At 61.5% G+C, this 461373-nt stretch carries 332 protein-coding genes, 6 tRNA genes, 3 rRNA genes, 10 pseudogenes and 2 riboswitches (1 of these 353 cut by a window edge); of the genes and pseudogenes, 98 read left to right on the top strand and 253 right to left on the bottom strand.

Annotated elements, in window-relative coordinates:
- Positions 1-174: 174 nt before the first annotated feature.
- Positions 175-1335, top strand: coding sequence for a UDP-galactopyranose mutase (gene glf, locus BISU_RS06770; RefSeq protein ID WP_024463270.1), 1161 nt, complete (start codon positions 175-177; stop codon positions 1333-1335).
- A 324-nt stretch (positions 1336-1659) separates the two neighbouring features.
- Here the strand turns inward: glf and BISU_RS06765 are convergent, their stop codons facing one another.
- On the bottom strand, positions 1660-2802 hold the full coding sequence (locus BISU_RS06765; protein ID WP_024463269.1) for an inositol-3-phosphate synthase: 1143 nt from the start codon (positions 2800-2802) through the stop codon (positions 1660-1662).
- A gap of 209 nt (positions 2803-3011) precedes the next feature.
- Here BISU_RS06765 and BISU_RS06760 point away from each other — a divergent pair, with 209 nt between their 5' ends.
- The gene (locus BISU_RS06760; RefSeq protein WP_024463268.1) at positions 3012-5324 is read left to right on the top strand and encodes a transglycosylase domain-containing protein; all 2313 of its coding nucleotides are present in this window, start codon (positions 3012-3014) and stop codon (positions 5322-5324) included.
- Positions 5325-5680: 356 nt separating this feature from the next.
- Here BISU_RS06760 and BISU_RS06755 read toward each other — a convergent pair whose 3' ends face one another.
- The 5 genes from BISU_RS06755 to BISU_RS06735 all read right to left on the bottom strand — a co-directional run bounded on the left by BISU_RS06755 (position 5681) and on the right by BISU_RS06735 (position 10958).
- On the bottom strand, positions 5681-6895 hold the full coding sequence (locus BISU_RS06755) for a pyridoxal phosphate-dependent aminotransferase (protein ID WP_024463267.1): 1215 nt from the start codon (positions 6893-6895) through the stop codon (positions 5681-5683).
- A gap of 29 nt (positions 6896-6924) precedes the next feature.
- Entirely contained in the window at positions 6925-7584 is a 660-nt protein-coding gene (locus BISU_RS06750) for a methionine ABC transporter permease (RefSeq protein WP_024463266.1), read from the bottom strand.
- A complete protein-coding gene (locus BISU_RS06745; protein ID WP_024463265.1) occupies positions 7581-8714 on the bottom strand; it encodes a methionine ABC transporter ATP-binding protein in 1134 nt (377 codons plus the stop codon). The genes BISU_RS06750 and BISU_RS06745 overlap by 4 nt, the downstream gene beginning before the upstream one ends.
- 165 nt (positions 8715-8879) lie before the next feature.
- Complete coding sequence (locus BISU_RS06740; protein WP_226839189.1) at positions 8880-9686, bottom strand: MetQ/NlpA family ABC transporter substrate-binding protein; 807 nt, start codon at positions 9684-9686, stop codon at positions 8880-8882.
- 294 nt (positions 9687-9980) lie between these two features.
- On the bottom strand, positions 9981-10958 hold the full coding sequence (locus tag BISU_RS06735) for a ketopantoate reductase family protein (RefSeq protein WP_024463263.1): 978 nt from the start codon (positions 10956-10958) through the stop codon (positions 9981-9983).
- Between the two features lie 501 nt (positions 10959-11459).
- Between BISU_RS06735 and BISU_RS06730 the strand changes: the two genes are divergently transcribed.
- Together BISU_RS06730 and BISU_RS06725 are read left to right on the top strand one after the other, a co-directional pair.
- On the top strand, positions 11460-11735 hold the full coding sequence (locus BISU_RS06730) for a helix-turn-helix domain-containing protein (protein WP_024463262.1): 276 nt from the start codon (positions 11460-11462) through the stop codon (positions 11733-11735).
- Position 11736: 1 nt separating this feature from the next.
- Entirely contained in the window at positions 11737-12897 is a 1161-nt protein-coding gene (locus tag BISU_RS06725; protein ID WP_051246005.1) for a type II toxin-antitoxin system HipA family toxin, read from the top strand.
- A gap of 137 nt (positions 12898-13034) precedes the next feature.
- On the opposite strand, the gene leuA is transcribed toward BISU_RS06725, so the two are convergent.
- From leuA to BISU_RS06635, 18 genes are all read right to left on the bottom strand, one after another.
- Positions 13035-14942 carry a 2-isopropylmalate synthase gene (gene leuA / locus BISU_RS06720; RefSeq protein WP_024463260.1) on the bottom strand — a complete coding sequence of 636 codons (1908 nt, stop codon included), beginning with the start codon at positions 14940-14942 and terminating at the stop codon, positions 13035-13037.
- A 345-nt stretch (positions 14943-15287) separates the two neighbouring features.
- Positions 15288-15908: a DUF5701 family protein gene (locus BISU_RS06715; RefSeq protein ID WP_024463259.1), complete on the bottom strand. Its 621-nt coding sequence runs from the start codon at positions 15906-15908 to the stop codon at positions 15288-15290.
- A gap of 64 nt (positions 15909-15972) precedes the next feature.
- On the bottom strand, positions 15973-17043 hold the full coding sequence (locus BISU_RS06710) for an aspartate-semialdehyde dehydrogenase (protein WP_024463258.1): 1071 nt from the start codon (positions 17041-17043) through the stop codon (positions 15973-15975).
- Between the two features lie 307 nt (positions 17044-17350).
- Positions 17351-17917: an ACT domain-containing protein gene (locus BISU_RS06705; protein ID WP_024463257.1), complete on the bottom strand. Its 567-nt coding sequence runs from the start codon at positions 17915-17917 to the stop codon at positions 17351-17353.
- A 129-nt stretch (positions 17918-18046) separates the two neighbouring features.
- Positions 18047-18811 (bottom strand): aspartate kinase, encoded by a 765-nt coding sequence (locus BISU_RS06700; protein ID WP_024463256.1) that lies wholly within the window; start codon positions 18809-18811, stop codon positions 18047-18049.
- A 120-nt stretch (positions 18812-18931) separates the two neighbouring features.
- A complete protein-coding gene (recR, locus tag BISU_RS06695) occupies positions 18932-19534 on the bottom strand; it encodes a recombination mediator RecR (protein ID WP_024463255.1) in 603 nt (200 codons plus the stop codon).
- 9 nt (positions 19535-19543) lie between these two features.
- A complete protein-coding gene (locus tag BISU_RS06690; protein ID WP_024463254.1) occupies positions 19544-22885 on the bottom strand; it encodes a DNA polymerase III subunit gamma and tau in 3342 nt (1113 codons plus the stop codon).
- Between the two features lie 217 nt (positions 22886-23102).
- Entirely contained in the window at positions 23103-24239 is a 1137-nt protein-coding gene (locus BISU_RS06685; protein WP_161787730.1) for a diacylglycerol/lipid kinase family protein, read from the bottom strand.
- Positions 24240-24398: 159 nt separating this feature from the next.
- Positions 24399-24779: an Rv3654c family TadE-like protein gene (locus tag BISU_RS06680; protein WP_081672647.1), complete on the bottom strand. Its 381-nt coding sequence runs from the start codon at positions 24777-24779 to the stop codon at positions 24399-24401.
- A complete protein-coding gene (locus tag BISU_RS06675) occupies positions 24776-25183 on the bottom strand; it encodes a TadE family protein (RefSeq protein ID WP_024463251.1) in 408 nt (135 codons plus the stop codon). Before BISU_RS06675 ends, BISU_RS06680 begins: the two co-directional genes overlap by 4 nt.
- Positions 25183-25467, bottom strand: coding sequence for a DUF4244 domain-containing protein (locus BISU_RS06670; protein ID WP_024463250.1), 285 nt, complete (start codon positions 25465-25467; stop codon positions 25183-25185). The genes BISU_RS06675 and BISU_RS06670 overlap by 1 nt, the downstream gene beginning before the upstream one ends.
- Positions 25468-25688: 221 nt before the next feature.
- Positions 25689-26246, bottom strand: a complete 558-nt coding sequence (locus BISU_RS06665) for a type II secretion system F family protein (RefSeq protein ID WP_226839097.1) — start codon at positions 26244-26246, stop codon at positions 25689-25691.
- Positions 26247-26430: 184 nt separating this feature from the next.
- Positions 26431-27249: a type II secretion system F family protein gene (locus BISU_RS06660; protein ID WP_024463248.1), complete on the bottom strand. Its 819-nt coding sequence runs from the start codon at positions 27247-27249 to the stop codon at positions 26431-26433.
- A gap of 76 nt (positions 27250-27325) precedes the next feature.
- Positions 27326-28363 carry a CpaF family protein gene (locus tag BISU_RS06655; RefSeq protein ID WP_033502609.1) on the bottom strand — a complete coding sequence of 346 codons (1038 nt, stop codon included), beginning with the start codon at positions 28361-28363 and terminating at the stop codon, positions 27326-27328.
- A complete protein-coding gene (locus BISU_RS06650) occupies positions 28363-29103 on the bottom strand; it encodes a CpaE-like family protein (RefSeq protein ID WP_226839098.1) in 741 nt (246 codons plus the stop codon). Before BISU_RS06650 ends, BISU_RS06655 begins: the two co-directional genes overlap by 1 nt.
- Before the next feature lie 760 nt (positions 29104-29863).
- Complete coding sequence (locus BISU_RS06645) at positions 29864-30664, bottom strand: hypothetical protein (RefSeq protein WP_024463245.1); 801 nt, start codon at positions 30662-30664, stop codon at positions 29864-29866.
- A complete protein-coding gene (locus BISU_RS06640) occupies positions 30654-31769 on the bottom strand; it encodes an NUDIX hydrolase (RefSeq protein ID WP_024463244.1) in 1116 nt (371 codons plus the stop codon). Before BISU_RS06640 ends, BISU_RS06645 begins: the two co-directional genes overlap by 11 nt.
- A gap of 307 nt (positions 31770-32076) precedes the next feature.
- The gene (locus BISU_RS06635) at positions 32077-34314 is read right to left on the bottom strand and encodes an RNA degradosome polyphosphate kinase (protein WP_024463243.1); all 2238 of its coding nucleotides are present in this window, start codon (positions 34312-34314) and stop codon (positions 32077-32079) included.
- A gap of 742 nt (positions 34315-35056) precedes the next feature.
- On the opposite strand from BISU_RS06635, the gene upp reads away from it, so the two are divergent.
- Positions 35057-35695, top strand: coding sequence for a uracil phosphoribosyltransferase (gene upp / locus BISU_RS06630; RefSeq protein WP_024463242.1), 639 nt, complete (start codon positions 35057-35059; stop codon positions 35693-35695).
- A gap of 259 nt (positions 35696-35954) precedes the next feature.
- Here upp and BISU_RS06625 read toward each other — a convergent pair whose 3' ends face one another.
- The 4 genes from BISU_RS06625 to BISU_RS06610 form a co-directional block, all read right to left on the bottom strand.
- Positions 35955-36749 carry a nitroreductase family protein gene (locus BISU_RS06625; protein WP_024463241.1) on the bottom strand — a complete coding sequence of 265 codons (795 nt, stop codon included), beginning with the start codon at positions 36747-36749 and terminating at the stop codon, positions 35955-35957.
- A gap of 108 nt (positions 36750-36857) precedes the next feature.
- A complete protein-coding gene (locus BISU_RS06620; RefSeq protein WP_024463240.1) occupies positions 36858-37928 on the bottom strand; it encodes a glycerophosphodiester phosphodiesterase family protein in 1071 nt (356 codons plus the stop codon).
- Between the two features lie 108 nt (positions 37929-38036).
- Complete coding sequence (locus BISU_RS06615) at positions 38037-39731, bottom strand: ABC1 kinase family protein (RefSeq protein ID WP_051246018.1); 1695 nt, start codon at positions 39729-39731, stop codon at positions 38037-38039.
- A gap of 163 nt (positions 39732-39894) precedes the next feature.
- On the bottom strand, positions 39895-40122 hold the full coding sequence (locus BISU_RS06610; protein ID WP_024463238.1) for a phasin family protein: 228 nt from the start codon (positions 40120-40122) through the stop codon (positions 39895-39897).
- Positions 40123-40314: 192 nt separating this feature from the next.
- Here BISU_RS06610 and BISU_RS06605 point away from each other — a divergent pair, with 192 nt between their 5' ends.
- On the top strand, positions 40315-41031 hold the full coding sequence (locus BISU_RS06605; RefSeq protein WP_033502610.1) for an MIP/aquaporin family protein: 717 nt from the start codon (positions 40315-40317) through the stop codon (positions 41029-41031).
- A gap of 142 nt (positions 41032-41173) precedes the next feature.
- Here BISU_RS06605 and BISU_RS06600 read toward each other — a convergent pair whose 3' ends face one another.
- The 3 genes from BISU_RS06600 to dnaB are packed head-to-tail and all read right to left on the bottom strand — an operon-like array spanning position 41174 to position 45330.
- Entirely contained in the window at positions 41174-41923 is a 750-nt protein-coding gene (locus tag BISU_RS06600; RefSeq protein ID WP_024463236.1) for a type 1 glutamine amidotransferase, read from the bottom strand.
- Between the two features lie 45 nt (positions 41924-41968).
- On the bottom strand, positions 41969-43852 hold the full coding sequence (locus BISU_RS06595; RefSeq protein WP_404801771.1) for a MurT ligase domain-containing protein: 1884 nt from the start codon (positions 43850-43852) through the stop codon (positions 41969-41971).
- A gap of 32 nt (positions 43853-43884) precedes the next feature.
- Positions 43885-45330, bottom strand: coding sequence for a replicative DNA helicase (gene dnaB / locus BISU_RS06590; RefSeq protein ID WP_024463234.1), 1446 nt, complete (start codon positions 45328-45330; stop codon positions 43885-43887).
- 1125 nt (positions 45331-46455) lie between these two features.
- Between dnaB and BISU_RS06585 the strand changes: the two genes are divergently transcribed.
- Positions 46456-47886: an MATE family efflux transporter gene (locus tag BISU_RS06585; RefSeq protein ID WP_081672665.1), complete on the top strand. Its 1431-nt coding sequence runs from the start codon at positions 46456-46458 to the stop codon at positions 47884-47886.
- Between the two features lie 166 nt (positions 47887-48052).
- On the opposite strand, the gene BISU_RS06580 is transcribed toward BISU_RS06585, so the two are convergent.
- The 4 genes and pseudogenes from BISU_RS06580 to ftsY all read right to left on the bottom strand — a co-directional run.
- Entirely contained in the window at positions 48053-49888 is a 1836-nt protein-coding gene (locus BISU_RS06580; protein WP_024463232.1) for a [protein-PII] uridylyltransferase family protein, read from the bottom strand.
- Positions 49889-50034: 146 nt separating this feature from the next.
- The gene (locus BISU_RS06575) at positions 50035-50373 is read right to left on the bottom strand and encodes a P-II family nitrogen regulator (protein WP_024463231.1); all 339 of its coding nucleotides are present in this window, start codon (positions 50371-50373) and stop codon (positions 50035-50037) included.
- A 1-nt stretch (position 50374) separates the two neighbouring features.
- Positions 50375-51658 carry an ammonium transporter gene (locus BISU_RS06570; RefSeq protein ID WP_024463230.1) on the bottom strand — a complete coding sequence of 428 codons (1284 nt, stop codon included), beginning with the start codon at positions 51656-51658 and terminating at the stop codon, positions 50375-50377.
- 481 nt (positions 51659-52139) lie between these two features.
- Positions 52140-53093, bottom strand: a pseudogene (gene ftsY / locus BISU_RS06565) (signal recognition particle-docking protein FtsY); the annotation flags it as partial.
- 391 nt (positions 53094-53484) lie between these two features.
- Between ftsY and BISU_RS06560 the strand changes: the two are divergent.
- Together BISU_RS06560 and BISU_RS12860 are read left to right on the top strand one after the other, a co-directional pair.
- Entirely contained in the window at positions 53485-54306 is an 822-nt protein-coding gene (locus tag BISU_RS06560; protein WP_024463228.1) for a TetR/AcrR family transcriptional regulator, read from the top strand.
- 46 nt (positions 54307-54352) lie between these two features.
- The gene (locus BISU_RS12860) at positions 54353-54778 is read left to right on the top strand and encodes a metallophosphoesterase family protein (RefSeq protein ID WP_024463227.1); all 426 of its coding nucleotides are present in this window, start codon (positions 54353-54355) and stop codon (positions 54776-54778) included.
- 65 nt (positions 54779-54843) lie between these two features.
- Here BISU_RS12860 and BISU_RS06550 read toward each other — a convergent pair whose 3' ends face one another.
- Positions 54844-56364 carry a C69 family dipeptidase gene (locus BISU_RS06550; protein ID WP_024463226.1) on the bottom strand — a complete coding sequence of 507 codons (1521 nt, stop codon included), beginning with the start codon at positions 56362-56364 and terminating at the stop codon, positions 54844-54846.
- 428 nt (positions 56365-56792) lie between these two features.
- Between BISU_RS06550 and BISU_RS06545 the strand changes: the two genes are divergently transcribed.
- Positions 56793-57062, top strand: coding sequence for a mycoredoxin (locus BISU_RS06545; RefSeq protein ID WP_033502613.1), 270 nt, complete (start codon positions 56793-56795; stop codon positions 57060-57062).
- Between the two features lie 156 nt (positions 57063-57218).
- Here BISU_RS06545 and BISU_RS06540 read toward each other — a convergent pair whose 3' ends face one another.
- The 5 genes from BISU_RS06540 to BISU_RS06520 all read right to left on the bottom strand — a co-directional run bounded on the left by BISU_RS06540 (position 57219) and on the right by BISU_RS06520 (position 64602).
- Positions 57219-58676, bottom strand: a complete 1458-nt coding sequence (locus BISU_RS06540; RefSeq protein WP_024463224.1) for a DUF2252 domain-containing protein — start codon at positions 58674-58676, stop codon at positions 57219-57221.
- A 213-nt stretch (positions 58677-58889) separates the two neighbouring features.
- Positions 58890-58963, bottom strand: a tRNA-Gly gene (locus BISU_RS06535).
- A 109-nt stretch (positions 58964-59072) separates the two neighbouring features.
- Positions 59073-59570, bottom strand: coding sequence for a holo-ACP synthase (locus BISU_RS06530; protein ID WP_024463223.1), 498 nt, complete (start codon positions 59568-59570; stop codon positions 59073-59075).
- Between the two features lie 233 nt (positions 59571-59803).
- Positions 59804-61618 (bottom strand): alpha-amylase family protein, encoded by a 1815-nt coding sequence (locus tag BISU_RS06525; RefSeq protein ID WP_024463222.1) that lies wholly within the window; start codon positions 61616-61618, stop codon positions 59804-59806.
- 719 nt (positions 61619-62337) lie between these two features.
- The gene (locus tag BISU_RS06520; protein ID WP_024463221.1) at positions 62338-64602 is read right to left on the bottom strand and encodes a flavodoxin domain-containing protein; all 2265 of its coding nucleotides are present in this window, start codon (positions 64600-64602) and stop codon (positions 62338-62340) included.
- A gap of 565 nt (positions 64603-65167) precedes the next feature.
- Between BISU_RS06520 and BISU_RS06515 the strand changes: the two genes are divergently transcribed.
- The 5 genes from BISU_RS06515 (at position 65168) to BISU_RS06495 (ending at position 70540) form a co-directional block, all read left to right on the top strand.
- Positions 65168-66400 (top strand): ATP-binding protein, encoded by a 1233-nt coding sequence (locus tag BISU_RS06515; RefSeq protein WP_024463220.1) that lies wholly within the window; start codon positions 65168-65170, stop codon positions 66398-66400.
- Between the two features lie 378 nt (positions 66401-66778).
- On the top strand, positions 66779-67759 hold the full coding sequence (locus tag BISU_RS06510) for a metal ABC transporter substrate-binding protein (RefSeq protein WP_024463219.1): 981 nt from the start codon (positions 66779-66781) through the stop codon (positions 67757-67759).
- A gap of 11 nt (positions 67760-67770) precedes the next feature.
- Complete coding sequence (locus BISU_RS06505) at positions 67771-68697, top strand: metal ABC transporter ATP-binding protein (RefSeq protein WP_226839100.1); 927 nt, start codon at positions 67771-67773, stop codon at positions 68695-68697.
- The gene (locus tag BISU_RS06500) at positions 68694-69560 is read left to right on the top strand and encodes a metal ABC transporter permease (RefSeq protein ID WP_024463217.1); all 867 of its coding nucleotides are present in this window, start codon (positions 68694-68696) and stop codon (positions 69558-69560) included. The genes BISU_RS06505 and BISU_RS06500 overlap by 4 nt, the downstream gene beginning before the upstream one ends.
- A gap of 182 nt (positions 69561-69742) precedes the next feature.
- Positions 69743-70540: a siderophore-interacting protein gene (locus BISU_RS06495; RefSeq protein WP_024463216.1), complete on the top strand. Its 798-nt coding sequence runs from the start codon at positions 69743-69745 to the stop codon at positions 70538-70540.
- Between the two features lie 173 nt (positions 70541-70713).
- On the opposite strand, the gene BISU_RS06490 is transcribed toward BISU_RS06495, so the two are convergent.
- Positions 70714-71109: a VOC family protein gene (locus BISU_RS06490; RefSeq protein WP_024463215.1), complete on the bottom strand. Its 396-nt coding sequence runs from the start codon at positions 71107-71109 to the stop codon at positions 70714-70716.
- Between the two features lie 155 nt (positions 71110-71264).
- Here BISU_RS06490 and BISU_RS06485 point away from each other — a divergent pair, with 155 nt between their 5' ends.
- Positions 71265-71717, top strand: a complete 453-nt coding sequence (locus BISU_RS06485; RefSeq protein WP_024463214.1) for a MarR family winged helix-turn-helix transcriptional regulator — start codon at positions 71265-71267, stop codon at positions 71715-71717.
- Between the two features lie 303 nt (positions 71718-72020).
- Here BISU_RS06485 and BISU_RS06480 read toward each other — a convergent pair whose 3' ends face one another.
- From BISU_RS06480 to BISU_RS06465, 4 genes are all read right to left on the bottom strand, one after another.
- Positions 72021-73406 (bottom strand): LLM class flavin-dependent oxidoreductase, encoded by a 1386-nt coding sequence (locus BISU_RS06480; RefSeq protein ID WP_024463213.1) that lies wholly within the window; start codon positions 73404-73406, stop codon positions 72021-72023.
- A 144-nt stretch (positions 73407-73550) separates the two neighbouring features.
- A riboswitch (TPP riboswitch) is annotated at positions 73551-73647 on the bottom strand.
- Between the two features lie 737 nt (positions 73648-74384).
- Positions 74385-83891, bottom strand: coding sequence for a type I polyketide synthase (locus tag BISU_RS06475; RefSeq protein WP_024463212.1), 9507 nt, complete (start codon positions 83889-83891; stop codon positions 74385-74387).
- 95 nt (positions 83892-83986) lie between these two features.
- Positions 83987-85594, bottom strand: a complete 1608-nt coding sequence (locus tag BISU_RS06470; protein ID WP_024463211.1) for an acyl-CoA carboxylase subunit beta — start codon at positions 85592-85594, stop codon at positions 83987-83989.
- Positions 85591-87477: an ATP-binding protein gene (locus BISU_RS06465; RefSeq protein WP_024463210.1), complete on the bottom strand. Its 1887-nt coding sequence runs from the start codon at positions 87475-87477 to the stop codon at positions 85591-85593. The genes BISU_RS06470 and BISU_RS06465 overlap by 4 nt, the downstream gene beginning before the upstream one ends.
- 465 nt (positions 87478-87942) lie before the next feature.
- On the opposite strand from BISU_RS06465, the gene BISU_RS06460 reads away from it, so the two are divergent.
- Positions 87943-88524, top strand: coding sequence for a biotin transporter BioY (locus BISU_RS06460; protein WP_024463209.1), 582 nt, complete (start codon positions 87943-87945; stop codon positions 88522-88524).
- 186 nt (positions 88525-88710) lie between these two features.
- Here BISU_RS06460 and BISU_RS06455 read toward each other — a convergent pair whose 3' ends face one another.
- A complete protein-coding gene (locus BISU_RS06455; protein WP_024463208.1) occupies positions 88711-89691 on the bottom strand; it encodes a biotin--[acetyl-CoA-carboxylase] ligase in 981 nt (326 codons plus the stop codon).
- A 154-nt stretch (positions 89692-89845) separates the two neighbouring features.
- Between BISU_RS06455 and BISU_RS13185 the strand changes: the two genes are divergently transcribed.
- Together BISU_RS13185 and BISU_RS06445 are read left to right on the top strand one after the other, a co-directional pair.
- Entirely contained in the window at positions 89846-92173 is a 2328-nt protein-coding gene (locus BISU_RS13185) for a DUF6020 family protein (RefSeq protein WP_226839101.1), read from the top strand.
- A gap of 248 nt (positions 92174-92421) precedes the next feature.
- A complete protein-coding gene (locus BISU_RS06445) occupies positions 92422-93234 on the top strand; it encodes a PucR family transcriptional regulator (protein ID WP_033502669.1) in 813 nt (270 codons plus the stop codon).
- Between the two features lie 216 nt (positions 93235-93450).
- On the opposite strand, the gene rplA is transcribed toward BISU_RS06445, so the two are convergent.
- From rplA to BISU_RS06425, 4 genes are all read right to left on the bottom strand, one after another.
- On the bottom strand, positions 93451-94143 hold the full coding sequence (gene rplA / locus BISU_RS06440; protein ID WP_024463205.1) for a 50S ribosomal protein L1: 693 nt from the start codon (positions 94141-94143) through the stop codon (positions 93451-93453).
- A 13-nt stretch (positions 94144-94156) separates the two neighbouring features.
- Positions 94157-94588, bottom strand: coding sequence for a 50S ribosomal protein L11 (gene rplK / locus BISU_RS06435; RefSeq protein ID WP_024463204.1), 432 nt, complete (start codon positions 94586-94588; stop codon positions 94157-94159).
- A gap of 403 nt (positions 94589-94991) precedes the next feature.
- Positions 94992-95351 carry a hypothetical protein gene (locus tag BISU_RS06430; RefSeq protein ID WP_024463203.1) on the bottom strand — a complete coding sequence of 120 codons (360 nt, stop codon included), beginning with the start codon at positions 95349-95351 and terminating at the stop codon, positions 94992-94994.
- Between the two features lie 49 nt (positions 95352-95400).
- On the bottom strand, positions 95401-97143 hold the full coding sequence (locus BISU_RS06425) for a sodium:solute symporter family protein (protein ID WP_024463202.1): 1743 nt from the start codon (positions 97141-97143) through the stop codon (positions 95401-95403).
- Between the two features lie 277 nt (positions 97144-97420).
- Here BISU_RS06425 and BISU_RS12515 point away from each other — a divergent pair, with 277 nt between their 5' ends.
- Entirely contained in the window at positions 97421-97573 is a 153-nt protein-coding gene (locus BISU_RS12515; RefSeq protein WP_155803802.1) for a hypothetical protein, read from the top strand.
- A gap of 99 nt (positions 97574-97672) precedes the next feature.
- Here BISU_RS12515 and nusG read toward each other — a convergent pair whose 3' ends face one another.
- The 10 genes from nusG to dapE form a co-directional block, all read right to left on the bottom strand.
- Positions 97673-98599, bottom strand: coding sequence for a transcription termination/antitermination protein NusG (gene nusG, locus BISU_RS06420; protein WP_024463201.1), 927 nt, complete (start codon positions 98597-98599; stop codon positions 97673-97675).
- A 28-nt stretch (positions 98600-98627) separates the two neighbouring features.
- Complete coding sequence (gene secE, locus BISU_RS06415; protein ID WP_024463200.1) at positions 98628-98855, bottom strand: preprotein translocase subunit SecE; 228 nt, start codon at positions 98853-98855, stop codon at positions 98628-98630.
- Between the two features lie 36 nt (positions 98856-98891).
- Positions 98892-98967, bottom strand: a tRNA-Trp gene (locus BISU_RS06410).
- A gap of 155 nt (positions 98968-99122) precedes the next feature.
- The gene (locus BISU_RS06405) at positions 99123-100328 is read right to left on the bottom strand and encodes a pyridoxal phosphate-dependent aminotransferase (RefSeq protein WP_024463199.1); all 1206 of its coding nucleotides are present in this window, start codon (positions 100326-100328) and stop codon (positions 99123-99125) included.
- Between the two features lie 236 nt (positions 100329-100564).
- The gene (gene proB, locus BISU_RS06400) at positions 100565-101698 is read right to left on the bottom strand and encodes a glutamate 5-kinase (RefSeq protein WP_024463198.1); all 1134 of its coding nucleotides are present in this window, start codon (positions 101696-101698) and stop codon (positions 100565-100567) included.
- Positions 101699-101833: 135 nt separating this feature from the next.
- Positions 101834-103510, bottom strand: a complete 1677-nt coding sequence (obgE, locus tag BISU_RS06395; RefSeq protein ID WP_024463197.1) for a GTPase ObgE — start codon at positions 103508-103510, stop codon at positions 101834-101836.
- 304 nt (positions 103511-103814) lie between these two features.
- On the bottom strand, positions 103815-104066 hold the full coding sequence (gene rpmA, locus BISU_RS06390; RefSeq protein WP_024463196.1) for a 50S ribosomal protein L27: 252 nt from the start codon (positions 104064-104066) through the stop codon (positions 103815-103817).
- A gap of 45 nt (positions 104067-104111) precedes the next feature.
- On the bottom strand, positions 104112-104420 hold the full coding sequence (rplU, locus tag BISU_RS06385) for a 50S ribosomal protein L21 (protein ID WP_024463195.1): 309 nt from the start codon (positions 104418-104420) through the stop codon (positions 104112-104114).
- Positions 104421-104612: 192 nt separating this feature from the next.
- Complete coding sequence (locus tag BISU_RS06380; protein ID WP_024463194.1) at positions 104613-107594, bottom strand: Rne/Rng family ribonuclease; 2982 nt, start codon at positions 107592-107594, stop codon at positions 104613-104615.
- Between the two features lie 727 nt (positions 107595-108321).
- On the bottom strand, positions 108322-109512 hold the full coding sequence (gene dapE, locus BISU_RS06370) for a succinyl-diaminopimelate desuccinylase (RefSeq protein ID WP_033502671.1): 1191 nt from the start codon (positions 109510-109512) through the stop codon (positions 108322-108324).
- Between the two features lie 148 nt (positions 109513-109660).
- On the opposite strand from dapE, the gene BISU_RS06365 reads away from it, so the two are divergent.
- Positions 109661-110602, top strand: coding sequence for an AEC family transporter (locus tag BISU_RS06365; RefSeq protein WP_024463191.1), 942 nt, complete (start codon positions 109661-109663; stop codon positions 110600-110602).
- A gap of 241 nt (positions 110603-110843) precedes the next feature.
- Here BISU_RS06365 and BISU_RS06360 read toward each other — a convergent pair whose 3' ends face one another.
- Both BISU_RS06360 and BISU_RS06355 read right to left on the bottom strand, forming a co-directional pair.
- Positions 110844-112283, bottom strand: a complete 1440-nt coding sequence (locus tag BISU_RS06360) for an ABC transporter permease family protein (RefSeq protein WP_024463190.1) — start codon at positions 112281-112283, stop codon at positions 110844-110846.
- A 337-nt stretch (positions 112284-112620) separates the two neighbouring features.
- Positions 112621-113515: pseudogene (locus BISU_RS06355) on the bottom strand (ABC transporter ATP-binding protein); the annotation flags it as partial.
- Positions 113516-113809: 294 nt separating this feature from the next.
- Between BISU_RS06355 and BISU_RS06350 the strand changes: the two are divergent.
- Positions 113810-114310, top strand: coding sequence for a hypothetical protein (locus BISU_RS06350; RefSeq protein ID WP_024463188.1), 501 nt, complete (start codon positions 113810-113812; stop codon positions 114308-114310).
- A gap of 283 nt (positions 114311-114593) precedes the next feature.
- Here BISU_RS06350 and BISU_RS06345 read toward each other — a convergent pair whose 3' ends face one another.
- From BISU_RS06345 to BISU_RS11630, 10 genes are all read right to left on the bottom strand, one after another.
- The gene (locus BISU_RS06345) at positions 114594-116081 is read right to left on the bottom strand and encodes a Maf family protein (protein WP_024463187.1); all 1488 of its coding nucleotides are present in this window, start codon (positions 116079-116081) and stop codon (positions 114594-114596) included.
- A 21-nt stretch (positions 116082-116102) separates the two neighbouring features.
- Positions 116103-117143, bottom strand: a complete 1041-nt coding sequence (gene thrB / locus BISU_RS06340) for a homoserine kinase (RefSeq protein WP_024463186.1) — start codon at positions 117141-117143, stop codon at positions 116103-116105.
- Positions 117144-117190: 47 nt separating this feature from the next.
- A complete protein-coding gene (locus BISU_RS06335; protein WP_024463185.1) occupies positions 117191-118504 on the bottom strand; it encodes a homoserine dehydrogenase in 1314 nt (437 codons plus the stop codon).
- 250 nt (positions 118505-118754) lie between these two features.
- Positions 118755-120452 (bottom strand): diaminopimelate decarboxylase family protein, encoded by a 1698-nt coding sequence (locus tag BISU_RS06330; protein WP_024463184.1) that lies wholly within the window; start codon positions 120450-120452, stop codon positions 118755-118757.
- Between the two features lie 217 nt (positions 120453-120669).
- A complete protein-coding gene (argS, locus tag BISU_RS06325) occupies positions 120670-122466 on the bottom strand; it encodes an arginine--tRNA ligase (protein ID WP_024463183.1) in 1797 nt (598 codons plus the stop codon).
- 254 nt (positions 122467-122720) lie between these two features.
- On the bottom strand, positions 122721-124163 hold the full coding sequence (locus tag BISU_RS06320) for a glycoside hydrolase family 30 protein (RefSeq protein WP_024463182.1): 1443 nt from the start codon (positions 124161-124163) through the stop codon (positions 122721-122723).
- 1049 nt (positions 124164-125212) lie between these two features.
- On the bottom strand, positions 125213-125602 hold the full coding sequence (locus tag BISU_RS06315; protein ID WP_024463181.1) for a Rid family detoxifying hydrolase: 390 nt from the start codon (positions 125600-125602) through the stop codon (positions 125213-125215).
- A 593-nt stretch (positions 125603-126195) separates the two neighbouring features.
- Positions 126196-126447 carry a GlsB/YeaQ/YmgE family stress response membrane protein gene (locus BISU_RS06310; RefSeq protein WP_152599068.1) on the bottom strand — a complete coding sequence of 84 codons (252 nt, stop codon included), beginning with the start codon at positions 126445-126447 and terminating at the stop codon, positions 126196-126198.
- Positions 126448-126612: 165 nt separating this feature from the next.
- A complete protein-coding gene (locus BISU_RS06305) occupies positions 126613-127212 on the bottom strand; it encodes a GNAT family N-acetyltransferase (protein ID WP_024463179.1) in 600 nt (199 codons plus the stop codon).
- 22 nt (positions 127213-127234) lie between these two features.
- Positions 127235-128035 carry a class I SAM-dependent methyltransferase gene (locus tag BISU_RS11630; protein ID WP_081672643.1) on the bottom strand — a complete coding sequence of 267 codons (801 nt, stop codon included), beginning with the start codon at positions 128033-128035 and terminating at the stop codon, positions 127235-127237.
- A gap of 378 nt (positions 128036-128413) precedes the next feature.
- Here BISU_RS11630 and BISU_RS12055 point away from each other — a divergent pair, with 378 nt between their 5' ends.
- Complete coding sequence (locus tag BISU_RS12055) at positions 128414-129016, top strand: HutD/Ves family protein (protein ID WP_024463177.1); 603 nt, start codon at positions 128414-128416, stop codon at positions 129014-129016.
- 225 nt (positions 129017-129241) lie between these two features.
- Here the strand turns inward: BISU_RS12055 and BISU_RS06290 are convergent.
- Positions 129242-129315 (bottom strand) — tRNA-Arg (locus BISU_RS06290).
- A 161-nt stretch (positions 129316-129476) separates the two neighbouring features.
- On the opposite strand from BISU_RS06290, the gene BISU_RS06285 reads away from it, so the two are divergent.
- On the top strand, positions 129477-130103 hold the full coding sequence (locus BISU_RS06285) for a CYTH domain-containing protein (RefSeq protein ID WP_024463176.1): 627 nt from the start codon (positions 129477-129479) through the stop codon (positions 130101-130103).
- Positions 130104-130483: 380 nt separating this feature from the next.
- Here BISU_RS06285 and BISU_RS06280 read toward each other — a convergent pair whose 3' ends face one another.
- The 3 genes and pseudogenes from BISU_RS06280 to BISU_RS06270 form a co-directional block, all read right to left on the bottom strand.
- Positions 130484-131452, bottom strand: a complete 969-nt coding sequence (locus BISU_RS06280; protein WP_024463175.1) for a tetratricopeptide repeat protein — start codon at positions 131450-131452, stop codon at positions 130484-130486.
- Positions 131453-131604: 152 nt separating this feature from the next.
- On the bottom strand, positions 131605-132606 hold the full coding sequence (locus tag BISU_RS06275; protein WP_024463174.1) for a hypothetical protein: 1002 nt from the start codon (positions 132604-132606) through the stop codon (positions 131605-131607).
- Between the two features lie 341 nt (positions 132607-132947).
- Positions 132948-134063, bottom strand: a pseudogene (locus BISU_RS06270) (hypothetical protein); the annotation flags it as partial.
- An 82-nt stretch (positions 134064-134145) separates the two neighbouring features.
- Here BISU_RS06270 and BISU_RS06265 point away from each other — a divergent pair.
- On the top strand, positions 134146-135123 hold the full coding sequence (locus tag BISU_RS06265; protein ID WP_024463172.1) for an FKBP-type peptidyl-prolyl cis-trans isomerase: 978 nt from the start codon (positions 134146-134148) through the stop codon (positions 135121-135123).
- 268 nt (positions 135124-135391) lie between these two features.
- Here BISU_RS06265 and nucS read toward each other — a convergent pair whose 3' ends face one another.
- Positions 135392-136096, bottom strand: a complete 705-nt coding sequence (gene nucS / locus BISU_RS06260) for an endonuclease NucS (RefSeq protein ID WP_024463171.1) — start codon at positions 136094-136096, stop codon at positions 135392-135394.
- Positions 136097-136504: 408 nt separating this feature from the next.
- Between nucS and BISU_RS06255 the strand changes: the two genes are divergently transcribed.
- Together BISU_RS06255 and BISU_RS06250 are read left to right on the top strand one after the other, a co-directional pair.
- A complete protein-coding gene (locus tag BISU_RS06255; RefSeq protein WP_226839191.1) occupies positions 136505-137458 on the top strand; it encodes an ABC transporter ATP-binding protein in 954 nt (317 codons plus the stop codon).
- Positions 137455-140265 (top strand): ABC transporter permease, encoded by a 2811-nt coding sequence (locus BISU_RS06250; protein WP_024463169.1) that lies wholly within the window; start codon positions 137455-137457, stop codon positions 140263-140265. Before BISU_RS06255 ends, BISU_RS06250 begins: the two co-directional genes overlap by 4 nt.
- A 247-nt stretch (positions 140266-140512) precedes the next feature.
- On the opposite strand, the gene BISU_RS06245 is transcribed toward BISU_RS06250, so the two are convergent.
- From BISU_RS06245 to BISU_RS06205, 9 genes are all read right to left on the bottom strand, one after another.
- On the bottom strand, positions 140513-140803 hold the full coding sequence (locus BISU_RS06245) for a F0F1 ATP synthase subunit epsilon (protein ID WP_033502617.1): 291 nt from the start codon (positions 140801-140803) through the stop codon (positions 140513-140515).
- A complete protein-coding gene (atpD, locus tag BISU_RS06240) occupies positions 140803-142287 on the bottom strand; it encodes a F0F1 ATP synthase subunit beta (RefSeq protein ID WP_024463167.1) in 1485 nt (494 codons plus the stop codon). The genes BISU_RS06245 and atpD overlap by 1 nt, the downstream gene beginning before the upstream one ends.
- 8 nt (positions 142288-142295) lie before the next feature.
- Positions 142296-143249: a F0F1 ATP synthase subunit gamma gene (locus BISU_RS06235; RefSeq protein WP_024463166.1), complete on the bottom strand. Its 954-nt coding sequence runs from the start codon at positions 143247-143249 to the stop codon at positions 142296-142298.
- A 3-nt stretch (positions 143250-143252) separates the two neighbouring features.
- Entirely contained in the window at positions 143253-144884 is a 1632-nt protein-coding gene (gene atpA / locus BISU_RS06230) for a F0F1 ATP synthase subunit alpha (RefSeq protein ID WP_024463165.1), read from the bottom strand.
- Between the two features lie 44 nt (positions 144885-144928).
- Entirely contained in the window at positions 144929-145756 is an 828-nt protein-coding gene (locus tag BISU_RS06225; RefSeq protein ID WP_024463164.1) for a F0F1 ATP synthase subunit delta, read from the bottom strand.
- Positions 145757-145774: 18 nt separating this feature from the next.
- On the bottom strand, positions 145775-146299 hold the full coding sequence (locus BISU_RS06220; protein ID WP_024463163.1) for a F0F1 ATP synthase subunit B: 525 nt from the start codon (positions 146297-146299) through the stop codon (positions 145775-145777).
- Positions 146300-146361: 62 nt separating this feature from the next.
- Positions 146362-146592: an ATP synthase F0 subunit C gene (gene atpE, locus BISU_RS06215; RefSeq protein ID WP_024463162.1), complete on the bottom strand. Its 231-nt coding sequence runs from the start codon at positions 146590-146592 to the stop codon at positions 146362-146364.
- A gap of 79 nt (positions 146593-146671) precedes the next feature.
- Positions 146672-147475 carry a F0F1 ATP synthase subunit A gene (gene atpB, locus BISU_RS06210; protein WP_024463161.1) on the bottom strand — a complete coding sequence of 268 codons (804 nt, stop codon included), beginning with the start codon at positions 147473-147475 and terminating at the stop codon, positions 146672-146674.
- A 697-nt stretch (positions 147476-148172) separates the two neighbouring features.
- On the bottom strand, positions 148173-149222 hold the full coding sequence (locus tag BISU_RS06205; protein ID WP_024463160.1) for a homoserine O-succinyltransferase: 1050 nt from the start codon (positions 149220-149222) through the stop codon (positions 148173-148175).
- A 227-nt stretch (positions 149223-149449) separates the two neighbouring features.
- Between BISU_RS06205 and BISU_RS06200 the strand changes: the two genes are divergently transcribed.
- Positions 149450-149526: transfer RNA gene (locus BISU_RS06200), tRNA-Met, on the top strand.
- 200 nt (positions 149527-149726) lie between these two features.
- Positions 149727-149927 carry a hypothetical protein gene (locus tag BISU_RS06195; protein WP_024463159.1) on the top strand — a complete coding sequence of 67 codons (201 nt, stop codon included), beginning with the start codon at positions 149727-149729 and terminating at the stop codon, positions 149925-149927.
- A gap of 731 nt (positions 149928-150658) precedes the next feature.
- Here BISU_RS06195 and BISU_RS06190 read toward each other — a convergent pair.
- A complete protein-coding gene (locus tag BISU_RS06190; RefSeq protein ID WP_024463158.1) occupies positions 150659-150970 on the bottom strand; it encodes a transcriptional regulator in 312 nt (103 codons plus the stop codon).
- Positions 150971-150974: 4 nt separating this feature from the next.
- Positions 150975-151451, bottom strand: coding sequence for a hypothetical protein (locus BISU_RS06185; RefSeq protein ID WP_024463157.1), 477 nt, complete (start codon positions 151449-151451; stop codon positions 150975-150977).
- 198 nt (positions 151452-151649) lie between these two features.
- On the opposite strand from BISU_RS06185, the gene BISU_RS06180 reads away from it, so the two are divergent.
- Entirely contained in the window at positions 151650-152282 is a 633-nt protein-coding gene (locus BISU_RS06180) for a DNA alkylation repair protein (RefSeq protein WP_024463156.1), read from the top strand.
- Positions 152283-153228: 946 nt separating this feature from the next.
- Here the strand turns inward: BISU_RS06180 and BISU_RS06175 are convergent.
- The gene (locus tag BISU_RS06175) at positions 153229-154251 is read right to left on the bottom strand and encodes a zinc-binding alcohol dehydrogenase family protein (RefSeq protein WP_024463155.1); all 1023 of its coding nucleotides are present in this window, start codon (positions 154249-154251) and stop codon (positions 153229-153231) included.
- A gap of 78 nt (positions 154252-154329) precedes the next feature.
- Between BISU_RS06175 and BISU_RS06170 the strand changes: the two genes are divergently transcribed.
- Both BISU_RS06170 and BISU_RS06165 read left to right on the top strand, forming a co-directional pair.
- A complete protein-coding gene (locus BISU_RS06170; RefSeq protein ID WP_024463154.1) occupies positions 154330-154722 on the top strand; it encodes a winged helix-turn-helix transcriptional regulator in 393 nt (130 codons plus the stop codon).
- Positions 154723-155198: 476 nt separating this feature from the next.
- Positions 155199-156530 carry an MFS transporter gene (locus tag BISU_RS06165; RefSeq protein ID WP_081672641.1) on the top strand — a complete coding sequence of 444 codons (1332 nt, stop codon included), beginning with the start codon at positions 155199-155201 and terminating at the stop codon, positions 156528-156530.
- Positions 156531-156610: 80 nt separating this feature from the next.
- Here the strand turns inward: BISU_RS06165 and BISU_RS06160 are convergent, their stop codons facing one another.
- Positions 156611-158887 carry a hypothetical protein gene (locus BISU_RS06160; RefSeq protein ID WP_024463152.1) on the bottom strand — a complete coding sequence of 759 codons (2277 nt, stop codon included), beginning with the start codon at positions 158885-158887 and terminating at the stop codon, positions 156611-156613.
- Between the two features lie 381 nt (positions 158888-159268).
- On the opposite strand from BISU_RS06160, the gene BISU_RS06155 reads away from it, so the two are divergent.
- The 3 genes from BISU_RS06155 to BISU_RS06145 all read left to right on the top strand — a co-directional run bounded on the left by BISU_RS06155 (position 159269) and on the right by BISU_RS06145 (position 163648).
- A complete protein-coding gene (locus tag BISU_RS06155; RefSeq protein WP_226839102.1) occupies positions 159269-161581 on the top strand; it encodes an alpha-1,4-glucan--maltose-1-phosphate maltosyltransferase in 2313 nt (770 codons plus the stop codon).
- A 287-nt stretch (positions 161582-161868) separates the two neighbouring features.
- Positions 161869-162360 carry an inorganic diphosphatase gene (locus BISU_RS06150; RefSeq protein WP_024463150.1) on the top strand — a complete coding sequence of 164 codons (492 nt, stop codon included), beginning with the start codon at positions 161869-161871 and terminating at the stop codon, positions 162358-162360.
- 721 nt (positions 162361-163081) lie between these two features.
- Complete coding sequence (locus BISU_RS06145; protein WP_024463149.1) at positions 163082-163648, top strand: manganese efflux pump MntP; 567 nt, start codon at positions 163082-163084, stop codon at positions 163646-163648.
- A gap of 354 nt (positions 163649-164002) precedes the next feature.
- Here the strand turns inward: BISU_RS06145 and BISU_RS06140 are convergent, their stop codons facing one another.
- Complete coding sequence (locus BISU_RS06140; RefSeq protein ID WP_024463148.1) at positions 164003-164836, bottom strand: hypothetical protein; 834 nt, start codon at positions 164834-164836, stop codon at positions 164003-164005.
- Between the two features lie 228 nt (positions 164837-165064).
- Here BISU_RS06140 and BISU_RS06135 point away from each other — a divergent pair, with 228 nt between their 5' ends.
- The 4 genes from BISU_RS06135 to valS all read left to right on the top strand — a co-directional run bounded on the left by BISU_RS06135 (position 165065) and on the right by valS (position 171248).
- The gene (locus BISU_RS06135; RefSeq protein ID WP_024463147.1) at positions 165065-165910 is read left to right on the top strand and encodes a winged helix-turn-helix transcriptional regulator; all 846 of its coding nucleotides are present in this window, start codon (positions 165065-165067) and stop codon (positions 165908-165910) included.
- Positions 165911-165922: 12 nt separating this feature from the next.
- Complete coding sequence (nth, locus tag BISU_RS06130; RefSeq protein WP_024463146.1) at positions 165923-166585, top strand: endonuclease III; 663 nt, start codon at positions 165923-165925, stop codon at positions 166583-166585.
- Between the two features lie 213 nt (positions 166586-166798).
- Positions 166799-168334, top strand: coding sequence for an ABC transporter substrate-binding protein (locus BISU_RS06125; RefSeq protein WP_024463145.1), 1536 nt, complete (start codon positions 166799-166801; stop codon positions 168332-168334).
- Positions 168335-168452: 118 nt separating this feature from the next.
- Entirely contained in the window at positions 168453-171248 is a 2796-nt protein-coding gene (valS, locus tag BISU_RS06120; protein ID WP_024463144.1) for a valine--tRNA ligase, read from the top strand.
- A gap of 411 nt (positions 171249-171659) precedes the next feature.
- On the opposite strand, the gene BISU_RS06115 is transcribed toward valS, so the two are convergent.
- The 10 genes and pseudogenes from BISU_RS06115 to BISU_RS13180 all read right to left on the bottom strand — a co-directional run.
- Complete coding sequence (locus BISU_RS06115; RefSeq protein ID WP_024463143.1) at positions 171660-172055, bottom strand: chorismate mutase; 396 nt, start codon at positions 172053-172055, stop codon at positions 171660-171662.
- A 438-nt stretch (positions 172056-172493) separates the two neighbouring features.
- Positions 172494-174557 (bottom strand): transcription termination factor Rho, encoded by a 2064-nt coding sequence (gene rho / locus BISU_RS06110; protein WP_033502623.1) that lies wholly within the window; start codon positions 174555-174557, stop codon positions 172494-172496.
- 579 nt (positions 174558-175136) lie between these two features.
- Positions 175137-176777 carry an NAD(P)/FAD-dependent oxidoreductase gene (locus BISU_RS06105; protein ID WP_024463142.1) on the bottom strand — a complete coding sequence of 547 codons (1641 nt, stop codon included), beginning with the start codon at positions 176775-176777 and terminating at the stop codon, positions 175137-175139.
- Positions 176778-177026: 249 nt separating this feature from the next.
- Positions 177027-177341, bottom strand: a complete 315-nt coding sequence (locus BISU_RS06100; protein WP_024463141.1) for a DUF2469 domain-containing protein — start codon at positions 177339-177341, stop codon at positions 177027-177029.
- Positions 177338-178543, bottom strand: coding sequence for a GNAT family N-acetyltransferase (locus BISU_RS06095; RefSeq protein WP_024463140.1), 1206 nt, complete (start codon positions 178541-178543; stop codon positions 177338-177340). Before BISU_RS06095 ends, BISU_RS06100 begins: the two co-directional genes overlap by 4 nt.
- A 406-nt stretch (positions 178544-178949) precedes the next feature.
- A complete protein-coding gene (gene gatB / locus BISU_RS06090) occupies positions 178950-180449 on the bottom strand; it encodes an Asp-tRNA(Asn)/Glu-tRNA(Gln) amidotransferase subunit GatB (protein ID WP_024463139.1) in 1500 nt (499 codons plus the stop codon).
- A 21-nt stretch (positions 180450-180470) separates the two neighbouring features.
- Positions 180471-182012 carry an Asp-tRNA(Asn)/Glu-tRNA(Gln) amidotransferase subunit GatA gene (gene gatA, locus BISU_RS06085; RefSeq protein ID WP_024463138.1) on the bottom strand — a complete coding sequence of 514 codons (1542 nt, stop codon included), beginning with the start codon at positions 182010-182012 and terminating at the stop codon, positions 180471-180473.
- A gap of 1 nt (position 182013) precedes the next feature.
- Positions 182014-182310 (bottom strand): Asp-tRNA(Asn)/Glu-tRNA(Gln) amidotransferase subunit GatC, encoded by a 297-nt coding sequence (gene gatC, locus BISU_RS06080; protein WP_024463137.1) that lies wholly within the window; start codon positions 182308-182310, stop codon positions 182014-182016.
- 315 nt (positions 182311-182625) lie between these two features.
- Positions 182626-183537, bottom strand: a complete 912-nt coding sequence (locus BISU_RS06075) for a hypothetical protein (RefSeq protein WP_024463136.1) — start codon at positions 183535-183537, stop codon at positions 182626-182628.
- A gap of 778 nt (positions 183538-184315) precedes the next feature.
- Positions 184316-185015 (bottom strand): annotated as a pseudogene (locus tag BISU_RS13180) (ATP-binding cassette domain-containing protein); the annotation flags it as partial.
- Positions 185016-185249: 234 nt separating this feature from the next.
- On the opposite strand from BISU_RS13180, the gene BISU_RS06065 reads away from it, so the two are divergent.
- On the top strand, positions 185250-186227 hold the full coding sequence (locus BISU_RS06065) for a hypothetical protein (protein WP_024463134.1): 978 nt from the start codon (positions 185250-185252) through the stop codon (positions 186225-186227).
- 183 nt (positions 186228-186410) lie between these two features.
- Here the strand turns inward: BISU_RS06065 and BISU_RS13540 are convergent, their stop codons facing one another.
- The 5 genes and pseudogenes from BISU_RS13540 to BISU_RS06045 form a co-directional block, all read right to left on the bottom strand.
- The gene (locus tag BISU_RS13540; protein ID WP_404801793.1) at positions 186411-186818 is read right to left on the bottom strand and encodes a TrmH family RNA methyltransferase; all 408 of its coding nucleotides are present in this window, start codon (positions 186816-186818) and stop codon (positions 186411-186413) included.
- An 8-nt stretch (positions 186819-186826) separates the two neighbouring features.
- Positions 186827-187277 (bottom strand): annotated as a pseudogene (locus BISU_RS13535) (RNA methyltransferase); the annotation flags it as partial.
- Between the two features lie 40 nt (positions 187278-187317).
- Positions 187318-188046 carry a hypothetical protein gene (locus BISU_RS06055; protein ID WP_024463132.1) on the bottom strand — a complete coding sequence of 243 codons (729 nt, stop codon included), beginning with the start codon at positions 188044-188046 and terminating at the stop codon, positions 187318-187320.
- A gap of 565 nt (positions 188047-188611) precedes the next feature.
- Positions 188612-189955 carry a DNA recombination protein RmuC gene (locus tag BISU_RS06050; RefSeq protein ID WP_024463131.1) on the bottom strand — a complete coding sequence of 448 codons (1344 nt, stop codon included), beginning with the start codon at positions 189953-189955 and terminating at the stop codon, positions 188612-188614.
- 164 nt (positions 189956-190119) lie between these two features.
- A complete protein-coding gene (locus BISU_RS06045; RefSeq protein ID WP_024463130.1) occupies positions 190120-190401 on the bottom strand; it encodes a metal-sensitive transcriptional regulator in 282 nt (93 codons plus the stop codon).
- Between the two features lie 306 nt (positions 190402-190707).
- Here BISU_RS06045 and BISU_RS06040 point away from each other — a divergent pair, with 306 nt between their 5' ends.
- Positions 190708-191598, top strand: a complete 891-nt coding sequence (locus tag BISU_RS06040; protein WP_024463129.1) for a hypothetical protein — start codon at positions 190708-190710, stop codon at positions 191596-191598.
- A gap of 494 nt (positions 191599-192092) precedes the next feature.
- Here BISU_RS06040 and clpB read toward each other — a convergent pair whose 3' ends face one another.
- The 5 genes from clpB to BISU_RS06015 all read right to left on the bottom strand — a co-directional run bounded on the left by clpB (position 192093) and on the right by BISU_RS06015 (position 198624).
- Entirely contained in the window at positions 192093-194765 is a 2673-nt protein-coding gene (gene clpB, locus BISU_RS06035) for an ATP-dependent chaperone ClpB (RefSeq protein WP_024463128.1), read from the bottom strand.
- A gap of 318 nt (positions 194766-195083) precedes the next feature.
- The gene (locus BISU_RS06030; protein WP_202805565.1) at positions 195084-195944 is read right to left on the bottom strand and encodes an ABC transporter substrate-binding protein; all 861 of its coding nucleotides are present in this window, start codon (positions 195942-195944) and stop codon (positions 195084-195086) included.
- Between the two features lie 245 nt (positions 195945-196189).
- Positions 196190-196882, bottom strand: coding sequence for an ABC transporter permease (locus BISU_RS06025; protein WP_202805564.1), 693 nt, complete (start codon positions 196880-196882; stop codon positions 196190-196192).
- Positions 196879-197526, bottom strand: a complete 648-nt coding sequence (locus BISU_RS06020) for an ABC transporter permease (protein WP_024463125.1) — start codon at positions 197524-197526, stop codon at positions 196879-196881. The genes BISU_RS06025 and BISU_RS06020 overlap by 4 nt, the downstream gene beginning before the upstream one ends.
- A gap of 6 nt (positions 197527-197532) precedes the next feature.
- Positions 197533-198624 carry an ABC transporter ATP-binding protein gene (locus tag BISU_RS06015; protein ID WP_024463124.1) on the bottom strand — a complete coding sequence of 364 codons (1092 nt, stop codon included), beginning with the start codon at positions 198622-198624 and terminating at the stop codon, positions 197533-197535.
- Between the two features lie 220 nt (positions 198625-198844).
- On the opposite strand from BISU_RS06015, the gene BISU_RS06010 reads away from it, so the two are divergent.
- Positions 198845-200302 (top strand): aromatic amino acid ammonia-lyase, encoded by a 1458-nt coding sequence (locus tag BISU_RS06010; RefSeq protein ID WP_024463123.1) that lies wholly within the window; start codon positions 198845-198847, stop codon positions 200300-200302.
- A gap of 137 nt (positions 200303-200439) precedes the next feature.
- Entirely contained in the window at positions 200440-201183 is a 744-nt protein-coding gene (locus BISU_RS06005; protein ID WP_024463122.1) for an IclR family transcriptional regulator, read from the top strand.
- Positions 201184-202009: 826 nt separating this feature from the next.
- On the opposite strand, the gene BISU_RS06000 is transcribed toward BISU_RS06005, so the two are convergent.
- From BISU_RS06000 to BISU_RS11620, 4 genes are all read right to left on the bottom strand, one after another.
- Positions 202010-204067: a urocanate hydratase gene (locus BISU_RS06000; RefSeq protein WP_024463121.1), complete on the bottom strand. Its 2058-nt coding sequence runs from the start codon at positions 204065-204067 to the stop codon at positions 202010-202012.
- Positions 204068-204160: 93 nt separating this feature from the next.
- The gene (locus tag BISU_RS05995) at positions 204161-205789 is read right to left on the bottom strand and encodes an amidohydrolase family protein (RefSeq protein WP_024463120.1); all 1629 of its coding nucleotides are present in this window, start codon (positions 205787-205789) and stop codon (positions 204161-204163) included.
- A gap of 109 nt (positions 205790-205898) precedes the next feature.
- Positions 205899-207431 (bottom strand): formimidoylglutamate deiminase, encoded by a 1533-nt coding sequence (locus tag BISU_RS05990; RefSeq protein ID WP_024463119.1) that lies wholly within the window; start codon positions 207429-207431, stop codon positions 205899-205901.
- Positions 207432-207567: 136 nt separating this feature from the next.
- A complete protein-coding gene (locus BISU_RS11620; RefSeq protein ID WP_024463118.1) occupies positions 207568-209295 on the bottom strand; it encodes a Zn-dependent hydrolase in 1728 nt (575 codons plus the stop codon).
- Between the two features lie 873 nt (positions 209296-210168).
- Between BISU_RS11620 and BISU_RS05980 the strand changes: the two genes are divergently transcribed.
- Both BISU_RS05980 and BISU_RS05975 read left to right on the top strand, forming a co-directional pair.
- On the top strand, positions 210169-211203 hold the full coding sequence (locus tag BISU_RS05980; RefSeq protein WP_024463117.1) for an FAD:protein FMN transferase: 1035 nt from the start codon (positions 210169-210171) through the stop codon (positions 211201-211203).
- A 264-nt stretch (positions 211204-211467) separates the two neighbouring features.
- The gene (locus tag BISU_RS05975) at positions 211468-212748 is read left to right on the top strand and encodes an ATP-binding protein (RefSeq protein WP_202805563.1); all 1281 of its coding nucleotides are present in this window, start codon (positions 211468-211470) and stop codon (positions 212746-212748) included.
- Between the two features lie 109 nt (positions 212749-212857).
- On the opposite strand, the gene BISU_RS05970 is transcribed toward BISU_RS05975, so the two are convergent.
- The 9 genes from BISU_RS05970 to BISU_RS05925 form a co-directional block, all read right to left on the bottom strand.
- Entirely contained in the window at positions 212858-213664 is an 807-nt protein-coding gene (locus BISU_RS05970; protein WP_024463115.1) for an alpha/beta fold hydrolase, read from the bottom strand.
- Between the two features lie 757 nt (positions 213665-214421).
- Positions 214422-216269, bottom strand: a complete 1848-nt coding sequence (locus BISU_RS05965; RefSeq protein WP_024463114.1) for an ABC transporter ATP-binding protein — start codon at positions 216267-216269, stop codon at positions 214422-214424.
- Positions 216270-216380: 111 nt separating this feature from the next.
- The gene (locus BISU_RS05960; protein WP_024463113.1) at positions 216381-218264 is read right to left on the bottom strand and encodes an ABC transporter ATP-binding protein; all 1884 of its coding nucleotides are present in this window, start codon (positions 218262-218264) and stop codon (positions 216381-216383) included.
- A 299-nt stretch (positions 218265-218563) separates the two neighbouring features.
- Positions 218564-219052 carry a MarR family winged helix-turn-helix transcriptional regulator gene (locus BISU_RS05955; RefSeq protein WP_033502624.1) on the bottom strand — a complete coding sequence of 163 codons (489 nt, stop codon included), beginning with the start codon at positions 219050-219052 and terminating at the stop codon, positions 218564-218566.
- A gap of 623 nt (positions 219053-219675) precedes the next feature.
- Positions 219676-221403, bottom strand: coding sequence for an ABC transporter ATP-binding protein (locus tag BISU_RS05950; RefSeq protein WP_024463112.1), 1728 nt, complete (start codon positions 221401-221403; stop codon positions 219676-219678).
- Positions 221400-223787, bottom strand: coding sequence for an ABC transporter ATP-binding protein (locus tag BISU_RS11615; protein WP_081672634.1), 2388 nt, complete (start codon positions 223785-223787; stop codon positions 221400-221402). The genes BISU_RS05950 and BISU_RS11615 overlap by 4 nt, the downstream gene beginning before the upstream one ends.
- 134 nt (positions 223788-223921) lie before the next feature.
- Positions 223922-224200: a hypothetical protein gene (locus BISU_RS05935; protein ID WP_024463110.1), complete on the bottom strand. Its 279-nt coding sequence runs from the start codon at positions 224198-224200 to the stop codon at positions 223922-223924.
- Positions 224201-224776: 576 nt separating this feature from the next.
- Positions 224777-225799, bottom strand: coding sequence for an aldo/keto reductase (locus tag BISU_RS05930; RefSeq protein ID WP_081672656.1), 1023 nt, complete (start codon positions 225797-225799; stop codon positions 224777-224779).
- Between the two features lie 235 nt (positions 225800-226034).
- Entirely contained in the window at positions 226035-226502 is a 468-nt protein-coding gene (locus BISU_RS05925; RefSeq protein ID WP_024463108.1) for a PhzA/PhzB family protein, read from the bottom strand.
- 1050 nt (positions 226503-227552) lie between these two features.
- Here BISU_RS05925 and thiS point away from each other — a divergent pair.
- The 3 genes from thiS (at position 227553) to BISU_RS05910 (ending at position 229662) form a co-directional block, all read left to right on the top strand.
- Positions 227553-227747 (top strand): sulfur carrier protein ThiS, encoded by a 195-nt coding sequence (thiS, locus tag BISU_RS05920; protein WP_024463107.1) that lies wholly within the window; start codon positions 227553-227555, stop codon positions 227745-227747.
- 1 nt (position 227748) lies between these two features.
- Positions 227749-228474, top strand: coding sequence for a sulfur carrier protein ThiS adenylyltransferase ThiF (gene thiF / locus BISU_RS05915; RefSeq protein WP_033502626.1), 726 nt, complete (start codon positions 227749-227751; stop codon positions 228472-228474).
- Positions 228475-228612: 138 nt separating this feature from the next.
- Positions 228613-229662, top strand: a complete 1050-nt coding sequence (locus BISU_RS05910) for a thiazole synthase (RefSeq protein WP_226839103.1) — start codon at positions 228613-228615, stop codon at positions 229660-229662.
- Positions 229663-229846: 184 nt separating this feature from the next.
- On the opposite strand, the gene BISU_RS05905 is transcribed toward BISU_RS05910, so the two are convergent.
- The 16 genes and pseudogenes from BISU_RS05905 to BISU_RS05835 form a co-directional block, all read right to left on the bottom strand.
- On the bottom strand, positions 229847-230479 hold the full coding sequence (locus tag BISU_RS05905) for an ECF transporter S component (RefSeq protein ID WP_033502700.1): 633 nt from the start codon (positions 230477-230479) through the stop codon (positions 229847-229849).
- Positions 230480-231202: 723 nt separating this feature from the next.
- Positions 231203-232258: a ketol-acid reductoisomerase gene (ilvC, locus tag BISU_RS05900; protein ID WP_024463103.1), complete on the bottom strand. Its 1056-nt coding sequence runs from the start codon at positions 232256-232258 to the stop codon at positions 231203-231205.
- A 433-nt stretch (positions 232259-232691) separates the two neighbouring features.
- Positions 232692-233996: an MFS transporter gene (locus tag BISU_RS05895; RefSeq protein ID WP_024463102.1), complete on the bottom strand. Its 1305-nt coding sequence runs from the start codon at positions 233994-233996 to the stop codon at positions 232692-232694.
- Between the two features lie 788 nt (positions 233997-234784).
- Positions 234785-236056, bottom strand: a complete 1272-nt coding sequence (locus BISU_RS05890) for an ABC transporter substrate-binding protein (RefSeq protein WP_024463101.1) — start codon at positions 236054-236056, stop codon at positions 234785-234787.
- A gap of 330 nt (positions 236057-236386) precedes the next feature.
- On the bottom strand, positions 236387-237181 hold the full coding sequence (locus tag BISU_RS05885) for an ABC transporter ATP-binding protein (protein WP_024463100.1): 795 nt from the start codon (positions 237179-237181) through the stop codon (positions 236387-236389).
- On the bottom strand, positions 237178-238161 hold the full coding sequence (locus BISU_RS05880; RefSeq protein WP_024463099.1) for an ABC transporter ATP-binding protein: 984 nt from the start codon (positions 238159-238161) through the stop codon (positions 237178-237180). Before BISU_RS05880 ends, BISU_RS05885 begins: the two co-directional genes overlap by 4 nt.
- Positions 238154-239137, bottom strand: a complete 984-nt coding sequence (locus BISU_RS05875; RefSeq protein WP_024463098.1) for a branched-chain amino acid ABC transporter permease — start codon at positions 239135-239137, stop codon at positions 238154-238156. Before BISU_RS05875 ends, BISU_RS05880 begins: the two co-directional genes overlap by 8 nt.
- A gap of 2 nt (positions 239138-239139) precedes the next feature.
- Positions 239140-240549, bottom strand: a complete 1410-nt coding sequence (locus BISU_RS05870; protein WP_024463097.1) for an ABC transporter permease subunit — start codon at positions 240547-240549, stop codon at positions 239140-239142.
- A gap of 160 nt (positions 240550-240709) precedes the next feature.
- Positions 240710-241087, bottom strand: a complete 378-nt coding sequence (locus BISU_RS05865; RefSeq protein WP_024463096.1) for a fluoride efflux transporter FluC — start codon at positions 241085-241087, stop codon at positions 240710-240712.
- Positions 241088-241089: 2 nt separating this feature from the next.
- Positions 241090-242496 carry a FluC/FEX family fluoride channel gene (locus tag BISU_RS05860; RefSeq protein ID WP_024463095.1) on the bottom strand — a complete coding sequence of 469 codons (1407 nt, stop codon included), beginning with the start codon at positions 242494-242496 and terminating at the stop codon, positions 241090-241092.
- 317 nt (positions 242497-242813) lie between these two features.
- Positions 242814-244877, bottom strand: coding sequence for a ClC family H(+)/Cl(-) exchange transporter (locus BISU_RS12800; protein WP_404801794.1), 2064 nt, complete (start codon positions 244875-244877; stop codon positions 242814-242816).
- Between the two features lie 104 nt (positions 244878-244981).
- A complete protein-coding gene (locus BISU_RS05850; protein WP_034532973.1) occupies positions 244982-245530 on the bottom strand; it encodes a hypothetical protein in 549 nt (182 codons plus the stop codon).
- Positions 245531-245545: 15 nt separating this feature from the next.
- On the bottom strand, positions 245546-246847 hold the full coding sequence (locus BISU_RS05845) for an adenylosuccinate synthase (protein WP_024463092.1): 1302 nt from the start codon (positions 246845-246847) through the stop codon (positions 245546-245548).
- A 697-nt stretch (positions 246848-247544) separates the two neighbouring features.
- A pseudogene (locus BISU_RS13440) lies at positions 247545-247934 on the bottom strand (class II fructose-bisphosphate aldolase); the annotation flags it as partial.
- 138 nt (positions 247935-248072) lie between these two features.
- Positions 248073-248807, bottom strand: a pseudogene (fbaA, locus tag BISU_RS13435) (class II fructose-bisphosphate aldolase); the annotation flags it as partial.
- A gap of 224 nt (positions 248808-249031) precedes the next feature.
- Positions 249032-250210, bottom strand: a complete 1179-nt coding sequence (locus BISU_RS05835) for an ATP-binding protein (RefSeq protein ID WP_081672632.1) — start codon at positions 250208-250210, stop codon at positions 249032-249034.
- Positions 250211-250498: 288 nt separating this feature from the next.
- Between BISU_RS05835 and BISU_RS05830 the strand changes: the two genes are divergently transcribed.
- Positions 250499-251947: a Zn-dependent hydrolase gene (locus tag BISU_RS05830; protein WP_081672631.1), complete on the top strand. Its 1449-nt coding sequence runs from the start codon at positions 250499-250501 to the stop codon at positions 251945-251947.
- A complete protein-coding gene (locus BISU_RS05825; RefSeq protein WP_024463088.1) occupies positions 251940-253424 on the top strand; it encodes a formimidoylglutamate deiminase in 1485 nt (494 codons plus the stop codon). Before BISU_RS05830 ends, BISU_RS05825 begins: the two co-directional genes overlap by 8 nt.
- Before the next feature lie 30 nt (positions 253425-253454).
- Here BISU_RS05825 and BISU_RS05820 read toward each other — a convergent pair whose 3' ends face one another.
- The 4 genes from BISU_RS05820 to BISU_RS05805 form a co-directional block, all read right to left on the bottom strand.
- A complete protein-coding gene (locus BISU_RS05820; protein WP_024463087.1) occupies positions 253455-254366 on the bottom strand; it encodes a MurR/RpiR family transcriptional regulator in 912 nt (303 codons plus the stop codon).
- A 51-nt stretch (positions 254367-254417) separates the two neighbouring features.
- Positions 254418-255185 (bottom strand): amino acid ABC transporter ATP-binding protein, encoded by a 768-nt coding sequence (locus BISU_RS05815; protein WP_024463086.1) that lies wholly within the window; start codon positions 255183-255185, stop codon positions 254418-254420.
- Positions 255182-255853: an amino acid ABC transporter permease gene (locus BISU_RS05810; protein WP_024463085.1), complete on the bottom strand. Its 672-nt coding sequence runs from the start codon at positions 255851-255853 to the stop codon at positions 255182-255184. The genes BISU_RS05815 and BISU_RS05810 overlap by 4 nt, the downstream gene beginning before the upstream one ends.
- Before the next feature lie 63 nt (positions 255854-255916).
- Positions 255917-256675, bottom strand: a complete 759-nt coding sequence (locus tag BISU_RS05805) for a transporter substrate-binding domain-containing protein (protein WP_024463084.1) — start codon at positions 256673-256675, stop codon at positions 255917-255919.
- Positions 256676-257839: 1164 nt separating this feature from the next.
- Here BISU_RS05805 and gtfA point away from each other — a divergent pair.
- A complete protein-coding gene (gene gtfA, locus BISU_RS05800; protein WP_024463083.1) occupies positions 257840-259357 on the top strand; it encodes a sucrose phosphorylase in 1518 nt (505 codons plus the stop codon).
- Positions 259358-259411: 54 nt separating this feature from the next.
- On the opposite strand, the gene map is transcribed toward gtfA, so the two are convergent.
- Positions 259412-260218, bottom strand: coding sequence for a type I methionyl aminopeptidase (gene map, locus BISU_RS05795; protein ID WP_024463082.1), 807 nt, complete (start codon positions 260216-260218; stop codon positions 259412-259414).
- A 417-nt stretch (positions 260219-260635) separates the two neighbouring features.
- Between map and BISU_RS05790 the strand changes: the two genes are divergently transcribed.
- The 7 genes from BISU_RS05790 to pknB are packed head-to-tail and all read left to right on the top strand — an operon-like array spanning position 260636 to position 269623.
- The gene (locus tag BISU_RS05790; RefSeq protein WP_024463081.1) at positions 260636-261337 is read left to right on the top strand and encodes an FhaA domain-containing protein; all 702 of its coding nucleotides are present in this window, start codon (positions 260636-260638) and stop codon (positions 261335-261337) included.
- Between the two features lie 24 nt (positions 261338-261361).
- A complete protein-coding gene (locus tag BISU_RS05785) occupies positions 261362-261916 on the top strand; it encodes an FHA domain-containing protein FhaB/FipA (RefSeq protein ID WP_024463080.1) in 555 nt (184 codons plus the stop codon).
- 8 nt (positions 261917-261924) lie between these two features.
- Positions 261925-263553, top strand: coding sequence for a protein phosphatase 2C domain-containing protein (locus tag BISU_RS05780; protein WP_024463079.1), 1629 nt, complete (start codon positions 261925-261927; stop codon positions 263551-263553).
- Positions 263553-265031, top strand: coding sequence for an FtsW/RodA/SpoVE family cell cycle protein (locus BISU_RS05775; RefSeq protein WP_024463078.1), 1479 nt, complete (start codon positions 263553-263555; stop codon positions 265029-265031). The genes BISU_RS05780 and BISU_RS05775 overlap by 1 nt, the downstream gene beginning before the upstream one ends.
- Complete coding sequence (locus BISU_RS05770) at positions 265028-266494, top strand: peptidoglycan D,D-transpeptidase FtsI family protein (protein WP_024463077.1); 1467 nt, start codon at positions 265028-265030, stop codon at positions 266492-266494. Before BISU_RS05775 ends, BISU_RS05770 begins: the two co-directional genes overlap by 4 nt.
- Positions 266491-267567 (top strand): serine/threonine-protein kinase, encoded by a 1077-nt coding sequence (locus tag BISU_RS05765; protein WP_024463076.1) that lies wholly within the window; start codon positions 266491-266493, stop codon positions 267565-267567. Before BISU_RS05770 ends, BISU_RS05765 begins: the two co-directional genes overlap by 4 nt.
- Positions 267560-269623 (top strand): Stk1 family PASTA domain-containing Ser/Thr kinase, encoded by a 2064-nt coding sequence (gene pknB, locus BISU_RS05760; RefSeq protein WP_033502628.1) that lies wholly within the window; start codon positions 267560-267562, stop codon positions 269621-269623. Before BISU_RS05765 ends, pknB begins: the two co-directional genes overlap by 8 nt.
- A gap of 291 nt (positions 269624-269914) precedes the next feature.
- On the opposite strand, the gene BISU_RS05755 is transcribed toward pknB, so the two are convergent.
- The 3 genes from BISU_RS05755 to BISU_RS05745 form a co-directional block, all read right to left on the bottom strand.
- Positions 269915-270562, bottom strand: coding sequence for an anthranilate synthase component II (locus BISU_RS05755; protein WP_024463075.1), 648 nt, complete (start codon positions 270560-270562; stop codon positions 269915-269917).
- A gap of 111 nt (positions 270563-270673) precedes the next feature.
- Positions 270674-271939, bottom strand: a complete 1266-nt coding sequence (locus BISU_RS05750) for a class E sortase (RefSeq protein ID WP_024463074.1) — start codon at positions 271937-271939, stop codon at positions 270674-270676.
- A gap of 108 nt (positions 271940-272047) precedes the next feature.
- The gene (locus BISU_RS05745; protein ID WP_024463073.1) at positions 272048-272806 is read right to left on the bottom strand and encodes a DUF881 domain-containing protein; all 759 of its coding nucleotides are present in this window, start codon (positions 272804-272806) and stop codon (positions 272048-272050) included.
- Positions 272807-272893: 87 nt separating this feature from the next.
- Here BISU_RS05745 and crgA point away from each other — a divergent pair, with 87 nt between their 5' ends.
- Positions 272894-273385 carry a cell division protein CrgA gene (gene crgA / locus BISU_RS05740; RefSeq protein WP_024463072.1) on the top strand — a complete coding sequence of 164 codons (492 nt, stop codon included), beginning with the start codon at positions 272894-272896 and terminating at the stop codon, positions 273383-273385.
- 87 nt (positions 273386-273472) lie between these two features.
- On the opposite strand, the gene BISU_RS05735 is transcribed toward crgA, so the two are convergent.
- Complete coding sequence (locus BISU_RS05735) at positions 273473-274933, bottom strand: GuaB1 family IMP dehydrogenase-related protein (RefSeq protein ID WP_024463071.1); 1461 nt, start codon at positions 274931-274933, stop codon at positions 273473-273475.
- An 81-nt stretch (positions 274934-275014) separates the two neighbouring features.
- On the opposite strand from BISU_RS05735, the gene BISU_RS05730 reads away from it, so the two are divergent.
- The gene (locus tag BISU_RS05730) at positions 275015-276094 is read left to right on the top strand and encodes a glycosyltransferase (protein WP_024463070.1); all 1080 of its coding nucleotides are present in this window, start codon (positions 275015-275017) and stop codon (positions 276092-276094) included.
- Between the two features lie 194 nt (positions 276095-276288).
- Here BISU_RS05730 and BISU_RS05725 read toward each other — a convergent pair whose 3' ends face one another.
- Together BISU_RS05725 and BISU_RS05720 are read right to left on the bottom strand one after the other, a co-directional pair.
- Positions 276289-278652 (bottom strand): DUF6541 family protein, encoded by a 2364-nt coding sequence (locus BISU_RS05725; protein WP_024463069.1) that lies wholly within the window; start codon positions 278650-278652, stop codon positions 276289-276291.
- A gap of 5 nt (positions 278653-278657) precedes the next feature.
- Entirely contained in the window at positions 278658-279584 is a 927-nt protein-coding gene (locus BISU_RS05720) for a glycosyltransferase (protein ID WP_081672654.1), read from the bottom strand.
- A gap of 253 nt (positions 279585-279837) precedes the next feature.
- On the opposite strand from BISU_RS05720, the gene BISU_RS05715 reads away from it, so the two are divergent.
- A complete protein-coding gene (locus BISU_RS05715) occupies positions 279838-282030 on the top strand; it encodes a glycosyltransferase (RefSeq protein WP_034532457.1) in 2193 nt (730 codons plus the stop codon).
- 165 nt (positions 282031-282195) lie between these two features.
- Here BISU_RS05715 and BISU_RS05710 read toward each other — a convergent pair whose 3' ends face one another.
- The 3 genes from BISU_RS05710 to BISU_RS05700 form a co-directional block, all read right to left on the bottom strand.
- The gene (locus tag BISU_RS05710; RefSeq protein ID WP_024463066.1) at positions 282196-283650 is read right to left on the bottom strand and encodes an ABC transporter ATP-binding protein; all 1455 of its coding nucleotides are present in this window, start codon (positions 283648-283650) and stop codon (positions 282196-282198) included.
- 17 nt (positions 283651-283667) lie between these two features.
- Positions 283668-284456, bottom strand: a complete 789-nt coding sequence (locus BISU_RS05705; protein ID WP_193039364.1) for an ABC transporter permease — start codon at positions 284454-284456, stop codon at positions 283668-283670.
- Between the two features lie 231 nt (positions 284457-284687).
- Positions 284688-285875 carry a nucleotide sugar dehydrogenase gene (locus BISU_RS05700; RefSeq protein ID WP_024463064.1) on the bottom strand — a complete coding sequence of 396 codons (1188 nt, stop codon included), beginning with the start codon at positions 285873-285875 and terminating at the stop codon, positions 284688-284690.
- A 156-nt stretch (positions 285876-286031) separates the two neighbouring features.
- Between BISU_RS05700 and BISU_RS05695 the strand changes: the two genes are divergently transcribed.
- Genes BISU_RS05695 through BISU_RS05685 form a run of 4 tightly spaced genes read left to right on the top strand, consistent with a single transcriptional unit; the run spans position 286032 to position 289421 of the window.
- Complete coding sequence (locus BISU_RS05695) at positions 286032-286859, top strand: glycosyltransferase family 2 protein (RefSeq protein WP_202805562.1); 828 nt, start codon at positions 286032-286034, stop codon at positions 286857-286859.
- Positions 286826-287116, top strand: a complete 291-nt coding sequence (locus tag BISU_RS12940; protein WP_202805561.1) for a hypothetical protein — start codon at positions 286826-286828, stop codon at positions 287114-287116. Before BISU_RS05695 ends, BISU_RS12940 begins: the two co-directional genes overlap by 34 nt.
- Positions 287117-287136: 20 nt before the next feature.
- A complete protein-coding gene (locus BISU_RS05690) occupies positions 287137-288477 on the top strand; it encodes a glycosyltransferase (RefSeq protein WP_161787731.1) in 1341 nt (446 codons plus the stop codon).
- Positions 288474-289421, top strand: a complete 948-nt coding sequence (locus BISU_RS05685; RefSeq protein WP_024463062.1) for a lysylphosphatidylglycerol synthase domain-containing protein — start codon at positions 288474-288476, stop codon at positions 289419-289421. Before BISU_RS05690 ends, BISU_RS05685 begins: the two co-directional genes overlap by 4 nt.
- A gap of 91 nt (positions 289422-289512) precedes the next feature.
- On the opposite strand, the gene BISU_RS05680 is transcribed toward BISU_RS05685, so the two are convergent.
- The 3 genes from BISU_RS05680 to rfbB form a co-directional block, all read right to left on the bottom strand.
- Positions 289513-291066, bottom strand: coding sequence for a hypothetical protein (locus BISU_RS05680; protein ID WP_024463061.1), 1554 nt, complete (start codon positions 291064-291066; stop codon positions 289513-289515).
- Between the two features lie 70 nt (positions 291067-291136).
- Positions 291137-292588, bottom strand: a complete 1452-nt coding sequence (locus BISU_RS05675; protein ID WP_024463060.1) for a sugar nucleotide-binding protein — start codon at positions 292586-292588, stop codon at positions 291137-291139.
- Between the two features lie 97 nt (positions 292589-292685).
- Complete coding sequence (gene rfbB / locus BISU_RS05670; RefSeq protein ID WP_024463059.1) at positions 292686-293705, bottom strand: dTDP-glucose 4,6-dehydratase; 1020 nt, start codon at positions 293703-293705, stop codon at positions 292686-292688.
- A 304-nt stretch (positions 293706-294009) separates the two neighbouring features.
- Between rfbB and BISU_RS05665 the strand changes: the two genes are divergently transcribed.
- Positions 294010-294633, top strand: coding sequence for a hypothetical protein (locus BISU_RS05665; protein ID WP_034532970.1), 624 nt, complete (start codon positions 294010-294012; stop codon positions 294631-294633).
- Positions 294558-296063 (top strand): hypothetical protein, encoded by a 1506-nt coding sequence (locus tag BISU_RS05660; RefSeq protein ID WP_034532969.1) that lies wholly within the window; start codon positions 294558-294560, stop codon positions 296061-296063. The genes BISU_RS05665 and BISU_RS05660 overlap by 76 nt, the downstream gene beginning before the upstream one ends.
- 151 nt (positions 296064-296214) lie before the next feature.
- On the opposite strand, the gene BISU_RS05655 is transcribed toward BISU_RS05660, so the two are convergent.
- Together BISU_RS05655 and rfbA are read right to left on the bottom strand one after the other, a co-directional pair.
- Positions 296215-298530, bottom strand: coding sequence for a glycosyltransferase family 2 protein (locus tag BISU_RS05655; protein ID WP_024463057.1), 2316 nt, complete (start codon positions 298528-298530; stop codon positions 296215-296217).
- Positions 298531-298777: 247 nt separating this feature from the next.
- The gene (rfbA, locus tag BISU_RS05650; RefSeq protein ID WP_024463056.1) at positions 298778-299662 is read right to left on the bottom strand and encodes a glucose-1-phosphate thymidylyltransferase RfbA; all 885 of its coding nucleotides are present in this window, start codon (positions 299660-299662) and stop codon (positions 298778-298780) included.
- A gap of 149 nt (positions 299663-299811) precedes the next feature.
- Here rfbA and BISU_RS05645 point away from each other — a divergent pair, with 149 nt between their 5' ends.
- Positions 299812-301050 carry a glycosyltransferase family 2 protein gene (locus tag BISU_RS05645; RefSeq protein ID WP_024463055.1) on the top strand — a complete coding sequence of 413 codons (1239 nt, stop codon included), beginning with the start codon at positions 299812-299814 and terminating at the stop codon, positions 301048-301050.
- 181 nt (positions 301051-301231) lie between these two features.
- The gene (locus BISU_RS12035) at positions 301232-304261 is read left to right on the top strand and encodes a DUF4422 domain-containing protein (RefSeq protein ID WP_024463054.1); all 3030 of its coding nucleotides are present in this window, start codon (positions 301232-301234) and stop codon (positions 304259-304261) included.
- Positions 304262-304275: 14 nt separating this feature from the next.
- Here BISU_RS12035 and BISU_RS05635 read toward each other — a convergent pair whose 3' ends face one another.
- From BISU_RS05635 to BISU_RS05625, 3 genes are all read right to left on the bottom strand, one after another.
- Positions 304276-305508, bottom strand: a complete 1233-nt coding sequence (locus BISU_RS05635) for an acyltransferase (protein ID WP_226839105.1) — start codon at positions 305506-305508, stop codon at positions 304276-304278.
- On the bottom strand, positions 305495-307330 hold the full coding sequence (locus tag BISU_RS05630) for a DUF6020 family protein (RefSeq protein ID WP_024463052.1): 1836 nt from the start codon (positions 307328-307330) through the stop codon (positions 305495-305497). The genes BISU_RS05635 and BISU_RS05630 overlap by 14 nt, the downstream gene beginning before the upstream one ends.
- Before the next feature lie 135 nt (positions 307331-307465).
- Positions 307466-307648, bottom strand: coding sequence for a hypothetical protein (locus tag BISU_RS05625; RefSeq protein WP_024463051.1), 183 nt, complete (start codon positions 307646-307648; stop codon positions 307466-307468).
- A 253-nt stretch (positions 307649-307901) separates the two neighbouring features.
- Here BISU_RS05625 and BISU_RS05620 point away from each other — a divergent pair, with 253 nt between their 5' ends.
- Positions 307902-308858: a glycosyltransferase family 2 protein gene (locus BISU_RS05620; protein WP_024463050.1), complete on the top strand. Its 957-nt coding sequence runs from the start codon at positions 307902-307904 to the stop codon at positions 308856-308858.
- 1 nt (position 308859) lies between these two features.
- Here the strand turns inward: BISU_RS05620 and BISU_RS05615 are convergent, their stop codons facing one another.
- From BISU_RS05615 to rpsF, 8 genes are all read right to left on the bottom strand, one after another.
- Positions 308860-309726, bottom strand: coding sequence for a YaaA family protein (locus tag BISU_RS05615; RefSeq protein WP_024463049.1), 867 nt, complete (start codon positions 309724-309726; stop codon positions 308860-308862).
- 212 nt (positions 309727-309938) lie between these two features.
- Positions 309939-310283: a hypothetical protein gene (locus BISU_RS05610; RefSeq protein ID WP_024463048.1), complete on the bottom strand. Its 345-nt coding sequence runs from the start codon at positions 310281-310283 to the stop codon at positions 309939-309941.
- A 111-nt stretch (positions 310284-310394) separates the two neighbouring features.
- Positions 310395-310877, bottom strand: a complete 483-nt coding sequence (locus tag BISU_RS05605; protein WP_024463047.1) for a Fur family transcriptional regulator — start codon at positions 310875-310877, stop codon at positions 310395-310397.
- Positions 310878-311040: 163 nt separating this feature from the next.
- Positions 311041-311784 (bottom strand): siderophore-interacting protein, encoded by a 744-nt coding sequence (locus tag BISU_RS05600; protein ID WP_024463046.1) that lies wholly within the window; start codon positions 311782-311784, stop codon positions 311041-311043.
- 478 nt (positions 311785-312262) lie between these two features.
- On the bottom strand, positions 312263-312709 hold the full coding sequence (gene rplI, locus BISU_RS05595) for a 50S ribosomal protein L9 (protein WP_024463045.1): 447 nt from the start codon (positions 312707-312709) through the stop codon (positions 312263-312265).
- A gap of 14 nt (positions 312710-312723) precedes the next feature.
- Complete coding sequence (gene rpsR, locus BISU_RS05590; RefSeq protein WP_024463044.1) at positions 312724-312972, bottom strand: 30S ribosomal protein S18; 249 nt, start codon at positions 312970-312972, stop codon at positions 312724-312726.
- Between the two features lie 127 nt (positions 312973-313099).
- Complete coding sequence (locus tag BISU_RS05585) at positions 313100-313744, bottom strand: single-stranded DNA-binding protein (RefSeq protein ID WP_024463043.1); 645 nt, start codon at positions 313742-313744, stop codon at positions 313100-313102.
- A gap of 255 nt (positions 313745-313999) precedes the next feature.
- Positions 314000-314296 carry a 30S ribosomal protein S6 gene (gene rpsF, locus BISU_RS05580; protein ID WP_024463042.1) on the bottom strand — a complete coding sequence of 99 codons (297 nt, stop codon included), beginning with the start codon at positions 314294-314296 and terminating at the stop codon, positions 314000-314002.
- A 270-nt stretch (positions 314297-314566) separates the two neighbouring features.
- Here rpsF and BISU_RS05575 point away from each other — a divergent pair, with 270 nt between their 5' ends.
- Complete coding sequence (locus tag BISU_RS05575; protein WP_024463041.1) at positions 314567-315580, top strand: ribose-phosphate diphosphokinase; 1014 nt, start codon at positions 314567-314569, stop codon at positions 315578-315580.
- 604 nt (positions 315581-316184) lie between these two features.
- On the opposite strand, the gene BISU_RS05570 is transcribed toward BISU_RS05575, so the two are convergent.
- The 3 genes from BISU_RS05570 to BISU_RS05560 form a co-directional block, all read right to left on the bottom strand.
- Positions 316185-316961: an ion channel gene (locus BISU_RS05570; protein ID WP_024463040.1), complete on the bottom strand. Its 777-nt coding sequence runs from the start codon at positions 316959-316961 to the stop codon at positions 316185-316187.
- Between the two features lie 78 nt (positions 316962-317039).
- Positions 317040-318170 carry a YeiH family protein gene (locus BISU_RS05565; RefSeq protein ID WP_024463039.1) on the bottom strand — a complete coding sequence of 377 codons (1131 nt, stop codon included), beginning with the start codon at positions 318168-318170 and terminating at the stop codon, positions 317040-317042.
- Positions 318171-318666: 496 nt separating this feature from the next.
- Positions 318667-319482, bottom strand: a complete 816-nt coding sequence (locus BISU_RS05560; RefSeq protein WP_024463038.1) for a LysR family transcriptional regulator — start codon at positions 319480-319482, stop codon at positions 318667-318669.
- Between the two features lie 253 nt (positions 319483-319735).
- Between BISU_RS05560 and BISU_RS05555 the strand changes: the two genes are divergently transcribed.
- A complete protein-coding gene (locus tag BISU_RS05555) occupies positions 319736-320026 on the top strand; it encodes a chorismate mutase (protein ID WP_024463037.1) in 291 nt (96 codons plus the stop codon).
- A 168-nt stretch (positions 320027-320194) separates the two neighbouring features.
- Here the strand turns inward: BISU_RS05555 and BISU_RS05550 are convergent, their stop codons facing one another.
- Positions 320195-320818, bottom strand: coding sequence for a Type 1 glutamine amidotransferase-like domain-containing protein (locus BISU_RS05550; protein ID WP_024463036.1), 624 nt, complete (start codon positions 320816-320818; stop codon positions 320195-320197).
- A 286-nt stretch (positions 320819-321104) separates the two neighbouring features.
- A complete protein-coding gene (locus tag BISU_RS05545; RefSeq protein ID WP_051245986.1) occupies positions 321105-321785 on the bottom strand; it encodes a DsbA family protein in 681 nt (226 codons plus the stop codon).
- Positions 321786-322661: 876 nt separating this feature from the next.
- Here BISU_RS05545 and BISU_RS05540 point away from each other — a divergent pair.
- Positions 322662-322747 (top strand) — tRNA-Leu (locus tag BISU_RS05540).
- A gap of 67 nt (positions 322748-322814) precedes the next feature.
- Here the strand turns inward: BISU_RS05540 and BISU_RS05535 are convergent.
- The 10 genes and pseudogenes from BISU_RS05535 to mvk form a co-directional block, all read right to left on the bottom strand.
- Positions 322815-323918, bottom strand: a complete 1104-nt coding sequence (locus BISU_RS05535) for a ribokinase (RefSeq protein WP_024463035.1) — start codon at positions 323916-323918, stop codon at positions 322815-322817.
- A gap of 31 nt (positions 323919-323949) precedes the next feature.
- Complete coding sequence (gene rbsD, locus BISU_RS05530) at positions 323950-324345, bottom strand: D-ribose pyranase (RefSeq protein ID WP_024463034.1); 396 nt, start codon at positions 324343-324345, stop codon at positions 323950-323952.
- 325 nt (positions 324346-324670) lie between these two features.
- Positions 324671-324946 (bottom strand): annotated as a pseudogene (locus BISU_RS05525) (substrate-binding domain-containing protein); the annotation flags it as partial.
- Complete coding sequence (locus tag BISU_RS05520) at positions 324947-325945, bottom strand: ABC transporter permease (protein WP_024463032.1); 999 nt, start codon at positions 325943-325945, stop codon at positions 324947-324949.
- Between the two features lies 1 nt (position 325946).
- The gene (locus tag BISU_RS05515; protein WP_024463031.1) at positions 325947-327470 is read right to left on the bottom strand and encodes a sugar ABC transporter ATP-binding protein; all 1524 of its coding nucleotides are present in this window, start codon (positions 327468-327470) and stop codon (positions 325947-325949) included.
- A gap of 278 nt (positions 327471-327748) precedes the next feature.
- Positions 327749-328747 (bottom strand): LacI family DNA-binding transcriptional regulator, encoded by a 999-nt coding sequence (locus BISU_RS05510; protein ID WP_024463030.1) that lies wholly within the window; start codon positions 328745-328747, stop codon positions 327749-327751.
- A 512-nt stretch (positions 328748-329259) separates the two neighbouring features.
- On the bottom strand, positions 329260-329883 hold the full coding sequence (locus tag BISU_RS05505; protein WP_024463029.1) for a DNA-3-methyladenine glycosylase: 624 nt from the start codon (positions 329881-329883) through the stop codon (positions 329260-329262).
- A 740-nt stretch (positions 329884-330623) separates the two neighbouring features.
- A complete protein-coding gene (gene fni / locus BISU_RS12030; protein ID WP_024463028.1) occupies positions 330624-333326 on the bottom strand; it encodes a type 2 isopentenyl-diphosphate Delta-isomerase in 2703 nt (900 codons plus the stop codon).
- A gap of 225 nt (positions 333327-333551) precedes the next feature.
- Entirely contained in the window at positions 333552-334736 is a 1185-nt protein-coding gene (gene mvaD, locus BISU_RS05495; RefSeq protein WP_034532444.1) for a diphosphomevalonate decarboxylase, read from the bottom strand.
- A 191-nt stretch (positions 334737-334927) separates the two neighbouring features.
- Positions 334928-336163: a mevalonate kinase gene (gene mvk, locus BISU_RS05490; protein WP_024463027.1), complete on the bottom strand. Its 1236-nt coding sequence runs from the start codon at positions 336161-336163 to the stop codon at positions 334928-334930.
- Positions 336164-336487: 324 nt separating this feature from the next.
- Between mvk and BISU_RS05485 the strand changes: the two genes are divergently transcribed.
- Positions 336488-339181 (top strand): LTA synthase family protein, encoded by a 2694-nt coding sequence (locus BISU_RS05485; protein ID WP_024463026.1) that lies wholly within the window; start codon positions 336488-336490, stop codon positions 339179-339181.
- 33 nt (positions 339182-339214) lie between these two features.
- On the opposite strand, the gene BISU_RS05480 is transcribed toward BISU_RS05485, so the two are convergent.
- The 3 genes from BISU_RS05480 to BISU_RS05470 form a co-directional block, all read right to left on the bottom strand.
- Entirely contained in the window at positions 339215-339904 is a 690-nt protein-coding gene (locus BISU_RS05480; protein ID WP_024463025.1) for a YoaK family protein, read from the bottom strand.
- A 218-nt stretch (positions 339905-340122) separates the two neighbouring features.
- Positions 340123-340809 carry a DUF3800 domain-containing protein gene (locus tag BISU_RS05475; RefSeq protein ID WP_024463024.1) on the bottom strand — a complete coding sequence of 229 codons (687 nt, stop codon included), beginning with the start codon at positions 340807-340809 and terminating at the stop codon, positions 340123-340125.
- A gap of 284 nt (positions 340810-341093) precedes the next feature.
- A tRNA-Gly gene (locus BISU_RS05470) sits at positions 341094-341167 on the bottom strand.
- A gap of 357 nt (positions 341168-341524) precedes the next feature.
- Between BISU_RS05470 and BISU_RS11605 the strand changes: the two genes are divergently transcribed.
- The 4 genes from BISU_RS11605 to BISU_RS11600 are packed head-to-tail and all read left to right on the top strand — an operon-like array spanning position 341525 to position 345195.
- Positions 341525-342796: an ABC transporter ATP-binding protein gene (locus BISU_RS11605; protein WP_162142796.1), complete on the top strand. Its 1272-nt coding sequence runs from the start codon at positions 341525-341527 to the stop codon at positions 342794-342796.
- On the top strand, positions 342793-343794 hold the full coding sequence (locus tag BISU_RS05460) for an ABC transporter permease (protein ID WP_024463022.1): 1002 nt from the start codon (positions 342793-342795) through the stop codon (positions 343792-343794). The genes BISU_RS11605 and BISU_RS05460 overlap by 4 nt, the downstream gene beginning before the upstream one ends.
- Positions 343757-344212 carry a LytTR family DNA-binding domain-containing protein gene (locus tag BISU_RS05455; RefSeq protein ID WP_024463021.1) on the top strand — a complete coding sequence of 152 codons (456 nt, stop codon included), beginning with the start codon at positions 343757-343759 and terminating at the stop codon, positions 344210-344212. The genes BISU_RS05460 and BISU_RS05455 overlap by 38 nt, the downstream gene beginning before the upstream one ends.
- 2 nt (positions 344213-344214) lie before the next feature.
- Complete coding sequence (locus BISU_RS11600) at positions 344215-345195, top strand: DUF3021 domain-containing protein (protein WP_051245982.1); 981 nt, start codon at positions 344215-344217, stop codon at positions 345193-345195.
- A 186-nt stretch (positions 345196-345381) separates the two neighbouring features.
- On the opposite strand, the gene htpX is transcribed toward BISU_RS11600, so the two are convergent.
- The 6 genes from htpX to BISU_RS05420 all read right to left on the bottom strand — a co-directional run bounded on the left by htpX (position 345382) and on the right by BISU_RS05420 (position 354257).
- Entirely contained in the window at positions 345382-346332 is a 951-nt protein-coding gene (gene htpX / locus BISU_RS05445; RefSeq protein ID WP_024463019.1) for a zinc metalloprotease HtpX, read from the bottom strand.
- A gap of 369 nt (positions 346333-346701) precedes the next feature.
- Positions 346702-347988 carry a phosphopyruvate hydratase gene (gene eno / locus BISU_RS05440; RefSeq protein ID WP_024463018.1) on the bottom strand — a complete coding sequence of 429 codons (1287 nt, stop codon included), beginning with the start codon at positions 347986-347988 and terminating at the stop codon, positions 346702-346704.
- A gap of 289 nt (positions 347989-348277) precedes the next feature.
- Positions 348278-348787, bottom strand: coding sequence for an inorganic diphosphatase (locus tag BISU_RS05435; RefSeq protein ID WP_024463017.1), 510 nt, complete (start codon positions 348785-348787; stop codon positions 348278-348280).
- Between the two features lie 57 nt (positions 348788-348844).
- Positions 348845-348918: riboswitch (Fluoride riboswitch) on the bottom strand.
- Positions 348919-349238: 320 nt separating this feature from the next.
- Positions 349239-350705: an FAD-dependent oxidoreductase gene (locus tag BISU_RS05430; RefSeq protein ID WP_024463016.1), complete on the bottom strand. Its 1467-nt coding sequence runs from the start codon at positions 350703-350705 to the stop codon at positions 349239-349241.
- Between the two features lie 643 nt (positions 350706-351348).
- Entirely contained in the window at positions 351349-351870 is a 522-nt protein-coding gene (locus BISU_RS05425) for a DUF2269 family protein (RefSeq protein ID WP_024463015.1), read from the bottom strand.
- Positions 351871-351953: 83 nt separating this feature from the next.
- Positions 351954-354257 (bottom strand): HAD-IC family P-type ATPase, encoded by a 2304-nt coding sequence (locus BISU_RS05420; RefSeq protein ID WP_024463014.1) that lies wholly within the window; start codon positions 354255-354257, stop codon positions 351954-351956.
- A 722-nt stretch (positions 354258-354979) separates the two neighbouring features.
- On the opposite strand from BISU_RS05420, the gene pdxS reads away from it, so the two are divergent.
- From pdxS to BISU_RS05405, 3 genes are all read left to right on the top strand, one after another.
- On the top strand, positions 354980-355855 hold the full coding sequence (gene pdxS / locus BISU_RS05415) for a pyridoxal 5'-phosphate synthase lyase subunit PdxS (RefSeq protein WP_024463013.1): 876 nt from the start codon (positions 354980-354982) through the stop codon (positions 355853-355855).
- Positions 355855-356625 (top strand): type 1 glutamine amidotransferase family protein, encoded by a 771-nt coding sequence (locus BISU_RS05410; protein WP_024463012.1) that lies wholly within the window; start codon positions 355855-355857, stop codon positions 356623-356625. Before pdxS ends, BISU_RS05410 begins: the two co-directional genes overlap by 1 nt.
- 491 nt (positions 356626-357116) lie before the next feature.
- Positions 357117-358751, top strand: coding sequence for an aminotransferase-like domain-containing protein (locus tag BISU_RS05405; RefSeq protein ID WP_024463011.1), 1635 nt, complete (start codon positions 357117-357119; stop codon positions 358749-358751).
- A gap of 302 nt (positions 358752-359053) precedes the next feature.
- Here the strand turns inward: BISU_RS05405 and BISU_RS05400 are convergent, their stop codons facing one another.
- On the bottom strand, positions 359054-361123 hold the full coding sequence (locus BISU_RS05400; protein WP_051922005.1) for a trypsin-like peptidase domain-containing protein: 2070 nt from the start codon (positions 361121-361123) through the stop codon (positions 359054-359056).
- Between the two features lie 251 nt (positions 361124-361374).
- Between BISU_RS05400 and tgt the strand changes: the two genes are divergently transcribed.
- Positions 361375-362685, top strand: coding sequence for a tRNA guanosine(34) transglycosylase Tgt (tgt, locus tag BISU_RS05395; protein WP_024463009.1), 1311 nt, complete (start codon positions 361375-361377; stop codon positions 362683-362685).
- A 437-nt stretch (positions 362686-363122) separates the two neighbouring features.
- A complete protein-coding gene (locus BISU_RS05390) occupies positions 363123-363938 on the top strand; it encodes a nitroreductase family protein (protein ID WP_024463008.1) in 816 nt (271 codons plus the stop codon).
- An 86-nt stretch (positions 363939-364024) separates the two neighbouring features.
- Here BISU_RS05390 and pntB read toward each other — a convergent pair whose 3' ends face one another.
- The 8 genes from pntB to BISU_RS05350 form a co-directional block, all read right to left on the bottom strand.
- Complete coding sequence (gene pntB / locus BISU_RS05385; protein ID WP_024463007.1) at positions 364025-365401, bottom strand: Re/Si-specific NAD(P)(+) transhydrogenase subunit beta; 1377 nt, start codon at positions 365399-365401, stop codon at positions 364025-364027.
- 5 nt (positions 365402-365406) lie between these two features.
- Positions 365407-367005 carry a Re/Si-specific NAD(P)(+) transhydrogenase subunit alpha gene (locus BISU_RS05380; RefSeq protein WP_024463006.1) on the bottom strand — a complete coding sequence of 533 codons (1599 nt, stop codon included), beginning with the start codon at positions 367003-367005 and terminating at the stop codon, positions 365407-365409.
- 441 nt (positions 367006-367446) lie between these two features.
- The gene (locus BISU_RS05375; protein WP_024463005.1) at positions 367447-368139 is read right to left on the bottom strand and encodes an HAD family hydrolase; all 693 of its coding nucleotides are present in this window, start codon (positions 368137-368139) and stop codon (positions 367447-367449) included.
- A gap of 474 nt (positions 368140-368613) precedes the next feature.
- Positions 368614-369186, bottom strand: a complete 573-nt coding sequence (locus BISU_RS05370; protein ID WP_024463004.1) for a heat shock protein transcriptional repressor HspR — start codon at positions 369184-369186, stop codon at positions 368614-368616.
- A gap of 5 nt (positions 369187-369191) precedes the next feature.
- Complete coding sequence (locus BISU_RS05365; RefSeq protein WP_024463003.1) at positions 369192-370184, bottom strand: DnaJ C-terminal domain-containing protein; 993 nt, start codon at positions 370182-370184, stop codon at positions 369192-369194.
- A gap of 399 nt (positions 370185-370583) precedes the next feature.
- Positions 370584-371288: a nucleotide exchange factor GrpE gene (gene grpE / locus BISU_RS05360; protein ID WP_024463002.1), complete on the bottom strand. Its 705-nt coding sequence runs from the start codon at positions 371286-371288 to the stop codon at positions 370584-370586.
- A gap of 2 nt (positions 371289-371290) precedes the next feature.
- Positions 371291-373168: a molecular chaperone DnaK gene (gene dnaK / locus BISU_RS05355; RefSeq protein ID WP_024463001.1), complete on the bottom strand. Its 1878-nt coding sequence runs from the start codon at positions 373166-373168 to the stop codon at positions 371291-371293.
- 330 nt (positions 373169-373498) lie between these two features.
- Positions 373499-374758 carry an ATP-binding protein gene (locus BISU_RS05350; protein ID WP_226839106.1) on the bottom strand — a complete coding sequence of 420 codons (1260 nt, stop codon included), beginning with the start codon at positions 374756-374758 and terminating at the stop codon, positions 373499-373501.
- Between the two features lie 308 nt (positions 374759-375066).
- Here BISU_RS05350 and BISU_RS05345 point away from each other — a divergent pair, with 308 nt between their 5' ends.
- Together BISU_RS05345 and BISU_RS05340 are read left to right on the top strand one after the other, a co-directional pair.
- Complete coding sequence (locus BISU_RS05345) at positions 375067-376188, top strand: LacI family DNA-binding transcriptional regulator (RefSeq protein WP_024462999.1); 1122 nt, start codon at positions 375067-375069, stop codon at positions 376186-376188.
- A 187-nt stretch (positions 376189-376375) separates the two neighbouring features.
- Positions 376376-377386 (top strand): LacI family DNA-binding transcriptional regulator, encoded by a 1011-nt coding sequence (locus BISU_RS05340; protein WP_024462998.1) that lies wholly within the window; start codon positions 376376-376378, stop codon positions 377384-377386.
- A 138-nt stretch (positions 377387-377524) separates the two neighbouring features.
- Here BISU_RS05340 and BISU_RS05335 read toward each other — a convergent pair whose 3' ends face one another.
- Positions 377525-379282 carry a glycoside hydrolase family 13 protein gene (locus BISU_RS05335; protein WP_024462997.1) on the bottom strand — a complete coding sequence of 586 codons (1758 nt, stop codon included), beginning with the start codon at positions 379280-379282 and terminating at the stop codon, positions 377525-377527.
- An 82-nt stretch (positions 379283-379364) separates the two neighbouring features.
- Positions 379365-380729, bottom strand: coding sequence for an ABC transporter substrate-binding protein (locus tag BISU_RS05330; protein WP_024462996.1), 1365 nt, complete (start codon positions 380727-380729; stop codon positions 379365-379367).
- 275 nt (positions 380730-381004) lie between these two features.
- On the opposite strand from BISU_RS05330, the gene BISU_RS05325 reads away from it, so the two are divergent.
- Complete coding sequence (locus tag BISU_RS05325) at positions 381005-381625, top strand: DUF624 domain-containing protein (protein ID WP_024462995.1); 621 nt, start codon at positions 381005-381007, stop codon at positions 381623-381625.
- Positions 381626-381755: 130 nt separating this feature from the next.
- Here the strand turns inward: BISU_RS05325 and BISU_RS05320 are convergent, their stop codons facing one another.
- The 11 genes and pseudogenes from BISU_RS05320 to BISU_RS05275 all read right to left on the bottom strand — a co-directional run bounded on the left by BISU_RS05320 (position 381756) and on the right by BISU_RS05275 (position 395796).
- Positions 381756-382670 carry a metal ABC transporter solute-binding protein, Zn/Mn family gene (locus BISU_RS05320; protein WP_024462994.1) on the bottom strand — a complete coding sequence of 305 codons (915 nt, stop codon included), beginning with the start codon at positions 382668-382670 and terminating at the stop codon, positions 381756-381758.
- A 174-nt stretch (positions 382671-382844) separates the two neighbouring features.
- The gene (locus BISU_RS13170) at positions 382845-383933 is read right to left on the bottom strand and encodes a TIM-barrel domain-containing protein (protein ID WP_324606617.1); all 1089 of its coding nucleotides are present in this window, start codon (positions 383931-383933) and stop codon (positions 382845-382847) included.
- 83 nt (positions 383934-384016) lie between these two features.
- Positions 384017-384460: pseudogene (locus BISU_RS13430) on the bottom strand (TIM-barrel domain-containing protein); the annotation flags it as partial.
- Between the two features lie 447 nt (positions 384461-384907).
- The gene (locus tag BISU_RS05310) at positions 384908-385933 is read right to left on the bottom strand and encodes an MFS transporter (RefSeq protein ID WP_024462993.1); all 1026 of its coding nucleotides are present in this window, start codon (positions 385931-385933) and stop codon (positions 384908-384910) included.
- Between the two features lie 15 nt (positions 385934-385948).
- A complete protein-coding gene (locus BISU_RS12500; protein ID WP_155803796.1) occupies positions 385949-386116 on the bottom strand; it encodes a hypothetical protein in 168 nt (55 codons plus the stop codon).
- A 604-nt stretch (positions 386117-386720) separates the two neighbouring features.
- Positions 386721-389216, bottom strand: a complete 2496-nt coding sequence (locus BISU_RS05300; RefSeq protein ID WP_024462991.1) for a glycoside hydrolase family 31 protein — start codon at positions 389214-389216, stop codon at positions 386721-386723.
- A 390-nt stretch (positions 389217-389606) separates the two neighbouring features.
- Positions 389607-390944, bottom strand: a pseudogene (locus BISU_RS05295) (ABC transporter substrate-binding protein).
- Between the two features lie 263 nt (positions 390945-391207).
- A complete protein-coding gene (locus tag BISU_RS05290; protein ID WP_024462990.1) occupies positions 391208-392044 on the bottom strand; it encodes a carbohydrate ABC transporter permease in 837 nt (278 codons plus the stop codon).
- On the bottom strand, positions 392041-392895 hold the full coding sequence (locus tag BISU_RS05285) for a carbohydrate ABC transporter permease (RefSeq protein ID WP_024462989.1): 855 nt from the start codon (positions 392893-392895) through the stop codon (positions 392041-392043). Before BISU_RS05285 ends, BISU_RS05290 begins: the two co-directional genes overlap by 4 nt.
- 562 nt (positions 392896-393457) lie before the next feature.
- The gene (locus BISU_RS05280) at positions 393458-394789 is read right to left on the bottom strand and encodes an ABC transporter substrate-binding protein (protein ID WP_024462988.1); all 1332 of its coding nucleotides are present in this window, start codon (positions 394787-394789) and stop codon (positions 393458-393460) included.
- Between the two features lie 311 nt (positions 394790-395100).
- Positions 395101-395796 (bottom strand): histidine phosphatase family protein, encoded by a 696-nt coding sequence (locus BISU_RS05275; RefSeq protein WP_024462987.1) that lies wholly within the window; start codon positions 395794-395796, stop codon positions 395101-395103.
- Between the two features lie 162 nt (positions 395797-395958).
- On the opposite strand from BISU_RS05275, the gene BISU_RS05270 reads away from it, so the two are divergent.
- Positions 395959-396357 (top strand): DUF4235 domain-containing protein, encoded by a 399-nt coding sequence (locus BISU_RS05270; RefSeq protein ID WP_024462986.1) that lies wholly within the window; start codon positions 395959-395961, stop codon positions 396355-396357.
- A 304-nt stretch (positions 396358-396661) separates the two neighbouring features.
- Positions 396662-397459, top strand: a complete 798-nt coding sequence (locus tag BISU_RS05265; protein WP_024462985.1) for a nitroreductase family protein — start codon at positions 396662-396664, stop codon at positions 397457-397459.
- Between the two features lie 323 nt (positions 397460-397782).
- On the opposite strand, the gene BISU_RS05260 is transcribed toward BISU_RS05265, so the two are convergent.
- The 5 genes from BISU_RS05260 to BISU_RS05235 all read right to left on the bottom strand — a co-directional run bounded on the left by BISU_RS05260 (position 397783) and on the right by BISU_RS05235 (position 404908).
- Positions 397783-398052, bottom strand: a complete 270-nt coding sequence (locus BISU_RS05260) for a hypothetical protein (protein ID WP_024462984.1) — start codon at positions 398050-398052, stop codon at positions 397783-397785.
- A gap of 17 nt (positions 398053-398069) precedes the next feature.
- Positions 398070-399008, bottom strand: a complete 939-nt coding sequence (locus BISU_RS05255) for an aldo/keto reductase (protein WP_024462983.1) — start codon at positions 399006-399008, stop codon at positions 398070-398072.
- A 548-nt stretch (positions 399009-399556) separates the two neighbouring features.
- A 5S ribosomal RNA gene (rrf, locus tag BISU_RS05245) occupies positions 399557-399673 on the bottom strand.
- A gap of 196 nt (positions 399674-399869) precedes the next feature.
- Positions 399870-402939 (bottom strand): 23S ribosomal RNA (locus BISU_RS05240).
- A gap of 446 nt (positions 402940-403385) precedes the next feature.
- Positions 403386-404908 (bottom strand): 16S ribosomal RNA (locus BISU_RS05235).
- The 16S, 23S and 5S rRNA genes sit together here, the layout of an rRNA operon.
- 700 nt (positions 404909-405608) lie before the next feature.
- Between BISU_RS05235 and BISU_RS05230 the strand changes: the two genes are divergently transcribed.
- The gene (locus BISU_RS05230) at positions 405609-406409 is read left to right on the top strand and encodes an SIR2 family NAD-dependent protein deacylase (RefSeq protein WP_024464396.1); all 801 of its coding nucleotides are present in this window, start codon (positions 405609-405611) and stop codon (positions 406407-406409) included.
- A 274-nt stretch (positions 406410-406683) separates the two neighbouring features.
- Here the strand turns inward: BISU_RS05230 and ilvA are convergent, their stop codons facing one another.
- Together ilvA and BISU_RS05220 are read right to left on the bottom strand one after the other, a co-directional pair.
- A complete protein-coding gene (gene ilvA, locus BISU_RS05225) occupies positions 406684-407949 on the bottom strand; it encodes a threonine ammonia-lyase (RefSeq protein ID WP_024464397.1) in 1266 nt (421 codons plus the stop codon).
- A 60-nt stretch (positions 407950-408009) separates the two neighbouring features.
- Positions 408010-410403 (bottom strand): bifunctional alpha,alpha-trehalose-phosphate synthase (UDP-forming)/trehalose-phosphatase, encoded by a 2394-nt coding sequence (locus BISU_RS05220; RefSeq protein WP_024464398.1) that lies wholly within the window; start codon positions 410401-410403, stop codon positions 408010-408012.
- Between the two features lie 488 nt (positions 410404-410891).
- On the opposite strand from BISU_RS05220, the gene BISU_RS05215 reads away from it, so the two are divergent.
- The gene (locus tag BISU_RS05215) at positions 410892-412178 is read left to right on the top strand and encodes a LacI family DNA-binding transcriptional regulator (RefSeq protein ID WP_024464399.1); all 1287 of its coding nucleotides are present in this window, start codon (positions 410892-410894) and stop codon (positions 412176-412178) included.
- A 146-nt stretch (positions 412179-412324) separates the two neighbouring features.
- On the opposite strand, the gene BISU_RS11590 is transcribed toward BISU_RS05215, so the two are convergent.
- The 5 genes from BISU_RS11590 to BISU_RS05190 all read right to left on the bottom strand — a co-directional run bounded on the left by BISU_RS11590 (position 412325) and on the right by BISU_RS05190 (position 420077).
- The gene (locus BISU_RS11590; protein WP_152599264.1) at positions 412325-414769 is read right to left on the bottom strand and encodes a Sip1-related alpha-galactosidase; all 2445 of its coding nucleotides are present in this window, start codon (positions 414767-414769) and stop codon (positions 412325-412327) included.
- 241 nt (positions 414770-415010) lie between these two features.
- On the bottom strand, positions 415011-416750 hold the full coding sequence (locus BISU_RS05205; protein ID WP_024464401.1) for a glycoside hydrolase family 13 protein: 1740 nt from the start codon (positions 416748-416750) through the stop codon (positions 415011-415013).
- 8 nt (positions 416751-416758) lie between these two features.
- Positions 416759-417583: a carbohydrate ABC transporter permease gene (locus BISU_RS05200; RefSeq protein ID WP_024464402.1), complete on the bottom strand. Its 825-nt coding sequence runs from the start codon at positions 417581-417583 to the stop codon at positions 416759-416761.
- A gap of 4 nt (positions 417584-417587) precedes the next feature.
- Positions 417588-418454 (bottom strand): carbohydrate ABC transporter permease, encoded by an 867-nt coding sequence (locus BISU_RS05195; RefSeq protein WP_033503258.1) that lies wholly within the window; start codon positions 418452-418454, stop codon positions 417588-417590.
- Between the two features lie 297 nt (positions 418455-418751).
- Entirely contained in the window at positions 418752-420077 is a 1326-nt protein-coding gene (locus BISU_RS05190) for an ABC transporter substrate-binding protein (protein WP_024464404.1), read from the bottom strand.
- 451 nt (positions 420078-420528) lie between these two features.
- Between BISU_RS05190 and BISU_RS05185 the strand changes: the two genes are divergently transcribed.
- From BISU_RS05185 to BISU_RS05175, 3 genes are all read left to right on the top strand, one after another.
- Positions 420529-421551, top strand: a complete 1023-nt coding sequence (locus tag BISU_RS05185; RefSeq protein ID WP_024464405.1) for a LacI family DNA-binding transcriptional regulator — start codon at positions 420529-420531, stop codon at positions 421549-421551.
- 268 nt (positions 421552-421819) lie between these two features.
- A complete protein-coding gene (locus BISU_RS05180; protein WP_024464406.1) occupies positions 421820-422158 on the top strand; it encodes a hypothetical protein in 339 nt (112 codons plus the stop codon).
- Positions 422159-422163: 5 nt separating this feature from the next.
- On the top strand, positions 422164-423375 hold the full coding sequence (locus BISU_RS05175) for a HipA domain-containing protein (protein WP_024464407.1): 1212 nt from the start codon (positions 422164-422166) through the stop codon (positions 423373-423375).
- Here BISU_RS05175 and BISU_RS12925 read toward each other — a convergent pair.
- The 6 genes from BISU_RS12925 to BISU_RS05145 all read right to left on the bottom strand — a co-directional run bounded on the left by BISU_RS12925 (position 423372) and on the right by BISU_RS05145 (position 432966).
- A complete protein-coding gene (locus BISU_RS12925) occupies positions 423372-426032 on the bottom strand; it encodes an AtzH-like domain-containing protein (protein WP_024464408.1) in 2661 nt (886 codons plus the stop codon). The two genes, BISU_RS05175 and BISU_RS12925, sit on opposite strands and share 4 nt — an antisense overlap.
- Before the next feature lie 80 nt (positions 426033-426112).
- Positions 426113-427552, bottom strand: a complete 1440-nt coding sequence (gene allB / locus BISU_RS05165) for an allantoinase AllB (RefSeq protein ID WP_024464409.1) — start codon at positions 427550-427552, stop codon at positions 426113-426115.
- Between the two features lie 155 nt (positions 427553-427707).
- Positions 427708-429015, bottom strand: coding sequence for a Zn-dependent hydrolase (locus BISU_RS05160; RefSeq protein WP_161787758.1), 1308 nt, complete (start codon positions 429013-429015; stop codon positions 427708-427710).
- Between the two features lie 108 nt (positions 429016-429123).
- Entirely contained in the window at positions 429124-430347 is a 1224-nt protein-coding gene (locus tag BISU_RS05155) for a pyridoxal-phosphate-dependent aminotransferase family protein (RefSeq protein WP_024464411.1), read from the bottom strand.
- Between the two features lie 117 nt (positions 430348-430464).
- Positions 430465-431202 (bottom strand): aspartate/glutamate racemase family protein, encoded by a 738-nt coding sequence (locus BISU_RS05150; RefSeq protein WP_024464412.1) that lies wholly within the window; start codon positions 431200-431202, stop codon positions 430465-430467.
- A gap of 171 nt (positions 431203-431373) precedes the next feature.
- Positions 431374-432966 (bottom strand): NCS1 family nucleobase:cation symporter-1, encoded by a 1593-nt coding sequence (locus BISU_RS05145; RefSeq protein ID WP_024464413.1) that lies wholly within the window; start codon positions 432964-432966, stop codon positions 431374-431376.
- 201 nt (positions 432967-433167) lie between these two features.
- On the opposite strand from BISU_RS05145, the gene BISU_RS05140 reads away from it, so the two are divergent.
- Together BISU_RS05140 and BISU_RS05135 are read left to right on the top strand one after the other, a co-directional pair.
- The gene (locus BISU_RS05140) at positions 433168-434265 is read left to right on the top strand and encodes a MurR/RpiR family transcriptional regulator (protein WP_024464414.1); all 1098 of its coding nucleotides are present in this window, start codon (positions 433168-433170) and stop codon (positions 434263-434265) included.
- Positions 434266-434335: 70 nt separating this feature from the next.
- Complete coding sequence (locus BISU_RS05135; protein ID WP_024464415.1) at positions 434336-434689, top strand: hypothetical protein; 354 nt, start codon at positions 434336-434338, stop codon at positions 434687-434689.
- Positions 434690-435195: 506 nt separating this feature from the next.
- On the opposite strand, the gene BISU_RS05130 is transcribed toward BISU_RS05135, so the two are convergent.
- The 3 genes from BISU_RS05130 to BISU_RS05120 form a co-directional block, all read right to left on the bottom strand.
- On the bottom strand, positions 435196-436095 hold the full coding sequence (locus BISU_RS05130) for a carbohydrate ABC transporter permease (RefSeq protein ID WP_024464416.1): 900 nt from the start codon (positions 436093-436095) through the stop codon (positions 435196-435198).
- A gap of 64 nt (positions 436096-436159) precedes the next feature.
- The gene (locus tag BISU_RS05125; RefSeq protein ID WP_024464417.1) at positions 436160-437110 is read right to left on the bottom strand and encodes a carbohydrate ABC transporter permease; all 951 of its coding nucleotides are present in this window, start codon (positions 437108-437110) and stop codon (positions 436160-436162) included.
- Positions 437111-437132: 22 nt separating this feature from the next.
- Positions 437133-438425 carry an ABC transporter substrate-binding protein gene (locus tag BISU_RS05120; protein WP_024464418.1) on the bottom strand — a complete coding sequence of 431 codons (1293 nt, stop codon included), beginning with the start codon at positions 438423-438425 and terminating at the stop codon, positions 437133-437135.
- Positions 438426-438670: 245 nt separating this feature from the next.
- Between BISU_RS05120 and BISU_RS05115 the strand changes: the two genes are divergently transcribed.
- The gene (locus tag BISU_RS05115; RefSeq protein WP_024464419.1) at positions 438671-439945 is read left to right on the top strand and encodes an ROK family transcriptional regulator; all 1275 of its coding nucleotides are present in this window, start codon (positions 438671-438673) and stop codon (positions 439943-439945) included.
- An 82-nt stretch (positions 439946-440027) separates the two neighbouring features.
- Here BISU_RS05115 and BISU_RS05110 read toward each other — a convergent pair whose 3' ends face one another.
- Together BISU_RS05110 and BISU_RS13335 are read right to left on the bottom strand one after the other, a co-directional pair.
- Positions 440028-442277 (bottom strand): alpha-galactosidase, encoded by a 2250-nt coding sequence (locus BISU_RS05110; RefSeq protein WP_404801772.1) that lies wholly within the window; start codon positions 442275-442277, stop codon positions 440028-440030.
- A 121-nt stretch (positions 442278-442398) separates the two neighbouring features.
- A complete protein-coding gene (locus BISU_RS13335; protein WP_024464421.1) occupies positions 442399-442989 on the bottom strand; it encodes a nucleoside deaminase in 591 nt (196 codons plus the stop codon).
- 327 nt (positions 442990-443316) lie between these two features.
- On the opposite strand from BISU_RS13335, the gene BISU_RS05100 reads away from it, so the two are divergent.
- Positions 443317-445395 carry a cation:proton antiporter gene (locus BISU_RS05100; RefSeq protein WP_024464422.1) on the top strand — a complete coding sequence of 693 codons (2079 nt, stop codon included), beginning with the start codon at positions 443317-443319 and terminating at the stop codon, positions 445393-445395.
- A gap of 171 nt (positions 445396-445566) precedes the next feature.
- Here BISU_RS05100 and BISU_RS05095 read toward each other — a convergent pair whose 3' ends face one another.
- The 10 genes from BISU_RS05095 to BISU_RS05055 all read right to left on the bottom strand — a co-directional run bounded on the left by BISU_RS05095 (position 445567) and on the right by BISU_RS05055 (position 456183).
- The gene (locus BISU_RS05095; protein ID WP_152599266.1) at positions 445567-446481 is read right to left on the bottom strand and encodes a class C sortase; all 915 of its coding nucleotides are present in this window, start codon (positions 446479-446481) and stop codon (positions 445567-445569) included.
- On the bottom strand, positions 446451-446591 hold the full coding sequence (locus tag BISU_RS12490; protein ID WP_156100192.1) for a hypothetical protein: 141 nt from the start codon (positions 446589-446591) through the stop codon (positions 446451-446453). Before BISU_RS12490 ends, BISU_RS05095 begins: the two co-directional genes overlap by 31 nt.
- A gap of 247 nt (positions 446592-446838) precedes the next feature.
- Positions 446839-447084 carry a hypothetical protein gene (locus BISU_RS12485; RefSeq protein ID WP_152599268.1) on the bottom strand — a complete coding sequence of 82 codons (246 nt, stop codon included), beginning with the start codon at positions 447082-447084 and terminating at the stop codon, positions 446839-446841.
- 567 nt (positions 447085-447651) lie between these two features.
- Complete coding sequence (mscL, locus tag BISU_RS05085; protein WP_024464424.1) at positions 447652-448077, bottom strand: large conductance mechanosensitive channel protein MscL; 426 nt, start codon at positions 448075-448077, stop codon at positions 447652-447654.
- 107 nt (positions 448078-448184) lie between these two features.
- Entirely contained in the window at positions 448185-449594 is a 1410-nt protein-coding gene (locus BISU_RS05080; RefSeq protein ID WP_024464425.1) for a GH1 family beta-glucosidase, read from the bottom strand.
- 29 nt (positions 449595-449623) lie between these two features.
- Positions 449624-450634, bottom strand: coding sequence for a carbohydrate ABC transporter permease (locus tag BISU_RS05075; protein ID WP_024464426.1), 1011 nt, complete (start codon positions 450632-450634; stop codon positions 449624-449626).
- Positions 450631-451854 carry a carbohydrate ABC transporter permease gene (locus BISU_RS05070; RefSeq protein ID WP_024464427.1) on the bottom strand — a complete coding sequence of 408 codons (1224 nt, stop codon included), beginning with the start codon at positions 451852-451854 and terminating at the stop codon, positions 450631-450633. Before BISU_RS05070 ends, BISU_RS05075 begins: the two co-directional genes overlap by 4 nt.
- Before the next feature lie 299 nt (positions 451855-452153).
- Positions 452154-453461 carry an ABC transporter substrate-binding protein gene (locus tag BISU_RS05065; protein WP_024464428.1) on the bottom strand — a complete coding sequence of 436 codons (1308 nt, stop codon included), beginning with the start codon at positions 453459-453461 and terminating at the stop codon, positions 452154-452156.
- 368 nt (positions 453462-453829) lie between these two features.
- Positions 453830-454840 carry a LacI family DNA-binding transcriptional regulator gene (locus tag BISU_RS05060; RefSeq protein ID WP_024464429.1) on the bottom strand — a complete coding sequence of 337 codons (1011 nt, stop codon included), beginning with the start codon at positions 454838-454840 and terminating at the stop codon, positions 453830-453832.
- A gap of 341 nt (positions 454841-455181) precedes the next feature.
- On the bottom strand, positions 455182-456183 hold the full coding sequence (locus tag BISU_RS05055; protein ID WP_024464430.1) for an L-lactate dehydrogenase: 1002 nt from the start codon (positions 456181-456183) through the stop codon (positions 455182-455184).
- Between the two features lie 486 nt (positions 456184-456669).
- Here BISU_RS05055 and gdhA point away from each other — a divergent pair, with 486 nt between their 5' ends.
- The gene (gene gdhA / locus BISU_RS05050; protein ID WP_024464431.1) at positions 456670-458016 is read left to right on the top strand and encodes an NADP-specific glutamate dehydrogenase; all 1347 of its coding nucleotides are present in this window, start codon (positions 456670-456672) and stop codon (positions 458014-458016) included.
- Here gdhA and BISU_RS05045 read toward each other — a convergent pair.
- From BISU_RS05045 to gyrA, 3 genes are all read right to left on the bottom strand, one after another.
- Positions 458011-459120: a VanZ family protein gene (locus BISU_RS05045; RefSeq protein ID WP_024464432.1), complete on the bottom strand. Its 1110-nt coding sequence runs from the start codon at positions 459118-459120 to the stop codon at positions 458011-458013. The genes gdhA and BISU_RS05045 overlap by 6 nt on opposite strands.
- 112 nt (positions 459121-459232) lie before the next feature.
- Entirely contained in the window at positions 459233-459961 is a 729-nt protein-coding gene (locus BISU_RS12795; protein WP_024464433.1) for a DUF3566 domain-containing protein, read from the bottom strand.
- 129 nt (positions 459962-460090) lie between these two features.
- Positions 460091-461373: the final stretch of a DNA gyrase subunit A gene (gene gyrA, locus BISU_RS05035; RefSeq protein WP_226839195.1), read on the bottom strand. It continues 1384 nt past the right edge of the window; the window shows 1283 of its 2667 coding nt (coding positions 1385-2667); its start codon lies beyond the right edge, outside the window; its stop codon occupies positions 460091-460093.

Raw genomic sequence — 461373 nt, 5'->3', positions numbered from 1 at the left:
CCGCTCTTTCATCACGATAGGCTGCCAGCCCACGGGAACGCTTGCGGGTAGCATGGAGGGGGTTATGCGATGCGACAAGCGATCATTGCCTTAGCGGTCCACCGCATATGCCTCATGGCGCTTAAGGCTTATGGCGCTTAAGATGTGGGAAACACTTGGAGTGGAAGGATATCCATGAACGCGGATCTAGTGGTGGTTGGCGCTGGCCTGTTTGGGCTGACGGTGGCGCAGCAGGCGGCTGAACGTGCGGGGGCGCGAGTCGAAATCATCGACATTCGCCCGCATATCGGAGGCAATGCGTATTCGCGCATGGATGAGGAGACGGGCGCGGAGATCCACCAGTACGGAGCCCATCTGTTCCATACGTCCAACGAGAGAGTGTGGGAGTATGTGAATCGCTTCACCTCGTTCACCGATTACGTGCATCGCGTCTATTCGACGCATGCGGGCGAGGTGTTCCCGCTGCCGGTGAATCTGGGAACGATCAACCAGTTCTTCCGCGCGCACTACACGCCGAAAGAGGCGCAGGCGCTCATTGCGGAGCAGGCGGGCGAGCTGGCGGGCGTGGAGGCAAAGAACCTCAACGACAAAGGCATCCAGCTGGTGGGCCGGCCGCTCTACGAGGCGTTCTTCAAGTACTACACGGGCAAGCAGTGGCAGACGGATCCGGCCGATCTGCCGGCCAGCATCATCAATCGCCTGCCGGTGCGCTTCAACTACGACAACCGCTACTTCAAGGACAAGTACGAGGGGCTGCCGACCGACGGCTACACGGCGTGGATGGAGCGGATGATCGACGATCCGAAGATTCATGTGACGCTCGGCGTCGACTTCTTCGACGAGAGCCAGCCGCTGAACAAGGCCGCGATCGTTGGCAAGGTGCCGGTCATCTACACGGGCCCGGTGGACCGCTACTTCGACTACGCGCTGGGCGAGCTGAAATGGCGCACGGTGGACTTCGAGGAGGTCCGCTACGAGGAAGGCGACCATTACGGCTGCCCGGTGATGAACTACCCGGATGCGGACGTGCCCTACACGAGGGCGATCGAGTTCAAGAACTTCAACCCCGAGCGTCGCGAGCAGCAGAACCCCGATAAGACCGTGGTATGGCGCGAATACAGCCGCTCCGCCGGTCGGGACGACGAGCCGTACTACCCGGTCAACACGCAAGGCGACCGCGACCTGTACCAGCAGTACAAGCAGCTGGAGGCCGAGGAGCCCGGCGTGATCTTCGGCGGCAGGCTGGGCACGTATGCGTACTACGACATGCATCAGGTCATCAACAGCGCCCTGACCGCGTACGACAAGCGCATTCATCCGCTGCTTGCGAAGTAGCCCCAGCTTTGGCTCGCACTTTTTGCGAACGTTAAAAAAAAGTGCGAGCCAAAGCAAACAATGTGTGTTCGTTCCCTACGAGAAGGAAACGATGGTATTCCGCCATTCACATGGTTAAAAGCTAACATTCCGGTTGTTCGTTTGGCTCACACTTTTTTACGGCTGACAAAAAAGTGTGAGCCAAACGGTAGCCATATACATAAATGGGGGCTGCGCACGATTCTGTACGAATCGCGCGCAGCCCCCATTGTCATATATTGGCGACGCAGCGACGCAGGCCAGCTAGCACCATCAGCCTAACCTACAGAGCATAAGCCCGCTCGCTCAGGCGTGCCAGACGTCCTTGCCTTTGGCCTTCGCCTCGGCCACGTCGGCATTGAGCTGGGCCTCGGTCGACTCGACCTCGCCGGCGATGAACTTTTCGACGAGCTGACGCGCCTCGTTGTCCTCGTGCTGCACGGCCGGGGACTTCATGAAGTAAGAGCTCGGCGCGAGCACCGGACCGGCGAGATGGCGGTCGAGCGCGATCTTCGCGGCACGCACCGCATCGATGACGATGCCGGCCGAATTCGGCGAATCCCACACCTCGAGACGGTACTCGAGATTCAGCGGCACATCGCCGAAGGTCGTGCCCTCCAGGCGCACGAACGCCAGCTTGCGGTCATCGAGCCACGCCACGTAGTCGGACGGCCCGATGTGCACATTGTGGCCTTCCATCTCATGCGGGACGATGGAGGTGACGGCGCGGGTCTTCGAAATCTTCTTGGATTCCAGGCGCGTGCGCTGCAGCATGTTCATGAAGTCCATGTTGCCGCCCACGTTGAGCTGGTACGTGCGGTCGAGCCGCACGCCGCGGTCCTCGAACAGGCGGGCCATGACGCGGTGCGTGATGGTGGCGCCGACCTGGCTCTTGATGTCGTCACCGACAATCGGCAGCCCGGCGTCGCGGAACTTCTGCGCCCACTCGGGATCCGAGGCGATGAACACCGGCAGGCAGTTGACGAAGGCGCAGCCCGCGTCAAGAGCCGCCTGCGCATAGGCCTTGTCGGCCTCCTCGGAGCCGACGGGCAGGTAGCTGACCAGCACGTCGACCTTCTTGTCCTTGAGCTCCTTGACCACGTCGACGGGCTCGGCCGAGGACTCCTCGATCATCTCGCGGTAGTACTCGCCCAGGCCATCGTGGGTCGGCCCGCGCAGCACTTCGATGCCAAGATTCGGCACGTCGGCGAACGTGATCGTGTTGTTCTGCGAGGCCTTGATCGCCTCGGACAGATCCTTGCCGACCTTGAGCGCATCCACGTCGAAGGCGGTCACGAACTCGATGTCCCGCACGCGGTAGCCACCGAAGTTGTTGTGCATCAGTCCGGGGATCTTGTCATCATCGGCAGTATCCTTGTAATATTCGACGCCCTGCACCAGCGACGAGGCGCAGTTGCCCACACCGGCGATTGCTACGCGAATGCTCATATTGACTCCTCTTTATATATGTAGCGCGTTGCGCATTCCAACATGTAAGCATAGCGCCCAACTTGGAGAAGCGCCCACGAAAACCGCCGACCGGCTCCCCATGCGACGGGATTGCCTGCATGTCCCGGCTTTGGCGATGTTTGCGAAGATTTGCAAGAATTCCGCTCACAGGCAGCGATTTTTCAGGGGCAGCCGTTACGGTGGTGGGCATGGCTTCTCAGACTCGCAGCGTTTCATCGCGGACCGGCGGCACCCGAGCACGGGGATCGGCAGGGTCCCACGGCGGCGCATCGCCGGACCCGAGATCGCACCGCAGCTCCAAGCAATCGCACCGCCCCAAAGGTCGCAAGCCGCGCAAAAACAAGCCGCGGCACCGCGTCCATCGCGTGCTGTTGTGGCTGCTGGGCATAGCGGCAGCGCTGCTGCTGGTCGGCGCCGGCGTCTTTGCCTACCTCTATGTGACCACTGAAATACCGCCGGCCGAGAAGGTCGCGCTGTCATCCAAAACCACGGTCTACTACGCCGACGGCAGCACTGAAATCGGCTCCTTCGCCGAGCAGAACCGCGAGATCATCAGCTGCAACGCCCTTCCCAAATACGTAGGCCAGGCCATCGTCTCATCGGAGAACCGCTCGTTCTATACCGACAAGGGCATCGATCTCAAAGGCATCGGGCGCGCGTTTCTGAGCAACATCACCACCAACTCCCGCCAAGGCGGGTCTACGATCACCCAGCAGTACGTCAAGCAGTATTATATGGGCGAAACCGTGACCTCAAGCTATTCGGCCAAGCTGCGGCAGGCCATACTGGCCGTCAAGATCACGCAGACGCAGAGCAAGGACCAGGTGCTGTGCAACTACATGAACACGATCTATCTCGGCCGCGGCGCCTACGGCATCGAGGCCGCGGCCAAGGCCTACTTCAATAAGGATGCCAAGGATCTGACCGTCTCCGAGGCGGCCATGCTCGCCGGCATCATCCCCTCCCCCAGCAATTGGGACCCGGCCGAGAATCCGAAGCAGGCGCAGATCCGCTTCGAGCGCGTGCTCAAGATCATGCGCGAAGACGGCTACATCAACGGCCAAGATGCATCGTCCGCCAAATTCCCGCAGACCGCCCAAAACGCCCAGCAGAACACCTACGCCGGGCAGCAGGGCTACCTGCTGGAAATGGTGCGCGAGGAGCTCACCAAAGACAAGACCTTTACCAAGGAGGAACTCGACACCGGAGGCTACAAGATCGTCACCACGATCGACAAAGCCAAGCAGGACCTCATGTTCCAGGTGGCAAGCCCGTCGCAGGACGGCAACGGCGTCGTGCCGCAGGGCCTGCAGACCGGCGCCATGTCGGTCAACCCCAAGGACGGGTCCATCATCTCGCTCTATGCCGGCGATGACTACCTGACCAAGCAGCTGAACAACGCCACCCAAGCAACGTACGAGCCCGGTTCCACGATGAAGCCCTTTGCGCTGCTGGCGGCTGTGCAGGACGGCATGAACTTGAACACGACCTTCAACGGCAACTCGCCTCGCTCCTTCGACGGCATCGCCAGCCCGGTGCAGAACTTCGGCAACCAGAGCTTCGGATACATCAATATGTACAATGCCACGGCGAATTCGGTGAACACCGTATATATGGAGCTGCAGCAGGACCTCGGCGCCAAGAAGGTGGCGCAGACGGCGAACAAGGCAGGCGTCAGCGCCAATCGCGTCAAGGGAGACAACCCCTTCACCGTGCTGGGCAATGATGGCGTGCATGTGCAGGACATCACGCAGGCTTTCGCCACCATCGCCAACCAAGGCAGCAAGCCCACCTTGCATATCGTGTCCAAAGTGACCGATACGAAGGGCAAAAGCATGTACGAGGCCCCCACTAAGACCCAGCGGGTCTTCGCGGCGAACGACACTGCGCTGGTCACCAAGGCCATGACCGGCACCGTGCAGTACGGCACTGCCACCGAGGCCCTGTCCGTAGGCCGCACGATGGCCGGCAAGTCCGGCACCGCGAACGATGCGACCGCCGGCAGCTTCGTCGGCTTCACTCCTGACACGGTCAGTGTGTTCGCCATGTGGTACCCTGACCAGAACGGCAACCCGCAGGAGATCCCGCCCTTCGGCATCTACAGCGGCGGCAGCGACTACCCCGTGCACATGTTCACGCAGTACATGAAGCAGGCGCTGGCAGGCACTGCCGACCAAGCCTTCCCCACTGCTAACGACACCGGCAAGGTCGGCGGCCCGGACGGCACCTGGGGCACCGGTTCCAGAACCTGGCAGCAGCAACAGGATCAGGCCGAAGCCAAGCGCAAGGCCGACGAGCAGGCTCAGCAGGATGCGCAGAACGATCGAGGCACGCCGACCCAGACTCCCAGCAGCCCCCAGCCGACTCAGACCCCTGAGGACACGCAGAGTGCTTCCCCGATCCCGAACGTACCGGCACCTAGCAATAGCCAAGATGACACCTCGAAAAACTCGCAGCAGCAAGGTACCGGTAAGTCAGAGCAAGGCAAGAACAACGGGTAGCACAGTATGGCTGTCGCATAGAGCTTCCGGCATATAGCTACAGACTAAATGCTACAGTCCAGATATCCTGCGGAAAATCCACGCTGCGACGAAAAATCGAGCTGTTCGAGGGTCTGAATCGAAGAGACGGGCTGGGCCGCTATCGGCCTTACAGTAGTGCAGAGTCCAATGGCGGGGGTCTATCTGCCTTACTCGCAGCGCCCATGCTGCGTTGACGTCACTATTGTGGCCAAGAAACGACGGTTTCCCGGTCACGTATACCCGCTGCATCGTGAAACAGCACTGCAGATAAGAGATAGGGCAATTAGACTTTCTACTCGGATATATCTGAACCCCCCACGTTCACGTGACCAGCGCTACCCCAGCACCGCAGCAATACGTTCGACGGCTTGCTGAAGCTGCTCCTGGGGCTTAAGGAGGCTGAGGCGGACGTAGTCGAGGCCGACGGCGCCGAAGCAGGAGCCGGGAAGGACTGCAACCTGCGCCTTGTCCAGCAGGTAATCGGCCAAACGGTCGCCGTCCCAATCAGCCGGAACTTTCGCCCACACATAGATGCCGCCGGGCGAATCGAAGACGCGCAATCCCGCTCGTTCGAGCCCTTGAGCCACGATGCTGCGCCTGCGAACGTAGAGATCGGCCAGCTCGGCCACGCAGCTCTGGTCGCTGTCCAGCGCGACCGTGCCGGCGTCCTGCACGCTGCCGGTTATCATGGAGCCCATCTGATAGTGGTAATGCTTCAGGCGGTCGACGATGGCCGTGTTGCCTGCGACGAATCCGGCGCGCCAGCCGGCCATGGCGTACATCTTCGACAGCGAGCACACCTCAACCGCCACATCGCACGCCCCCGGAACCTCGAGAATGCTGTGCTGCTGGGCGTCAGGGCCGCCCACACCAAGCCCGCAGTAGGCGTAGTCATGCACGATGACGAAACGGTGCCGCTTTGCCAGCTCGACCGCATGCTGCAGGAACTCAAGCGGAGCCTGCGCGCCGGTGGGATTGTTCGGGTAGTTCAGCACCAGCAGCTTGACGCGGTCCCAAGTCGCGTCGGGAACGGCATCGAGATCGGGCAGGAAGCCGCGTTCCGCGAGCGCTGGAAGCAGCACTTCCTCGGCGCGGCACATGTGCGCCATGCAGTGATACGAAGGATAATATGGGTCGGCGAAAGCCACCGCATCGCCCGGTTCGATGAGAATCGCATACAATCCAGCAAGCGCGTCGACGGCTCCTTCGACAGCGAATAATTGCGTCGGCCAGTCGAGCGACACGCCGTGCTCGCGCTGGTACCACGTGGCCGCAGCTTCGAGGAACGCCGGCTTGCCGTCGAAGGAGGTATATCGGGCGTTGAGCGGATCGTCCACGGCCCGCTTGGCCTCGTCGCGGATGAACTGCGCCGGGTAGGCGTCCGGATTGCCCTTCGCCAGATCGATCACGTCCGCCCCCTGCGCGACCGCCTTGGCGACCTTGCCATCCATAACCGCGAACACGTTGGGCGGTATGGATTCGGCTATCGGAGCAAAGGGAACCGGGCAGGCCTGCGATGCTGCTGCGGATGAAACCACAGATGAAACCATATGAGCAATCCTTTCTATGCCAGCTGCAATCAGTGCGTGACGCGCCGGGCGAAGGCGTCTCCCGCCCACTGGATGAGCTGCACCAGCACGATCAGGATGACGACGATCGCCACCAGAACGCCGGTCTCATAGCGATTGTAGCCGTATTGTATGGCCATGTCGCCTATGCCGCCCGCGCCGATCGTGCCGACCATGGCCGAATAGCCGATCAGCGAGATAATGGTCAGCACCACGCCGCGGATGAAGGACGGCAGCGCCTGCGGGAACACCGCGCCGACGATGATCTGCCGCATGGTCGCGCCGGTGGAGACGGCGGCTTCCAGCAATCCAGAGTCAACCTCGCTGAACGCGCTTTCCGCGACGCGGGCGAAGAAGGGCACGGCGGCGATGGAGAGCGATATGGCACCGCCGGTGGGCGTGTAGGGATCGCCGATGAGCAGTTGGACCACCGGGATGAGCACGACCATGAGAATCAGGAACGGCAGCGAACGGATGGCGTTGACGATGACGCCGACGACAGCGTTCACCGCGCGATTCGGCAGGAACAGCCGGTTTCTGGTCACGTACAGCAGCAGCGCCACCAGCGTGCCCAGAACCACGCCGATAACCGTGGAGACCGCGACCATGTAGGCGGTGTCGGTCAGCGCCTTGCCGAGATTGGTGCGCAGGATGTCAATGGTATCGTTCATGCTCGGGACTCCCCTTCTTCATCGTTTTCGCTGGCGCTCAGCGATGCGGAATCGCCCTGTGGAGCACTACCCAGTGACGCACTACCCAGTGACGCATCGACTTGTCCGATGGATTCCCGGTCGAGCTCGCGGAAGCCGAACACCCGCGAGCGCAGCGTCTCAAGCGCGGAGCGCAGCGCGTCGTCCGGTCCGGAAACCAATACCAGCAGCACGCCGATGGCTTGTGCGCCGAAGTATTCCACATTCGCATGCAGCACGTTGATCGCCACATCATAGCGCCGGGCCACCGCGCTGATCAGCGGCTCAAGCGCGTCCTCGCCCTTGTAGCGCAGTTCGACGATCGTGCCGTCGGGCAGCGAAGGCACAAGCTGCGGCGGCACCGCGACGCCCAAGTACCGCTCGACCAGCGCACGAGTGGTGGGATGCTGCGGCGAGCCGAATATCTCGAAGGTCTCGCCCTGCTCGACGATGCGACCCTCCTCCATCACCGCGACATGGTCGAATATCTGCTTGGCCACGTCGAGCTGATGGGTGATGAACACGATGGTGATGCCCAGCTCGCGGTTGATGCGCCGCAGCAGGCCGAGGATTTCGCCGGTCGTCTCCAAGTCCAGGGCGCTGGTGGCCTCGTCGCACAGCAGTATCTCCGGATTGTTGGCCAAGGCGCGTGCGATCGAGACGCGCTGTTGCTGGCCGCCGGACAGACTGGACGGGTAGCTGTCGGCCTTGCTTTCCAACCCGACGAGAGCGAGCAGCTGCGTGACGCGGGCGTTCCATTCGCGTTTCGGGCAGCCGCCCGCCTTGAGCGCGAATTCGATGTTCCTGCCCACGCTCACATTGCCGATCAGATTGAACGACTGGAAGATGAAGCCGATGCGCTTGCGCACGTCGCGCAGCGCACTGCCCTTCGCCTGCGTGATGTCGTGCCCGTCAAGCAGCACCTGCCCCGAGGTGGGCCGCTCCAACAGGTTGATGGTCCGCACCAGCGTGCTTTTGCCCGCGCCGGAGAATCCCACGATCCCGAATATCTCGCCTTTGTCGACGCTGAGATTGACCTGCTTGACCGCTTCGATGGTGCGCCCGCCCTCGTGGAAGGTGACGGACACATCCTTCAGTTCGATGATTGCCATGCCTTATGCCCTGCCTCGCGTTGTTCGCAGCTATTACGCCGCCCATCGTGCCGCTATGTATTGTCCCGCACCACTGTAAAACGAACCGCCGAAACCGAAATCGTCGCCCCGACGCAATGCTGCATCCGGGGCGGCGGCCAAGGCTATGCGGTCGTCAAGGTGCAATCACCAAGTGGTCGGCTTGCCGAAGTCGGCGAACTCGCTGTCGGCGATCGCCTTCTTGAACTTGTCGCTCACCAGCAGCGCCTTGGTCTTCTTGGCGAAGTCGCCGTTGGCGTCCTTGGTGTTGACCACGAATATGTTGATCACGCCCTCGGACTGCTTCTCCATCGCCAGCGCCTCCTTGGGCTTGAGTCCTGCGGCCCAGGCGAAGTTGCCCGGGACCAGGCTCACGTCGACGGTGCTCAGCGAGCGCGCGAGCTGAGCGGCGTCCAGCGGCTTGATGACCAGATTCTTCGGGTTCGTGGCGATGTCGTTGACGGTGGCCTTGGTCGGGTCCACGCTGCCCTTGAGCGTCACGAGCTTCTGCTGCTCAAGCACGCCGAGCGAGCGTGCGAGATTGCTGCCATCGCTGGCGATTGAGACGGTGGAGCCGTCCTTGATCTCGCTGACCGACTTGTATTTGTGCGAATAGATGCCCAGCCCCAGTGTCGGCACCTGGCCGAGCGAAGTCAGGTCGAGCTTGTTGTCGGCCGCGAACTTCTTGAGGTAGTTGCTGTGCTGGAACAGGTTGGCCTGCAGGCTGCCCGATGCCAGCGCCTTGTTGGGCTGGACATAGTCGTTGAACAGCTTCGTGCTCAGCTCGTAGCCGTCGTCCTTGAGCAGCGGCGCGATGACTTTGTTCACCATATCGCCGTAAGGCCCGGGGCATACGCCGACGACGATCTTGGTGGTCTGGTTTTTCTTCGGGGCGCTGTTGAGGTTGTCGCCGGAAGCGCTGCCGCAGGCTGCTGCCGACGCCAGGGTGACCATGGCGAGCGCCGCGGCGGCAATGCGCTTGGCGTTGACGACGACTCGGGAGGAGTGGCGGCGTGCGTCACGCTGCTGGTTATTCGTGGTGAAAATGGACATGATGTGATCCTTCTATTGATTTCTATTGATGGTTGGCGTCGTGATGGCTGCTGGCCGGCTGGCGCGGGTTGATGGCTGGAATTGATGATTGGATTGCTGAATACTTCTGAACTGCTGGCGGAACGCTGTTTAGCCGGCGCTCCCGCTGTCTTACGCCGGCCGATTCACAACCGACCCGTTGGATTCCGTTCGCGATCAGGCGGCCTCGCCGACCAGTTCGGGATGGTGAATCGCGTAGGCGTGCTCGGCCAGATGCAGCTCCTGGGTCAGGAACTCGTGCAGCGTGCAGACGTAGCCGTGCTCGCGGCCGATTTTGGCGATGTAGCCGTTGATGTAATCGACCTCGGTAGGGCGGCACCGCGTCAGATCCTGATACATCGACGGATAGTGCAGCGGGTGCGCCACGCCGGCCGTGTGCAGTATGGTCTCGACCTCCGATTCGCGTGTGCCCAGCAATGTGAGTCCCGCATGCTCGGCGGCGGTGTAGGCCTCGTTCACCAGCTGCTCGGTCATCCAACGCGCGGCGGGATGCGATTCGAACTGGCCGAAGCGAATCTGGTACATCGTGCACAGGGTGTTGAGCACCGAATTGAACACGATCTTGGCCATGCACATGCCCATGAAGTCGTCGGCGATGGTCGGGTTCAGCGTGGCCGCCGCGAAATCGTCATGCAGCTCATGCTCCACGTCGCTCACATGTCCGTCGTAGGCGCACATGCTCATCGCCTTGGAATGCGCTCCGCCGGTGAAATTCACATCGCCGGGGCCGTACACGAACGCGCCGATCAGCGCCGTGCCGCCGTAGATATGGTCAGCCGGGAAATACTGCGCGATCTTCTCGAAATGCCCGTACCCATTCATCGCCGAGAACACGATCTGGCCGGAGCGGAACAGATGTGCGCAGCGCTTGAGCATGCCTTCGAGCTGATGCTGCTTGAGGAAGATGATCCAGACATCCGGCTCGCCGTCGTACTCCTCCGGATAGAAGACCTTGATTGGCACCAGATGGCGGTTTTCATCATCCTGAGAGACGTAGACGCCGCCCTGCTCGCGGATCGCGGCCACATTGGGCTCCCAAGCGTCGATGAAGTCCACCTGCTTGCCGGCGAATTCCTGCAGCAGCACGCCATACTGCACGCCCATGCCGCCCGCGCCGATCACCGCATATTTCATTGCCTTGCCTCGATTCGGTTGAATTTCAACGACGAATTCGCAAAAGACGCAACGTCTGCGCAAAGGGCTTCATATACGCCTGATCGCACTCATGCCTGTGCTTGATGCTGGTGCTGAACCCTTGCGGATTGTCTCTTTTCGCGATTTGAATATCGTCGAACACCCAATATATGCATCGCGCGAATTCGCCGCAGCGGCGCGGCTATAGCATTTAGTTATCAGCGGTTATAAGAAGAGGGGGTGCACATGGTGGCGCACGCAGTTGCTGATTGCATAGCGCATATACCTGATTCCGTGAGAATCACAGTAATGGGGCCACACGGCCTCTTCCTCTCATCGCCCTCCGCTCATTTCCTTCCATTTGTCGTCTTCTGCCCATTGCCCTCATCTCGCTGCATCGGTCTGATGGTCTTATCATTCTGTATTAATATATGATTAATTATTGTTTTATTTGTATATAAATACTAATATATGAGTATGTTTTCATTATTGGATGAGACTATGCCGGGTGACGTTGCTACTACGATCGCCGATCGCATGGTAGCTCGGCGCAAGGAGCACAAACTCTCACAGGCCGAGCTTGCGCAGAAATCCGGAGTAAGCCTCGGATCGCTCAGGCGCTTCGAGCAGCGCCATGAAATCTCGTTGACCGGACTGATCGGCATAGCCTTCGCCTTAGGATGCGAGAACGACTTCGACGCCCTTTTCTCCCAACCGTATTACGCGAACATCGACGATGTCATAGCCGCGCGAAAACGCGCTCGGAAGGAGATCTGACATGCCCGTACAACATCGATCCCCGTCAGAGCCACCCGTAGACCGCGTCCGTGTGCTGTTCGACTCGGAACCTGTCGGAACCCTCACCATGTCGGCATCGAACGCCTTGGCGTTTGCCTATGACCAATCGTGGCTGACTGAAGGGTTGAGCATCAGCCCGCTCAGCCTGCCGCTAAGAGAAGGTGTATTCGTCGCCCGGCGCGATCCTTTGAACGGCATGTTCGGCGTCTTCGATGACAGCATGCCCGATGGCTGGGGACGGTTGCTGACCGACCGGATGCTGCGGCAACGTGGGATCGAGCCGTCCAGCGTGAGTGTGCTGAGCCGATTGTCCATCGTAGGTTCCAGTGGAATGGGAGCGTTGGAATACGAGCCTGCTGCGGATTTTGCCGAGCGCAGCCCCCATGCCGACCTTGATGATATCGCTTTGGAATGTGCTCAATTGTTGAAAACCGATTTCTCGCCCGACCTTGATCGCCTCTTCGCACTTGGCGGTTCTTCGGGCGGTGCCCGTCCGAAGATTCTTACCGAACTTGATGGCCGTGATTGGATTATCAAATTCCCTTCATCCGTTGATTCCGCCAACATTGGCGAACAGGAATACGCCATTTCGCAGATCGCCCGTGAATGCGGCATCAGCATGCCGCAGACTCGCCTGTTCCCCTCGCAACGATGTTCCGGATACTTCGGCGCGCAACGTTTCGATCGCGAGCTGCTACCTGATGGCTCAAGCATGAAAGTGCATATGGTATCTGCCGGCGGTCTGTTGGAGACGTCCCATCGCCTAGCCAATCTCGATTACAGTCTGCTGATGCGTCTCACCATGCGCATCTGCGGCAGCATTCATGAATGTGAACGGCTATACCGTCTCATGTGCTTCAACGTGTTCATCGGCAATCGCGACGATCACGCCAAGAACTTCTCCTATCTCTATGATCGAGACAACAACATCTGGAAGCTGTCGCCAGCATATGATCTGACCGAAAACCCCGGCATCAACGGCGAACACGCCACCACTGTCGACGGAAAAGGGCGCGACATCGGCACTGATAATCTCGTTGCCGTAGGCGTAAGAGCAGGCATTTCGCGCACCCGCTGCATGTCGTATGCCAAAGAAATCCGCGAATGCATAGCTGACGCCGGCTTTTCAGTGCAGAGTTGAGATAAGTAAGGGCAGGAAGGCACTGTGGCTTTCCTGCCCTACTGGCGTAATCGTTATATCGACCAGTCCTTTGGCTGATCAGTCTCTCGGCTGCCCAGCCACTTTGGCTACTCAGTTGGCTAGTCAGCCGCCTTGGCTCACCGCTGCGAGCGGTTGATGGCGGAGATGATCGCCTTCAGGGAGCTGGTGGTGATGGAGGAATCCACGCCGACGCCCCAGATGATCCTGGTGTCGCCCTCCTCGCCGATCTGGCACTCCACATAGGAAGCGGCCAGCGCCTCGGATCCGGCGGTCATGGCGTGCTCGGCGTAATCCATGATCGAAACGGTAATGCCCAGCGTGCGGATCGCGTTGAGGAAAGCCGCGAGCGGGCCGTTGCCCAAGCCGGAGATCTCGCGCTCGACCGGCGTCGCGTCAGGCGTGGCGCCGCGATCGAGGATGCGCACCTTGATGACGGTGTCCGAACCGTCCTCGCCCGAAGACGACGAAACCTTGAGCAGCTTGAGACGGCCCCACTGCTTGAGCGTCGCATCGCCATCGTCGCCCATGACCGCGGCCGCGGAGGTCACGCCGCCGTCCTCGACGGGCAGGTACTCATCCTTGAAGAGATGCCAGATGTCCTCGTCCTTGACTTCCTTCTTGGTGCGGTCCGCATAGGTCTGCACGACCTTGTCGAACTCCACCTGCAGGCGCTTGGGCAGATCGAAGTTGTGGTTGGTCTTGAGCAGGTAGGCCATGCCGCCCTTGCCGGACTGCGAGTTGACGCGGATGATGGCCTCGTAGGTGCCGCCGATGTCCTTGGGATCGATCGGCAGGTAGGGCACGAGCCACACGAAGCTGTCAAGCTCCGCACCGGCACGCTGCGCAGCCATTTCGCGGGCTTCAAGCCCCTTCTTGATCGCATCCTGATGCGACCCGGAAAATGCCGTGAACACGAAGTTGCCGGCGTAGGGATGCCGTTCCGAGATCTTGATCTGATTGCAGTATTCGACCGTCTTGCGGATCTCGGGCACATTCGAATAGTCGATCTGCGGGTCGATGCCCTGCGTGAGCAGGTTGAGGCCCAAGGTCACCAGGTCGACGTTGCCGGTGCGTTCGCCATTGCCCAGCAGGCAGCCCTCGACGCGGTCGACGCCGGCGAGCAGCGCCAGCTCGGTGGCGGCTACGGCCATGCCCTCGTCGTTGTGCGGATGCACGGAAAGCACCACGCAGTCGCGATCCTGCAGGTGGTTGGACATGTACTCCATCTCATCGGCGAAGACATTCGGCGTGGTCATCTCCACCGTGGCCGGCAGATTGAAGATGATCTTGCGCTCGGGCGTGGGCTTGATGACATCGGTCACCGCGTTGCACACCTCGGCCGCGTATTCGGGCTCGGTTCCAGTGAAGGATTCCGGGGAATACTCGTAATACAGCTCGGTGTCGCCCACCTCGGCCTCAAGCTCCTTGCACAGGGTGGCCGCATCGGTGGCAAGCTTCTTAATGCCCGCCCTGTCCTTGCGGAACACGACCTCGCGCTGCAGCACGGAAACCGAATTGTAGAAGTGCACGACGGCGCGGCGAGCGCCCCGCAGGCACTCGTAGGTCTTGCGAATCAGGTGCTCGCGCGCCTGGGTGAGCACGATGATGGTCACATCCTCAGGGATGAGCTCGCGTTCGATAAGCATGCGGATGAAATCGTAATCCGTCTCCGAGGCGCTCGGGAAACCGACCTCGATCTCTTTGAAGCCCATCGAGACGAGCATGTTCCAGAAGCGCAGTTTGCGTTCCGGGTCCATCGGGTTGACCAGCGCCTGATTGCCGTCGCGCAGGTCGACCGAAGCCCAGCGCGGCGCGCGCTGCAGGGTCTTGCCCGGCCAGGTGCGCTCAGGGTAGTCGAAGGGAATCTGCTTGTTGTAGGCCACGTACTTGGTGTAGGGCATGGCGCTCGGCTTCTGCGGCGCTCCGATGAATCGGCGAGGAGGCAGCAGCAGGTCGTTGTTCCCCCCATTGGACTTTGCGGCTTGCGCCGCGAGATCAAATACTGATGATTGATCCTGACCCATCACTCCTCCTTCTTTCTTCCGTATCAACGCTTCCTCTGGAAGCACGTACTGCTTATGGAATCCGCGTCTAGGTCCGACACGAATTGTTAACGCACATGTAACACGCATGCACGTGCCTCAGTGTACCCACGGCCTACCCCAGCAGCCTTGGCGAGCCACAGGGTGGACAACGGCGGTCGGCGTGGGTCGATGTTTGACGAACGTATGCACAGCACGGCGGCGAGTGGGTTTCGCGTGCGAATCACAAGCGCACGCGCCTTGCACGCGTCTGCAATGCGGCGGCACACGCCGTCTCGCCGTCGCCAGTCAATGGGGCGAATTGGCGGATTTGATGGCCCAGACGATTCAGCGGAAGAGCGAGACGCCGCGCCGCGCCGCACAGTAGGCGTTGCCGAGCCAGGTGTGGCGCGAATTGGGCCAGACGGCGCCGAGCCGGGGCGCGTTCTGGCTCATCCATATGCTGGGCACGCGGCCATCGGTGCTGCGCGAGCCGAGCAGGTTGAAGCCGTTCTTCTTCACCAGCCAGTCGGGGTGCTGGGTGGCTATCGCCAGCCCTTCGCCGATGGTCAGCGGCAAGCGTTCGTCAGTGTCAATGAGCTTGCGCGCCACGTCGGGTTCCCGGTTGACGTAGGCCGTGCCGGTGTGCGGATCCACGACGAGATAGAAGGGCCCTTCGGGCGGTTCGAAGCCATCCTGCGGCAGGAAGCTGGCGATGTCGCGCGGCGGCATGGTCGTGAATCCGGCCATGCGGTTGATGCTGGTGCGGGCGATCAGCGATTCGGGGGAAACCAGCTCATGCGTAGGCACCAGCAGGATGTTCGTGCCCAAGTCGCTGCGCTCGAGCGCGGTGATCAGCGGGCGGGCGAGGGCCCGGAACGCCGCCGAGCTCATATCGGCCACGTCCGGGTAGCCCAGAGCCACGATGCGATCCAGCTGCTTTTGCGCTTCTTCAGATGCCTTCGACATAGCTCTAGTATGGCACGCCAGCCGCCGGGAGTCATGCGCCGCCAGCGCGCTTGCGCTGCCAGCCTTACAGCTGCTCGGCGAAATGCTTGCGTGCGATGATCTCGGCCAGCTCGACGGCGTTCAGGGCCGCGCCCTTGCGCAGATTGTCGTTGGCGATGAAGAACGCGAGGCCCTTCTTGCCGTCCACCGCCTGATCCTGGCGGATGCGGCCGACATAGCTCGGGTCCTTGCCAGCGGCCAACTGCGGCGTAGGGATGTCGTCCAGCTCGACGGCCGGAGCGGTGGCGAGCACCTTACGAGCCATATCGGGAGTTACGTCGCGCTCGAATTCGGCGTTGACACTCATGCCATGCGCGGTGAAGACGCCGACGCGCACGCAGGTGCAGGATGCGGCGAGATTCGGCAGGTGCAGGATCTTGCGGCTTTCGTTGCGCAGCTTCTGCTCCTCGTCGGTCTCCTCGGAGCCGTCGTCGACGATGGCTCCGATGAAGGGCACTGCGTTGAACGCGATGGTGCGCACGACCTTGGTCGGCTCGGGGAAGTCGATGGCCGATCCGTCGAACGCGAGCTTGTCGGCACCTTGCTCGATTGCGGCGGCGGCCTCGTTCATTAGCTGCTCGACTCCCGCGCGGCCCGCACCGGAAACCGCCTGATACGAGCTTACGATAAGCCGCTTCAGGCCGAACTGCGTGTCGAGCGCCTTCAGGACCGGGATGCAGGCCATCGTCGTGCAGTTGGGGTTGGCCACGATGCGGGTCGGGATATCGTCCAAGTCGTCGGGATTGGCCTCGGCCACGACCAGCGGCACGTCGTCATGCATGCGCCATTGCGAGGAGTTGTCGACCACATACGCGCCAGCCGCAGCAAAGCGCGGCGCCCAGACCTTCGACGTGCCGCCGCCTGCGGAGAATATGGCGATATCGATGCCCGAAAGATCGGCCTTCTCGACGTCCTCAACCGGAATGTCGACGCCGCGCCACGTGAGCGTCGTGCCGGCAGAGTGTGCTGACGCCAGGAAACGTAAGTTCCGCACCGGGAAGTCACGCTCGTCGAGCACGCGGCGCATGACCATGCCCACCTGACCGGTCGCCCCCAGCACCGCCACGTTCACGCCACGTTCGTGTATCTGCACCATTTGAGATCGACTCCTTTTTCGCTATTCACCCTGTTGCGTAAGTATTCGGACCCGCAAGCATTCGCCCGTCTCGTCCGCATCGCCGTCCGTCTGTTGCGAATTCGCCGGCAGAGCGTATTGCGTACGTCTCTATATTGCCCACATCGCGCCGACAAAACACCCGACGACTACAGACTATCGCCCGGAATGCGCATTGACCGGCATATGCCGAAGCGGTACGTACACGGCAGCATTCACACGGCGACATCCATGCAGTGCCATCCATGCAGTGCCATCCGCTCAGCGACATCAGATCAGCGGCGCCAGTTCAGCGACCGGTGCCGCCGTATACCACGGCTTCCACGTGGTCGGCATCCAATCCATAAGCCGTGTGCAGCGCCTTGACCGCCTCGTCCAGATCATCGAGCGGCACCAGCGCGGCGATGCGGATCTCGGAGGTCGAGATCATCATCACGTTGATATCGTGCTCGCTGAGCGCGTTGAAGAACTTCGCGGCGAGGCCGGAATGCGTTTTCATGCCCACGCCTACGACTGCCACTTTGCCGACGGAGGAGTTCACGTCGAAAGACTGGTAGGCAAGCTCATCGTGCTTGTCTTCCAGCACCTCCTGCACATGCTTGGCGGCAGCGCCGGGCACGGTGAACGAGATGTCCGCCGTCCCAGTCGAGGCGCTGGCCTGCACGATCATGTCGATGTTCACGCCGGCTTCGGCAAGCGTGCTGAAGACGCGTGCCGCCATGCCCGGCTCATCAGGCATGGCGCGCACGGTCACCAAGGACTCGCTGCGGTCATGCGCCACGCCGGAGATCACCGGTGCCTCGGGGTCGAGGTCGGGGAAGAGTTCTCCCATCGAGACGTTCATGTTATTGGTCATAATCCTGCCTTCTCGGTTCGAAGCATGCCATGTTTAGTTAGCTGAGTTTGGTTAGCTGATGGATTGTCATGAAAATTCATTGCCGCGCGATCATCTGGAAAATCGCACGGGCCGCAGCCCTGCCCGCATTCACGCCAGATTCGGCAGGCTGCGCGGGTCGACGCCGTCCGGCACGATCACGGTGCCGCTGCGGTGCGAGAAGGAGCTGCGCACGTGCAGAGGCATGCCGAAGCGCTGCGCGTATTCGACGCAACGCAGCGCCAGCACCTTCGCCCCGCAGGAGGTCATTTCCAGAATCGATTCGTAGTCGATCGCAGGTATGCGCCGCGCCGTGGGCACGATGCGCGGATCCGCGGTGAACACGCCATCGACGTCGGTGTATATCTCGCACACATCGGCGCCAAGCGCCACCGCCAACGCCACAGCCGAAGTATCGGAGCCGCCCCGACCCAGCGTCGTCGCATCGCCGATCTCGCTGACGCCTTGGAAACCTGCCGCGATAGCCACGCAGCCCTCTTCCATCGCCTTGCGCACGCGGGCCGGACGCACGGACTTGATATGCGCCGTGCCGAACTGCGCATCGGTCATGAAGCCCGCTTGGGAGCCCGTGAAGGAACGCGCCTGCGAGCCTTCGGCGTGAATGGCCATCGCCAGCAGACTCATCGAAATACGCTCGCCAGCCGTCATGAGCATGTCCATCTCACGCGCCGGAGGATTCGAATCAATGCTCAACGCCTGGTCGATGAGGTCGTCGGTGGTATCCCCCATTGCGGAGACCACAACCGCCACGTCATTGCCCGCCCGCTTCGTTTCGACGATGCGCTTGGCGACGCGCTTGATCGAATCGGTGTCGGCGACCGATGAGCCGCCGTATTTCTGCACGATAAGAGCCACGACTGTCCAATCCTTGTTTCGTCGATTCGCTGCGTTTATTCTACGCAAACGGGGCGATTATACCCGCGAACACGCCGTTCATGCCCCGCATCGACCAATATGCGTCCTGCACATGCTGCTTTACGCCTCGCGCCGGCCGGCGAGCGCACGGCCGAGCGTGATCTCGTCGGCATATTCGAGGTCGCTGCCGACAGGCAGACCGCTGGCGAGCCGGGTCACCAGGATGCCCAGCGGAGATAGCAGCCGGCTGAGGTAGGTTGTGGTGGCCTCGCCTTCGATGTTGGGGTCGAGCGCCAAAATGATCTCCTTGACTTCGTCGGTTTTGAGCCGGTCGAGCAGCTTGGGGATATTCAGGTCGTTCGTCCCCACGTTGGCCATGGGGTTGATGGCCCCGCCCAGCACATGGTAGGTCCCGCGATACTCCCGCGTGCGCTCGATGCTCATGACGTCCTTGGGCTCCTCTACCACGCAGATGAGGCTGTGGTCGCGTCGCGGGTCAGCGCATATCGGGCATGGGCTCGTCTCGCACACATTGCCGCAGATGTCGCAGAACCGTATCTTCTCTTTGACTTCGCTGATCGCCTCGGCGAGGTCGCGGCTCTCTTCCTCGCTCGCGGAGAGCAGATAAAAGGCGATGCGTTGCGCACCCTTGGGCCCGATGCCGGGCAGATGCGAGAACGCGTCGATCAAGCGCTGTATCGCGCCATCGTAAGCCAATGCCATGGGTTTTCGTCAGCCTTCCTGATGCTTGCCGGACTTGTTGGGCGGTTGGATGTTCTTCGGGTTGCGCGGGTCGTCGGCGGCAAAGTCCTCGACGCTTTTCACCTCGAAAAGTCGTGCGAGCTCGTCCAAATCCAGCGCCGTCGCCGAGCCGAGCGACTCGTCGTTCAGCGAATACTCGTCCTCTTCCGGAGCGACCTGCTCACGCCCGGGCGCCTCTTGCGCGTCGGAGCGCGTCGGAGCGCCTGCGGGCATGGGATTGCGCGACGTGAGGTTGGGCCGTGTGAGGTTGGGCCGTATGGGGTTGCGCTGTATGGAGTTCTGCGACGCCGCCCATGGATCGGAGTCGTCGTAGGAATCGCCAGCGGCACTGGCGGTGGTATTGCCAGCGAAACGATCGGAGTCCTCCCCGGCATAATCGGCGCCGTCATACAGGTTTCCGGCCGCCTCCCCAGGTGGGTTCCTGCTCTGATTCCCCGCCGAATCCCCGCTCGCATCGCGGGACATGACGCTGGTCGAGCCGTTGGCCGCCGGGGCGGATGGCATCGCCCAAGGGTCGACGCCATCGCTTGTATCGGGAACGGAAACCTGCTTGTGATGCCGGGCTTCCTTGGGTTTCGCGGTATCTGCACCTGTCTGAGATGCGCTGCCCTGTTCTGCGCTACTCTGCTCCGTGCCGCCCACGGCAGCGGGGTCATGCCTCGCGTTCTGCTCGGACGACTGCGTTTGCAGCTTCCGATCACCTTGAATTTTCTGGGGCCCTCGCCTCTCAGGCGAAACCGCCCAAGGGTCTTCGTCGTACTCGGTCGGCGGCTGCGGAGCGGTTTGCTCATGCGCAGCGGCCGCCGGGTCGGCTATGGCTGCGTCTGCGGTATCGGCAAATGCCGCAACGGATGCGGCGTCTGGCTCCTGCGCTGGCTGCGCCCATGGGTCTGCGCTGGCGCCGGCATGGGCAGGCTCGTGAATGATGCCGTCGTCTGGCGTGCCGTATGCCGCGTTGCGAGATTCTTGAGCGGAATCGCTTCGATTGCTGGGCCGCTCCTGAGCTCCGGGTTGCTGCTGCTTGTCGGGCCTTTCCCAGTTATTTGGCTCGTTCTGGCTGCCATGGTCGCCGCGGGTGCCGGACTCGCCCTGATTGCCGAGATTTCCCCTGTCGTCTATTTCGCCCGGGACTTCCCTCCCGCCCCGATGAACCGGGTCATCGGCGTTCTGCTGCCCATCCGTGGCGCCCGTCCGGTGCTCCTTGGGCTGCGTCGGCATATGAGCGCCGACATGGACGGCGAGTCCGGCGGCAGCCAGACCGGCCTTGGACAGAGCGATCTGCTGCTTGACCTGGGCGAGCCGTTCGCCGCTCATGCGCGCGGTCGGCTCGACCTGCTCGCCGTTGGCAGCGACCGGCGTCGGCGCGATCATCGTGTTCGCGCCGAAAACCTCACGCACAGCCGCGAGCACGACCTTCGACGCTTTATGCCCGCGATGCGCTTCGTCGGAGGAAACGGCCAGCGCGAAGGCGTGCTGGCTCAGCGGGCAGTCGAAGGTCATCGATATGCGTTGCTTGCCCGCACGATTCGAGGCCAGCGCGACGCGTACGACCTTGTCCCGCGTGACGTATTCGCGAACATCGGACGGCAACGCGGCAATGGCGGCGTCCCAACGCTCATCGACGCTGCGGCGGTCCTCCTGCACCGCCGTCGCGGTCTGGTCGGCAACGGCGGCATGCTGTGGCGCATTCCGCGTTGCTTCATTCGCCGAAGCAGCAGTCGGGCCGGCGGACGGCGTTGCCAGCGCCGGGGAAGGAGAAGGATTGGCCGTCGAAGGACCAGTCGTGGAGAGACCGGTGTTCGGCGTCTGAGCAAACGACGCGGCTTCAGCCTCAGCCTCATCGCCAGCCGCAACAGGGTTGCGCCCATTCGGCGCGTTACGGCCGGTATGCGAAGTGGGTTGCGCCTCGGCAACCGGCATCGAGCCGGACCGCTCTCCAGGATTCGATGCCATTGCATTCGCGCTGTCGGCAGATTGCGCTTCAGCAGCCGTTCCCGCAGCGGCAGGAGCGTTATTCACTTGGTCAGCCAGAGCGGGAGCGGTCGCGGGAGCCGCGCCACTAGACGAACGTTGCGCCGAGCGCCGGTTCGAACCTGCAAAACCGCCTCGGCTCGCCGATTGCGCTGCGCCGCCTGCAGACTGACCGCTCGCAATGCCTGCCATATTCGCAGTAGAGTCCTGCTGCGCCGCCATGACCGCGGTTTCGGGGTCGCGGCCTGCCAGCAGCCGCGCCGCCAGCAATTCCAGCCGCATGCGCGGCGACACGGCGCCGGCCATGGCACTCAAGGCGGCGTTAATGGTTTCGGCCATGGCGCTGAGTGAGCCGAGACCAAGCGCCGCGGCCTGGCGGTGCAGATGGTCCATATCCTCGGCTGCGGAGTCGTCGCCAAGCACGCTTTCCGCGCGTTCGCCACCCAAAGTCAGCACGAGCAGATCGCGCACGCGGGACAGCAGATCCTCCACGAAACGACGCGGATCGAATCCGCCGACCACGACCTTCTGTACTACCCCGTATAGTTTCTCGCCATCACGCTCGATGACGGCGTCGATTGCCTCGCCGATCAGCGCATCCGGCGTAAAGCCCAGCAGCGCGACGGCCGAATCGTGGGTTATGACGCCATCCACCGAGCCGACCATCAGCTGATCCAGCACGGAAAGGGTGTCGCGCATCGAGCCGCCCCCGGACCGCATCGCGAGCTTCAGCACTCCTGGTTCGGTCCCGATGTGCTCTTTCTCGCAGATATCCTGCAGGTACGGCCCCATGATTTCAGTCGGAACGAGGCGGAAGGGATAGTGATGGGTGCGAGAGCGAATCGTGCCGATCACTTTCTCCGGCTCGGTGGTCGCGAAGATGAACATCACATGCTCCGGCGGCTCCTCCACGATTTTGAGCAGGGCGTTGAATCCCTGCTGCGTCACCATATGGGCCTCGTCGAGGATGAAGATCTTATAGCGATCGCGGGCAGGGGCGAAGGTAGCGCGTTCACGCAGCTCGCGCGCGTCATCGACGCCGTTATGGCTGGCCGCGTCGATCTCCACGACGTCGATCGACCCCGGCCCTCCGGTCGCCAAGTCCTTGCAGCTCTCGCATTCGCCGCATGGATGCGAGGTCGGACCTTTCTCGCAGTTGATGCAGCGCGCAAGAATACGGGCCGAACTCGTCTTGCCGCATCCGCGCGGCCCCGAGAACAGATAGGCATGGGTCAGCTTGCCTTCGTCAAGCGCACGTGACAATGGCACTGTGACCTGCGTCTGGCCGATCACCCCGTCAAAAGTGTCCGGCCTGTACCTGCGGTATAACGCCAACGCCATATCTGCTCCCTCACGCACGCTCGCACTTGCTTTTCATTCGCCCTAACAGATTACGATCCGCCGCCACGCTCGTTCTCCGCTCGCGCCTGGCTGTTGCCTTATCGTCGCATTGTCTGCATTTCTCCGCGATCACCGCGGGGGCAGTCCATGCCTCCTAACCTACCTGCACCCGACTATCTATGCGCGGCAAGCCTAGTATGAATGCGGCAGACCTGATCTATGCCAGGCCGCGCGGGCACGCATCTTGTCTGAGCACGGCGGGCGGCACCAGCAGCCGCATCGACCGACTGCTGACCGCGACGGACACCGGCAGCCTTCCGACATATTCGCCATCGGCCATCAGCGCCGGCGGCGTTTCGCCCTCAGGCGATTGCTCGATCTCTATGCTGCGCACTCGCTGCCAATCAAACAATCCAGTGCCGAGCAGCCCCCCGTTATACGCATTCGCTATCGCACGCACAATTTGCAGGAAGGTGGGAACCCGGTTCAGCCAGATCAGGTCGAGCAGGCCATCGTCGAGCAGCGAATTCGGCGACAGCTCGATGCCGCCGCCAACATAACGCGAGTTGGCTACGGTCAGCAGGGGGCTGGCAATAGTGCGCTCATCCACGCTTCCATCTTCCAGAATCGCCCGCACATGGTATCCATATGGTCGTATATGCATGACCTCCCTGAGCACCGCGACGAAGTAGCGCAGCGTTCCATACGGCAGCGTTGAACGATTCGCACGATCGTTGATGCTTGCATCCAGCCCGCAGGACAGCATTCCTGCGAACAGCCGCTCGGTCATGCCGGGCATGCCACCGCACGTAGCCCGCTGGGCCGTCCCATCATCGAAATCATCCCGGTGCTGCCGTCGGACGCCGCCTTCCGCCGCAGCGAAAGGCTTGGACTCTGTTGCAGGGGACGCTGCTGCAGCAGGAGACGTTGCGGCAGGCGCCGAGATCACGCCCGCATCCACATCCCGATGCGTGCCGTTGACGATCGCGCCAGCAATCCCGTGAACCGCATCCCGCGCACGATTCACCGGCAGTCCCAGCCCGCGTGCGAAATCGTTGCCCGAACCCATAGCGACGATTCCCAAAGGCGTTGCGGCTCCGGCGAGCGCATTCACCGCGAGGGCGACCATGCCGTCACCGCCGACTACGACAAGGTCATCGATGTCGCTAAGCCGCTCCCGTATCCTCGCCAGCGAATCATCATAATCGCGACCGGTCAGGTCGACGACGTCGAAGCCGTGCCGCTCTCCCTCCTGCTTCAGGAGATCGAACACCAGTCTGTTGGCCTTAGCGCCGTTCCCGTTGTTCGCGGCAGGATTTCCCGCCATCGCCACAACCGCTCTCGCAATACTCACAGAGGCAACGATAACGAAAAACCGTTGCCTGCAGCAACGTTTTCCAAGGCTTTGCGGCATATTTCACAGTCCGGGCCATACGCCATCCCGCAGTCCGGCCGCTTGCCAACATGGGCCGTTCGATCATCCGATGACTGCGGCACGCCGCACGAAAATCGCCTAAGAGCATTCGATCGGCCCGGCGCGCGCCGAACTGGTCACCTGAGGAATCAACGGCACCGAGGTGCGAACCGAGACGCCGGCTGTCACGATGTCTCCATCGATCCTGCATGATTCCAGCTTCCCCTTGTGGGAGCGAGCGACCGTTTGCGCGGCGGCGCAAGGGTCTGCGGCTCCCTCCCATAGCACCGTTGCAGCGGAGACCGCGGCGAGATCCGCAGCGGATATGGCTTTCGAGCGACAGATGAACACATTGCCTGCCATCGCCAAAACAGACAGCAGCACGGCCGCAGCTGCGACCAAGGCCACTCCCGCCATCGTCCCGGAGCCTTGGTCGCTCCTGCACAGCCGACGGCAGACAAGTCTTCTCGCATAAGTCATTGTGCTACACCCGTCGATGTCGCGTGGACGCGAGTCGGCATGACTCCGAGCGGATCAGGCAGCACCGGGCATTGCACCCTCACTGCATAGGTTCCTCCGCCGCGCGTCACCGACACCGAAGCGTCAGATCCCATTGCCCGCGCAAGAGCTGCGGCATCGGCCTCGCCACCGGTGACGACAAGTTCCCTGGCAATCGAAGCTGCCGTATCCTGGCAATCCATCGACACAATCACGGCCCGGGCAAGCGACATGAGCACAACCGCCATGACGATGACTGCCGGAAGCACCACCGCGAACTCTGCGGTGACGGCGCCCTGGTCGCATGGTTTCCCGACATGCTTGCCGACATACGACCAGATACGCGCTCCTTGCTTGCGTGACGATGTCCGGATCATCGCATTCATCACACGCTCAATGACTTTTTCACGATGTTGCTCAGCAAGGTCCTCGTGACATCCGACTTGAGCAATGCCACCAGCAATGTAGCGAATCCAGTCGCGGCCACCAGCACCACCGCATACTCGGCTGTGGCCGCTCCCTCGTCCGCTGCGCCGTCCATCGTCCGCACTTTGGCGTCAAGCAGGCATATTTCTCGTTTCATATTGTTCATCAGTCCACTCACCCGGCCTCTGGCATATCGGAAAATGCCAGCCTGGCCATCGACGCTAATGGGGGTTTGCGTATTCATGATCGTTCCTTACCTCTTCATTGTTGTCTGAATCTCTTCATTGTTGTCCGACTGGTTGCGCCGGTAATTCCAGTGTGCCCGCCGATGTACGGAGAGTCCCGCGGTTCCGGGTCATGTGGTCGAACGCTCGGGCTTGTCCACATTGCCGGCGTGTCGCATTCGAGTTATCCACATCGTGTCCCCAACGACAAGCAGAGCGAGGGGAAGCGGCAACTGAATGGTCACGAGGCGAAAGACGCTATCGCCGGGATAACGCCGATGAACAGGAACGCAGGCAGAAAACACAATCCTGTTGGCACGAGCAGTCGGATCGAAAGGCGCGAAGCGCCCTGCTCGATCTGCGAGCGTTCGTTTTCGTCCACCTGTGCGATGGTGGCCTCAAGCCGTTCCATGGGGGCCGACCCATAGGCCCACGAATCCGCGAGCGCATCGTGCACCAACGCCATCGTCGCGCCATGCGCCTCATCAGACAGTGCGAGGCTCCACGCGTCATGCCAGGGATATCCTTCGTTGAGCAGGCGGGCGACGCCCAGCAGCAAAACGCCGCAACCGCGACCGATGTTCTCGCCCACTGCGTCGAGCGCACGCGGCAACGACGTCCCCCGCCGCATCGCCACGGCGATCATCGACAGAATCAACGTATCTGACGGCAACGGCATGTCCTCTTCGTCGCCTTGATGGGCATTCGGCAGAGCGCGGCCGGGCTGCGCACGGCTGAGAGCTACGCACAGGCCTGTGCATATCGCGGCGCAGAGCGCGGACAGCATTGCTGGAATCATGGTCAATTCTCCTTCTATTTCAGCTGCGCCCCGAAGCTGCACTCGTGCACTCGTGCTCGTGCTTCGTCCGTGTAAATGGGCACGCTCATGTCGTCAATGAATAGGCAGCATGCACAGCACCCCGTAAAGAGGCATCGCCGTGTCCGCTTCCGCGCCGCGCAATCCCGAGCGATACGCGATATGGTCACGACTGCATGGAATGACGACGCAAGCCATCAGTTCGTTCCGACAGCTTGCTTGCATACGGCCCTTCCGAAGTTTGTTCATAGGCGGGCCGTTCATGGGCAGTCCGGGTACGCGGCGGCCGAACGAATGAGCGCAGCATGGCACGTATCCACGCCACGCCCGCCGCATACGACACCACGCCGATCAGCAGACATGCCATGCCTCCTGTCGAACCGAATAGGAAGCCAATGGGATTGGCCCCGATTATCTCGCCCAGAAGCAAGGTGACGAAGGGGAGAGCCGAAAGCAGCTTTACTGTGGCCTGGGGCATCGCAAAGGCATTGTCACGCAACTCCTGCACCATTCGTGAGCGCCGGTGCGACTGCGCAACCGCTTGTATGGAGCGAGCGGCCTCGCACCCCAGCTGCTCGCTGAGGCGATATGCCAGATGCAATTCGGCAGCAGTCCGGGCCACTTGCGCATCCGACTCTGTTTCAAAAGCTCGCATGCGCAGCATCCGGTGCAGTTCCTCGTAATCCAAAGGAGAAGCAGCTGTCTCACTCAGCCCGTCCAACGGCGCTCCAGCCGGCTCCGCCCCAGCCGGAATCCCGGGCAGCTGCAGGGACTGGCGCAGCGATCCTCCCGATCGCACGCGCGCATGCATCGCAGCGAGAGCCGCGGCAAGACCAATGCGGGTCGCGGTTCTCTGCTGTCCACTGCGCTGACCCAGCCGGCGATCCAAGCCAGGCAACCGCGCACACGCACTGTGGAAGCGGTATATCAGCAACCATATCGCCATCGTGACGCACCATGCCGCAGCCCATGCACTCCATGCCATGTCTGCTCCTTTCGACTGCCTGGTCCTTTCGCATGCCCGGCCCCTTCCGCATACCTAAACGTTTACGAAACTGCCGCTATGCGGGCGAGCCGAACGCTTCCGAGGAACCCACGGCCCATTGCGCCGAGAATCGTTCCCACTGGGGCGTACTCGATGGAGCCTCGCGACCGTTCCAGCGCGTGAGCGTTCGCCCGGCGAAAGCGCCCTGCGCAGCATGGAAATCACCGATCTGCGCGATATAACGACCTTGCTTCGAACGTTCCAGATGCAGCACCGCATCAAAAGCATCCTGCGCAAGCATCGCCAGCACCGCAGGTTCAAGGCCCGCGAGCAGTCCCAAAGCGATCAGCCGCGGCGGCACCCGTTCCACGCCATCGGCATGCAGCGTCACCATGCCGCCCCTATGCCCGGAATTCAGAGCGCGCAGCAGGTCAGCGATCTCGGCCCCTCTGCATTCCCCGAGAATGATGCGATCGGGCCGCATGCGCAACGTGGCTTTGACCAATTCCGTCAGCCCTACTGCCCCAGCGCCTTCGACGTTCGCTTCGCGCGCCATAAGCGACACGTGGTCGCCGCGCCCCAGCTCTCCCAGCTCGCGTACCTCCTCCACGCTGATGATGCGCTCCGCAGGCCCGCATTCGCCAAGCAAGGCTTTCAGCAGCGTTGTCTTGCCTACGCCGGTGCCGCCAGCAATGAGTATGTTGGCGCGGCGGCGCACCAGACCGCGCAGCGTTCCCATCCATGAGACCGGGAACAGGCCACGTTCGCACAGCCGGCGCAGGTCGTAGCGATCATGCCCCGGAAAACGTATGGAGATGGCCGCCCCTTGCGGCACCACTGGGGCAATCACCGCATGAACGCGCACTCCTTCGACGCTGGAAGCGTCCGCTATCGGGCAGGCGTCATCAAGACGACGTCCCAGCTGCGCGCACAGCTGCACCGCGTACTCCCGTATCACCGCCGACGATCGAAACGGTATGCTCGGCTGCTCCTGCACCATGCCATCGCCGTAATCGGCCCACACTCGCCCGTCGCAAGTCACCGCCACATCGGTCAACGAGGCGTCATGGGTCAGATACTCCAGAGGCCCTAACGCCAAGCTCTTCGCTGTCATCACCTCTCCCCCATCCATGCCTCGACCCGATCAGCCGTTAGCCGCACGCATGCTGCGCTTCCCGTGCCAATGCGCTGAATGCCAAGTCCTTCCAGCAGATCCCGCTGCAGCTTTCGATCCGGGCGAATCGGGCCGATGACCTCGCATGACAGATAATCCGAGGCTTCCAACACGCTCAGACACCCGGCATTGCCGCGCGCGCCGCGCGGCTGAACTCCGACCACGGCAAGAATCCTGTCCGTTCTAGATGGTTCGACCGATCCGCCGCCCTCACACGATTCCAGCTGCGCGATATGCGCTTTGGCACGGGCCACGCCCAGCACGGAAAGCTCTGCCACGACGATCCGCTTCGAATCGGTCAACCCGGGAACCATATCGAGCACGCCGCCATCGGCGCCATCCACCACGACCACGTCATTCGCCTCGCCGAGCGCACATATGGCAGCCTGAATCTCCCACCAGTCAGGAACGTCGCCATTCCAAGGGTCGAAGGCGAGTACGCCGATGCCCTCCCACTTGGGCAGCCGACGATTCAAAGACTCAGCCTCGATTCGTCCAAGCGGGGCATCCAGGCCGCCGAAGCGCAATCCTTCCTCGCTCTCAATGCCCAGCAGGACATCGAGCCCGCCGGCGCGGAAGTCCGCATCGACCACTGCCGCAGTCAGCTTTCGCATGCGCAATTCCCAAGCCAGCATCGCCGCCAGCGCACTCAGCCCGATGCCGCCGCTAGACGATGTCAATACAACGGTATTGTCGCCAGTACCCGCATCAGCGCCTATGTCGAAATCACCGGATGAGCCGGACACGCGTCGAGACTCATGTGGCGACGCACGAGCATTCGACGTTGAAGCGCCGTGGCGAGGCCGCGATTCCCGCCCGCGGCCGTTGGCTGCACGGCGTTCCGTAGTAGGGGTGTAAAAACGCTGGGGCGGCGATGCCGCGCTGCTAATACTGTCCATAGCCCGATTGAAGCGTGTCGGGACACCCATCTGCAACTCTGGCGGACCACTGTGGTCGAACGCTTGGAGTTATCCACAATCGGGAGTGTCGAGCAGTAAAATCGCCGACTCGTAACGCCATCGCACCCGCCGAAGAATCCGCCGGCACCCGAAGGAAAGACGGCCGAAACATTTCGGCCGCAGTCACGGTCACGAAGGTCCTGACCCGCATCCGTGGGCGATGTCGCCGCTCTGTTTCGTATCCAACCCGCGCGACGGTCTTGGTGCTCCGTCAAGTAAAACGCTGAACCGTGAAAGCGCCTGTCGGCGCAAACGCCGCTCTCGGCGGCAACAAATGGAGCCCGGGGCTTAAGCACGGTTCAGCGCGAGTTACCAGTATAACCGCTCATTGCGTCCGGCGCGACTTTACGCGCTAAAGGAATCGATATGCGTAGAGAAAATTCAAGTGGCGCAGCTCCGGCCCTTTTATCCGGCATCGCCCGACTTCATGCCATTCCAATCGCGTCGCACCTGAGACGCGCTGTTGCGCCGTCGGCCGCGCCTACTCCAATTTGCCTTGACGCCACAGCTTGGCTCCGTGGAGAAAATCACCCGATGTGGTCATGAGATTGCCCGCCATATGCATGAGTCGGGCCGAGGCCGTCTGCGGATCGTGAGCGGCCCTGCGACCCGAAACTCCCGCCCGCACCGAGCCCGAATCGGAATTTGGGCCTGCTCCAGTCTCCTGTGCGGCAGCCGACGAGTCGCCCTGATGGGCGATGCGCCGCGCCTCAAGCCGCAGGCCTGCCGCAGTGACGTCGGTGAAGGCGGCCGCGCGTTCGAGCGCCACCGCGAAATCGCCAGTGAACGCGCCCGAAAGAATCGAGTCGGCCGTGCGGGCGATGTCTTCGGCGCTGGGCGCCTGATCGACGCCGGCCACGGCCGAAGCCGACGTGGCCACAGGCTCGCCCATGCGCCACAGCTGCGAGACCGACTCCTGATTGCGATTCATCCAGGTGCGCAGCATGTACAGCCGCCAGAGCATGCCCGGCAAGGAATCGGGCTGCGCACGGCTCCACAGTTCGGCGATGATATCCACGCCCTCGGCGTCGACGATGGTGAGCACGCGTCGCACGATTTCAGGATCTTCGCTGTGGTGCACGCGATCAAGCAGCGCGGCCGCCGAAACGTGGCTCATCTCGTCGATCTCCTGCGGGTCCGCGCCTCCCGAAAGGCTTTCGACGATGGCCGGATCGACCTGCGCGGGCCGTGCCGGACGGGATGATCCGGTGCCTGAGGCGATGAATCCCTCGCGGCTGGAACGAACCGAACCGGAGCCATAACGTGAAGTGCTAGTAGACAAGTGGTGCCATCCTCTGAATATCGATGATGCGCGGCCCTTGATCGCTCGGCACGATGGACAGGGCCACGGCGTTGCCAGTCGGCATGTACGGCGACGAGGCGATCAGCTGCTTGGACAATGATTTCGACACGCACATGGTACGCAGATGTTCGAAGATTCCGCCGATAACGGGACGATGCATGCACACGGCAGTTGTGATATGGGCGTTCAGCGCGTGCTCGATCTCCTCCTCGAATCGCTCCCAGGCGGCCTGCGGATTCTCGGCGAAGGCATCCTCCGTCAACTCGTCCGCCGGCACCATCGACAGGCCGGTCTGCCACGAGAACACTTCGATGGTCTCCAGGCAGCGCACCCATGGCGACGTGATCAGGCGAGAGGGGGCGAAGCAGGCGAGCTCGCGGTTGAGCGCGTACGCCGCCGCCGCGCCGCGCGGAGTGATGGGCCGGTCGGCGTCGGTGCCCTTCCACTGCTTGCGCGATTCGGCCTTGCCGTGGCGCACGATGAGCAGCGTCCGGCTGTTCTCGGCGCCTTCCTCCACCCGGTCAACGAACAGATCGAGGATGTCGCGATCCTGCGCATGCGAGAGCAGACGGCGGGCGTGGCGCACGCTTACCCAAACGATCTTGTCGATCTCACCGATATCGGCAGGCATCACCGGGCCGAGCGCCGCCGTGCGCATCGCGGATTCGTGATTGCCGATCGGACGCGCCATCCAGAACACGACATGCTTGGTGACGCCGCCCTTGGCCTTTGGCCGCTTGCCCTTCTTGCCTTCCGAGTCCAGCGGATACTCGATTTCGCCCAGTCGAGGTCCGAGCGCCACATGCACGCCTGTTTCCTCGCCGATCTCACGCACTGCCGCATGACGATGCGACTCATTGAGCTCCAGCTTGCCCTTGGGCCAGCTCCAATCGTCGTATTTGGGGCGGTGCACCACGCACACCTCAAGTCCGTCCAGCGCCGAGGGATGCCGCTCATCGAGAGCAGGCATGCTTTCGTCTGCGTTCTGCGAGTCGCGTGAAGCGTCCGAATCCTGCGCGATATCATCCTCGGACCGTCGGCGATACACAATGCCGCCTGCCGCCTCGACCGTCATGTTGCTCATTGCGCTGCCCTTTCCTTGAAGTTCCCTGCCCTGCGACCGGAATCCAGCGCATGCCCCGGTATTCGTTTTGCGCTGCGCAGCACGTGCGTCCAGCGACAGCCGTGCGACTGCCGCTGGAGCATGGCCGCTGTGTCGACGCATTCATGATTCCCATAGTATGCGTCTGCCATGGCACGACGGCAAAGCGCCGGCGCGAGGCGGCTGATCCTTCGATCATCGCGCCTCGCGCCGGCGCCCATATATCGCGATAACGCGCATCCGTTGCATATCGCACGAACTGGATTGGCCGGCTTGACCGATTCAACCCTTAGTTCGCCCCGTGATGATGATGCTGGTGCGTGCGGATCATGTATTCCTGGCAGTCGACCAACGGCCTGTTCTCCTCATCGCGCGAGTGCCGCACATAGGCTCCGTCCGGCTGCATATGCCACGAAATCGTAGAATCGGCCATCTGCAGGTCGACGTAATGAATCAGCTCCTCCACCTGATTGGCGTCGCTGATGCGCACCAGCGCCTCGACGCGGCGATCGAGGTTGCGATGCATCAAGTCGGCCGAGCCGATCCACACTTCCGGACCAGCAGCCGGGCCTTCGCCGATCTGCGGGCCTTCGGCATTCGCGAAGGCGTAGATGCGGCTGTGCTCAAGGAAGCGCCCGAGGATCGAACGCACTCGAATATTCTCGCTCAAGCCGGGAACTCCGGGCTTAAGAGCGCACATGCCGCGTTCGACGATGTCGATTTTCACGCCCGCCTGGCTCGCACGGTAGAGCGCGTCGATGGTCTTCTCGTCCACGACGGAATTGACTTTGATCCTTATCCAAGCCTCCTTGCCGGCGCGTGCGGCATCCTCCTCGCGGTGGATGCGCTGAATCAGCCCGGTGCGCACGGTGCGCGGCGCGACAAGCAGCCGGTGGAAGCTCGACTTCGGAGCGTATCCCGAAAGCTGGTTGAACAGGCGCGTAAGATCCTGCCCCACCACGGGGTCGCAGGTCAGCAGGCCCAGATCAGTGTAGATACGCGCGGTCTTGGGATTGTAATTGCCGGTTCCCACATGGCAGTAACGCCGCAGGCCATCGTTCTCTTGGCGCACCACGAGCGAGAGCTTGCAGTGGGTCTTGAGTCCCACGATGCCATAGACCACGTGCACGCCGGCGCGTTCGAGCTTGCGCGCCCAGGCGATGTTGGCGTCTTCGTCGAAGCGGGCCTTGATCTCCACCAAGGCCAGCACCTGCTTGCCGGCGTGGGCCGCGTCGACCAGCGCGTCGATGATCGGCGAATTGCTCGACGTGCGGTACAGCGTCTGCTTGATGGCCAGCACTTTGGGATCGGCAGCCGCCTGGGCAAGGAAGGCCTGCACCGAAGTCGAGAAGGAATCATAGGGGTGGTGCAGCAGAATGTCATGGCTGCGGATGGCCGCGAAGATGTCCTGCGCCCGGCTCGACTCGACTTCGGCGATTTGCCGATTGGTAATCGGGATGAACGTGCGGAATTTGAGATCCGGCCGGTCAAGGCGCTGCAGCTCGAAGAGCACGCTCATGTCGAGCGGTGAAGGCAGGCGATACACCTCTTCGTCGCTGACGCGCAGCTGGCTGACAAGCAGCTGGGAGAGGAACGGACTGGTCGCATCCGAGATCTCCAGCCGGATCGGCGGCCCGAAGCGACGGCGCAGCAGCTCCTTTTCCATGGCGTTGAGCAGATTCTCGGCGTCGTCTTCCTCGACGTCGATATCCTCGTTGCGTGTGAGGCGGAACGAACGCGCCTCCTTGATGATCATGCCGGGGAAGAGCGATTCGAGATGCGCGATGATGAGATTCTCCATCGTGATGAAGCCGAAGCGCTCCTCGCGACTCTCCTCGTCGGTCAGATCATCGACCTGCACCAGGCGGTTGAGGTTGTCCGGGATCTTGACGCGGGCGAAATGCGACTTGCCCGACGAGGGATTCTCTACGAGGACCGCAAGGTTGAGCGAGCCGCCGGAGATATAGGGGAAGGGATGGGCGGGGTCGACCGCCAGCGGCGTGAGCACGGGGAAGACCTGCTGGCGGTAGTAGCGCGAAAGCCGTTCCTGCTCGGAGGCCTTGAGCCTGTCCCAGCTCAGCAGCACAATGTGCTCGCGTTCCAACGCGGGCAGGATGCTGTCGATCACCGTGCGCGCGTGCTCGTTCTGGAGCCGATGCGCCTCCTCGCTGATCGCACGCAGCTGCTGGCGCGGGCTGAACCCGGAGGCTGCGGTCACCGCGATGCCCGAATCGATGCGGCGCTTGAGGCCTGCGACGCGGACCATGAAGAACTCGTCAAGGTTCGAGGCGAAGATGGCGGCGAAATTGGCCCGCTCGAGCACGGGCAGATCTTCATCCTGCGCCAGCTCGAGTACGCGCTGGTTGAACTTGAGCCAGCTCAGCTCCCTGTCGAAGAAGCGGTCTGCGGGCAGCGGCTCCTCGCCGGCCTGCTGCTCGCGCTTGTCGGTTTTGTCCGTTTCGGCGATATGCTCAGCGATTTGGCTGCGCAGTATCGCCTTGGAGGGTGCGTCAAAAATCTGTGCCATGCTCCTACTCTAGGCTACTGCAGGCGACGACACAGGTCTTGGAAAACAAAGTTTCGTAAATTCGCGTGGTGTTTACAAAAAATTATATTATGCGGCTGGTCGACCGGGCTTGAATGGGCTTGGGAATGCCTTGGGGATCGCCTAATGCATGCAGTGCGAGGCGGCGATGCGTCGACACGCCGATTATGACGCAAGCACACACAATCGAACATCCGAAGGCCCCTTTGACACAGTTTGTCCCAAACGAGGTGCGTTCTTCTGGCAGAATGAACACTTTAGCAAATAAACGCACAAAGGCCTGCGCCGGCTTGCGTTCGAGCGCAGATAGGGCATAATAACAACTACAAGGAAAACTTCAAAGAGCAGAAGCCCACAAAAGTGTATGGCCACGATGGTCGTTACGTTGGACGGGCAATGGAAAGACTTACCGTTACGACGATGATGTTGTGTTGCGATTCTGCTTGAGGGTTCTACTTGGGGAGGAGACCCGCTTCGGCGGGTCTCCTCTTTTCATGAACCTGCTCCTCCCAAAAACGTATCGTCGCCGTGGAGATGATCCGAACGGGCTCTTTCCGCTTTCCGGCATCTGGCGCATCCTGCTCCCAATCTTTCGTGCCCGTCCTCTGCCCCCAGTGACCAAAGCGGCCAGGCCCCGTGGTTCGTCGCTGCCCTCCTTGCCACCTGCGACACGGCGTCCGGGACCCTGCGCTGGCGCATGCGGCAAAGGGCTACTCTTAGAGGTATGCAACTCCACGTTTTGAATCACCCCCTCGTCGATCACAAGATGACCGTGCTGCGGGACAAGAACACCCCCTCCAACATCTTCCGCGAGCTCGTCTCCGAACTCGTCATCCTCGAAGCCTACGAGGCCACCCGCAACCTCGATGTCGTCGACCGCGAGATCGAAACGCCGATCGCCCCGATGGTCGGCAAGCACCTCGCCTCCCCGCGCCCGATGGTGGTGCCGGTGCTGCGCGCCGGGCTGGGCATGCTCGACGGCATGACCAAGCTCCTGCCGACCGCCGAAGTAGGCTTCCTCGGCATGAAGCGCGACGAGAGCACGCTTGACATCATCACCTACGCGAATCGCCTGCCTGAGGATCTCACCGGCCGCCAGTGCTTCCTGCTCGACCCGATGCTCGCGACCGGCGGCACGCTCGTCGCCGCCACGCATTATCTGGCCGAACGCGGCGCGAAGGACATCACCGCGATCAACATCATCGCCGCGCCCGAAGGGCTCAAGAAACTCGAAGAGGCCATCGACCCGAGCATCGACTTCAAAGTCGTCGTCTGCGCGGTCGACGAGAAGCTCAACGATCAGGCCTACATCGTGCCCGGCCTGGGCGACGCGGGAGATCGCCTGTACGGTCTGATCGACTGAACCAGCGAACCGCCGACTCACCGACCCGCTGAATAACCAGTGCCCGACCGAATGCGCACGAGTCGAAAGCACGCTGCCCTAACAACCCCATCAGGGTCCAAGAGCAGCGTGCTTTCGACGCATAACCGCCAAGGATGGGATTGCCGGCCCTGTCTTGTTTGCGACATTTACTGTCGTCAACTGTCGCAAACAAGACAGAGTATCCCTGGCGGCTGCGATTCCAGCTCGCGGCGCAGCCAGCCGAACAGCCGACGGACAGTCAGTCGACTCTGAAGCCCTGATCCTCGATCATCTGGAAGATGTTGCCTTTGTCCACGAATGCGGACTGCGCCACAGCGGCGACGTAGCTGGTGAAGCCGGGCAAAGGATTGCTGGGGTTACGCCGCTCGTAGTAGTCGTGGACTTCCCTGTCATACTGAGAAAGCGCCTCGACCAAGCTCGGAGTCCGGGCATCGTCGGGATACACGTCGTCAAAGTACTGATGCTCTTTCGGCGGTCGCGGCTTGAGTTCTGGCGTTTTCTCCGGGTACCCAATGCCTAGGCCCAGCACGGGGAACACATTCTTCGGCAGGTGCAGCAGCTCGATGATGCGCGGGATGTCGTTATGCACCGAGCCGAGAATCACCGCGCCCAGACCGAACGCCTCAGCAGCCGTTTCCGTGGCGTGCACCGCCAGCACGGTGTCGGCATAGCCTTGGAAGAAGAGGTTCGCCGACCGCAAGCTCGCGCTTTCGGCATCCACGCCCAGCTCCTGCGCGATGCGCAGATTGCGATGCTGATCGACGAGGAACACGTACAGCAGCGGCGCATGGGCGATGCGTTCGAAGCCGCAGATGTGCGCGATCTCGGAGCGAATCTCCGGGTCCTTGATGCGCAGCGCCGACCATGCGCTCAATGATTCGCTGGTCGCCGTCTGCCTGGCTGCCTGCTCGATGGCATCGATGACATCGGGTTCGATCGGCCTGTCGGCGAACTTGCGAATGGTTCTTCGATTCTGCAGAATCTCAACGGTTTCGGGCATCTCGCGCCCCGTATCTGCTGAAGTATCGGACATACTGCTCCTTGCATCGGTTGTCGATAGTCGATATATGCACATTATTCCGGCCTTGGTTCCGGGCCGTCAGGCTCAGCGCTGCTCAACGCCAAGCCTGCAAGCATCGCCTCACTGTCGCGGCACGAAGGCCTCGAAGATGTGCCTGTCGAACCATTCGTCGCTGCGTTCCAGCTCCTCCTGGCTGCGTATCGTCCACGAAACGGTCGTCGCGCCCAGCGCACGGGCGGTCTGGACGTGAAGTCCTTCGCCGCCGTTCCAGTCGTAGGCGATGAAATCAGGCCGCGAGACCCAATCTCCGAGCAGCTTGCCGGCAGCCCATTGCCTCGGCGCAGACCCGTCGAATTCGGCTTCCACGGCCAACTGGCCTCGACATACTTCGGGATGATTCCTTTTGTACCAGCCCATGGCGCGAGGCATGAAGGATTCGACCGCATACGGCCCTGCATAGGCCCGCAGCAGCGCGTCGCCCTGCTCCATAAGCTCGGTGCAGCGCTCGTCCCAGCGCATCGTGTCGAATTTGTATTCCACGATCAGCGGCACCCGGCCGTCAACCAGATTGAGCACATCGGCGAACAGCGGGACATGCTGGTAATAGCCTTGCGAGGCCGCCGTCTCCTCGCCGATGGCGTCAGCGATGACATCATCGGGATCAAGGAAAGCGCTGGCATCAGCCGCAGCATTGCGAACCTTCGAGTCTCCCGGTTTCGCAGGCGCGGGGAACAGCGCGATGCGCGAGAGCTCCTCATAGCTCAGATTCTCGACGCGGCGCGGGTCTCCGGCGACACGCAGCAAATCGGCATCATGCACGACCGCAACCTGCCCGTCCGCCGTGAGCTGAATATCCAGCTCGATGCCATACCCCGCCTCGCAGGCTGCCGCGAAAGCCGCCATGGAATTCTCCGGGGCAAGCGGCCCAAGAAAATCCGCCGTGCCGTACCCCGCCTGCAAAGCCATGCGCCGCGCCAGCGCGACGTACTCGCCGCTATGAGCCGCATAGGCCTCGGTCAGGCCCGACCCAGCATCGTGCAGCCCCCGGTGGGCATACAGCACATCGGGAACTTCGCGGATTCCCAGGCCTTTGCGCTCGTGCGCCAAGCGTGGCGCCAGCGCCCAGAGTGCGCCTCCGGCGGCAAGCGCGCCGCCCATCATCACGCGTGAAAGCAATCCCTTGGATGCCATAACCGCTCCTTGTCGTTGTTTGAATCGGTTGGTGTTGAATCAATTATCGCCGATCGGGCAACGTGCGGTCTGCGCGTCGCCCTGTGCCCTGAAAAAACAATCGCAGCCTTACCGTTTCTTCTTGCGCCGGCCCTTGAAGTAGATGTCGAAGACGATCCACGCGGAGAGAATGAAGGCGACCACGTAGCCCATGAAGCCGACTACGGGAATGCCGAAGACAATAGGCTTCATGCCGGCGAAGTACACGATGGACGAGCCGACGAACAGGCCGACCACGATCAGCGCCATCGTCAGGCGGTTGACCATGTCCGAAAGCATGGCGAACGGCTCCTGCGAGCCGACGAGCTGCATGTTGACGCGCAGCTGGCCGCGCGTGAGCATATGCATGGCGACCTTGCTCTCCGCCAAGGTGCCGAGCACGCCATGCAGGGCCTGATGGCCTTCCAGTCCCAGCGTTTTGAGCTCGTCCTTGCCTGCGTTGGCCAAGGTCTTATTAGCGGCGATGTGGTTCGAGATGATCTGGATCATGTTGACGTCCGGGATGAACTCGTCGAGCATGCCTTCGAGCGTGACCAAGGCGCGGCCCACCGTGGTGATCGAACTGGGCAGCTCGATGCCGTGGCGTTGGGCCATCTGGGTGAGCGCGGTGAGGAACTCGGCGATATTGAGTTCGGAAAGATCCACCGTGCCGAATTCCTTGACGATGACATCGAGATCGGACAGCAGCGCCGCATAGTCTTCCGGATCAGCCTGCGTCCCTGCGAAGCGCAGCAGGCCGTCCGCCAGCGCCGGCGAATCCTGGGCGGCGACGGCGAAGATCATATCGCGTAGCACCCCGCGGGTCTTCTGATTGAGACGGCCGATCATGCCCAAGTCGATGAGCACGATGTTGCCGCCGGAGACGAGGATGTTGCCCGGGTGCGGATCCGCGTGGAAGAAGCCCTCATCAAGCATCTGCGCTGCGAAATTGTCGACCAGTTTGGTGCCGATCTCCTTGAGATCGTAGCCGGCGTCGGTCAATTGGGCCGGGTGGGAAAGCGCGATGCCCTGCACATAGTCCATGACGACCACATGCTCGCTGCACAGGTCCATATACGGCCTCGGGCAGTCCATATATCGGTAGCCCGCGCAGAATCGGTTGAATTCGCTGAGGTTCTTGGCTTCAAGCAGAAAATCGGTTTCGGATTCGAAGGTGTCCCACAACTCCTCGACGACCCCGCGCAAGTCGACGACCTGCGCACTGGCTACGACCCTTGTCGCCATCTTCGCGATGGAACGCATGATGGAAACGTCCTGCGCCATCGTTTCGCGCACGCCGGGGCGCTGCACCTTCACGGCCACATCCTTGCCGCCGACCAGCGTGGCGCGATGGACCTGGGCCAACGAAGCCGAGCCGAGCGGCGTGGTGTCGATATGGTCGAATATCTCCTCGACCGGTCGCCCGTATTCCCGCGTCAGCGTTTCCAGCACCGTGAGATACGGCATCGGATCGGCATCGGCGCGCAGCTTCGCCAGCTCGTCGCAGAAAGGCTGCGGCAGAATTTCGGAACGCATCGAAAGCATCTGGCCGACCTTGACGAAGGTGGGGCCGAGCGCCTCCATCATGAGCCGTAGCCTGACCGGGGTCAGCCCATGCATCACGTCGAATTGGCGCGCAATGGCGGCAATCTGCCCAAGCCGCTTCACTTTGCCGCGGCGGGTGAGGTGATAGCGCTGGGCGAAGGAATCCTTGCGTCGCCCGAACAGGCCGATGGTGTCGTCCTCGTCATTGCCGGGCGCACCATACGGACTGCGCGACGGCACAGCCGTGGCCTGTCGTGCGCCCTCGCCATCGTTTCCGGAGCGGTCGACGGCGGGTCCCTCGCCTTGCTGCCTCAATGATTCACCCGTCCTTCGTGCCGCCCGTCATATCCAGATGCGCACATCCTATGAAAGCGCCACGCTACTGGCACCGCCTAGCTAAGCGTTACTCGGCCGTATCCGAAGAAGCGCCTTTGGACTCGGCCTCTTCCTTGACCTCGCTGGCCTTGCGCTTGAGCTCGGTATTGAGCGCCTTGCCTTGCTCGACGGTGATCTCGCCCTTCTTGACCAGATCATCGATGATCTCCTGGCTCTTCTCGACCGTAGTCGCCAGAGCGCCTACGCCGGCGAGAAACACCTTGCGCAAGCCGTCACCAAAATCAAAGTTAGCCATGATGTACCTCCTTCAAGGTTATCGGTGCTTTCACTGTACATCACGAACCTTATGTGACTTGTCTCTCAATTCGCCGTTTTTGAGCCTACGAAGCGCTCCACCCTATGGATTCGCGGCAATGGTGAAGTAAGCTTGAAGCGGATTGTGCGCAAAGGAGTGCGCACAATATCAACAAAAAGAAGGATTACTCACATGAATCTGCGTAAATATGCGGCCGAATTCATCGGCACGGCGATCCTGGTGCTCGTCGGCACCGGCGCGGTCGCCGGCTCCACCGCTCTCACCGGCGCGACCGGGCTCAAGGGCTCGCCGTTGGCGCTGAGCACTCTGGTGATCGCCCTGGCCTTCGGCATCTCGATCGTCATCGCCGCCTATTCCGTCGGCAACGTCTCCGGCGCCGTGCTCAACCCTGCGCTCACTCTCGGCATGCTCATTGACGGCCGCCTGAGCGTCGCCGATTTCGTCGGCTACATCGTGGCCCAGGTGCTCGGCGCGCTGGCCGGCTCCGGCCTGCTCGTCGCCTTCACCGGCTCCAACAAGTCGCTCGGCGCCAACGGCTACGGCGACCTTTCGGCGCTGCACACCGGCATGGGCGCGGCGTTCCTCATTGAAACCGTCCTGACGTTCTTCTTCATGCTCGTTGTGCTCGGCGTCACCGCAAAGCCCGAGTTCTCCTCGGTCGCCGGCGTGGTTATCGGTCTGACGCTCTCCGGGCTTATCCTCATCGGCCTGCCTTTCACCGGCGTCGGCGTGAACCCGGCCCGCTCCCTCGCCCCGGCGCTGTTCACAGGCGGCGAAGCGCTCTCGCAGGTCTGGCTCTTCATCGTGGCTCCGCTCGTCGGCGCTGCCTTGGGCGCGCTCGTGCACCGCTACGTGCTCGCGCCGGTCTACGTGGACAAGAAGGACTGATATCGCGGCCGGGAAGGGCTTTCGGCTTCTGTCGACCGCACCTGACCGGACCTGATCGCTGGCGAGGGGCTTGCTCGCAACGGATTCAACCGAATTCACGTTGCCGGCAAGCCCCTCGTCGTATTTGGGCGTGCCAGTCCCGCTAGCGCGGACGCGCCGCGGCGACCTCACGCGCCTGCTCGGCCACGGCATTGATGCGGGCCAGATCGGCACGCTGCTGCTCGCCTTGCTGGGGCTGAAACTCACCATAGCGGCGTTCGACGGCGGTGCGAATGAGGAAATCGGCGATGGCGGGATTCTTAGGCAGCAGCGAGCCGTGCATGTAGGTGCCGATCACGTTGCCGACCATGGCGCCTTCGGTGTGGTCCTCGCCGTTGTTGCCGGTGCCCTCGGCGTCCACCATGCCCAGCGGTTGCACGCCCTCGCGCAGGAAGGTCTGCCCGGAATGGTTCTCGTAGCCGATGACATCGCCGAATTGCTTGGAATGCTCGACCAGATTGCCGATCATGCGCACGTCGCGGCCCTTGGTGTACACGCCGAAGATGCCGATGCCGTCAAGCCGAGTGCCGTCAATCGTCTCGAAGTATTCTCCGAATAACTGGTACAGTCCGCAGATGGTCAGCATCGGCGTGCCGCCCGCAGCCAGCGAGCGCAGTTCGTCGGCCCGCAGGAACAGATCCTCGGTGATTTTCTTCTGCCCGTTGTCCTGGCCGCCGCCGCCCAGAATCATGTCCACATGCCCGGGCCATGCGTCGCCCTGATTGTAGACATACAGACGCGGCTCGTAGCCGTACAGCGCGAGCCGGCGGGTTATCGTGAGCACGTTGCCCCAGTCGCCGTAGATGTTCATGTCCTTGGGGTACAAGGACATGACGTCGATTGCCTTGGCCATCGCGGTTCTCCCCTCGTTCGGCGTGTTCTGCTTGGTTCAGCTCGTTCAGTGTCCGACGCCCGCGTCGGCGACCGGCGCGATGCGTGAAAGCGCCGCACGTGCACGCAGCATGGCTGTGTATGTGCAGTACATGTGCTTCGGTTTGCCTGGATTCGCGGCGACAAAGCGCTCGACGGACTGTTCCAGATCGGTGTCGGTCTGCCCGACCGCGACCTGGTCGTATTCCAGCCGCAAGGCCATATCCCACGCCCGGGTGCCCGAAACCATCGCCACGCCTTCGCTGCGCAGGGAGCCGAAATCCACGTCCCACAGCCAGCTCATATCGCGCCCATCGGCGTATTCGTCGCAGATCGCAATCATCGTGTCATGATTTTCCGGCGGGAATGACGACAGCGAAAGCCTGAATCCCATAGGGTTCTTGACCAGCAGCAGCTCGACCGGCGTGCCGTGCACATCGATGACCTCGCCGCGTCCGAAGGCCGGCGTGACCTGTGCAAGCGCGGCCATAAGCCGTTCGTCGCTGGCATCGATGGCGCTGTCTGCATTACAGGCGCCGTCGGCCGCAACGGCACGCACCACGGCGAGCGCTGCGGCGGCGTTGAACAGATTGTAGACGCCTTCGAGCTTCACCGAGGTGTTCACAGCGCGGCCATCGATCAAGAATTCAGCCTCATGATCGCCAACGTGCTTGAGCACCACATCGGCCGGCTGCGCGGTGGATTCGAAGGCCTTGCGACCCAGATTGAGGCGCGGCGAGCCAGTGTCAAGCACGCCGGGCGCAGGCATTCCGGACAGGGTGTTGGCGAAGGCGCTAGAACCCGTGCGGATATTGGCGCTCCGGGTCGCTGCGGCATGCGCTCCCTGACCCATATCCGAAGCATGCATATCGTCGTCGGAGGGGAAGAACACGCGCAGGCTGTTCACCAGCCCGAAGTAGGTGGTTTTGGCATCGTGCGGCACGTCGGCGGCCAGGTGCGCGATGCGCGCGTCCTCGCGGTTGAGCACCACTGTGCCACTCGTAGCCTGCGCCACACGGCCAAGCAGTCGCGCGGTGTTGTCGATTTCGCCGAAACGATCGAGCTGATCGCGCATCACGTTGAGCAGCAGGGAGTAACGAGGCCTGATCTGCTTCACGAAATGCACCGCGTAGGCCTCGTCCAGCTCAAGGACGGCGATGTCCGCATCGAGCTTGCCCGTGAGACTCGCTTTGTTCAACAGCGCGGCAACCACGCCCCGAGTGAAATTGGAGCCGGTCGGATTCGTGAAGACGCGCAGCCCGAGGCTTTCAAGCATCGAGGCGACCATGCGCGTTGTCGTCGTCTTGCCGTTCGTGCCTGAAACCAGCACCACGCCATAGGGCAGTTCGGACAGGGTGCGGGCCAGGAATCCGCGGTCGAAGCGCTCGACGACTTGCCCCGGCAGTGCGCTGCCGCCATGACGCAGCAGCCGCGATGCCCACCGCACCATTTTGCCCAGCGCCGGAGTCGCGAAGGAATACCATGGCGCACGACTATTGGCAACATGCTGCGCTGAAGACTGCCGCGTTGAAGTTCTCTGCAAGGCTGAGCTCCGGGCTTTTCCGGATTCCGCCACGACTTCGGTCCGCGTTGCCTGGGCGGAGATCGTACGGGCAGGGCGGCTCGGCGTGATCACCGGATCAAGCGGGACGCTCGACACGTTTTCCGGCATGCCCAGCGATATGGCCGATTCGGCCAGCACATTCGAATCAATCGGTTCGTTCGGCGCATTCGATGCGACTGCCGGCCCCGCAGACTCGTCCGATTCGATTGGCCTGCTCGGATTATCCGGCCCGTTTGCCGGTTCGACAGACTCAGCCGGCGCATCCATCGGCGCATTCATCGGCGCATGCGCAGGTTCGATTGTCCCTTCGCTACGCTGCGTATCGGATCGCTCGTGCCTCGTTGGCATCGCCGGCGTCTCCTCGTGATTCTCCATCGAATTCACACCCCCTGCTGGTAGTCCTGCGGCATGTCTTTGAATTTCGACGTCGCACCAAGGAACGCCAAGTGGAAGGTGTCGGTCGGACCGTTGCGGTGCTTCGCCATGATGATGTCGGCTTCGCCGGGCCGGTCCTCCTTGTCGTAGGCGTCGGGCCGGTGCACGAGCAGCACCACGTCGGCGTCCTGCTCGATCGAGCCGGATTCACGCAGATCGGAAAGCTGCGGCTTGCGGTCGTTGCGCATTTCGGGGCCGCGGTTGAGCTGGGACAGCGCGATGACCGGCACCTCAAGCTCCTTGGCGAGGAGCTTCAAGGCACGCGAGAACTCGGAGACCTCCTGCTGGCGGCTTTCGACGCGCTTGCCTGAGCTCATGAGCTGCAGGTAGTCGATCACGACGAGCTTCAAGTCGTTGGTCTGCTTGAGCCGACGACATTTCGCGCGGATCTCCATCAGGCTCATGTTCGGGCTGTCGTCGATGAACAGCGGCGCCTCCTGCAGCGTGCCCCAGAAGGTATTGAGCGTGTTCCAGCGCTCGGGCGTGATCTCGTCCGCGCGGCGCAGAGCGTTGAGCGGGATGTTCGTCTCGGCCGAGATGATGCGCTGCGCCAGCTCCACCTTGCTCATCTCCAAGGAGAACACGACCGAAGCCATGTTGTGATGCAGCGCAGCCGAGCGTGCGAAGTCGATGCCCAGCGTGGACTTGCCCATCGCCGGGCGGCCTGCAACGACGACCATCTGGCCGGGCTGCAGGCCCTGGGTCACGTCGTCGATGTCGCGGAAGCCGGTCGGCACGCCACGTTCCAGCTCGTGGTTCTGCAGCTTGTCGAGCTGGTCGAGCGCGTCATGCACCACCGATTCAATCGGCGAATAATCCTGCCGCACCTTGCCCACGCTCATCTCGTAGACCTCGGACTGCGCGAGGTTCACGACGTCCTCGGCCTGCGAGCCTTCGGCGGAGTAGCCGAGCTGCGCGATCTTCGTGCCGGCGGCGATCACATTGCGCAGGATGGCGCGCTGGTGCACGATTTCGGCGTAGAACGTGGCATTCGCGGCGGTAGGCACCGAAGCGACCAGGCTGTGCAGGTAATCGGCCCCGCCGACTTTGTCAAGGTCGCCGGCTTTGAGCAGCTCGTTGGCGACCAGCACCACATCCACCGGCTGGGATGTGGAGAAGAGCGTGATGATGGATTCGTAGACGGTCTGGTGCTTGGGCTGGTAGAAATCGGTGACGTCGATCATCTGCGAGACCTCGCCGATGGCGTCCTTGCTCATCAGCATGCCGCCGAGCACCGCCATTTCGGCGTCGTCGTCATGCGGCGGCACGCGGTCGAACAGCGCATCGCGCACGGCGGTCCCGGTCGCGCCCGAAACGTACGACGAGCCTCCGGAGTACGCGCTTCCCCCGCCGTCGGAACGGGCTTCGTCCCACGAATTTCCATCTGCCATACGCACGAGTATAGGGAGACCGGCGGAGCGCATCTGTTGTTTCCTGGCATCACCCACACGACACGCACGGGATCCTCACGGTGGATAACAATATTGAGTTATCCACATTGCAGGCGTGTCACAGGGGATAATGCACCGACTTATCCACATGATGGGGATAAGTCGGTGCATAACGTGGGGATAGCCGAATGGCGGGCCAATCTCGATTTGCATATGATCGGCGTCGATGATATGCGAGTCGAAAAGGGCCTTCGACGTCGCTTCGCACTATGCAGTGCATCACGGTACGGTTTCGCGCCTTGGTCCATGACTCACAGAGGACCGGCTGCCCGCACGTAGTGTCCACGCGCAGCTGCTTCACAATCTATTAAGCAGATCTGAACGAATCAAGCCGCCACATGTGCCGCAACGCCTTTGTATCGATCCCAAAAACGGTGCTATTCCACCAAAAATTGCAAAACAAATTCGCTGTCTACTGTGCAAGGTGCTTAATAGACGAAAAAAGTGCTGAATACACGGCGTTCTCACACAACGCTGTCTTCGCGCGCGGCCGCAGCAGCATGACTATTCAGATGCCTGCATTCATGCGTCGAGATACTCTGCCCGTCACAGCGGCGGCATCGTGTCGACGTCGTGTATTCAGCACTTTTTTCGGCTATTAAGCAGTTACGAAAGTATAAGTCCATCGGGTTCTGTACAAGATCCTTGAAAATTCGCCAGTTTGCTCCGTGCAGCTCTGCTCTGCGATGCCTCGGACAGGCGGGCTCATCCATCAATCTGCTTAATAGATGGCAGTCGACCTAGGCGAAGCCCTGCGACTCCGCAACTCACGCACCGACGTTTTCCAAAGACGGTTTTCAGAGGCGGTCTTCTGAAGGTTCCGGATACCGGTATTCATCCTGCTCGCCTTGGCCTTGCCTGACGTACAATAGGCAGGTTTCCCCTCCCTGATGCGTGTGATAGCTTGATACGCTTATGAAAACCAAGTCAGGGAATGCATGATGAATGGCGATGAATGAATTGACTCACGATACGGCGCAGCAGCGGGACGACGCTGCCCAATCGCCCAGCGCACATGCATCCGCGCATGTTGTCGAAGGCGGCAAAGAACGTGCTGCCGACATTATGTCAGGTGCCGACGCTCCCAGCTGCCCCATCCGGCCGAATGGATCCAGCCATCACCCTGATCAGACTGGCTTGCCCCGGAGCGGTCAGTTCGAACAGACAGACCGCGTCGACCGCAGGCAGGCGACGCGGCAGTTGTTCACACTGGCGCTGCCGACCTTCGGCCAGCTGATCGCCGAACCGGCCTTCGTGCTCATCGACACGGCGATTGTGGGCCATATCAACGACGCGGCGTTGGCTGGGCTGTCGATCGGCTCCACCATCATCCTCACCACGGTAGGGTTGTGCGTGTTCCTGGCCTACGGCACCACGTCGAGCGTGGCTCAGCTCATCGGAGCCGGGAAACGACGCGAAGGGCTTGAAGCCGGCATCGACGGACTGTGGCTGGCATTGGCCATCGGCATGCTCGTATCCACTGCGCTGTTTGCCGCCGCACGCCCGCTGTGCTGGGCGATGGGGGCGCGCGATGCCGTGCTCGACAATGCGACCGCGTATCTGCAGGCCATCGTCTTCGGCCTGCCGGGCATGCTGCTCGTATACGCCGCCAACGGCATCTTCCGCGGACTGTCGAAGGTCAACATCACTTTCGTCGCGGCCGTGGCGGGCGCCGTGGTCAACACCGCGCTCGATGTGCTGTTCGTCTTCGGCCTGCACTGGGGCGTGGCTGGCTCGGGTGCCGCAACGCTGATAGCGCAATGGTTCATGGGGCTGTTTCTGGTCGTGCCGGCGCTGCTGTGGGCGCGCGCGGATGGCGCGAGCTGGAGGCCGCGCCTCGCCGGCATCCTGGGCACGGCTTCGGACGGCATGCCGCTGTTCATCCGCACCTTGGCGCTGCGGGCCTCGCTGGTCGCCACGGTTATGCTGGCGGCCCGCATGGGCACCCAGGTACTGGCAGCGTATCAGGCCGTCAATTCGAGCTGGAACTTCGTGCTCAACATGCTCGACGCCATCGGCATCGCCGGGCAGACCCTGGTCGCCACACAGATCGGTGCTGGGCGGCGTGACAGGGCGCATGCCATGACCTCGATCGCCGGCAGGTCGGGCCTGCTCGCAGGTGCGGTCATCGGCATGGGGCTGGCGGCCGCGGGACTGGCGGCGACCGGCCTGTTCAGCCCCTCCCCCGAGGTGCAGCATCTCATCATGGTCGGCATGCTCGTGCAGGGCGTGTTTCTCCCGCTCGCCGGTTGGATGTGGGCGCTTGACGGCATCCTCATCGGCGCCGAGGACTACCGCTATCTTGCTTTGACTTGTACGATTACTGCGCTGGCGTATCTGGCGGCCCTCGGCGGCGTCAATGCGCTCGACGGCGCGATCGACCTCGGCGATGTCTGGCGCATGGCTGTCCTCTGGGGCGTGCTCAACCTCGTCTTCATAGGCTTGCGCGCCCTGTTCAACGGTCTGCGCGTCCGCAGCAACGTCTGGATGAAATAACAGGAAATGCGTTGTCTTTTGTACGGTAACACGGGGCTGCCGTACAAAAGACAACGTTATGCGCGTCGATTCCGTTGCATTTCGTACGGCAGCGTCCCGTTAGCGGTCAAAAGGCGACGCGAAACGACAGCATATGGGACATGGCTACGCACTGCTTCGCACCCCGTCAGCTGCGCGGCATGCGGGAGCGGGCGGCATCGGCCATGGTGCGCACCAGGCTTTCGCGCCAGCGCGACCAGCCGTACTTCTTGGTGATGGCCTCGTTGGCCGTAGCCCCCAGCGACGAGCCGTCGGCGCGAGTCAGATCGAAAAGCATGTCGAGTGTGAGGGGATCATGATCGACTCTCGCGGCCAGCTCTTCGGCCACGGCCGGATCCTCCGGGTCTCTGCCCGTTGCGAACTCCGAAAGCGTCAAATGCTCACGGACCAGCAGCGTCGCTATGCGCACGATATCCTCGCTGAACCCCAGACGCCGCAGAATGACCGGCACATGGCGTGCGCCTTCGATGGCATGGTCCGGCACGCCCGGCCGCTTGCCGATGTCGTGGAGCAGCCCGGCCAGCAGCAGCGCAGCGTACCGGGCGTCGTCGTATCGCCTGCCGTCAGGCGCGACGCGCCCCAGCCGCGAAACCACTTCGATCATATGCTGGTCGATCGTGTAGCGGTGCGCTGCGGAAGCCGAAGGCCGGTTGCGCACGCCGAGCCATTCCGGTATCCAGTACCCCGGAATGTTGATGAAATCAAGTTCCTCCCACACCCGAGGCAGCACATCCCCCGCACCGAGCAGGCGTATCAGCAGCGTGCGCTCTTCAATGCTCCAGTCGCGGTCGCGCACCGGACAATGTTCGAGGTTGCGCAGCGTCAGCGGGTTGATCGGCAGCTTGGCCTGCGCCGCAGCCACGGCGACGCGCAAAGGGAGATCGGCGTGCTTGGCCGGTTTCGCGCCGACGGCAAGCGCCACCTCGTTCTCATGCTCCACAACGCCGGGCGCAAGCGTGCGAAATACCGGTGCCTCCCGCTTGCCTCCCGAGCGGGGATTGAGGAGCTGGAAGAAGGCGAAACGCGGCCGTTCATGCGTCAGCGCATGCTTGGCACGAGACGAGGTGAGCTCCCAGGAGAATGCTATCTGCCGCCCGATGCGGGCCAGCAGCATCTGCAGATCATCAATGGACCGCGTGGCGCGCTCGTCCTCGGGCAGCGTCGGATCAGCCAATCCCAGCGTCTGCGCGATAGCCGGCTGATACTGGGTGAGCATAAGATCCGTGTCTTTGGCGGCTGCGAGATGGATGCAGTCGCGGATGTCCAATAGTCGCTCGACCGCATCATCGTAATTTCCATGCGGCCGGTCCGCCAGCCAGGAGGCCGCCAGCGCGGAAATGAGCACGGTATCGCGCAGGCCGCCGCGAGCCTCCTTGATGTCCGGCTGATTGAGGTAGGCCATGCGGCCGAAGCTGTCGAGTCTCGATTGCGCGGATTCCAACAGTTCCGGCAGTCGTTTGCGGGCAGCCTTGCGCCAGCGTTCGAGAATCGAACCGGCAGTGGCCGTGATCAGCTCCGCGTCCCCGGCTATCGGCCTGACATCAAGCCAGCCCATGGCGGCAGGCAGATCATGGTCGGTCACGCCCTCGCATTGCTGGCGCGTGCGCACCGAGTGATCCAAGTCAAGACCGCTGTCCCACAGCGGGTACCACAGCGCGTCGGCAAGCGCGTTGAGTTGGGAGTCGTTCAGCGCATGCGGCTCGTAGATCAGCACCAGGTCCAGATCGGAACTCGGGCCTATCTGGCCGCGGCCAAGCGATCCGACGGCAGCCAGCCCCACGCCTTGCTCGGGAATCGCGAATGGCAGCGCACCTGTCGCTTCGCTCCACAGCTGGGCAATGGCCGAAACGGCCAGCGCGGTGCGCGCCTTCCGCTTGCTCGCCCCGTTGCGATACACGCCGTCATCATCGGGCTTGCTCAGCTCCATGAACCGCGCACCCAGACCATCAACCGCCGATGTCAAGAAACTTCCCCCTCCGCTGTGCGGCTATGCCAACTACCAGCTATTCGCTGTCTGATACGAGACAACCACAAGTGATGTATTACAAGTTCGGGGACGACCCATGGCAATGGATCGTCCCCGAATCATCTGATTAATCAGCCAGATCGTCAGATCGCGGCCGAGCCGGTCTCTCCGGTGCGCACGCGCGACACCGAATCGAGCGGAGCCACCCAGACCTTGCCATCGCCGATGGTGCCGGTTCCGGCAGCCTTAACGATGACGGAAACCAGGGTGTCCGCATCGGCGTCGTCGGACAGAACCTCGACGCGAATCTTCGGAATCAGATCGACGGTGTATTCAGCGCCGCGATAGACCTCGGTGTGTCCACGCTGACGGCCGTAGCCATTAGCCTCCGAAACCGTGATGCCATGCACGCCGGCAGCCGCAAGGGCCTCCTTGACGTCATCGAGCTTATGAGGCTGGATAATAGCGGTGATCAGCTTCATGTCACTTCACCTCCTTGAGAATCGAGCTGGCGGTGCCAGCGAAATCGTAGGCGCTTTCACCCTGATCGGACAGGTCGACGCCTGCGACTTCCTGCGACTCAGTGACGCGCCAGCCAATCGTCTTCTCAAGCGCGAAGGCGATGATGGCGGTGATAACGCCCGAGTACAGTATAGCAATCAGCGCGATGCAGATCTGAACCGCGAGCTGCTTCCAGTCGCCGCCTGCGAACAGGCCGGTGCCCTCGCCGAAGAAGCCGATGAGGACCGTGCCGGTGAAACCACCGACGCCGTGCACGCCGACGACATCGAGCGAATCATCATAGCCGAGCTTGAACTTCAGGCCGCAGGCCAGGCAGGTGAGCACGCCGGCGATTCCGCCGAGGACCATGGCCCACAGCGGCGAAACCACATCGGCGGCTGGGGTGATGGCGACGAGGCCTGCAACCATGCCGGAAGCCGCGCCCAGCGCGGTGTAGTGGCCGGTGCGGATCCTTTCGGTGAAGCCCCAAGTCAGCATTGCGGCGCTTGTGGCGGCGGTCGTGCTCACCCAAGCGTAGCCAGCGGTGCCGTTCGCGCCGAAGGCGGAGCCAGCGTTGAAGCCGAACCAGCCGAACCACAGCAGGAAGGCGCCGAGCATCACGAAGGGAACGTTATGCGGGCGAATCGGCTGCTTGCCGAAGCCCTTGCGCTTGCCGATGATCAGCACGATCACCAGGGCCGCGACTGCGGCGTTGATATGCACGACGGTGCCGCCTGCGAAATCGTGGGCGGTGGCGCCGATGGCCTGGGAAATCGCGCCGTCGCCGGACAGCAGACCGCCGTTCCACACCATATGCGCCATCGGCGCGTAGTCGAAGGTGATCCACAGCGCGACGAAGATCATCCACGTGCTGTACTTGATGCGCTCGGCCAAAGCGCCGCTGATAAGCGCCACGGTGATCATCGCGAAGGTCGTCTGGAACGCGACGTCGATGCTGCCGGGGTATGCCCCGGAGGTCGTCGCCGCAGTGAAGACGCCATGGTCGGCGACCATCGAATCCTTAAGCAGTAATCCGGTGGCGGGATCGCCGAAGATGCCGCCGATATCACTGCCTGCGTATGCGATGGACCAACCCCAGAACGTCCATACGATTCCAGTGACCGCCAGCGAAGCAGCGGATAGCATCAGCATGTTCAGAATAGCCTTGGCCCGAACCATGCCTCCATAGAAAAACGCCACGCCGGGCGTCATGAGGAAAACCAAGGACGCGGATGTCAACATCCATGCAGCATTTCCTGTGTCCATTGCCTACCTCCCTCTCTTCAATCTTAGGTTTGCAGCGTTTCGGCCGATCAAGGCCCCGCGCTGCTGTATTCGTTATGCAGTTCCTCGTGTCGAGGAACCTACAACCGTTATCGAACGCCATTCCGGTTTTCGTTAGGTTACAAAAGATTACGAGCATGTTACATCGCTCTTCATTCGCAACCCGCCTCCAAGCCTAGCTGCATGGACGTAAGGCGTTTGTTAAGACATGCGGCCGAGCTTGTGTTGAAAGCTCAACAAACGTGGCGATACGGCGATTTCCAACGCGCGTCGCCCCTGCTTCTGACTGGCGTTCGACCTGCGTCCCGGCAGGCCGCCGCCGTGCGCCCGACGTAACATGGCGTTTACAAACGAGTCGTGCGGCCTGCCGTCGCATTCGCTCGCCCGGACGCATGAAAACGATTCGCACCAGCCGCTGGTCCGACTGGCCGAGCCAGAGCGGCAGAAACGAATAATCGAATAGTCAGGCCAGAATGCCGTCGACGAAGGCCGGCGCGTCGAAGGGCGCGAGGTCGTCCGGCCCTTCGCCCAGGCCTACCAGTTTGACCGGCACGCCGAGCTCCTTCTGCACTGCGATGACGATGCCGCCCTTGGCCGAGCCGTCGAGCTTGGAGAGCACCACGCCGGTGATACCGATCGCCTCGGCGAAGACCTTGGCCTGCGCCATGCCGTTCTGCCCGGTGGTGGCGTCGAGCACGAGCAGCACTTCGTCGACGGGCAGGACCTTTTCGGCGACGCGGCGGATCTTGCCCAGCTCGTTCATGAGATTCGCCTTGTTCTGCAAACGCCCGGCCGTATCGATGATGAGCACGTCGGCGTTCGCGTCCTTGGCCTGCTGGGCCGCATCGAAGGCGACCGAGGCCGGATCGGCCCCGTCCTTGTCGGAGCGCACGACGTTCACGCCAACCTTCGCGCCCCAGGTCTCAAGCTGATCTGCAGCAGCCGCGCGGAAGGTGTCAGCCGCCCCCATGACCACTTTCTTGCCTTCGGCGACGAAGAGCCGCGCGAGCTTGCCTGCGGTAGTGGTCTTGCCGGTGCCGTTCACACCCACCATGATGATGACGCTGGGCTGCAGGGACGCGGATTCAGCGGCGCCGGGCTTGTCGGCGTTCAGCCGCCGGTCCGTGTCGACTCCGACGAGATCGAGCAGTTTGGCGCGCAGCGCATCGCGCACCTGAACAGGATCGCTGGTGCCGGTGACGCGAGCATCATTGCGCAGCTCGTCGACCAGTTTCGCGCTGGCATCGGCGCCCACGTCGGCGAGCAGCAACGTATCCTCGACGTCCTCCCAATCCGTCTCGGAAAGGTGATCCTTGGCAAGGATGTTGAACAGCACGCGGCCGAAGGGATTTGAACTCTTCGAAAGCTTCGCTTTGAGCCGCGTGATGCGCGAGCCGGCGGATTCCGGGGTTTCCATGACACGCTCAGCGGGCGCGGACATTGCCGCGGGTCCTGAGGCCGCGGATGCGAGATCGCTCCGGTCGGCCTGCGACGGCCGGGCTTCGTCTGATTGGGACTGCCCGATAGCTGCGGAGGAAGCTCCTGGCGCGGCCGTCGCAGCGGCTTCGGGCTGCTGGCCCGCAGGCTTGGCCGGACCGATACGGGAGGAGGAGTCGTTGCGCTCGCCCGTCGTGCGGCGCTTGTGCGAACGGTCGACGAGCACAGCGGCGACCACTGCCGCAATCACCAAGGCCACGAGTAGGACGATGCCGATTATCATAGTGGTATCCATACCAATAGCCTATGGTTTTCAACGGACAGCGCCGCTGCCGCACACTAATCTTCGCCGGTCGTGGGAGACTGGAGGCATGGCCAATGCTTCCAGAATGACGTCGTACCAGCGCCGCGAACAGCTTCTGACGATCGGGCGATCCCTGTTCGCCGCGAAAGGCTTCGAGGCGGTGAGCGTCGAGGAGATCGCGGCGAGCGCCAAGGTGAGCAAACCCATCGTCTATGAGCACTTCGGCGGCAAGGAGGGGCTGTACGCGGTGGTGGTGGATCGCGAGATGCGCGCGCTGAACGACGCTCTCACCAATGCGCTGGCCGACCCGCAGTCGCATCCGCGCCAGCTCGTGGAGCGCACGGCGCTGGCGCTGCTGACGTATATCGAGGAGAATACCGAAGGATTCCAAGTGCTGGTGCGCGACTCGCCCAGCACCGATCCGGTCGGGTCATTCAACTCGCTGCTGGGCGATGTGAGCATGCGCGTCGAGGAGATTCTCGACGAATCGTTCAAGAACCAGCATCTGCCCGCCAAAGGCGTGCCCTACTATGCGCAGATGCTCGTGGGCATGACGGTGTTCACCGGGCAGTACTGGGCCGACCAACGCAAAGTCGGCAAGGAGCAGCTCGCCGCGCATATCGTGAATCTGGCGTGGTACGGCCTCTCCCGGCTCGAAGCCAAGCCCGAACTGCGCTTCGAAAGCGGCAAAGCCAAAAAGGCGCTGCAACGGCGCAAAGATAAGCAAGCCAAGGAAGCATCCCGCCATGACAACGAGCCGCGAAGCAACGCCGCGGCTAATGCCGCGCCCGATCACGACGACGATGCCGATCCGAATGCCGACTCCACGCTCGACGCTGCGACTGCCGAAGCCGCCCGCAGCACCGCGGCAAACCAAGATATGGAATAAGACGTCGTCTGCTTCGCTAAGCGCAGGCTGAACGAAAAAATGCCTGATGCATGGCGGCATCGAGCGCGATATGCACGACGGACACCCCACTCAGTACGATACCGGCGAGGATCAGGCGTATCGCATCCTCGATTCCATTCATGGCATTGATGGCATGATCTGCGGGCATCAGCACCGTACGGCGTATGGCGAAAGCCATGGCGCATTGTACGTGCAGCCTGGATACCAAGGTGAATTCGTGGGCGCGATGCGCTTCGAGCTCGACGCCGATCATTCAATCCGATCCCAGTCCGCTTCACTGTTCGACACGACGGCGCTCAATCCCGAGCACGCGCTGGATGTTCAATCAGGCTTGGCGCTGCGCGAAGCGTTCAATCTTCTCCGATATCGCAGATGGCTCGAAGAACCCGTCGACATCAGCTATTTCGCGCAATGCATAATGTGCACGGCCTGCGCAGCGCAAGCAGCGTAACAGATCTCGAAATCCACGTTTTCAGCAGGATCTATCTGCCGAACCCGGCCGCAGCCGGCCTCCCCTCACTTGTCAGACAGCGAGAAGGCGTTGTTCATCAGATTGCTTGAGGTGAACAGCACCTGGGCCAGCAGCGCGTTCGTCCGCTCGCGAAGGTGGCTGGCCATGGTCTCGTTGGCCTGTTCGAGCATGTCGGGGGTGCTGTCATTGTCCTCGGCTTTGACCGCTGCATCGGCGCCGGCCACGAGCTTGTGCCCGTACGAGAGAATATCCTCGCGGAAATGCTCGAGATCCGCGCTGTTGCTGAGGAAATGCGGGTCGGCGATCGCCGCGATGATGCGATTCGTCCAGTACAGGGCGTCGGTGGTCACTTCGCCGGTCGTGCCGGCCAGATATTCCGGAGTCGTGCGCACATTGGTATAGAACGGCGCGACCGAGGTGAAGGGGTTCGATCCGAAGGCCAGCCACATCACCGCGCGATTGGCCTCGGGCACGTAAGGCCGCAGCTGCAGAATCGCTAGGTGGCCGTTGCGGTTGATGCCGATCGGACGGTAGCGATGGCGCGACTCCTCGGTGCCCTGCGTGCCGTAAATGTCGTAGGGCGTGTCCTCGTAATGCGAGCTCATGATGAAGTCGATGTCCTCGATCGTCACCTTGTTCTCTGGCACACGGCACCACGGGATGTCTTCCGAAATCGGCGTGAGCGGCGCGGCGGGCGAATCCCAGTCCTCGCTGGGGTTGAGGGTGCGCTGCATGTACCAGGCGCGCGGCGTGTTGTAGATATGGTCCTTCGGCGTGGCGGTGCCGAACAGCTTGCGTGGATTCAGATGCCTGAAATGCTCGGGGCTTTCGTCCATGCTGCGGTCGAGGTGGTTGGCTTCGATGAACTCGCGCATATCCGCGCTGCACATGTGGTTCTTCTGCCCGCCCAGCGCGTCGTCCAGATCGAAGTCGTCGATGCCGAGCTGGTTGGGAATCGTGGCATAGCAGTCGTCGGGCACGCGTTTGGCGATCCAATGGTGGCCGCCGATCGTTTCGACGTACCACACCTCATCCACATCGCTGATGCCAATGCCGTTGACCTCATAGGTGCCATACTGGGCCAGCAGTGCGCCGAGCCGCTGCACCGCTTCGCGTGCCGAATGCGCATACGGCAGCACCAGCGTGATGAAATCCTCCTCGCCGATGCCGCCCGGCTGCTCGGGCTCGTAATCGGTCGACTGCGTGTCATCGCCGCCCTGCGCCGGCTTGAGCACCACCATCGGGTCCGCGCCGAGCACGCGCTCGTTGACGGCCAGTGTTTCCGTTGCGGTCATGGCCACATTGCGCTCGCTGATGCCCGCCTCGGCGAGGATGCCGCGATTGGGCAGCGCGTTCGGCGCAATCGAGTAGTGGCAGGGGTCACCGGGCAGCTCGATGCTCACATGGCTCAGCGTGCTGCGGTAATGGCGCGGCTGATCTTCAGGATTCACCGCCACGAAACGCTTCGGGTCGAACTTGCCGTGGCCGGTGTCGTCGTCGCGAGCGATGATCGTCGACCCGTCGTAGGTTGCTGATTTTCCGATGAGAATGGTTGTGCAAGGCATGGCCACTACTCTATGGGAGGCTCGGACGAAACGCCACAGCTGGCTATATGGTGTTGCTCACGTCATGATGCCGTTGGCGGCTCACACTTGGTTCGCACTTTTTTATCCAGCTTAAAAAGCGTGAACCGAACGAACACAGGTCGTGGTAGCTTTCAGTCCTCTAATTGGCGAATTTTCAATGTGTAATGTCTGCAATAAGCAAACACGAAATATTCGTTTATCTCGCATTTTTTATACACCGCCAAAAAGTGCGAGCCGGTCGCTTTCAGCTCAATCCTCACACGAAGCGGCCAAGTGCGGTAGATTGCAAAATGACGCAAACAGATCGGGCAGCTTCCCGACACGGGATACGGCTGAGCAGCATGCAACCGCGGCATTGTATCCGTACGAACGAGCAGTCCGGGGCAGCAGAAGCAAGGAGATAGGCAATGACGAACGAGACACCGACCATCGAGATGTACGGCGCCGACTGGTGCGGGGACTGCCGTCGCGCGAAGGACGCGCTGAACCGCTTCGGCGTGGGCTTCACTTGGCACGACATCGAGCATGAGGACGGCGCAGCGGACAGGGCTGTGGAAGTCAGCGGGCAGAAGCACATCCCGGTCGTGCTGTTTACGGACGGCTCATTCCAAGTCGAGCCGTCCGCCAATGATCTCAAGGCGAAGCTCGAGGCACTGGGCCAGTTCCCGCAGGAATAGTCAGAGCCTCCCAAATCGGGCAACTGCAAACCGGCATGGCATCACGGATGAATCCTGCCAGAGCAAAGCCGCAGTTTCGGGCAAATTGAGGAGGCCGGTAACGCTAGGTCAAGGAGGGCCTGCCAGGAACGATCTTCCTCACTCCGCTCCATAGCCCTACTCCTGTGCCACTTCCGACGCCTCGACGCGACCGTCCGCGATGGCCTGCTTGTATGCCTCGTAGTCTTTGCTCATCTGGTCGGCGTAATCCAAGGACCATGCGCCCACCGCACGGTCGAAGACATCCGACTTTCCCAGATACCCGGCGATCCAGTAGCATGCGGGGCTCTGCGCGTGCGCCCGAGCCAGCAGTATGGCGCAGGTGCGGGCGTAGCGGGCAAGCATCGACCCGCCGATGGTGTCCACGTCGACGCTGCCTTTCATGTCGCGGAACTGGCGCACGTAATAGTCGCGATCCTCGAAGCTGAGCCAGCCCAGGAAATTGTCGGATACGCTCTGCAGCACCTGCTGGCAGGCGACAACGCGGCGGCCTTGGGAATATGCATCGCTCAGCACGCTTTTCGCGGACATCGTCGCAGAGAGCGCGGCCAGATCCCCGCTTTCGCCAGCGGCATCCAGCGGCTGGGCCTTCGATGCACGCAAAGTCTGGGCGCGGGTGATGACCGATTCCTGCGCCTCTTTGATCTGCAGCACGAGCGGAAGCCCATCAGGCCCTTCCAGCGCGACCACATAGCAGCGCGTCCCCACGCTGCCCACGCCAACGACGCGCAGCGCGATGTCGACCGGCCTGGTGTTAGCTACCAACAGGGCGATATCTGGCCTGACGCTGGACAGGTACTGCGTGGTCAGCTCGTTCACGGCATACTGATCCGCGGATCGCAAGTGCTGCAGCACCGGAGGCTCCTCGCGGAACCGACGCCAGCCATCAGGGCCTGTGACCATGAGCTTTTGAACAGCCTGCTCCGAAGTGCGCCGACGGGCCTTCTCCGTGACGCGCGTGAGCTCCTGGCGGCTGCGCCCATTCAGACTGTCGATGAGCATGTCATCGCGCACGGAAAGATAGTATCGATCAATCATCGGCATCTCTGCGAAACGCTTCATCGCCCGCCGATACGCGCCCACGGCCTTGGCTGCCACCCGTTCGGCGTCCTTGCGGTCGTTATTATGCGCCAACGATGCCATAGCGACACTCGCGGCCATGCGCTTGACATCCCACTCCCACGGTCCCGGCGCCGACTCATCGAAATCGTTGAGATCGAACATGAGATTGCGTTCTGGCGACGCATAGAAGCCGAAATTGCCGATATGCGCATCGCCGCAGATGATGACATTCACCCCGGTATCAGCCTGCCCGGCCAAATCGTACGCCATAAGGCCCGCCGTGCCCCGATAGAAGCGGAAGGGGCTGACGCCCATCCGGGCGTGGCGCAGCGGCACCAGCGAGGCGAGCCGTGACTCGTCCTGCGCGGTAATCAGATCCACCGGGTCGCGACCGTCAACCGAGCAATCCCGCGCCGCGCTCCTAGGCAGGCTCTTGCGGGCCTGGCGCCCTAGTTCTTCCTGCTCTTCGACGGAATGAAGCCCCACCGGAGGCACTGCGATCTGTCTGTACATGCGCTTTAGGGTAGCACTGGCGACTGTGCGGCTGTGTGACGATGATCGGGGAATACTATGGGAAGCGTCATTTCAAAAGGCACCCTAATGACGCTCATCCTGTTCGTACAGTGGTGGATTATGGAGAGAAACTTGGCCTCGTCCGATTCGTGTCCGCGCCGCCACAAACGGCTGGACAACTCGTAGGAACGTTGGTATCCAGCCGTTTTCGAGTGGAGCGGATGACGGGAATCGAACCCGCGTAATCAGTTTGGAAGACTGAGGCTCTACCATTGAGCTACATCCGCGTGGGACTGCTCGTGTGCACCGTCCGAAAACCGCAGCGCCGGCTTTCCAGACCGACTGCACAACAAACAACCTGAGTCATTATACATGGATTGCGTCATTGAGCAACCTTTATGCAAGTCCCAGCGTAACTACGGCGGAGGCTATCGGGCCGTCATGGCTCAGGGAGATATGCCACTGCAAGCCTTTACTCTGCGCCGCTGCACCCTGTGCGGGCATACCCTGCACTGCCACAGGCAGAGATTCCGCATCCGTCGCAAAACCGAGCGACTCGCGCAGCGTCGCCTCGACATCCGCTCTGAGCACAACGCGCGGTCGCGAGCGCGAATCGTCAAGGATCTCAACGCCGGCCCACGGGAAATCATCGAGCGTATACGGATTGGGGGCATCGCCAAGCGCTTCGCACCACGCCTTGAGTACCGCTTCCTTGCCGGCCCAGCGCACGGCGAGATGTGCCGACTCGCTGTCGTGCTTGGTCTGCGCACGTATCGCGCACTGCCGCAACTCGCGTGCGGAGAACAGCTCGCGCATGTGCGAGCCCGGCTCGACGAGCTGGCTGGCGAAAGCGGCGACATCGACCACGTCATGGCCTATGGCAATGAGTTCCATGCGTGTGTCTCCTTTCCGCGTCTTTCGCAGTTCCCTAATTTCATTCAACTTATCAGCGTCTCAGAGCGGGTCTCAGAACGCATCTCAGTTCCCAGCCGTCCGACAACTCCAGCATCTCGACATATCAGTATCTCAGTGCATCACCCATCCGACACAGTTAGACGATCAGTGCATCAGCCGCTCGACGCATCACTCACCCGGCACATCACCCGCTCAACACATCAAACAACCTTTCACCGCCGCACCAGCTGCGCCTCGTAGGCCCCGAGATCGGCGTCCATCGGCCCCATGATACTGTCGCTGCCGCCGAGCCGCGCATGCTGAGCCTGCCCGGTGAAGTTGAACAGGCCGACCAGCGTCTCGCCCTGCGACTTGCGTACGAGCGCGAACACCCCGTCGTTGTGCGCATCCCAGGTCGAGACCCATGCGTCCGGTGCGAAGCAGGGGTCGTCGCGCATCGAGCGTAATTCCGCCATGCCATCCCACAACCGGTTTTGCAACGTGCCAGATTCGCGGCGCAGCGCGGCCTTATCCCAGTCGAAACGGCTGCGATGCAGATTACGGCTGTCCTCGACGCGGTCGGGATCCTCCTTATAATTCCAGCCGTTGAGCTGCGCGATCTCGTCGCCGCAGCTGAGCATGGGAAATCCGCGCAGGAAGGCCATCGCCATGTGCAGGAGCAAGTCGCGGCTCACCGCGGTTTCGAGCGCCGGCTTGTCGTGCGTGATCACCGCGCGTTCGACGCCGCACAGGCTCGCCGTGGTGCCGCAACTGCGCGCGTCGCTGCTCGCGGCATCGTAGTTGTACAGCTCCCCCATCGCCCAGCTGCCGGGCACCGCGCCTTCGTAGAAATGGTACAGAAACTCCTTGTGTTCAAGCGGGTCGATGCCCAGCTCGCGCTCCTTGTCCTCGTCCAGCCCCCAGCCGATGTCGTCGTGGCAGCGCAGATAGTTGACGAACCAGCAGTTGGGCGGCAGGGCGTTGAGCGCATCGGTCTGCGCCTTGAGCAGCCGTGTGTCGCCGTTGGCGAGCGCGCTCCACAGGTTGACCATCATCGAAACGTTGTAGAGCATGTGGCATTCGGGCTTTTCGGGCGTGCCGAAGTACGCGGCGAGCTCCTTGGGCGCCATCACGACCTCGCCTTTGAGCACGACGGCCGGGCAGACGCATTCGAGCGCGATGCGCAGCATGCGCACGATGGCGTGCACCTGCGGCAGGTTGCGGCAGTTGGTGCCGAGCTGTTTCCAGATGTACGGCACCGCGTCGAGGCGCAGCACTTCGACGCCGAGGTTCGCCAGGTGCATGGCGCTGCCGAGCATGGCGACGAGCACCTTGGGGTTGCGGTAGTTGAGGTCCCACTGGAAGGGATAGAACTGGGTCATCACCCACTTGCCCATCTGCTCGTTCCAGCTGAAATTGCCCGGCGCGGCGCTGGGGAAGACCTGCGGCACCGTGCCATCGAATTGGTCGGGCACCGTGCGATCGTCGTAGCAGAAATAGTACGACTGGTACTCGGGGTCGCCTTCCTGCGCACGCCTGGCCCAGCGGTGCGTGGAGGCGGTGTGGTTCATCACGAAGTCGAGGCACAGGCTGATGCCGGCCTTGCGCAGCTTGGCGGTCAGCGCCGCCAAATCCTCGTTCGTGCCGAATGCCGGATCGACGTTGTCGAAGTCCTCGACCGCGTAGCCGCCGTCGTTGTGCGGATGCGGCATCTGCAGGATCGGCATCAGATGCAGGTAGGTGAGCTGCTGCTCCTGTAAATAAGGTATGCGATCCGCGAGCGAGTTGAGGCTGCCGGCGAACAGATCGGAGTACATCGTCATGCCGAACATGTCGCCGCGCTTGTACCATTCCGGGTCGGCCTCGCGGGCCTTGTCCAACTCGCGCAAGTCGCCCGGCCGTGCGGCATAAGCCTCGGCCATCGCCTCTTTCAGCGCATCGAGCGCCGCGCAGTCGTCATACAGCTCCATGAATAACTGGTCGAGCTCATCGCTGCGTTCAGCGAGTCGGGTGCGGAAAACGTCGTCGGCTTGCGCTGCATATCCCATGGGAAACTCCTTCGTTTCAGGCCTATGACCACCAGTGTATCGCACGACGGGCGCGCGATAAAACCGGTTTGACGTACGGGGGCGTTAAGCGCAGAACCCAGTGCTGAGCCGTAAAGCGAACAGCGCTGTGCCGAGGCATTAAGCGGACAGCACGGGCGTGCTGTCTGCTTTACGGCTCAGCACAGCGCTGTCTGCTAACGCCTCCGCCCGAACAAACGTCACAAGTGAAGCACTCCGACTTATGCGCACTACGGCACCACCGATATGCTGCCCCTTTTGTGACGCTACCTAGTGCATCAGCGTCACAAAAGGGGCAGCGCTTCTCGTGCAGTGCCCCTTTTGGGCCTCTTAGCCGCGGTAACCGTCACGAAAGGGACACTACCATCCACCCCCCGTCCCGGTATTCGTCGATATGATGCCGCCTTAACAACGCTTCCACATATAAGCTCCTACAGGCACTTATAAGTTTCGACATCGTTCGAGCCAATCGACAAATCACCCAAAAAGACTGCAATGACAGGGGTTTTGCAATAATCCGCATTTTCGTGAAATAAGATAAAGAACTTATGAGGCCATATAAATTCGCACGAACGTCCCCTCATCCAGCTACTCGTGAGCGCAAACCAAATAGGCGAATACAGGCCCGCCGCAGATGATGCCGCGAACAGCCAGTACAGTATTCGCTAGGTTGTATAGCTTGCATATATATAAGGTATGGCTCACACGTGCAGACGGCCGTCCGCACGCAGCTGGCTCACATAACCCTCGGCCCATTGCAGGTCGAGGTCGCGCATGGCCTGGCCGAAGAATCCACTGGCATTCACCACGCCGGGAACCGCGTGCCTGCGTCCGTGCGCGGCGGCGAGGGAGCGTGTCAGCGCATCTTCGATGGATTGCAGCACCGCATGACCGTGCCCGCACAGATACATGTGCGCCCCGGAATCCAGCCATTGCAGCAGGTCATCGCCATAGCGAGGCAGCGCATCCTGAATATGCTCGCCATGTCCAAGTTCGCCTTCGTGTCTCGACCAGACGGCGTCCAAGCGGGAGAGCACACCGCAATCGTGCCACTGTTCGAGTTCGTCACGATACAGGAAATCCTCATCGGGAGACCGGTCGGCGAAAATCAGCCAATCGCCGCCACGGCTCTCCTGCGGCGACGCATGCTCCGGCCCTGATGTTGCATGTCCCCGCACAGTCTTGCGCTCCTGCAGAAAGGCGCGGAACGGGGCGATGGCGCTGCCCAGCGCGATCATGACCATCGGCGCGGCATCGTCCTGTGGCATGCGGAAACGGGGATTCGGTACGAGGGAGAGCGACAGCCGCGTACCGATTGGCGCGTCGGCCAGATACGACGTGCATGCTCCGCGGTACTCGCGTCCGTGAGCGCGATACCGCACCGCCGTAACGGTCAGCTCAATGACGCGGCCGCCCGCGCTCGGCGCGTTCGCTATCGAATACAGCCGCGTGTTCCGCGCAGCGAACACATCCAGCAGCTGCTCGGGCGCGAACGTGGCAAGATAATCCTCGAAAAGCGCAGCCACAGGATGGGTACGTCCGTAATTGCGAGACTGCTGCTCGTCAGCCAGCAGCTCCTTCAGCCGCTTGTTGCCGCCGATCTGCGCGTAGCGAGTCATCAGTGCGAGATTGTTCTTCGTCACGTCGCGCGAGGTGCGCAGCGTTTCGTACACGTCCGCCACGCCTGTCGTATGCATGTCCTGCCCGGGGAGAGCCCGAGAGAACAGCCGCTCCATAATCTCGTCGCTATTGACATAGCGCACTGCGACCATGTCTCCCGGCCGGTAGTCGATGCCCGCGTCCGCCAGTTCCAGCCGGATTGTGAACACCTGCTTGTCCGCGCCCCGCGCCGTCAGCAATGTTCGGCCAGTCAGCACCGTCTCGCATTCCCTGGCCTCGGCGTGCGAGGCTGCAGCAGGGGCTTTCGACGGCCGCGCGAATCCAGAGTCGGGCATGCTGCCCGAAGTTGCGCATGCGCTCGATTCATCACGCGCTGTAGTCACCGGCGCGTGATGAATCGGGTGCCTGAGTGACGATGGCGCATCCAGCGCAGACGCGGTCTGCGGCGCTTCCGCAGGTGCCATCGAGGACGGCAACGCGGGTGTCGACGCGGGCATCGTCGCAGGCGTGGTCACGGCTGCGGCATCCGCTGCCGGGCGTTCAGGTCGCTGCGGCTGCGTCCGGCCTTCACCGCCGGAAGCGGAAGACCGCTCACCACGATGCCCTTCGCCGCCGCGCCCTTCGACACTGTGCCCTTCGACACCATGCCTTTCGACGCTGTGTCCTTCGCCGCCGCGCACGTCGACACCGAGCTCATCCCACAGCACCGGAAGCATCGCCTCGATCCACGCGGCCGCCGTTGCATCGTAGTCGTAGTCGCATTCGCCATGTTCGATCAGCCGCCGCCCTCCCAGCTGCTCGTATCGCCTGTCGAATTGGCGGGCCATGCGGTTGAAATCATCGCCATAGTCGCTGTCGCCCAGTCCCAGCACCGCGAAAACGGCGCCATCAAGCGGCGTATCGCGGCACGTCATCACGTAGTCATGCAGCCGCTCGGCCCCATACGGCGGCTCCCCCATGCCCTGAGTCGAAGTGACCATAAGCAGGACATCCTCCGAAGACAGCCGGGCGGTGTCATAATCCGCCGCCTCCACCAGTTCGACGTCGCTCCAAAATTGTGCCACAGCATTGAGCAGCTGCTCGGCCACCTCCAGCGAGTTGCCGGTTTCCGAGGCGGCCAGTATCGTGACGTGACGCCGCCCTGATCCACGTGTCTCGCTGCGCGTTTCGGTTTCGCTGTGTATTTCCGCCTCACCACGCATCCCAGCTTCGCCATGCATTCCATCTTCGCTGCGCATCCCCGCTGCGCCATGCATTCCATCTTCGCTGCGCATCCCCGCTGCGCCATGCATTCCATCTTCGCTGCGCATCCCCGCTGCGCCATGCGCATCCGCCATATCGCTCATTCCGCTCGCCTTTCAGTCGCATGGCCTACCACGTCAAACACGGCCATAGCATCAACGCATCCATTCCGCCCCCGCCCAGCATGCCCAGCCCGCGAACAATGCGAATCCTCGCCGCTGCGCCGTGCCGAGCGGTCGAGCTTGAGCCCTGCCGTGTTGACGACTCCATTATGAAGAAGGCTGGCACACACATCAAGACTTGATTTTCCACGATCCTGTGGTAATGCAAATCAGCTGAACCCGTGGGACAAGGGACCAAACAAAGCATGAAACAGAAGCACACAGCAGCGCAGATCAACTGCAGATTCGCTGAGTCCAGCACCAGTCCAGCCACAAGCAAGCGTCGTATCGCGCTTCTATCGAGAACTCACACCCCGGCAGGCACCGCCCGGCCCGTTCTTCCCCGATTCGCAAACTCAGACTCTTCGCAAGCTCATCGAACACCTCAGGAAATCTCATACACAGCTCTGAGTGTGAATTTGGTCCCTTCCGGGGGGCATTATTGATGAAAAGGGCAACTTTGCCCCCCGGAAGGGTCGCATTATCGTGCAAAGAAGGGAGAAACCACATGATGCTGTATCCGCGGCAACGGTATTTGAAGAGGCTCCGTCCCTTCTATGACGACGCCGGTCTGATCAAGGTGATCACCGGTATTCGCAGGTGCGGCAAATCCTCCCTGATGATGAGCGTCGCTGACGAGCTGCTGCAACGCGGCGTCGACGAGCGCAGTATCGTGTTCTTGAATCTCGACAGTCGGGAATTGCGCAAAGTAACCACTCCCGACGCTTTGGACCGCGCCATCGAAGAACGGATCCCAGATAGCGGCCTTGTCTACCTGTTCATCGATAAAGTGCAGAACGTCAAAGGCTTCGAGACCGTGATCAACGCCTACCGCGAGGATGGACGGTTTTCCATCTTCATCACCGGATCGAATTCCTACCTGCTCTCCGGCGAACTGGCGACCAAGCTGACTGGACGGTACATAGAGCTGGAGATGTATACGCTTTCCTACGGCGAGTATCTTGATATGCGCAAGTTCATCGGCATGCCGGTCGAAAGCGGCCTGCCGTCGTTCAACGACTATCTGACCTACGGCGGGTTCCCCAAATCGTTGGAGTACTCTGACCCGGATGCCAAAGCCCTGTATATTCAGGATGTCGCCCGCCAGATATTCGAGAAGGACATCACCGATCACAGCCGAGTGACGAATCGCGACACATTCGAGCGGGTGCAATCATATTTGATCAACAACTATGCATCCCCTACCAACCTGACACGCATCGCGCAATACCTGCAGCATAGCGAGCACATCGCCGTCAAACGCGAAACGCTCGCCAGATACGTCCGCATGCTCGAGAACGCCAAGATTCTGTACACATGTCCAAGGTTCGATCTCAGATCGCGCAAATCGCTGCGGGGCGGAGAAAAATACTATATTGCCGATCCAGGCATCTACTTCGCGCGCAACACCGACACGAGGCTGAGCTACGGGCCGGCGCTCGAGAACGCGCTGTATCTGCATCTGCGGGCGAAAGGCTATCAGGTCAGCATGGGGCGAATCGGCGGGCTCGAATGCGATTTCATCGTCCGCAGACGAAACCAATACGCATATATCCAGGTTTCCATGAGCATCCTCGATCCACAGGTGGAGGAACGCGAATACCGGCCGTTTGCAATGATCCGCGACGCCTACCCGCGATACCTGTTCACGCTCGATCAGCTTCCCCTGCAACGCGATGGCGTGAGGCATATCAACCTCATGCAATTCCTTGCCGACGACGGGGACATCCAATTCGACTGATACCGAATAATACGTCCTTCCGGGGAGCATTGTTGATGAAAAGAGCAACTTTGCCCCCGGAAAGTCGCGGTATTCGGCATCATATTGGTTGCGCGACGAACCCTTTACCGCTCATCACAACGTCTGCGCGGACGACGACGCGCGGCCTGCACGATGCGTGCAGTCAAAAGTTTGACCCATAGAACTTTCTATAGTATATATGGGGATGACGGTAGAAGGGTATGGCACGAGAGCCTATCGCGCATAGTTGCGGCGATAGGGCATCGAAAGGCGAGCTTCGTCACCTCGCCGCCCGCATAACCGAATGCGAACAATGCGAACAATGCGAATAGTAGCGCTCCGTTACCTCCACAGTAGAAACGATAGAGGAATACCATCATGGACCAATCCACAATCTCAAGGCGCCAGCATTGGCTGGGCGCGCTCATCGCCGTGGCCGTCGCGGCGGCCGTGCTGCTGATGTCGGCATGCGGTGCCGGCAACGGGAACGCCGGCGGATCAGCCGATGGCGGCGATTCCAACGGCAAGCCCACAGTGCTCACCACATTCACGATTCCCGCCGACATGGCGAAGAACGTGGCGGGCGGCCATCTCAACATCGTCTCCATCACCAAGCCCGGCGCGGAAATCCATGACTACGAACCGACCGCCAGCGACATCGTCAAAGCGTCGCACGCCGATCTCATCCTGCGCAACGGGCTCGGGCTGGAACGCTGGTTCGACCGCTTCGTGGCCGGTTCGAAGGCCAAGAAGGTCGACTTGAGCGCCGGAGTCACGCCGATGAACATCACCGAGGGCGAATACGAGGGCAAGGCGAATCCGCATGCATGGATGTCGCCGAAGAACGGGCAGATTTACGTGAGCAACATCGTCAAGGCGTTCAGCGATCTGGATCCGCAGCATGCCGCCGATTATCGCAAGAACGGCGAGGCATACAGCAAGAAGATCCAAGCCGTCTCCGACCAGCTCACCGGCGAGCTCTCCTCGCTGCCAGGCAGCGAGCGCACGCTGGTCAGCTGCGAGGGAGCATTCTCGTATCTGACGCGCGACGAGGGCCTGAACGAGGTATACATGTGGCCGGTCAACGCTGAGAACGAGGGCACGCCCCAGCAGATCGCCAAGGTGGTCGATGCCGTCAAGAAAGACAGGATTCCTACCGTTTTCTGCGAATCGACCGTGAATGGCAAGGCCATGCAGCAAGTCGCCAAGGAGACCGGCGCGACCTTCAACCAGGACGATGACCACCTGCTGTATGTCGATTCCCTGTCGGCCGGCAATGGCCCGGTGCCTACGTATCTCGATCTGCTGCGACATGACGCCGAGGCGATCATCAGCGGGCTGACCGCGAAGCAGCGATGAGGAGAGCGGCCTTGAGCACCGCGACGCTGAATGCCGAAGCGTTTGCTGCCTCGCACGCCCCCGCCGCGGCGCGGCATGGCTCTCCCGCTGTGGACAGCCATGCCGCGCCGCGCGACCTGACCGCCCACGGCTATGCGATCCGCAGCGCATCCGCCGGCTCGCGTGCCGCGTCGGCGGCTGCGGCCATTCCCGGCGGCATCCACGTGCGCGGTCTGAGCGTCTCCTATGACGGGGTTCCGGCGTTGCGCGACGTCTCCTTCGACATCGAGCCGGGGCATTTGTGCGGCCTCGTCGGCATGAACGGGGCTGGCAAATCCACCTTGTTCAAAACGCTGATGGGCGTCGTGCGCCCTGATGCCGGATCGGTCCAGCTGGCCGGCATAGATGGCCGGCAGGCGCGCAAACGCGGGATGGTCAGCTATGTGCCGCAGCAGGAGGATATCGACTGGTCGTTTCCCCTGCGCGTCGAAGACGCAGTGATGATGGGGCGGTACGGCCTGCTCAACTGGCTGCGCTCCCCTCGCCGCGAGGACCGCGAGGCAGTGCGGGCGGCCATCGGGCGCGTGGAGCTGGGCGAATTCTCGCGCCGGCAGATCGGCAATCTCTCGGGCGGCCAGCGCAAGCGCGTCTTCGTAGCCAGAGGGCTGGCTCAGCGGGCGCGCATCATGCTGCTCGACGAACCCTTCGCCGGCGTGGATCGGCGCTCCGAGCTGATGATTGCCAAAGTGCTCAAAGACCTGGCCCGAGACGGCATGACCATTCTGGTGGCGAGCCATGATCTGCACGCGCTGCCGGAACTGTGCGACGAGGCGATGCTCATCAACCGCGCCATCGTCGCCCACGGGCCGATCGCTGAAGTGCTGCAGCCCGAGCAGCTTGCCAAGGCATTCGGACTCGAACCCGAGGACCAAGCACTATCCGAGGATCTGATGCGATGACCGGCAACGACCTGCTCACCCTGCTCTCCGCCGCCATGCAATACGATTTCATGCGGCGCGCGCTGCTCACCGGCCTGATCACCGCGGTCATCTGCGGACTGCTCAGCTGCTGGCTCGTGCTGATCGGCTGGTCGCTCATCGGCGATGCCATCTCGCACGCCGTGCTGCCCGGCGTCGTGTTCTCCTATATCTTCGGTCTGCCATTCGCCGTGGGCGCACTGGTGTTCGCGCTGCTCACCGTCTGGATCATCAGCGTGCTGCGCAAACGCTCGGGCCTGCTCAAGGAGGACGCCATCATCGGCACGGTGTTCACGCCGATGCTCGCGCTTGGCGTGGTGCTGATCTCGATCACGCCAAGCCAGACCGACCTCAACCACATCCTCTTCGGCAATCTGCTGGGCGTCACGGACGGCGACCTGCTGCAGGTCGCGCTGCTCGGTGGGCTGACTGCGTTCGTGGTATTGCTCAAACGCCGCGACATCACACTGTTCGCCTTCGACCCGATGCACGCGCGAGGTATAGGCATCTCCCCGGGAATGATCAGCGGCCTGCTGCTCACCGCACTGGCGCTGACCGTCGTGGCCGCGCTGCAGGCGGTCGGCATCATCCTTGTGGTCGCGATGCTCATCATTCCCGGCGTCACCGCGCGTCTGCTCACCGACAGCATCTGGCGCATGCTGTGGATATCGCCGCTGGTCGCTGCCATCGCCACGGCCATCGGCGTGTTCCTCAGCTACGTGCTCGACGCCTCGACCGGCGGCATGATCGTGCTGGCCCAAGCGCTGTTCTTCGCCGTCGTCTACTGCTTCGGTCCCAAAGGCGTCGTCGCGCTCGCGCTGCGGAGACGACGCGCACGAAGCTGAATATGTCGGGCAGACCAATAGCGCATTCGTCTGCCCGACACACTCTTGACTTGATGCGGCAATTCATTACGCTTGGCAACCAATCGCAGAGAGCCAGCAGCTCGACGCCGGCCATGCGAGCCTCGAAAAACAACGTGAAGGCAGTTTGAGGGCATCATGAAGGCAATCGAAAGGCGGTACTGATGAGCAGTATCAAAGTGACGCACGCCGACTCCGGCCTCGTGCTCACGACGGTGACGGCCAGCCGGCATGTCAGCCCGCATATCGTGCGGGTGACGCTCGGCGGCGGCGATCTCGACCGCTTCGCATTCACCGGCTTCGACCAGTGGTTCCGGCTGGCCATACCCGTGCACGCCAGCGACCGCTTCGACAATCTGCCCGCGCGCTTCGGCGTCGGCGGGCTGGTCAAATATCTCACCTTGTCGAAAGGAACCCGCCCGGTCATCCGCAACTACACCGTCCGGCAGTACCGCAGCGACCCGGCCGAAATCGACATCGACTTCGTCATGCACGGCGATAAGGGCATCGCCAGCCCTTGGGCGGCATCGGTCAAGCCCGGTGCCAAGGTCGCGTTCATTGATCAGGGCCACGGCTGGGCACCCGTGGACGCCGACCAGGTCCTGATCGTGGCGGATGAGAGCGGCATGGCTGCCGCCCTAGGCATCCTGCGCGACCTGCCCCGCGACACGGTCGGCAACGCGATCATCGAGATCTTCGACGAATGCGACGAGCAGGAGCACGAAGCCCCGGAAGGCGTCAACGTCCAATGGCTGGTGCGCGACCCATCCGAGGCTCCCGGCACGCTCGCCCTCCCCGCCCTGCGTGCGCTGCCGCTATGCACGAGCCTCTACGCCTTCGCGGTCGGGGAATCCGCGCTCGCCACCGGAACACGCCGCTACCTGGTCAACGAACTGGGCCTGCCCAGAGCCAACGTCACCTTCTGCGGCTACTGGCGCATCGGGAGATCGTCGCCGAGCTAGACGCGGCGACAGTTAGCAGGGTGCCCGCGGCACTGTTTCGAAGGCACTGCTGCAGAAGCACTGTTGTGAAGCCAGCTGCCCTGTCCTCATCGCAACGAGGATGGGGCAGCTGGCTTTATGCTTGGCTTTGCGGAGATTGAATCGGGCTGCGGCGGTGAGGACGGCGGGGCGGGTCAGGCTTTGTCGTGCATGGTCACGGTGTAGCCGTCAGGGTCGAGGAATGAGAAGGTGACGCCGAAGGGACCGTCGAAGGGCTCTTGGACGATCGTCACACCCGCGTCCGCCAGCTTGCGGTGCAGGGCGTGGGCGTCCTGGCAGTGGAACCAGACGCCGATGCCGGCACCGAGCTGGCCCAGAGCGTCGAGATCCACGCCCGGGAACGGGTTGCGCACGGCGAAGGCGACCGGCCCGTCGGCGAAAACGACGGCCTGGGGGTTGGACGCGGGCAGGCGCGTCAGGCCGACGGTGTGCTCGTAGAAGTCGGCGGAGGCGTGCAGGTCGCGCACTTGGAACGAGACGAAGTCGGGGCCTTGCGTGTCGGTGGTGGCGGTAGTGGTGGTTGTGCTCATGGTTCATGCCTTTCATGGGAGTGGAGCGACGGACGGCGGGTCGGCAGCCGCCTACGGGGGTTAGCTGCGTCTGTCCACCGAGTTACGTCAATATATTGACATAACTCGCCGCGTTTGTCAAGATATTGACATGAGGGTGCTGTATGAATGATCGTATGAGAACATCGCATGATCCCAGCCCGGGCGAGCTCGGCGTGCTCGTCAAGGCGACCCAGTCGCTGCTCAACCAGCGCATGGACGAGGCGCTGCGGCCGCTGGGCCTGACCGTCCCGCAGTACGCATGCCTGAGCAATCTGATCGACGAGCCGGGCATCACTAGCTCGGAGCTGGCCAGGCGCAGCTTCGTGTCGCGCCAGTCCATGAACGTCCTGCTCCAGGGCCTCGAACGCTCCGGGCTCGTGCGGCGCTCCGAGCAGCCGGGGCAGCGCCGGGAGAAGGCCACCCGGCTGACCGGCCGCGCCGAAACCCTGTTCGCGCAGGCGGATAAAGCAGTGCAAGCCGTGGCTAGGCGCATGACCGCTGGACTGAGCAAGACGCAGCGCGCCGAGCTGTACGCGCTGCTTACCGTTTGCGGCGACGCGCTCGTCGAGGAGCAGGCCCACGCCTAGCGCCTCATCACTTCGAGTTCCGAGGCAGTGACGTTGACGACCGAGTGAATCGTGAACGAGTTCTTCGTGGCTGCATGCCGTTACACGAGCAGCGCTGCTGCTGCGTCGCCATGGCCGACCGATAGCTGCCATGGCTGCGTTGTCGTCAGCAACGTCGACTCGGCCCATCGAGCCGACCATGCGGTGAAGGGCAAGTGCGCGCAAGTACCTTCTGGGAACGAAACTAGATTCCCAGCACCACTGTCGCAACGCTGAAACGCAGTCCCGGTCAGAGTTCAAAGAACAAACTCCGTTCAGCTCTCATCACAAGTGGCGATAGCCCGAACCCCGGTGCGAAGCCGGCAGCCGGTCGCCCTGACCGAACATGCGGGCACGCAGCGTGCCGTGCTCGGCTTTTTGCGGGTAAACGCCGCGGCGCTGCAGCACGGGAACCAGGTACTCGATAACATCTTCCCAAGTCCCTGGGTTAAGCGCATAAGCAAGATTGAAGCCATCCACATCAGTCTGCTCCATGAACTGCTCCACCACATCCGCAACGGTCTCACCCGAGCCAACCACCACTGGACCACCCGTCGCGTTGATACGGGCACTGTCGCGAAGCGTCCAGCGGCCGTCGCCATCGGCAGCTCCAGACAGGCTCGATACAGTGGTTTGAATCGAATCGGTGTAGACAGGATCCAGCGGCATATCAAGATCCTCCTGCGAGAGGTCCAGCCCCGACCATCCCGAGTTCAGCACCAGGTTTCCCGTCTCTGAGGCGTACGAGAAGATGTCACGACTCTTCGCGGCAGCCGCTTCATCTGTCTCATCTACGACGATCGTCAACAGAGAATAGATCCGGGCCGCATCGCGCCCGCGGTCGGCAGCCTCCAACGCCGCACGAATCTTGCGGACCTGCTCGCGGGTCTGAGCGAGAGTCGGAGCCGCAATGAAAATCGCTTCGGCGTTCTCGGCCGCAAAACGAATCCCTCGCTCGGAGGCTCCGGCCTGGTAGATCACCGGCGTACGCTGCGGGGACGGTTCCGAGAGGTGGATTCCGGGAACAGTAAAGTACTTCCCCTCGTGGTTGATGGGGTGAACCTTGGAGGGATCAGCGAAAGTGTCATGCTCGGCGTCAAGGATGACAGCGTCGTCATCCCAGGAGCCCTCCCACAGCTTGTAGAGCACCTCCATGTACTCATCTGCGCGATCGTAGCGCTCGTCGTGGGGAATCTGATCGTGTTCGCCCAGATTTTGGGCGGCGCTCTTCAGGTAGCCCGTCACCACATTCCACCCGATACGCCCGCGCGTGAGGTGGTCGAGCGTGGACATGCGGCGCGCAAACGTATAGGGATGCTCCGCCGATGTACTCGCGGTAATTCCAAATCCCAAGTCTTCGGTCACGGCTGCCATGGCGCTCACTAACATCATGGGATCGTTCATGGGGATCTTTGCTGCAGTCCGCAAGGCGGCGTCAGCATTGCCGCCGTACACGTCATACGAGCCCAGAGCATCAGCAAGGAAGATCCCGTCGAACAGCCCGCGCTCCAACAACCGGGCGAGATCCATCCAATGCGCAAGGCTCGTGTAATCGCGAGAATGATCGGCCGGATGGCGCCAAATGCCAGGAAGCTGGTGCCCTACTCCGTTGATGGCGAAGGCGTTGAATCGAATCTTTCGATTGCTTTCAAGGTTATGTTTTGCTGGCATAGTGGCTATTTCTCCTCACTGCACACTGAGTACTGGGCATCAGTGCTATTCTTCTGCTGTGCTATTGCTCTTTTCGACGGCGAAGGAAAGCCAAGCGGCCCAATGACATGCAAAAGAGTGCTCTGAGGAGCCACATCGAATGCAGGTAAGACATTCGGACATTCCCTTCGCCAGTACGAACTGGATCAGGTTCGACGGGTCTCATCTCAGCCGCCTATGCGCGGCACCCCGTGTCACTTGCACCCATAATAATGCAATCATTCGGCTCATGCAACGGACGTTTCGCCGACAGATGGGCCTGCTGCACGGATAGGTGACAATTGGGATTAGGCCGCGAGGACCAGAGTTTGGTTCATGATGGTCTGATTCGTCCGACCATCCGGCTCCGGCCACCGTTCATTAGGTACTTTCCCCGTCTAACCGCCCGAACAGAGGTTTCATGAGCAACGTCATGCGCTTAGAATCGGCGGAATTCCAACAATCACGTGAAGTGCATGCGGGGCCTGTACTTGGGGCATGTGCCTAATGAACGAAAAACTACCTAATGAACACTCCACGACAGCTCTTCGACGGTGCTTGCACCTGGTACAGGCACGATATTCGTTCATTAGGTAGTTTTTTCGTTCATTAGGCACTTCGCAAAATAGACGCCGAATCCGGTGTGGAATATTTTGGCGGAATAACACCGTTTTCAAGAATCGACCCAAGGTCGTCTTAGCCCGTTTAGACGTACAATCTGCGCAAATGTGCCTAATGAATTTCCACAGCAGTATAAATAGCGGAGGCGTCAAGCGGACAGCGCTGCGCGCTGTCCGTAGCCGACGCCGAGGGCCCACCAAGGGCCCGAGGAAACAACGGAGTCCACCCTGAATCAGTTTCGTGAACACAAACACAATAAGCGATTACACGCCCACTGCAAAGGAAAGGGGCGGAGAGAATCAACGTTCTCTCCGCCCCTAACCTACTCAGTTACACCGTTCACGCTTCGAAATAGCCCGAAGCACCCAGTCTTGCGTTCGGATCGAGCAGCATGGCCTTCTCAACCTCATGGGCATCGTAGCTGCGCGAATCCTCGTGGAAGCGGCGGTTATCGATCGGCTCGTAGAGCGCGGCGCGGCCCATCATGCCTTCTTCGAGGTGGCGCTGGCCGGCGGCGAGGCGTTCGTTGGCGCGGTTGCGCCATACTTCGAGCGCTTCAGTGCCGGCGGTGTTCGCCACGGCGGCTTCGAAGGCGCCCGGGTTCACGATGGCCGTGAATCCGCTGACGTGGCCGAAGCCGAGCGAGGTCGCCAAGCCGGCCTTGACCTTGCCGACTTCAAGCGGCTGCTTGAGCCAGACCAGATGGTCGTCGCGCTTGAGCTTGGGGTCGACGCAGTCCAGCGAGGCGTTCGCGGGAATACGGCCGGAGGTGAACAGCTGCGTCAGGCCGTTGACCTGGAAGATGCATGCACCGCCCTTGGCGTGACCGGTGAGCGACTTCTGCGAGATCACGAACAGCGGGTTGCCTTCGCTACGCCCGATGGCGTGCGCAATGGTGTTGTGCAGCTCGGACTCGTTGGGGTCGTTGGCGTTCGTGGAGGTGTCGTGCTTGGAGACCACGGCGATATCGTCCGGGGTCACACCCAGCTTCGCCAGATCGTGCACGAGCTTGGAATCCGTGCCACCCTGCGCCGCCGCGAGCGCGCCGAGGCCGGGGGCCGGAATCGAGGTGTGCGCGCCATCCGCATAGCTGTGGATGAAGCCGACCACGCCGGCGACCGGCAGCCCGAGCTTCAGCGCGATATCGCCTCGCGTGAGCAGAATCGTGCCGCCGCCCTGGGATTCCAGGAAGCCGCCGCGACGACGATCGTTGGCCCGCGAGAAGAAGCGCGGCTCGATGCCCTTGTCGTACATCTCCTGCGAGTTGGCGGTCGCGTTCATGTTGCCGAAGCCAATCACCGACTCCACGCCAATATCATCGATAGCGCCGGTGACCACGAAATCGGCCTTGCCGAGCGCGATCTTGTCGGCGCCTTCCTCAAGCGACACCGCAGCGGTGGCGCAGGCGGAAACCGGCTGGATCATATTGCCGTAGCCGCCGATGTAGGACTGCATGACGTGGGCCGCGACCACGTTCGGCAGCGCCTCCTGCAGGATGTCGGTCGGAATCTCGTGGTTGAGGAAGCGGTCGAGGTACAGCTTGCGCATCGAGTTCATGCCGCCGAAACCGGTGCCCTGCGTCGAAGCGACCATCGAGGGATGAATCGACTGCAGTATCTCAACCGGGCTGAATCCTGCGGACAGGTAGGCGTCGACCGTGGTGACGATGTTCCACAGCGCGATCTGGTCCACATCGCCCACCATGGAAGCGGGGATGCCCCACTTGAGCGGGTCGAAGCCCTTGGGGAACTGGCCGCCGACCGTGCGGCTCATCGTGGCGCGGCGCGGCACGCGGATCATCGACCCGGCGTGGCGCGTCACTACCCATTCGCCGGATTCCTCATCCTGCGCGATGGTGGTATGCGCCTCGTCAAGCTTGACGTACTCATCAGCGACATCCTTGGTCGGCACGGAGAATTCGACATCGTGGTCGAGGAAGACCTCGGCTTCCTCCTCGTCGGCGCCGTCCTTGTAGTCGCTGCCCATGCCCTCATCGAAGGGGCGAATGCCGGAGCGGGCCACGACCTCGTCGTGATAGCGCTCGGCGATATCCTCCTCGGGCACGAGGTTGCCGTCGGCGTCGTACCAGCCCGGAGCCGGGCTGTCCTGCCAGGTGACCAGGCCCATATTCCACGCCAGTTCGAGCACTGCGCCGGCCGACAGCTCGACCGAGCCATCGGGGCGAATGCCCATCTCGGCCTCGAAGCGTGTGCGCCCGGAGCCCCAGGGGCCAAGCTCGCCGATCGAAACGATGACGATCTCATCCTCGGGCTTTGCGCTGACGCCCTGCCAGTCGGCCAGATCGACGGGTGCCTGATGGCGGATGTGCGGGGTGGGGAGGGCCTTGAGGGTGGTGGACGCAGAGCCAGCAATAGCGGATGTTTCAGGGTGATCTCCGTTGTTACCTCGGCCCCTTAGCGGGGCCTCGGCGTCGCCTACGGAGAGCCCACTGGGCTCTCCGCTTAACGGTTCCGCATCTTTTTCCGCTTCGTTACGTAGCGCCTTAATATCAATCGGCGTCGAGCCCAGCCCGCCGGTCAGGTCGGCGTCAAGCGGCGCGATGACCGCCTGCTCGCGGGCCTGCCGCGTAGCCATATCGAGCAGCTGCACCGCGATCTCCTCGGTCGAATAGGTGCGCAGACCATGCTTTTCGACGACGGCGACCAGCGGATCGTTGCCGCCCATAAGCCCGGTGCCTCGCACCCAGCCGATCTTCGGGTGGGCGAAGGTGACGCGGTCGGACCAGTCCTGCTCGGCATGCGCGCGGGTGACGATGGCATCGAAGGCGCTCTTGACCTCGCCGTAGGCTCCGTCGCCGCCGAACACGCCACGGTTCGGCGAGCCGGGCAGCACCACATGCAGCTTGTGCTGCACATCGGTGTCCGCGCCAATCGCGCTGAAACCGGCGATGGCACGCTCCACGCCCCACAGCATCAGGCGGGACTGCGATTCGAACAGCTCGCCCGAATCGGCCATAGTGCCGTGTACCGGAGGCGCCGCGAAGGGGAAGAACAGCGTCGGCTCGTACGCGGGTTTGAGAATCGTGGTGGTGGCACCGGTCGTTTTTTTACTGACCGAACCGACCCACTGCACGAGCGCATCGACATCGCGGTAGCTCGACAGATTCGCGGGAACCAGCCAGAGCTTGGCGTTGCCGACCGCATGGTTGCGGTACGTGCGCTTGGCCCATTCCTTTGTCGCCGTGGTGAAGCTGTGCGAGGTCGCAATAACCGTCGCGCCGCCAGCCAGCAGGCCGTTGACGATCTGTGCGCCGATCGAATTCGCGGCGACGCCAGTGACGATAGCCACATCGTTGGCGAAGCGAGAAGACTGCGGATCTTCGGCGAGTGGCTCAAGCGCCTGCTCGGCGATGTGCGCGAAGGTGGCGCTGAGTTCCTCATTGCCATCGGCCCGGGCCTTGCCGGCGAACCAGCGGGCCTGAGTGCTTACGTCCTGGCCGGCGCCGATGAAGTTCAGCGAAGCGATGGTTTCGGCAGTCGTGCCGCCGTTCTTGCTGCCATAGTACAGCCGCGCAAGATCCTCGCGGGCCGAAGCCCAGCGGTCATCCAGCAGCAGCGCACGACGCTCGTCGAAGCGCGGCTCGACCTGCTTGGGCCAGTCGGCCCCCAGCTCGGCCTCGACGGCGGCGACCACGGCGGCGTTCGCATCTTCGGAAGGCGCTACGGCCGGAGCGGCGACGCCAAGCTCGTTCAGCACGAACCTCGCCGTGGCGGCGAGCACGCCGTCAGAGCCGGTGACCTGCTGCGCGAAGGCGTCCAGCGCTGCGGAATCCACAACCGCGCCGCCTGCGGCACCGCCCGCATTGGGCAGGCCGACCGTGATGCCCTGGGCCTGCGCCACATGCTGCACGGCGGCATCGATCAGCGCGTTCGCCGCGTTGGCGTTCGCCGCCGGATCGGTGCCCAAGGACGCAAGCTCGCCGCCACGGGCGGAAGCGCCTTCGCGGGTCTCCAACACCAGCGCGGAGACGACATGCGAAGCCCAGCCAGCGCCGAGCTGCCACGTATCGGTCACGCGCTTCTCGATCTGCGTGAGCTTCACGCCCGAAGCGCCGAAGAGCCCACGCACGCGGTCGCGCACAATGTCGGAGAGCACCGGGCCGAAGGCCTTGTAGTTCGGCGCGACCTTGTTGACCAGGGCGCTCAGAGCCGGAATCGCAGCCTCGGCGGCACCGTCCACGCTCGCCACGCCAAGCTCGGAGCTGATGTCCATGAGTAGCTGGTTGCGGCGGGACGAGACGCCATTGGTCAGCGTGTCGGTCGTGTCCACATCGCCGATCTGATCGGGGCGGACCTTGGCCGCGTACGCCAGCAGCGTGGCAATGGCGTCCGAGGCCTTGTACGCGATGTCCGCCGGGCGTTCGCCGGAGGTGGCGACCGGAACGGATGGTGCGGCAGCGGCGGGTTGAGCGGATGAAGCAGCTTCTGCGGAAACCGGAGCGGCAGCCGGCGCACTTGCCGTAGCTTGAACCGTCTGCGAACCGGAAGCCGAAGCCGAGGCAGCAGAATCGTTGCCATTAGTAAGCTGAACAGCTGGGTCCGTATCCGTCATATACACGCGGCTCTCGTCGCGACCGAGGTTGTACACCGTGACCTTGCGGCCGGAGAAGTCGGGCAGCCTGAGGGTCTTCGCGCCCAGGTTCGCCAGCGTCGGAGCATTGCCCAGGCCCACTTCGACGTACTCTTCGACGCCAAGCCCGCCCTGCGACGGCTCGCCGAACATAAGCGCCTGCGTCTCGATCCAGCGCACCGGAGAGGCGAACTGCCACGAGAGCAATTCGGTGAGCAGCAGCCGGCCGAGCTTCTGCTCGTCGGCGGCGTAGGAATCCCAGACCGCCGGGTCGTCCAGCGCCTCCTTGATGCGAGCGGAAGGCACCACTTCGAGGATCTTCGCGGCGAATTCGCGGGTCATCGCGAAGGGCGCGGCCACGAGGTTCGGGATATAGCGACCGACCAGGCGATCATAGTCGATGGTCTGCGGCAGCAGCTCGTCAAGCTTGTCGCGGAACTCCGGCACGCCCTTGCGCAGCAGCGTGGAGTGGAACGGCACGTCGATGCCCGGCACGAGCATGAACGCCGGCTTGCCACCAGCCTCCTTCGCGCGGCGGTTGCTGTCGGCCTTGAGATACTTGAGGCCCTTGATGGTGCCCGCGATGGCGTACTGCTGCCCGGCGAGGTTGTAGTTGACGATTTCGAGGAATTCGCTGCATTCGGCGGACACCTGCTCGACATAGGCCTTGATCTGATCATCGCCCACGCCGAACTGGTTCGGCCGCAGCGCGCCCATGCGGTAGTTCGAGCGGCCCTGTGCGTCGCGCTCGATGAGATGGTGCATCGTGGAGCCGCGGTGGAACACGAGTTCCAGCACGGTTTCCAGCGGGATGATGCCCGCGAAGGAGCTCAGCGCATTGTATTCGCCCAGCGAATGGCCGGCGAAGTACGCAGGCCAGATATCCGAGCCGGACTCGCGCAAGCGGGACGTCTGTGCGAAGGCCACGGTGGCGAGCGCCACCTGAGTGAACTGGGTGAGGTTGAGCAGGCCGTCGGGGTGGCGGTAGGTCACGCCGTTGGCGGTCAGTTCGGTCGGGTTGTCGCGCACAACGGCGAGGATCGAGAACCCAAGGCGTTCGCGGGTGAGCTTGTCGGCCCGTTCCCAGGTCTCACGCGCAGCGGCGGACTGGGCGCGCTCGCCCAATACCATGCCCTGCTGCTGGATGCCCTGGCCGGGGTAGACGAAGGCGGATTTCGGCGCATGCGCGACGGCGGTGCCGCGCGAGACGATCTGGCCGTCGATGCGGCAGGTCACCTCAAGCACCAGTCCGCCGTGGCGCAGCTTGCCCACGCGCTCGACGCTGATCTCCACGGCGTCGTCCAGCTGGACCATGCCGTACATGTTGTAGGTCCACCCGGCGATCTCGTAATGCACGCCCTTGTCGTCAGCGGCCTGCGCCACATGCTGGGCGGTGCCCGAAAGCCACATGCCGTGTACCAGCGGCGCGGTGAGCCCGGAGACCGCAGCCCCGCGATGCGAGGTGTGGATCGGGTTGAAGTCGCCCGAAGTGCGGGCGAAGGCCGTCATCTCGTGCGGCGCGGTCACCGTGACGCGGCGCAGCATACGACGTGGGGTGTTCATCACCAGGTCTTCGCTGTCATCGTCATCGAAAGGCGTGCCCTTGCCGTTGGAGCTGCCCCGGAACGAGAGGTAGTCGCCGTATTCGGGAGCCTCGGGCGGCAGCGCCTGCGAGTAGGAGCGGCCGCGGATGGCGAAGCGCTCGACCTCGTGGGCCAGCACGGTGCCGTCAGGCGCGGTGTGGGTCACATGGATAATCACCACGCGCCCGGAGGCGGATTCGAGGTAGTCCTCGGCCCAGCTGGTCAGCGCGATGCGCTCGCCGGTGTGGGTCAGCAGCTCGGCTTCGGTCACGTCCAGCTCGATCAGGTGGTCCAGATGGACTGCGTTTAACAGTCCTTCGATTACCGGGAAGCCGTGGACGTATACCGAGCCCAAAGCAGTATAGATGGCCGGCCAGGCCGGGCCGACCAGCGCGTCGGGCACGATGCGCGAGGCCAGCAGCGAGCCGGGCAGGGTTCCTGCGGTCGCCGCCTCATGGTCGAAGCCGAGGTTGGGAGACAAGGTGTAGCCGGTATGCGCCAGCCCGAATGGGTAGCTTTCCTTGTCGTCCACGATTTCAACGGTCGGCATGGCGGCGAGCTTGTCGCCGGTGATGGCGGTGTTGCCGATGCCGGCGGTGTCGGCGAGCATCGCATAGACGTGCTGCGGCAAGCGCTCGCGGTCCACGACCGGGAATCGGCCGGGCTTGGCGGCGTCGACGGTCAGAGGGATCACGATGTCGCGCACGGCGTGCTTGGATGTGCCGCCGTCAGGATCGTTGTCCCAGAAGGTGTCGAGGTGGATGTCCAGATCGAAGAGCGCATTGCCGTCGCGGCTTCCCGTCGCGGTGATCTCGTAGTGCGGGTCGCCCAGCGCGGTGCCGAAGGCCGGGTTGGCCATGAGGTGGCCGACCCAGGAGATGTTCGGGCTGCGGCGGATGAACTCCTCAGCGCTCGCGGCGGCGCTCAGCTGCGCGAAGGCCTGCTCCAGCTCGGCAGCAGCCTCAGCTTCGCCGGCCTCAAGGGCGCGCGTGCGCTCGATGGCCGCCTGCTCGAAGCGGGAGAGGATATCGCCCACCGTCTCGTCCACGCTCGTGATGCCAGCGACCGAGATCGGCCCCGGGATGGCGCGCACGGAATCGGCGGAATAGCGCGGATCCTCGGACTGCCATAGCTGATCCTGGCCCCACCAGCGCAGCAGATCGTTGTCGATGGCCGGCACGAAAGGCATGGGCTTGGGGTACTCGCGCACCAGCGAGATGAACCAGGCCACATCGTTGGGGATCACCTTGATCTCCTTGGCCTGCGGGTAGGCTTCGACCAGCGTCGCGATGGCCGCGTACGGGTCGGACTCTACTGCTGCGCGGGAGGCGAAGAGCGAGTCGAATTCGCCGGACTCCTGATCGCGCACGCGGGCCTCGACGCGCTGCAGCAGGTGCAGGAAGCGGTCGGCGTACGTATCGTCGGCCCACGGGAAGGAGAGCCGTGCGAAGCGCTCGGCCCACTGGGCATAGGTCATCGCGTCCACATCGCCGAAGTACGGGCGGGAGGTGGTGTTGAGCGTTTCGATGATCTCGTCGCGGCGGGTAAGCAGCTCCTCCGGGTGCTTCATCACGCGCACGAGCAGCCGCCCGCAGCGCGACGAGGAATTCTCAAGCTCGTAGATATCGGCATGCAAGTGGCTCAGGCCGGAAGAGACCCCGCCCACTGCCTGGCCGCTCGGCACCCACTTCTCGCCGATCGGCGCGAAGGGGTCCTCGTCGTCCTGCGCCTGCACGATGCCGGGGGTTTCGACCAGCAGCCGCTTGACCTCAGGGCTGGTGTAGGCCTCCTTGGCGGTCATCGCGGCGGTGCCGATCATCACGGCGTCCACCGGCATATCCGGCAGGTCGTAGACGCGCGCCCACTGGCCGGAGATGTAGTCCGCGGCGCGATCGGGCGTGCCAATGCCGCCGCCGGCGACGAGTACAAGATTGTCGCAGGCGCGCACGTCGGCGTAAGTATTAATAAGCAGATCGTCCAGCGATTCCCACGAATGGTGCCCGCCCGCAGCGCCGCCTTCGACCTGCGCAATGATCTTCGTCGGCGCGACGGCCTTGGCGATGCGCACCACCTGACGAATCTGGTCAACGGTGCCCGGCTTGAACGCCACGTAGGGGAAGCCGTCGGCGTTCAGCGTGGCGACAAGCTCCTTGGCCTCGTCAAGCTCGGGGATGCCCGCCGAGACGACCACGCCGTCGATCGGAGTTCCTGAGGCGCGCTTCTTGGGCACGATGCGCTGGGTGCCGAACTGCAGATTCCACAGGTAGCGGTCCATGAACATCGCGTTGAATTCGATGGTGGCGCCCTCGTCAAGCTCCTGCTCAAGCTTGGTCACATGGCGGTCGAAGACCTCGGCGGTCACCTGGCCGCCGCCAGCCAGCTCGGCCCAGTAGCCGGCGTTGGCCGCAGCCGCGACGATTTCAGGCTCGACGGTGGTGGGGGTCATGCCGGCGAGCAGCACCGGCGGCTTGCCGGTCAGCTCGCTGAACTTGGTGCGGATGCGGTCGCCGGAGGGCGTGCGAATCGCCTTGGGAGCGAAGGCCGTCCAGTCCTGCGTGCGGCCCGGCTCGCCTTCCATAGTCGAAAGCGCGGCCCGGTCGGCTCCGCTGGCGGCTTCGACCACGCCGGCGCCGGTGCCTTGCACCAGCGCGCCGACGAGCTTGCCGACGGTCGTGCCGGGGCCGAGGTCGACAATCCACAGCTTGGCCGGGTCGGTCGAGGCAAGCAGCTCGTGCACGCGCGCGGCCCAGTCCACATGGTTGACCAGCACTTCTTCGGCGAGCGCACGGGAGCGCGACTCGTCCAGCCCACTGGCCGCAGCCCACACCACGGTCTGCTCGACGGCCTGCGCCATAAGCGACGAATGGAACGGCACCGTGACATCAAGATATTCAAGCACCGGCGCGAACACCGAACCGCCGCGAACCTTCTCCTCGCGCAGCTTGGCCTGGTGCTTGTGCTCCTTCTCGGTTTCCACGGCGAAGGCGGCCAAGTCCTCCGGGTAGCCGGAGAGCACATGCTGGTTCGCCGAATTGGTGACGGCAATCGAAATCGGGCCACGCGGCTTGTTCACGCGGGCAATCAACGTTTCGACCTGCAGCTGTGTCGCGCCGCGCACCGACAGCATCGGCGTCGCCTCGCCGCTCTTGGGACGCAGGGCGAGCATACGCGCCTGGCGCGTGCCGGCCACGCCGATCAGCTGCGCGATGGCGAGAATCTGGTCGATATCGCTTTGCGCAGCCTCGATGGAGCCGGCGTCGACGATGGCCTGCACCATATGCTCAGCGATGACACCCTGCGAATGGCCCAGCACGGCGATCGGCTTGGCCGCAATCACGTCATAGCCCAGGCTTGCGGCGTCAATCAATGCGCCCAATTGCGTCAAGGCGATGCCCGGCACGCTGGCAGCAGCATCGGCTCCCGCTCCGAGCGAGGCCGTGTTCGCTTCGAAACCGAAGAGATCGACCGGCCCGCCGGTTGTGGCAAGCAGCTCGGGGTTGACGCTCACCAGCAGCCGGTTGGCCGCATCGGCGTGCGCGTGGAGCGTGGCGGCAAGGGTGGGGTCGTTGCTCTGGTCGGCGAGCGCCGCCGTCCAAGGGGTCGATTGGCCGCCGAAGGCGAGCGCATGCGGCTCGCTGGACAGGCGGTTGAGGAAGAACGTGGTGTCGGTCATGACATTCCTTAATGGTTGATTCTGATGAGTTGCGTTTCGTGGTTGCGTGGTTGCGATGGCTGTGTTATCAGCAGTTGCGCTATCGTGCGAGTCCGTCATAGCGGCTGGTTGCCGTGGTGCTTGCCGGTGCGGCTCGTGCGCTTCTTGTTGGCCAGCAGCCGCAGCGATTCGGCGATGGCCTCGCGCGTTTGCTCCGGGTCGATCATCGCGTCGATCTGACCGGTTTCCAGCGACAGATTCGCGTTGACCGTGGTGCTTTCATATTCCTCGATGAGCTGCGAGCGCAGCGCGTCCACGTCCTGCCCGCGCTCCTTGGCCTTCTGCAAGTCCTTGCGGTGGATGATGTTGACGGCACCCTGCGCGCCGAGCACGGCGATCTGGCTGGTGGGCCAGGCGTAGTTCACGTCCGCGCCGATGGCCTTGGAACCCATGACGATGTACGCGCCGCCGAATGCCTTGCGCAATATCACGGTTATGAGCGGCACCTGGGCGTTGGCGTACGCATAGATGACTTTGGCGCCGCGCCGGATGATGCCCGCATGCTCCTGATCGGAGCCGGGCTTGTAGCCGGGCGTGTCCACCAGCGTGATTACCGGCAAGTTGAAGGCGTCGCACAGGCGCACGAAGCGCGCAATCTTCTCGGAGGATTCGACGTCGAGGATGCCAGCCAGCACGTTGGGCTGGTTCGCCACGACGCCGACCGGGCGGCCTTCGATGCAGGCGAAGCCGACCACGGCGCAGGGCGAGTAGAGCTCCTGCACCTGCACGAATTCGCCGTAGTCGACGATGCAGCGGATCACTTCGAGCACATCGTAGGGCTGGCGGTCGTTATCCGGAATGATGGTGCCCAGGCGCTGCGCGATGTCGCGGTCCGACCTCGTGGCGGAGTAGGCGAAGCGCGGCGCGGGACTTTGCGAGCTGGACGGCAGGTAGGCCAGCACGGTTCTCGTGTAGTCGATGGCATCGGCCTCATCCTCGCCGAGGTAATGCGCCACGCCGGAGGTGGCGTTGTGCACGTAGCCGCCGCCAAGCGCCTCCATGCTGATCGCCTCGCCGGTCGCCGCCTTGACGACGTCGGGGCCGGTGACGAACATATTCGAGTTCTCGCGCGTCATGATGATGAAGTCGGTCAGCGCTGGGCAATATACCGCGCCGCCCGCGCACGGCCCCAGAATCACCGAAATCTGCGGAATGAAGCCGCTGGCCTCGCAGGTCTTCTGGAAGATCCTGCCGTACTGGGTCAGCGCGGCGACGCCCTCCTGAATGCGCGCGCCGCCGGAGTCGATAAGCGCCACAACCGGCACTTTGATGGACATAGCCATATCCATGAGGTGGCAGATCTTCTCGCCCTCAGCTTGACCAAGTGTGCCGCCCTTGACCGAGAAATCCTGCGCGTAGACGGCCACCTTGCGGCCGTAGACCTCGCCGAAGCCCGTGATGACGGCGCATCCGGCGCGGTCGCCGTTGATGTCGCCGCCCGAGAAGCGGCCGATCTCCTGGAAGGAGCCGGTGTCGAAGAGCAGATCGAGGCGTTCGCGGGCCGTGCGCTTGCCCTTGCCGTGCTGGCGGGTGCGGGCGGCGTTCTCGGCGTCACGCGCGAGCTGCGCGGCGTGGGCGATGGCCGGGCGGATGGGCTGCGACTCGATGGGCGCACTGCTCTCCAGAGCCTTCTTGACGTCCGGGGCGTTCATGATATCGGTCATTGCTTGCCTCCCTCGCTTGCGGTGCTGCTGCCGTCAGCGCTGTTTGCGTTGCCGCTGCCATCCCCGTCCACATCAAGCGTGATGAGGGTATCCCCCGCCTCCACGCCTGATGACGGCCCGACGAATATCTTGGTGACGGTGCCGGCGTCGGGCGCGTAGACGTAATTCTCCATCTTCATGGATTCGAGCACGATGAGCAGGTCGCCCTTGGCCACGCTCTGGCCTTCGGCGACGTTCACGCGGGTGATGACCGCCTGCATCGGGGAGATGATGACGCCGGGCTTCTGATCGGCGGCCTTGCCGTTTTCCACGACGTGCAATCCCTGACCGCGCAACGGCTGGGAGGCGCGCTTGGCACCGCGGGCGCGGGCTGCGCCGGTGAATGCGTTGACGATATCCACGGGGACTTTCAGCGTCACCCGCTTGTCGTTCATCTCGATGGTGAAGGATTCGGTCGCCACGCTCTGCGGCTGCTCGTCTTCGCCGCTCCCGCTCAGGGATGCCGGCTGGCCGCTGGCAAGCGTCGACGGCTCGCGGTTGAGATACTCGCGTTCCAACCATTTGGTCGACACGTCGAAATCGTGCCCTTCGGCGGTGAACACCGGATCGTTGAAAATCTGCTCGTATAGGCTCGCCGGAGTCGGCACGCCTTCGATGTTCAGCTCGGCCAGGGCGCGACGGGCGCGCACGACGGCGGAAAGGCGGTCCTGCGCAGTGACGATGAGCTTGCCCATCATCGAATCGAACTTCGGCGAAACCGTGTCGCCCTCCTCGACGCCCGAATCGACGCGGATGCCCGGTCCGGAAGGCCAGCGGATTGCGCTGAGCGTACCCGAGCTCGGGGTGAGATTCGTCGCAGGGTCCTCGCAGGTGATGCGCAGCTCGAAGCTGTGGCCGCGCGTTTCCTTGACTTCATGGAGCTCGCCGCCGTTGGCGATGGTGATCTGCTCGCGCACCAAATCCAGCCCGCACACCTCTTCGCTGACCGTATGCTCGACCTGCAGGCGCGGGTTGACTTCCAGGAAGTAGACCTTGTGCTGGCCCGTGACCATGAACTCGCAGGTGCCCAGACCTTGATAATCAACGGATTCGAAGAGATTGCGCGAGTAGCGGTGCAGCTGCTCGTTCGCGTCTTCGGACAGGAATGGTGCCGGAGCCTCTTCGATGAGCTTCTGATTGCGCCGCTGCACAGAGCAGTCGCGGGTGGAATACACGGTGAAGTTGCCATGGCTGTCGCGCCCACACTGGGTTTCGACGTGGCGCGCCTTGTCGATGAAGCGCTCGACGAAGTACTCGTTCAGATCCCCGCCCTGCAGCGAATCGTGGCTCATATAGAAGCTGCGCAGCTCGTCGTCGTCATGCACCAGCACGATGCCGCGCCCGCCACCGCCATCCGTGCGCTTCATCATCAGCGGATAGCCATGCGTATGCGCGAACTCAAGCAGCGTTCGGATATCGCTCACCGGGTCGGAGATGCCGGGGACTGGCGGCACCTTGGCGCGCTTGGCAACGCGCCGGGCGGTGATCTTGTCGCCCAAATCGGTCAGTGCCTCAGGCGACGGCCCGATCCAGATGGCGCCGGCGTCAATCACTTTCTGGGCGAAGGAAGCCACTTCAGAGAGGAAGCCGTAGCCAGGGTGGACGGCATCCGCGCCGCTGCGCCGCAGCACGTCAATCATCAGCTCTTCGTTGAGATAAGTGTCGCGATACGTGTCGCCGGGAAGCAGATACGCCTCGTCGGCCATCTCGACGTACTGCGCGTTGCGGTCCTGCTCGGCATAGACGGCCACGGTGGAAATGCCCATTTCGCGCGCGGTGCGCACGACTCTCAGAGCGATTTCACCACGATTGGCCACCAGTATTGTGTTGACGTTTTTGACCATATTTTCTAACATAACTCGCGTATGCGGCCCGCCATCAGCCGTGAGGCTACAAAACGGGGCGAGCGTCTTTGTGGAATCGTACAAACGGCTGGCGCTGCCGGCTGCCTTGTCGCGTTGTCTTGCCGAGTTGCGCCGCCACCCTGCGCATCACGTTGCGCATGGGGTCATGCCTTGCGGCATCTCCAATCGTCGCAGGCGCGTAACAACAATTTCATAACCTTGAACCGCAATGGCGCTAGGGCGTTGGCTTCATACATTGTTGCCATGCCTAGCGTCATCGCAGCCCCGATATCGGAACATTTCCACAAAAGGAGCAGACGACTTTTGTAGCTTACGCCCAAGGACACCCGCCGAGGGACTGGCTACGCTGGGCGACTGATGCCGGGAGACAGTTGACGCTTCCGGTGCCGATTAGTGCAACCCATTGGCCTGCCTCACGAGCAGGTAAGAGATCCAGGAGGACCCATGCAAGCACGAAACACCATCGCATTATCATCATCCCGTCGGTTCGGGTATTCCCTGTTGAAAGCCGGCATGTTCGCCCTGCTGCTGTGGGCCGCATCCGCCGCTGGCGCAATTCCGATCCCGGGCACGCCCGTGCCGATCACGTTGCAGACCTTCGTCGTGATGCTGGCCGCGCTGACGCTGAACTGGAAAGAAGCGGCAGGGGCGGTCGGCGCGTATCTTGCCGCCGGAGCCTTGGGAGCACCGGTCTTCGCCGGCGGCACCTCGACTATGGCGCTGGTCGGCCCCAGCGCAGGCTTCCTCATTGGCTTCCTGCCCGGCGTCGTCATCGCGGCGCTGCTCAAAGGCAAGGCCGACACCAACGGACTCGCGGGCTACACGCGCACTGCGGCGCGCTACATGCTGGCGCTGATCGTCGGCTGCATCGTCGTGGTGTACGCCTTCGGCTTCCTCATCCAGTCGGCGGTGACCGGCGTGCCGCTGGCCGTCGTGGCCATGGCCTCAATGGGCTTCGTGCTCGGCGATCTCATCAAGGCGCTCGTCGCCTCGCTGGCCGTTTCAGGGCTGGCCAAGCTGTTCTGAGCGTTCTGAGTTTCTGAATGAGTCGCCACAATCCCTGCACCACGTTGATCTAGGTGCGGGGGTTGTGGCGACTTATGTCTTCAACAGCTGGACGACGGGTGAACTCCGTTGCTACCTCGGGCCCTTGGTGGGGCCTCGGCGTCGGCTACGCAGAACCCACAGGGTTCTGCGCTTAACGCCTCCGCTTTAGTTACTCGTTGACTCGTTACTGAGGACTCCCACATCGCCGGTGCGGACGATGTGCACCTCACCGGCGTCATCGCGGACGCTGAGCGAGGCGTCTGGATTCAGCGCGATGGCCGTGCCGGAAATGACGCCGCCGGCGGCGAGTCGCGCCCTGACCCGCCTGCTCAACGTCCAGCATTCGCCGCGCATTTCTTCGAGCAGCGCATCGCACTGCGTCGGCGTGTCGTCAACCAGCAACTGCAGCCGCCTGCGCAGCGAACGCACGATTCCGGCAGCGATCAGGTCGCGCATCTCCGGCGCTTCGGGCAGACCCTTGCGATGCATCTGCAAGGAAGTCGAATCAGGCGTGGGCAGGCGCTCGGCCCGTACGGCGAGATTGAGGCCGATGCCGAATACCACGCCGATATAATCATCGAGGTCGGCATCCGAAACCGGCACAGGACCGGCAGCATCTGCCCCCTGCTCCGCTCCATTGCAGTTGCGCGATACAGCATCGCCGCCATGGGGCAGCGGCACAAGCTCGCACAGAATCCCACCGAGCTTGAGGCCGTGGCAGAACACGTCGTTGGGCCATTTGAGCGATAACGGGCAATCAGGCTTGATGCTCTGGGAACCGACCGCCTCCAACGCGCCGCGTATCGCATCCAGACTGGCCAGCCCGGCGGTCATCTGAATCCAGCCGTTCACGCTTCCGTCGGTTGCGAGCGCGCGCGGCACAACAGTAGCGAACGATACGGTGAAGGACTCCCCGGGAACATTCACCCATTCGCGGCCCAGCCGCCCGTGACCGTTGGTCTGCATATCAGCGGCGACCACCATAATCGTAAGCCGTCCGTCCCGTCGGGGCATGAGCTGCCCCTTGTCAATCAAATGCCGGGCTGTAAAATTCGTGGAATCCACCGTCGCGCGCGTAATGAGCTGGTCAGCCTCTTCGGCTGTATGCGGCATCCGCGGCGTTGCGGCTTGTAATAAGGTCATCATAGTTCCACCATAATAGAGAATCCGCAAATGAGCAGGGACTTGTCCGAATCCTCTAGGATTATCACTGCCGGCGTAGCCTGCTTGGCATCAGCCGATGTCGTCCGGCGTCGTTTGGACGGCCCGCCGTTCGCAAGCCCACGATAGAATCCATCACATGACCGACGCTTCATCAATCCGCCTCCCGGCCGACGCGTTCCGGGACGGCACCCCTCTCGCGTCGTCTCCCCTCGTGCGCAACGGACGAGAGTCCAAGGCCGCGCAAAGTAGCCGCGGCTGGGACATGGCCGGTTTACGCCGCATCGGACGACGCGCTGCCGATTATTTACAGAGCGCCAGCCCACGCAATACTAAGTCGCGCATTGCTTCCGCGGCACGATGGGCCCTTGCCGTTGCCGCCTGCCTGTGGCTGAGCCTATGCACGGCGATCGGACCCTTGTACTGGAACAATCAGGGCCTTGCCCAATTCTCATGGGTCAATGCCGCGTTCGGCGTGCTCGCCTTCGCGATATATATGACGCTGATCACCGCGCTCGTGCGTTTCGGCAGGGGCGAGCGGCTCTCCGCTGTGCTGTCCGACGCGCTGCCCGGCATGTTGGCGGGCCGATTCACGCCGCCCGGCTGGCTCATTCGCGTCGCTCGCACGAAGCCCAGCCAGGCCGCCGCAAAGGCGATGCGCGCAGCAGGCCGGATGCTGATCAACGGCACGGACCGGTGGTGGAAGATCGCTGTCATTCTGCTCGTTGTCTGGCTGTGGGTGCCGGTGACCTTGCTTTCCGCGTTCGGCGCGGATATCCGCTCGCAGATCCGCGAGTTCAGCTGGGCCTACAACCAGTGGACCGGGCTGAATCAGCCCTATATCGGCTTCTTCTCCTTCGTGCCGATGGACATCTACCCGACTGCGCATTATCTGTGGCCCATGCACGCCACCTACCTGACCGACCAGCACAACATCGTGCTCACGGTGCTCTATGGCACGGCGGCCGCCATATCGCGCGCGCTCACGGGTTCCAACGACTGGGGGCTGGTGGCGTTGTCGGCCGGGCAATTCCTCTTCGCCGTATTCTGCTGCGCATCCGCCATGAACCGCTTCCTCAACCTGCCATGGCTGCAGCTTCGAGAAGGCAGGCAATCGCCCGCTGCATCCCTGCCGGAGCGCTTCCGCCCGCGTGACCTCACCCATCCTGAGTATGGGATGGAGGCTGTCGCTGTCCGCGCAGGCTCACAGTCCAGTATGGACTCACAATTCAGATTCAGTACGGATTCACGGCGCAATACGAAATCGCAGCACAGCGCAGATGCAGGAGCGGATGCAAGGGCGCTCACGAGCGCAGGCGCTGGCGTGCGGGCGGCGATGCTGCTGTTCTTCCTGTGCTGCCCGCTGGTGTTGTTTGCAACGATATCCCTGACCAAGTCGCCGGTGTTCGCCTTCGCCTTTGCGTGGTGGTTCGGCGCAGGATACGAGCTGCATATGACCTCGGGCCATCACGAGGCGAAACGTCGCGGCCAGAGTCCGGCGCGTCCGCGCAAACGTACGCTGGCCGCGCTGGCCATCTCGACAATCATCATGCTCGTTTCGGCCAAATACGCCTGGTACATACTCGCGCTTGAAATCGTCCTGCTGCTCATCGCCGATCGCAGACGGTGGCGGACCTATACGGTGGCGCTTATTCTGCCGGTGCTGGCGGTCCACGGAGCCCTGACCTTCCTGACAGCCAGCGGCTCGGTCATATCCGGCGACCCAATCGAGTCGCGCGGCATTCAGCTGCAGCAGATCGCGCGGGTCGCCAACCTCGACCCCGCTTCCATTCCCAAGCAGGCGCGCGACGAGCTGGCCCCGGTTTTCAATCTCGATCAGATGGCCGACGCCTACTTCCAGCAGGATGCCGACCCGGTCAAATCCTCCGGCATCCAATCGAAGAAGGTCAGCTACCGCTGGCGCACCGTCACCAAGGCCGATATGGCTGCTTTCGATCGCGCATGGCTGACAATCGTCAAGGCGAATCCGCGCGTTGCGCTCGATGCCTTCTTCGCGAAGTGCTTCGGCTATTTCGATGTGGCCGACCAGCCATATGTCGCGATGGACTATTACCTCACCAGCGATTACGTGACGCAATGGTCGACCTGGATTCGCTTCTGGCAGCCCGGATGGCGGCAGTCCGTGGCGCAAAACGCCCGGGCCTGGGGTTCCATCCCCGTGCTGGGATGGGTCACGCATGGCAATCTCTATGTGATACTGACCCTGCTGATCGGCGCGGCGGAAGTGGTGCTGCGCCGGTGGCGCACGCTCGTGTGGCATATGCCGCTATTGCTGCTGATGGGCGTCATGATCACCGCCCCGGCCAACAACTTCGAACGTCATATGCTTCCCGTTTCCTTCGTATTCGGCTTCCTCGCGCTGACCTTCTGGCGCGAATCGCGTCAGGGAACGAGGCAGCCATCCCCTCTTCCCCTGCGGGCGCGGTCGGCTAAGCTGGAAGCATGAGCGACACCGAATCAGGAGACGGAACGGACAAGCGAGGCGACGCCGATGCAGGCATTCCCATCGATGCCGATTTCCTCGACGCTTTGGGGATTGCCAGAATTCCTGCGCGGGATCCCACTGCGGGTGATGCTGCACCCACTGCTGCGAGCGACACCGCACGGCCTGCGAACTCCGCCGCTTCTCTAAGCGACGCTCCGACTTGCGACGCCGCTGCAGGCAACGTCGCCGCAAGCAATGATTTCGGCAATATGCCGACCGAATTCGGTGCCGTCGACTCCGATACGCAGGCCGGCACTCTGTGGTCGCTGACCGACGCGGCGCAGCTGCGACTCGAATCCATAGCCTTCGAATCGCTTCGCCATGACTTGGCCGATGCGCGCGTCGAATCGCTGCTGCGCATACTCGGCTGGCCGTGCTCCTTCACATGCTTCGCCATCGCAGGCACGCCCGACTCCGCCTATTCGGATACCCGCAACGCAATATCCAAGGCCGTGCGCGACCTCGGCGGAGGCGCATGCCTGATTGGGCGGCGCGAATCGTGGTGCGTGGCCTTGGTGGAGGTTCGCGGAGCCGCGACCCCCGAGGTGACCTGCACGGCGGCGCTCAGCGCATTCGGCGACGAACAGCCTGTCTGTCTGGGGCCGATCAGAAGGAATGCCTCAGGCGCCACCAAAGCCATAAGCAGCGTGCTGAGCGCACTGCGCTCCGCCCCTGCCGTACATCCGCTCCCCCGCCCCATGCGAGCCGACGACGTGCTGCCCGAGCGCGCGCTGATCGGGGACGAGGATGCCAGAGACGAGCTGTATACGGCCGTGTATCGAAGCCTGCTCAGCGACAATGCCGACGACCCGACGCTGAGCACTGTATCCGCATTCATCCAGTCGGGCGGCTCGCTCGACGCCACGGCCCGCGAACTCAACGTGCATCCCAACACCGTGCGCTACCGGCTCAAGCGGGCGGCCGAAACCACCGGCTGGGACGCCACCAACCCGCGCGAATCCTATGTGCTGCAGACCGCCATCACGCTGGGCCGCATCCGCGATGCGCGGTACAGCGGCTAATGGCGATTTGCTGTACAGCAAGCCCGCAACGGTCCGCAGCAAAGTTCGCGGAAGGGCATTTTCACCAATTCCACGGGAAAATGCGCAAGAAGACTGCATACCAGTTGCATAGCCAGCCACAGTCGTCCGCGCAGTCGTCTGCGCAGGTGACTGAATACGACGAAGGCCCACGCCATTATGACGTGGGCCTTCGTAGATGCAGTCTCAGACGTGCAATCAGGCCAGCGTGGCGACATCCAGCGGGATGCCGGGACCCATGGTGGTGCTGATCGTCGCCTTGGTGAGGTAGCGACCCTTCAGGGTGGAGGGCTTGAGACGCTTGATCTCGTCAGCCACAGCCTTGAAGTTCTCTTCCAGAGCGCCCTCTTCGAACGACGTCTTGCCGACGATGAACGAGAGATTGCCGTTCTTGTCCACGCGGAACTCGATCTTGCCGCCCTTGATGTCGGACACGGCCTTGGTCACGTCCATCGTCACGGTGCCGGTCTTCGGGTTCGGCATGAGGCCACGAGGGCCGAGCACGCGGCCGAGTCGGCCGACCTTGCCCATCATGTCCGGAGTGGCCACGACAGCGTCGAAGTCGAGGAAGCCATCCTGGACCTTCGCGATGAGATCGTCGTCGCCGACGATGTCAGCGCCGGCTTCGGTGGCCTCGGTGGCCTTCGGGCCGCGGGCGAAGACAAGAACCTTGGCGGTCTTGCCAGTGCCGTTGGGCAGATTGGCCACGCCACGCACCAGCTGGTCGGCCTTGCGCGGGTCGACGTTCAGGCAGTACACGGCCTCGACGGTCTCGTCGAAGCCGCGCTTCGGCATGCTCTTGATGAGCGCGATAGCCTCGGTGGCGGTGTACAGATTGTTGCGATCGACCTTCTCGGACGCCTCGCGGTACTTCTTGGAATGCTTGGTCATCAGTCCTCTCCTCTCAGTCAGAAACCGTGATGCCCATCGAACGGGCGGTGCCCGCGATGATCTTCATGCCGGCTTCAACGTCACGAGCGGAAAGATCAGCCATCTTGGTCTCAGCGATCTCGCGAACCTGATCCTTAGTGACCGAACCGACCTTGTGCGTCAGCGGATTCTCGGTGCCCTTCGGGATGCCTGCGGCCTTGAGCAGCAGAGCTGCGGCCGGCGGGGTCTTGAGCACGAAGGTGAAGGAGCGATCCTCGAATACGGTGATCTCGACCGGGACGACCTGGCCCATCTTGTCCTGCGTGGCGGCGTTGTACGCCTTGCAGAAGTCCATGATGTTCACGCCGTGCGAGCCCAGAGCCGGGCCGAGCGGCGGGGCCGGATTGGCCTTGCCTGCCTCGATCTGCAGCTTGATCAGCGCCGAGACTTTCTTTTTAGGAGCCATGGTATGTGGTTCTTCTTTCTATGAAGCGGTACATGCGGTCGCCGCTCGCACGCCGTCAGGCTGTTGTCGTGCCGCCATTCGCGCACCGAAGCGCGCCCAGCGTCAGCACAGGCCATCCGACTCGCGCGGTTCCCTCCCGCAACTTGTCATATGCTTGTTTGCGCCAGCAGGTTCCCCCGCCGGACACAAGCCTTCCTATTATGCTGCATCGGCGAGACAAGGGAGGGACGTCCTGAGGCGTCGTACACCCTCATGCGACACGCCCGGATTCGGATACACAAGTCATGGGTTAGCTTTTTTGGCTGTTGGAATTCCGCCAGTTAAAAAAGCTAACCCATGACTTGTGTATCCGAATCCGGGCGTGTCTGCGCGTCAGACCGCCTCGTCGAATCAAACATCCCGACTACTGCGGCGTGCCTTCATGCTCGACGGCCGCCTTGCGGGCGGAGGCTTCGGCGGAGGCGATGATGTCCTCGGCCGGCAGCGGGCGCAGACGGTTCCATAGCAGGAAGCCGATACCCACGATCAGCATGCCGATGCCGGTCCACAAGTTGATCGGAATGCCGCCGGTTTTCGCCACGTCGGCGCCGGGCTGGATAATGCCGACCGTCGTGACGATCACGCCGTAAACCGTGAACAATATGCCGATCAGCCGTCGCAGGTCGTTGCTGCGGGCGGATTTGACGGCTTGGTCCTGCTGGGCCTTGGTCAGCAGCTCCTCGCCTTTTTGGGATTGGGATTGGGATTGGACTTCATCAGTCATTGCATACGCTCCTTAACTATTGCTTCGCGTGCCTGTACGGACTCATGTTCTAGAAGAACGGGATGTAGAACGCGAGGCCGAGGGCGAATATCACGCCGCCGAGCACCGCCGGCTTCTTGTACCACGGGACCTTCACGGTGGATACGTCTTTTCCGGCCGCCTTCGCCGCGCGCTTGGCGTCTTCGAGCTCCTCGGCCTTGGCCGCCCGGAAGTACTTCAAGCCGCCGCTGGCGAAGGTGAGGCCTTCGAGCTCCTTATCCGATTTGGCTTTGGTGAACGGCGTGATGGCCGCAGCCACGATCCATGTAGCCAGGCAGGAGAAGATCGCGCCATACCAGGTCTCGGCGGTGGGAGAGCCGAAGATCGGATTGCCTGCGGCCACAGAGCGCAGATAGAGAATATACGTGATCAGCGGGGCGATGATGCCGCAGACGTAGCCGATGGTGCCGGCCTTGTTGGAGACGCGCTTCCACACCAGGCCGAGGATGAACACGGCGAACAGCGGGGCGTTGAAGAAGCTGAACAGGGTCTGCAGGTACGTCATGATGTTGCCGAACTGGCTGGCTATCCACGCGGTGAACACGGAGACGAACACGCCGATGACGGTGATGATGCGGCCCGTGTTGGGGTAGTACTTGTCCTTCTGGCCCGGCTTGACGTAATTCAGCCACAGATCGTAGGTGAACACGGTGTTGAAGGACGAGATATTCGCGGCCATGCCAGCCATGAACGACGCCATCATGCCGGTGACGGCGATGCCGAGCACGCCGCTGGGCAGGTACTGCTTGAACAGGTACGGTATGGCCTCATTGTATTGCAGCACGGGATGGAGGCCGGCGAACAGGTTGCCGACGGTGGCTGCGGCGATGAGCCCGGGGATGACGATGATCATCCAGATGAACATCTTCGGGATGGCGCCCACGATCGGCGTCATGCGCGAGGCGGTCATGCTCTTCGCGGCGAAGGCGCGCTGCACTTCGGTGAAGTTCGTGGTCCAGTAGCCGAAGCCGAGCACGAAGCCCAGGCCCATGATGATGGAGAACCAGTCGCCGCCCACGGGGTTGGTGACATTGCCGATGCCGGTGCCGACCCATGCATGCATCAGGCCGCCGGAGCCGCCGAGCTTGGTCTGCAGGCCCGACCAGCCGCCGACGCGGTGCAGGCCGATGACGGTGACGGGAATCAGCGCCGCGACGATGACGAAGAACTGCATGACCTCGTTGTAGATCGCTGAGGTCAGCCCGCCCAGCGTGATGTAGCTGAGCACGAACACGGCGGACACGATGATGGCGGTCCACTGGCTCCAGCCCAGCATGGCCTGCAGGATCAGGGCCATGGCGTACAGGTTGATGCCGGACTGCAGAATCGTGGAGACGGCGAAGCACAGCGAGACGATGAGATGCGAGCCTTTGCCGAAGCGCTGGTTCATGAACTCGGGTACGGAGCGCACGCCGGAGCCGTAGTAGAACGGCATCATGAAAATGCCGAGGAACACCATGCCGGGCACTGCGCCGATCAGGTAGTAATGAATGGTCGGCATGCCGATCTGCGCGCCGTTCGCGGCCATGCCCAGAATCTCAGTGGCGCCGAGATTGGCCGCGCAGAACGCCAGGCCGGCGATCCAGGCAGGCATCGAACGGCCGGCGAGCAGGAAATCCTCACTGGATTTCTGCTGCCGGTGGATCGAGTACCCAATCCATACAATCATGGCGAAATAAATGACGAGAATCAGCCAGTCGACCCAACTCAGCGACAACCGTATCGCCGAATCTCCAGCAGCAAGTTCTACCATGCCACTGCCTCTTTTCTTCCTTGAGCAATAATCCGGCAGATCACAATCAGACATTCGTTGTCACTGGTTGCGCTGCCGAAACATCATCGTATGCTCCCATACGGCGCTTTTCGAGCGCCTTGGCATCGCTTCGACGCCTACTGCGTGGCGGCAAACGCTCAGTCGAACACTGTTCGATGTGCGATTTTGTGTGCGATGTACGTTGCTCTCGCATGCGATTGCCCCGGTCTACGCCGACTGTCATTTTCGACGTGCGGATACGAGGCGATCATGGCGAATGAACATCAGCAAGCAAACGCATGCGCATTGCGACAAGATGCACATCGGCGTCGTGCTGCATGAGCATCTGGCGTGTTCGGCGTACGCCGTCGAAAAATCTTCATTGACCTATGCGACACGCCCGGATAAATCCGCACAGGGTATGGGATAGCCTTTTAGACTGACGGAATTCCAACCGTCAAAAAGCCATTACCTTACTTGTGCGGATTCATCCGGGCGTGTTGACGAAGCTAAAGGGCAGAAAGTGAACTCAGTCGAGCTTCTCGACCTGTTCGAAGCCGAGCTCCACCGGCGTGTCGCGGCCGAAGATGGAGACGAGCACCGTAAGCTTCTGCGTGGTGGGCTCGACGTCGGAGACGACGGCCGCCATGGTGGCGAAAGGCCCGTCGATGACGGTGACCTGGTCGCCGATGACGTAGGAGACCTCGACCGTGCGCTTCTTGGCCGCAGCAGGCTTGTCGCCGGCCTCCTTGAGCGCCTCGGAGGCGATCATCGGAGCCATCATGCGCACGACTTCCTTGCGGCTGAGCGGCGCGGGCTCCTTGGTCGGGCCGACGAAGCCGGTGACGCCTTCGGTCTCGCGCACGATGCGGCGCGCGTTCTCATCGGGCCACATGCGGATGAGCACATAGCCGGGCACACGCACGCGCGTGATGACCTTCTTGCCCTTGTCGGTGTGCTTCTCGACCTCTTCCATAGGGACTTCGATCTGGAAGATCTTGTCTTCCAATCCGAAGCTCTGCACGCGGGATTCGACGTTGGTTTTCACGCGCTTTTCATAGCCGGAGTAGGTATGCAGCACGTACCACTTGCCATCGAGGGTGCGCAGGCTCTTCGAGAATTCCTTGACGGCCTTGCTGCCGGCATCGTCGGGCTGCTCATCGCCAGCGCCGGATTGCTCAGTGCCATTTGCTGCATCAGCGGACCCAACAGTCTCCGGCTGGGCGGCATCATCCGCAGAGCCGGCAGCATCCTGCACAGCGGTTGCATCGGCAGTGTCGTCGACGCCGTCCGCGGCAGCCTCGGCATCGTCTTGGACGATCGCAGCGTTTTCCGGATTCTCCGCAGCCTGAGGCTCCGCGTGCTGCGCGGCCTCTGCGGCAGGAGCCGACTGCGCGTCGTCTCCGGGAATGTCGGGCAGCGCGTCAAGGCTGTCGAAGTTCAATTCATCATTCATGCGTGATTCACCTTAGATTCGCTCGAGATCAGCCAAAGATCCACAGGGTGAGCTTGCCCAGACCCAGATCCATGCCGGTAACGATAAGCATCAGGAACAGAACGAAGACGAACACGGCGAATGACCAGGCGAACAGCTCCTTGCTCGTAGGACTCACGACCTTGCGAAGCTCATCGATGATCTGCTTGATGAACAAGCCGATGCGCATGAAAACATTCGGCTTTACAGCCTGTTCCGTTTCGCGTGCCTTCGCCATTTCCATCCTTCGCTTGGCTGATATTGCTTCGAGTAGTGGCAGGGAAGGCGGGACTCGAACCCACAACCTACGGTTTTGGAGACCGTTGCGCTACCAATTGCGCCACTTCCCTATGGTGACATGCCTCTGCGGTACGCAATGCGTAGCGCATGGCAAAACCGCCAAGTAGCCATAGTAGCGAACACCCTCGATTTAGTCCAATGGAGTACTGAGCCGTGTTGCAGACAATCCGATCAAACCGTTACGCAGCCGGTCCGCAGTGCCGTTTCACCCCACCCAAGCGGCGAGCCGCCTCATCCCCTCCGCGAGCTGGTCGTCGGCCAGCGCATACGAGAAGCGCAGATATCCCGGAGCGCCGAAGGCTTCGCCGGGTACGGCGGCGACGTGCGCCTGATCGAGCAACGCGGCGGCAAACTCGGATGAAGACTTGCACACAGTGCCTTCGGGGCCGACAGGCCGACCGAGCAGCGCCTGCACGTTGGCGAAGGCGTAGAAGGCGCCGGTAGGCACCGGGCAGACGATGCCGTCAACGGCGTTCAACGCCGTGACGATGGCTTTGCGGCGCACATCGAAGGCGGCGCGCATCATCGCCACTGCATCCAGCGGCCCGCCCACGGCGGCCAGCGCCGCACGTTGCGAGACGTTCGAGACGTTCGAGCTCAGATGGCCCTGCAGGGTCGAAACCGCCTTGGCTACGGGGGCAGGCGCGACCATCCAGCCGACGCGCCAGCCGGTCATGGCGTAGGTCTTCGCCACGCCGTTGAGCACCAGCAGCTGGTCGCGCAGCTCGGGAACGCACGCGCCGATGTACGACACGCTGGCGTCGTCATAATGCAGATGCTCGTAGATCTCGTCCGAAATGACCCAGATATGGTGCTTGAGCGCCCACTTGCCGATTGCGGTGATGGTGTCTTTGCTCCACACCGCCCCGGTGGGGTTCGACGGCGTGTTGACTACGATGGCCTTGGTCTTGGAGGTGCGGGCCTGCTCGATGGCGTCAAGATCCGGTTCGAAGCCGCGTTCCGCCCCGGCGAAAACCTCGACCGGCACGCCGCCGGCGAGTTTGACCGCCTCGGGGTAGCTCGTCCAGTACGGCGCGGGGATGATGACCTCATCGCCGTCATCGAGCAGCACCTGGAGCGTCTCGTACACGGCCTGCTTGCCGCCGTTGGCGACCACGACCTGCGCAGGGTCGACGGCGTAGCCGGAATCGCGCAGGGTCTTGTCGGCTATGGCCTGGCGCAGCTCGGGCAGGCCGGCCGTCGGCGTGTAGCGATGATTGCGCGGGTCGCGGCAGGCGCCGGCTGCGGCGTCGACGATGTAGTCGGGGGTCGGGAAGTTCGGCTCGCCGGCGCCGAAGCCGATGACATCCAACCCGGCGGCCTTCATCGCCTTGGCCTTGGAATCCACCGCCAGGGTGGCGCTCGGTGCCACATTGCCGATACGTGTGCTTAGTTGTTGCCAGTCTGCCATGCTCATGGCTTCTAATGTAGCGAAGTCGCGGAACAACACACCTGCCGCGAGCGCATCGCAATCCTAACGTGCATTGCTTTCGAGAACTCAGTGTCACGTTTTCGGGTGGCTGTGTGTCGCATTTTTACCGCTAGCACGAGGCTGGCGTACAAAATGTAACGCAAATCCGCCCGGAAACGTGACAAAACGTACGCCAGCATTGAGTTAGCGGTCACAAGGCGACGCCAACGGCATTGCTACACCAGCACGAGGTTGTCGCGGTGAACGAGGGGATGCGCGTATTCCTGGCCGAACAGGCGCCGCAGCTGCGCGGTATTGCGCCCGAGCATGTTCGGGATCTCCTCGGAATCGAAGCCGCACAGCCCTTTGGCCAGATGCGTACCGGATTCGCTATCAATCCAAACCGGGTCGCTTGCCGAGAATTCGCCGCGCACTTCAACTACGCCGGCCGAAAGCAGGCTGGCCCGCCCGGCGCGTACCGCCTTGGCGGCACCTTCATCGACGACCAGCGTGCCGCGCGGCTCGGCGGCAAAGCCGATCCACAGCCGACGCGACGACCCGCGGTGCTTCACCGGCGCGAAGGCCGTCCCGACGCCGTCGCCCATCAGCGCTGGCCCGGCGTTGCTCGCGCAGGTGAGCACGGTGGGGATGCCGGAAACCGCAGCGACACGAGCCGCCTCAAGCTTGGTGATCATGCCGCCGGTGCCGACTCCCGACTCGCTGCTGGTGACCTGCACATCTTCCAGCGCGTTCACGACGTTGGGCACATAGGCGATGCGATGAGCACCGGGGCGCGAAGGCGGCGCGGAATACAGCGCGTCCACATCGGTAAGCAGCACCAGCGCATCCGCCCGCACGATGTTGGCGACCAGCGCGGAAAGCCGGTCGTTGTCGCCGAAGCGGATTTCGTTGCTGGCCAGAGCGTCGTTCTCGTTGACAATCGGCACGACGCCGAGTTCGAGCAGCCGATTCAATGTGCGTTGCGCATTGCGGTACTGCACGGCGCGTATCGTGTCCTCGGCGGTGATGAGGATCTGGCCTACGCGGATGCCGAAACGGCCGAATGCCGCCTCGTAATGGGCCATGAGCAATCCCTGCCCCACCGAAGCGGTGGCTTGCTGGGTGGCGACGTCGGTAGGACGCTTGGAGAATCCCAGCAGGCCGAAGCCCGCGGCGATGGCGCCGGAGGACACCAGCACCAGCCGTGCGCCCATGGCCGCAGTGCAGGCGAGGGCTTGCACAAGCCCCTGCAGCCTGCTCACGTCGAGCTGGCCTGCGGCGTCGGTCAGCGAACTCGACCCGACCTTGACCACGATGGTACGCGCCTGTGCGATGGCCTGACGCACCTGCGTCTGCGACGACGTGTTCATCGTCTCACTCTCCCTTTCATCGCTTCCCAGCTATAAGCCCAGCCATAACCAGCCGCCGGCTGCAAGTCCGGTTGCAGCCGGCGGCTGCGGATACAACGCACGACGTCCTGCGCAAGCTATATGCGCGCAGCCGTCCTATTCGCCGTCTTCATCACGGCCCAGCAGACCGTGCTCGTCGTGGCGATCGTCGTCGACAGCAGGATCGGCCCAATGGCCAGCCCGCCGTTCCTCCCTCATGACCTCGCGCACAGCCGTCTTGGCGTCCATCATCTCATGGTATTCGCGCCGGCGCTCCTCGTTGGTGCGCCTGCGGGCGCGGGTCTCGCCCTCCTCAAGACGCAGATCCTTGCCCCGTGCGCCGAGCTGGGCGCCATCGAGCATCTCCGCTCCAGCGGCGATCGTCGGGTCCCAATCGAATTCGACGGCGTAATTGCCTCGCCCGATGCGAATCGTGTCGCCGGGATGCGCGCCCTTCTTGCGCAGGGCATCCTCGACGCCGAGCTTGGCCAGGCGGTCGGCGAGATAGCCCACGGCCTCATCGTTATCGAAGTTCGTCTGCCTGACCCAGCGTTCGGGCTTGGCGCCGGTGACGGTAAACCAGAATTCGCCGCCGCGTCCCTCTTCACGCTCGATCTCGTAATCGTATGCGCTGCCGCGTTCCTCGTCACGACGACGCCGACGGCGGGCCGGCTCCTCCAGCGGCTTGATGACCACGCGGGCCTGCTCCTCCTGCCGCTCCTGCTCGGCGATTTTCGCGCGCAGCTCGACTACCATCTCGCCAAGCGCAAAACCCAGCTCCTTCAACCCTTCATGCGAAGCAGTCGAGACCGCGAACACGCGCAGCCCCAGCCGCTCGAACTCCGGACGAACAAAATCCGCCAGTTCCTTGGCTTCGGGCACATCGACCTTGTTGAGGATGATCACGCGCGGGCGATCCGGAATGGCGATGGCCCCCAACGGCAGCTCAAGCTGGTCGGCATATTGCGCCAGCTCATGCTCAAGCGCACGGTAGTCGGAGATGGGATCGCGGTCGGGTTCGAGCGTCGCGCAGTCGATCACATGCGCGATGATCTCCGTGCGCTCGATATGGCGCAGGAACTCCAATCCAAGCCCTTTGCCCTGCGAGGCGCCGGGGATGAGGCCCGGCACGTCGGCGATGGTGTAGCGGTATTCGCTGGCCATGACCACGCCGAGATTCGGCACCAAAGTGGTAAACGGATAATCGGCGATTTTCGGCTTGGCCGAGCTCATCGCGCCCACCAGGCTCGATTTGCCGGAGGAGGGGAAGCCCACCAGCGCCACGTCGGCGATGGATTTGAGCTCAAGCACCACATCGCGTTCCTCGCCCGGTTCGCCCAGCAGCGCGAATCCCGGCGCACGGCGGGTCCGGTTGGCCAGCGCGGCGTTGCCCAGCCCGCCCATGCCGCCAGCGGCCGCCACGAAGCGGTCGCCTTCATGGCGCAGATCGGCCAGCTGCTCGCCGGGTCGCTTAGGGCCGCCCTGCGAGCCCTTGGCGGTGAAAATCACCGTGCCCAGCGGCACCGGAAGGATCAGGTCATCGCCCTTGGAGCCGTCCTTGGTGTCGCCCAGGCCCATGGTGCCGCTGCCCGCAGCGCGATGCGGCATGAACCGGTAATCCAGCAGGCTGTTTGCATTCGATGCCGCCACGAAGACGACGGAGCCGCCGTCGCCGCCATTGCCGCCGTTCGGGCCGGCCAAGGGCTTGTACTTCTCGCGTTTGATACCGGCGGAGCCATTGCCGCCGTCGCCGCCCTTGACATGGACGGTGACGCGATCCACAAAATCACTCATGGTTTTACCTTACTTGGTGCGTTGTATTCGGGTTGGATTGGGCTAGCTTTGGTCGCGTGCAGCTTGAACGTGGGAGGGCTACAGTCCGTGTGGGGCTTGGGATGACACTTCTCTGACACACTCCAGGCCGTTTGGCCAAGCTTACAGTCAGAGAAGTGTCATCCCAAGCCCCACACTCGTAGGCATGGTCGTTTTGGTAGACCATTCGTTGAGCGGATAATGGAAAAGCCGTGCCATCGAGGCACGGCTTTTCCTTGTGACGCCTTACGGCGTCATATGTGCTAAACAGTCAGACTGCTGGCAATTACTCGGATACTACGTCTACGACTTTGCGGTCGCGGCGGATGCCGAACTTTACGTTGCCGTCGGACAGGGCGAACAGCGTGTGGTCCTTGCCGGTGCCGACGTTTTCGCCGGCATGGAACTTGGAGCCGCGCTGGCGCACGATGATGTTGCCCGCGATGACGGACTCGCCGCCGAACTTCTTCACACCAAGGTATTGAGGCCCTGAATCGCGGCCGTTGCGTGAGGCGGATGCGCCCTTCTTATGTGCCATAATCTATTCCCTTTCGCTTCTTGTAAGTCGCCGGATTGCCGAAAATCAGGCAATCGCCGTGATCTTGACGGCGGAAAGCGGCTGACGGTGACCCTTGCGACGGGCGACACCGGTCTTGTTCTTGAACTTCTGAATGTTGATCTTCGGCCCCTTGGCCTCATCGTCAACGACCTCGGCCTTGACGCTGAGCTTGGCCAGATCCTTGGCACCGAGGGTCACCTGGGAACCGTCGACGACGAGCGCGACCGGGAATTCCACGGCATCGCCCTTCTTCGCATCGAGACGGTTGACCAGGATGACGTCACCGACCTCGACCTTTTCCTGATGGCCACCGGCCTTCACAATCGCGTACATAATCCGTTCCTTGCTATTTTGGAAAGCTGTCTATCTGGCACGTTTGAGCCTTACGGCCAGACACCAGCTCTCTAACATACACCGACCCGTCTACCGACGTCAAATCATCAGTGTCCTACGTTGCAGGCGGCAGCGTGACGGCCCGCGGCGATTCCCACGAACGCCGTTCGCCATCACTTCCCGACGCGCCTCTCACTCATCGTCGCCTTCGCTGTCCTTATCATCCATCGGCACGTTCGCGGCGACCGCCGCTGCGGCGATCTGCGCGAGTTTCGCCTTGACGTCAGGACTTGAACCCTTCGGCGCCTGCACCTCGGGCGCACCGTGGCCGTGCTTGTTCGTCTTGACGAAGGGATCGCCGCCCTTCATCGCGTACGGGTCGGCGTAATCGGAGGAGATCGTCGGCTCGTCGTGCAGGATGAAGCCGCGGCCCTTGCAGGTCGGGCATTCCTCGGAGAAGGCCTCGACCAGACCCTGGCCGACGCGCTTGCGCGTCATCTGCACTAGCCCCAGCGAGGTGACCTCGGCCACCTGATGCTTCGTGCGATCGCGGGCCAGGCACTCCACCAGCCGGCGCAGCACCAAGTCGCGGTTCGCGGGCATCACCATATCGACGTAATCGATCATGATCATGCCGCCGATATCGCGCAACCGCAATTGACGCGCGATCTCTTCGGAGGCTTCGAGATTGCAGCGGGTCACCGTCTCCTCAAGCGACTTGCCCTTGCCGATGAACCGGCCCGTGTTCACGTCGACGGTGGTCATGGCCTCGGTGCGATCGATGACGATCGAGCCGCCGGAAGGCAGGTAGACCTGGCGTTCCATGCCCTTGCGCAGCTGGCTGTCGATCTGCCACTTGTCGAACACGTCCCTGCCCTCATGCTCGCCCGGATCCCAACGTTCGAGCTTGTCCTTGAGATCGGGCGCCATCGTGTCAAGATATTCGGCGATGCGCTCGTAGACGCGATCGCCCTCGACGATGAGCTTGGAGAAATCGTCGTTGAAGATGTCGCGCACGACGCGGATGGCCACATCCGGCTCGCCCTGCAGCAGCTTGGGCCGCTTGCCGTGGAGGAACTCGCTGCGCTTGGCGCTCACGCGCTCCCACTGGCGGGTCAGATTCTGCAGATCCTTGGTGAGGGCCTCCTCGGAGGCGCCTTCGGCGGCCGTGCGGATGATCACGCCCATGTCCTTGGGCGCGATGCGCGAGACGATGGACTTGAGACGGTTGCGCTCACGCTCGGAAAGCTTGCGGCTCACGCCGGTCATGCCGCCGGAAGGCACCAGCACGAGGAAGCGCCCGGCGAGCGTGACCTGCGAAGTCAGTCGTGCGCCCTTATGCCCGATAGGATCCTTCGTGACTTGCACGAGCACCGGGTCGCCCGAGCGATACGCCAGCTCGATGCGCCTGGGCTGGCCTTCGAGCCGCGTCGAATCCCAGTTCACCTCGCCGGCGTAGAGCACGCCGTTGCGCGCCTGACCGATATCCACGAATGCGGCCTCCATGCTCGGCAGCACATTCTGCACGCGACCGAGATAGATGTTGCCGACAGTGGCGACCTCCTGGATGTCGGAGACGTAATGCTCCACGAGCACATTGTCTTCGATCACGGAAATCTGCGTATGCCGCTCGCGCTCGCGCACGACCATAAGGCGTTCGACGTTCTCGCGGCGGGCCAGGAAGTCCTGCTCCATGAGCTGGCCCTGGCGGCTGCGCTCGCGGCGATTGTCGCGCCGGCGCTGCTTCTTGGCCTCCAACCGCGTGGAACCTTCGACATCGGTGATCTCGTCGATGTACTGCTGCTTGCGCGAGCGGCGTGCGGTCTGCCGCTCGTCGCCGTCTTCGGCGTCCCGCTGCCCGCGGCGGCGACGGCGACGACGGGTTAGAGTCGTGCTCTCGGATTCGTCCTCGCTGCGGCGTCGGCGGCGCACCTGCATGTGCTCGCCGCGATTTTCCTCGTCGTCGCGCTCGTCATTGTCACGCCCGTTGCCGCGCTCGCGCTGCGCTGCGTCTTCGCGCCTTGCGTCGTCTCGATCGGCGCGGCTGCGTCGACGGCGGCGCGAACGGGTCGAAAGCCCTTCGTCATCGTCGTCAATCGGACGGTAGGAGATGCTGTCGTATTCGAGGTCCTCCTCGATCTGCTCGACTTCGCCGGCAGCACGCCGTTCTTGGGCATTCAAGCGACGCGAGCGGCCGGAGCGGCCGGTAGCGGCCTCGGATTCATCCGTGCGGGCCTCGCGCTCATCACGGGCTTCGCCGCCATTTTCGTCATGTCCTTCATTGCGGTCCTCGTCGCGGGTCTCATTATGACTATTACGCCTACGGCGAACACGTGCGGAACCGTCGCGCTCGTCGCCTTCAGCGTCCTCGTCATGCGTATGCCCGCGGCGCGAGCGCGTACGGCGCGTCACATGCGAGCCCGCCTCCGTTTGTTCCGAATCCTCGTCATCGTCGCTATTGCGGGAACGCTCATCGGCGTCAGCGCCAGCAACCGGCAGCACCGGCTCCTGAAACAGCAGCGAAGTCATGGGGCGGGGGTTATGCCGCGCCTCATGGCCGGCGGGCAGCGCCTCCACGACGTCCGCAGCACGATCGGCGTCATGCTCGATCGGAGCGGACTCTTGACGCGAGACCCTGCGCGATCTGGTGCGGCGGACCGTCTTGGGCGCCTCGTCAAACACTTCTGAAGATTGCGAGGTTTCCGCGGCCTGATCATCGCCTTCGGACGGCTCCTCCGACGATTCGCCCTGGCGACGACGGACGCGCGTACGGCTCGCGGCCGTTCGAGTGCGACGAGAAGCACCTTCCTTGTCGATCCTCGTCTTCGGTGTGGTTTGGGCGGCTTCGTCACGATCGGACCGATCGTCGGAATCGGCCTTCGACGCAGTCGTCGTCTCGCCGGCTGCCGTTTCGGCGTCCGACACGATATGCGGCTCCTCGAAAATCGGAGTCGCGACTTCCTCCACCTTCAGCGCGAGCGCGGCGCCTGCCGCGCCGGCACCGCGCACAACGCGGCGTCCGACACGGCGACGACGGACGGGCGCAGGGTCCTTAACCGGCTCTGCGTCTGCGGATTCATCGCGTGTCGTATTGGCAGTCGCCGCGTTGACAGCGGCTATGGTTTCATCGGGCTGGTCGACTGAATCGACGCCCGTGCTGTTTGCTCTGGGCACAATGCTCCTCGGCGCCACGCTGCAATCATGGCGTCTCTTCTGGCTTCAGCCGGTTCTCACGCCACGCTCTCACCGCGGCCATACCCGTAGAAGCACCTCATAAAAGTCATAGCTCATCGACAGTGGACACCGGCGCTCGCATATCATCACACGAGGGGATCAACACCATCGGAGGCTTCGGCGGTTTGCAGAACCACCGATGTCCAGTATGGCACAAAAATTCGAACGCCTCGGCACTTTCGCAGTTCGCCGCCAACGATCCCCCCGTCCCGCAGCCACGTCGTGCGCCTGCTCAGCGTGCGGTTTACGGCATGCCAATGGGGTTCGGGGTCGTCTCTTTAACGGACTCGTTACCTTCGCGACCTTAGCGGCCGCTCGGCTTCGCCTACGCCTTTGGCACCGTACTTCGACCCCTTAGTGAGGCCTCGTTTCGCCTATGGAGAGCCTACTGAGCTCTCGCTTAACGGTTTACAGCATGCTAGCGGGGTTCGGGGTCGTCTTTTACCGACTCGTTACCTTCGCGACCTTGGCGGTCGCTCGGCTTCGCCTACGGAGAGCCCGCAGGGCTTTCCGCTTAACGGTTTGTAACATGCCAGCGGGGTTCGGGGTCGTCTTTTACCGACTCGTTACCTTCGCGACCTTGGCGGTCGCTCGGCTTCGCCTACGGAGAGCCCACCGGGCTCTCCGCTTAACGGCTCAGCAGCTCAGCAGCTCACAGCTTAGCGACTCAGGAACTTAGCCATTCTTGGAGAATGTCGGCCAGCAAGGTCAGGTCGCTGACGGCCACCTGCTCGTCGCGCTTGTGGGCCAGCAGGGCGCTTCCCGCGCCGAGGTTCACGGCCGGGATGCCCAGCTGAGCGAACCGGGCCACATCCGTCCAGCCGAACTTGGCCTGCGGATCGCGGCCGGTGCGCTCCTTGACCAGAGCCGCCAGCGACGTGGTCAGCGGCGAGTCCATGCCGGGCCGGGCGCTGGGCGACTCGTCGCGCATCTCGATGCCGAAACCTGCGAACATGCCGCCGGTGGCCTCGTGCTCGCCATTGCCCAGCTGCGCGGCGCACTCCTCGCCCATCATGAGCGCCTTGGCCCGCTCAAGCGTTTTGTCCGGCGCGAAACGGTAATTCACGTGCACACGGCATTCGTCGGGGATGACATTCGTGCCGGTGCCTCCCGAGATCAGGGTCGCGTTCACGCCCTCCCGGTAGGTCAGCCCGTCTACGGCTACATCCTGCGCCTCGTAAGCCTGAAGCCGGTCCAGTATCTCGGCAGCCTTATGGATCGCATTGTCACCCATCCACGCACGGGCCGAATGCGCGGCGACGCCATGCGCGATGACGTCGAAGCGAATCGTGCCGTTGCACCCGCCCTCGATGCCGCAGCTGGTCGGCTCCGCGATGATGGCGAAATCGCCGCCCACCCAATCGGGATGCGCCTCGATAAGACGTCGCAAGCCGTTTTTATCCGCCGAGACTTCTTCATGATCGTAGAGAATGTAGGTCAGATCGTAATTCGGGTTGCGCAACGTGGCCGCCAAGTACAGCAGCACCGCGTCCGAGGCCTTCATATCCGTGGCCCCGCGCCCCCACATCACCCGTTCGTCGGGATGCTCTGCGGCCACATCCTCGCGGATGAGCGGGTCGCCCGGCTCAAGCCAACGCGGCGGGAAATTGTCCGCCACCGGCACGGTGTCGAGATGACCGGCAAGCACCACATGCTGGCCGCGTCCGGCGATGTCGTCGGCGATAATCGTGTCGCCATGGCGACGGACCTTCACATGCCCCAGCGAGCTCAGGAACGCCTCGACCGCGTCGGCCAGCGGCCCTTCGTCATCGCTGACCGAATACATGCCCATCATCTGCTCGAAGATGCGGCTCAGCGATGCCTCCGCAGTCTCGTCAGGGTCTACAGGGTCTATCATCTGCTGCACGTTCGCCATGTCTGCCATGGTATCAGGCCGCCGTACCCAGGAGTCTGCGTCCAAATACGTGCCCACGACCTGGACTATGACGTGTCGATGACGGCGCGGCATGGCACACTGGAAGCCATAGGTAGGGAAGGGAAGCGCCATGGGTTTGCTCAGCGCCATGCAGGGGTTCTGCGTCATCGGCATCGTGATTTTCGTCGGGTACGTTGCCGCACGAATGCAGATTGGCGGCCCGAGCGCGCAGATGGTGCTCAACCGCTTCAGCTTCTTCATTTCAAGCCCGTGCCTGATGTTCGCGATTCTCTCGAAGGAGCCGCTGCCGGAGATTTTTCACCCTTCGATCATCGTCGCGTTCTGCAGCGCGATGGCGGTCGGCGTCGCGTTCCTTGTTCTCAATAGGATATTCTTCCATTTGAATGCCGCGGAGTCGACCATCGGCGCGCTCAACTCGCTCTATCTCAATTCCAACAATATCGGTCTGCCGATCGCCACGTATATTCTCGGCAATCCGGCGCTGGTGGCCCCGATTCTGGTCATGCAGCAGGCGGTGTTCACGCCGATCGGGCTTACGGTGCTCGATGTCACGACCAAGGGCAAGGTGTCGGCCAAGGAGATTGCGAGCCAACCGCTGCACCAGCCGCTGCTGCTCGGCTCGTTGGGCGGCATCGTGGTCTCGGCCATCAGCGACCGCGCCGGATGGTTCGTGATACCGAAGTTCCTCTTCGACCCCATCGACATGATCGGCGCATCGGCGGTCCCGATGATTCTCATGGCCTTCGGCATGTCGCTGTACGGCAGCCAGCCGATGCAGAACAAGCGCAACCGCGACGCGACCGTCGCCGTCGTCGTGCTGAAGAACCTCGTCATGCCGGTCGTCGCCTTCCTGCTCGCCTATTTCGTCATGGGCTTCCGCGATGCGACGCTCTACGCCTGCGTAGTGCTCGCCGCGCTGCCGACCGGGCAGAACGTGTACAACTACGCGGCACGCTACAACGTGGGCCTGAGCTTCGCCCGCGACGGGATTCTCATCTCCACCCTCACCAGCCCCGTCATCATCACCGTAGTTGCGGCGATATTGAGCTGAGCCGTTAAGCGAACAGCACTGTGTGCTGTTCGTAGGCGAAGCCGAGCGGCCGCCAAGGCCGCGAAGGTAACGAGTCGGTAAAGGACGACCCCAAACCCCGCTAGCATGTTGCAAACCATAAAGCGAACAGCACTGTGTGCTCTCCGTAGGCGAAGCCGAGCGCCCGCTAAGTGGCCGAAGTAAACGATTGCAAACCTAATGGCGAGTCTTCGCTAGACCTCGTGTCCATCGCCAACTTCGCTCAGTCATCCGCGCGATAATCGAGCAGATCGAGCTTCGCGGCCACGCGATTCGAGGCGAATGCCCCAATGGACACGAGCGCGTAGCACAGCGCGATGCCGCCGAAGAAAGCCAGCAGCGTCGCCGCGTTCGTCATGGCTCCGGCCATCAGCGGCAGCATCAGCGCCATCGAACAGCCGCCGGCGATAACCACCACGACATTGAGCGGGGTAAGCACCTCGGCGAAGCGCGCCAGGCTGAGCGTGCGCGTATCCGTGCCTTCGAGCGCGAGCATGCGGTATTCCTCCGCCTGCTCGTAGACGTTGCCGGCCTGCATCACCCCGCAGCTCACTGCGGCCAGAATCGCTGCAAAGACAAGCGTCAGCAGCCCTCCGGTGCCGATATCGCGTATCAGGATCATGCTGGAATCATCGTGCCCGGCACTTGTATCGGCGGCCTGCGAGAACATCGCGCACACCGAGGTGATGCCGGCGATGAACACGGCCAGCGCGATGCCCGACACGTTGCGCCACGCGCGTTTAGGATTGTCGAGAATGCGGCGCATCGCGATCATCGTCGCGGCGTTGCGCGGCCTGCGCAGCCGGCTCTTGACGCGAACGGCGATAGCCCACGTGCCCACGAGATTGACCAGGAAGAAGCACAGCATGATGAATCCGATGACGATGGCAATCATCGCGCTCTGACCCATATGCGCGGCCAGTTGCGGCGTGCGGAATGCGCCGATCGCCAGCGCTATCGCACCGGCGAACACCGCGACGCGCCATGCGGCCGGCAGGGGCTGCGACGCACGGCTGGTCACCCCAAGCGGCGTGATCGCCACCCGGCGCAGCGCCGCCAGCGCCGAAACCAAAGCCATAATCGTCACGCCGAGGCATACCGCCAGCAGCGCCCACGGACCGACCCAGAGCTGTGCGAAGGTGAAACGCTGATTCTGGAAGGGTACCAGCATCACCAGCGGCATCAGCGCCAAGTACCCGCCGATGCCGAGCAGCGCGCCAGACAGAGCTTGGCCGGCGGCGTCCAGAGCCGTCAGCCCTGAGACCTGCGGCACCGTAGCACCGACCAGCCGCAAGGCGGCAAGCCGCGCGTCGCGGCGGGACGCGGCCAGTCGCGCGGCCGAAGCAGCGAGCGCGGTGAAGGGGACCACGAGGAGCAGGCAGGCGAAGACCGCGAGCACCACATAGGCTCCGGCCAAGGGGTCCTGCTGGGTCGCGGCCGATGCGCCTCCCGGCGCGCTGATTGCCACGCAGGCGTGTTCATTGATCAGGCAAGCAAGCGTGTGGTCGGATGAAGCCCGCCAGATGAAAGCGTGCACGCCGCCAAGCACGGTGAGAAAAATCGCGCTCGCCGAGGCGAATGCGATAATGGCCAGCATCGAGGTATGCCGCTGCGAGCGCAGGTTTGGCCGGTGAAACAGCCGCCATAATCCGAAGATATTCATCGCCATATCTCTCTTCCGGTTGCTGCTGCGATTGGCGATGACGACAGCGCCGACGCTGTGAATGCCGGCGTCGATGCCGCCGCGCCCAATGGCGAGAAAGCCGCTTGCTGCATCGTCATGAACCCGGCTGCTAGCGTCTGTGACATCATCTGCCGACCAGCAGGGAGTTGACCGTTTGCAGTAGCAGATGCAGCTTGACGCGCAGGCATGGGCCGCTGCTGCGCCACGGCGGGCGCAGCATTGTTCGACGGTACGGGAGATGGCTGACTCGCTGCGGATGCTGGCTGTTGCATAGCTTGCGTAGCAGTTCGCTGGCCGCGCTTCTCACGGTGCGGTTCCGCCTGCGAAAGCCGGCCGTCGCTCATCGTGACCATGCGCGAGCAGAATCCGGCGACGTTGACATCATGCGTGACGACGATGACTGCGGCACCGCAATCATGCGCGGCCTGCATGAGGATGCCCATCACCTCGCGTCCCGTGGTCTGGTCAAGCGCTCCGGTCGGCTCGTCGGCGAAGACTACGGCCGGCTCGATGCACAGCGCACGAGCGATGGCGATGCGCTGCATCTGCCCGCCGCTCATCTCGCCCGGGCGCTGCGCGGCGAGATGGCGCAGACCGAGGCGTTCGAGCCACAGCATCGCGCGATCTGTGGCCTGCTCGTACGCCATGCCGCCCAGCATCAGCGGCAAGGCGATATTCTCCACAGCCGGTAGCTCGGGAAGCAGCTGACCCGACTGGAACACGAAGCCGAACGCGCCGCGCCGCAGCTTGGTGCGCTCGGCGTCCTTCATCGCGGTCAAGTCGTTGCCCTGGAAGCGCACCGTGCCGCCGGTCGGCCGGACGATGCCGGCGAGCGCATGCAGCAGCGTCGTCTTACCCGAGCCGGAAGGCCCCATCACCGCGACGCTCTCCCCCGCGGCGAGCGCGAAACTCACATGATTGAGCGCCAAGGCGTGCGGCACGGCGGGCAGCGCGTTGGGAGCGCTGTTGTATGTGACGCTGTTGCCGGGGACGCTGCTGTACGGGGTACCTGTTTGCGGAGCGCCCGCATAAGGAGATCCGGGAACCGCCGCCACGCCGGTTGCGCCATGCTCCGACCGCGCCCGGGCGATGTCGGCGGAATAATCCATCACGAGGTCATTCGCCTCAAGGACGATGCGGCCCGGCTGCGTCGTGCCATAGTGTGCCATTGTCAATGCGCCCGAGGCCGAAGTCTGCCGGGCTGGCAGCATCGCATTGCCGCGCCGCGTCGTATTGCGCGCCGCCAAGTTCCGCGCCGTCACAATCCGCGTCCCTGAAATCAGCAGCGCTGCGTTTCGTGTCATTGTGTTCAGTATTGTGTTCATGCCTTTGAGCCTACGTACGCAACGCCTCCGTCGTCATCGGGCAACGGGATGATTCCGGTGCAGCTCACCGCTCACGCCTCATTCTCAAGGACTATGCGGCAGCGTTTTGCCACCATTCGCGCACGCTCAATCGCAGCCATGCCACAACGACGATATGGCAAGCCGTTACTATGATTCGCTATGCCTACACTTGCCCAGAATCTTGTCATCGGACTTGCCGTATTCGCGTATATTCTCTACCGGCAGCTGCATACCCGGCCAGTGAGGGGCCGTTCGATGTTGCCGTGGATCCTGCTTGCGCTCGGCGTGGTGCAAATCGCGGGGGCGACAGGTCGTCATGGGTCAGGCAGCCATGTTGGGGCGTTCAACACCGACCTGCTCGTGATAGCGGCCGCCATGCTGATCGGCGCGGGATTCGCATGCGCCAGAGCGTACACCTTGCGCATCTGGGTCGACAAGGGCATCGCGTACCGCAAAGGCAGCGTATGGACGGCGCTGCTCTGGATGATGTCCATCGCCGTGCATTTCTCGCTGGACGCCTTCGTGCATACGCCCGGGCTGGCGGGCACATCGCTTGAGGCTTATTTCGGGCTCATGCTGCTCATCCAGCGTGAAATCGCGTACGGCGCGTGGGAAGACTGCAGCCCGGGTTGTGAGCTACTAGCCGGCGTGGATGCGTAGCTTTGTATACGCTAATTCGAGTCTGCCGTATGGAATGCAACGTTGTGAGGCTCGATTTCGTTGCATTATGTACGGCAGCGTCGAGTTAGCGGATGAAATGATACGCAACGGGGCGTCGCAAACCGATCAAAGCCGGCTGTGCAGCTGGAAGCAACAAGTAACTGCCACAACGGTGCCACGGTTGCAGCGACTCGGTGCCATGCCCCGTGTATCCCGTGCAGGTGCAGGAAGGCAGTGCGCCGCTAGCCGCCAACGCGACAACGGCGCACCGCAAACGTTTCAGCTATGCAGACTGTTCGGCAGCGGCGTTGCCCGGTGCAGCATGCGACTCGCCATACGACGCAGCGAGCTGCTGCAACCGCGCCGCGAAGTTGGGCCAGTCGGTGCGCAGAGCGGTCAGGAGGCGACGCTCGGGGACCCGGTCGAAGGGCACCCATTCGATTTCGAGGCTTTCATCGTCGTTGGCGCAGGGCATGACACGGCGACCGGGCTTTTCGAAGGCGAACACGGTGGTGTAGGCCCACGGGCCGTGCTCCTCGCGGTAGGAGCCAACCACTTCGATGTCCTGCGACGTGATGTTGGCCTCCTCGAAGCTTTCGCGCAGCGCCCCCTCGATCGGGCTTTCGCCGTCGGCTATGGCACCGCCCGGAATGCCCCAGGTGCCGCCCTCGGCACTCCACACGGCGCGGTGCTGCATCACGATGTCGCTCACGGCACCAGTCTGCGGGTCGCGACGCGCCAGCAGCACGCCGGCGGCCCCGTTCGTGCCCCAGTGACGACGCCCGCAGGCGCAGCTCACCCAGCCGTCGCCCGGCTGATGCACGGTCTCCTTGGGCGGGACGGGCTGCGTCGCCTCTTTTTTGCTCGTGCCCGCAGGCACACCGCGGCTGACGTTCCACAAGTCAGTCCACTCGATGCCGAGCTGCGCAGTCAGGCGGCGCAGCAACGGCAGGCTCACGCCCATCACACCGTGCGGGTCGCCGTCGATACCCTCGATGAATGCGGAGCCGAAGCCCTCCAAGGTGAACGAGCCGGCGACTTCCAGCGGCTCGCCGGTGGCGATGTACCGCTCGATCTCCTGGTCGGAATAGTCGCCGAATCGCACTGTGGCGTGGCTTGCGCCGCGCGCTACACGCCCAGTGGCGAAATCGATGACGCAGTGCCCGGTCCACAATTCGCCGTTGCAGCCACGCATCGCGCGAAGCCGCTGCTGCGCCACATCCGCGTCATGCGGTTTGCCGTAGCATTCGCCGTCGAACAGGAACATCGAATCGCAGCCGATGATAAGCGGCCCGACCGCACTATGGGCGATGCCGTCACGGTTCGCCGGCACCTGCGCAATCGGCTGTGACGCAATCGGCACCTCGATGCCGGAGAAATCGCGGGTGAAGGTCGAACGCTCCGCAGGCGCGGTGTCATTGCCGTTGTTGGCATCGCCAGTGTTGCCGCCGTCGTCGGCTGCACTGGTTCCGTTCGAGGACGCTACAGCCTGCAGCGGATAAGCGGTCACCTGATCGCCGTGCGCCTCGTCGGCAGCGCCCGCCACGTCCCTATAGGCCCGGAACACAGCCTGCGCCTTGGCCTGCGCCAGTATCATCACGCGCTGCTCGATGCTCAAGTCCTGCACCGTCATCCCGGAATCTGCAGCAGCGCGTTCCAAAGCGGCCGGCTCGTCCACATGCGAGACGCGGATGATCGGGCACACGCCTGCGGTGTACAGCACGTCGCGGCGCGACGGCGACTGCGATGCGAGCACGACTGGTATGGACAACTTCAGGCCTCCTCGATGGCGTTACTTGGCTTCGACCTCGACGCCGGTGGTGTTGACGCTCAGGTGCAGCACGCGCCAGATTCCCGACGCCAACTGCTGCTGCGCAATGCGCTCGATAGCCTCTGAAGCCGGGCCTCGATGCAGCACGAGCACGCAGGGGCCGGCACCCGAGATCGCAGCAGCGAAGCCCTGCGCACGCAAGGCTTCGATCAGCTCCCATGACGGCGCCATGAGACCCTTGCGATAAGGCTGGTGCAAGCGGTCCTGCGTGGCGGCGAACAGCAGCGTGTTAGCATCCTCGCCCGGCGCCGCGTCATGCGAGCTAGCGCCGCGCGGACCCATAGCCGCAGGCAGCAGCGCGATGCGCGACAAGTTGAACGCCGCGTCCGCGTAAGGGACCTTCGCGGGCAGAGCCTGCCGCGCCTGCTCGGTGGACTGTTCGAAATCGGGAATGAATACGCATGCGCGAATCGCATCGTCAACCGGATACATCGTGGTATGGAACCCGACAGACAACGGCTCCCCGTCACGAATCGGCACCGAGCCAACGCCTTCCCCAGCATCGAAGCGCCATGAGACCGTCAGCCCGCCGAACACCGCCGGCGCGACATTGTCAGGGTGGCCTTCGATGGACGCGGCCATGTCGAACACTGACTGCCGGTCGAAATGCTCGCCATGCGCGAACGCCGCCGCCGCGCTGATGCCGGCGACGATCGCCTCGGCGGAGGAGCCCATGCCGCGCGCCTGCGGAATGCGGTTGTGCGCCTCAAGCGTGAAGCCGAGTCGCCCCAGCCCGAAGACCTGGCAGGCTTTGCGGAAGGTGGAAACCACCAGATGGGTTTCGTCGCGCGGCAGCGTGTCCTCCCCCTCGCCGTGGATGATCACGCGCACGGAGTCATCAGTGGTGTTATCAGCCGCAGCGCCATCAGCCGGGCTGTCGTTCAGCGTGAACTTGAGCTCATCGTAATGGTCGAGGGCCAGCCCGACGGTGTCGAAGCCGGACCCCAGATTGGCGCTGGTCGCTGGAACGCGCACATGCACCTGATGGAATAGGAGATTCATAGATAAGGTCTTCCTCTCAAGCTTTGCCGCATATCAGTGCCGCATCATCAATCAAGCACCCGCAGAATCGACGGCGTGCCGGTCACGAAATCGAGGCTGCACACCGCTTTGACCGTTTCGCGCAGGGTCAGCTCGTCGCACTGGTGCGTCACGATGCGCAGCTGCTGCAATTCGCCCGAATAGCCCGGATCGTGGCGCGTGGGCTGCAGGTCCTGGTTCACGCCGTTGATCGACACGCCGCGATCGGCGAACTCCGTGGCGATGGCGGCGAGCACGCCGGGCTTGTCGCGAATCAGGAAACGGACGGCAAATGCCGCCTTCGAAGCGTCGATCGGCGCCTTGGGCAGGTCCTTGTAGAGCGGGATGGACGGCCCCGTGCAGCCCTGCGCGATATGCCGCGCCTCGGTGACGATATCGCCCACAACAGCCGAAGCAGTAGGCGCGCCACCGGCCCCACGGCCGTAGAACATCAGGTCGTCGGCTGCCTCGGCGTGCACGAAGACCGCGTTGAAGCTGCCATGCACCGAGGCGAGCGGGTGGTTCTCGTCGATCAGCGCAGGGTAGACGCGGGCCGAAACCCCGGCCTCGCCGTTCTCCACGACGGCCAGCAGTTTGACGACCTTGTGCTCGGCGGTCGCGGCGGCGATGTCGTCGGCAGTGATCGAGGTGATGCCTTCGACGGTCACATCGTCAATGCTCGTGGCGGTGTGGAACGCGAGCGTGGCCATGATCGCGGCCTTGTTCGCCGCATCCTCGCCCTCGATGTCTCCGGTCGGGTCGGCCTCGGCGTACCCCTTGGCCTGCGCGTCATTAAGCGCTACCTCGAAGTCCAGCCCCTTGGTGGTCATCTCGTCCAGGATGTAGTTCGTGGTGCCGTTGACGATGCCGAGCATGCTGCTCACCCGGTCGCCGACCAGCGATTCACGCAGAGGCCGCACGAGCGGAATCGCGCCGCCTACCGCCGCCTCGAAGTAGATGTCGACGCCGCGCTCGTCCGCAGCCTGATAGAGTTCCGGGCCGAATTTCGCCAACAGCGCCTTGTTCGCCGTCACGACGCTTGCCCCGGCTTCGATGGCCGTGAGCACGAAGGTACGTGCAGGCTCCAGCCCGCCGATGAGCTCCACGACGATGTCAGCGCGTTGGCACAGTCCGGCCGTGTCGGTCGTGAGCAGCGCCTTGTCGATCCACGGAGCATCGACTTTGCTTGGGTCAAGGCAGGCCACGCCAACCAGTTCGATAGGCCTGCCGGTGCGGGCCGAAAGCTCGTCGCGCTGCTCGACCAGCAGCCGTGCGGTCTGCGAGCCGACCGTTCCAGCGCCAAGTAGTCCTACGCGGATCGGGGCCTCGTTGTGCTGTGTCATAGTGTCCTTCCCGGATTGTTACCCTTGGTGTCCCTTAGATCGCCGCCGTCACTGCTCAGTAGAGCGGACGCGACGCCTTACGCCGATGCATACCACGACTATTCTAAAGGTTCCCATCGGCCTTCGTGCCATATGTGCCCAGTCAATGCCGGCAAACGCTCATCAATGCCCGTAATTGCGGCATGCTGAGCGACGGTTTGGTTCGCTCGACTCACACTTTTTCAGAGCGAGTCAAAAAATGCGAGCCAACTCAACTTACATCCCACGACAGCAAGTCGTCGATGGTCTGGCGTCGTATCATCACATGCGCACCGGATTCGCCCACTGCCACGACTGCGGGAATCAGCGCCTGGTTGTAGTTGCTGGCCATGGTGCGGCCGTACGCGCCGGTCACCGGGATGGCGAGGATGTCGCCGCGCGTGATATCGGCCGGCAGCTGGCATTCGTGCACGAGAATGTCGCCCGATTCGCAATGCGTGCCGACGACGCGAGCGAGCATGGTTTCTGCCGCGCCAGCGCGATTCGCCAGCCGCGCCGTGTAATCCGCGTCGTACAGCGCCGGACGGATGTTGTCGCTCATGCCGCCATCGACCGAAACGTATGTCCGGCCGCTGATCGCCTTGCCGTCCTGCGCCGTCGTGCCCTGCGGCAGGTCGATGTGCTTGATCGCGCCGACGCGATAGAGCGTCACCCCGGACGGGGCCGCGATGTAGCGCCCCGGTTCGAAGGAGATGACCGGCGCGGGCATGCCCAGTGCATCGTTGGTTGCGGTCACAGCGTCGGCCAACCGGCCGAGTTCGACGTCGATGTCCATCGCGTCCTCGGCGTCGGTGTAGGCCACGGAGTAGCCGCCGCCCAGATCCACTTCGGGCAGGGTGTAGGCGTTGGTGGCGTAGAAGGTCTTGCGCAGCAGCATCATGCGCTTGGCCGCCTCGATGAAGGCGCTGGCGTCATGAATCTGCGAGCCGATATGCGAATGGATGCCGACGAGTTCGAGGTCCTCGCTCAGCCCGGCGATCGTCGCGAGCACGGCATGGGCGGGGCCGTCCGCCACCGCCTGCATCGCATCGGCGAGCGCATGGTCCGTGGCCGAAACCTCATTGCCGTGCAGGTCGTAGGGGTAGCGCACATCGTACTGCAGTCGGCGTTCTTGTTGATGCTGACGTTCCTGACCTTCAACCGGCTGCGGTGCCGCCGTCCCGGCCGCGCCGTTCTGATTCGCCGCGGCGATTGCCGAAGCTCCGGCCACTGCCGCCTCAGTTACCCCGATTCCATCCGCCGCTGCATCCTGCCGTTTCGGCATGATGCGGGCATTGGTCACAGCTGGCATGGCGGCGATCATATCGTCCAGAATGCCCAGCACTGCGGTCGGAGTGCCGGCCGGCAGCAGCGCCACGCCGAACTTCTGGTCCTCGTGCGCGGTGGAAATATACTCGTGCCCGCCTGCATGGATGCCCGCCGTGACGCGCAGCATGACCTTGGCGCGTTTGCCGAGCTTATGCGCGATGGCAGCGATGCGGGCAGGCTCCTCCGGCTCATCGACGACTATTTTAGCGAAACCCTGCTCGACGGCGAGCGCGATTTCCTCATCGGATTTGCTGTTGCCGTGCAGCACCAGCCGCCGGCCCGGAACCCCTGCGGCCAAAGCGATGCGCATCTCGCCCAGCGAGCATGTGTCAACGAACATGCCCGCCTGCGCCACGATGCGCACGACTTCCTTGGACAGGAAGGCCTTGCCGGCGTAGCTCGCATGGGTCGTCGTGTTGCGGAAGGCTTTCGCTGCCGCAGCGACGAAGCGCCGCGCACGAGCGGCAACCTCATCCGTATCCATGATGTAGAGCGGCGAACCGAATTCGTCCAGCAGGGACGAGACGGTGCGGCCGTGGAAGGTCATCTCGCCGGAATCATTGAGTTCCGTGGCCTCGGGCCAAATCGGCGTCACGCCCATATGCTGCTCCTTGCTTGCTGTGTGTTGTATGTTGGCCGGTTATGACTTGGTTGTGCGGCTATCGTGTTTTGCTTGGCGCACATAGATCGGATTCATGCCGGACCATGCCGATCCGTGCCGGGTTCCCGCATGCGATGACGGCTGCCCGCCATGTACACGCCGTATTCATTATCGCCTGTTTCCAAGCTCGTGGGTCGCTGCGCCGTCCGCGCACAGGCTACATCTGCTGCGGGGCGCTGACCCCGAGCAGATCCAGTCCTGCCGCGATGACGGTGCGCACGGCGTCGTTGAGCTTGAGCCGCGCCGCGGCACGCGCCGGTTCGGGGTTCTTGGCGATGCGCAATGTCTCGCGCGTCTCTTCGGATCCGCGCTCTTCGGGGTCGGTCAGCGCCATCGGCACAACGCGTTCGAGGTTGTACCACTTATGGTAGGCGGATGCGAGATCTTCGAGGTAATGCGCCACGCGATGCGGCGCACGCGAATCGCCCGCCTGTGCGAGCACGGAGGGCCACTGCGCCAGCGCCGCCAGCACCACGCCGTCCGCTTCGGTGTCCAACAGGCTGAGATCCGCATTGTCTGCGCTGATTCCGGCGGCCTCGGCGTTGCGCTCGACGTTGCAGGAGCGCGCGTGGGCGTATTGCACGTAGTAGACCGGATTCTCGTTGGTGTGCGAGGCGAGCAGGTCCAGATCGATGTCCACGCTCGTGTTGTAGTCGGTGCGCGCGAGCGAATACCGCGCCGCGTCCACGCCGACCGCCTCGACCAGGTCATCGATGGTGACGACGTTGCCGGCGCGCTTCGACATGCGCACGGCCTTGCCGTCCTTCATCACGTTGACCAGCTGGCCGATGAGAATCTGCATATTCTCGCCGGGCGTGTCGCCGAACGCCGCGCACATCGCCATCATGCGGCCGATATAGCCGTGATGGTCGGCGCCGAGCATGTAGATCGCCACGTCGGCCGGATCCATGGCGCGGTGCCGCTTGTTCCAGTAGTAGGCGATATCGGCGGCGAAGTAGGCGTAATTGCCGTCCGATTTGATGATCACGCGGTCCTTGTCGTCGCCATGCCTGGTGGATGCGAACCAGGTCGCCCCGTCCTTCTCGAAGAGGTCACCGTTTTCGCGCAAGACCGCGAATGCCTTGTCCACCTCGCCGTCCTCGTACACGCTGTTCTCGTGGAACCACACGTCGAAATTGACGCGGAAATCAATCATCGACTGCTGGATTTCGGCGAACATCATCGGCACGGCGCGCTTGCGGAACTCTTCGCGCTGCTCGGAATCGCCCTCGCCAAGCGCGTTGCCGTCCTTGTCCACGCCGCCGTCGACGCGCGGCAGCTTCAGGATATCGACGCCGTCAGTCTTGGCTTCGGCGATCACCCTGTCGGCGATTTCGTTGATATACGCGCCTTTGTAGCCGTCAGCGGGGGTCTCTTCGCCATGCGCGGCGGCCAGCAGGGACTTGGCGAAGCGGTTGATCTGCTCGCCATGATCGTTGAAATAGTATTCGCGCACGACCTTCGCGCCGTTCGCTTCCAGGACTCGGGCCATAGAGTCACCGGTGGCGGCCCAGCGCACGCCGCCGATATGAATCGGCCCAGTCGGATTGGCCGAAACGAATTCGAGGTTCAGCGTCTTGCCGCCCAGATGATCGTTGCGCCCGTATTGCGCACCCTGTTCGAGAACCGTGTCGACCACGGCCGCCGCAGAAGCGGAGTCGAGAGTGATATTGATGAAGCCGGGGCCTGCCACTTCGACCGAGGCGATGCCCTCGGCGTCGGACAGCTTGGCTGCGAACAACTGCGCGAGATCGCGCGGCTTCATGCCGGCCTTCTTGGCCAGCTGCATGGCGATATTCGACGACCAATCGCCGTGGGCGCGGTCCTTCGGCCGCATCACGGCCAGCTTCTCGACCGGCGGGATCATCGCGTCATCCAACGCGCCAGTATCAGGGCCTCCGGCCAGTTCATGGGCAATATCGCAGATCAATGCACTCAATGCTTCGGGATTCATTCTTATCAGTGTAGCTAATACGGCGACAGCGGCGCCCTCCCCAGGTTCTCGGCTCACACTTTTTCGCACCCGAAGAAAAAGTGTGAGCCAATCGCGCACAATACCTGCTAACTTTTACCTGCACAAATGCTGGAATAGCAACGTTTACTAATGAGTAACAGCGGACAGCGAATGTTCGTTTGACTCACACTTTTTTAAGCATGCCCAAAAAGTGTGAGCCGCACTATGAGACACACCAAATCACACACCAAATCTCAACGCTCCCACACCAGCGTGCTCAGCGAGCGCGGGGGCAGTTCGACCGGCCGCAGTGTATCGCCGTCCTGCACGGCGATGCGGCGCGGAGCTGCGTCGCTGTTATTTGCCACAAGCACCAGGCGATTGTCCGGCGTGAGAAAGGCCACATGCTGCACATGCGGCATATCGCGCGAAGCAGCACTGCCTACGCACTGCGAGCCGATCGGCACGAAGCGGCTGAAATGGCCGATCACATAGTAATCCGCGTTCTTGGTGACCGAGCCATTCATGCGATCGACGGTCAGCAGCCCGCGGTTGTGCGAGTGCTGGCGGTCATGGCGCAGATAGTAGTAATCCGGGCCGCCGCTCGTATCCAGCGCGACATTCCACAGCACCACGCACTGCGCCCAGTTGCGCAGCATCGCGATGACCCTGCTGCTCATGCGCAGCAAAGCCGCCTCCCAATTGCGCGGCCCCCAGTCGCCGCCCGAAGCCTCCGTCACCCAGATGCCTTTGCTCGGCCAACGCTCGTGAATCCGGCTCATCGTGGATGACGCCCCGCCGTAATAATGCCACGCCGACCCGGCCACGGCCCGCAATGCATCGTCGTGTGCGTAGAGCTTTTTGACGAACGCGCCGTCAGGATAGCGCTCGGTCGAATAGTTGTGATCCCAGCCCATGATATTGACTTCGTCCAAGCCCTCGGCGTGCAGCCGAGGCGCCAGATGGTCAGCGATGAACGCAGCCTGCTCCTCAGGGCTCATCGCCATCGAAGGCCATATCGCCTGCGCATTATCCGGCTCATTGACCGGCGTGAGACCGAATACGTCGAGGCCATAATCGCGGTACAGCCGCACGAATGCCGTCAGATAGCGGGCGTAGGCGTCGTAATACGACCGGCGCAAGCGTCCGACGCGGTGCGGCCACTTGCGATTCTGCCCCAAAACGCTGAGATTCGTTTTCATCCACCACGGGGCGCTCCACGGCGAGGCGATGGTGCGCAGGCCTTGCCGCTGCTGCGGCGCTGCGTCTCGCTGTGCGTTTCGTGTTATATCTTGCGCTGCTGCCCGCATCACTGTCCGACTGGTATCGAGCCGCGCATCCAGCGGTCGCCCATCGCCTTGTTCCGCGCCTTGCAACGATGCGGCCTGCGCTGCAAGCAGCATCGGCAGAATCCGCTGCTCTTCCGGTCCGAATTGCAGCGAGCGCAAGCGCCTGTCAGGCCATCGGCGCACGAATGAATATGGCCGAGTCACATGGTCGGAGGGCCCAATCGGCTGGCGCAGCATCGACAGCCCGATGCCCTCAACCGGGTCGAACAGATCGCGAATCATCTGGTCCGGTTCTGCGACCACATGCGCCCACAAATCAGCCGTCGCCTCGGTTATCGACGCGCCGAAGCCATCAATCCGCTGCCGGAGATTCGCCGCATCCACCACGATTCGAGGCAACGAATTCATCGGTACCCCGTGAGACGTATATATAGTCGATGAATCCGGCGCAACCTTGGGCATTGTTACTTGCTCGGCTGACGGCATTGCAGACCTTGCCGAGTCAACGGTCCCCATCTCAGGAGCCTTCTGACCGCACGCGCCTGGTTCGGCCAATCTCAACTCGGGCTCTGGCTCAATCTTCTTTCCCAGCGTCCCGGCCCTGCACGCCTCCGAGTGCGTCAGCTTCGTCCCAGAAGGCTGTGCGGCCTCCCCCAGTACTTCGATCTCCTCCATGCAGCGCAGCAGGCCCGAGTCATCATCTCTAGCCTGAGTAACAACCATCCGCATGCCATTCATAGCCCAAGCATACGAACGCATATCTACAGTGCGCGTGTGTTCACACTGCGTGAATGCTGTGCCCGCCACTCGGTTTTCATCTATTAAGCAGATTGCAGCGCAAAGCTGCCTTCGCTCGGTTTCACCAAACATTTCCGCATTCCGAAAACTGGCGGAATTCCAAGGATCCCGTGAGGAGCGAAGCAGGCCTACAGTCGGTGGCTACTTTCGCATGTGCTTAATAGCCGAAAAAAGTGCTGAATAGACGCAGCAATACGGTCTTTTGCGTCCCGATAGCCGTACCCAAACAGGAAATCCAAATGGATACTTGCATCCCTTATGAAAACCATCAGGAAATACCGCAGCGAACGCGGCCACCCACAACCAACTGCCGTGCAGCTGCGTTATTAAGCACTTTTTTCGGCTATTAAGCACTTCGCAAAGTAGCTGATGAAATCGACTAACATCATTTCGGCGGAATACCGCCATTCTTGAGTCCTGGCTGATGTGCACCACTGCACGCAGGACAGCATAATCCACCCAAATGTGCTTAATAAATTCTCGAAGAAACCGCAAAGCCTAAACAATCGATTGCACACACCAACACAGGCTTTCGCGTTGCGGCGGCGCGAAGGCCGCACTCCTAACAAACCGTACGGCTCTCATACACCCCGCAACGCAGAGCAACCTAGGCATCAGACGACGCCAAGCGAGACCGCCTAAGCAGCCTCCCTCAAAAATCACGCAATCGCGATGGCGTCAATCTCGACCAGCGCGCCCTTGGGAATCGAGTTGCCGCCGAAGGCGACGCGGGCGGGTTTGACCGCGCCGGTGAAGCACTGCGCGTATTGCTTATCGACATCTGAGAAGTCCTCGACGTTGGCGAGATATATCGTGGCGCGCACGACGCGGCTGACATCCGAGCCGGCTTCCTTCAATATGGCTGCGATGTTCTTCAACGACTGCGTGGCCTGCTCGGCGGCGCTCGCGCCCGCCAGTTCGCCCGTGGCAGGGTCGATGCCGAGCTGGCCCGAGACGAATATGAACCCATTGGCCTTCACCGCTTGGCTGTATGCCCCCAAGGCGGCTGGTGCGGATGCGGTCGCTACTGCTTCGATGGCGTCACTCATGTGCTGTTCCCTCGTTTCCTTCGATGAATCCTCAACGTATGACGTGCCACACGCCCGGATGAGCTGGTGGGCACCGTGTTCTGCGCACAATGACCAATATAGACGCCCGATGTCACCGAAGGCATACTGGGCGGATTCGTGCGTTTCGGAGGAAGAAACGCAGCAATGTGTCCAATGCAGAATGAGATGAATGATTCACGCTACTGGCTGGATTCGTGCGTTTCAGCAGGGCATAACGCACGAACTTGTCCCAGTATCCTGTCATCACAGGTCTTGCTTACTTACTGGACGAATCCCTGCGCTTGCCGCGGAGGAAACGCAAGGATTCATCCAGTAGCTCCGGGCGCGGAGGCGAGAGATGCAGATGTGAAATCCTCTCGCCGATGCAGGGGGAGCTACTGCGGAAATACGATTGCGCGAATGCGCTGCATGCGGCGAAGGACTTTGAAAACCATGCAGCAGGCGGGTGATACCAATCACAACCCATTGAAAAACAGCGTAGGCCCCCATCCATGAGGACGGGGGCCTACGCTGTACAAGGCGAACGGACGACCATGTTCGTTCAACGAGCGGCATTCATCTGTCAAAACCGCCTAATTATTGACTTTGCCCACGATGAACGAGACGATCAGCACGATGATCACCGCGCCTACGATGGCTGGGATAATCGCTATTCCAGCCGGCTGCGGACCCCAAGAGCCCAGAAGCGCTTGGCCGAGGGACGAACCCACGAGACCGGCGACGATATTTGCAATCCATCCCATCGACTTGCCTTTGCCGGTAATGGCTCCAGCGATGGCACCGATGATGGCTCCCACAATGAGCACCCATATCCAATGCAACATGATCAGACCTGCTTTCTCTCGATGGTGTAACTGCTTGTAACCCTTGCAATTTTACCCGAGCGCAGAGTCTCGCGCGGGTTCGTTCTTAGCGAAAAAGCCCGGTTGCGAGTTGCGCATCCCTGCACAGCACATCACCTGCACAGCGCATAGCACACTATCCGCACATCACTTCGCGGCACACCACTGCGTCGCGGTTATCAGCCGCACCACGCCGTCATGGTATTCGTCAATCAGCGGGAAGTAATCGCGCTTCGTCGTGCACACGGCCGTCATTCCGCACTTCTCCATGACACGCCCGGACTGCGGATTCGCCACGTAATGGCCGCCCCATACGGCATCGGCATGCAGCGTGCCGAAGGCGAATGCAAGCACCGCGTTAAGCGCCTCGGGCATGTAGCCCTTGCCCCAGAACGGCCGGCCGATCCAATAGCCCAGTTCCTTCGCATTGTGCAACGCCCCGCCATGCTTCGCCGCGAGCCCCGCATCGGCAGCAATCGGATCGGCGGTGTAATGGCTGACCGGCTTCAGCGCGATGCTGCCGACCGGCTCGCCGCAATCCTTGATGGTAATGACCCAATTCCCATCGACAGCAAGAACATTGTTGATGACGGACATACTGTCTTCGACGCTCGTATGCGGCGGCCACCCGCAGCGCGGCCCGATTTCGGGGTCACTGGCGTAACGGAACACCGACTCGGCCTCGGCCCGGTCGTCGGTTTTCCAAGCGCGCAGCACCAGTCGCTCGGTTTCGATTATGGAACTCATGCCCGTATCCTACCGCAGCGTCTCAAGCGACTGGAACGTGCATGCGGTATTCGAAGGTCCATGCGGCGCGGGCATGCTCGGATGCCAAAGCGAACTCCGGCGATGCGGAATCCATGAAATCGCACAGTTTCGCCCAATCGTCGTCGCCCAATGTGGCCCGGGCGAATGCGCCGTGGAAGCACGCGAAATCCCGCAGCACATATTCCTGCACCGCTTCGGGCAGTGGCGCATGGAACTCGACGGAGTCGGCCCAACTGTCAGCCAACGTCAGCCCAGGAAGAGTGCCGCTTGGCCATGTGTCGCCGCCATCGGCCCCCTGCGCCGACCAACGGGCCATGCCAGTCTCAACCGCCGCCGTCACTCGCTCGGCGAATACGGGGTCGGCAGCCGGAATCCAGTCGAGCGCAGTCGTCCACCGCAGCACGAACCGGCCTCCTGGGCGCAGCACGCGCCGCACTTCCGGCAGCATGGCCGGCTGCCAGAAATCGCCGATCCAGACCATGTCAAATGAGCAGTCCGGATAGGGAAGCTGCTGCGTGGCATCAATGCAATCAAGCCGCAGGCCAGCTACCGGGCCAAGAGACTCGGCGGCCTCGATCATCGCAGGATTGGCATCGACAGTTGTAACGCTTGCAGCGCCTGCCGCCAGCACGATACGGCTGATCATCGCAGGACCGCAGGCGAGGTCAAGCACCTTCGCATGCGCGGCACCTGCTCTCTTTGCCGAGTCAAGCGTGGCATCGGCGCACGCCATTGCCGCAAGGGTAAGCCTCGCCGGGTAGGTCGCGGCACGCTGCATCGGATTTCCTGCGTTGTCGGGCATTGAGGCCACTTCGGCTAGTCGCTAGTGATCGATGAGCTGAAGCTTTTCGCGGACAGCCGCCAATGTGGGGAGCTGCGGCTCATCGGCCATGCTGCCGTCCTTTTTTGCTGGGTCTCGTGGCTTTCGTGCGCTTCATTGCGCTGTTCCGTGATATTGTACTATGCCGTCTCGGGCCTGTCTGCTGCCATGATTGGCTTTGCAGCGCGGAGACGGCTTGCTCGATTCGTCATAGTCGCACTGTCCATGTCCGGACAGACCATGTACCCGTATTTCCGGCCAAAGGCATGCTGGTGGCAATGCCGGCGACGCAGGCAACGCCACCGCAGCCAAACCCATAGCCAGATCCGCTATCAAACCGCAATGCATAGGAGCCTAACCATGACGACGACAGTACTGCATCACGACGACTACGCGCAGTCGCGCTGGAAAAACGGGCTTGGCGTCACACACACTGTCGACATCGCGCCGGAAGGTGCCGACTTCGACACTTTCGCATGGCGGGTGAGCATGGCTGATGTCGGCGAACCAACGCCGTTTTCGCCGCTTCCCGGCGTCGACCGCTGGCTCATGCCCGTCGCCGGATCGGGATTCGAACTCACCATCAACGGCGCGTCATATCGCCCTGCGCGCGGCGAAGTCGTGCGTTTCTCCGGCGATAACGATGCTGCAGGCGGCGCATCCGGCTCTGGGTCGCGCGATCTCAATCTCATGGTGCGGCGACCGCACGCCGCCGCCGACCTGCGCACACTTGCGATTGCAGCAAACGCATCGCTCGACGCCCGCACGCTTGCGGCGCATGGCGGGACCATGCTGGCTATCCTGCTCGATGGCGACGCCCAAGTCGACGGCATCAGCCTGTCCAGGTTCGATGCCGTACGCCTCACCGAGAACGCATGCGAGACGTTCGAGACCGCCGCAGGCTGTCTGCTCGCCATCGCTTCGCTGGCAGGCGCCGCCGTATCCGCCGAGCTCGCTGGCTGAATTCCGCTACGCTGGCGAGGGCCGGCGCTGCCGTCCGTGCGCATTGAAAGCAGTCTGCGACACGATGCCTGCACGAAAATCCCTGAATGCGTATATCGGCATTCCTAACAGGCATGAAAACGCAACAGCTATGGAATTGTGTGAAGTCTGCGGCCGTTGCGTCGAAAATGGCTAGGCCGCCAATCGCTTGGCGGCCTAGACTGGCGGAATTCCGCCTGTTCTGGGTGGGCTTGGATGGGATTCGGACCCACGGCCTTTCGCTCCGGAGGCGAACGCTCTATCCACTGAGCTACAAGCCCTCAGCACCCCACTACTCTACACGCCCTCCCGACTTTACGCGCCGGAAGGCAGGACGCGCGCAACTCAGCGGACGCATTGGGGTCACCGTACAGCGGTCACTGCACTGCAAGCACAGACATACCATGCTTATGGCTACACTATGGCTATGGGCACAGTGGTTATGGACAACGCATTGAACGACTTCGAATATGAACGGCGATTCTTCTGCCGCGAGATGCCCGCCGAACTGGACGACGGCGACGCGCCGGGTCTGATCGTGCAGAGCTACTATGTGCACGCCGACAACTATGCGCTGCGCGTGCGGCTGGTCAGCCATACGGTTCGCATCGATATGGACGCAAGCACCGACCCCATCGGCGTGCTGGACGCCTACCGCGACAAGTTCTCCGAGGCCTACGTCACGGTGAAGGGGCCGTCAGTGGGCGGCACGCGCTACGAAGCAGAGCGCGAGATCGACGCGCATATCGCCGCGGAACTAGTCAAACGCGGCGGCGAGCCGATCATCAAGAACCGTTTCTCCGCTTGGATCGGCGAGGACGGGTGGAGCATCGACGTGTTCGGGGGCGCCAACGCGCCGCTTATCGTGGCGGAGGCCGAACGCAGCGGGCCCGTCACCAACCTCGTCATCCCGAATTTCTGCGTTACGGAAATCACCGATCAGCCGCGATTCTCCAATGATGGACTCGCCGCGCGGCCCTTCGGCTCATGGCACGACGAATTCGAGCAGGAACTGGTTGAGCAAGGACCGCACTTCGAGCAGTTCTTCGGCAGGAACCGCATGCAGTGACATCGCATACACTCATACATCGCATAGTGCCTGCGACCGCCGCTACCAATCAGGGCAAACGAGCTCCAAGCAACCGTCGCAACTCCCGCACAAGGGTCGGGTTAGTGCGAGAAACGTGACGGTTGAAAACGGGCGATGGGCGCAGCGCACTCAGGAAGATGACATGCAGCACAACCTGGCCCGTAACGCCCATAAGCGTCACCTTATGACCGCTAACTCTTGTCTAGCGTACAAAAGGCAACGCAAAAGGCCCGATTAACGTTGAATTTTGTACGCTAGGGTCGCGATAGCGGTCATACGGATACGCGCAACCCGTCATACGGATACGCACCGTCATAAGGCCACGTCGTGCGCCCCAACACCTACCAGCATCAATAACATCAGTACATCAGTGTCGCAAGCCGGCGACGCGCACGCGAAAGCCGCGGATCGCCGGATTCGGGTATCGCAAAGTACTCAAGCAGACGCTGACGCACTGGCTCAATCTGGTCGCGATGCCCGGATGCAAGGTAATCCAGCAGCCGCCCGAAGGCATCGTCGATCTGCCCGCCGATCATATCGATATCAGCCACGGCAAGCTGCGCTTCGACGTCATCAGGGGCCGCAGCAGCCTGCGCTCGCGCCTGCCGCACATTGCTGCTCGCCGAACGAGCCAGCAGCAATGCCTTCGCGTGTTCCCGCGCAGCCACCTCGTCCTGCGGATTCGCCTCCAGAACCTTCGCATATGCAGCCGCGGCGCCCTCGTAGTCGCCATTTTGCGCAAGCAGGTGCGCCTGGGCGTGCTCGGGCGGAATCTGCGGCACCTCGGTGTCCGCGTCGCCCGCTTCCTCGCCTTCGTCACCGGGAGCATCGGCATACGGCGCCGTGCCGGTCACGCCGGACTGCTGGGCCAGCTGCACCAGTTGCGGGATGATCTCATCGCAGACTTGCTGGAGCTCGCCGCCTTGCGGCAAGCCTTGCAGAATCGGCATGGGGCGACCCGAAATCAGTCCGAACAGCGCAGGAGCTCCCTGCACCTGCAACGCCTGCGCGATCGAGGGATTCGACGCGATGTCGATGCGGGAGAGCTGAATCTGCCCGTTCATCGCGTTCACGGTCTCGCCCAGAGTCCGCGCCAGCTCGAACATCCGACTGTCGGTGGGCGTCCACAGCAGCAGCACGATGGGGAATGTCGATGAGGTCTGCACCATCGCCTGGAAAGTGTTTTCACTCGTATCGACGACGTAGCCGCCCGCCTTGGGCGCACCTCCCGCCTGCCCTGGCTCGGCCTCGACCCGGTGCTTCAACGATTCGAGATCGACCGCCCCTGCGAGCGACATCCCCGGGTTGTACTGCTGTTGATCCGCCATCATGCCTCCTTCAGCGTAGCGAATAGGAGCAAACTCAACTGCACACCAATCTAGCGTGCGCCTGCGCCAGACGCCTCCGCTTGCCTCTGACAGCGCAACCATGCGAGCCGGCGCAAACCAGCACGAGCGCGCATAATGCCTGCGAAAGGAGCCTACAGCGCCTCGACCTTGATCGGCTGACGTTCGGCGCCCACCGCGGTGATCTTCTGATGCGCCTTGGCCGGAGGAACATAAAGAGCAACGACATTCACATAGGTCACCTTGAGCGTGCTGGTGGCCTTGGCATCGCCGAACAACGCCTTTTCATCGTCATTCGCCGGCAGGGATTCGCGTCCCTGGCCGGTCTGACGGGTCCATTCGGAGTCGATGCGCGCGACCACGAGGTCGCCGCCGTCGCTGGAACGCATGACGCTGATCTGATCGGGAGTCGCGCTGAAGGTCTGCTGCTGCGTGCCGTTGTTGCGCTGCATGCCCTCTTGCACCGTCTGCGTCAGCTGGGTCAACGACTGCCGGAAGTAATCGTCGGCGAAGTCGCCGGCGTGGCTGCTTCCCGAACCGTTTTGCAGCAGGTCGGCATAGCGGCTGACCGCATCCTGCGGAGTCGCAAGAAGGCCCTTGTCATCGCTCTTGCCGACCTGGGCGCCGATGTCGGGCACCGCGAACTTCGGCAGCTTGGCCCCTTGGAACAGCCTGGCCACGCCCCACAGCCGGTAGTTGCTTCTGGCGCTGTCCTGCTTGAGCACCAGCAGCCGCTTGGATTGCTGATCCTCCGTCGTGGTCGTGATCGTATAAACCAGACGCGGCCAACCGGAATCGGTCGGAATGACCGTCTGCGTCATGTCTTTGGGGATCGTGGCGAACTTATCGAGCCCGCCGGTGGCCTTGGCGACCGTGATCTGGCTGGCGCGCACGTCGAGCTCAGGACCAGAAAGACGCTGATCCAGCCCGTCGGTGCTCTTCGCCGCATCCGCATCGTCAATCGCCTGGAGAATCGCGAGACGTATCTTCTTCTCCTGCGCCGTGCTCATATCCGGCGTTGCGCTCGAGCTTGCAGACGCCTGCACGATTGGCACTTGGCCCTCGCATCCGGCGAGGCCCACGAACATCGCGAAGGAAAGCGCCACGGCCATCAGTTTCATGGAACGCGCCTTCATGACCGCTCTCCTTTCTCGTCGGTTTCCTCGTTGTCCTCGTCTGATTCGTCGTCCTCGCCCGGTTCATGCGATTCATTGGCGCTGCCGCTGCCGGCTTCTTCAGTGCCTTCGGCGCCATCAGCGGACGGCTCTTCCGAGTCGTCGCCTTCCTGCGCAAAGTCGCCGGCATCCCCATCGTCAGCGTTGGCAATGCCGCCGTTGTCGTCAGTGCCGCCGTTCTGCGCATTGGCGATATCGACAGCCGACCGATCGTCATGCTCGCCGCGCTCATGCGCCGAAGCAGCCTCTTCGACAGCATCCAGATCGATAGCCGTGGCATCATCTGCACCGGCGATGCCTTGAGACTGATCAGGCAAGGAGATCTCCTGCGAAAGCCGCGCGAAATACGCCTGCAGCTCGTCGGGGGTGATAACCGAGGTCTCTTCGCCGGAATCCGCGAACGCCTCGCCGCCGACCGCGACCGACGCCGAAGAGGCGGACGAAGCGGAACCCTGCTCGTCGGCGACCATGTTGCGCGACGTGGGGTCGATAATCGTGGGTCCTTGCGCATCAGTCCGGGTCGTTGCCTGAGTGTTTTGAGCCGGCTTGCTGCCCGCTTCCTGCGTTCCGGCTCCAGCCCGGTGGGCTGCGTGCCTGCGCCGTTTCCCGCCGCTGGGCTTGATGCGCACTGCGGTCGTCAGGCCGCGCAGGCTGCCGGTCAGCGCCTCGCTGATGGCTACTTCCTCATGAGCGCGAATCGGCTCGCTGACGACCATGCGCTTGCGCCGTTTGCGCGGCGGCATCGCGAAGATCGAAGCCGTCAGCACCATCATCACCAGCAGCAGACCGCCCACAAAGTACAACGGCATCGCAAAATCGGGAAGCGTATGCCTGATCCAATGCAGCGAAAGCGTGGCTTCCGGGGAGCTCTCGCCCAAGTCGATCAGCGCAATCGAATTGGCGTCCTTCTTGCCGATGTCCAGCGTGACGTTCGAGTTGCCGCATCGCGCGGCGCTCCACATGTCGGAATCCTGGAAGGCGACCTCATCGCCATTGCCGCCAGCGCTCTGCGTGCCTTGCACTTTGGCCTGCTGCGTGGCCAGCGTCGTCCAATTATCCAATCCGCTGACCCGGGTATAGGCGTTGCCGGCGACCCATCCAGCCACGTCCTTGGCGCTGCCGAGCGCCACGCATACGGTCGTGTTCGGCCCCTTGGCATCGACTTTGAGATGCGACTGCGTGTCGATCAGCTGCAGCACGCCGGGATCGGTCACAAGGTATCGCGCATGGGAAATCGTCGTCTTGGCCGTAATTTCGGAGCTGGGCTTCCAGACCGTCGCGTTCATATACCCCAGCACGATGCTCGCAATGGCAAGCAGACCGAGGATGGGCGCGACGACTCCGCGCATGATTATGGCGTGTTTGGAGGGCCGCTTCACGCTTGACGGCTCTTCGCGCTTTTTCTGTGCAGATGTCATAACAAGGCCATTCTACAGGCTCCCACCATAATATTGCGTGAGAGCGGGAATAAATCAAGGTTGAACGGTAGTGTGGTGTGCCATGCGTACTACTTTCAATCGCTCCCTCGTCTCCCGGGCCGCTGTGGCCATGTGCTCGCTGGGGCTGTGCATTTCGCTCGCCGCATGCGGCGGGTCCAGCGCCTCGCAGCAGTCCTCGTCCAGCGCCGCATCCTCGTCGGCGTCTGCTTCGTCTTCGGCGCTGGCCGGCATGAATCAGCTTGCCGGCGTCACCGCGAGCGGCGAGCCCGGCAAGGAGCCCAAGGTCTCCTTCCACACCCCGATGACCGTGGAGAACAAGGCCTACGCCGTACTGCAGAAAGGCAATGGAGCCACCATCGAAGAGGGCGATCACGTCTGCGCACAGGGCATCGCGCTCAGCGCCAAGGACGGCTCGCAGATGGCGAACTCCTGGACCAAGAACACCCCTGACTGCTCGATGAATGTGACCAAAAGCGGCATGGATCCCGCGTATTACCAGCTCATCAAAGGTCAGAAGATCAACGCCACCATCGCCTTCGGCGTCAATGACCAAGGCAGTTCGTACATCATGGCGCTGACGTTCATTTCCAAGTCGAAGGCCCTGACGCGCGCAGAGGGATCCAAAGTCACGGACATTCCCGCCGGACTGCCGAAGGTCACCTTGGATGCCAAAGGCAAGCCTTCGCTGGATCTGGGAGGCTATAAGCCGGGCGACACGCTGGTCACGCAGCCGCTCATCGTGGGCAAGGGCCGCACCGTCACGGAGAATGACACCGTCACCGCGAACTACACCGGCTGGACGCTGGATTCCTCCGGCAAGCTTATCCAGTTCGATTCCTCGTGGGACCGCGGCGCACCCTCCGACTTCTCGCTGAGCCAAGTCGTCTCCGGTTGGAAGAAGGGGCTGACCGGGCAGAAGGTCGGCTCGCAGGTGCTGCTGGTCGTGCCGCCGAGCGAAGGCTATGGCGACAAGGCCACCGGCAAGATCCCGGCGAATGCGACGCTGTACTTCGTCGTCGACATCCTCTACGCCGGCTGATCGAGGCTGACGGGTGAAAACGAGTTGGGCCTGATCATTATGATCAGGCCCAACTCGTTTTCACGCGTTCCATACCCACTACATGCCGCCTCTGCGACCCAGATTTGTCATGTATGTCAGCATTTTTTTCGTCAATTAGGCACTTCGCAAAGTATCCGCCAAAACCATCGTGTGGCGTTTTGGCGGAATTCCGCCATTTCTGTGAATCACTGCTTAGGACACGAAGAGCTTGAATCGGCGCTCCGACTCCAAATGTGCCTAATACAATTCAGAACAGGCGCAGGCTGCCGTCCTCCGAGCCTTTCATCTCGTCATAATCCAGGATCATGCAGGCGAATCCGCGGTCCTCGGCCAGCGTCCGCGCCTGCGGGGTTATAGTCTGCGCGGCGAAGATGCCGTGCACCGGAGTCAGCAGCGGGTCGCGGTTGAGCAGCTTGCAGTAGCGCGTCAGCTGCTCGACGCCGTCGATGCCGCCATGCCGCTTGATCTCGATGGCGACATGCTCTCCGTTCGCGTCCACCGCCATGATGTCCACCGGGCCGATCGCCGTCGGGTATTCGCGCCGGACCAGCTTCGCGCCTTCGCCGATGCGCTCGATCTGCTCGGCCAGGTAGCGCTGCAGGTGATCCTCGACGCCGTCCTTGACCAGCCCCGGATCCGCGCCCAGCTCATAGGCCTCGTCGGAGTAGATATGCTGCAGATTGATTTCCAGGATATCGCTTGACTTGTCGGCGCACACCCGCAGAATCTTCTCCGGAATGTCAGTGTCCACATCGTCGTCGGCGTCAGTAGGCTCGATCTCCTTGATGCTGCACGGGGCCGCCATCCAGTTGAGCGGCTTGTAGGAGCCGATCTCCGAGAATATCAGCACGCTGTTGTCCGCCTTGATGAGCAGGACTCGCCTGGCCAGCGGCAGCGAGGCGTTCAAACGGCCGGAGTATTTGGCCTGGCAGTCAGCAACTATGATTCGCACGACATCCCACTCTAGCAAGCCGGCTGGGCGTCGACGCGCAATCGGCCTCGCATGCAGGCGCGCCGGTTTCGGCTATTCGCGAGCGCGGATATGTCCTCAGACACCGCGTTTCATGACCGCCGTATTTCACAGACACTTTGCAGCACCCCTCCGCTAGACTGGGACCTGAGTCATCACGACCCAATGCCGTCAACACGGCATCAGCACAAAATATCGCGCGATAATGGCATTTAATGTAAGGCAATACAGCATTCCAACAACACAGCACGGTATTCCACGGTTAACGCGGCAACCAGCACAGTCACACGGCACTTCTCACGAATGGACATCATGGCACGGCACTCGGCGAAAATATCAACCAGCACGAATACGTCACCCGCTACGGGCACTGCACGCGATGCAAGCAGCATCGCTACGACCGATGCGCACACCGATGACGGCGTTGTGGCCTACGCCGCCGATCTGAGCAAAACCTACGGGACCAAGGATGCCATCGTCACCGCGCTCGACCATGTGAATGTGGAATTCGGACGCGGCCAGATGACTGCGATCATGGGCCCTTCGGGATCGGGCAAGTCGACGCTGATGCATTGCATGGCAGGCTTGGACACGCCCACATCCGGGCAGGTCTTCGTGGAGGGACTGGAAGTCTCGGCCATGAATCAGCGCCAGCTCACCGATCTGCGCCGCAAGGAGATCGGCTTCATCTTTCAGTCGTTCAATCTGGTGCCGACCCTGACCGCGGAGGAGAATATCCTGCTCCCGCTGCAGATTTCGCGCAAGCCGATCGACCGCGCATGGTTCGACCAGATCGTCAAGGTCGTCGGATTGGAGCAGCGCCTGGGGCACCGGCCCAGCCAGCTCTCCGGCGGGCAGCAGCAGCGCGTGGCCTGCGCCCGCGCCATGATGGCCCGGCCCTCCGTCATCTTCGCCGACGAGCCCACCGGCAACCTCGATTCGCGCTCGAGCCGCGAAGTGCTGAGCTTTCTGCGCGATTCCGTGCGCGACTACGGCCAGAGCATCGTGATGGTGACCCATGATCCACGTGCCGCCTCCTACGCGAACCGCGTGCTCGTGCTCGCCGACGGCCAGATCACCCAGGATATGCACGAGCCCACCTACGAGCAGATTCTTCAGGTGTTCGCCGCCGAGGGCGGCGACGAACAGCACAGGGCCGCCGAGGGCGGAGACAATCAACGCAGCGCTGCCGAAGGAAACGACGAACAACACGGTGCCGCCGAAGGAAACGACAATAATCAGCCAGACGCAGTCAAGCAGGCTGGACAAGACGCCACTGAACAAACGGAAACCGCGACCACCCCATCCACCCAGCCCACCGACTCCAGCGAGGCCTCCCTATGATTCGAATCGGACTGCGCGACGCCAGGAGCCATTTCGGCCGCTTCATCATGTCGATCATCGCCATCGCCCTCGGCGTGGCCTTCGTAGTCGGCTCATTCTGCTTCCGCGAGATGCTCAACACCCAGGTCTCCACCATGATGGCGACCAACTCCGACCATGACGTGTATGTGCGTGGCATCGACAAGGCCAAAAGCGACAGCCCCATGTCGATGGACGGCTCGTCCTCCGGCGAAAACTACAACCAGATCGACAACAGCCTGACCAACACCATCGCAAAGGTCTCCGGCGTCTCCTCTGCGAGCGCCACCGCCACGATTTCGGGCACTGTGCTGGTGGATCACGCCGGCAACGCCGTCTCGACCATGGGAGCGCCCACGATCGCCATCGGCATGAGCAGCAGCGAGCCTTGGCGTTCGGCGCATTTCACTTCCGGCGGCTACCCGAAAGGCGAGGACGAAATCGCGCTGCATCAGTTCGCCGCCGACAAGGCGAAGCTGAAGGTGGGAGACTCCACCACCATCGTGTATGAAGACGGTCCGAGGAAAGTCACGATCTCCGGCATCTTCGCCACGCAGACGAGCCAGGCGGGCGCGATCATCATCGGGGTCGACCCGTCAGTGGCCAGTCACTATTACGCCGCGACAGCGCCCGATCCCAATACGTCGGCGCTTATCGGCGTGTACGGCGACGCCTCAAATCCGCTGAGCCATCAGGACCAGCAGCAACTGGCCGACCGCATCAACAAGGCGCTTCCCGTTAGCTCGCGTGCGCACGCCGTCACCGGCGACGAGGTGCGTGAGGATGCGACGAAATCCATTCAGGACGCCATGGGCTTCATCCAGCCGCTTATCCTGATCTTCGCCATCATCGCGCTGTTCGTGGGCTCCTTCATCATCGCGAACACCTTCGCCATGATCGTGCGCGAATCGATGCGCGGCTATGCCTTGCTGCGCTCTGTCGGAGCATCGCCACGGCAAGTGTTCTCCACCGTGATCATTCAGGCGGTGATCTTGGGAATCGTGGGCTCCGGCATCGGCATCGGCTTGGGCTGGGGCATCATCAAGCTCATCGTCGTCGGACTTGAGCAGATCGGCACGCCGCTGAGCGGGCAGAGCAACCCCACTGCGACCGCCATCGCGGTAGGCATCGCGGTCGGGCTGATCGTCTCGCTGCTCGGCGCGGCCATCCCGGCACGCGACGCGGCCCTCGCGCCGCCCATTCAGGCGATGAACGAAACGGTCAATCCTGAAAAGTCAGTGACGCCGCGCGGCATTATCGGCACCGTGATGTGCGCGCTCGGCATCGCCTGCTGGGCATTCACGCAGGCGCTCGCCATGGCGGACGGCAACGGCCCTACGCCATGGAAGACGGTCAACGATATCAATACGGGATATCCGTTGGGAGCCGGCGCGGCGCTGCTGATCATCGGCGCCATCGTGCTGGGCCCCGCGCTGGTCAGCCCGGCCGGCTTGGCGCTGGGATGGCTGCCTTCGCGCATCTTCCCCGTGACCGGCAAACTCGCCACGCGCAATCTTTCGCGTTCCAGGCGCCGCACCGCCAACACGGCCGCCGCGCTGTTCGTCGGCGTCGCGATCGTCAGCTGTCTCGGCGTCGTGGCGGCCTCCGCCAAAGCTTCCGTAGCCGACATCATCGACACGGGGCTGAAGGCGGATTATGCCGTCAGCTCGGCCTCATACGGCAGGCTGCCGCAAGGTGCCATCGACGCGATCGACGCAACCAGCGGCGTGAAGTCGACTATCGCGACGCGCTTGGTGATGGGAGTCAAATACAACGGCAAATCCATCGACTCGGCCATGAGCACCGCCTCACCCGCCTCGATGTTCTCCGAAGTGTTCGCCGCCACCACAACGGGCGGCAACGCCGAGCAGGCGATCGCCTCGGGCAAGCTCGTCGTGGCCAAGAACATCGCCAACGACAATAACTGGAAGGTCGGCGACACCATAACCGTCTCGGCCACCAGCACGGTCATCGACGAGGAGGCCACCAAGCAGGCTCAGGCCGATTACCAGGCTCAGACGCAGGCACAGGTCCAGCAGCGCATGGCGGCCGGGGACGCGGCGGGCGCACAGCAGATCATGGATGATGCGAAGAACGTCGACCCGACTACACTGGTGAAAACCAAAAGCGTCACCAAGGAGCAGCGGGTCAAGGTCGGTGCCCTCGTCACCAACTCGGCCTATGCCGGAGGCATCTACATGAGCGACAAGCTTGCGGACGAGCTCTCCGACAGCCAGATGCAGATCGTGCGCCAGCTCTTTGTGATCGCCAAACCCGGCCAAGATCTTGCCGCGCTTCACGAGCGCCTGCTCAAGGCCGTCAAGCCCTATTACGTGGTCACCGTCATGGACCATGACGAATACAAATCCTCGACGAGCTCGATGGTCGACCAGATTCTGGTGATTCTCTACGCGCTGCTCGCGCTGTCGATTATCATCGCGATCTTCGGCATTGTGAACACGTTGGCCCTCAGCGTCTCCGAACGGACCAAGGAGATCGGGCTGCTGCGTGCGATCGGCACTTCGCGCGGGCAGGTCCGCGGCATGCTGGCCATCGAAGCCGTGATCATCTCCGTGTTCGGCACGCTGCTGGGACTGGTGATTGGCGTAGGCGCCGGAGCCATGATTCGCTCCGTCTATGCGAGCAGCGGCTTGGAGAAACTGAGCATACCGTGGAGCCAGCTCGTCATCTTCCTCGTGCTCGCCGTGGTGGTCGGCCTCATCGCCAGCGTCTCGCCCGCGAGCCGTGCGTTGAAGAAGCCCGTGCTCGACGCTGTGTCTAGCGAATAAGCACAGTCGAGCGAATAGGGCGCGAAACCCGCCATCCCTCATACACAAGTCGCGGGTTAGCGTTTTCGAGCGTTGCAATTCCGCCATGCAAAACGGCAAATACCCGACTTGTGTATGAGACCTCGGGTGTGTCGCACGTGTGGCAGTCGGCCGACCGGCCAGACTACCCCGGTACAACCAGAATGTGGCCCGCGGCACGAATTCACGTGCTGCGGGCCACATTCTATGGGACGAAACGAAATAGCGCTCAGTCGACTCCGGAGGTTCTGACTACGTCCCGGCCGCGTTCGACCGCAATCGTCAGCTTGTTCGAGTCGAAGGAGATGAATCCGTCGGCGACCACAAACGAGTGCCGTTCGCCGCTGGGGTCCACGACGCTCACGGTGCCGCCCTTGATGATCGAGAGCAGCGGCTCATGATCGGGCAGGATGCCCATCTGGCCTTCGGAGCCAGGGATGGTCACCGAGGTCGCCGTGCCCGACCACACGGGGTGGTCGGCCGCAACCATATTGACCTGCAGGAGTTTCTTATCGGCCATCACGCACCGAATTCCTGCTTCATGTCGTGCCACTTCTTCTCAAGGTCATCGATGCCGCCGATGCCGGAGAACGCCTGCTCGGAGACGTCGTCGTACACGCCGTCGCAGATGCGGGTGAAGGCTTCGATGGTCTCGTCGGCCGGCACGTAGGAGCCCTCGCGGCCGGTGAACTTCTCGGCCACGTAGAAGTTCTGGCCAAGGAACTGCTCGATCTTGCGCGCGCGGTTCACAATGGTCTTGTCTTCCTCGCCCAGCTCGTCGATGCCGATCAGGGCGATGATGTCCTGCAGCTCCTTGTTGCGCTGCAGAATCGCCTTGACGCGGTTCGCGCAGTCGTAGTGCGCCTGGCCCACGTAGCGCGGATCGAGAATGCGCGAGGTGGAGCCCAGCGGGTCGACGGCCGGGTAGATGCCCTTCGAGGCGATGTCGCGAGACAGCTCGGTGGTGGCGTCCAAGTGGGCGAAGGTCGTAGCCGGGGCCGGGTCGGTGTAATCGTCGGCGGGCACGTAGATGGCCTGCAGCGAGGTGATCGAGTGGCCACGGGTCGAGGTGATGCGCTCCTGCAGGGAGCCCATCTCGTCGGCCAGGTTCGGCTGGTAGCCCACGGCGGAAGGCATACGGCCCAGCAGCGTGGAGACCTCGGAGCCGGCCTGCGTGAAGCGGAAGATGTTGTCGATGAAGAGCAGCACATCCTGATTCTGCACGTCGCGGAAGTACTCGGCCATCGTCAACGCGGTCAGCGGCACGCGCAGACGCGTTCCCGGCGGCTCGTCCATCTGGCCGAAGACCAGCGCGGTCTTCTCCAGGACGCCGGCCTCCTGCATTTCGCCGATCAGATCGTTGCCCTCACGGGTACGCTCGCCGACGCCGGCGAACACGGAGACGCCGCCGTGGTTCTGCGCCACGCGCTGGATCATCTCCTGGATGAGCACGGTCTTGCCCACGCCAGCACCGCCGAACAGGCCGATCTTGCCGCCCTGCACGTACGGGGTGAGCAGGTCAATGACCTTGATGCCCGTCTCGAACATCTGGGTGCGCGATTCGAGCTGATCAAAGGCCGGCGGATTGCGGTGGATAGGCCAGCGTTCCGTGATCTCGGCGACTTCGTCATCCTTCTTGTTCAGGATGTTGCCCGAGACATCGAACACGTGGCCCTTGGTCACGTCGCCGACCGGCACCTTGATGGGGCCGCCGGTGTCGATGACCTTCGAGCCGCGCACCAAGCCGTCAGTAGGCTTGAGCGCCACCGTGCGGACTGTCGAGTCGCCGATTTGTTGCTCCACCTCCAACGTGATGTGCGTGGCGGTGTTGCCCTCGGTGTGGCCGACACCGCTGATCTCGGCCTTCAGGGCATTGTAGATATCGGGCAGGTGGCCGACCGGGAACTCGACGTCGATGACCGAACCCGTGACGCGCGTGATGCGCCCCGCGCTCGGCTCTTGCGCCGTCTCCTCGGGAGCCGCTGTGGTCTGGTTATCAGCCATATGCGTTCCTACTCTTCCTCTTTGTTCAGCGCGTCGGCGCTGCCGATGATTTCGGTAAGTTCTTGGGTGATGGCCGCTTGGCGGGAAGCGTTGAGCTCGCGGGTCAGGCTGTCGATCAGATTGTTGGCGTTATCCGTGGCCGTATGCATGGCGTTCTGCCGGCTTGCGGTTTCGGAGGCCGCCGCGGTGAGCAGGCATTCATGGATGCGCGACTGGATGTACTTGGGCAGAATCGCGTCCAGCACCTCGTCGACGCTCGGCTCGAAGGAGTAGAGCGGGGAGACCGCGCCCTCCGAATCGTCCACATCGTCGGATTCGGACAAGTCGGACATCGTGATGCCGTCGGAAGCGTCCACCGCCGGGCGTACCAGCTCCACGGGAAGCATGCGCAGCACGCGAACCCGTTGGACCACCATGTTGATGAACTCCGTGAAGACGATGTAGAGTTCACTCACTCCGTTCTCGCCTTCGGGCTTCATATAGGCATCCAGCAGAGCCTTCGAAATCGACTCGGCCACTTCCACGCCCGGGTGATCGCTGTCGCCTTCCCAAGTGCCGGCCACATCGCGGTTGCGGTACTTGTAGTAGGAGACGCCGCGCCGTCCGTAGACGTAGAGCTGCGGTTCCTTGCCGTCCTGGTCAAGACGCGCGAGCAGTCCTTCGGTCTCGCGAATGATCGAAGAGGTGTAAGCGCCGGCCATGCCACGATCGGCGGTCAATGCGAGGACGGCGACGCGAGCATTGCCGCCCTCATGCGTTGTCATGATCGGATGGTCGATATGGGTATGCGCAGCCAGCGCCTGCACCGCATCGAAAATCGCGTCCGTGTACGGCTTGGCATTCAGGGCCACATTGCGCGCCTTCGCGATATGCGAGGACGCGATCATCTCCTGGGCGTTGAAGATCTTGCCAAGCGACGTGGTGGAGTTGATTCTTGATTTCAATGCAAGTTGGGAGGCCATTGCTTACTTCTTCTCCCCCGCGACGAACCGCTCCTGCTCCACCTCGGTCGGCTTGACGACGTCAGGCTTCTTCTCGACGAGCGGCTTGCCGGCCTTCGTCACGTAGGTCGTGCGGAATTCGTCGATGGCCTTGTCCAGCGCCTTCTCCGTATCAGCGGTGAAGTCCTCGGTCTCGCGGATGACCTTCAGGATATCCGTGTTGTGATCGAGATAGTCGAGCAAAGCCTTCTCGAAGGGCAGCACGTCTTCGATGTCGAGATCGTCGAGCTTGCCGTGCGTGCCGGTCCAGACCGAGACGACCTCGCGCTCCATGGAGAAGGGCGAGAACTGCGGCTGCTTGAGCAGCTCGGTCAGGCGTGCGCCACGGGTCAGCTGAGCCTTCGAAGCCGCGTCCAGATCGGAGGCGAACATGGCGAAGGACTCGAGCGAGCGGTACTGCGCCAGCGAGATCTTAAGTGTGCCGGAAACCTTCTTCAAGGCCTTGGTCTGCGCGGCGCCGCCGACTCGGGACACCGAGATGCCCACGTCGACAGCCGGGCGCTGGTTGGCGTTGAACAGATCGGACTGCAGGAAGATCTGGCCGTCGGTGATCGAGATCACGTTGGTCGGAATGTAGGCGGACACGTCGTTCGCCTTCGTCTCGATGATCGGCAGGCCGGTCATCGAACCCCCGCCCAGATCGTCGGAAAGCTTGGCGCAGCGTTCGAGCAGACGGGAATGCAGGTAGAACACGTCGCCGGGATAGGCCTCGCGCCCCGGCGGGCGACGCAGCAGCAGCGAGATCGAGCGATACGCTTCCGCCTCTTTGGACAAGTCGTCGAAGACGATGAGCACATGCTTGCCGTGGTACATCCAGTGCTGGCCGATGGCCGAGCCGGTGTATGGGGCGATGTACTTGAAGCCTGCGGAATCGGAAGCCGGGCTGGCCACGATCGTCGTGTACTCCATCGCGCCGGATTCTTCGAGGCTCTGACGCACCGAGGCGATGGTCGAGCCCTTCTGACCGATGGCGACGTAGATGCAGCGCACCTGCTTCTTGGGGTCGCCGGTCTTCCAGTTGTCCTTCTGGTTGATGATCGTATCGATCGCGATGGCCGTCTTGCCGGTCTGGCGATCGCCGATGATGAGCTGGCGCTGTCCGCGGCCGACCGGGGTCATGGCGTCGATGGCCTTCAGGCCCGTCGACAGCGGCTCCTCGACCGGATGGCGGTGCATCACATCCGGGGCCTGCGCCTCGAGGATGCGTCGCCCTTCGCTTTTGATTTCGCCCAGGCCGTCGATGGGGTTGCCCAGCGGGTCGACCGTGCGGCCCAGGTAGCCGTCGCCGACCGGCACGGAAAGCACTTCGCCGGTGCGGCGCACTTCCTGGCCTTCTTCGATGCCTGCGAAGTCGCCGAGAATCACCACGCCGATTTCCCTGGCGTCGAGGTTCATCGCCAGACCGAGCGTGCCGTCCTCGAAGGTCAGCAGCTCGTTCGCCATGCAACCAGGCAGTCCTGCCACGTGCGCAATGCCGTCGCCAGCCGTGGCCACATAGCCCACCTCTTGGGTAGGTGTGTCCGACGGCGTGTACGACTCGACGAAATCGTCGAGCGCCTTGCGTACCGCGGCGGGATCGATGGTAAGTTCTGCCATGATCACTCCTTATTGATGTTGTGTTGACTGGTAAGTCTCATTTGTCAGACCCCGACTTTCACAGTGTCCTGCAGGTGCCGCAACTGGGCGATCACCGTATTGTCGGTGACTTCCTCGCCCACCTGAATGCGCATGCCGCCGATCACGGAGGCATCGACCACGGCGTTGACATGCACCGGGCGCCCCAGCTTGGCCGAATAGACATCGACCAGCTTCGCGATCTGCTCGTCGCTCAAATGCGTCGCCGTCGTGACCGTGATCAGCGATTGCCCCATATGCCGGGAGAATTTGCCGATCAGCCATTGGATGGTAGACAGATAACGACGTTTGCGCAGGTTGCAGGCCGCATGCTCCGCGAGGCGCAGCGTGACCTTGTTGAAGCCGCTGCCGTCCAGGATGTCGTGCAGCAGCTTGACTCGGGCGTCGGAATTCGCACGCGTGTCCTGCAGGCGCGCACGCACCACCGGCAGGTCGATCAGGGCCGAGTGCAGCTCGGCGAGTTCGATCGAAACCTGCGCGGTGCTGTTGGTGTGATCCGCGTAGTACATCATGCCGTCCACGCCGAAATCCTCGACCGCATCCGCGATGTCCGCCGACCGGCTCCATGGCCGCTTGACAAGATCCTCGAGGATCGTCATCGTGAACGGATGGACCCGCTCGCCCAGAATCCCGCTCAGCAGCGCCATCTTGTCTTCGGTGGAACGCGAAGGTTCGGTGAGCGCGTGCTCGAGCGCCGCGTTGCCATCGAGCAAAGCGGTGATCGTAAACAGCTCATTGCCGATGCGCCAAGTATCCTCGCCGACTTTGCTCAGCTGCAGCGCAAACGAGTCGCGAGACTCGCGATCGGCCAGGCGTGAAGCTTCACCACGCATGACTCACCTCACTTCCGCTCACCGATCGTCACCCGACAAATCGTCGATCATCTGGTCAAGCATGGTCGATTGCACTGAATTATCGGCGAGCTTAGAGCCGAGGATCTTGCCCGCAAGCGCGGTCGCCAATGTGCCGACCTCGCCCCTGAGCTTGACCATCGCCTGCTGCTGCTGCGTCTGCAGTGAGCGCTGGGCGTTGGCCGTGATCTGCGCAGCCTCGCCTTCAGCCTTCGTGCGGGCGTCGTCGATGATGTGCGAAGCCTCGGCCCGGGCGTCGTCGCGGATTTTCGCCGCTTCGACGCGTGCGGTGTTCAGCTGGGCCTCATACTTGTCCTTGGCCTCGTCGGCCTCTTTTTGGGCTTTTTCGGCATTGGCGATGCCGCCTTCGATTTTCTTGGCGCGTTCGTCAAAGACCGATTGGAATTTCGGCAGGAAGAACTTGTAAAAGAACACCGCGATGATGACCAGCACGATAGCCGACCACACCAGATCATATGTCTCAGGCAGAAAAAGCCCAATGCCTCCGGCAGCTTCAGTACGCATACCTGCCTCCTTTCGTGTCACTCATGTCGGCACACAGCCGATCCATTACCGATCAGCTGCGATTACTTCATGATGAAGAAGGAGATGAAGCCCAGGAGCGCAAGAATCTCGATAAGACCGAAGCCGATGAACATCAGGGTCTGGATACGACCGCCGAGCTCAGGCTGGCGAGCTGTGGACTCGATGGCCTTGCCGAAGACGATGCCAATGCCGATGCCGGGGCCGATGGCCGCGAGGCCGTAGCCGATGGTGCTGAGATTGCCGGAAACCTCGGCGAGTGTGATGAGATCCATGGTTGTGTTTCCTTTCTTATGGTCCTCGACTAAGTCACATTGTGGAAAATCGATACAGCTGGTTATTGCCGGACGAAACTCATTCCGGATAGCTCATGTTGATGTACACCGCGCTCAGCGTGGCGAAGATGAACGCCTGGATGGCGGCCACGAAGGCCTCGAACAGCGTCATGATGAAGCCGCCGACGAAGGTGACCGCACCAAGCCCGATGAACGCCTTGTTCGCGGCGTCGATGAGGAAGAACTGCGTGGCGGCGAAGCACAGCGCCACGAGGATATGCCCGGAGATCATGTTTGCGAAAAGTCGGATGGTGAGCGAGAAGGGCCTGATCAGCACGAGGTCGAGCAGCTGCATCGGCACCAGGATGATGTAGATGGGCCACGGGACGCCGGACGGGAGCAGCTCGTCCTTGAGGAACTTGCCCAAGCCTTTGCCTTTCGCCGCCGCGATCCAATATTGGGCGAACGCCCATATCGCGAACAGCAGCGGCATGGTGATGCTCGCCGTCGCCGCGATGTTCAGACCGGGAATGATGCCACACAGATTGAACACGAAGATGGTCATGAACAGCGTCGTAATCATCGGCACATACTGCCTGCCGCGCAGCTCGCCCATGATCTGGTAGACGATATTGTCACGCACGAACTCGATCAGCCATTCGACGGCGCCTTGCCAGCGCCCCGGAATGAGCTTGGCCCGTGACGCCGTGATGCCCAGCACCAGCAGCAGCACGGCCGTCGCGATGAGACGGACGATGATAATGCGGTTCAATGCGAAAGGAGTCCCCTGAAACAGGATTTCGGGGGGCATGAACTCGTCGACGCTCGGCACCTGGAAGGAGCCGGCCGCGAGTGATATCCCCACCCCGCTCACACCAATCATCCATTCCTCCTAACCTGCTGCTTGCAACAGCTTTCAGTCTAAACCCGGCAGCCGAAACGATGTAACGTCCCGGTTACCTGCATCATGGTCACATCCTAGCCGCGACGCAAGCCGCAGTCGGCGGAAAATCCGCATATGTGACCATGGTGTGGTCGATAACAGGCAATCATACGACGCGAATGCGTAAATTGCTCGCAACCCTTGCAAGGCAAGTGGCGCACGGCGTTTCTGCATGGGTGGCTCGTGGATGTCGTTCGAGGCTCGCAGGCTGCAGGATTGCGGGACGGGATTGCAGAATGTTAGCGCCCACAGAAATTCGCAAAGCCATGCTCGCATCGGCTATGTCGCTCATATTCCACACTTCCTACTCGCCCTTACTGTCGTTACATTTCCTGTTATTCCATTTCCTATCACTGCATTTCAGAGTGGGGAGATGTGCGCATACACGACTCCTGCAACCCTGCAGAAGTCGTCAGCGCTTATGTAGTTACGAACACGGCGCGATTCAGGCATAACACCTAGGGTAACTTCATACCCTCACAACAGCTGCCACAGTACACGTATGCCATGGCCGGCGCAAGTCGGTGAAATGACGTGCGATCAAGCGGATCCGCAACGATATCCGAGCTGTTTTCGAATGGCGTTCACTATGTGGTCATACCATGCGATATGAGGTTCACATAGTGGTCAATAGTGGTCATGCCAGCCCGGGAGCCACGCCGCCCATGCCATATCGCCGACCCTCGAACGGTGCGAAGCCGTCCGCGCGCGGACTGCCCGGGGCATGGCGAATCGAGCGCTCGGTGCCCAATCGCTTCTCCGCCCGCAGCTGCGGGACCTCGCGCAGATCGTACGGCGTGGTCTGGTAGACCCAGTTGAGCCAGTTGCGCCACAGCAGATTCGCGTGCGCGCGCCACGAGAACAGCGGCTCCACGTTCGGGTTGTCGTCGGGGAAGTAGTTGCGCGGGAAGGGCACATTTGTCATGCCCTTGTCCATATCGCGCTTGTATTCCTCGGCAAGGGTGTACTTGCCATACTCCCAGTGACCCAGCGCGAAAACCTCGGAGAAGTCGCGCGTCGCGATCAGCCCCGGCCCGGATTGCGGCCCCCATGTCAAAACCTGCAGGTCGGGATTGGCCGCCACGTCGGCCTCGTTGACCCCGGCGAGACGCGAATGCGGCTGCAAAGCGATCTCGTCGAAGCCGTTGGTCAGGAAGCAGTACTCGTCCTGCAGGTACTGCGGGAAGACGCCGAAGATCTTCTCGTCCAACAGCTGCTTGCGCACCCCGTAGCGGTAGTTGAGTGCGCCCATCGCGCCCCAGCACAGATACATCGTCGAGAACACATGGCGCGAGGCCCAGTCGACGATCTCCTTGAACTCCTGCCAGTAGTCGACCTGCTCGAAGTCGAGATGCTCGACCGGCGCACCGGTGATGACCAGACCGTCATAATAGTTGTCGGCGAACTCGTCCGGGTTCTCGTAGAACTTCACCAGGTGGTCAGAGCTGACATGCGTGCCTTCATGCGTCGAGGTCTTCATGAAATCGATTTCCACCTGCAGCGGGGATTTGGAGATCAGCCGTAGCAGCTGGGTTTCCGTCTCGATCTTCTTGGGCATGAGGTTGAGGATCACAAGCCGCAGCGGACGCACGCGTTGTTGTTCGGCCTCGGGCTTCTCGAGCGCGAAGATGCGCTCGGAGTCGAGGATGTCACGAGCGGGCAGGCCGCTTGGGATCTTGATAGGCATATCCCTATTATCGCGGGACCACGGATAAGCAGCAGTCGATGTGCTGAATACTGTTCGTGTCGCCGCGTCGATTCGGCGTTTGCAGTGTCCGCAACCCTTGTGCGCAAAGGGATTTGGACGCTTACCGGGTGCTCTTGCCCGTCGTTCGCTGGGCGCTGAAACTCGCCGACGGTTTGACTTTTAGGATTCCGCACCTATTGTATATAGAGCTGCTTGAAAGCAGCCGACGCGGGATGGAGCAGCTCGGTAGCTCGCTGGGCTCATAACCCAGAGGTCTCAGGTTCAAATCCTGATCCCGCTACCATCAGAGGCTAGGAGCCACAAGGCTCCTAGCCTTTTTGCGTTTTCGACCGACGCGGCGCAGGCATCGAATCAGGACAAAATCAGGACAAACCCGCTGTCTTTCTCAGCAACCAGCCCTTCTCATGAAAAGTTCAGCGGTTTCCCATTGCTTTTTGTCACGCATGGAAACTTTCATTCGTTGTTGAGACGGATAACGGAATCGTGGCAAGAAACGATGCCGCGAGGGCTAGTGCCGGTGCGGAAGCCAAAACCGGGGTAAGCGATCAGATTGCGACGAAAAAACACAATTGGCTCAATATCATTCTTATCGCCGTGATCGCTGTGCCGGTCACGATGGCTTCGAAGGGCAAGATCAGCGACCTCAAGTCCGGGCGACACCGTAACCGCCATCGGGCAGAATGACAACGGCATCATCAGCTCACCCCAGTCCATCATGGAAGGTCAGACCGGTCTCGGCGGCATGCGCGGCGGCTTCGGCGGCGGCAGCGGTACCGGCAACGGCAGCAGCTCGAACTCCGGTTCCAGCAACTGACACAGGCGAACAGACATGAATGAGAGGCGCGTGGAAATCTATTAAGCAGATTTCCATGCGCAAGTGCCCGAACAAGGCTTCATGGAGCTTCGACGCACAGTTCGGATTGGCGGAATTCCAATGATTGCATGATTACGCACACGTCGCATACTTTACGTATGTGCTTAATAGACGAAAAAAGTGCTTAATAAGCGTCTAAACGCGGCTTGCCCGATCTGTCCACGCGGGCAAGCGTCCACATAAGACACCGGCAAACCAACGTCATCGGTTACCCGTTAATTAAGCACTTTTTTCGTCTATTAAGCACTTTGCAAAGTAGCCTCCAAATTTGGCCGCTGCATTTTGGCGGAATTTCAACGTTTCTGAGAACTAACATATGAGCGTTTTCTCGTGCCAAACCATCTCGTTCACCCAAATCTGCTTAATAGATGTTCAAGCAGCAGCCAAACGCGACCCGGGCGAACAGTCGGACGAAATGCACCATGAACCACACTTGTCAGAACACAATAAGGTACATAAAGCTAGAACACCTGCGGCGATTCAGCGCCGAGTCGCCGCACGCGAACGAGATACGCTCCCGCAAATGCCCCTTTCCCCGTAATCACTTGCCCTCGGCTATGTTGCGGAGCATGTTCATGTGCCCATCGAAAGCTCGGCGGCCTTGCTCGGTGAGTGATATCCATGAAACCTGATGGTTGCTGTTCTCGCTTTTGACTTTGCTTGCGCTGACGTACTGCCGCTCGGCGAGCGCCTTGACGTGTTTGGAGCAGACGGCATCGCTGACGCCGAGCGTGTCCCTGAGCGTGCTGAATTTCAGCGCAGTTGTCTGTGCCAGCAGACCGCAGATGCGCATTCTGGTGGGTTCATGGATGAGTTCGTCGAATTGGGCTGGAACTTTCGTCGCATCGGTCATCGGCTCACTCGCCTGCTTCGATGGCACGGCGCTGCTCGCGGCCATACAGCACAAGCAACGCCGCAGCTAGCATTTCGAACAGCAGAGCGATGCCGCAGAAGACCGCCCAATGCAGCGACGTGAGCAGCGCGACAGCTACGCCTCCCAAGAGTCCCACAAGTAAACTTACGCTGTTGAGCACGTAGAGGATGCCGGCCTTCCTGGTTCTGGGATGGACGATGCCTACGCCCGAACGAAGCGAATACCAGACGGATATACCGATAAAAATGATGCTTACCGTCATAATCGGTATAAGCAAGGCAAGATTGTTCTCTCGAATCATGAAACTCGACATCACTGCGAAGATAAACATCACGAACCCGCTCAGCAGGGCGTACCAAGTAGACACGGTTGCTTTGCCGCTGAGGGCACGCCGGTCGGCAGCGAGAGAGTCGAGGAGCTCTTTGGCCTGCGTTGCAGACGGCTCTTTACCGTTATCCATGATGGATTCCTTTACTGCCGTGCCTCGCAGGGGAGTTCGAGGCTTTTACTTTCCGATAAGGAAAGCATAATACTTTCCGTTGGGGAAAGTCAAGTAGGAACGATCACATTGCCCTGCGGCACATCTACAATGAAGACAGTAAGCGGTTCGAGATCCATCAATAAGGCATAGCGCACAGTCGGACTCGGAGACACCACAATGAACGATTACACGGATTTCCCCGCTCTCCTCGAAGAGCGATATTCCGAAAAAATAAGCTTCACACTGATACGGGACGATGCCGAGGAGTTTTCCCGGTCTCATTCGTTGGAAGAATGCTGTGACATGGGATTGGCGCTGTACGAATCCGGCAATTATCAGGTCCAAGAGGCGGGCGTGTTTATGCTGGGAGATTGCGCAGCCGAGAATGACGATGCGCTGCTCTTCCTCAGAGATACAGTGAGCCGGCACGATAATTGGCGAATCCAAGAGGTGCTGGCGAAGGCGTTTGACAGCTATTGCCGGCTGACCGGCTACGAACATGCGCTGCCAGTCATTGAAAACTGGCTCGAGAGCGATTGCCCGAACACGCGCAGGGCCGTTTCGGAAGGGTTGAGAATATGGACAAGCCGCCCGTATTTCAAGGAAAATCCGCAAGCAGCCATACAACTGCTGTCTGCCCACAAGGAAGACGACAGTTCATACATGCGCAAATCCGTCGGGAACGCGCTACGGGACATCAGCAAAAAGCATCCAGAGCTCATCGCAGAGGAACTCAGGCAATGGGATATATCCTCAAGCGAGATCAGGCAGGTATACGCATTGGCTGGCAAATTCATCAACAAACGATAACGCGCTTCAGGCAGTCGTTGCGAACATTCTCGGGTGATGCAGGCGCGGTGGCAATCAGCAGAACCCACACATCCCCAGCATCACGAATTCCTAGCTTTCGACGGAATTAGCAAGGTCAACGGAGCCAATACTGGTGCGCATGGCGGCAAGCATGAGGCCAATGGCGATGCATAGCACGGAGACGATGACTGCAAACGTCACGAAGGCGGCTGCACTGACAGCGGCAGCGGCAGTAGTTCGAACAATGGCAGCAGCTCGAATTCCAGCTTTAGCAACAACTGACACGGGCGAACAAGCATGCGCTAGGAACGCGCAGAGAATTCATTAGGCAGATTTCCATGCACAGCTGTCTGAGTGGGCGGCCACGAAGATTCACCGTATATTTAGAATCGGTGAAATACCAACGATTACGAGACAGCATGCACGTCACACATACGTCGCATACTTTCGCATCTGCCTAATGAACGAAAAAAGCACCTAATGAATGGCTGTAATGCTACGGTCGGATGGCAAAAGCTCCATACGCTCCCCGGCACATCAGCATCGCCGTTTACTCATTCATTAGGTGCTTTTTTCGTTCATTAGGCACTTCGTCAAGTAGCCGATGAATTCAGCACACGGCATCTTGGCGGAATTCCAACGCCTCTGCAAGCTACCATGTGAGTGTTTTCTCGCATAGGACCGTCCCATTCACTCAAATCAACCTAATGAATTTCAAGCAGCAGCCAAGAGCGACCCGGGCGAACAGTCAGATAGACTGCACCATGAACCACACACGCCAGAGCATAATAAGGTATACATAACCAAAACGCCTACGCTTACTGGCGTTCGATGCCAAACCGCCGCACATCAGCAAGATGCACCCCTGCAGGCACAGTGCGCTGCACATGACATTGCCTGTAACCCGAGCCGCAACCCGAAGTCCGGCACCCAGCCGCACGCAGTCCTACTGTTCCCAGTCCGCCACCACGACCTTGCCGACAGTGCGCTCGGACTCCACCAATTCGTGAGCCTGCCGCAGCGTGGCCGCGTTAATCGGCGTGAGCGTGCGCGTGACGGTCGTGTGCAATCGACCCTCGTCGACCAAATCGGCGACACGGTCGAGCAGATCGTGTTGAGCGATCATATCCGGCGTCTGCTGAACCGGCCGCGTGAACATAAGTTCCCAATGCCACGTAATGCTCTTGGCCTTCAGCGGCTCGACATTGCGCGGGCCGTCATCAATGGCGGTAATCTGGCCGAATGGGCGGACAATCTTCGCATACAGCGGCAGCTGATGCTCGGAATGCGCAGTAAACAGCCAGTCCACTCCTTGCGGGGCGATATCCAAAACCTGTGCGGCAAGGTTACCGCGATGGTTCACTGTGTATTCCGCTCCCAAGCCTCGGATGTATTCGGCGCGTTCGGGCGTGGACGCGGTGGCAATCACCGATACTTTCGGCAGCAAGGCCTCGGCCAGTTGCACCATCACTGACCCCACGCCACCCGTAGCCCCAACCACGAGTAAGGTGCCGCTGCTGGCAGACGTAAGCCCGAACCGATCGAACAGCACCTCCCACGCGGTGATCGAAGTCAGCGGAAGTGCTGCGGCGTATGCGAACGAGAGAGTAGCCGGCTTGCGGCCGACGATGCGCTCGTCAACCAAGTGAAGCCGCTGATTCGTGCCCGGCCGGTCAATCGTTCCCGCATAGAAGACTTCGTCGCCCGGCTCGAACAGGGTGACCGCGCTCCCGACCGACTTCACGACGCCCGCCGCGTCGAAGCCGAGCACGCGGAATCCTTCGGGAAAGTTTTTCGCAGACGCCTGCGCACGCAGTTTCACGTCCGCCGGGTTCACGGAAACCGCCTTGACTTCGACCAGCAGGTCATGTGCGCGAGGGGAAGGTACTGCGATCTCGCGCTCGACGAGACTCGACGGATCGGTGATGGGCAGGTTTGCTTCATAGCCTATGGCTGTTGTTGTATTCATGCGAGCACCGTATCAAACAGCAGCCAGTTACCGTCAAGGGCATATAGTTTCTTTAAGAAACTTGATATACTTTGGGTTATGTCTCAACGTTCTGTAGTTGCTGCCGCTTCTTCTGCTGTTTCTGCTGCCGCACCAGCCGATGCGTGCGCCCGCAACGACGTCTACGCCGCGATGTGCCCGTGCCGCGACATGCTCGATCTTCTCGCCAACAAATGGAGTGCGCTGGCCATCGGCGCACTTGAAGATGGCCCGTTGCGATTCGGCCAGCTCCGTCGGCTTCTCGAGGGCATCAGCCCGAAAGTGCTTTCTCATACCCTCAAACGCTTGGAAGCCGAAGACCTTATCACGCGCACCGTGTACGCCGAAGTGCCAACGCGAGTCGAATACGCGCTCACCGATTTCGGCAGAAGCGCCTCGGTACCGCTCAAGCAACTGCGCGACTGGGTCGAAGCCAGCGTTGGCGTGGCGTGACGTATGCTTTGACGCCCGGCATATCTAAACTTGGTCGTATTCGTGATTTCTTTGCTATGCCGGTCAAGACACTTTGCGGCCTCGGCGCCCAACGGTTCTGCCTCCTTGGACTTGCGGCAACCGTATTTCACACCTGTTTCATGTATCGCATCAGATCATCGCATGACATATAGGTACGGGCTATACTGCTAGGGTCGGTGAGGATTTTGCGCAGGCAGTCAATGTATTGCGGCCAATGAGTTACGGCCTTGGGCAATTGGACGCGACTACGGGAGCTGCGGCTCGGATTCCTTGTGTGGTCTTTCCCGCATGAGAAAAAGCTCCTGCGGGAAAGACCACACAAAGCAGTCCACAGGAAGGCTTACCCACCGGGGCGGTTCGCAACGGAACAGTCGGCCGAACGGTTTTCTCTGAACGGCCGCGCAACAAGACGGCTCACGCAAGTGATATAGAGCAAAGAGGAGGCACGGCCCGGAATGGCGCACGGTATGGAGCAGAACGCGAAGGCCGATCAGACGGATTTTCTGCGGCACTTGTTCGTGCCGGTATATATGCCTGCGATTCTCTTCGCGACCGGCGAGGGCGCGCTGATTCCGGTGGTGCCCCTTACCGCTACGGCGCTGGAGGCGAACGTCGCTACGTCGGGCATCATATCGGGCTTGCTCATGATCGGCGTGGTGATCGGCGACATTCCGGCTGGCGTCATCGTCGCACGTTGGGGCGAGACCTTCGCCATGCGCGTGGCGGCTATCGCGGCGATTGTTTCAGCGGTCATCTGCCGGAAGGCCCCGAATCTTGCCGTGTTGGCCGCTGGGGTCTTGATGATCGGCATCGCTTCAGCCGCCTTCAATCTCGCTCGGCACACCTTTCTCACCGTATGGACTCCCCTGTGGTACCGTGCCCGCGCACTGTCGCTGCTTGGCGGCACAACCAGGGTCGGATATTTCGTTGGGCCATTTCTCGCCTCTCCCGTCATCGCGCTCGCCGGGTCGCGCAGCGTGTACTGGCTGCATGTGGTCGCCTGTTTGACGGTGCTGATCGTGTTGTGGGCGATACCCGATCCTGAGCAAATACTGTCCAAGAACAAGGCCTTGGCGGAAGCCCATAACAAAGGCGGCCTCCCCTCGGCAAGCAACAAACCTGTGCCGCAGACGCAGCAGGCTGCTGTTGCCAACGCCGACTCCGGCAACGGCGCAAATAGCGCAGCCCGCAAACCAACCCGCCATCGCCTGCCGATTGTCACCTATTTCTCGGTGCTGATTCGCATGGGCACCGCAGCCGGAATACTGCAGGCCATGCGTGCCTCCCGCCAGGTCATACTGCCGCTGTGGGGCGTGCAGCTCAACGTCTCGGAGTCGCATATCGCGCTGATCATGGGCATCGCCGGAGCCGTCGATCTTTCGCTCTTCTATACTTCGGGGCAGGTCATGGACCGCTTCGGCCGCCGTTGGGCCGCCGTGCCAGTACTGATCGGCCTGAGCATAAGCCATCTGTTGATTCCCTTCGCCACAGTCGAATGGGGGTACATTGCCGTTGCGATACTCTGCTCGATAGCCAATGGCTTGGGCAGCGGCATCGTCATGACACTGGGCTCCGATCTCGCAACCCGATACGCGCCTGACGATATGCCCGGTTTCCTAAGCGGCTGGCGCGTGTTCACAGACTCCGGTTCGGCATTCGGCCCGCTTGCCATCTCGGCGATGACGGCAGCATCAAGCCTGGCTGGCGCCGCTGTGCTGATGGGATGCTGCGGACTGGTCGGCGCGTTCATGATGCAACGCTATATTCCACGCCTAGTCGGCAAGTAGGCTGCTGTCCAGATCAGATCGGCGCGGCAACGAGCATTGCGACCATCACCACGCCAGCCTGATCAGCTGAACCGCACCCTTCAAGTCCGTCGGCGGATCGCTGCGACCATAAGCAGGGCGACGAGCGCCGCGGCGACGCCGACTCCAGCGAGCGCCACCACCGAAGAGCCGGTATCAGCCAAGCGAGCGGGCTGATTAGGAGTCGACTTGTCGGAAGCCGGCTGGCCAGGAACCGACGGCGTCTGGCTGCCGTCTTCCATAACCTCCACGACTTCTCCTTCAGCGCCGAGTTCATGCGTGGCGAGCACGTCGCCCTTCGGCGAGAACACCGTGGCCTTCCAATACACGAATCCCGGCTTTCCTGAGCGCACTTGGCTGCTGGACACCTTCTGATCGCTCACGCCATGGTCCAGTCTCACATGTTCGCCATCAAGCAGCTTGGCATTCGCACCGGGCTTGACGCCTTTGGCTATGGCCTCGTACGCGCTGAATTCCACGTAGGAGCCTTTCTTCACGTCACCGATGACCCGAGCGGTATCTCTGAACGGCTCATTGAGCTTGACCGTGTCGCGGTCGACTCTTGTGGTGACAATAGGCGCTTTGGGCCGTGCGACTTCCACGACGCGAGTGCGCTCCCATGCGTCATCGTACGCGCTTGCGGCCGGCATGACGCGGTCGTCGCCAGCAAACTGCCAGACGAATACATACCATCCATGGCTTTCGCCTCGGATATTCACCGGCTTGCCGTGGGCATCGGGCGCTCCGGCACCGACACGGAACGTGCCATTGGCGGCTGGATAGTTCCAGACTCCCACACGTCGGTGATGCTCGTCTTCCTCGGGCACGCCGCTTCCGCTGGGACGATATCGTTCGTCGTTGCCTGCGTCATGCGCATCGCCAGACCACCACACGCTCACCTGCGCGTGCGCCCGATCCGGTTCGAAACCGAATTCCTTGCTGCCCGCAAACGATCCATGGTCATCCGGGAAACCGGAGACGGTTATGGTATCGCTGAGTTCGGATCCCACGCTTGCGCTGTGTTCGGTCACGCTGGACCGCACATTGATTCTGGCACGGTGCGCATTGGTTTCCGGTATCTCCAGAAACGGCGTGACCGCGTCAGCCAGAACGTATTCGCGGGCCTGCGCACTAAGCGATTCGCGCTCGAAGGCCCACACCCAAGTGCCGAATCCTGCGGCGACCGGGGTTTTGTATGGTTCGGAGCCGCCAGACTTCGTCGTGCCCTGCACCTTCACCGTCTGATTTGGCCCGGTAAAACTTGCGGCCCCATACGCCGAAGGCTTGTGTCCGGCGCTCTGCAAACGCTTGAGAAAAGCCGCCGCGCTCTCCCCGGCATGCACTGCCGTGCCTTCTTTCAGCGCAGCAGGAGACAGCTTATCGAAGTACCAGCCGGTCGCCGTCAGTTTCAACCCTTGAGGCCAATGGCTGTCCGCGCCACGCACTCCGGAGGTCACCTCATCAACCACGGGCTGACCGGCATCGACGATTTTCGCGGACACCCGCGTGCCCAGCGAGGGCGTGAAATCCTTGCGGGCCGTGAACTTCACAGCACCGCCATTGGTCTGCTTCATACCGCCGAAACGTACGAAGTCCTGCGCACTGATGATCTGCTCAAGCACGTGACGCCCGTAGGATATGGACGCCGTGATCTCGCCAGCACCGGTGGCCTGCCAGCGATGCGCGATCGATTGGGTGCCTGAGACGCCTGCAACGGAGTCCTGCCCGTTCTCGAACCGCGCCGGGCCATTAAGCGTGACTTTGTAAGGCACACCGGCTATGGGCGACCCCGATGCATTCACGACGAGAGCCTCCACAATCCCCTGTCGCAATCCTCGCACGTAATGCTGCGTGATTTTCGCGCCAGCGGGCGCGTAGTCCCCGGCTTCGCGCCACAATGCGCCGGCGCGATCCGCGATGCCCGCATGCGTGCGGATGACGCTGTCGCGATGGGATGCCCATGTCGCTTGGTCCAGATCGTAGCGGTCGTGCACCAGCAGGCCGATCGCCGCATAGGCGAGCGGGTCTTCGCTGCCTCGATAATGGTCGATCAGCCAAGCCAGCCGTCGCGCGTCATCGGTGGACTCGATTTCGCGCACCCCGTCGATTCGATAAGAGGCCTGCACATTCCCTTCGATGCAGTAGTAGTCGGAGTCGTCATCCTGAGCAATCACGCCGATGCGCATGGCGTTGCCGCCGATCTTGTAAGTAAGATACCGGCTGCTGTCCGGCCGGCGCAAGTCGGCGGCCCTCGCGACTGTGGGCAGGCAGATCGTCATCAGGACCGCCGCCAGCACAGCGACGATGGCCGTCAGACGGTTTCGTAGCTTTGCGTTCATGAGTGTTTCCTTTCCGTCGGTACGCAACGTCGTAGTATGCGTGACAACGAGCCTGTCACAGCTGCGCATCCCCTCGCATCCTGAAACGGGTCCTGTGGTCGAAGGCTTGGGTCCTCGGCGTGTTGTGGATAACCTGCCTGTGGATAAATACGATGTGGACAACGCAAACTGTGGATAAAAACAGCGGTGCCCGACATAGCTGTGGATAACTTCGCCGCGGACAGCATACCTATATATACGAGCAGCCAAGCTGCGCACGACCCGCGAAAATCGCTGCCGACGGATTCGCAGTCATCGCGCCGGAACACGCAAGAGCGGCAAAGCCGCCGACATGCGGTCACGAAGATGCATCCTGAGCCGCAGACACCCTACAATGCCATTATGGCTACACACCACACAAGCAAAGAAGCAACATTTAAACGTCACGATTCCGCCGGCACCGTCGCCGCACAGGCTTCGGCAGACGAATCCGCCATGCAGGACGCCGCAGCGGAAAACGCGACCCCAGCAAAATCTTCCGCGCCGCACCGCACCCGGCGATCGAAGGCCGCGGAGAAGAATACGGCTTCGCGCCACGTCTCCGCGGCTCGGCCGCGAATCCATCTGAATCCAGGAGAGGAAGCTCCGGCACCCACTTTGCCGGTCGACGCGCCCAATCAGCTCGGGCGCGTCGTCGTGCTCGACATCACGCCGAGCCGTGAAAACGACGTGTTCCCGGTGCGCGTCGAACTTGGCGAAACCTTCTCCGTCACCGCACAGGTCTTCATCGAAGGCCGCAGCAAAATCGGCGCAACTGCCGTGCTGCGCAATCCGCGCGGCCGCGAGATGCTGCGCATGCCGATGACCTGCGTCAACCCCGGACTGGACCGCTGGGCCGTGACGCTCAAGGCCGGCGAGCACAGCACCGTCAAGCCCTGGGACGAGCAATGGCCTACGCTGCGTCGCCAGCTCGGCGATTGGGGTATGGTCGTCGAAGGCTGGGAGGATACCTATGCTTCGTGGCTGCATGACGCGCGCATCAAAGTCGACGTCCATGACGATGTGGAGAATGCGCTCGACTCGGGCGCAGACCTGCTGAACCGCTGGGCGGGACGACACGATGCAGGGTTGTCGGCAAGCGAGCGCCGGACGCTGCGCGAGGCGGCCAAACGCATCGCGGATCGCAACCTGAACGAACACGAGCGGCTCGCCGCCGCCGACAATGAGGCCATCGAACGCCTGCACATCGAGCATCCGCTGCGCGATGGCATCTCGCCCAGCCACCCCAAAACGGTGCGCGTCGAGCGACCGAAATCGAGCTTCACCGCTTGGTATCAGTTCTTCCCTCGCTCCGAAGGCGCGACCCACGATCCGCAGACCGGCAAGATCATCCCCGGCAATCTGCGCACCTCGGTATCCGGCCTCGAGCGTGCTGCCGCACAAGGCTTCGACGTGGTCTATCTGCCGCCGATCTTCCCCATAGGCGTCACCAACCGCAAGGGACGCAACAACAGCCTGGTCGCCGGCCCCGAAGATCCCGGCTCCCCCTTCGGCATCGGCTCCGAGCTGGGCGGCCATGACACCGTCGACCCGCAGCTGGGTACTATGGACGACTTCAAGGCGCTGTGCGCCCGCGCCCATGAGCTGAATCTGGAGATCGCGCTCGACTTCGCGCTGCAGTGCTCGCCGGACCACCCGTGGGTCAAGGAGCATCCCGACTGGTTCCGCCACAAGCCCGACGGCACCATCGCCTTCGCCGAGAATCCGCCGAAGAAGTATCAGGACATCTACCCGATCGATTTCAACGCGGATATGCTCGGGATCGAGCGCGAGGTCGAACGGCTTATGAACCTGTGGATCGAAGCCGGCGTCACCATCTTCCGCATCGACAATCCGCACACCAAGCCGGTGCGCTTCTGGCAGGACGTGATCGCCGCCGTCACCCGCAAGCATCCCGAGGTGCTCTTCCTCGCCGAAGCCTTCACCCGCCCGGGCATGATGCGCGCGCTGAGCTACGTCGGGTTCACGCAGTCGCACTGCTACTTCCCCTGGCGCAACGAGAAGTGGAATCTGGACGACTACCTGCTCGAAACCAACAGCGACGAGGCCTTCTACCAGCACAACACCTTCTGGCCCACCACGCCCGACATCCTCACCGACTACATCCGCGACAACGGCATCGCCGGGCATGCGATCCGCGCGGTGCTGGCGGCTATGGGCTCGCCGTCCTGGGGCATCTACAACGGCTACGAGCTTATCGAGAACCGGCAGCGCCCCGGCTACGAAGAGCAGCAGAACAACGAGAAGTACGAGGTCAAGGTGCGCGATTGGAGCCAGGCCGAGCAGTACGGCATCGGCGAGCTGCTCGCATCGCTCAACCGCATCCGGCGAGCGCACCCCGCCTGCCGCAGCTACCACGACCTGAACCTGCTGCCCTGCGAGGATGAGAGCATCATCGCCTTCATCCGCCATGTGCCGGCCGAGCTCACCGGCACCGGCAAGCCGGACACGGTGATCGTGGTCGTCAATCTCGACGCGCATAACAGCCATCAGGCCGTGGTGCATCTCGAACTGGGCGAGTACGGACTGCCCACCGACCGCGCGGTCAAGGTGCGCGACGAGCTCACCGGGCGCGAATTCGACTGGGGCTGGGACAATTTCGTGTCCCTCGCGCCGTGGGCGGATGTCGCGCATATCCTCAGTGTTGAATACTGAGCGCTGAATACCAGGCGCGGAGTGCTGAGTACGACATACTGCGTGCGGCATACTGGGCGATGTTCAAGGCTGCTGCCCGCAACTACCCGCGCCGCATGCAAGACTGCACTCGCCTTCGCGTGGTGCGGGTACGCTAGGCCCGGTAAGGCATTGAAGGCCTGACGCACAGCACAGTGACACCAGTGCAGTGTTGCAATGCGCATGCGCCGGACCGCCCAAAGCCACAACGACAACCGACATGCGGCCTGCAGCGAAAGCAGGCCGAAGATCATAAGGAGAAACGAATAATGGCAGAGACATTCAACGTAGTCGTCGAGATCCCGCGCGGCTCCAAGAACAAATACGAAGTCGACCATGAGACCGGCCGCGTGTTCCTCGACCGCACGCTGTTCACCGCGATGGGCTACCCGGACGACTACGGCTACATCGACGAGACGCTGGGCGAGGATGGCGATCCGCTCGACGCGCTCGTGATGATCCCGAACTCAGTGTTCCCCGGCTGCGTGGTCGAGTGCCGCGCCGTGGGCCTGTATCACATGGTCGACGAGGCCGGCGGCGACGACAAGGTGCTGTGCGTGCCCGCCGACGTGCGCTTCGACGATATCAAGGATATCGATGACGTCAACGACTTCCACAAGGCCGAGATCAAGCACTTCTTCGAGCAGTACAAGGCGCTGGAGCCAGGCAAGGAAGTGCAGCCCGGCGACTACTGGGCCGGCGTTGACGAGGCCGACAAGCAGATCAAGGCCGCGCGCGAGCGTCTGGCCGAACAGGCCTGATTCCGTGAGCGCCTGCCAAGGGCGCTGGCAAAGGCGCAGGGCATGATGATCGGGCGCGCGTGATGCGTACGATGCTCACACCCTGATATGCAAAGAAAGCCACCCACTCGGGTGGCTTTCTCCGTATCTGTGGCTACGCTCGGCAGGCGAGCACGGCACATCCGTATGCTTTCCTCGCCTCGAACATTCCCCAGCCGCCGAATCGCCATCCTAACGCCACGAATCCCGCACAATAACGGACCCTATGCGGGCGGAGGCGTTAAACTCACAGCGCAGTGCGCTGTGAGTAGCCGACGCCAAGGGACCGCCAAGGGACCGAGGAAACAACGGGGTTTACCCTTGGACAGTCATTGAGCCACGAACCGTCACAATCCCCGCACTAACTCGACCGTTGTGCGGGAGTTGCGATGAATAACCGCGGGGAAACGTCACAAGTTTCGCATATCCCCTGTCATAGTGCGGGATTCGTGACATCACCCCATCTCTTGTCTAGCGGATCACGCAATGCGTCTTCCAGCTTTCGGCAAAGCAGCGACACGCTCCCCGTATTCCGGTGCTATAATCGAACCTGTCAACTAAACGACATGCGAACGGCATTCGCTGGGAATTCAAAGCCGGCTTCAGACCGGCAGTTCTGTGTCGGTATCCGAGGCGTAGGCGGTGAAAGCCGTCGAGGTTCATCGGCGGCCGAGACCGACGATGAACCCTTTGAATACCACATATGATCATTCAACCATTGCTTATCGCTATATCCGTATCTATGGATGCATTCGCTGTCGCCATCGGCAAAGGCCTTGCGGCAACCCGCATCCGCCCGCTTGACGCGCTGAAAACCGCATTGTGGTTCGGCGGATTCCAAGCGCTGTTCCCCCTGTTGGGCTACATCGGCGCCTCTGCGCTGAACAATTATGTCTCAGCTTTCGATCACTGGATCATTTTCAGCCTGCTCGCCCTGATCGGCGGCAACATGATTCGCGAAGCCCTGCGTGAGGGCGAAGCCAACAAGCACGAAACCCCGCAGTTCAGCTGGCGTCATATGATGCCGCTGGCCATCGCGTGCAGCATCGATGCCTTAGCCGTCGGAGTGAGCTTCGCGTTTCTGCAGTTCAGCGTGCCTTTCGCCATCGGAGTCATCGGCATCGTGACGGCCGCATTCGCCGCTGCAGGCCTGTATCTCGGACGCGTCGTCGGCCTGCGATGGCAGAAGCCGGCGCAGATCGCGGGCGGCATCGTGCTGATTCTGATCGGCACCAACATACTGCTGGAGCATCTGGGCATCATCGGTTGAGTGCCTGCCTCCGGCAGGATTACTGGCTTCGATTGGTCCCGACAGGCCACGGCTGAGTGACTGGCCTCGAATGGCCTCGGCTCGCCTCTATTCGGCCCCGGCCAGCCCCGAATCGAGTCATCGGCATCGAAACATATCTCGATTGCGTTGCGTTTTGTACGGCAACACGCGGCTGCCGTACAAAACGCAACGTTATCCAGTCGATTTCCGTCACCTTTTGTACGGCAGCCTCACGGTAGCGGTCGAAATGGAACGTTTTGCAACTTCGCAGACGTCCGCTCAGCAAGACGCCCGCTCAGCAGACGTCCGTTCAGCAGTTCAGCAGTTCAGCCGCCGCAAATGCGGCACAAAAAATCACACCATCGTCACAAGCGCGAACGCGTATGCAAACGCCGCCAAGCCGAATATCAGCACCGGCAGCAGACCGAATCCGAGCCAGGGGGCAGGATTCGGCGAATCAATCGCGACATCCCGCCACCACTGGCGAGACACGAACGCCATAGCGACAAGCGCTGCGACCGCGGCGATTGCAACCGCGCAAAGAATCCAGACTGAGCCCGTCGATATGGCCCACATAGTACCTGACGGCTGCGCTGCGACAAGATCATGCCATTGGCGCAGCACACGCGCCACAATGACCCATCCGCCCAATCCGACAGCGGCGACGCCGCCGAGCACGAAAGACGAGAGCGAGCGCACCAGCTCGGTGCGCTGCTCGCGCAGCATCTGCCGCAGGAATCCGCCGATGATGAGCAGTGCCAGCAGCACCAGCGCCGTCGAGGCCCAGTGCGAGATTGCGGTCCCCAGCAAGGCCAGGACGCCATCTGCGGCGCATGCGTCTGCGGGCGATGCCTGCAACGATGCCTGCGGGATAATAATGCATTCTCCTCGCGATCCCAGAATATCGGCAGGAAGCGCAGCCGCCGCAATCGACACCGCTCCTGCTATTGCGGCGACGATGCGCGCCACGCCGTCAGCACGCAACGGCCATGCGATGACGAAGGCCAGCAGCGCAGCCGCCGCAACCACGACGATGACGGCCTCGCCTATTCCCCACAACCAGCCGGCGACGCAGACCAGCGCGAAAATCGCATAGGCAGCCAGCTGCGCGACCAGCATGGCTGTACACGAGGGCCTGTCGCTGCTCGATTCGAAACCGACGGCAGCATCAGCGGAATCAACGGTCATAATCGTTCCTCTCTGCACGGCCAAGCCGTGCGTTCATGCGTCCATGCGCCGCAACTGCGAGGCCATGCGATATCATGCGAATACCACGCTAAAGAATATGGTTCTCAATGTAGCCGCATGTGTCCACAACCTGCGCCTACAATACACAGCAGGCATGATGCGAGCTGTGGTCGTAACGACCGTTGCATTACACTGTATTGCAGAGAACCCGTGGGAAGAGGAGGTTGCGTGACCGATCTTACGCTGATGACGTCCGCCGGTGACCCAGCTTCAGTGCTGCCTTCTCTTGCCCTGCTTTCCCATCGCGTGCGCGTGCTGCCGATGGATGCGGCGAGCTTGGTGAAGATGCCTGAGAATACGATTCTGTTTTTGGATGCCCGCGATGATCTCGCCACTGCGAAGACCCTGTGCCGCCTTGTGCAGGCCACGGGACTGAGTACACCTATCATGCTGATACTGACCGAGGGCGGTTTTACGGTCGTCAACTCGCAGTGGGGCGTGGCGGATGTGGTTGTGTCCAGCGCCTCGCCCGCCGAGGTCGAAGGCCGGCTGCGTCTGGTCTCCGAACGCGGCAATCAAGTCATGGTGCATGCCACCGGCAACGAGGAAGTGCCTGAACAGGGCGAGGACGGGCAGATTCGCAGCGGCGATCTGATGGTGGATACCAACGGCTACACTGCCAGCCTGCACGGCCATCCGATCGACTTGGCCTACAAGGAATTCGAGCTGCTCAAGTATCTCGTGCAGCATCCCAATCGGGTCTTCACCCGCGCCCAGCTGCTGCAGGAAGTATGGGGCTACGACTATTACGGCGGCACGCGAACCGTCGACGTGCATATCCGACGCCTGCGCGCCAAGCTGGGCGGCGAATACGAGCATCTGATCGGCACCGTGCGCAACGTCGGCTACCGCTTCGATCCGCCGGAGGGCGAAAAGCCCGCAGCTGCCGAGGCCGCGCAGGAAGCGCAGGATGCTCAATCCGCGCACGAGGACCGGGAATCCGGCAATGCCGATGATGAGGCGGCGGATCAGTCGGCCGCCAGCCAGAAGTCGTCCTACGACGCAAAGCACTGAGGACGCGGCGTCATGCCACGGGAATCAAAGCGTGCGCTGCATGCAAGAATGCATGAGGAGTACGCGCTGCTGTGCGAGGAGATACCTGAACCCAAGTGCGCGCTGGATTTCTCCACGCCGCTGCAGCTGCTTATCGCGACGGTGCTGAGCGCACAGACCACCGACAAGCGGGTCAATACGGTTACTCCGACGCTGTTCAGCGAGTATCCAAGCGCTGCCGATCTCGCTGCGGCAAGCCCCGAGCGCGTCGAGGACATCATTCATCCGCTGGGATTCTATCGTTCGAAATCCGCGCATATCATCGCGCTGGCCGATCAGCTTCAGGAGCGCTTCGACGGCGTGGTGCCGCGAACGATGGAGGAGCTGGTGACTCTGCCCGGCGTGGGCAGGAAAACGGCAAATGTGGTGCTGGGCAATGCCTTCGGAGTTCCTGGATTCCCCGTCGACACGCATGTGATGCGCGTGACCGGCCGGCTGCGCTGGCGTTCGGATTGGCGATCCACGCATCCTGACCCGGTGCGCATCGAACAGGAGATCACCAGATGCTTCCCGCCCGAAGAATGGACCGATTTGTCTCACCGGCTGATACTGCATGGACGCGCCATATGCCATGCCCGCAAGCCCGACTGCGCAAACTGCCCGCTGAACGGGACCTGCCCGAGTTCTGAAGTATGACGGCGCTGAATATGACGGCGCTGAAAGCACGCACACTGCAGTGGGCACCACGATGACGCGATGAGGCCTGCGGGCTTGCTCCGGGCCAGACGCAGGAGTAGACAGGGAGGCGGACAGCAGAACGACACAGAGCCGACCGGGGAGAGATTGGACGCGGACGACGGCTGCGGCCGCGGGCGCACGGTTACGAAACAACGAGGACGGATTCGCCATATGACACGACACAGCAGGCACGACGCCGCCAAACGGTGGGGCATCTTCGTGGCCATAGCCGCAGCGCTGTTCGCTTCCCTATGGATTGCATGGTCGGCGTTGGACAGCCCGAGCTTCCTTCCCGGCATCAATCCTCTGCAACGCAACACCACGGTGACGGTCGGGCTGCGTCAGGCGCCCGCCTCGCTCGACATCCGCAAGCAGAGCGGCCACGCCGTCGAGCAGGCGCTGCTCGGCAACGTCTACGAGACGCTGGTGCAGCGCAATCAGGACAATCAGCTCGAACCAGGGCTTGCCAGCCAGTGGAAGGTCTCCAAGGACGCGCTGACCTATACGCTTACGCTGCGCCCGAATCTACGCTTCTCGAACGGGGATCGGCTCGATGCCACCGACGTCGTATGGTCCCTGCAGCAGTCGATCAAAGGACGCTTCGTCGGATCGGATATGCTGAACGGTCTTAAATCGGTCGAAAATCGGGGTTCTTCGACCATTGTCATCTCTTTATCGGGCCCCAACCCCACGCTGCTGCGCGCGCTGTCCGGCAGGGCCGGCATCGTCTATGACGCGCAGGCCGATGTCGATTACGCTCGGCAGGCCGTCGGATCGGGTCCCCTCGTCGTTGCCGACTACGAGCCCGGCCAATCCATCACCTTCAAGCGCAATGGCGCCTACCGTGCGCAGCAGGCGGCCTCCTCGCAGGTGACATTGCGCTACTACCCCGACGACGCGTCTGCGCTTTCGGCGCTGCGGGACGCCGATGTGAATATGGTGATACCCGACGATCCGAGCCTGGACGCAAGCATTACGGGAGACCCGAGCCTGAAAATCATCGACGGCATGAGCACATCGAAAGTGCTGCTCGCTTTCAATAACAGCGCCAACTCGATCTTCTCCGACCAGCAGGTGCGTCAGGCAACGCGCTATCTTGTCGACTCCGCTTCGCTCGCGCACTCGCAGCCCGATGCTGCGGCGGGTCTGGGAGGCCCGATCAGCGAGCTTGAGCCCGGCTATGAGGATCTGACGGGATTGTTCCCGCACGACCCGGTCAAGGCGACTTCGATGCTGTCGTATTTCAGCGCGTCGTATCTGGGCACGGTGACCTTCCTCGTTCCGCAGCGCTACGAGGCGCTTGGCGAAACCATCGCGCAGCAACTCAAGGGCAGCGGGTATTTCGATGTGCAGCTGCAGGCGGTCGACGATGCGACGCTGGGCGAGCGCATGGCCAAAGGCGACTACACGATGGCGCTGATGACGATGGACGAGACCGGCGACGCGGGCGCCTTCGCCAACGCCGACTCGGTATTCCACTATGAAAACGGCGACGCGCAGCGCCAGTATGCGGATGCCCTGCGTGCCACCAATGGCGACGACTACCGCAAGGCCATGCAGGCCTTCGCGCGGACGGTGAGCCAGGACGCCGCCAGCGACTGGCTGTACACGCGCAAGGATCGCATCGTCGCCAAGGCCAAGCTCGAAGGGTACCCGAAGAATATGGTCGATCAGCTGCTGCCGCTGCAGGATCTGGCGATGAGGTAGAAGCCGGAAGCTCAAATCGGCAGGCCGGGAAGGTGGGCTGGCATAGCCGGGCGCCGCTGTATGCGAACAGTTACAGTACTGCGCTTAATGTCACCAATGCTTTCTAGACTTGGGCTTCATGACTGATCAGGAGAAGAACAATGGCAGCGCTTCCCGCGATGCCGCCGATACGAGCATCGATGCGAAGCTGACCCCGCTTCCCGACAAGGTGGGCGTCGAAGGCTTGGAAGACAAGTGGCGTTCGGTGTGGGACGAGACGGGCGTGTACCGTTTCCGCAATTCGCGCGACCGCAAGGCCGTCTACTCCATCGACACCCCGCCGCCGACCGTTTCCGGCTCGCTGCATGTGGGGCATGTGTTCTCCTACACGCATACCGACGTGATCGCGCGCTACAAGCGCATGCGCGGCTACGACGTGTTCTACCCGATGGGCTGGGACGACAACGGCCTGCCGACCGAGCGGCGCGTGCAGAACTACTACGGCGTGCGCGTGGATACGTCGCTCAAGTACGATCCTGATTTCAAGCCGCCCTTCGAGGGCACGGACGGCAAGAAGATCAATGCCAAGGATCAGATACCGGTCAGCCGCCAGAACTTCATCGAATTGTGCGAGCAGCTCACCGGGCAGGACGAGAAGCTCTTCGAGGCGCTGTGGCGCTCGCTGGGCATGTCAGTGGATTGGAGCCAGACCTACCATACGATCGGCGAGCATCCGCGGCGCGTGGCGCAGAAGGCGTTCCTGCGCAATCTGGCGCGCGGCGAGGTCTACCAGAAGGACGCGCCGGGCCTGTGGGATGTGACTTTCCAGACCGCCGTGGCGCAAGCCGAGCTGGAAAGCCGCGAATACCCCGGCTTCTACCACCGCATCGCCTTCCGTTTCGCCGACGGCACGCCGATCTATATCGAGACGACCCGCCCCGAACTGCTCGCCGCCTGCACTTCGCTGATTGCCAACCCCGAGGACGAGCGCTACAAGAAATATTTCGGCCAGGAAGTCTACTCGCCGCTCTTCAAGGTCAAGGTGCCGGTGCTGGCGCATCCCGCCGCCGAAATGGACAAGGGCGCGGGCATCGCCATGTGCTGCACCTTCGGCGATATGACCGACGTCGAGTGGTGGCGCGAGCTCAAGCTGCCCACCCGGCCGATCATCCAGCGCAACGGGCGCATCGCGATGGGCACGCCGGAATGGATTACCGACGAAAGCGGGCGCGATATCTTCGCGCAGACCGCTGGCAAGACCACGTTCTCGGCCCGCAAGATCATCGTGGACGCGCTGCGCGAATCAGGCGACTTGGACGGCGAGCCGACGCCGACCGACCGCATGACGAACTTCTACGAGAAGGGCGACAAGCCGCTCGAAATCGTCACCTCGCGCCAATGGTACCTGCGCAATGGCGGCACCGACGAGGCGCTTAATGCAGAGCTTATCGAGCGCGGCAAGGAGCTGCAGTTCCATCCTGATTTCATGCGCGTACGCTACGAGAACTGGGTGCATGGACTCAACGGCGACTGGCTTATCTCCCGCCAGCGCTTCTTCGGCGTGCCCTTCCCGCTGTGGTACCCGGTCGACGTGAACGGCGAGGCCGACTACGCCCACCCGCTCACCCCTGCCGAAGACCAGTTGCCTATCGACCCGACCAGCGACGTGCCGGCAGGTTACACCGAGTCGCAGCGCGACCAGCCGAATGGCTTCACGGCCGAGCAGGACATCATGGACACTTGGGCCACCTCCTCGCTCACCCCGCAGATCGTGACGCACTGGGCCGAGCCGGACGAGGCAAGCCAGGCGCTGTTCAAGGCGACCTTCCCGATGGATCTGCGCCCGCAGGGCCAGGACATCATCCGCACATGGCTGTTCAGCTCCGTGGACCGCGCGCATTTGGAGAACAAGTGCCTGCCGTGGGCGCATACCGCGCTCTCCGGCTGGATTCTGGACCCCGACCACAAGAAGATGTCGAAATCCAAGGGCAACGTCGTCGTGCCGAACGAGCCGATCGAGAAATTCGGCGCGGACGCCGTGCGCTACTGGGCCGCCTCCGCACGCCTCGGCCTAGACGCCACCTACGACGAAGGCCAGATGAAGATCGGGCGGCGCTTGGCAATCAAGCTGCTCAACGCGACCAAGTTCGCGCTGGCCATCGGCCGCGAAGACGAGCATCATCATGTCGGCGAAGGCGGTTCGCAAGTCTGGAGGCCTTCGGACGTGACCGAGGCGCTGGATCGCTCGGTCATGGCCTCGCTCGCGCAGATCGTGCGCGAAGCCGGACAGGCGCTTGATTCCTACGAGCATTCCAAGGCTCTGGAAGCCATCGAGACCTTCTTCTGGCAGTTCTGCGACGACTATATCGAACTGGCGAAAAACCGCGCGTATGGCACCGCCGACGCGACCGGAAAGGTGCCAACGGAGACCGCCGTGTTGTCTGCACGCACGACGCTCGGTCTTGGTTTGGACGCCTTCGCACGGCTGTTCGCGCCGTACCTGCCCTACGCCACGGAAGAGGTGTGGTCATGGATGCACGACGGCGCTGGCTCCGTGCATCGCGCCGCATGGCCGGACGCCGGGCTGTATGAGCAGGCGGCTGCCGGGGCTGGTACGGCCGATGCCGACACACCTGCCGCTGACGCCGGCATCCTGCTGTGGGCGGGCAAAGCGCTGGCCGAGCTGCGCGGCCTGAAATCGCAGGCCAAGGTCTCCATGAAGACCCCGATCCTCTCCGCCACACTGCTGGTGCCCGCTGCTGGCGTGCAGGCAGTGCAGGCGGTAATCGACGACATCGCCGAGGCCGGCCGCGTCACCGGGCCGCTGGACGTTCAGGCGGCCGAAGCTTCCGGCGAAAACGAGTCGAACGAACCGACGGTAGCCGTCGCTGCCAGCGAACTCGGCGAGCCTCCGGCCAAGAAGCCGAAGCGCTGAAACCAGTTCCAGCCTTGCACCAGACTGGAAGGCGCTAGAATCGGGCTCGGGTAGGATGAGGCGGTTTTGCTTGTCCGTGCGGCGTTTCCAAACGTGGGCAACCACGTACTGCACGGACTAGGCCTCAGGCGATATGGCGGTCCCCTGCCACTCGTTTATTATCTATTACCGCGAAGGCGGGCTGGTCTTGATTGATCAGCCCGCCTTTGTGGCTTCCGGACTACCTCATATAGAGGGTATCCGCAGAACGTCGTCTTTTGTACGCTAGCTCGACGCTGACGTGCAAAAGGCGACGCGATCAGCCCTCATAACGTTACGTTTCATACGGCAGCATCGAGTTAGCATGCAAAAGGTGATGGGTATGGGTTTATATGCCTACGCACCGCGAATCTCGCATGAATCAACGCAGAGTCACGCGAAGACGTCGAGCACCTGGGGGTCTCCCCCGGCTGCGGCGATGCGGGCGTGGCGCTTCTTGGTTTCGGTGACGACGAATTCGCGATACATTTCAGCGATATCCGGATCCAAGCCGGCATCTTCGGCAATGCGATGCAGGCGCTGAATCTGATAGTCCTCGCGCTGATAATCCGCTGGCGCGAACCCCGCCTCGGCCTTGAGCTGGCCCACCTGGGCCGTGGCCTTGAAACGCTCCGCCAGCAGCGCGATGGCCGCGCCGTCGATGTTGTCGATGGATTGGCGCAGCTGCGTGATGCGCTCGACTGCCGCCGCTACTTTCGGATTATGTTCGGCCTGCGCCGCATCGATGGTCGTGCTACGCCAGTCGCCGTTCTCGCTATCATCGCTCATACCCCACACATTAGCGCACGGTTCAGTCGAGCAGTTTTCATCCATATTGCGTAGTCTGCTTAGCTTCCATGTTTCCGACTCACACTTTTTGGACCACCGGGAAAAGTGCGAGCCGGAAACGCGCATCATTAGCGTGAAGTTTCCGTGGTCTTAACGGCCAGCAGATCAGTGTTCTCCGTCTGCACAATACGAACATGCGAAGTTCATTCGCCTCACACTTTTTTGCAAGCGCTCCAAAAAAGTGCGAGCCGCATCCAGCCGCATCACGCTATGCCAGAGGCCGGATGGCGTGAAACATGTCATCCGGCCCCTGAGCGCTAGCGCCTCACCAATTCATGCAACGCTGTGCCCATGCAGCACTGTCTCCATGCGCTGCTGATCTTATGCAACGCTGTGTTCATGCACTGCCCTGCCCATGCAACGACAGGCTCAGCCTGCTTAGTTCAATCCGCTCTGGTGAATGATCGCAGTGAGGAAATCGCGGTTCGTGGCGGTTTTCTTCAGGCGCGGCACCAGCGTCTGGTAGGCCTGCTCGGGTTCGAGCCCGCCGAGCAGCCTGCGCAGGCGGTAGATGACCGGCAGCTCGTCACTGGCGGTGATGAGCTCCTCGCGGCGCGTGCCCGAGGCGTTGACGTCGATGGCCGGGAAGAGGCGCTTGTCGGACAGCTCACGGCTCAGGCGCAGCTCCATATTGCCGGTGCCCTTGAACTCCTCGAAGATGACCTCATCCATCTTGGAGCCGGTCTCCACCAGCGCCGAGGAGATGATGGTGAGCGAGCCGCCGTTCTCGATGTTGCGGGCCGCGCCGAAGAACTTCTTGGGCGGGTACAGGGCCTGCGCGTCGACGCCGCCGGACAGGATGCGCCCGGAGGCCGGAGCCGCGATGTTGTAGGCGCGAGCCAAGCGGGTCATGGAATCGAGCAGCACGACCACATCCTGGCCCAGCTCGACCAGCCGCTTGGCGCGCTCGATGGCCAGCTCGGCGACCGTGGTATGGTCCGAGGCCGGGCGGTCGAAGGTCGAGGAGATGACCTCTCCCTGCACCGTGCGCTCCATGTCGGTGACCTCTTCGGGGCGCTCGTCCACGAGCACGACCATAAGATGCACCTCAGGGTTGTTCGTCGCAATCGAATTGGCGATGTTCTGCAAGGTGATGGTCTTGCCGGCCTTCGGCGGGGATACGATCAGACCGCGCTGGCCCTTGCCGATCGGCGCGACGATGTCGATCAGACGGCCGGTGAGCCTATTCGGCGTGGTCTCCTGCTTGAGCCGCTCCTGTGGATAGAGCGGCGTGAGCTTGGAGAAGTGCGGACGGCTTACGGAATCCTCGATGCTCATGCCGTTGATGGAATCGATCGACTGCAGCGGCACGAACTTCTGCCGCTGGTTGCGTCGCTCGCCCTCGCGAGGCGTGCGAATCGAGCCTTGCACGGCATCGCCCTTGCGCAGGCCGTACTTCTTCACCTGTCCCATCGAGACATAGACGTCGTTGGGGCCGGGAAGATATCCGGAGGTGCGCACGAATGCGTAGGAATCGAGCACGTCGACGATGCCGGCCACGGGCACGAGATCGTCCGAAGCCTCTTCGCGGCGGTTGTCGCGGCGATCATCGCGGTCATCGCGATTGTTGACATTGTTGTTGCCATAGTCGCGTTCGCGGCCGCGCATATGGCGCTGGCGGCGATCCGAGCCGTTGCGATCGCTATGATCGTTGCGATCATTATGCTCATTGCGATCGCCGCGCCCTTCGCGCTCATTGCGATCGCGGTTGCGCCTGACGAACTCGTGCTCATGCGCGTCTTCCTTCGCGCCTTCCGCAGCATTCTCGTGATCCTGCGCAGGCAGCGAGGCGAGAATGTCGTTCAGATCGCGCACGGCATGCTGATCGTGCTCCTCTTCTCGCTTTGCCGTGCGGTGACGGCGACGAGGCTGATCGAGTTCGAACTGGGCGCTGTCATGCTGCTGACGCTTGCCCGCATCCTCGGTGCGCTTGGGTTCGGGAAGCGCAAGATCCAGCTCGTCAAGCAGGCTCGCGTTGTCATTGCTCTCGCGAACACGACGACGCGTGCTACGGACGCGATCCTGCGGGCGCTTTTCGTTGTTGACCGCATCTTTCGATGCATTTTCATCAGATGCTGGCGACGTGGACGCTGCTGCTGGCGTCGTCGGCGTCGAAACCACTGCTGCGGGCGCAAACGGCGTCATCGAGGCGCCGGATTGTACCGTCTCGGTCTTCTGAGACCCGGCCTGCGCCTGCTCGGCGGCGGACTTGGCGTTATCTTGTGCACTCTGCCTGCCCGATGCCTTTGCGGCGGCGCCCCCCTTCGTCTTCCTGCTGCGCACGGTGACGCCTGCTGGCGCCTGACCGCCCGAACGGGCCGCCTGCAATGTGGCGAGCAGTTCGGGCTTACGCATCGTCGACGTGCCCCGAAGTCCCATTTGCTTAGCGAGCTCCTTGAGCTCAGGCAGCTTCATATCCTCAATATTCTGGCTTGTTGCCACTAGTGTTGCCTTTCCTTGGCTCCCGCCGACACACTGCCGGAGAGCTTTACGAAAAAGATGCGGTAAAAACCGCTATGAACGCTCAACGCCATCGCAACCGGCTGTTGAACTGGAATTTACTGTACAACGTGGCGGCGACCAGCGCAAACAGGGTCGCATCGTCCCGGGCCGTTCCACTCTGCAAACGTCACGATTCCCGCATGAGAACGATGGCTGTGCGGGGGTTGTGCTGTTTCAACGCCGCCAGACGTCACAACGCCCGCATGAGGTTCAGAAAACTGCGGGGCTTGTGACGGTTGAAGGTGATGTAGGCAATACGGCAGGCCTCACGAGAAATCGCGGAAGCATCGCAGAGACACACCGCAGCGATTGCGGGTTATAGGGCCAACAAGGTTTGGGACTATTTTCTGGACTATACCCCCGCATCGCCGACTCGTTGCCTTATAACCTCTTATAGCTCCTATACAAGTGGGGCGGGTTGCGCGTCGATGCTCATCGACGCGCAACCCGCCCCACTATTGGCCTGCATAACCGGCCGACGTACCTTATGCAGCCGGCCTATACAGTCCGGCTACTGTTTCACTTCTTCTCGTGGTAGGACTTCTCGGTGTTCACCGACCACACGTTGCGCTTCGAGGTCTTGCCGGTCTGGATGTTGCCGACAGCCTCGATGGCGCTGGCCATTGAATGATCCTGGTTGTTGTAGCGGTGCTGGCCGTTGCGGCCCACGCAGTACAGGTTGCCGAAGGAATCGAGGTATTCGACCAGTTCAGGCATATGCTCGTAGGTGTCGAAGTACGCCGGGTAGGCCTTCTGGACGCGTTCGCGATGCGAGTCGAGCACATCCGTCGGGCCGTTGATGAGCCGCATGCGGGTGAGCTCCTTGATGGCGAATTTAGTGGCTTCCTCGTCGCTCATATTCCAGAAGTTGTCGCCTTCTTGGCAGAAGTATTCGAGGCCGACCCACACCGTGTCGTCGACGTCCTTGACCAGGTACGGGCTCCAGTTGTTGAAGATCTGCACGCGGCCGACCTTGTAGCCCGGGTCCTGCACGTAGATCCAGCAATCCGGCACGATCTGCGGATCGCCGAGCGTGGGGATGTCGGTCGTGTTCTGGATGCGCAGGTGCTTGACGAGCAGCCCGATGGTCACGAAGTCGCGGTACGGCAAGCCGTTGGCGACATGGATCATGTCTGCAGGAACGGCCTTGGCGTCAGCCTCAGCAGCTTCAGCGGCCTTCTTCGCAACGGCGCCATCAGCCGGCGCTTCTGCCAGCGCGTTGACCAAATCCTTGACCGGCATCGAGGAAATGAACTGATCAGCCTTGAGCTCGGTGCTCTTGCCCTTCGAGTCGACGTAGACCACCGAAGCGATCTTGCCGTTCTGTTGGCGGATCTCGCTCACACGCGCGTCGGTGATGACCTTGGCGCCGTTCTCGACGCACTGCGATTCCACGGTTTCCCATAGCTGGCCCGGGCCGAGCTTGGGGTACCAGAACTCTTCGATCAGTGAGGTCTCGACCTGGCTGCTGTCACGCTTCTTCGGCAGCATCTTGAGCACCGCGTTCTTGAGCACCGCGACCACGTCGAGGCCCTTGACGCGCTGCGCGCCCCAATCCGAGGAAATCTCCTTGGGCGGGCGGCCCCACACCTTCGCGGTGTAGCCCTCGAAGAACATCGAATAGAGCTTGCGGCCGAAGCGGTTGATGTAGAAGTTCTCGAGATTGTCTTCCGGCAGCTTGCGGAACATCGAATGCAGATAGCTGAACCCGACCTCCATCGTGAGCTTGAAGCCGAGCGCCTTGAGCAGCCCCGGGGTCAGCGAGATCGGATAGTCGAGGAAATGGTGATTCCAGAAAATGCGCGAGACGCGGTGGCGCTTGAGCATGACCTTGTCGGTGAGTTCCGGATCCGGGCCGCCCGGCTCCAGATCATGATGCCGACCGAGCTTCTTGTCGTCGTAGGACGGCGCACCCTGCAGCGGCAGGATGTTCTTCCACCAGTCCATGATCCGGTCGTCCTTGGAGAAGAAGCGATGGCCGCCGATATCCATGCGGTTGCCGTTGTGCTTGACCGTGCGCGAGATGCCGCCGAATTCCTTCGTGGCTTCCAGCACCGTCACGTCGTAGTGCTCGGCGCCGCCATCCTTGACGAATTCCCACGCGGCAGTAAGGCCGGCGGGTCCACCGCCGATGATCACGATGGATTCCTTCTGCGTCACATTGACCTCCTATAAGCAAATAAATCGTTCATACTCTACCCGATGCAGCCCACTTCGCCGCCGAAACCGGCAAATATGCACGAATGCACCGCATCATGCGCATTCTGCTCATATCGCAGCGGCTCCTTGACTCTCTCCAGGTACGAACTGTACGAGCTGCATGCCGGGTACTCAGTCGAGCGCGATGCCTAATCATGCCTAATCAAGAGCAGCACCCGGTCAAACCCAATGCTCAATCGAGAGCAGCGTTCAATCGAGAGAATCAGGGATGTCGATATCCGATTTCTGAACTTCCTCCACATTCACGTCCTTGAAGGTGACGATGCGCACGTTCTTGACGAAGCGCGAGGGACGATAGACGTCCCATACCCAAGCGTCGGTGAGCTGGACGTCGAAATAGACGTCCTGCCCAGCCGAGCGCACGTTGAAATCGACTTTATTCGCCAGGTAGAAGCGTCGCTCGGTCTCCACCACATAAGTGAACAGCTTGATGACGTCGCGGTATTCCCGGTAGAGCGAAAGCTCGGCGTCGGTTTCGTAATTGTCGAGATCCTCGGCGCTCATTGACTGCCTTCCTTGTCATTTTTGCGGCTGCGTCCCAAGCTGCGCCACCAGGCCTGCTTGGACGTTTTGCGCTCGTCTGAGGCAAAAGGCCAGCTGCCTTCCTGGGATGAGCCGTCATCCGTGCCCGGAATGATATCGTGCGCATCGTCGCCGCGTCCGTCGATGCCATGCCCGTCAACGCCATGCCCGTCAACGCCATGCGCATCGGCGCTGCGCTGCAAATTGCGCGCCAGCGATTCCAGCTCGTCATCGCCGTCATCGCCCGCGTCTGCCAGCTCGGGCTCGCGGATCTGCGATTGCGGCTGAGACTGCTCCTGCGTCTGCAGGTTGCCGCCGGCCGCTGCGTCCTGTTTGGCCGATTCGCCGCCGTGATTCGATTGCGCGTTCTTGCCCGCTGCGGCATCGGAGACATGCTGCTCGATGGCAAGCGAGTGCTCGCGTGCACTCAGGGCCTCGCGCACGCCGGGATTGTCTTCGATCACATGCATGCCGAACGCATCAAGCGATCTGATCGGATCATATTCGTCCACGAGGGTTTCCAGCACATGCTGATCCTGGTATTTGCCGTTTTCGACATCCCACAGCGCATCGCGCGAAGTGCCGGCGAGCACGAATCCCAAGGACTTGTAAACGGAAAGCGAACGGGAATTCTTCTCCGGCACCGACACCCAGATCCGATGCATGCCCAAACCTGCCGGCTGTGGCGCGAAGCCGTAGGTCATCACGCGCGGCATCGCGTCGCGCGAGTAACCGCGGCCGCGGTAGTCCTTGCCCAGAATCACCTGGATGCGCGCCGAGCGAGCCCAGCCATCGATGTCGATCAGGAAAATCATGCCGATAACGATATCCTCCGGCTGGGCGAGCTGCTGCTCATCATCGCGCGGAGCATCCGAAAGGACCGCCCATGCGAGCGTACGGCGAGACTCAGGATCCCCCACCCCGGACTCGTCCGATGCGAGGCCTTGCGACCATGCGACCGAACGCCGCACCCACGCATGCACTGCAGCCCGCTCTGACTGGGAGTCCTTGCCGGTGATCTTGGAGGCGCTGTGGAAAGCGTCCAGGGGATCGAGACGATCCAGATCATCGAGGGTAGCCGGGCGCAGCCGCACCATTTCGCCGCGAATGGGCGGGATGGTGATGCGCTCGGGCAGGCTTCGCGGCATCACTTCGTCCAACGGAGGTTCAGCATTGTCTGACATTCGTTCTCATTCCTCATATCATCGCTTAATCGCTATAGCTGCTATCGTACTCGTCGGGCCGATGGAATCCAGAGAGCGGCCTGAATTACGCCGGGCGCAATCCGCTCTTCCCGCGCAGTGCGCACAGCTTGAAATCGTACCGTTCGTCATGCAAACCATATCATTGGCGCGACAAGCGTGATATTCGTACCAGGTTCGCCCCCTGCCCGCGTATTCATCACGCCAACAGCTTGGTCTGCGTGGCCTTTCTACTGGCAGCAACGTCTGCTTTCGCGATGGCTAGCACGCAAACCGCAACGAACGGGTCCGTCTCGTTCGCTCCGATTCGCGCAGGAACCGAAGCAAACGGGCCGGACCCGTTGTGCGAGATGTTATATCGAATTGCGGTTGCGTGGATGCGCCTAGCTCAGCCCTTGATCTTGCCCATGACGGCCTTGGTGACAGCCTTGGCATCGGCCTGGCCGCGCGTGGCCTTCATCACAGCGCCGATGATGACGCCCATAGGCTTCATGTTGCCGCTCTTGAGCTTCTCGACCACGTCCGGATTGGCTGCGAATGCCGCTTCCACGGCCGATTCGATCGCGCCGGTGTCCTCGACGATCTTGTAGCCGTGCTGCTTGACGACCTCGGCCGGAGTGCCTTCGCCCTTGAGCACGCCCTCGACGGTCTGCTTGGCGAGCTTGTCGTTGAGCTTGCCGGATGCGACGAGCTTCTCGACCTCGGCCACATCGGCCGGAGTGATAGGCAGCTCCTCAAGCGACACGCTGCGCGCATTGGCTTCGCGGCTCAGCTCGCCGAGCCACCATTTGCGTGCGCCAGCGGCCTTGGCACCGGCCTTGACGGTCGACTCGATGAGATCGAGCGCATCGGCGTTGAGCACGTCGCGCATCTGCAGGTCGCTCAGGCCCCATTCCTGCTGCAAACGGTTGCGGCGAGCGCGCGGCATTTCGGGCATCTGGGTTTCGAGCTCGGCGATATGCTCCTTGGTGACGTGCACCATGACCAGATCGGGGTCCGGGAAGTAGCGGTAGTCGTCGGCATCCGACTTGACGCGGCCGCCTGCGGTGGATTGCGAGGCCTCGTCCCAGTGGCGGGTCTCCTGCAGGATCTCCCCGCCGTCGCTCAGAATGGCGGCCTGGCGGCGAATCTCGTACTGGATGGTCTTCTCGATGCCGCGGAAGGAGTTGACGTTCTTGGTCTCCGAGCGGGTTCCGAGCGGATCGTCAGGCGCGTTGCGCAGCGAGATGTTGACGTCGGCGCGCATATTGCCCTGCTCCATGCGGGCGTGCGAGATGTTCAGCGCGCGCACGATATCGCGGATAGCGCGGACGTAGGCCCCGGCGATTTCCGGCGCACGCTCGCCAGCGCCCTCGATGGGCTTGGTGACGATTTCGATCAGCGGCACGCCGGCGCGGTTGTAGTCGACCAATGAATGGTCGGCGCCTTCGATGCGGCCGTCGGCACCGCCCACATGGGTGTTCTTGCCGGCGTCGTCCTCGACGTGCGCACGTTCGATCGGCACGCGGAAAATCGTGCCGTCTTCCAGCTCGACGTCGAGATAGCCTTCGCCGTTCAGCGGCTTGTCGTACTGCGAGATCTGATAGTCGCGCGGCATATCAGGGTAGAAGTAGTTCTTGCGGGCGAACTGGCTCCACTCGGCGATATCGCAGTGCAGCGCCAGCCCGAGCTTGATCGCGTAATCGATGGCGGTCTTGTTGACCACCGGCAGCGAGCCGGGCAGTCCCAGGCTCACCGGGGTGAGCTGCGTGTTCGGCTCCCCGCCGAACTCGATGTGCGCCGGGCAGAACAGCTTGGTGTTGGTGCTCAGCTCGACGTGCGTTTCCAAGCCGATGACCGGGTCGAACTTGGCGACGGCATCGGCGTATTTCATCAGTTTTTCAGCCATGATTTCATTCCTTCCGATGCGTTACTTCGCGAGATTCTTCAGCCAGGAGGCGTTCATTGAGCGCCAGATCGGGCCGTTCCAACGCTCTTCGAGCGCCGCTTCGAGCGCCGCCGCCGGCTTGTAGAGCAGGTCGTCGCGTTTCTGGGGCGCGATGAGCTGGAAGCCGACCGGCAGGCCGTCGTCGCTCAGGCCCGCCGGGATGCTCATGGCGGGGGTGCCGGCGAGGTTCGCGGGAATCGTCGCGATATCATTCATGTACATAGCCAGCGGATCGTCCATCTTCTCGCCGAGCTTGAACGCCGTGCTGGGCGAAGTCGGGGAGACAAGCACATCGACCTGCTCGAAGGCCTTGTTGAAGTCCTCGATGACCAGGGTGCGCACCTTCTGCGCCGAGCCGTACCATGCGTCGTAATACCCTGCGGACAGCGCGTAGGTGCCCAGGATGATGCGCCGCTTGACTTCGTCGCCGAAGCCGGCTTCTCGCGTGGCAGCCATCATATTGGCTGCGGTCTGGGGCACGCCGTCGGCCGGCATGATGCGCAGGCCGTAGCGCATGCCGTCATAGCGGGCCAGATTCGAGCTGACCTCGGAAGGCATGATGATGTAGTACGCGCCGAGCGCATACTCCAAGCGCGGGCAGGAGACTTCGACGACCTCAGCGCCCATGTCTTGCAGCAGCTGCACCGCCTCTTCGAAGCGGGCCTGCACGCCGGGCTGGTAGCCATCGCCACCCAGCTCCTTGATCAGGCCGACTTTCACGCCGTGCAGATCACGCTTCGCGCCTTCGCGCGCGGCAGCCGCCATCGGGGGCACGGGCATCGGAATCGAGGTGGAATCACGCTCGTCGTAGCCGCCGATAACCTCCTGCAGCAGCGCGGAATCAAGCACGGTGCGCGCGACGGGGCCGATCTGGTCGAGCGAGCTGGCCATAGCGATGGCGCCGAAGCGCGACACGCCGCCGTACGTAGGCTTCACGCCTACGGTTCCGGTCAATGAACCCGGCTGGCGAATCGAGCCGCCAGTGTCGGTGCCCAAGGCGAGCGGCGCTTCGAAGGAAGCCACCGCCGAGGCCGAGCCACCGCCCGAGCCGCCGGGGACGCGCGTGGTGTCCCACGGGTTGTGCGTGGGGCCGTACGCCGAATGCTCGGTCGAGGAGCCCTGCGCGAATTCATCCAGATTGGTCTTGCCCAACAGCGGCATGCCAGCCGCCTTGAGCTTTTCGATGACGGTCGCGTCGTAGGGCGGCACCCAGCCTTCGAGAATCTTTGAAGCGGCCGTGGTGACGATGCCTTTGGTCACGATCATGTCCTTGATCGCAATCGGCACGCCGGCAAGCTCCGGCAGGCCCTCGGTCTCGCCCTTGGCCTGTTTGGCATCGAAGGCGTCAGCCTGCGCCAGCGCCTCATCGCCAGAAACCTGCAGGAAGGCATTGATCTGCGGCTCGGCGGCCTCGATGACGGCCAGATGGGCTTCGACCAGTTCGCGGCTGGACGTATCGCCGGATTTGATTGCGGCTGCCTGCTCGGCGGCGGACAGCTGTACGAGTTGCGTGGTATCGCTCATCTCACTCCTCCCCTAGGATTCTCGGGGCCACGAACATGCCGGCCTCGGAGCGCGGCGCACCCGCAAGCGCCTCTTCCTGCGTCAGCGGCGTAACCGCCTCATCGGGGCGCAGGTAGGCTTCCAACGGCACCGGGTTCGCGGTGGGCGGCACATCGTCGCCGGCGACTTCCTGTACCTTGTTGATGGATTCGGCGATGACGTTCAGCTCGCCCTGCAGGCGGGCGGTCTCCTCATCGGTGAGCGCTATGCGGGCGAGATCGCCCAAATGCTCGATTTCTTCGCGTGTAAATGTAGGCATGGCCTCAACTATATGGACCATATGTGACGTTACTGGGTCGGAGCGGGGTTGGGGTGGAGTTGCGGCGGGGTCGGGGTGGAGCCGGGGCGGAGTCTCGCCAAGTTCGGGGTGAAGCTGTGACGAAGTCGGGGTGGGGTCGCGCGGTAGAGTCGCGGCGGAGCCGCGCGACAGGGTTGCGTCGCCTTGTGACCGCTAACACGTGGCTGCCGTACAAAACGCAACGCAATCAGGCCTCAAAACGTTACATCCTGTACGGCAAGCTCGCGTTAGCGGTCATTGAGCAACGCCAAACACACGCGCCAGCACGCGCCAGCCTTAGCCCTTGACGTCGCTGCGCCTGACGACGATGACGCCGATGATATAGAACACTGCCGTCCAGGCTAGGAAGATCAGTCCGCTTTGCCACCAGACAGGCGTGAAAGGCGGATTGGAAAACGTCGGGGTCGGGCCGGAAGCCGGGCCACGCATGAAAGTGCCTATCGACGCACCCGGCAAGCACATGGAGATTGACTCAAGCCAGCCGAGCTGGGAGTTGAGCGACGAGGTGATGCTGACGATTGACGAGAGGATCATCAGCAGTCCGACCAATGAGAACACTCCGCCGACCGTGGACCGGCACATCGCGCCCAGGCCTTGCGCGAGCACGGCCATCAGCATCAGCATAACCGGCGCCCCCAGAATCACCACGAGGGGCAGCGCACTCTGCTTGGCGGGAATCGGCGTCAGCGAGGAGCGCCCGGTCATCGCGAGCATGATCGCCCATGACAGCAGCATCCCAAGCAGCGAAAACGCACCGGCGAATGCTGCCGCTGCGACCGCCTTGGCGTTCATGAACATGACGCGCCTGGGATTGACGCTCAGCGACGCCTGCACGCAGGAAGTCGTGTACTCGCTGGTGATGGCCATAACGCCGAAAATGCCGATGACGAGCGCCACGGTGGAGACGTTCGAGCCGATGGTGGACCACAGCTCGGCGCTGGACACCGGTTTGGGCGTACCCAGCTTTTTCCCGGTATTCAAGTCGATGGTGCTGGCGTAGGTGACGCTCCATATGCTTAGCGCCGCCATCGCGGGCAGCAGCACCGCGGTGATGCCCATAAGCCACCAGGTCGAGGCCAGACTCGCGAGCTTCACCAGCTCGGCGTGCACGCTGCCCCAGAAGCTCAGGCGCAATCTGCTCGACGCCATGCGCCGCCCGGTCGTGTAGCCGCCGTTCGCGTTGCTCATCGTGCGCCTCCTTGCGTCGTCGTCTGCTCGGGTGGTTGCCGGTTGGCGTCGCCGGCCTGCGGCTCTGTCCGTGGTTGCGGCTGCGATTGCTCGGGAGGCTGCTCCTGAGGCTGCGATTGTTCAACATCCGCAGAAGTATCGACAGGAGCACCGGCCGCGGGCACATTATTCGGCTGTGCAGGCGGCTGCTGATATGCCGACGTATCAATCGGCTGCACCGGGAAGACCTGCGGCTGTTCGGGCGAGCCAACCGGCTGACCACCACCAAACTGCGGAACATCCGGTCGCGTGTTATCTGACTGAGTTGTGGCGAGCGATTGCGCTGGAACAGCTGGCTGAGCCGCGTCAGTCGGCTGCGCTGCGCCGTCAGGTGGCTGCACTGTGTTGTCAGTCGGCTGCGTCGGGACGAGCGATTGCGAAACAATCGTCGGCGACGGCACGCCCGTATGAGCCAAACCATCCGGCTGCGAGCCAACCGACTGAGCCCGAGCGGCCGCAGCCGTCCCTTGCTGCGGCGTTCCATACTGCACCGGCGCTTGGCCGGGAACCTCGCGCGTCACGTACTGCACCTGGCTGTGGGTGAGCATCATGTAGGCGTCCTCCAAGGAGGCCCGTTCCTCGATGAGCTCGTAGGTCACCAGCTGGGCCTGCGCGAACACCTGCGCGGTCCGCTCCAATTGCGCTCCGCTGATGCGCAGCACCACGCCGCGCTCCGGGTCGGACAACAGCCGTGCGGTCTCGCTGACCTGCACCTGATTCGCGCCTTCGAATATCCTCCTGAGCTTGTCCGGCTCGGGCGTGACGACGCGGATCGCATGCACCGAATGCTCCGCGACGAAGCGGTCGACCGAAGTCGTTTCGAGGATGCGCCCTTGGCCGATGATCACCAGATTGTCGGCAGTGAGCGCGACCTCGCTCATCAAGTGGGAGCTGAGCAGCACCGCCCGGCCTTGGCTAGCGTAGAAGCGGCACAGTTCGCGCACCCATTTGACGCCTTCAGGGTCGAGGCCGTTCACCGGCTCGTCCAGCACGAGATTATGCGGATCGCCCAACAGCGCCGCCGCAATCGAGAGCCGCTGGCTCATGCCCAGCGAGAATGATCCGGCTTTGCGTTTCCTCACGCTTTCCAAGCCAGTCAGCGCGATGACTTCGTTAACGCGCTTCTTGGGGATGCCGTTGGTCAGCGCGAGCGCAAGCAGGTGATTGTACGCAGACCGCCCCTTATGCGCCGATTTGGCATCCAGCACCGCGCCCACCAGCGCCATGGGGGACGCGCTCTCGCGGAAGGGCTTGCCGTCGATCAGCGCACGCCCGGCGTCAGGCTTGATCAGCCCGAGCGCCGCACGCATCGTAGTCGACTTTCCTGCGCCATTCGGCCCGAGGAAGCCCGTGACCTTGCCATCCTCCGCTGTGAAGCTGACCTGATCGAGCGCAATCTTGCCCTTGAACTGCTTGCTGACGCCTTCGATGGTTATCATGCTTAACCACTGTAGCCCACGCACGTTGCATTTCGTCCGCTAACGCGACCTTACCGTATAAAATGCAACGCAAACAGCCCTTAAAACATTACATTTTGTACGTCAGCCTCAAGTTAGCGTACAAAAGGCGACGCTGGGAACCGGACTTATCCACAACACGCCAAAACTTGACCCTTCGACCACATTGCCCGTTCAGGCTTCCCTTCGCGCATCCGCTTTGCCTACGGTGATGCTATGAACAACAATATCGAAATCAAGCAGCTCATTAACACATCGAAAGCCCAAAGCCGATGCCTGTACGGGGGCAACGCGAGGCAACGCGCTGCGGTAAGGAGACGGGCTCAAACTGGCGCATTCGTCAATCCACATTACGGGCTGTATGCCGAACAGTCGTACTGGACTGGTCTGAGTCCAGCTCAACGATACCTACATGTGCTGCGAGCCTTGGCCCGCAAGCATCCGAACTGGGTATTCACCTCAGTGAGCGCCGCAGCGATATACCAACTTGAATGCCCGTGGTCGCTGCACGACGGAATGGTGTACATCGCCTCTGATTCAGCAATCAACGGATATGCTTCGCGTGACGTACGTAAGATCTTCGTTGCGCCAATCCACGCGCATATAGTAAACGGTCTGCCGGTGGTGACGCTCGAACGCGCGCTCGTCGATTTCGCATTGCGTCACAAGTTCCCGCAGGCGTTGCCGATATTCGATTCGGCGATGCGCATTTACCAATATTCGCAAGAAAAAGTCATCGAAATATGCGATAGTTTACGGCGCGATTGTGGCCCGGTCTTCCGTCTTTTGTATTACGTCGACGGGCGAAGCGAAAACGGTGGGGAGTCGTTCTGCCGAGCGGTGATAATTGAACTGGGGTTCATTGCCCCTCTTCTGCAGCAGGAGTTCATCGACCCGAAGAATCCGCGTAAAAGCTATCGAGTTGATTTTCTGTGGGTGTTGCCCGATGGCAGAATCATCGTCGCCGAATTTGACGGCATGCGCAAATATACCGATCCGTCAATGACCGATTGGAAGACGACTCGGCAAGTCGTACGCGAAGAACGAGAACGTGAAGACGCCCTGCGCCGAGCCGGAGTCACCACCATCGTTCGCATCGACTATCAGGAAGCCTCGTTAGGGTATCCGCTGGCACGAAAACTGCGTGACGCCGGAGTGCCGATGCAGCAGATGGCGTATACAATGCAACGTTGAACCGCCCATTTGCGTCGCCTTTCGTACGCTAACCTGAGGCTGACGTGCAAAATGTAACGTTTTCTGGGCTTATTGCGTTGCGTTTTGTACGGCAGAGCCAGGTTAGCGTATAAAAGGCGACGCTATCGGCATTACAGAGCCATTGCACGCGAGAATCAGGACTCTGGGCTCAGGACTTAGGACTTAGGATTGCTGGACGCCGCGGCCGTGCTGGACGATCCAGCAGTGCATCGCGACGGCTGCGGCGGCGCCGGCATTGATGGAGCGCACCGAGCCGAACTGCGAGATGTAGACCACGTCGTCGGCCAGTTCGAGCGCTTTGCTTGACAGGCCGGGTCCTTCGGCACCGAACAGCATCAGGCAGCGTTCGGGGAACTGGTAGGTCTCAATCGGCACTGCGCCGGGAATGATATCCAAGGCGATGACGCGGCCTTCGCACGGCTGCGCCGTAACGTTGGCATGGTCAACGTTATCGTTGGCAGTCTTGTCGTGATCGGTGTTGTCGTGATCGGTGTTGTCGTGATCGGTGTTGTCGTGATCAGCATCGGCAGTATCGGCACTGCGCCGGGCTGCATCGAATTCGCGCTGCACTTGGGCACGCCATGACGATACGAGTTCCTCGATGCTCGGATGATGCTCGACGTGCTGGTAGAGCTCGGTCATGAGCGAACCCTTGCGATTCCATTTGTGCGGGCCGACGATGTGCACCGTTCGTGCGGCGAAGGCGTTGGCGGTGCGCACCATGGAGCCGATGTTGAAATCGTGCGTCCAATTCTCCACGGCGACCTCGAAGCCGTGCCGTCCACGCGCATCGAGATCGCCACGAATCGCCTCGACCGTCCAGTATCGATACCGGTCCAGAACATTGCGCCGGTCGCCGTCATCCAGCAGCGCGGCATCGTAGCGCCCGCTGACAAAATCCGGACTTGCCGGATCGTCAGGGCGCGGCGCGTCGGGGTGCTCCTGCGACCACGGGCCGACGCCGATCTGCCTGAAAACAGGCTCACCCGAGGCCTTCGCCGCCGCGGTGATAGGGTTCGGCTCCCTCATGCCATGCTCCTCATATACTCGTGCCCGTATATGCGTGCCGCTACCGCAGCTCGCGCTCCTCGAATACCGGGATGAACGGGACCGCATGACGCGAATCGTTTACCGTATCGATGACTTCGACGAATGATGCGTCATCGGTTGTGTGTGCGGAGTCGGCCTTGCCGGTCTTTGCGGTTTCATCGCCTGCAGTCTCGACAACGCCGCCATTCGTACTGCCGTTTGCACCAAGACCGCCGATCAGCGTCACTATCGCGAGCACCTGCGCCTGCTCATGCTCCACAATGCTGAAATCGAGGTTCAGCTCATTGCCATTGCGCAGTGTCACCAGTGACGACGTCTGCACATAGGACTTTTCGGACAGCCAGGAATCAAGCAGTATCACCTGCTTGCCTCGGATTGAAGGGCCTTTGATCGAGGGATAGACGAAGTCCATAACGAAGCCATCAAGCGGTTTCCCTTGGCTGGCGGCCGCATGCATGGCGGCGATGACCAGCGGAACGGCGGCAGCGGTCAGCGCACCTACAGCATCAAAATCGCCAAGGTCAAAGCCGCTCTGGTGCAAAGCGTCAAGCACGGCCTCGCCAGCCAGCGCAACGCCGCGCTGATCAAAGGTCACCGCAGACAGTTCGCTGAATGGCTTGTCTGAGATGGCTTCGCGCAGCATCTGCCTAAGTCCGTCTTTGCCGTTTTTAATTGCGCCGATTCCAGCTTCGGCACCTTGCCCGCCGCTCCCGGATTCCGGCAGTGCAATTCGTTCGTCCGCGCTCATAGCAGCCCCTTTCGCCATTTCGACATTATTGCCTCATTCATACATCCAGCGTAACCCGTCTCGCCGTCATAATCTCGCCCAGCCCAGTGCATACGGAATCTCTGCCCTGCATGACAACAACGGCTCCATAGCGCATCATCTGCTGCCGTATGTTGCCTGCGATCCGCAGTGCATACGCACAGCCATGGTCTAGCGGATAACGCTCATGCCGCCACACCACATCGTGTAGGCAGCAGCACCACATGGTTGATCGCCACCATACCGTCAATGTCTGCGCTGATATCTGCAGCCAATGCCATTGAACAACGCCACCTCCTCACACTCACACCATTGCATGATGCCTTTGCACAGCGTCATTGTCATTATTCAGTGCCCTTACTCAGCCATGCCGCTGTTATTCCACTCATTCATTCCACTCATTCCATACTGCGCACCGCATCGTCCAGCGAACTCACAGCGCATACGCTTACTTTCCAATGCGACACCTCAACCGGAAACCAAGCGAACTCATCGGCTGCTGTGGCAAGCGGCACAAATCGCTGCCGCAGATCGATGGCCCTCCCGATCAGTCATCGGATTCGGGCTGGATCTCGGGCGCGGTGAGCTCGCGCAAATTGGCCTTGTCGGGGTCAATCAGCTCAACCGGCTCGATGACCTTGGTGTGGTCAATTTTCTGCAGCTTGCGCGCAGTCACCAGAACGCGTGATTCCAAGGACGAGGCGAACTGGTTGTATGCCCCGACCGTGCGCGTTATGGCCGTACCGAGCTTGTTGGCCTTGTCTCCGAGCACGGAGAAACGTTCGTACAGCTCGCGCGAGAGGTCAAACAGTTTCTTCGCGTCGTCCGTCAGGCTTTGCTGCTGCCAGGCGAAAGCAACCGATTTGAGCACGGCCCACAGGGTGACCGGCGAAGTGAGCGCGACTTTACGCGCGAAGGCATCGTCCATTAGCGTCGGGTCGGCTTCGAGTGCTGCCTGCAGCAGTGACTCGTTGGGAATGAAAGCTATCACGAAATCAGGCGCAGTTTCGAAAGCATTCCAATACGCCTTGTCTCCCAAGGTTTTGACATGCTCCCGCATCGCCTTGGCATGCGCCTGCAGCAAGGCGCTTCGGCGTTGGAGCTCCTCGGGACTCGCTGTCTCGGATATCTCGCAGGCCCGCTGATAGTCCGAATACGGCACTTTCGCGTCAATCGGAATCGATTTGCCGCCAGGCAGCCGGACGACCATATCCGGGCGCTGAATATGCCCCTCAGGATCCGTGACGACGACCTGCGTATCGAAGTCCACATGTTCCAGCAAGCCGGCTGATTCCACGATGTTCTTGAGCTGGGCCTCGCCCCAAGCTCCGCGCACCTTGTTGTTGCGCAGCGCTGCGGACAGCGAGCTGGTCTCCTTGTCGAGCCTGGTCTGCTGCTCGCCAAGCCCTTTGAGCTGCTCGCCAAGCGCGCCCATTTCATGCTTGCGGCCTTCTTCGATCTGCGCGACCTTGAGCTGCAAGGAATCGAGATTCTTCTGCACCGGGGCGAGCGCGGAAAGCACCTTGCTCTGCTCGGCCAAGGTTTTGGCCTGCGCCTCCTGTTTTCGCCTCACCTCAGCTTCGGCACGCTCGCGCTCATGCTCCAGGCGGGTCTGCTCGGCACGCTGCGCCTGCGCAAGCTGCGAAGTGACGAAGGACAGCTGCTGGTTCAGCCCCTCGCACTGGGCACGATATTGGGCGCACTGCGCAGTAAGCTCGCCGACCTGACGGACGGACTGCTCATTCAGCGACTTCTGCTCGACAAGCTGCGCATCGCCTACCCCACGCGCCTCATCGCGACCTTTCGCCTTGCCCAGCACGAAACCCGCGAACAGCCCTAACGCCGCCACGAGCACCATCAGCATCATCAACACCACAGGATTATCGAACATATGTTCTATTACAATGCATGCCATGGACGCTGGAAACACGCCACGAAATCAGCCGAAACGGGCGGTTCGCATAGCGCAGCCGACAACCGCCAACAACCTGCAGACGGCCTGAGCAACGGATGCGGTTATACCAATCCGCCATAATTCCAATGCTGTGGCCCTATCTACGACTTGACCAGCCTGCCGATGGCCGCGGAGGCTTCTGCCAGCTTCTCGTCAGCCACTTCGCCGCCCTGCGCCGAAGCCTGTCGGACGCAATGGTTCAAATGGTCGTCAAGCAGCAGCAGCGCAACCGACTTAAGCCCGGAGTTCGCTGCGGCGATCTGCGTAAGAACATCGATGCAATACTTGTCATCCTCAACCATCTGCGCGATGGCATGGACCTGCCCTTCGACGCGGTGCAGCCTGGCCAGCACCTTGGTCTTGTCCTCTCCATATCCCTGCATGCCGTCTCACGCTCCTTCACCGGCGTCCCGCGATGCGATAACGCCTTCATTTGCTATGGTTGCAGACCCTCGGATTGCAGTGTCAATCCGATTCGCTCATACCCACCTAGGGTATATTCTAGGCACATTCCGGCCACCCGACATCGTTGCCGAGCCATCAGCGCAATGACCGCAATGGCGCGGCACCGCGCGACACCCCGACCGCGGACGGCGCATGCGTTTATTTTGCAACAAGCGGCCGCATCCGCTTGGCCGCGACCGTCCGAGCTGCGATGATAAGGAGCTGGGAAGCATAAGGAGGAACCGGTGGGATTCGATCTGTTCATGGCCGTCGTGGCCATCGTGCTGGCCATTTTCCTCACATGGCTGACGCTATGGCTGTTTTTCGGGCAAGGTCGCGACGATGCCATCAACGCCAGCGGCAGCGACGGAAGCGGCGCTGCGAGCGCACGCTCCGCCGCCCACGATTTTCTTGTCTCATATTTCGGCGGTGACGCCCGGGCCACAGGAAACGGCAGCAATCAGCGCGTCGGCATGCCCGCCGTCAGCCCGGAATATATTCGCCAGTTGCGAAAGCTGATGATTCTCAGCGCAGTGCTCACCCTTGCAATCATCGCCACGACGCTGCTCGACACCATGAATACGCACGCCGTGCCGTCATGGATCGCCAGCGCCTGGCTGCGCGCCATATTCGCCACGCCGATTCTGTTCTACTGCGGCAGACCGATTCACCGCGTCGGATGGGCAGCTCTGTCGAATCGCGTCGCCAACACCGATTCGCTGGTGGCGCTCGGCTCGACGGTCTCCTATATCTACAGTCTGGCGCTTTGCATCGCGCCGAATCTGCTGCCTGCGGCTTTGTATGAATGGGGCTTCGCCCTGATGGGAGTAGCCATCACACTGGCTCTGCTGTGCCATCAGTTCGTCGCAGACACGATGACGCCAGCCGAGGAACGCGTGCTGGCGCGTAGGGTCCGCATCTCGCGAATCGTCGTCCCCGTCATATTGGTCACGGCTATTTGGGCCTTCGCCATCGAAATCGTATTCGGTCCGCAGCCACGCCTTGCGCTAGCCGTCATGTTCGCTTCGATCGTGCTGATGCTCGCCGGACTCATCATGTCGGCGGCATGGCTCGCTCTGGGACGATCCGCAGCACGTCCGGAACTCCCGGAGACCAACCATCAGGCCAGCGCATAGCTTCATCGCCTCCGCTCTGCTGGGTTGAATCCCAGTGGGCGTATTCGTGCGGTTTACGCGGGGAAACGCACGAATACGTCCAGTACCGGACGCGGAAATGAACTGCACGCCCCGAAGCGGATAATCAACCCTCGGCCTAATCATTTGCTTCGGCCCCTTAGCGGGGCCTCTCTTCGCCTACGGAGTGACGATGCCGCGGGGACGTCGTCCTCCGCAGCTTTAGCGGGGCCATCACGACCTTGGGGGTCGTTCACCTCACCTACGGAAAACCCGCAGGGCTTTCCGCTTAACGGTTTGCAACATGCTAGCGAGGTTCGGGTTCGTCTTTTACCGACTCGTTACCTTCGCAGCCTTGGCGGAGCCTCGGCCCCGCCTTCACGACCTTAGCGGTCGTTCACTTAACGGTTCAGCTGCTCACCTCGCCTACGGAGAGCCCACAGGGCTCTCCGTTTAACGGCTCGGCTGGGCTCTCCGCCTAACGGCTAGCTCAGCAATCAGCTTTCTTTCAGCGGATCCTCGGGCATGGTGCTCAGCTCGAGGTGCTCGCCACCGGTCTGATCCACCAACACGGTGTCGCCATCGTGCACCTGGCCCGCCAGCAGCATGCGCGCCATCTGGTCGCCGACTTCGGTCTGCACCAAGCGGCGCAAAGGTCGCGCGCCGTACGCCGGATCGTAGCCCATATTCGCCAGCCACTCTCGGGCCGCGTCGGTTACGTCGAGCGTGATGCGACGGTCGGTGAGCCGCGCGGCGACTTCCTTGACCTGGATGCTGACGATGCCGCCGAGTTCCTGGCGCGTCAGCGGGTGGAAGATGATGAGATCGTCCAGGCGGTTGACGAATTCGGGCTTGAACTGCGCATGCACCGCGTCCATCACCGCGATCCGCTTCGCATCGTCATCAAGGCCGGGCTGCACGAGGAACTGCGAACCGAGGTTCGATGTCATGATGAGAATCGTGTTCTTGAAGTCGACCGTCCGGCCTTGGCCATCGGTCAGGCGACCGTCGTCCAAAACCTGCAGCAGCACGTCGAAGACTTCCGGATTGGCCTTCTCGACCTCGTCGAACAGCACGACCGAGTAGGGCCTGCGCCGCACGGCCTCGGTGAGCTGGCCGCCTTCCTCGTAGCCGATGTAGCCCGGCGCCGCGCCGATCAGGCGGGACACGGAGGCCTTCTCCATGTATTCGGACATGTCGATGCGCACCATGGCCTTCTCGTCGTCAAACAGGAAATCGGCGAGCGCCTTCGCCAGTTCGGTCTTGCCCACGCCGGTCGGCCCCAGGAACAGGAAGGAGCCGGTCGGGCGGTTCGGATCCGAGATGCCCGCACGCGAGCGGCGTACGGCGTCGGAAACCGCGCGGATGGCTTCGCTCTGGCCGATGACCCGCTTGGAAAGCGCGTCCTCCATATGCAGCAGCTTCTCGTTCTCGCCCTGCATGAGGCGGCCCACTGGGATGCCGGTCCATTCGGAGACGATGCCCGCCACGGAATCGGCGTCCACATGGTCCGGGACCATCGGCTCGCTGCCAGGCATACTGTCAGCCACGCTTCCATCACCAGAACCATCGGCGCCGCTCACACCACCGTCAGCACCCGCAGCGTCGTCAGCGTTCTCAGCCGCCGCAAGCTCCTTCTGAATCGCCGGAATCTCGCCGTACAGAATGCGGCTGGCCGCTTCGAGATTGCCCTCGCGGGTGAACTTGTCGGTCTCGACGCGCTTGGCATCGAGTTGGGCGCGCAGCTCGCCGACCTTGTTATGGCCGGCCTTCTCCGCATCCCACCGCGCCTGCAATCCGCTGAGCTTCTCGCGGGCATCGGCCATATCGGACTCGATCTTCTCAAGCCGTGCCTTCGAGGCTGGATCCTGCGCCTTCTTGAGCTGCATCTGCTCCATTTCCAAGCGCGTGACCTTGCGCTGCAGCTCATCGATCTCCTCGGGCTGAGAGTCAAGCTCCATGCGCAGATGCGCCGCCGCCTCATCGACCAGGTCAATGGCCTTGTCGGGCAGCTGACGTCCGGAGATATAGCGGTTCGACAGCGTGGCCGCAGCCACGAGCGCATCGTCGCCGATCGTCACCTTGTGATGGGCTTCGTAGCGCTGCTTGAGCCCGCGCAGGATCGCGACCGTGTCCTCCACGCTCGGCTCGCCGACGAACACCTGCTGGAAGCGGCGTTCGAGCGCCGGATCCTTTTCGATGTTCTCGCGGTATTCGTCCAAGGTCGTCGCGCCGATCAGCCGCAGCTCGCCCCTGGCCAACATGGGCTTGAGCATATTGCCCGCATCCATCGACCCCTCGGCAGCGCCCGCGCCGACGATGGTGTGAATCTCGTCGATGAAGGTGATGATCTGCCCATCGGCGTTCTTGATCTCCTCAAGCACCGACTTGAGCCGCTCCTCGAATTCGCCGCGATACTTCGAACCGGCCACCATCGAGCCGAGATCCAGGCTGATAAGCCGCTTGTTCTGCAGCGTGCTCGGCACATCGCCGGCCACGATGCGCTGCGCCAGCCCTTCCACCACGGCCGTCTTGCCCACGCCCGGCTCGCCGATCAGCACCGGATTGTTCTTGGTGCGACGCGAGAGAATCTGCATGACGCGACGAACTTCCTGATCGCGCCCGATCACCGGGTCGAGCTTGCCGTCCTTCGCCGCCGCCGTCAGATCGGTCGAATACTTCTCCAAGGCCTTGTAATTGCCTTCGGCGTCCGCGCTCGTGACCTTCTTGCCGCCGCGAATCTGCGGCACGGCCTTGCGCAGCGCCTCAACGGTCACGCCGTTGGATTTGAGGATATCCGCAGCCCGATTCGGCGCGGCCTGCGCAATGCCGATGAGCAAGTGCTCGGTGGAGACGTAGTCGTCGCCCATCTGCTGCATTTCCTTTTCGGCCTGCGTCAGCGCCAACGACAACTGCCGGCTGGCATCCGGCTGGGATGTCGTCGAGCCGCTGGCGCTCGGCAGGGCCACCAACGCATTGCGCACCTCGGCCCCGATATGCTGCATGTCGCCTCCGGCAGCCTGAATAAGCGCCGGAACCACGCCGTTCTCCTGACGCAGCAAGGCGTCCGCGAGATGCAGCGTATCGACCTGCGCGTTGCCGGCCGCCGACGCGCTCTGAATGGCGTCGCCTATCGCCTGCTGAGCCATCGTGGTAAACTTCTGTTCCATATCAACCTCCGTCGTCAAGCGCCGCAGCCGGCCTCGGTCGCAATCGCAATCGCATCCCGAGGCTCGTCCGCAGCGCATCACATCAATGTCTGATATGTTCAACCAAGACAGTCACCATTCTATTCCCAAAACTTGAGCGCAAGTGACTCAAGTTTTGGGAATGTGAAAATAGGCGCGTTAAAGAAGAAAAGGCGCACCACCACTTCATCGCGTTGTCGCTTCTCTCCATCACCCCATACAACAAAAAAGCGCCGGACTCCGCCAACATCACCACGATGACGGAACCCAGCGCATTCGCCGGCCAATACGATCGAATTCTCACAGCCCTTGCTGCGACAGCCACCCATCCGCGACCTTGCCGATATCGTCGCCGGCATTGACCTTGCGATTCATGGAGATCAGGCCATCCGTGGTCAGCTTCGCCGATACTTTGTTCAGCGCCTCTTTGCCCTTGTCCGTCAGCTTGCTCTCACGAACGATAGGCAGCACCGCTGCAGGCGCGAACAGCTGCTTGTCGTCCTTCAACGCAACCAATCCGCTGTCCTCGATCGACGGATCGGAGGAGAACATGTCACCGGCCTGCACCTGGCCGCCTTTCAGCGCCGACAGCGTCAGCGGACCGCCCGCGTCGAGCACTTGGAAGTCCTTGAACTTCAGCCCGTATACCTTTTCAAGACCAGGAACGCCCACATACCGCTCCTTCCATTCGGAAGGACCGCCAAGCACGACCTGCGATTCGATCTTCTTGAGATCGGAAATCTTCGTCACGCCGTTGCTCTCACTGAATTTCTTGGTCACGGCGATAACATCGGTATCCTGAGCCTCAGACGCGTCCAGCGCCACAATGCCGTCAGGCAACTTGTCATTGAGGTCATCGACGATCTTATCGGGATCGGTTTCCGAACTCGACTTGTCGAGATAGCTCAACAACGTACCTGAATATTCCGGAATCAAATCAATGGAACCATCTTTGAGAGCGTCCATATACACCTCGCGGCTGCCGATATTGAGTTTCTCCTTGACGTCCACACCGGCCTTCTTCAGCGCATGGGAGTAGATCGTAGCCACGAGCTGGCTTTCCGCGAAATCGGCGGAGCCTATGACCATGGCGCCGCCCGAGCTGCCAGACGATGAGGTATCGGATCCGAGCGGGTCACCTGATCCCCCGCACGCAGCCATTGAGGCTAAGGTCGCAACACACAGTGCTCCGGCAAATATTTTTCTTACAGCGTTCATAAGCGTTCTCCTAGTCATTACGTCATTACAAGGTTTTTAAGATTTCACGGCGGCTTTGATTACCTATGCACATACGCGCAATACGTCTATGAGCAGGGCGTCTGCAAGCACAAACCGTCAGTTTCAACGGCCAAGGTTATTGATGGATATGCGGCATACAGCGGGCGGCAAGCATGGGCCGATACGCATCACCCCCTCTCCCGTATCCTGCGCGTCAGTCCGGGCGATGTCATGGCATTGCCTGCCCACGAGATCAGCAGATCGACGATGACGGCGAGCAGCGCCATCAGAATCGCGCCGCCGGCCATCTGCGAATAGTCATTGGCGGCTCTGCCGTCGATGATGTATCGTCCAAGTCCGTTCAATGACACATAGGCGGCGACAGAAGCCGTCGACACTACTTGGAGCGTGGCGCTCCTCATGCCGGACACAATCAGCGGCGCGGCGCACGGAATCTCCAATCGCATAACCATCTGGCGGCCATCCAGCCCCATGCCCTTCGCCGCGTCAATCACCGACTGGTCAATGGAGCGAATGCCTTGGCAGGTGCCGTTCAGAATAGGCGGAATCGCAAGAACAACAAGCACGATCATCGCCGGAATCACAAACGCCAGTCTGCTCGAGAACCGAGGCGCCAATATCAGCACCATGAAAATCAGCAGACCCAGCGTCGGCAATGCGCGGAATGCGTTCGCCAATCCGACAATCACCGATTCCCCTTTGCCAGTATGTCCGATATAAACGCCAAGCGGAAAGGCAATCAGGAACGCTATCAGCATTGCGATCAACGAGTACAGCACATGCCATCCGATTTGAACAGGAATGGAATCCGCACCAGCCCACTGGGCTGGATTCATAAACCATGCAACGATGTCCGTCATGCCATATTCCTTTCACGCCACGGGGTTACGGCCTTGCCTAAAGCGGCGATGAGCCTGTCGAGAACGAGCGCGAGCACAAGGCACATCACCAAGCCAGCGACGATGGGCACGAATGTCCGCCGGGAGAAGCCGATGGTGAACAGCGAACCCAACTGCGAAATCCCCACCAACGCCGCAACGGTGACTATGGAGATGTTGGAAACCACCACCACGCGCAGCGCACCGAACAGCACAGGCAAAGCCACCGGCAATTCCACGCGGAAGAACCGTTGCATGCTGGTCAGCCCCATGCCCTCTGCCGCATCCAGCACTTCATGAGGCACGGAGGCGAGTCCGTCGGCGACTTCACGCACCATCAGCGCCACGCTGTAGACCGTCAGCGCGATGACTACGTTCAACGGGTCAAGAATCCTGGTGCCCAGTATTTTCGGCAACAGCACGAACAACGCCAAGGACGGAACGGTGTACAGCACGCTGGAGATGTTGACGATGACTCCATACAGCCTCCTATATCGGTAGGCGACTCCTCCCAGCGGAATGGAAACTACCAGACCAATAACGGTGGGCAGCAGCGTATAGAACAAGTGCGAAATGGTCAGCTCGCCTATCATCGGCAAGTTGTCGAGTATCCATGTGAATTTCATCCCGTTTCACCTCTTTTCCGTAGATTCCTCGGCACGGCCTACGAGCTGGCCCATAACGTCCGAGCAATGAATCGCTCCCCAGCCAGCTCCGTCCTTCCTTTCGACGATCGCCATGCCGCACGGCGAGGCGAGCACGGCATCCAGGTATTCCTTCAACGGCGCAGCTCCTTCACGTACCGTCGCGGTATAGGCAATGGCGTCGGCGTCGCAAGCGCTTCGCCCATCGGGACGAACCCAGCCGACTGCCTCGCCTTCCTTATTGCAAGCCACAAGCCACTCGCCACCTGTGGACGGACCAAAGTCATCTCCGATACGAATCGTACCGACCGAGGAAATCGGCATCTCGGAGCACACAAACGACAGCTCTTCATAGCCGCGTCCAGCGCCAAGGAAATCGGAGACGAAATGGTTCGCCGGGTGCCGAAGCAATTCGGCAGGTTCGGAGAATTGCACCAGATGCCCGCCCTCCTGAAACACCGCGATATAGTCGCCGAGCTTCAAAGCCTCCGCGATATCGTGCGTGACCAGAACGATCGTCTTGGCAAACGTCTTCTGAATGCGCAGGAACTCGTCCTGCAGCTGCTTGCGCACGATGGGGTCTACTGCACTGAACGGTTCGTCCATAAGCATGTAGCTCGGATCGGCGGCGAGCGCGCGGGCCACGCCGACCCTTTGCTGTTGGCCGCCAGACAGCTGCCAAGGGTATCGTTCGGCGTATTCCTCTCCCAATCCAACGATATCCAGCAACTCCCGAGCATGCTCGTACGACGCCTTCTTGTCTTTGCCGCTGAGCATCGGAACAGTGACGATGTTGTCGATCACTTTTCGATGGGGGAAAAGACCGGCGTTCTGAATGACGTAGCCGATGGCTCGGCGCATCTGGATGACGTCCGTTTCGGAGCTGTCAATGCCGCCAAGCAGAATCCTGCCCTGCGTCGGCTCGATCAGCCGGTTGATCATGCGCAGCGAAGTGGTCTTCCCGCAGCCCGAGGGACCGACAAGAACGGTGATCTTGCCTGTGGGCGCCGTGAAGCTCACATCGTTTACTGCGACCGTTCCATTGTCATATTGCTTGGTTACCGATACGAATTCGATCATTGCCCGCTCCTTTAAAGTGCATGTCCGTTGCAGGTATTGAGACCAGACTAAAAATGGAGCGTTTCGAAAAGCAACCATAACTGTTACCACCTAGTAACATCTTAATTTCATGTAATGAAATATTTGTTTTTTATACTCGGATTCCATGCTCGACCCATCGGCCGCTGACGTGCATCACCATTCGATGTCACCTATTCGGACACCAAGCAGGAGAAATGCAATGCCGACCATAACCATTGAGGGGAACCTCACGCTCGACGCTTTCACAGACATCGTCGAAGGCAACGCGCATGTCGCCGTCGACCCTTCTGCCATGGAACAGGTTCGCCAATGCCATGTTGACGCGCGTGAAATCGCCAGAATGCACCCCACCTATGGCCGTGGCACTGGCGTAGGCGCCAACAAAACGACCACAGTCACGCTTGATGAGGAATCTCAAGGCATCAGTCTGCTGCGCAGCCATTCCGTGGATGCCGGAAAGCCCTATGGGCGCCGGGAGGTGCGGGCGATGCTGGCCATTCGCCTTAATCAGCTCTGCAATCCGGGTTCGGGAATCGACCCGGCCATACTGCCATCGCTGGCCGATATGCTCAATGCCGACAAACTGCCGCAGCCGCGTCGCTACGGTTCGGTCGGCACGGCAGATCTGACGGCGCTGGCCGGAACCGCCTTGGCCATGATCGGCGAGCGGCCGCTTCTAGACGCCCAAGGCAAGGCGGACGGCAACGCACGGCAGCTGGCGCACTTCACCTCGCAGAGCGCATTGCCGTTCATCAGCTCCAGCGCCATGACCTTGGGCGAGACCTTGCTGACCTGCGTCGAGCTGCAACGCATCCTCGATGCCGAAGCCGTTGCGTACACCCTCGCCATGCTCGTCGAATCGGGCAATCCGTCACCACTGCAGGAGGCCGGGGCGCGGGCTGTCGCAGTGGATGAAGCGCAGCCCGCTGCGGAGAATATACGACGTCTGCTGGATGGCTGCGCGTGGGAGCCGCACAATATCCAGGATGCCTACGCGCTGAGAGCATGGCTGCCGCTGAGAGCCAGCACCCTGCGCAGCTTGCATCGTCTGGAACAGCAAATACTGGACATTGCCAACATTGCGCAGGAAAATCCTTTGTTCCTATCCGAAAGACTTGATGTGGTCCATCACGCCGCCTTCCTTCAAGCGGCGCTGGCCCACGAAATCGCCGGAATATCACTCGCCATCGCGCAGGAAGCGCCATTGCTGCTGGCGAGAATCACCAGCTTCAACGACTCGAAGAACACCGGCCTCCCACGTTTTCTGGCACCGGAACAAGCAGGAACGTCCGGCACCATGATTGTGGAATACGTGGCTGCCAGTGCCGAGGGCGAGATCTTCGCATCCGCCACGCCTGTTTGCGCCCATGGCGCAGTGCTGTCCAATGGGCTCGAAGAGGACGCCTCTTTCGCAACCACCGAGGCAGAGCAACTGCAACGATCCACAAAAGCGCTGACCACCATGGTGTCATGCGAGCTGCTGGTAGCGATACGGGCTGCACGAATGAAGCATCTCGACGAGCAATTGCCGCAATCCAGCCCATTGCGGGGATTGTTCGAGCTGACCTCCGTCATCAGCAGCGACACAGCCGACCGGGATCTGCGCGATGACCTGCAATCCATAAACGACCTCATCGCCGACATCGCCACATGCTGAAACGCCTTGCCGCCTTCGTAAGAGGCGACGGCCATCCGCTTATGCCCAAGCCCAAGCCCAAGCCCAAGCCCAAAGAAACGCGTAGCAATACCACCGGATTTCGCCAAGTAAACACGGCGTGCGATGATAATGAAGTTATGAACGAACTTGGCACCGATGGACACAACCACGCATCAGCAGGCAGCAATGCCAGCAATGGCGCGTCGCATGGCGGTTCAGCCGGCGCAGGCAATTCCATCCGCTCCGTGGACCGCGCTCTGGACTTGCTGACCATCGTCTGCTCGGCGCGGTACACGGAAGCCGGCTGCACGCTCGCCGAATGCGCCAAGGACGCCGACCTCTCCCCCAGCACCGCGCTGAGATTCCTGCGATCTTTGACGCAGCGCGGCTTCGTCAGCCGGGACGAGGATGGCATGTTCCACGCTGGCACGGAGCTACTGCGACTTGGTGCGAGCGTGCTCAGCCGCAGCAACCTCATGCGCATCGCAATGCCGGCGATGCGCTCGGTGGTGGGCGACATCAACGAATCGGTGTATCTGGCGGTGCGCAATGCGGAAGGCGACTGCTTGTACATTGCCATCGAGGAGTGCTCGCAGGCGATTCGCCACGTCAGCTGGGTCGGCAAGTCCATTCCCGCCCGGAGTTCGGCAGCAGGCCAAGTATTGTCCGGAACGGTTGCGTTCGGTGAATCCGTCATCGAACGCAACGGCGTGGAGCCGGACGTCACCGCGATTTCCAGCCCGATCTTCGTCGCCGGGCGTCCCGTCGCCGCCATGAGCATCCTCGTGCCGTCATACCGTATGGACTCCGGCAAGACGCAACGCTGCGAAGCTTCCCTGGTCAAAGCGTGCCAAGAGGTCTCCCAGCAGCTTGGGACGTGAAGCGCGGCCGCAGCGGTAATGGCTGCGTTGCTCACATTTCTATAACTGTTCTTCGTGCAGTCGCCCTGCGAATCTCGCCAAACGAATTTAATTAAGCACATTCAGCGGAAATATGTTGCATAGTCGTTGCGACTTCGACACACAGCAACTCAGAAACGGCGGAATTCCGACAAAATGCCACGCACCGAACAAGACGGAATCAGTCGTCTACTTTGCGAAGTGCCTAATAGACGAAAAAAGTGCTGAATAAACGACGAAAGCGGTTGCCGAGCGAAGATTCCGGATGAAACCATCGCTTGCAGCCATTCATGACAACGTTGCGATCATTTACTCAGCACTTTTTTCATCCATTAGGCACTTTTTTCGTCTATTAGGCACATGCGAAAGTATGCAGCCTCTCAAGCATTCATATAATCCTTGGAATTCCGCCATTTCATGATGTCTGACAATGATGCACACGACCATGCGCAGGCAGTTTCACCCAACAATGTGCCTAATAAATGGAGAGCAGCGAAAATCTGGACGCTATGCGAGGGCGGAAAGACGAGCGGACCGCGATTCTCTCAACATTTAGCTCACGTTTTTAGGTTTTTACTTAACCCTGAGCAAGCGCCCTCATAATTTGCAATTTAGGCGAAAATGCTTAGGGGCTGCCGAAGCAGCCCCTAGCCTACCAACGATCACAAACCTGCTGGCCCATGCTCGTCGTATATGCAAGCATATACATAACCGCAATTTTGCCGGATGGCAATGATGCACTTTAGTTCATCGCGCCATGCCATCCGATAGGTTCATGCCGATATCTCCAACAGCAACAGCCGCACCCTTACGCCAGCGCCGCGTCGATGAGCGCGTCGTCGTCCGGCGCGACTTGGGGGACGGTGATGTGCGCGGCGCCGGTGGCGTCGTGTGCGGCGTTGAAATCGTCGACGACCTCCATCGCGTGCGGGTTGCGCGCCCACGAGCGTCGGGCCACACCGCTCATTACATCCCACAGCATCGCGGACTGGATGATCCGATCCACACGCTCGGAGCCGTCGAGCACCAGGCCGAAGCCGCCGTTGATGGCGCGTCCGATGCCTACGCCACCACCGTTGTGCAGCGTGACGAGGCTCATGCCGCGCGCGCAGTTGCCCGCGAAGCACTGCACGGCCATGTCAGCCATGACGTTCGAGCCGTCCTTGATATTCGAGGTCTCGCGGAAGGGCGAATCGGTGCCGGAGACGTCGTGATGGTCGCGCCCGAGCATGATAGGCCCGACCAGCCCTTCGCGCACCATCTCGTTGAACCGCAGGGCGATGCGCATGCGCCCTTCGCAGTCCTGATACAGGATGCGCGCCTGCGTGCCGACCACGAGCTTCGCCTCTTCGGCGGCCGAGATCCAGTTGTAGTTGTCGCGATCCTGGCTACGGCGCTCCGGGTCGATGCACGCCATCGCGGCCGCATCGGTGTCCATCAGGTCGGATTCCTTGCCGCTCAGGCACACCCAGCGGAAGGGGCCGTAACCGTAGTCGAACAGGTGCGGGCCCATGATGTCTTCCACGTAGCTGGGCAGCGTGAAGCCGTCCTTGTCATCCACGCCGTTGCCCGAAAGCTCCTTCGCGCCGGCGTCGAAGCAGGACTTGAGGAAGGAGTTGCCATAATCGAAGAAGTACGTGCCGCGCTGGTGCAGCTCCTCGACCAGATGAATATGCCTGACGAGCGATTCGTCGACGAGCTGCCGAAAGCGCTCCGGGTCCTCGGCGAGCAGCCGTGTACGTTCGGCGAAGGTGATGCCAGCCGGGCAGTAGCCGCCCTCGTACACCGCGTGGCAGGAGGTCTGGTCGCTCAGCAGATCGATCCGCACGTCATGGTCGACCGCGTATTGCAGCAGATCCACCACATTGCCCGTGTACGCGATGGACACGGCCTCGCCGTTCCTGCGCGCCTCGTCGGCGATGTCGAAAGCCTTGGGCAGGTCGTCCACGACCTCGTCCACCCAGCCCTGGCTCAGGCGGGTCTGGATGCGCGAGGCGTCCACTTCGGCGATGACGCCCACGCCGCCGGCCAGCTTAATCGCCTTGGGCTGCGCGCCGGACATGCCGCCCATGCCGGAGGAGACGAACAGCTTGCCGGAGAGGTCATCGTTTTCTGGCACGCCAAGGAACTGACGGCCGGCGTTGAGCAGCGTGTTGAAGGTGCCGTGCACGATGCCCTGCGGCCCGATGTACATCCAGCCGCCGGCGGTCATCTGCCCGTAGTTCGCCACGCCCATCTCCTCGGCGATTTCCCAGTCGTCGAGATTGTCGTACATGCCCACCATCAAGCCGTTGGTAATAATGACGCGCGGCTGGTTCGGCTCGGAGGGGAACAGTCCTAGCGGATGCCCGGATTCCATCGCCAGCGTCTGATGGTCGGTGAGGATCTGCAGGTAGCGCTTGATCATCACGTACTGCATCCAGTCGTGGCACACGGAGCCGGTTTCGCCGTAAGTGACCAGCTCGTAGGGATACAGCGCCACCTCGAAATCGAGATTGTTGTCGATCATGACCTGGAACGCCTTGCCTTCCAAGCAGTTGCCTTGGTACTGGTCGACGGGCTTGCCCCAGATGCGCCCGACAGGGCGGAAACGGTAGCCGTAGATGCGCCCGTAGGTTCTGAGCTCCTCAAGGAATTCCGGGATGAGCTGCTCGTGCAGTTCCGGCGCGATGTAGCGCAGTGCGTTCTTCAGCGCGACCTTGGTTTGGGCCTTGCTCAGGCGGTATCCGCGCGAGGGGGCGCGGCGAATCGTCGGGTCGAATTTCGGCATCGGCGGCAGCTCGCTGATGGGGTTGAGCACGATGGCTTGTGCGGTGGCAGTGGGTTGGGTGGCGGCGGTGGGTTGGGTGGAGGTGAGTTGTGTCATGGTGGCTTCTTTCTGTGGTAGTTACGAGATGGTGGTTATGAAATGGTGTCTGGTGTTGTGTTGCCCTAATTGTGCGGCTCTAATCGCGTTGTCCTAACCTCGGTGCGGCGGCTGGTCATGCCCGCCCAGGTCGAGCGCGTGCGTAATCGGCACGCCGGGTCGGTAGGCGATATGTGCGTAGGAGGGCGCGTCCACGAGCGCGAAATAGGCTTTCGCGCCTGCGCGAATCACGCCGATATCGCTGCGGCGCAGAGCGAGCGCGCCGCCAGCCGTCGCCGCCCAGACGGCTTGCGCGATGGTCAATCCCATCTCGCGCACGGCGATAGCAATGGCAAAGGGAATCGAGTCAGAGAAGCAGGTGCCCGGGTTGCAGTCGGAGGCGATGGCGATGGGCACGCCTGCGGCGATGGCGCGGCGCATATCCGGATAAGGCTGCTTGGTCGAGAATTCAACCGCAGGCAGATAGGTTGCGACCGTGCCGTATTGACGCTCCAATGCGGATGCGGCGGACTGCGTTTCGGGCGATGTTGCAGCTGATGCCTCGGGCGACGCTTCAGCTGACGTTTCACACCATGCTCCGGGCTGCTTGCCGAGCCATGTGGCGGCCAGCGCGTCGAGGTCATCGTCGGTCAGAAATGTGCAATGATCCACGCTTGCCGCGCCCAGTTCGCATGCGATGCGTGCCCCAGGGCCAGGTCCGAGCTGCGCGCCGTGCACGCGGATGCCGAGGCCGCGCTGCCTGGCGGCAGTCAGCATCGTGCGGGTTTCGTCGCCGTCGAAAGCGTAGGGGGAATGCGGCTCGCAGAAAACATCCGACCAGCGGGCGTTGCCTTCACGCACTACCGCGTCCAGCATAGGCCCGCATACCAAGCGCACGTAGTCGTCGCGGTCGCCGAGGTGCGGCGCGGAGCTGCCGGAGCGGGCATCATGTCCAGCTTGCGCCGGCCGGTATTCCTCGGGAACCGCATGCCCGCCGAGGAAAGTAATCTCGGGCGTGAATCGGGCGGCCACGCGCAGCAATTTGGCTTCGTTCGGCACGTCGAGACCGTAGCCGCTTTTGATCTCCATCGTGGTGGTGCCCTGCGCCCGGGCTTCGCGCAGCAGTGCAAGCGCACGGTCTGCCAGCATGTCTTCGCTGGCCGCGCGGGTGGCGTGCACCGTGCGCAGGATGCCGCCGCCGTCATACTGCTGGCCGCCCATGCGCGCCTCGAACTCATCGCCACGGTCGCCGCCGAAGACCAGATGCGAATGCGAGTCCACGAAACCGGGCAGCAGCGCCCGACCGGCGAGGTCGATGCGGCGAGGCTCGGCTGTGGTTCGTTTGCTGGCTTCGTTGATTGTGTCGGCCTCGGTGGCTTCGGTTCGTTCGCGGGTTCCGTTGCCGAATTCCGTCACTGCGTGATGTCGGCACGAATACCGATATTCCGTGGGCAAATCACGCTCACGCCCAACCCACTCGATAATTTCGCCGCGAACCACGACCGCAGCCTGCTCGATCACGCCAAGCTGCCCGACCGGAGTCATCGGAGCATTGGCGTTCAACGGCTCGACGCAGTTCGTCACTAGCTGGCCGATGCCGGTGATTATGGTGATATTGGAGGAGGCTGCGGAGCTGACAGCATCCCAATTCACACCATCCGTACCGCCCGCAGTGTTACTTGCGCTTGCGTTCTGGGCCGCAGACTCGTGCCCGTGTTCATGCCCGTACTCGCGTTCGTTCATTATCGCCTCACCTTCTTCGCAGTCGTTGCCGTCGCCCTACTCGGCTTTCGTCTCATTGTTATCTGATTCATGGTGACTATGTCTGGCTCGCAACTCGCTCGCACCCAGCTCATGTCCGCAGCCGTTCAGTCAGCTCGTGAATTCCGTCACTGACATCGTCAGCAGTCATCGCGTTCGACTGATGATTGCGAACTACAAACCGCCCGCCGACCGCCACATCGCGCACATCGGCCGCAGTAGCGACCAGCAGGATGCTTTCCGCACGCACGCCGGCCAGATGCGGCGCGGCGGTATCAATTACCACGAAATCGGCGAGCGCACCGACGCTGATGCGCCCCGATTCGCTCCATCCCGATGCGGCCTGTCCTTGCTCGGTCATCATCGCCACCAGCTCGGCCGGCGCAAAAGTATCACGCTGGCCGCTGACGAGCCGCTGATTGCCGTCAAGCCTGCGGATTTCTTCAAATGGGTCAATCGACACGTTCTCGTCGGAGCCGATGCACAAGTCAATGCCGGCGTCGCGCATCGCTGCGGCGGCGGGAATGCCGTCGGCGAGGTCGGCTTCCGTGGTCGGGCAGATTGCCGCCCGCGCGTGCGCCGCGCCCAACGTGGCGATATCGCTGCTGCTCAGATGCGTCGCATGCACGGCGACGGCGTTCGGCCCCCACACTCCGGCCTTGTCCAGCAGCTCGACAGGGCTCATGCCCGTCGCCTCACGACACGCCTCATTTTCCGCCGTTTGCTCGGATAAATGCACATGCAGCGGACGCACGGAAGCACCGTGAGCACTATATATGTTATGAACATTGCGGCCGTCGCCTATTTCACCACGGCTCCATTGCGCCACCACCTGCGCCTCGCGCTGCGAACAGGCGCGTACCGAATGCACAGCCGCGCCGACCCGCACGCTCTCGCGCAACGTCTCGTCGGACTGAATGGCCCGGTCGAGCGCGTCGACGCGGCTCACCCAAGATTCGACATCGCCATCGCCGAAGCGGCGCTGGCGCTCGCCCAGATCGTTGCCCTGCACATCGGCATGCAGATAGCAGGTGTCGAGCAGGGTCAGGCGAATGCCCGCATCATGCGCGGCGCGAGCGAGCGCAAGCCCCATCGCGTTCGGCTCGTCGTATGGCGTGCCATCCGGGCGGTGGTGCACGTAATGGAATTCGGCCACAGTGGTGTAGCCAGACATGAGCATCTCCGCGTACACGCGCCTCGCATACTCGTAATACAGCTCCGGCGTAAGGTTCGCGGCCACGCGGTACATGGTGTCGCGCCAGCTCCAAAACGTAGCGCCCTCGCGTCCAAGTCCGCGCAGCGCACGATGGAAGGTATGTGAATGGCAGTCGGCCGCGCCAGGCATCACCAAGCCGTCGAGCATGATATCGCCATCATGCGGCTGCTCGTCGGTGGTTATCTGCGCGTATGCGCCATCGGCAACCGTGAAGCGCACATTGCTGCGCACCGCGCCCTCTACCCAGGCCTGTGCCGCCCAATAGGAGCGCGAGGAGAGTTCCTGTGAATCGCGGGAGTCGGTGTCGGCGTTAGTGTTAGCGTGCAGGTTGGAATTTTCACCGCTGCCGTTGATTGCGGCACTATTGCTGGCATCACTGGCATTGCATTGCATAATGTTCATCGCCATCGTTCCTCCATTGACCATCTGCCATTGACCATCTGCCACTTAGCGTCTTTGCGCCCGAGAATTTCCCACTCAGCATCTGTCTACTTATTATTTGCATACTCATTGCCTCTTCACCCATTGCCCTTTCACCCATTGCTCAGCGCTCGCCCTGCACTGACCGGGGCCGCCAACCGGCGGCGACGCGGTCTGCGCAATCGTGAATCGCCGCTGCATAGGCGTATACGCCTTGCGTGGCATCAGCCAGTGTGGCGTATTCGCGCGGAGTGTGGGAGGCACCGGTCTCATTGCGCACGAAGAGCATCCCGGCCGCGCAGCCGGATTCGGCGAGAATGCCTGCGTCATGGCCAGCAGCGGTGCCAATCACCGGTGCGAGTTCCGTTGTTCTATGAGCGGCGGCAAGATTCCCGGGTTCGGAGTCTTTTGCACTGTGCACAGCTTGTGAGTTTGCGGATTCCTTCTCGCGGAACTGCTCGACTGCGGATTGCGCGTCACCATTGTGCGCGGTGTCGGATTGCGCATCATCGAACTGCTCACCGCGAAGTTCCACGCCATCGGATTGCCCGGCAGCCAACTGCGCGCCGCCAGATTCCGCGCCATGCGACTTCGCGTTGTCTGCCGTCGCATCATCGCCCCACGCGCTCACCGCTTGCACCAGCGCATCACGCAATTCGGGGCTGAATACGGTCGCCTCGGTCCAAGATTCGCGAGTCAGCGTGGCTGTCACGCCGTCCAAACCGTTGCCGCCCAAACCAGCACCCTTCAAACCGCTGTTTTCTAAACCGTTGCCATCACTGCCGGCAAGCCACGCGCCAAGTCGATGCACAATATCAACGACCGTCTGCGCCTTGGCTGCGCGGCAATCGAGCCAGCAGGTCACATGCGCGGCAATCACGTTCACGCCGTTGGGCTCGACCTCGACACGGCCTACTGTGGCGCGGGCGTCGGGCGCGGCCGCAGCCTCCTCGCGCACGCGCTGCACGAAGCGGGCGAAGGCCAGCATCGCATCATGACGACGGTCGAGCGGCGTGGAGCCGGCGTGATTCGGCTCGCCCTCGAAATCAACGCGCCACCGGCCGTGCGGCCAGATTGCGTCGGCCACCGCGACGGGCGCTCCGAGATCGCTCTGCATGCAGCCCTGTTCGATATGCAATTCGATATGCGCCGCAGAACGCTTGAGATATTCGAGATCCGCAGCCTGCCCTTCGGGCGCGTGCGAATCAGCAAAAGCCGCACCGATTTCCGCCTCGCTGAAATCGCTCAGGCAATCCAAACCCGATTGTTGCATTTCACGAACATGTTCCAGCTTGGCGGCGAATCCATCCAGCGCCTCGCGCACGCTGATGCCGTCCGCGTCCGTGCGGGCCAGCGCCCGGTCTGCGGGCAGGATGCCGGTCAGCACCCGCGAGCCGAAGCAGGCTACCGCAAAGCGCGCACCCTCCTCGTCATGGAAACTCGCGATGCCGATCGGGCAGCGCGGCGTCCAGCCGTTTTCGCGCAGCACGTCGAAGGCCGCTATCGCGCTGAGCACGCCCAGCGGGCCGTCGAATGCGCCGCCGCCCGGCACGGAGTCCATATGCGAGCCGACGGTCACCCCGGGATGCTCGGCGCTCGGTTCACCGAACCACGCCCACTGATTGCCGGCCGCGTCCACCTCCACACGGAACCCGCGACGCTGCATCTGCGCGGCGAACCACACACGCAGCGCCGCTTCCTCATCACTCCATGCGAATCGCGAGTAGCCCTCAGCACCGTGATTGCCGATGCTGTCGAGCTGGCGAAACAGCTGTGCCAAGCGCCCTGCCGCCTCGTCGCGCGCAGCAAGCGACGCATCCGCTTCCTGATCCCAAAAATCGGGCATCTCCATCGTGGCGCTCCTCTCGAATCGGCTATGCATTGCGTTCGGCACTCGCACTTGAGTTCTATGTACAAGCGCAGCGCCCGTCGCATTGGTATCCTTCGAGTATACGGATATCATTTCACCAAATGAAAATGAATTGTTACGGAATGAAAAACAACTGACTTCACGGCTGCCGCTCTAGCCGCTCATTCACAACGTATTCATAAATTTACTCAGCCTTCGGTCTCTTTCGAATTTCATTAGGCCTTTTGAAGAGGATTCCGCCAGCGCCCGCCTCATAACCCCAATGAACACGGTGCCAAGAATGGCGGAATAAAGCCAAAATACCGAACGCCAATTTGCGCGTCTACTATATAAAGGACCTAATGAACGAAAAATCCACCTAATGAACGGTTATATGGCAGGAACATAATGAAAAAATGACTTTATGTCCATAAATTCCGGACGATGCGCCTCAGTCCGGCCCCTTCAGAATTTTACTAAGCACATGTAAGAAAATTCCGTCAACACATGTCGCAGCCCAAATAAACACGAGACCAAGAATGGCGGAATCTCGCCAAAATGCCGAATGTCACACTGAGCGTCTATTTTGCGATGTGCTTAATAGGCGAAAAAAGTGCTTAATTATATGTTTGCCCTGCGTTTTGCAGCGCGCGGGCCGACTTTGCAAGTACGATATGACATGCCGGGGCTCACCCCACGTCGTGCAGCGTGCGATCTCCACTGCACTGATGCATAAGGGGCATGACCGGTCTCAAGTGGCACGAAATCCTTGCTGTCGAAGGCCGGCCTGCACATCCCCCACCACCCACACACAGTGGCACCCCACACCAGCACATCGAAAGCAGCAATATGCGACGCGATGCCTATGATGCAATCATGGTCGAGCTGAGCAGGCGCATGCCGTACATCACCGCGTTTCCCCGTGCCTTGGGCACCGGGCTACTGATTCATACCGCTCGGCCTTTGGACGACGAGCTGCATGTGCGCATCGGCGATTTCATTGACGAATACGAATCGGTGATATCGCGCTTCCGCAACGATTCCCTCGTAGCAGCGATGGCGAAGGCTGAACATGGCGGTGCCTTCGCCTTCCCCGATTGGACACTGCCGCTGTTTATGTTGTGCGACGTTTTGGCAGCGGCGAGCGCAGGCGCAATCGACCCCTGCATCGGCGAGGATATGATTCGGCTGGGCTACGGCGCGGATCTGACCTTTACCATGCAGCCCGATGCCGCCAACCACCTCGGCGCGATTCATGGCCGCCCAACGTGGGAGCACGACGTGGCTCGCGATGGCACGACGCTGCGCACGACACAATCAGTGCAACTGGATTTCGGCGCATGCGGCAAGGGCTATCTGGTGGATCTGCTGGGCATGATGCTGTGCGAGCAATCTGGATCTGCTGCGGAATTTCTCATCGACGCGGGCGGAGATATGCTTATCAACTCGCGCGATTCCATCGATATCGCGCTCGAAGATCCTACCGACACCAATAACGCAGTCGGCATCGCGCATATCAGCTCGGGCGCGTTCTGCGCCAGCGCGCCAAGTCGAAGGCACTGGGGCGAGGCGCATGGGCTACGGCTTCACCACCTGCTCAACGCGATCGACGGACAGCCAGTGAACAACGTCGCCGCGACTTGGGTCTATGTCAATGCCAACTTACTCAGCGCTAATTCATCCAATGCCGACTCACCGAGTGGTACCCGCGTCAGCACTCTCCCCCCTAACGTCGCCTTCCCCAGTATCTCGTACCCCACTGCCCTCGCCGACGGTCTGGCGACCGCGCTCTTCGCGACCGAGCCGCAACGCTTGGCCTCTCTTGCCGATTTCTCATGCGCCCAGCTCCTCGCCGACCGCCGCATGGTCGCCAGCCGCAACTTCCCAGGAACGTTCTTCACTGCCAAGTAACCATTTGCCCGCTCACTCAGCTTTGGCGTACACAAGGCTACGCACAACAACGAAGTTCCGTAACGTTGCATACGGCAGTACCGCAGCACCCATACGATGCACAGAAATCGACTATATCTGATTTCCGTTGATTTTCTTAGCTGAAATCAGATATACTCGATTTTTAACAAATATTTCATAGAGAATCAGGTATAATTGATTTTAGAACATTATGGGACATTGTCACCCCACTCGGAGGCCTCAATGATCGACAGACCACTGTACATGAATCGCATACGCCCATTCATCGGGAAAAACATCATCAAAGTGCTCATCGGCGCGCGACGCTCTGGCAAATCCACGCTGCTGGAACTCATCAGACGTCAGCTACTCAACGACGGCGTGCCCGAAAACGCTATGCTGCATCTCAATTTCGAATCGAGCGCCACTGCCGATATCACGAATGCGACCGAGCTCACGGCATATGTGCGGTCATACTTCAGCGAAAACACAAACGAGGGCGAGAGCAATGAGAATAGCAATAGGAACGCCAAAAATAATGCCCCAGCCGATGTCGATCACAACACCACTTCCATCAGCACAAACGCCCACAAAATCGCGCTGTTCCTTGACGAAATACAGGAAGTCGACCACTGGGAGAAGGCCGTTCGCTCGTTCATGGTCGATTACGACGCCGACATCTACCTGACCGGATCGAATGCGCACATGCTGTCCAGCGACCTAGCCACCTACATCACCGGCAGGTATGTATCCATCGACGTGTATCCGTTTTCCTTCGCCGAATTTCTCGAAGCGTACCGGCAATCGGCCGGGCCTATCAGCGAGCGCGAGGCGTTCCAACGCTACGTCAGGCAAGGCGGCTTCCCGTTCCAGACCGATCTCGCCTTCGATGAGGCAGCATCGATGCAATATCTCAATGACCTCTTCGCCACCATCTTGTTCAAAGACGTGGTGCGGCACGCAGGCGTGCGCGACCCCGACGCCTTGGAGCGCATCATCCGCTACGCTATCGGCGAGGAAGGCCATCTCATCACCGTGGCCAATATCGCCCAATATATGAAAAACGAACATCGCAAAGTAGCCGCCGACACCATCGCCAATTATCTCGACGCCGCAGCCCGGGCGTTTCTGCTCTACCGCGCGCCGAGACAGGACGCTGTCGGGATGCGCGAGCTGAAAATCAACGAGAAATACTATGTCGTCGATCAGGGTCTGCGTCAAGCCATCGGGCTGAACAATGCGAACGCAATCGACCAGGTGCTCGAAGGCATCGTGTTCATGGAGCTCAAACGCCGCGGATACGAGGTACGCGTCGGCAAGGTCGGCGACCAGGAGATCGACTTCATCGCTCAGCGCGACGGTGCGACCGAGTACTATCAGGTCACCTATCTGATGGCTTCGCCTCAAACCGCCGAGAGCGAGTTCGGGGCTTTCGCAGCGCTGCGCGACAACTATCCCAAGACCGTGCTGAGTCTGGACGAGTTTCCACAATCGCGCGATGGCATTCAAGGCGTGAATATCGTCGAGTGGCTGCTGAGAAAATGAGTCGATGAGCGGAATCTTCCTATTATTCAGGCTTGTCAACACTGAATAATATGCCGAACGCGCCGCTGCGGGCCAGACAGCCGATATCGCAATCCCAGCCGTGCGCGATCTAACGCAGTTGTTGGCCGAGATCCGACAGCCAGCGCCGGAAGATGCATTGCACTGCTTCCGCCTGATCGAGGTGCAGCGTGTGCCCGGCCTTCGGCAGGCACACGTATGTGGATTCCTGCAGCGTCCGGTAGAGCGCAAAGGCGTCTTCGTAGCCGATCATGGTGTCGTTTTCGCCGACCACGATGGTGACCGGGTGGCGATACTGGCTCATATACTCGGCGGGCGTTGTCGCGAGCGCCGGGTTGTCGGCCAGATACCGCACAGCCTCATTTTCGCTGTTGCCCATGAGACCGGGCAGTATGTAGCGTTTGAACAGTTCGAAATTCTCGGCGCTTTCCACCACTGCAGTGGCCTTGTACGCGGTAATTTCCTGCTCGGCAGCATCGCGCGGAAGATCCGAAACGTGGTACACCGTCTTCTTCGGCAAGGTTCGCGCCTTGTCATCGGGCACGAATTCAGGCGCCAGAAGAAATATCGAGCGAATGCGGTCGCCGTATTGCGCGGCCAGCGCAGACGCCAGCAGGCCGCCGAAGGAATACCCCACGATTGCGAAATCGATTTCGGCGAATTCTTCGGTCAGATAATCGCCCAGCGCCTTGAGCACATCACTGGCCGACCGTATGTCGAAACCGTCGCAGCTCTGGCCCAGGCCGGGCAGGTCGATGTAGTACCGCTGCCAGTGGTCATGCTGCGAGAAACATTGTTCCAACGGCAGCAGGGAGCGGTGGTCCAGCGGGAACCCATGCAGCATCACAATGGGGAATCCCTCGCCTATTTTCCTGACGAATACATGCTCATTGCCCATTGCCGCACATATCTCCCATCTCATTAGCGAGAAACGACCGGTTCGCTGCCCTCTGCGGTACATGCTAGACGGTTTTTCGTGTTTCAGCGCGAAGTTTTCCGTTTTGCGGGTGTATCTCCGTTATGTGTGGCGTTAATCTACCCTTGCGGAGGTCTATCTGCGTTGTGTGAGGCGTTATTTCCTGACGAGCCAAGTATCGGGCGGCATAAACTGCCGTTTTGGAGCGATGTTACTTGGGGTCTCATGAATTTAGCACCTCACACAACGCAGATAGACCTCCGCAGCTCCCTAATAACGCCTCACATAAGGCAGATACCCGAATTTTTTAGGGCATGGCAACAAGTTTTCAGGTTTCCTCTGATCTGCAAGAGCTAGCATCCCAATTTTCCATGCCTCAACACGAAGAACCGCGTATACCCATAAGTCGGCCGATATCGTTGTGAACTGGCGAAATTCCGCCTTTCGCAAACGATATCGGCCGACTTATGGGTGGGCAAGCCTATGGCTCCGCCTTCGCGACCTTAGCGGCCCGCTCACCTCACCTATGAGCAACGCACTGCGTTGCTCATGTAACGGCTCAACAGTGACGATGACGGAGTCATCGTCCTTCGGCCCCTTGGCGGGGCCTCACTTCGCCTACGGAGAGCCCACTGGGCTCTCCGCTTAACGATAACGATGCCGTAGACATCGTTCTTCGCGGCCTTAGCGGCCGCTCACTTCGCCTACGGAGAGCCCACTGGGCTCTCCGCTTAACGGCTCAGTCCGTCAGGGCGAACTGACTGTTGTAGAGGCCGGCGTAGAAGCCGTCGGCCTTGAGCAGCTCGTCGTGGGTGCCGCGTTCGACGATGTCGCCGTGATCCATCACGAGGATCATGTCGGCATTCTTGATGGTCGAGAGCCGGTGCGCGATCACGAAGCTCGTGCGGCCGACGGTCAGGGCGTCCATGGCCTTCTGAATCAGCTCCTCGGTGCGAGTGTCGACCGAGGAGGTCGCCTCGTCCAGAATCAGGATCGGCGCGTTCTGCACCATAGCCCGAGCGATGGTGAGCAGCTGCTTCTGGCCTTGCGAAAGCGAGGCCTTGTCGTCGAGCACCGTGTCGTAGCCCTTGGGCAGCGAACGGATGTAATGGTCCAGTCCGACGGACTTGCAGGCGTCGACGATCTGCTCGTCGCTGACGTCCGTGCGCGCGTAGGCGATGTTCTCGCGCACAGTGCCCTGGAACACCCAGGTGTCTTGCAGCACCATCGAGAACTGGTCGTGCACGTTGGCGCGCGGCACGGATTTCGTGTCGATGCCGTCGATGGAGATTGAGCCGCCGGTGATCTCGTAGAAGCGCATGAGCAGATTGACCATAGTGGTCTTGCCCGCGCCGGTCGGCCCGACGATAGCGACTTTCTGACCGGCCCGAACGGCGGCGGAGAAGTCGTGGATGATGGTCTTCTCCGGCGAATAGCCGAAGCTCACATGCGCGAAGTCCACATCGCCGCGCACGCGCACGGGGTTGCCTGCGGCATCGCGGCCGAGCAGCGGCTGCTTGGCGCTTTCGTCGGCCATCTCGGGCTCTTCGAGGAATCCGAAGACGCGCTCGGAGGCGGCGGCGCAGCGCTGCAGGTTCTGGAAGGCGGTGGCGAACTGGGCGAGCGGCTGGGTGAACAGGCGGATGTACATCATGAAGGCCACGATGACGCCGAATTCGATCTTGCCGTTCAGCGCGAGCGCGCCGCCGACCGCGCACACCACGACGAAGCCGAGGTTGCCCACGAACATCATCAGCGGCATCATGAGTCCCGAGAAGAACTGGCTCTTCCAGCCGGAAGCGTAGAGGTCGCCGTTGTAGCGTTCGAAGGTGCGGATAGAATTCGGCTCGCCGCCGTAGGCCTTGACCACGGTGTGGCCGGCGTACATCTCCTCGACGTGACCGTTGACATCGCCCAGCGCCTTCTGCTGCTGCACGAAGTACTTCTGCGAGAACTTCATGATAAGCGACATCAGCGCGAAGCCCACCAAACTCGCGACGATGGCGCACAGCGTCAGAATCACGTTGTTGGCGAACATCATGACGAGCGAGCCGAAGAACAGCGTCACCGATGTGATCAGCGCGCCGACGGACTGTCCGAGCGTCTGGCCGATGGCGTCCACATCGTTCGTGATGCGCGAGAGGATGTCGCCGTAGCTGGTCTTGTCGAAGTATTTGAGCGGCAGCTTGTTGATCTTCACGCTGATCGCGCCGCGCAGCTCCTGAGCAGTGCGCTGCGTGACGGTCGCCATCATCCACGACTGCACGTAGTTGAGCAGCGCGCTGCCGACGTAGAGCGCCACAAGAATCCAGGCGATGCGGTTGACCGCGCTGAAATCGATCGAGTGCATGATCGGCTTGCCGTTCACGATGGCCGGCATGCCTTTGACGATCTCGTTGGTCATGTCTCGCAGGCGGTTCGGCCCGACGATCTGGAAGATCGTGCCGATTGCGCCGAGCACGAGCGCGACGATCATGGCGGGTATGTATTTGCGGCAGAATCGGATGAGCTTGCCCATCGTCTGCCCGAAGTCTTCGGGGCGCTCGGCTACGGCGCCGCGCCCTCCTCTTGACCCTGGTCCTGGCATTATGTTTCTCCTTAAAGCCTTACAACCTTGTGTTTGCCCATATGCGCGTATGTGTCGGCTGGCATCTGCGCACCTGCGCAGCATCTAGCGGCCAACATCACACGCCTAGCCTCACGCGGCCAGCTCGTCCGGGCTAAGCTGGGACTCGGCGATTTCGCGGTACACGCTGCAATTTTCCAGCAGCTCGCGGTGGGTGCCCTGCCCGACCACCTTGCCGTCGTCGAGCACGACGATGCGGTCGGCGTCCATGATGGTGCCGATGCGCTGGGCGACAATCAGCTTCGTGGAATCCTTGGCTTCTTTGGCCAGCTCGTCGCGCACGGCGCGATCGGTCTTGAAGTCCAAGGCGCTGAAGGAATCATCGAAGATCAGGATTTCAGGGTGACGATACACCGCGCGGGCGATGGAAAGCCGCTGCTTCTGGCCGCCCGAGACGTTCGAGCCGCCCTGCGCGATCGCGGCGTCATAGGCGCCGTCCATGGTCTCGATGAACTCATCGGCCTGCGCGACCTCAGCGGCCTTGCGAACCTGCTGCTCGTCGCCGAGATCCTGCACGTCATCCGCATGCTTCATCAGCTCGGCTTCGCGCCTGCGCCCCTGAATGCTGGACGTGTCGACCAGTTCGACGTCGGCGGAATCCTGCGGTCGGTCGCCGTAGCGGATATTCGAGGCGACCGTGCCCTTGAAGAGTACCGACTGCTGCGGCACGTAGCCGATTTTGTCGCGAAGAGCCTTGAGCGTGTAGTTGCGCACGTCCACGCCGTCGACCAGCACCTGGCCTTCGGTCGCGTCGTAGAAGCGCGGCACGAGGTTGACCAGCGAGGACTTGCCCGAGCCGGTCGAGCCAATGAAAGCGACCGTCTGGCCGGGCTGGGCGCTGAACGTGATGCCTTCGAGCATCGCTTCGCGCGAGTCCGGGTAGGCGAAGCTCACATTCTTGAACTCGACCGTGCCCTTGGAAGCGGCGGCGACGGTTGCGGCAGTGTTTACACCGGCGTCACCGGCAGCGTCCTCAGCGCTATCGGTCACCATCGGATCGGTATCAAGCACTTCCATCACGCGGTTTGCGGACACGTCGGCGCGCGGCAGCAGCACGAACACCATGCTCATCAGCAGGAAGCTCATGATGACCTGCACCGAGTAGCTGGAGAAGACGACCATATTCGAGAACAGCGTGAGCTTGTCCTGAATGCCGGCCGCGTCGATGAGATACGCGCCGATCCAGTAGATCGCCAGCATCAGGCCGTTCATGACGGCGTTGATCAGCGGCATCATGACCGACATGGCGCGGTTGGTGAATAGGTAGGTGTTGCTCAGCTCCGCATTGGCCTTGTCGTATTTCGTCTCCTGATAGTCTTCCGCGTTGTAGGCGCGCACGACGCGCAGGCCGGTGAGGTTCTCGCGGGCGACGAGGTTGATGTTGTCGGTCAGGCGCTGCATGCTGCGGAACTTGGGCACGACCATGGCCATGAGCACGCCGATGACCACGAGCAGTACGGCGACGGCGACGGCGGTTGCCACCGTCCAGTCCACGCCCTTGCCCGCGATCTTGCATACGGCCCATACGGCCATGATCGGCGACTTGACGAGCAGCAGCAGGCCCATCGTGACGAACATCTGAATCTGCGTGATGTCGTTGGTCGAGCGGGTGATGAGGCTCGCTGTGGAGAAGCGGTTCATCTCTGCCGGGCCAAAGGACTCGACCTTGCGGAATTCGAGCGAGCGCAGGCGCTGGCTGAACGAGGCGCCAACCCGCGCCGCGACGTAGCCGGTCGCGATCGCGCATAGCACGGAGCCCAGCGAGATGAGCAGCATCTTGCCGCCGGCGATCCAGATGTCGTGCATGTTGCTGCCCGGGGTTTCCACGAGCCGCGTGATATCGGACATGTAGTCCGGAAGCTTGAGATCAAACCAGATCTGGCTCACGATGAATATGAGCCCGATCAGCAGCTGCCCGATCTCCGATTTGGAGAGATATTTGCAGATGCTCAGCATGTATTATCCTTCCTTAAGGATGGTGATGATTCTTTGGGATTCCTATTGATTCTTATTAGTTCTTGAAAAGTCTGTTCGCGATTTGCTTCGTTTATTAATTTCTTACGGTGTTAGATAATACGCATGGAAATCGAGAAGAAACACCGTTTTTGGTAAAACATTATGAAATTCTCCCAGCACGTATTTTTGCGACGCTATGTCCGGCTGGCACAGTCTAGTTGGCGCAGTCCGGTTGGATGCGTCATTGCGAGGATACGTCGTTGCGATACGCCGATTCGGCCTGTCGGCCAGCCAGCGGTTTACTCGTCGTGCGGCAGGCTCGCGAAGGCCTTCTCGATCTCCTCGCGCGTCGGGCGCGGCTCGCCCGGCTTGCAGATCGACATATAGACATGAAACTCGGTGACCAGATCGACGAAATCCCGAGTCCGTCGTTCGCCCATCTGCGTGAAGATCCAGCAGATCGCCGACCGGGCCTCGTCGCGGTCCTTGAGCGCCTGCTCAAGCCCGGTATCGGTTATGGAAACAAGGATATTGCGCCGATCCTTGACATCGACCTCGCGCGTCACGAAGCCCTTTTTCTCCAAGGACGAGAGCACTGCGGAGATGCGGCCCGAGCTGGACCGCAGCGCCGAGGCGAGCTGTGACGGCGTCGACGTGCCCTGCTTGCGCAGATGACGCAACACAAACGGCTCGCCGCTGCCATACCGCGAGTAATGCTTGGCCGCAAGCGAGCGCTTGCTCATGACATTGGCGAGCAGCGTCTCGAACGCCTCCTGCTCGAACCCCATACGAATTCCCTCTTCCCAGTTGCGTGGCTTGCAGCTTCGGCACGTGCGCGCGTGGCGCATAACCGTTTGGCATGCATTGCGCATTGCTTGCCACCACGATGCCTATCGCCATGATGGTTATGCCATCTGTACGCACCAACCCGCATATACGGCATGCAAAGCTCCATATACTTGATATATTACCTCACACTATAAACTTTTTACAGTATGTGCTATTTGAGGAATCAAGTTATCAGGTCAAACCACAACACGCCCGGGGTGATATACACAAGTCGGGTGGTAGCGATTTCGACTGGCGGAATACCGCCAACTGAAATCGCTACCACCCGACTTGTGTAGATGTGGACTGCGGACCTTAGCTCACTGACGGTGCCGAATAGGGCACCGTCCTTCGCAGCCTTAGCGGAGCCTACTGCACCGCCTTCGCGACCTTAAGGGTCGCTCACCTCACCTATGAACAGCACACCGTGCTGTTCACTTAACGGTTCGGCTGCTCACTTCGCCTACAGACTGACGGCGCAAAACACGCCGTCCTTCGGCCCCTTAGCGGGGCCTCACTTCACCTACAGACAGCACACTGTGCTGTCTGTTTTACGGTTCAGCCGTGCTGTCTGCTTCACGGCTCAGCCAAGCTGCCACTGCTGGGCTTGGGCACGGCCGGACCAGAAAGCGGCGTAGCGCGGGTTGCTGGCGAACAGCTCCTGGTGGGTGCCGAGCGCACAGATGCGGCCGTGCTCCAGGAACGCGACGCGGTCGGCGTTGGCGATGGTTTCGGCCTGATGCGCGATGATGAGCACCGTGACCTGGCCTCGCAGCGACTCGATGGTGGTGCGTATGGCCTTGGCGGTCACGCCGTCCAGCGCGGCGGTCGCCTCGTCAAGCAAGAGAATCGGCGCTTTCTTGAGCAATGCGCGGGCGATGGAGACGCGCTGGCGTTCGCCGCCCGAAAGCAGCTTCCCGCTTTCGCCGACCGAACCATTCCAGCCGCCGGGAATCCGCTCGGCAATCGGCGTGACCCGTGCGAGTTCGGCCGCGCGCAGCACCTCCGACTCGCTGGCACCCGGGTCGCCCAGCGCAATGTTCTCACGAAGCGACTCGTTGAACAGGTACACATCCTGGAACACGAGCGAGAGCTGAGCAGCGCGATCCTCATCGCTCAAGTCCTTGACGTCGACGCCGCCGATACGCACCGCGCCCTGATTCGCGTCCCAGAAGCGCGCGATAAGCCGCGTGACCGTCGTCTTGCCGGAGCCGGACGGCCCGACGAGCGCGGTGACCGTGCCGGGTTCGAGTTCCAAATCCACGCCGTCGAGCACTGGCGCGCGGTCGCCGTAGCCGAAGACCACATGGTCCAGCTGCACGGCGTTGTCTGCAGGCTGCGCGCGGGAGACCTCGGGAACGGCCATCTCCGGCTCGTTCAACACGTCGGCGACTTCGTCGAGTTGCAGCTCGGCACGGCGCAGCGTCGTCAGCAGTTCGGCGAGCACGCGCAGCGGGTTGATGACCTGCGAGGTGAGCGCTATCACGGCGATGATCGCCACCGAGTCCACATCGCCCGACACGGCCTGCAGCACGCCGAGGCCCGCCGCAATGCCGAAGACGAAATCGATCACGATGCGCTGAGGAATCATGCTGACTATCGACGACCACAGCGACTTCCTGTCGGCCCTGCGCCGCGCCGCGATGGCGTCGGCAAGCGGCTGGTACTGCGTGCCGTGAATGCCTGCCGAGCGCAGCACCACCTGCTGGTCGGCGAATTCGAGCAGCCGCCGGTCGGTTTCGAATTCGGCCTCATGCACGCCCGTCTCGGCCTTGGCGTTGCGCCGCTCGCCCCACCGCGTCACCAGAGCGACAACCGGAATGGCGACGACGAGCGCGAGCCCGATCTGCCAATTGAACGCCAGAGCGACAATCGCCACGGCAATCGGCACCGTCACCGCCGTGACGACCGGGATAAGCGCATCCGATATGGTCAGCGCCACCGACATCGTGCCGCTCACCGCGATGCCCGACGCCGTTGCCTGTGCGTTGCCGCCGAACCAGCCCAGCGGCAGCCGCACCATATGGTCGGCGAGCCGGCCCTGCATATCGCGGATGACATCAACCGTGACGGCGAACGAATGGTTCGAGGAGAGCACGACGAAAATCGCGTTGACGAGCGCGGCCACGGCGAGCACCACGAGCCACAGCCACATGCCGTGCGTGTCGCGCCGGAACATCGAGACGAGCAGCGGCACGAGCGCCGCCAGCGCCGCGCCCTGCGTCAGGCCGTTGATCGCGGCGAGAATGAGAAATACCTTGAGAGCGCGTCTGGACAACTGGTCGCCAATTGCCATCAATGCCTTGATCATGAGCGATCCTCCTTGCTGATAGCGGTGGTTGCGTTGGCCGCGTCGGTTGCGCTGGCCGCGCTGGCTGCAATGCTGGTTTCGGCACTGCTTGCGGCACTGGCTTGCGCACCCTTATCGCTTTGCTGCGCCTGCCACATGTCGGCGTACGCTCCCGGTACGTTGGCGAGCTGCGCGTGCGTGCCGGACTGAATGATGCGGCCGTGATCAATAACCAGAATATTGTCCGCATGCTGAACGGTTTGCAAACGATGCGCGATGATGACAACCGTGCGGCCGACCACCAGATCGGACAGCGCGCTTTGAATCTCCGTCTCGATTTCCGGGTCGGCGGCCGAAGTCGCCTCGTCCATGATGAGGATCGGCGTGTTTTGCAGAATCACGCGCGCGATCGACACACGCTGTGCCTCGCCGCCCGAAAGCAGTGCGTCATCGCCGATAACCGAATCGTAGCCTCGTGGCAGCGCCATGATGCGCTCATGGATATGCGCGGCTTTGGCGGCAGCGATGATATCGTCCATCGAGGCGTCGGAACGCCCCAGCGCGATATTCTCTTTCAACGACAGCGCTGGAAGCTGCACCTGCTGCAGCACGAGGCCGACGTTCGCCCGCAGCACCGGCTCCGTTATCTGGCGCACATCGACGCCGCCGATGCGTATCGAACCGGCGTCCACATCGTGGAATCTCGCCAGCAGCAGGGCCAGCGTGGATTTGCCGGCTCCCGAAGGGCCGACCAGCGCCACGGTGCCGCCTTCGGGCACGGTGAAGCTGACGCCTGCAATGGCTTCATTCGAGTCAGAGACATTTGCCATTTCATTCGCCACATCAGCCGTATTCGTCGGTTCGCGTGACGTTTCACGTGGAACACTACCAAACGCGCTGCTTGATGCAACATCTGACAAACCTCTCACCGACACAGCAACCGAGACATCCTTCGGCTCGTTGCCCGATGCGCCGTCGAGAATGCCGGAATCGTTCTGATTGTTCGCATAACCGTCTCCTGTGAGAGAGGAATTGTCAGCACCTTCAGCACCATCAGCACTATCAGCAACGTCACCAGCACCATCTACCTGCGGATAGCTGAAATGCACGTCGTCGAATTCAACTGTCCGATTCGCCGGGCGCAATGGCTTACTGGGCTGTGGCAGCGGCGGCTCGTTCAGCAGTCCGGTGATGCGCTCCACCGCTTCGCGTCCCTCGCTGTAGGCCTGATTGCCGGAAGCCAAGGTGATCAGCGCGCCGGGCAGCGAGAGCGCCACCAGCGCCACGACCAGCGCCTTGGCCGGTTCGATGCTTCCCGAATCCACGAATATCACGCCGCCCAGAGCGACCATCAAAGCCACAACCGGCGCGGAAAGCCAGATAAGCGCCACGGCTTGCGCACGCATCTGCGGGCCGACGAGCCGCGCGAAGTCACTGATGAAGGCGTTACTCGTCTTGCGAAATCGCCGCGAGCCCTCCTTGGCGCACCCGAAGATTTTGAGCACGGCCACACCGCCGACATAATCGACAATCGCCTCGCTCACTGCGGCGAGGCTGGCTGCGATCTGGTCCATCACCCCGCGATTATCGCGCGGCGACATCAGCGAGAAGGTGGCCATGTAGAGCACCGCCGGAATCAGCGCGATCAGCCCAATGCGCCAATCCATCACGAAGCAGAACACGACGCCCACCAGCGGTGTGACCACGGCCGAAGCGATATCCAAAATACTGTGTGCAATCAGATGGTGCAGCGATTCGACATCGTCGTTAAGCGCCTTGCGCACGCGGCCCGCACCGTTCGCATCGAACCATCCCAGCGGCACGCGACCCAGCGTATCGGCCAGATCGATTCGCGTCCGCGCCTGCAGATCAACGTCGGCGATATGGGTGAGCAGCATGCCCAGCGCGGCGATAAGCGATTCCACGCTCACCGCGATCAGGTAGATCATCACCGCGTTCCACGCCGTATGCCCGTCGGGCCTGGCCGGCACCGCCATAGCGTCGGCGAGCCAGAGCAGCGCGATATACGGCATGACGCTGAACAGCGACGCGACGATTTGCAGCGCGATGGCCGCAATCAACTTGCCGCGCACCGGACGGAAGAACTGCATCAGCGAAGCCGAAGACTGGTTGTGGCTGGATTTCGCGTTCTTGCCGCTTTGCGCGTTCTTGGCTTGCGCGTTCTTGTTTCCCCTCGCGTTCCCGCCATCTTGCGTATTGCGAGTTTGCGCACTGCCGCCTTGCTCATCGCGTCTCTCCGCACCGCTGATTGTTGCGCTGTTGCCAAGCCGAAAATCACCGTCTTTCGATACTCGACGCACACCAGTTTCCCGCCCGCGTCGCGTGGGCGCAACTCCTTGCGCAGTAACGGAATCGCCCGTCACCACAGCTGTTTGCCTTTGCATTCCTGCTCTTTTCTCTTCAATCGTTTCTCCTGTTGTTACGTTGTTCGGCAGCCGCTTTCTAAGGATTTCTGCACGCACTGCATTTCTACGGTTCTGCGCTTCTACGCGCACAAGCCGCAGGCATACGCCCGGCGCTACGAGCTGCGAATCATGCCCGAACCCTCAAATCCGGCGAGCGCGATATCGACTTTGCGCAGCATCACCGCACGCTGATCGGCTGCAATCGCGGACGGCTCCGCCTCGCCTCTTCGTCGTGCCGCCCCGAGAGTGCTTCCATCACGCGATTCACGCGCAGGAGCAGTCAAACCGTCGCATTGCTGCGCCTGCGGACGGCCCGATGCCATGATTCGCCTCGCCTCACGACTGCCGCGACGGCTGCCTGCCACTTCGTATGGCTGCTCTATGAATGTCATATTTTCGGAGCGTACACTCAAAATCAATAAAGTACAAACGATTATCATTAATAATAGAAAATAGCGCGGCTTGCTGTTCCGCTCACCCGTCATTCATTAGGCCCATTTCCTCGCGAATTCATCCGCACAAGGCTTTTCAAGAGATTATCCATGCTCAGTATTGGCGGAATTGCAGGAATCGTGCGGCGACCTGAGCAAGCGTATACTTTCGCATCGGCCTAATGAACGAAAAAAAGACCTAATGAACGGTCTGAGGAAGATACTGCGGCAATCACACCCAATCAGGTAATGCTCAAGCAGGGTTCAATCACTCATTAGGCACATTTTTCATTCATTAGGCCTTTCGCAAAGTAGCCGCCGAATTCAGTGCACAACACTTCGGCGGAATACCCCCGTTTTCGAGTAACGCCGCACGACTACTCCGATGCGCGAGACTCCGTAGCTTCCCCAAATCAACCTAATGAATTCACAGACCACTCACGACCGCTGCAAAACAACGGTCCAATTCTCCCAAAAACACCGTGGCCATTGCCAAGCTGTCCCCGAAATGGATCAGTGGACCTGTCTGCCTACGCATCATTCGTCGGACAGTATCCGAAGCTCCTGCTCGCTGAGCCTGAGATCTTCGGCCGCAAAGGAATCGCAGATCTCGTGCGGGTTGCGTGCGCTGGGGATGACGAAAAGGCGCTGATATCGTGTCAGCTCCCAGGCGAGCACGACTTGCTGGTAGGACACTCCACGCTCGGCCGCGACCGCGCGGAAGGGGTCGTAGACTGCGTGGTCGAAGGCGTCGAGGAAACCACCCAACGGCGAAAAGCAGATGTAGGCCAAGCCCAGTTCGGCGCAATGCCGCATGGTTTCCCCCCCATCATGGCAGGAGGGCGAGAACTGGTTCTGCACCGCGACGAGACGACTCCCGAGCACCGATGCGGCAATATCGATCTGATGGTTGTCGACCCGCGAGATTCCAGCGTTGCGCACGACTCCTTCATCAATCAGCTGCCGCAGCGCGCCCATTTGGTCCTCGTAGGGCACCGCCGGGTCAGGGCCATGCGAAAACAGCAGGTCGAGCGTTTCGACACCAAGCCGCTGGGCGGATTCCTTGGCATCGCTGATCATCGTCTCCGGCCGTGAATCGGCCATCCAGCCGTAGCGGCTGCCTGCCGTCCGCAGCTGCTGGCGCGAGGCAGCAGCATCGCCGCCGAAAGCAGACGTCGCAGCCGCATCATCGGCATCGCGCACGAACACCTCGTTTGCATCGCAGATGCGGCGGAACCCGGTTTTGGTGGCGACCAGCACCTTGTCGCGTGGACCGCCCCAGGAGCGTAGGGCATCACGAACCAGGAACTCTCCGTAGCCCATATCCTCCGGTGCGCCAATGCCCGGCCTGCTCGGCAAGTAGTACGACCACGCGGTGTCGAGGTAGCGCACACCGGCATCCAGCGCGGCGTGAATCGTGTCAATGGCTTGCTCGCGCGAACTCGGGCGCCCCTCAATCGACAACGCCATCAGCCCCATCCCGATGCGTGGTACCTGGAAGCCCGCAAGTTCTGCCGTGCCATCGAAATCTGTTGCGTATTGCTGCTGTTTCTGCTGCATGAAGCGTCCTTCCGAAATTTCGTTTGCTATTACGTCGATCGCGTCAGCTGTCCCATTGCCCACACCGATATCGACGCCGCTATTGTCTCTGATGCCACTACCCATATCGACGCTACTGGCTGTGTTGGCCATGCCGCCCAATCCGCCAGCACCGATGCCATTCCTTGCATCGCCATTCACTGTGGCAGCATCATCAAACACTACCAATAGCTCATCCAGCACCCGAATCAATACGTCAGTCAGGAAAATCGCCAAGATCAATCGTCGGCGTCGCCAGCCCCAGCGCCTTCATCTCGACGATGGGATTCATGAACTCGCGTTCGCGGGCGATCAGGCCGTCGCGCATATCAAAGCAATACAGGAAATGATTCGTATACTGCACCGAATCATGCCCGGGCAGGTTCAGCGTGCCCGAACCGTCGCATTCCGCCCAGACCACGTCAGCGTCATCGGTTGTCCAGATAGTGATATCGCGCCATTGCCAATCGGGGAAGTGCTTGGCTGACCACAGGTCGTAGCGCGCAATCGACTCACGTCCCTGCACGAACACCGGTTCGCCGGTGTCGGAGGTCCACAGCCCCGAAATCCCATCCTCGCAGAAGAGCTCATGCCGGTGCAGCAGCGCGTCGCCGTGGCCGGAATGCAGGAAGGTTTCAACCGCCGCGCGGTTGCGTGCGCGGCGCGCGCCATCGTCAGTTGCCATGCCTCCATCATGACACAGGGCTGGACGGGCACCAATTAAGACGGGTTTTCGAGTTGCGGCAAGGACGATTTTTCTGTTGTGCGCGTGTATCAGCGTTGTGTGTAGCGTTAATTTAGCCTCGCGGAGGTCTATCTGCGTTGCGTGAGGCGTTAATTCCTTGGCACCCTAGGTATCGCTGGCTGAAAATGGCGGTTTTGGAACGCCCAATACTCGAGCCTCATCGAAATAACGCCACACATAAGCGAGATAGACCTCTGCGGCATCCCAATAGCGCCACACACAACGCAGATAGCCATTCTTCGGCTATGCGACGCGAGCTTCCCAGCATTCCGGTGAACCGTAGGGCCCCCGAGCGCCCTTCCGCCCGCGCATGCCCGACCATGAAGGAAAACACACGGCTGGCGAATAGCCATGTACGCAACCACCAGCAGCCATTATGGAACATGCTGCCGTGTCCACTGCCATTCGTACCGCCCAAGGCCCCGCATCCGCAGGATAGAACGCGGTCCTCCCCCAACCGGCTGTCGACAGCGCGGCAGTCCTCGACTTGCCGCACCGCAACAGCCCGTTCACCCGAAACCCAACAACCACAGGCATCGACACGCTTGTCCGCGGGCGCGGCCATGATGAAGGCACAACCGAACGGGAGCTCGAAAGGGCTGAGAGGAAGTCGCGGACTTCGACCGAGAACTTGACGCGGGTAATGCCGCCGTAAGGAAACGAGTTGTTGATGTCGCCATAGCTGGCGGCTTTCCGCATCCTCACATCTTGGGCCGTGCCATGCCATACGTGGCCTGCCGTCGCGCCGCCGTTCGCGATAACTGAATATCGAATATCGCATGATTAGGGTCATGGAGGGGCGCACCACCTCACAGGGTACGGCCTTTCCAGCGACCCTTTTTTCGTATCATGACGGCCTGCACTGCGCTGCTCCGCACTGCGCCGAGTGCGACCCCGCGCCCGCGAGGAACGCACGGCAGCTGCGCAGCAACGCCGCGGCCAGCACAACACGCAAACCGCCACGATACGCACAACGGAAGGGAAGATCGCATGATCGTCAACGGAATACAGGAAGAAGTCGCGACGCCGATAAGCGTCGCCGACCTCATCGCAAGCAAGGGGCTCGACGCCAACCGGGTCGCCGTCGAACTCAACGGTGCCATCGTGCCCAGGACCCAGCGCGCGCAGACCACGCTCAAGGGCACCGATACGCTCGAAATCGTCACTTTCGTGCAGGGAGGCTGACATGCCGATACCACAAGGATTCACCCCATCAGCATCGCAAGCGCAGCTCGAAGCGCGGCGCACCGCATTCGCCACCCCGCCCAATCCGCTGGCTATGGTCAGCGAAAGCGAGGTGCGCGACGCGCTGAGCGAACGCCATTCGGCAGCCACGCAGGCCAAGCTCGACGCGGCGCACGTCGCCATCGCCGGACTGGGCGGCCTCGGCTCGACCATCGCGGTGGCGCTCACGCGCATCGGCGTGGGGCACCTGCACCTGGTCGATTTCGACCGCGTCGACATGACCAACCTCAATCGCCAGCAGTACTTCCTCAAAGACGTCGGCGAATACAAGACCGAGGCGCTGCAGGCCAATCTCGCCCAGATCAACCCCTTCGTCGAGGTCACTATCGACACCACGAAAGTCACCGACGACAACGTGAGCGAGCTGTTCGCCAATGATGACATCATCTGCGAGGCCTTCGATGTGCCGGAGAACAAGACGCTGCTGGTCAACGCCGTGCTTGAGCAGCTGCCCAGCAAAAAGCTGGTCTCCGCCTCGGGCATGGCGGGCTTCCGCAGTTCGAACCTCGTCGAGACACGCCGAGTGTCGAGCAACTTCTACTTCTGTGGCGACGGCGTCACGGCTCCAAAGCCAGGTGCCGGGCTTATGGCACCGCGAGTGGGAATCGTGGCCTGCCATGAGGCGAATATGATCACCCGCCTGATTCTGGGCGAGCAGGAAGCGTAGGGCCGCTATGAGCAGCACGAATACGAATATGGGTCTGGAACCCGCGCAACGACTCGCCACAGCTTGCCTGCATCCGCAGACTCGTTCATTCGACGTTCAGTCAGCGCAGTGCAAGGGCCAAACTATCAGGAGGTCAGCATGAGCGCAACCATAATAAACGACGATACTATGCGTGACACCGATACGAGCGACATCGCTGTGAGCGACGGCTCGATAAGCAACGTCACCGCGCAAGCCACCACCAAAGAATCCGCCACCGAGAGCGCCGGCACAGGCATTGGCATAGCTAATGATTCAGCCGTCGCCAACGATCGCAGCACTGAAGCCGACATCGACCTCGACGCGCTGGTCGGCACCACCACCAACACGGCGATCCTGCCGGAGCCTGACGCCCACGCCTATGACGCGATCGAAACCGGCGACGGCGATCCGCTGATACTCGGCGGGCACCGCTTCACCAGTCGTTTCATCCTGGGCTCCGGCCGCTACGATCTCAACCTCATCAAGGCGACGATTGAAAACGCCGGCACACAGATTGTGACGATGGCGCTGCGCCGATGCCGCACGACCGAGAACAATCTACTCGATTACATTCCCAAAGGCATCACCATGCTGCCGAACACCTCCGGCGCGCGCAACGCCGAGGAAGCGGTGCGCATCGCGCGGCTGGCACGCGAGGTGTGCCATACCGATTTCGTGAAAATCGAAATCGAGCACGAGCAGCGCTATCTGCTGCCCGACAATGCGGAAACCATCAAAGCCACGGCGATACTGGCCAACGAAGGCTTCGTCGCCATGCCCTACATGTTCCCCGACCCTATCGTCGCCCGCCAATTGGAGGACGCGGGCGCGGCCTGCGTGATGCCGCTCGGCTCACTGATCGGCTCGAATAAAGGCATCCGCATGCGCGATTTCATCGAGGTCATCATCGCCAACGCGGGGGTGCCGGTCATCATCGACGCGGGCATCGGCCGACCGAGCCAAGCCTGCGAGGCGATGGAGATGGGGGCCGACGCAGTGATGGCCTACACCGCGATCGCCAGCGCGGGCAACATCCCGCTCATGGCCCGCGCCTTCAAGCACGCCATCGAAGCCGGCCGGGCCTCATACCGCTCCGGACTCGGCACGGTGACCGAAGGCCACGCGGTCCCATCCAGCCCCACCAACGCCTCGGACTACCTCGGCTGAGCACGAGCGGCGCTGCGCTGATGCTCGTCCGGGCATCAGCGCAGCGTCCGTTGTGTAGCGTCGACCTTGGGCAATTGGCAGTGATACGCCGCTGACGACAATTCAGCGGCCGATTCGCTCCAGTTGTCCACGTAACTGGCAGGAATACGCCGCGTCCCACCACTCACCGGCCTTTTCGCGCCAGTTATGCCCTAGCAGTGGCGATGCGGCCCGACTCGAAGCGCGACAGCGCTCCGGTGCGGGCGATGCCAAGATACAGGAACCACATCAGCGCGCCGGACACGATTGCGCCGGAAACACAGCTGGCCACAATATACATGACGCCGAAGTACCCCATGCTGGACATGCCGGCGTAGGCCGTCACAAGCGACCAGGCCGCGCCGCCGATGGCGGTCGTGACGCCCGAAAGCGTTGCGGTCCAGACGTTCCAGAGCTTATACGCCACGATAAGGAATCCGATTTCGGCGAAGACGCCTTGGACGATTCCGGCGACCAGCGAACCGGCCGCGCCCCACTGGTTGCCGAGCGCCAGCTCAAGCAATGCGCCCACCGTTTCAGCGTACAGCCCGGCTCCGGGCTTGCGCACGATGATCAGCGCCAGCACGCCGCCGAAATACCAGAAGCCGTTCAGCGCACCTTCCAAACCGGGGACGAAGCCCTTCAGCACGGCGGTCGGAGCGGTGACGATCAGGTCGAAGGCCCAGAACACCAGGCCGGACGCCACGCCGATAACCGAGGCGACGGTGATGTCGACCGGACGCCAGCGGTACCAGTGACGGCTGCGCGTAACGACGCTGCCGCCGCGACCTTGCGCCACGCTGCCCGTCGCGCTACCCTCCGCGCCGTTCACCGACGACGATACTGACGAAACGGACGACGGCACTGACGATTGGCCGTCAGATCGATGGTTATTGTTGCTTGCAGACATTATTCTCCTCCGATGCTGCTGCCCGCCCGACCTCAAAAAGAAGCCGACAGACATAGGTATCACGAGAAGGAATACCAAGATAGGCATTGACTTCGTTCGACGGTATTAGCCGTGTCACGTTCAACGGTCGGAGAATCAATCTCCCTCTCAGCTTTCCAGCTCCCGTGTCTTGCAAGGCCACACATTAGCAAGCAACGCAGACCTCCACAAGGTACAGTCAGGCATAACCGCGCATAACCGGGCACCATCAAATTCGACACGCCCGGGTTGGGGTGCCATAAGTCGGGTGCTAGCGATTTTCGGTGGCAAAATTCCGCGAATCGAATTCGCTATCACCCGACTGCACTCCGTAACCCAGTCGTGTCGCGCGGAGTTAATGGGGAAACCGCAGAGGAACGCGAAAACCGCCGTTCGTTGATCTTGATAGTCAACGAACGGCGGTTTTTTAGTAGGCAGTCGTGGCGTAGGCATTACTGCTAGACCCTTGCGGAGACTCTTTACCTCGCGCCCTTAGCAGGCGCTCGGTCTCGCCTATGAACAGCACACAGTGCTGTTCACTTAACGGCTCAGTTGCTCGGCCTCGGCTACAGACAACGCACTGCGTTGTCTGCCTCACGCCTCGGACTGTGCGCGAACGATCTTGCCAGTGAAGGATTGGTTCTCGTCGGCGTCAGCGGCTTCGCCCTTGTTCCAGGAGAACATGCCACGCAGCTTCGGGCCGACCTCTTCAATCTTCTCGTGGGAGAACTTCTCCTGCAGCTCCTTGAACTTCGGCGCGCCGGCATCCTGATCGTCGATGAACTCCTTGGCGAAGGAGCCGTCCTGGATGCGACCCAGCTGGTACTCCATGCGCTTCTTGGTGGAGTCGTCGACGACCTGCGAGATGAAGTCGCCGTACTGCGCGGTGTCAGAGCAGCTCCAACGAGCCTTGTTCAGGCCGCCTTCGTTCATGAGGTCGACAAGCATCTTGAGCTCGTGGCACACTTCGAAGTAGGCGATCTCCGGCTGGTAGCCAGCCTCGGTGAGCACCTCGAAGCCGCACTCGACCAGGTGGTTGACGCCACCCATGAGCACATCCTGCTCGCCGAAGAGATCGGTTTCGGTCTCTTCCTTGAAGGTGGTCTTGATGGCGCCTGCGCGCAGCGCGCCCAGCGCCTTGGCGTAGGCCAGGGTGATGGCCCAGCCGTCACCGCGCGGATCCTGCTCGACAGCCACCACGACCGGCACGCCGCGGCCTGCGGCGTACTCGCGGCGCACGATGTGGCCCGGGCCCTTGGGGGCGACCATGAAGACCGGGTGATCGGCGGACGGCTTGATGTAACCGTAATGAATGTTGAAGCCGTGGGCGAAGGCGATTGCGGCGCCCGGCTTGATGTTGGGTTCGATGTCGTTGGCCCAGATGGTGCGCTGGAACTGATCGGGCGCCAGGATCATGATGACGTCCGCCTCGGCGGAAGCTTCCGGCACGCTCTTGACCTCGAGTCCCTGCTCCTTGGCGAATTCCACGGACTTGGAGGTGGGACGCAGGCCGACGACGACGTCGACGCCGGAATCGCGCAGGTTCAGCGCATGCGCGTGGCCCTGCGAGCCGTAGCCGATGATCGCAACCTTCTTGCCCGCGAGGACAGAGAGATCGCCATCGTCTTCGTACCAGATTTGTGCTGCCATAATATATGCACTCCTTATTTGTGCTGTTGAAAATTCAGGTCATGATGGCCCTCACACGGGGCCAGCCGCCATTCAAGCGGCGTATGCAATCGGATTTTGTCCTACTAACCGTTGCCCATCATACTCGAAACCCCGACGGCGCTGTGCCGCCATGTCGTTTCGAGCGCGATGCCGTCGCAGGACGCACTATCCGCGCATTGCCGCATGAAACGGAATCGGATGAAATCGGATGAAATTGATGAACGCTGATATTGGCTGCACCATCGTGGGTTGGCTTATGTTGCGTGCTGATTATGCCATGCAACCGATGGTGCTTGGATTCCTCCTTCCTTATTCTTGCCGACCCTGCCAAATCGGCACAGGTCCGAATAACACCGTGCCGAATTGACACCGTGCCTAATGACACAGTGCATCCAGCCGCCGCGCACGACGTCTACTTGGTGAAGTCGGCGTCCTTGGTCTCGCGGCAGGTCGCCACGGCCACCAGGCAGCACAGCGCCATGACGGCGAGGTACAGCCCGACGGAGCGCACGCCCCAGTTGTGCGAGAGCCAGGTGGCGATGGTCGGCACGAAGGCCGCGCCGACGATGGCCGCGAGATTGTAGCCCAGCCCGGAGCCGGAATAGCGCACATTCGCGTCGAACAATTCCGGCAAGAACGCGCCTATCGGTCCGAAGGCGATGCCCATCAGGGCGAAGCCGACGCACAGAAACACCATCACCTGCACGAAATCGCGCCGCCCCTCGCCCATCAGCAGATACGGGAACACCAGCGAGAACACCACGAGGGCGCATGAGGAGAACATCAGCACGCGTCGGCGGCCGATCCTGTCGGCGTACAGGCAGGAGAGCACGATGAACGCCGCGAATACGCAGATCGCGGCCATGAGCATGAGCAGATACTCTTGGTTGGTGAAGCCGAGTCCGCCGCCGCCTTGCGCCACGCTTTTCGTGCCCCAGGCAAGTGACCAGGTGGCCAAGGTGTAGAACAGCGTGTACGTGACGGCCACGAGGAAGGTGGCCTGCAGCACCTGACGCCAGTTCCGGGTCAGCACCGTGGTCAGCGGCGCCTTGACCACGCGGTGCTCCTGCTGGGCGATGCGGAAGACCGGCGTCTCCTCCATGCGCACGCGGATGACGAGGCCGACGATCACCAGCACCGACGACAGCAGGAAGGGCACGCGCCAGCCCCAGGCGAGCATCGCATCGGAATTGGTGGTCGCCTCCAGCACGAAGTACGTGCCGTTCGATAGGAAGAACCCGATCGGGGCACCCAGCTCGGGGAAGGAGCCGTAAAGGGCGCGCTTGCTCTCAGGCGCGTTCTCCGTGGCGACCAGCGCCGCGCCGGACCATTCGCCGCCCAGTCCGATGCCTTGGACGAACCTGCACAGGCACAGCACCGCGACCGCAAGCACGCCCCACTGCGAGTATGTCGGCAGGCAGCCGATCAGAAACGTGGCGACGCCCATGGTGAGCAGGGAGACCACCAGCGTGGTCTTGCGGCCGAGACTGTCGCCGAAATGCCCGAACACCAATGATCCCAATGGTCTGGCGATGAAGGCGATGGCGAAGGTGAGCAGGCTCATGAGCAGGGCTACGGTGGGATTGGTGGCCTGCGAGAAGAACAGCTTGGGGAAGTAGTTCGCCGCCGCCGTTCCGTAGGCATAGAAATCATAAAATTCGATGGCAGTGCCGACCATGGAAGCCGCGATCACGGTTTTCACCGAATCCCGGGCCATAGTGCCGAGTTTTGCGGCTGTTGCCGACGCGGGCCGTTCTGCCAGTTTTCCACTTGCCGTGGCATTGACTGAAGTCATTGACGTATCTCTCCTGAAGCGCCGCGCGGCACGCCGGGAGTCTCCCGGCGCATACGCGCAGCAACACGTACTGCGTACTTCCTGGCTTTCATGAGGCGTTGACCTTGTGGGGCGCAACAAAAAAGCCCCGCAACTCGTGCAGGGCTTGTCGCATGATGTGCGATACCGTGGCCCTGCCTTCATTGACGGGGCCGAAACGAATATCGAATCAATCCGCCAACGAAGACGGAATAATAATTCGCGCAAAGGCAACGCAGCATGCTCTCATATTCATAGTCATCGTGACGGACCTCCTCTCATCGTCATACGGTTCTTGGCGGGCTGTTTGCCCGACTGGTTGTTAAGGTAGGCTCGGCAGACTGAAGTCACATCCGAGCGTCCACATAATGGACACCTCCGGCGTGTCGGCGTGCTTTCGCTGTGGCGTTTCAGAAGACGATGATCCGGCTGCCCTAGATGATCCGGCTGCCCTGAGAGACAGCCGGCCGGATCGACCGGCGCGACTGACGGCTCATCAGCTACGTACGGCTTCATATCGGCGGCCGACGAAACGCAGAATCATGCATGCAGCCGGCCGCTGGCCAAAACACAGCCAGCTACGCGTTGCGCCCGCAGGCCTCATGGCACTGCGGGCGCAACCCGATTTGCTGGCGGCTGCCTGCGCCGGTCGTCGCAACTGCGTTGCAGCGACCGCCGTCAGTTCAGCTGGTTCAGCTCTTCGGCACTTCGCCGGCCTGGGAGTGGTCGTACACCGGCTTGTTGCTCGCATCGAACTTGTAGACGCCAATGCTGGCGCTGCTCGGATCGCCATTCTCGTTGAACGGGCCGATGCCGGCCTGGCCTACGTAGTGGATGTCCTTCTTGTCCTTGAGCAGGGCGAGGCAGGCCTTGTAGGTCTTGCACTCGGTGCCGCCCTTCGCGCCGGAGACCGCCGCGAGGTTCTTCTGCACGGTCACGCCGTCGACGGCGCCGCCCTTCTCGGCAGCGAGCGCTGCGAGAATCGAGCCGTCATAGGTTTCCGCGGAGTAGGTGAAGTCGGACAGCCCCGGCTGGACGGCCTTGAGCTTGGCCTGGAACGCGTCGCTCGGGTGAGCGCCTGGAATCGTGCCGGTGGCGCCCTCGATCAGGCCCGGATCGAAGTCCTTGGAGTAGTCGGCCGTGTTGCCATCAGTCATGTACATCTTGGTCTTCGTGTCCACGCCCTGGCTGGACATCTCCTTGACCAGCTGCTTGGTCTGGTCGAAGGCGATCACCAGCACGGCGTCAGGATTCGTGGCCTTGATGGTGGTGACCAGCGAGGAGAAGTTGGATTCGGTCGGGTCGAAGGTGTCCTTCTCGCCGTAGACGACCTGCACGCCTGCAGCCTCGGCCGTCTTGACCACGACGTCACGCAGATTGGTGCCGTACTCGTCGTTGAACACCGCGATGGCCAGCTTGCGCACGCCATCCTGCGCGATCACGTTGCCGAGCACCGCGCCCTGCACGGAGTCCGGCGGCACGGTACGGAAGAAGTACGGGCTTACGCCGGAGAGGCTGGGCGAAGTAGCGCCCATCGAGATCTGCGGGACCTTGGCCTCGCTGATCGACTTGTAGACGTTCTTCACCACGGAGCTGGAAGCCGGTCCCAGGATCACCGAAGGATTCTTGGAGAGCACGGACTGGGTGCCCGAGGTGTTCTGGTCGGCGTGGTCGGCGTCGGAGACATCGGCGGTCGCCGTCGTGATCTTCTTGCCGAGCACGCCGCCGGCGGCGTTGATGTCGTTGGTGGCCAGCTTGAACGCCGAGGTCTCGGCGGGCCCCAGAAAGGCGAGCGAGCCGGTCTCGGGGAACAGCGCGCCAAGCACGAAGGCGTCGTTGGACGATCCTGACGAGCTGGAGTCAGAGCCGGACGACGACGAGCCGCATCCAGCCAAAGCCATAACCGCAGCGGCCACCACAGCCGTGGCGATAACCGGCAGCTTCTTGTAACGGGCATTATTCATCTGCAATCACCCTTGTCTTTCCTCTTCAGGCCCGCGATAGCGGGCGATGGTTCGAGCGGCAGCATACGGCCGCCGGTCTTGGTGATGAATGTAAGCCGGCGATGCAACGAGGGCGTGTGCCGAATGTTTCCACATGGTGAAGTTGGTAAACTACCGGAAACATTGACGACACATGGAGTGGGCATAGGACGCGCAGGAAGGCGGCGCAACGGCAGCCGAAACAGTCGCTGCAATGGCGAGGCGGCCCGGCGGTCAATTCCGCCGGGCCGCCTCGCAGTAGCTGTCAGACCATAGGCACTGCCGGCAGCGCCGCTGCCGCGATGCCGCCGGTCAGCGCCCCTCCTCCTCGACTTCCTCTTCGAGATTGCCCAGGTAGAGCGAGATCACCTTGGGGTCGTTGAGCAGGTCGCGGCCCCGGCCCGAGTAGGCGTTGCGGCCCTGATCGAGCACATAGCCGCGGTCGCAGATCTGCAGGCAGCGCGAGGCGTTCTGCTCGACGATGATGACGGAGACGCCGGCCTTGTTGACCTCGCGCACGCGGATGAAAGTCTCGTCCTGCAGCATCGGCGACAGGCCTGCCGAAGGCTCGTCGAGCAGCAGCACGGACGGCTTCATCATCAGCGCCCGGCCCATGGCCACCATCTGGCGTTCGCCGCCGGAAAGCGAGCCGGCGAGCTGATCCTTGCGCTCGGCGAGCTTGGGAAAAATCGAGCAGACGTAGTCGAAGCGCTCGGCGAACAGCTTCGGGGCCTGGAAGGCGCCCATATGCATGTTCTCGGCGATGGTGAGCGAAGGGAAGACGTTCTCAGTCTGCGGCACGAAGCCCACGCCGCGGGCCACGAGCTTGTCGGCGCGCATATTGGTGATCTTCTCGCCGCGCAGCATCAGCTCGCCCGACGATACATGCACCAGGCCGAAGAGCGACTTGAGCAGCGTGGACTTGCCGGCGCCGTTGGGGCCGATGATGCCGACGATCTCGCCGTCGTGCAGGGTCAGCGACGCGCCGTCGAGGATGTTGACCCCGGGCAGATAGCCAGCTACAAGGTCGACCGCGTCCATCAGCGGCTCGCCCTCAGGTTCGCCGATATGGATTTCGGCGCGGGATACTACTGCTGCCTCGCTCATAGTTCGGCTCCTTCCGCCTGAGTGCCTGCCGAAGGCGCTATCTCCTCAAGATTGTCGATATCACCTAGGTCGATGTTGGCCCGTGCGCCCAAGTAGGCGTCGACCACGGCCTGATCGTTCATCACGCTCTTCGGCTGGCCTTCCGCCACGATTTTGCCCTCGGCCATGACCGTGACCCAATCGGCGATGTGGCGCACCATGTTCATGTCGTGCTCGACGAACAGCACCGTGGTGCCGTCCTCGCGCAGCGACATGATGCAGTCGAGCAGCGACTGCTTGAGCGCCGGGTTCACGCCGGCCATCGGCTCGTCGAGCATGACCAGCTGCGGGTCGCGCATCAGCGCCCGGGCCATTTCCAGGAGCTTGCGCTGGCCGCCGGAAAGCGAGCCGGCGAAATCGTCCTTCTTCTTGATGAGCAGGAAGCGTTCGAGCAGCGATTCGGCCTTCTCGATGTTCTGCTTCTCATACTTGCGCCACCGCACGGGGAACAGCGAAGTAAGCATGCCCTCGCCCGGCTGCACCGGTGCGCCGAGCAGCATGTTGTCGAGCACGGTGAGCCGGCTCATGACCTTGGTCAGCTGGAAGGTGCGGACCATGCCCATGCGGGCGACCTTCTCCGGCGAGACCGAGGAGAGCGGGTGCCCGTCGAACTGCCAGGTGCCCGAATTCGGCGTGTCGAATCCGGTCATGAGGTTGAAGAAGGTGGTCTTGCCCGCGCCGTTCGGCCCGATCAGCGCCGTGATGCCGTGGCGCTCGATCTCGAAATGCTGAACATCAACGGCGGTGACCCCCCCGAACTTGCGGGTGACGGTGTCGGCCACCAGAATCGGATCGGGCTTAGGCACGCCCGGCGTGTTGTCGACGAATTCAAGATCCTTCTGCACCTTGTCGCCGAAGGCCGTGGAGATCAGCCCCTCGCCTTCCGGCGCTTTCGTCGCCCATTTGGCCAGATCGTGGAATGGAATATTTTGCTCAGCCATGGAACGCCAACTCCCTTCGGTCGCCCATCAATCCTTGCGGTCTGAATATCACCAGGCACATAAGCGCGACTCCCATGATCACCCAGCCCAGCGCCTCGATCTGATTGGAGGAGATGAGGGTGTCGGGGATCGTATCGCGCATCAGCTCCTTGATGAAGGTCAGGCTCACCCACAGCAGGCAGGAACCCAGGATGGGCCCGAGCACTGTGGCCGCGCCGCCCATGAGCAGAATCGTCCAGGTATAGAACGTGACCTGGCGGCCCAGCGAATCCGGCTGCACCGACCTCGGCAGCACGAAGAGGATGCCTGCGAGCGCACCGAACGCGCCGCCGAGGAACAGCGATTGGAGCTTGAAGCGCGTGACCGGCTTGCCCAGCGAGCGCACCGCGTTCTCATCCTCGCGGATGCCCTTGAGCACGCGGCCCCACGGCGACTTGAACCAACGCCAAGTCAGCAGCGCGGCGATGATGACCAGGATCCACGCCGCAATGCGAATCCACCACGAGTCGGCGATGTTGTTCGAGTACGTCCACAGCAGGAAGGTCGAACGGCCGTCAGGCAGCGGCGAAAGTGCCTCGAACTGCGTGGTGAAGTCCTGCGGCGAGATGCCGCCAGAGCCGCCGGTGATTTTGGTCATCGAGGTCGATCTGCCCACGATGCGCACTATTTCGGCGGCGGCCAGCGTCACCATCGACAGGTAATCGGGTCCGAGCCGCAGCGTCGGTATGCCCAGCAGCAGCGCGTAGATGCCTGCCAGCAGCAGCGCCATGCACACCGAGGCGAACAGGTTCCAGCCCATCGACTGGCTGATGGCGAAGCCATAGGCGCCCAGCAGCATGAAGCCTGCCTGGCCCATGTTGAACATGCCGGTCATGCCGAAGTGGATATTGAGTCCGATGGCGGCCAAGGCGTATGCCGCCGTGGTCGGGGCGATCAGTTCGCCCAGTGAATTGGATATCAGGTTCATGAAATCCATGATCAGCCCACCCTTTGCAACTTGCCGAACAGACCCTGCGGCCGCAGCAGCAGGACGATGATGAGAATAGCGAGCGCGCTCGCGTAGCGCATGTCGTTGGGGATGATCAGCGAGCTCATATCCGCGACGATGCCGATGACCAGCGAGCCGACCAGCGCGCCGTTCGCCGTGCCTAGGCCGCCCAATGTCACCGCGGAGAACATGAGCAGCAGCAGCACCGCGCCCGTGTTCCATGCGATGCCGTTGAGGTAGATGCCCATCAGCACGCCGGACAGGGCGGCGAGCGCGCAGGACAGAATCCATACGACGCGAACCACCTGCTCGACGTTGATGCCCGAGGCGGATGCCAATGCGGCATTGTCGGAGACGGCCCTAGTGGCGCGTCCTAGCCGAGTGCGGTACAGGAAGAAGGTGACGCCGGCGATGACGATTATGGCTATCGCCGCGGAAAGCAGCGTCGGCATATTCGTGGTGATCGGGCCGATCTTGAACCCTTGATCGACCGAGGTCGTAATGCCCTTGACGTTGCCGCCGAGGAAGAACTGGAAGAGGTACTGCAGCACCATCGACAGGCCGATGGTGACGATCATCTGCTGCATGGTGCCGACGTGCCGACGGCGCAGCGGACCCCATACCAGTTCGTTCTGCAGCAGCCCGGAAGCGGCGCCGATGACGATGGCGAAGATCGCCGCGGCCCACAGCGGCATGTGGATCAGCTGCACGCCGACGTATGCCATAAGGCCGCCGAGCGTCACCTGCTCGCCGTGCGAGAAGGAGCTCAGGCCCGTGGTGCCGTAGACGAGGTTCATACCCACGCTCATCAGCGCGAGCATCAGGCCGAAGATGATGCCCGAATACAGCTGCTGCCAGACTCGTGCGCCGAAATTGGAGCCGGAGGAGCCGCTGGAGCCGCTCTGCGCGGATGAGCTGGATGAAGCGCCAGGCGACGCCGAAGCGCTGCCGCTTGCGCTGGAGGACGGATTCGACGTCTCGCCAGGCTTGTCGAATCGCACGACGCCGCGCTGCTTGGAGAAGTCGCTTTTCTTGATCTCCACGGTTTCGGCGTTTGCCTTAAGACCGTGTTCCTTCGCCACTCCGGCGTCGATGGTCGCCGTGTATTTTCCGTCAGCCGTCACGCTGAACGCCCACTTGCCGGTGTCGTCAGTCGTCGTAGTAGCGCTTTCCGTACCGGATAGCGTCACCGTAGCGCCGGCGATCGGCTGCTTGTTGGCGTCCTGCAGGATGCCGTTGACGCATCCGTTGGTCCCGGTTGGATTGCATACCTGAACGGACTGCGCAGCTTGCGCAGTCGTGGACCATACGCCACTTATGGCAATCAGCAACATTAAGAACATCGCACTCAGCAGCATTCGTGCCGGGTGCCCGCGCAGTTTGCGCCGTACAGCTGTCATATCGCGTCCTCCCCTCGATTTCCCTCCTTAACCTAGGGAGAGGAACGGCGCACTTGGTTGCGGCAAGATTTCCGTCAGGTAACCAGATGCGCCCCGATGTTACCGGCACGTTGCGGCGATAGGGTATGAAGAGCGCGGCCCGGCAGCGGCATCGCATCCGTCAGTGCGCCAGCGAGCCGAGCCACCACCCGAGCGCAATGCACGCCAGCGAAGCCAGAATCGTGACGGCCAGATACGCCATAGCACTCCATTGGCGGCGGCCCCGCACCAACGAGGTTATCTGATTGACGGCGGTCGAGAAGGTCGAGAATCCGCCGAAAAAGCCGATCACGAACAGCAGATACGTGCGCATGTCGACCGCCTGATTCATGAAGGCTGCTGCGGCCAGGCCCACGCAGAACGCGCCGACGGCGGTGATGATCAGCGTGGAGAGGGGGAATGCGCGTCTCCACCAGCGCTGGATCGACGTGTCTAGGATGAAACGAGCCACGGCGCCCAGACCGCCGCACAGGCACACGAGTATGAAAGACGTCGGCATCGTCAGTGCACCTCCCCGGTGATTGGATCGGGTATCAGCGGTATTTCGGCTGTGATGGGTCTGGGCTCGTAGGAGCGCGGCATGGGCGGATTGCCTGCGGCTGCCTCCTCGCCGGCAGCAGCGGGGTTGTTGCCGGCAGCACCGCCGCTCCCTGTGGAGAATGTCGCCGAATGGCGCGACGCTCCGTCCGAATCGTGGACAGGAAAATAGGAATAAGGGGCAGCGGGGCAGACGGGGGCATTCGCGTGGCCGGGCGCAGTGGAGAGCGTGGACGCAGCTGCGACGGAAGACGTGGCTGCGTCGCCGGCATGGCTAGCGGCTCCGACGGCACCGCCCATGACGTCCGTTTCAGCGACGGCGCCTGGCTCGGCTGCCGGCGGCGAGCCGGCCCATGACGCAGTCGGCATGGCTCCTCGCATCGTAAGCAACGTAACGTCGCCCATATTCGTTGGCGAAACGCTCTGCGTCGCCGCCCTGCCCGAATTGCGCACCATGAATGCCGCATGCGCCGGGCCGCTCGCCTTGGCGTGTCGGCGATGCCCGCGCTGGTGGCTATTGAAATCCGATACGACCTGCAGCAGCGTCGCGGCCCGCTTCTTCGTCATGATGCGCGAGGATATCAGCGAACCCGCCAATGCGGCGAGGATGCCCGCGGAAAACGAAACCAGCAAGTACCCGATAAGCTCCCAGCCCGCACCACGTTGCAGCAGCAGAAAGCTTTGGAGCATCAGCATCGACATGCTCGACATCGCGCCCCACATCCCGATGCCCGCGCCGCCGCCGACAAGCTGGCGCGTGCGCTTGCTCAGCCACGAGGCCTGGGACATATAGGTAGTCAGCGCCGCATACCCGAAGCATGCCACCGTGTTGGCGAAGAAGGTCGCGAGATACAGCCGGCTGGCATCGCTTCCCGCGTCAGGCCCAGCGAAGGCGAGGGCCAGGCCGAAGACCACAGCGGTGCCGAAGCAGCCGCCCGCGAAGATCACCAGATACATCATCCAATCGGCAAGCGGATTGAACCGGGCCTGCAGCTGCTTGAGCGGAGCCAAGGGGATCTGAGGAGGCAGCGTCGGATCGTTGGCGTCGGCCCGGGTGCGAGTGCGGGTCTTGGCGCGGCGGTCTCTGCGGCGTTTCGCAGGGATGTTGCGCTTCGCCGCGACCATTTCCATCGTGGCGGGGTCGAACTCGAATCCAGCTGCGGTGCCGGATTCAGCGCCGGCTTGCGAAGAACGCACGGAGCCGGATTCGTTCGTCGGGCGCGAGGAGTCCAGTTGCGGCATGGAATCGAGAATCGAGGCGGTGAACAGATCGGCCAGCGCACCCGCGCGGGCGTCGGCATGCTCAGACTCGGCCTCGGGTTTCGGAGCGCTCGGCTGATCCTGCGGCGTATGATCGTCAGGCTGTTCCATATCGTCTCGTCCTCATTCCACGCGTTGATGCACTGGCGGTCGCGCGACAGCGCTCACGCAACGCATGCCTTCCATAATATTATCGTCGCCTGCATTATTGTTATCGCCTTCATTTATCTTCCGCCCGGTATCTTCTGCTCAGCGCCCTCCACTCAGCGTTTCCTACTCAGTGTTTCCATTCGGTGTCTTTCGCCCAGTATCTTCATCTTTTCGTCGCCTGCGCGGCCCTGACAACACCGTCATGGTCATATGCGGCCATTGCCATCTCCGAGCCGTGCCGACAATCGGGACGCGGTGGCAGATGCGACCTGTCTATATTACATGCGCGAGCTGCACAACGCCACCATAGCAGCTCTGACCTGCGCCAAATCGTCCGTCGGAAACATCACGAACACATAATCGCCCGGCATGATGGTCTCCTCGCGGCGCGGCACCACCTCGCGCTCGCCCCGGCGAATGTCGACGGGCGCTGCGCTATCCGGCCACTCGATGTCACCTACGCGCAGGCCGGCGACGGCGCTGCCGAATTCGACCGGGAATTCGAGAACCGCGTTGCCCGATGCCGCACGGCTGGGACTATGCGCTACCGCTGCTACCGCTGCCATCGCTGCTATATCTTGCGGCGAGCGCAGGATACGCTGCCACTGCGCTAGGAATTGTCTGCGGCTTCGTGCGGCTATTGCGGCGACGCCCGTGGCCTTGACAGGTTTGTCATCTGCAGACGCCGCAGCGCCATCGGTTCCTGTGATCGCTGTGGCTTTACGATGGGCACGGCCTATGTTTCCGGAATCAGGCGCAATTCGGGTTTCAGCGTTGCCGTTCATCTCGGCTTCGCGTGCGATGCCGGCGCTGGATTCGGCCATGGCGCTGACATCAGATTCGGCGGCTCTGCCGCCATTGTCATCACCGTCCGACTCGCCGCCGCTGGCATCTGTGCCGGCGCGCCCGTCTGCTGCCCCATCACCGATGCCCTCTTCTTTACCGGAACTGGGGCATTCCATGCCGGCATCTGCGTCGCCCGCGACGGATCTGTCGATTCTGCCGCCGTCGTGCGCTGCAAGATACCGTTCCAGCAAGGCTCCGTAAATCGGCTTGGTGCCCAGCAGATCAGCGACGAACAGCGCGATGAAGGCGCATGCGGCGACGGGAAGCATATGCACGAGCGAGCCGGACATCTCGACGGCAAGCAGGATAGAGGTCATCGGCGCCTTGACCGAGGCCGAGAGCGTGCCCGCCATCGCGCATACCGCGAACACCGCGACCGCGCTCTGCGGCACACTACCGGGAAGCAGCCGCGCGGCCAGCAGCCCGAAGATGCTTCCCGAAAGCGTGCCAATGGCCAGAATCGGCATGAAGATACCGCCAGGCACGCCCGAGCCGAAGCTCGTGCCGGTGAACAGCATCTTGACGGCCAGCAAGCCCAGCAGCACCAGCACGCCTGAGGAGGCATGCTCGGCGAAATCGATGAGCTCCTCGCCGCCGCCAAGGACTTTCGGCGCGAACAGACCGCACGGCAAGGCGATGAGCAATGCAATAACCGGGCCAGCGAGAGCCGGGAGCTTGCCGTACAGGGTCTGGAAGTCCAGCAGCATCCGGTTCGTAAGCGACCCCACGAGTCCAGCCACGATTCCCAGCGGAATCATCCACCAATACAGCGGCAACGCGAGCTGCCCAATGCTGGTGAAATTGAGCACAGGGCGCAGACCGAACCAGGTCTTCGACACGAAATCGGCGCTGAGCGAGGCGCTTGCCGCAGACAACAATATGACCGGCGAGAAATTGCGATGCACCTCTTCCAGCGCGAACATCATGCCGGAGAGCGGCGCGTTGAACGCGGCGGAAAGCCCGGCCGCCGCGCCGGCGGTGATCAGCGTGTTCTCCTCGAAGCCGTTGCGTTTCATCGCGTCGGACACGCCTTGGCTCGCGGCTGCACCGATCTGTATCGACGGCCCTTCGCGGCCCAGCGACAATCCGAACATGCCGCACAGCAGCCCGCCCGCGAAGCGCACCACGAGCATCAGCAGCCAGCGCATCCGCAGGCCCAGCAAGAGCACGCCCTCGACCTGGGGGATGCCGCTGCCGCTCGCCATCGGTTCGAGCCGCACCAGCCATGCGACAATCAGACCAATGATCGCAGCAGCGCAAACGAACGGCGCTATCAGCCACGGCTGGGACAGAATCTGCGGGTACATCCACTGGGCGAAGCGCGTACCGTAGCCGATGCCATAGCGATACAGCGCCACGAGCAGACCGGCGATGAGGCCGCACACGATCGCGCGGATGGCGATCGTCCACTGCTTGCGCCCGAGCTGGCCAAGAAACTTCGCGACGCCGCCTTCGGGTGCGTTGGTATTCTGGAGCGATTCGGCGTTTGACGGCATCCCAACGTTCTCGCCCACGTCGGCATGCTCAGCCGCGCCGGCACGCAATGCCGAGCCAACCACGGAATCATGCGGACGACGCCGCTGCGCCGATGGCCTGCGCATCATTGCGCAGCCTTGTCGGCAAGCATGCGACACATTTTCGACTTTTCACGTTGTAACGTAAACAATTTTCCGCTGCATGCATGCAACTGCGTTATGTGAGGCGTTAACTCGGCCTTGAAGAGGTCTATCTGCGTTATGTGAGGCGCTAATTCCTTGGTATCCCGAGTATCGCTGGCCAAAAATGGCGGTTCTGTACCGTCGGATACTCGGCTCAGCGAGAAATAGCGCCTCACATAACGCAGATGGACCTCTGCAGCACCCCAATAACGCCTCACATAAGTGAGATACCCGATTCCCCAAGTAGAGTCACGGGATTTTTTCGCCTTTATGCCGGGTACAAGCTGCTGCACGAACTGCAGCAATCCAATTCGACCATGTCCAACCGCAAAAAACTGCATTCCTCTAGCGTCGAGCGTACCTTCGCACGATCTACGCCCGAAATCCAGTCCAATCAACTCGCCGATGTGCAGCGACACAGCTGCAGCATTCGCAACCGGCGTCTCTCCTGAGCTTGCGAACGCCGTCATCACAGTGTCCAGCGGTCCCATGCGCGGCGGATGGGCTCAGTCGATCAGCGAATGCACGGAGATGATGTGGTCGCGCTGCGGGCCGGTTCCAATCGCCGAGATGCGGCAGCCGGAGAGCTCTTCGAGACGCTGCACATACGCCTGCGTGGCGGCAGGCAGGTCTTCGAAGGCGTGCACCTTGGATATGTCCTCGTCCCAGCCGGGCATGGTTTCATAAATCGGCTTGGCGGCAGTGAAAGCGGCCTGATCGACCGGCATATCGTCGTAGCGGGTGTGCGTGCCGTCGGCCTCTTCCACGTCGTAGCCCACGCAGATGGGGATTTCCTTCAAGCCCGTGAGCACGTCGAGCTTGGTGAGCACGATGTCGGTCAGGCCGTTGACCTGCACGGCGTAGCGGTTCACGACCGCGTCGAACCAGCCGCAGCGACGCGGCCGCCCTGTGGTGACGCCGAATTCATGGCCCTGGGCGCGCAGCCATTCGCCGGATTCGTCGTTCAGCTCCGTGGGGAACGGGCCTTCGCCCACGCGGGTGACATATGCCTTCGAGACGCCGATCACGCGGGTGATCTTGGTCGGGCCGACGCCGGTTCCGGTGCATGCGCCGCCTGCGGTCGGGTTCGATGACGTGACGAACGGATAGGTGCCGTGGTCCACGTCGAGCATCGTGGCCTGGCCGCCTTCGAAGAGCACGGTCTTGCCCTCTTCGAGCGCCTTGTTGAGAATCAGCGAGGTGTTGGCGACATAGGGCTTGAGCTTTTCGCCGAGCGCCAGCAGATGGTCCGTGGTCTCGTCCACGTCGACCGGGCGGCGGTTGTAGAGCTTGACGAGCATCTCGTTCTTCTGGTGCAGGCTCGCCTCGACTTTGTCGTGCAAGTGCTGCGCGTTGAACAGGTCGTGCACGCGGATGCCGACGCGGTTGATCTTGTCTGCGTATGCGGGGCCGATGCCGCGGCCGGTCGTGCCGATCTTGTGCTTGCCGAGGAAGCGCTCGGTGACCTTGTCGAGCACGCGATGATACGGCGCGATGACCTGTGCGCCCTCGCTCACCAGCAGCTGCGAGCAGTCCACGCCGCGCGCCTCCAAGCCCTCGATCTCCTCGAACAGCACTTCGGGGTCGACCACGACGCCGTTGCCGATCACCGGGGTGACGTTGGGGCTGATGATGCCGCTGGGCAGCAGATGCAGCGCGTACGATTCGTCGCCGACCACCACCGTGTGGCCCGCGTTGTTGCCGCCGTTGAAGCGCGCGACATAATCGACCCGCGTGCCGATCAAATCGGTCGCCTTGCCCTTGCCTTCGTCGCCCCACTGAGCACCAATAAGAATGATTCCGGCCATACCGCACCTCCGCGTCCGCCTGATTACGCCAAAAACACCCTACCGTGACGCCTCTACGAGCGGGGTTGCAAGCGGTTGCGGGACGGCTGCGTGCGATTGCGGGGCGATTGCCGACGATTGGGCCGGTTCAGCGTCACCTTTTGCACGCTAACTCGACCCTGCCGTACAAAAGCAACGTTGTGAGGTCCGATTCCGTAACATTTCATACGTCAGCACCAAGTTAGCGTATAAAAGGCGACGCTCGCACACACAACCGTCACAACTCCCGCACCAACTCGCACCCCATGCGGGCGGAGGCGTTAAGCGCAGAACCCAGTGCTGAGCCGTAAAGCGAACAGCACTGTGCCGAGGCGTTAAGCGGACAGCACTGCGGGCTGTCCGTAGCTGAGGTGAGCGGCCACCAAGGCCGCGAAGGACGATGCCAAAGGCATCGTCAGTGAGTAGCCTACGCCGAGGACCCCAAGGACCCGAGGAAACAACGGAGTCCACCCTTGGACAGTCATTGAGCCACGAACCGTCACAACTCCCGCACTAACTCGACCCTTATGCGGGAATTGCAACGGATGACCGCGCTCAAACGACACAACGCCCGCACAAGCCCCGCAATGGTGCGGGAATCGTGACAGTCGGCCAGCGATATGTACGGCCTCAGGCAGTTGCACGGGCACTCGAAACACGGCAACCGCCCAAAACTGCCCTACTTCAGTGCCTTGCCAGCGGAACCGAGGCGCTGGCAGGCCTCGACAATGCGGGCAGCCATGGAGGACTCGGCTTCGCGACCCCAGGAGCGCGGGTCGTAGAAGCGCTTCTCGCCTACTTCGCCGTCGATTTTGAGCACGCCCGCGTAATGCTCGAACATGTGGCCGGCGACTGCGCGGGTGAAGGCATACTGGGTGTCGGTGTCGACGTTCATCTTGACGACGCCGTGGCTCACCGCTTCTGCGATCTCCTCAGGGCGCGAACCCGAGCCGCCGTGGAACACGAGCGCGAACGGCTTCTCGGCAGCTGCTTCGGCGGCCTCCCCCCTGCCGAAACTCGGCAAAACAGCACTGGAATCCGCCACAGCGCCAACAGATCCCGCAGCACTGTCAATGCCGACTGTACCGCCGCCCGAACCTATACCGCTACCGATGCCAACGCCCGCAACAGCACCAACGCCCACAGCACCGCCGCAGACTGCGCTGCCCGCGCCCTGCCACGAATCCGCGAAGGCTCGTGGCATAGAAGGCACGCGTCCGTCGCGCACCGCCGCAGCCACTTCGTGTTGGATGTCGCCCAGCAGCCCGGGCCGCAGCTGCACGATGCCGGGCTTGTACGCGCCATGCACATTGCCGAAGGTGAACGCCGCCATGTACAGGCCACGTTCGCCGAGTCCTAGGCGTTGCGCGACTTTCACACCGTCAGCAGGCGTCGAGTAGAGCTTCTCGTCGATCTCGGCGGAATGCCCGTCCTCCTCGCCGCCGACGGCGCCGATTTCGATTTCAAGAATCGTATGCGCCTTCACCGACTGCTCGAGCAATTCCTCCGCGATGTCGAGATTCTCGTCCAGCGGCACCGTCGAACCGTCCCACATATGCGATTGGAAAGTCGGCTCCTGGCCGTGCGCCACCTCATCGATCTCATGGCGCAGCAGCGGCCGCACCCATTCGTCCAAGTATTGCTTGGCGCAATGGTCGGTGTGCAGCGCCACGGTGATGTTCGGATAGTGTGCCGCGACCTCGTGCGCGAACGAGGCCAGCGCCAGCGAGCCGACAACCCGGTCCTTCACCGATTGCCCGGAAAGATAGGCCGCTCCCCCAACCGAAACCTGAATGATGCCATCCGATTCGGCCTCGGCGAATCCCTGCAACGCGGCGTTGAGCGTCTGCGTGCTGGTGACATTGATCGCGGGGTAGGCATAGCCGCCGCGGCGGGCGGCATCCAGCATCTGCGCATAACGTTCATGGGTTGCAATAGTCATAATCCCATTATCGCCTCAACCACCCGGAAACGCACACAGCAGGTCAGATTTTCGCGTGAAATTACGCACATCGGCGCGGTTCAATGGCTTGCCGCCATAGCGCAGTGTCATAGTCTGGCTTCGTGGCTGCGCACATGCGAGCGCCCGCAGCGTCACCAGCAACGGCCCAGACCAGCATCACTGCCCAGCCCTAAGCATTGCGGCTGCCGCACACCTCGAAACAGCTACACGGCTGCCGGTTCATCTTTGAGCAGCCAGTCACGTAGGCCACGCACATTGACGCTGTGATCAGCATAGTTGTCATCGATGCGAAGCACGACGTTTCGATTCGCATCAGGAATGTTGAGCAAGGCGCCAATCGATCGCACATGCTTGCTGAAATGGTCGTGATACAGCCTGCCCGATTTGATTTCGATAAGCTCAGGGGCCGTCTGGGAATGCGTACAATCGACGAGATCAATCTCGACTCCGTTATCGTCGCGATAGAAATACAGTTCCGGGGTCTTCAATGCGTTGTAGTACCGTTTGATTGTTTCGCTGATCACCAGATTTTCGACAATCATGCCGAACAATGGATGATTGAGCAAACCTTCTACTGTGTTGATACGCAGCAAATAGCACAGCAGCCCCGTGTCGTGAAAATATAATTTCGGCGTCTTCGTCAACCGTTTGTTCAGATTCGCAAAAAAAGGCGGAAGCTGGAAGATGATATAGCTGGACTCAAGTATCGACAGCCATGATTTTATCGTGCGATACGAGGACCCAATCGCATTCGCCATTGTCGTCTCCTTGACCAAGCCTCCCACATTCTGGGCGCACATCCGCAGAAAAGTACGGAACGAGGAAAGATTGCGGACATCCAGATAATCGGCCACATCGCGTTCGAGATAACTGTCGAGGTAGCTCTCGAAGAACAGACCCTTAGGCACGTCGGAATCATACAGCCGTGGATAACCGCCAGTCAGTATGAAATCCTCTATTGTTAATTCCGGTTTGGCGGATAATGCCTCACGATAGGAGAATGGCAGAAGTCGCAAAATCCCCACTCTTCCCGCAAGCGACTGCTTAATCTGCCTGAGCAGCAGGAAATTCTGCGAGCCGGATAATATGTATTGCCCCGGTTCCTTGTTCTCATCGGAGGCCACCTGAATCATGGGAAAAAGGTCGGGCGCGTATTGTGCCTCATCCACAATCAAGCGATAAGGCCGATTGCGAATGAAACTGATCGGATCGGCCATGGCTCCCGCGCGCGTTTCAAGATCTTCAAGATTCACATACGCATAATCGGGAAACACATGGCGCACCAATGTGGACTTGCCGCTTTGCCTCGGCCCTGTGACGGACACAGCCGGAAACCACGCGGCGGACCGCTGAACCTGTTCAGACAGCTGCCTTGGAATCATCTGCAATCCTCCATACGTCATATTTTCCCATAAGTGTGACTTAGGAAATACCATAACATTGACTTAGGAAAACCCATAAGTGTGACTTAGGCAAGACCATATCATTGACGTTGCGCTTCATTGCAACGAAATTTCATGTATCACACGCTTCCATATTTTCAGCATAACTCGCCCGTGATTAATGAATTAATTCAAATTTAATATTTATGAATAAAATAATTCTATACACATATGGCACCGGGCCTCGAATGCCTTGGACCTGCATCTCGCACCTGACGAAAGGCCGACATGACACCACTACCTACATTTTGGCAGCATGTGCCGCTTGACACCATTTCAGACCACTTATTAACCGCGTTCGAAAATCTCGCGACGCTCTTTTGGCAAATCGATGACATCGGGAGATCGGCACAAGGCTACAACCGGCTCGCATGGACTCATGAGGAGGCGCAGCTCAGGCTTTGGTTCGCGGCGACGATGCAGCGGCGGGGATTCCAGGTCGAAGTCGATTCAGCCGGCAACCAATGGGCGTGGCTGGGAACCCCGTCACAGAGCAATCCCGGCATGAGCGTAGGCTCACATCTTGATTCGGTCCCCAACGGCGGGCCATTCGATGGGCCGCTGGGAGTCCTCAGCGCCATCGCCGCCTACGACATGCTCCATGCGCAAGGCTGGCAGCCAGAGACTCCGCTGGGAATAGCCGACTTCCATGATGAAGAAGGCGCACGCTTCGCCATCGCCTGCTTCGGCTCACGTTCACTTACCGGCGTTCTTAGCCCACAGGATGCACTGAACCGTCGCGACAGCAGCGGAATCAGCTATGCCCAAGCGCTCGAAGCTTTTCACACAATACTGACACAGACTAAAGGCGATGCCCCCGCGCTAAGAGCCTTACGTGGGTTTGATGAGCATGAACTTGCCCTAGCATATGCCAGCAGCAATCCTCCAACCACGGAGTCACTTGCCTCGAACCATGCATATATGCTGCGCAGCGCGGCGCACATCGAACTCCACATTGAGCAGGGCTGCGCGCAGAACGAGCAAGATGCCCCCGTGGCGGTGGCGGACGGCATATGGCCGCATGGCCGTTGGAGGGTGGACATCGAAGGCATTGCCAACCATGCCGGATGCTCCCCCATCGCTATGCGGCACGACCCCACATTAGGACTGGCGCATTTCATTCTCGCGGCACGCGAGGAGGCCGAGCACCACCATTCGCGCACTACCGTCGGACGCATCCAGATTACGCCGAATGGCCCGAATGTCATTCCTTCTCACGCCACCTGCTGGCTGGACTGCCGTGCATGCGAGGAGCAGCAGGTTCTCAGCACCATCAAAGCTCTGCAACGCCGAGCCGAATACGGCGAATTCGAATCACAGACATCGCACAGCCAATACGATTTCTCCATGCTTCGAGAATCATGGACACCAGGCACCATATTCTCAGGCGAATTGCAACGACTGCTGGTTTCTACGGTCGGCAACGCATTTAAAGAGCTTCCCGCCCATATTCCTATTCCTGTCAATGGCACAGCAGCCGGGCACGATGCAGGCATCCTGTCCGAAACCGGCTCGAGTGCAGGCATGCTCTTCGTACGCAATCTAACCGGAGCTTCCCACACGCCAGCCGAATACGCGACGCCATATGACTGCACGCTCGGCGTAGCCGCGTATGCAGCTGCGATGCAGGCCATAACCCACGACATTGCACAAGGATGGAAAGCACAGCATGAATAATTACTCTGACAATCGCGAACACGCCGTTCAGCCCATAGCTGGCACAGCGAATTCCTCCGATGTCATCGTTACCGCCAACAACACTAACATTCCTAGCGTTGCCAACGGCACGTCACGCGCTGGAACAACGTATTGGACGCCTTTGTGCTGGACATCAAACGGCATCGAGCATGACGTACGCATCGTCACGGAAGCAAATGGCCTCATAGGTGCGGTGCGATCCGGTGCCGCATATGACCCCAGCGACATCAGACTCGAGGGACTGACCATCCCGGGAGCTGCAAACTGTCATTCCCACACCTTCCACCGGGCGCTGCGGGGCATTGACTTCGCTGGCGGCAATTTCTGGTCTTGGCGCGACACCATGTATGCGATAGCCTCTCGGCTGACCCCGGACTTGTATTTCCGCTACGCCAAGGCCGTATATACGGAGATGCTTCTGGCAGGCTACACGACCGTCGCTGAATTCCATTACATCCATCATCAACTATCCGGACAGTCCTATAATGACCCCAATGCTATGGGCAAGGCCCTGATAGCCGCAGCACAGGAGGTAGGAATCAGGCTCACGCTGCTCGACACATGCTATCTGCATGCGGATGTTGCAGGTTCCCCACTGAATGCCAAGCAACAGCGCTTCTCCGATCAATCTCCGGAAGCATGGCTCGAACGAGTCGCGGCGCTGGAACGAAATCTGGATGATGCTCAGCGACAAACAATCCGCATTGGCGCGGCGGCACATTCCGTAAGGGCTTGCTCGCCGCAAGACGCTCGCATCATCGCCGACTGGTCCCGAGAGTCTTTGGCGCTTGGTGCCGAGCCCAGGCCAGTCCATATTCATCTCTCCGAACAGGTTGCAGAAAACAAGGATTGCCTGCGACATAGCGGCATGACCCCTGCGGCATTGATGCAGACCATCGGGTTCTGGGGCGGCAATGCATGCGCCGTCCACGCTACTCATCTGACCGCTGACGATATCACGCTGCTGGCTGCATCTGGTGCGTCGGTGGCATTCTGCCCGACCACGGAGGCGAATCTGGCGGATGGCATCGGTCCGGCCGCAGCTATGCGAGATGCAGGCATCAAGCTATGCATAGGCTCAGACGAAAATGTGCGCATCGATCCATTCGAGGAGATTCGTCAGCTTGATGCCCATGAACGGCTGCTATCTGGAAGGCGAGACGCATTCTCCTGCGCCGAACTGGTAAATATCATGACCGCTAACGGACAGCGTTCATGCGGATGGAAGAACGCCGGAAGCGTCCAGGAAAACGCTCTCGCCGATTTCGTGACCCTTGACATCGCCAATTCTCCGCGTATCGCAGGCGCAGACCTGCAAAACATTCCCTTTGTTGCCTCGGCAAGTGATGTACGTTATGTAGTCGTCGGTGGAAAACTCGTCGTTAATCAGGGCATGCACGCCGCAGAAGCATCTGCGCGGGAAATCGCATTACTGACCAAGCAACTGCGGGACTAGCTAGCGCCGGCCACACCTATCCGCTACTCACTACTCATATACGCCTGATGATTTCTCCAAGCGGTCGATGCCTTCGATTCTGTCAGACAACTCGGGAATGAGCGGAACGACATCGTCGAGCACGATGTTGAAGAAACTCGCCAGTGCCGCATAATTATCAAACGTCGCCGATACGACGACAGGAAGACACAGCATCAGCTTCGCATATCGGCGAACTGGCGAAAGATGGGAATCAGTCAACGCAAGAATGGTGAACCCAGTGCTATGCAATTGCGCAATCTTTTCAACAAGCTGCGTCGAATACCTGGGAAATACCGTCGTCAGCACCACAGTTCTGTGAGGATCTCGCAGTGAAAGATACTCCCATGCCTGGCTTCCCTGCTGGATCAAGTCAACGCCGGGCCGGAGTTTGCTGAGTGTGTATTCGAGATATGGCAGCATTGTCGCCGAGATGCGAGAGGAAAGCAAAACAAGATTGTCGGCGTGGGCCACATACTCCACAAGACTGCGATATTCCTGACTTTCCAGCACATTATGCAAGCCAAGAATACTTTCGACATCCAAATTAAGCGCACGCTCATGGGACTCCTGACTAGCGCTTTGCGGTTCATGGGCGTGGCGTGAGATGCGCTGCGAAACAGTGCCGCTCGAACCAAACGCCTTGCGTAGCATCGCTTGAAAATTGGCATATCCGCCATACCCCAGCTCGGAGCAAAAGCGGGAAACGCTCCCTTGAGACACGCCCGCAGCCTGCGCCACCTGCGATGCCGTCATGAACAGCATATCGGCGTAATGCTTTTCGACATATGCAGCCACGCTCCGCGCCGACGCCGTGCCGTCGGCCCTTTTCAGCAATTCGAACAGATCGTCCAGCCCGGAAATCTCACCAATATGCCGTTGCACCGGCTTGCACGATTCCCGGACCTTTCGCTCTTTCGACATCGTTTCCCCCTGCCATCAAACGCCGAGGCGGAAACACATCGCCCGTGGCATCTATACACGAATATTGTTGTATATCTTATTCACAAAAGCGCCAACCCTCGTTTCCGGCCCCTGTGCGAAGATTTCCTCGGACGTTCCTTGACTCGCTAGACACCCATCTTCCATGAACACGATTCTGTCAGCAATCTGACGCGCAAAGCCCATCTCATGCGTAACAATGACCATTGTCATGCCCGTTGCCGCCAAATCAGCCATCACCTTGAGCACCTCGCTCACCATCTCGGGATCCAAGGCTGAAGTCGGCTCGTCAAACAGCATCACATCCGGCTCCATCGCCAATGCCCGCGCAATGGCAATTCGCTGCTTCTGACCGCCGGACAAGCTGGACGGCATGACATCGGCCTTCTCCTCAAGACCAACCTGTTTCAGCAATGCTTCGGCCTTGGCATGCGCCTGGTCCTTCGACAGCTTCTTGAGATCCATTGGCGCCATCATGATGTTCTCAATCACCGACTTGTGCGGAAACAGGTTGAAGCTCTGGAACACCATGCCAAGGCGTTGACGAAGCTTGTTGAGCCTGCGCTCTTCGAGCCTCGTCATTTTGCCAGTGAGCGCGTTGCCGCCCACTTGCTCGCCATCAATGACAATGGATCCCTTCTGGAACACTTCCAAATAGTTGATGCAACGCAACAACGTGGACTTGCCTGAGCCGGATGGCCCAATCACCACAACGACCTCGCCCTTGTGTATTTCCAGATTCACGTCCTTAAGCACATGGTGATCGCCAAAGTACTTGTTGAGCCCCGTGATGGTAATCATGCCAGCTCCTCTCCCGTCTTGGTAGCCTTCTCCATCATGTTGCCCAGTACGCCGATGGCGTTGTTGAGCACGAAGTACAGGAGAGCCGCCATCAGATAGACCTCCAAGGTTCGGTAATTCGTGGAGATAATGACATCCGCCTGCCTGAACAATTCCACAACAGTGATGACGGACAGCAACGAGGAATTCTTCGTCAATGAAATGAATTCGTTGGTCAGTGGCGCCAATGCGCGGCGCACGGCCTGAGGGAGAATGATTTTAATCATGACCTGCAGCCGTGTGTAGCCTAAGGAACGTCCGGCTTCCATCTGGCCCTTGTCGATGGAGACAATCGCTCCGCGAATGACTTGCGATACGTAGGAGCCTGAATACAGGCCCATGGAAATCACGCCGACAACCCATGCCTTGGTCTCTATGCCAAACAAAATCGGTAGCCCATAGAACATCAGCACTAGTTGAATCAGCAAGGGGGTGCTGCGGAACCATAGCAGGTAGAGCCATGCCAGTTTGTTGAGCACGGCATTCGCTGAAATCTGGCATTGCGCAATGACGAATCCTACGCCCAAAGCGATTATGAACCCGGAAACCGTGTACAGCACGGTGAATTTCAGGCCGTCCAGCAGCATCATCCATATGGATCCGCTGACAAACGTTCCAAAGTTAAGCATGCGTTCTCCTTCGCACAGTATGAAGCGAATCAGTTGAAAGACAAATCAACCGTTGTCGGGCCCTTAGAAATACTTCGCCATGATCTTGTCGTACTCGCCGTCCGCCTTCACGTCCTTAAGAGCTTTGTTGAGCTTCTCTTTCAGCTGGGAATCCTCCTTGCGCACACCGAATCCATACTCCTCAGTCGTCAACGTCTTATCGATGACCTTGACTTTGGGATTCGTCTTTGCGTAGGCCTTTGCCGCAGGCTTGCCCGTCACTGCCACATCGGATTTGCCGCTTGCCACTTGCAAGAACATTTCACTGTTGCTCTCGACCTCGACGATTTTGGCCTGAGGCTCATTCTGCTTGAGCCACTCCACAGATTTGGTGCCGGTTTGGACGGCGACGGTTTTGCCTGCAAGATCCGAACGATCCTTGACGGTCGTATTACCGGCAGGGACCATAATCGCGAGTCCGCCCGGATAATACGTATTAGTGAAATCGATTTGCTGCTGGCGTTCCGGTGTGATGTAGATGGCAGAAGCCGCTACATCGAACTTCTTGGACAACAGCCCCGGAATAAGTCCCTTGAATGCGGTATTAACCCATTCGACCTTCTCATAACCGGCCTTCTTGGCCATTGCCTGCATCAGATCGATATCGAAGCCTTTGTATTTGCCGTTTTCTTGATACTCGAATGGTTGGAATGTCGCATCAGTACCGACAGTGAGCGTTCCTCCCGATTGGGCTCCCGACTGACCGGACGACCCACAGCCGCTCAGCATCGATACAACGGTCAGCGCGGCCACGGCAATTGCTGCAATTTTCTTGCGCATCATATGTCTCTCCTTTTCGAGCATCGGCCATAGCAACCGGGCTCCTCCGAACGAAAGCCGATGAATGTATTAATTCATTTTCACCTGCAATGAATGAGTTAAATAAAAAATGATTTCTCAATGGCACCAGTTCGGTAAACACCGTGTTACTTCCACAGACATCGCCGCACAACGATCAACGATCAACGCACATTGGCGCGGTGTCATAGCTTGGCTGCACGGCTTGACTTCATGGCTGCGCACACGCGAGCGCCCGCAGCGGCATCAACAACGGCCCAGACCAGCATCACTGCCCAGCCCCAAGCATTGCGGCTGCCGCAATCACCGCACATTTTCCCATAACATTGACTTAGGAAAACCCATAAGTGTGACTTAGGCGAGACCATATCATTGACGTTGCCTATGCCCCGCTGATTTCACCTCACCAGCCCCGATCCCTATTTTACTAAGCACATTGCTGTGTGCGAAAAGTCAATCGAGGTTTTCCGGAGCATGTCATATTCGTAGAATTGACGGAATTCCAACGATCTTGCAAAGAGCAAACCGAGCGCATACTTTCGCAAGTACCTAACGAACGAAAAAAGTGCCTAATGAACGACCAGAGAACACCCCAAGCCACTTTTGGCCTCTAACCCCGCCAACCCACGGCCACAGCGGTACAAGCGCTCAGCAGTTCGAAACCATCATTCATTAGGTGCTTTTTTCGTTCGTTAGGCACTTCTCCAAGTAGACCACGAATCGCGTACACAGCATTTTGGCGGAATACCACCATTTCTGAGAGCTGATATGCAGTCGCCTCAGCGCGTGCAGACGCATGAGTCACGACAATGTACCTAATGAATTTCTCACAACGACTGCACGCCCATCGCATGCGCCGCAAATGACCGAGCAATCCCATCAATGCGGCAATCATGCAAACGAAAACGCATAAGCTTGCACGTGCCGCAATGCGAAAGCCTATGCGAATGCGAGAGCCTATGCGACCGACATGGCCAGGCGCTCATGCTCAAGAGCAACGCGAGCACAACCGATGTCTCCCTAGCTTCTTATATTGACTTTGATAAAACCGGTTCGATGTCAATGCAACACCGATGCGGGTGTCAACGCCGATAACGCAGCAACAGCACCGCACTGCAACGGAACAACTCGCAACAGATTGGAGATTCAATGAAGAATGCAGTTCAGCTCATCACCTACGCCAACAGATTCGGCGACGGGACGATCGCCTCGATGACGGACATGCTGCGCACGCGCTTCGAAGGCGTGTACGAGGGCGTGCATATCCTGCCGTTCTTCACGCCTTTCGACGGGGCGGACGCGGGCTTCGACCCGATCGATCACACGCAGGTCGACTCGCGTCTCGGTTCGTGGGATGATGTGACCGAACTGAGCCATACCCACGAGATCATGGTGGACACCATCGTCAACCATATGTCCTGGCAGTCGCATCAGTTCCAGGACGTCATTGTCAAAGGCGAGGAGAGCCCCTACGCCAGGATGTTCCTGACCATGTCCAGCGTCTTTCCTGACGGCGCTACCGAGGAGGAGCTCGCCGGCATCTATCGCCCACGGCCGGGGCTGCCGTTCACGCATTACACCTGGGGCGGCGCCACGCGCCTGGTGTGGACGACGTTCACGCCGCAGCAGGTCGACATCGACACTGATTCGCAAGAGGGCTGGGATTATCTGCTCTCGATTCTCGACCGCTTGGCGGCGAGCCACGTGCAGGACATCCGTCTGGACGCCGTGGGATACGGCGCCAAAGAGGCCGGCACGAGCTGCTTCATGACGCCGAAGACCTTCGACCTGATCGGCCGGATCAAGACCGAGGCAGCCCAACGCGGCCTGGAGACCCTCATCGAAGTCCATTCGTATTACAAGAAGCAAATCGGCATCGCCTCGAAGGTCGATCGGGTCTACGATTTCGCGCTGCCGCCGCTCCTGCTGCACACGCTGTTCACCGGAGACACGAGCGCTTTGGCGCACTGGATCGAGGTCCGCCCGAACAACGCAGTCAACGTGCTCGACACGCATGACGGCATCGGCGTGATCGACATCGGCTCCGATCAGCTCGACCGCAGCCTCAAGGGGCTGATCCCGGACGAGGCCGTGGATAGCCTGGTCACCACGATCCACGCGAATACGCATGGCGAGTCGGCGGCCGCCACAGGTGCCGCTGCGAGCAATCTCGATCTCTACCAGGTCAACTCCACGTACTATTCGGCGCTCGGCTGCAACGATCAGCACTATATCGCCGCCCGGGCCGTGCAGTTCTTCCTGCCGGGCATCCCGCAGGTCTACTACGTGGGAGCCTTGGCCGGCGCGAACGACATGGAGCTGCTCGCCACGACCAACAACGGCCGCGACATCAATCGGCATTATTATTCGGTCGCCGAAATCGACAGGAACCTCGAACGCCCTGTAGTACGCGCATTGAACGCCCTGTGCCGCCTGAGCAATACGCTCGACGCCTTCAACGGCGAATTCAGCTGCACCGCCGACGGCGAACGCTCGATCACCCTCAACTGGACTGCGGCGGACGGGGCAAGCACGGCCTCGCTCAACTTCGAGCCGAGTCGCGGTCTGGGAGTCGACAGCGCGGCTTCGGTTGTCTCGCTGACCTGGACCGATGCCGCAGGCGAGCATCGCAGCGACGATCTCATCGCCGATCCGCCGACCGTCTGATGCAAGTCGTTCTTCGCCGATTTGCGTCTGAGCGGCCGTTGCCTGCTCGGACACCTAGAACCCCAGCGCCTCCACCGTTTCGTCGTGCTCGCGAGCGGTGAGGATGATGGGGTCGCCGTCGGTGATGGCGAGGGTGTGCTCGGTGTGGGCGCCGCGCGAGCCGTCGGCGGAGCGAATGGTCCACCCGTCGTTCTCGTCCTGCACGATCTCATCAGTCGTGCGCAGCAGCCAAGGCTCGATGGCGATGACCAGGCCCGGGCGCAGGCGGAAGCCATGGTGAGCTCTGCCGTCGTTGGGAATAAAGGGGTCGCCGTGCATGATGCGGCCGAGGCCGTGCCCGCCGAATTCGAGGTTGACCATATAGCCCTGCTCGCGGGCCACGTCGCCTATGGCGGCCGAGATATCGCCCAGCCGGTTGCCCGAACGCGCCATGCGGATGCCGGCGACGAGCGCGTCGCGCGTGGTCTGGATGAGCCGCAGGTCTTCGGGATCGGCCTTCTTGCCAACGACGAAACTGATCGCAGAGTCGCCGACCCACCCGTCGACCGTGATCGCGAGATCAATCGACAGCAGATCGCCGTCGCGCAGCGCGTAATCGTACGGCATGCCGTGCAGCACCGCGTCGTTGACCGACGTGCAGATGTAATGCTTGAAGGGACCGGTGCCGAAGTCCGGCGCGTAATCGACGTAGCAGGAGACCGCGCCCGGGCGCGCCTCGATCCGCTGGCGCACGTAGTCGTCGATTTCGAGCAGATTCGTCCCAGGATGCGTCATCTCGCGCAGCTTCGAGAGGATGTCCCCCACGAATTTGCCCGCAGGCCGCATCTCATTGACTTCCTTAGGCGTTTTCAGCTCGATCATGCCGCCATGTCCTTCCTAGACACATACCATCAATTGATAACCATTCTCGCCATATCCCAATTTCGGAATCTAACACCCCCGATGGGACAAGTCCCTGTCGTGCCGCCAGGCACGTAGCCGCGGGAGTCGTGCAGCTTCAAGCCGTTCATTCATCACGGCTCCCGCACAGGCTCCGTCATCGCGCGGGAGCCGCGGCGTATGGGCACTGGCTGGAACCAGCGGCTCGACTCGTACTTCAGCCTTCCAACTTCAACGCAGGCGAGCCATGCAGCGTGTGCGATCCGCGTAAACATATAATAGGTAGGCCTATGACGTATGATGGCATCCCCGGCGATGAAGAATTTGCACGTATCCGCAACGATTTTTTGCCCATTTCGTCGTGCCGCGTAGGATGGGTGAGGATAGAAAGGGATCACTATGAGCGTTCTCGACCGTTTTGAAAAGAGCGTCGAAGGTACCGTCAACGGTGTGTTTGCGAAATTCGGGTCCAAGGACCTGCAGCCCGTCGACCTCTCAAGCGCCCTCGAGCGCGAGATCGACGCTGAGGCCATGCCGGTCGGCCGCGACCGTACGGTGGCCCCGAACGAGTACCGTTTCAAGCTCAGCACCCCCGACTTCGACCACATCGAGCAGTGGGGCAGCGAGACTCTCGCCAATGAGCTGGCAGACAATCTCACGCAGTACGCGAAAAGCCAGCATTACGCCTTCGTCGGACCGGTGGTCGTAATTTTCGAAGAGGATCTGGACTTGGGCAAGGGCAGCTTCAACCTGTCCTCCGAGTCGGTCAAGGGCAACGCCGTTCCCGTTACCACGGACGATCAGGCGCAGGACAGCCCGATGCTTGAGATCAACGGCAGCCAGTACCTGCTCACCAAGGAGAAGACGGTTATCGGGCGCGGCTCCGGCTGCGACATCGTCATCGACGACCCGGGCATCTCACGCAATCACTTGGAAATCGACATCACCGACAACGGCGTCATCGCACGCGATCTGGGGTCTACCAACGGCACGTACGTGGAGGGCCATCAGGTGCCCGCCGCCACGCTGCTCGATGGCAACACCATCACGATCGGACGCACCCGCATCCTGTACTGGGCCTCTTCGCAGGATCAGGACTGACGCGATAAGCCGCCGCTCGAAGCTATGTTAACCGAACTGACATTCGCGATTCTCAAATACGGATTCCTCATTCTGCTATGGGTGTTCGTCTGGCTTGCCGTGCGCTCGCTGCACCGCGACATCGAAGCGCTCAGCCCGCGCAAATCCCGCGCTCATCGGCGCGCCGAGCGCCGGGCCCGCAAGGCCGCATCTGCCCCGGCCACCGCTCCTGCAACGCACCCCGGCACCACGCAGATGCCCATATCCGCGCCGGCATCGGCACCAGCGTCCGCCTCCGAATCAACAGGGCCGGCACTGCTTGTCGTCATCGACGGTCCGTTGGCCGGCTCCTCGGTGCCGCTGAGCGATGAGCCGATCACACTGGGCCGCTCCGCCTCCAACACGGTGGTCATGAACGACGAATTCGTCTCCTCGCACCATGCGCGGGTCTATCGCGACCCGTCTTCGGGCGAATGGGCCATAGAGGACTTGGGCAGCACCAACGGCACCGCGGTCAATCAGCGCCGCATCAGTGAGCCGACCGTGCTTCCGGCCCGCGTGCCGGTGCGCATCGGCGCCACGACCTTCGAGCTGAGGTGACACGCCGTATGCCGCAATCCGCCACCTCGCCAACCCTCTTCCTGTATTCCACGACCATATCGGATGTGGGCACGGTCCGCAGCAACAATCAGGACTCGTCATTCGCCGGCGAGCATCTGATCGCCATCTGCGACGGCATGGGCGGGCACGCCGGCGGCGACACGGCATCGACCATCGCGATCCGCTCGCTGGCCCATATCGAACGCGATGACGTGCGCAGCAACGTGCGCGCGGTCTCCAGTATGATGGAAACCTCTGTGATGGCCGCGCATGACGCCATCGTGGGCAAGGCCAAGCGCGAGCGCAAGCTGGCCGGCATGGGCACCACCGTCACTGCGGTCGCGCTGGTGTCCGGATACTGGATTCTGGCGCATATCGGCGATTCGCGTGCCTATCTGCTGCGCGATGGCAAGCTGACCCGCATGACGAACGACCACAGCTACGTCCAGCATCTCATCGACACCGGCCGCATCACGCCCGCCGAGGCGCGCAATCATCCCCAGCGCAACGTCGTGATGCGCGTGCTGGGCGATTTCGACATCGATCCGCGCCCTGACATCGCTATCTGCGCGGCGCATCCCGCCGACCGGTGGATGCTGTGTTCGGACGGGCTGGACGGCGTGCTCGAGGACTCCACGATCGAAGAGACGCTCGTGCACATCTCCGATCAGGGCGAATGCGCGCAGCAGCTCGTTTCCATGGCGCTCAAGGCCGGCAGCACCGACAACGTCACCGCGGTGATTGGCGACGCGACGCTTGCCTTGGATGCCGATGCCTTCGACCTGCCGCATCAGACGCCGTTGATCGGCGGCGCGGCGGCGGCAAGCTTGGAAGCCATCGCCGACATCGTCAACGAACCCGTGGCTTCTGCGCCCAACCTGCGCCATGACAACGATTCCCCGGCGCAGCGCGCGGCGGCGCTCACGCAGGATCAGGATACGCAGGTCCAGACGGCCGAGCCGCGCGTGGCGCAGCCGTCGTCGATGCGGGAAAAGGCCGGCGACGACGGTGAAATCGACACCGGCGAGATTCCGATCGTCCAGAAAAGAGACGGCCGCATATCCGCCGATCCGAACGACCCGGAAGTCGCCAAGGCGATTCGCCGCGAACAAGTCCAGGAGCGCCAGTACTCCCGGTCGCGTCGCGTGCGCCGACGCATACGGGTACTGATCGCCGTGCTGGTGCTGCTGGCGGCCATGGTCGGCAGCGCCTTCGCCGCGTGGCGCTGGAGCCAAAGCAAGTACTACTTGGGCGAGGCCGACGGCGTGGTGTCGATCTATCAGGGCGTCAACACGAATCTGTTTGGCTATCCGCTGTCGCATAGGGTCGAGGACACCGGCATCAAGGTCAGCCAGCTGCCGCAGTCCTGGCGCGACCAGCTGGATCAGGGCATTACCGTCGACAGCCTGTCGGAAGCCCGCAGCCACGCACGGCTTATCGAACGCGAGGTCAAAAGCCTGCCGGAGTCCGCCGGCAGCAACGGCAAATCCGCCAAACAAGGCAGCGCCAAGAGCGGCTCTGGCGCATCGGCGACCGCTGGCGCTACGCCATCGGCTTCATCATCGGCCTCATCGTCAGGCGCTGCCGCATCGAAATCGGCAGCTGCGAACCCGTCGAAGTCGAAGGGGGCCGAGTGATGGTCGCCACCCGTCTTCGTCAGGTGTCATTGCTGGTCTTCGCGATGCTGCTGAGCTTCATCGCCTTCTTCCAGATGTTCGAACGCACCTCCGGCACATTCCCCGCGAAATTCGCCGGGACGCTGGGGGTGGTCGGCGTGCTGTTTCTTACCCTGTGGGGGCTGCTGCTCAAATTCCAGCCCTATGCCAGCCAGTCGATCCTGCCTTGCGTGCTGCTGCTGACCTCGATCGGCACGATGATGATCGCGCGCATCGACGATGCGAACGGCACCGATGTGGCCTTTCGCCAACTGATCTGGCTGTGCGTGGCGCTGGTGCTGACGATGCTGCTTGTCGTCTTCCTGCAGGATTACCGGGTGCTGCGGCGCTTTTCGTATGTCAGCATGGTCGTAGGTCTGGCGCTGCTGCTTTCGCCGATGATCCCGGGCATCGGCCGCGAGATCGGCGGCGCACGCATCTGGGTCGGCTTCGGCAGCCATACCTTCCAGCCGGGAGAGTTCTCGAAGCTCTTCCTAGCCTTCTTCTTCGCCGCCTATCTCTTCGACCACCGCGACCAGCTTGCCGTGGGCGGCAGGAAGGCGCTGGGCATACGGCTGCCCCGCATCAAGGACATGGGCCCGATCATCGTGGTCTGGCTGGCGTCGATGGGCGTGCTGGTCATCCAGCATGATCTGGGCACTTCGCTCATGTTCTTCGCGATGTTCGTCTCCATGCTCTACGTGGCGACCGGCCGCAAAAGCTGGGTGGCCATCGGTTTCCTGGCCTTCGCCGCCGGGTCCTTCGTCGCCTCGCGGCTCTTCGCGCATGTCGGGTACCGCGTGCAGGCCTGGCTGCATCCGCTCGATCCTGCGGTGTACAACCAGTACCCCGGCGGGTCTTCGCAGCTGGTCAAAGGCCTTTTCGGCATGGCTTCCGGCGGTCTGCTGGGCACCGGCATCGGGCAGGGGCACCCTTCGCTCACGCCGCTGGCGAATTCCGACTTCATCTACTCTTCTCTCGGCGAAGAGCTGGGACTTACCGGACTGCTGGCGATTCTGGTCCTCTACGTGCTCATCATCGCCTCGGGCCTGAGCACCGCAATGCGCATCAAGGACGGCTTCGGCAAGCTGCTGGCCTCCGGACTCGTCTTCACCATGGCCTTCCAGGTCTTCACCGTGGTGGGCGGCATTACGCTGGTCATCCCGCTCACCGGCCTGACCCTGCCGTATATGGCCGCCGGCGGCTCCTCGCTGATCGCGAACTTCGTGCTCGCCGGGCTGCTCATCGTCATCTCGAATGCCGCGAACAAGCCCGAGCCGGACACCGTCTCCGACACCTTCCGCTACGAGGCGCTGGCCGCGCTGCGCGAGCATGAGCTCGTCGACGACGGGCAGGGGCAGGAACGTGGGCAAAGGCGCGGGCAGGGACGTGCGCAGCGCCGCCGCCCCAACGGCAGGGGAGGCTTGGGCCGCCGAAAAGGCAAGGGGGCGACGGCATGAACAAGAGTCTGCGGCAGCTGTTCACCGCCGTCGTGATCCTGTTCACGATCCTCGGCCTGTCCAGCACCATCATCACCGCGATCCGCGCAAACCAGCTCAACACCGATCCGCGCAACAGTCGTGCGCTGTATCACGAGATCGGCGCTCCGCGCGGACCGATTCTGGCCTCCGACGGCACGGTGATCGCCAAGTCGGAGCCGGTCAACGACGCCTTCGAATACCAGCGTTCCTATGCGAACGGGGCGCTGTACGCGCCTGTCACCGGGTACTTCTCCATCACGCATCCAGTCGATCGCGGCTTGGAGATGTCGCGCAACGAACTGCTCGCCGGCGAGTCGAACGCCCTGTTCTGGCAGAAGATCAAATCGCTGTTCACCGGCGACGAGAACAAGGGCGCGTCCATCGAAACCTCAATCAACCCGAAGCTGCAGATGGCCGCCTACCAAGGACTCGCCGGCAAGGATGGCGCGGCCGTCGCGATCGAGCCGAAAACCGGCCGCATTCTGGCCATGGCGAGCACGCCGAGCTACGATCCGAACCAGTTGGCGCAGCACGATACCAAGCAAGTCAACAACATCTACGCGCAGCTGACCTCCGGCGACAACAGCCCGATGCTCAACCGGGCCACCTCGCAGTACTACCCGCCGGGCTCCACGTTCAAGACCGTCGTGGCCGCGGCGGCTCTGGAAACAGGCAAATACAACCCGGACACCTCGATTCCGGCAGGCGCAAGCTACACGCTGCCCGGCACGGCGACGAACCTGACGAATGCGGAAGGCTCCGCCAACGGCTCGAACGGCCAGATCTCCTTCGAGGATGCCCTGGCCTATTCGTCCAACACGGCCTTCGCGCAGCTCGGCGTCTCGCTGGGCGATCAGGCGGTCGAAAACCAAGCCAAGAAGCTCGGCTTCGGCAGCTCGATCACCATCGACGGCTCGGATTCCACCGGAAAGCCGATGAAGGCGATATCCTCGCGCTTCCCCACGAACCTCAGCGACGACAGGCTTGGTTTGGCCTCAATCGGGCAGGGCGACGTGAACACGACGCCGCTGCAGAACGCACTCATCGCCTCAGCCGTGGCCAATGGCGGCACGCTGATGCGCCCCACGCTCGTCGACCGCGTGCGTTCCAGCGATCTGTCGGTGATCTCGCAGACCGACCCCGCAGTCATGTCCCAGGCTTTCGGCAAGGACACGGCCGACAAGCTCGACCAGATGATGCAGGCGGTCGTGACCAAGGAGAATCCGAATCTGGCCATCGACGGCACGAAGGTCGCCGCGAAGACCGGGACCGCGCAGATCGGCGAGAACAACAGCAGCATCGACGGCTGGGTAATCGGCTTCGCCCCCGCCGACAATCCGAAGATCGCCGTCGCCGTGGTCGTCCATAATACCGATGTGCTTGGCTCCTACGCAGCCGGTCCCATTATGAAGCAGATCATGCAGGAGGCGTTGCAGCAATGAAACTCATCGAAGGCCAGCTCATCCACCGACGATACCGGCTCGACTGCCGGCTCGCGCAGGGCGGCATGGGCGAGGTGTGGAAGGGCTACGATATTCAGCTCGGCCGTCCGGTGGCCATCAAGGCGCTGCGCGGGGACGCGACCAACGCCGAGGCCAAGCTGCGTCGCCTGCGCGCCGAAGCGCATAATTCCGCGAATCTCGCGCATCCCAATATCGCCGCGCTCTTCGAATACTACGAGCATGACGGCATCGGCTTCCTGATCATGGAATATGTGCCAAGCAAATCTTTGGCCGATCTCTTCCATGCAAGGGGCGCGATGGATCCGGTCGAACTGCTGCCGATTCTCGAGCAGACCGCGCGTGGCCTGTTCATCGCCCACTCGCACGGGATCATCCATCGCGACGTAAAGCCGGCGAATATCATGGTTTCTGACGACGGCGATGTGAAGATCACCGATTTCGGCGTCTCCTACTCCACCAATCAGGAGCAGATCACGCAGGACGGCATGGTGGTGGGCACCGCGCAGTACATCTCCCCCGAGCAGGCGCAGGGCAGGCACGCCACCGCGCAGTCCGACATCTACTCGCTCGGCGTCGTGGCCTACGAAGGCCTGTGCGGCCATCGGCCCTTCACGGGGGCCACGCCGGTCGACATCGCCGCCGCGCATGTCAACGACCCAGTGCCCCCGTTGCCCGATTCGGTGGATGTGCAGCTGACCCAATTCGTGATGTCGATGCTCTCGAAGGACCCGCTGGACCGGCCGGGCGATGCGCTTGTCGTCTCGCGCACGCTCTCGAAGATCGAGCGACGGCTGCTCGACCAGCAGACCGTGCTGAGCGATTCGACCAAGATCATGCCCTCCGGTAACCGCATGCCCCGGCGCATCGTAAGCGCGCCGCACAGCATGCTGGAGGCGCGCCTGCGAGGGTCATCCGGGCAGGCGCCAATTCAGGACGTGGGGCAGTCCCAGATTTTCATCAGCGGCACGCCTGCGCCGCGAACCACAAGCTCAAGCGTAGGCGCAACTGCACATTCACCAGCGAGGCACCTCGGGAGGAACAACAATGAGTAGCAATCTGCCCTCTTCGTTGGCCAGCGGCCGCTACCAGCTTGGCCAGCTCATCGGCCGCGGCGGCATGGCCGAGGTGCGCGTCACGCTCGACACGCGTCTCGGACGCACCGTCGCCGTCAAGATCATGCGCTCCGACCTGGCGAACGACGAGATCTTCCTGACTCGCTTCAGGCGCGAGGCGCATTCGGTCGCGCAGATGAACAACCCCAACATCGTCAACATCTACGATTCGGGCGAGGAGACGAACATCGACGAGACCGGGCACACCGAACGGCTGCCCTACATCGTCATGGAGTACGTCAAAGGCCAGACGCTGCGCGACATCATCAAGGCGAACGGCCCTCTGAGCCAGCGCGACGCCGAACAGGTGATGCTGGGCGTCCTGAACGCTTTGGAATACTCGCACCGCATGGGCATCATCCACCGGGACATCAAGCCCGGCAACATCATGATCTCCGAGCAGGGCATGGTCAAGGTCATGGACTTCGGCATCGCCCGCGCACTCGACGATTCCGTGGCCACGATGACGCAGTCTCAAGGCGTCGTAGGCACCGCGCAATACCTCTCCCCCGAGCAGGCGCGCGGCGAGACCGTCGACATGCGCTCCGATCTGTATTCGGCCGGCTGCGTACTCTACGAGATGCTTACCGGGCGCCCGCCCTTCACCGGCGACTCCGCAGTCGCCATCGCCTACCAGCACGTCTCCGAAGTGGCGACGCCGCCGAGCGCAATCGTGCCCGGGCTGCCCAAGATGTGGGACCAGATCTGCGCGAAGGCGATGGCCAAGGACCGGCAGAACCGCTATGCGACGGCCGCCGAATTCAAGAACGACGTCCTCACCTTCATGAACGGCGGCGTGCCGGTGGCGGCGGCCTTCAACCCGCTGACCGACCTGGCGAACGTCAAGGCCCGCAAGCAGGCCGAGCAGACCGCGGCGACTCAGGCGATGAACCCGGTAGCCGCCACTGAGGCGACGCAGGCCTTCAATCCGGTGACCGGGCAATTCGAAGCAGTGCCGACCGCGTCGAACGGATCCGCAAACGGCACCGCGTTGAAGTCCCGCGCCGAGCAACGGGCCGCCGCAGCCAAGCGCAAACGCAAACGAACGGCCATCATCGCGTCTATCATCGGCGCAATCGTGATCATCGCCGCGATCGTCGGCGGACTGGCATACGCGAACCGGCACAAGGAGCCCGAGACTGTCACCGTGCCGACGTTCACCGCGCAGACCACCAAGGACCGCGCCCAGGAGAAGCTCACCCAGCTGGGCCTGCGCTTCCGGGCCGAAACCGACGCCAATTCGACGGAGCCGGAGGGTACGCTGACCAAGCAGGATCCCAAGGGCGGCGTCAGCGTCACGAAGGGCTCCACGGTCAGGGTGTGGTTCTCCGCAGGGCCGCAGTCCGCCATCGTGCCCGATGTCAAGAACATGACGCAGGACGAGGCCCGTGCCGCCTTGGAGAGCGCCGGATTCAAAGTGAGCTCCACGACGCGCAGCGAAATGAGCGCCGATGTGGACAAGGATCGCGTCACACGCACCGACCCTGCCGCCGGTACGCAGCTGGCCAAAGGCGAGACGATAACCCTGTGCATCGCCTCCGGCATGACCCAAGTACCCGACAATCTCGTGGGCCAGCCTCAGGATCAGGTGATCGCCGCGCTGCAAAAGCTTGGCTTCAGCACCACCGTTCGAGACGGTGACTACAACGACAACGTTCCTGCGGGGTCGGTGCTGAGTATCGATCCGCCCTCTGGCACAGCAGTGGAAAGGGGCAGCAATATCACCGTATATATTTCAAAGGGTGCGCAGGCGATTGTTCCCGACATCGCCTTCGGAACCACTTATAAAGATGCCTCCGATAAACTCAAGGCAGCTGGCTTCAACAATATCAACGCCGTCTTCGCCGACGGCAGCACCCGCTCACCTGCTGAAAATGACATCGTCATCACCGCAAACCCGCAAGGAAAAGTAAGCGACAAGAATGTCACGGTCACACTAACCCTCAAGGCCGCTTCACCGTCCCCATCCTCCAGCCCAAGCAGCTCAAAGTCATAGTGAAACACGTGCGCTGCCGGCACACAACCCCCGCGCCGCTAATGTCATAACCCCCGCGTTTTCTCGACCATTATGCGGGGGTTGTGACATATGAACGACTTCAACGACTGGCCAAGGGTGAACTCCGTTGCTACCTCGGGCCCTCGGTGGGCCCTCGGCGTCGGCTACACACTGACGATGCCTTTGGCATCGTCCTTCGCGGCCGTGGTGGCCGCTCACCTCAGCTACGGACAGCCCGCAGGGCTGTCCGCTTAACGCTTCGGCACAGGGCTCTGCGCTTAACGCCTCCGCTTATCGAGCCGCGACCTTGGGCTGCAGGCCTTGGGAGCGCTCGACGGCGTCGCTCTGGCCGCAGATGGCAAGCCAGTTCGCCAGCAGGCGATAGCCGTCCTGCGTCATCACCGATTCGGGGTGGAACTGCACGGCGAACAGCGGCAGCTCCCTATGCTTGAGGCCTTGGATGATGTGGTCGTCCTTGGTCCATGCAGTGACCACGAGATCGTCGGGCACGGAATCCGGCTCGACGGCGAGCGAATGGTAGCGGGTCGCGGTCATCGGCTCGGCCACGCCGGCGAATACCGCATCATCAATGTGCTCCACGACGCTCGTCTTGCCATGCATGATCGTGGGCGCGTGATCCACCGTCGCCCCGTACACTTCGGCGAGCGCCTGCAGGCCGAGGCAGACGCCGAACATCGGCGTACGGGTTGCGGCGCACAGCCGGATGAGACTCTCGCTGGACCCGGAATCCGCCGGAGCGCCCGGCCCCGGCGAGATCAGCACGCCGTCATATCCGGCAAGCACATTGGGCGCGGAGGCGTCGATCGCATCGTTGCGCACCACGTCGACGGTGGCTCCCAGCGTCTTGAGATAGCCGACGATCGTGTACACGAAGGAATCGTAGTTGTCGACCACGAGGATATGCGCGGAATCGGTCATAATCGCCCTCTGCCTGTGTTGGAGTTGCCGGTCGGCGTTCGCCGCCGACGCTTTCGACGCCATTGTAGTCCACAGGCAGCGCACTGCGCCATCTGCTCAGCGGCTCGGCAATCAGACAGTCACGTAATTCGACATCGCGCGCAGGTACGGGATCGTGCTTGCGGCCCACGGATAGGCCCACTGCATCAACGCAGCGGCGGCCGCGGTCAGCAGCAGAAGCAGGAGCAGCACGCGCACCGGCGCTACGCCCGGCTGCAAGCGCAGCAGCGTGCCGTAGATGCTGATGTCCGGCTTGCGTCGGCGGCGCTGGCGGATGGCACGCAGCACAGGCCAACGCCATGCGACCGCAGCTGCGATGAACAAGACGAGATAGACGATAAGCGTCACCATGACGACCGGCTCCAGCGAGGGCAGTCTGGCGGCGAGCGACGGCTTTTCGTTGCTGATGAAATTCACCGCGCCCGAAGCGTCGGTCGATGCCAGTTCCTGCGGCACGCCATCGGAGACCTTCGCCCAGTAGGCGAACTCGCCGTAGCTGATCCAACGATGCGTCGGCGTGCTGTATTTGGGCTCGCAGGTGGTCAGCGTGACCATGCGCTTGGTTGCGGCCTCGCCAGGATTCTCGGGATTCGGCGCAACCACATCGCCCTGCGTCGGCAGCACGATGCGATAGCTTGTGTAGCGGTAGACATACCAGTAATCCTTAGTGCGCAACACAATCGGGTCACCGGTTTTGAGCTTGTCGACGTCCCCCAGCGGCTGTCCGTAGCCGTTGCGATGGCCGGCGATGGCCATGTTACCTATTTGCCCCGGCATCTGCGTCTGCTCGTAATGCCCCATGCCGTGCTTGTTGAGCTGCACCGCGTCCGTGCCCTGCACGACGTTGCGGTTCCATTGGGCGCCGAAGCGCGGAATATAGATCTGCGCGACCAGATCGCCGACGTTCGCGCTGGTCGGCTGCACAGGCGGATCGCCTGCCTGGGCCTTGGCCACCTGCAGATTCTTGCCATCGCCAGGATCCGACCATGCCGCCGATTGCCTGGTCTGATCCTGCTCCCGCTCCGATTCAACGCCGGTCCACCACATCTGCCACACGATATACAGGCCGCACAGCACCGCCAGCGTCAGCAACAGCTCGGCGAAGATTCCAAGCACCTGCCACCCTGCCCCAGAACGACGACGTTGCATCGAGCGGTCGTGGGAATTTTGCACCGTGCCGGCAGCATTGCGGCCAGGATCGGCAGCCTCGCCTGGCTGAGGCGCATCAGCAGGCATATCAGCAACACCGCCTACATCGCCTGTATCAGCCACGCCAGCCAGCTCGTCTTCAAGGGCGACGCGGGCGGGAGCGCCAACTGCGTGGGAACCATGCCTCATTGATCTTTCCTCGGTATCTTCTGCTCAATATCCTCACACAGTGTTTTCTCACACAGTGTCATCTACTCAGTGTCTTTTACGCGGTGTCTTCCACTCATTGCCATTCCCTCATTGCTTCAATTCCTCCTGCGGCACGCTGGCGTAACGCAACGGCTGCAGCAACGCTGATTCGGGGAATCGCTGCGTGTCCTTGGCCTCGACCTTCCAGCCCAAGCCATAGGCACGCACATACTCCTTGTAGGTCGCTATGGCGCGCGAATCGTTGAGCGCCTGCGTGAGCGCATCCGGATCGCCAATCGCGGAGACCGTGTAGGGCGGCGAATACTGTTTGCCTTGCAGCGTGAGAATGTTGCCGGTGCAGCGCACTGCGGAATTGAACAGCACACGCTGGTCCTGGATCATCATCGCCTCGGCCCCGCCCTTCCAGAGCGCGTTGACTACGGCCTCGATATCCTGCTGGTGAATCACGTAATAATCGATGTCGGCAGTGGAGCCGGAGTCACCCACGGCATTCTCCCACAGCGACGAATCATTCAACGTCACTGTGATGCCGGGCCCCTGCACCGCAGGAAGCAGCGTCCCCGAACCCGCATCGTCATTGGAGCTGCCCTGGGTGCCTGCATTGCCTGATGTCATCTTGTTCAGAACATCGACCTGCGAGCTGAGGCCATTGACTTCCTGCTGCAGTTTGTTCACCCGTTCAACGCGCTGCTCCACCAGTTGCGAGGTGTCGGAGGTGACCGTGGCGCTGCGGTTCACACGCAGATTCGTCATCAGCAGATAACCGGAGAATGCGACGACCACGAAAACGACGAGACCGCCCATTGTCGAGCGCCTCGCCCCGTGTTTTCCGGCCCGCTTCGCCATATTCGCCACATTTCCCTCGCCGATAGTCGCCACTTTCGAGTCTAACCACTATTATGATTTCTAGCCTATTGAATGGAGACTACGCTTATGGCTGACGAAGAGCTGCACAAAACCGGCGCGAGCGACCCTGAGGGCCAGGTGGACTGGCAGTCGGACGCCGAGAATGCGCACATCGCGCAGCCGGGCGACGATGCAGATACAGCGGCGAACACGGACGCGAAGACTACTACGAAGACCGCTGCTCAGGATGACGAGGACGACTACGGCATTCCGATGGACAAGGTCGAGGCCGTGCTCAACGCCAGCATCGACCAGTCGGCGATGACCCCGCAGATGCAACGCATGGTTCGCCGTCAGGAAGAGAACACCCGCCGCGTCGAGGAGACCATCAAGGGCACCAAGGCAAACCCCACATGGTTCGTGCCGCTGTTCTGCGTCCTGATGGTCATCGGACTGGCGTGGGCAGTGGTCTACTACCTCACCGGCGACTTCCCGATTCCGAACATCGGCGCATGGAATCTCGCCATCGCCTTCGCCATTCTCATGGTCGGCTTCCTTATGACGATGTGGTGGCGCTGAGCTGCTGAAATGTGGAAATACTGAGTTCCAGCGGAGAGGCCGGCTCGCGCTTTGTGGATCGAGGTCACAAGGCGCGAGCCACAAATCTTATGCCCGCCATCCCTGCGGCAGCGGGCGGCCCTCCTGATAGCCAGCGGCGGACTGAACGCCGACGACGGCCCGTTCGGCGAATTCCCTGAGATTTCGGGCGCCAGCGTAGGTGCACGAGGAGCGCACGCCTGAAGTGATTTCGTCGATCAGATCCTCGACGCCGGGGCGTTGCGGATCCAAGTACATCTTCGAGGACGAAATGCCCTCCTGGTAAAGCGCCTTGCGTGCGCGGTCGAAGGAATCGGCACCTGCGGTGCGAGCCGCGACGGCGCGGGCCGAGGCCATGCCGAAGCTCTCCTTGTAGCGTCTGCCTTCGCCGTCCACCTGGAGCGTGCCCGGCGATTCCAACGTTCCCGCGAACCACGAGCCGACCATGACCTGGCTGGCCCCGGCGGCGATGGCCAACGCGACGTCGCGCGGATGGCGCACGCCGCCGTCGGCCCAGACGGATTTGCCGAGCTTGTGCGCAGCTTCGGCGCATTCGAGCACTGCCGAGAACTGCGGGCGGCCCACAGCGGTCTGCATGCGCGTGGTGCACATAGCCCCCGGCCCTACGCCCACCTTGATAATGTCAGCTCCGGCCTCGATCAGGTCCTCGACGCCAGCCGCCGTAACGATGTTTCCGGCTACGATCGGCACCTTCGGGTCGAGCGCGCGCACGCGATGCAGCGCCGCGATCATCTTCTCCTGATGTCCATGAGCCGTGTCGACCACAAGCGTATCGACCCCGGCGTCGAGCAGCGCCTGCGCACGGGACTCGATGTCGCCGTTGATGCCGATGGCGGCGCCGATGCGGAATCGCCCTTGCGCGTCGAGCGCAGGACGATAGATGCTCGAACGCACGGTGCCCTTGGCCGTGAGCACGCCCACGAGCAGCCCGGCGTCATCGACGACCGGCACGAAGGAGCGGCGATGATAGGTGAGCTGGCCATACACGTCGCGCAGGTGCTCGCCGCCGCCCTCGACATCGGAAAGCTTGACAACCTGCGGCTCGGGCGTCATCACCGTGCCTGCCTGCGCGTAGCGGTCCACGCCTTCGCAGTCCTTCGTGGAGACGATGCCGACCGGTTTGCCGTCTTCGACCACCACGGCAGCGCCATGCGTGCGGCGCGGAATCAGCGAAATGACCGCAGCCACCGGGTCGTCGCGGTGCACGGTGATGGCCGTGTCCACAATCGGATGCGCGGCCTTGACCCGGCCTGTCACCTTCGCGACGACGTCGGTGGGGATATCCTGCGGGATGATGGCCATGCCGCCGCGCCGCGCCACGGTTTCCGCCATGCGTCGGCCCGAGACGGCGGTCATATTCGCCACCACGATCGGCACGGTGGTGCCCGTGCCATCATCCGAAGACAGATCGACGTCGAAGCGCGAAGTCACGTCCGAGCGCGACGGCACCAAGAACACATCGTCATAGGTCAGGTCATGAGTGGGCTCTTGCCCGGGAAGAAAGCGCATGATTTCTAGTTTACGCGACGATGGTGAAATCAGTTTCCGAGGCCGAGCAGCGCTTAGCCAGCTGTGTTTATACTGGAACGCATGAGTCTTACCGTCACCGCCATCGTCGTGTCCTACAACCGCGCGGGCCTGCTGCAGGAGTGCCTTGACGCGCTGGCCGCGCAGACCCGGCGCCCGGATCGCGTCATCGTCATCGACAACGCCAGCACCGACGGCGCGGCCGATGTGGCGAAGCGGCACCCCTTGCAGCCCGAAGTCACGGTGCTCGATCACAATGTGGGCGGCGCTGGCGGGTTCTGCGCCGGAATCGCCTGTGCGCTGGCCGCCGCTGCCGACAGTGATGCCGACAATGGCACCGACGATACAGGCAGCTACGGCAACGCCGCTGCCGCTTCTGCAGCACACGGCACGACGACTCGCCCCAATACTAGGCGCATCAACAACAGCCAACAGGCGAGCCAGTACGTCTGGCTTATGGATGACGACACCATCCCTACTCCCACGGCTTTGGAGCAGCTGCTTGCCGCCGCAGGCGAGGCCCGCGAGCGCAATGGCGTCTGGCCTGCCGTCTTGGGTTCGAAAGCGCTATGGACCGATGGCCGTGAACATCTGATGAACAAGCCGCGCCCGCGCACTTGGCGCGCATTGGGCGCAGCGAATCTGGAGCAGTCGGCCGAGGCATTCCAGGTCCGTTCGCTGTCGTTCGTCTCCTGCCTCATCAACGCGCGCATGATCGAATCCGCTCGCGCGCTGCCTCGCGCCGCGTATTTCCTGTGGAACGACGACTACGAATACACCACGAAGCTGCTCAGGCATGCGACCGGCTACTACGTGCCCGAAAGCCTGGTCGTGCACAAAACGAAGGTCTTTGGCTCCAGCGACGCCGACCCGGGCGAGCGGTTCTTCTTCGAAGTGCGCAACAAGCTGTGGATCCTGCGGTTCTCGCGCGGCAACTTCACCGCAGCCGAATACGCCGAGCTGCTGCTCAAAACCCTGCGCCGCTGGGCGCTGACCTATTGGCGCTCGGCGAACCGCGCGGTCATCCTCGACTGCTTCAAACGGGGCCTGCGCGAAGGGCTTGGCCAGCGGCCCGCGGGCAACGCGGAGCTGCTGGCCGGCAACCCTGATATCGTGGCCGCCATCGGTGCTGTGGAAGGCTGACGCCCAGCGTCGCGCGGCCCGCCGTGTGTCTCATCAATAGGCGGCGAGTTCCAACGCATGGAGTTCCAGCATCAATGTCGCGCCGATAGGGTTATTTGCGCGACGGCAGTACGAGTGGATGATGGCCCTAGTACGAATTCGCGCCAATGGGGCATTGCGCCACAAACCTACTAGCCGAACCTTTGCACAATCGGCTACGGCCGACTGCCCATGCCGCATCCGGTGATCCAATACAGGGTAGCGCGGCCTTGGCTGTCGACGGGCTGCATGACGTCGGGAACTGGATGCATGCCGGTGAACATCTCATGCTGCGGGTCGCCAGGCACGTACGAGCCGCCCATATCCAAATACCAATGCAGATTGTTGCCCTGTATGATCGAACAGACCTGGGGATCGGATCTGATCTCGCCCAAGTGGCGGGCGAGGTAATCATGGTCATAATCCCATTGCATGCTCAGATGCGCGTAATACGGCGTGCGCCGGCCTATGGCGAGCATGAAGCCGCTGCCGTTCCATGGGTCGGCGATGACCTGCTCGTTCTCTCCCACATACGAGCCCAGCCTCTTAAGCAGCAGATACTCGTCGCGCGAAAGCATCGGGGAATCCGAGCCGTTTGCAGCGAAGGCGTAGGTACGGCTCACCGATCGCTGCATGCCATCGGCCTGCGGGTTGGCGACGCAGGACAGCAGCCCCACGATAACGGCTGCCAGCACTGCGCAGGAGCGAAGCACGATTGATGCCTGCCCGCGCCCAGTGACGTTTGACTGAGCGCCTCCGAACTGAGTGCTCCTATTCAGAATGCCGTTACCTAGAGAGCGCCTGCCCAGCGCGACCACAGCCAGATCCAGCAGCCAGAGCAGCGCCCAGCATATCAGCGGTATCGCGGCGACCGGCCAAGCCGCAAACAGCCGGCGCTGGTCCTTATACCATAGCGCGGTCACCACCTTCGCCCAGTCGGCGTGGGTTCCCGCGCAACTGACGAACACGAAGCCCAGCAGCAGGAACGACGTCGCCATGATCAGGCTTTCCTGCGTATGCGCCAGCAGAGCGACCGCAACCGCGGCGATCAGCAGCGCTGCGATCGGCCAGAACACAGGCATGCGCACATTCGCCGAGTCGATGGGGGTCCCTAACGCAAAACGTCTGATCGCCGAGGAAATATCTTCGGTCGGCAGGGCCGGCCCGCCGTTGAGATGGCCAGATATGGGCCGCGTATTGCTGCGCAAATACATATTCGAGAAAATAGCGAAGCCTGCTCCAAGCACTGCGATTACCGCCAGCACACCAACGGCAGAAGAGATTCGGAAGGCTTTGACGTTGACGCGGCGCAACGCTCCGGCGGCTTGCACCAGCCAGACCAGCACCAGCGGCAGCGCCAGCAGCGCCACCGTCATCACCACGCGGAAATGGCAGAATGACACCGCGATCACGCCTACTGCGATCCAACCCAATCCGCTCAGCGCCTGCCACTTGCCGGCCTTCCAATCATGCCTGCACCATCGCCACAGCACCGCCAGCAGCACCGGCGCGATTGCCTGAGCGGCGAACATCGAATACAGCGTGCCCCAATCCAAAAGAAGGAACGGAAACCCTGCGCAGACGGCCGATAAAGCCGGAGCCAGGAAATCGGAGAGCATGCGGCGGCCGCAGATGGCACGAACGAGGTAGAGCATCGAAATCGGCCAGATCAGCGCCGCGAACACCAGCCAAGTGGTGGTGACGGCGGTGGCTGCCACGGCTCCGGGGACAGCTGCGCCGCTCAAGGCGGCGAACTGCTGGAAGGCTATCGGGTAGACTTCGCGAATCGGCGGCAGAGCGTGCAACGATGAGGCCTGACCAGTCAGCATAATGCGGGCGACGACGTTGTCGTGAAACACCGAATCGTAATTCTGCGTGACCTGCTCGGGGGAAGGCACAGCGCGCCGCAGCCGCAGTGCCACCGTGAGCGCGGCCAGCGCAACGCCTGCGAACGCAGGGAGCCAGAAGCGGCACGAGCGCAGGATCTCGCGACGCCATTGCTCGGCGTTCTGCGGAATCGAGCGCCTGGGAACCGAACGGTTCGAATCCGAGGATTGCGGAACGGAATACTGCATAACCGACTGTTGTGCAGCCAAGCGCCTCGAGCCCATGGGCGCGAGATCCTCTCGAGGCACCGCGGCCGCGTCATTGCGCCGCACGGGATCTGCGAGATTTTCAGGATTTTCAGGGCCTTCGGACTCCTCGGAACGTTCATGCCCTGCTCCACGCACAGTCTCAGGCTGTTGGAATCCTCTCCGCATCAGCCGCGCCGCCTCCCGGCGACCTGCCACGGAAAGCACGATTATCAGCACCATCACGCAGGATATTAGATAACTCCACCACTCCCACCGCAGGCCGAACGGATACGCGATCACACCGCCCACGCCGGCGATGGCGAGGGAAACCAGCGGTGCCAGCCCGACGAGTTCCACAATGCCGCGGCGACCGGTTGCGGCGACGATCAGCATGCCGGGCACATAGATCGCGAGTATGGCGGCCACGATCAGGGGCACGGCCTGCGGCCATGTGGACAGTTCCATATGCGTTACGCCTCGTTTCCGTCTCGCCCTGTGTTCTTCGGCACTGTTGGTTCGACGTCGTGGGATCCAGCGTGTCCTAGGTTGCGCACGGCGGTCAGCGCCCGATATCCCAGCTTACGCAGTCCAGTCGGCATGAGCCGGTACAGCGCACGAATAGCGACGTTACGTACAAATTGAATGGTGCTGATGAATCCATCCGCCCGGAATCGGCGCTGCAACGCCAGCTCGTCGCGGAACATCGTCCACCCGCCGCGCCGCTGGTAGGCACCCGCGTCGACGCGGTACAGCACAAGCGGCTCAGCGACGTTATGCAGCCGCGCCCCGGCCAGAATCAGCCGCTCCCACAGCAGGTAATCCTCGAAGCGACCATTGTGCTCGGGATAGCCGCCGACACGCTGTATCGCGGATTTCCGGAAAGCCACGCTCGGATGATGCAGCGGGGAACGCGCGCGGGCGAAGTCGAGCAGTGGCTTACCTCCAGCAGGCAATATGCGCGTTTGGCCAAGCTGCCGCCCGCGCTCGTCGCCGCTGAATTCGCGGATCGCGCTGCCGACGACGTCGTATCGGCCGGCGTGCGAATCAAGCAGCGGAATAATCGTGGCGAAGCGCTCCGGCAGCGAGACATCATCGCTGTCCGCGCGGGCGACCAATTCGTATCGGCACCGCAGCAAGCCCTGATTCAACGCATGCGCCAGGCCGGAATTCTTCGCCAGCTCAAGCACCGTGATTTCTGGCACAGCCTCGTACCGCTCAGCCTGCGCGAATCGCTCGTCCAGCCATATTGCCAGCCTGTCCAGAAACGACTGCACTGCCTCGGGAACCGGTCCGTCGCGCACAATGACCAGCTGCGTCGGAACGCAGGTCTGCTCGACCGTGCTGGACAGCACCGCACGTCGCAGATAATCCAGCCGGTCGCCGGCGTATACGGCCATGAGCACCGAGAAACCTGCCGCGGCCTCCAGCTGGCTGCCGTGCTGCGTCTTACTCGGCTGCGTCTCGCAAAACCGTGTTCCAGTCCCGCCCGCCTGCTGTGCCATCACCACCCGTGCCGCCTTCCGCGCATCGAACGCCTCGCCCTGTCGCGGGCAATTCTACCGTATCAACCATCGGACAAACTCGGGGTCTCGACGCAAGAAGAGCGTCAAGACCGAATGAACTTACGCGCGGTTCCATATAATGAAGACCATGCATACCACGTATCAGCCGGGCACCGAGACGGAGACCCAGGCTTGGGAGGCCGTCAACCGCGTCGTATTCCCATTGAGCGACCAGGACCTGGTGCTGCCCCTATATGCCATCGAATGGACGAGACCGCACCTCACCGACGATGTGTTCAACCCTCGCCTTGATATGGAAAGCATGCAGTTCGGCAGCATGAACGGCAAAGCCGTCCGGCATCTGCTCAACGAAAGCATCGAGCGGCATGCAGACACCGCCGCCAGCGACGTGTTCACCGTCGACTCGCGCCATGCGATGACGGTGCTCTCCGGCAGGCATGTTTCGCTGTGCACATTCTTCAACGCGTTTCCGGCCAGCTATTGGAAGCGTTGGACGAATATCAGCAGTGTGCGGTTCAGCGCGAAGGTGCACGGCAAGGGCGAGATCGCGCTGTACAAATCATCGGGCCGAGGCCTGTTCTCGGCGCTTGACACCATTCGGGTCGACACCACGCGGGATGACGCGGCGGCTGCCGGCGCATTGTCTGGCAACGCAGCGCCCGACGATGCCGCGCCTGGCAGCGCAGCACAGGCTGGGTTCTCCGACGATGCCAATCCCGCCGGCTTCGAAACGGTCGAAACCGTGCTCCCCATGAGCGGCTTGATCGACGGCGGATACTTCTGGTTCGATGCCAAAGCGAGCAACGATTCGACACTGCAATTCGAAGACGCGCAGTGGTCGGTGCCGCGCCGCGAGAATATGGCAGCTTCTGGCGGCAGCAGCGACACCGGCACCGCTAAGAGCACAGGCAGCGCCAACACCACCCTGTCGATCGCCATCACCACCTTCAACCGGGCCAAGTACTGCCTGCGCCAGCTACAGACCATCGCGCACGAGCCGGCGCTGGTGGCACGCCTCGACACCATCTACTGCACCGACCAAGGCACTGATCTGGTGAGGGATCTGCCCGGCTTCGAGCAGACAGCGCAGGAGCTGGGCAGCCAGCTGACTTACCTGCGCCAGACCAACATGGGCGGTTCGGCCGGCTTCTCGCGCGGCATGTACGAGACGCTCAAGGCGGGCACCAGCTCGTACACGCTGCTGCTGGACGACGACGCCATCAGTGAGCCGGAGGCAATCCTACGCGCGGTGCAGTTCGCCGACTACGCCAAGCAGCCCACCATCGTAGGCGGCGGCATGCTGCACTTGGACAATCGCACCGTGCTCTACACGCAGGGCGAACGCTTCGACGCCGCCAGCGTATGGATGAAGCCTTCGCAGGGATTGGATTACAATCATGACTTCGCGCGCTTCCCGCTGCGCGATTCGCCCGAGCGCCACCGGCGCATCGACTCGGATTTCAACGGCTGGTGGATGTGCCTCATCCCGACGGCCATCATGAAGGAGATCGGCCTGTCGATGCCCTTCTTCATCAAATTCGACGACACCGAATACGCGCTGCGCGCCGCCGAGCACGGCTACCGCACGGTCTGCCTGCCCGGAGTAGCCGTGTGGCATCAGGCCTGGCATGACAAGGACCCGTCCAGAACATGGGAATGGTACTTCTTCCAGCGCAACCGGTGGATCTGCGGCCTGCTGCACTGCCCCAAGCCCAGCAGGCGTCTTGCCTACGAAATGCTGTACAGCGACATCAACGTCGGTCTCAAGCTCGTGTATTCCGCCTTGCATCTGCAGCATATGGGCCTGCGCGATATCCTGCGCGGGCCGCAGTACATCCTCGATTCCATGCCCGGCAAGATGGCGGAGGTCCGTCAGGAGCGCCAAAGCTTCGACGACACCACGCTCATCGCCGACGTGGACGAGCTGCCTGCGCCAGCCCGCGAATTCACCATTCTCGGCACGCCCACCACGTCGAAGGCCATCAAGAAAAGCGGCCTGAAGGCCATCGTCAAGGCGCTGACCTCTCGCGGCAGCGGCGTCAAAGACGTCCGGCCAGACGTGGCCGTCCCCGCCGATCAGGCCATCTGGCGCTCCTTCGTCGGCGTGAATTCCGCGCTGGTCACATCGCCTGACGGCAGCACCGCAGCGTGGTGCAAACGCGACAGCGCGCTCTTCAGAAGGCAGCTGCGCGAAGGGCTGCGCATGTCCCGCACGCTGCTCAAGCACTGGGACCAGCTGTCTCGCGAATACCGGGAGGCCGACATAGCCAGCGTCGACGCCTGGGGCAAGGTGTTCAAGGAGCAGACCATAACGGACTAGGCACATTGCGTCCGGATTGTAGCGCTACCGTGCGGGGAACGCTACAAAACTGCCTATAACCGTCGCTTAATGTCCGTTTTGTAGCGTTAGCCACGTCCTAACGCTACAAAACGGACGATACCCAAGTCTTACAGACCGTTTTGTAGCGACAGGCCACCATTAGCGCTACAAAACGGATTCGTTCTGAGCGCCCTGCCCGTCTTCGGCTGCCGACCCGGCAGGCCCAGCAGCCACCGTCCCAACGGATCCAGCGGCCGCCAGACCAGCAGCCGCCTGCTTCGCCAGCTCCTCTTCCATGAGCCTGTCCGCAGTGGCCTTGGCTCCCCCGATCCAGCGGTAGTCCATGGACCACTTGTTGATCAGCGCGAAATTATCCTTGCCCTTGGGATCGCTCACCACGAAGTCGCAGGAGTTCTCCTCGTTGCTGAACGCGACCATCTCCACCTTGAGCGGGTCGTGCCTGTCCCTGGTGTGCAACGACACGGTGATGCGGAATTTGCCGTTGTTGAAGAGCTTCATCGGTACGGCAAGATGGACCTTGTGGCGGCCGTACTCGTAGAGGTCGAAGCTGTCGCCGAAGCACACGCCGCCGCGCTGCATGTCGTGCATGGCCAGCGCCATATAGAACGGCGTGCCCTCCTCGTTGAATTCGTATTCGGCGTCAAACGCGAAGTCGCCGTCGATGAGGCTTGCGGGCGAGCCTGCCGGGCGCACATTGAGCACGGGAACGCGCGCGCTCAGGCCCGTGGGGTATTCGTCCTCCTCCTCGTTGTGCTCCGTCGCGTCCTTCGTCTTGAGATTCTCGATCGTGTAGCGGTCGGCGACGTCATCCTTGTTGCCGCTTACGATGATCTCGCCGTCTTTGATGAGAATGGCCTTGTTGCAGTATTTCTTGACCGATTCCATGCTGTGCGTCACGAGGATGACCGTCTTGGTGGGGTCCTGCTTGATTTCGGTGAAGAAGTTGTCGCATTTGCGCTGGAAGGCCTCGTCGCCGACGGCGAGCACCTCGTCGAGCACCAGAATATCGCCCTGCGCCTTGATGGCCACGGAGAACGCGAGTCGCACCTGCATGCCGGAGGAGTAGTTCTTGAGCTTCTGGTCCATGAATTCGCCAAGCTCCGCGAAATCGACGATGTCGTCGTACATCGCGTCGATCTCATCGCGGCTGAAGCCCAGCAGCGCCCCGTTCAGGTAGACGTTTTCACGCCCGGTGAGCTCGGGGTTGAATCCGACGCCCAGCTCGATGAAGGGCACGAGCTTGCCGACGGTTTTCACGGTGCCTTTCTCGGGCACGTAGATGCCGGAGATGATCTTCAGGAGCGTCGACTTGCCGGAGCCGTTGCGCCCGACGATGCCGAAGAAATCGCCCTGCTTCACCTCGAAGCTGATATCCGTGAGCACTTCCTGCTCGGTGTAGCCCTTGACGCCGCGCGTCCAGTTGAGGAAGGCCATCTTCAGGCCCGTGGCCTGCTCGGTGGGCAGACGGAAGGATTTGGCCACATGGTCCACGGCCAGCACGACCGGGCGATCGGCATCGATGACCTGCTTCGCGTTCTGCGCAGCCTCCTGCGCAACGGCTTCCTTCACCGCATTCTCCCCTGCCGCATTCTCCGCCATCACATTCTCCTCTGTCATTAGAGCACCTCGGCGAACTTCGCGCTGTACTTGCGGAACACGTGCACGCCAAGCCACAGAATCAGCAGTGTCAGCACGTACGGCAGCAGCCTGAGCCACGGGTTGCCGATCATCGTCCAGACGGTATCGACGTAATCCGGCGCCAGCAGGTTGCGGCGGACGTCCATGATCACCTGCGTCGAAGGATTGAGCATGAGAATCTTGGCCGCCCAAGCGAAGTTCGGCTGGCTGGTGATCATGGAAATCGGGTAGATGACCGGCGTCGCATAGAACAGTCCCTGCAGCACGACTTCCCAGATATGCGAGACATCGCGGAAATAGACGTACAGCGTCCCCAGCAGCAGGGCCACGCCGAGCGCCAGCAGGTAGAGCTGGATGATGCTGAAGGGCACGAGCAGCACCCACCAGGTGAACTCCGCCTTGCCGAAGATGCCGAAGAAGATGATGACCACAAGATTAATGAGCAGCGAGATCATCGACCCCATCGTGGTGGAGGCCACGATGATGTAGTTCGGGAAGTGGATCTTGCGCAGCAGGTCTCCGCGATCCACGATCGCGCGCATGCCCATGCCCGTCGCCTCGGAGAAGAAGCTCCACAGGCAGGTGCCGCACAGCAGCGAAACCGCGTACGTCGGCGTGCCGTCGCTGAATCGCAGGAAGCGCACGAATACCACGTACATCACGGCGAAGAGCATCAGCGGCTTGAGCACCGACCATAGCACGCCGAGGAACGACCCCTGGTAGCGCAGCTTGAAGTCGGTTTTCACCAGCTCCTTGAGCACCACCATCGCGTAGTGGTATCGATGCTGGAGATTTTCGATCACGGTCTTCACAAGCGTCCTATCCTAGCAGTGCCGCTTCCTGGGCGACGATCCGATTTCCGGCTGCCCGCCCGCGGCGTTCTGCACCATTGTATTGGATGCACGGCACCGCGAGGCTCGGCGAGCAATGCCACACAAGTCCCTTACGGATGAGCGCATGGAATCCGCTCAGAAGCCGCTTCCTCTGCTCCCTATTTCCTATTCCTTATGCCACAAATCGCGCGTGTAGGTTTTGCCGGCGACGTCAGCGAGCTCGTCGGTCATGCGGTTGCATACGATCAGGTCGCAGGACTGCTTGAAGCGATCGAGGTCGGCGGTCACCTGGTAGCCCTCGTACTCGCCGCCCTGCACGCTCGGCTCGTAGATCACAAAGGGTATGCCCTTCTCGTCCAGCCGCTGCATGATGCCCTGAATGGAGCTCTGCCGGAAGTTGTCGGAGCCCTTCTTCATGACCAGCCGGTAGATGCCGACGAGCTTGGGATGATGCAGCGCGATCTCGTCTGCAATGAAGTCCTTGCGCGTGGCGTTGGATTCGACTACGGCGCGGATCAGCGTCTGCGGCACATCCTGGAAGTTCGCGGGCAGCTGCTTGGAGTCCTTGGGCAGGCAGTAGCCGCCGTAGCCAAACGACGGGTTGTTGTAGTAGTCGCCGATGCGCGGGTCCAGGCATACTCCTTGGATGATCTGCGACGCGTCGAGGCCGCGCGATTCGGCGTAGGTGTCCAGCTCGTTGAAGTACGACACACGCAGGGCCAGGTATGTGTTGGCGAACAGCTTGATGGCCTCCGCCTCGGTCGCGCCGATGAGCATATGCGGGATATCCTCGTCTTCGGCGCCTTGAGACAGCAGCCCGATGAAGCGTTCGCCCAGCTCGCGCAGCGCAGGCGAACCTTTGCTCGGCACTCCGACCACGATGCGCGACGGGTGGAGATTGTCGTACAGCGCCTTGCCTTCGCGCAGGAACTCCGGCGAGAAGATGATATGCAGATTGCTGTAACGCGCTGCGATTCTTTCCGTGTATCCCACCGGAATCGTGGACTTGATGACGATGCACGCCCCGCAGCCGCGTCGCTGCAGCTCGTCGAGCACCGATTCTATCGACGAGGTGTCGAAGTAGTTGCGCTCCTCGTCATAATTGGTCGGCGTGGCGATGACAACGAATTCGGCCTTCTCGTACGCCCACTCCGCGTCCATCGTGGCGGTCAGATCGAGTCTGCCCGAGGCGAGGAATTCGGAGATCTCCCGGTCCTTGATCGGCGAGACGCCCTCGTTGATCTGCCGCACCTTGCCTTCCACGATATCCAGCGCCCGAACAGTGTTGTGCTGCGACAGCAGGCAGGCAAGCGACAATCCGACGTAGCCGGTACCAACGATGGTAATATTCATGATTCCTTACCATAGCAGCCTGCGGTGGGCACCGCGCAGAGGAGGCGCAGCGGTTCCCGGCGCGAGGCCTGCGCAGCCCCGAGCTCTCGGCCGAAGCGAAATTCTCGCGTACTGCCTACAATTGCCATCAGCATCACGTAACGACTCGAAGGAACCATGAAGCTTTTCATCCAGATTCCCTGCCTGAACGAAGAGGCGACCCTTCCGCTCGTTCTGGCCACAATTCCTACGGACATACCGGGCATCGACGATATCCAGCTGATGATCATTGACGACGGCTGCACGGATAACACTGTTGCCGTGGCCCGCAGCCTTGGCGTGCAGCATGTGGTGCACCACGCCAAGCCGATGGGGCTGGCGCGCGCGTTCCGCGATGGCGTGGACTATGCGCTCAAGCACGGCGCGGATATCGTGGTGAACACGGACGGCGACAACCAGTATCCCAGCGAGGCGATCGGCGAGCTGGTTCAGCCCATCGTCCGCCATGAGGCCGATATCGTGGTCGGCGACCGCCAGACCGCGAAAATCAGCGAGTTCAGCGGCTTCAAGAAGGCCATGCAGCATTTCGGCTCGTGGGTCGTCAATAAGGCCGCCGGCACGCATATCCCCGATGCGGCGAGCGGATTCCGCGCCTATTCGAAGCGTTCGCTGATCCAGCTCAACATCGTCACCGAGTTCAGCTACTGCATGGAGACGATCATCCAGGCGGGCAACAAGCGCATCGCCATCGCCTCGTACGCCATCACCACGAACCCCAAAACCCGCGAATCGCGGCTCTTCTCAAATATCTTCGAGCATATGGCCAAGTCGGGCGGGGCGATCATCCGCAGCTTCCTGATGTTCAAATCCAACGTCATCTTCAAATGGGCGGCGCTGATCTTCGGCGTGCTGGGGCTGGTTCCGATCATCCGTTTTTGGTGTTCTCCTTCCAAGGCGACGGCTCGGGGCATGTGCAGTCCATGCTGCTCGGCGTCGCCCTGCTGATGATCGCTTCGGTATGCATCGCGCTGCAGATCATCTCCGAGGTGCAGCGCATCCAGCGCCGGCTTGTGGAGGACGAACTCGAACGCACCAAGGAGATCCAGTACTCCGCGCCATATCAGGCCATCTGGGCGAGCCAGGACGAATGGGGAGCGTTCATGGATTCGCCGGAAGGCGGCGCTGGCAACGCCGATCGCACCGACCGCACCTCTCGCACTGCTTCCGCTGCGCAGCCGGATTCGACGATATCCGCCGCATGAAGCAATTCGATGAGTCACGCATGGCGCACAATACCGAGGCAGACAGCACCATGGCACGCGCCAACGCCAGCACCGGCGCGGCGCACAGCGACGTACCGCAGCATGATGCCCGCCCAACGGTTTTGGCGTTCGGCACCTACAATGCCCGCAAGCACCCTCGCGTCGGCATCCTTATCGACGGTTTGCGCAAGAACGGCTGCATCGTTGAAGAGGTCAATCATCCGCTTCGGCTTTCAACCGCGCAGCGCGTCGAAATACTTCAGCGGCCTTGGAAGCTGTTCGGTTTCGCGTGGAATCTGCTGCGGCTCTGGCTGTCATTGCGCAAGGATGCGCGTGCATGGGTGCGGGCGAACGGCAGGCCTGCTGCCGTGCTGGTCGGCTATATGGGCCATTTCGACGTGCTGCTCGCCCATCATCTCTTCGCCGGCGTGCCGATTATCCTCGACCATCTCATATTCGCAGGCGACACTGCTCAGGATCGCGGCGCGCACGGCTTGAAAGTCCGCTTACTGCAGCGCTTGGACCGATGGGCGATCAACGCCGCCACCCTGGTGCTGGTCGATACCGAAGAGCATGGGCGCATGCTCAAGCCTTCCGACGCCAGCATGGTCGTTCCGGTCGGCGCTCCCGAGCAGTGGTACGAGGCTTCGCAGCATGAGGCAGCACAACAGCGCGAGGCTGTCGAGGCTATCAAGGCAGCCGAGGCAAGGAAAAGCCTGCCCGACATCGTGTTCTACGGCCTGTATACGCCGCTGCAGGGCACGCCCATCATCGCCCAGGCGTTGCAGCGCCTCGCAGACCGAGGACTGCGTCCGCATGTGACCATGGTCGGCAACGGGCAGGAGTATCAGGAGGTCCGTCGCCTTACCAGGCAGCTGGGCAATATCGAATACCGGTCATGGGTCGAGCCCGAGCAGCTGCCCGCGCTGGTGGCGACGCATGATATCGCCCTAGGAATCTTCTCCACGACGCCCAAGGGTCTGCGCGTCGTGCCCAACAAGGTCTACCAATCGATGGCGGCCGGATGCGCGGTGATCACCAGCGACACCGCCCCCCAGCGCAGAATGCTTGGCGACGGCGTGGTATACGTCGCAGCGGGCGACGCGGATGCTCTTGCGGATGCCTTGGAACGCCTGCTGAGGCAGCCGGAGGCCCTGGAGCATGCCCGGCTGCATGCCGCAGCGGCGGCGAGGCGCTTCACCGACGTGACGGTGGCGCGTCCGCTATACGAGTGGATCGCCGCCTTGCCTAACGGCAACATTGCCGGCATCGAAGAAGCCGGCAACACCGACGCCGCCGACGATAGCAGCGATGCTGAAAACACTGCAGACGCTGCCCGACCGCAAATGAGAACGGCATGAAAACACTGCGCACCGTCATCGGATCCTCCGTCACGCGATGGGCTTTCCTCGCCATAGCGCTCGCAGGGCTTGCCTGGGCCGTCATCAAGAACTGGTCATCGCTTATGGCCGCCCTCAGCGTGCTGCCTGCATGGGCCGCCATGACAAGCGTGCTGCTCGCCGTCTGCTATGTCTTCTTCACGATGTGGTCTTGGCGCGTCATTCTTGCGGATCTGGGAACGCCGCTCGATTGGAATGTCTCGACGCAGCTCTTCGGCATCAGTCAGATAGGAAAGTACATTCCCGGAGGCGTATGGAATATCGTCGCTGCGGCGCAGATCGGACGCGATCATGATATTCCGGCCCGGCGTTCGGTGACGGCGATGACGGTCGCCGTGCTGATTTCGCTGCTTTCCGGTGTGGGCATCGGCGCCGTCACGCTTATGACCACGGCGCAGGCCATACAGATTCCCAGCTGGGCGATTTTGCTGGTGCTGGCGGCATTGCTCGTCATGCTCACTCCGCCGGTGCTCAATCGCCTCATCGCATTCGGCTTCGCGCTGCTTAAGCGCCCTGGCCTCGAGCAACCGTTGACTTTCCGTGGTCTCGGCTTGTCGACGCTGCTGGCATCCGCGGCTTGGGTTCTTGCCGGCATGCAGATCTGGGTGCTCGGCATCGGTTTCGGCATGAAGCCGGATGCGCCCGGACTGCTGCTGTCTGTAGGCGCCTATGCCCTGGCCTGGGTCGTGGGATTCCTTGTCGTCTTCGTGCCTGCGGGGACGGGCGTGCGCGAAAGCGTGCTCGGATTGTTCTTCGCGGGCGTGCTGAGCACCGGGGCCGTGCTGGCCGTCGTGCTGGTCAGCCGCATCGCCATGACCCTTGCCGATCTGCTTTTCGCAGGCGCGGGAGCCCTGCTCTCAGCGCATGCGAAAAGGCGCGGAAGGTCCGACGAGAAGCAGCCCTAGTTTCGCTGTTCACCTTCGGCTCCACTGGTCAGCGATATCGCTGCTTCCATTCCTATTCGCGCTGCTAATCTCGCCCGGCCGCCCCTCGTCGTCAGGCCCGCGCTGCCGACGAGTCTGCCGGTGATGCTGAAAGCAACCGGGCCAAGCGGGAAAGGCATGCAAGCGCTATAGCCGTGCCGACGCAGGATGCGGCGACGGATGTCCACGCTCCGATGCGCAGCGCCGGCCCTGCTCCTTCCAGAATTCCCTTCGCGCGGAAGGGCCATATGCGATGTGCTTCATACAGGAACGCAATCAGCCGAATAAGCAGCCAAACGCCCGCCATTGCTGCCCATAGCCGGCCATGCCTGACCCATTGCGTAAATCCCACGGCGATGATTGACGCGAACACGAACGAGATCAGGCTGAAGTACACGGCGTTGTCGCTGCCGCCCTGTTTGTAGAACAGCACTTGCTGGACGAAAGTCCCGCCAAAGGCGCACAGCAGCAAGGCGATCATGGCGATGTCGGCGCGAGCGTGTGATGCACGTTCCGATGATTCCGACAATTCCAACGATTGCGATGCCTGAAGAGTCTTGAAAGCGTGGGCCAGCCATCGGCATATGCCGAATGTTCCTAGGCCTAATGGCACGAGCGTCAGCGCCGATACGAAAGCCCAGCCCCATGACGTGGCCGTCACCGACGAATTCTGATATTGCGACATGGCGTGCTTGTAGAAATCCGGATTTGCCAAGGCCTGCGCGAAGGTGATGTGGATATTCCGATGCAGATTCGCCTCGGCCCACTGCGGCTGGGAACCGGTGAAATTCCCCGACAGCCTGTGCAGCCGGACATAGAACCATCCGGAGGAGAGCACCGCCAAGGTCCCCGGCGCCAGCACCATGACCACCGCATCGCGGATTCGCCGCGCGCCAGCCATCATCCCTATCAGCAGCACAAGAAGGCATAGCGCCATAATGGGAACCGTGGAAAGGCGAGTGAGCGGCGCCAGCGCGACGATGAGCATCCACCATGCGATTTGCCTTGTGGAATATCGGTACGGCAATGTTCGCAGCAGCTGCGCGGTCATGCCGATCAGCAGCGTCACCCATAGCGTCGAAAGCGTGTAGTTCAGCACCACAGACGGCAGGCAGCGATTCGATGCCACGATAAGCGGCATCAGCATCGAAGCCGCCGATTCGCGGCCAGCGATCCACTGCGCCGCCCACCGCGAGGCGACGATAAGCGCGATTCCCAACAGATACACCAGCACCCGTATGGCCCATATGCCGCGAATCGGGTGATGTATGGTGTCGAATATCAGAAACACCGGTACTTCAAGCAGATAGAACAGCGGCGGATGCTGATATCGCCACTGCACCGCATCGGAATAATCGGCATGGAAAGGATTGAACTGAGGACCGCCAAAAAAGGTCGGGAGATGCCCTTGCGTGATCTGATACACGTAGTCGATCTCCAGCGTTTCATCGAAACTGAAAAACGGCGGCCATACGATGTTCTGCCAAAGTTGCCCGGCGGAATATATCAGGATTGCGGCGGCAAACAGCAGTTGCCCTGCGAGTCTGGCATGCGGGGAAAGCGTCTTGCCGCCCGGGATCGCATGATGGTTCGGCTCCGTTGCGGTGTGGATTACGCTGGCGTTCATGGCTTACGACGAACCCATAGCGCGATGAATACTGCTATTCCGCCCGTGTCTCACACACATGGGCCAGTAATCATTGGTTCGCATCTAGGTCTTTCAGGTATTGGCTGAGACTGTCGCGCCAGTCTGCTGGCGTGTAGCCGAAGGCTTCGATCTTGTCCAAAGCCAGCGTGCTGTGCGCCGGACGCGGGGCGATGGGGCCTTTCGCGTTCGCGTAGTACTCGCCCGTGCTCACCGGCTGCACTTTGCTCCCGTTGCCGTTGCGCAGATCGAACACGGTTCTGGCGATCTCCTGCCAGCTGGTCGGCTCGCCCTCGCCGGTCAGATCGTACACGCCATACGCCGCGCCTGAATCCAGCAAGTGCAGTATCGCCCTTGCCATATCCGCGGCGAATGTGAGCCGGCCGATCTGGTCGTCCACGACAGTGACCTGCCCCAGCCTGTCATCCGGATTCGCGACCCGGTCCGACAGGCCCGCCATCGTGCGCACGAAATTCCCGCCCTCGCCGATTACCCAGCTGGAGCGCAGGATGTAGTGCCTCGGCGAGCCGGCAACCGCCAGGTCGCCCGCCGCCTTCGACTGGCCGTACACGCTTAGGGGACTGAGGGCCTCGCATTCGTCATGAATCGTCTGCGTCCCGTCGAACACGTAATCCGAGCTGACATGCGCCAGCGTCAAGCCATGCTCGGCCGCCACCCGCGCCAGCAGCGCCGGGCCTTGGGCGTTCGCCCGCCACGCATCCACGCGCCCCTCGGGGGTCTCGGCCTTGTCCACTGCCGTGTATGCGCCAGCATTGACGATCGCGCCGTACATATCCCAGTCGTACGCCTCGTAGGCGGCTGGATCCGCGATGTCGAAGTCCTCCCGGTCCGTGAACTCGAAGCCGGTCAAGCCACGCTCCTGCACCAGGCTTTGGATAGCGCGGCCCAGCTGGCCGTGGGCGCCCGTCACCAGCGTCTTCTTCGGCACCATGGGCACCACGTCCTTGAGGAGCGGATGGTTCTTGTCCGCCTGGGACAGCTCGCACTGCTCCAGCGGTATCGGCCAGCCAATGCCCAGCGCCGGGTCGGCCAGGTTCACGAAGGTGTACGACTTCTTCTGCTCCAGACTCCAATGCGCGTCCACCAGATACGTGTACGCCGTCCCATCTGCCAGCGCCTGGAAGCCGTTGGCCACCCCGCGCGGCACATAGATCGCCTTCGACGGGTCCAGCCGGGCCGTCACCACACGGCCGAACGAATCGCCCGGGCGCAGATCCACCCACGCGCCGAACACCTCGCCAGCTGCAATCGAGATGAACTTGTCCCATGGTTCGGCATGCAGACCGCGCGTCACCCCCCGGGTCGCGTTATAGCTCACATTGTTCTGCACGACCCTCAGATCCGGCACGCCCAGAGCCGTCATCTTCGCCCGCTGCCAGTTCTCCTTGAACCAGCCGCGGTTGTCGCCATGCACCGACAGATCCAGCAGCAGCAAACCCGGAATGCCCGTACGCTCGACCTTGAGATCACGCTCAAACTCCACCACAACCACCCTCTCCTATACATTATCCGATGATTCGCTGCGCATCCGCCTCATTGCCGGCTACGCAGGGCTGTGCAATCCGCGGCACAAAGACAGTCTACTGCCCTTGCGCCTGATATCGTGCTTCAGTGGCGGCCTTCACCGGCTCCCACCACTCGCGATGCCCCGCATACCAGTCCACCACGTTCCTGAGCCCCGACTCGAAATCGGTGTGCTGCGGTCTCCAGCCCAGCTCGCGGCGCAGCTTCGACGAGTCGATCGCGTACCGCCGGTCATGGCCCGGCCGGTCGCGCACCCAGTCGAAATCGTCCTCCGGCCGGCCCATCACGCGCAGGATGTCGCGCAAGACCGTGATATTGTCTCGCTCGCCGTCAGCGCCAATCAGATACGTCTCGCCCAGCCGGCCCCGCGTGAGAATCGTCCACACCGCCGAACTGTGGTCCCCGGTATGGATCCAGTCGCGCACGTTGCGGCCATCGCCATAGAGCTTGGGCCGCACGCCGTCCAGGATGTTCGTGACCTGGCGGGGAATGAACTTCTCCACATGCTGGTACGGCCCGTAGTTGTTGCTGCAATTGCTGATCGTGGCCCGTACCCCGTACGTGCGATGCCACGCCCGCACCAGCAGATCGCTCGAGGCCTTCGAGGACGAATACGGCGAGGACGGCCGGTACGCCCGCTCCTCCACGAAACGCTCCGGATCATCCAGCGCCAGATCCCCGTACACCTCGTCCGTGCTGATGTGATGGAAACGCACCCCGTACTTCCTCGCCGCCTCCAACAGGCGGAACGTGCCCATCACGTTCGTGGACACGAACGGCTCCGGGTCCGCGATCGAATTGTCATTATGCGACTCCGCCGCGAAATGCACGATCGCATCGCACCCCGGCACAACACGATCCAGCAACTCCGCGTCACGGATGTCCCCATGCACGAACGAGACACGATCGCCCAGCACGTCACGGATATTGTCCAACCGCCCCGCATACGTGAGCGCATCCAACACCACCACACGCACATCAGGCTGGTTCTCCACCACCCAACGCACGAAATTCGAGCCAATAAACCCACACCCGCCAGTCACCAGAACACACTGCGGCGCAAAAAGTTCAGTCATAAGCCGCTATTCTACTGAAATGGGCCTATATGCGCCGCGTTTCGAACTCGATCGAAATCATGCCCCCCCTGCCTTCCTCCGACCTTGTTTGTACCGTTATTGTCTGCAACCCATCCGGGAAACCGCAACAGGCCAGTACAATGCTCTGAAAGAACTCGCATACGAATGTAGTGCCCGGTATTGGGTATGGTTAAGCATCATGAGCATAGGACCAGAATCAGCAACACGATTCCCGCGAACCATCAGGAAATGTACGGCATGGCTGCAGCATCACCGAATTCTCGCCCTAAGCGTCTTGTGGCTTATGCTCTTCGGCGCGGTGACGCTTATACCGCTGCCTGCTGTGAACATAACCTATACAGCGGTTTTCGACCAATCTCCGGGTAACGTTACCTTCGCTTTCGACCGCAATGACGCTTTCCCTGCATCATCCTCGCAGCCCGCAGCCATCGAAGGCAATCAGGCCACCATACTTCTCGACCCTCTGAATCAGGATTCGAAGTCCCTCAACATAACGGCTCTGGCAAACGATCTTGCCATCAAATCCCTTGAGGTCAACGTGGCCGTTCCGCACAACGCCATCAATTACGGAGTGCTTTCCATACCCGGCAAAACCATCGAAAACGGCACGGATGCCGACTCATCAACTTTTTCCTTATCCGCCGACCAGCTCACGCGCATCAGAGCCACAAGCCAGCGAAAATCAGCGGTGAAGCCAGTGCTTTGGACCGTCCTCAGCTTGATTTATCTCATGGTTCTTGTGCGCATGACCGCGCTCAAACGACTTTCCAAACCGTATTTCGCAGTGCTCCTGTTTGCTGCGTTGTGCATTGCGGTCTTTTTAGCCAATCTATGGGCTTCTTCGGGGCCCCATCCCACTACCGCCTGCTCGCGGCGGCCCTTGTGCTCATACTGGTCGCCGCATTGATTGTCAACTATCTGGCAGGAACCCGATGCGGCATCAAAGGCAGACGCGCCATCATCCTCGCCGATTACGGAGGAATCCTCGCGTTCGCGCTGCTGCAAGCCCGCTACTTCATGCAGCAACTAGGCGGGTTCCCCGATGAACCCGCCCATCTGTCATACATCGCCTACATGAAGCTGCATGGCGGCTGGCTGCCGGACTTCAGCGCAATGCGTATCTACCATGACACGCAGCCCGGCATGCTCTCGCTTGCTGAGAACTCAGCAAATCAGTTCAATTATCTCGGGCATCCTCCGCTTTACTACAAAATCATGAGCTTGGTCGGTGCGCTACGAGTTAATGGCAATAATGTCAGCTACGATCTGACTCGGCTGCGAATTATCTCGCTTGGCATCGGCGTAGCTGGTCTTCTGCTGCTGTTCTATATCGCTTATACACGGCTGCAGCAAGTGCCGCTCATGCAGCTGCTATTTGCGCTAATTGTTATCTCGCCTGCGAACATGGTATTTGGTATGAGTGGACTGTCCAATGACACTTTGGCGCTCCTCACCGTCAGCATCTTCACACTGGGAATCATCCGATTTGCCGAGGCGCGATGTGACTGGGTGACGTATCTTCTTATCGCCATAGGCATTAGCGCAACCGTGCTCACGAAACTCACCGCCGGTATGATAGTCGTCACCGCCGCGCTGCTCGTGCTGTTCTACACCGTCGTCATCAAGCGCAAGCCCAAGATGGTACGACAGACGTCCTTCTATCTCACGCTTCCCATCTACCTGATTCCCATTGCATATTTCCTGACGCTGTATTCCCGCTTCCACACCATTCAGCCCAGCTACCAGCGTTTGGCATTCAGCGAATACGTGACCAGCGGCATGTACGCGCCTATCGCCGACCGCACACCGATGGCGCCGAGCGCATACGCGCAATATTTCTTTACTCAGTTTCTTAATAACTGGTCTTCGATTGTGGGCCATGTGCCGGTAACCCGCCCTGGCACAACGCCGTTCACCTTCGATGCCATTGCCGTGACGCTTATATTCTTGGCGCCATTGGGCCTGTTCCTCTTCCGGCGGAGTCGCCGCCAGAGATACTTCGTCATGGGGTACATCGCGATTCTCGTCGTGACTGCGTACCAATTCAAAACCGCCGCAACCGGCTTCTATTCCCATGGTTATCTTGGCGGCACTCAGGCCCGTTATTACCAATGCGCCATAGGACTGTTCGCACTGTCCATCATATGGATGCTTTCGCAACTGCTGCTTGCGGCAAATTCTCAGGAAGACACGACGATGCAATTTCGACCAAGCGGCTCTGGGCAGGCGGCAGCACTCCCGCAGCTCAGCGCATTGGGGACGGCTGTCGTCATAGGGCTTTCCTTGTTGCTGCTCTACGACGGCTTCATCAGCACGTTCCTTCTCAGCGGAAGGTAAACAACACGAGCATATTATGCTTCGGCAGCTCAGCCAAGACAACTGTTCCTAGCGCCGCCGCCGACCTCGGCGATGCCGGCGCCCGAGCAATCAGCCAAACCCGCAGGCGCACAATCATGCGCTGCCCTGCCATCATCGCGCGCTATCGTTATCACGCGATCTTGAAATGGCCATTGTACTGGTCGAGATTGATGTTGACGAAATGCCCGCGCTCAAGATTCGGCCATGCGCTGAAGAACCTGAACTTCTCGTTTTCCAGCCGCTTCAGTTTGCGCACATCGAGGTCATCGCGGCCATGACTGCTGCTTTCGCGATGATAAAGTGAGGCATCCGGGTCGAACACCGTCACATAGCCGTGTTGCTTTGCCTTTAGACAGATATCGACATCATTGAGTGAGACGGCGAAATCCTCATCAAACCCGCCGACCTCGTCGAATACCTTCCGGCTGATCATCTGGCAGGCACCGGTCACCGCCGCCATATCCGAGGGGAAGCGCAGCAGGTTCATGTACCCAGTGCCGTTCTCCGAGAAATTCTGATTGATGTAGTCAAGGCCGCCGGGCACGACCAGCACGCCGCCATGCTGGACCAAGCCATCGTAGTTGTAAAGCTTTGCGCCAACCACGCCCACATCAGGGCGTCCGAAGAAGTTGACCATGGAACCAAGCCAGTCGCCGTTGATAACCTCGGTGTCGTTGTTGAGAAAGAGCATGATGTCGCCCTTGCACTGGCTGGCGCCGAAGTTGCAGATCGCGGAATAGTTGAAGCCCTGCCCCGGCCAGGTAACGACCCGAATGCGCTGCGAACGACGCTGGATCTCCTCATAATACTCAAAAGTGGCATCATCCGTGCTGTTGTTTTCGACGCAGACGATCTCGTAGTTGTCGTATGCGGTTTTGTCTACGATGGATTCCAAACACACAGACAGCATATCCGCATGATCTTTGGTGGGAATGATGATACTGATCAAAGGCTTCTGCTGCGACTGGTAATCCACAGCATATGTACATGGCACAGCGCGGTCGTGAACTGCAACGTCAAGACCCATCCGCTCAAAATGCTTGTGCAACGCAATCGACCCGGCCTCAACCGCATAGGGTTTGCTGCCGATGGACACGCTGGTGGAGTTCGCGTGCTCTCGCCAGTGATACAGCATGTAGGGCACATTGTGAATCGATCGCGCCACCTGGGAGCATTTCAGGGTGAGATCATAGTCCTGCGCGCCGGCGACTTCCGGCCCTGACAGTTCAATCTGCGACAGAGCATGCCGGCTCACCATCAGCATATGCGTAATGTAATTGTGGGTGTATAGCAGATCCGGATTGAAATCAGGTTTGAAGGTGGGCCATTCGTAGTGGTCGGTTTTCAGATGGTCTTCGTCGCAGTACATCAGATCCGTCTGTGGATCCTCCTGAACCACAGACATATATCGGTACAGCGCATCCGGCTCTATGGTGTCATCATGATCGACGAATGCGAGATAATCGCCCTCTGCCGCCTCGATGCCCACATTCGTGTTCTCGGATATGCTCAGGTTTTCTGCGACTATGACCCTGATGCGCGGGTCATCGAACTCGGCCAGTACAGCATCCACGGCTGGATATACACCGCTGACATTGACCAGAATCAGTTCGAAGCGCCCATAGGACTGAGCCAAAACCGACGCGATCATGGCCCGCAGATACGCAGCCGGAGTGCGAAACACCGGCGTAACGATGCTGATAAGCGGCCGATTATCCCATTGTGAGCACCGGCGGCGCTGCCGAATCACATCCGCTGGCGTCGCGCGGTGGCGCTCGAACCATTCGGGGTACTGCGGATCTTGCGAAGCATGCCGCAGCTCTTCAGTCGCGCCATTGGTAAAGCCATCGACATCGCTAGGCCATAAGCAGGCAAAACAGCCTTGCGCCGCAGGAGCACCGTGCTGCACCACATTGACGCATAACGTACGATCCGAGCCGCGCAGCCGCACCGAATAACTCAGCTCCCTGAGCATCGAGTGGCGATCGTGACGATCAGGAACCACGCAGTCTTCAAGCATCTGCATATTCGCGCCCACCGAGTTGCCCGCCGCATCGACTACAAAGGCCTCGTACCGCGCGCCAGCCTCATAAGGCACAGTCGCGTGGAAGCGACATGTCACCGCGTCAGCAGTGAGGCAATAGATGCCCGTCACATACACATAGGGCTGGCCGGAAAACCGACGTTGGTCAATATCACGCAGCTGCATCGCCTCATTGTGGTGCCTGCGATACAACAAACGGGACTTGATCTTGGACGCCAACGGACTGAATGGGAAGGAGAACACCGTCTGCTCAGCAGCCGGGTCGTCAAACATGTCAACGGCAAGTTTCGTGTCGTCAAGCAGCGGCACCGCGACTGCGAATACACGCGCATTCATGCTTTGGTCCTGCACTACGGCACCAGCACGAGCCGCAATCTCCGGATCCTCGCCATTGCGCGTCATCTCATATACTGCGCACGCTAACGACGTACCATTCCCAGTAGTAGCAGAAGCATAAAGTCTATCTGCCGAAACCCCTTCAGTTGCAATCTTCACATACCCTTTGCCATTGCCCCGGCACAGTCCCAGAATCTTGTAGCTCAATGTAGACTCGACTTTCCTTTATTTCTGCCCAATTCACGAATCACCGTCAGCATTCATCACGGATAACGGCAGCACACACAGCCAGCCGCCGTAAAGCATACTCCCGCTAGGAGAACAGCCGTTCCTCGGCCACTTGGCGCAAATGCTGCCCGTAGTTCGATTTGCCATAGGACTTCGCCGCGGCCTCCAAGGCGTCGCGCGAGATCCAGCCATGCTCGTAGGCGATCTCCTCGGGCACGGATATCGGCAGGCTCTGCGAGCGCTCGACCGAGCGCACGAACTCGCCCGCCTCATAGAGCGATTCCATCGTGCCGGTGTCCAGCCACGCATACCCGCGCCCCAGCGTGCCTACGTGCAGCGAGCCGTCATCGAGATAGAGCTGATTGAGATCGGTGATCTCCAGCTCGCCTCGGGCAGAGGGCCTGACCTGCTTGGCCAGGTCGACCACGCGCGAATCGTAGAAATACAGCCCGGTCACCGCGTAATGCGACTTGGGGTGCGCCGGCTTCTCCTCGACGGAAACCGCCTTGCCGTGCTCGTCGAACTCGATGACGCCGAAGCGTTCAGGGTCGTCGACGTAGTAGCCGAACACCGTCGCCTCGCCGTCATGCGCTCGCCGCACCGCTTCGGCAAGCTGCTTCGAGAGGCCGTTGCCGTAGAAGATATTGTCGCCGAGCACCAGCGCGCAGGGATCGCCATCGATGAACTCCTCGGCCAGCAGGAAGGCCTGCGCCAGGCCATCGGGGGACGGCTGCACCTTATAGCTCAGCGACAGCCCGAAGCGCGAGCCATCGCCGAGCAGCCGCTCGAAGTTCGGCAGGTCCTGCGGCGTGGAGATGATGAGAATGTCGCGGATGCCGGCCAGCATCAGCGTCGACAGCGGATAGTAGATCATCGGCTTGTCATACACCGGCAGCAGCTGCTTGGATGTGACCGACGTCAGCGGGTACAGGCGCGTGCCCGAGCCCCCTGCGAGAACGATGCCTTTCATAGGTGCACGGAATCCCTTCCACATTGAACGTCGTGTTACTGATTCGCGGTTCGCAACGTTGCCCGGGAAGTGGCGAACCACTGACCAGCGAACCCTCATCGCAGGCGAACCTCTTAGCCATAGTACCGTCTATGGGAAATAATGGGCGTATGCCTGTTCTTTCGATCGTCATCCCCGCCTACAACAACACGCACTACCTGCCCGAATGCATCCGCAGCATCACCGCGCAAGAAGTGACTGACCTCGAAATCATCGTTGTCGACGATGCCAGCACCGATGCCACATATGCGACGGTTCAGGAGCTGGCTCAGGCGGATTCGCGCATCATGGCGCTTCGCCACACCAGCAATCAGGGCACGCTGGCGGCCCGCACCACCGGCGTAGCGGCGTCGACGGGCGACTACGTGATGCTCGTCGATCAGGACGACGAGCTGGCGCCCGGAGCCTTGCAGCAGCTTCTGGCCACCGCCCAGGCGCACCCGGCCGATATCTACCATTTCGGCGTGCGCGTGGAGGCCGCGAATCCCGAGGCGAGGCAGGCGGCAGGCGGCATGACCGGCTTTCTTACGCCCACGCCGCGCGAGCTCGAAGGCGCGGACATTCTGCGCACGCAATTCGCCGAAATCGGCGGCTTCGACTGGCATGTCCATCACAAGATGTTTCAGGGCGACACGATTCGCCGCGCCTACGCCGCCGCCGAACGCACACGGCTGCTGCTCTCCGACGACCTGTACATGAGCTTCATCGTCGACTCGATGGCGGCACGCTATTACGCCATCCCCTCTTCGCCGTGGTACATCTACCACTTGGGACGCGGCGACACCTTCGGGTCGGCCTTGACCATCGAAGGGCTCGACGTCCTTGCCGCCCGCGACGCCAAGGCGCTGGCGCTGGTCCGTGCATATGCTGCAAGTTCTCAGGCTCCCGACCGCTCAGACTGGAAGACCTGCATCGACAATGTGCGCGACCGACTCGTCGAGCACGCGATGAACGAGTGGAAGGACAATCTTCCCGCTGCGCTGCAATCGCAGGGATTGGACGCCGTCGTGCGCTCCTGGCAGCCCGATGCGGTATGCGGCGAGCTGTATCGCTACATCAGGGATGCGGCATATGCCTATCTGCAGGCTGGCGACAAGGCCGATAACAAGCCGTCCGCACGCACGGTCGCCGCCAAGCAGGAGGCGCTGCGATACCTCACCATGGCGTCTCAAGTCGAACGCGTGTTTGACCCAGCACAGTCCGCCAATCGCCGATACCACGCCATGCGCGACATCGCATACAGCCATCTGCGCGACGCCGGTCTCATCGCGGCAACCGAATCCGCCGCCGCGCCGGAGCAGCAGCACGGCCTGCGCACCTTGTTCCGCCGCAGGCATCATAACGGATAACATAACAACGAATAACATAACGGCTGGCGGCGCAGTGCGCACGGCCGCCAGCCCAACAGCAAAGAGCCGGGCAGCCTTCGCCGCCATCACATTGCCCACGCCACATTTCGCTTGCTACAGTATTATGGGTACAGCCAACGCAGCTACCAGCCAATGCGGCACCACCTGATTGCGAGGATCCATGCCCAAGATTTCCATCATCGTTGCGGCCTACAACGTCGAAGCGTATCTCGCCGACTGTCTGGCGAGCATCTCGGCGCAGACTTTCCCGGATTTCGAAGCCATCGTCGTCGATGACGCCAGCACCGATGCCACGGCGCAGATCCTCGAAGCGGCCGCCGACAAGGACCCGCGCATCGTCGCAGTGACGCACGAAAGCAATCAGGGCCTGCATCTGGTGCGCAAAACCGGCGTCGAACACGCCAGCGGCGACTATGCGTTCTTCCTCGATGGCGACGACGCGATCGCGCCGGATTTCTGCAAGGAACTGGCATCCGAAATAGCTGGTCATCCCGCCGATATCCTGCATTTCGGACTCGATGTCGTCGGCAGCAACGGCATCCTCGAAAGCGAATGCCAGGCCTTCGAAGCCTTCAACAATGCGCCGACCGACGACGCCGCAGGTGAGGATATCCTGCGCAATATCTTCGACCCCGAGCGCGGTCAGCAGGTCGATTGGCGCGTGACGCAGCGCCTGATGCGCACCGAGCTGCTGAAATCCGCATTCGGCGCGATGACCGGCGAGCGCCTAGAACGCGCCGAGGACGGCTACGAATGCTTCGTCATCAGCGCGCTGGCCTCCTCGTACCGCTCCTTCAAGCAGTGCCGAGGCTATATCTATCATTACGGGCGCGGGGTCACCGGCACCAACGAGATCAGCTCGGATACCTACGCCCGGTTCTGCGCGCAGTTCAAGGCCTGCCTCGATGCCGCCGGCGACTTCACGCAGCAGCACGGCCTCGCATGGACGCGGGAATCGCTGCTTGGCTTCGAGCACAAGGCCATCGAGCTGCTCGCCAACGATTGGAACGTGCGCGTGCCCGACGCCGAGAAGCCAGCGGCGGCGAAGGCCATGGCCGAGGTGTTCGGCCCGGAGATCACAGCGCGCGAGATCTACCGATTCGTGCGCGACCGCGCCTATGAGTTCTTGGAGCAAAAAAACGTTCCCAACGAAGGCGACCGGCTTTTCACTGCTCTGGCCGTTGCCCGATCCTTCACGGATCTAGACCCGCAGTCCTCTGCGTTTCCGCGTTACCTATGGATGAAAGACAAAGCCGAAAATCATATGACACAATTGCAACCGGCATACAATCGCATCGAAGCACATCGAAGCCAATCCACGCGCATCTTCGTGACCTCGCACAAACGCGCCGACATGCCCGCCAGCGACATCCTGCAGATGGTTCAGGTCGGCCCCGGAAACACGACGGACCGCTTCCTCGACGCCTTCCATGACGACACCGGCGACAACATCTCCGCCAAGAACCCGATGTACTGCGAACTGACCACGCAATACTGGGCATGGAAAAACGCCAAAGCCGATTACTACGGCTTCTGCCACTACCGGCGATATTTCGACTTCTCCGACGTCGAGCACGAGGAGAACCCCTACGGCGAGATCATGGACGACTACATCGACGCCGAGGCGACCGCCAAATACGGCCTCGACGACGACGCCATCGCCAAGTCGATCGCCGGCTACGACGTCGTCACGACCGGGATCAAGGATCTGCGCGGCATCATCAACGGCCTAGGCACGCCCAAAGCCGTCTGGGCTGCGGCGCCATATCTGCTCAATCGCGACCTGCGGCACGTCTATGACATCCTGTGCGCCATGCACCCGGACTATGCCAAGGACGCCAACGACTTCCTCGACGGGCATTACTCGTGCTTCTGCAATATGTTCATCATGAAGAAGGACATCTTCTTCGACTACTGTGCATGGCTCTTCCCGATCCTCGAGGAGTTCGAGCGCACTACCGACATGAGCCGCTACAGCAAGGAGGCGCTACGCACGCCCGGCCACCTCTCCGAACGGCTGCTCAACATCTACCTCATGCATCACAAGCGCATCGGCAGCGGGTGGAAGACCAAGGAACTGCAATGCGTGCACTTCACCAATCCCGAACCGGAGCACGTGCTCGAGCCGCTGCAGGGCGTCAAGGACCCGTCTACGATCATCCCGGTCGTCTTCGCCGCCGACAACAACTACGTGCCCATGCTCACCACGACCATCTACTCCGCCATGAAGAACGCCGATCCGAAGCGCCGCTATGACGTCACCGTGCTGCAGAAGGACATCGACGGGCAGAACCAGCAGACCATGCGCGAGTTCTTCTCCCGATTCTCCAATATGAACCTGCGCTTCGTGAACGTCGACCGCAAAATCGCCGGCTACGACCTGTCCACCAACAACCAGCACATCAGCAACGAGACCTACTACCGCTTCCTCATCCAGGAGATACTGCCCTTCTACTCGAAGGTGCTCTACCTGGATTCCGACATCATCGTCACCGGCGACATCGCCGCGCTGTACGACACCGAGCTGGGAGACAATCTGCTCGCCGCCTGCCGTGACATCGACTACCTGGGCAACCTGAACATCAAAATCGACAACAAGCGCATCGCCTATTCAAAGGACATCCTGGGCATGCGCAACCCCTACGACTACTTCCAGGCGGGAGTCCTCGTACTCAACACCGCGGCGATGCGCAGCCATTACAGCATCGGCCAGTGGCTCGAATACGCCTCGAACCCGGACTTCATCTACAACGACCAGGACGTGCTCAACGTGCATTGCGAAGGCAAGGTCACCTTCTTGGACTGGAATTGGGATGTCATCCACGACTGCGACGGGCGCGTGGCCAAAGTGTTCTCCTTCGCGCCGAACGACATCTACGACGCCTACATGCGCTCGCGGCAGGACCCGAAGATCATCCACTACGCCGGCTATATCAAGCCCTGGGTCGACCCGGGCTGCGACTTCGCCAGCGTGTACTGGGATTACGCCCGGCGCACCCCATTCTATGAACGGCTGATCGGGCGCGTGGCCGAAGCCACGGCGGTGATGCACCTTGAAGCCAAGAAGCACCAGCCGGCCCTCGGCGACGGCAACCCGCTGCGCAAGGTCATCGACCCCATCGCGCCGCTGGGCTCGAAGCGCCGCGAGGCGCTGAAAGCCGCCGGGCGGCTCGTGCGCGGAAGAAAGTAGGCGGGCTGGGCTTGCTATGGCCTCGTGCGGCGCTGTGTGAACCGCTTGCGCTGTGCGAACCGTTTACATTGTGCGATCAGGGCCTTGCCGCAGACCACGGCGAGCGCAGTCACGGCGTATACCAGCATCGCCTTGGCCACGGGATACCGGCTGATGACCTCGTTCCAACGCAGACTCACGCCCATCCAATTGATGACGACGATGTGGAACAGGTACACGCCCAATGATGCCCCTGATACCACAGTAAGCAGCTGGACGCCCCTGCGCCCGAGGCCGTGCAGATACGGCTCGCATGCCTGCAGCATCAGGAACAGCGCAACTGTTTGCAGCACACACAGCGGCGAGGTCAACCCCACGAAATAGGGATCATAGTGGGCATGCACGCCACCGGCCTGATGATATCCGTTCGACCGCAGGCCCAAGAACGCCATGCCTGCGCTGGAAAGCGCGAACACCGCCAAACCTATGGCGATCTGATGCCGTATAGGCTTCCAGTATTCATGCAGATAATACCCTGCGAGGAAATAGAGCAGCGACACCGAGGAGAACAACGGCCAGCCGAATGCGGTCTGCGCATACGCAGGATTCATGCCCAGCCGCGCGAGCAGCGGCAGTCCTACGCTCACAAAAGCCGTCAGCCCGAGCATGTACTCCATGCAGCGCTTGCTGCGCACAGCGTACGAAAGCACTGGTACAAGCAGATACAGGTAGATGATCGCGTAGAAGAACCAGTACGTGTCGTTGATCTGATTGAGCAGGAAACGCTTGGCGAAGTCCACCGCGCCGAATGCCCCGGCGAAGGATTGCGCGCCATAAAAGGCTTGCGGGAATGCGCAGAACAGCGCGTAGCACACCATGCTGCCCAGGAGCAAGGCCCGGCCTGTCTTCCATAATCGCCTGCGGAAGAAGACCCCGGTGGAATACCGATCGCGGTAGCCAAGCAGATTCATGCCGCTGATCATGAAAAAGATCGGCACCGCGAATATGGCGGCGGATTGCAGGCAGACCATAATCGCCCATGCCCGGGTCGGACTCGGCGTGTACACGGGAAGCGTGGTGTGCAGCAGCACGACCGCGAAGCAGGAAAGGATATTGAGCACATAGACGAATCTGAGCGCCGGATGCTTCTGAGCGGCTGCCGCACTGGCGTTGCTGTTGCTGCTGGCGTCCGTGTTGCTGATCCCTGTGTCGCGGGTATCAGCGCCGTCGTCTGCCACGGCATTGCCTGCCATGTTAACGCTCGTCATGCTTTCCGTCCTCTCCAGCGGCTTGATTGCCTGCCGGCTCATGTTCCCATGCCGCCACCACGGCGAGTGCGAGCGGCACCATCATGATCTGCGGAGCCGCATAGCGCATCGCCTCAATGGTTTCCGAAGTGGGCGACACCCAGAGCAGCAGGAAGGAAATCAGGAACGGCGACACTGCAGCCAACCGCAGCCAGCCGTCGGCCCGTCGTCGGCGCAGGCATTCATAGCAGATGAACGCCGCCATCCAAGTCGTCCATATTGCGCGGGAGAACACCAGCCGGATACCAGGAATGTTCTCGATCGCGTTCACGGCGTCTTCGACATTCTTGCCGTGTTCAGCGCCGGAATACGATAATCCGATTCTGTCATGACCTTCGAAGAAAGCATGGTCTGTGCCTTGGGCGTACACCGGAAGCAGACGCAGCTCCGATTGCCCCCCCTCATTCGCCGACACCAATGGCGGCAAGGCCAGCCAGTCATATTCGAGCCCGGCGAAGGCTGCGACGTAGGTTCCGGGATGGTCGAAGAATTCCAGCAGCCACGCCTGCATGAAACCGCTCAGGCAGGCGTCTTTATGCGGGTCCCACACATATCCTTTCACCGGATCGGCGATGGTGGTGACATAGCGCTTCGCCGAGCTCATCGGGACGACGCATTCGAGTGCTTTCCGGCGTTGCGGGTCGAGGCTCGCGCCATGGTCGCGCAGCACACGCGCCGACTGTTGTATGGGGATCGTCAGCATCTCCTGTTTGCCGCCCGGCGCGATCCCGGCTGCCGGGAAGACCGCTTTCGGCAGCAGCGCCATCATCGTCGCCGCGACGGCGAGCGCCACAAGCGCAATGCGCCAGCGGAACCGTGCGCCCGCTGCGAAGAGCAGGACGATCGCCGTGAGCACGACGACATACAGTCCGGTCTTCTTCGTCAGCGCGATCGCAAGGGCGCAGAGCAGAAAGGCCGCGAGGCCCAACGGGCTTTTCAGCGCGACGCCGCGCGTGCGGACGATGCTTATGGATTGCATGAAGAACGCCAGCATCAGGGGCAGGAACAGCGAATCCTTCACCATAGTGATGGAATACATGGGGAAGATCGGGAAGAGGCAGATAAAGATCAGCGACGCCATCGTCATGCGATGCGACGCATGGATACCATGCATGAACTGGAGCGAATGCGCGAACACGCCGGCAGCGACGGCCGACTGCACGATCGAATAGAGGAAGATGCCCAGGTCTCCCGATCCTATGCGGTTGCCGAGGTCGACGAACATGCCGAATACCGCCGTATCCAGCACCGGATGGTGATCCGTCAGCTGCCCGCTGGTGAACAGATTCGGCAGGTTGTTCCATTGCAGCAGCTGGTTGGAGGTGTCGTACCACATCACCCCCGGATAGAGGTATATGACGTACGGGGCCCAGCACGCCAGGATGATGGCCGTCAGTGCGAGCCAGGGCTTCCACCCGCCCGCGAAACCCAGTCGGAAGGACGCCCCTTCACCATCCGGCGCATTGAGCCAGCGCATGACGCGCTCGCCGAGCAACATCGCGGCAAAAGCGAGGAATGCAACCAGCGCGATATGGCCGAAGCTTGAAACGGGGAGTTTGAGCGTATCCATGGTTTTGATGGCATTCGCCTCGACGGCCGCAAAGCCTAGGACGACGCAGAGCGCCATAAGCCCGTATCGCCGGTAGCATCGCGGGCGCCGGGAGGCTGTTCTCGGGTGCTGGGAGGCTGTTCGCAGGTGCGGGCTGTTTTCGAGCCTTTCGGCGTCGGCATGGTCCCCGCTTTCGCCCTCCACGTCGGATTCCTGTGCCGATGCATCGCTCATGACGACAATACCCCGCGTTTTTCTCTGGACGGACAAGGACAAATATACATTCGTAGTCTAGCAGCCTTGCCGCATAGCGCTTGAAAATAGAATCCAGCCATGCCGAATGCGCGGTTCGGGCGGCATGCCGCATAGTCATATCCGCTGTCTCCGGCCCCGCCGCCGCGCCACGCACACCGCGCACGCGGTGGTCACCATATTGCCCGCTATAGTGTTCGGAAAGGCGATGGTGTAGAAGACGAAATGAAGCAGCACGACGAAGAACATCGCCAGCGTCTTCGCTACGTCATAGCCTGCAATCCGATGTTTGACCGGCATATCACCATCAATCCTTCCGTTGTTCGCGCTGCGATGTTGGGCATCCGTATTGGCTGTTCACGCGTTCATGGCGTGGGCGTCGTAAACGTCCCTGACGTTTCGCGACCTTTCGCCCGCCATTCGCGCATCTCGAACAGTTATACCGTACAGGTCAGAGGAAAGCGGAAAAACTGAGGAAAACGGTCTGCTTTGGCGAGGAACGCGGAGCCGAGGCGGCGAGCGCACTTACCTCCCTGCGGTTATCATGGGTTCCATGAATCTCCAGACCAGTCGCCCGCAAATCGCCGTGCTGCTCCCCTGCTATAACGAGGAGCTGACCATAGGCAAGGTGGTGCAGGACTTCCACGCGGCGCTGCCGGACGCGACCGTCTACGTGTATGACAACAATTCCACGGATCGCACCGCGCAGATCGCCGCGGAGCAGGGCGCTGTCGTACGCGCGGAGCCGCGCCAGGGCAAGGGCAACGTGATCCGAGCGATGTTCGAAGACATCGACGCCGACGTGTACATCATGGCCGACGGGGACGATACCTACCCGGCGGATGCCGCTCCGAAGATGGCTGCGAAGATCCTCGAAGGCTACGACATGGTGATCGGCGACCGGCTGAGCTCCACGTATTTCCAAGAGAACAAGCGCCCTTTCCACAACTTCGGCAACAAGCTGGTGCGCGGCTCGATCAACGGGCTCTTCTCGGCGCACGTCACCGACATCATGACCGGATACCGCGCCTTCTCATTCACCTTCGTCAAGACCTATCCGGTCCTCTCGCACGGCTTCGAAGTCGAAACCGAGATGACCATCCACAGTCTGAACAACAACCTGCGCCTGTACGAGATGCCGATCCAGTACCGCGACCGGCCGGAGGGCTCCGTCAGCAAGCTGGACACCGTGGGCGACGGCATCAAGGTGATGTCCACCATCTTCCGCATGATCCGCGAATACAAGCCCATGCCCTTCTTCTCCGGGCTCGGGCTGCTGCTGTCGCTGGCCGGATTCGGCTTCACGCTGAGCGTCATGATCGATTTCTACCGCACCGGCATGGTGGCCCGCTTCCCCACGCTGATCGGCGCGGTGATGCTCGTCATCGCGGGGCTGCTGCTCATCATCACCGGCATTATCCTTGACGTGACGGCCAAAAACGACCGCAAGGCCTTCATCGTGGAAAGCAACCGATTCGCGCTGTTTCGCCGCTCGCAGCGGGGGCGATGAATCATTCCGCCATCAAGGTGATGTGATGCCGAAGCCCGTCGTGCTTGACTTCGATGCGGCCCAAAGTGCGGGCGGCCTGCGCCACATCGACAGCTGCCCCGCCGCGCATTGCCGCACCCCGTCCAGCGTCCAACAGCGCACGGGCCAACGCCCCACGATAGTGCTTGGCCGCATGCGTAATCACCGTGCCGCGCGAATCCACGACGCGCAGATCCCACCAGTTCCCGTGCGGCGTCGTGATCCGATACGCGCCTGACCGCATATCGACCGTAGTCCCGGCAACCATAGTCTCAGCCGCGCCACGCTGGTCCGCTGCGTCGCGCGAACGGCCGCGCCCGACCGTCGCCGACACGCTTTCGTGCGCTGCCCGGCCTGCGAAGCCGCTGGATTCTCCATCCGCAGCATGTCCACGATTCTTTTCGAAGCCCGCTCTCCCAAACCCCGCTTGCGCCAGCTCCCGCCGCCAGAACGCTTTGAGACTGCCGATACCCGGCAAGGAGACGTTCATCGAGAGCCGATACGTCGGGATGAGATCCTCGCCAGTGGTAACGCCGAACAATCCTGAGAAAATACGCACGTCGTCGCCCTCGTGCAACCGCGCCGCCTCATACAGCACGCCGGTGTACACCTCGCGGGCCGGAGCGCACGGCGCGGCGAGCATATCGCGCTGCGCCACGACCTCGGGCATGATTCGCCTGCCTACGCCCAGAATCTCACCGGCATCATCCCGCTTCGACACTGCAACGAGCGCCTCAAGCACTCGCCGCCGCGCCGCGGCAAGTTCCGGATACGACAGTCCATCGAGATCGAGCACCGGCCCGTCAACAGGGGCCGTTTTGCCTTCGGAAGGCGGCAGCAGAATACGCACCCCGTCATTCTACCGGCATGTCGCGCTGCTGGTTCCCACCCGGAAGCTGCCTGATTCAGAAGGCAGCTTCCAGACACCCGCCAAGCCATCGATCGCACAATGCAAAAACGGGTGACGACTTGAAAACAAGCCATCACCCGCTGTGCGGAGTTCACTCAGTCACACGGTCTTATCCGCATTATCCGCCGCCGGCCGCATCACCTGCAAGCCGCTCAGGCGGCTAGAGCCGCCTTGAGCTCGACGAGATCCTTGACGATCTCCTCGTGCGAAGCCTCGTCGGTGTCGAAGGCGAGATGGCAGAAGGCGCAGTCGTGGTGCTCGTTGTTCTCGGTGCAGGCCTTGTCGCAGTCCTTGGCGTTGCACTCCTTGTCATTGACGCAATCGGAGTCGTGGCAGCAGTCGCCGGTGAAGCAGCAGCCGCAGCATCCACAAGCGGCAGTGCCGTGCACATGCTGCTCGGGATCAAAGCTTTTCAGCGTCTCAGCATCGACCGCGAGCCGGCCGGCGCTCTTGGTGTCGATTGCATAGGCATGTTCGTCATATCGCGTGATATCCATCATCATTTCCTTACCGTTCGGCGCGATGTGCATTCGCGCCCGCGCAGAGTTGTTTGTTAGCACAAACGGTAACGCGCCAAAGCCGCATCAGGAAGTTGTTGAAAGTGGGTATCAATCCGCCTTCGCGCTGTACGCTTCAAGGCTGAGATACCTCCTATGGCTGTCGCGCTCCTCATCGTCCTGGCCGCTGTCCCTCTTTTCGCCTTCCTCAAGCGCACGGCATTGTGCGCACAAGCCGAAGATCTCAATGGAATGCGTGATCTCCGAGAACCCCAACGACTGCGCCCTGCTATTCACCCATTGCTCAAGACCGGGAATTTCGAGTTCGACGGCCCGCCCGCATCGCCGGCACACGACATGATGGTGATGATGCCGGTCGCGGCACAGGCGGTAGAAGACCTCGCCATGCTGACGGACGGAATCCAGCTCGCCATCCTGCGCCATGATCTGCAGATTGCGATACACCGTAGCGATGCCGACATGGCGGCCTTTCGTAATGAGTCGGTTGTACACCGTCTGCATGGTGGCGAAGGTGTCGTCTTCCTGCAGCTGCTTCATAATCAGCACTCGCGCCCGGGTAACCCTCTTTATCATGGGTGCTCAGCGTTCTTCGCCAAGTCTGAAAGCGTGCCGTTCGAGTGTCGTCACGCCCTCTACTATATGTAACGATATTTGTTATCACAAGTTATGACGCGATTCCGTCGTTTTCTCTCGCCTAGCCGTTGATCATCCGCAGCTGAGCGAGCCGGGCTGCGCTTCAGCGACCCAGCATCTTGCGCCGCGCCCAATATCCCTGCACATGCGCATCGCCCTTCTGCAGGGATTCGGCATGGCGGATCGATATGCGAATCGCACGCATCATCGAGGACTCGCCTGCGGCCCAGCAATGCCAAGCCCCCGGCTCGGCGCTGCCGATTTGAAGTTTTTCTACCAGCTTCCCAAAGGCATGCAGCGCTTTCTGCGTCGGCGCATACCATACGCTCACCCGCTCATTGGACTCGATGAATCCAGTGAGATCGTGCGTTCCGGTAAGCATCACGTAGGCATGCACGCGTTCCGGCAGCGAGTCCACAATCGCCCGGATAGCCGGGAAGGCCGTCTCGTCGCCAAGCAAAACCACACCCTTGCAGCGCTCGTCGACGGCGAATGGCTGTGATCCCGCGACATTGGCGATTAGCTCGCTGCCCGCCCGCACATGCAGCGCCCACGACGCCGCTGGCCCGCTGGTCTGATGCAGGTAGAAGCTCACATCCACGCGGCTGCGATCCTGCGCATACCCGGCGATTGTGTACCTGCGCTGAACCTCGCGCCCCGCGCCCGCCGGGAACCACAGCCGTACCCAAGCGGCCGGCTCGAACAGGCTTTCCGGTAACGCATCAGGACTGATGAAAGACACCCGTTTCATCAATCCGCCGCATTCAAGCGCGGTGGAGACGACTTGGAGACGAAACTCCGGGGCGCCCATCGCCTTGAGCACAGCCCCTTGGAAACCGCGGCTCACCGGGTTCCCTCCTGCTCGCAGCCGCACAACCCCCAGCCAGCGCAGCCCTTCGCCCGAAATTCTCGCATCGAAGCATCTCCAATCCGGCCGATAACCGATATCATGCGGCGACGAACAATACCGTCTTCGCCGTGCATGGGTCTGCGCCAAGCAGAATAAATCTATAATCTACACCAAAAAATGCCTACAGAAAGCTGCATATAGAGTAGCGCTTTCTGAAAACTATGCTAATGGATGCGTGTTTCGCTGGCAAGGCCACGTATTACAAAGACGCAGCATCGGCGGAATCGCGCGGAATCATGGTCCGGAAACAAACCAGTCGCACATCAAAAAACGGTTCGCCGCCCATGTGCAAAACATGGGCGGCGAACCGTATGCTTAAGCCCGGGCCAAACAGGCTGCCCGCGCAATGCGCAACGGCGAAATGCGCTGCACACGCGCTATCAAAGCAGCTTCAACGGCCGTAGAAAGCCGAAAACTACTCCGCGACGACCTTGACGGTGAAGGAAGCGGAGATTTCCGGGTGAAGGGCCACGGTGGCGGGGAATTCGCCGGTGGTCTTGATAGTTTCGACGGCGATGCTCTTGGGATCGACCGCAGCCTTGGGAGCCAGCGCGGCGGCGATCTTCTCGGCGGACACGCCACCGAAGAGCTTGCCGGATTCCGACACCTTGGCGGCGACCTGAACGGTCACGCCCTCGATGGCGGCCTTGGCGGCGACGGCATCCTCGCGGGTGGCGACGGACTTGGCCAGACGTGCGCGGCGCATCGACTCGATCTGAGCCGCAGCACCCTTGCTCCACGCGAAGGCCAGGCCCTGCGGGATCAGGTAGTTGCGAGCGTAGCCGGGGCGCACCTCGACGACGTCACCGGAGTGACCGAGGTTGGCGACGGTCTTGGTGAGAATAACCTTGGTTTCAGCCATGTTCTCTTCTCCTATCAGCGACCGGAAGTGGCGTACGGCAGCAAAGCCATCTCGCGGGCGTTCTTCACGGCCTGCGCGATCTGACGCTGCTGCTGGACATTGACGCCGGTGATGCGGCGGGAGCGGATCTTGCCGCGATCGGACACGAACTTGCGCAGCAGCGCAACGTCCTTGTAATCGATCTCGTGGATCTTCGCCGCGCTGAGCGGGTTCGGCTTCTTCTTAATGGGTTTGACCGGTGGTTGCGGCCTTTTGCGTGACATGTGATTGTCTCCTTATTGCCAACTGATTATCTGGATTGCATCCGTGGACTGTGCTTGTAAACGCCATGCCTCATGAATGCGACTTGCCTATGAACTTATGAAATGGCCGAATGAAGGGCCGGAATTGCTAGAACTCCGGCTCGTCGCCATCGCCGCCGAAGTCGGAACTCCCGCCGAAGGACGAGAATCCGCCGCCATTCGACTGCGCGGGCGAACCCCAGGGGTCGGCCACGGGCGCGGACTGCGACGGAGCGGATGCGCCGCCGGAGTATCCTGAGCCGCCGGAATAGCCGGCACCGCCCTGATATCCGCCGTTGCCCGCGTTGCCGCCGGCATTGCGATTGCCGCCGCCGTTGTTGGCATTGTTGCCCGCGAAACCGCCGCGGTTGCCGGAGAATCCGGAACCGGAGCTTTGGCGGGTCACCTGGGCCGTGGCGTAGCGCAGCGAGGGGCCGATCTCATCGACTGTCATTTCGACGACCGTGCGATTCGTCCCGTCATTCGCCTGGTACGAACGCTGGCTGATGCGGCCCTGCGCGATCACGCGCATGCCCTTGGACAGGCTCGAAGCGACGTGGTCGGCAAGCTCGCGCCACGCGGCGCACCGCATGAACAGCGCCTGGCCGTCCTCCCACTGATTCGTGTCGCGGTTGAACGTGCGCGGGGTGGATGCGATGGTGAAGTTGGCGACGGACGCGCCGCTGCCGATCGTACGCACCTCGGGGTCAGCCGTGAGGTTGCCCACGATGGTGAGGGTTGTTTCACCTGCCATGACGTACCTTCTTCCCAGTCATTGACGATTCCAACGATTCGCATGTCTGCCGTCCTGCGTGGTTCACGCCGGGAGAGCGGGACAAGCGTCGATTCGTTCACTGTGTTTGGTTATAACGACGCCGCGTGAGTTAACAACATTGCGTGATCCAACGACACCGTATTTCATAAGCGCCGCGCATCGCGGATCTGCATTCAGGCGATATATCTGCGGATGCGCATGCAAGGTGCAGCGCATACGCGCCGCACAAGCGTGTTATTTAGCGTCCTTGCGCAGGATCTTCGTGCGGATGACGGACTCGTTGAGGTTGAGCACGCGGTCGAGCTCATTGCTCACGGCCGGCTCGCAGGCGTAGTTCACCACAACGTAGTTGCCTTCGTTCTTGCCGTCGATCTCATAGGCAAGCTTGCGGCGTCCCCAGTAATCGGGATCCTCGACGGAACCCCCTTCGTTGGTGACAAGTTCCAGATACTGCTCGGTCAGCTTCTTCAGACCGCGCTCATCCAGCTCAGGATCGGCTATGAACATCAGTTCATATTTGTGTGCAGACATCACCCACCTCCTTTGGACAGATTGGCTGCGGTCGTTCCGCAGCAGGAGTGTGTATGCAATGCACGCAGCTTGACGCTACGCGCAACCTCACAAGAATAACCTGATGTTGAGACTTCGGGCAGGTAGGAAAATGGGAAGCTCTTACAACCCGCCGTCGGCTCATGCTCCGGGATGCCTGTATATTGGAAGGCGGCTCGATTTCGGCTCAATCGTGATGGCACCCGAACACCAAGCAGCGCACGTCACATTCATGTCATGGGAAGGCGAAACATGTCGGCGATTCTCGTAGGCACTCCGGACAAGCGGCTGGTCGTTGTGACAGGCCGCGCATACCCGGAACAGGCGCAGGCGACCGCAGGGTGCCTAGGCACGCAGCTGCTGGACACCACCGCCTACGACTTCGCGAACGGCGAGATGTACGTACGCTTCACCAGGCCCGTGCGCGGGGCCGATGCCTTCGTCATTCAGGCGCATACCGATCCGATCAACACGTGGATCATGGAGCAGCTGCTCATGGTGGACGCGCTCAAGCGGGCCTCCGCCCGGTCCATCACCGTCGTCGCGCCGTTCCTCGGCTATTCGCGCCAAGACAAGAAGCATCAGGGCCGCGAGCCCATCACCGCCCGGCTCGTGTTCGATCTGTTCCACGCCGCCGGCGCCGACCGCATCATGACCGTGGACCTGCATGCCTCGCAGGAGCAAGGCTTCTTCGATGGGCCGGTCGACCATTTGACCGCCATGCCGGTGCTGCTCGACTACGTACGCGGCAGCATGTCGTTGGCCGAGGCGACTGTGGTCTCCCCCGACGCCGGGCGCATTAGGGTTTCGGAGCAATGGGCCGCTAAGCTCGGCGGACTGCCGCTCGCCTTCATCCATAAAACGCGCGACACCACCCGGCCGAATCACGCCGAGGCGCATGGCATCATCGGCGATGTCGAAGCGCGCGACTGCATCGTCGTGGACGATATGATCGACACGGCCGGCACGATCTGCGAGGCCGTGCGCACCCTGCACGACGCCGGCGCGAAAAGCGTCACGCTCGTCGCCACGCACGGGCTGCTTTCCGGGCCCGCCATCGAACGGCTCGCCAGCTGCGGCGCACGTGAAATCGTCCTCATGGATACCGTGCCCGTGCCGCAGGAGAAGCGCCTGCCGAACATGACCGTGCTGTCCGTCGCCCCGCTGCTGGCCGCCGGCATTCGCTCGGTGTTCGAATCCGGCTCCGTGAGCACGCTGCTCGACGGCCTACCGAGCGACATTCGCCCGCGCAACATCTATGCGTGATTGATATCTCATCTGTCGCGCTGCTTCGCCCGCTTCACCTGTACCTTTCGCCATTGATTAAGCACATTTCTTCATGCAGACGCCTGCGCAGGGTCTTTTGTGGCTTTGCCGAGCACTCAGGATTGGCGGAATATCAACGATTTCGGTAAACGCATACGAGGCGTCTACTTTGGCATGTGCCTAATAGACGAAAAAAGCGCTTAATAAACGTCTGAGGCCGGCGACGGTCGGCGACAGTCGATTCAAATACGTGAAGGCGCCACTGCAAAACCGCCGCAATCATCAATTAGGCACTTTTTTCGTCTATTAAGCACTTGGCAAAGTATGCCGTGAATCCAACGCCTATCGTTGTGGCGGAATTCCACCGTTTCGGGACTTTGCCATGTAGCCGTTACGGCGTGCGCGAACCCATGATCGGCTCGAATCTGCTTAATTGATTTCACCGAGCAGCCGCATACGCCTCGGAAGTCCTCTCGTCAGGTACTTCGGAAGGCCAACGAGAGCTCACGATATGCCAATCGGCGAAGGGTACGGGCTCATATCCGTCACAACAGGAAAATCGTCAGAGCCTTGGCCATGTGATTTGGTGTTGATGCCATCTGTCTCAGGCATTGTTAGCAATGCTGCCACTGGTAACGGCGGTGTCGACATTGTTATCTGCATCGTCCACATTTCCGCTGCCGCCAGCAACCTTATCGGCAACCCCGCTGCCGCCGATGCCGCCACTACCATCGTTGACAACCATGCCACCATCACTGTCAACGGCCCCGTCGCCGCCCATACCGTCAACCATCTTGCCGCCATTAGCGCTGCTGTGCATCTCTTCACGGACTTCGGCGATCATGAGCACGAATGCGATAAGCCGGCCGGTGGCGGTCATCGGCGTGTAATCGCCGAAGCCGACCGTGGCTATCGTCACGAAGGTCCACCACAGCGCCTCGGGAAACGTCCTGATCGTCGCGCCGGGAGCGTAGCGCTCCGCTTCGAGGACAGCGAGCGAGCCGACGAGCACGAGCAGCACAGCGGAGGCCGTCACGTAGATGATGATCTTGCCGCGCAGCGCCATGCCGGTGGTGCGATGCAAGGCGTTGAGCGCAGTCAGCACGCGCAGGGCGCGCAGCGGCCGGATGATGGGCAGCAGCACGACCGCGAGATCGAAGAGATGATGCTTGAAATACTCCTTGCGGTTCTCCGCCAGCACAAGCGCGATGACGTAATCCAGCGCGAAAATCAGCCATAGCGCATTCATCGCGCCATTCGCCGTGACATTCCACGAACCGCGCGGCTGCGCGAGGATCTGCCACGCATAGACTCCCAGAAACAGCACCGACAGCACTGTCAGCGGCCATTCCGTTAGCGACTCCCATTTCGTCAGCTTCATATCAGAAACAAATAACCCTTTGCAGCCGCAACGCACCGAAGCGTGGCGCAATGCGGACGGCATGACGAGCAACGTACCTTAGAAGAACAGTATGGCGATGCCGGCGGCCAGGAACATGAGCAGGATCGAGGCGAGGAAGCTGGCCAGGAAGACGCGGCGGCCTTGCGCGACGATGGCCTTGAAGTTCACGGTCAGGCCGAGTGCCGCCATAGCCATGCCGAGCACAATGTAGGCGACGTTCACCAGCTGCGCGGTGATTGCGGCGACGAAGGGCACGAAAGTGCCGATGACCGAAGCCGCGATGAAGCCGAGCATGAACCACGGGAACGCGACCACGCGCCTGCCGTCGCCGGCCACTTGGCTGTGGCGCTTATCCCACCAAATGGCGATGATAACGGCCGCGAATACCAGCATGAGCACACGTGACAGCTTCATGATCGCCGCGATGTCGACCGCGCCGAATGCGGCTCCGGCGGCCACGGCATGCGCGATCTCGTGCAGCGATGCGCCGGCTGTGATGCCGAGCTGCGTATGGCTCATGCCGGTCAGCGGGCCGAGCGCAATCTCGGCGAGCGCGAACACCGTGCCCATGATCGCCACCGTCGCCACGGCCATGGTCACGTCGTCGGCCTTTTCCGTTTCGCGTTCTTCAGGGACTCGTATCGAACCGGACAGGCCCATCACGGCCGCCGCGCCGCAGATGCCGGTGCCGCCGGCGACCAGAATCGCCAGCATCGGGTCGACGCCGAGCCTGCGTGCGATGGCGTAGGTCACCACGATGGTGAAGGTGACGACGAGTGCCGCGATGGGCAGGCATTTGATGCCCTGCGTGAAGAGCACGGTGAGGTTAAGCTTGAAGCCGAGCAGGATGATGCCCAAGCGCAGCAGCTTGTTGGAGATCAGCCCGGCAGCGTCCTTGACGCCAGCGCGGCGTTGCTGCGAAGTTCTCGCCGCAACCGCCGCACCCGCTGATGCGCCGCTCTTTGCGTTTGCCGCCGCATCGTCTGCAGTCCCGACATACCACCGGCGAATCGGGAACTGCACAAGCATGCCGATAAGCAGCGCGATAATCAACGCGCCGAACAGGCTGAACACCGGATATTGCTTGAGCCATGCGCCGATCAGCGATGCGACGAGCGCCACGACAGCGACGAATAGCATGTCAACAGTGAAGACGCGCTGCGCCCATTTCTTCTGGAACTCTCTCATAGACGCCATTCAACCGGACGCAATCAGCATCGGTCAAATCAAACCAATCAATATTTATCATTGACTATTTCGATGTTATATAGATTGCTGTGGTCATTATGCTTGCATTCACCGCAAGAACCAGCTCTTCACCAGCCCGGTCGTTCCGTTGATCAACGTTTGAGCTCAGTTTCTGCCGCTATCTGCGTTATGTGAGGCGTTAACTTGGCCTTGCAGAGGTCTATCTGCGTTATGTGAGGCGCTAATTCCTTGGCACCCCGAGTATCGCTGGCCGAAAATGGCGGTTTCTTGCCGCCCTATACTCAATGCTTCAAAAAATAGCGCCTCACATAACGCAGATAGACCTCTGCAGCACCCCAATAACGCTACACACAAGCGAGATATCTGTTTCTTGTGCAGAATTTTCGTGATTCCCAGCCACCTCGGACACTGAAAACAGCTCAATCACACGCAAGCAAACACTCAGCAGACAGATTCCCGCCCAACCACTTGCTGTTCACCCGCGCATCGCATCGACCATCGTGTGAGCCAATGCTCGTTGCGCCCGCGAAAGGCCGGACCGCGGTATCAGCGCGTAGAAGCGCCGCATGAATTCGCCGCCCAACTCGCGCGTCGGCACATGATCCGGCACAGCGGCCTGAGAGACGATCGACTGGCCAAATCCGGCAGCAAGGGAGGCTGCAATCGCCGCATTACTGGCCACCTCGATGCTGTGCGTCGGAATGGCGTCAAGGGTTTTGAACAATAGATCAGTGTAGTAGCGCACTCCGGAGCCAGACTCGCGCACCAGCCACACGCCGTCCTGCGCCCCGGCCCATACGAGCCGATCCGCACGCAGAGTGATGCGGCTCACCGATTCGTTGACGATGGGCTTCTCCACTATGCCCAATTGCGCGGTCTTCATGCCGGTGCGCTCAAGAATCGCATCGGAATTCATCGTCGCCGTGCGCAAGTCAAATCGCGCAAGCTCAGACGCCGCAGAAGCCAGCGCCGAGGGCAGCAGCACCTCGGACGCGGTATGGGAGAACAACGCAAGAAACGGCTCGCGCTGCCCGCGGCTCGCCGCGATCTGCTCGCAGACTTCGCGCCACGAGTCGCTGATGCCCGTCGCCGCACGATACAGCAGCCGCCCCGCCTCGGTCGGCGTCACATCGCTTTTCGCATGACGCTCGAATAGCGGCGCCCCGACCATCCGCTCCAGCTGCGCGATACGCGCGGAAACCGTGGACTGCGAAACCTTGAGTTCGTCGGCGGCAAGCGTGAATTGGCCGATCTCAACCACGGCGACAAGGGTTTCAAGCAAGGGAAACATGGGTCAAGCCTAGCGCGGCAACTGTCGTGGAGCTTCAAAGCACGCCGCATCAGTTGTCGCCGGCAAGCCCTATGCCTATCAAACCTTGCACCATGCTGCTGTTTATACATAAGACATACAAAGCGTTCCACATGAACACTGCAACCAGTGTCGTGCGCACATCGCAGGACGTCAAGCAAAAAGCGCAGCAGGTATTCAAGGGCCTCGGCCTCGACATGAGCACTGACGAGCAGTCCGCAGTACCATGAAAGCCGTGAATGATTCAGCTAACGACATCGAACAGGTTCGCGCCAATATTGACGGCGTTAACGAGCAGATCGTCAGACTTCTCGCCGAGCGGCAGCAGTGGGTGGCTGCAGCTGGCAGGCTCAAAAGAGACGAAAACGCCGTGCACGCCCCGGACAGAGTGGAGCAGGAGATTCGCAAGGTTCGCCGGCTGGCTACGGACTTCGCCGCCTCGCCGGACGTTGTCGAGGCGACTTTTCGCGCGATGATCGCTGCATTCACCGATTTCGAGATGGACGTGCACCGGGGCGCAAAGTAACTTCGCTTCGAAGTCTCGCATCCCGGGAAGCACGATAGCACAGTGCCGTCGCAGCTGCCTTCGCAACACCATATGCCAGCTGTTCGCGCTTCAGACACGCGCAAAATATCGCACCTGCAGAAATTTGCAGAAAGTGCGATCGGTCTCAAATTCCGTAGATTCTAGACGTTATCGTGACGCAACGGTGCGGATCTCCGCGCCGCGCACGGTGATGGCCTGCCGATTGGTGAGCGCCCTGAGATCGAGTCGGGTGTCGTTGCGAGCCAGGATTCGACTGGCGGCCCTTCCGAACAGAACATCGCGGAGATGGGGAACGACCGAGAAATCGACGAGTCTCATCCCGGTGAAATCGCCATGCAGCCTCGCGCCCTTGCGATGATCATCCATAAGCCGGATGTATTCGATATCAGGCCCGGCGACGACGGCACCCGCGGAGACTCCAATGTAGAGCTTGCCTTGGGCCACATGCTCGGCGATGAGCGAATCCGCGCCAGAACGCTTCAGCTCCTGCATCAGGAAAAAAGTGTTGCCCCCGCTGACGAACACGATATCGGCAGCATGAATCGCCTGCATGATTTCACGGTGCGAAACCGAGGAAATCTCAAGTTCCCGAGTCGCCACGCCGAGGCCGGCGAGCTTCTTCATACTTAGGCCAGTCGGCAGGCTCACCCTGTTAGCGATGCCGGCAGTCGGAATGAGCACGGCCTTACGGCCTTCGAGACTACCGAAAATACCAGGCAGTTGCCTGGCGATGCCACCGCCGAAATGCGAGGCGAGCAACAGGTTTTTCATAATTCCTCCCTCACCGTCCGCATCGCATGCGCTCGCAGCGCCCATGACGTATTCATGGTGCGACTGATCGTAGTCTCTTTGCGTTTCGAAGCATGAGTGGCATACCAGTGGCTTGGCGGGATTTCGCTCGTTGCGGGTCCCATTCGCATCACCAGCCCGCAACCGCGGCCATGGTCAATAGCAGGCCGGATCCTCCTCAGTCTGCACTTTGTCTAAGTCTTTATGTTTTCCGGGCCGAGCAGTCAAACGCAAACTCATGCAAGCCCATGTGCGCCAGTTTCGATCTTCAGTCTTGCTGAAGCGGCTTGCCGTCCGCTCCGATGGAGGGCATGGCCGTCTTGCTGCCGACCGCGGCATCGTCAAGTCCTATAGCTGCGACGAAATCGTGCGGCAGATCATTGATCGAGACGTTTTTCATGGACCAGTACTGGCCGTTGATAAGAATCGTGGGCGTCGCGAACGTACCCTGGCTAGAACGCTGCAGCTCCTTGCGCACAATCGTGTATGCAGTGACCTTTGCGATCCAATCCTTGTACTGACCCTTCACGGATTGATGAGCAACCGCGCTGTCAACCCCGGCAGCGATGGCCTGCCGGGCGATTCGCGCGTCGCTTACCGGCCGATAATCGGTCTCCGAAGGCTGGAACTTTTCATCGAACAAGCCGCTCATATATGCCAGCAGATGGTCCGGGTCGGGCTCGCCGACGTAAGCGAAGGAACTCGCTGCACGCGTGGAATACTGGTCGCTGGAGCTGCGGTCAAGAAAGGCGATGGGATGCAGCTCGATGTTGATCTGGCCTACGGCATACAGCTTCGCCAAAGTGGGTCCCAACGCACGATCCACCATGCCGCACGAGGGACACATCGGGTCGAAGAACACCGAAACCGTAGGGATCTTATTCGGGTCGGCGCCTTTGGAAACCACAAAGCCACCGGAGGAGTTGGCGTTCTTCGGTTTGTCCGACACCCCCTGCAGCTGCGTGTATTCACTGCCCTCGGACGCCGCCGCAGGGTGATTCGTCCTATAAGATCACGAATGCGATTACCGCCACCAGCACGACGGCCAGCGCCGACGCGATCACGCCGATGATCGTCTGCTGGCGACGCTCCTTCTGCGAAAAGCCAGTCTTGCCTGATTCCATGCCCATCTCCATTCGCGCTGCGCATCCTCGTGCACACATATGTTGCGCAGCCATGATACCGCTCGTAGCTGAGGCAAGAAGAACCTTTGATTCGGCCCACACTGCTTGCTCCGATCCGAAAAAGCGCGAGCCGCGATCGCGGGAAACCAAGGTCCGACGAGTCCGACGAATAGGACGGATTGGATTCCTGACTTGAAAGCTTGCTGGTCGCAGCTCAGCCTACGGCCTCGCTCTTCGCGCCCTTGGCGGTTTGCTCACTTTGCTTACAGGCAGCACACTGTGATGTCTGCTTAACGGACCTCGCACCCCCTAGACGCCTAGCCTAGTTGCTTACTAACCGTAGCTCAGCCTACGGCCTCGCTCTTCGCGCCCTTAGCGGGCGCTCAGTCGAACCTACAAACCGACGATGCCTTCGGCACCGCCCTTCGCAACCTTAGCGGTTGCTCACTTCGCCTACAGACAGCACACCGTGCTGTCCGCTTAACGGCTCAGCACTGCGCTGTTCGTTTAACGGACCTCGCACCCCCTAGACGCCTAGCCTTGTTGCTTACTAAGCGTAGCTCGGCCTCTACGGCCTCGCTCTTCGCGCCCTTGGCGGGCGCTCAGTCGAACCTACAAACAGCGCACTGCGCTGTTCGTTTAACGGTTCGACACTCCGAATTGCGGTCGTGCGCAAGACGTAGTAAGTTAGCTGCTTGTCTGCGAGTATGGCGGAATGGTAGACGCGCTATCTTCAGGTGGTAGTGAGCGAATGCTCGTGGGGGTTCAACTCCCCCTACTCGCACCAGATGAAACCCCTGCAATCATTGCGATTGCAGGGGTTTCGCATACCGCTGACAAGGGTCAGCCCGCGCTCACGCCACCGTTCCGCTCCCGAAATACTGCTTGATCTGCGCTGTGGTGCCGTAGGAATTCTGCGCTCCGGCTCCGGTCGCCGCATATGCCGAAACGTAGGAGGCGCATTGCGCGCTTTGCGCCAGAGACAGTCCGCTGGCGAGGCCGGCGAGCACGGTGCCCATGAAGGCGTCGCCGCATCCGGTCGTGTCGAGCGCATCCACGCGAACCGGTGATATGCGATGCACCTCACCGCGATCAAGCACGACGGAGCCGTCCGCGCCTAAAGTCACAATCGCCCGATCGAAGCCATACCGAGCCATGGCTGTGGCCAGATCGTGCCAATCAACCAGGTTCCAATCGCCATTCGCTGGCTCAGGCACACCAAGAAGCTGCGCCATCTCATGCTCGTTCACCAGCAGAATATCGCAGGCTTCGATGAGCTCCGCCGGTAGCTGCGCCACGAATGGCGAATCGTTGAGCAGCACGAGCATGCCCGCGTCATGGCACATCCGCGCGCATGCGGTCACCGTCTCCATCGGACTTTCCAGACACAGCCCCAGCACCGAGGAACTTGTTATGGCGTCGCGCGACGCACGGACATACTCGGGCGTCACCGAAGCGTTGGATCCCGCAGAGTACACGATGGTGTTCTCCCCGTGCGCGTCAACGGTAATCACCGTCGTGCCGCTAGGCCCGGGGACCGCGTCGACATGCGACGCATCCACACCCGCATCCTTAAGGAATCCGAGCAGAAAACCAGCATTATCGTCCTGCCCTACAGCCCCGAACATCCGCGCGTCGGCACCGATTCTGGCAGCCGCGGCAGCCTGATTGGCTGATTTTCCACCGGGCAGCAGCCGCAGCGGACCGCCGTTTATCGTCTCGCCCGGCTTCGGCAGCCGCTGCGTTACAACCGTGTAGTCGGCGTTCATCGACCCGATGACCGAGACGCCGGCGTGCGCCTGCGCGATGAAGTCCAGCAGCCGAAACGCCTCGTCACGGCCTCGGTCTGCACCTGCAGCCCGAGTTGCGGTCGCGGCCTGAACCGCGGTCGCAGCCGAAACCGCAGTCGCATGCGCACCCTCGTTCGCGGTTGCGTCCGCGCTCCCATTCTCATTCATGGCAAAGCTCCTTTCACCGTCGTCCGGCACCTCAGAACGGCACGCCGCAACGGAAGAGAACGTTCGCATACGGGGTCGTCTCCCCCGTGCGAATCACGAATTTCGCATCCTTGACGCGGGTCTTAAATCCTTCGGGACCGTCATGCGGCACATATTCGAGCCGAACAGCGAAGCGATCCCTGACCCAGGATTCGGCGACAGCGCCTTGCGCCTCCTGCGCCATAAGACCGGTTTCCAGGATCAGCTCGGGCTGCAGAGCGTCGAGCACCTGCTCGAAACGCGGCACGCCGAAGGCTACCGCCAGATCGATGACCTCGATGCCCGGCTGCACCGGCAGCCCACAATCCGAGACCACGAAAAGATCCTTATGCCGCAAGCCGGCAAGAGCGTGGGCGAGTTGGGCGTTCAAAATTCCATGTGTCAGCATAGTTCCTCCTTGATGACACTCTTTGATGACGCGAATGATACGAGCATGGTGCGGCGTTGCGCGTCCGATGCAAAGGGCCTATCACCTATCAAGATCTGCCGATCAGGCCTATCGCATGCAACGAGCACAGGGCTGCGTCAACGTCAAAACAGCATCGACGCCAGCGCCAGCATCCAGCGCCGCCGTTCAAAGCGATCAGACATGAACGGCGCTGCGCCTCATACCGCCCTGATTCGGCCCGGCCAGGCAGTCGTCACCTCGCCTGGCCGGGCCGTATCAGCTGTCTATGCCCGGTATCGGATACCGGAAATCATCGGGTATCAGGTCACTCGAAGTCGGCGACGTTCTCCTTGGTGACGGTTTTCACTTCGATCGATTGGGTCTTCTGCACCTTCTCGCCCTTGATGAGCTTCGATGCGGCTTCGACCGCCTTCTTACCGAGTTCCTTGGGCTGCTGCGCGATGGTGCCGACCATCTTGCCGCTCTTGACCGCCTTGAGACCGTCATCAGTGCCGTCGAATCCGAAGATCTTGACATCGCCGCCGGCCTTGGAACCGAGCGCCTGAATCGCGCCCAGCGCCATTTCGTCGTTCTGGGCGTATCAGTGCGCATCCTCCTTTCGACGCAGCGTGTCGAAGCTCACCGCGAAGGCGATAACCAGACCGATGACGACCTGCTGCCAGAAGGAGGAAACGTTGAGAATATTCAGGCCGTTGCGGATGACGGCGAGCAGAATCGCGCCGATGAAGGTGCCCGAGACCTTGCCTTTGCCGCCAGAGAGCGAAGCGCCGCCAATGACCACGAAAGCAATGGCGTCCATCTCATAGCCGGTGGCGGCCTGCGGCTGCGCGGAATGCAGGCGCCCCGCGATGACCAGGCCGGCGACTGCGGCGAAGATGCCTGAAAGCACGAACACCATGACCTGCGTCTTATGCACGTTGATGCCCGAAAGGCGCGAGGCCTCCATGTTGCCGCCCACCGCATACATCGAACGGCCGGCGCTCGTGAAGTTCAGGATCACCGCAGCCAGCACGCCCATGATGACCATCATCACGATGGGCACCGGAATGCCTGCCACCGTGCTGCCGAAGAAGTTGACCATGCCGGAGGTCGAGACCGGGCGCCCGTCGGAGACCACCAGCGTCAGCCCCCGCGCGACCGACATCATGGCCAGCGTGGCAATGAAGGACGGCAGCTTGAGAAAGGCGTTGGCCAAGCCAGACAATGCGCCGAAACCGGCTCCGGCAAGCAGGCCGACGATGATCGTGAGCCACGCGGGCAATCCCATGGACGCGCCGGTGTAGGCCACCATCATGCTTGAGACGGCCGCCACCGAGCCCACCGACAGATCGATGCCCGCCGCCACGATGACGAAGGTCTGGCCGAATGCCAGAATGGCGACGGTCGCGGCCTGAATGCCCACGTTGAGGATATTCGGCCCGGTCAGAAACGCGGGCGTCGCGATCGACAGGATGATGCACAGGACGACGAGGCCGAGCAGCGCGCCGTTGCGCGCCACGAACTTCTTGACCTTGTCGCCAGTGCTGATTGCGCCGGATTCATACCCTTCGCGGGGTTGCGCTTGTTGCACGGCAGTCATTTCAGTGTTCTCCTTTATTCTCGTTGATTTCAGGCTCCGCGGCCTCTTGCATATGCGACACGGCCAGCGCCATGACCTTCTCCTGGGTGGCCTCGCTCGCCGGCATCTCGCCGCTGAGATGCCCGTTGCTCATGACCAGGACTCTGTCGGACATGCCCAGCACCTCAGGCAGATCGGAGGAGGCCATCAGCACCGCGCCGCCTTTGGCGGTCACTTCGTTGATGAGTTCGTAGATCTCGACGCGAGCGCCGACGTCCACGCCTCGGGTCGGTTCGTCGAGTAGCAGCACTTTGACCTTGGCCATCGACCATTTGCCGAAGACCGCCTTCTGCTGGTTGCCGCCCGAAAGCGCACCCGTACGCTGATCGATGCTGGCCATGCGGATGCGCAGCTTGCTCGCCGTCTCCTTCTCGCGTTTGCGCTGGCCGCCGCGGTCGATGAAGCCCATGCGTGAGGTGGGAATCATGGTGGCCAGTCCCAGATTCTCGGCCACCGAGGCATCCAGTATCAGCCCTTGATCGCGTCGATCCTCGGGAACCAGCCCGACGCCGGCGGCGATGGTTCTGGCGATGGACGCCTTGGGCACCGCCTTGCCGTCAACCGTGACGCTGCCGGAATCGTAGGAATCCGCGCCGAAAATCGCGCGAATCACCTCGGTGCGGCCGGCTCCCACCAGTCCCGCCAAGCCGACGACTTCGCCGGCTCGCACTTCGAAGGAGACGCTGTTGATCTCGTCACCGCGCGTGAGTCCGTCGACTTTGAGCATGACCTTGCTTGGCTTGCCTGCCACGCGCGGGAACTGGTTCTCGATGCTGCGGCCGACCATGAGCTTCACGAGTTCGGATTCCGGCGTCGATGCCGGCACAGTGCCGACATACTGCCCGTCACGCAGCACGGTGACGACGTCGCCGACACGCGCGATTTCGTCCAAATGGTGCGAGATGAACACCATGCCCACGCCTTTGGCCTTGAGATCGGCCATGATCGAGAAGAGCTGCTCGCACTCCTTGCGCGTCAGCGCGGCCGTCGGCTCGTCGAGAATCAGAATCGACGCATCCTGCATCAGCGCCTTGGCGATTTCCACCATCTGCTGACGGGCCACGCCCAAAGCTCCCATCGGCGTCGAGACATCCTCGTTGAGGCCGATAAGCGCAAGGGCCTCGCGCGCTTTGCACTTCATGGTGGCGCGGTCGACGAACCCGCCTTTGGTAGGCAGCGCGCCCAGGAACAGATTCTCCATGATGGAGAGTTCGGGGACCATGTTGAGTTCCTGATGGATCACGGCGATGCCGAATCGGCGGGCGGCGTCCACGTTCGGGATGCGCACCTCCTTGCCGTCGATCTCGATGCGGCCCTCATCGGGCTGGTAGATGCCGCTCATCATTTTGATTACGGTCGATTTGCCGGCGCCGTTCTCGCCGAGCAGGACGTGGACCTTGCCCGGTTCGACGGCGACCGAAACCCTATCGACCACTTTGGAGCTGCCGAATATCTTCGACACCCCCACAAGGGATAATTGGGTCATATTCTCTCGCTTTCCTTGCCGGAACCGGCTTCGCTGCCGGATCCGACGTCGCGTATTCACCGCGCCACGGTCGTCGTTGTCGCCGCTGCGGGCCATCTGTATATAGCTGGCTTGCGCGGCATGCCGTGGCATGGCATAGCATGCGGTTTATAGGTACAGGCTTATGGGCTTACGGACGCTCGGCGCATAGGCTGCGCCGTGGCTTCATAGGCTGCACAGGTTGCATGGACTGCATAGGCGCGTTGGCTCAGCTCGGCTCGGCCCTAGCGGGTTTGGCGCTATGCTTTGCCCACCGAGGCGCGCGGCGCATACACCGTGTCGACGCGCTGCGACGCGGCCTGCGTTTCGCCGGCGAGCATATCGAGGAACAGCTGCGCCCCTCGCTGCCCGATCTCCTGCACTTGCTGCGAGATCACCGAAATCTGCGGGCTGGTGAGTCGGAACAATTCCAAATCGTCAAAAGAGACGATCGAGATGTCCCGGCCGATCCGCACCGCCGAATCGGCGAGCAGCGACACGGCACTCACCGCATCCGGCGAGTATCCGAAGATCAACGCGTCCACACCGGAGCCGTGCATCCGCCTGAGGACGGATTCGCAGGAGGCTCGCTCGAAGCTCGTCGATTCGACGAAAACGTTCTCTTCGCCGAAAATGCCTGCGGCAATCACGCGGAATACGGATTCGCGTTCCTGCAGCGACGGCGAGTCGAGCACTGGTCCGGAGACATATCCGACCCTGGCGAAGCCTCGGCGCTGAATGTCATGCAATGCCGCCGCAAGCCCCGGCTCGGGATTCGAATCGACGACCGGCACGCCGCCCAGCCCTTTGGCCTGACGGTCTACGAACACCACCGGCAGCTTCGTGCCCAGTAGCAGTCGCAGGGCATCGGACTGCTCGCCCTGCGGCACGATGATGGCGCCATCGATGCGCTGCGACAGGATGCTGGTGATGAACGCATCCTGCCGCGTGGCGCTTTCCGACGATGTACCTATGAATGTGCAATAGCCTGCATTGAATAAGGTGTCTTGAATCGCATACGCCAAGTCGGCGAAGTAGCCGTTGCGAATGTCCGGGACCAGCAGGCCGACCGTCCGCGTGCTCAGCGAGCGCATCGCTTTGGCGCGTGAGTCGGGTATGTAATGCAGCTCCTCGACCGCGCGCTCCACGGCGGCTTTGGTCTGGGGCGAAATCCTGCCGGTCTCGTTCAGCGCGCGGGAAACCGTCGAAACGGAGATTCCTGCGCGTCGCGCGACATCGCGAATCGTGACGTATGCCATCATACCTCCTTTCCTAAGAACCTAACATCACCGGAGCCCACCGCGATCGGCGCTCACCAGCGTAAGCCGGCATGAATCGTTATCTATGTACTTATTCGAGGCGGAGACCGGTAGCGCACCTGGCCTCGTTGCCCGGAGTGGGGACCTGTCGCCTGTGCGACCTCATGCGATCCCGTGTTGTTAGTGAAGCATCGCCATTGCCTGCGCTGTGCAACGACGTTGTTTCATATGCAGTAACGTTTCCGCACAAAAGATTCTTCGTCAAGTCTTTCCTTGCGGTAACGTTGCCGCAATTGTATTTCAGACGCCATCGCGCATCAACCCGACCGCTGTGCGTGTCGCGCCCGCGCACCCCTCGCCGGCCGCTTTCGCGCACAGGCGGCAGGCGCTGCCACTCGGTGCCATGACCGTTTATAAACTCCCTCCTCGCAGTCGCAATCACAGCAACAACCATGACGGTGATAATAGACATGGCGTTGCACGCAAAGCGGTTTTGCTGCTCTCTTGCCGTCCTAGCGCCGCGATAAATACGGGTTCCCAGCGATGACGAAGCGGCGCTGACGCTCAGTCGCCTTGGATATGCCGATGCGCGGGGTGACTTCGATGCGTTCGCCGGAACGCAGCTCGGCCTGTTCCAAACTGGGCGGAGGCAGGCGCAAATCATGGCCATACAGGGACTTATCGATGTCGAGGGCCTTGCACAGCTTCGCCGGGCCGTTGACGCAGTCGACACCCTTGCGTCCGCGCCGCTGTTCGATGATCTCCACGCCTGCAACGGGTTCGACCGCGCGAATCAGCGCCCCCGCTCCGAAGCCCTCGGTCGCGGCCGTGACATTGAGACAGTAGTGCATGCCATACGTGAAGTAGATGTAGGCATGGCCCGCTGGGCCGAACATCGCTCGGTTGCGTTCGCTTTTGCCATGAAACGTATGGCTGGCCGGGTCGAGCTGGTCGTAGGCCTCGGTTTCCACGATGCGCACGACGATGCGTTCGGCGGCATGCCCGGCAACGCGACCAGTAGCATGCTCATCGGCGCATCCGACGGCGCACCCATCGTCAAGGAGCCGCACGATATGGCAGCCAAGCAATGCACGAGCGACGGTATCAGCGTCTTGGGCAAGAAATTGCGGAAACATGCCTGCCATTCAAGTACTTCGCGTGGATAACCGCTAGCGTGCGTTCGCCATCTGAATCAGACGGCGTTTGCCTATACCCCCGTTTCTAAACGTCACATTTCCCGCATCATTACGAGGTCGATGCGGGGGTTGCGCCGTTTCAATGACTGGCCAAGGGTGAACCCCGTTGTTCCCTCGGGCTCTTGGCGGGCTCTCGGCGGGCTCTCGGCGTCGGCTACGCACAGCGCTGTCCGCTTAACGCCTCCGCCGGTTACTTCGAAGCGTGATCTGGTGCCACGATACGTTACAACTCCCGCACAAGTTTGACCCTTGTGCGGGAGTTGTAACATTTCAGGCCCGGGGGTGCGGGCGGAAAGTTGGCTATGCCTTTCGGCCGCACCCCTTACGATGAGCGTCCGTTTTGTAGCGCTACTAATGGTCTGTCGCTACACAACGGTCTGTAAGGCTTCGTTAGCGGCAGAATTGTAGCGTCAGGACATAGCTATCGCTACAAAACGGACGCTAAGCCCTCTCTACCAGAGTGCGGGGCATGCCATCAGTCCCACCAACCAGCAGCACTCGGGAAACGCCACAAAATCCGCAGCACCTTCAAGTTAGTGCGGGTTCTGCAACGTCGACTGCGGGAATGGAGCCATACAAAGGCACACAAAGGCAAAGGGCTGAGGCGCAGAAGCCAGCAACCAGCAATTATCAGCCATCAGTAACCTAGCTGACCTGCGCGTCGGCGGATTCCCTCAGACTCACGCCGTACGATGCGCCAGCGCCGCGGCATCGACGCCCAACAGCGTCGCCTGCTCAAGGGTCGTGCCGCCCAGCAGCAGGTCGGCATGCTGCAGATCGGCGACAGTCGAAGCGCCCAGCAGGGCCATCAGCGAGCGCAGCTGCTCGGCCCAGGAATTGATCTCATCGACCAGTCCGGCTTCGCCGCGGTCCTCGAGCACGCGCAGGAAATGACCGGACACGCCCACGGCTTTCGCCCCCAAGGCGAGCGATATGACCACATCGAGCGGATTGCGCACGCCGCCGGACGCCAGAATGTCGACGTCACTGGGCGCACTGAGGCAATCAAGCAGGCACAGCACCGTGGATTGACCCCATCCATCGAGATACCCGTACTCACGGGCCGTGCGCCGACTGTTCTCGATGGCCGCGAAATCGGTGCCGCCACGCCCGCTGACGTCGACGGTTCGCACGCCGAGTGCGGCGAGCTGCTCGACGCTGCGTCGGCTCATGCCGAAGCCCACCTCCTTGACGACCACGGGCACGGGCGAGGCCGCGATGATCTCGCAGATGCGCTGCGGCCAGTCGGAGAAGTCACGGTTGCCTTCCGGCATGACGATTTCCTGAGCGAGGTTGACGTGGATCTGCAAGGCATTCGCGTTGAGCATCGCGACCGCTTGTGCCGCTTGCCGAGGGGTGACGGTTGGTCCGACATTTGCGAAGACGAAGCCCTGCGATTGCTCACGAATGGCAGTGAACGTCGCAGCGAGCGCCGGGTCACGCAACGCCGCGTGCTGCGAGCCAGAGGCGATGGCGATGCCGGTGGCCTGTGCGGCACGTGCAAGGGCTGCGTTGATGCTGCCCGTGCGCTGCGAACCGCCGGTCATCGCATTGATATAGAACGGCAGCTCCCAGCGCGAGCCGCACACCGTCGTCGTCGTGTCGACTTGCGAAACCGATACCCCGCACAGGGCATGGTGCATAAAGCGCACATCATCGAAGGCATTGCTCGCCTCCTGCTCATGCTGCTGCAAGGCCAGTCGCACATGGTCGTCCTTGCGGCTCGAACGCTTGGTCTGCCATTGCGGCGCCTCGGCAAGCGGCGCACAGACCGCCAGCTCGAGCGGTTCGATGCCCGCCAAGCGCCAGTCTTGGAAGATCGCGGAAACCGTAGATTCGACGGATTCCGCATTCGACTCGTCAGCAGGGTCAGTGAAGACTGAAGTCTGAGCCGTTCTGGACTCCTTGGGTCGCATGAGTTCCGCTCGCTTCAAAGACTCTCCGCACACCCCATCAACGGCATGGTCGGTGTCAGTGCCGGTCGTCGCATCAGTGCCGCGAACGCCGATGATTGCGATGCCGCAGTCCCCGCCGCCCGCGCCCGAGCTTTTCGCAGCCGCGCCGTGGGCGATAGCCGTCTCGACCAGCGCGGCGAGCCGAGGGGTTTCAATCAACGTGCCAGTCAGCGATGACAAACCGCGCAGCAGCTCCCGCGCCTGAGCAATATGCTCACGGACGGCGGCTATATCGCCTTGCGCCAAGGCCTCGCACAACGCGTCAACGCAGCGGTCGCTGTGCTCCAAGAACTCGCGGTAGCGCCGCTCGCGCTCGTCAGTACTGTGATGCTGCACATTGGTGACCAGATCGGCGGTGGAGGCCGGTTTGCCGGTCCACCCGACCAAGAGTCGGAGCGCGGCAGACTGGGCGGATGAAGCGAACGCAGTTGCAGCCATAGCCGAGCCAATGCCATGCTGCGTACCTGTGAGTTTGGAATCGGCATCGAATCGATCACCGTTCAAAACTTCTGATGAGACATCGGTCGAAGCAGCGCGGCGATGTGCGGCGCGAAATTCGGCATCTTCTCCGTTCGCATCGCTCGATGTCGCCTCGAACGCGGCACTACGGGATGCATCGAGCAGCCCGCGCGTATCGTCACCGTCAAGCCGTCTTTCCGCGTCGCCACCAAACACCCGCAGCCGCGTCACGCTCAAATCCGGCCATGGCATGCGAACAAGTTCGGGCAGCACTGTGTCATCCAAACGCTGCCCGACCCAGTCTCGATCGGGCGAGCAGAAGCGGATGCACCCGCCGAACAGGCTCGCGGCCAAATCGCCTCCCGAGCCGACGTTGCCCGCACGGCAGGCGATGGCGAATGCCAGTTTGTATTGCTCTAGCGGCTCAAGCGCAGACTCAAGACCGTAGAAACGCAGCAAAGCCCTCATCGCCGCCACGGTGACCGCCGCGGAGGAGCCGAGGCCGTATTTGCGCCCCGAAACGTCATCCAAATCGCTGGTCACATCGATATCGAAAACGCGCAGCCCAATGCCAGCAGCGCGAGCAAGCTCCTCAACGCACTGAATCGCAGCGACAAGGTGCGCCGCCCCCGGACGCTCCTCGTCCGGCACGCACTGCCCGTGGGCATCCCTATGCCAAGTCGTCGCGGCTTCGTCATGACCCTGCGAGTGGATGCTTCCGGTGGCACGCGAGTCATGCGGCAACGATGCCGCAGCGGCCGACTCGCCCTGCACATTCCTCAGTGCGTCCCCACTCGGCACGCCCTCGCCCGGATTCTCATACCCCGTAACCCGCACGGTAAGCATGCGATTCACCGCGACCAGAATGGCCGGATGCCCATGCTCGACGACCGCGTACTCGCCGGCGATGTACAGCTTCCCCGGCGCCTGCGCTTCAGCGATCATGCGATGTTGTTCCCGCTCAGCCATCCCTGCCCCATTCGTGTCCGGCACCTGTCTCGTACCGTTCCATGCTAGGGGCACACATGCCCTGAGCAACAGCATCCGCACGAACTTTCATGATGTCTGCAAAGCGGGTGCCGCACTGCGCAGTACCAACACCAGAACAATCGAATACGTGACCACATGCCCAATCAGACCACCGAGACGGTGCGATGCGTCCGGCCGCAGACGCACCGCACCGCTCGTCTCCGCTCACTCAACCACGCGCACGCCGGAACCGATGTGGTGAACCTCAATCGTCTGGCCGGGGAGGCGGTCGCGCAGTTCGCTGGCGACTCGTTCGGCATCGGCGGCAGCCGTCAGCACTTTGACGTTCGCGCCGGCGTCCATCGTGGACCATGCGCCATAGCCATGCCTGCGCAGATCGCGCACCGCGGACAGGGCGGTTACAGTCTGTGGAAGCCAGTAGATCACGGCCGGGCGCGCCGCCATCATCGAAGCGTGCATGCCCAGCGCATTCGCCTCGACCACCTCGCCGAGCGCATCCAAGTCGCTTGCCGCCACCGCCGCAAGCGCACGGGTCATATCGTCGGCGCTGGAACGCACCCAGGCCGGGTACAGCGGCGAAGTGCGCATCGTCAGGCGCATGGCCTCCCTGCTCGACATCGGCTTCTCCTTCGCGGAGATCAGGATGACGATAATCGCCAGATCCATAGGGCATTCGACCGGCTGCGCGTATGACGTGGCGTCGTCATGACCGGCATTCCACTTGACCAAGCCGCCGTAGATCGACCGGCAGGCCGACCCCGAGCCGCGTCGAGCGAGTCGCGAGAGCTCGCGGCCCGACAAGTCAAGTCCGGCAGCGCACGAGCCGGCGGCCGCGAGCGCAGCGAAAGCCGAGGCCGAGCTGGCCAGGCCAGCGCCGAAGGGCACGGTGTTGCGCGATGCCACACGGGCAGGAGCGCTTATCCCTGCGCGCTCACGAATCAGGTCGAGGAATCGCGAGACGCGGGCCAACGCGGTGCCATGCTGCAAGACCCCGTCGATGGTCAGCGTGTCGGGAATGGTATTCGAATCCGCAGTTGGATCACCGACTGAGCCATCAGGAGCGGCGAGGTCAAACCGCGCGGTCGGATCGGCCTTCCCGCCCCGCCCAGTCCGCTCATCGGCAGCGCTTTCGGCTGGCGTTTCGTCATCGCCAAGCAATGACACACTATCGCTCTCGGCCCGCGCCGCATCGCCATCACCCAAAAACTCCACCGTGGTCTGCGTGCTCAGCCCGTCAAGCGTCAGCGACAGGCTGGCTGTGGTCGGGACGACAAGCGCCTCGTCGGCTTTGCCCCAATACTTGATCAGCGCGATATTCGCGTGCGCACAAGCCGTCGCCCTGCCAAGAACGGCGCTTGCGCCGCTTTGAGCCGCCACATCGTTGTCCATCGTCGCTCCCTTCGCACGAATCACATCTTCAGCGCTGCACCCTGCCGCTTCTCGCCCTCTCATCGTTCCCCTCTCGCGCAGTGGTCATCCTTGTCTTCTCAATATATTCCCGCTGTTCGATGCCCGGTTGCGCTGAGACGAATGCGCACACGCCAGCAGGCAATCATTCCAACCGTTCTCCGCCGTCTCAGTCAGCCCCTGATTGAAGCGTCAAGCTCCCGACCGGCGCTCTCCGCATCAGCACGAGCACTGGCACCGGCGTTGGCACCGGAATCGGCGCCACGCATGCCGCGAACCTTGGCCCTGGCCTTATCGCCACGGCTGCCTCTCGTCGCAGCGGCGTCATCGTCACGAAAATCCGCAGCCTCGAATTCGCCGGGGCCGCCCGCATGCTGCGCGACCTCGATATCAAGCCGATTGAGCGGATGCACCCACACGGCTGGGGCCCCGGCCTCAAGCAGCGCACGGCGTATATGACGCGCCGAACGGTCGTCGGGGGCCAAGGCGATGATGCACCCGCCGAGGCCTCCCCCGGTCATTTTGGCGCCCAGCGCCCCATTCGACCGGGCTGTGCGCACCAGGGCGTTGACCACCGGATGACTTACGCGCAGCGCGTCCAGCAGATTGTGGGCGTCATTCATGCAACGCCCCAGCGAATCCAGTCCGCCCTGCTCAAGATCGTCGGCGGATTGCCGCGCCAAATCACCCAGATTCTCAAGAATCGCATGGACTGTGCGCCGGTCACGCTCGTACCGTCCCTGCACGGCCCCGACAGCTTGCCTTGTGCTTCCGGCGATTCCCGAATCCGCAATCACCAGATACGCCGGCAAACGCACATCCACCCGCTGCATATCGCCGCGCGCGAACAGCACCGGATGCTCGCCGGACGTGGTGACGGTGTCCAGCCCGGAGGGATTGCCGTGAGTGACTATTTCAGCCTCGTTGGTCAGTGCCACCAGCTGGTCGGCGCACGCTTCGACGCCGCAGGCATCAAGCACTGCGCGGATGACGGCCCCTGAAGCCGCAGCCGAGGATCCCAATCCCCGTCCAGCCGGGAAGTCGGAACGGGTGACGATATCGAATCCACGCCCTGCACAGCCGGCAAACTCGCTGGCGACCTGCACCGCCCGAATCAACCCGCCGAATTGAGCGGGCGCCTGCGCAAGCGGTCCGTAATAGCCCAAGGCGCGCAAAGTACCCTGCCCGCCACGATGGCTCCTGCGATTGCCCGCGGATGATCCGCCAGCTGCGCTATCGTCCGCAGGCGCGGCCCATGCATGCATTTTCAGCGTCTGAATAGGCATCGCCACTGCAGGATACCCGTAGACCACGGAGTGCTCGCCCATCAGGATGGCCTTGGCCCAAGTCTCGCCGAAGCCCCGGCGCGGTTCGCCGCTGCGACCGCCCTGCGTCTGCGTTGCTGTCAAAGATGTTGTTGCCAAAACCGACCTACTCTCCCGGTGTCTCCTATAGGGATTCTAACGGAGCGTATTTGTCGCAGTTGTGCAGGGCCGTAGAGATAGTGCGGAGATTACGGCTTGCAATCCGCTTGCCGTTCCGCCTCCCACCTCATGCAGCGCGTGTCGCCTTTGTACGGCATCGCAGCAAAAAGCACTATCCTGAAGCGGGAGTATCCGCGCGAAACCTGTCGGCAGTAGTGTCTTTGGCAGGGCCGTCATAGCGTGCCCCTAAACTATTAGCATCTTTTGAAGAGCGAATTGCGAGACGGCAGGATGGCAGAACAGCACTCGATGAATACCCCCGAAAACAACACTCCCGAACGCGACGAATCGAATTCCGGCATTCGGCCCAATGCCGGAGGCACGCCGAACAAGCCTCAGCCGTCGCCCGATGAAGCCGTGCACGCATTCGAGGAAACCCTGCTGTCGCTTGAAAAAACCCTGCAATGGCGGGACGCCCGACCATCACATAGCGGGTCGTCGGAATCGTCGACCAGGCAAGCGAACGAGGCGCACGACGACGAGGCACGCATAGGCGATAATGACGAGATTGCCGAGAACGGCGAAAATGCTGGCAACAGCGATGAGGATGATGCCGCTGCCGCCACTTCCCTGCCCGCCGCTGCCGCCCCCATGGTATTCCCATCATTCAGCGAGCCGACATTTAGCGACTCATCTTTCAGCGAATCGACATTTAGCGACTCATCCTTCAGCGGCACTGCGCAGGAAACCCCCGTTGCATCCGAACCTCCAACCGCAGCGGCGGACATTCCCGCACCATCCCACGGCCCCGAGGCTGCGGCTTCCGCTCGATCGCGGCTCGCCGTCCTCGCGGATACGCTGCGCGGCAAAACCACGCAAGCCTTCGCGCCGCTGCGCACCCGGCTCGACCCGGCGATCACGGCGCTTGCTCCTGCAGCCCGCTGGATACGCAGCGTATGGCGCAAACGCATGAAATTCTCATATGTGCTCTACGCGGTGGTGTTCATCATCGTCACCTGCTGCTCCGTGCTGTTCCTGCAGTGGAGCGTGTACAGCGAGCCGGACTACCCCGACGGCGCACAGGTCGATGAGGCGACGAAGGCGGCGCAAAGCGTGGCCGGGCAGGTGACCAACTTCGTCAGCCAGTCATGGCTTATGGGCAAGCATCTGTTCCTGCTCAATTGCCTTGCGCTGGGGATGATTTATCTCATCGCCATCGTCGTGATCAACCGCTTCTGGGTGGCGACGGCCCTCTTCGGCAGCGTCATGTCGGCGTATGCGATTGCGAACAGCTTCAAGGTCAAGCTGCGCAGCGAGCCGGTCATCCCCTCCGATCTCAATTTCGTCTCGGGCGGCAACACCGGCGACATCCTGTCGTTCATTCCGCAAGAAGATATGGCCTTTGTGCATGCCTGCGTACGTGCGCTTGTCTGGTTCGTGGCGATCTGCGTCATCGTGCAGTTTGTCGACCGCCGCAGCAGCTTCATCCCTACGTACTGGCGTCATCCGATCGCGAGCGCCAGGCATATCGCGGGCAACGTCACCAGGCTGGTCGCCATAATCGCCAGCGTTTCCATTATGCTGTCATTCACTTGGAATCTGGGCATGTTAGACGGCTGGTCGAAGAACTGGGCGGCCTCACTTGGCGACGCGCCGCAGCTGTGGAACGGCATGGGCGACGCCGCCAACAACGGTCCGGCCATCACTTTCCTGCGGCTGTCGCACACCAAGGTGATGGACAAACCCGAGGGCTACAGCAGGGCGGCGATGCAAAATATCGCCAAGCGATACGCGGACCAGGCTGACGGCATCAATGCGCAGCGTCAGGCCAAGCTCACCGACAGCACGGTGATCATGATCCTGTCCGAATCCTTCTCCGACCCGACCCGCGTGCCCGGCGTCGCCTTCAGCCAGGATCCGATGCCGCAGATCCGCGATCTCAAAACGCGCACCACCTCCGGTTTCATGTTCTCCACCGGATACGGCGGCGGCACCGCCAACATCGAGTACCAGGCGCTCACGGGCCTGAGTCTGGCGAATTACAGTCCGCAGCTGCAGATCGCCTACCAGCAGCTGGTGCCCAAGCAGAAATGGACTCCTGCCTTCAACCAGTCGTGGAACGAGCAGAACGGGCAGAACAGCTCGCAGGCGCTGCACACCTTCATGCAGGGCATGTATTTCCACAATATCAATTACAAGAAGTTCGGCTTCTCCAAGTTCTGGACGATGGACAGCGACAAATATAAAATCACCGACTGCTCGCCAATCGATTCGGCTTGGTACGCCTCCGACGAATGCACGTATCGCAACGTGCTGAGCCATCTCGACGCCGCCGGCGGACCGGGGCAGTTCATGCAGGTCGTCACGATGCAGAATCACATGCCATACAACGACTGGTATCAGGACAACCAGTTCAAGGACGCCGACGCCTCCAGCGATCTGACCGACGGCGAGCGCGCACAGGTCGAAACGTATGCGAAAGGCATGAATTACACCGATCAGTCGACCATGGACTTCCTAGGTGCGCTGAACCAGATCAACTGTCCGATCACGGTGATTTTCTACGGCGATCATCTGCCAGGCATCTACCCGACGGCCTACTCCAACCCGGATAACGTCATCGGTCTGCATGAGACCGACTACTTCATCTGGTCGAACGACGCGTCGCCTTCCGCAGGCGCCAAGCTGCCGGACGACACTGCGCAGTACACCTCGTCGAACTATTTCATCGCCCAGGCTGCGGCGCATATGAACGCCAAAGTCTCGCCGTACATCGCGTTCCTGACGCGCATGCACGAGCAGATTCCCGCAATGTCCGTTCCCTCTGCGGCAGGCGGCGACAATCAGACTCCCGTCTATCTGGATGCCGCAGGCCAGCGCATCGAAGACAAGCAGCTGTCCAAGGACGCCCGCGCTGCGCTGCACGACTACCAGCTGATCCAATACGACATCAGCACCGGCAAGAACTACCTCAAGGACACCGATTTCATGGCGCTGCGGTGAGACAGGCAGGGCGTGCGTTTGCGGGGATTTTGATTATGAAACCCTCCTGCGCTGCCGCTTCACGCACAGCACCAGCATCGCCGTCGCGATCAGCACCATGGGCACCGCGATCGACAGCGGTCCGGCGACATATCGGGCGAGCGTGACGAGCATGACCCCGCAGGCGAAGCATGCGAGCACCACGATGGGGTTGCATGCTCGCCGCAGACTGGCACGGTCGTGATAGTGCACGCCGTCATAAATCCCTTCGGTCAGCGCGCGCAGCGTGCCCGTCATCATCAGCGGCGTGAACGGCCGGCCCTTCAGCCGCCGGAACTCCTGCAGCTCGGCGGCGGCAGCGGCGGAAAGCACAGCCGTGGATATGAAGTCGGGCACCAGCTGATCGGTGAGGGCCACGACCAGCAGCAATGCAAACTCGTAGACGAGAATGAGCTGAGGAACGGATACGCGGATCGGCTTGCGCCCGAAGTGCTTTTGCATGCCGTGCGCGATGACCGTGCCGAGCATGAATGCGACGAGCGAAATGAGGTAGCGCGTACCCCCGGCGATATCGCCATGTCCGAGATTGATGCCCAACAGGATGACGTTGCCGGTCTGCAGCCCGGAGAAGACCGCGCCATGAAACAGGTAGGAGTAGGCATCGATGCCGCCAGCGATCATGGTGAGCAGCCCGGCGAAAGCGAGGCTCTCGTGCACGGGGATGTCGGGTTGTGGCTCAGTCACGCTCTACCCTCCTCACGGTGTTACGGTGGGCAACGATATCATGCGCGATTCACGAGGCATGTTTCGCGCTAGCGGCTCTTTCGCGCGAAGGGCGGCATTCACGACGTTTTCGATACGAGTGAGCCGCGGCGCCGCAGCGATACTCTGCAAATCTAATCGAAATATGTAGAGCATCCCCCCCCCGAATAGTAGATAAAGGCTGCTTTTCCATTGTGTCGCTATGGAAGCGTCATATAACTGATGGAATCGCTCATATCATCCCGGCCATGCACTGCCGCATAGTAAAGACGATTAGCAGTGATGTCGGCCGCGCGGATCAAGGCATCCTGGCATGAATCTCGCAGACAGAATTCGACCGATTTCATCGCTGGGAACAGCGGGGGCCAGAACGTGTTCCACTGTTGATTGAATGTCCCACGCTTGAATTCGTTCTCGAGCCCCTCCTGCATCTCGTAGCGGCCGTTGGTTGCAGTGGTGTGTTCATCCATGAACACGTAAATCGATTCGACACCATCTTTTTGGATGCACCCGTCGTCAATCAGCTCAATAAGGGCGGCTTTGAGCCCGCGTTTGAAGACGTAATCGAGGTAGCGCTGCTTGCTTTTCCTGTCATCGAAAATCTCGTCTAGTACCCGAGTCTGCTTAACAATGACGCCGAAACGTCGATAGGGATTCATGGCGCGGAACATCGACGCCTTCTGTTTGTTGCTCAGATAAATAGCCTTCAACTCCTGATGCCCAGACCCCGCACCAGCCCTTCGCTGAACCCGTTCGGCGGAGATGTAACGCCTGCGAGCAGTGTCCTTTTCGTCTTTGCCGAGCAATATGAGACCGCCGAACACGAACACCTGATTATGGGCCTTGTCGAAGACGCCGCTTTCGTCGGCATAGACGAAAATATTCACACGACTCCTCTCTGAGCGCAAATGGGCCGCCGATTAGGGCGGCCCATTTCTCAGGGACCGACGCCATTGCATGACGCTTAAACGTTAATTCGGCACCCCTGATATACAGCGCATCTCTGCCTGTATAACAAAGATAACATGAACCGTCGGATTATCGTGTTCCATGCTGCAATGGGCACTTAATGATAGAGGAAATAGCAGCATTCGCGCCTTTTTGGTGCCTTTTCTAAGCAACTTCATAGCCCGAAATAGACTGTTATCGTTGGTATTCCAACGCCTTCATATGGAGCGGATGACGGGAGTCGAACCCGCCTCTGAAGCTTGGGAAGCTTCCATTCTACCGATGAACTACATCCGCATGCGCATGCGCACAAGCGACCAGTGTAACACATGCCCTGTCGTCCTTCCGCGGCGTCGCGCTTCATACACAAGTCGGCCGATAGCATTTTGTAGCCGCGGAATTCCGCCACTCGAAATCGCTATCGGCCGACTTGTGCATCTTAACCCGGGTGTGTCGCGCCCGTTGCGTTGCAACGCTCACCGTCGCCCAGCCGCAACTCACCGTGCCTATGGCACCGCTTAGCACTCTCAGCTTTCGGCGGCGGCCGACGCATCGCACAATGAAACCGTCAAAGAAAACGTCACACGGATACGCGATACGCAAATGTTCGCGCAACTACGCAACAATATGAGGGAGGAAGCGATGAGCACGGTGATGAGGGCACGAAATCTGTCCAAATGGTACGGAAGGCACGAGGCCGTCCGCGATGTTTCGCTGGATATCGAGCCGGGCGCGCTGACAGCGGTAATTGGGCCAAATGGGGCCGGCAAGTCCACGACGATCAGCATGCTGACCGGGCTGGCCAAGCCCGATGGCGGTGTGATCGAATATGGCGCTCAGCCTCAGCCTCAGCCTCAGCCGCATGCCCAAGCGCCGCGCCTGGGCGTCGTGTTCCAAGGCAGCGTGCTCGACCCGACGCTGACCGTGCGCGAAAACCTTTCGATACGCGCACGGCTGTACCCGGGAACGCCGCGCGGCCGGGTGGACGAAGTCATTGCGCTGGTCGGTGCCGAATCCTTCGCGGGCCAGCAGTATGGCTCGCTTTCGGGCGGGCAACGTCGCAGCATCGACATCGCCCGTGCGCTTATCAATCGGCCCGAACTGCTGATCCTCGATGAGCCTACGACCGGCTTGGATATTGCGACGCGGCGCACGCTCTGGGCGATGCTCGATGGGCTGCGCAAACGCGAGAACCTCTCGATTCTGCTCACCACGCACTATCTTGAGGAGGCCAATTACGCGCAGCAGGTCTACCTCATCGATCACGGCGTCATTCACGCGCAGGGTTCGGCGCAGGAACTGATTGCGCGTTACACGCAGTACACGTTGAATATCGCTTTCAGGCCGGAGTTTCGGCAGGAAATCGAACGAATTGCGCATGACTATATAGCGTCTCATGCGCAACGATTCGGTGGTTCCGACAAAGTGTCTGCGGCCGCGACCTCGACTGCAGCGAGACAGCCGAACACAGCAGCAGGCAATACCATGCCAGCAACGGCAGCAGCAACCGCCGCAGTGCGCACGACATCATCACAACCTGCGGAGCGACCCAGCACAGCGCACACTATCCCGAGTCCGATTCATAGTGATGCGTTAACAGGAGCGGCCACAACAGCCGCATCATTTGCAGGCACAACACCATCCGCAGTACAGCCCGATGCAGTGAGCAACGCCCAGACCAGCAACACCGCAACTGCCACAATCGACGGCAATCACCTGCATCTAAGCGTGTCCAGCGCCGACGAATGCATCGGCCTGCTGACTGCGATGCGACCATATCTTCTCGATTTCCGCTGTCTGCGCGGCACGATGAACGACGTGTTCCTCACGCTCACCGGCCACAACGAAAACGGCACCGTCGAAACCGACCAAACCACCACTCCAAATCCCACGCCCGCCACCACTTCCAAGGAGTCCCGCTCATGATCGCCCTCACCAAACGCAACCTGCTGCTCTTCACCCGCAATCGCACGAATATGCTGTTCTCGCTGCTCGGCGCGCTTATCGCCTTCGTGCTGTATGTCGTCTTCCTCAAGCAGACTTTGGAAGGCAACTGGACCGATGCCATGAACGCCGGCAACGCAGCCGCCAGCGCGGCAGCCGCACACGGCTCAGCCGCAGCCAGCACAGCAACTCCCATCACCGTCAGCGACCTGCTCGACCCGTGGCTGATAGGCGGCATCCTGTCAATCACCGCCATCACCACGCCCCTGACCGGCATGAGCCAGATGGTCTATGACCGCGAAAACGGCCTGACCGACGACTTCCGCCTCGCCTGCCGCTCGCCGTGGCGGATACAGGCGTCCTATCTTGCCAGCTCCGCGATCATCGGCCTCGTCATGCAGCTCATCGTGCTGGCCGTCACCGGAGCGTATTTCACCGTGGTCGACCACGTGACGCTTCCCTGGCGCAACCCGGCCACCGACGCGAAGCTGCTCGGCTTGATAGCGCTTGCCGCGATTTTCGGCGCGGCGCTGGCCTTCGCCCTCACCGTCTCGATCTCGACGCAGCGCGCGAATTCGAGCCTGGGCACCGTCATCGGCACGGCGGCCGGCTTCTTGAGCGGCGTCTACGTACCGCTCGGCGCAGTGCCCGCCGGCGCACAGCATGTTATGAAGCTCTGGCCGGGCGCGTACTCCGCCTCGCTCTTCCGCCGGCTGCTGCTGGGCGACACCATATCGGACGCATTTAGCGCGGTTCCGGCATCCGTCGCGCAGAACTTCCGCAAGGATATGGGCATCGGATACGAAATCGGCGGCTCGCTCACCACGCCTGCCCAGGACCTCGCGCTGCTCGCCTGCATCACCGTGATTATCGTATTGGCCGTCCTGCTCGTACGATTGGGGGCAAGGCAATTGTCCACAACGAATCAGAGGCGGGGGCGCGGTGAGCATTATCTTCAGGGCGAATCCGGAGCTCGCTGACGGCGAGGTGAACGTCATCGTCGAGGCGGCCAGCCCCACGCCCGCGGTTTCCGCGCTCATGCGCTCCGTGGAGGCTATAGGGCAGACCGCCTCGGCCACGATTCCCATTGAAACCGCGAACCGCTTGGAAATCGTGCGCAAATCAGCAATCGTCACCATCGCGGTTCACGGCGAGGATCTGCTGGTGCGCACCACATCGCAGACGCTGACCACCCGAAATCGGCTCGTCAAACTCATGGCGAAGCTCCCCGTGCGGGATTTCGTGCAGATATCGCGTCAAGCCGTCATCAATCTGCGTCACTTGGAATCGCTGGAGGCGAGCTATTCGGGCAATATGACCGCGCGGCTGTCCGGCGATATCCGCGAGACCGTAAGCCGCAGGTACGTGCCCGCGCTGCGCGAGGCTTTGGAGGCATGAGCATGGATGCGAATATTGACGCGAATACGAATACGGCCGCGGCAGCAAATACGAATGGCGATGAGGCCGGAATTGGCAGAATGGGCGGTCAAGACGACATGGTCAGCACGCAAAACACGAGCAACGAGGCCGATGCGCACGATACCGACGGCTCGAACGGCTGCGCAAGCGGCGGCGCAGGCAATGGAGGCATCGCTGCCAAAAGCAGCGGCATGATTCGCGCGAATAGCGGTGGTAAGGAGATTGCTAGAAATGATCGGAGCCATACTTCCCCAGCGAATAACAGCGGCAAAGGCGCAATCGTGAACACCGACAATGAGGCTTTCGGCGTCATTGATAATGGCATCGGCAAAGGCACGACGGCTGGCTCCCCCAGCTTCGAGGGCAGTGATTCAACTGATATCAACGACGCTTCCATGCCGCTGGGCGAAGACGAAATACCGTCGCCAAGCGAAGAGGCATCTCAAGCCCACGAGCAACTTCTGTCGCAGCTCTCCGGGCTGACTCCGGCCGCAGCGAAGCCGCACATGTCATTACCATCGCACAAGCAATCGCGCGTGGCATCGGTGCTGCGTGAACTCATCATCAACGCCATGCTCGGCGTCGGCGTCGGCTCCTTCGTTTTTTTGTTCGCTGAGATTCTCGATCAGCCACCAATTCCCATCACGCCGCTCAGCGTGATCTCATTGTTCGTCATGTCCGCGCTGATCGGCGAGCTGACGCTGCTGTTCAAACTGCAAATCCCGTATTGGGCGATTCTGCTCATCCACTGCCCGCTCACCTTCGGCCTCGTGGTCTGCTGGCTGCTTACGAATCGCTGGTACGTCATGCTTTCGCCGCAGCGTTTCCCCGGGTTCGCCGCATCCTTCGTCGGCATCTATATCCTGATCTGGCTGGGCGTCGTGCTGCACGGCTGGCTGCTCACCGAACGCATGAACGCCACGCTACGCACCCGCCGCGAGCGCGATGATTTGGATGAGTAGCCGATGATCGATGCGCACTATGGCAAGCCGGACTTGCGTAGTGCGCACAAAACGCACATTTCATGTTATGTCGCTATAGAAGCTCATCGGCGAAATTTCAACGTTTCTGTGCCAAAAAGCTACCATGCACAGTGTGCGTTTCGCTCGCACTACGCCAACGGGAATCGCCGTAGTGCAAACCATACCTCAGTACCCCACCTGCGGACCGCCCGCGCCACCGGCCTCGACGCCATTTTCGCGCATCTCCTGCGCCATCTGCATCAGGCGCGAAATGCGCTCGTCGGTCGGCGGGTGTGTGGAGAAGAGGCGGCTGAAACCCTGCGAGGAGAAGGGGTTCGCAATCATCATGGCGGAAACGCTTTGCGTGCCGGCTGTCTGCGGCATGGGTTCGGCCTGGGCTCCGGCGGAAATCTTGTTCAGCGCGGATGCGAGAGCTTCGGGGTCGCCGGTCAGCCGGCTGCCGTCCTCGTCGGCGTCGAATTCGCGGGTGCGAGAGATGGCCATCTGAATCAGCGAAGCGCCGATCGGAGCCAGAATCATGCTGACGAGCATGCCGATCGCGCCGAGGCCGCCACCGCCTGAGCCATTGCGATTGTCCCGGCTGTTCCCGCCGCCGAAGTACATGAGCGAATATCCTAGATATGTAATGACCGTCGCCATCGCCGACGCGACGGCGGATGTGAGAATGTCATGATTGTAGACGTGCATGAGCTCGTGGCCGAGCACGCCACGCAGCTCGCGCTCATTGAGCATCTGCAGGATGCCCTGCGTGCAGCACACCGCCGCGTGCCGCTCGTTGCGACCGGTGGCGAAAGCGTTCGGGCTCATGGTCGGGGCAATGGTGATGCGCGGCATCGGCTTGCCGGCCTTGGCCGACAGCTCGCGAACCACGCGGTAGAGCACCGGCGCCTCCTGCTCGGAGACCTCGCGCGCGTGCATCGAGGCGATGGCCAGCTTGTCGGAGAACCAGTACGAACCGAAGGTCGTCGCCAGGCCAATAACGATATAGATGCCGAGCGTGCCTTGGCTGCCGCCGGTAAGCCACCAAATCAGCATGATGACGGCCCACATCAGCGCGAACAGCAGCGTGGTTTTCAGCCCGTTGAAATGCCCATGTACCTTCAAGTTGCCAGTCATATTGAGCAGAATAAAGAGTCCCTCTGGACTTTTGCTGAATGTTCGCTGCAGGCAAGTACGTCGCATTCTGTACGCTAACTCGAACCTGACGTGCACAAAGTCACGAAACCGACTTGGGAAACGTAGCTTTTTGCACGTTAGGGTCGGGTTACCGTACAAAAGGCAACGGCTATCGTCACATTCCCCGCATGATAACGGGCCCTATGCGGGCGTTGTGGCGTCTGCTGTCTCAGTGGGGGCGCGTATGCGTATGAAAAACGGCAGGCGCCTGAACCGAGGGACGGGCAGCAGCCCCAAGGTCCAAACGCCTGCCGCGAATACCAGCGAGCGACCGATGCCATCGACCGCATCGACCCCATCAGCCCAGCCTCACGCAGCTATGCGCGGGAAGGCCTTCGCGCCCGCGTATTGCGCGTCGTCGCCCAGCCGCTCCTCGATGCGCAGGAGCTGGTTGTACTTGGCGATGCGTTCGCCGCGCGCCGGGGCACCCGACTTGAGCTGCATGGCGTTCATGCCGACGGTCAGATCGGCGATCGTCGCGTCCGGCGTCTCGCCCGAACGGTGCGACACCATAGTGGTGAAACCGTTGCGGTAGGCCAGATTCATCGCGTCAAGCGTCTCGCTCACGGTGCCGATCTGGTTGAGCTTGACCAGCAGCGAGTTCGCGGTCTTCTCTTCGATGGCGCGCTGCAGCCGCTTCGGATTGGTCACGAAGATGTCGTCGCCGACGATCTGCATCTTGTCGCCGATCTTCGCGGTCAGCGCGGCGAAGTCGCCCCAAGCGTTCTCCTCGAAGGGATCCTCCATCGAGATGAGCGGGTACTTGGCGAGCAGGCTCTCATAGTAGTCAGCCATCTCCGCGCCGGTGCGCTCATCGCCGTCGAAGCGATAAACGCCCTTCTCCTTGTCATAGAACTCGCTCGCCGCCGCGTCGAAGCACAGCGCGATCTGCTCGCCCGGGCGATAGCCGGCCTTGTCGATGGCCTCGACCAACAGATCCATCGCCTCGGCGTTGGACTTGAGATTCGGCGCGAAACCGCCCTCGTCGCCCAGTCCGGTGCCTAGGCCGCGATCCTTGAGAATCGACTTGAGCGTGTGGTAGGTCTCCACATTCGCGCACAGCGCCTCGTGATACGTGTCGAAGCCGATGGGCGCGAGCATGAACTCCTGAATGTCGACGTTCGAATCCGCGTGCGCGCCGCCGTTGAGCACGTTCATGCAGGTGACGGGCAGCGTGAAGCCGTTCGTGCCGCCCAGATAGCGGTACAGCGGCAGCCCGGCCGACTGCGCCGAAGCATGGAGAGCCGCAAGCGAGACGCCCAGAATCGCGTTCTCTCCCAGCTTGCTCTTGTTGTCCGTGCCGTCCAGCTCGATAAGCGCACGGTCGAGGCCGCGCTGATCGGCGGCATCCAGCCCGCGCACCGCTTCCGCGATAATCGTATTGACATTATCGACGACGGACAGCACGCCCTTGCCGTCATAACGCTGCTTGTCGCCGTCGCGCAGCTCCCAGGCCTCGGCCTCGCCGGTGGACGCACCCGAAGGCACGGAGCCAAGTCCGATCTGCCCGTCGGCCGTGGTCAGCTCGACTTCGAGCGTCGGATTGCCGCGCGAATCGAGGATCTCGCGTGCGTGAATATTGGTGATGTTGCTCATGATTGCTCCTTAGCAATATGTGGATAATCGGGTATTGATTTTTTTTAATTGCCTACGTGATCGGCGGAGGCCGTCGTGTGCGGTTTTTATCGTCGTGTGCGGTTTTCAGAGACTCACAAATGGCGGAATATCAACGATTCCGCACATCGTAAAACGTCACACGACGGTCGCACATCGGTTGTACGCCGGTCGCACGCCGTGATTCTGAACCATCGTGGATGTCTGGGCGCGACTGCTGTGCCTTCGACCACGATTCCTCAAGCAGGCGATGCCTCAGATGGGCGTTGTTTCAGGCGGTCGCAGCCACGGATTCAGCTGCTGTAGCGCGGTTGAAGGACGCCGCGACCTCGTCAAGCGCGCTGGCCAGCGGTTCCCAATGAATGTCGCCATCGACATGCTTGTTCGGTTCGAGCACCTTGTACTGCGCGAAGAAATGGACGATTTCGGCCTTGGTGAAGTCGCCGATATCGTCGATGTCTTGAATCGCGTCATAGCGCACATCCGCAGGCACGCACAGGATTTTCGCGTCCGGGCCATGCTCGTCGGTCATCACCATCATGCCCACGGGCCGGCATTCCACGGCGCAGCCGGGAAACACCGATTCGGGCAGCGGCACGAGGGCGTCAAGCGGGTCGCCATCCTGACCGAGCGTACCATCGATGAAACCGTAATCCGCCGGATATCCCATCGACGTGAACAGCGTCCGGTCAAGATGCAGCCTGCCGGTTTCGTGATCCACCTCGTATTTATTGCGACAACCGCGCGGAATTTCAATGGTGACGGTGAAAGTATCAGCCATTGCTCACTCTCTCCTTGGGAATCATTCCAGGGAGAAGAGGACATGACATGACTCTGCATCCCTGCAGAAGTCATCAGCCCGAAGGCGGTTCGGGCCGTGTGCCCAGGGTGAACCTCATACCCGCTGTTCATGATATCACCTTTTGGAGCGCGCGGGGGATGCGGAGAGTGACGCAGCAAGGATTTAATCCGAGCGCCCAAAACAGATTCAGAGCCCAGCTCAGAGTTCAGAGTTCAGAGTCGTAGCACACTGTATTTTCCCGTGAAATTACGAAATCAGGACCTTAGATCATGGGTCTCAAATCATCCCGAAAACAAAAAATCCCGGGAAATTTGCGAAATCAGGGGTCAACACAACCCGATTTCGTAAAAATCCCGGGAAAATGCGCAGAATCACACTGCGCTGCATACGGCTCCGCTAGACGCAGTACGCCGCAACTTCACAGACCTACTCACTCGCCGTGCGCCAGGCGACGCAGCTCCTCGGGTTCCACGACCTTCTTGTGCTCGCGCCCTTCCTTGGCGCCTTCGGAGCGTTCGAAGGCGTCGATGCGCTTCCATCCGGCGAAATCAATCGGCGTGACGCCGCGCGAGGCAAGCAGCTGGTCGATGGACGCCGGGTCGCGGTCTGGCGCAATGCGGCCGGCAGCGCCTTCCTTCGAGAAATCGTCAAGCATATTGGTCACGATGAGCAGCGCATCGGACTTGGTCGAGCCGATGAGGCCGATCGGGCCGCGCTTCGCCCAGCCGGTCGCGTACAAACGCGGCAGCACCTCCGCCGATTCCGCCTCGCCGGAAGCAGCAGCAAGAATCCGGCCGCCATCGTTCGCCAGCACCGTGCGAGCCTCGTCGTAGGCGACGTCCGGCACGCTGGCCGGCTTGTAGCCAATCGCATGATAGACGGACTGCACGGGGATGTCTTCGAACTCGCCAGTGCGATGCATCGTGCCATCAGCTCCGGTTTCAGTGCGCTCGACGCGAATGGCCGCGACCTTGCCATCAGCGCCGATGATCTCTACAGGATCGGCGTTGAAATGGAGGTAGTACTTGCGGTTGGCCGGATTCCCTTCGAAATCAACGCCGCCGTCATCCTCCATATCCTCGGCCATCTCGCGAATCGCGAACAGCTCTTCGACCATCTGGCGGGTCAGCTTGTTCGCGCTCGCCCGTTCGACGGTTTCATCATCCAAGTCGAAATCGTCCTCGTTGATGACGAGCTGCACACCGGGCAGCTTCTCCATCTCGCGCAGCTCCTGCACCGAGAACTTCGCCTGCGCCACACCGCGTCGGATGAACAGGTGCAACTCCTTGACCTTGTTGGCTTTGATGCCCTCGTACACGTTGTCGGGGATGTCGGTGCGAGCCTTGAGATCCTCGGCGTTGCGCATGAGCTCGCGGGCCACGTCCATCGCCACATTGCCGCCGCCGATGACCGCAATCTGCTCGGCGTCGAGCGGCCACTCGCGTGCGCCCGTGGGGTAGCCGTCGTACCATTCGACGAAGCGCGCGGCGCCAAACACGCCCTGCAAGTCGGCCCCCGGAATCAGCAGCGGCTTGTCCGCGACGGCACCCGTTGCGAACAGCACCGCGTCATAACGAGCCAGCAGATCATCAAGGGTGATGTCCCTGCCGAATTCCACATCGCAATACAGATGAATGTCCGGGTTGTCGAGCGTCTTCTCAAGCGCATCGGCGATGAATTTGATGCTCGGGTGGTCGGGGGCCACCCCGTAGCGCACGAGGCCGAAGGGCACCGGCAGCTTCTCGAACAGATCGATGCGCGCCTTGGTCCCCAGCCCAAGTTCCTCGCCGGTTTTCCTCAGCTGGCGCAGGAAGATATCGGAGGAGTAGACGCCGGCGGGGCCAGCGCCGACGACGGCGATGCGCAATTCGTTATTCTCGTTCACATTCTCAGTCACGCGCTCTAGGTTATCGCAAACCCTGCGCCGGCGACAGGGGCTCTTTGTCGTCAGCGCTGTCAACAGCTACTTTCGCACGCATCACCCACCGTTCCTCCGTACGTGGGTGCGCAGCCTCTCCATACATTGCGTCTCGTGCGCCTCATTGAGGCAAGATTCTTTCGTTTGCGTATTTATTAAGCACTTCATGGGCGATTTCGCTGCTTGAAGCTTCCTCCTGACCGTCAAGCGCATCGAAAGAACGTTGATATTCCGCCATTCCTCTATATGATGTATTCCGGTCATACTTTGCGAAGTGCTTAATAGACGAAAAAACTGCTTAATAAACGCTTTGAGAAGCAAAAGTGCGAAAATTCTCGCGATTTGGAGTGCCTTGGAGCCTCATCGCATGGTTATGACGTCGCTTCGAACATTCTGCGCAAATTACCGTATATTCCTTGGTTAATTCGAGTGGCTAATTCAAGTCATCGCCATCTTTTAAGCAGTTTTTTCGTCTATTAAGCACCTGCCAAAGTAGACACCTCATTGAGCCCGCAGCGTTTTGGCGGAATACCGCCGTTTTCAAGTTCGCTGTCTTAGGCATCGGGACACAAAAACCTGTAAAATTCCCACAATGTGCTTAATAAATCCCAATAGGAAGCCGCTACCGAATCACCATGAGGACGGCTACTGCGACGAACAGCAGCGAGACAATACCTGAGCCGGCTGAGATGACGGCGTATTGGCGGTGGGCCACAGCCGAATCGGAGCCTGCGTTGGCTGCGATAGCCGAGCCGTCCAAGTCGCCTGGGAGCGAGGCGTCCGAACTGAACATTGCGGCAGCAGAAGTTTTGCGCCCTTCAATCGCCTTGGCAGCAGCATTCATCTGCGGCACGACAACGGCGAGCGTGAGCACGAGGGCAATCAGCGTCAGCACAACCGACCACACGAGCCAAGCCGTGCCGAGCTTATCGCGGTATGCCGGATTCATCACGTAGAAACCGACCACGCCGAACGCGCTGACCAGCGCGGTCAGCCAGCCGAGCACCATCACTGTGCGCGATAGGCCGCGCACCTGCGCCGAACTGCCCTCGCGGATGGCGCGCAACCCGGTCATGGGCAGCACGGCCAGCGGGCCGATGATGAACACGGAACCGATGACATGCAGAGCAATAATCCAACTCATGCCTGCCACTATACGCTTGCGGCGGCATCGAAATGGTCTTCATAGTAAAGGCGTCAAGCAGTGAGCCAACGTCATTCTCGCGCTCAGTCGCGCTCGAGCAGCGCGGTGAGCGCCCACAGAATCGAGATGACGTCGATGGCCTCTTGCAGGAAGGCACCGACGACTACTGGAATGAGGTTGAAGGCTGCTGCGATCATACCAAGAAATGCCAGCGCAAGCCCGGCGATGACAGCCTGCAGCATGACCTGCTTGGTGCGCCGCGCGATGGCGATGGCGCGCGGCACGGCGGCGATATCGTCATTCATAATCACCGCTTGCGCCGACTGGGATGCGGCGGTCGACGTGCCATCGGTTATGGCCATGCCGATGTCGGCGGTAGCCAGCACCGGGGCGTCGTTCACCCCGTCACCAACCATCATGGTGATGGGACTGGCGGTCGATTCGCCGCGCAGCCGCGCACGGATTGACGCCGCAAAACCAAGGCTCCTGCCTCCGCTACGGCCGCGTTCGCTGGTTCCAGCGCGACCTCGTCCGTGCCCGCTGGCTTCGGTTTGATTCGCCCGCGCAGCGGGCAGTTCGCGCGCGGCAACTGCTCTGAGCTTGTCCTCCGGCAGCAGGTCAGCATGCACGTCGGCGATGCCCACGCTGTCGGCAACGATATGGGCCGAAGCCGCGTGGTCGCCGGTGAGCATGGTCAGGCGCTCAACGCCGAGTGAGCGCAACTGAGTCAAGGCTTCTCGGGCGTTGGCGCGCGGCACGTCCTTGAGCACGATGCGCGCAGCAAGCCTCCCGTTCACCGCCACATAGGTGACCATCTCGTCGGGCGCGCGCTGCCCGAATCGCGCCACCGGAAATGCAGCGGCGGGGCTGCTGCTGACGCTGCCTGCGCCATCACCCTGCGCGGAACCTTGCGTCGCGATCACATAATCGAAGCGACCGACGCGCACCGGCACGCCGTCGACCTCGCCGCAGACCCCGTTGCCGGCATCCTCGCTGACATGGTTGACGACCGGATATCCTCGGGGCGAATCATACTGGCCGCCGGTCTGCTCCGCGAGGCGATGCCGGGCCTGCTCCCCCGCCGCAGCGATGCCCTGGGCGAGGATGTGCACCGAATACGTCTCGATCGCGCCTGCGAGCGCGAGGATGTGATCCTGGTCGAAATCGCCATAATCGTTGTAATCGCTGCCATCGCTACCGATGCCGGCGCTACCGACTTGACCGCCACCGAACCCATCCACCAGATCGACGCGCGCGACCTGCGGCGTCTTGACGGTTAAAGTGCCGGTCTTATCAAAGAACACATGCGAGACCTGACCGAGATTTTCCAGCACATCCTGCGTCTTGATCAGGATGCCGGATTTCGCCAAGCGCCCGGTTCCAGCCATATAGGCCACCGGAGCCGCGATGAGCAGCGGGCAGGGCGTCGCCAAGACCAAAACCTGCGCGAATCGCGTGGCATCGCCGGAAACGAGCCACGCCACGCCTGCGATCAGCAACGCAAGCACGGTGAAGGGCACCGCCAGCCGGTCGGCGGTTCTGACCACGGCCGCACGGGACTCTTTGGCCGAGGTGACCAGATCGAGTATCCGCTGATACTGCGAGTCCTGGGCCAGCTGCGTCGTGCGCATAGTGAGCGTGTTCGAGCCGTTGACCGCGCCGGACATCACACGCGCCCCTGCGTACATTTCGCGCGGCACCGGCTCGCCGTTGATGGTGCTCAAGTCCAGCGTGGCCGAGGCGCTGAGCAGCTCGCCGTCAACCGGCACCGTCTCCCCGGGCAGCACCACGAGCACATCGCCAAGCCGGACCTCTTCGACGGGCAGCGTGTGGAAATGCGATGATGCTTCGGATTCTGGCTCGGCATCGGACTCTTCGGCGGTCGCAGCCGCCACGCCAGCGCCCGCTCCCGCAACCGCACGGAACGCGGCCCGCCCCTCGCCAGCCTTATCCGCCTCCGAACGCACCCCGATGCCTTGCAAGTCGACCACATGGGCGTTGCGCGGCGCGGCGCTGGCCAACGCGCTCAGGCTGCTTTCCGCCTTGGCCTGCGCGTATTCCTCAATCGCCTCGCCCGACCAGACCATGAGCACGACGGCCCAGCTGGCCCAGTATTCCTGCACCGCGAGAGTCGATAGTATGGCGAGCACGGCGAGCACATCCACGCCGACGCGGCCACTGCGTAAATCCCGAATCATGCCGGCGAGCGCGTCCACAACGGTGTAGGCCACCAAAGCAATGACGAATACCTGGCCCAGCGAAGGGTTCACGCCGCCGAACCATGGCTGCCACGGATGTACGTCGCTCAGCACAGCGAGGGGTATCGCGCAGAGCACGGTGAGAGGAAGTAGTGGGACTCGTTGAATAAGAGCGATGGCGTTACGCATCGTTTCTCCTTACACTCGCATACGGGCTGCGCGGCAAAGCACAGCACTGCAGTCACGCCTTGTTAACCCACCGGAGGCTTTCGAAAGAATGCATCGCGATACACGGCGTAAAGATAGACGTATTCAGTTGTATTGCACATCATCAACCGTTCGTACGGCTAAACCATATGCTACCACAAATCACACGCAACAAGCCACAGCCAAGCCATAACTAAACCGTAGCCAAGCCGCCCGCAGGCCTCTGACAACCTCGTTGCCGAGCCAAGCGTACGTTTTATGACATGATTACGAGGCGCATATAGGAAAACGTACGATGGTCACCGATCAGCGTACGTTTTCCGACATGAACTCGTGCAACGCGCCATAGAACGTACGCTGCCGAGCCATAACCAGGCATGCCAAGTCGCACCCCGGTTTGCGCCAAACCTCGCGCTGCATCCTACTCAACCAATGGCAGATCGGCCTCAGTCAGTCCTCAGTTGCAACGAACAGTCCGGCCGCTCTCAAGCCAGCTTCGCGATAGCCACACACGCAATCACGCAACCACCACCCACCCCGCAATTGGCTGGTGCGCAAAGTGGCCGATTGGCCCTATCGAAGCGCCGTGCTGCGACCGTACACTGTCGCACGAACGGGATAAGTGCGCCCGATTCCGCCCGCGCCCAACCCCGGCCCTCAGCCGGCGGGCACCGGCGTGACACCGACATGAAAGGAGCGGCCTTATGGATGGCGACCGCGTATCACTGAACAGAAACCTCGCCCAGATGCTCAAGGGAGGCGTCATCATGGATGTGACGACGCCGGAGCAGGCGCGCATCGCCCAGGATTCTGGCGCCTGCGCCGTGATGGCTCTGGAACGCATTCCTGCGGACATCCGCGCTGCGGGCGGTGTCTCGCGCATGAGCGACCCCGGCATGGTGCGCGGTATCCAGGAGGCTGTCTCGATACCCGTCATGGCCAAAGTGCGCATCGGGCACACCGCCGAGGCCCGCATTCTGCAAGCCATCGAAATCGACTACATCGACGAGTCCGAAGTGCTCACGCCTGCGGACGACGTCCATCACATCGACAAAACCGGCTTCGACGTGCCCTTCGTGTGCGGCGCGAAGGATCTTGGCGAAGCGCTGCGCCGCATCGGCGAGGGTGCGGCCATGATTCGCACCAAGGGCGAGCCGGGGACGGGCGACGTGGTGCAAGCCGTGCGCCACATGCGCACTATGAACCGCCAGATTCGCGCGCTGGCTTCGCTGCGCGACGACGAGGTCTTCGAGGAGGCCAAGCGTCTCGCAGCGCCCTACGATCTGGTGCGGTACGTGCATGATCACAGCCGCCTGCCCGTGGTCAACTTCGCGGCTGGCGGCGTCGCCACGCCCGCCGATGCGGCGCTGATGATGGAGCTGGGCGCCGAAGGCGTGTTCGTCGGCTCGGGCATCTTCAAGTCGGGAGACCCGGCGAAGCGCGCTGCCGCCATCGTTCAGGCGACTGCGAACTGGCAGGATGCGGCGCTGCTGGCGCGGCTCTCGGAGAATCTCGGCGAGGCGATGGTGGGCATCAACGAGAACGAGATCACCACGCTTATGGCCGCAAGGGGCGAGTGATGGTCGTCGCGGCGCAATACATTGGCAAACGCAGTTCGGGCGACCAGTCGCGCTCGGTGACGGGCATCCTCGCGGTGCAGGGCGCGTTCGCGGAGCACGCCGAGATGCTGGACCGCCTTGGCTCTCCGTGGCGGCTACTGCATTCGGCGAATGACTGGGACGATTCCATCGCGCGGGTGATTCTTCCGGGCGGGGAAAGCACGGTGCAGGGCCGGCTGCTGCACCTGACCGGGCTGTTCGCACCGATTGCGGAGCATATCGCGCAAGGCCGGCCCGTGCTCGGCACCTGCGCGGGGATGATTCTGCTCGCTCGGGCAATCGAGAACGAAGGCGCGGCAGACACGGCATCGCGAGGCGCTGCGTTTGCCGCCGCTGCGCACAACAACACCGCGCACGACACCACCGCCCGCAACGACACCGCAGCCGGCGACACCGCACGCAATGACACCGCGTCTAGCGGCAGCGTGCATAGGCATGCTGCACATGAAAGCACTGCGTATTTCGGTGCGCTTGACGCCGTGGTGCGCCGCAATGCCTACGGCCGGCAGCTGGGCAGCTTCGAAACCATCGGCTCGTTCGGCGATATCCACGATCTGCCCCTGGTGTTCATTCGCGGGCCGTATGTCACCGAGGTCGGCCCGAACGCCACGGTTGAATCACGAGTGGACGGGCATGTGGTCGGTCTGCGGCAAGGGTCGTTGCTCGCTACCGCCTTCCATCCCGAACTGACGGATGACACCCGAGTGCACGAACTGCTGCTTTCGTTGTGAAGACGTGAAACGTTGGGCATCGGGCGGTCAGTTTTCGTGGTTGCGCCCGTGCGATTTCCCGTTTCGTGAGCGCATTTGGATGTAACTGCGTTATGTGCACAGTGTTAACCCCGGGGCGCCCAAGTCTATCTACGTTATGTGAGGCGTTATTGGGGTGCTGCAGAGGTCTATCTGCGTTATGTGAGGCGCTATTTCTCGGAGCGTCGAGTATCAGACGGCCCAGAACCGCCATTTTCGGCCAGTGATACTCGAAGTACCAGAGAATTAACGCCTCACATAACGCAGATAGACCTCCGCGAACCTCGAATAGCACTACACATAAGCGAGATAGCCGGCACTTGGGGTATGACCGCGAGACGCAGAGCCCCAAGCCGCTCGAATGAAACGCTCGCGCCACCGAAACACCTGCATCGCCGAAACACCATGGCGCACGCCCAACCGTAGAATCGTCACAGTCCTGATTCGAAGGAGCCGGAAAGGAGAATGACGCCATGCAGGTTTCACTCGATCGGCGCAGCGATGTGCCCCTCTACCGCCAGCTCGTCAACGAGCTGCGCGAGCAGATCGTCGCGGGGCGCCTGGCCGCCGGCTATCGGCTGCCTTCGGAGCGCGAGATGGCCGAGCTGCTCGCCGTCAACCGCACCACCGTCTTGCAGGCCTACAGCGAGCTCAAGGATGACGGCCTCATCGCTTCGCATGTCGGCAAAGGCACCTTCGTGCAACGCCACGCCAACGAACACACCATCGCAGCCCCGGCCACCGTGTCGACTACGACATCACCGCACGCTTCGCCAGCGCTCGAACCGTCGACGCTGGGCCCGTCGACGCCCAGCCCACAGACGCTAGGTCCTTCAACACCTAGTCTTTCAAAGCTCAGTCCTTCAACGCTCAGCTCTCTAACACCTAGCCCGCTAACGCTCAGCCCGCCGTGGCCGGTGCTCTTCAGCGATTATTCCAACCGCTTCACCTACCACGACATCGCCTCGGCGGACCGGGCGCAGAGCATGGACGGCGTCATCGACTTCGCCACCGGTTCGCCGAACCCGCACGATATACCGGACGATCTGCTGCGCGACGTGAGCCTGCACGCCTTCTCCTCGCACGATTTCGACGGCCAGCCGGAATCGCCCATCGAAGGCTTCCCCGAGCTGCGCACATTGCTCGCCGACCACATGCGCGAGGACCGGATGATCCACTGCTCGCCCCGCAATGTGATGGTGCTTTCCGGCTCGGAGCAAGGACTCGATCTGTGCGTCAGAGCATTCGTCAACCCCGGCGACTGTGTGCTCGTCGAAAGCGTGACCTTCTTCCCGGCGCTGCAGGCCTTCCGCTCGGCTGACGCGCGCATCATCGGCGTGCCAACGGACGAATCGGGCATGCGCACAGAGCTGCTTGAAGGGTTCTGCGCGCGCTTCCACCCGAAACTGATCTACACCATCCCGACCTTCCACAACCCCACCGGCTCCACGATGCCGGCCCAGCGCCGCCGTGAGCTCATCGAGACTGCAATGAAATACCAGTGCCTCGTCATCGAGGACGACCCCTACGGAGAGCTGCATTACGGGACTTCAGCGCCGCCGACTCCGCTCAAAGGCATGGAGAACGCCGGATACGTGATCTACCTGTCGACCTTCTCGAAAACAGTGACGCCCGGCCTGCGCACGGGCTGGCTCATCGCCGACACGCATGTGGTCGCACGGCTCGCGGCACTGCGTCGGATGGTCGATCAGCACACGAGCTCGTCCTCGCAGCGCATCTGCATCGAGCTGCTGCGCGGCGGCCGCATCCGCCGGCACATAGAAGAAATCACCGGCGCATACCGGATGCGGCGCGATGCGATGTGCGATGCCCTGCAGCGCTATGCGCCGCCAACCGCTCGGTGGAGCGTCCCCGAAGGCGGCTACTACGTATGGCTCAGCCTGCCCGAAGGCCAGCGTTCGCAAACGCTGCTGGAAGCCGCGCGACCCTTGGGCGTCACCTTCATGCCGGGTGGGGTGTTCGACGTGGATGGCACGGACACCCGCCACATCCGCCTCAATTTCGTGCGCCCGCGCATGGATCAGATTAGCGACGGCATACGGCTGCTGTGCGCTGCCATGCATGGCGATGGCAGACGCACTGCGTGACCTAAGAACGTCGATGCGGTGCCTGCGTCGGCGCAGAATCAGTGCCGATACGCTGTAAAGCCGATGCAGTGGCTGGCTAGGACTCCAACGCCCTTTGTGTGGCGTCCCGGTCTTAAGCGGCACACGGCCTACAGACCTCTCCGCCAGCGCCCTTTCCACATCTTTCAGCCGAGCCAATGGCTGCGAAAGAACGCGATGCGAGGCGGGGCAGCAGACATTGCGCCCGTCGCCCCGCCTCGCATCGCCATTCAGTCGCATCGCCCAGCCGTCACAGCCGATCGAGCGCTGGATCTCCTACCTATTTACCACAGGCCGAACGGGTCGGTGAGACCGTTGTCGCCGTTACCACTATCACCGTTACCGTTACCATTGCCGCTGCCGTCACCATTGTCGTTATTGTTGCCGCCATTGTCGTTCTGGCTGCCGTTGCCGCTGCCTGACTGGGATCTGGTGGAAGCGGATTCCTGCTGGTCCAGCGTCACGTCGACGTCGACGGCTTTGGAATCACGCGCGACCGTGAGCTTCACCTTGTCACCCAACGCCGACGCACGAACATAGCCCAGCAGCGAGTAGGTGTTGTTCACCGCGTGATCGTTGAACGCGACGATGGTGTCGCCAATCTTCAGTCCCGCCTTGTCGGCCGGACTGCCGGAAACCACGCTGGCGACCTTCGCGCCGCCGCGGGTCACGCCGTCGGCTTCGGCGGTTCCGTCCGTGATGGTCACGCCGAGCTGCACATGCTTGACCGAGCCGTTGTCGATGATCTCCTGCGAAACGCGCTTGACCAGATTCGCCGGGATGGCGAAGCCGATGCCGATGGATCCCGCTTCCGAGCTGGATGTGGCGGTGGAGGCAATCGAAGAGTTGATGCCGATCACCTTGCCGGCAGCGTCGAAGGTCGGGCCGCCCGAGTTGCCCGGGTTGATGGCCGCGTCGATCTGGATGGCATTGGTGACGATTTCGGCGTTGCCGTTATCATCAGCGACTGAAACGGGGCGGTTGAGCGCCGAGACGATGCCGGTCGTGGCCGTGTCATCGTAGCCGAGCGGATTGCCGATGGCCATGACGCCCTGGCCCACGGCGAGCGAGTCGGAATCGGCGAACTCCACTGGCTTGAGGTCGCTTGGCGGGTTGTCGAGCTTGATCACCGCCAGATCGGTGGTGGTGTCGGCGCCCACGACCTGGGCCGTGTACATCTGCCCATTCGCCAGCGTGACCTGAATCTGCTTCGCGCCCGAGATCACGTGGTTGTTGGTGACAATGTGACCTTTGTCGTCAAGAATCGCGCCCGACCCCTTGGCGACTCCACCGCTCACCTGGGTCTGGATGGAGACGACCGAGCCGGAAACCGAGCCGGAAACAGCGGTCCAATCGGCCGCCTTGCCGGACTTCAGGGGCGCGCTGCCGCTGCCGGATTGACTGGAGGAGCCGACGTCGCTCAGCGAGCTGGTGCTGGCCACGTTCACCCACCCGTTGGCGATCGCCGCATAGCCGATGCCGAGGCACAGGGCCGCGGATACCAGCGCGGCGACGACCGCGACCACAATCGCATTCGCAGGCCGGTTCGGAGCCGCGGATCCCGGTGCCTGATTGTTGGCAAACGGACCTTGCGGCGGGAATCCCGGTGTTCGCGGCCCCTGAGACCCCTGCGGCGAGTTGCCCGCGCCGTAGGGACCGGATGCTCCCGGCGTCCCTTGATTCGCGTTGCCCGGCTGCCCGCTGGACTGCTGACCATTGGCCTGCTGACCGCCAGGATTGAAGAAGGGATTGGCGCCGAAATACGGGTTGCGATTCCCCTGTGTTCCCGATTGCGCCCCTGCTTGACCGCCATCAGTCTGACCAGACTGACCTGTCTGAGTGCCGGATGCATTGCCATTATTCTGCGTCTGCGTCTGCGGGGGCACCGGGCCATACGCGCCATATTCCGGCGCGGGGCGGTATAGCGGCGTCGTCGGCTGCTCTGTGGAGCGTGTCGCGGCACTGCCTGTCACAGGAATGGATTCGGTCTCCTGCGCGGGAGAGCCGGCGGCCGCAGGGATACCCTGCTCGATTATAGCAGTCTGATGTATGCCGTCGTTGTCTGCGCCGTCATTGGCAGCGTCATCGGCATCTCCGCTGGCCTCGCCGGCATCGTCATTACGCGAGCCAGCATCGACTGCGGCCGGCTGACCCTGCGCATTCGAGTATTCGGGAGCATTCAAGACTTCCGTGTCATTCGTTCCTAGGGGCGGCAGCGTAACCGTCGGCTGCTCGCCTTGCGACTCCTGCTGAGAATCGCTCCGCGCCTCTCCCCCTTCATCCGGGCGATCATGCTCCTCGGCGCCATTCGCGTCGTTCTGGGCGTTCCAGTCGCCGTCGTGTTCTTCGGCCATAACTGCTCCTTTGAATTGGTAGCGACATCCGATGGTCTTTCGACCATGCTGCCGCTGTTCATCGCTACATAAGAGTAAAGATAGCTGCTCTGGGCGTTCCCTGAATGTTTGTTGGAAGAAATGCACCAATCCCCGACATGTTCCCAAAAACGGCCACATCCATCCCTCGTTCTCTTGCAGTTGAGTCCGAAACCATGCCGGACTCGTATCGGCAGGGGCGCTGCGGCATGGCTTCGCCTACAGTGAACGATATGACCAGCCTTCTTGAGCACCCTCGTACAACGCGGCCCGAGCACCCCGATCAGCCCGGTGATCGCAACACCTTCAGCTTTGAAACGACCACGCGCCTGCCTGATTCGGCCGACGGCAAGGGGCGCGGCGGGGCCCGGTACGGCCGCACCGGAGTCATTCATACGCCGCACGGCGACATCAAGACCCCGGCTTTCGTCCCCGTGGCCACACAGGCCGCCATGAAAGCCGTGCTGCCCGAGCAGATGCGCGAGTTGGGGGCGCAATGCCTGCTGTCGAACGCCTTCCATCTTTTCGAACGCCCCGGCGAAGACGTGCTTGACGAGGCCGGTGGACTGGGCCGATTCATGAACTGGGACGGCCCGACCTTCACCGATTCCGGCGGGTTCCAAGTGCTTTCGCTCGGAGCCGGGTTCAAGAAGACGCTCGCGATGGACGTCAAGGGCATGAAGTCGGATGACGTGATTGCCAAAGGCAAAGAGCGGCTGGCCTTCGTGGACGAGGACGGCGTGACCTTCAAATCGCCGCTCAACGGCTCCGAGCACCGCTTCAGCGCCGAGATTTCCATGGGCATCCAGCATAAGATCGGCGCGGATATCATGTTCGCCTTCGACGAGCTGACGACGCTGATGAACACGCGCGGCTATCAGGAGCGTTCAGTCGAGCGCACCTTCCGATGGGCGCGGCGCTGCGTCGCCGAGCATCAGCGGTTGACGCAAGAGCGCATCGGCAAGCCTTATCAGGCGCTGTACGGCGTGGTGCAGGGCGCGAATTACGAGGATCTACGTCGTCACGCGGCGCAGCAGATCGCCTCGCTTGATTTCGATGGCGTCGGCATCGGCGGGGCCATCGAGAAGCGCGTGATCGGCGACACCTGCGCATGGATCTGCGACGAAATGCCGGAAAGTCGACCCCGGCATGTGCTCGGCATCGCGGCCGTGGATGATATCTTCGCCTGCGTGGAGAACGGCGGCGACACCTTCGACTGCGTCGCGCCCGCGCGAACCGGCCGCAACGGCGCGATCTACACGCGCGACGGCCGCTACAACATCAAACGCGCCGCCTTCAAACACGACTTCGGACCGCTCGAAGAGGGCTGCGACTGCTACGCCTGCACGCATTATTCGCGGGCATATATCGACCATCTGCTGCGTGCGCATGAGCTGAACGGCTTCACCCTGGCCACGATTCACAATGAACGTTTCTTCGTGAAGCTGCTCGACGACATCCGCGCCGCAATTGACGGCGGATACTTCGACGAATTCCGCGACGAGTCGCTCGCGCGGTTCTACGCCAACGGCAGCCGGGGGTGAGCGGAGGGCGTTTCGCGCGTTGCGTCGGTAGCTCGATTCACTCTTTTGCCGGTCTATCTGCGTTATGTGAGGCGTTAATCGGGCCCCACGGAGGTCTATCTACGTTATGTGAGGCGCTATTTCGCAGAGCGTCGAGTATCAGACGGCCCAGAACCGCCGTTTTCAGCCAGCGATACTCGGGGTGCCAAGGAATTAACGCCTCACACAACGCAGATAGACCTCCGCAGCATCCAAATAACGCCTCACATAACGCAGATACCGAATTTTCAGGCCCCGACACGAAGCCACCGTTGTGCCTATGCCCATGCAGCCGCTGCCGTGCGGCACTCTCGTGCAGCTGACCTCATGAATAGCCACATGACATCGGCTTATCTTAGGAACCGTCGCGCAATCTCGGTCGAATAGAATCGAAGCGTAAGCGATGTGGCATAACCCATATGCGGGAGGGAATCATGGCGCTGTGCGATTTTGGCGATAGAGGCGACTTGCGCGGCGCGATAGCCGAGCGCCATTCCGTGCGTATGTATACCGACGAGCCGGTGGCCGACGAAGCGCTGGCGGCGCTGCACGAAGCAATCACGGCCTGCAATGCGGCATCGGGCCTGCATATCCAGCTGATCAGCGGGCTGGATGATGCATTCTGCGGCTACCCGACCCATTACGGCAGATTCCACGGAGTCCATAATGCCATCGCCCTGATCGGAGCAGGCAGCGGCATCCCTAATCTAAGCGCGTCTGCGAATATGGCTTCCGCTAAGAGCGGCAACCAAACTCACGGCAGTCAAACGACGACCAACGCGGATGAAATCGCCCTGCAAACCAAGGTCGGTTACTACGGCGAACTGCTCTCCCTGCGCATCGTCCAGCTCGGCCTAGGAACCTCATGGGCGGTGCTCGACAACGCGAAAGAAGGCTGGTGGAGCCTGGGCGATAGCGAGCATATGATTTGGGTGCTGGCCTTCGGTCACCCCGCACGCCCCGGCGCAAAGCATCATACCAAGCCGATGGAGCAGCTATGCGCGTTGCCCGAAGGCATGGCAATCATGCAAACGCCCGAATGGTTTGCACAGGGCATGAGTGCGGCGATGCTCGCGCCGACCTCGCTCAGTCAGCAGCCTTTCATCATCGAGTTGCACAGCGACAACACCGTCAGCGCCCGCGCCACCGAAGGCCTTTTCGCCCACGTCGGCCTCGGCTGCGCGATGTGCAACTTCGCAATCGGTGCCGCCCCGCACCACGTCGTCTGGCGCTAGCATTCGTACGCCACGCCTTATTGCAATTCCCCTTGGAAGAGCTCAGCCAAGCCGACTCACATGACTCGCAACGGCTCGGCAACGCCTCACAGCGCTCCGAGCACTGCTTCCACGCTGGCTTTGGCGTCGCCGAAGAGCATTGAGGTGTTGTCGCGGAAGAACAGCGGGTTCTGCACGCCGGCATAGCCGGTCGCCATCGAGCGCTTGAGCACGACGACATGCTTCGCCTTCCACACTTCGAGCACGGGCATGCCGGCGATCGGGGAATTGGGGTCTTCGGCGGCCGAGGGATTGACGGTGTCGTTGGCGCCGATGACGAGCACCACGTCGGTGCTGGGGAAGTCGCCGTTGATCTCGTCCATTTCCAGGACGATGTCGTACGGCACCTTCGCTTCGGCGAGCAGCACGTTCATATGCCCCGGCAGGCGGCCCGCCACTGGGTGAACGGCGAAGCGCACCTCGACGCCCTGCGCGCGCAGGCGCTCGACGAGCGTGGCCACGGCGGTCTGCGCTTTGGCTACGGCCATGCCATAGCCCGGCGCGATGATGACCGAATGGGCCTCCTTGAGCTCTTCGGCCACTTCGGCGGCCTGCACCTCGTGGTATTCGCCTTCGACTTTCGCCGCAGCGGCCTTAGGAGCGTCGCCGAATCCGCCGAAGATGACGGCCATGAACTTGCGGTTCATCGCCTTGCACATCAGGTACGACAGGATTGCGCCGGAGGAGCCGACAAGCGAGCCGGTGATGATGAGCAGATTGTTGTCGAGCATGAAGCCGGCAGCCGCAGCCGCCCAGCCGGAGTAGGAGTTGAGCATCGAGATGACGACCGGCATATCGCCGCCGCCGATCGAAGCGACCAAATGCAGACCGAGCAGCAGGGCGAGCACCGTCATCAGCGCCAAGGCCCAAATCGAGTCGGTCATCAGGAACCATACGAGCATGGCGGCCATGACGACCAGCAGCCCGACGTTGATGGCATTGCGCCCGGGCAGCGCGAGCGGCTTGGACTTGATACGCCCAGCCAGCTTGAGGTAGGCGATGATCGAGCCGGTGAAGGTCACCGCGCCGATAAGCACGCCCAGGTAGATCTCGGACAGATGCGCGACGTCATGCTCGGTAAGGAAGGAATTGTAGCCGATGAGTACGGCCGCAGCGCCGACGAAGCTGTGCAGCATGGCGATCAGCTCAGGCATCTGCGTCATTTCGACAGTGCGGGCGCGCCACGTGCCGACAGCAGCGCCGATGATGAACACGAGCGCGATGAGCAGCGCGGTCACCCATACGGGCCGCGCCGAATCGACAAGCGCGAGCACAATGGTGGCGATAATCGCCACGGCCATGCCAATCATGCCCAAGATATTGCCGCGTCGGGCGGTCTCCTGCTTGGAAAGTCCGGCCAGCGAAAGAATGAAGAGCACGGCGGCGACGAGATACGCGGCCTGCGAAGCGATAGTGATGCTCATGGCGCTCACGCATCCTTCCTGAACATGCTGAGCATGCGATAGGTGACAAGGAATCCGCCGAAGACGTTAATCGACGCGATGGCGGCGGACAGCACGGCCAGCGTGGTCACGACCGGGTTCTCGGAGCCGATCTGCAGCAGCGAGCCGACGAGGATAATGCCGGAAATCGCGTTCGTCTGCGACATCAGCGGCGTGTGCAGCGAGTGGCTGACGTTGGAGACCACATAGTAGCCCACGAATATGGCCAGCACGAAGATCGAGAAGGTCGCGAGGAACGCGGCATCGGTGAACGCGAGCGCCACGGCAAGGATAATGCCGGAGATGGCCATAAGCACCGTATTGCGCTTGCGTTTGGCGGCCTGTTCGGCCTCCTGCGCGGCGGCCTTGCGCTGTGCCTCCTCCTTGAGTTCTTCCGGGCTGAGGGATGTGGCTGTAGCACCTGCCGCTGCACTGCCCGCTGCGGCCGGAGCGGGAGCTGCGGATACCGCCACGGCTGGCGGCGGCCACAGAATCTGGCTCTCGTTGGTCACCGTCATGCCGCGCTGCACCGGGTCATCAAGATCAAGCGCCGGCTTGCCATCCTTGGCCGGGGTGAGCAGTTTCATCAGATTGACGACATTGGTGCCGAAGAGCTGCGAGGTGTGCCGCGGCATGCGACTGGCAAGATCCGTGTAGCCGATGATGGTCACGCCGTTGTCGCTGACGGTTTTGCTGCCAGGCACGGTCAGCTCGCAGTTGCCGCCGCCGGTGGCCGCCACGTCGACGATTACCGAGCCGGAGCGCATCCCAGCTACGGCTTCCTTAGTGATCGTGCGCACGGCCGAGCCGCGCACGAGTGCGGTCGTGATGATGATATCGGCCTTCGCGGCTTCCTCGGCGTAGAGCGCCAGCGTCGCCCGCTCCTGCTCGTCGCTCAGCGCCTTGGCGTACCCGGTGCTCGAGCGCTCCTGCTGGGCGGCTTTCGCCTGCACGAAAGTCGCGCCGAGCGATTCGATCTGTTCGCCGGCCTCCGGACGCACGTCGAAAGCCCGCACTTCCGCGCCGAGCGACACGGCCGCGCCAATCGCCGCAAGGCCTGCCACGCCGCCGCCAATCACGAAGACCTTGGCCGGCTGGGTTTTGCCCGCTGCGGTGACCTGTCCGGTGAACATGCCGCCGAATTCCTCGGCCGCCTCGATTACCGCGCGATAGCCGGAGACATTCGACATGGTTGAGAGCACGTCAATCGATTGCGCACGGGAGATGCGCGGAACCGCATCCAGCGCGAGCGCGGTCACGCCGCGTTTGGCGAGCGCATCCAGCAGCTCGTTGTTGGTATGCGGTGCCAGCCGGGAAATCAGCATGGCGGCGTTGTTCATTTGCGCGACCTGCTGCTCGCTCGGCGCGTTCACCGTGGTCACGATGCCGCAGTCCCATGCCGCAGCGGCGTCGACGATGGACGCCCCAGCGTCGCTGTATGCCTTGTCGCTGTACGACGCCTCGGCCCCCGCGCCTCGTTCCACCGCGACCTCATAGCCCAGCGCACGCAATTGCGTGACGGTTTTGGGCGTGGCCGCCACCAGCCGCTCGCCCGCGAGCGTCTCCTTCGGTATTCCTATCATCATCGTTGACTCCTTCCTGCCACAGCCCGCTGCAGCATGCCACGACGCACGCTCCGCCCTACCGGCTGAAAAACAGCCAGCGAGCCGAAACCCGTCGTATGGCCGATGCCGCAGCGCCTCGCCATAACTGCATCACAGTATAGTTGCATGCTTGCCGCTTCGACGCGGGCATACCAGCTCACGCGTTCCCCTAGCTCGGACTCGCCCATATGCGCGCTGCTTATATTGCCGATACTGCCTATGACGATCTGCAACCGTGCAGCGCCAAGCGCCCGACTGTCGACGCCCAGTTGCTAAGATACTCAGCCGCCAATCGACTTGGTCACGAACCAAAATCGGTCACGAACGCACTCAGTTACGTGCGCGCTCGATTGTTACCGCTCAATCGGTCATGCTCAATCGTTAACGCCCAGTCATTCATGCTCGATTGTTACCGCTCAATCGTTACCGCTCAGCGTCAAGTTCATTCAACCGCAGCCGCACATACTGCTCCAATTCGGCCACGCCCAGCCCCTCATACCCGCTGATCGAAGCGAACTGTGGGCCTTCGGACACATCCGTGCCATTGAACCCGACCTGTGCCAGCGTCGTAGCCCCAGAAGCAGCGGCCGAGGTGAGGCCAGAGATGGAATCCTCGATCGCGATGCAACTGGCCATATCCTGCGGTTCCACGCCTACCAGCCGCCCTGCGGCCAAGTACGGTGCCGGGTCGGGCTTCTTCGGCAGATCGTCCGAGCCGCACACGAATCCCACGAACGCCCCTTCGGGGGCATGATCGACCACGTTCTGCGCCATTTTGCGCGGCGAGGCAGTAACCAGCACCGAGGGTATGCCCGCCTCGGCCAACCGTCTGAGCACATCCTCGACGCCCTCAATCCACGGCATATGCTCTTTTTCATGCTGGAATACATAGTCGACCATGCCGTTTGCTATCTCGTCCACAGTAAGCTGCGTGCCCATGTCAACCAGATGCTGCGCCACCACTTGCACCGGCTTGCCGGAATCGCCCCAGGCGAGGTCTTCGTTCCATTGCCCGCCATGCTCGCGGGCGAGCTGCATCTCGGACTCGTGCCAGACCGGCTCCGAGTCGATAAGCGTGCCATCCATATCCCAAAGGACCGCCTTGAGTAGCGTCATGCCGAATCCCGCCTTCCATCGCCTGCGTCTGCACCTGCCTGCGGCGCATCGAATCGCGCCAAGTTGCCTTGCCTTCCCATGACAACAAAACAGGCCGACAAGGGAGCAGGCGGAGGCGCATATGGGCCGGAAAAGCTCATCAACGTTGCATTTTATGCGCTAACGCAACCCTACCGTATAAAAAGCTACGCAAAACTGCCATTGAACGTTACGTTTTGCACGGTAGGGGTCGGATACCGTACAAAACGCGACGCAAGCCCGCACCGAAATGCCGAAACGTCACAATTCCCGCACTATCACCAGGCCACTGCGGGGGATGTGGCGTATAACCGGCATGAAACATCACAAGGCCCGCACTACCGTTGTGATAGTGCGGGCCTTGTGACGTAGGGTCCCGGGCTTATGCGCGTTCGCTGGGTTTCATGCCGGTCGTGGGTATGCAGACGCTTCGCCCCTCAAGCAACCACGAGCCACTTAGTCGAGGTACTCACTCCACAGCACCACGGACTTCTCGTCCTCTGGGTATTGCGGCATATCGCCGCCGGAGCGACCGGATGTCAGCTCGCGGCGATGCACCTGAATCTCGTGCCGCCATAGCCGGGCCTGATTCGAGCGCTGCACTTCGATGATGTCGCCATCCGCGTCGGCCGCGAAAATGCTCGAACCGTTGGGTCTGCTCAGCCGTTTGATCTCGCGGCGCAGCTGCCGGTTCTCTTCCTGCAGATCGAGAATGCGCGCGATGCCCGCAAGATTGACGCTTTCCTCCTGACTCAGCCGCTGCGCCTGCACGAGCCGGTCGATGTCGCGCAGCGAATAGCGCCGCGCCCCGCCGCCGGTCCGCTGCGGCTCGATAAGCCCCAGCCGGTCGTACTGCCGCAAGGTCTGCGGGTGGATGTTCGCCAGTTCGGCGGTGCGCCCGACGCTGAAAATCGGCAGATCGATGTCGAAACCGACCTCATCCGCCCCGTCGAGATTCGCGCGGGACTCGACCAGCGCGAGCGCGCACATCTCATAGAGCGCCCGCGCCTCGCGATCCAACCGTGCCATGGCAATCAGCGCTCCTGCGCCAGTTCATCAAGGAAATCGCCGGACTCCTCGTCGAACTCCTTGGCCTTGCGCTTAAGCGCCATACCAGGCTTGGACGGCACGCGAATCTCGATGCGGCCCACCAAATCGCCGCCGCGCCCGGGCACGCCCTTGCCGGAGATGCGAACTTCACTGCCGCTGGACGACCCGGCAGGAACTTTGAACGTCACGGTCTCGCCGTCGATATCCTTCGCCTCGATCTTCGCGCCGGCCACGGCCTGCCCGACGCTGACCGGCAGCGGCATGACGATATCGTGCCCGCGCAGCGAGAACTTCGGATCCTCCCGGACGGTGAGCTCCAGGAACATATCGCCATTCTTGCCGCCGTTGACGCCCGGCTTGCCCTTGCCCGCGAGCCGAATCTTCTGCCCGTCCTTGACCCCGGCGGGAATATGCGTCTTGAACTTGCCGCCATCCACGCTCAGCGACACCGTCGCGCCCTTGACCGCCTGCCGGAAGGTCAGCGTGATCTTCGATTTGCGATCCTCGCCCCGCTGCGGGCGCTGCGGCTCGCGATACGTCGTATGACTCCGTGTGCCCTGACCCGGCATGCCGCCGCCAAACATGGAGAAAATGTCATCCATGCCGGGCTGACCGCCCGCCGTCGAGAAGCGGATGCGCGAGCCATCGCCCGCACCATCGCCGAACATCGAACCGAAGACATCAGAGAAGCCCGCGCCGTCGAAGCCGCCCTGGCCCGAGCCACCCGCGAAACGTGCGCCGCCCATGCCGAACTGTCGAATCGCATCGTACTTCTGGCGCTGCTCCTTGTTGTTGAGCACGTCATACGCCTCGGAGATATCCTTGAACTTCTCCTCGGCCTCCTTGGACTTGTTCAGATCGGGATGATACTGACGCGCTAGCTTGCGGTACGCCTTGGTGACATCGGCTGCGCTGGCGTCTTTGGAGACACCGAGGACCTTGTAGAAGTCCTTGTTCAGCCATTCGTTCTCAGCCACGATGTGCCTCCTTTCCTGGGCTCAATATGTGATGCTTTATTTAGTTCTTGACTGCTAGAGGGGTTGCCGGGCTCGGAAGGATGCGTGTCATCCGACACGCTCCGGGCCGCTCTGGCCGAGTCTTTACGGTCGGACGACACGCATCCTTCCGAGCCCTCTACGCACAACAGTTCAACTCCTGTTAAACAGTCACTCTTATTATCTTTTTGCGCTCTAAGGATTCGTATCGGCGGCTTAGGCTTTTGCGCTGCTCAAAACCGGACTTCTACAAGACCAACTTAGAGCGATTAGGGATTGGGAAAGGGGGATGTGTTGCTCGACCGTATGACCGGCCGAGCGGCCTTGGAGCGTGTCGAGCAACACATCCCCCTTTCCCAATCCCGGCCACCCCACTAGCAGCTATGCCTTGGGAGAAGCGACTACCACTCGGGCGGCTCGGACTACTCGGTCGCCGATGCGGTATCCGGCTTCCACTACGGTGTCGACGGTTTCGGTGGTGGCGGTTTCGTCGGGCTTGTGCAGGATGGCCTCGTGCTTGGTCGGGTCGAAGGGCTCTCCGGCTTTGCCGAACTTCTCGACGCCGAAGCGTTCGAAGGCCTTGTCGATCTTCGTGGCGACCGCGTTGAAGGAGTCGTCGATATCGCTGTGCTCCTTGATGCGGTCGATGTCGTCGAGCGCGGGCAGCAGCGCCGTGAGCACGTCGATGATGCCGTGCTCGCGGAAGCGGTCCTGCTCCTTCTTCGAACGGTTGCGGAAGTTGACGAATTCGGCCCGCTCGCGCTGCAAGGCGTCGAGGTATTCTGCGGCTTCCTTCTTCGCTTGGCCGAGCGGCGTCAGCGAATCCTGCGCATCGGAATCCGTATCGCCGGATTCCTTGCCGTCATCGCTCGGCTGCTCGCCGTCGTTGTTGGTGCTCGCGTTACCGCCGTCGCCAGCGGTCTGCGCATCGCCGGACGGCTCATTTGGCTCGGCACCCTGCGCTGCGGGGGCCGAAGCCGGTTGAGCCGCCTTGTCAGCCGCACCAGCCGTGCCAGCCGCGCCGGCCGCGGCCTGATCGGCGTCCGGCAGATCGTTGAGGTAATCGTCCTTGTTGAATGTGGACATGATTACTTGTTGTCCTTGTCGTCATCGTCCACGACTTCGGCGTCCACCACATCGTCGTCAGACGAAGCGGCAGCTCCGGCCGCACCTGCACCTGCGTCTGCGGCACCAGCAGCGCCTTCAGCGCCCTGCTGCGCGTAGAGCGCCTGGCCGATCTTCTGCGCCGAGGTCATAAGCGCTTCCTGCGCGGACTTGATCTTCTCAATGTCCTCGCCCTTGAGCGCTTCTTTCAGCTCGTTGACCTTGTCGGTGACTTCCTTGGACACGTCGTCGGAGAGCTTGTCCTTGTTGTCGTTGACGAGCTTTTCGGTCTGGTAGGCGAAGGATTCGGCCTGATTGCGGGTTTCGGCATCCTCCTTGCGCTGCTTGTCCTCGGCCTCGTGGGCTTCGGCTTCCTTGACCATCTTGTCGATTTCGTCCTTGCCCAGGCCCGAGCCGCCGGTGATGGTCATCGACTGCTCCTTGCCGGTGCCCTTGTCCTTGGCGCCGACATGCACGATGCCATTGGCGTCGATGTCGAAGGTGACTTCGATCTGCGGGACGCCGCGCGGCGCCGGTGCGATGCCGGTCAGCTCGAAGGTGCCCAGCGGCTTGTTGTCGCGCGCGAACTCGCGCTCGCCCTGGTAGACCTGGATGAGCACGGAGGGCTGGTTGTCTTCAGCGGTCGAGAAGACCTCGGAGCGCTTGGTCGGGATGGCGGTGTTGCGGTCGATGAGCTTGGTCATGATGCCGCCCTTGGTCTCGATGCCCAGCGAAAGCGGGGTCACGTCGATGAGCAGCACGTCCTTGCGGTCGCCCTTGATGACGCCCGACTGCACGGCGGCGCCGACAGCCACGACTTCGTCCGGGTTCACGGACTGGTTCGCTTCCTTGCCGCCGGTGAGCTCCTTGACCAGGTCCTTGACGGCCGGCATACGGGTCGAGCCGCCGACGAGCACCACGTGGTCGATGTCGCTCACGGAGATGTTCGCATCGCTCAGCACGTTGTTGAACGGCGTGCGGCAGCGGCCGAGCAGATCGGAGGTCAACTCCTCGAAGTGGGCGCGGGTGAGCGTCTCGTCGAGATGCACCGGCGTGCCGTCAGGGGTCATGGCCAGGTACTGCATGGAGATAGAGGTCGAAGTCGAGCTCGACAGCTCTTTCTTGGCCTGCTCCGCAGCTTCCTTGAGCCGCTGCAGCGCGATCTTGTCCTTGGCCAAGTCGACGCCGTACTTGTTCTTTACCTCACCCACGAGCCAGTCGATGATCTTCTGATCCCAATCATCGCCGCCCAAGCGGTTGTCGCCATTAGTGGCCTGCACCTGAATGGTGGAGAAGCCATCCTCGTCCTTGCCGATTTCGAGCAGGGACACGTCGAAGGTGCCGCCGCCGAGATCGAAGACGAGAATGCGCTCGTCCTCCTTACCTTTTTCCAAGCCGTATGCGAGCGCTGCCGCAGTCGGCTCGTTGATGATGCGCAGCACGTTCAGGCCTGCGATCTTGCCAGCGTCCTTGGTCGCCTGGCGTTGTGCATCGTTGAAGTATGCAGGGCAGGTGATGACCGCGTCGGTCACCGGCTCGCCCAGATACGCCTCGGCGTCGCGCTTGAGCTTCATGAGCACCTGCGCGGAGATCTCCTGCGGGGTCCACTTCTTGCCGTCGATATCGACGGTCCAGTCAGTACCCATGTGGCGCTTCACCGAGCTGATCGTGCGATCGACATTGGTGACGGCCTGGCGCTTGGCCACTTCGCCGACGAGGATCTCGCCGGACTTGCTGAATGCCACAACGGATGGCGTGGTGCGCGCACCCTCCGCGTTCACAATGACGGTGGGTTCGCCGCCTTCCAGCGTCGCGATGCAGGAATTGGTGGTACCCAGATCGATGCCTACTGCACGTCCCATAACGGTTGTCTCCTTGTTCGTTCGTTATCAGTGGTCACTTGCCAGCTGACGTTGCCTGCTCAAGCCCGTCGAGCCCGCCGGTTTCGATGCTGTTCGGCCATTCGACACCTTGCGGACCCGCGTTGCGAAGTTCCCCTCGCCTGCTTACAAACTTGAGCCTACATCACTCAACTTTATGAAGTCAACTTATATTCCCAATTCCTCCAAAAAAACTTGAGTTTCGCGCTATCAAGTTTTGGAACGTCTCGTTGCGAAGCATCTGCGCCAAATACACTATGACCGCCCCGCGCGAATAAAAACTGCCCTCAAACTCAAAGGCAGGCACGCATATCACATAAACGCCCCGGGCTCCCATAAGGCGCTGACGGGCAGTGCCCACAAACCGTTGGGATACTTGAGAACCCTTGACCCCGTATAGACGAGATACCCTCTGAAGAACCGCCTGTCTTTGGCCAGTTGCGACAATCCCGCGAAGTCTTCGCGCTTGACCGTGCTCGAGGATTTGACTTCGACGCCGACCAGCCGGTTGCGCCGCAGCATCACCAAATCCACTTCCTTGGGATGCGCCCCCGATTCGCGCCAGTAGAAGCAGTCCGGGTGGATTGTCGACCATTGCGCCGCTGGCACGATCTGGTTGACCACGAACGATTCGAAAAGCATGCCGAAAGTCACTGGATTGCCTTCCGGGTCGCCGCCCTTGCCGAGCAGCGTCTCCACACTCAGCGAAGTATCGACGGGATGGATCTTCGCCCTTGACGGCGACTGCCGGTTGGGTGCGGTTCTGAGATTGGGCAGCATGTGAATAAGGAATCGGCGCATGAAAATGCCGATATACCGGTCCACCGTCCGCCTATCCAAACCCGCCGCATTGCCCAGCGCGCTGGCGTTCGATATTCCTCCCGGCACGCATAGCAGATGCCCGAGCACGTTCAAGGCGGTCGAGATGTCGAGTTTTTCGTCAGGCGATATCGTATTGCCCAACACGATGGAGATATCGTCGGCGACGAGCTTCTCGCGCTCCCAATCCCCGTAGTCGGCGTACTGCGCCGAATATTCAGGGAAGCCGCCAGCGGCCATCATCTCGAACAATTCACCCCTCGCCACAGCGCCCTCGAACCCCGTGTCCGGCTCCCTACGCCACAAATCGTCGATGATGCTCGTGCTCGTCAGATTCATTTCACGACGGGTAAGCGGATTCATGGTGAATCGTTCGGCGCGCCGCGCCAGGGGATCCTGGCCATCGAGACCCGAACGATTGATGACAGAGGAGCCGGTCAGAACGAAATGCGGCTTCCCTGGCACCATGCCGTCTGCCAGCTCTTTGATGGCGAGCGGCAGCTCCCGGATCCGTTGGGCCTCGTCGATGATGACCGGCAGTTCCAACCCGGAAAGCCAGCCATTGAGATCCGTGCGCGCCAGCTCGTATGTATTGGGTTCCGCCAGCGTCTCATACGCATATCCCTGCGCAAGCAGCTGCGTCTTGGACATCATGGTCTTGCCCACGGCGCGAGCGCCTTCCAAAACAACGACTTTTCGCTTCGACCGCAGGATCGCCTGGGCAATCGGACGAGGAATATACTGTGACGACATGAAATAATTGTACATCCGATGTACAAAAATTTATACATTGGATGTACAAAAAATAACTTGTCGCTGACTGTTGCTGGTTCTTGAACTAGACCGATAACCCGGCAAGCCATCATCACAGCACCACCGCCTCGTCCAAGCTCACAGCGAATATAAGCATACAAATATGCGAACGCTATTCTGACGGGATGATGCAGACGATCGCCTCCAAATGCCCGTTGGACGGGCTTTTACCACCCGCCGACACGCGACAGCGCACTCGCACCGCAACGACTGTCCGCGAAGAAGGCAACGAGGCATAAGGAGACACTATGCAGGCCAATATCGGCGATGTGGCGCAACGCGCGAAGGTCTCCAGCGCCACGGTGTCACGGGCCTTCAAGCACCCCGAACTCGTGGCTGAGGCAACGCGCGAACACATCATCCAAGCGGCGGACGAGCTCGACTTCGCCGTTTCGCGTTCAGCTGCGGTCTTTCAGACCGGGCAGACCTTCCGCATCGCGCTGCTGCTTAACGACCCCTCTTCGACATGGTTCAACGCCCATGTGTACGAGGGTCTCGACTCGGTGCTTCACCCGGCGGGATATGACATCGCCATCTACCCGATCGGCACCAGCGATGACCGGCACGTCTTTTTCGAGAATCTTCCGATACGCCGCAATGCGGACGCGGTCGTGATCGCCTCGTTCGACGTCGATTCCAAGGAGATCGAGCGGCTGCACAGCATGAACGTCCCGATCATCGGCATCAGCGCCCTGCCCGAAGAGGTGTTCGACTACTCGATTGCGACCGACGACGACTACGCGATGCGCCTGGTCACCCGCCATCTGCTCACGCTTGGGCACAGGGACATCGGCTACATCAGCCTCGACCCGCCCGAGAACGCCGACGGCTCGCTGCATTACAGCGCGAACCGCAGATCCAACGGCTTCCTTGCAGAGTGCGCCGAGGCGCATATTGAGCCGGCGATGCTGCATGTGCCCAATACCAGCCAGCGCGTCGAACATGCGCTCACGCAGCTCTTCGCGCTCGATCACATGCCCACGGCGACCTGCTGCGAGCAGGACCGGCTCGCGGTGCCTCTGCTCAGTCGACTGCAACGCCTTGGGTATGCGATTCCCGACGCTCTCTCGGTTACCGGCTTCGACGACAGCACTTACGCGAGCGAGGTCGGACTGACCACCGTTCGGCAGGATCCGCGCGATATGGGCGCACGGGCCGCTCGCCATACGCTCGGCCTCATCGCCAGAATCGATGATGACTCCGAAGATGGCGCCGAACGCAACAACGACCGCGGCGAAACCAACGACGAGACCGCTGGCGAAACCAACAATAAGAACAATAAGACCGATAAGACGCCTCCCATCCACGAATCCACTCAAATCCGCATGATGTTCCGGCTGTCCACCGGCCCGGCGCCGAATGCCGTCTAGGACCGATTCGACGCAGCCTTACAGCCCCCAGCTTCATCGGCCGCACGCATCCGGCCCAGCCTTTGCCGCCTCGCCTTTGCTTGGCCCTGCACGCGCAAAGCATGGTAATGTTGCCCTAGCAAGTCAAAGGACAGCACCAACGGCGGTTCGCTGTCCGCAGGTTTTTCAGGGGCATGAGGAGGCATTCGTGAAGGCGAGCATCCAGGATGTGGCGCGCGAGGCCGGGGTTTCGGTCTCCACGGTCTCGCGCACGCTTTCCAAGCCGGATCTGGTCCTGCCCCGCACCCGCGATAAAGTCCTGGACGCCGCGCGGAAGCTGGAGTACCACGCTTCGCGTTCGGCCTCTGCGCTTAAATCAGGGCAGTCCTTCCGCGTAGCCCTGCTCTCCTCGCTGAACATCGCCACCTGGTTCAATGCGACGGCACTCGCCGGACTCGACAGCGTATTCCATCCCAACGGGTACGACATCTCGATCTTTCAGATGGTCGACGCCGACAAACGGCATGAGTTCTTCGCCGATTTGCCCGTGCGGCGCAATGCGGATGCGGTCGTCGTCAACTCCTTCAACATCGAGCCGGAGGAGACTCGTCAGCTGAGAACGATGAACGTTCCGATCATCGGCATCAACATCCCCTCGACCGGCGGCTTCGACGCCGCGGTGAGCATCGACGATCAACACGCGATGCGCGTAGCCGTCGAGCATCTCATTTCGTTGGGCCACCGGCATATCGTCTACGTCTATAAGATGCCCAACAGCAGCTCGCGGCTGCAATTCAGCGCCGATTCGCGCCTCAGCGGCTTCCTGTCGGCGTGCCGATCGCACCCCGGAGCCACGCCCGAGACCATAGCCGTCTCGGAAGACGGCGACGCGACGAATACCGTGCTGAACCGCATCACCGCGATGCCGAGCGCACCGACGGCCATATGCTTCCAGAGCGATGACATCGCGCTGCCGACGCTGTTCAGATTGCGGCAGTATGGCCACCGGGTGCCGCAGGACATCTCGATCATCGGCTTCGACGACATCCCCTTTGCACAGTCCATCGGCCTGACCACGCTGCGCCAAGACCCCTTCGAACTCGGCAGAAAGGCCGCAACGCAGACGCTGGACGCCATAGCAGGAAGCACTCCCGAACCGCAGTTCGAAATCGCGCAAGCCCAGCTGATCCTGCGTGAGACCACAGCTGCCGCCGCATAGCGGAAGGGCTGGCGCGTCTGCCGTTTGGGGAAACACGCCAGCCCTTCGCCAGCGCCAAGCATCAGGCCCTGGGACATCATCAAACCACTAGAACCCAGCCATAGCGCCGTCACGCATGAGCGCACGGGAACTTGGCGCTCACACGTCGAGCAGCACCCACACGCTTGTGTCTTGCGGCAGCTTGCCCGTAGGCACAGCGGCGGAGGCCAGCACGATTTCGCCGCGGGGGATGTCGGTCTCCTCGGCGCCGAAGTTCGTCAGGCTCACGAAGCGCCGCCCGTCGGCGCTCGGCCGCGAGTAGGCGATCACGTTCTCGCCGGCATCCAGCATCTGGCATGAGGTGTCAGCCGTTGCGGTCAGCAGCGAGGCGCGGGCCTTGAGCGCGTCGTGATACAAGGTGAGCATCGAATCGGGGTTGCCGGATTCCACGTCGACCGCGTAATCCTTGAACCACAAGGGCTGCGGCAGATGCGGCTCGGCCGGGGCCTTGCCGTCGTCCAGCGTGGCAGGAGAAAAGCCGAAGGAGCGCTTCTCGCCGAAGTTCGCATCCCACGAGGCCGCTTCGGGCGCATCGGCGGAATCCCACGGCAGCGGCACGCGGCAGCCGTCGCGGCCCTTGTCGGTGAAGTTCCTGCGCGTGAAGAACGGCGTGGGGTCTTCGAGCCTGTCCCAGGGAATATCCGGCACTTCGAACAGACCCAGCTCCTCGCCCTGATACACATAGATCGATCCGGGCAGGCCGGCCTCCATGAGAATCGCCGCCCGGGCGCGGCGCGTGCCCAGCTCGCGGTCTTCGATGTAGCTTGTGCCGTCGCGCAGAATCCAGTCCTTGGCAAGCTGATGATGGGCGGCGGCGCTGACTTGCGGCAGGCCGTAGCGCGAGGCGTTGCGAGGCACGTCATGGTTGCTCATGACCCAGGTCGTGGTCGAGCCGTCGGTCTGCTCGGCGGAATTCAGCCCGTCCACAACGGCTTCGCGGAAATCCGCGACCGTCCAGTTCGCCTTGGCGAACTCGAAGTTGAACACCTGCCCCAGCTCTTCGGGCGACGCGTAGAGATGCTGGTGCTCGGGCACGACCCATGCCTCGCCGACGGCGAAGCGCGGCGGATCGTACTCATTGAACACCCCGCGCCACTCGCGATAGATGTCGTGCACCTCCGCACGGTCCCACAGCGGATTCTTGCCATCGTGGCTCAGGCCTTCGTGCACCGGGTAGCGTTTGCCGAGCTCTTCCAGCGGCTCGCTCTCCAGATCCTTGGCCAGGCCATGCGCCACGTCGATGCGGAAGCCGTCGGTGCCGTGGTCGCTCCAGAAGCGCAGCGTCTTCTTGAACTCCTCGTGCACGTCGGGGTTCTTCCAGTTGAGGTCGGGCTGCTCCTTGGCGAAGATGTGCAGATACCACTGCCCGTCCTCGACCCGTTCCCAGGCCGATCCGCCGAACAGCGACACCCAGTCGTTCGGCGGCAGCTCGCCGTGTGCGCCCCGGCCTTCGCGGAAGACGTAGCGGTCGCGCGCTGCGGAGCCGCGGCCGGCCTTGAGCGCTTCCTGGAAGAGCACATGCTTGTCGGCGGTATGGTTCGGCACGATGTCGACGATGACCTTCAGCCCGGCTGCGTGCGCGGCGGCGGCCATGGCGTCGAAATCATCCATGGTGCCCAGCCGCGGATCGACGTTGCGGTAATCGATGACGTCGTATCCGCCGTCCGCCAAGTCCGAAGGGTAGAACGGGGAAAGCCAGAGCGCGTCGACGCCGAGGTCTTTGAGATAGTCGATCTTCGACGTGACGCCGGGGATATCGCCCAAGCCGTCGCCGTTAGCGTCTTTGAAGCTGCGCGGGTAGATCTGGTAGACGACCGCCTGCTTCCACCAGTCGTCGCGTTCGTTGTTCAGTGTCATGGTTCCTTCCTTGGATGTCTTGATTCGGCTTGGCTATGGTATCGATACGAACCGCTTGCTTATGTTATGGGCGCCATTGGGACTATTTGGAGAACGGCTCGACCTGCGGCAGCAGGCCAAGCACCTTCTGGTTGTTCTGCCACTCCTTCTGCCAGCCGCCGACGTAGGCCGATTCGAACTTCGACCACTTGCCGGTTCCCTGAGCATATTCCGTCAGCGCATTGGCCAGATCGTCCTGCCACTGCTGGCTGGGCACGGTGAAGCTCTGAGCCGAAGGCTTGCCCTCTTTGGCGTAGGCGCGGGCGGCCGTCGTCAAAGGGTTGGCGGGCTGGTACTTGTCGTTGTCGAAAGTGGTGAACGGCACGGAGAAGCCCATTTCCTTGGACAGGCTCTCCTTGCCCTCATCGCCGGTCACCAGCCAGTCGATGAAGTCGAGCGTGGCCTTCTGGTCCTGCTTCGAGGCCTTCTTGTTCACCGCCCATGAGGCATCGTAGATCGAGAACGGGCCGTACTTGTCTTCGCCGGGAATGCCGAGCCAGTATGGCAGCATCCCCAAGTCCTTGTCGCTCACATTGTTGTCTTTGATCTGGCCGTACGCCCAGACGCCGTTGGGGTAGAACGCCACATCCCCCAGCGCGAATTCCGAGGTCACGTCGTCATAGCTCTTCGAGGTGAGCATTGTGCTCGGCGTCGGGTTGTTCTTGAGCTGCAGATCGAACATATCCTTGTAGTTCTTCAGATACGTGCCCTTGAGCGTCGGCTCGAAGGTCACATTGGCGTCGCGGTATTCGTAGAACAGCGGCACACGTCCCATGTGGGTCGTGTAGCGGTAGGATGCGGACGCGTCGAGCGCGGGCGTGGCGAAGGCGGCTTTGATGCCAAGATCGTCCTTGTGCTTCTGCATGTCCTCGGCCACGGACTTCAGCGTGTCGTAGTCTTTGATGTCCTTGTCGCTCTTGATGAGCGCATACGGCTTCTTGGCGTACTCGTTCACGATCTTCTTGTTGTAGATGATGCCGTACCACTCGCCGGCGTACGGCAAGGTGTATGCGCCGTCGGCATCCTTGTGTGAGTTGGCTTGGCCCTCCTCGTTGAGCAGCTTGTAGACATCGGTGTCCTTGAGATTCGTGAGGTACTTCTTGTACTTCGCGAACTGGTCGTAGCCGCCAATAGTGAACATCGTCGGCGCTTCGCTCTTCGAGAGCTCGGAGGTGAGCGTGGAGTCATAGCTGCCGGCCGCTGCGGTGTTCACCTGCACGTCAACGCCGGTTTCCTTGGTGTAATCGTCGGCCAGCTTCTGCAGCTGATCGCCGATCTCCTGCTTGCCGTTCACCAGGTAGACATGTCCTTTGCTGGGGTCGGCGCCGCTTCCTCCGCAGGCAGCCAGCGTGATGCCCAGCCCTAGGCTGAGCGTCGCCGCAATAAGCTTTTTCGTGCCGGTTCGCATGGTGTTCGTTCCTTTCGCTTGTTGCTGGTTATGCCGGGGCGTCTTCGCCGCCGGGTGCCGTGTCATGCCGTATGGCCATTCATCGGCATGACGGATATGGTCTCGCCTTGTCGTGTCGTTTCACGAATTCAAAACCATCCAATGACAACGATAACACGATGCAATCGATGCCACGCGGACTGTTGAAATGAACGCGGCGCGGCCTTGCGCCAACGATGCTCGGAATTACTCGGGATTGTCTAGAATGGAATGGTCGCCGAACCCCGAGGAGTGCCATGAAGTTCCTATCGCCAGATTCCCGATTCATGCAGGGGCTGTCCAACGCCGCCGATGCCGTGTGGATCAACATCCTGATGCTCCTCACCAGCATCCCGATCGTCACCATCGGAGCGGCCCTCGCCGCTGGGAATTCCGCGGCTCGCCGCACGATAGCGGGCGAAGGCCATACGACTTCGAATTACTTTGCGGCTTTCCGCTCGAACTTCGTGCGGGCGACTTTGATCTGGCTGGTATTCGGCCCCGCGCTGGCGCTCATTGCATACTCCTGGGTGGTGCTGCAGATCACGCCGCTGCTGATACCTAAATTCGCGCTGAGCATTCTGTGGGTCATCGGCTTCGAATGGGTCTGGACCTTGCAGGCCCGTTTCGACAACTCATGTGGCCGAACTCTTGCAAACGCTTTCATTCTCGGCATATCGAATATCGGCCTGACCGCGGCGGTGGCGCTGCTTGACGCGGTATTCCTTGCTTTGGTCGCAGCCTCATGGTTTTACATGCCCCAGGGCCTGTTTCTTTTGGCGGTGTTCGGGTACGGCGCGCTGATCATGCTGCACATTCCCATCCTCGATCGCTGTCTGAATCGATACGTCAAGTCGCAGGGCGGCAAGGCGGACTAGCGGCGGCCCGCGCTTTTGGCCTGACGCGAAAAAGCGCGAGTCCCAACAGACAGCGAGGGGCCGGCCACGCGTGTCGCATGACCGGCCCCTCGCGGCTTTCGTCGGAATGCGCTCCCGGCGAGAGCCGCCATCAGACTGCTGAATCGAACTTGTCGACCAGAGCGCTCATCCAATCGAGAAGATTGTCGTATTCCTTCGGCATTTGCTCGGTGAGCTCGATGATCGGCACATTGCCCGACTTCGCTGCGGACACGAGCTGATCGGTGGTCGAATCGGCTTCCTGCGTGTTGAAGACCAGCACCTTGATGCTGCCGTCGCCCAGCGCGTTCTGGAAGTCCTTGATGTCGGCCGGAGTCGGCTCGCTCTCGTTGGCCGAAGCCTGCGCGTAGCCCTTCGGCGTATTATCGGCCATCTGCAGATCGCCCGCAAGATACCATGCCACCGATTCGGTCGCTGCGTACGGCAGCCCCTTGGCGGTCTTGGCCGTCGTCGCGATCTTGTCTTCAAGCTGCTGCTCGTCCTTATGCCAGGAAGCATTCAACGTCGCGTAGTCGGCCTTGCCTTTGGCATCGACGGACTGATAGGCCTTGGTGATCGCGTCGGCGGTCGCTTTGCGCACAGCGGCGGAGAACCACACATGCGGGTTGTCGCCCTCCTTGATGCCGCCGACCTCGGCCGCATTCACGACCGTGGCGCCGCTGGACTTGGCGGCCTTGACGGCCCACGGATCATAATCGGCGCCGTTCACCACGACGACCTTCGCCTTGGAGAGTTTGGCGACGTCGCCCGTGGAAGGCTCATAATCATGCGCCTCGACGTTCGTGTTGCTCATGATGCTGCTCACGTCGACGTGCGAGCCGCCCAGTTCTTTGGCCACCGAGGCCCATTGGTTGATGCTGGCGACCACGCTGATCTTGCCGTTGTCGGAGGCCGAGGCGCCCTGCGATGCGTTATCGCCTGAGCTACCGCACGCGGCCACCGTCAGCGCCATCACCCCGGCCGCCGCGGCAGCCATGACGCGGGCAAGCACGGAGGGCTTTTTCATTGCATTCTGTGTCATCGATACACCTTCGTTTTCTCTGTGGTTCTCATGTCGTGTCGTATTCGTCGTCCGCCGCGAAAGCCTCGCCGGTTTCCCGAACGGGCCATCGCAGCATCCTGTGAGATGTGGACTCTCCTACTATATAGAAATAGCGAGACTCATTATCACTTCAATTGCCTATAAGACCACGAGGCGTGTCGAAACAGTGGGCGTGCACCATGTCGTGGCCGCGATGCTGCGATTCAGATGCTCGCGCAGCACGTACTCGTTGTCCTTGTTGCCGTACACCTGGATGTCGAGCTCCTCGGGCAGCGCGTCCGACCGCTGCATCGCATCCGTGGCCATCGGCACGATCGCGCCGAGCTTGGCCAGCACCGGGATATTCTCCAAGGTGCGGCCGAGCCGAATGGTCGTCTCGCCGGTCTTGAACTGGCCATCCAAGTTGCAGCTCGACACCATCGGGCGCTCGATGCCCTCCTGGTCACCCTGGTAGACCAGATCGGTGAAGATGTCCATCCACTGGCCCTCGGGCAGCCATGCATCCACGAAGCCGACGTTGAGCGTCGGGTCCTGCGGCGTCGTGATCGGCGCGACCATGAGCTCGCTGCCGAAGAAGTACTGGTTCTTGACCAGGTAGCTTTCCTCGTTGTCCGGGTAGCGGTAGTACAGCGGCTCGATCAGCGCCACGTTCTCGTCGTGCGTCCCGATGTTGGCACTGTCGAGGTAGGGCACCAGCCGGTTGCGCAAGCGCAGGTAGGCGTCCATGTATTCGCGCACGTCGCGGCGGTACTTCCACGGCTCCTTGCCCGAGAAGGGGTTCTCGGAGCTGTGCAGGCGGTTGATGGGGCTGAATACGCCCAGCTGCAGCCAGCGCAGCGAGAGTGCCGGGTCGAAGCTGCCCCAGATGTGCCCGCCGATGTCGTGGCTCCACCACGTGTAGCCGATGTTCGTAGCGGTCGCGGTGAAGTACGGCTGAAAGTCCAGCGAGGCCCAGGTGATGACCGTGTCGCCTGAGAATCCGATCGGGTAGCGGTGCGAGCCGGGGCCGGCGAAGCGGGAGAGAATCAGCCCTTCGCCGTCATTGCGCTGCATGTTGTCGAGGAAGTGGTAATGATTGAGATTCCACAGCGGCTCGACCTTGTCCTTGCTCCGGCTCGTTCCCTGCTGCCAGTCCAGCCACCAGAAGTCGACGCCCTCATCCTCCATCGGGTGGTGCACGTCGTCGAAGTAGGACTCGCGGAATTTCGGGTCGTCCAGGTCGAACATCGCCGGCTCTTCCTTCTCAACGTCCAGACCGAGGCCTTGGCGACCGCCGGGTACGCGTCCTCGAAGGCTCGGATGCCGCCGGCCGGATGCGTGTTCAGCGAGATGTGCTTATGCCGCTTTTTGAGTTCTTTCAAGAACTGCTGCGGGTCGGGGAAGAGCTTGCGGTTCCACGAATACCCGGTCCACGTGCTGCCGAAGCGAGCCGGCACGTCGTCGGTGCGATGCCAGTCCATATCGATGATGGAGACGCTGATGGGCACCTGCTCGCTCTCGAACTGGTCCATCAGATCGAGGTATTCCTGCTGTGTGTACCGGTAGTAGCGGCTCCACCAGTTGCCCAGCGCATAGCGCGGGATGAGCGGGGTCGTGCCGCTCAGGCGATAGTAGTCGCCGAGCTCCTCGCGGTAGCTGCGGCCGTAGGCGAAGAAGTAGCCGTCGGATTCCTCAGGTATACGGGCTACGAAATGGCCGTCCTCGATGGCGAAGGAGTCCGTGTCGTCCAGGTAGGCGTAGCCGTCGCGGCTCATGATGCCGTCGTCGATCGGCGTCGAGCCGTCCACCAGATCCAGCGTCGGGTTGGTGCCGCCGAGGTTCCCGCTGGCCTTCTCACCGTAGTACCAGCGGCTGTCGTGCAGCGTGTACTGGTATTTGGCGTCGACGTGCAGATTGCTCGCCGCGAACGGGCCGCCGTCGTAATACAGATGGAAGAATTCGGTCTCGATCTCCACCTCATGGCCGTTATGGTCCTTCAGCACGGAATAGTTGACCGGTTCGAAGTCGCGATTGGCGACCAGCTGCGTGTTGCGGTCCTCGAACTCGCCCGACGACGAATACTCCAGGCGAATCAGCCGCTCCGTCAGCAGCGTGAACCGGTAGTCGCTTCCTTGCACTATGTTGCTCATAGCAATATCCCTTTCTCGTGGATATTTATGAATGCTTGCGAATGTTGGGATTCTGATAGTCCTAGTTGCTTTCTAGAACTTGACCTTGGTCGCCCTGACGATGAAGAAGCTGACCACCGCGATGACGGCCAGCACAATCGCGAAGAACAGCACCGGCGCGGTCGCCGTGTCGCCGAGCACTTTCTGGGAGAACGCGATGCCGTAGGCCGTGAGGAAGGAGCCGATGTTGCACCCGACCAGCAGCAGCGTGTTCGCGCTGGCCTGCGCCTGCGCGGGAACCAACTTCACGATCATGTTGAAGGCGCAGATCGTGGTCGCGGCACAGAATCCGGCGACAAGGCTGGCGCCGATCAGCATCACGCTATTGGACGCGACGAACAGCAAGAGCAGCCCGCCCACGTACATCACCAGGAACAATGGCAGCGTGTACCCGCGCAGCTTGCCGTAGATCCAGCCGAAGGCCACGCCGCCCAGGAACCCGCCCAACGTCGCCAGCGACACCGCGATGCTGGACTGCTGCGCCGTCATGATGTTGCGCGCGATCGCCAGGCGCGGAATCTGCAGCAGCACCAGAATATTGACCATGACAATCACGAAGACGAGGAAGAACAACGACAGCGTGCCCGGTGTGAACACCGTGGAAAGGCCGGATTTCTTCTCTGCACTGTCGCTTTCCTTCGGCTCTGGCAGCTCCGGAACGACCTTCCAGAACAGCAGCGCGATCGGGATCGCCAGCAGGTAGATGAAGAACGCGCTATGCCATCCAAAGCTCAGCAGGAAGCCAACCAGCAGAGTCGCCACGGTGGCGCCGACCTGCTCGCAGGCACCGCGATAGCCCAGCATCTTCGACTCCTCATCGCCGTTGTAGAAGCGGTTGATAATGGTGATGACCAGCGAATTGAACATGCCCATGCCCGAGCCCAGCAGCATGCGGGAGACAAGAATCAGCCAGTAGTTGCTGGACAGGATCGGCCCCAGACCTGACACGGCGATGCAGGCTAGGCCGAGCAGAATGGACTTCTTGATGCCGATTTTCTTGGAGATCATAGGCGAAAGCAGCAGGAATATCAGTACGAAGGCCTGCGGTATCGTGCCCACCAGATTGATGCTCGTCTACGAGGCGCCCAGATCCTTGCCCATCAGCGGCAGGGCGGGCGAAACCGAGGTGCCCGTAACTAGGATGAGGGAGACGCTCAGAATGGTGAATTTGAATAGAATCGACTTTGTGTTCAGCGATTTTCCTTGCGGAATATCCCGCGAATTATCTGCGGATGCAGTCATATCAACATTTCTCTCTTATGCTGTGCTGACGCTCGGCACAGCGGTATCGTTGTGTTCTTTCGGTATCTCACTAGCGTTTGAGAGGCAAGGCGTGGTACGCCTGCCCTCGAAATGCCTGCGTTTCTGCGTTCGTTTGCACTGGCGCAGGATGGTCACCGGAGTCGTCAGGAACCGGATTCGATCCCGGCGCTGCGCTGGAATGTCAGCCAGCGACGGCTGCTGATCAGCGCATCCGCCATGGCATCGAAACGATGGCTCTTCGGCGACGCGACAATGGTGACGAAAATATAGCGAAAAACGATTTAAAGGGAGGAATAGCGTACGACAAGACGCTCGGTGCGATGCCGATGCTGAGTCGTGCACAAAGCGCACTCATTCATGAAGCTCATCATCGCCCTCACCTCCTTGCCGTCTGCTCTGTCGTTGCAGGTCCCGTGTCATGCCATCTGCTCGTTCTGGTGAGCGCTAGGCACAATCGCGTTGGTCCCAGCACTATTCGCTGTGCTGTTGCCGTAGCCATAAACTACGACGGGATTGTGGACTGCGCAATCCACTCGCGTGTCTGCCGTGCGGCGTTGCTGTGCGGCAGACACGCGAAACAATATCACACGCGCAGCAGCTGCTCCGCGACGGCGCGGATCACCGATTCGGGCATATGCGAGACGAAGAGATCATGGCGATGATCCCCATTGGCGGGTTCCTCCAAAGTATGCAAGGCGTTGAGCGCGGCAGGACCGTCAGAGCGCACAAGCCGGTCGGCCTTGTCTTTGGTCAGATAGTCGATCTGCGCATTGTAGAGCACGCGGAAGGCATCGTCGGCGCTGGTGTCGTGCGCGAGCGCCAGCTCCCCGTCGAAGAGTATCTCCACGGCGCAAGCGCTCGAAACCTCAGGGATTTCAACGCTCAGGCTCAGTGTGCGTTCGTCATATGCCGTCGTGGCTTCGATGGCCTCGCCGCCGACGCGCACCGAAACCTTGGCCGGCTCCACTCCGCGCATCACGACGGTCCACGCGCGCCGCTCGGGCACGACGGAGCCGTCAGCTTCAGCCTCGCCCTGCGCCGCGCCAATCGTGAATGTGGCGGAACTGCCGGCGACCCAGTGCAGGGCCATTTCGGTCGTCGACACGGCGGATTCGGTGCCTCGGCTCCCGTCGTCTTCGACAAGCGTGAACGACCCATCGGCCCCGGCGAACGCGACCACGCGCACATGCTTCGGGTTGTCGATCGAGTTTACTGGGCCGTTGGCCTCGTCAAGCGGCTGCATGGGCACGATGCCGCCGGCCTTCGCGAAGACCGGCATGGCCTCAAGCGGTCGCCAGACCTCAAGCTTGCGGCCATCAATGCCAGGCGCTTCATAACGCCGTCCGGTGAAGAAGTCGAACCACGTGCCTTGCGGCAGCCAGACATCGGTTTTGGCGAGCTGCGCTTCCCGGTCGATAGGCTCGACAATCGGCGCTACCACCAGTTCGGTGCCGAAACGGAATTCGTTAGGCACTTCGTAGGCTGATGCATTGTCTGCGGCCTGCCAGTACATCGGCTCGACGATCGGCCGGTCCTTGATCGCCGCCCGCCAGTTCATCGTGTACAGATACGGAATCAGCTCGTGCCGCAGACGCAGCGAGGCATTCATCGAATCGCGCACCTCGGCACGGAAGTTCCACGGCTCCTTGCCGTTGAACGCCGAATCGGTGGAATGCAGGCGGTTGATCGGGCTGAACGCGCCGAGCTGATACCAACGGGCTTCCAGCTCTTCGTCGCGGCGGCCGAACATATGCCCGCCGATATCATGGCTCCACCAGCCATAGCCGATGTTGCTAGCCGTGGCGGTGAAATAGGGCTGGAAGCGCAGCGACTCCCAGCTCACGACGGTGTCGCCCGAGAATCCGACAGGGTAGCGGTGCGAGCCTGGCCCTGCGTAGCGCGAGAAGGTCAGCGGCCAGCGGCCGTCTCGGCCGGAATCCAAGTAGTGCAGGTGGTTGAGCATCCACAGCGGGTCCAGGCCCTGCTGCCGCGTCACGCCGCCCTGCTGCCAGTCGAGCCACCAGAAGTCGATGCCTTCATCTTCAAGCCGGTGATGCAGATCGAAATAGGTCTTCATGAATTTCGGGCTGGTCAGGTCGAATTCGATCGGCTCCTCGCTCGCCGGATCGATGCCCAACTGCCGCGCGGCTTCGGCGTACCCATCCTCGAAGGCGCGGATGCCGTCGCGCGGGTGCACATTCGGCGTGATTTTCAGCCCGTGCCGGTGCAGCGTGTCGAGGAAGCGCTTCGGGTCGGGGAAGAAGGAGCGGTTCCACGTGTAGCCGGTCCAGCCTGAGCCGTATTTCGGATCGACGGCATCGACCAGGTGCCAGTCCATATCGATCACGGCCGTGGTGAACGGCAGCCCTTCGTGTTCGAAGCGCTCGACCAGCTGCAAGTACTCGCGCTCGGTGTAGCGATGGTAACGGCTCCACCAGTTGCCCAGCGCGAAGCGCGGCAGCAGCGGCGTAGGGCCGGTCAGCCGGTAGAAATCGCGTATCGCCTCGATGTACCGATGCGCATAGCCGAACACGTACAGGTCGTGGCCCTCACCGGGGCGCGGCACGACCCAAGTGCCGAAGGGATTGGCTTCGCCGTTCACCTGCTCGGTTTCGGCCAGGATGTTGGAGGCCGAGTCGTCCAGCACCGCCCAGCCGTCGCGCGAAACCACGCCCAAGCCGAGCGGCGTCACGCCATTCGTCTCATCGAGCGTGCGTGCGGTGCCGCGCAGGTTGCCCTCCTGCTCCTCGCCGTAATTCCAGGTGTTGCGATTCGAGTTCACGCCTTTGATGACGACGCTTAAGCCCTCCTTGCTGAAGGGTTTCATATCATAGGTCAGACGCAGCGCAGGCGTGTCGAGTACGAGTCGCCCGTCGCGCACGGTGTGCGTGAAATGCGGCTTCGCGCCCCAGTCGCGATTCACCACCATCTGCGTGGCATGATCCTCGAACACGCCATCATCCTGCCATTCCACGCGAATTAGCGATTCGGCGAGCACGCCGATACGCCAATGATCGCCTTGGATCACGGCTTCGGGATTCATGATCGGATGGGTGTCGAGCTGCGGAAAATGCGTCATTGTATGCTCCTTGTAGCCTCGCGACGATTGCACGGTCAGTAATTGCAGTGCTGATAACAGGCGATGTTATCGTTGTCAATCATATCGTGGCCAATGATGATGTCGGCGCTGATGTCGCCGAAATTGTCGGCGGATTCACTGTCATGAGGTCGCTGCCACTGGATGCCGCCAATGCGCCAATGCATTGCGCACCAGCCGCTCTCGCGCTCTTATGTCGCGCAAGACATAAACCGTCCCGCAAGGCACTGGCCAGCCTTGCATGATCCATCATGCCTCATAACAGCCGAATCGCCGGGGTTCTCTTATACGCATCGCATGCGCACAAGATCGCCTCGGCGATTGGTCTATGACATTCCCGAGCCCCACAACGGCTTGGGAGTGCGAGTCTTGCTATCCGTTGCTCTTCGAGGACGCGACCTCCTTGGCCCAGCCGTCCACGAAGGCGCTCTGGACGCCGTCCCACTTGCCAGTGCCCTGCGCGTACTCGAGAATCGAGTTGGACAGGTTGTCCTTCCACTGCTGGCTCGGATCGTAGAGGAAGGCCCATGGCAGGTTCTTCTTGCCCGCGGCGGCATACTGGTCAGCGGCCTTCATGATCGGGTTGTCGGTAACGTACTTGCCGGTGAAGGTCTTGAACGGCGTCGTGAAGCCCATCGTGTGCGACCAAGCCTCACGCCCTTCGTCCGAGGTGATGAGCCACTTGAGGAAGGCCTTGGTGGCCTTCTGCGACTCGGGGGAAGCCTTCTTGTTGATGCACCAGAAGGTCTCGGAGCCGGTGGACATGCCGTAGTCCCCCTCTCCGGGAACGCCGGAGTAGATCGGCAGCACGCCGATCTGGTCGGCGCTTAGGCCGCCATCCACAAGGTCGGGCCACGACCACGAGCCGTTCTGGAAGAAGACCGCGTCGCCGGTGGTGATGTCCGCTAGGGCGTCATCCATCGTCTTGCTGCTCAGCGCGCTGGTCGGCGTGGTCGAATCCTTGAGATACAGGTCGATGATGTCCTTGAACTCGGGCAGATATGTGCCCTTGATCGTGGCGGGCTGCTGGGTCACGTTGTCCTGCGCGAACTCATAGGCCAACGGCACGCTCGCGAGATGGGTGTTGTAGCGCCAGCTCGTGGAGGGGTCGAAGCCCATCGAAGTGAACGCGCCCTTGACGCCGATCTTGTCCTTGTTCTTCTGGATTTCGTCGGCCACCGTCTTCAGCGTCTCGAAATTCTTGATGCCTTTGACGTTTTTGATGCTCGCGCCGGGCATCCCGAAGTACTTCTTGAGCAGATCCTTGCGGTAGATGATGCCGAAGGTCTCGTTGACGACCGGTACGGCCAGAATCTGGCTGCCGTCGTCGGACTTGAGCGCCATCGACGGATCCTTGAGCTGCTTGTACACCTCGGTGTCGCTCATATCCGCAGCGTAGGCGTTCCAATCCTTGAGGCCGACCGGCCCGAGCACTTGGAACAGCGTCGGCGGCTGGTTCTTCGCCAGCTCGGATTTCAGGGACTGCTGGTAGGTCTGCGAAGCCACGGTCTACACCGTGAACGGGACGCCTGTCTCCTTGGAGTACGATTGCGCGAGGTCCTTCATGCTCTGCGCGATTTCAGGCTTGTTGCTCAGATAGTAGATGCCGCCTTCCTGCGCGGTATCGTTCGACGAGCTTCCGCACGCCGCCATCCCTGCCAGCATCGCCACGCTGAGCGAAGCCGCCAGCGCCTTGATCATTCGTTTCATGCCATTTTGTGTGTCATTTACTGTGTTGCTTAGTGCCATTGCTGCTCAGTGCCACCGTGCACCAAGCGCATCGCGCGCTTAGTATCACCGTGCACTTAGTGTCATTGCCACGTATTCGGTTATTGGTTCTCGCGGCTGCCGCGCACGTCTCCTGCCACTTGCGCATGGCGGCATCCAGCCGGCAATCCGAAAGCCATACGCCGATGTCGGCCCTCGGACTGCCGCCTACCACGTCGCCTGCGCAGTCGCCGCGACTAGGCTGATCAGCCCTTGACGGCTCCGGCCATAACGCCGGAGATGATGTACTTCTGGCAGATCAGGTAGAAGATGATGATCGGCACAATCGCCAGCACCAGGCAGCCCATCATCGCGCCCATATCGACCGAGCCGTAGCCGCCCTTGAGATACTGGATGGCGATCGACATCGTCTTGTACTTGCGCATGTCCAACGTCAGGTACGGCAGGAGGAAGTCGTTCCAGATCCACATCGTCTCAAGAATCGCGACGGAGACGACCGCCGGCTTCATGATCGGCAGCACGATGCGGAAGAAGATGCGCGGCACGCTTGCGCCGTCGATCATCGCGGATTCCTCAAGCTCCTGCGGAATGCCTTTGATCACGCCGGTGAAGATGAACACCGCCAAGCCCGCACCGAAGCCGAGATACACGAACCACAGGCCCCACGGGGTGTTGAGCCCGAGCATATCGGCGATTTTGGAAAGCGTGAACATGACCATCTGGAACGGCACGATCATATTGAACAGGAAGAGCACGTACAGCGTTCTTGCCGACCAGTTGTCGACACGCACAATCCACCATGCGCACATCGAGGTGCACAGCAGAATCAGCCCGACCGCGCCGACGGTGACGACCACGGTCCAGCCGAAGCTGGAGATCAGATTCGTGCGTTCGATGCCGCGCGTGTAGTTCTCGAATCCGACGAACTGCTTGCCTGTGGGAATCGAGAAGGCGTTGCGCGAGATGTAGGCCTTCTGCTTGAACGAGTTAATGACCACCAGCACGATCGGGAAGACCCACGCCAGAGACACGACCGTGAAGAACACGCTCCACAGGCCTGGGTGCTTGATCTTGTCACTCATGCTTCCACCTCCCTGCTTGTGGACAGACGGTTCTGGATGATGGCGATGACGGCCACGATCAGGAAGAAGATGACGGCCTTCGCCTGGCCTACGCCTTCAAAGCCTGCGCGCCCATAGAAGGTGCGGTAGATGTTCAGCGCCAGCAGCTCGGAGGTGTTCGACGGAGCGCCGTTGGTCAGCGCAAGGTTCTGATCGAACATCTTGAAGCCATTGGTCATGGTCAGGAATGTGCACACGGTGATCGAAGGCATCATCAGCGGGATGGTGACCCGGAAGAGGGTCTGGCGCGAGCTCGCGCCGTCGACCGCCGCCGCTTCGATGACGTCGCCGGGCAGCGCCTGCAGCCCTGCTATATAGATGATCATCATGTAGCCGATTTGCTGCCAGCAGTAGAGCATGACCATGCCCCAGAAGCCGTAGGTGCCCGAATAGGTGATCGAACGGCCCCAATGCGCCAGCACGCCGTTGAGCAGCAGCAGCCAGATATAGCCCAGGATGATGCCGCCGATCAGATTCGGCATGAAGAACACGGAGCGGAAGATATTCGCTCCCTTGACGGCTTTCGTCAGCATGTAGGCGATGGCGAATGCGACGATGTTCACCACGATCACCGTCACCAAGGTGAAGGCCACCGTATACACAAGCGAGCGCCAGAACTCCTTGTCCGCGATAGCCGCCGTGTAGTTTTGCAGCCCTACGAACTTAGCGTCCGTCACCGTGCTGAACCTGCAGAAGCTCAGGTATATGCCCATGATGAACGGCACGACGAAACCGACCAGGAAGGCCGCGAACGTAGGCAGGGCGAATAATGCCCACCACTTACGTATCGTTTTGCCAGCCATAGTAATCACGACAGAACCTCCTCTCTTTATCGAGATAGGCCGCACAACCGTATGCGACGCCTATTGTCGTGTGTATTGACTCATTGTTGATTTGTATGCGTCAGTTCCGGAATGTCACCGTTCTTCGATTGACTGAGATGACATTATCATTGTTGCGTCCCATAGTCAAAAACGTTGTCATTTTAGGCCGTTTCTTTCCAGCTTTACTGAAGCTAAACTATAGAATACCGTTGTGCTTGCTTAGTTTTTGCATGCATACCCCGTAATGAAAACGTTTGTTATGTACACGCCAGCGAATTGCGCTATCCATATGCTCGAGAACACGCCGGTCATGCTCCGCGCAGCGGCTCAGCAGTGCAGCGGCTCAGCAGTGAAGAGACACAGGGGCATGCCGCCCAATGCTTGCCGTTATTGGCCATTGCCGGAACGTCGCAGTTCGCGACGCATGGCTCGCGCGGTACGGCTCGCGCCGCATAGCTCGCCCCAACAAAGCGGACAGGCCGGCCCTCGCGCGGCGACATCACGTCGCAGCAGCTGAAGGCCGGCCCGCCGCATAGCTGGCGATAGCGTATCAGCCCGCGTGCGCGGCCTGATACTCCTTGGCCCAGCCGTCGACGTACGCCGACTTGACCGCATCCCACGATCCAGTTCCCTGCGCGTATTCAAGCATCGCATTGCCCAAGGCGTTCTTCCACTGCTCGGACGGCATCATCGTGAAGTTCCAGCTGACCGGGGTCTTGCCGGACTTCTGATCGTCGACGGCGGCCTGAACCAACGGATTGTCCGCCTTGATGTCCGCGAAGGTCTTGAACGGCGTCGTGAAGCCCATCTGCTTGCTCAGCGCATCCTTGCCGGCATCCGATGTGATGGCCCACTTGAGGAAGTCCTTAGTGGCCTGCTGGTCCTCCTTGGAGGCCTTGGCGTTGACGCACCAGTAGTTCTCGGACCCGGTGGCCAGACCTTCGTTCTTCTCGTCCGGCCCGCCGATGTAGATCGGCATCATGCCCACCTGGCCCGGCTCCATGCCGGCCTTCTGCAAATCGCTCCAGGCCCAGGTGCCATTCTGATAGAAGGCCGCCTCGCCGAGCGCGAACTCGGAGTTCGCATCATCGCCGGTCTTCGAGCTCAGCTGCGTCGGCGCAGTCGTGGAATCCTTGAGGTAGAGGTCGAAGATGTTCTTGAACTGCGGCATGTACGTGCCCTTGATGGTCGCCGGCTGCTCGGTGACATTGTCCTTCTTCAGCTCGTAATAGAGCGGGATATTCGCCAGATGCGTCTTGAAGCGCCAATCCGAGCTGGAGTCGAATCCGGCGGAAGTGAACGCGCCCTTGATGCCGAGATCGTCCTTGCGCGCCTGCATGTCGTTGGCCACGGCCTTGAGCGTGTCGAAGGAATCGATGTCCTTCACCGACTTCGCCTTGGCTCCGGACAGCGCGAAGTACTTCTTGAGAATGTCCTTGTTGTAGATCAGGCCGTAGGTCTCCATCGCGTAGGGCACGCCGACGACCTTGTCGCCATCCTTGAGCGCCACGTCCTGATTCTGCAGCTGCTTGTAGATCTCGGTGTCCTTGAGATCGGCCGTGTACTCCTTCCAGTTCGCATAGCCGACCGGCCCATTAATTTGGAACAGCGTGGGGGCCTCGCTTTTTGCCATCTCGCTCTTGAGCTGCTGCTCGTAGGTGCCGGAGGCCGCCGTTTCCACGGTCATCTGCACACCGGTCTCCTTGGTGTAGGCTGATGCGAGATCCTTCCATTGATCCGCCGCTTCCGGCTTGAAGTTGAGGAAGTACACCTTGCCTTTGCCGCTGTCGGACGCATCCGACCCGCCGCAGCCGGCGAGCGCTCCCAACGACATTGCGGTGACGGCTGCAATCGCCATCGCTGATTTCACTATGCGATTCATCTTCGAATCCTTTCCTTTTTCTTTTCCCTCGGCGCATCAGCCCGTTGCATCGCGTTATGACCGCCAGAACACTGTCTCGTGTCAAGTCTCGTTATACCATATTTCCCCTTATCCTGCAAACGCTGATCTAGGAGCAGAACGGTCGGGATGCTAGCGCCGAAATCGTTGGCATCGGCCGATAACCGCCGGTCTGACAAAAGTGCATCATACACGATGCGCCGCCCCGTCACCTTTGCCTGTGGGATGGCTCACATTTTCGCCGGTCTCTCCTCCACCGTCGAAAAGCGCGAGTCGAAAAGGCGAACTCGTCGTCACACATTCCAGTGCTCGATGACCCGGTCACCTTTGTAGACGCCCAGCGAAGAATAATGCGCAGTGTCCAGTCGCAGCATTTTCGCCATGTGCGGGTCGAGGCCAAGCCATTGCGTCGTCAGGATGCGCAGAATGTGCGCGTGCGCGACAAGCAGTACATCCTGACCGGCCAGGATCATCGGCAGCATCTCCTGCGCGACTTCGGCGGCGCGGGCCGCGGCCTGCGCAATGGTCTCGCCCGGCCCGTTATGCACATTCACCTGCTGCCCGGACGGCAGGGTTTCGATATGATCCCCTTCCAACTCAGGCCCCAGCGACTCGGTGCCATCGCTCCACAAATCCCAGTTGCGGCCCAATGCCTCGCTGAGCTGGGCACGGGTGCGGCCTTCGGCGCGGCCATAATCCCACTCCGCCAGACCAGCGCATATGCGGGCATCGTCGAATCCGGCGCATTGCGCGGTCTGCTTGGCCCTGCCAAGCGGGCTGGAGAACACATACGCGCCGAAGCCATCGGGGTATGCCTTGCGAATCCGCGCGCCAGCTTCGACAGCCTGCCGCTCGCCGACACCGGTCAGCGGGAGATCGGTGCGTCCGGTATGCTGCCCGGACACGCTCCATGCGGTTTCGCCGTGGCGCAGCAGAACAAGATGGCCGGCCCGTGAGGCACCATTGCCCGAAGTTTGAAAATCGCTCATAACCATACTCTAATACCGGAGTCATACCTGAGCTGCGTCGGGCGCCGCGCGGTTTCGCGACAAGACTCGCAGCGGAAGCAGTCGCGGCATTCGAACCGTCTCCCCGTTCGTCGCAACGCGTACACCGCTCCTGCCCAGCGACGGGTGAACTACTATGTGACTATGAGCGACACAAGCGAAGACCCCGCAGAGCGCCTGGGAAAAACGGCTGACAGCATCGTCGCCAGCCTAGGCAACGTTGATAGGAAGGTGAAGGCGATGACCAGCGCCCGTACGAACGACCCAGATACCCTAGGCGATAAGATCATCAAGGTCGCCATACCTTCGCTGACCGGACTGATTGCCGCCAAGGTGTTCCAGACGCTGTGGAACAGGGGAACCGCGCGGCTGCAAACCGATGATTCCGACGATGATGCGCAGCAGGGACTGCTGATGACCTTGCTGTTCGCCGGACTGTCCGCAGCTTTCGGCGCTATCCTGTCCCAGCTGTCGGACATGGGCTCGCGGGCCTTCGTCTCACACCGCCACTGCAAGCGTCAAAGGCAAAATCGAACCCGCTAACGCTGGCAGCCTAGTCCGGTTTGGCGTCTGTTCGCATTCATCGTAACGGACGCCCTTCCTCTCACGACTCTCCTCTCGCATCTTCATTCTGTTGTTTTCGAGACGTGTTTTCAAGGCGGCATAAGGCCATAAAACAACAATTTCGTGGAAGATAGGGAAAACGGCAAGCCCGGCAACACCGTAAAACGTTAATTTCCCAGGAAACTGTGAAAAGCGGACGCTAGACAGCGCCAGATCGCCCCCGAATCTCTCCCCACAGCTAAACCGTAACCCGAATGGGGCAGCCGCTTGCGAGAATAACGGTATGTCTGATTCTTCCACTGAACCTGTTGCTGTCACCAATCCTGTTATCGAGGCGCTGCTGCAACGCCGTTCGATCCGCAAATTCAAGCCGAATCCAATCGCCGAAGACGTCATCGCAACTCTGGAAACCGTTGCCCAGCATGCCGCTTCCAGCGAATACCTCAGCGATTGGTCCGCCATCCGCGTCACCGATGGATCGCTGCGCGAACGCATGGCGCAGATCGGCAATCAGCACTACATCGGTGAGGCGCCGTTGCTGTATGTATTCGTTCTCGACGAGCATCGCAACGCGGCCATCGCCGCACGGGGCGGCGTCGACGTACACAGCGATGATTTCACACTGAATACCAGCTATCGCTTCTCTCAAGCGCAGAACGACGCCGTGCTCGCCTTGCATGCCATGGAGACGGCGGCGAATTCGCTGGGACTTGGCTGCGTATATCTTGGCTCGCTGCTCAATGATGCGCAGGCTGTCATCGATGCGTTGCACCTGCCCGAATACACATATCCGGTGCTGGGTCTGGCCATCGGCGAACCCGATCAGACCCCCGAGCTTAAGCCACGCATGCCACGCTCGATGCAGTTCTTCGACAACGCCTATCCCGCTGATATCGACACCGTCTTGGAGCCTTTGCGCGATTTCGATGTAGTTGTGCACCAGTATTACGATCTGCGCCACACCGAGCGTCCTGTGGACGCGTTCAGCACGCAGACGACCACCAAGGCGACCGATCCGAGTAATCTGACGAAATCAGTCGGTCCGATCGCACGCGGCCAAGGATTCACCCTCGACCGGTGAACTGAATGGTTCATGCGCAATAAGCAATAAGCATGGCGAAGTATGCCAGCAAACTTGTATCTTGCTTGTGTGTGGCGCTATCGGGACGTTGCGGAAGTCTATCTGCGTTGTGTGTGGCGCTATTTCGGGGAGACCCGAGTATCAGATGGCGTAGAACCGCCATTTTCGGCCAGTGCTACTCGCGGTGTCAGGAAATTAGCGCCGCACACAACGCAGATAGGCCTCTGCACGGCCAGATTAGCGCCTCACATAATGCAGATAGCCGCACGAATGCGCGGAATCAGAGACCCCTGCGCACCAATACGATGCGAGAGAGCACCGGTCTATTTCCTGCGCGGCTTGTAGCCGCGTTTGCGCGAATGCGGCTTGCGCCGATCTGATCCGTGTGGGCCTTGTGCCTCACTGCCGTATGCAAGGCTCGTCTCCGGGTCGCGATGCGTCAGATGCCATGCTCCGCAGTACTCGCAGCGGTATACCCAGAGCTGCACGCCACGCTCAACGAAGCTGGCCTCGGCCGCGCGTTGGGCCTGGGCCTTGTCGTGGTACATGATCTTATTCGAGGTCACGCACCGTTTTGGGATGAAATAGTGCACAATTCCACGACACCCGCCTACGGCAAATCATTGCCCGCCGCAAGATAGAGGTCGTACCACTCCTGCGCGGTCAGCTCCACCTCGGCGCCCGCGACCATGTCGGCCAAGCGGGTCGGGGTCATCGATCCCAGCAGCACCTGCATTTTCGCCGGGTGGCGCAGAATCCACGCCACCGCTATTGCGCTCTTGCCGACGCCATACTTTTTCGCCAGTTCATCCAGTTCCTCGTTGAGCTCGGGGAACTTCGGGTTATCGATGAACACGCCTTCGAAGAATCCGAACTGGAACGGGCTCCACGCTTGGATAGTCATATTGCGCAAACGGGAGTAGGCGATCAGTCCGCCGTCATGGTCGATGCTCGGAGCATCCTCCATATTGACATGGAACTCCTGCTGAACCATGCTGGTGTGGCCGAGGCCGAACTGCAGCTGATTGACCTCAAGCTTCTGCGAAATAGCGCTTTGCAGCAGCTCCACCTGCCACGGGTTGACATTGCTGACGCCGAAATGCCGCACCTTGCCGCTGGTCTGCAGCTCATTGAACGCCTCGGCAAGCTCATCGAGATTCACCAGCGTATCGGGCCGATGCAGCAACACGAAATCAACGTAGTCGGTCTGCAGATTCTCCAGCTCGCCGTCGAGCGCCGCCAGCAGATGCTGTTTCGAGAAGTCGTACCTGGTGATGTCGTTCGATTCCGGATCGCGATAGATGCCGAACTTCGTCTGCACGAAAATTTCATCACGCTTCACGCCAAGATCGACCAGAGCCTGGCCGAAACGTCGGCTACTCTCGCCAGATGAATAGCAATCAGCCGTGTCGAAGAAGTTCACGCCGTTATCGAGTACGGTCTTGACGATTTTATCGGCATCATCCTGCCGCTTTTCGTTAATCCGCATCACGCCGAGGGCCACGCGCGAAGCCGCGACGCCTGAAGTTCCTAATGGCTCATATTTCATTGCCGCTCCTTTGAGTCTTGTGGACATGTGAATGCCACTATATTGTATGGCTCCGCCTTGTCATGGCATCTGCTCGGACACCACGATTGCGCTTCTAGGGCATAAAGCAAAGTCACTCACTGTTGCTGTGTGTTGCGTGTTTCTGTGGCGGGAGGCGTCGCCGGCGGGGCCGGGGGCCGGCCTCCCATTGGCCGGGTTCGCGGCGCTCGTGTTGGCTCGGCGCCGGAGGAGGAGGCGCCCCCCCTCAGGAGGCGGCGCGGCGACGGTCGGGGCTGCGGGCGGGTCGAAGGGCGGCGGAGACGGGAGCCGACCTCCTTGTCGGCCGGTTCGCGAGCTTTGTGTCGTTTGCGCTGGCTGATTGGCGGGAAGGAGACAGCGTTCTTTATGCTTTGTGTTGTTTGTGGCTTTCGCGTCGTCTGCATGGCGGGGGCGGGGCGAACGCGTCTTCGCGTCGGTTGTCGGGGCGTGCCTGTGCGTGTTTTGTTTTCCGGGCATACAAAGGGGCCCCGGGGATCGTGTGATCCCCGGGGCCTCTCGTGAAAGTGTTATTGCGGCGGCGCGCTACTCTCCCACACCCTGTCGAGTGCAGTACCATCGCCGTGCTGGGTCTTAGCTTCCGGGTTCGGAATGGGACCGGGCGTCTCCCCCAGGCCATGGCCGCCGCAAATCTTTAATTGTCGTGCGCGCCATTACGCGCGCACGGGATGTGGTGGTTCGGGGACCGGATGGCGGACGCGGGCACGAGTGCCTTGCGCAGATTCGACGATATTCGCTTCGTGTTGCGTTTCGAGTGCTCCAGTCGTCTGGAGGCAGTCTAAGATGAGGCTCCTCACGTACGCGCTCCCTGTAAAGGAGTGTGTGGTGTGGTTGCCTTTCGACCATTAGTACCGGTCAGCTCCACCCCTCGCGGGGCTTCCACGTCCGGCCTATCAACCACGTGTTCTGCATGGGGTCTACAACAGCTCGAGGGCTGTACGGAATACTGATCTCGGAGCAGGCTTCCCGCTTAGATGCTTTCAGCGGTTATCCCTTCCGAACGTAGCCAACCGGCCGTGCCGCTGGCGCGACAACCGGCATACCAGAGGTTCGTCCACCCAGGTCCTCTCGTACTATGGGCAGGTCTCCTCAATATTCCAACGAGCGCAGAGGATAGAGACCAAACTGTCTCACGACGTTCTGAACCCAGCTCGCGTGCCGCTTTAATCGGCGAACGGCCGAACCCTTGGGACCTGCTACAGCCCCAGGATGCGACGAGCCGACATCGAGGTGCCAAACCATCCCGTCGATATGGACTCTTGGGAATGATCAGCCTGTTATCCCCGGGGTACCTTTTATCCGTTGAGCGATGCCGCGTCCGTACGCCGGCACCGGATCACTATCTCCGACTTTCGTCCCTGCTCGAGCCGTCGCTCTCGCAGTCAAGCTCCCTTGTGCGATTGCACTCAACACCCGATTGCCAACCGGGCTGAGGGAACCTTTGAGCGCCTCCGTTACTCTTTAGGAGGCAACCGCCCCAGTTAAACTACCCGCCAGGCACTGTCCCTGACACGGATGACGTGCCGAGGTTAGACATCAAATTCGGACAGAGCGGTATTTCACTTGGCGGCTCCACCATGGCTGGCGCCACGGCTTCGAAGCCTCCCGCCTATGCTACACAATCCGAACCTAATGACAATACCAAGGTATAGTAAAGGTCCCGGGGTCTTTTCGTCCTTCTGCGCTTAACGAGCATCTTTACTCGTACTGCAATTTCGCCGAGCTCCTGGTCGAGACAGTGGGGAAGTCGTTACGCCATTCGTGCAGGTCGGAACTTACCCGACAAGGAATTTCGCTACCTTAGGATGGTTATAGTTACCACCGCCGTTTACCGGGGCTTGAATTCACCGCTTCGCCAAAAGGCTGACGGATCCTCTTAACCTTCCGGCACCGGGCAGGCGTCAGTGCATATACAGCGACTTTCGTCTTCGCATGCACCTGTGTTTTTGGTAAACAGTCGCTACCCCCTCTTTTGTGCCACCCCCCTCAGCTCCCCGCGCGAGGCGGTTCACCATGAGGGGCCTCCCTTATACCGAAGGCACGGGAGTGATTTGCCGAGTTCCTTGACCAGGATTCGCTCGATCGCTTTGGTATTCTCTACCTGACCACCTGTGTCGGTTTGGGGTACGAGCGGCATGAGCCCTCGCGCCGAAGCTTTTCTCGGCAGCTGGGATCACCGGATTCGGGCCGTACGGCCCCCATCATCGCACCTCGCCCTCATGCCCCGCGGATTTGCCTGCGGGACGGGCTGCGTGCTTGACCACGGAAAACCACCTCCGCGGCCGGCTGCCCCTCTGCGTCACTCCTGCGCTGTCCTACTACAAGGATCGGTCCCAACAGCCGCGCCGCATCCCCCTCCCGAAGGAAGGGTAAGCCGCGCGGCCGGAGGTTAGTACTCCAAGCCTCGGATTTGGCGGTCTCACGCCGGTACGGGAATATCAACCCGTTCATCCAATCGACTACGCCTGTCGGCCTCGCCTTAGGACCCGACTCACCCGGGGACGTTGAACGTGGCCCCGGAACCCTTGGTCATCCAGCGGGCGGGATTGTAACCCGCCTTTCGCTACTCATGTCTGCATTCTCACTTCCATGCAGTCCACGGCCGGCTTGCGCCGCCGCTTCGCCCCGCATGGAACGCTCTCCTACCCAGCATTACTAAAAATAACGCTGCCGCGTCTTCGGTGGTGTGCTTGAGCCCCGCTACATTGTCGGCGCGGAACCACTAGACCAGTGAGCTGTTACGCACTCTTTCAAGGATGGCTGCTTCTGAGCCAACCTCCTGGCTGTCTATGCGACTCCACATCCTTTCCCACTTAGCACACGCTTAGGGACCTTAGACGACGATCTGGGCTGTCTCCCTTTCGACGACGGAGCTTATCCCCCGCCGACTCACTGCCGCGATACGACCTCGCAGGTATTCGGAGTTTGGTTGCTGTCGGTACCCTATACGGGCCCTCAAGCATCCAGTAGCTCTACCCCCTGGAGGCAATGACGCGACGCTGCACCTAAATGCATTTCGGAGAGAACCAGCTATCACGGAATTTGATTGGCCTTTCACCCCTAACCCCAAGTCATCCCCTCAGTTTTCAACCTAAGTGGGTTCGGTCCTCCACGCGGTCTTACCCGCGCTTCAACCTGCTCAGGGCTAGATCATCCCGCTTCGGGTCCAGGACATGCGACTGAAAACGCCTTTTAAGACTCGCTTTCGCTACGGCTCCCCCACCCGGGTTAGCCTCGCCACATGCCACTGACTCGCAGACTCATTTTTCGATAGGCACGCCGTCACCCCGAAAGGCTCCGACGGTTCGTAAGCGCATGGTTTCAGAAACTATTTCACTCCCCTCCCGGGGTACTTTTCACCTTTCCCTCACGGTACTCGTTCGCTATCGGTCAGACAGGTATATTTAGACTTACCCAACGGTCTGGGCGGATTCGCACGGGATTCCACGAGTCCCGTGCTACTTGGGAAACACGATCGGGAGTCAGCGCGCATACGGCTACGGGGCCATCACCCTCTGCGGCCCGGCATTCAATCCGGTTCGCCTCACGCGCTGATTGATCACTCCCGCCGGCCCCGTCAGAGGCCGGACACATGCTCCCACGACACCGGCCGCGCAACGCCTGACGGCTATCACGCGCGGCCGGTTTAGTCTGCTCCGCTTTCGCTCGCCACTACTCACGGAATATCTTCTCCTGCAGGTACTGAGATGTTTCACTTCCCTGCGTGCCCCCCGCTCGAAAGCGGTGCCGGCCCATGACGGCCGGCGGGTTTCCCCATTCGGAAATCCTCGGATCAAAGCCCTGTTGGCGGCTCCCCGAGGCTTATCGCAGCCTCAAACGTCCTTCTTCGGTACTGTCTGCCAAGGCATCCACCATGCGCCCTTGCAAGCAACACGCACCCGTTCGCACGAATGCATACGCCGCAAGGATCTCATATAGCTTGCTCTCGGACAACTATCATCACACTAAAATGATCACAAAACGATCGACGCGACCCCGAAAAAAATCAAGATCGGTCGAAATTGTCAAATCTAACAAAGCAAAGAACAAATGTTCTTCGCTCGCGTCCACTATCCAGTTCTCAAACCACCACGCACCACGCACCCAGACACAGCCACAACGGCCAGCCCGGACGCGAGGGCACGAATCGCACCAACCATAACGGTTGGGGTGGCGATCCGGGAGCCCAAAAGCGCATCCCATACGTACTTCCCGGCCCGAGGGCCAGCCAGACGATCATCATGATCTCTTCCACACCAGCAGCCCGAGACTCAAGGACCGGAGCATCCGGCCCGCTCGGGCGACACCGGCCAGCAGAACGCTGGCCTGAATTCTCCGTAGAAAGGAGGTGATCCAGCCGCACCTTCCGGTACGGCTACCTTGTTACGACTTAGTCCCAATCACGAGTCTCACCTTAGACGGCTCCCTCCAAAAGGTTAGGCGACCGGCTTCGGGTGCTACCCACTTTCATGACTTGACGGGCGGTGTGTACAAGGCCCGGGAACGCATTCACCGCGACGTTGCTGATTCGCGATTACTAGCGACTCCGCCTTCACGCAGTCGAGTTGCAGACTGCGATCCGAACTGAGACCGGTTTTCAGGGATCCGCTCCGCCTCGCGGCGTCGCATCCCGTTGTACCGGCCATTGTAGCATGCGTGAAGCCCTGGACGTAAGGGGCATGATGATCTGACGTCATCCCCACCTTCCTCCGAGTTAACCCCGGCGGTCCCTTGCGAGTTCCCGCCATGACGCGCTGGCAACACAAGGCAAGGGTTGCGCTCGTTGCGGGACTTAACCCAACATCTCACGACACGAGCTGACGACGACCATGCACCACCTGTGAACCGGCCCCGAAGGGAAACCCCATCTCTGAGGTCGTCCGGAACATGTCAAGCCCAGGTAAGGTTCTTCGCGTTGCATCGAATTAATCCGCATGCTCCGCCGCTTGTGCGGGCCCCCGTCAATTTCTTTGAGTTTTAGCCTTGCGGCCGTACTCCCCAGGCGGGACGCTTAACGCGTTAGCTCCGACACGGAACCCGTGGAACGGGCCCCACATCCAGCGTCCACCGTTTACGGCGTGGACTACCAGGGTATCTAATCCTGTTCGCTCCCCACGCTTTCGCTCCTCAGCGTCAATAACGGCCCAGAGACCTGCCTTCGCCATTGGTGTTCTTCCCGATATCTACACATTCCACCGTTACACCGGGAATTCCAGTCTCCCCTACCGCATTCTAGCCTGCCCGTACCCGGCGCAGATCCACCGTTAAGCGATGGACTTTCACACCGGACGCGACAAGCCGCCTACGAGCTCTTTACGCCCAATAATTCCGGATAACGCTTGCACCCTACGTATTACCGCGGCTGCTGGCACGTAGTTAGCCGGTGCTTATTCGAAAGGTACACTCACTTACGCTTGCTCCCTAACAAAAGAGGTTTACAACCCGAAGGCCGTCATCCCTCACGCGGCGTCGCTGCATCAGGCTTGCGCCCATTGTGCAATATTCCCCACTGCTGCCTCCCGTAGGAGTCTGGGCCGTATCTCAGTCCCAATGTGGCCGGTCGCCCTCTCAGGCCGGCTACCCGTCGAAGCCTTGGTGGGCCATTGCCCCACCAACAAGCTGATAGGACGCGACCCCATCCCATGCCGATAAAATCCTTCCCAGAAGACCATGCGGTCAACTGGAGCATCCGGCATTACCACCCGTTTCCAGGAGCTATTCCGGAGCATGGGGCAGGTCGGTCACGCATTACTCACCCGTTCGCCACTCTCACCAGAGTGCAAGCACTCTGGATCCCGTTCGACTTGCATGTGTTAAGCACGCCGCCAGCGTTCATCCTGAGCCAGAATCGAACCCTCCACAAAAAAATGCAGAAAGCCTCGAAAAGGCCCTCATATATATAATTGACGGGACCGTTTATAAGGAAAACGATCCACACAAAACCCCGACGCCCATTAAGCCCCCCAGGGCACCCACACGCAAAAACACGCGCAGGCAGGCATCGGACTGGCAATCACAACAAAAATCTGACTATAAAAAGTAGTACAAAACACGCTCTTGAGTTCTCAAACCACCACCACACCAACAAACCGCTTGACTCTCTAGGAGAGAAGCTGTCGTGTTGAGCAGCAAGAGACAAACTTACACGAGGTGTGGCATCTGCGCAAATCGGGGTGCCTGAAAAAGCCGATAACCGTTGCAATAGCAAGGTTCCTTCGGCGTGTCGAAAATGCTGTATTTTCGCTCTTCCTTAAGCTTAGCCCACCTAAAAGCACGAATATATTTCCTGGAAATCACAGCTGCGGGCGTGTCGAGGGCGATCCGGCACACGGCAGTCTCGCCATAGCGGGAAATGCGCTCTATACATACCGCTATATCGCCAATACGAGGTGCCGTACGTATTGCGGCACGATATATATAGGTATGACAGACAATAGATATGACAGATAGAGCTGCAACTTCGCAGACGGCATAGCGCTGCAGAGCAAGACAGTGCGGATAGCGCGATGACGTGCGCGGCGAACGGCGATGGCGGCGGCGCGAAGTTCGTGATAAGCCTGTGTCATGGCTATGCATATTGCAGTTTTGACAGGCGCCGGCATTTCCACATCGGCAGGCATCCCTGACTTCCGGGGACCGGACGGAGTCTGGACCAAGCATCCGGAGCAGATGAACGTCTATGACATCGATGCGTTCCTGAGCGATAAGGAGCAGCGCGAGTATTCCTGGCGCTGGCAGAAGGAGTCGCCGGTCTGGGGCGCACAGCCGGGCACGGCGCATAAAGCGCTGGCCAAGCTTGAGCAGGCAGGGATGCTGGATCTCCTAGCGACGCAGAACTTCGACGGTCTGCATGAGAAAGCGGGCAATAGCGACGAGGTGATCGTCAACCTGCATGGCACCATCGCCACATCACACTGCATGAAGTGCCATGCCCGCTACGATACCGCGCCGATTATGGACAAACTCGACACGGAGCCCGACCCCCACTGCCGCCGTCAGCTGCCGTACCGGGGGAACATGCCTTGCAATGGCATCATCAAAACCGATGTCGTCTACTTCGGCGAGGCGCTGCCGGACCGCGCCATGGAACGCTCCATGCGCAAGGTGTCACGCGCCGACGAGTTCTGGGTCATCGGCTCCACGCTCGAAGTATTCCCCGCCGCATCGCTCGTGCCGGTGGCCGCGCAGGCCGGGGTGCCGATCACCATTATGAATATGGGGCGCACGCAGTACGACCGCTTGGCAACCCGCCTGATTCACGACGATATCGCCGAGGCGCTGCCCGCGCTCGTGGATGAGACCATCGCGCGATACGGGGATACGGCAAGTGGCGCGTCTGATAAAACAATCAATAAGGAAGCCTGAGGCACTATCGGCTGACTGTCGACTGCCGCCCAGTCGGCTTTCTTGTAGTCTCGTCTACGCAACTGGGGTGGCTTGCGTGACGAGACTACGAGAAAGCAGCAGTTCTCCAGTACATCTGTCACGCATACAAGGTCGTTTGTGTAACGATGCACAAGAAAGAGACAGTCCTCGTAGTTTCGCTACGCAAATTCACCAGTTTGCGTAGCGAAACTACGAGTATCCGCGAGTATCCGGCGGTCACCCACGCCTGCTGATCCAGACAGATGGGCCGGCTTCAGTAGATGCGCTTGGGCTGGAAGCCAGCGACGCGCAAGGCCTTGAGGACCGCATCGATGTGGTCGGGGCCGTTCGTCTCCACGGTGACGCCCAAGGACACGGCATTCGTGTAATGGCCCGAGGCTTTGAACTGGTCATGGTCGAGGGCGATGACGTTCGCACGCGCATCGGCCAGCACGGTGGCCACCTTGACCAGCTGGCCGGGGGTATCGGGCAGCTCCACTTCGAAGTTCATGATGCGTCCGCGCGCAATCATGCCCTTCTGGATGACGGCGCCCATGGTGACCGTGTCGATGTTGCCTCCCGACATGATCGGCACGATGACATGGGGCTCTTGCGCTGCTGCAAAGACACGCGAATGCAGGTTGAGGTGTTCGAGCGCGGCGAGGGACACCGCTCCGGCGGCTTCGATGACGAGCTTGTGCTTTTCGAGCATGAGCAGGATCATCTCGTTGATGTCCCGCTCGCTGACCGTCACCAGATCGTCCATAAGCTCATTGAGCAGCGCGAAAGTGAGATCGCCGGGGCGCTTGACCGCAACGCCCTCAGCCGAGGTGACGACCTGGCCGGCCGGCACGACGTAACCAGCCGTGAACGAGTCCTTGAACGCGGGCGAACCCTCCGGAATCGCGCCGATGACCCGCACCTGCGGGCGGAAAGTCTTGATCGCAAGCGCCACGCCAGCGCCCAGCCCGCCGCCGCCCAGCGGAACCACGACATCGGTGACGTCGGGCACATCCTGCAGAATCTCCATGCCGATAGTGCCTTGGCCGCACAGCACCTCATAGTCGTCGAAGGGCGGCACGAACACCATGCCGTCATCCCGGCTCAACTGGGCCGCGTAAGCCGCCGCATCGTCGAAGACGTCGCCGTGCAGCACTACCTCGGCCCCGTACGCCTTCGTGGCGTCGACTTTGAGCGGCGGCGTGGTGCGCGGCATCACTATGGTGGCCTTGGCTCCACGCTCGCGGGCCGCATAGGCCACGCCCTGCGCGTGATTGCCGGCGGATGCGGTCACGATGCCGTGATCGAGCTCAGCTTGCGAGAGCGAGGCGATCTTGTTGTAGGCCCCGCGAATCTTGAAGGACCCGGTGACCTGAAGGTTCTCGGGCTTGAGGAGCACGCGGTGCCCCGTCATGGCCGACAGCACCGGAGAGTCGATGATGGCCGTGTGCTTCGCGGTGCCTTCGAGCCGCTCGGAGGCTTTTCTCAATTCGGCCGCGTGATCGCGCGCCAGGAACTGCTGGACTTCATCATTGTTCATACAGGTCATTATCGCGCGAGGCTCGCACTTTTTCGACGCGGGTCAAAAAAGTGCGAGTCACTACTTGCCCCTCTCTGCCTTCCCGGCCTCGGATTCGGCGATCAGATAGCCGAACAGACGGTGCAGGGCGGTCGCGCTGGCGATGCGGGAGCGGGCCTTGGTCATGCCGGTGCCGACTTTAAGCGTCCAGGCGGCTTCCGGCATCGCTGCGAACATCGTCTCATCGGTGGCGTCATCGCCGACGGCGAGCATGAAGTCGTAGTCGCCGCTGGACACCCAAGGGCTTACGGCGTGGCCCTTGCTCGTCGTGAGCGGGCAGACCTCGATGATTTTGGAGTTCTCCATAACCATCAGTCCCATGCCGCCACACGTCTCGCGTAGATCGCGTATCAGGCGGTCATGCTCGCGTTGCGCCGAACGCTGACTGCTGGCGCGGTAATGCCAAGCGAGCGCGTCGGCTTTGTGCTCGATGAAGGACCTCGGCACTCGATTGACCGATTCCTGCATCATGGCTTCGATCTTGGGCTGCCAGTCCTCAGGATCAGGCATATTCTCGGAGCGGACCCATGTACGGCCCTTCGGATTGTAGTCGTTGCGCCACGCGCCATGCTCGGCCACGAGACTCACTGGCAGTTCGCCGAACCACTGATCCATGATCGCATGGCTACGGCCTGAGACAATCGCCAGATCCACGCCGGGTTCGGTGCCGATGCGGCTGAGCAGCGCACGCAATTCCAAGGTCGGACGGGCGTGGTTCGGGTCGCGCACCAAAGGGGTGAGCGTGCCGTCGTAGTCGCATAGCAGCAGCTTGCGGTCGGCCTTGGCCCACTGTTCGAGCAAGGCATTGCGCTGATCCATGCGCAGCCGCTTGTCGTCGAGTCCAGGGTCGGAGACCTGCAGCAATGCGTCGAGGAACCCAGCGCACCAAGTGCCGGCTGTGCGGGCCTTGATGCGTGCCTGCATCGCGCGATTGCGGCGGGTCGATTCCTCCGGGCTGATTTCCAAGGCATCGTGCAAGGCCTCGCAGGTCATCTCGATATCGTACGGATTGACGATGAAGGCCTCGGTAAGCTCCTTGGCCGCTCCGCACATGTCGGAAAGCACCAGCGCGCCCTCGCGCCCATCATGGCAGGCCAGATACTCCTTGGCTACCAGATTCATGCCATCGCGCAGCGGAGTCACCAGCGCCACGTCTCCCGCCGCATAGATGCCGCAGACCGGCTTGATAGGCAGCGAGCGCGTGATGTAATGAATCGGCGTCCACGCAAGCATCGAAAAGCGGCCGTTGATCTTCCCGACCAACTGATCGACCTGCTGCTTGAGCCGCCGATAGGTTTCGACATCCCCGCGCGAAGGAGTAGCAAGCAAATAGTAGGTTACGTGGCCGGTCCATTCGGGATATTTCTCGAGCAGCCGCTCGAAGGCTCGCAGGCGCTCAGGCAGGCCCTTCGTGTAATCGAGCCGGTCGACGGAGACGACGACCTTGTTGGGCTTGCTGTCCTTGCCGAACAGCGCCGACTGGGCCAGCGTGAGCTCGGGCAGCTCCTCGTGCACGTGATGGCTCCACCAGGAGCCGCTCTTTCTCGCAGCTTCCTCAGCGGCAGAGCTTTCCGCGCTCAGCGAGGTGTTGTAGCGGCGCCCTGGCCGCTTGCCGCTCTGCTCTTCGATGCCGCGGCGCATGGCCCGAGCCAGGCTCGAACTGGTCGTGCGGCGATAGAGGTTGTAGTCGATGCCGATCGGGAACGCGTCGATGGTCGCTGTGTGGCTCTCATCCACGGCGACGCGCCCGGCCTCATCCACCTCGATATCCAGCAGCTGCTGCACGCAGGATTTGAAGTTCTCTACAAAGTCCACGGTATGGAAGCCCAGCAGGTCCGCGCCAAGCACGCCTCTGAGGATGTCGCGGCTCTGGGGCAGCGAGCGGAATATCTCCGGGCTGGGGAAGGGCACATGCAGGAACCAGCCGATGGAGATGTCGCTGAAGCGCTGGCGCAGCATGTTGGGCAGCAGCATCAGGTGATAGTCCTGCACCCACACCGTGTCGCCCTTGTGAATCAAGGGGGCGAGGGCGTCGGCGAAGAGCTGATTGACCTGGCTGTAAGTCTCCCAGGTATTGGGGTCGAACACGGCTTCGTGCGAAAAATCGTGCAGCAGCGGCCATAGGGTGTTGTTGGAGAATCCTGCATAGAAACCAGAGACCTGTTCGGCGCTCAGGAAGAGCGGCACGCAGCGGTTCTCCTCGTAAGTGGACCGCATTGCCTCGATTTCCTCTTCCGTATGCTCAGCCGGGTCCTCCCCGCTCCACCCGACCCACAGGCAGTCATGATGCGAGCGATGATATGGTCCGATAGCCGTGGCGAGGCCGCCGACATTCTGTTTAAGCGAATAGGAGCCGTCCTCCTGAGCGTCCAGCGACATCGGCAACCTATTAGAGACGATGATGAGACGTGGCATGATATCTCCGTTTTCCGCCGGCAAAAGAATCAAAACAACGCTGGTACCCAGCCGACTCGAAAGGCGGGAGTTTCCCGCCCTCGTCTTTCCTTTTTCAGCTATATCATATCGAACTCGCGGAAAGCTTGAATCTTCCCTTGTTCTGCGCCCCGTCACGGCCTGCAGCGGACGACCGGAATTCATATCGCGGGTATGCTGCGGGCGGCGAAACGATTAAGGGAACGGCAGTCATGCCAATGATTGCACGGGATCTGCAGTGGATACGGCTGGAAGCGTCATAGCATTGAAATCACCTCGCCGCTGCACGCTCGGCGTCTTCTCTGGGAGTTCGCTGACTGCGAAGTTAAAGCGGGAACGACGGATAAGAGGCGGTCGGCGGCGCTCGACCGGCACACCGGCGATTAATCGGCACGCTTCATGACTAGACTCTTGGGTAGGTGGTTCGTCATGCAACGACCGCGCGACGGCCTTACGAGAAAGGACTCGGCATGGTTGGGATGCGGGATGTTGCCAAGGAGGCGGGAGTCTCGCTCAGCACGGTCTCACTGGTTGTGAACGACACCGGATATGTGTCGCACGACATGCGCGACCGAGTGGCCGCCGCCATGAAGAAGCTCGACTACATCCCCAACGAGCTCGCCCGCAACTTCTACCGTGACCGCACCGATATGATCGGCGTCATCGTGCCGACCATAACCCATCCCTTCTTCTCCACGCTGGCCGCCGCGCTGCAGCATGAGCTGGCCGGGAAAGGGTATCGCACGCTACTGTGCTCGCAAGCAGACACCGAAGCCGGCGAGACCGAATACGTCGATATGCTGCAGCGCCACATGATGGACGGCATCATCATGGCCGCGCACACCTCGCACGCCCCGGACTACTGGACGTCGATCGGCCGTCCGGTCGTCGCCTTCGACCGGTACCTCGGCGCTGGCATCCCCTCGATCGGCTCGGACCACGTCCACGGCGGGCAGCTCATCGTGCAGCAGCTCATCCGCACCGGCGCACGGCACGTGGTGAGCATCGGCGGGCCGCGCAGCCAGTTCCATGATCTTCCTGCGCAGGGGTCGCGAAGCCCACAGGACTCGCAAGGTTCACAGGATTCACAGGATTCACAGCTGACTCAGCTGAGTCAGTCCACGCAGGCCGGGCAGTCGAGGCAGATCCGCGCGAAAGCAGGCGTTGGCGCTTCCGTCTCCGGCGCCAGCAACGGCTCTGACAGCGTCGACACCACGTTCCCCACAGTGCGCTATTACCTGACCTTGGAGCGAGAGCTGAGCCAGGCCGCGATTCGCTATGATTACATCGAAGTCGGCGAAGTCTACGATGTGCAAGGCTACCCGCGCATAGCGCACGAGATCTTCGAGCGATTCCCGGATGTCGATGCCATCGTGGGTTCGGATGTCAGCGCCGCATACTGCATTCAGGAGGCGTTGCGCCGCGGCCGGCGCATCCCCGACGAACTGCAGATCATCGCTTATGACGGCTCCTACCTGGCTGATGCCGCAGGAATGCGGATTACGGCCATTCGACAGGATTTCGCGATGATAGCCAAACTCGCCAGCGAGCGCATCATCGCGGAAATCGGGAAGAGCGAGACCGGGAAGGCCACCCGCGCCGCAACATCGGGCCAGTCATCCGGCGCGATGCGACGAGACGGCGCCGCTGCTCCCGCTTCCCCGGGAGAGGACGGCACCGAAGAACGCCCGGACGTACGCCCGCAAAGTGCGTTGGTGCCCGTGCAGCTGCGGCTCGGGGAGACCACGCGGGGCTGAATGACGGCTGGCCGCGAGCCGCGCCGGAGTCGGCTGGCCGATACTGGTCGGATTCGTGCGTTATGACGCCTGAAATGCGGGAATCTGACCAGTACGGGGCAGTAAGGACGGTTGTCGACTTGTCAGGCTCGCGGCATTGACGTGCTTTACAGGCAGAGCGTCAGCGAAGTAGCGGGCGAATCGGGCACCACGCAGAGCGCACCGTGGCGTTCGTACGCCAGATTGCTGCCGTCGTCTAATTGCACAGCCGTGCAGCGGCGCTCGGGATCCAGGAAAGCGAACGTTCCCGGCTGAGCCAAGGTCACCGTCAGTGCGGCAGGATTCGCTATGCCGTTGCAGCTGCCGTCGTGTCTGCCATCGCGACCGCGCCTGTCATCGTCACTCCTGCTGCCGTCGTTGCGCTTGCAGGCGAGAACCGTTGCGGGGGCACCGAGCACATCAATCAGACCCAGCGGTTCGATGCCGATTGATTGCGCGTCTCCAGCCGCGCCGTCGACAGCGCCGCAGCCGTCGACGCAATCGCGAGTCGCGGCATCGAAGCCTTCACAGCCGCCAAGTCCGCCAACGGAATCAGCAACGTCAAAGGCGTCAATACCATACAGCGTTTTCATCTGCCCGTAATCGATGTCATACGACACAGCTTCGCCGGGATTCAGGCGCACCGCCCGCCGACCGTCGAGGTCTACCACCCAGCGGCTAGCGGCTTGCGCTTCCACGACGGCCACCTGCTTGCCGCCGGGACGCAGCCCGATGAACACCATGACCTGCCAGCGACCGAAACGGTTGGCGACGCCCAACGCCTGCAGCGAGAGCGTGGGGTCTTCCAGCAGCGAGCCGGGAAGCGGCCGGCATGCGTCATCGGGGCGCGGCACCGTTCCATCAGCAAGCGCGATGCCGCGCAATACCGCCGGATCGGTGCGGCCCAAGGCGTCGGAGCAGTACACCGGCCCGCCGCTCAGCGCCCGCAGCGCGGCGTGGACGCGGGCATGAGGGTGACGTGTCCAGAACATATCCCAATCGCAGTGGTACAGCTCGCCCATCAGCAGTGCGCAATAGGCGTTCTGCATCACATGCTCGGCCAAGGATTGCGGCTCGTGCGGCAAGTAGTCGTCGCTTGTACGCGTGACGGGCGAGGTGGGGCGATGCCAGTAGTTCTCCGGGGCCATCCCCATGCAGTTGATCAGCGCACCGTCGAATTGCTGCGCCGCCACGGCATCCAATCCGGCATGGCGTCCCCAAGTGGCCTGCCCGTAACCCTGTACACCGCGCGTCATCGCCGTGGTCGAGCTTTGGGAGTCGACTTTGACGAAATCGATGCCGGCCGCACGCAGCGCGCGGTCCCACGCGTCCCAGAAACGATACGAGCGATCGGCGCGTTCACTTGGTATCAGGCAGCCGTTCGCCGTGGCGGACAGTGCGTCGCCCGCTGCGGCGGCTGCGCCTCCACGCGGGTCTATGCCGGCCCAATAGCCCTGGAAGGCCTGCCATACGCCGACGCTGCGCACGCCGTAGCGTGATTTGAGCAACTGCGCGGTGTGCCCGATGCCCTTCGGGAAACGTGCCCGATCAGCCTCGAAGGCCGCCAATCGCTGGGATTCGCGGTCGACATTCGACCAGCCGTCGTCGATGAGCACCCAGGAGATCGGCACCCGCTGCTCCTTGAATTCCTCCATTTTGGCGATGATGGACGCCTCGTCCACATCCTGGCCGAGCGAATCCCATGTGCACCATCCCAGCCCGGTTAGCGCCTCGGGAAATGGCCGCTGAGGCCGCATCCGAATCCCCAGCTGCTGTGCGGTGGCCTGCGCACATGCGTGTATGGCTTCATACGGATCCGCGCCCACGGCCGCATACCCGGCGACGCCATGCAGCGCGATACGCCCGGCGCAGTTGGTGGACATCTGAAGACACAGCCGGCCGTCCCGGCTGCACAAGTCCGCGCGCATATCGCCGTCGCATGCCATCACGAGGACGCGCCAGAGCCTATCGCCGCCGCGCCAAAGCGCCATCTGCGTGCGGGCGGGAAGTCCATCCAACGAGTCGCGCCACGTGGGGCGCATCCACCATTCCTTATGCTGATACAGCGCCAGAATATCGCCGCCCGGAAGCGCGTTGCCTTCCAACGATGAAGTCGCATCCAATGCCACGCTCAACGAGCAATCAGGCTCGAAGGTGTCCTGCTCTTGGAAAGCTGCGGCACGACCTTCCGGCTGCGTCAGCTCGGCGGATACGTCGATGCGCCAGAGCGCGGGCCGCGCCGACGCCGAGCTGCGATGCGCACCGCCATCTTTGACGCTGTCGTCATGAACGCTGCCGGCAGTGCCGGCATTATCGGCATGAGCAGCATGCCCGATATCCATGCTGCCGCCATTCAAGCCGCTGCACGCGCCAACATCGGCCACGCCCTGAGAGCGATGAGAAGAGTCCAGCGTCCCGACGGTCTGCGGAACCACGGCAACTGCACCGGCCGGCAGCGGCCGGTCGAAGCTTGCGGGATTCCCGCCGTAGGCCGCGACGCCGGAACGGACATGAGCCACCGCGCCGCGAACAACGATTGGGCGATCGGGCGTGGTCATAGGCGTATCGTTCAATGCCTGTTCCTTTCAGCTGTAGAGATGCGGTGCAAGATAGTGGTCATAATGCATGGTAAGCGCGGCGCTCAGCACGAACGTCGCACGTCACGAGATAGCGTGCGACGCATGGCATCACACGGCGCTCTTGCACAGCGTTTATTACGCACTGTCTATTACACAGTTACACAGCGCTTATTACAACAATGCCTATTGCAACTGTGCACCATATCGCACAGCGAGCGGTATCGCACGGCACCGCTCATCGAAACAGTTCGGCGACCTCGTTCACATGTACCGCCCAACTCGCATGATCCGGCACGCACCACACCGTAGTGCACGCCGGCACCGGCACGTTCTCGGCTTCATCCAGATCGCCTGACCCGCCTGCCTTGTTCGCGTCGGAGGAAAGCACCACCGTATAACCCTGTGGCAGCGGCGCAGGCTCATCATCCGAGAAGTTGGCCAGCACCATCATGCCCGAGGGCAGCCGCCAGGAAAGCACGCGTGGGTTCGCGGCGTCGCCAGCCCATTGGAACCCTTGCTCGCCGTCTTTGCCCACCCATTGCCGCCGCAGCGCGATGGCCTTGCGATACATCGAAAGCGCGGAATCCGATTCATGCTCCTGTGCGTCAGCCGCATAATCAGCGAACCACGAGGGCTGCGGCAGCCAGGCGGCTCCCGTTTGGTTGAAACCGAATGCCGGGGCCGACGCATCCCATGCCAATGGCACACGGCAACCATCGCGGCCCTTGAAACGATGAGAGGAACGCTGCCAGTTGGGGTCTTGTATCTCCTCGGGCGCAAGGTCGAAATCCTTAGGAAGCCCGAGCTCTTCGCCCTGATAGATGAACGCGGTACCGGGCAGACCCAGCATCACCAAGGCGGCTGCGCGAGCGCGACGGCGTGCGAGAGCCGGATCGATTGGCGGGACCGTGCCATTCGAAGTGACCCATGCCTCGATGTCCGCGCCTTTCGGCAAGCCAAGACGCGATGCTATGCGCGGCACATCGTGATTGCCCAAGACCCAGGTCGGGGCCGTGCCGGCCTGCATCGCATACCGATACGTACGATCGATAGCAGTACGGTATTCGCTGCAATCCCAGGCTGCCTTCGACAGCGAAAAATCGAACACCGCTCCCAGCTCGTCTTGCTGCGCATACTGGAACACGCGTTCGGTGAAAGGCGTCCAAGACTCGCCCACTGCGTATTTGGGCGGCGAATACCGATCGAGCAGCTCGCGCCAGCCTCGGTATATCTCATGCACCGCGTCGCGATCCCACAACGGATCCGAGCCGTCGCTGGCCTCGGGCGACATCACCATGGGATTGATGCGGTCGCGCAGCGGATCGCGCAGGTCCTTCGCCAGGCCGTGCGAGACATCGACGCGGAAGCCATCAACGCCTTTGTCGCACCAGAATTTCAGGATGTCGAGGAATTCGGTACGCACCTCGGGGTTGTCCCAGTTCAGGTCAGGCTGCTCACGCGCGAACAGATGCAGGTAATACCAGCCGTCGCCGCAGGGCTGCCAGGCGGAGCCGCCGAAGTTGCTCAGCCAGTTGGTGGGCGGCAGCTCGCCATGCTCGCCTTTTCCGCGTCGGAAGACGTACCGGTCGCGCTCAGGCGACCCCGGCTGCGCCGCAAGCGCGGCTTGGAACCAAGGATGGCGGTCGGAGGTGTGGTTCGGCACGATGTCGACGAGCACGCGGATGCCGGCGGCATGAGCTGCGGCGACCAGCGCGTCGAACTGCGCCATCGTGCCGAATCGGGGGTCGACGCCGCGATAGTCGGCGACATCGTAGCCGCCATCCGCCAACGGCGACGGGTAGAAGGGCGAAAGCCAGATGGCGTCCACGCCCAGCGAGCGCAGATAGTCAAGCTTGTCGCATACGCCTTGCAGGTCGCCTTCGCCATCCCCGTTCGCGTCCTGAAAAGAACGCGGATAGATCTGGTAGATGACTGCGTTCCTCCACCAATCGGCGCCGTTGCGGATTTCGGCCATGAATCAACTCACCCCTTGACGGGTCCGGCCAGCATGGCGCGGATGAAGTAGCGTTGCAGGAAGACGAACAGGATCATCGTCGGGGCCATGATGAGCAGCGCACCGGCGTTGAGCAGCACCACATCGGTCTGATACTGGCCGACGAAGGCCTGCAGCGCGCCTGCCATCGTGCGCTTGTTCGGGTCGTTCTCCAAGACCACGGCCAGCAGGAACTGGTTCCAGGTGGCCAAGAAGGTGAGGATGCCGAGCGAGGAGATGGAGGGCAGCGCCAGCGGCAGCTGGATCGAGCGCAAGGTGCGCAGGTAGCCTGCGCCGTCGATCGACGCGTCCTCGATCAGGTCGCGCGGCATCTGCTCGAAGCAGGAGCGCATCCACAGGATGCCGAAGGGAATATTCAGGCCGATCAGCGGCGGCATCAGCGCCAGCCGCGTATTCAGCAGCCCCATGCCGCTGATCTCGTAGTACAGCGGCGTGACGAGCGTTTCGAACGGAATCGTCAGGCCGACGACGAACAGCATGTAGAACAGGCCCTTGAACGGCACGCGCAGCTGGGCGAAGGCGTAGCCGCCGAGCGAGCAGAAGATGACCACGCATGGCACGACCACGATCACGAGTATCGTGCTGCTGATCAGGAGCGGCGTGATGTTCGCCATATTCCACGCGTCCACGAAATTCTCCCAATGCGGATGCGCGGTGAACTGGATGCCCTCAGGCGTCGAGCCCTGCGGCTGAACCGCCGCGGAGAACATGCTCAGGAACGGCAGAATGCAGAAGATGATGGTCAGGGCGAGCATCACCGTGCCCAGGACTTGAACTGATTTACCTTGCTTCATGAGTTCAGCGCTCCTTTCCGTTGACCAGACGCTGCACCGGCCCGACGACCAGCAGCACCAGCACCATCAGCGCGACGGCGAGGGCCGAAGCCAGGCCGACGCTTTGCTGGGTGAAGGCCAGCCGGTAGACCTGCACGCCAGGGACCATCGTGGAGGTGCCCGGGCCGCCTTGGGTCGACATGTAGACCACGTCGAAGCTGGCGAGCGCGGAGACGATGGTCATCGTCAGGCATACGCCGATCTGCCCGCGCAGGCCGGGGATGGTGATGCTGAACAGCTGACGCCACCAGCCGGCTCCGTCAAGGCTCGCCGCCTCGTACAGCGACTGGTCGATGCCGCCGATGCCCGAAAGCAGCAGCACGACGCAGAAGCCGAGCTGCAGCCAGAAGCCGATCACGCCCACGGCGTTCAATGACGTGGACTGGTCGCCCAGCCACACATGCGCCGCGCCGCCCAGACCGACCGCACGCAGCAGCTGGTTGGCGGTGCCCTTGTCGGCGAGCATCCAAGTCCAGGCGACGCCGGCCGCGGCGCCCGGAATGACGCGTGGCAGGAACAGGCATACCTGCGAGAAGGAGCGGCCGACCTTGGACTTCATGTCCTTGATGAGCACGGCGGTGATCAGGCCCAGCACGATGGGGATGATCGAGAAGAAGATGATGAGCCAGAAGGCATGCAGAATCGAACCGTACAGCTCGGGATCGGTGAAGACAGTGGCGTAGTTGCGCAGGCCGACGAAGGTGCTTTCGTCGATGCCGTTCCAGTCATAGAGCGAGTACCAGATCGTCTGGATGATCGGCCCCAGCTCGAAGATCGCGTAGAACGCGAAGGCCGGAAGCAGGAACAGCAGACTGACCAAGCCCAGCGGCATCTTGCGCTTCGGCTTATGCACGACGACCGGCGCTGCCTCGCCGGACTCGCCTGCGCGGGCGGATTGATGGTTATTCATAAAGGTATTCACCACACTTTTTAAAAGACACTGCTTTAAAGACGCTGCGTGTTGATCGGTTGCGACCACACTGCACATTGATCACACTGCGTACGAGCTGCTCATGGAATCTCCGAAAACCACGGGCGAGCGCATAAGCCAACTCATAGGGAAACCGGGCGAGGCAGCGTGTGCCTCGCCCGACGATGCGCATCGGCGCGGAAATCAGCAGCTTGAAAGCTACTTGACTTCCTTGTCGTACTGCGCCTGGATGGAGTCCACGAACTGCTGCGGCTTCATCGTGCCGTCGATCAGCGACTGGAAGCCGGGGACGATGGCGCTGGCCTGGATGCCGGCGGTCGCGTTGTTGATGTAATCGGTGGTGTTGCCCGACTTGACCAGCCCCTGATAGGCGGTGAGGATCTGGCCGAGCAGCTGATTGTCGGTCTTGGGGGCCGCGCCCTCGCCGATCGGCGGATAGCCGTTGTCGACCGCGATCTGACGCGCTGTGTCGCTCTGCAGGAAGTCGAGGAACGCCGCGGCGGCGTTCTTGTTCTTGGCGTTGGCGGGGATGCCGAAGGCGCTGACGGCGTTGGCCGCGGCGGAACCGGAGTCGCTCTTCTCACCGGGGTAGGCCACCCAGCCGGAATCCTGGCCCAGGGCCGTGTTGATGGAATCCGAGTACCAGCTACCGGAGGGGAAGAACAGCGCCTTGCCGTCGCTGAAACGACTCAGCGCGGTGGACCCATCGAGCGCGAGCGCATCCGAGGAGAAGTAGTGCGCATCCTGCCACTGCTTGATCTTCTCGGCGGCCTTCACCGCGCCGGGGGTCTTGAAGGTGGCCCCGTCCTTCTGCACGATCCAGTCCTGGACCTTGTCGCGGCCCTCATAGTTCGTGAGCAGCGCTTGGTAGATGTACGAAGTGCCGCCTTCCTTGGCGGGCATCATCATCGCGAGCACGCCCGCGTCGGTGGCCTTCTTCATGTCGGCCTCAAGCTCCTCGACAGTGGCCGGGGCTTCGTTGATGCCCAGCTGCTTGGCGATTTTCTTGTTCCAGTACAGGCCGGTCATGGAAACGCCATCAGGCACCGCGTACAGGCTGCCGGAGCCGATCTTGCCGTCGGAGCCGACCCGGTAGGACTCGGTCTGCGCATCGGGCAGCTTCCACCCATACGCCTTGGCATAGGGATCGAGGTTGACCAGGTGCTTGCCGCGCACAGCGGAGTTGATGTCGGTGACGCGGGCGATGTCCGGGGTGTCGGCGGCGGAGATGACGCGCGGGCCGTTCTGCTGCGAGGTGTTGTCGGGATCGTACGTGGCCTTGATGGTGATGTTCGGGTGCTTCTTCTGGAAGGCGGCGATGAGCTGATCGTCGAACTTCTTGAGCCCGGCGCCGTCCCAGAGCCTCAGCTCGTACTTGGTGCTGCCCAGATCAGTGCTCACCGGCTCCGACTTGGCATTCGCGCCGGACCCGGACGAACCGGGGCCGCATGCGGCCACCGAGGCCAGGCAGCCCACCGCGAGCACACCCGCGAGGACGGTTTTGATGGATTTTCCTATCGACATTGATTGTCCTTTCCTTCGCCGGGGCAAGCCCGGCCTGTCTCCTTCGACTCAGACATTGCGTATGCCGCACTGCATGTATTGCGCCGAACATCTTGCGTTCATACCTTGCGCATGCTGCATCTGGCGCCCTGTTTTACTAAGCGCTTATGCAACAAAGTAAACGACATCGAACCGGTTTGTCGAATCCTTGCGATGTCGCCATTTATCCATTGAATTTATGGTTATTCGCCACTGTTAGACTTGCCCGATATGGCCGCTCATGATTATGACATACTTTGCTGTTTCGCAATATTCATCAGCGCTTATGCTTAGTTTCTGCCTATCTGGTCGCCTCGTGCAGACAAGCCGCGGACAGGCCGCATATAATCGGCCATGCCATGCATCGGCACGAATCGGCTATATCATGGCGAAAGACAATCGATAATAACGGTACACCGGCACGGGAGCATATATGGCAAGGGCCACCATCGACGACGTAGCAAAAGCCGCCGGCGTATCCACGTTCACGGTCTCCCGTGCGCTGCGCGGCAAGGAGCATGTCGCCGAGGCCACACGGGAGAAAGTGCTCAAAGCGGCCAAGGACCTCAGCTACACCGCCTCGAAATCGGCTTCGGCGCTGGCCAGCGGCTGCACTAACCGCATCGCTCTGCTGTCGCGCGAGCGCATGGCCGGATGGTTCATGGGCGAGCTGTTTGATGGAATCTATGACGTGCTCAGCCGCAACCGATACGATCTGACCATCTATCGCGCCGGCAGCGCCGAAGAACGCGCCGTTTTCTTCGCCAACTTGCCCGCCAACCGCAATGCGGACGCGCTTATCGTCTCCGGCTTCTCCGCCACTGACGAGGAGGCTGAGACGCTGTCTACCATGGACATACCCATCGTCTCGGTCAACTCGCCCTATACCGGCTGGTGCCAGGCTTCGGTCGCCGTCGACGACGAGGCTGCAGAGGCGACCATCGTGCGCTATCTGGCCGCGCTGGGCCATCGACGCTTCTGCTATATCGGCCGCATCGATCCGCTCGTCGGCGCGCAATGGGGCTTCGATGCCCGTGCACGCGGCTACAACGATGAAATCGCCTCGCTGGGACTGGCGAACTGCGGCATGTTCTTCATTGATCCAGGCTCCCCCCGCTCCGTCAAGCAGATCATCGCCGAGCTTCTCGCGCTCCCCGAGCGTCCGACGGCCCTATGTGTGTGGTCGGATCACCATGCGGTCAGCGTGATGCACGAGCTGCGCACGGCCGGCATCCGCATACCGGACGAGATGTCCGTCTTCGGATTCGACGGCGCCGACGTGGCCGCCACTTTCGGGTTGAGCACTATGGCCCAGCCCGCCCGTGAAATCGGTCGTCTTGCCGCCTGCAAAACCTTGGACCTTATCGCCGGCAGGCCTTTAGCTGAGCCACACACCACTGTTCCCGTGACGCTCGAGCCCGGGTCGACTACAGGGCCGTGGCGGGCGGAAGAGTAGTAGCGGCGAAGTAGCAGCTGGGAACATGGGCACGTATTCCCGGAGCCAAACTGGCCAAAGCCTGAACTGGTCGGATTCGCGTGTTTCGAACGGAGTAAACGCACGAATCCGGCCGGTAGAACCGGCAACATTCCTGAAAGCAGATTTGTGAAAATGGATGCATTCGTTCCAGGGATAGATACAGTTTGCATCTCTCCGTGCGCTAATTTATCGGATAACATGGAGGCACGCAGAACATATGGCATAACAGTACGGCAGGAGGCGCAGTATGACCGCGAAGTATGACATACCTGAACAGCTGCGCATGACGGTCCCCACGGATTCAACACCGTGGGGACGCTACGCACTGGCACATTATCTCATCGCCCCGTATGAGCACATTGTCTTTCGCGACACTGCCGCCGAAGTCGCCCAAGCTTTCCGTGAGACGCTGAGAAGCAAAGGCTGGGATATCGCACGACTTGCCTGCGAATCGCAGACGGACGATGCGACGGTTCGCCGCATGCTCGATGATGGACACGTGCCGCTGAAAGACATGCTGCGCATGGCCCAGTCATTGGGGCTGTCCATACGGAAGTATCCGGCCGATTACTTTACAAGAGGATAATCGCCATGCGAGAATTACATGCCTGGATGGAAGGCCGCCCGGTCGGAACTTTCATTGAGAATGCGGATGGCGAAGTCGCATTCCGTTACCATGCAGATGCTCCGGATTACCCCATCAGTCTTTCGCTGCCGCGCGATGGAAGCTGGAGCCGCCACGCCCCAGGACGTTTCCTCGATAACCTTCTTCCCGAACGCCAGAGTATGAGAACAACTATGATGCGCGCCACTGGGGCATCGGGCACGGATTCGTTCAGCCTGCTCGATGGGGCCGATGCTTCGGGCGGGCTTGTCTTCTCGTGTGAGGACGCTCGTCCGGATGAAATACCCGAGATCGTCCTTGCGACGATGGACGACATTCGCGCACGCATCGAAACGCTGCAGCACGCTCCCGAGTCATGGTGGGCAAACAATCCGCATGCGCGATTTTCACTGGCGGGCGAACAGCCCAAGTTTACGCTCTCACGAATCGAGGGCGGTTGGGCATGGCCAAACGCCGCAAATCCCTCTACGCATATCCTGAAGCCCGAACTTTCCCGCGCTCCCGGCTCCATCGCTGTCGAAGCGGCGTCCATGCAACTCGCACGAATGACGGGAGAAAATGCTGCGGCTTCCGGCATCCTTGATTTCGAGGGCGAACGGGTATACGCAACCGAGCGCTTCGATCGAGCGGAAAATGAGGATGGACGGATAGTCCGCGTTCACGCTGAGGATATGCTTCAGGCACTTGGTATGAAAACCAGCGACAAATACCATGTCAAGGCGAAGGATGTGCTGCGGACCTTGCACGCGGCCGACCCCTCCGACACATTGTCATACGCCTGGGTAGGCCAGCTCGCTCTCAACGTGAGCATCGGCAATGTGGACGCGCATGCGAAGAACTACTCGATTCTTCTCCGTCCGTCTGGCATCTCCCTAGCCCCCATGTATGACGTGTTGACCACCACGTACTGGCCATATGTCAGCAGAGAGCTTCCCATGCGCATTGGCGGAGCCACAGGAGCCGCGCAGACGACTCCTCATCACTGGCGCAGACTCGCCGAAGACAATGGACTCGATCCCGACCGCATGGAAGAAATCGCTCGCACAACCGCCGGCCGTGTACTCTCCCACGCTGCACAGGCCTATGCCGGATTGCCCGAAGTTATGCGTGACGCCCTGATGACGGATCTCAGAAAGGCCAATCTGCGCGTCGAGCCGATATTCTCCGATCTAGCCTAGTGGACCTCGGCGAGCTGAGCGGCGAGGGCGATCAGGGCGTGATCGGTGCCTGCGGGGCCGACCAGGCATGCGCCGCAGGGCAGGCCGTCGGCGGTTTCGCAGGGCACGCTGACGGCTGGCAGGCCGCCGACTCCGGCGATGCCGGTCAGTCGCAGCGTCTGCGCACGGGCCTGCTCGATGGCGGCGAGGCCGTCCGCGCCGGGGTTGGCGAGCGGCGCGACCGAGGAGGCCGAGGGGATGAGCAGCACGCGACTGCCGAGTTCGGCGCGGATGAATGCCCGGGCCTCCTGCAGTCGCTGGCACGCTGCGTCGTACTGTTCGGCGGTGATATGCGAGTCGTGCTCGAAGCGGGCTGCGACCTCGGGCGCGAGCGAATCCCAATGCTTCGACACCCATGCGCCATCGATGCGCCACGCCTCGAAGCCGCGCACGGTCGCGAAGATATCAAGCCAATCGTCAAGCAGCTGCGGAGTGAACGCAATTGGCGAAGTGGACAACGTTGCGCTGGCCGCCGTGCGGAATTGCGTAAACGCCGACTGTACGTCTGGCTGCACGCACTCATCCAACGCAGGACATACGGCAAGGCTGCCGTCCAGCGCCACCGTGTCGGCCTCCGGCATCAGCGCATGGGCTGCGAGCGCCAAGGTCTGCCCGTCACGGGTGAGCACGCCTACGGTGTCGAAGGACTCGGAAAGCGGATAGACGCCTTCGCGCGTGACACGATCATGCGTGGTGCGGATGCCCCACAAGCCTTGGTACGACGCCGGAATGCGAATCGAGCCGGCCGTGTCGGTCCCGAGTCCAATCTCAACCTGCCCGCAGGCGACGGCCGACGCGGGGCCGGAGGTCGACCCGCCGCTGATGCGGCCCTGCGCCCGGGGGTTGGGCGGCGTGCCGTAGTGGACGTTCGCGCCGGCCAAGGAATACGCGAATTCGTCGCTTTGCGCGATGCCCTGCACCGCAGCACCGGCTTCGAGCAGCCGTTGCAACGCCGGCGCATTGGCCGATTCGATTGGTGCTTCGGCCAGATAGTCCGGATTGCCCGCGCCGATGGCGAAACCGCGCACGGCGAAGAGGTCCTTGACCGCGACGCGCATGCCTTGCAAGGGGCTGGCGACTACGGAACTGGAAGCCGTATCATCCTTGGAAACTACCGGCGGCACGAGCGGCACACCGACCACGCGCCAGATACGCGCGTCAATCGCCGGGGCCGGGTAGGTCAGGTGCGCGTCCACGATGCGCCAGCGGCCGCTGATGCGCTGCCACAGCTGGGTCTGGTTGACGGTTCCGCCCGCATCCTTGCGGAATTCGGACACCACGCCTGCCGCATCCTTGCCCAGCATGCGCGAGACGCGCCGGGTCAGCGTGCGGGATGGAGCGCCGCCGCGCTTGGAGCGGAACGCCGTGATGGCGTCATGCCCGGCGAGCATGCCCGCCGAATCGGTGCGCACCACGGGGACGCCGTCAGGGTCCCGCGCGAAAAGTTCGCTCATGGTCGCCACGTCGTCGCTCATCAAAGCCGATTCGTACGCTTCCAGTGCGTCCTGCAGCGAATGATCTGCGAATTTCGCAAGGAAAGCCGTAGCCTTCTCATAGCCGGTGCTGCGCTTGAACAGCGAAGTGTCGATAAGCCCATGCGCCCCGGCGACGAGATCCACCGCCTGGGTCACGTCGAAGTCCGCTGCCGCAGACAGCAGCAGATAGGCCTGATGCTCCGGGACCGCGAATAAGTGGGAGATAATTTCAATCGCGTTGCGCACGCTTTCGCGCAGCGCTACGTCGATATCCTCATCCATGCCCATCGGGATGATCCGGTCATGTGCATAAGCAAAGGGCTTCTCGTTATCGCCGAACAGCTCGCGTCGCTCGGCAGCCGGCACCACGTCGATATGCAGCTCGGCGCGCAGCGAGGCTTCCAGTGCAGTCAGGGCGACTTCGCCGTTGCCTTGGGCGAAATGCGGGTCACCGATATACAGCCCCGCGCCTTCGATCTGCACGGGCAGGAAGAGCGTCGCGCCTTCGGTCAGCTCATTGAGGTCAATATTGCCGCCGTACTCGGCGGGCGGAATCGAATTGGGCCGCTCGTCCGAATCGACTGTCACGCCCATGATGCCGAGGAATGGCCGCATCGGGAACGAGATCTTCCCGCCATTGTCGAGCGCGAATTCGGCGCGGTCGCCGTTCGCCCGGCAGAACTGCCCGTAATTGCCGTCGAAGCCCTCCACATTGGCGAGCACGCCGCGCGCATGACGTGTGGAAATCACGCCATAGGGCACACGCCTGTCCAGCCGGGAGACGCTTATGGCAAGCAAATCGCCCGGGTGGGCACCGGGCACTTCGATCGGGCCGGTCACCACGTGCGGGCCGTCGTGGACCGCGTCGCGCTGATTCGCCGCGACAATCGCCACCGCGTCATCGAGGACTTCCTCGCGCGGCACGCCGCAGCCGCCGAAGTAGCGCACCGGGTCGCTGCCCTGATCAGGCAGCAGCCCCTCGTGGCTCACGGTGTCGATGACGATGTCGCCGCCCGGCGCAACGCTGCCGATGAAGGCATCATGCCGCGCGGGCAGCCGCCCCCACAGCACATGCTCCGGCACAGAGCTGATGTAGTTCGCACCTTGCGGTACGTCTGTCGAGGGTTGCAGTATCCGCGTCATGCCTTGCTTCCTATCCGTGTGCCATGTGGCGTTGTTTCAGCTCGCTGCCGGCACGATTCTGCCCACATGCGGCGGCCAAGCTACGGCCGAGTGATGAGATTGCTCGGCCTGGCGGCGGGTTCGACCCCGCCGATCAGCACGCGCCCTACTATACCGTCGAGCGTCGCCCCGTCGAAGGCGCTGATCGGATTGCGGCTGAGCAACTCACTCGCATGCACCGTGAAGCTTTCATCGGGGCGCAGCACCACCAAGTCGGCGCGCTTGCCCGGCGCGATCTCGCCACGGTCGTTCAGACCAACAAATTGCGCGCTGCCGGCGCTCATCCACCGCACCACATCCGGGAGTGCGAAGCCGCGACGCTTCGCCTCGGTGAGCACCGCGCGGAAGCCGACCTGCAGGCTTGAGACGCCGCCCCACGCCGTGGCCAGCGGACCGGACTTCATCTGCGCGGTCGTCGGGGAATGGTCGGTCACCACGATGTCGAGCACGCCGTCCGCGAGCCCTTGCCAGAGCTGGTCCTGCTCGTGCTTGTCGCGAATCGGCGGGCAGCATTTGAACGCCGTGTCGCCGTCGGGAATATGGTTGCAATCCAAGGTCAGGTAATGCGGGCAGGTCTCGGCGCTCAGCGGCAGCCCACTCTTCTTGGCATCCGCGATAACGCCGACCGTCTGGCCGCTAGATACGTGCAGGATATGCGTGCGGCAGCCGGTTTCGGCCACGAGCTTCGCGATCTGCGCGACGGCGTCGGCCTCGCTCGACCCGGGCCGTGAATCCACGAAGCTGCGATAGGTCTGGTCGATATGGCCGGCGTGGGCCGTCAGCTCGTCGGGGTCTTCGGAATGAATGATCAGCGTGCCGCCGAAGGATTTGATCTCCTCCATCACGGTGCGCACCTGGTCGTAGCGCAGCGAGCCGTATTCATCGACGCCGCTGGGCGAAAGGAAGCATTTGAAGCCGAACACGCCCGCGTCCCAGAGCGGTTTCAGGTGGCCGATGTTGCTGGAATCCACGCCGCCCCAGAAGCCCAGCTCGGTGTAGGCCTTGTTGCGTGCGGCATCGAGCTTGATGTTCAGCGCCTCGACGGTCATCGTGGGCGGGTTGCTGTTGAGCGGCATGTCGATAACTGTTGTCACGCCGCCGGCCGCAGCCGCCCGCGTGGCATAGTCGAAGCCCTCCCATTCGGTGCGGCCCGGCTCGTTGATATGCACATGCGTGTCCACGATGCCGGGAATCAGCACCGCTTCGTCAGCCAGATCGATGGTCTGCGCAGCGGACGCGGCAGCAGCAACGGCAGTGGCCTCCTGCGGATCGTCCCAGACCTTGGCGATGATGCCGTCGCTCACCGCCACCACGCGGGGTGCTATCGAGCCCTGCGCGAGCACGCGACCACGGATGATCAGATCGTAGCTTTCCGGAGAAGCGCTGCCAGAGCCCGCGGCGCTGCTGAACGATGAGACACTCTGTGACGAGACACGATGTGACGAAAAACCGTGTAATGAAATGTCCTGTGGTGAATTCATCTTGTTTCCTCCATTGCTTGGCACTGTTGTGCTTGACACTGATTGTGCTTGATGCTGGTTACGTGGTGTCGGCGTGTGTCGGCAGGGATATTGACAGTTATGCGGCTATGCGGCTATCGCGTGGCTGCTGGGACTGGAGCGACTAGCGGCTATGCCTACTCCTTGGCTTCCTGCGCGCGGGCCACGGCCAACACCGCACGCGAGAAGGCATCGGCGCCGTACGCGACATCGTCGAGACGCACCGATTCGCCCGGATTGTGGCTGATGCCACCCTTGCAGCGCACGTAGAGCATGGCGATGGGCAGCAGCTCGCCGACGGCCATGCCGTCATGCCCCGGGTAGCTGATGAGCCCGAACGCTTCCTTCTGCTCCGCCTCTACGATGCCCTGTTCGATGCAGCCGCGCAGGAATTCGTCGCAGATCATCGCATCGGCGGTGTGGATGCACCGCTTGCTGTAGCTCACGCCGCGCTTGGCAGCGACCTCGTCGAAGGCCTGCCATATGCGCCCGTAGACCTCGTCACGCAGCTCGTTGGTGCCCGCGCGCAGATCCAGAGTGAAGGTGGCGTTGGACGCGATCACGTTGACCCCGCCCGGCAGCGTGGACAGGCCGCCTACGTTGGCCCGCGTCCCGGCCGCCTGGCTGATGCGGTCGATGGCTTCGATCATTTCGGCGGCGGAGGTGAGCGCGTCCTTGCGCAGGTCGTAAGGCGTGGCGATATGCCGCGATTCGCCGTCGACGCTGACCACATAGCGCGAAGCGGCGGCGATGGAGCTCACCGAGGAGAGCGCACGGTCGCGCTGCTCGAGAATCGGCCCCTGCTCGATATGGAATTCGAGATAGCCAACCGCCTGCTCGCGCGTATACGCCGCGTCACGCACCTTGCTTGGGTCGAGGCCGAACGAGGTGAAGGCCTCGCTCATGCTCATGCCGTTCTTGTCGCGCAGCTGCAGCCACTCGTCCTTCCACTTTCCGGCGAGCGCATAGGAGCCCAGCAGCGTGGCGCCGTAACGCACGCCTTCCTCATCGCCGAAGGCGACAACGTCCAGGGAGAAGGGCAGCTTGGCGGCCTCGCCGCTGGCGATGAGCTGCTTGGCGACGGCAAGCCCGGTGATCACGCCGAGAATGCCGTCGTATTTGCCGGCGTCCGGCACGGTATCCAGGTGCGAGCCCAGAATCAGCGCGGGCAGGCCGGGCGTGCGGCCCTCGACGTGGCCGATGAGATTGCCGGCTGGATCGCGGTGCACGGTCAGGCCTGCGCTACGCATCCACTCGCCGACCAGCGTGTAGACCTGGTCCATCTCGGGCGAGAGATAGGTGCGCTCGATGCCGCCTTCCATATCGCTGAATTCCGCCAGCTTGTCGCAGCGATCCATGATCTCCTGCGCGGCGTCAAGCGCCCACGGCGCGAAGACCGGCTGCGCGTCCGACGCTACAGCGTCTTGCGATGTTGCTTCACTCATATCCATTCCCGGCTTTCTTTCATGCCCGTTGATTGTTGTTGCCAAATGCCTTGTCCCCAGCGTTGTTCACCGAGCTGCGCGGTTTGCCGGTCTGCGTTTCATGCTCTGTCATGCTCCGTAGACCGCCAGCGCCGCCTCGATGCCCTTCTCCGTGCTCACCGCCACGCCTTGGCGTTCCAGCACGGAGCCGAGCGCCGCCGCCGCAGTGAGCACCGCGTCCTTACGGGCGTTGGCTCCCATCACGCCGATGCGCCAGATGGTGCCCTTGAGCGGGCCGAAGGACGACGCGATCTCCACGCCGAAGTCGCCCAGCAGTTGCCCACGCACTGCCACATCGTCCGCGCTGGCGGGAATCTTCACGCCGATGACGTCGTTCATGCGGTTGGCCTGGTCGCCGTACAACGACAGTCCCATGCCCTGCACCGCCGCAGCCATAGCCGCGCCGTTGAGCCAATGCCGCTCGATGACGGCGTCGATGCCCTCCTCGACCACGAGACGGCTTGCCTCGTGCACGGCGTAGAGCATATGCGTGGCCTCGGTGTGGTGGTTGAGGTGGCGCGGACCCCAGTAGTCGAAGATCTGCGGCAGATCGAAGTAGTTGCTATGGATGCGCGAGCCGCTGATCTCCTCTTGAGAGTCGGCGACGCCCGCCTCGATGCTTTTGCGCTGCTCCATCACAGCCACCGCACGGTCGGACACGGTTATCGGCGCCATGCCGGAGGGGCCGCCGAAGCACTTCTGCATGCCGGTGGTCACGATATCAAGGCCCCATTCATCGGCGCGCAGGTCGTTGCCGAGCAGCGAGGCCGTGGAATCGGTGTACAGCAGCGCACCGTTGCGGTGGCATATCTCGCCCAGCCCTTCGAGCGGCTGGCGCATCGTCGTGGAGGTGTCGCCGTGGACGGTCGCTACGAGCTTGGGCTTGACGCTTTCGATGGCCTGCGTGATCTCCTCGATGGAGAACACCTCGCCCCACGGCTTCTCGATGGCATGCACATCCGCGCCGCAACGCTCCGCGATCTCCTTGAGCAGCAGACCGAAGCGCCCCGCGCAGCACACCAGCACCGGGTCGCCCGGTGCCAGCACGGAGACGAAGGCCGCTTCGATGGCCGAGCGCGACGTGCCGTCAACCACCATCGTCTGCTTGTTCTCGGTCTTGAAGATCGTGCGCAGCATTTCCTGCACCTCGCCCATGACCTTGAACATGTAGGGATCGAACTGACCGACCGTAGGCTTGGACATGGCCTGCAGCACGCGCGGGTCGGCATTCACCGGCCCCGGTGCCATCAGCAGGCGGTACGGCGGGTTCAGCGGCGCTATGGTGTGCGACATGGAATACTCCTTTTCGGCTCGGGCGGCGCATGCAGCTGATGCCACCTGCGCCAGACCCGGCGTATTGCTTCGTTATGAAATCTTTCTTTCTTAAGTTACCTCAAAGAAAATTTAATTTTACTCCGATACCGAGAAGCTTTCCAATAGACCATCAACTTGCTTGGGAAGCGGCGCGGCGAATTCGCCGGTTTTGCATGTGCCGACGCCGATGCGCACGAGGCTTTCGGCGAAGGCCGCGCCTGCCGCCACGCCGTCTACGACCGGCACGCCCAGGCGGTCGCTGAGCCGTGCGCACATCTTGGCCATGCCCGCGCAGCCGAGCACAATCGCGTCGGCATGCGTGCTGTCCAGCACGTCAAGGCATTCGGCTTCCAAGGCTTGGTAAGAGCCTTCCTCGTCGCTTTCGAGGCCGAGCACCGGCACCTCGCAGGCGCGATAGGCCACGCATTGGCGCTCGAAGCCGTATTCCAGCACCAGATCCCGAGCGCGGCCGAGCGTGCGGCCAAGCGTGGTGACGATGGCGAAGGAGCGCCCGGCGAAGCTCGCGGCGTGGAATGCCGCCTGTGCGATGCCGATTACCGGGCCGGTCGCCAGCTCGCGTGCCGCCATCAGCCCCGGATCGCCAAAGCACGCGAGCACGTAGGCATCGACGCCGTCAGCTTCCCCTTTGCGCACCTCGTCAATCACACCGACGGAGGCCAGCGCCTCGTCATAATGACCCTCGATCGACACCGGGCCCATACTCGGGCTCACGGCCTCGATGATGGTCCCTTCGCTTACGGCGGCGCGGGCCGCCTCGCCGATGGAACGTGTCATCGAAAGCGTGGTGTTGGGGTTGATGACCTTGATCTTCACGATTCGTCTCCTTGTGAACGCTGCTGTTTACATGCCACTGGTTGAACGGCGGCGTTCGAATGCCACTGCCTGAATGCCGCTATTTAAACGGTGCCGTGCGGTGCGCACAGCGTGTCGTCAACGCCGTACGCACCGCACACCAGCCTTATGCTCTTGCAGACCTGATACTGCCTAGTCCGCGATGGTGCCGTCGTACACGCCCGGCTCGCTGGCCTCAAGGTGCGGCATCTGCGGACGGTATCGTTCGAGGAGCACGAAGAACAGATAGCCCAGACCTGCGCCGATGAACCAGCTGTAGTTCGCGATCCAAGTGATGTCGACCACGCCCAGCTGCTTGAGCGGCGTCGGCAGGATGGCGCTGGCGATGCCGGGGATGCCGGCCAGCACCAAAGCCAGCCAGGCGTTCGGGTTGAAGCCGTTGCGGTACCAGTAGTGACCGGTCGGGTTCAGCGTGAACATGTCGTCAAGCAGCACGCGCTGCTTGGAGACCACGAAGTAGCCGGCGATGAGAATGCCGAACAGCGGGCCGATCAGCGAGCCGAGCAGATCCAGCGTGTAGTGAATCGCCTGATCGTTGGCGTACCAGTTCCACGGCGTAATGATGACCGAGCCGACGGCGGCGATCATGCCGCCCATGCGCCAGCTGATCTTCTGCGGATTGACGTGCGAGAAGTCGAAGGCCGGCGAGACGAAGTTCGCCACGATGTTGATGCCGACCGTCGCGGTCACGAAGGTCAGGCCGCCCAGCAGCACCGCGAAGGGCGTGCCGATGTGCTCGACCGTCTTGATCGGGTCGGTGATGAGCTCGCCGAACACCGGGACAGTGGCGGAGGCGCAGATGACGGTGAGCAGCGAGAAGACGAGGAAGTTCACCGGAAGACCCCAGAAGTTGCCCTTCTTGACGCTTTTATAAGTGTTTGCATAGCGCGAGAAATCACCGAAGTTGAGCATCGGGCCGGCGAAGTACGACACGACGAGCGCCACGGCGGTGATCATGACCGGAATGGACTTGCCGAAGCTCAGCGGCGCACCGGACGACAGGTTGAGGTTGATGTGGCTCGGGCCGCCGGCCTTGACGACGAGGTAGATCGCGAGGATGAACATCACGGCGTAGACGAGCGGGCCCGCCCAGTCGATGAAGCTGCGGATCGTGTCCATGCCGCGCCAGAAGACGGTGGCCTGCGTGACCCAGAGCACTCCGTAGGAGATCCAGCCCAGCGCCGAAAGGCCGAGGAAGGAGTAGTCCGTGGCCAGCGCATGCGAGGCCGGGATGAACTTCAGGAAGATGATGTCCAGCGATTCGGAGGCCAGGAAGGTCTGCACGCCGTACCAAGCCACGGCGATGATGCCGCGGATGATCGCCGGGATGTTGGCGCCCTTGACGCCGAAGACGAAGCGCGTGGTGACCGGGAAGGGGATGCCCAGGCGTTGGCTCGGCTTGGCGACCAGATTCACGAGCAGCTGCACGATCACGATGCCGACGATCAGGGAGATGAGCACCTGCCAGCTCGCGATGCCGAGCGCGAACAGGCTTCCTGCGGTCACATAGCCGCCCACGGAATGCACATCGGACATCCAGAACGCGAAGATGTTGTACCACGACCAGCTCTGCTTCTTCAGCGGGGCGAGGTCGGCGTTGGCCAGCCGCTCGTCGTAGGAGTCCTTGATGATTACTTCGTTGTCGTTCTCTTTCGGGGCGGGCGAGTCGCCTACGGCGCCGCCTTCCGCCACCGGTCCTGTTCCTTCTACCACGCTTGCAGTCATGTCGCTCTCCTTGTCGATTGCCCGAACCGATGCGACACGAACGTCTGCCGAGCTGCCGCCCGGAACGCACACCATTGCGACACATCGGAATATCGTCTTGCTGACGACTTCATGACGCCCTCATCGTGTGAAATGTTTGTTTCAGAAGTTCTATGTTGAAATTACTTTTTCTCTACCAAATGATGAACAGCATGTTTCGGCATGCGTTCTTCTGTGCTCTTCGCTGTTCTGCCGCTCCTGCACAATTTCTCCCGCTACTATGAAAGCCGAGCCAGAAACCGAGACCAGAACAAGCGGGAGTCCATCATGAATGTCGTCGAACGCATTCGACAGTCCCACGATTCGCTCACCGTCACGGAGCAGGCAGCCGCGGACTTCATTCTGGGGCATCTCACCGATGCGCTGATATCCAATTCGGCCGAGCTTTCACAGCTCAGCGACGTCTCGCAGCCGACGCTCAGCAGGCTTTTTCGCAAGCTGGGCTATAAGAACGCCCGGGAATTCCGGCGCGACGTGCGTCGCTACCACCAGCCCGGCGCACCCGAGGTCGGCGCACCCGATCCGGCATCAGGCAACTTCGCGAACGATCTGCTTGGCCGCGACATCAAAAGTCTCAACCGCACCTACAACCGGATATCGGACGGCCAGATCGCCACGCTTGCCGCGCATATTCTGGACGCCCGAACGGTGGCGATTCTCGGCCTGCGCAACAACTACCCTATGGCGCTGCATCTGCGCGAGCAGCTCATCCAGTCGCGCTCGAATGTGACGATGCTGCCCCAGCCCGGGCAGAGCCTGGCCGAGGAAATCGTAGATCTAGGCGGGCAGGACCTGGCGATTCTCTTTGGCGTGCGGCGACGCACGTCGACTTTCGCTACGATTGCGCAGGAGCTGCACAGGCAGGGCGTGCCGATGATCATGATCGGCGACTCCACCCTGCGCCACACCGCGCAATCATGCGACGCGATATTCCTGGAAGCCGACGTCAGCGTCCATATTCTTACCAGTTTCACCGCAGCATTCAGCCTCGTCGCGCTACTCGCCGATGCGGTTGCCACGCGTGCGCAGACGGCTGGGCATGGCGAGGTCGGAAGGTTTGCGGGGCTCGTGGAGCTTGAGGGTGAGGGGCTTGGTGATAGCGGCTTTGAGGAGCTTGGCGATGGCCAGCCAGCCGAGCGCAGCGGCGAAGCCGAGGCGCGTCGAACCGAGACCGAATCCGCTGCCGAAGGGCGAATCGAGCGCATCAACCGCGGCTTCGCCCAGCTCGACGAACTCGAACGCGGCGCACTGCGGCGGTAGGTGTGGCGGTATGGGCGCTACCTCACTCGAGCACGCCGTTAGGCAGATTTCGGCAAGGAAAGGAATAATCATGAGCGACATCACTAGAACGCAGACGGAACGTGACGAAATTCGCGATTGGAGCGATGCTTTGGCCGACCAGGCCGAGGCCGGCATGCTCACGCCGATCCCCGGAAGCAGCGTGTATGCGGAGGAAGACGCTCCCGCCATGACCGACAACGACCTGCTCGCCATCTTCGCGGGAAGACCCCGGCAAGAACTGCGTCAGACCACCAAGAAAACCTGGCGCATCCGCACCACCGAACAACTCGATGCTTGGGCCGCTGCCGGTGCAAGGGAAGAACATATCAACATGTCAGCGCTGATACGCAAGGCTGTGGCCGAGTACCTCGGCAATCACCACAAAACCGCACAATCGGCCTGACTTCTAGTCCGGCCGATTGATCCTGTCTCTCAGACGTCACAATCCCCGCAGTTTCCCGGGCCTTGTGCGGGGCCTGTGTCGTTTCAGGGCGTTCAAACGACGCAATTCCCGCACAAGCCTCGTAATCATGCGGGGGTTGTGACGATTGAACGCCAAAAAACGTCACAAGCCCCGCAGCATACTCGTGATATTACGGGGGTTGTGACGTTTATAGGGTGAGCCGATGTGATGCGACGCAGTCTTTTACTTCACCGCGTCCTGCAATTCGGTGACGCCGTATGCCGCAAACCACACTTTGCATGTAATGCGCATCATTTGCGGCATTTAGCGCTCATAACTGTCGCAGATGATGCATAGTCCGTTATGCGGCTCGGCCTAGGGTTGGGCTGCCCTTTATTTCACTGCGTCCTGCAATTATTGACCCGCCTTTGGCGGGGCTCAATATTACCGAGCGGCCCTTAGTGGGCCGCTCGGCGCGGTAAACGGACAGCGCACTGCGCTGTCCTTTACTTTACCGCGCCACTCATCACACCACTAATAACCCACTTTTGGGCGAAGACGTAGACGACCAACACTGGCGCCATAGCCATGAGGTAACTGGCGAAGGCCATCGGGTAGTTCGAGGTGAACTGGTTCTGGAAACCGTACTGGGCCAGCGGCAGGGTCTGGGCGCTGCGGTCGGTGAGGATGATCAACGGCAGCAGGAAGTCGTTCCAGGCCCACAGCGCGGTCAGAATCGCGATGGTGGCGTTGATCGGGCCCATCAGCGGGAAGATGATCTTCCAGAAGATGCCCCATGTGCTGGCTCCGTCGATGCGCGCGGCCTCCTCAAGCGACTCGGGAATCGAGCGGATGAAGCCGATGGCGATGAACAGGTTCGAGCCGACGCCCAGAATCATGTACAACAGGAACAGCCCCACTAGATTGTCGAGATGCAACGCGCCCATCTCCTTGGCGATCGGCAGCATGATCACCGTGAACGGCACGAACATCATCGCCAGGAAGAAGTAGTACAGGAAGCGGAAGAAGCGCTTGTCCATGTTGCGGGCGACCGCGTACGCCACGAAGGTGTTGGTCAGCAGCGTCAGCACCACCGACACCACGGTGATGATCGCGGAGTTCAGCGCGGCCTTGGGGTAGTTGACCTGCGTCCACGCATCAGCGAAATTATGCCACTGCCAACTGTTCGGCAGGCTGAACGTGCCCGCCTCGGCCGGGGTCTTCAGCGCGGTGACGACGGTGAAATACAGCGGCACCAGAATCGTCAGCGACATGACCGCTACTACGGCGGTGAGCCACCAGTTGACCCGATGATCCTTCCTGTACTGCGGCGTCGGAACCTGCGTCGGAACCGGTGCCGCCTTAACCTGCGATTGCGAAATATTCAAACTTGCTGCATTGCTCATGTGTTCATGCTCCTTATGTCTTATCGGCTGTCGTATCGACTGTCTCGGCATCCCGCCGGGCCGATCAGACCTTTTCCTTGCTGCCGAAGAAGTTCAACTGGACGAAGGCGAAGATGGCAAGGACGATGAAGAAGACGACCGCGTTCGCCATCTGATACGAATACTCGCCATTGCCCAGTCCATTGGTGAAGATGAGGTAGGAGACGGATTCGGTCTTGGAATCCGGCCCGCCGTTCGTCAATGCGACGATCTGATCGAAGATGCCGAGCGAGTTCTTGAGGCTCAGCACCATGTTGATCGTCACGAACGGTCCGATCAGCGGGAAGGTGATCCTCCAGAAGCGCTGCCAGGTGTTCACGCCGTCGATGGATGCAGCCTCATACAGTTCGGCGTCGATGGTCTGCAGGCCAGCCAGGTAAATCAGCGTGGTGTAGGCGACGCCCTGCCAGATCGACAGGAACGCGATCGGGAACCAGGCCAGCTGCGGATTCGTCAGCATCGAGGTCGACAGCCACGAGATGTGCAAAGACTGCCCAAGCGCGGGAATCGGCACCATGAACAGGTACTTGAACACGTAGCCGATGACCAGCATCGCCAGCGTGAAGGGGATGAAGAAGACGGCTCGGAAGCCGTTCTTGAAGGCGATCTTGCCGTTGAGCATCACCGAAATCAGCAGCGCGAGCAGATTCGTGCCGATGGTGATGATGAGGGCGATGATAATCGTGAACAAGTAGGCGTTGCGCACGCGGCTGTCCGAGAACATGGCGCCGTAGTTCTTGAAGCCGATCCACTTGAATTCGCCGTATCCTTGCGAATTGGTGAACGAGTAGGCGGCGCCTTGGATGAACGGCCAGTACAGGAAGGCCACAACCAGCAGCGCTGCCGGAACCGTCATCCAGTAATAGGCCTTGTCGACCTTGCGTTTGGAGAATTTGCTGATTTTCTTTGGCTTCTTTGGCTTGCTCTGCGCACTGAGCGAACTGTCCGCTGGCGCAACTGCTTGTGCTGTTTGCATGATGTCTCTGTCCCTCTCCTTATCAGCGGAAGTTCCGCGCTTGCGCTTTGTCGTATTCGGTCTGCATGCTCGCGGTGAACTGGTCGACATTGCCGTTCTGTACCAGCGTCTGCAGGAAGCCCGCGATATTGATGCTGGGCGGCACGTAATGGTCGCAGAAATCGGTCAGTCGCGCTTCCTTGAAGAACGGCACGACCCCCTGCAACGCTCTATCGCCGACGTAAGTCTCCTTGAGCGGCGTGAAGGCCGACTGTATCTTGGAGTAATCCTCCAGACGCTCGCGCTGCATGAGGAAATCAACGAATTCGCGCGCTTCCTTGGGGTGCTTGGTGTCCGCGCCCATGGTCAGTATCACATCATCGCCTGCCGTGAGCATCTGCTCCTTGGGGTTGTTGGTGGCCGGCATCTGCGCGAAGCGGATGTTCATGTTCTTGTTGATCAGGCGGACCTGCGGTATGGCGTACGTGCCGAGCGGAAGCACCGCGGCCTTGCCGTTGGCGAAGTCCTGCGTGGCCTGCTGGTAGGTCGCGCCCGGATTCGTCTGGGTGTAGTTCTGGTACATTTCAACCAGCTTGCCCGAAACCGGCTTCCACAAATCGGCGAACGTGGCCGTGCCTTCCCTGAGCTTGGCGTACTCGGTTTCCGGCACCAGCGTCGAGTTGAGCGAAGACAACGGCGCCTGCAGCGTCCACGGATCGCCGTAACTGGCTTCGAGCGGCGTGATGTTCTGCTGCTTAAAGGTCTTGAGCGCGTTGATGAACTCATCCCATGTAGTCGGCGGATGGCTCGGATCGAGTCCGGCCTTGCGCCACAGGTCCTCGTTGATGAGGTAGCCGCTGGCGTTGCCCGCGAAGGGGATGCCGTACAAACGCTTATGCGAGGGGTCGGTGCTCTGGACCAGGTCCTTGGCGATTTTGACCATGCCGGGATTGAGTTCGCTCACGATCGGATCGTCGGTGAAATCGTGGAATACGCCTGCTTCCGCGAGCATGCCGAAGTTGATGTCGCCGTTGATGGTGATGACGTCCGGCGTCCGGTTCTTCACCAGTCGTGTGCGCAGATCGGGGTTGGAGTTCGGCGAGTTGTTCACATTGATGCGAATATTCGGGTGCGATTTCTCGAAATCGCGGGAGGCCTTGTTGAACCAGTCGCTTGCTTCGAATTTGAACTGGAAGAAATCCAAGGTGACTTGGCCGGCGTTCGAGGACCCGCATCCCGCTAAGCCGATGCCGACGGCGAGTGCGCAAGCCGCGCCTACGGTCCTGGCCAGTATCCGACGCAGCGATCCTCGAGTCCGGTGAGAATCCGTGTCCATGAATAGACTCCTTTGCTCTTGGCGGCCGCGGCTTCCTCGCCGTGGCCTAAATATGTACTCACTCTAGATGGCGGCCGATTTCATTCCCAGTCTCCGCGTGCCACATGAGCTTGGCAAATAAAGCGAGGCATCGGTGCTGCGCCAACGGTCCCGCAGACACCGCGAACTATGAGCCTATAACGGAAATCCGCGATTTCGACTATTTTGTTGTTCAGATAAAGAAGATACATGGCGAGGAGATTCCGATGGCCGCAACGCATCCGATACCGCAATGGTTCACCGGCTCGCAGTACACCTACCGCGTAGCCGCGAGCATCCTGAAATACGGGCCCGTGGCACGCACTACCCTGGCCAAGATGCTCGGCCTTTCGCAGGGAGCGCTTTCTCGCATCACCAGCGATCTGATCCATGAAGGCGTGATCGAAGAGCTGCCGCCTGCGGAAGGGTCCGGCGGAAAGCCGGCCTCAGTTTCTGAGCTGGGGGCGGGCGCATCAAAGTCGGCCACGTTGAGCGCAGCCGCAGGTCTTGCAGCGAAGGCGGGCGCGGAACGCCGCCGCGGCAGACCGCAGACAGCGCTGGCGGTATGCGCCGACGCCAAGACCTTCATCGGCATCAAAGTGCATACCAATTCCGCGGTCGCCACGGCGGTGAATGCGCACAGTCGCGTCCTCATCGAAAGCCACGAACGCGCACTCACGGATCAGAGTCCCGCATCCGTGGTCTCCTGTCTCTGCGAGCTGACGGCCGAATGCTCGCAAGACCTTGCAGCACAAGGACTCGCCGCGCCGACCGCAGTGGGAGTCGCGCTGGCCGGGCACGTGCAGGGCGATGCGATAGTCACCTTCTCGCCGTTCCTGCATTGGGAGAAGCCCGTCGATCTTGCCGCCATGGTCAGCGCGGCGACCGGGCTGCCGACCGGCGTGTTCAATGACATCGACTCGCTGCTTGTGGATGCCAGCTGGTTCGGCCCGGGCGTAGGGCTGAATGCCTTCGCCATCATCACAATGGGCGTTGGCGTGGGCTATTCGCTGGCCGTGCACGGCAGCCCGGTGGATTACCCAGACAAAAGCTACGGATTGGCCGGGCATATTCCGCTCGACCCGAACGGCCCGCAGTGCATCGCCGGCCACGTCGGGTGTGCGCAATGCCTGACGACCGATTCGATTGCGCAGGAATATTCGCAGATGATCGGCCACGAGGCGAGATTCTCCGATTTCGAGCGCGATGTGCGCTCCGGGGCTTCCCTGGCCACGCGCTTGGTCAGCCGCACTTGTTTTCGACTGGGCACGCTGATCGCCATCGTCGCGAACCTCGCCATGCCCGACAAGATCATGGTCGCCGGCGAAACGGCGTTCATCGTCCAGCTCGGCACCGACTCCGTGCGCGACGGCATCAACCACTACCGCCACAGCCAATGCGCCCCGGTGCGTTTCGACATCGTTGACCACGACTGGCAGCTCTGGGCGAAGGCCGCCGCATCCCAGGCCATCGTGCGGCACATAAGCCCAGTGGACTGCTGAACGACTGCGTGCTGCATGCGACATGCCGCATCATTTGTGCCTTTGGGCGCAGATATATTGTCATAAATGATGCATACCAGATTTATTGACGCAAGGTCTCGAACAACACGGCCTGCGCCGGGTGCAATGAGGGCACGCGCAGGCCATAGGTCTGCAAGGTCCTGCCGTCAAGCGTGACGCCTTCGGCATTCCACCAGCCGCTCGGGCTCTGCGCATTCGTGATGTCGCTGCCCAAATCGCGGTTCACGGCCAGCGGTCGCACACGGTACATGGCGGCAGGGTCCAGACCGGGCAAGCGTACCGGCGCGGCGGGATAGGTGGCCGAAGTGGTGCGCTGGGTAAACCGGTAGACGGCCCGCGAACCATCGGCGCACACTACGCCGTCAAGCTGCACAGCCGGGTCCAGGGAATCGTTGTGAACGACCAGCCCGGAGGCGAAGTCGGCGCGATGTGCCTTGAAGGCCTCCACCCATGCCGCCAGCTCATCAAGCGATTGCGCCGACTGCTTGAGCAGATTCCACTCGATGCCCATATGCCCGAAGAACGCCGTGGCCATGCGCAATTCCTGGCTCGTGGCACGCATCGTGGAATGCGCCGGGCTGGCGCCCACATGCTCGCCCATCATTTCGGGCGGCACCAGCAGTGACGTGTAGCGCTGAATCGTGGCACGCTCCACCGGGTCGACGCAGTCGGAGACCCACACCCTGCTCGCGAATTCGAGAATGCCCAAGTCGATGCGCCCGCCGCCGGAGGAACAGCTTTCAATCTCGAGATCCTTGTGATGCCGGCGAAGCCTGCGGAAGATCTCGTACACGGACACGGTCTGCGCATGCACCATTGGCCGCCCGCTGCGCGGCGACACCGCCTCGGTGACGAGCTTGTTGTGATCCCATTTGATGTAGTCGATGCCCAGCTCCTCGACCAGCGCGTCCATGCAGCCAAGAACGTATGCGAAAGCCTCCGGATTGCTCAGGTCGATGACCTGCTGCGAGCGCCCCTGCATCGGCAGCCGATGCAGGGTGGGCTTCACGATCCAGTCGGGATGCGCGCGAGCCGCGTCGGAATCAGGGCTGATCATCTCCGGCTCGAACCACAGGCCGAACTCCATGCCCAGCGCATGCACGTAGTCGGCAAGCGTCTTGAGGCTCTTATCGCCCTCGGGCCAGACCTGCGACGAGATCTGCCAATCGCCCAAGGCTTTGGTATCATCGCGACGGCTTCCGAACCAGCCGTCGTCCACGACGAAACGCTCCACGCCGGACTTGTTGGCCTTGTCCGCAAGCGCCTTCAACGTGTCGAAATCATGTTCGAAGTACACGGCCTCCCAAGTGTTCAGTATCACCGGGCGCGGCTTGGCGGCCAACTCGGGGTGCTGCGCCCGTATCTGGGCGTGGAAACGCTGGGCGATCTCGTTCAAGCCATCGCCGTATGCGCCGTAGACCCATGGGGTTGCGTAGGCATCGGGTTCCGTACCGGCAGCTCCAGGCTCACGCAGTATGATCTCCCCGCCGAGCAACACTTCGCCGCCGCTGATCTGGCCTTGGCTGTAGGCGTTGCGCTCGGCCGCCAGCACGCTGTTGCCGCTCCACGCCGTGTGCACCGCGTACGCCTCGCCGCGCTCGAAGCCGAACCCAGGCACGCCGATGGTCAGCAGCAGCGAGGCATCGAAATCGGGTCGACCGGTCATGGAGACGCGTTCGATGCGCTCCTGCTGCAGCAGCTGACGCTGCGGGTGGCGTTCGCGCAGGTGATGGCCGCTTGTGGTAAGCACTTCAAGAGCGCCGGCGGGCACGCCGAAGCCGAGCTCCACCTTGTCGACGGCCAGCTCGCCCTCGCCCGTATTGCGCACTTCGGCCCGCTGACGCACCAAACCGCTGGCGGTCAGCTCGCACGTCCAGGCCAGCGCGACTCCCTGCTCCTCGTCGGCAGCAGACACGATGAGCGCCGCGCTCTCGTCGTCAACGCGCACATCGCCCACCGTAAACTTGCAGAACAATTCCACGTCATTGCGCCGCGCCACGAACCGCGTGGCACCGGTCCAGCTCTCGGCCTGCGTAGGCAGCACGCTCGGCCATTGTGTCTCATCCAACGCGCCGGAGACACGCTGCGGCTGCAGGGCGTCGACCATGTTCAGCAGGGCTTGCGGATGCGCCAGCGGCCGCCCCCAATGCACGACGCGCGGCAAATCGTGGTCGACCACCGCCACGGCAAAAGCGACATCCGCTCGGGGCCGGGAGAGGTATACGGCCTTCACCGCTCGCCCGTCGGCCGCAACGCCGGTAAACATCTGCGTCGCGGAATCGTTCATTGCCATGGGTGCTGTAGCGGTCATCGGGCTTCCCTTCATCGTCGAACACGTGCGAAAACACGGGGCTGTCATGGCTCCCATGCTAAATGGCCGATGCTTTCTTTCCACCTTCAGCGTGTTTCTTGCGAAGAACAAGAAAATGACTCTAGCGTCTGCGCGTGCGGAAGAAATCGCGCAACAGCGCCATGCAGGCCTCCTCCTCCACGCCGCCGACAACCTCCGGATGAGGCCCGATATGCGGATCGCGCGGAATATCCCATACCGATCCACAGGCCCCGAGCTTCGCATCCCACGCGCCGAAGACGATACGACCTACATGCGCCTGCAACGCCGCTCCGGCACACATGGGGCAAGGCTCAAGCGTGACCACCAGCGTACAATCGGCGAGATTCCACGATGTATGACGTTCAGCTGCCCTAGCTGCTGCAGGCACCGGAGACATGAAAGGCATCGAAGCGTCACCAGCATGCGAGCGCACAGCAGGATCATCTGCAGGATCATCAGCAGCATTATCGTCATCGCGAAGAGTGCCGCGCTGCCTCTTCCGCCGCTCACGCATCGCCTGCGCGGCGGCTCTCATCGCTTCTACTTCAGCATGCGCCAACGGATCGCCGGCGGCCTCGCGTCGGTTGCGCCCCCGCCCAAGAACCCGCCCCTCGGCATCCACCACGAGCGCTCCGACCGGCACTTCCCCTTCTTCTGCGGCTTGACGCCCCAATCGCAGCGCCTCACGCATCGCCTGCCCATAGCTGTAGCTGCGCCGCACCACGCCACGCCCTGGGCCACTATGCTTCGCGCCGATGCGAGTTGTATCGCCGCGTTCCGTCCCGCTGTACTTCATACCGTCAGTCTAAACGCCAGCCGACACACTGGCATACGCTGATCTCCTGTCGGCATCCTAATCCCGCAGTTTCCCAAGCATCCCGCCGACAAACCGCCCCAGTCCGCTATCAGCGCCACCGATATCCCACACAGTTACGCCCTGCGATGGAATGCCGACACATGCGCACCATATAATAACCTAGGAAAGAGCTGACAAAGGAGAGGAACAGGGGAAAGAGGCATGGACGCATTCACGCTGATTCTGTACGTCGTCGGCGCGGTTGTGCTTTCATCATTCCTCAGCCGCTTCATACCGCGAATCTCCACCCCGCTGGTGCAGATCGCGCTGGGCGCGCTCATGGCCCAGCTGCCGTTCTTCCCGGAAATAGCGTTGGACCCGGCGTTGTTCATGGTGCTGTTCATCGCACCGCTGCTGTATCTGGAAGCTCATGAAATCGACAAATCCGCGCTGCTCAAAACGCTGAATCTTTCGCTTTCGCTCGCCATCGGACTGGCACTGATGACAATGGTGACCATCGGATTCGTGCTGCACTCGATATGGCCCGTCATCCCGCTGGCGGCGGCGTTCGCGCTCGGCGCGGCGCTCGGGCCGACCGACGCGGTGGCCGTCTCCTCGATAGGCAGCGACGCCTCGCTCACCGCCCGGCAGCGCAGCGTGCTCGAAGGCGAATCGCTGTTCAATGATGCGTCGGGCGTCGTCGGCTTCCAATTCTCGATTCTCGCCGCAGTGACCGGGTCCTTTTCGCTGGTGCACGCCACCGGGGAATTCCTGCTCTCCTTCATTGGCGGCACGTTCTTCGGCCTGCTGCTCGGACTTCTCGCCAACTGGCTGTTTGAAACCCTGCGATCGATCGGCTGGGAGACCACGACCACGAGAATCCTCATGGAGATCTTCCTGCCGTTCCTCATCTACCTCGGAGCCGACGAGATAGCGCACGTTTCGGGCGTGCTCGCCGTCGTTGCGGCCGGGCTGGTCATCCATTTCGATCGCACTGGCGTAGGACCGAATGTAGCCAGGTCGAATATCGTTTCGGGCAGCGTATGGTCCGTGCTCTCCTTCAGCCTCAACGGCGCGGTGTTCATCCTCCTCGGGCTGCAGCTGCCCAAAGCCCTGAGCACCAGTTGGACGCATCATGCGGTCAGCCATGCCATGCTCATCGAGGTCATCGTGCTGGTCTGCCTAGTGGTCATCGGGCTGCGATTCGCATGGGTGAGCCTCGTTTCCTGGTTCACCAAAGACCAGGAAACCGGCGTGCGCCGCAAGATGACGCCGAACCGGTGGCGCTCCGCCGCAGTGATGACCTTCGGGGGGCCGAAAGGCACGATCACGCTGTCGTTGATGTTCACGATTCCGTACGTCATCAGCTCCGGCGCCTCGTTCCCGCTGCGAGACGAACTGATCTTCGTCTCCTCCGGGGTCATCATCACCACGCTGGTGCTGGCGAATTTCATGCTGCCGCTGCTCGCGCCGAATCGCAGCGACGATAAGTCGTCGACCGAAATGATAGAAATCACCATTGAAGCGGTCCAGCGCACTGTCGAGGAGCTCACCAAGCGCGTCACCTCGGAGAACCGGCGAGCCGTGCTGCAGGTCATAGATTCCTATACTCGGCGCATCAGCCGCCTCAAGCAGCGCATCGGCCAGGTCGATCCGCTCAAGCTGGATCAGCTGCAAGTCGCCGCGCTGCACTGGGAGAAGGACTACATCGTAGAGCAGCTCGAACGCGCGAAGGCCGGAACGCAAGGCGACCCCCACGAGCGAGAGCTGCGCATCGAGGCCTGCGAACGCATGCTCGACCAGATCATGAACTCGCTGCGCCACATCTCCGCAGACCACCCTTCGGGCAGAACCGTCTCGCAGATCCGAGGCAGAATACGCGCGGCGCAGCGCCGCTCGCTGATTCTTGCGCGCCGCGTCAGCTCCAAAATCCGCCGCACCACGCCGCTGGTAAGCGAAAACGAAGTCCATGCCCACATGCGCAATCTGCAGCTCAACGCCCTCGAATACGTGATCGACCATCTCTACGACGAGATGGGCCAGAACCCGGACGCCACCGAATACTGCTCGGCGCTCATATTGGACTATCGCCGCGCGGAGGCAGCCCTGCGTGCCCGCCCAAGCATCGGCGGCAACGCGAAGCTGCTCACCCAGATCGACGAGGCCAGGCATGAAAGCTACGCCATCGAACTCGGCATCATCCGCGACATGGTCGAGTCCGGCGAAATATCGCGTGCCCAGGCCAAGCACCTGCGCAGAAATGTGTATGTGATGCAGGTCGACGCGGATAGCGAGCTGTAGCTTGTATCTGCATTGACCTGCAGCCTTCGGCTTCGCTCCTCGCGACCTAGCGGTCGCTCGGCCTCGCCTACGGGCAGTCCAGTGGACTGTGCGCTTCACGGCTCAGCAGTGCTGTTCACCTAACGGTTCGGCTGGGCTGCGCACCTTACGGCTCAGCACCGCGTTGTCCGCTTAACGGCTCGGCTTATCTTTCTGCGGGCGGCGAGGCTTTTTCTCCTCGCGTGTGCCGCCTGCTTTCGGCGGGTAGCCGGCACGCCACACGAACACGGTTGCGCCGATCAATCCGCCGCCGAGAACAGCGGCCCACCAAGGAAAGCCGGGCAGGTCTGATGCCTTGTGCGCCGCATCGATGTCCTTCTTCGGCGTCGGCGTGACGCGCTGGCCTGTGACGAGGATGCGCTGGGAGTTGATGCCCAGCGGCGTGCAGGTCACCAGCGTCACGAGGTCCTTTTTGGGATCGGACTTCAGCGAAGTCGTATCCTCCGGGTCCACGACCCTGATGTCGAAGACCTTGTAGGTCAGCACCTGGTCCATAACCTCGACGGTAAACGTGTTGCCCTTCTTGACCTTGTTGAGGTTAGTGAACATCGTGGCCGTGGCCAGCCCGCGATGCCCGGTGAGCACGGCATGCGTCCCCAGCCCGCCCACGGGCAGCGACGTGCCCTCCAAGTGGCCGACGCCTTTGAGCAGCGTGGCATCGGAAGTACCGTGATAGATCGGCAGATCAACGTCGATCGAGGGTATGCGCAGACGCGCCATCACGCCCGATGGGCTGACGAGGATCTTGTTGTAGTCAAGCGATTCGTTGGGGTCCTGGCTTGTGCCCGAACCGGTGGGGATGCGATGATTCGCCTCAAGCACGGCGCCAGCCGACAGCGCATTGTTGTATTCGTGCGCCTCCTTGAGCTGCTCCACCACGGAGGGCGACAGCTTTCCTGAGTTGATCTGCTGATTGCTGACGTCGATCAGCTGCGACTGGTCATACTGCGAGAACCACGCCGCCGTCTGCGGGTACATAAGCACCGCAAGCCCCGACAGCACCAGCAACGCCGGAATCAGCTCAGCGCATACAGCCGCAGCCGCCATCCCGTACGCGTCTTCTCACCGCCGTTGGCATTCGCAGCTTCGCCCAACTGCGTTGGCGCCGAAGACAAGTGCCGCGGATTGGCTTCCGAGCCGTTTTGTCGATTGAACATTACTTCCCCACCATCATTCTGGTTCCGCTGAATGCGTCACCTTCAGCGCCGCTAAGCCTTGCGGTAGCCGTTCGTATTCAAAAATTCGCATCAAGAAAATACCGTATTCATAATATCAGCCCATGTTTGAAGGTGGCGCAACATACGAGAAGAGGAGAAGGTGTTGGCCTTCCCCTCTTGGGTTCTTGAGTTCCAAGCCTAGCAGTCGCCCGTCTGGCTTGGACTCCGCGCCAGCTGCAATCAGCAGTCAGCGCGTATCAGCGCGCACGAAGCATGACCTCGGCGTCACGATCTCGTAATCGCCGCGCATGCGCAGGAACAGCATCGCCGCGTTGTATACGGGGCGGCCGCGCGACCAGATGGTTCTCATTTCGGGCGCCACAGTATGGATGAATCGCGCCTCGCGCCGTGCGAGCATATGCAGCGTCATCGGCAGGGCGTCGCTGATCTCAGGAACCACGATATTCGAGATATCAGCATCACGTTCGTTCAACGTCCTGAATTGTTCGAAATCCTTGGTTCCCGTCCCCTCGTACCGCACATAACGCAACGTATCGCTTCGCTCCACCCCCGGGCGGCCGCACGTTCGCAGCTTCACGGATTCGAAAACGACCGCGTCAGGTCCCTCCCGAAGGGCCTCGCCACCAGCCATTCCAATCTCCCATCGCATGTACGCCTCTGCAGCCATTAGAGTTCAGCTGGTGACCGCGCGGCGGGGCGAATTGCTAGGTAGCGTATGTGCGCGGCGTCTTCTTTGCCACTGCGCCTTTGCAAGTGCCCGTTGCAACCGCCCATTACCGAATGCGATCTTCAAGCCTTTCCCATTGTAATTCAGGGCCTCAGGCCGCTTTCGCCTGTGGCATACATGCACCTCATGGCGCCCGCAACGGGCGGCTACGGCTTGTGGCTACGGCACCCCATTGCTCCGCTACGCCGTTGCCGCCGACACCGAAAACGAAAAAGGCCCGGGCGCATGATGCGCCGGAGCCCTTGTCATATACGGAGTTGCCTAATCTGGAGCCAGCCAGCCCCAGCCGTATGTCTTTGGCCTACTTCAGCCTTACTTCAGCACAGCGCTTCCGTCGCCGCCCTTGGCCAGCTCGTCGCGGATCTCCTGCAGCAGAGCCACGGTCTGCTCTTCCGGACTGAGCGGCTCCTCCGCCTCGTCCTGCACGCCGTGCCTGGCCGCAGCCATGTCACGGAACTTGTTGATCGGCAGCACGATGCAGAAGTACACAGCCGCGGCGACCACGAGGAAGTTGATCAGCGCGCCGATGACCGCGCCGAAGGAAACCGTCGAGCCGTTGACAGTGAACGCCAGCAGCCCGTCCATGTTCTCAGTGCCGAAGATCATCGCGATCAGCGGGTTGATGACCTTTTCGACGATTGCGGTGACCACTGAAGTCACGGCTGCGCCCATGACCACACCGACCGCCATATCGACCATGTTGCCCCGGGCGATGAACTTCTTGAATCCGTCGAGCATTGCTCCTCCTTGGAATGATTGCGTTATCTCACTCCTCAGTGTATCGCGAAGGGTGGTTACGCCGTTTTTGTCACATGCTTTTCCGGTTCAGAGTCGAAATTGGGAGCCTAGATCGCGTTGTCGGCCACGATTTGGCGGAATCGCAGCGCTGAATCCTTCCAGATGCGCTCTTGGGTGTCGTAGTCGACGCGAATGATGCCGAAACGCTTGGAATAGCCCAGCGCCCATTCGAAGTTGTCGAGCAGCGACCATGCGAAGTACCCTTTCACCTTCGCACCGGATTGAAGCGCATCGACTACGGCACGTACATGCGCATCCAGATACGCCACGCGCTTGGGATCATGCACGATTTTGCCGCCCGGCGCATCCGGTTCCAAAGTCACCTCGTCGTCCCATGCGGATCCATTTTCCGAGACGATCAAGTCAAGGCCGGGGAACCGCTCGCTCAATTCGGTGAGCAGGGTCGTCAGTCCTCGCGGCTCTTGATTCCAGCCCATGGCCGTAAGCTCGCCAGCCGGAGGCAAAACCTCGACGATGTCCTGCGCGGGCATGGGGTTGCGTCTGAGCCGCGAAGCGTCAGTGGCTGCTCCGGCCGCTTCCGGCCCTCGGTGACGCACATGCGTGGTCGAATAGAAGTTCACTCCCAGAGATTGCACCGGCTGGTGAATACGCTCCTCATCGCCGTCGTGCACGAAGGACCAGTCGGTGTACGGCTTGGTTGCCTCGAAGATCTCCGGATCGTACCGCCCTTCAAACATCGGCCCGAGGAAGACCTCATTGGCGATCAGATCGGCGCGGCGCTTGGCTGCCCGATCCGCTTCGCTGTCGGTCTCGGCAACGTTCACGGACAGATTCAGAACGCTTGAGATGTTCGCGTCATCGCCAAGGCGGGCGCGTATCGCCTGCGCGCCCAAACCGTGCGCAAGATTCAAATGATGGACTGCGGCAAGCGCCTTGCCGTAGTCGCGCACGCCCGGCGCATGCTCGCCATTGCCGTAGCCGAGGTAGGCGCAGCACCACGGCTCGTTGAGCGTCGTCCAGATGCCGACGCGATCGCCCAGTTCACGGGCCAGAACGTCTGCATAGTCCGCGAGGCGCAGCGCGGTGTCTCTGCTTGCCCACCCGCCATGATCCTCAAGATACTGCGGCAGATCCCAGTGATACACAGTCACCACGGGCATGATGCCAGCCTCGCGCAATGCGTCCAGCTCACGCCGGTAGTGGTCGATGCCGAGCTGGTTGATAGTGCCACCGGCATCCGGCATGATGCGGGGCCAGGCGATGGACAGCCGGTAGGCTTTGACGCCGAGCTCGCGCATCAGAGCGATATCCTCGGGGTAGCGATGGTATTGGTCGCAAGCGGACTGCCCGGATGAGCCGTCGGCGACTGCTCCGGGCAGCGTGCAGAACGTGTCCCATATGCACGGTGTGCGGCCATCCTCGTGGAGGGCCCCTTCGACTTGGTAGGAGGCGGTGGCTGTGCCCCACATAAAATCGTGGGGGAATGTGTAGGTCATAGTCGTACTCGCTTTCACTATATGTTGTCTCATCCTTTGACCGCGCCGGCCATGATGCCGGACACCAACTGCCTGCCCGCGAAGAAGAACAGCAGGATGAGCGGGAAGGTGGTCAGGATCACGCCGGACATCACCATCGTGTAATCGGTGAAATACGCGCCCTTGAGCGCTGCGGCGGCCACGGTGAGCATGCTGTTCTTGTTCGAGCCCAGCACGAGCATGGGCCAGAAGTAGTTCGTCCACTGCCCGATGAAGGTGAACAAAAACAGCATCGAAGCCGCCGGCCGCGCCGCGGGCAAGGCGACCGACCAGAAGGTGCGGATCATCGAGCAGCCGTCGACGCGCGCCGCCTCAATCAACTCATATGGCAACGCGTCGCTGATGTACTGCGTCATCCAGAACACGCCGAAAGCGCTCACCAGACCGGGTATGATCACGGCCCATAGGCTGCCGTACAGGCCGGCCTTGTTGGCCATGATGTAGAGCGGCACCACGCTGAGCTGCTGCGGGACGGTCATCGTTGCCACTACGAAGGTGAGCAGGAAATTACGCCCGCGAAAATGCAGCTTGGCGAAGGAATAGCCGGCCAGCGTGCTGAACAGCACCGTCGAGATGGAGACCACGGTCGAGACCAGGAAGGTCCCGCCCAGCGCCTGCCAGAAGTCGATTGCATCGACGGCGCGGCCGATATTGGTCAGCAGGGCGCTGCCGGGAATCAGCGCACGTACGCCGTACTGATTGCTCGGGCTGTTCTGCGAAGCGATGGAAACCGCGTAATACAGCGGGAAAACGAAGATCAGGATGGTCACGACCAGAATCAGGTAGCTTGGCCAGCCCGGCTGGCGGCCTTCAGAGGTCAGGCCGAGCTTCTTGGCCCGGGCTCTTGCCGCGGCTCTGGCCACGCCTTTGCCATAGGCTTGTTCGAGCGCGGGAACGCCGTAATCCGTGCCGTCATTACCGTTATTGCCAGTGTTATTGCCGTGGCGGGCATTGTCGCTGACACCGCTAGTTGCTTTAGTTGCTTTGCTTAGCTTGCTCATCGCTGGCCCCCACGCTTTCTGTCCATGTCGAATGCGTTCGACGTCGCCGTTCCGGCCGTGCGCACGTTGTATCCCGAGCGGATCGCGCGCTGACGCTCTGCTTCGTTATGCTCCTCGATGCGGCGTATCGCCTGCTTGCTGTGCCGGGCTTGCCCGCCGGACGCAAGCCGCTGCGTGAGCAGATAGTTGAGCACGGCGATAAGCACAATGATGAGGAACAGCAGCCATGCGACAGCCGCCGCGCGACCCATATTCGGCTGGCCTGGCGTCACGCTGACGAATCCGAGCTTGTACAGGTACAGGCTCACGGTCAGGTACTGGTTGTTGACGCCGCCGCCCGCGCTGGCCGCGTTGTGGAAGAGCTGCGGCTCGTCGAATATCTGCAGGCCGCCGATAGTCGAGGTGATGATGACGAATATCAGGGTCGGGCGTAGCATCGGCAGCGTCACCGAGCGAAAGGTGCGCCATTTGCCGGCGCCGTCCACGACCGCTGCCTCGACCACATCGCGCGGCACGGCCTGCATGGCGGCGAGCAGGATCAGCGTGTTGTAGCCGGTCCAGCGGAAGTTCACGATCGTGGCGATGGCGATATGCGACCATATCGTGCTGCCGTGCCACATGATCGGGTTCATGCCGATCTGCTGGAGCAGCACGTTGATGGCGCCCATCTTGTCGGAGAAGATCTGCGAGAAGATGATGCCGGCGGCCGAAGGGGCCACAACGTACGGCAGCAGCACGCCCATGCGCCAGAAGTTCTTGGCTTTCAGGTTCGCGTCCAGGATCCACGCCAGCAGCAGGGCCAGCATGATCTGCGGCACGGAGCTCAGCAGGAAGATCGATACCGAATTGCGCAGCGCGACATAGAAGGCCTGCTGGTGCAGGACCCATGCGAAATTGCCGAACCATGAGGGCGTGGTGGTCCCGCAGGTGGCGCCGCATACCGCAAGCCCGCCGTCGCCGGTGAGCGTGTTCCAGTTGCGCGTGGCCACGACCATTGTGTAGAGCAGCGGGAACAGGCCGACGATGGCGAACAGGATGAAGAAGGGGGCGATGTAGAGATACGGCGACGCCTTCCATTCGAACTGGCCGAGCCTCGTGCGCCACTTGCCCGGCGGGCCGCTGGACGGGTCGCTGCCGCGACGGCTGTTTCGCTGAATGCCCGGCTGGCCGCCGGACCCGCCAGCTGCTTGATGTTGATGTGACATAGTCTGCTGTGACATCGTCTCTCCTTTCGACTCATCGCCAACCTCACTGCCGGTTTTCGCCTTCGGTCTCGCTGCTGATCTCGCGTTGGCACCCCATCCGATGGCTCTCGCCCGCGCACCTGCAACCACCTCGCGCAATCCTGCCGTGCGCCTTGGCGCGTCGCGCCTTGAGCGCACAGCAGGATTGCATCCTGGCGCCTGCTGCCAATTGCAAGATCAGTTGCAAGTCCCGAACGTTCAACGTGCTCAAGGTGTTGGGATCTTGAGACGCCTGGAACACTGACGGCCAAGCGATGCTGACGGTTTGCCGATGCTCAGGACAGGGCCTTGACGTCGGCGACGTACTGCTTCCAGGACTGCGCCGGAGTCTGCTCCTTGGTCACGTCGACGCGGCCGAGCGCATCGCCCAGCTTGGAATCGATGTCGTAGTATTGCGCTCCGGTGAAGGGCACAACCTTGACGGCCTTGGCGCGGTCAGCGAAGATCTTGCCGGTTGGCGCGTTGTTCAGGAAGGGATCGGTCTTGTCGGCTACGGCGGGGTCGGCCATCGCCTTGGGTGAGCTCGGATAGTTCGAGGCGGCCTTGAAAGTGGCGACCTGCTGCTCGGGCGCGGTCAGCCATGCCACCAGCTTGGCGGCCTCGTCCTGCACTTTTGAGGTCTTCGGCACAACGAGCCACGATCCGCCTTGATTCGCTCCGCCGCCTGGCGTCACGTCGGCGACGTCCCAGCCTTTGAAGTCCGAACCGGAATTGCCTTTGATGTTGTTGACCAGCCATGCCGGGCACAGGATCGTGGCGAAGCCCTTGTCGGACTTGAAGTTGGCGTTCCAATCGTCGGACCACTGATTGAGATGAGCCGACATATCGGTAGTCGCCGTCAGCTGGTCGTAGCGATCCTTGATCTGCTTGTCGGTGGCGATGATGGTGCCATCCTTCTTGACATAGGCTTCTTCGATCTGGGTCTTCATCGCGCCCCACAAGCCGCCCATGGCGTCGTACCACGGCAGGCCGGTCTTCTCGGTATATTGCTTGCCGACCTGGAAGTAGGTGTCCCACGAGGCGTTGTCGCCGCCGAGCAATTTGGCGACGTCATTGCGGTCGGTCGGCAGACCGGCCTTGGCGAACAGATCGGAGCGGTAGCATACTGCGGTGGGGCCGATGTCGTTGCCGGCGCCGATGATCTTGCCGTCCGCCGTAGTGCCGCCTTTGGTCTTCCAGTCAAGCCAGTCGTTGTTCTTCAACTGGCCCGTCAGATCGACGAACTTGTCCGGCATGGCTTGGATCGAAGGCATCCATGCGATATCAGCCGCGTAGATGTCATAGGCGTTTGAGCCAGACGAGATGGCGGTGTTGAAAGCGGAGCGGGCGTCGTCTGAGCCGGAGGCGACAGTCTCCTCGACTTTGACGTTCGGATGCTCCTTCTCGTATGACGTCCACAAATCGGCGCCCGGGCGCTCATTGCTGGGCTTGCCATAGCCAAAGTTGTTGAAGGTTTGAATCTTGATTACGGTCTTGCCGCCGGATTTGGCGCCGTCCGACGCATTGCTGGAGCCACAGGCAGCCATGCTGGCCAGTGCAGCTACAGCGACAACGGAGGCGAGTATTCGTTTGCTCGTATTCATGGTGTTCCTTTCCTCATTGCACGTCCATGTGCAATCTCTCCACCGGCGCATGCCGCATTGCGTCCGTCGGTGCTTTTTGGAACCGTTTCCAAAAACATATAATACTTTATCACGTTCGGGAAATGCCCTGCAAGGCGATTGTTCGAGTGTAAGAAAATGTTTGTTTTTGTGTATTGCAAGCATCCATTAGCGCTGGCGGCACTTTATTCGCATATCATTGTGCTGCACGCTGCTGCATTCCCTGGCCGGCTGGCGGGCTGGCTCGTTGACCTTCATCGAATGCGTTGCCCAGGCTGCGGATCGCTCGGGTATGCCGACATAACCCAACGCATCATAGGCAAATCCGCTGCCGCACGACATGGGGGGTTTCAGACGCTTTCTCGCGTCACCAGCTTAACCGGGAAAATCTCCGCCGTGGTCTTCCACTCGCCTGTTTTCAAGCGGTAGATCAACATATCAGTGGCCGCTTGGGCAAGCTGAGTGAGCGGCTGTGCGACGGTGGTCAGGCGCGGGGAGGTGGCGCTGGCGATCTGAAAATCATCAAACCCCACAACGGAAACGTCCTGCGGCACACGCTTGCCGCGCTGATGCAGCACATGCAAAGCTCCGGCCGCGATCTGGTCGGAGTGCGCGAACACTCCGTCGACCTCCGGATGCGCGTCGAGTATGGCATTCATGGCCTCGATGCCGTGCTCAAAGCTATAGGGACCAGGAAGGGCCGCGACCGGCTCAAGATTCGCCTCGCGCAAAGCCATCGTGCACCCCTCAGTGCGCTCGTTGTTGCCGCCCGGGGACTGCATGTCGCTCGGCCCTTCAATGATGGCAATCCGTTGCCGCCCCCGATCCGTCAGAACCCGGCCCGCAATGTATCCTCCCTGTACCGAATCAGGGTCGACATACGGATAATTCATGCCGACCGGCGGCTTGCCCACGAAAACAGTGGGCTTGCCCGAAGCCTTGATAATCGTTGCGAAGCGCTTGGAGTAGTGGAAGCTGACGACCACCATGCCGTCGGCCCCGGAGTCCCGCAGCAATCGGATGAAGCCATCGGCATCCGTCGGCGCAATCAGCACGAGAAACGGAAGCAGGTTCGCCCGAGAGAAGGCACCCATCAGCCGACTGACGATGCCGGAAATGAAGGCATCGCGGAACACGAAATCCGGGGCTTCCGTGATAACGATCGCCACGACATTCGATCTGCCGGATGTCAGCTGCCTTGCGGCCATATTCGGCACGAAATGAAGCTCCTGCGCGGCCTGCCGCACCTTGCTCCTCGTGGCGGGAGACGCGGAGCCCTCGCCTAGGGCACGCGATGCGGTCGACACGGCCACCCCGGCCTTGCGCGCGACATCGCGTATCGTGACCGTTTGCTGTGCCATGCGCACCTTGCCCTATTCTTCGTGTCTGGTACCCGTTATCGGGTTTCCCCATGTTTGCCGGGTTTCCCATGTCTATAGTAACGAAGTATTCGTTGTTCCCTTATTACATGCTGCGTTCGGTGCATCTGATGGCTTCATCGGTGGCATCGCCTCCTCAAACAGGCTCTTTATCAAGCAGTTTTGCAAACGTTTCCATTGATTTGGTTGATTCATTGTAGCGCCATATCGCGGCTATTGGCGCAAAGACCTCTACCGAGCCATCGGCGGCCTTTTCGTGCCAGTAATCACTTGCTAGCGCTACAAAACGGGCGCTGACAGTGCCGCTCGTTAACGGCTTAGGGTTATTCGTGCTTCGGCAGTGTGACCGGGTTCTTGCGCGACTCCTCGATGCTGAAGGGGGCAAGGCGGGCCGTGTTGGCACGCACAGCGTCGCAGGAGGCGGCGAATCCAGCCTGCTCCTCGTCGTTCAGGTCCAGCTCAACGATGTCCTCGACGCCATTTGCGCCGATGATGCACGGCACCGAAATGTACAAGCCGCGCTGACCATATTGCCCGTCAAGCCACACCGAGCCGGGCATCACCGCATGCTCGTCGTGCAGAATGGCCCGCGTGATGCGCACCGCCGCGTTGGCGATCGCGTACTCGGTGCACTCCTTGCCACGATAGGCGACATAGCCGCCGTCACGCGCCTTCGCCTGCACCTCATCGGGCTTGAGGTCGCTGAATCCGGGCTTGCTGATGACGTTCTTCATCGGGACGCCGGCGAAGCTGATGGCCGACCAGGCGGCGATCTGCGTATTGCCGTGCTCGCCGATCATATAGGCCTGAATCGATTCGGGCGCGAGCTTCGTGGTCAGCGAGATGACCGTGCGCAGCCGGGCGGAGTCGAGGCAGGTGCCGGTGCCGATGATATGGTTCGTGGGCAGCCCCGAAAGCCGGTGCACTTCGGCGGACACCACATCGCAGGGGTTGGCCACGTTGACCCAGAATCCCTCGAATCCAGCCGCCGCAAGCCGCCCGACAAAGGTACGGGCCGAATCGACGGTGGCGAACAGCTCGCCGTCACGACTCACCGCAGCGAGCTTCACATTGCCGGCGGCGTTGATGATGACATCACAGCCCGCCAGCTGCTCGTAATCGGCGTGGCAGTTGCGCACCACGACCCGATGCGGCGCGAAAACGACGGAATCGTTGAGATCCTGCACCTCGGCGGCGAGTTTGCTCTCGTTGACGTCGCACAGCAGCAGCTCGTCCGCGATGCCTTGCAGGATCAGGCTGTTCGCCGCGTGCGGGCCGACATGCCCGATGCCGATGATGCCGATGGATACTGGTTGATGGCTCATATGATTCCTTCCTCATGCAGCCGTTCGCGCGGCCGCCAGCCTTGTTCCTGCGCCATGGCGAGCGAGTGCCGTCAAGCTCGAAGCATGGCGATTCGCTGGATACGTGCTTGGCTGCCATAAGGCGTATGCCTACAGCGTGCCACGCATCCTGCGCGATGTTGCCATACTGGCGATACTACCCCTGTTGCGCCGGTGCGGGATAGAGCACGACAGTCAAAACGGCATGGGACGTGGCAAATGCCGGGAACGCCGCAGACCCCTATTGCACTCCTGCCGCATACCTCCCATTAGTCTCAGCGTACGTTGTTATGCACTGTGATGAGACTGTGATGAGGGTCGTATCGGAAAACGTACGCTGACGAAGTTCCGAAGGCGTTCGACACCCCATACCAGAATTGTTCAATCGTATTCTGAACATTTTCGTGACAACGCGGACATGCGCCCATACAATGAGGCCGTTGTATTTAAACATAACAATGGAGAATCATGCTCACCAACGAATATGCCAAGCGCGTCTACGATCAGGTCACACGGCGCGACGGCGATCAGCCAGAATTCCTGCAAGCGGTGTATGAGGTGCTGGAAAGCATCGAACCGGTCCTCGCCAATCATCCCGAGTACGAGGCCAATGGCGTCCTCGAACGCCTTGTGGAACCGGAGCGGCTCGTGAAGTTCCGCGTGGCGTGGACCGATGCTGCCGGCAAGGTACAGGTCAATCGCGGCTACCGCGTGCAGTTCAACTCCGCCATCGGCCCGTACAAGGGCGGCCTGCGCTTCCACCCGACCGTGACCGAATCCGTCGTGAAGTTCCTCGGCTTCGAGCAGGTCATCAAGAACTCGCTGACCAGCCTGCCGATGGGCGGCGGCAAAGGCGGCTCCGACTTCGACCCCAAAGGCCGCTCCGATGCCGAAGTCATGCGCTTCTGCCAGGCATTCATGACCGAATTGCAGCGCCACATCGGCCAATTCACCGATGTGCCCGCAGGCGACATCAACGTGGGCGCACGTGAGATCGGCTACCTTTTCGGCCAGTACAAGCGCATCCGCGACGAATACTCCGGCGTGCTCACCGGCAAGGGCTTGGAGTTCGGCGGCTCGTTGGCACGCACCGAAGCCACCGGATACGGCCTGTGTTACTACACCGCCGAGGCCATGCGCGTGCTGCGCGACGACGGCTTCTCCGGTAAGACGGTTGCGGTCTCCGGCTCGGGCAATGTAGCGATTTTCGCCATCGACAAGGCGCAGAGCCTCGGCGCCACCGTGGTCACGGCATCGGATTCCAGCGGCTACATCCACGACCCGAACGGCATTCAGCTCGATGTGCTCAAGGACATCAAGCTCGATCATCGCGGGCGCATCAAGGAGTACGCCGATCGCGTGCCGGGCGCTGAATATCACGAGGGCTGCAACGGGGTATGGAATGTCCCGTGCGATATCGCGCTGCCGTGCGCGACTCAGAACGAGCTTGACGACGCTGCGGCCCGCACCCTGGTCGCCAACGGCTGCACGGTCGTGTGCGAGGGCGCGAACATGCCCTGCACGCCCGGCGCGATCGAGGTCTTCAAGCAGTCGAAGGTGCTCTACGGCCCGGGCAAGGCGGCGAATGCCGGTGGCGTGGCGGTCTCCGGGCTGGAAATGAGCCAGAACTCCTACCGCGTGAGCTGGAGCTTCGAGGAAACCGACGCGCGGCTGCAGTCCATCATGGAATCCATCGTCGCCAGCTCCTTGGCCGCCGCCGAACGCTACGGTCACGAGCACGACCTGATGATCGGCGCGAACATCGCCGGATTCGTCAAAGTCGCCGATGCGATGGTCGCCCAAGGCGTGCTATAGGCGCTGCCCAGCTTCGGATTCGAGCTCGACCCCGGCCTCGCCGGGAATCAGGTCGTAGGGCATTTGGCGTTTGATGAGCCAGAATATGATAAGCACGAGCGCTACGGCGAAGGAGACACGGTTCGCCTCGCTGAACGAGCCGCTGAAGCCGGGCTGGATAAGCGCATAGAGCACCACGCTGCGCAGGGCGTAGAAGACGAGTCTGGCGTTGCCGCTGCGCTTGCGCGTCTCCACGGTCATATGAGTGAACATCGCGCCCAGCGTCTGGCCGCGATGCGTGGCGGGAATCCACAGTTCGAACACGAGGAACGCGAGGCCTGCGATGACCCGCGTGACGGCGGTGAATGTCTCGACACCGAGGGTCAGCCCCAGCAGTCGATAATCGCCATTAGGCAGCGGAGCGGCAATCGAATGCAGCAGGAGAACCGCGCCAGCGCCGATTGAGAAATACGCCACGGATATGAGGAACATATCGATGGCCAAGGTTACTGCGCGGTGCAGCAGCTTGGGCGAGGCGTTGATCGAGTCTCGGTCGATCTGCTCAGGCGGCGAGATGCGACTGAACAGTCTTGCCAGCACTACGCCGAGAAATGCGCCGAGCGTATTCGTCATCAGGTCATTGACGTCGAACTGCCGATAAGCACAGGGATACAGGTGCCAGAAGCCGGTCAGCTGCGAGAGCTCAATGGCCAACGACACGAGGAACCCGCCTACTACCACGGACCAAGTCTTCCAGCGCGCCCAGCGGGCTAGCGCGAAGCCGAGCGGGATGAACAGCACGACGTTCATCACCAGCTGCAATAAGCCGTACAATCTGTCGGTGCGGATATCGGCAATGAAACGCAGCGGGTTAGGCTGCGGGGTGACATGATGCACCGCGCAGTAGGCCTGCGGATTATCCGGCAGCGGATACAAGGTGAACGCCGCCAGCCCCAGCAGATACAGCACGACGAGATAGGCCGCCAGCACCGCGCCGAAGCGCAGCCGGTGATGGCGGTGGTACATGCCGGCGAGAATCGGCAGGGTCAGAACTACCGATACGAAAGGCCATGCGATGACCGCGATAACAAACGATGTGCTGAAATATCCCAGATAGGTGAGCATATTCTCTCTTCTAACTTGGATACCGAATCGTGCTGCCCTCGGGCCATTGCGGCACCAAGGCTACTGAGTGCGCAAGTGCCTACTATGGCACATATGGCACGCCGGTTATCTCTCAGTCGTCGCCAAGGGTCATGTGGACGCCACCGACCAGGGCGCTGACCACGTTGTACAGCCAAGCGAGAATCGTCGCGAGCAGGGTGAACAGCACCACTCCGACAATCGAGAAGATCGTGACGGCGCTGAGCACGGTGCTCAGCGAGAAGACATCGGCGAGGTTGAATCCACCGGCGTCCAAGCCAGTCGATGACACGATCTGCGTCACCTGGTCGAACACGCCCACCACATTGAGCAGCAGCCAGATGAGCGCTGCGGCGACGATTTGGATGATCGCTCCGGCCACGCTTAGCAGGAAGGTGACCTTGGCTACGGACCATGCATCGACGTGGGTCAGCGACAGGCTCATGCGCCTTGCGCGGGGCGCACGACGACCGGCAGCGGGATTCTTTGCCGATGCAGCAGCGGTTTTCTGCGGTCTGGCGGTTGACGGCACCCCGGTGGGGGATGCAGCTGCAGACGACGGCCCGCCTTTCGACGATGCAGCCGAGCCAGACGCCGCATATGCCGGCTGATTGGAGGCGGAGCGAGCGACGCGGGGCGCATGCTCCTGCCCTACATGCGGTTGGACATTGCGCTCCCTTGCCGAAGCCTGGGCCTCAAACTCGCCCGATTCCACGGTACGTGGCTTAATCAGCGGCGCCGTGGCATCTTCCGACACAGCACCCTGCGAAGCGCCCTCCGGCTCGATGACGTCTGGCTCGTTGCCCTCAAGATTCTCGCTCATCGCTTCTCCTTGTCGCTGATGGCCTCAACCGTAATCCTAGGCTGAGGCTACCAGCGTTCTGGGACGATTACTGCCCATCCTGCGCAGTCTGCACAGTTTCTCGCCACCGTCATTGTATTGCAGGTTTTGCTAGTCCTGCGAGTCCGTCTGCGAACCTGTCGGACCTTGCGAATCCGTCGAATCCGAAGCCCGGGAATCCACCGTCGAACCGTTGACGGCACCATTCCCACCTGTCATAGGTGCGCCGTTGGAGCCAGCAGCTTCAGCCTCGGCGGCTTCCTCCTCGTCCTGCTCCTCGTTGCGGGCGATGGACAGGATCTTGTCGCCCTTGTCGGGCTTGGCAAGCGTCACGCCTTGGGTGTTGCGCCCGGTGCGATTGACCTCATTGACATCCGAGCGGATGACCTTGCCGGATTTCATGATGGCCATGACCTGGTCAGTGTCCGAGACGATCAGCGCGCCGACGAGCGAGCCGCGCCCTTCGGCCAAGTTCAGCGCCTTGACGCCATAGCCGTTGCGGCCCTGCAGGCGGTATTCGCTGATCGCGGTGCGCTTGGCGAAGCCTTCGTTCGTGACCACGAGCAGGTCCTGCTCGCTGGCGTCCGACACCACGTCCATGGCGAGCAGCTCGTCGCCCTCGCGGAAGCGCATGCCCTGCACGCCGGCGGTTTGCCGACCCATCGGGCGCAGCTGCTGGTCGTCGGCGCGGAACTTGAGGCTCATGCCGAGTCTGGACACCAGAATGATGTCGTCATCGGCGTTGCACAACGCGGCACCGACCAGCTCGTCAGCAGGTTCGCCAGTCGCCTCGTCGGCCATCAGCCGCACGGCGATCAGGCCGCCCTGACGCGGGGAATCATATTCCGACAATGCGGTCTTCTTGACTTTGCCCGAACAGGTGGCGAGCACCAAGTACTTGGCGACCTCGTAGTTCGGGATGGAGAGCACGGTCTGGATGCTCTCGTCGGGGCCGAGCTGCAGCAGGTTCGCCACATGCTGGCCCTTCGAGTCGCGCGAGCCTTCGGGCAGTTCGTAGGCCTTGATGCGGTAGACGCGGCCACGGTTGGTGAAGAACAGCAGCCAGTTGTGCGTCGAGGTGAGGAAGAAGTGGTCGACCACATCATCCTCGCGCAGCTTAGCGCCCTTGATGCCCTTGCCGCCGCGATGCTGGGCGCGGTATTCGTCGGCCTTGGTGCGCTTGACGAAGCCGGAGTGCGTGACCGTGACGACCACGTTCTCCTCGGCGATGAGGTCCTCGACGTTCATCTCGCCGGAGTACGGCAGAATCTTCGTACGACGTTCATCGCCGTAGCGCTCCACGATGTCGTCCAGCTCGTCGCCGACGATCTTGCGCTGGCGTTCGGGGTGGGCGAGAATATCGTCGTAATCGGCGATCTTGCGCATGAGCTCTT

This window comes from Bifidobacterium subtile (assembly GCF_000741775.1).
GTDB classification, from domain to species: Bacteria; Actinomycetota; Actinomycetes; order Actinomycetales; family Bifidobacteriaceae; genus Bifidobacterium; species Bifidobacterium subtile.
Note: the sequence above shows the minus strand (reverse complement) of the source record. Positions and strands in the feature narration are given on the sequence as shown.

Excerpts from the sequence above, each read along its gene's own strand:
- BISU_RS06160 (WP_024463152.1), bottom strand. The coding sequence starts at position 158,887 with ATGAACGCAAAGCTACGAAACCGTCTGACGGCCATCGTCGCTGTGCTG.
- BISU_RS05190 (WP_024464404.1), bottom strand. The coding sequence starts at position 420,077 with ATGTCGATAGGAAAATCCATCAAAACCGTCCTCGCGGGTGTGCTCGCG.
- BISU_RS05730 (WP_024463070.1), top strand. The coding sequence starts at position 275,015 with ATGAGTCTTACCGTCACCGCCATCGTCGTGTCCTACAACCGCGCGGGC.
- BISU_RS05185 (WP_024464405.1), top strand. The coding sequence starts at position 420,529 with ATGGCAAGGGCCACCATCGACGACGTAGCAAAAGCCGCCGGCGTATCC.
- pknB (WP_033502628.1), top strand. The coding sequence starts at position 267,560 with ATGAGTAGCAATCTGCCCTCTTCGTTGGCCAGCGGCCGCTACCAGCTT.
- BISU_RS05850 (WP_034532973.1), bottom strand. The coding sequence starts at position 245,530 with ATGGGACCGCTGGACACTGTGATGACGGCGTTCGCAAGCTCAGGAGAG.
- BISU_RS05895 (WP_024463102.1), bottom strand. The coding sequence starts at position 233,996 with ATGGCCCGGGATTCGGTGAAAACCGTGATCGCGGCTTCCATGGTCGGC.
- BISU_RS06765 (WP_024463269.1), bottom strand. The coding sequence starts at position 2,802 with ATGAGCATTCGCGTAGCAATCGCCGGTGTGGGCAACTGCGCCTCGTCG.
- BISU_RS05205 (WP_024464401.1), bottom strand. The coding sequence starts at position 416,750 with ATGGCCGAAATCCGCAACGGCGCCGATTGGTGGAGGAACGCAGTCATC.
- BISU_RS05955 (WP_033502624.1), bottom strand. The coding sequence starts at position 219,052 with ATGGGGTTCGAGCAGGAGGCGTTCGAGACGCTGCTCGCCAATGTCATG.
- BISU_RS05115 (WP_024464419.1), top strand. The coding sequence starts at position 438,671 with ATGGCCGCAACGCATCCGATACCGCAATGGTTCACCGGCTCGCAGTAC.
- BISU_RS05770 (WP_024463077.1), top strand. The coding sequence starts at position 265,028 with ATGAACAAGAGTCTGCGGCAGCTGTTCACCGCCGTCGTGATCCTGTTC.
- gatB (WP_024463139.1), bottom strand. The coding sequence starts at position 180,449 with ATGGCTGAAAAACTGATGAAATACGCCGATGCCGTCGCCAAGTTCGAC.
- dapE (WP_033502671.1), bottom strand. The coding sequence starts at position 109,512 with ATGATAGACCCTGTAGACCCTGACGAGACTGCGGAGGCATCGCTGAGC.
- rplA (WP_024463205.1), bottom strand. The coding sequence starts at position 94,143 with ATGACCAAGCATTCCAAGAAGTACCGCGAGGCGTCCGAGAAGGTCGAT.
- BISU_RS06065 (WP_024463134.1), top strand. The coding sequence starts at position 185,250 with ATGAACAACAATATCGAAATCAAGCAGCTCATTAACACATCGAAAGCC.
- rfbB (WP_024463059.1), bottom strand. The coding sequence starts at position 293,705 with ATGACTGAACTTTTTGCGCCGCAGTGTGTTCTGGTGACTGGCGGGTGT.
- BISU_RS05625 (WP_024463051.1), bottom strand. The coding sequence starts at position 307,648 with ATGCCGGTCAAACATCGGATTGCAGGCTATGACGTAGCGAAGACGCTG.
- BISU_RS05705 (WP_193039364.1), bottom strand. The coding sequence starts at position 284,456 with ATGGTGGTGCTCAAGGAGCTGGTGAAAACCGACTTCAAGCTGCGCTAC.
- dnaB (WP_024463234.1), bottom strand. The coding sequence starts at position 45,330 with ATGGCAGATGGAAATTCGTGGGACGAAGCCCGTTCCGACGGCGGGGGA.
- BISU_RS05255 (WP_024462983.1), bottom strand. The coding sequence starts at position 399,008 with ATGAAATATGAGCCATTAGGAACTTCAGGCGTCGCGGCTTCGCGCGTG.
- thrB (WP_024463186.1), bottom strand. The coding sequence starts at position 117,143 with ATGAATCTCCTATTCCATCAGGTGCATGTGCGCGTTCCAGCGACCAGC.
- BISU_RS06280 (WP_024463175.1), bottom strand. The coding sequence starts at position 131,452 with ATGGCGGATCAACAGCAGTACAACCCGGGGATGTCGCTCGCAGGGGCG.
- BISU_RS05960 (WP_024463113.1), bottom strand. The coding sequence starts at position 218,264 with ATGCTGAGCATCTGCAAATATCTCTCCAAATCGGAGATCGGGCAGCTG.
- BISU_RS05520 (WP_024463032.1), bottom strand. The coding sequence starts at position 325,945 with ATGACTGCCGTGCAACAAGCGCAACCCCGCGAAGGGTATGAATCCGGC.
- BISU_RS06485 (WP_024463214.1), top strand. The coding sequence starts at position 71,265 with ATGAGAACATCGCATGATCCCAGCCCGGGCGAGCTCGGCGTGCTCGTC.
- BISU_RS06010 (WP_024463123.1), top strand. The coding sequence starts at position 198,845 with ATGCCGACCATAACCATTGAGGGGAACCTCACGCTCGACGCTTTCACA.
- BISU_RS05130 (WP_024464416.1), bottom strand. The coding sequence starts at position 436,095 with ATGAGCAATGCAGCAAGTTTGAATATTTCGCAATCGCAGGTTAAGGCG.
- BISU_RS05145 (WP_024464413.1), bottom strand. The coding sequence starts at position 432,966 with ATGACTGCAAGCGTGGTAGAAGGAACAGGACCGGTGGCGGAAGGCGGC.
- fni (WP_024463028.1), bottom strand. The coding sequence starts at position 333,326 with ATGGCTGAGCGGGAACAACATCGCATGATCGCTGAAGCGCAGGCGCCG.
- BISU_RS06730 (WP_024463262.1), top strand. The coding sequence starts at position 11,460 with ATGCCGGGTGACGTTGCTACTACGATCGCCGATCGCATGGTAGCTCGG.
- BISU_RS05435 (WP_024463017.1), bottom strand. The coding sequence starts at position 348,787 with ATGGCTGATACTTTCACCGTCACCATTGAAATTCCGCGCGGTTGTCGC.
- rbsD (WP_024463034.1), bottom strand. The coding sequence starts at position 324,345 with ATGCTGACACATGGAATTTTGAACGCCCAACTCGCCCACGCTCTTGCC.
- BISU_RS05515 (WP_024463031.1), bottom strand. The coding sequence starts at position 327,470 with ATGACCCAATTATCCCTTGTGGGGGTGTCGAAGATATTCGGCAGCTCC.
- BISU_RS05180 (WP_024464406.1), top strand. The coding sequence starts at position 421,820 with ATGACCGCGAAGTATGACATACCTGAACAGCTGCGCATGACGGTCCCC.
- BISU_RS06465 (WP_024463210.1), bottom strand. The coding sequence starts at position 87,477 with ATGGTCAAAAACGTCAACACAATACTGGTGGCCAATCGTGGTGAAATC.
- BISU_RS06620 (WP_024463240.1), bottom strand. The coding sequence starts at position 37,928 with ATGGCATCCAAGGGATTGCTTTCACGCGTGATGATGGGCGGCGCGCTT.
- BISU_RS05125 (WP_024464417.1), bottom strand. The coding sequence starts at position 437,110 with ATGCAAACAGCACAAGCAGTTGCGCCAGCGGACAGTTCGCTCAGTGCG.
- BISU_RS05815 (WP_024463086.1), bottom strand. The coding sequence starts at position 255,185 with ATGATTACCATCACGGGGCTCAACAAGTACTTTGGCGATCACCATGTG.
- BISU_RS05135 (WP_024464415.1), top strand. The coding sequence starts at position 434,336 with ATGAGCGACATCACTAGAACGCAGACGGAACGTGACGAAATTCGCGAT.
- eno (WP_024463018.1), bottom strand. The coding sequence starts at position 347,988 with ATGAGCAACATCACCAATATTCACGCACGCGAGATCCTCGATTCGCGC.
- BISU_RS06660 (WP_024463248.1), bottom strand. The coding sequence starts at position 27,249 with ATGGCATGGAGTGCATGGGCTGCGGCATGGTGCGTCACGATGGCGATA.
- BISU_RS05420 (WP_024463014.1), bottom strand. The coding sequence starts at position 354,257 with ATGCGTAACGCCATCGCTCTTATTCAACGAGTCCCACTACTTCCTCTC.
- BISU_RS06710 (WP_024463258.1), bottom strand. The coding sequence starts at position 17,043 with ATGGTGCAGATACACGAACGTGGCGTGAACGTGGCGGTGCTGGGGGCG.
- BISU_RS06715 (WP_024463259.1), bottom strand. The coding sequence starts at position 15,908 with ATGTCGAAGGCATCTGAAGAAGCGCAAAAGCAGCTGGATCGCATCGTG.
- BISU_RS05975 (WP_202805563.1), top strand. The coding sequence starts at position 211,468 with ATGAATCGCATACGCCCATTCATCGGGAAAAACATCATCAAAGTGCTC.
- BISU_RS06520 (WP_024463221.1), bottom strand. The coding sequence starts at position 64,602 with ATGAGCGATATGGCGGATGCGCATGGCGCAGCGGGGATGCGCAGCGAA.
- recR (WP_024463255.1), bottom strand. The coding sequence starts at position 19,534 with ATGGCATTGGCTTACGATGGCGCGATACAGCGCTTGATCGACGCGTTC.
- BISU_RS05655 (WP_024463057.1), bottom strand. The coding sequence starts at position 298,530 with ATGACGCGCAATGGCGAGGATCCGGAGATTGCGGCTCGTGCTGGTGCC.
- BISU_RS06235 (WP_024463166.1), bottom strand. The coding sequence starts at position 143,249 with ATGGCCTCCCAACTTGCATTGAAATCAAGAATCAACTCCACCACGTCG.
- BISU_RS05390 (WP_024463008.1), top strand. The coding sequence starts at position 363,123 with ATGCGGGAGGGAATCATGGCGCTGTGCGATTTTGGCGATAGAGGCGAC.
- BISU_RS05660 (WP_034532969.1), top strand. The coding sequence starts at position 294,558 with ATGGGCTTCTTCGGGGCCCCATCCCACTACCGCCTGCTCGCGGCGGCC.
- BISU_RS06185 (WP_024463157.1), bottom strand. The coding sequence starts at position 151,451 with ATGGATAACGGTAAAGAGCCGTCTGCAACGCAGGCCAAAGAGCTCCTC.
- BISU_RS06690 (WP_024463254.1), bottom strand. The coding sequence starts at position 22,885 with ATGGCGTTGGCGTTATACCGCAGGTACAGGCCGGACACTTTTGACGGG.
- BISU_RS06540 (WP_024463224.1), bottom strand. The coding sequence starts at position 58,676 with ATGTACAGACAGATCGCAGTGCCTCCGGTGGGGCTTCATTCCGTCGAA.
- BISU_RS05825 (WP_024463088.1), top strand. The coding sequence starts at position 251,940 with ATGAATAATTACTCTGACAATCGCGAACACGCCGTTCAGCCCATAGCT.
- BISU_RS05680 (WP_024463061.1), bottom strand. The coding sequence starts at position 291,066 with ATGAACGCCAGCGTAATCCACACCGCAACGGAGCCGAACCATCATGCG.
- BISU_RS05605 (WP_024463047.1), bottom strand. The coding sequence starts at position 310,877 with ATGATAAAGAGGGTTACCCGGGCGCGAGTGCTGATTATGAAGCAGCTG.
- BISU_RS06170 (WP_024463154.1), top strand. The coding sequence starts at position 154,330 with ATGTCTCAACGTTCTGTAGTTGCTGCCGCTTCTTCTGCTGTTTCTGCT.
- BISU_RS05575 (WP_024463041.1), top strand. The coding sequence starts at position 314,567 with ATGTCGGCGATTCTCGTAGGCACTCCGGACAAGCGGCTGGTCGTTGTG.
- BISU_RS06075 (WP_024463136.1), bottom strand. The coding sequence starts at position 183,537 with ATGAGCAACGCGAACGGCGGCTACACGACCGGGCGGCGCATGGCGTCG.
- BISU_RS05830 (WP_081672631.1), top strand. The coding sequence starts at position 250,499 with ATGACACCACTACCTACATTTTGGCAGCATGTGCCGCTTGACACCATT.
- BISU_RS06165 (WP_081672641.1), top strand. The coding sequence starts at position 155,199 with ATGGCGCACGGTATGGAGCAGAACGCGAAGGCCGATCAGACGGATTTT.
- BISU_RS06530 (WP_024463223.1), bottom strand. The coding sequence starts at position 59,570 with ATGGAACTCATTGCCATAGGCCATGACGTGGTCGATGTCGCCGCTTTC.
- BISU_RS06460 (WP_024463209.1), top strand. The coding sequence starts at position 87,943 with ATGCAAGCACGAAACACCATCGCATTATCATCATCCCGTCGGTTCGGG.
- BISU_RS05510 (WP_024463030.1), bottom strand. The coding sequence starts at position 328,747 with ATGGCATACGTCACGATTCGCGATGTCGCGCGACGCGCAGGAATCTCC.
- BISU_RS05695 (WP_202805562.1), top strand. The coding sequence starts at position 286,032 with ATGAAGCTTTTCATCCAGATTCCCTGCCTGAACGAAGAGGCGACCCTT.
- BISU_RS06750 (WP_024463266.1), bottom strand. The coding sequence starts at position 7,584 with ATGAACGATACCATTGACATCCTGCGCACCAATCTCGGCAAGGCGCTG.
- BISU_RS06550 (WP_024463226.1), bottom strand. The coding sequence starts at position 56,364 with ATGCCTTGCACAACCATTCTCATCGGAAAATCAGCAACCTACGACGGG.
- BISU_RS05375 (WP_024463005.1), bottom strand. The coding sequence starts at position 368,139 with ATGACGCTACTCAAGGCGGTCCTTTGGGATATGGATGGCACGCTTATC.
- BISU_RS13185 (WP_226839101.1), top strand. The coding sequence starts at position 89,846 with ATGACCGACGCTTCATCAATCCGCCTCCCGGCCGACGCGTTCCGGGAC.
- BISU_RS05980 (WP_024463117.1), top strand. The coding sequence starts at position 210,169 with ATGGTCGAGCTGAGCAGGCGCATGCCGTACATCACCGCGTTTCCCCGT.
- BISU_RS06220 (WP_024463163.1), bottom strand. The coding sequence starts at position 146,299 with ATGCGTACTGAAGCTGCCGGAGGCATTGGGCTTTTTCTGCCTGAGACA.
- BISU_RS06680 (WP_081672647.1), bottom strand. The coding sequence starts at position 24,779 with ATGACTTATGCGAGAAGACTTGTCTGCCGTCGGCTGTGCAGGAGCGAC.
- secE (WP_024463200.1), bottom strand. The coding sequence starts at position 98,855 with ATGGCGAAGGCACGCGAAACGGAACAGGCTGTAAAGCCGAATGTTTTC.
- BISU_RS05780 (WP_024463079.1), top strand. The coding sequence starts at position 261,925 with ATGCCGCAATCCGCCACCTCGCCAACCCTCTTCCTGTATTCCACGACC.
- BISU_RS05270 (WP_024462986.1), top strand. The coding sequence starts at position 395,959 with ATGAGCGACACAAGCGAAGACCCCGCAGAGCGCCTGGGAAAAACGGCT.
- upp (WP_024463242.1), top strand. The coding sequence starts at position 35,057 with ATGCAACTCCACGTTTTGAATCACCCCCTCGTCGATCACAAGATGACC.
- BISU_RS06670 (WP_024463250.1), bottom strand. The coding sequence starts at position 25,467 with ATGAATACGCAAACCCCCATTAGCGTCGATGGCCAGGCTGGCATTTTC.
- BISU_RS05820 (WP_024463087.1), bottom strand. The coding sequence starts at position 254,366 with ATGTCGAAAGAGCGAAAGGTCCGGGAATCGTGCAAGCCGGTGCAACGG.
- BISU_RS05565 (WP_024463039.1), bottom strand. The coding sequence starts at position 318,170 with ATGAGAGAGTTCCAGAAGAAATGGGCGCAGCGCGTCTTCACTGTTGAC.
- mscL (WP_024464424.1), bottom strand. The coding sequence starts at position 448,077 with ATGCTCGACGGATTCAAGAAGTTCATCGCCCGGGGCAACATGGTCGAT.
- BISU_RS06000 (WP_024463121.1), bottom strand. The coding sequence starts at position 204,067 with ATGACACAACTCACCTCCACCCAACCCACCGCCGCCACCCAACCCACT.
- BISU_RS05710 (WP_024463066.1), bottom strand. The coding sequence starts at position 283,650 with ATGGCGGAGAATGCGGCAGGGGAGAATGCGGTGAAGGAAGCCGTTGCG.
- BISU_RS06100 (WP_024463141.1), bottom strand. The coding sequence starts at position 177,341 with ATGAGCGCCGAGGATCTCGACAATTACGAAACCGACGCCGAGCTTTCG.
- BISU_RS11630 (WP_081672643.1), bottom strand. The coding sequence starts at position 128,035 with ATGCCCGACAACGCAGGAAATCCGATGCAGCGTGCCGCGACCTACCCG.
- BISU_RS06350 (WP_024463188.1), top strand. The coding sequence starts at position 113,810 with ATGCCTACACTTGCCCAGAATCTTGTCATCGGACTTGCCGTATTCGCG.
- BISU_RS05300 (WP_024462991.1), bottom strand. The coding sequence starts at position 389,216 with ATGACGCATTTTCCGCAGCTCGACACCCATCCGATCATGAATCCCGAA.
- gatC (WP_024463137.1), bottom strand. The coding sequence starts at position 182,310 with ATGCCTACATTTACACGCGAAGAAATCGAGCATTTGGGCGATCTCGCC.
- BISU_RS06140 (WP_024463148.1), bottom strand. The coding sequence starts at position 164,836 with ATGACCGTTGATTCCGCTGATGCTGCCGTCGGTTTCGAATCGAGCAGC.
- BISU_RS06675 (WP_024463251.1), bottom strand. The coding sequence starts at position 25,183 with ATGAATGCGATGATCCGGACATCGTCACGCAAGCAAGGAGCGCGTATC.
- obgE (WP_024463197.1), bottom strand. The coding sequence starts at position 103,510 with ATGAGTGATTTTGTGGATCGCGTCACCGTCCATGTCAAGGGCGGCGAC.
- BISU_RS05485 (WP_024463026.1), top strand. The coding sequence starts at position 336,488 with ATGAATACCCCCGAAAACAACACTCCCGAACGCGACGAATCGAATTCC.
- BISU_RS06175 (WP_024463155.1), bottom strand. The coding sequence starts at position 154,251 with ATGAATACAACAACAGCCATAGGCTATGAAGCAAACCTGCCCATCACC.
- BISU_RS05550 (WP_024463036.1), bottom strand. The coding sequence starts at position 320,818 with ATGAAAAACCTGTTGCTCGCCTCGCATTTCGGCGGTGGCATCGCCAGG.
- BISU_RS06640 (WP_024463244.1), bottom strand. The coding sequence starts at position 31,769 with ATGAGCAACATGACGGTCGAGGCGGCAGGCGGCATTGTGTATCGCCGA.
- BISU_RS05055 (WP_024464430.1), bottom strand. The coding sequence starts at position 456,183 with ATGAGCCATCAACCAGTATCCATCGGCATCATCGGCATCGGGCATGTC.
- BISU_RS06575 (WP_024463231.1), bottom strand. The coding sequence starts at position 50,373 with ATGAAGCTGATCACCGCTATTATCCAGCCTCATAAGCTCGATGACGTC.
- BISU_RS06470 (WP_024463211.1), bottom strand. The coding sequence starts at position 85,594 with ATGACCGATATCATGAACGCCCCGGACGTCAAGAAGGCTCTGGAGAGC.
- BISU_RS05325 (WP_024462995.1), top strand. The coding sequence starts at position 381,005 with ATGAAGTTCCTATCGCCAGATTCCCGATTCATGCAGGGGCTGTCCAAC.
- BISU_RS06625 (WP_024463241.1), bottom strand. The coding sequence starts at position 36,749 with ATGTCCGATACTTCAGCAGATACGGGGCGCGAGATGCCCGAAACCGTT.
- BISU_RS05620 (WP_024463050.1), top strand. The coding sequence starts at position 307,902 with ATGAATCTCCAGACCAGTCGCCCGCAAATCGCCGTGCTGCTCCCCTGC.
- BISU_RS05535 (WP_024463035.1), bottom strand. The coding sequence starts at position 323,918 with ATGAATGAGAATGGGAGCGCGGACGCAACCGCGAACGAGGGTGCGCAT.
- BISU_RS05110 (WP_404801772.1), bottom strand. The coding sequence starts at position 442,277 with ATGACCGCTACAGCACCCATGGCAATGAACGATTCCGCGACGCAGATG.
- BISU_RS05805 (WP_024463084.1), bottom strand. The coding sequence starts at position 256,675 with ATGATGCGCAAGAAAATTGCAGCAATTGCCGTGGCCGCGCTGACCGTT.
- BISU_RS06635 (WP_024463243.1), bottom strand. The coding sequence starts at position 34,314 with ATGGCACAGATTTTTGACGCACCCTCCAAGGCGATACTGCGCAGCCAA.
- BISU_RS05645 (WP_024463055.1), top strand. The coding sequence starts at position 299,812 with ATGCCTGTTCTTTCGATCGTCATCCCCGCCTACAACAACACGCACTAC.
- BISU_RS05140 (WP_024464414.1), top strand. The coding sequence starts at position 433,168 with ATGCGTTCTTCTGTGCTCTTCGCTGTTCTGCCGCTCCTGCACAATTTC.
- BISU_RS05755 (WP_024463075.1), bottom strand. The coding sequence starts at position 270,562 with ATGACCGATTCCGCGCATATCCTCGTGGTCGACAACTACGATTCCTTC.
- BISU_RS06545 (WP_033502613.1), top strand. The coding sequence starts at position 56,793 with ATGACGAACGAGACACCGACCATCGAGATGTACGGCGCCGACTGGTGC.
- BISU_RS05400 (WP_051922005.1), bottom strand. The coding sequence starts at position 361,123 with ATGGCCGAAGAACACGACGGCGACTGGAACGCCCAGAACGACGCGAAT.
- BISU_RS06655 (WP_033502609.1), bottom strand. The coding sequence starts at position 28,363 with ATGACAGCGAAGAGCTTGGCGTTAGGGCCTCTGGAGTATCTGACCCAT.
- BISU_RS05885 (WP_024463100.1), bottom strand. The coding sequence starts at position 237,181 with ATGAGCGAGGCAGCAGTAGTATCCCGCGCCGAAATCCATATCGGCGAA.
- BISU_RS12860 (WP_024463227.1), top strand. The coding sequence starts at position 54,353 with ATGCATGGCGGCATCGAGCGCGATATGCACGACGGACACCCCACTCAG.
- rpsR (WP_024463044.1), bottom strand. The coding sequence starts at position 312,972 with ATGTCACGCAAAAGGCCGCAACCACCGGTCAAACCCATTAAGAAGAAG.
- BISU_RS06430 (WP_024463203.1), bottom strand. The coding sequence starts at position 95,351 with ATGACTGATGAAGTCCAATCCCAATCCCAATCCCAAAAAGGCGAGGAG.
- thiS (WP_024463107.1), top strand. The coding sequence starts at position 227,553 with ATGATCGTCAACGGAATACAGGAAGAAGTCGCGACGCCGATAAGCGTC.
- BISU_RS06480 (WP_024463213.1), bottom strand. The coding sequence starts at position 73,406 with ATGCCAGCAAAACATAACCTTGAAAGCAATCGAAAGATTCGATTCAAC.
- BISU_RS11605 (WP_162142796.1), top strand. The coding sequence starts at position 341,525 with ATGAGGGCACGAAATCTGTCCAAATGGTACGGAAGGCACGAGGCCGTC.
- BISU_RS05175 (WP_024464407.1), top strand. The coding sequence starts at position 422,164 with ATGCGAGAATTACATGCCTGGATGGAAGGCCGCCCGGTCGGAACTTTC.
- BISU_RS05195 (WP_033503258.1), bottom strand. The coding sequence starts at position 418,454 with ATGCCGCTGGGCTTGGTCAGTCTGCTGTTCCTGCTTCCGGCCTTCGCG.
- BISU_RS11620 (WP_024463118.1), bottom strand. The coding sequence starts at position 209,295 with ATGGAGATGCCCGATTTTTGGGATCAGGAAGCGGATGCGTCGCTTGCT.
- BISU_RS05720 (WP_081672654.1), bottom strand. The coding sequence starts at position 279,584 with ATGGCCGTATACGCCGGCGACCGGCTGGATTATCTGCGACGTGCGGTG.
- BISU_RS06050 (WP_024463131.1), bottom strand. The coding sequence starts at position 189,955 with ATGTTCGATAATCCTGTGGTGTTGATGATGCTGATGGTGCTCGTGGCG.
- rfbA (WP_024463056.1), bottom strand. The coding sequence starts at position 299,662 with ATGAAAGGCATCGTTCTCGCAGGGGGCTCGGGCACGCGCCTGTACCCG.
- BISU_RS06095 (WP_024463140.1), bottom strand. The coding sequence starts at position 178,543 with ATGTCAGACAATGCTGAACCTCCGTTGGACGAAGTGATGCCGCGAAGC.
- BISU_RS05930 (WP_081672656.1), bottom strand. The coding sequence starts at position 225,799 with ATGCAGCAGAAACAGCAGCAATACGCAACAGATTTCGATGGCACGGCA.
- BISU_RS05610 (WP_024463048.1), bottom strand. The coding sequence starts at position 310,283 with ATGGATATCACGCGATATGACGAACATGCCTATGCAATCGACACCAAG.
- BISU_RS05790 (WP_024463081.1), top strand. The coding sequence starts at position 260,636 with ATGAGCGTTCTCGACCGTTTTGAAAAGAGCGTCGAAGGTACCGTCAAC.
- BISU_RS05410 (WP_024463012.1), top strand. The coding sequence starts at position 355,855 with ATGGTCGTCGCGGCGCAATACATTGGCAAACGCAGTTCGGGCGACCAG.
- BISU_RS05735 (WP_024463071.1), bottom strand. The coding sequence starts at position 274,933 with ATGCGCTTTCTTCCCGGGCAAGAGCCCACTCATGACCTGACCTATGAC.
- proB (WP_024463198.1), bottom strand. The coding sequence starts at position 101,698 with ATGAACACGTCGTCGCAGACGCAGGTGCGTCAGGCCATCGCACAGGCG.
- ilvC (WP_024463103.1), bottom strand. The coding sequence starts at position 232,258 with ATGGCAGCACAAATCTGGTACGAAGACGATGGCGATCTCTCTGTCCTC.
- BISU_RS05065 (WP_024464428.1), bottom strand. The coding sequence starts at position 453,461 with ATGAATACGAGCAAACGAATACTCGCCTCCGTTGTCGCTGTAGCTGCA.
- BISU_RS06310 (WP_152599068.1), bottom strand. The coding sequence starts at position 126,447 with ATGTTGCATTGGATATGGGTGCTCATTGTGGGAGCCATCATCGGTGCC.
- BISU_RS12500 (WP_155803796.1), bottom strand. The coding sequence starts at position 386,116 with ATGACTGCATCCGCAGATAATTCGCGGGATATTCCGCAAGGAAAATCG.
- BISU_RS06315 (WP_024463181.1), bottom strand. The coding sequence starts at position 125,602 with ATGAGTGACGCCATCGAAGCAGTAGCGACCGCATCCGCACCAGCCGCC.
- BISU_RS05405 (WP_024463011.1), top strand. The coding sequence starts at position 357,117 with ATGCAGGTTTCACTCGATCGGCGCAGCGATGTGCCCCTCTACCGCCAG.
- BISU_RS05200 (WP_024464402.1), bottom strand. The coding sequence starts at position 417,583 with ATGAAGCAAGGTAAATCAGTTCAAGTCCTGGGCACGGTGATGCTCGCC.
- BISU_RS06525 (WP_024463222.1), bottom strand. The coding sequence starts at position 61,618 with ATGGGATATGCAGCGCAAGCCGACGACGTTTTCCGCACCCGACTCGCT.
- BISU_RS05460 (WP_024463022.1), top strand. The coding sequence starts at position 342,793 with ATGATCGCCCTCACCAAACGCAACCTGCTGCTCTTCACCCGCAATCGC.
- pntB (WP_024463007.1), bottom strand. The coding sequence starts at position 365,401 with ATGAGCATCACTATCGCTTCGCAGGCCGCGTATCTCGTCGCCGCCGTG.
- BISU_RS06055 (WP_024463132.1), bottom strand. The coding sequence starts at position 188,046 with ATGAGCGCGGACGAACGAATTGCACTGCCGGAATCCGGGAGCGGCGGG.
- BISU_RS05335 (WP_024462997.1), bottom strand. The coding sequence starts at position 379,282 with ATGACACTGAACAACGAACGCGACGACTGGTGGAAGCAGGCGGTCGTC.
- BISU_RS06725 (WP_051246005.1), top strand. The coding sequence starts at position 11,737 with ATGCCCGTACAACATCGATCCCCGTCAGAGCCACCCGTAGACCGCGTC.
- BISU_RS06605 (WP_033502610.1), top strand. The coding sequence starts at position 40,315 with ATGAATCTGCGTAAATATGCGGCCGAATTCATCGGCACGGCGATCCTG.
- BISU_RS06500 (WP_024463217.1), top strand. The coding sequence starts at position 68,694 with ATGACCGGCAACGACCTGCTCACCCTGCTCTCCGCCGCCATGCAATAC.
- BISU_RS06705 (WP_024463257.1), bottom strand. The coding sequence starts at position 17,917 with ATGACCAATAACATGAACGTCTCGATGGGAGAACTCTTCCCCGACCTC.
- BISU_RS05995 (WP_024463120.1), bottom strand. The coding sequence starts at position 205,789 with ATGAACGAACGCGAGTACGGGCATGAACACGGGCACGAGTCTGCGGCC.
- BISU_RS05690 (WP_161787731.1), top strand. The coding sequence starts at position 287,137 with ATGGCGCACAATACCGAGGCAGACAGCACCATGGCACGCGCCAACGCC.
- BISU_RS06190 (WP_024463158.1), bottom strand. The coding sequence starts at position 150,970 with ATGACCGATGCGACGAAAGTTCCAGCCCAATTCGACGAACTCATCCAT.
- argS (WP_024463183.1), bottom strand. The coding sequence starts at position 122,466 with ATGAATCCCGAAGCATTGAGTGCATTGATCTGCGATATTGCCCATGAA.
- rpmA (WP_024463196.1), bottom strand. The coding sequence starts at position 104,066 with ATGGCACATAAGAAGGGCGCATCCGCCTCACGCAACGGCCGCGATTCA.
- BISU_RS06445 (WP_033502669.1), top strand. The coding sequence starts at position 92,422 with ATGCCGACCGAATTCGGTGCCGTCGACTCCGATACGCAGGCCGGCACT.
- BISU_RS05725 (WP_024463069.1), bottom strand. The coding sequence starts at position 278,652 with ATGGAACTGTCCACATGGCCGCAGGCCGTGCCCCTGATCGTGGCCGCC.
- atpB (WP_024463161.1), bottom strand. The coding sequence starts at position 147,475 with ATGATTGGTGTGAGCGGGGTGGGGATATCACTCGCGGCCGGCTCCTTC.
- glf (WP_024463270.1), top strand. The coding sequence starts at position 175 with ATGAACGCGGATCTAGTGGTGGTTGGCGCTGGCCTGTTTGGGCTGACG.
- BISU_RS05925 (WP_024463108.1), bottom strand. The coding sequence starts at position 226,502 with ATGGCAACTGACGATGGCGCGCGCCGCGCACGCAACCGCGCGGCGGTT.
- BISU_RS05990 (WP_024463119.1), bottom strand. The coding sequence starts at position 207,431 with ATGGCGATGAACATTATGCAATGCAATGCCAGTGATGCCAGCAATAGT.
- BISU_RS06455 (WP_024463208.1), bottom strand. The coding sequence starts at position 89,691 with ATGATGACCTTATTACAAGCCGCAACGCCGCGGATGCCGCATACAGCC.
- BISU_RS06745 (WP_024463265.1), bottom strand. The coding sequence starts at position 8,714 with ATGGCAATCATCGAACTGAAGGATGTGTCCGTCACCTTCCACGAGGGC.
- BISU_RS05425 (WP_024463015.1), bottom strand. The coding sequence starts at position 351,870 with ATGAGTTGGATTATTGCTCTGCATGTCATCGGTTCCGTGTTCATCATC.
- BISU_RS05095 (WP_152599266.1), bottom strand. The coding sequence starts at position 446,481 with ATGGCGGCTGCGGCTGTATGCGCTGAGCTGATTCCGGCGTTGCTGGTG.
- allB (WP_024464409.1), bottom strand. The coding sequence starts at position 427,552 with ATGAATTCACCACAGGACATTTCATTACACGGTTTTTCGTCACATCGT.
- BISU_RS06360 (WP_024463190.1), bottom strand. The coding sequence starts at position 112,283 with ATGAATATCTTCGGATTATGGCGGCTGTTTCACCGGCCAAACCTGCGC.
- BISU_RS05060 (WP_024464429.1), bottom strand. The coding sequence starts at position 454,840 with ATGGCACAGCAAACGGTCACGATACGCGATGTCGCGCGCAAGGCCGGG.
- BISU_RS06285 (WP_024463176.1), top strand. The coding sequence starts at position 129,477 with ATGGACAACGCATTGAACGACTTCGAATATGAACGGCGATTCTTCTGC.
- BISU_RS05935 (WP_024463110.1), bottom strand. The coding sequence starts at position 224,200 with ATGACATTCATAGAGCAGCCATACGAAGTGGCAGGCAGCCGTCGCGGC.
- BISU_RS06665 (WP_226839097.1), bottom strand. The coding sequence starts at position 26,246 with ATGATTCCAGCAATGCTGTCCGCGCTCTGCGCCGCGATATGCACAGGC.
- BISU_RS05970 (WP_024463115.1), bottom strand. The coding sequence starts at position 213,664 with ATGGGCAATGAGCATGTATTCGTCAGGAAAATAGGCGAGGGATTCCCC.
- BISU_RS06425 (WP_024463202.1), bottom strand. The coding sequence starts at position 97,143 with ATGGTAGAACTTGCTGCTGGAGATTCGGCGATACGGTTGTCGCTGAGT.
- gtfA (WP_024463083.1), top strand. The coding sequence starts at position 257,840 with ATGAAGAATGCAGTTCAGCTCATCACCTACGCCAACAGATTCGGCGAC.
- BISU_RS06020 (WP_024463125.1), bottom strand. The coding sequence starts at position 197,526 with ATGAAATTCACATGGATACTCGACAACTTGCCGATGATAGGCGAGCTG.
- BISU_RS06115 (WP_024463143.1), bottom strand. The coding sequence starts at position 172,055 with ATGAGCGATGATAGCGAGAACGGCGACTGGCGTAGCACGACCATCGAT.
- BISU_RS11615 (WP_081672634.1), bottom strand. The coding sequence starts at position 223,787 with ATGCAAAGGCAAACAGCTGTGGTGACGGGCGATTCCGTTACTGCGCAA.
- ilvA (WP_024464397.1), bottom strand. The coding sequence starts at position 407,949 with ATGAACAATGATGAAGTCCAGCAGTTCCTGGCGCGCGATCACGCGGCC.
- BISU_RS05070 (WP_024464427.1), bottom strand. The coding sequence starts at position 451,854 with ATGTCACAGCAGACTATGTCACATCAACATCAAGCAGCTGGCGGGTCC.
- BISU_RS05865 (WP_024463096.1), bottom strand. The coding sequence starts at position 241,087 with ATGCCGACGTCTTTCATACTCGTGTGCCTGTGCGGCGGTCTGGGCGCC.
- BISU_RS06320 (WP_024463182.1), bottom strand. The coding sequence starts at position 124,163 with ATGAATTCGTTGCCTCGAATCGTGGTGGATGCGGCGAATCTCCGGCAG.
- BISU_RS06600 (WP_024463236.1), bottom strand. The coding sequence starts at position 41,923 with ATGGCCAAGGCAATCGACGTCATGTCCTTGTACCCCAAGGACATGAAC.
- nth (WP_024463146.1), top strand. The coding sequence starts at position 165,923 with ATGCCACGGGAATCAAAGCGTGCGCTGCATGCAAGAATGCATGAGGAG.
- BISU_RS05280 (WP_024462988.1), bottom strand. The coding sequence starts at position 394,789 with ATGAATCGCATAGTGAAATCAGCGATGGCGATTGCAGCCGTCACCGCA.
- BISU_RS06030 (WP_202805565.1), bottom strand. The coding sequence starts at position 195,944 with ATGGCTGCGTGCGGGGGATCAGGTGACCCGCTCGGATCCGATACCTCA.
- BISU_RS06510 (WP_024463219.1), top strand. The coding sequence starts at position 66,779 with ATGGACCAATCCACAATCTCAAGGCGCCAGCATTGGCTGGGCGCGCTC.
- BISU_RS06405 (WP_024463199.1), bottom strand. The coding sequence starts at position 100,328 with ATGGCAGACTGGCAACAACTAAGCACACGTATCGGCAATGTGGCACCG.
- atpA (WP_024463165.1), bottom strand. The coding sequence starts at position 144,884 with ATGGCAGAACTTACCATCGATCCCGCCGCGGTACGCAAGGCGCTCGAC.
- clpB (WP_024463128.1), bottom strand. The coding sequence starts at position 194,765 with ATGGAACAGAAGTTTACCACGATGGCTCAGCAGGCGATAGGCGACGCC.
- BISU_RS06560 (WP_024463228.1), top strand. The coding sequence starts at position 53,485 with ATGGCCAATGCTTCCAGAATGACGTCGTACCAGCGCCGCGAACAGCTT.
- thiF (WP_033502626.1), top strand. The coding sequence starts at position 227,749 with ATGCCGATACCACAAGGATTCACCCCATCAGCATCGCAAGCGCAGCTC.
- BISU_RS06735 (WP_024463263.1), bottom strand. The coding sequence starts at position 10,958 with ATGAAATATGCGGTGATCGGCGCGGGCGGCATGGGCGTGCAGTATGGC.
- BISU_RS05765 (WP_024463076.1), top strand. The coding sequence starts at position 266,491 with ATGAAACTCATCGAAGGCCAGCTCATCCACCGACGATACCGGCTCGAC.
- BISU_RS05950 (WP_024463112.1), bottom strand. The coding sequence starts at position 221,403 with ATGATCAAGGCATTGATGGCAATTGGCGACCAGTTGTCCAGACGCGCT.
- BISU_RS05290 (WP_024462990.1), bottom strand. The coding sequence starts at position 392,044 with ATGAGTGACAAGATCAAGCACCCAGGCCTGTGGAGCGTGTTCTTCACG.
- BISU_RS05345 (WP_024462999.1), top strand. The coding sequence starts at position 375,067 with ATGCAGGCCAATATCGGCGATGTGGCGCAACGCGCGAAGGTCTCCAGC.
- BISU_RS05700 (WP_024463064.1), bottom strand. The coding sequence starts at position 285,875 with ATGAATATTACCATCGTTGGTACCGGCTACGTCGGATTGTCGCTTGCC.
- BISU_RS05785 (WP_024463080.1), top strand. The coding sequence starts at position 261,362 with ATGTTAACCGAACTGACATTCGCGATTCTCAAATACGGATTCCTCATT.
- BISU_RS06475 (WP_024463212.1), bottom strand. The coding sequence starts at position 83,891 with ATGACCGACACCACGTTCTTCCTCAACCGCCTGTCCAGCGAGCCGCAT.
- atpD (WP_024463167.1), bottom strand. The coding sequence starts at position 142,287 with ATGGCTGATAACCAGACCACAGCGGCTCCCGAGGAGACGGCGCAAGAG.
- BISU_RS06335 (WP_024463185.1), bottom strand. The coding sequence starts at position 118,504 with ATGACACAGCACAACGAGGCCCCGATCCGCGTAGGACTACTTGGCGCT.
- BISU_RS13335 (WP_024464421.1), bottom strand. The coding sequence starts at position 442,989 with ATGCGTGAGGCGCTGCGATTGGGGCGTCAAGCCGCAGAAGAAGGGGAA.
- BISU_RS05750 (WP_024463074.1), bottom strand. The coding sequence starts at position 271,939 with ATGAGGCATGGTTCCCACGCAGTTGGCGCTCCCGCCCGCGTCGCCCTT.
- BISU_RS05715 (WP_034532457.1), top strand. The coding sequence starts at position 279,838 with ATGCATACCACGTATCAGCCGGGCACCGAGACGGAGACCCAGGCTTGG.
- gdhA (WP_024464431.1), top strand. The coding sequence starts at position 456,670 with ATGCTCACCAACGAATATGCCAAGCGCGTCTACGATCAGGTCACACGG.
- BISU_RS05120 (WP_024464418.1), bottom strand. The coding sequence starts at position 438,425 with ATGGACACGGATTCTCACCGGACTCGAGGATCGCTGCGTCGGATACTG.
- BISU_RS05630 (WP_024463052.1), bottom strand. The coding sequence starts at position 307,330 with ATGAGCGATGCATCGGCACAGGAATCCGACGTGGAGGGCGAAAGCGGG.
- BISU_RS05350 (WP_226839106.1), bottom strand. The coding sequence starts at position 374,758 with ATGTCGTCACAGTATATTCCTCGTCCGATTGCCCAGGCGATCCTGCGG.
- BISU_RS06005 (WP_024463122.1), top strand. The coding sequence starts at position 200,440 with ATGAACGAACTTGGCACCGATGGACACAACCACGCATCAGCAGGCAGC.
- BISU_RS05155 (WP_024464411.1), bottom strand. The coding sequence starts at position 430,347 with ATGTCGCACACCATAGCGCCGCTGAACCCGCCGTACCGCCTGCTGATG.
- BISU_RS06595 (WP_404801771.1), bottom strand. The coding sequence starts at position 43,852 with ATGCCAACGAGGCACGAGCGATCCGATACGCAGCGTAGCGAAGGGACA.
- BISU_RS06150 (WP_024463150.1), top strand. The coding sequence starts at position 161,869 with ATGGCAGAGACATTCAACGTAGTCGTCGAGATCCCGCGCGGCTCCAAG.
- dnaK (WP_024463001.1), bottom strand. The coding sequence starts at position 373,168 with ATGGGACGTGCAGTAGGCATCGATCTGGGTACCACCAATTCCTGCATC.
- BISU_RS05890 (WP_024463101.1), bottom strand. The coding sequence starts at position 236,056 with ATGAATAATGCCCGTTACAAGAAGCTGCCGGTTATCGCCACGGCTGTG.
- BISU_RS05560 (WP_024463038.1), bottom strand. The coding sequence starts at position 319,482 with ATGTTTCCCTTGCTTGAAACCCTTGTCGCCGTGGTTGAGATCGGCCAA.
- BISU_RS05685 (WP_024463062.1), top strand. The coding sequence starts at position 288,474 with ATGAAAACACTGCGCACCGTCATCGGATCCTCCGTCACGCGATGGGCT.
- BISU_RS05570 (WP_024463040.1), bottom strand. The coding sequence starts at position 316,961 with ATGAAGCTGACGAAATGGGAGTCGCTAACGGAATGGCCGCTGACAGTG.
- BISU_RS05080 (WP_024464425.1), bottom strand. The coding sequence starts at position 449,594 with ATGACCTACACATTCCCCCACGATTTTATGTGGGGCACAGCCACCGCC.
- BISU_RS06180 (WP_024463156.1), top strand. The coding sequence starts at position 151,650 with ATGAACGATTACACGGATTTCCCCGCTCTCCTCGAAGAGCGATATTCC.
- BISU_RS05160 (WP_161787758.1), bottom strand. The coding sequence starts at position 429,015 with ATGAGTGAAGCAACATCGCAAGACGCTGTAGCGTCGGACGCGCAGCCG.
- BISU_RS05265 (WP_024462985.1), top strand. The coding sequence starts at position 396,662 with ATGTCTGATTCTTCCACTGAACCTGTTGCTGTCACCAATCCTGTTATC.
- BISU_RS06495 (WP_024463216.1), top strand. The coding sequence starts at position 69,743 with ATGAGCAGTATCAAAGTGACGCACGCCGACTCCGGCCTCGTGCTCACG.
- BISU_RS06025 (WP_202805564.1), bottom strand. The coding sequence starts at position 196,882 with ATGACGGACATCGTTGCATGGTTTATGAATCCAGCCCAGTGGGCTGGT.
- BISU_RS05075 (WP_024464426.1), bottom strand. The coding sequence starts at position 450,634 with ATGAGCAAGCTAAGCAAAGCAACTAAAGCAACTAGCGGTGTCAGCGAC.
- BISU_RS05275 (WP_024462987.1), bottom strand. The coding sequence starts at position 395,796 with ATGAGCGATTTTCAAACTTCGGGCAATGGTGCCTCACGGGCCGGCCAT.
- BISU_RS05845 (WP_024463092.1), bottom strand. The coding sequence starts at position 246,847 with ATGGCCGGAATCATTCTTATTGGTGCTCAGTGGGGCGACGAAGGCAAG.
- BISU_RS06145 (WP_024463149.1), top strand. The coding sequence starts at position 163,082 with ATGATCATTCAACCATTGCTTATCGCTATATCCGTATCTATGGATGCA.
- BISU_RS12490 (WP_156100192.1), bottom strand. The coding sequence starts at position 446,591 with ATGTTCAATCGACAAAACGGCTCGGAAGCCAATCCGCGGCACTTGTCT.
- BISU_RS05230 (WP_024464396.1), top strand. The coding sequence starts at position 405,609 with ATGGCTATGCATATTGCAGTTTTGACAGGCGCCGGCATTTCCACATCG.
- BISU_RS06265 (WP_024463172.1), top strand. The coding sequence starts at position 134,146 with ATGCGTACTACTTTCAATCGCTCCCTCGTCTCCCGGGCCGCTGTGGCC.
- BISU_RS05880 (WP_024463099.1), bottom strand. The coding sequence starts at position 238,161 with ATGGCTGAGCAAAATATTCCATTCCACGATCTGGCCAAATGGGCGACG.
- BISU_RS05665 (WP_034532970.1), top strand. The coding sequence starts at position 294,010 with ATGCTCTTCGGCGCGGTGACGCTTATACCGCTGCCTGCTGTGAACATA.
- BISU_RS06755 (WP_024463267.1), bottom strand. The coding sequence starts at position 6,895 with ATGGTTTCATCTGTGGTTTCATCCGCAGCAGCATCGCAGGCCTGCCCG.
- BISU_RS06515 (WP_024463220.1), top strand. The coding sequence starts at position 65,168 with ATGATGCTGTATCCGCGGCAACGGTATTTGAAGAGGCTCCGTCCCTTC.
- BISU_RS05320 (WP_024462994.1), bottom strand. The coding sequence starts at position 382,670 with ATGAAAAAGCCCTCCGTGCTTGCCCGCGTCATGGCTGCCGCGGCGGCC.
- BISU_RS12800 (WP_404801794.1), bottom strand. The coding sequence starts at position 244,877 with ATGCCGTCAAACGCCGAATCGCTCCAGAATACCAACGCACCCGAAGGC.
- BISU_RS05380 (WP_024463006.1), bottom strand. The coding sequence starts at position 367,005 with ATGATGATAGGAATACCGAAGGAGACGCTCGCGGGCGAGCGGCTGGTG.
- BISU_RS06045 (WP_024463130.1), bottom strand. The coding sequence starts at position 190,401 with ATGCAGGGATATGGAGAGGACAAGACCAAGGTGCTGGCCAGGCTGCAC.
- map (WP_024463082.1), bottom strand. The coding sequence starts at position 260,218 with ATGATCGAGCTGAAAACGCCTAAGGAAGTCAATGAGATGCGGCCTGCG.
- rpsF (WP_024463042.1), bottom strand. The coding sequence starts at position 314,296 with ATGTCTGCACACAAATATGAACTGATGTTCATAGCCGATCCTGAGCTG.
- BISU_RS05965 (WP_024463114.1), bottom strand. The coding sequence starts at position 216,269 with ATGCCAGGACCAGGGTCAAGAGGAGGGCGCGGCGCCGTAGCCGAGCGC.
- tgt (WP_024463009.1), top strand. The coding sequence starts at position 361,375 with ATGACCAGCCTTCTTGAGCACCCTCGTACAACGCGGCCCGAGCACCCC.
- BISU_RS06330 (WP_024463184.1), bottom strand. The coding sequence starts at position 120,452 with ATGGGCGTGACGCCGATTTGGCCCGAGGCCACGGAACTCAATGATTCC.
- gatA (WP_024463138.1), bottom strand. The coding sequence starts at position 182,012 with ATGAGCGATACCACGCAACTCGTACAGCTGTCCGCCGCCGAGCAGGCA.
- BISU_RS06015 (WP_024463124.1), bottom strand. The coding sequence starts at position 198,624 with ATGATCGAATTCGTATCGGTAACCAAGCAATATGACAATGGAACGGTC.
- BISU_RS05870 (WP_024463097.1), bottom strand. The coding sequence starts at position 240,549 with ATGACAGCTGTACGGCGCAAACTGCGCGGGCACCCGGCACGAATGCTG.
- BISU_RS05220 (WP_024464398.1), bottom strand. The coding sequence starts at position 410,403 with ATGCCACGTCTCATCATCGTCTCTAATAGGTTGCCGATGTCGCTGGAC.
- BISU_RS05585 (WP_024463043.1), bottom strand. The coding sequence starts at position 313,744 with ATGGCAGGTGAAACAACCCTCACCATCGTGGGCAACCTCACGGCTGAC.
- atpE (WP_024463162.1), bottom strand. The coding sequence starts at position 146,592 with ATGGATCTCATCACACTCGCCGAGGTTTCCGGCAATCTCAGCACCATC.
- BISU_RS06155 (WP_226839102.1), top strand. The coding sequence starts at position 159,269 with ATGGCTACACACCACACAAGCAAAGAAGCAACATTTAAACGTCACGAT.
- nusG (WP_024463201.1), bottom strand. The coding sequence starts at position 98,599 with ATGAATGATGAATTGAACTTCGACAGCCTTGACGCGCTGCCCGACATT.
- BISU_RS06610 (WP_024463238.1), bottom strand. The coding sequence starts at position 40,122 with ATGGCTAACTTTGATTTTGGTGACGGCTTGCGCAAGGTGTTTCTCGCC.
- BISU_RS06490 (WP_024463215.1), bottom strand. The coding sequence starts at position 71,109 with ATGAGCACAACCACCACTACCGCCACCACCGACACGCAAGGCCCCGAC.
- crgA (WP_024463072.1), top strand. The coding sequence starts at position 272,894 with ATGGCTGACGAAGAGCTGCACAAAACCGGCGCGAGCGACCCTGAGGGC.
- BISU_RS12925 (WP_024464408.1), bottom strand. The coding sequence starts at position 426,032 with ATGACGCGGATACTGCAACCCTCGACAGACGTACCGCAAGGTGCGAAC.
- leuA (WP_024463260.1), bottom strand. The coding sequence starts at position 14,942 with ATGGGTCAGGATCAATCATCAGTATTTGATCTCGCGGCGCAAGCCGCA.
- BISU_RS12795 (WP_024464433.1), bottom strand. The coding sequence starts at position 459,961 with ATGAGCGAGAATCTTGAGGGCAACGAGCCAGACGTCATCGAGCCGGAG.
- BISU_RS05505 (WP_024463029.1), bottom strand. The coding sequence starts at position 329,883 with ATGTTTCCGCAATTTCTTGCCCAAGACGCTGATACCGTCGCTCGTGCA.
- BISU_RS06245 (WP_033502617.1), bottom strand. The coding sequence starts at position 140,803 with ATGGCCGATAAGAAACTCCTGCAGGTCAATATGGTTGCGGCCGACCAC.
- BISU_RS05810 (WP_024463085.1), bottom strand. The coding sequence starts at position 255,853 with ATGCTTAACTTTGGAACGTTTGTCAGCGGATCCATATGGATGATGCTG.
- BISU_RS06365 (WP_024463191.1), top strand. The coding sequence starts at position 109,661 with ATGGGTTTGCTCAGCGCCATGCAGGGGTTCTGCGTCATCGGCATCGTG.
- BISU_RS12055 (WP_024463177.1), top strand. The coding sequence starts at position 128,414 with ATGACGACGACAGTACTGCATCACGACGACTACGCGCAGTCGCGCTGG.
- BISU_RS06275 (WP_024463174.1), bottom strand. The coding sequence starts at position 132,606 with ATGAAGGCGCGTTCCATGAAACTGATGGCCGTGGCGCTTTCCTTCGCG.
- rplK (WP_024463204.1), bottom strand. The coding sequence starts at position 94,588 with ATGGCTCCTAAAAAGAAAGTCTCGGCGCTGATCAAGCTGCAGATCGAG.
- valS (WP_024463144.1), top strand. The coding sequence starts at position 168,453 with ATGACTGATCAGGAGAAGAACAATGGCAGCGCTTCCCGCGATGCCGCC.
- BISU_RS05910 (WP_226839103.1), top strand. The coding sequence starts at position 228,613 with ATGAGCGCAACCATAATAAACGACGATACTATGCGTGACACCGATACG.
- pdxS (WP_024463013.1), top strand. The coding sequence starts at position 354,980 with ATGGATGGCGACCGCGTATCACTGAACAGAAACCTCGCCCAGATGCTC.
- BISU_RS06125 (WP_024463145.1), top strand. The coding sequence starts at position 166,799 with ATGACACGACACAGCAGGCACGACGCCGCCAAACGGTGGGGCATCTTC.
- BISU_RS12515 (WP_155803802.1), top strand. The coding sequence starts at position 97,421 with ATGAACATCAGCAAGCAAACGCATGCGCATTGCGACAAGATGCACATC.
- BISU_RS06570 (WP_024463230.1), bottom strand. The coding sequence starts at position 51,658 with ATGGACACAGGAAATGCTGCATGGATGTTGACATCCGCGTCCTTGGTT.
- BISU_RS05835 (WP_081672632.1), bottom strand. The coding sequence starts at position 250,210 with ATGATTCCAAGGCAGCTGTCTGAACAGGTTCAGCGGTCCGCCGCGTGG.
- BISU_RS05330 (WP_024462996.1), bottom strand. The coding sequence starts at position 380,729 with ATGCGAACCGGCACGAAAAAGCTTATTGCGGCGACGCTCAGCCTAGGG.
- BISU_RS05100 (WP_024464422.1), top strand. The coding sequence starts at position 443,317 with ATGGACGCATTCACGCTGATTCTGTACGTCGTCGGCGCGGTTGTGCTT.
- mvaD (WP_034532444.1), bottom strand. The coding sequence starts at position 334,736 with ATGGACAACGATGTGGCGGCTCAAAGCGGCGCAAGCGCCGTTCTTGGC.
- grpE (WP_024463002.1), bottom strand. The coding sequence starts at position 371,288 with ATGTCCACATTCAACAAGGACGATTACCTCAACGATCTGCCGGACGCC.
- BISU_RS06250 (WP_024463169.1), top strand. The coding sequence starts at position 137,455 with ATGATTCGAATCGGACTGCGCGACGCCAGGAGCCATTTCGGCCGCTTC.
- BISU_RS05860 (WP_024463095.1), bottom strand. The coding sequence starts at position 242,496 with ATGGAACAGCCTGACGATCATACGCCGCAGGATCAGCCGAGCGCTCCG.
- BISU_RS06760 (WP_024463268.1), top strand. The coding sequence starts at position 3,012 with ATGGCTTCTCAGACTCGCAGCGTTTCATCGCGGACCGGCGGCACCCGA.
- BISU_RS05215 (WP_024464399.1), top strand. The coding sequence starts at position 410,892 with ATGGTTGGGATGCGGGATGTTGCCAAGGAGGCGGGAGTCTCGCTCAGC.
- BISU_RS05875 (WP_024463098.1), bottom strand. The coding sequence starts at position 239,137 with ATGGATTTCATGAACCTGATATCCAATTCACTGGGCGAACTGATCGCC.
- htpX (WP_024463019.1), bottom strand. The coding sequence starts at position 346,332 with ATGACTGGCAACTTGAAGGTACATGGGCATTTCAACGGGCTGAAAACC.
- rplU (WP_024463195.1), bottom strand. The coding sequence starts at position 104,420 with ATGTACGCGATTGTGAAGGCCGGTGGCCATCAGGAAAAGGTCGAGGTC.
- BISU_RS06585 (WP_081672665.1), top strand. The coding sequence starts at position 46,456 with ATGTCAGGTGCCGACGCTCCCAGCTGCCCCATCCGGCCGAATGGATCC.
- BISU_RS12035 (WP_024463054.1), top strand. The coding sequence starts at position 301,232 with ATGCCCAAGATTTCCATCATCGTTGCGGCCTACAACGTCGAAGCGTAT.
- BISU_RS13170 (WP_324606617.1), bottom strand. The coding sequence starts at position 383,933 with ATGTTCGACCTGGACGACCCGAAATTCCGCGAGTCCTACTTCGACGAC.
- BISU_RS05775 (WP_024463078.1), top strand. The coding sequence starts at position 263,553 with ATGGTCGCCACCCGTCTTCGTCAGGTGTCATTGCTGGTCTTCGCGATG.
- BISU_RS06305 (WP_024463179.1), bottom strand. The coding sequence starts at position 127,212 with ATGAGTTCCATAATCGAAACCGAGCGACTGGTGCTGCGCGCTTGGAAA.
- BISU_RS06740 (WP_226839189.1), bottom strand. The coding sequence starts at position 9,686 with ATGGTCACCCTGGCGTCGGCAGCAGCCTGCGGCAGCGCTTCCGGCGAC.
- BISU_RS05370 (WP_024463004.1), bottom strand. The coding sequence starts at position 369,186 with ATGGCACGGTTGGATCGCGAGGCGCGGGCGCTCTATGAGATGTGCGCG.
- BISU_RS11600 (WP_051245982.1), top strand. The coding sequence starts at position 344,215 with ATGGATGCGAATATTGACGCGAATACGAATACGGCCGCGGCAGCAAAT.
- BISU_RS06205 (WP_024463160.1), bottom strand. The coding sequence starts at position 149,222 with ATGCCTATCAAGATCCCAAGCGGCCTGCCCGCTCGTGACATCCTCGAC.
- rplI (WP_024463045.1), bottom strand. The coding sequence starts at position 312,709 with ATGGCTGAAACCAAGGTTATTCTCACCAAGACCGTCGCCAACCTCGGT.
- BISU_RS05045 (WP_024464432.1), bottom strand. The coding sequence starts at position 459,120 with ATGCTCACCTATCTGGGATATTTCAGCACATCGTTTGTTATCGCGGTC.
- BISU_RS05745 (WP_024463073.1), bottom strand. The coding sequence starts at position 272,806 with ATGGCGAAGCGGGCCGGAAAACACGGGGCGAGGCGCTCGACAATGGGC.
- BISU_RS05635 (WP_226839105.1), bottom strand. The coding sequence starts at position 305,508 with ATGACGAGCGTTAACATGGCAGGCAATGCCGTGGCAGACGACGGCGCT.
- BISU_RS06225 (WP_024463164.1), bottom strand. The coding sequence starts at position 145,756 with ATGCGTGGTGAAGCTTCACGCCTGGCCGATCGCGAGTCTCGCGACTCG.